Source organism: Methylobacterium sp. D54C, from assembly GCF_053345595.1.
The window spans coordinates 165,419-602,760 of sequence record NZ_JBKFAK010000002.1; the positions used below are offsets into that span (position 1 = coordinate 165,419).

A 437,342-nucleotide genomic window follows, 5' to 3' on the forward strand; every position below is an offset into this window, starting at 1 on the left:
GCGCGTGCTCCGACCGCCGCTCGGGACCGTGGCATCGCCGCTGGCGCCCCCGGCGGCTTATCGTGCTATGGCCGTGGCGACTGACTCGCGGGGGCACGCGGGGCACGGCGGCCCGGTGAGGTCGCGGCCTCGCGCAGAGATGGTGCGGAACGGGACCATTGCGTGATCTTCTGACCGCGCTGGCGTGCGCCGTCATCCTGGTTCTCGTGGCGGCGCTCGCGGTCCCGCCCTTCGTCGACTGGCAGGCCCATCGCGGGCTCGTCGAGCGGGCGCTCGCCCGGTCCCTGGGCGTTCCGGTCCGGACCGACGGCCGGATCGAGGTCCGCCTGCTGCCCTCGCCGCGGCTGCGCGTCGACCGCCTCCACCTCGGCGCCGATCCGGACCGCCCGAGCCTGGATGCCCGGTTCGTCAAGGCCGAGATCGCCCTCGCGCCGCTCCTGAAGGGCGAGTTCCGCTTCACCGAGACCCGGATCGGCCGGGCCGAGATCAAGCTCCCGGTCGCCGGCCCGGACACGCTGAAGCTGCCGCCCGATTTCGGCGGGGCCCTGCGCGACCGCGACCTCGCCATCGAGAACCTGCAGATCCAGCAGTTCCTCGTCACCACGCAGGTCGCCGCCACCGGGCGGACCGACCAGCTCTACGTCCAGGACCTGCGCCTGCAGGCGCCGGCCCTGGTCGGGCCCTGGCGGATCGAAGGGACGAGCGGCGGCGTCCCGTTCCGGGCGGTCAGCGGCACGCCGGGACCGGACGGGCGCCTCGCCGCCAAGATCTCCGGCGGCGGCGACGCGGCGCCGCGCTTCGAGGCGGACGCGCGGTTCGGCCTCGTCCCCGCCGAATCCGGCGGCGCCCAGGTCGAGGCCGAGGGCTCCGCCCGCCTCGTCGTCGGGCCGCCGACCCAGGCGGCCGGCGCCTACCTGCCGTTCTCGCTGGCCGGCACCTTCAAGGCCCGGGGCACGCAAGTGCGCTTCGAGGCCGTCGACCTCGCCATCGACCCCGGCGGCCGGGCCCTGCGGCTCGGCGGCACCGGACGGCTCGACCTGCGCCAGTGGCGCGCCGGCCTGACCCTGGACGCCCGCCGCCTCGACCTCGACGCCTTCCTGGCCTCGGCGGAGGGGCAGAACCTGATCGCCCGCGGCCTGCCGCGCTCGACGGGCAGCCTGCCGGCGATGCTCGACCTCGACCTCACGGTGGGCAGCGCCGTGCTGGGCGGCGAGGAATGGTCGAACCTCGCCCTCACCGGCACCCTGGAGCGGGCCGGCGGCCTGCTGCTGCGCCGCTTCGCGGTGACCGGCCCGGCCGAGTCCACCGTCACGGCGAGCGGGCAGGTCGAGACGGCGCCGCTGCGCTTCTCCGGCCCGGTGGCGCTCGCCGCCCCCGACTCGGAGGCGCTCGGCCGCTACCTGCGCCGCCTCGGCGCCGAGGGGCCACTCGTCGCGCTGCTCGACGGGCGGAAGATCGAGGCCGCCGCCGACCTGTCGGCTGCCGGGACCGGCCTATCCCTGCGCAACATGCGCCTCGGCCTCGGGCCGGCGCGGATCACCGGGAACGCCCGCTACACCGCCGCCGAGGGCGCCGAGCGCGGGCGGTTCGAGGCCCAGATCCGCGCCACCGGCCTCGACATCGCCGGCCTGCCGCCCCTCGGGACGACCCTCGGCACCCTGCGCGACACTGACCTCGCCCTGACGCTCGAAGCGAAGGACGTCCGGTTCGGCACCGCGGGCTCCGGTACCGGCACGATCGCGGCGCGGATCCAGTCGGACGGCGCCGGCCTGACGGTCGACAGCCTCGACGTCACCGACCTCGCCGGCGCCAGCGCCCGGCTGTCCGGGCAGATCGGCGCGGACGGGACCGGCCGCGTCTCCGGGCGCCTCAAGGCGCCGGCGGCGGCGCCGCTGCTCGGCCTGCTCGAGCGGGTCTGGATGGGCGAGATCCGCCTGCTGCCCGCCTTCCTGCGGGACGCGCCCCTCGACCTCGCCGTCACCCTCGACCGGGAGGGCGGCGCGGCCGCGGCCCTGCGGACCCAGGCCCGGGGCAGCGCCGGCGGCGGCACCCTCGACCTGACCCTCGCGAGCCGCGGCGCGCGGATCGAGGGCGGCACCGCCACCCTCACGGCGCCGCGGGCGGGGGCGTGGTTCGGCCGCACCGACCTCGCCGGCCTGCAGCAACCTGCCGAGCTGCGCCTGACAGCCGAGCGGCCGGAGGGCCAGACCCTCGCCCTGACGGCGAGCGGCACGGTCGCGGGCCTGCGCCTCGCCACGGGCCGCCCGATCCTGGTCGGTCCAGACTTCGTCCCCACCGGCGGCACGCTCCGCGCCGAGACGGCCGATCTGGCGCCGTTCCTGACGCTGGCCGGCGCCGCGACCCTGGCACCGGGAGCGTGGCCGGCCGACCTCACCGTCACGCTGTCGCGGCAGCAGGGCGAGGCCGCCGCCGCGCTCGCCGGCACGGTCGCGGGCGCGGGGGTGAACGGGACGCTGCTGCGGTCGGCGGGCGGTGCCCTGCACGGCCGCCTCGCCCTCGACCGGCTGTCGATCCCGCAGCTCGCGGCCGCCCTGGTGATTCCGCCGGGGGCGAACGGCGCGTTCGGCCCGCCGGCCGTTCATCCGGCCCTGTCCCTCGACGCCCGCGTCGCCAGCCTGGATCTCGGCCGCGGCCTCGTCGCCACCGACGCGACCGCTGCCCTCGGCCTCGCCGACGCGGGCCTGATCCTGCGCGACCTGACCGGCAAGCTCGCCGGCGGCCGCTTCGCGGGCTCGGTGACGATCGCCCGGCTCGGGGCCGGCGCCTCGGTCTCGGGCTCGGGCAGCCTCGACGGCGCGGCGCTCCCCACCCTGGCCGGCGGCCCGTTCGGCGGCCGCCTGAGCGCCGACCTGCGCTTCGCCGCCACGGCCGAGACCCTGCCGGGCCTCGCCGACAGCCTCTCGGGCAGCGGCGCGCTCACCCTGACGGACCTGAGCCTGCCCGCGGCCGATCCCGCAGCGCTCGGCCGCGCTCTCGCCCGCGCGGCCGAGATGGACGACCCGCTCCGCGAGGGCCGGCTCCAGGCGCTCGTCACCGAGGAACTCGCCCGGGGCGGAGCGCAGGCGCGCGGATCCACCCGGGCCGCCGCCACGATCGTGGGGGGCGTGCTGCGGGCCGGGCCGTTCGACCTCGATCTCGGGCCGGCCCGCTGGGTCGGCACCGTCGGCTACGACCCGCGCGCCGGGCGCCTCGACGCCCGCGGCACGCTCGCGGGCGGCCCGGTGCCCCGCGGCTGGAATGCCGGGCCGCCCGCGGTCCAGTTCGGCCTGACCGGGCCGCTCGGCGCGCCCGAGCGGGTGCTCGACGTCGGCACCCTGTCGAACGGCCTCGCGGCCTTCGTGCTGCAGCGCGAGCTGGAGACGATCGAGCTGACCGAGGCCGACCAGGTGGAGCGGCAGCGCCGCCGCGCCCGGATCGAGATGGATCGGGCCCGCGCGGCGGCCCTCAAGGCCGCGTCCGAGAAGGCCGCTGCGGACAGGACTGCCGCCGACAAGGCCGCCGAGGAGGCGGCGAGGCGGCCGCGCAACCCGGAGGAGGGTGCTGCCCAGCCACCGGCGCCGGCCGAGGCCCGGCCGTGAGGCCGGCCGCGTCCTGAGGGCGGGGGTGGGGCTGGCCAGCGTGACGGCCTCAGGCGCAGCACCCCTTGGAGCGCCGCGCCCGCACGGGCGGCGGCTCTACGCCTTCCCCACCGCCATGAGCGCGAAGGCGTAGATCAGCGCCACCTCCTCCAGCCGGTCGAACCGGCCGGCGGCGCCGCCGTGGCCGGCCTCCATGTTGATCCGCAGGAGCACCGGCCCGCCGCCCGTCATGGTGGCGCGCAGCCGCGCGACCCACTTGGCCGGCTCCCAGTAGGTCACCCGCGGATCGGTCAGCCCGCCGAGCGCCAGGATCGCCGGGTAGTCCTTGGCGGCGACGTTGTCGTAGGGCGAGTAGGACAGGATCGTCCGGAAGGCGGCCTCGCTCTCGCCCGGGTTGCCCCATTCGGGCCATTCCGGCGGCGTCAGCGGCAGCTCCGCGTCGAGCATGGTGTTGAGCACGTCGACGAAGGGCACGTCGGCGACGATGCCGGCGAACAGCTCGGGCGCGAAGTTGGCCACAGCCCCCATCAGCATCCCGCCCGCCGACCCGCCATGGGCGACGATGCGTTTCTCGGACGTGTAGCGCGCGTCGATCAGAGCGCGGGCGCAGGCGATGAAGTCCGTGAAGGTGTTGGGCTTCTTCTCGCGCTTGCCGTCGAGGTACCAGCGCCAGCCCTTCTCGGTGCCGCCGCGGATATGGGCGATCGCGTAGACGAAGCCGCGGTCGACGAGGCTCAGCAGGTTCGTGCGGAACGCCGCCGGCATCAGCGTGCCGTAGGAGCCGTAGCCGTAGAGCAGCAGCGGCGCGCCGCCGTCGAGGGTGAGGTCACGGCGGTGCAGCAGCGAGATCGGCACCTGCTCGCCGTCCGGCGCGGTGGCGAAGAGCCGCCGGGTCACGTAGGCGGCCGGGTCGTGGCCGCTCGGCACCGCCTGCCGCTTGCGCAGGAGCCGGGTGCGGGTCGCGCAGTCGTAGTCCCAGGTCTCCGACGGGGTCGTCATCGACGAGTAGACGAAGCGGATCGTGGCCGTGTCGAAGGCGAGCCCGGCCCGCAGGCCGAGGGAGTAGGCCTCCTCGGCGAAGGCGACGACGTGCTCGGTGCCGTCGGCGAGGTCGCGCACCACGATCCGCGGCTTGGCGTTCTCGATCTCCAGCCGGACCAGGTGGCCGGCGAGCAGGTGCAGGTGGCGGATCATCACCCCGGGCCGGTGCGGCACGAGGTCGGTCCAGTTGGCGCGGCCCGGATCGTCGAGCGGCGCGGTGACGATCTTGAAGTCCTCGGCGCCGTCCGCGTTGGTGCGGATGAACAGGCGGTCGCCGCGGTGCTCGACGCCGTAGATCAGCAGCGGCGTGCGCGGCTCGACGAGGCGCAGGGGGGCGTCTTCCGCGTGCCGGTCGAGCAGCCGGACCTCGGAGGTCTCGTGGTCGCTCACCGTCACGTCGAGGAAGGCGCCGGACTGCGTCTTGCCGATGTGGACGAAGTAGCCGGCATCGGCCTCCGTGTAGACGGTCTCGTCCTCGCTCTGCCCCGTGCCGACGCGGTGGCACATCACCTTGGCGGGGCGGTGGTTGGCGTCCACCGCCACGTACCAGAAGCTCGCGCCGTCCGCGGCCCAGACCGCCTCGCCGGAGGTCGCCTCGACCCGGTCGTCGAGATCGAGGCCGGTGGCGACGTCGCGCACCCGGATCGTGTAGAGTTCCGAGCCCTTGGTGTCGGCGCTCCAGGCGAGCCGGGCGTGGTCGTCGGAATGCACCGCGGCGGCGATCTCGAAGAACGGCAGGCCCTCACCCTCGCGGTCGCCGTCGATGAGGATCGTCTCGTCCGGGTCCAAGCCCGACTCGGGCACGTCGGGTGATGTGGCCGGCCGCCGGCAGATCAGCGGGTGCTGCCCGCCCTCGCGGTGGCGGGTGTAGTAGGCGAAGGGCCCATCCGGCTCGGGGACGCCGCTCTCGTCCTCCTGGATCCGCCCGCGCATCTCGGCGACGAGCTGCCGCCGGAGCTCCGCGCTCCCGGCGAGCGCCGCCTCGGCGAAGGCGTTCTCGGCGTTCAGGTAGGCGGCGATGTCCTCCGGCAGCGCGGCCGGGTCCTTCAGGACCGTCTGCCAGTTCTCGGCCTTCAGCCACGCGTAGTCGTCGGTGATCTCCTGCCCGTGGACGCTGAAGCGTCGCGGCCGGGCCTCGGCCACCGGCGCGCCGGTTCTGTGAGCGAGCAAGCCGTGGCCGATCTCCGTCATCGTCTCTCCCGTCGGGTCCCGTCGCGCGCGGGTGTCGCGTCCGGGTGAGGGGATGTGTCCCGCCGGGCGCGCGGATGCAAGGCGTCCGGGGGCGCGGCCGGGGCGGGCGGCGCGTATCGCCGGCCGGGACGGCGCGGCCGCGGGACCGGGGCCGATCCGTTGCTTTCCGGCATCGGTGGCGCGGGAAACGGTCCGGCCGACGACGCGATCCGCCGGCGCGGTCCCGCGCCGGAGCGGCGTCTGGAGCCGCGCCGGGGCGGCCCGATCGTGCGGTCTCGGCGAAGGCCCCGAACCCGCCAGGGACTTGGCGCAGCGGCCGATTTCGGCCTCAACGCGGCACCTGAACGCCGCGGGTGCGCCACAGATCCTGACAAGTCGAGCCGAGCACAGGGCCGAGAAAATCGCTCTGGGATTATCCGGCTCCGCGATCCGTCCGACATGAAGGGGGACTTGCGGATGGTGGAATGGCCGATTCGATGCATGTTTTGTGTGCGGAGTACCGGAAACATCGTACGAAGCGGGGGACAACGGGCGTACTGGCGGGTGTTGCGGGGTTGCTGAGTCTGCCGGTGGAGGCGGCGGAACTTCCCGATCGGCGAAAATCGCAGCTCATCGAGCACGTGCGGATCTGCTCGGCCTACGGCCAGGCCTTCTTCTTCATCCCCGGCACCGATACCTGCCTGCGCCTCTCCGGCCGCGCGCGCTACGAGTACGCCTACCAGCCTTCCTACAGCCGTTCGGGGAGCGCGACCGCCACCCCGGGGGATTACAGCGGCTACCAGGGCCGCCTCCGGATCAACCTCGACGCCCGGTCCCAGACGTCCTACGGCACCCTGCGCGCCTTCCTCCGCCTCGACGCCGGGAGCCGGACCGGTTTCGCCACCATGCATGCCGGCGCGCTGAACCGGATCGGCGGCGCCTTCCCGGCCCTGGGCGTCGATCAGTTCGGGCGGGCCCAGCAGCAGTTCAACGTCGACAAGGCCTTCATCCAGTTCGCCGGCATCACCGCCGGCCGCGCCTCCTCGTTCTTCGATTTCTACGCTCACGACTTCGAGTTCATCGTCGCCTCCATCGGCTCGGACAATCCCTCGACCAACCTCGCTGCCTACACGGCGACGCTGGGCAAGGGCCTGTCCGCATCGCTGTCGATGGAGGACCCGGTATTCCGCCGCACGCCCGTCTACTCGTCCCAGAACGCCGCGGCCTCGGCGTTCCCGAATCCCGGTGCGATCCTCTCGCCCGGGAACCCCGTCGCCCCGGTCTTCGTCGGCTACGACGCCGCCGGCCGCCCGACCGGGGTGGGCTTCGTGGACACGGTCCAGCGCAGCCGCATGCCCGACATCGTCGGCGTGCTGCGCTCCGACCAGTCGTGGGGCTCCGCGCAGCTCTCGGGGGCCGTGCACGAGGTCAACCACGGCCTGCTCAGCAGCGTCTCGTTCGCCGGCACGAACCTGGGCGCGCCCGTCTCGGTGGGCAACAACCGCACCCCGGGCGGCGCGGCCTCCGCCCTCGGCTGGGCCGTTCAGGGGGGCGTGAAGATCAACCTGCCAGCGATAGCAACCGGCGACACGCTCTACCTGCAGGGCGCCTATGGGGAGGGCACCGCCCTGTATACCGGCCTGCCGGCCTATAACGGCCCCTGGGCGCAATCGGCCACCGCGGTGCAGGGGGCGGCCTTCTCCCAGTTCTTCAGCGACGGCGTGATCAACCCCTTCACCCAGCGCCTGGAGCTGTCGACGAGCTACTCGTTCACGGCGGCGATGCTGCACTACTGGACGCCCGCGGTCCGCTCCGCCTTCTTCGGCTCCTACGGCGCTCTCAGCTTCGCTCGCGGCGCCCGCGCGGCGCAGGGCGCCTATTTCGGCGTGACCGGGACCGGGCCGGGCACCCCCGGCACGCGGTTCTTCGACCTGAGCCAGGTCCTGCGGGACAGCTACCGCTTCGTGGTCGGCGGCAACCTGATCTGGTCGCCGGTGAAGGAGTTCGATATCGGCGTCGAGGCGATCTACACGCGCTACGGGCCGCAGAGCGGCCGCATCCTCGACCTGGGCCGGTATCCCAACCAGAACGCGGCCTACGTCAACAACCTCGCCAACCCGGTCTCGACCGCCCGCCACGTCGACGTCATCCAGGTGCGCGCGCGCGTGCAGCGGGACTTCTGAGGACGGCTGCGGATCCGGGGCGATCCGGGACGGCGGGCGGCGATGCCGGCTCGGCCGGGAGCCGGTTCCGGCCTGGGGCGTTGAACCGCGGGCCGTGGCGTCGACCACGGTCGCCGGTTCGATCCCGAGGTGCCGACATGGACGCGATCCCCGATCCGCAGCCGGATCCGCAGGACGATCACCCCGCCGCGGACCTGGAGCGGGTGAACGACATCCTCGCCGTCTGGGCGGCGCGCTCCGCCACCGAGAGCGCCGCGCTGATCGACCGGTTCGAGGCGATGGGCTACGAAGTCCGCGGCAAGTCGGAGGGCGAGATCGCCGACATCCTGCACCAGCCGCCGACGCGCGCGGCCGTCGCTAGATAGATGTGGGTTGTAGGTAAAAAAGCCTTGATCTTCTGATTTTTCCTGAGAAACTGGAGGCTTCGCACGTCCGTCGTAGCACACACGGAACAAAACATGAACATGCGAGTGAAGGGCGGCCGTTCCGCCTCCGTGGGGACGCGTCACCGCGGCGCCGCTCCGGGGGATCTCCCGGCGGAGGCGGTGCGCCTGCTGGCGCGGCTCGGGGAGCCCGGCGCCTACGCGCGGCCCGACCCCCTGGTCGAGGACGCGCTGGTCGCCCGGCGCGGCGGCGACGGGATCTCGGTGGGGAGCGGCCGCTTCGCGGCCGCCTCCGGGCGCGCCCTGGCGGTGGCCGATCTGGCGACGTGGAACGCGGCCGGCACACACCTGACGATCAGCGAGGCCGGGCGGGCGCGCCTGCGCCGGGAGGCCCGGCCGGGCGACCTGGCCTTCGCCAACCAGCACCGCGAACTCGCCGTCGTGGAGGGCGGCGCCGGCCCGACCCTGCGCAACGCCGCCGAGAATCCCCTGGCCTGGATGGTGCGCCGGCGCGACCGGGACGGCGCGCCGCTCATCGACGCGGCGGCCTTCGAGGCCGGGGAGCGGCTGCGGCGGGACATGACCGCCGCCGCCCTGCTGCCGCGGATGGGCGCGGATCTCGGGGCGCCCCGGATCGACGGCGGCGGCCCGCGCGACCCAGCCTCCGCGGCCGACCACGTGATCGCGGCCCGGCAGCGGGTGCGCGGTGCCCTCGACGCGGTCGGGAGCGACCTCTCGGGCCTGCTGATCGACCTCTGCGGATTCCTGAAGGGCCTGGAGCGGATCGAGGCCGAGCGGCGCTGGCCGGCCCGGTCCGCCAAGGTCGTGGCCCGCATCGCCCTGGGGCGGCTCGCCGAGCATTACGGGCTGGAACGGGAGGCGACCGGTCCGGACCGGGCCCGCCTGCGCCTGTGGCGGGGGTGAGGCGGCCCGAGCCGCTCAGGCCTCGGCGGCGAGCCGGACCGCGTCGCGGTGGATGCGCTCCGCCATCGCCCGGACGCCGTTGGAGCGCTTCGACGTGACGTGGGCGCCGAAGCGGAGCTGCCGGAACAGGTCGAGGCCGTCGGTCTCGGCGGCCTCCTGGGGCGTCTTGCCGGTGTAGAGCGCGATCATCAGCGCCACGAAGCCGCGGACGATGAACGAGTCGCTGAAGCCGTGCAGGACGAGGCGCGGCGTGCCGTCCGCCGGCTCCGCCCGCGTGTCGATCCAGACCTGGCTCTCGCAGCCGTGGACGCGGTTCGCCTCGGTCCGCTCCGATTCGGGCATCGGCGGCAGGGCGCGGCCGAGCTCGATCAGGTACTCGAGCCGCATGTCGTCGTCTTCGACGATCTCGAAATTCTCGATGATGGTGTCGATGGGAGGGAGCATGCTCGGCCGGGTCCGGAAAGGTCTGGGCCGCTATAGGCCGGCCGCGCCGTTGTGGCGACGGGGTCCGGCGCCGCGGGCGCTCATTGCGGGCCGGGGCGCGCCGCCGGCAGGGTCAGCCACAGGGGGTCGCCCGGGCTGGCATCGCCCGCGACGCTGATCTCCGCCTGGGCCGCGTAGGCGGCGATGAGGCGGGGGCCGAGCTTCGGGACGTTCGGTCGGCCCGACTCGGCCGTGTCGCTCACCTTCGAGACGATCGAGAGGCGCAGCGGCGCGGCGGCCTCGATGTCGATGGCGATCGAGCAGGCGACGTGCTCGGCGGTGGCGTCCAGGCACTCGGCCACGATCTCCGCGACGATCATGCCCAGGGCGTTGGCGGTGCGCGGCTCCACGAGACCGTTCCCCGAGCCGCCGACCTGGACGCCGATCCGCCCGGCCCGCCGGAGCTGCCCGAGCCCGGAGGCGAGGCGGTGCAGGTAGTCCTTGAGGTCGATCGACGCGATGTGCGGCGCCTCGTGGAGATGCTGCTGCACCAGCGCGATCGCCCGGACCCGCTGGCCCAGCGCCTCGAAGCTGCCGCGGCAGGGGTCGGGGGCCGCCCGCCCGTAGAGGCCGATCAGGCTGACCATCACCTGGAGGTTGTTGCGGACCCGGTGGTAGACCTCGGCCAGCAGCGCCTCCTTCTCGGCCAGCGCGTGCTCGATGTGCTCCTCCGCGTGCTTGCGGTCGGTGATGTCGAAGCAGGAGCCGAGATAGCCCTGGAACCGGCCGTCCTCCACGAGGGGACGGGCGGTGTCGAGCAGCCAGCGGTACTCGCCGTCGTGCCGCCGGAGGCGGAACTCGACGGTGAAGGGCGCCCGCGCCTCGAACGCCTCGGCGACGATCCGGGCGTGCCGCTCGAAATCCTCGGGATGCAGCCCGCTGCGCCAGCCCAGGCCGAGTTCCGCCTCCAGGGGGCGCCCGGTGAATTCCAGCCAGCACTCGTTGTGGTGGATCGCCTGACCGGCCTCGTCCGAGCGCCACATCATCAGCGGCACCACGTCGGCGAATCGCCTGAAGCTGTCGCTGAGGGCGGCGGCTTCCGCGGTGCCCTGCGCCGGGCCCCGACCAGGATCCCCCGCGGGGCCGTTGCCCAGCGGGTCTTCCGCGCCGGACCCTGGTGGCTCACCGACCATTCTGTACCCGATTCACTCTGACGAACTGCGTGAAAGGCGACGCCTACGTGCGGATGGCGCCGGTCAACGTGTCGACCGGACGGCCGTTCCGGTCCTGAACCGCGTTCAGATCTGCCATTCACCGGGACATTAGCGGCAATACCTTTCGAGCCCGTTCAGCATCCCGCCGACGTGCGGGGCCGCACCGGGCGCGCGGACGCGGCGGAGAGCCGGTCGGGCGACCCCGGCCGAGGTCCGGCCCGCGCGCAGCCCGTGACCCGCGCGCACAACCTGTAGCTGGCTTCTGGATAACCACAGATAGTTCGTGACGCCCCGATCCGGTTGTGTCTCTTGGCAGATGATACAACCTTGAGGGTGCCGTGCTGCCTGTCCTGACCGCGACGAACGCCGCCCGCTGGCCGGTGTTCGCCGGCCTCGTCCTCCTCGGCCTGTCGGGCGGCGCCGTCGCCCGGCCGTTCTCGGAGCCCGACGACCGGAACCTCGACCGCCACGGCCATTACCGCAGCCGGGACGGGTCCGACGTCCACCGGCCGGCCAAGAGCCTCGACGGCAGGAAGCCCGCGGGCGCCACGGCCAAGTGCCGGGACGGCACGTGGAGCTTCAGCCACAGCCGTCGAGGCACCTGCTCGGGTCACGGCGGCGTGGCGCACTGGGCGGGGTGAGAACGAACGATGCCTTAAGTCCTAGATCAGCCGAGAAATAGGAATTTACGCTTGACACCGGCGCGCTGCCGGGGTATCAACCACGCACGGTCGAGACGTGTGCGGAGAGACCCCGATGTGGCCACCCCCTCCCAGCAGGGCGGACAGCCGCGCCGAGGCCCTGACGCTCCTGCGCGAGACCGACCTGACGTGCGACGCGATCGCGGCCCGTCTCGGCGTGCACCCGAAGACCGTGCACACCTGGAACGCCCGGGCCGGCTGGCCGAGGCCGCGGCAGCACCGGCCGCGGCTCCTGACGGGGCGCTGGCCAGCGGCGCGCCGGGCCGCCCTGATCCGCCTGCTGTGCACGCCTGGCGCCGATCCCGGCGACGTCACCGAGATCCTCGGTCTCGGCCGGCTCGACCCGGCGATGATGGCCACGGCCTTCGGGGCTGACCTGCCGCCGGCGGTCACCGGGCGCGGCGACCCCGCGGCCGACCCGGCGACCCTGCGGGCGCGTCTGCGCGCCCACATCGCCCGGCAGATCGCCGCCTTCGACGCGGCTCTGAGCGGGGCGGGGGCGGGCGCGGGCGACTCCGCCCGAATCCTACGCGACCTCGGCGGCCTCAAGCGGCTCCTCGACACGGTGGATGCGGAGGGCGCGCGCGGCGCCGCGGGGGAGGGGGGCGATGGCACCGGACGCGACACCGGACGCGACACCGAACTCGGCACCGAACCCGGCACCGAGCCCGACCTGCCCGCCCTGCGCGCGGAGATCGCGCGACGCGTTGCTGGCTTTGTCGGCGGCGGGGCGGCTGCCTGACTTCCTCGAGACGCTGCCGCCGGACCTCCTTCGGGCGCTCGCGGGCGACTGGCTGCACCAGGCCCGGCCGGACCAGCTGCCGCCGCCCGACGCGGCGCCCTGGACCACCTGGGCGGTGATCGGCGGCCGCGGCAGCGGCAAGACCCGCACCGGGGCCGAGTGGGTCGACGCCCTCGCGCGCGGCGACCCGGCCTTCGCGGGCGCGCCGGTCGGGCGGATCGCCCTGGTGGGCGAGACCCATCTCGACGTGCGCGACGTGATGGTCGAGGGGCCCTCCGGCCTCCTCGGCCTGCCGGCGCGGGGACGGGCCCGGCCCGCCTGGTCGCCGAGCCGCCGCCGGGTGGAGTGGAGCAACGGCGCCGTCGCGCTCGCCTTCTCGGCGGAGGAGCCCGACGCGCTGCGCGGCCCGCAATTCGGCGCCGCGTGGTGCGACGAGGCCGCCAAGTGGCGCCGGCCCGAGGCGGCCTTCGACATGCTGCAGTTCGGCCTGCGCCTCGGCGCCCGGCCGCGCAACCTCGTGACGACGACGCCCCGGCCGGTGCCGCTGATCCGCCGCCTGCTCGCCGACCCGCGCACGGTGGTGAGCCGTGCCCGGACCCACGACAACGCCGCGCATCTCGCGCCCGACTTCCTCCAGCAGGTGGTCGGGCGCTACGCCGGCACGCGGCTCGGCCGGCAGGAACTCGACGGCGAGCTCATCGCCGACCGGGACGACGGCCTGTGGACGCGCGCGGCCCTGGAGGCCGGCCGCCTCGCCGCGGCGCCCCATCTCGGCCGGATCGTCGTGGCGGTGGATCCCCCCGCCGCCTCGGGCGCGCGCTCGGACGCCTGCGGGATCGTGGCGGCCGGGCGCGCGGGCGGGCACGCCTACGTGCTGGCCGACGCGAGCCTCGCCCGCGCCACCCCGCAGGCCTGGGCGGCCGCGGCGCTGGCGCTCTACCACCGGCTCCGGGCCGACGCCCTCGTGGTCGAGGTCAACCAGGGCGGCGAGATGGCCGCCGCCGTGCTGGGCCAGTGCGACCCCGCCGTGCCGGTGACCCAGGTCCACGCCACGCGGGGCAAGTACCTGCGCGCCGAGCCGGTCTCGCTGCTCTACGCCCGCGGGCTGGTCCACCACGTCGGCGCCTTCCCGGCGCTGGAGGACGAGCTGTGCGATTTCGGCCCGGACGGCCTGTCCGGCAGGACCTCGCCCGACCGGCTCGATGCCCTGGTCTGGGCGCTCACGCACCTGATGCTGGAGCCCCGGGCCGAGCCCCGGATCCGGCGGTTGTGACAGCGGTCGCCGAAAACAATTCGGCGCGCTTCGGGTGAAGCGCGCCGGAGTCGGTTCGTGGTCTCTGGAACGAACTGCATGCTGTATACACAATGTCGTGCGCCAAATCTGTAGCGATCAGGCCACGGCACGCGGTCCTGAGCTGGGAATCCCCACCGTAATTCTCCGTATTGCGCGGCGACGGTGGGCGGATTGAGCGGCGCATCTGTCGGGTTGATCCCCGCCGTCCTTCCCGGGCGCCGCGGCCCGGCTCCGATTCCCGAACCGTCGTCGCTGCCCGACCCCGGCACATCGGCATGCCGGGTTCTTGGGCGTGCCGGGTTCCTGGGCGTGCCGGGCTCCTAGGCGCCCGAGCGGTCGCTCAATCGCCGCCGCCACCGCCATCACCGCCGCCGCCGCCGTCGCCGCAGCTGCCGCCGTCGCTGCCGTGGCAGCCGCCATCGCCGAAGATCGCGCCGCCGTCGCCGCCGGAGCCCGAATCGTAGCTGAGGGAGCCGGAGCGGCGGGTCCCCCGGGAGCGCGTCGCGGAGGGCATGAGGCAGCGGAGGAAGGGGACGAGCGCGATGACGAAGATCGCGAGTTCGAGGGCCTGCTTCCTGTCCATCGGAACCTCCATCGGTTCGTCGGTCCGGACAGTCTAGCACAGGTCGGCGCCGGGCCGGTCAGGGCGGCGTGGTCAGGCTCCGAAGGGCGGCCCGGACGTCGGCGAGGGTGCCGACCAGGGCGTAGCAGGCGAAATCGTGCGCGCCGGCGGCGGCGTTCGCCAGCCGGAAGCGGCAGCTCAGGCGGTTCGCCCCGGCCTCGGGCGCGACCGCGAAGTCGGGCCGCGGCGCGTCGGGCTCCTGCTCCGGCGGACCCGGGGCCCAGACCGCGAGGGCGTGCGAGCCCTCCGGCGTCGCCAGGATCACCGGGTCCGGCCGCTCCCCCGCTCCGGGGCCGAGGGGCGCGAGCCCGCCGGTCGACGGGTCGAAGCGCCAGGCCGCGGAGAACTCCGCCGGCACCGCGGCGGCGAGGGGTTCGAGACGCAGCGCCGCCGCGGGCTCGGTCAGGTCGAAGCTCGCCTGCACCTCCACGGCGTTGCCGAGGCCCGGCAGGCCGAGCGCGATCCGCTTGCGCAGGAGCGGGGCCGGGGGCGGGGCCGGGATCGCGGGGCTCGCGGAGGCGGTCGGGCAGTCCGCGGGCGGCTCGTCGGCCGGGTCGGCGGGGCCGTCCCAGGCCATGCGGGTCTCGGTCTCGGCCCAGCTCCGGCCGGCGCGCAGGGCGCGGAGCCGCCGGGCCGCGGGCGCGCCGGACCCGTCCTGCGGGGTGCCGGCCTCGCTCGCCCGGCGGCAGGCGGCGCCGGAGCCGATCTCCGCCCGCGCCTGCAGGGCATCGCCGGGCTCGGTGTCGGCGAGGAAGGTGACGCCGTCCCAGGTCAGCGTGTCCACCGCCCCGGCGACCCGCCGGGACAGGCGCAGGCTGATCTCGGACCGGCCGAAGGGGCGCGCCAGGATCAGGGTCCCGTCGGGCTCCGGCCACAGGGGTGCGGGTGCGGGCGCATCCGCGGCCCGGGCCGGCGCGGCCGGGGGCGCGGCCAGAGGCCCGGACAGAGGCCCGGCCAGAGGCCCGGACAGAGGCCCGGCGACGAGCGCTGGGACCAGAGCCGCGACCCGCGCCGCGACGCGGGTCCCCGCCCGGACCCGTCCCCGGACCCGTCCCCGGAATCGCGCCTGGGGCCGCGCCTGGGGCCGAGTGGGGATCCGGGGCTGCATCGCGTGACCATAGCTCAGGAACGGACCGGCATGTCGACCCTCCTCGAACGCCTGGCGCGGGTCGCGCGCCGCGCCGCCGGCGGCCCGGCCCTCGCCACCAAGGCCGCCGCGGCCCCGGCCTTCGCCCTCTACGCCGAGGGACGGGCCAGCTGGACGCCCCGCGATCCGGCGGCGCTCGCCCGGGCCGGCTACCAGGCCAACCCGGTCGTCCACCGGGCGGTGCGGCTCGTCGCCGAGAGCGCCGCCGGCCTGCCGCTGATCGCCACCGGCCCCGGCGCCGAGCGCGCGGGCGACCTGCTCGCTCTGCTGGCGCGGCCGAACCCCCGGGAGAGCGGGCCGCACCTCCTGGAGACGCTCTACGCCGACCTCCTCCTCACCGGCACGGCCTACCTGGAGGCGGTGAGCCTCGACGGGCGGGTCGCCGCGCTCCAGGTCCTGCGTCCCGGACGGATGCGGGTGCTGCCGGGCCCGGACGGCTGGCCGGCGGCCTATCTCTACACGGCGGGCGGGCGCAGCCGCCGGTTCGACCTGCCCGAGCCGGGGATCGCCGTGGCGCCGATCCTGGCGCTGACGCTGTTCCACCCGGAGGACGAGACCGGCGGGCTCGCCCCGATCGCGGCCGCCGCCGCCGCCCTCGACATCCACAACGCCGCGAGCGCCTGGAACAAGGCGCTGCTCGACAACGCCGCCCGGCCGTCCGGCGCCCTGGTCTTCGCCGGGGCGACGCTGTCCGAGCCGCAATTCGACCGGCTGAAGGCGGAGCTGGAGGCGAACTACCAGGGTTCCGCCAATGCCGGCCGGCCGCTGCTGCTGGAGGGCGGCCTCGACTGGAAGCCGCTCGCGCTCTCGCCGCGCGACATGGATTTCGTGGCGGCCAAGGACGCGGCCGCCCGGGAGATCGCCCTGGCCTTCGGCGTGCCGCCGCTGCTGCTCGGCCTCCCCGGCGACAACACCCACGCCAACTACGCCGAGGCCAACCGCGCCCTCTACCGCCAGACCCTGATCCCCCTCGCGGCCCGCACCGCCCGGGCGCTGGCCGGCTGGCTGGAACCCGCCTTCGGGGCGATCGACCTGGAGCCCGACCTCGACCGGATCGAGGCGCTGGCCGGCGAGCGGGAATCCCTGTGGCGTCGGGTCCAGGCCGCGGACTTCCTGTCGGTGGCGGAGAAGCGGGAGGCCGTGGGCTACCCGCCCGCGATGCCGGGGGCGCGGGGCACACCCTGAGGCGCGGGGCGCGCCCTCACTGTCCCATCCGAGGATCCCCCATGGACGGCCACTTCTCCGGCTATGCCAGCCTGTTCGGCGTGCCCGATCTCGGCCGCGACGTGGTGGTGCCGGGCGCCTTCGCGGCGAGCCTCGCCCGCCGCGGGGCCGCGGGCGTGCGGCTGCTGTTCCAGCACGATCCGGCCGAGCCGATCGGCCGCTGGCTCGCCCTGCGCGAGGATGGCCGCGGCCTGTTCGCGGAGGGCGCGCTCAACCTCGCGGTGCAGCGCGCCCGCGAGGTCGACGCCCTGATGCGCGGCGGCGGCCTCGACGGGCTCTCGATCGGCTTCCGCACGCTGCGCGCCCGGAAGGGCGCCGGCGGCGAGCGCCGGCTCCAGCAGGTCGATCTCTGGGAGATCTCGCTCGTGACCTTCCCGCTGCAGCCGGGGGCCAGGGCGAGCCCCGCGTCGATCCCGGCTCCGGACCCGGAGGCCGACGCGATCCGCGGCCTCGCCGGCCTGATCGCGCCGCCGGGCGCCCTCGGACCCGCCGCGAGACCCGCCGCCAGACCCGCCGCTTGGCCGCTGCCGGCCGCGCGGTCCTGACTTCCACCCCCGACGAGGCCCATCATGGACGCCCAGACCCCGATCGCCGATCCCGCCCCGCTGGGCGGCCTGCCGCCGCTGGAGAACAAGGCCGCCCATTCCGACGGCGGCCCGGTCCGCTCCGCCCTGGACGAGCTCGCCGCCGCCTTCGCGGCCTTTAAGGAGACGAACGACGCGCGGATCGACCGGATCGAGGGCCGCCTCGGCGTCGACGTGCTCACCGAGGAGAAGCTCGCCCGGATCGACGCGGCCCTCGACGCCGCCCGCACCCGGCTCGACCGGATCGCCCTGGAGCGGGCCCGGCCGCCCCTCGGGCAGCCGGACGTCCGGGAGACGGGGGCCGCGCACGAGCACAAGGCCGCCTTCGACCTCTACGTCCGGGCGGGCGAGAGCGCCGGGCTCAAGCGCCTGGAGGCCAAGGCGCTCTCGGCCGGCTCCGGGCCGGACGGCGGCTACCTCGTCCCCGACACGATCGAGCGGACCGTGCTCGCGCGCCTCGGGCAGGTCTCGCCGATCCGGTCGATCGCCAGCGTGCAGCCGATCTCGGGCGCCCAGTACAAGCGCGCCGTCTCGGTGGGCGCGCCGGTCACCGGCTGGGCCGCCGAGACCGCGCCGCGCCCCGAGACCGCCGCGCCGGCCCTGTCGGAGATCGCGTTCCCGGCCATGGAACTCTACGCGATGCCGGCCGCCACCCAGACGCTCCTCGACGATTCCGTGGTCGACCTCGACGCGTGGCTCTCGGCCGAGGTGGAGACCGCCTTCGCCGAGCAGGAGGGCGTCGCCTTCGTCTCCGGCAACGGCGCGAGCCGCCCGCGGGGCTTCCTGAGCTACGACACGGTCGCCAACGCCGCCTGGGTGCCGGGCAAGATCGGCACGGTCGCCACCGGGACGGCGGGTGCGTTCCCGTCGGCGAGCCCGGGGGACGCGCTGTTCGACCTGATCTACGGGCTCCGGGCGGCCTACCGGCAGAATGCCGGCTTCGTCATGAACCGGCGCACCCAGAGCACGATCCGCAAGTTCAAGGATTCGGAGGGCAACTATCTCTGGCAGCCGCCCCTCGCCGCCGGCCGGTCCGCGACGCTGGTCGGCTTCCCGGTCACCGAGGCCGAGGCGATGCCGGACCTCGCCAAAGACAGCCTGTCGGTGGCCTTCGGCGACTTCCGCCGGGGCTACCTCGTGGTCGACCGGACCGGGATGCGGGTGCTGCGCGACCCGTACTCGGCCAAGCCCTACGTGCTGTTCTACACCACCAAGCGCGTCGGCGGCGGGGTGCAGGATTTCGACGCGCTCAAGCTCCTGAAGTTCTCCTGACGCGCGGCGGCGACCCTAGCCGGGGCAGCCCGCGCGGTCGCCGCAGCCCGCGAGCCGCCCGGCCTGCTGCTTGGCCCGCTCGAGATTGGTGCGGGCGGTGACCAGCCGCTCGCTGGCCTCCCGGCGGATCCGCACCGAGGTGCCGGGCTTCGCCTCGCGGACGTCCACGGCCTCCCAGTAGGCCATCGCGGCCTGCAGCTCGGCCTGCGCCTCCTTGAGGGTCGGAACCGGCGGCTGCGGCATCTCGGGCATCTCGGTGAGGCGGCCCTCCAGCACGGCCCGCGCCACGGCGATCTCGAACCGCCGGTCGACGCCGAACTGCGCCATCCGCTCCAGGTTCGGCTCGATCATCTCGAGGAGCGCCAGGGTCGGGACGACCAGCGCGTGCGCGTCCCCGCCCCAGCCCGGATCGCATTTCTCGCCGTTGACCGCCCAGAAGATCCCGCGCGCGGTGGCGATGCGGCCGTTCCGCACCTCGCGGACGCGCAGGAAGAAGAAGCGCTCGCCGTAGATCGGGTCGAGCGAGCGAATACAGGCCAGACTGCCGGTTCTGGCCGCCTGATAATATGTCTCAAGATCAATTTCCACTGACGTCTCACAATTTCAAGGGCTGCATGACGCGGATCCGCTCGGGCGGACGCGCGGAAATCATGGAAACGCTGAAACGGTACGCGGACGACTCGGGCGTGGGACGGGATGAAACGAAGCGCTGCGCATGGGCGGCTCGCCTAGGGCCGATCGGCCGTGCCGGTCGACCCGATGGGGTGAGAGGGGACCGGGACCCCGGCGCCGCCTCTCGATACCGAGCAGTCCGGGTCCGGTCCCGTCGGCAGACGTCCGTCGCTGCGGGGCCCGAGCACCGCCCGGCGCGGCGCCATCCTGCAGGGCGATCGGATCCGCGTCCGAGCCGGCCCGTGAGGGCTCGACGGCCGAATACCCCTTCGTTTCCGGTAGATCAATACGATCTGTCAGGGAAGTACAGTGTTTCTGCTAGAAACATGGTCTGTTAGTGCGCTTTCCAGCCGAAACGCTCGTGCTGTGTCTGTTTCCGTCGGACAAACAAGATCATTTTTATGTGGCCGCGTGGCCACCGAATACATCGGCACGGGTGGCCGTTCCGATTTGGGATTGATGGCTGCGGCCATTTGCGGGAACTTATTCGAACAAGAGCTCGAAAGAACCAGAGCTCATCGGCAAGACGAATCGATTCGGCCGAAACAAATAATAGCAGCGCGGCCTGCGTGGCTGAATGCTGTCTCCAATATGGGTCTCGACGTTTTGGGGAAATCGATGAGGATCTTGAAGCACACGCTCCTCTGTTCCGCCGCGGCTCTGTCCGCGGCGAGCGCAGCGCAGGCGGCTGATCTGCCGGTCAAGAAGGCTGTCCCGGTCGAGTACGTCCGCGTCTGCGGCGCGTACGGCGCCGGCTTCTTCTACATCCCCGGCACCGACACTTGCCTACGTCTCTCCGGCCGCGCCCGGTTCGAGGGCGGCTACATGACCAGCTACTCGCGGCAGAACGGCTCGAACGTCGGTGATACGTCGGGCTACCAGGGCCGGATGCGCATCAACCTCGATGCCCGCACCCAGACCGCCTACGGCACCCTGCGCGCCTTCGTGCGCCTCGATGCCGGATCCCGCACCGGCTATTCCGGCGTCGGCCAGTCGGGCACCCAGCAGCGCATCGGCCAGGCCTTCCCGGCTCTCGGCATCGACCAGTTCGGTCGCGCGTCGCAGTTCGTGAACGTCGACAAGGCGTTCATCCAGTTCGCAGGCATGACCGCCGGTCGCGCCTCGTCGTTCTTCGACTTCTACGCCCACGACTTCGAGTTCGCCGGCGCCACGCTCGGCTCCGACATCGCCTCGACCAACCTGCTCGCCTACACGGCCACGCTCGGCAACGGCCTGTCCGCCACGATCTCGGCCGAAGACCCGGTCTTCCGCCGCAGCCCGATCTTCTCGCAGACCAACAACCCGGCCGGCGTGACGAACAACTCCAACATCGTCAATTTCGCTCAGACGAACGCTCCGGCCGAGGTGTTCATCGGCTACACCAACGGCGTGCCGACCCGGTACAGCTTCGTCGACGTGATCCAGCGCTCGCGCATGCCCGACGTCGTCGGCGCCCTGCGCCTCGACCAGGCCTGGGGCTCGGCTCAGGTCTCGGCCGCCGTCCACGAGCTGAACGTCGGCAACGTCGCGAACGGCGCCGGCACCGGCACCGGCTCGAACATCAGCATCCCCCACACCAGCAACTCGTACGGCTGGGCGGTGCAGGGCGGCCTGAAGATCAACACGCCGTTCATCGCGCCGGGCGACGCCCTCTACCTGCAGGGCGCCTACGGCTCCGGCTCGCAGATGTACACCGGCTACTGCGCGTTCAGCGGCTGCTACTCGCAGAACCCGACGACCATCCAGGGCCAGAAGTTCGCGCAGTACTTCAACGACGCCACGGTGAACCCGTTCACGGGCCAGATGGAGCAGTCCACGAGCTTCACCGCGACGGCCTCGTACCTCCACTACTGGACGCCGGAGTGGCGCTCGGCCTTCTTCGGGTCGTACGGTGAGATGAACTACGGCAGCGGCGCCCGTCTGGCCCAGGGCGCGGCCTTCGCGCTGGCGAACAACACCGGTGGCAACTCGTTCGGCGTGAACGGCGTCGGCGTGCCGGGCACCCGGTTCTACCAGCTCAGCGAGGCGCTGCGCGACACCTACCAGTTCGTGGCGGGCGGCAGCATCATCTGGTCGCCGGTCAAGGACCTCGATATCGGTGTCGAGGGCTTCTACACCCAGATCGGCGTCAAGAACGGCCGCGTGATCGACCGCGACAAGAGCCCGACAGCCTACGCGAACGTCGCCGGCATCAACAACGGCACCTTCGTGCCGCGGACCACGACGGCGGACAGCGTCTCCACCTTCCGCTTCCGCGTCCAGCGCGACTTCTGATCCCTGATCGGGACCGGTTCGCTCTCCAAAGCTTCCCGGTCCTGATGTCCCCGTGCAAAGGGACCCCACTGAGCCCGGCCTCGCGGCCGGGCATTTTCGTTTCCCCGATCGCGTCGGGTCGCGCCCCGCCCGAAGGCGGGGCGCCGCGCTCAGCGGCCCGCGTTGCCGTCGCGCAGGGTGCCGGTCGGCTCCTGCACGTGCGCCTCGAGGAACCAGAGGTGCTTGTCGACCGCCCGCGAGATCTCGGTGAACAGGTCGGCCGTGTCGGGGTCGCCCGCCTCGTCGGTCTCGTCGATGTTCTGCCGGACCGCGTTGGCGTAGGCGGCGTAGCTGTCGATCAGCGCGGCGATGTGGTCGGCGATGGCGTAGATGCCGGTCGGGTAGGCCGGCAGCTTGGTGCGCTCGGCGACCGCCTGGGTCGAGCCGAAGGCCGTGGCGCCGAGCTGGACCGCGCGCTCGGCGACGCTGTCGTTCAGCTCGTCGAGCTGGGTGCGGAACCCGTCGAGCATCTCGTGGACGCCGATGAACTGCGGCCCCTTGAGGTTCCAGTGGGCCTGCTTGATCGCCAGCGCGAGGTCGATGCCGTCCGCGAGCCGGGCGTTGAGCGCCTCGATCGAGACCTTCTTGGCGTTCGAGTCGGTGTTGTTGCGGGTCTTGTGCGTCCGCGGGGTGTTGCTGGTGCCGGTGTCGGCCATGCTCTCGCTCCGTGAGCCGGGAAGGTTCGGATGCGAAAAGTGCCGATCGGCCCCCGGGTTCCCGCAGGCGCGAAGGATCCGGGGGCGGGCAGCGGCTTTGCCGCGGTCGGGCCGCGGTCAAGCCCCTCAGCGGCGGCGGCCTGGGCGGGCCATCCAGTCGGACCGGTTGCCGCGGGGCAGGGCGTCGCCGACCTGGATGCGCGACAGCTCCGCCGTGCGCGCGGCGATCCAGCCGGCATGCTCGGCCACCGGGGTCACGGCGGTGAAGCCGCCGCAGGCGGTCCGGCGCGCGCCCTGCTGCAGGGCGCCGCTCGACCAGCTCACCACGCCGACGATCCGGTAGCCGCCAGGGCCGCCGGTCAGGATCGGGCCACCGGAATCGCCCAGGCAGGCACCGGCGCCCGAGGTCTCGGCCATGCGCCGCCGGTCGGTGACGACGGTCACCCGGTTGGCGACCTGGAGCGAGCCGATCGACACGAGGTGGGCGAGCCGCAGGATCCGCGCCGAGTTCCGCCGGTTCTCGGCCACCACGCCGAAGCCCGCGATGTCCACGGGCTGCCCGTCGGTGATCGAGCCCGCGCTCCGGGGATCGAGGGGCACGTAGTCGTCGCCGAGCGGGCGCTCGAGCTTGAGCAGCGCCAGGTCGACGCCGGGCTGGTCCTCGGGGGTCGTCCCGGGCACGAAGTCCGGGTGCATGGAGGCGGTGATCACCGCGGTCCGGTGCTGGCGAAAGTTCCGGTCGACGCTGATCACCGTGTAGCCGGCGGGCCGCATCACGCAGTGGGCCGCGCTCAGCACGAGGTCCGGGGCGATCAGGGTGCCCGAGCAGATCTCGCCCTCGGTGCTCTCGATCCGCACCACGAAGCTGCGCGCCCCGTTCGGGTCCCGCGTCGTCGTGCCGTTGATCACCGCCGCCGCGGGCGTGGGCAGCAGGCCGCCGAGGGCGCCGAGCAGCGACAGGCCCAGGAACCCGCCCCACAGGCCGCCGCGCAGGCTGCGCTCGCGGGGGCCGGCCTTTCGGATCGGGCGAGGGGACATCGGGAACTCCGGGCGCGCGCGGGCGCGGGTGGGGGACGCCGGAGGCGGCGCCGAGGGAGCCTGGGGCGAGGGGCCCCAGATCGCGTGAGCCTAGAGCAAGGCAATAGCCCGGCCAAGCTGAGGTTCCCTGCGGACACCGCGCCGCGACGCTACTGCGCCCAGCGCGCCGACCGGTTCCAGCCGTCGAGCACGCGGTCGATCCAGCCCCGCTGCGGCCCCACCAGGACACCCTGGGTGAGGCCGCCGCAGGCGCCGCCGATCCAGGCCGACAGGGCGAGCACCGCCCCGTCCGGTCCCGCGATCGGGCCGCCGGAATCGCCCTGGCAGGCGCCGCCGCCCGCGCCCTTCAGCCAGACCAGGATGCGGCTCGGCCCGTAGGGCTCGATCACCGGCAGGCCGAGGCTGCGGTAGGTGCCGGTGGAGCGCGGGTCGCCGGGCTTGGCCGCGCCGTAGCCCGACAGGGTCAGGGTCTCGCCCGCCCGCGCCGGGGCGGCGCTCAGGGTCACGGGCGCGAAGCGCGGCGGCAGCGGCGTCTCGGTGCGCAGCAGCGCGAGATCGACGGAGCGCCGCCGGGAAGCGGCCGCGCCGGCGTCGTAGCCCGGATGGACCGCCCGCGCGGTGACGTCGACGAGCACCGGCGCCCCGGCGGCGTCGCGGAAATGGACGCGGTGCTCCTTGGCGTCGGCGAGGCAGTGGCCGGCGGTCAGCACCGTGTCGGGGGCGAGCACCACGCCGGTGCAGACGCCGCCCTTCGACGACAGGACCATCACGGCCCCGCCGGCCGGCGCCTCGGTGCCGCCGACGATCGCCCGCGCCGGGACGGCCGCGAGCGCCGGGATCGCCATCAGGATCGCGGTGACGGTCGCTACCCGCGCGGCGCGGGCCGCCGGGCGGCGCTTCGAGATCGGCATCGGACCACCTGCAGAGAGACGCGCGATGATCCCGTTACGCATCGCCGCCGCCGCCGTCGAGCCGGTGGGCGTGCCTGACCTGCGCGCCTACCTGCGCGTCGACTCCGACGCGGGCGCCGACGAGGACGGCCTGCTCCAGGCCCTGATCGCGGCGGCCCGCGCGAGCCTGGAGATCGAGACCCGGCGGATCCTGGTCCCGGGCCGGTACCGGGTCGCCCTGACGGCCTGGCCGCCGGACGGGCAGGTGCCGCTCCCCCTGAGCCCGCTGGTCGCGATCCTCCGCGCCGGCCTCGCGGACCCGTCCGGAGGCGTCACCGACCTCGACGCCGGGCTGGTGCGCCTCGGCCCCGACCCGGACGAAGCGCCGCTTCTGCAGGTGGATCCGGCCGCGCCGGATCCCGCCGGCCGCACCATCCTGATCGAGGTCGCGGCCGGGTACGGCGGCGACGGTCCGCCGCTCCCCGAGCCCCTGCGCCTCGCGATCCTGCGCCTCGCCGCCGCCCGCTACGAGCGTCGCGGCGACGAGCCCGACGCCGCCCGCACCGACGCCGCCGCGCTCGGCGCGCCGTTCCGGCGCCTGCGGCTGTGATCCTCGCACCCGGAGCTTCCCCGATGGCGACCTCGTTCCAACGCCCGCCCCTCGGCGCGCGGCGGCGCCGCTTCGTGCTCGAGCGGCCCCTGGAGGAGCCCGATGGGTTCGGGGGCGTGCTGCGCCGTTACGTGGCCGGCCCGGTCCTGTGGGGCGCGATCGCCCCGGCGGGACTCGCCGACCGACCGGCCGGCGGCCGCACCGACACGCGGCCCGCCTACCGCGTCACCCTGCGGAGCCGGGCCGCGCTCGACCCGACCATGCGGCTCGCCGCCGGGCCGCGCCGCTTCGCGATCCGCGCCGTCGCCGAGCCCGACGCGCGGGGCCGCGACCTGATCTGCCACGTCGAGGAGCTGCCCGGGGAGGGGCGGTCGTGAGCGATCCGGGCCCGCTCCTGGCGCTCCGCGCCGGCCTGAACGCCCGCTTCGCCGCCGACGCCGCCCTGGCCGCGCTGCTGGGCGGCCGCGTCCGGCTCTACGACGAGCCGCCGCGGGGCACGCTCCCGGTCTACGCGCTGTTCGGCGACGCCGAGATCGCGGACGAATCCGTCGACGGCGCCGAGCGCCACCGGCACAGCCACGCGATTGCGGTGATCGCCCAGGCGGGCTCGGTGCGCACCGCCCTCGACGCCGCTTCGCGCATGGCGGCGCTCCTCCGGGACGCCCCGACGCCCCTCGTCCTGCCGCTGGCCGGCTGCCGGCTCGTGACCCTCCGGGTGCGGGCCGTCCGCGCCCGGCGCGACGCCCGGACCGGCGAGGCCAGGGTGACCCTGACGGTCGAGGCCGTCACCGAGAACCTGTGAGGAGGGTGCCGATGGGCGCGCAGAGGGGCAAGGACCTGCTGATCCGGGCCGGCGACGGTGCGGGCGGCTTCGCGGCGGTGGCGGGCCTGCGCAGCCGCCAGATCACCCTCAACGCCGAGACCGTCGACGTCACCAACGCCGATTCCGCCGGGCGCTGGCGCGAGCTGCTCGCCGGGGCCGGGGTGCGGCGGGCCGCGATCGCCGGCTCGGGCGTGTTCCGCGACCAGGCCTCGGACGCGCGCCTGCGCCTGCTGTTCTTCGAGGGCGCGGTCGAGGTGTTCCAGATCGTGATCCCGGCCTTCGGGATCCTGGAGGGGCCGTTCCAGATCGCGAGCCTGGAGTACCGGGGCGACCATGCCGGCGAGGTCACCTTCGACATGAGCCTCGAATCCGGCGGCGCGCTCGCGTTCGCGGCGGTCTGAGCGCCGTGGCCAACCGGATCCGCGGCGAGGTGCCGCTCACCCTCGGCGGACGGCGCTACACGCTCTGCCTCACCCTCGGCGCGCTCGCCGAGCTGGAGACCGCGCTCCAGGCCGGCGACCTCGCGGGCCTCGCCGCGCGCTTCGCCGGCGGGCGCGTCTCGGCCCGCGACCTGATCGCCCTCCTGGGCGTCGCCCTGCGGGGCGGCGGCCACGACCTCGACGACGCGGCGGTGGCGCGGCTGCCGCTGGCGGGCGGGCTCGACGCCGTCTCGGCCGCCCTGGGCGACGTCCTGGCGGCGGCCTTCGGGGAAGCGCCGGGCGGGGAGGCGGCGGGCGGGGAGGTGCCGGGCCCGGCAAACCCTCCCTAGGGCCGGACGCGGAGCCGCCGCCGCGTCCGGCCCCGGAGCGCTTCCCCTGGGACGACGCCCTCTCCCTCGGCCTCGGCGCGCTGGGTTGGCGGCCCCGCGACTTCTGGTCGGCGACCCCGCGGGAGTTCGCCGCGGCGCTCGGCCGGCGCGCCGGCCCGGAGCCGCTGTCCCGCGCCGCCTTCGCGCGGCTCCTCGCCGCCCATCCCGACCCACCGTGAGGCACCGCCATGGCCGAGACCGACCCGCAGGCCGACTCGCTGTCCGACGACCGGATCCGGCAGCTCGAGACCCTGGACCGACTGGCGCAGAGCTTCGGCCGCAGCCTCGACACTGCCCTGACCCGCGGGGCCGCGTCCGGCCGCAGCCTCGACGGCGTGCTCGGCACCATCGGGGCGCGCCTCGCCGGCGTGGCGGCGCGGGCGGCGGCCGGGCCGATCCAGTCGGGCCTCACGGGCCTGATCGGCGCGATGCTGGGCTCCGGCGCGGAGACGGGCTTCGCCCGCGGGGGCGTGTTCCGGGGCGGCCGCGTCCAGCCCTTCGCCGCCGGCGGCGTCGTGGCCGCGCCGACCTACTTCCCCATGGCGGGCGGCGCCGGCCTCATGGGCGAGGCCGGCCCGGAGGCGATCCTCCCCCTCGGCCGCGGGCCGGACGGCCGCCTGGGCGTCGCCGCAGGCGGAGCCGCGGCGCGGCCGGTCTCCGTGACGGTCAACATCGCGACCCCCGATCCGGGGGCGTTCCGCCGCTCCGAGGCGCAGGTGACCGCGAGCCTCGCCCGGGCGGTGGCGCGCGGCCAGCGAGCGACCTGAGGCGCGCGCGGCCACAGCTCACGCCGCCCTGCGCGCCTCCGTCTCCCGCGCCCGGCTGGTGCGGCCGTCGACGCTCACCGGCGCGACGCCCTGGATCGTCACGCGGCGGACCACGCGGGGCGCCTCGCCGTAATCGTCCACCGCCCGGTGGACCGTGGCGCGGTTGTCCCAGATCGCCACGTCGCCCGTCCGCCACGACCAGCGCACGGTGTTCTCGGGCCGGGTCGCGTGGTCGTGGAAGATCGCCAGCAGGTGCTGCGAATCCGCGGTGGTCAGGCCCAGGATCCGCTGGATGAAGTGGCCGACGATCAGCGAGCGCTCCCCGGTCTCCGGGTGGACGTGGACCAGCGGGTGCTCGGTCTCGAACACGGTCCTGGTGAACACCTCGTCGTAGCGCCGCCGCCCGGCCTCCGACACGTTCACCCGGCCGCCGACATAGTCGTAGACGTTCGAGTGCAGCGCCCAGAGCTTGTCGGCGAGGTCGCGCAGGGGCTCGGGCAGGTCCGCGTAGGCCGCCGCCGTGTTGGCCCAGAGCGTGTCGCCGCCGTGGGGCGGCAGCGTCACGGCCCGCAGGATCGAGAGCGCCGGGTAGGCCGGCACGAAGGTCACGTCGGTGTGCCAGGAACTCGCCCGCTCGCCCCGGCTGCCGTCGATGTCGAGGATTCCCGCCGTGCCGGCGAGGGAGGGCACGGTCGGATGCGGGACGAGGTCGCCGAGGCGCCGGCCGAACGCCTCCTGCCCGGCCTCGTCGAGGTCCTGGTCGCGGAAGAACACCACCTTGTGGGTGTTCAGCGCCTGCCGGATCGCCGCGACCGTCCCGTCGTCCAAGTCACCCGAGAGGGTGACGCCGCGGATCTCCGCGCCGATGCGGCCGGCGACGCGGCGGATGTCGAGGGCGGTAGCAGACGCGTGGAGGGGCTGGGGGATGGCGCTCATCGGAAGGTTTCCCTGGCAGAACGGCGCCGCGTCGTGCGGATCGCGCGGTGAACCGAGATGTGCGGGCCGAGAGGACTTCGGAGAACATCCGCTTCGGTGCGGCGATCTTCGATCAACTGCCGTACCGTGTCGATGAACTGCGCTTTTGATTTTCCGGCGCCTCTCGGAAGACTTTTTTGAGCTGCTCCGATCCGGCAGCGATACCGTTCCCCGGGCGTCACGCGGGATCTGCGGCCCGGCCTCCGTACTCGCGAGCGGAGCGAAGCGATCCCGGAGCGCCACGGTCACGGATGTCGCGCTGCCCTGGGTCGCGTCGCTGCGCTCGCGAGGACGCCCCGGAAGACCGGCGCGGCCCTGTCGCCACCCGAACCGGAGAGGCCCGACATGGCCGACGATTTCCACGAGGTGCTGTTCCCACTCGACGTCTCGCTGCGCGCCGGCGGCGGCCCGCAGCGGCTCACCGAGATCGTGACCCTGGCCTCGGGCCGGGAGCACCGGAACGGCCGCTGGGCCGATTCCCGCCGCCGCTACGAGGCCGGGTTCGGGCTGCGCGGCCTCGACGCCCTGCACGCCGTGCTGGCCTTCTTCGAGGAGCGGCGCGGGCGTCTCTACGGCTTCCGGTTCCGCGACCGGATCGACGGCCGCTCCGGGCCGCCGGGCCGGCCGGTCGGCCCCCTCGACCAGCCGCTCGGCACCGGCGACGGCGTCACCGCCACCTTTCCGCTGGTGAAGACCTACGGCGCCGGCTTCGCGCCCTATCGCCGCCGGATCGCCAAGCCGGTGTCCGGCAGCGTCCGGGTGGCGGTCGGCGGCCGGGAGGTCGGGCCCGAGGCCTTCGCGTGCGACCCGACGACCGGCCTCGTCACCTTCGCGGCGGGCCGCGTCCCACCGCCCGGCGCCGCCGTGACGGCGGGCTTCGCCTTCGACGTGCCGGTCCGGTTCGACACCGACGCGCTGACCATCGACCTCGCCGCCTTCACGGCCGGGGAGATCCCGAAGGTGCCGCTCGTCGAGATCGTGCCCTGAGTAGGCGTGACGCCATGCGCGACATCCCGGAGGCCTTCGCGGCCCATCTCGCCGGCGGGGTGACCACCCTGTGCCGCTGCTGGTCCCTGCGGCGGCGGGACGGGCTCGCCCTCGGCTTCACCGACCACGACCGCGACCTGACCGTCGCGGGCCTCGTCCACGCCGCCCGCACCGGGCTGGAGGCGGCCGAGGCCAGTGCCGAGCTCGGCTTCGCGGTCTCGGGCGGCGACGTGGCCGGGGCGCTCAGCGGCCTCGGGCTCACCGAGGCCGACATCGCCGGCGGCCTCTACGACGGCGCCGCCGTGGAGACCTGGCTGGTCGACTGGAGCGACACGGAGACCCGGCTCCTCCTCGACGTCGCCACGATCGGCGAGGTGCGCCGGGACGGCGACGCCTTCGTGGCCGAGCTGCGCGGCCTCGCGCACCGGCTTGGCGCCGAGCGGGGCCGCACCTACCGGGCGACCTGCGGCGCCGATCTCGGCGATGCCCGATGCCGGGTGGACCGCGCCGCGTGGACGACGGCCGGCCGGGTGAGCGGCGTCCCGGAGCCGGCCACGCTCGCGGCGGCGCTCGCCGGGTCCTTCGCGGACGGCCTGTTCACCGGCGGGCGCCTGACCTGGACGACGGGCGCCAATGCCGGGCTCGCGGCGGACGTGCGCCTCCAGCTCGGGCCCCTGATCGAGCTCTGGACGGTGCCGCCACGGCCGGTCGCCGCCGGCGACGGGTTCAGCCTGACGGCCGGGTGCGACAAGCGCCTCACCACCTGCCGCGACCGCTTCGCCAACGCGGTCAACTTCCAGGGCTTCCCGCACATGCCCGGCAACGACGCGGTCATGCGGGCGGTCCCCGGTTCGGACCCCATCCTCGACGGCGGGAGCCTCTTCCGATGAGCGCGATGCGGCGCGAGATCGGCCGAGATATCGGTGTTGCGGCGCTCGGCGAGGCGCGGCTCTGGCTGGGCACGCCCTACCGCCACCAGGCGTCGCTGCGCGGCGTGGGCTGCGACTGCCTGGGCCTGCTGCGCGGGGTCTGGCGCGGGCTCTACGGCGCCGAGCCGGAGGTGCCGCCGCCCTATTCCGGCACCTGGGCGGAATCGGCCGCGCCCGGGACCGACCCGCTCACCGAGGCGGCCGCCCGCCACCTCGTGCCGGTGCCCGGACCCCTGGCGGAGCTGGCGCCGCGGCCGGGCGACGTCCTGCTCTTCGCCTTCCGCCGCCACCTGCCGGCCCGCCACTGCGCCATTGCCACCGGCGCCGGCGCGATGATCCACGCCCACGACGGGGCCGCCGTCACCGAGGTCGCGCTCACCGGATGGTGGCGGCGGCACGCGACGGGGGTGTTCCGGTTTCCGAAGCGCTGCGGCGCCTACGAGGAACGCGTCGATACGGTGAGCTTGACGCCGAGCACGTCCATGACCTTGCGGACCGTCTCGTAGCGGAGCTTCGAGCCCGGCGTCAGCGCCTTGTAGAGGCTCTCTCGACCGACACCCGCTTCCCGGGCGATCTGCGCCATGCCGCGTGCCTTCGCGACATCGCCCAGGGCCGCGATGAACAGCTCGGGGTCGGGGTCGTCGAGCGCTGCCGCCAGGTATTCGGCAATCGCCTCCTCACTGTCGAGGAATTCCGAGGCGTCGAACGGTGTGAAACGCATCAGGTGATTCCGTCGAGAGAGGCGGCCATGGACTTGGCCCTCTGAATGTCCCGGGTCTGGCTGGACTTATCGCCGCCGCACAGGAGCAGGTACGTTACCTCGCCGCGTCGGACATAGTAGACGCGAAAGCCGGGGCCATACGGGATCCGCATCTCGAACACACCTGCCCCGACCGGTTTGGCATCCCTGAAATTGCCGAGCCCCACGCTGCGGATACGTGCCGCGATGCGCGCCCTGGCGCGGTGATCCTTCAGGCCCGTGAGCCAAGTCCGGAAGGTGTCGGACAGCAGGATCGTCGTCACAGGTCGAACGTATCCGATCGGATACGGACCGGCAACCCGTCCACGCGATACCGCCATCAGATCCGGAGCCCCGCCATGGCGACGCTGATCCTGTCCTCGGCCGGCGCGGCGGTCGGCACCGTCCTCGGAGGCCCGATCGGCGGCCTGGTCGGGCGCGCGCTCGGCTCCGTCGCGGGCGCGGCCCTCGGCGGCGCCCTGTCGGGGGCCGGGCGGCACGCGCGCTTCGTCGAGGGGCCGCGGCTCGCCGACGTGGCCGGGCTCACCTCCACCGAGGGCGATCCGATCCCGCGGGTCTACGGGCGGGCGCGGATCGGCGGCACCCTGATCTGGGCGACCCGTCCGCTGGAGGTCGCCAACACCACCGTCGCCCGCGCGGCCGCGCCCGCCAAGGGCCTGGGCGGGCTCGCGGGCGGCCCGAGGACCGTCACCACCCGCTACAGCTACTTCGCCAACCTCGCGGTCGGGCTGTGCGAGGGCGAGATCGCCTGCGTCCGCCGGATCTGGGCGGACGGACGGGAGATCGACCAGGCCGGCCTGACCCTGCGGGTCCATACCGGCGGCCCCGGCCAGGAGCCGGACCCGCTGATCGTCGCCAAGGAGGGCGCCGAGAACGCGCCCGCCTATCGCGGCCTCGCCTACGCGGTGTTCGAGAACCTGGCCCTCGCGGCCTTCGGCAACCGCGTCCCGCAATTCGCCTTCGAGGTGATCCGCCCGGTCAACGGCCTGTTCGCGCGCGTGCGCGCCGTCGACCTGATCCCCGGCGCCAGCGAGTTCGGCCTCGATCCGGACCGCGTCACGGTCGATCTCGGGCTCGGCCGCACCGAGGCCGCCAACCGGCACCAGCTCCAGCGCGGCACCGACGTGATCGCCTCCCTCGACGCGCTCCAGGCGCTGTGCCCGAACCTGCGCCGGGTCGCCGTGGTGGCGACGTGGTTCGGCACCGACCTGCGGGCGGGATCCTGCCGGGTCGTGCCCAAGGTCGAGGCCGCCGACAAGCGCGCCCGGCCGGAGGATTGGCGCGTCGCCGGGATCGCCCGCGACCGGGCCGAGACGGTCTCGACCCTGCCGGACGGCAGCCCGGCCTACGGCGGCACGCCGGCGGATGCGGGCCTGACCCGGCTGGTCTCCGAGCTGGCGCGCCGGGGGCTGGCGGTGTCGCTCTACCCGTTCGTCATGATGGACGTGCCGGCCGGCAACGCGCTCCCCGATCCGCACGCCCCCGGCGCCGCGCAGCCCGCCTATCCCTGGCGCGGCCGCATCACCTGCGATCCGGCCCCGGGCCTTCCGGGGAGCCCGGACGGGACCGCCGCGGCCGACGCGCAGGTCGCGGCCTTCTTCGCGGGTGGCTACCGCGACGCGGTCCTGCACTACGCCGCCCTCGCGGCCGGCTGGGCGGCCTCGGGCACGCCCCTCGCGGCCTTCGTGATCGGCAGCGAGCTCGTCGGCCTGACCCGGGTGCGCGGCGCGGCCGGCTATCCGGCGGTGCGGGCCCTGCGCGACCTCGCCGCCGCGCTTCGCGACCGCCTCGGCCCGGCCGTCACCCTGGTCTACGCGGCGGACTGGACCGAGTACGGCGCCCATGTGGGCGACGGCGGCGCCACCGTCCGCTTCCCCCTCGACGACCTGTTCGCCGACCCGCATATCGGCGCCGTCGGGATCGACTGGTACCCGCCCGTCTCCGACTGGCGCGACGACCCGGACCACGCCGACCTCGCGGTGACGGGCGACATCGCCGACCGGGCCTATCTGAAGGCCCGGGGCGCGTCCGGCGAGGCCTTCGACTGGTACTACGCCGACGCGGCCGACCGCGCCGCCCAGGCCCGCCGGCCGATCACCGACGGCGCCGCCGGCAAGCCCTGGATCTACCGGGCCAAGGACCTCGTCGCGTGGTGGTCGAGCCCGCACGTGGAGCGCGACGGCGGCGTCGAGACCCGCACCACCGCCTGGGTGCCGGCCGGCAAGCCGATCTGGCTCACCGAGATCGGCGTGCCGGCGGTGGACAAGGGCACCAACGGCCCCAACGTCTTCCCGGACCCGAAATCGTCCGAGAGCGCCTTCCCGCCGGAATCCCGGGCCCTGCGCGACGAGCTGATCCAGCTCCGCGGGCTGGAGGCCGTGATCGCGCGGTTCGACCCGGCCGTGCCGGGCTTCCGGGAGGCCGACAACCCGGTCTCGCCGGTCTACGGCGGCCGCATGGTCGATCCCGACGGGATCTTCGTCTGGGCCTGGGACGCGCGGCCCTTCCCGGCCTTCCCGACGGTGCGCGGTGTCTGGGCCGACGCCGCCAACTGGCGGGTCGGCCACTGGATCACCGGCCGGATCGAGGGCTGCGACCTCGACCTGCTGGTCCAGCGGATCCTCGCGGATTTCGGGTTCGACGCACCGGTCTCCGTGGAGGCCGCCGCCTATCTCGACGGCTACGTGATCGACCGGCCGCTGACGGCGCGCGGCGCCCTGGAGACCCTCGCGGAGGTCTACGGCCTCGACGTCTCGGCGGTGGCCGGGACCCTGCGGCTGCGCGGTCCCCGGCGCGACCGGCCCGTGATCCTGGCCGAGACCGACCTCGTCCGGCTGTCGGAGGAGCGGCCGGTCCTGCACCAGGTCCGGGCCGAAGAGAGCGCCCTGCCGCGCTCCGTGGACCTCGGGATCACCGATTCCGAGAGCCCGGATTACCGGCGCGCCGCGGCCTCGGCCGTGCGGCCCGCCGGCCTGCGGCGGCGCGAGACCCGGATTGAGGCGGCGATCGTCACCCGCCGGGAGACCGCCGACGGCCTGGCCGAGGCGCTGCTCGACCGGCTGATCGCGGCCCGCGACACCGCGGTGTTCACGCTGAGCCCGCGCCGGGTCGAGCTGGAGCCCGGCGACCTCCTGGCGGTGCCGGCCGACGTGCCCGGCGTCGCGGTCCTGCGCCGGATCGACCGGATCGACGACGCGCCCACGGGCCGCCGGATCGAGGCGAGCGGGGTGCCGCCCCGGGCGGGGCCCGGGCGCGGGCTGCCCCGCGCGATGGCCCGGGCCGAGGTGGCGCCGCCCGCCTTTCCCGGACCGCCGCTCGCCGTCGCCCTCGACGTGCCGGTCGACCGCGGCGACCCCACGATCCTTCAGTCCTGCGCGGTGGCGGCCGAGCCCTGGCCCGGCGCGGTCGCGATCTGGCGCGCCGCCGGTGACGGGCCGCTCGCCCTGCACCGCCTCGTCGACTACCCGGCCTGCCTCGGGCGCACCCTGTCGGCGCTGCCGGCCGGCCCGCTCTGGCGCATCCAGCGGGGCGCGCATCTCGACGTCGCCCTGCGGCGCGGCGCGACGCTGGCCTCGATCGGGGCGGGCGCGATGCTGGCCGGGGGCAACCTGTTCGCCCTGCTCGGCGCGGACGGGACCGTGGAACTGCTCGGCGCCGCGTCCGCGGTCCTGATCGGGCCCGACACCTACCGGCTGTCCGGCTTCCTGCGCGGGCTCGCGGGCAGCGAGGCGGCGGCGGGGCGGGTCTCCCCGGCGGGGAGCCTGATCGTGCGCCTCGACGACGGCGCCGTGACGCCCCTGGTCGACCGGCTGGACGAGGTCGGCCGCGCGTTCCGCTACCGGATCGGGCCGGCGGATCGCGACCCGGCCGACCCGGCCTTCGCCGAGATCGCCGCCACGGCCGGCCTCGCGGCGCTGACGCCGCTGCGGCCGGTCCACCTGCGGGCGCGGCGCGCGGCGGACGGCGTGCGGCTCTCGTGGATCCGGCGGGCCCGCCGCGACGGCGACGCCTGGGAGCCGGCCGAGATCCCGCTCGACGAGCCGGAAGCCTACGCGGTGACGGTGTTCTCGGCCGCCGGCACGGCCCTGCGCACGGTCCGGGCCGAGGCCCAGCACTGTCTCTACGCGGACGAGGCGGCCGATTTCGGCGGCGCCCAGACGCATCTCGACGTCGCGGTGGCGCAGATCGGTCTCGTCGCCGGCCCCGGACCCGCCCGCCGCGCCCGAATCCCCGTCCGCTCGGCCTGACCGCCCGGGAGCCGCCCCATGTCCGACGCCACGCCCCATCTCGGCCTGCCGCTGATCGCCGCCAGCCAGGCGCAGAAGCACGTCACCCACAACGAGGCGCTCGGCCTGCTCGACGCGCTCGTCCAGCTCGCCTGCCTGGACAAGGATCTCGCCGCGCCGCCACCGGGCCCCGCGGAGGGCGACCGCTACCTCGTGGCCGCCGCCGAGCCCGGGGGCGCCTGGGCGGGGCTCGCGGGCCAGGTGGTGCGCTACGCCGACGGGGTCTGGACCGGCGCCGCGCCGCGGGCCGGCTGGCTCGCCTGGCTGATCGACGAGGCCGACCTCTACGTCTTCGACGGCGCGGCCTGGACGAGCCTCCGCCGCGCGCTGACGGCGCTCCAGAGCGTCGGCCGCCTCGGGATCAACACGGCGGCCGACGCCACCAACCGTTTCGCGGTGAAGTCCGATTCCGCGCTCCTGACCTGGGACGACGCCACGCCGGGCACCGGCGACATGCGGGTCTTCGTCAACCGGAAATCCGCCGCCCGCGACGCCGCCCTGGTCTTCGAGACCGGCTACGCGGCGCGGGCTCTGCTGGGAACCCTCGGGAGCGACGACTTCACCCTGAAAGTCTCGCCCGACGGGGCCGCCTTCGCCACGGCGCTCACCGCCTCGGCCCGGACCGGCGGGATCGACTTCGCCTCGGCCGAGACCGCCCTCGCGGCCGCCCCCACCACCGACCTCGGCGCGGCCGGCACCCGGCGGGTGCTCGTCACCGGCGCGGCGCGGATCGCGAGCTTCGGCGCCGACGTCGACCGGGAGCGGTTCGTGCGCTTCTCGGGCGCCGCGACCCTGGTCCACGATCCCGAAGTGCTGGTGCTGCCGACCCGCGCCGATCTCGTGACGGCCGCCGACGACACCTGCATCGCCACCTCGGACGCGGCGGGCCGCTGGCGCGTGCGCCACTACCAGCGCGCCGACGGGACGCCGCTCGCGACCGGCGCGCAGGTGCTCGGCGCGAACGGGTCGGTGCGGCTCCCGGGCGGCCTGATCGCGCAATGGGGGCTCGTCACCGCCGCCGACGCGGATGTCGCGGTGGCTTTCGGCATCGCCTTCCCGGGGAGCTGCCTCGGCGTCTGGGCGCAGCCGGTCGCCGGCGCCGGCGACGCGCTCCACGCCGCGCAGGTCAGCGACGTGGCGGCCACCGGGTTCACGCTCCGCACCCGCCGCGCGACGGCCGGCGCGGTGGCGGGGGTCGGGTCGGTGCCGACCTACTGGCTGGCGCTAGGCGCGTGAGCGCCCGACCCCGCGGCCGCCGTCATTCCGGGCCTGCGCCGAGGGCCCGCAGCATCGCCGGCTCCACGGCCGCGTAGCCCGCGCCGTTGAGGTGGATGCCGTCGTCGGTGAAGTCCCGCCGGAGCGCGCCCGCCTCCGTGGCGAGCGGCGGCCCGTAATCGACGAGGCGGGCCGGGCCCGCCGCGCAGTAGGCGCGCAGCCACCCGTTCAGGGCGCGGATCCGCGCCACCGGCCGCAGCTCGGGGCGCCAGCCCCAGAAGTCGCTCGGCATCACGGTGCCGATCGTGAGCGGCAGCCCGGCCGCGAAGGCCATCTGCCCCATGGCCATGATGTTCCCGGCGATCGCCCGGTCCGGCACCGGGCCGCCGATCTCCGCGATGTCGTTGATCCCGCAGAGCAGATGCACGGCCCGGGCGCCGGCCGTGTCCCGCAGGAAGCGCGCGCGGATCTGCCCGCTCGTCTCGCCCGGGACGCCCCGAGCGACGAAGCCGTGGCGCGCGAAGGTCTCGGCCCGCACCGCGCCCCAGGCGGCGGTGATCGAGTCGCCGATGAACACGAGCGGCCGGTCCTGTCCGCGTCCCACGCATCCCCCTCGGCGCCGCCCACGGCGCGGGCCGCCTTAGCCCGGCGCGTCCGGGCACGCCAGCTTCCGGAGCACGCCCATGCCGCCATCCGACCCCGCCGCGCGGGAGCCCTTCGCCGCGGCCTGCCGCCGGCTCGGCCCGCGGCTGATGCGCGATCTCGGCCTGAGCGACGTCCAGGCCGCCGGCCTGCTCGGCAATCTCGGCCACGAGACCGGCGGGTTCCGCCACCTCCAGGAGGTCGCCCCCGCGGTGCCGGGCTCCCGCGGCGGCTGGGGGCTCGCCCAGTGGACCGGGCCCCGGCGCGTCGCCATGGAGGCGTGGTGCCGGGCGCGCGGCCGCGATCCCGCCGACCCCGAGGCGGGCTACGGCTACCTCTGCGCCGAGCTGCGCGGTCCCGAGGCGCCGGCCCTCGCGGCCCTGCGGGCCACCACCACCCTCGCTGCCGCCACCGAGGCGGTCTGGCGCCGCTACGAGCGGCCCGGCGTCGTGGCGCCCGCGCGCCGCCTCGCCTGGGCCCGCCGGGCCCTCGCCGCCCTGCGCGACGGTCCCGCCGCGATGCCGGCTCAGCCGCCGGGCCGGCCCTGACCCGTCGTCACCCGATCCCGAGCCGGCCGGGTCCGCCGCGCGCTGAGAAGGAGTTCCACGATGATGCACCCGATCCGGGCGGCCGTCGCCCTGGCCGTCACGGGCCTGCCGCTCGCCGCCCTCGCCGCGCAGGCCGGCGGTGCCGCGCCCGCCGTCGCTCCGGTCGCGGCTTCCTTCGCCGGACCGGCGCTGCCGTGGGGCGACTGGCTCTCCGGCCTGCTCCAGCCGGTGACGGCCGCGCTCGTTCCGCTCGCCGCCGCCGCCGTCACCGCCGGCATCGCCCGGGTCGCGCCCTGGGCCGCCTCGGTGCTCACCCGCGACCGGATCGAGGCCGCGATCCGCGCCGGGGCCGAGTTCGGCCAGAACGCCGTGGCCGGGGCCGCCCGGGGCCGGACCGTCAGCGCCGACCTCGGCGCCGCGGTGGTGGCCGCCGGCGCCCGGCACGTGCTCGCCACCGCCCCCGCGCACGTCGTGCGGAAGGCGGGCGGCCCCGAGGGCGTGGCCGCGCGGATCTTCCGGGCGCTGCCCCTCGATCCGCAGGCGAGCGCCGCCAACGTCCTCGCCCCAGCGCTCGCGCAGCTGCGCGGGGCGGACAAGCACCCGGCCTGAGGCCGGGCCTCGCCGCCTCGGCGGCGCGGGGGCCGTGTAACAGGGATCGTCACCATGAAGCCCCTCCGCACCGAGGCACGGCAATCCGCGCCCCCCCAGGACGCCGAGGGCGCGGGTGTCGCCCTCGGCGGGCGGCCTCGGACGATCCGCTTCCCGCCCGTCTGGCACGCGTGGTTCGCCCGGCAGTCCGAGCCGCGCCTCGCCGCCCTCGACGAGCTGGTCGACGCGCATCTCGAGCGCCGCGCGCTGCGCCGCTACCTGCGCCGGCTCAAGCACGCGACGGTGCTCGCCTTCGTCGCCGCGGCGGCGGCCGCACACTGGTTCTCCGACCAGGTCGCGTGGCTCGCCGCGCATGTCCCGGCCCTGCGGGCCCTCTGGAAGCTGCTGACGGGAGGGTGAGATGCGCCTGCTCTGGGACAGGGTTCTCGACCGGGTGTGGCTCGGCCTGGCGGCCGCCGCGGCGGTGACGGTCGCCGTCCACGAGGGTGCGGCGGTCGGCCGGCTTGCCTGGACGCTGGGGTCCGGCGGCGCCGCGCAGGCCGCGCAGGCCGCGCCGGCGGGGACTGGCCGGGCCGGGCCGCCGGCCCGCGCCGCGGCCTGCGGTCCCGCCGCAGCGCCGGCACCGTGAGACCGGCCGCGGCGCCTGTGGGAAGCGGCGCGCGGCGTGGAACCGGGCGCCGCCTCGGCCGTCATGTCCGCACGATGCCGCCCGCCACCGAATCGACCGCGAAGGGACTGTCCGGACCGCCGCCGACGACCGCCGGGGGCGACGCACGGCCACGTATTCAGGACGCATTCAGTGCCCTGGGCTCACATCGTCTGCCAATGCGCTACGCCATCGCCCTCGTCGCCATCAGCCTGACCGCCGCGGCCCTCGCCGCGGGCGGCCTCGGCTCCATGGCCGACGACGGGCCGGCCCCTCAGACGGGCGCGGTGTCGAGCCAGCCGCCGCTGCGGATCGAGAGCTGCCTGTCCCCCGCGGACCTGCGCGAGGAGGTCGGCGAGCGCCGGGTGATCCCGCCGGTCGCGGCGATCCGCGCGGCCCGGACGGTGATCCCCCGCGCCGAGATCCAGCGGGCGAGCCTCTGCCGTCACGCGGACGGCCTCGTCTACATGCTCACCGCCTTGCGCCGCGACGGGCATTTCGTGCACGTGATCGTCGACGCGCGCACCGGCACCGTGGCGGGACAGTATTGAGCGGGCGCGGATACCGTTTCGGAGGGGAGTGAGCCGTGCGTCTGCTGGTCGTGGAGGATGACAAGGACATCAACCGGCAGGTCGTGGCCGCGCTGGAGGAGGCCGGCTACGTCGCCGACAAGGCCTATGACGGCGAGGAGGGCGGCTATCTCGGCGAGAGCGAGCCCTACGACGCCATCATCCTCGACATGGGCCTGCCCAAGGCCGACGGCGTCACGGTGCTGCAGAAGTGGCGCCGGGCGGGCGTGAAGACCCCGGTGATCATCCTCACGGCCCGGGACCGCTGGTCCGACAAGGTCGACGGCTTCGACGCCGGCGCCGACGACTACGTCACCAAGCCCTTCCACATGGAGGAGCTGATGGCCCGGGTGCGCGCCCTGCTGCGCCGCGCCGCCGGCCACGCCACCAGCCAGATCGCCTGCGGGCCGGTGACCCTCGACACCCGCTCCGGCAAGGTGTTCGTCGACGGCGCCCAGGTGAAGCTGACGAGCCACGAGTACCGGCTGCTCTCCTACCTGATGCACCATACCGGCCGGGTCGTGTCCCGCGCCGAACTCACCGAGCACCTCTACGACCAGGATTTCGACCGCGACTCGAACACGATCGAGGTGTTCGTGGGCCGCCTGCGCAAGAAGCTCGCGGTGGACCTGATCCAGACCGTGCGCGGCCTCGGCTACCTCGTGGACCCCAACCAGCCGCCGGCGCGGATGTGAGCGCGGCCGCGCGTTCCGGCACGCTGCCGGCCGTCTTCATGCGCGGCGGCACCAGCAAGGCGCTGATGCTGCACCGCCGGGACGTGCCGGGGGATCTCGCCGCCTGGGAGCCGGCCTTCCTCTCCGCCATGGACAGCCCCGACCCGTTCGGGCGGCAGCTCAACGGCATGGGCGGGGGCGTCTCGTCGGTGTCGAAGATCTGCGTGGTGGAGCGCTCCGCGCGGCCGGACGCCGACATCGACTACACCTTCGTGCAGGTCGTGGTCCGGGACGGCCGCATCGACCTCTCGGGCAATTGCGGCAACATGCTCGCCGCCGTGGGGCCGTTCGCGGTCGACGAGGGGCTCGTCGACGTCCCGGACGGCCCGGTGCGGCTGCGGATCTTCAACACCAACACGCGCAAGCTGATCGTGGCGGGCTTCGCCGCCGCGGGCGGCCGCAGCGTCTACCGCGGCGACCTCGCGATCCCCGGCGTCACCGGCACGGGCGCGCCGATCCAGCTCGACTTCCTGGATCCGGGCGGCGCCACGACCGGCCGGCTGCTCCCGACCGGCGCCGTCCGTCAGTGGCTCGACGTGCCGGGCCTCGGCGCGATCGAGGCCTCGCTGATCGACGCCGCCAATGCCTGCGTGTTCGTCCGCGCCGCCGATCTCGGCCTCGCCGGCACCGAGCTGCCCGCCGCCCTGGAGGCCGTGCCGGGCCTCCTCGACCGGCTGGCGCGGATCCGCCGGGCCGGCTCCGTGGCGATGGGCATCGCGCCCGATCTCGAGGCGGCGGCGCGCGTCGTCCACGTGCCCTTCGTCGGCCTCGTGGCGCCGCCGCAGGATTCCGGCAGCCTCTCCGGCGCCACGATCCGCGCCGCCGAGACCGACCTGACCGCCCGGGTCATCTCGAACGGCGTGCCGCACCAGGCGCTGCCGCTCACCGCCACCCTGTGCCTCGCGGTCGCCGCCCGGCTCGAAGGCAGCCTCGTCCACGAGGCCGCACGCCCCACCGAAGCGGTCCTGCGGGTCGGCATGCCGTCGGGCATCCTCACCGCTGACGCCGCCGTGACCCGCGGGGCCGACGGCTGGCGGGCCGAGCGCGGCGCCTTCTTCCGCACGGCGCGCCCGCTGATGCGCGGCGCGGTGTTCTACGATGCGCCGCCGCACGTCTGAGCGACCGACGCATCCATGATCGACCTCATCGGCCTCTTCTCCCTGCGCCGCCGCTCCATCGCGGTGCGGCTCGCCGTGTCGGCGTTCCTCTCGAGCTCCGCGATCCTGCTGATCGCGGCCTGGATCCTCACGACCCTCTACCGCGAGAACACCGAGCGCTCCTTCGACAGCCGGCTCCTCGTCTTCGCCAACAATCTCGCCACCGACCTCGTCTCGCCCAACGACCCCGAGAGCCGGACCTTCTCGCTCGGCGACCCGCGCTTCGACCTGCCCCTGTCCGGCTGGTACTGGCAGGTCGGCAAGCCCGACGCGAAGCCGCGCGACGTGCGCACCTCGCGCTCCCTCGTGGGCGTGCCGCTGCCGGCCGCGACCGATTCCGACGGGAAAGTCGGGGTCGGGCAGATCCGCCAGGGCTACGGCAAGGGGCAGGACGGACGCCTCCTGCGCATCATGGAGCGCGACGTCGATCTCGGCGAGGAGGGCCGCTACACGGTCCGGGTCGCGGGCCCCGCCGACGAGATCGTCAACGACGTCGACCGGTTCCGGAACTCGCTGACCATCACCTTCGGCCTGCTCGGCCTGTCGCTTGCGATCACCACGCTGCTGCAGATCCGCTTCGGCCTCGCGCCCCTCAAGAAGATGCGCGCCGCGCTCGGCGCCGTCCGCCGGGGCGAGGCCGACCGCATCACCGGCACCTATCCCCGCGACATCGCGCCGCTCACCGGCGAGGTGAACCTCCTGATCGAGACCAACCGCGAGATCCTGGAGCGCGCCCGCACCCAGGTGGGCAACCTCGCCCACGCCCTGAAGACGCCGCTCTCGATCATCGTCAACGAGGTCGGGGCCTCCGACGCCCCCGAGGAACTCGCGCAGAAGATCCGCGAGCAGGCTGCGGTGATGCGCGATCAGGTCAACTACCACCTCGACCGGGCCCGCGCCGCGGCGCTCGCCGGCACGCTCGGCACCTCCACGGAGGTCGAGCCGGCGCTCGCCGGCCTCGTGCGCACCTTCGGGAAGATCTACCGGGACAAGGACATCGCCTACGACGTCCACGTCCCGCCGGGCCTGCGCTTCCGCGGCGAGCGCCAGGATTTCGAGGAGATGGTCGGCAACCTCGTCGACAACGCGTCCAAGTGGGCCCACGGGCGGGTGGCGATCCGGGCCGAGGCGGTGAGCAAGGACGATTATCCCCACCTCGTCGTCGCCATCGAGGATGACGGTCCGGGCCTGCCGCCGGAGGCCCGGCAGGCCGTGCTCGGCCGGGGGCGCCGCCTCGACGAATCGAAGCCCGGCTCGGGACTCGGCCTGTCGATCGTGGCCGACCTCGCCGCCCTGTACCGGGGGCGCTTCACCCTGGAGCAGGCGGCGCTCGGCGGCCTGCGCGCGGTGCTGGAGGTGCCGGGGGACCTGCCGGTCGGCACGGCCGCCCACTGAGGCCGTCGGACGCGTCCGGGCACGTCCGGCCGCGTCCGGGTACTGGCCGGGAGGCGGCGCGCGGCCTCATGGCTCCCGCCCGGGGCCTTGTCATCGCAACAGAGTTGCGTGACACCGAGCCGCCGCCGGGAGGCGTCGTGGCATCACGCCGCCGGCTCCACAGGGCGTGGGGAGGGGCGGGCCGGTGCGGCCCGTTGGCGATAAGGTCCATGACGGCGATCTGGTTCATCCTGGCGGCCATGACCGCGGCGGCCGTGCTCGGCCTGCTCTGGCCGATGTCGCGGCGCGCCGCCGTGCCGACCGGCGAGGCCGGCGGCAGCGGGCTCGCCACCGAGACGGCGTTCTACGAGGATCAGATCGCCGAGATCGACCGCGACCTCGAGCGCGGCCTGATCGCCCCCGACGAGGCCGAGACCGCCAAGGCCGAGGCGGCGCGCCGCCTGCTCCGGTCGAGCCGCGAGGCGCAGCGCGAGGCCGAGGATGCCGGCATCGCCGAGGCCGCGCGCCCGGCCGAGCCGCGCCTGCGCCGCCGGCGCGCCGCCTCGGCCTTCGCGCTCTCCACCATCCCGCTCGTGGCGCTGATCGCCTACGGGCTCTACGGCTCGCCCGAGGTGCCGGCGCAGACCGAGGCCGACCGGCAGGCCGCCCGCGGCGGCGCCGACGAGCTGATGAAGGCCGTCGGGCAGATCGAGGCGCGCCTCGCCCGGGACCCGAACGATGCCCGCGGCTGGGCCGTGCTCGCCCCGGTCTACATGCGCACCGGCCGATTCGACGCCGCCGCCCGCGCCTACGGCCACCTCGCGCGGATCAAGGGCGAGACCGCCGACCTCCTGGCCGACCAGGGCGAGGCGCTCACGGCGGCCGGCGACGGCACCGTGTCGCCCGAGGCCAAGGCGCTGTTCGAGAAGGCGCAGGCCGAGGAGCCGAACGCGCCCAAGCCGCGCTTCTACCTCGCCCGCGCGGCCGAGCAGGCCGGCGACACCGGCGAGGCGATCCGCCAGCTCACCGAGCTCGAGGCCAGCAGCCCGCCGAACGCCCCGTGGCTCGGGATCGTCAAGCAGAGTCTCGCCCGCCTCAAGGGCGAGCCGCCCCCGCCCGCGACGCCCCAGGCCGCTCCCGAGATCCCGGCCGAGCAGCAGGCAGCGATTCGCGGCATGGTCGACGGGCTCGACGCCCGCCTCAAGAGCGGCGGCGGCACCCCCGACGAGTGGCTGCGGCTCGTCCGGTCCCGGATGGTCCTCGGCGAGCGCGCGCAGGCGACCGACGCCCTGGCCCGGGCGCGCACGGCCCTCGCGGGCGACCCGCAGGGTCTCGCCCAGGTCGAGCAGGGCGCCCGCGCCGTGGGTCTCGGCGCCGAGGGCGCGGCGCCCGCGACGGTCGAATCGGGCCGGGCGGGACCGGGCGTCCAGGCCGAGAAGGAGGCCGCGATGGCGGCCGTGCGCGCCATGCCGCAGGCGGAGCAGCAGGCGGCGATTCGCGGGATGGTCGAGGGACTCGACCGGCGCCTCGCCGCCCGGGGCGGCACGCCGGACGAGTGGATGCGGCTCGTGCGCTCCTACAGCGCGCTGGGCGAGCGCGACCAGGCGGTGAAGGCCCTCGACCGCGCCCGGATGGCGCTGGCCGCCAACAGCGAGGCGGTGGCGCGGCTCGACGGTCTCGCCCGGGAGCTGGAGCTTCCTGCCAAGCCGAATCCCTGACGCGCCGAATCCCTGACGCGCCGAACCCCTGACGCATCGAACTCTTGGCGCACCGAACCCCTGGCGCGCCCGTTCCCCGGCGCCACGAAATCGCGAGCCCGCCTCCGCGGAGCGGTCCGTACGACAATCGGTCCCGACGCCCGCCCTTGACCCGCGGGCGCCTGGAGCCGACACCCTCAAGACTAGAATGAGAACGGTTCCGGTCGACGCGGGTCTCCGCGCGCCGGACCGCGGGGTGGAAGTATCGTGACGCGTAAGAAACGCCGCCTGATCCTGATCGCCACCTGCGGCAGCGTCCTGGCGCTCGCCGTGGGGCTGATGCTGTACGCCATGAGCGGCTCGATCGTGTTCTTCCGCTCGCCCACCGACATCGCCAAGCAGGCCATCGCCCCGGGCACGCGCCTGCGGCTCGGCGGGTTGGTGAAGGACGGCTCGCTCAGGCGCGGCCCCGACCAGACGGTCGATTTCGCCGTCACCGACACGAACGAGACCGTCGAGGTCCATTACAAGGGCCTGCTGCCGGACCTGTTCCGGGAAGGGCAGGGCGTGGTCGCCGAGGGCGTGCTGGAGCCGGGCGGGCAGTTCCGCGCCGACACGGTGCTGGCCAAGCACGACGAATCCTACATGCCCCGCGAGGTGGCCGACGCGCTGAAGGCGCAGGGGCGCTGGCAGGAGGGCGGCCCGAACAAGGGCGGCCCGGCGCCGAAGCCCGCCACCGCGGCGGCGGACAGCACCCTCGGTCCCCGCAGCGAGCGGTGAGGGAACCCGCATGATCGTCGAGACCGGCCACTTCGCCCTCGCGCTCGCGCTGGCGATCTCCCTCGTCCAGGTGGTGATGCCGATCTGGGCCGCCCGCTCGGGCGATCCGGCCCTGCGCCAGACCGCCTCGCAGGCGGCGCTCGGCGCCTTCGCCTGCGTGCTCTTCGCCTTCGCGGCGCTCACTTACGCGCACGTCACCTCGGACTTCTCGGTCCAGAACGTCGTCGAGAACTCGCACACGCAGAAGCCGCTGATCTACAAGATCTCCGGCGTCTGGGGGAACCACGAGGGCTCGATGCTCCTCTGGGTCCTGATCCTCACCCTGTTCGGCGCCTGCGTGGCGGCGGCCAAGAACTCGGTGCCGCCGCGGCTGCGGGCCAACACCCTGGCCGTGCAGGGGCTGATCACCTTCGTGTTCGTGCTGTTCATCATCACGACCTCGAACCCGTTCACCCGGGTGATCCCGGCCCCGCTCGAGGGTAACGACCTCAACCCGCTGCTGCAGGATCCGGGTCTCGCGGTCCACCCGCCGCTCCTCTACGTCGGCTACGTCGGCTTCTCGATCAGCTTCGCCTTCGCGGTGGCCGCGCTGATCGACGGGCGGATCGACGCCGTCTGGGCGCGGGCTGTGCGGCCCTGGACCCTCGCCGCGTGGTGCTTCCTGACGCTCGGGATCGCGATGGGCTCCTACTGGGCCTACTACGAGCTCGGCTGGGGCGGCTGGTGGTTCTGGGACCCGGTCGAGAACGCCTCCCTGATGCCGTGGATCGCCGGCACGGCGCTGCTGCACTCCACCGTGGTGATGGAGAAGCGCGACGCCCTGAAGGTCTGGACGGTGCTGCTCGCCATCCTGACCTTCTCGCTCTCGCTGATCGGCACCTTCCTGGTCCGCTCGGGCGTGATCACCTCGGTGCATTCCTTCGCCACCGACCCGACCCGCGGCGTCTTCATCCTGGCGATCCTGATCCTGTTCATCGGCGGCTCGCTGACGCTGTTCGCGTGGCGGGCGCCGCTGCTGCGGCAGGGGGGCTTGTTCGCGCCGATCTCCCGCGAGGGCTCGCTCGTCCTCAACAACCTGTTCCTGGTGGCGGCCTGCGCCACCGTGCTGGTCGGCACGCTCTACCCGCTGGTGCTCGAGATGCTGACGGGCGAGAAGATCACGGTCGGTCCGCCCTTCTTCAATTCCACCTTCGTGCCGCTGGCGATCCCGCTGCTGCTGATCGTGCCCATGGGCCAGGCGCTGGCCTGGAAGCGCGGCGACGTGCTCGCCGCCGCCCAGCGCCTGTTCGCCGCGCTGGCGGTCGCCCTGGTGGTCGGCTTCGCGGTGCTGGCGCTGACCTGGGGCGGGCCGGTGCTGGCGCCGGTCGGGATCGGCCTCGGCGCCTACCTGCTGATCGGGTCCGCCCTGGAGATCGTCACCCGCGCCCGCGGCTACGGGGCGAGCCGCGCCCGGTCCCTCGGACAGATCGGCCGCCGCGCCGTCGGCCTGCCGCGCTCGGCCTGGGGCACCGCCATCGCCCATGCCGGGGTCGGCGTGGTGGTGCTGGGCATCGCCGCGCAGGGCTGGGCCACCGAGGGGCTGGCGACCCTCAAGCCCGGGGAGAGCCTGGCGACGGGGCCCTACGTGGCGACCCTGGACCGGGTCGCGCCGCGCAAGGGACCGAACTACGAGGAGGCCGCCGCCTACCTGACGATCCGCACCCGCGGGGGCGACGAGGTCGGGAAGGTCGAGACCGGCAAGCGCTTCTACCCGAGCCGCAAGATGGCGGTGACGGAATCGGGGCTGCTGACCAACGGTGTCAGCCAGGTCTACGCGAGCCTCGGGGAGATCGGGCAGGACGGCGGCGTCGGCCTGCGCCTCTACTACAAGCCGCTGGTCCTGCTGATCTGGCTCGGGGCGGTGGTGATGGCGCTGGGCGGCGGCCTGTCGCTCACGGACCGGCGGATGCGCGTGGGCGTCCCCGCCAAGGCGAAGGCGCGGCCGCTCCCGGTCGCGGTGCCGGCCGAGTGATGGCGCGCCGTTCGCTCCGCCCGGCGCTGGCCGCGCTCGCCCTGCTGGCGTCACTGCCGGCCCTGGCGGTGCAGCCCGACGAGGTGCTGAAGGATCCCGCGCTGGAGCACCGCGCCCGGGAGATCTCGGCCGAACTGCGCTGCCTCGTCTGCCAGAACCAGTCGATCGACGATTCCGACGCGCCGCTCGCCAAGGACCTGCGCCTGATCGTCCGCGAGCGGCTGGAGAAGGGCGACAGCGACACGGCGGTGCTCGACTACGTCGTGGCCCGCTACGGCGAGTTCGTGCTGCTGCGCCCGGTCTTCGCGCTGCACACCCTGCTGCTGTGGCTGACCCCGGTGCTCGCGGTGCTGCTCGGCGGGCTCGGCATCTGGCGCCTCGCGCGCCGCCGCCCGCCCGCGCCGGCCCGGAACCTGTCGGCCGCCGAGCAGGCGGAGGTCGCGGCGCTGCTGCGACGGGAGTAGAATCGCCGCCGGAAGCGATTCGCCCGCCCCGTTCGGCACGAGTCTTGGATCGGGCCTCGCAGACCGCACGATCGGCGACGCGCCCGGGGCAGGACGATGACGGCCGCTACGCTCACCATCTCGAGCCGCAACTACTCCTCGTGGTCCCTGCGGGGCTGGCTGATCTGCCGGATGGCCGGGCTCGACTTCCGGACGGAGGTCCTGTCCGGCACCGACGCCACCACCCGGGCGGAGCTGCTGCACCTGTCGCCCTCGTTCCTGGTGCCCCGCCTGCGCCACGGCGACGTGGTCGTCTGGGACACGCTGGCGATCGCCGAGTATCTCGCCGAGACCTTCCCGGAGGCCGGCTTCCTGCCCGGCAACGTGGCGGAGCGCGCCCATTGCCGGTCGATCTCGGGGGAGATGCATTCCGGCTTCGTCAATCTGCGCTCGGCGCTGCCGATGAACCTGCGCGCCTTCCACCCCGATTTCCGCGTGTTCAACGGTGCCAAGGCCGATATCGAGCGCATCGTCACGATCTTCGACGATTGCCTGGACCGCTACGAGGGGCCGTACCTGTTCGGCGCGCGGCCGTGCCTCGCCGACGCGATGTTCGCCCCGGTCTGCACCCGCTTCCGCACCTACGACGTCGCGTTGCCGCCCCGCGCCGCCGCCTACCGCGACACGATCCTGCACTGGCCGCTGATGGTCGAGTGGGCGGAGGCCGCCGCCGACGAGCCGGACGAGATCGAGGAACTCGAGATGGAGTTCTGACGCGGCCGAGGCTCAGGTCTCGGAAAGCGCCACCGTCCTTGCGAGCGGAGCGAAGCAATCCAGTCGCGCCACGCTTGCCGAGGTCGCGCTGCCCTGGATTGCTTCGCTCCGCTCGCAAGGACGGAGGGCTCTGAGCGGACGTTGCGGACCCGACGTGGCGGAATGCAGTTTCTTGCAGGGCACAAATTTATGTTGCGACGCAAGCGACAAATCCTGACTGCCGATCGGATCTGAAAAATCGCGCTGTGGCAACAGGTTAAGGAACTGGCTCCGCTCCTCAGGCCTGCGGGTTACAGCTCGACAAACGTCCTTTGTCGCCCGACCGGACAGCGCGATTGATGCCATTCGGCATTTCTGTTCCTCTTCGCATTAGAACAGGAACAGACTGGGCTGGAAACCATGGCGCGTCACGAGCCCTGGAGCGCGGAGCGCGCATCCGGGATCATCGCCGAGCACACCCATCTCGAAGGGGCCACGCTGCCGATCCTGCACGCGCTGCAGGAAACCTTCGGCTACGTGGATTCCGGTGCCGTGCCGCTGATCGCGGACGCGCTGAACCTGTCGCGCGCCGAAGTCCACGGCTGCATCACCTTCTACCACGACTTCCGGGCGCACCCCGCCGGCCGCCACGAGGTGAAGCTGTGCCGGGCCGAGGCCTGCCAGGCCATGGGCTCGGACAAGCTGCACCGCGAGATCCTGGGCCGCCTCGGCTGCGGCTGGCACGAGACCACCGCCGACGGCAACGCCACGATCGAGCCGGTCTACTGCCTCGGCCTCTGCGCCAATGGCCCCGCCGCGCTGGTCGATGGTGAGCCCGTCGCGCACCTGACCGCCGACGCCCTCGAAGCTGTCCTGACGGAGGTGCGCCAGTGAGCGTCACGCTCTACGTTCCCCGCGACGCGGTCGCGCTCGGCCTCGGCGCCAACAAGGTCGCCCGGGCGCTGTTCGCCGGCGCCGAGCGCCGCGGCCTCGACGTCACCATCGTGCGCACCGGCTCGCGCGGTCTGGCGTGGCTGGAGCCGATGGTCGAGGTCGGCACCCCCGAGGGGCGGATCGCCTACGGGCCGGTGACGGTCAAGGACGTCGATGCCCTGCTGGATGCCGGCCTGATCACGGGCGGCGACCACGTCCTGCGCCTCGGCGATCCGGAGAAGATCCCCTACCTCGCCCGGCAGCAGCGCCTGACCTTCCACCGCTGCGGCGTGGTCGACCCGATCTCCGTCGACGATTACCGGGCCCATGGCGGCTACCGCGGCCTGGAGGCCGCCCTGAAGCTCGATGCCGAGGGCATCGTGGCGGCGGTGCGCGATTCCGGCCTGCGCGGCCGGGGCGGTGCCGGCTTCCCGGCCGGCATCAAGTGGAACACCGTGATGCTCGCCAAGGCGGACCAGAAATACGTGGTCTGCAACGCCGACGAGGGCGATTCCGGCACTTTCGCCGACCGGATGATGATGGAGGGCGACCCCTTCAACCTCATCGAGGGCATGACCATCGCGGGCGTCGCGACCGGCGCCACCCGCGGTTACATCTACCTCCGCTCCGAGTACCCCCAGGCCTTCGCCACCCTGAAGGAGGCGATCGCCAACGGCGTGACGGCCGGCGTGCTCGGCGACAACATCCTGGGCTCCGACAAGAGCTTCCACCTGGAAGTGCGCCTCGGCGCCGGCGCCTATATCTGCGGCGAGGAGACCTCGCTGCTGGAGAGCCTGGAGGGCAAGCGCGGCATCGTGCGGGCGAAGCCGCCGATCCCCGCGCTCAAGGGCTTCCTGGGCAAGCCGACGCTGGTCAACAACGTCATGACCTTCACCGCCGTGCCGTGGATCCTGGAGAACGGGGCCAAGGCCTACGCCGATTACGGCATGGGACGGTCGCTCGGCACCCTGCCGATCCAGCTCGCCGGCAACGTCAAGCACGGCGGCCTGATCGAGATGGCCTTCGGCATCACCCTCCGGCAGGTGATCGAGGATTTCGGCGGCGGCACCCGTTCGGGCCGGCCGGTCCGGGCCGTGCAGGTCGGCGGGCCGCTCGGGGCCTACTTCCCCGACCATCTCCTCGACACGCCCCTCGACTACGAGGCGATGGCGGCCAAGAAGGGCCTCGTCGGCCACGGCGGCATCGTGGTGTTCGACGACACCGTCGACATGGCCTCCCAGGCTCGCTTCGCCTTCGAGTTCTGCGCCACCGAGTCGTGCGGCAAGTGCACCCCCTGCCGCATCGGCGCGACCCGCGGCGTCGAGACCATGGACAAGGTGATCGCCGGCATCCGGCCGGAGGCGAACCTGAAGCTGGTCGAGGACCTCTGCGAGGTCATGACCGACGGGTCGCTCTGCGCCATGGGCGGGCTCACGCCCATGCCGGTGATGAGCGCGATCACCCATTTCCCCGAGGATTTTAGGCGCGCCGGCGATCTGCCGGCCGCGGCCGAGTGAGGAGACGTCGATGGGCCTGATCAAGGAGATCGACTACGGCACGCCGATCCGCGTCAGCGAGCAGACGGTGACGCTGACGATCGACGGCATGTCGGTGACGGTGCCGGCCGGCACCTCGGTGATGGCGGCGGCGATGCAGGCCGGGACGCAGATCCCGAAGCTCTGCGCCACCGACTCGCTGGAGCCGTTCGGCTCCTGCCGCCTCTGCCTCGTGGAGATCGAGGGCCGGCGCGGCACCCCGGCCTCCTGCACGACCCCGGCCGAGAACGGCATGGTGGTTCACACGCAGAACGAGAAGCTCGCCAAGCTCCGCAAGGGCGTGATGGAGCTCTACATCTCCGACCATCCCCTCGACTGCCTGACCTGCGCGGCGAACGGTGACTGCGAGCTGCAGACCCAGGCGGGCGTCGTCGGCCTGCGCGACGTGCGCTACGGCTACGAGGGCGACAACCACGTCCGGCCGAGCTCCGAGAAGTACCTGCCGAAGGACGAGTCTAACCCGTACTTCACCTACGACCCGTCGAAGTGCATCGTCTGCAACCGCTGCGTCCGCGCCTGCGAGGAGGTGCAGGGCACCTTCGCGCTGACCATTGCGGGCCGCGGCTTCGACAGCCGCGTGGCCGCTGGCCCGACCAACTTCTTCGAGTCCGAGTGCGTCTCCTGCGGCGCCTGCGTCCAGGCGTGTCCGACGGCCACGTTGCAGGAAAAATCGATCCACGCGTACGGCCAGCCCGAGCACGCAGAGGTGACGACCTGCGCGTATTGCGGCGTCGGCTGCTCGTTCAAGGCCGAGATGCAGGGCGAGCGCGTCGTCCGCATGGTCCCCTACAAGGGCGGCAAGGCCAACGAGGGCCATAGCTGCGTGAAGGGCCGCTTCGCCTACGGCTACGCCACCCACAAGGACCGCATCACCAAGCCGATGATCCGCGAGAAGATCACGGATCCGTGGCGCGAGGTGTCGTGGGAGGAGGCGATCGACCGCGCGGCCTCCGAGTTCAAGCGGATCCAGGCCAAGTACGGCAAGGATTCGGTCGGCGGCATCACCTCGTCGCGCTGCACCAACGAGGAGGCCTACCTCGTCCAGAAGCTCGTGCGCGCCGCCTTCGGCAACAACAACGTCGACACCTGCGCCCGCGTCTGCCACTCGCCGACCGGCTACGGCCTGATGTCGACGCTCGGCACCTCGGCCGGCACCCAGGACTTCAAGTCGGTCGAGAAGTCCGACGTGATCCTGGTGATCGGCGCCAACCCGACCGACGGCCACCCGGTCTTCGGCTCGCGGATGAAGAAGCGCCTGCGCGAGGGCGCCAAGCTGATCGTCGCCGATCCGCGCAAGATCGACCTCGTGAAGTCGCCCCACATCAAGGCCGACTATCACCTGCCGCTGAAGCCCGGCTCCAACGTCGCCTTCATCAACGCGCTGGCGCACGTGATCGTCACCGAGGGGCTGATCGACGAGGCCTATGTCCGCGAGCGCTGCGACCTCGCCGAGTTCGAGTCCTGGGCCCGGTTCATCGCCGAGGAGCGCCACTCCCCGGAGAACCAGCAGTCCTTCACCGGCCTCGACCCCGAGCAGGTCCGCGGGGCGGCCCGGCTCTACGCGAAGGGCGGCGCGGCCGGCATCTACTACGGGCTGGGCGTCACCGAGCACAGCCAGGGCTCGACCATGGTCATGGGCATGGCCAACATCGCCATGGCCACCGGCAACATCGGCAAGCTCGGCGCCGGCGTGAACCCGCTGCGCGGCCAGAACAACGTCCAGGGCTCCTGCGACATGGGCTCGTTTCCGCACGAGCTCACCGGCTACCGCCACGTCTCGGACGACGCGACCCGCGAGAGCTTCGAGGCCCTCTGGGGCGCCAAGCTCGACAACGCGCCGGGCCTGCGCATCACCAACATGCTGGACGAGGCCGTCGAGGGCACGTTCAAGGGCATGTACATCCAGGGCGAGGACATCGCCCAGTCGGATCCCGACACGCACCACGTGACCTCGGGCCTGATGGCGATGGAGTGCATCGTCGTCCAGGACCTGTTCCTGAACGAGACCGCCAAGTACGCCCACGTCTTCCTGCCGGGCGCCTCGTTCCTCGAGAAGGACGGGACCTTCACCAACGCCGAGCGCCGCATCTCGCGGGTCCGCAAGGTCATGGCCCCGATGGGCGGCTACGGCGACTGGGAGGGCACGGTGCTGCTCTCCAACGCGCTGGGCTACCCCATGAACTACAATCACCCGTCCGAGATCATGGACGAGATCGCCTCGCTCACCCCGAGCTTCACCGGCGTGTCCTACGCCAAGCTCGACGAGCTCGGCTCGGTGCAGTGGCCCTGCAACGAGAAGGCGCCGCTCGGCACGCCGATGATGCACGTGGACCGGTTCGTCCGCGGCAAGGGCCGGTTCATGATCACCGAGTTCGTGGCCACCGAGGAGCGGACGGGGGCGAAGTTCCCGCTGATCCTGACCACGGGCCGGATCCTCTCCCAGTACAATGTCGGCGCGCAGACCCGGCGCACCGAGAACTCGCGCTGGCACGAGGAGGACGTGCTGGAGATCCACCCGTTCGACGCGGAGCTGCGCGGCATCGTCGACGGCGACCTCGTCGCCCTGGAGAGCCGCTCCGGCGACATCGCCCTGAAGGCCAAGGTCTCCGAGCGGATGCAGCCGGGCGTGGTCTACACGACCTTCCACCACGCCAAGACCGGCGCCAACGTCATCACCACCGACTACTCGGACTGGGCGACCAACTGCCCCGAGTACAAGGTGACGGCGGTGCAGGTCCGGCGGACCAACCGGCCCTCCGACTGGCAGGCGAAGTTCTACGAGGAGGACTTCTCCCTGACCCGGATCGCCCAGACCCTCGACGCGGCAGAGTAAGAGTACCCGATGAGCGCCGTGACGCAGGCGGACAAGCTCGTCCGCATGGCCAACCAGATCGCGACCTTCTTCCGGTCCTACCCGGAGGAGGAGGCGGTGGCCGGGATCCAGAAGCACATCAAGGCGTTCTGGACGCCCAAGATGATCGCGCATCTCGAGGCCGCCCTCCCGGAGCAGGGCGATCGGGTCGACGGCTACGTGCGGCGGGCCCTGCAGGGCGACGAGCCGGCGGCCGACAGCCCGGTGCGGCCCGCGACCCGGAATCCGCAACTCGCGGGCGCGGGCGCCAGCGACGCGGGCTGAGCCGCCCGAGGCCGGGCGGGACCCACAGCCCACGCCACGCCTGGCCGGCGCGCAGTCACGCGAAGCACCCCTGTCCCGACTGGGAGCGGGGGTGCCTGGCGTTCGATGCGGTTTCCGGGTCACCGACCGGTTCCGCCATCCTCGCGAGCGGAGCGAAGCAATCCAGCAGCGCCACACTCTGCACGATGGCGCGACCCTGGGTCACTTCGCTGCGCTCGTGACGACGGAGCGCGCCGTCTGAACCGAGAACCGCCTGAGTCGATGTGGAAAGGCGTCAGGCGGCGGCACCGCGGGACGGTCGGGTGCCCGGCCGTCTCCCGCCCGGCGGACCCGGCGACGCCGGCCGCCGGGCCCCGAGGCGTCAGTTCTTCAGGACGACGGTGAAGTCGGCCTCGGTCTTCCCGCGGATCTCGTCCTCGGTGACGCCGTCGGCGAGCTCGATGAGCCTCATGCCGCCGTCGCCCTTCTTGTCGATCTCGAACACGCCGAGATCGGTGATCACCAGGTCGACCACCTGCGTGCCGGTGAGCGGCAGGTCGCAGGCCTTGAGCAGCTTCGGGCTCTCGGTGCCGTCCTTGTTCTTGGCGACGTGCTCCATCACCACGACCACGCGCTTCACGCCGGCCACGAGGTCCATGGCGCCGCCCATCCCCTTCACCATCTTGCCGGGGATCATCCAGTTGGCGAGGTCGCCGTTGCCGGCCACCTGCATGGCGCCGAGGATCGACAGGTTGATGTGCCCGCCGCGGATCATCCCGAAGGAATCCGCCGAGGAGAAGTAGCTCGTCGTCGGCAGAGCGGTGATCGTCTGCTTGCCGGCGTTGATCAGGTCCGGGTCCTCCTCACCCTCGTAGGGGAAGGGGCCCATGCCCAGCATGCCGTTCTCCGACTGGAGCTGCACCGACATGCCCTCGGGGATGTAGTTCGACACCAGCGTCGGGATGCCGATGCCGAGGTTCACGTAGAAGCCGTCCTCCAGCTCCTTGGCGGCGCGCGCCGCCATCTGCTCGCGGGTCCAGGCCATCGTTCTCGCTCCCTTCCCGTCCGATCAGTGCGTGCCGCCGCCGGCCGCCGCGGCTGGGGTGCTGTCGCCGCGCTTGCGCGTGGTGCGCTGCTCGATGCGCTTGTCGCGCTGCCCGACGTCGATGATGCGCTTCACGAAGATGCCGGGCGTGTGGATCGTGTCCGGATCGATCTCGCCCGGCTTCACGAGGTGCTCGACCTGCGCCACGGTCATCTTGGCGGCAGTCGCCATCATCGGGTTGAAGTTGCGCGCGGTCATCCGGTAGCGCAGGTTCCCCTCGGTGTCGCCCGTGTGGGCGTGGACCAGGGCGAGGTCGGCGAACAGGCCGCGCTCCATGACGTATTGCTCGCCGTCGAACTCGCGGACTTCCTTGCCCTCGGCGACCTTGGTGCCGACGCCGGTCTTGGTGAAGAAGGCCGGGATGCCGGCGCCGCCGGCGCGGATCCGCTCGGCCAGCGTGCCCTGCGGGTTGAACTCGATCTCCAGCTCACCGCCGAGGTACTGCCGGGCGAACTCCTTGTTCTCGCCCACGTAGGACGAGATCATCTTGGCGACCTGGCGGGTGTCCAGGAGCTTGCCGAGACCGACCCCGTCGATGCCGGCATTGTTCGACACGACGGTGAGGCCCTTGACGCCGGAGAGGCGCACCGCCTCGATCAGCTCGTCGGGGATGCCGCAGAGGCCGAAGCCGCCGCACATCACCATCATGTCGTCGCGCAGGAGGCCGGCCAGGGCCGCGGCGGCATCCGTGTAGACCTTCTTCATCGAATCGTCCTTTTCCCGCCGGACCCGACCGGCCGAAACCTCGGGACGCGCGTGTCCTCGCGCCTGCTCTTCCCGATTCCGCGCGCGAAATCCAGTGGTGCACCGCACCGGCCGGCGCGGTCCCGGGCGATCCGTAACCGGCACTGCGCTGGGGAGGGCAGGGCGGCCCTGCGCGGGCGCGGCAGACAAAACCGGCCGGGGACGCTAAGTTGCCCACTCGACGTGCAGACCCTGCCGGGCCGTGGCAGCCCGAGGGGCCGGCGCGGCGCCCGGCTTCCGGCCACAGCCGCCGCCCTCTCGGAGCATGATGTCGCTGCGCCGCCCGATCTTCATCCTCGCTCTCGGGAGCCTGATCGCGGCCGGCCTCGGCCTGCGCGACTGGCCCCTGGAGGATGGCCGGGCCACGGCCTTCGCCCGCCGCGCCTTCGACGCCTACGGACTCGGGCTGACGCTGCAGGGGCCCGCGCGCCTCGCGGTGCTGCCCTGGCCGCGCCTGACCCTCGACCGCGTCCGGCTCGCTGCCGGTTCCGACGGCCCGGTCCTGGCGGATGAGGGCCGTCTGACCATCGATCTCGACCCGCTGAGCCTCCTCGGCGGCCGCGCCGCGGTGAGCGGCTTCCGCCTGGAGGGCGCGCGGCTGTCGGACGATCCTGCCGGCTGGGACGCCCCCCTCGCGCGCCTCGCCGAGCAGGCCCGGTCCGGCGAGACGACCCGGCCGCGCCGGATCGTCGTGCGCGACGCGCGCCTCGCCGCCGGCGACACGGCCCGGGACATCGACCTCGACATCGCGTGGCCGCTCTGGGGCAAGGCCGCCGAGGGCCGCGCCAGCCTCATCTGGCGCGGCGTGCCGACCCGGATCGCCCTCAGCCACCTGCGTCCGGCCGAGATGGCCCAGCGCCGCGGAAGCCCGTTCACCGCGGAGATCACGTGGCCGGACGGCCGCCTCGCGGCGGACGGAACGGTGGCGCCGCCGGCGGAGGGGAGCGCGCTGCCCGTCATGTCCGGGCAGGTCCGGTTCGAGACGCGATCCCTGCCGGAGAGCTTGGCCTGGATCGGCCGCGATATGCCGCTGGCGCCGCTCGCCGGCGCCTTCTCGGTCGACGGCCGGTTCGAGACTGGCGAGCGGTCCGTCTCGTGGCCGAGCCTGCGCATCGGCCTGGGTCAGAACGTGCTCGAGGGGGCCGGCGCCGTCGCGTTCGGGCCCGGCAAGGCGCCGCGCCTCTCGGTGCAGGCGACCCTGGCGGCCGAGACGCTCGATCTCACGCCTCTCGTCGCGGATCTGTCGCGGCTCCTCGACCCCGCGCCCGCGTCGATCGCCCTGGCGCCCTTCACGCGCGGCGACCTCGACCTGCGCCTGTCGGCGGCCGAGGGGCGCGCCGGCGCCGTCCGGGTGCAGGATCTGGCGGCGAGCGTCCTGGTGCGGGAGGCCGCCCTGGAGGTCGCGGTGAACCGGGCCCGGATCCAGGACGGCACGTTCAAGGGGCGCGTCAACCTGACGAGCGGGTCCGATCCGGCCGCGACCGAACTGCGCACGCAGGGAAGCCTCGACCGCGTCGACCTCGGCGCGCTGCTCGGCGAGATCGGCGCGGCCCGCTGGGTGGTGGGGCCCGTGCAGGGGCATTTCGCCCTCGAATCCAGGGCCCGGGACACGGTCGGATTGCTGGCGCACCTGAATGGCCGGGCCACGCTCGCCATGGACGGTGGTGCCATCGCGGGCCTCGATCTCGCCGACGTCATCCACCGCAACGGCGCGGTGGCGTCCGGCGCCCTGGCGCGCCGCAACGGCCGGACGGCCTTCGAACGGGCCGTGGTGACGCTGCGCTTCGCCGACGGCGTGGGCGAGATCGCCGAGTCGGGTCTCCTGGGGCCGAGCGTCGGGGCGACCCTGCACGGCCAAGTCTCGCTGCCGGAGCGTCGGCTCGATGCCAAGGGCGACCTCGTCCTGCGTCCGCCCGGCGATTCCTCCCGCGGGATCCTGTTCGCGGTGACGGGCCCCTGGAGCGCCCTGACGGCTCAGACGGTCGCGCACAGCGAGATCCCCGACCCGGTCGGCCGGTACGGGGGCGCGATGCTCCCCGACCCGCTCAAGCTGCCCGCCACGCTCGGCCTGCCCGGCAACGCCCGCGCGTACGCGCCGTGACCGCGGCGCCATGGCGCTGGCTCCGGCCAAGCTCTAAGATCGGGCCTCGAACGCCTTCATGATCCCCATGCGCCGCCTGCTCATCGAGGAACCCGTGACCCGCGCGGGGCCGCTGGCCCGGCGGCTCGCCGTGTTCTCCGTCATCGCCACCGGGATCGCCCTGGTCCTCGTCCGGGATCCGCGCTCCGACACGGACGCCGCCCTCGTGGCGCTCGTGGCCGGGCTCGGCGTCGCGCTGCTGGCGGCCGCGGCCGCGATCTTCGCCTTCGTGCGGGTCTGGCGCGAGGGCGCCCGCGGTCTCGGGGCCGCCCTCGCCGGATTGATCTTGGCGCTGGCGGTTCTCGGCTACCCCGCCTTCCTGGGCCTGCGCGGCCTGCGTCTTCCCGCCCTGTCGGACATCACCACCGACATCGACAATCCGCCGGCCTTCTCGCGCTCGCGGGCGGCCTTCGCGGCCCGCGGCGGACGCTACCCGGCGAACCCGAGCCCGGCTGCGCGCGAGAGCCAGCGCGGCGCCTACCCGCAGATCGCGCCGCTGACCCTCGATATCGGCGCCGACGAGGCCTTCGAACTCGCCCGGCAGGCCGCCCTGAAGCGGCACTGGCAGATCGTCGAGGCGATCCGGCCGGGCGGCCGGACCGGCAACGGCCGGATCGAGGCCGTGGCGCGGGGGCTGATCCTCAACCTGCCGGACGATGTCACCGTGCGCATCCGCCCCCGCGCCGACGGGGCGCGGATCGACGTGCGCTCGGCCTCGCGGCTCGGCGGCCGCGATTTCGGCAGCAATGCCGACCGGATCCGGGCTTATCTCGACGACGTCGCCAACCTCGCCCTCGCGGTGAAGTGAGCCGCCGCGCCTCTCAGGCCGGCGCGTAGGTGCCGTCGAGGCGGGGGGCGCCGTCGCAGGACGCGAGCCCGCGTCCGACCAGATCCTCCAGGTGGGCGAAGACCGACAGCGCCGCCGCGCCGCGGAGCCGGGGATCGAGCCCCTGGTAGATCGCAGCGACGATGTCGGCGATCCGCCCGTCGCCGGCGGCCAGCCGCGCGCGGATCGCCGCCTCGCGCTGGCGGCGATGCCCGGCGAGCCCGCGGAGGAACCGGGCGGGCTCGCGCACCGGTCCGCCATGGCCCGGCCAGTAGACCGTCTCGTCGCGCCCGCGCAGCTTGTCGAGGGAGTCCATGTAGGCCCGCATCGCGCCGTCGGGCGGCGCCACGATCGTGGTCGACCACGCCATGACGTGGTCGCCCGAGAACAGCGCCCGCGCCTCCGGCAGCGCGAAGGCGAGATGGTTCATCGTGTGCCCGGGAGTCTCGACGGCCACGAGGGTCCAGCCCGGGCCGGAAACGGCGTCGCTCTCCACCATGATCCGTTCCGGCGCGTGGGCCCGGTCTGCGCTCGCGTCGAGCATCGGGGTCTCCGCTTCCGACAGGGCCCGCGCGGCCCTGTGCGGCGCGCATCCGACGATCGGCGCGCCGGTGCGCGCGGCGAGCAGCCTTGCTCCGGGCGAGTGATCCCGATGGGTGTGGGTGACCACGATGGCCTCGACCCGCTCGGTGCCGAGATCCCGAAGCAGCGCGTCGACATGGCCCGGATCGTCCGGGCCCGGATCGATCACCGCGACGCGATCCTGGCCCACCACGTAGGTGCAGGTGCCGCTCGCCGTGAACGGGCCTCCGTTCGGCGCGACCCGCCGGCGAATCAGCGGCGCGACCCGGTCCAGCCGGCCGGCCGGAGGCATCGACGGATCGAAGGTCAGGGTGGTCTCGTCGGTGTCCGCCATCGCGATCCCGTGCGATCGATACGGCGGTTCCTTGGACGGTTCGCGGCCGCGTGGCAATCGCCCCCGGGGCCTAGGGGATGGGAGGCCGCGGCGCGAGGCATTGTGGGATGGCGGCAGGACCTGCCCGCCGTCCTGCCGGTGATCCGGACGCAGGAGTGATGCCGTCCGGCTCCTGTGGTGGGACGCGGAAGGGGGCGCGTCCGCCCCGGGGTCGCGCGCGTCCCGCGATCAGTCCTGCCGGCGCGGTTGCCGTGCGCGCACGCGGACCGGTACGGGCGCCGGTGCCGGCATGAGACCGAGTGCGGCCGCGCGCAGGGCGTCGCCGGCCCTGTCGACGATCTCGGTCACGCGCGCCGCCATCGCGGCGGCCTTCGATCGAACGGCACTCTTGGCAGATTGCAGCATCGCAAATCCCGGATCGAGCCTTAAGACCTATCTTCGAACGCTAGCGCCCCTGTCTCGTTCCGTCACCCCATGTCGCGGCCGGCGCTCGCGCCCGCGGGGACTCACAGGACTTCGCGATGGGGGCGGAACCGGAGCGAAACCTTGGCGTTTTCGTGTTCAGAACGACGCGGCCCGCCCGCGTTGGTACTTTCTAAGGATACGAACCATGCTCGGTTGGGCCGTAACTTTTCTCGTCGTCGCTCTCGTGGCCGCTCTGCTTGGGTTCGGCGGCATCGCCGGCACCGCCATGGAGGCGGCCAAGCTGGTCTTCTTCGTAGCGATCGTCCTGTTCGCCATCTCGGCCGTCGTCGGCCTGATGCGGGGCCGTTCGCCGACACTGTGACCGAGGGCCGGAGCGGCCGGCTCCGTTCAGCGGGCCGGCGCACGGACCCACGGAAGAGCCGTCGCCGCAGGGCGGCGGCTTTTTCCATCGCGGCGCTGCCATCGCGCCTTTGCAGGGGTAGATTGTCCCGGTCACGGGACGAGCGGTTTCAGGCCTTGCGGTCGGCGCTGTCGAGCTTGGCGATCAGTTCGGCGAAGCGATCGGGTACGGGCTGCTGCGTGACCGTGTCGTACATCGCGCGCAGCTGCGCGGCGATGCGGTTCCGGGTCTGATCGCTGAGGCCGCCCTTGCTCCTGGCGCGGTCGGACGGGTCGGAAGCGGCCGTGCCGCCGGAGCTGTTCTCGGACTCCGACAAGCGATCCGAGGCGGTCTCGACGTGCGGATCGCGCGCGCGAAGACCGGCCTCCTTTCCCTGGTCCACCATCAACACGCCCCTTGTTGCCGAAGTCGGCCCGGCCGCATTGTGCTGCGGCTCGACATACGCCATGGCTGCGCCGGCAACGCCTGCGCGCCGGCATCGGTTCCGCTGGGGGGTGGAACGGAGTGCGGGCCTCCGCGTTGGGCGGTAGGCTGCGCAGGACAGAAAGCCGGCCCCGGCAGGCCCTCGGTGACGGATCGAGGCGCTCGCGGCCGGGCAACACGGCGAGGCACAGGGGATCTAATGTCGACATCGCAACTCGTGGTACAGCACCTGCCGTACCTGCGCCGCTACGCGCGCGCGCTCACGGGTAGCCAAGTGGCGGGTGACGCGTACGTCGCCGCCACCCTGGAGACCCTCGTCAACGAGCCGGACACGCTCGGTCGCAGCACCAACATCAAGGCCGACCTGTTCCGCGTCTTCACGCGGATCTGGAACTCGCTCTCGGTCAACGGCCGCAGCGAGCAGGTCCAGCACGACCTGCCGGCGGAGGTCCGCCTCGGCCAGATCACCCCGCTGCCGCGCCAGGCCTTCCTGCTCTCCTGCCTCGAGGGCTTCTCCGAGGAGGACGCGGCGATCATTCTGGGCGTCGACGTGTCCGAGGTTCGCGACCTCGTGGACGAGGCTGGTCGCGAGCTCGCCGCCGACATGGCGACCGAGATCCTCATCATCGAGGACGAGCCCCTGATCGCGATGGATCTGGAGGCGTTGGTCGAGGGTCTCGGCCACAACGTCATCGGTGTCGCCCGCACCCGCACCGAAGCGATCAAGATCGCCGGCGAGGGCAAGCGCCCCGGCCTGATCCTGGCCGACATCCAGCTCGCCGACGGCTCCTCCGGCCTCGACGCCGTGAACGACCTCCTGAAATCCTTCGAGGTGCCGGTGATCTTCATCACCGCCTATCCCGAGCGCTTCCTCACCGGTGAGCGGCCCGAGCCGGCGTTCCTGATCGCCAAGCCGTTCCAGCCCGCCAACGTCTCGGCGGTGATCAGCCAGGCGCTGTTCTTCCAGCAGACCGCCCGTCGGCGGGAAGCCAAGACGGCCTGAGCTGACGGCCTGAGATCCGGCCTGAGGTCAGGCTCGGCGGTTCGCCCCCGGGAGTGACCCGGGGTGCCCGCGACCGAGAGTGGCGACAACGAAAAAGCCCCGGCTCACGCCGGGGCTTTTTCGTTGTCGGACCGCGTGCCCTCATCGGTCGCCGCGCACAAAAAAACGGGCCGGAGAGAGCTCCAGCCCGTCGCGAAGGTTCCGGCCGATGCACAAGGGGAATGCGGGGAGGACCAGGTGGCCGGGTGCACAGAGAACGGGTGCCGGCGCCGGAGGTTCCAGAAGGGGCGCTTTTTCGTGGGGCGTGCCTTTTGTGCAACGAGCCGGGGCTGTGGATAGCGGGCGTGCGCCGCCGCACCAACAGCCGAGCTGCGTTCGAATACTCAGGCTTCGTAGACGCGAGACAGTCTAGGAACCTGCGATTGCAGGGCGCGTTGTACGAACATCCTGTCAAGCTCTCGCAATGAGGTCGGGGCGATGCTGCGGTCTGGTTTCATCCTGGGCGTGAGTGCTCCTGCGGCTCTTCTCACCGTTCTGGTCCAGCCGGTGGTTCGCGACACGGCGGATCGGTGGACGATGCCGGTCCCGACCACGCAGACCATTTCGGCGCCGCTGCCCGGGATGCGACCCGTGTCGCTGTCGATCAGCCCGACGCGGGTGGCGGGGGTGCAGCGCCTCGACAGCCGGAACGCCCCGGTGGCCGGCGAGGCGCAGGATCTCGAGATCAAGCCGATCCTGCGGCAGCCGCCGCGGCGCATGCGCGAGGGGTGCGAGGCGGCGCTGAGCTCCCTGGTCGGTCCCGAGGCGCGCCGCATGACCCCCGGCCGCTGCATTTCCTGATCGGCGCCGACAAGGTCTGGAAATCAGAAGGCCCCGCCGTCTCGGCGGGGCCTTCTGCTGTGTGGATCGGCCCTAGATCGCGATCCCCGGCCTAAACTTGAAACGAAAACGGCGCCCGTCCCGAGGGACGCGGCGCCGCTACGCGGTACGAAACGGCAGCGGCCTCACTCGGCCCGGCCGGTCCCTGTGGACTGACCGCCCTTGCGGCCGGCGGACGAGGCGAGCTCACGGTCCTGCGAGAAGGAGCGCTTCTCGGCCGGAACGCTGCGGCCGCCCTTGCTGGCGATCTCGCGCTGCCGCTCCAGGTCCATCGAGGCAAAGCCTCGCTTCGAGGTCGAATTTCCGGACGCCATCAGTTCCTCCTCAGGCTTCGCTTCACCCCGCAACAACCTTCAGCAATAACCAAGGTTCCTGTCCCGAGACCTGCTCAAGCTTCCGACAGCTAAGCTTGGCAGCAACCCCGACTTGTGTGCCGCGTTGGTCGACATTCGACCTTGGTTGAAGTCCGCGTCGGGTCCGACAGGCCCGGAGGCCCGGCGACTCGTCCCGGGCGGACGGCGCGGCCTCACGGCACGAGAGAAGGGTTTTCGCGCATGACGAACCGCAACATGGTCAAGGATGCCGCTCCGGGGGCACAGGCCACGCAGCCCAACACGCCGTCGCTGCCGCCGATGCCGGCGCCGGAAGATTCCGCCACCCCGACCACCCGCGAGGAGCCGACGGATTCGCCGCACCTGAATGCCAGTCTCAAGCGCGACGCGCCCCCTCCCGGGGGACAGGGGCTCTCGACGAAGCGCTGAGCCGGGCGAGGGCGTTCTCAGGTCCGGCGCCGGTGCGCGAGGCGCGTCAGGCCCGCGACGAGAAGGGCGATCACCAGGATCGTGACGATCCCGGCCACCGTCAGGATCCGCTGGATGAGGGGCGTGTAGACGCCGCGCGCGGCATCGTAGCCGTAGCAGAGCAGGGTGAGCCGGTCGGCGATGCTGCCGACCCGGCCCTCGCCGGCTTCCGTCAGGGCGAGGCGCAGGTCGCGCCCGGTCAGCGCCAGGGGCGACAGCACACGGGCTACCCGGCCGTCGGCGGTGAGGAGAAGCGCCGCCGCGGGATGCGCGAAGCTGTCGGTCCCAGCATCATAGACAGCTTCATAGCCCAGCGCGCCGGTGAGGCGCGCGAGCGCGGCATCCGACACGATGAGCGCCCGGGGCCGGACGGATCCCGCCCGATCCCCGAGCGTCTCCGTCAGCATGCGCCGGGCGGCCGCGGCGTCGTCGCGGGGATCGATCCCGACCAGCACGAGTGCGTAGTCGTCGATCGGCAGGCCGGTGGCCGCCAGCGCGTCCACCGACAGGGACAGCATGGGGTCGCAGACATTCCCGCAGGTGTAATCCACCGGCAGCAGAAGGGCCGCGCGGCCGCCCAGCGCCTGCCCGAGGGTGGTCGGCCGGTCGGTGCGCGCGTCGGTGGCGGCGAGGTCGAGCGAGGCCCGGGCACCCGGGGGCGGCGCGACCGCGACGCGGGCGAGGTCGGCCTGGACGAGGCGGGCCGCTGCCGGCTCCGGTGACAGGACGAGGCACAGTGCCAGGAGGGCGCCGAGACCACACCGACAGGTTGCGTAAGGCGCGGGGCTGGACAAGTGCCTGACGAACCGCATGGATAAGCGGGCCCGTCCGGCCCCGCCGTCCTGGGCGTGAGACCCGTCGCGGAGCCCCCGAATGACCCTCGACACCGAGGTTTCCTCCCTGAAGCAGGTGCCGCTGTTCCGCGAGGTGGAACCGGCGCGCCTGAAGCTCCTGGCCTTCACCAGCGAGCGGGTGCATTTCGAGCCGGGGCAACGCTTCTTCGCCCGCGGCGACGTCGCGGATGCGGCCTACGTGATCCTCTCGGGTACGGCGGACGTCAGCATCGACGGTCCCGCCGGCCCGGTGCGGCTGGCGCTGCTCGGCCAGGACGCCCTCGTCGGTGAGATGGGCATCCTGGCCGAGCAGCCCCGCTCCGCCACCGTGACGGCGCAATCCGCGGTGACCGCCCTGCGTATCGACCGCGGGGTGTTCCTGGAACTGCTGGCCCAGTTTCCACAGATCAGCATCGCCCTGATGCGGGTGCTGGCGCTGCGGCTGGAGCAGACCAATCAGGCGCTGGCCGAGAGCCGGGGCTGATCATCCCGCGTAGGTGATGAATTCCAGGAGCGAGCCGTCGGGATCCCGGAAGTAAACGCTGATCCCCGCGCCCGCGGCGCCGTGCCGCTCCACCGGGCCGAGTTCCACCGGGACCCCGGCGGCCTCGAGATGCGCGATGGCGGTCTCGATCGCGCCCGACCAGCGGAAGCACAGGTCGCTGTTGCCCGGCTGGACGGGTTTCGCCGCGACCGGTACCGGCTCGACGCCCGGCCCGTGGCAATTGAGCTGGACGCCGCCGAACCGGTAGGCGAAGCCGGGACCGCGCTCGAGGATCTCGGCACCCACCACGTCGCGGTAGAAGGCGTTCGAGCGTGCCCAGTCGCTCACGTGGATCACGCAGTGATCGAGGTGTATCGCCGGGCTGAGCGGGACATCGGGAGCGACCGTCGCCTCGGTGGGAAGAGTTTCGGTCTCGGCCATCGTTCACCTCCGCTCCGGGCGCAGTAGAGCACCGCTGCGATTCAGAATTAGGGCACAACCGTGGCCGTGGGAGCGGCCCGCGCACGGCCGGCTGCGGCGCAAAAGCTACATCGTCACAGGCGCAGAGGCGGTAGGCATGGCGCGACGACCGTATCCCGCACGACAGGACCTATGATCGCCACGCTTCCCTCGGCCTGGAGCCGCCTGCGCCGGATCGTTCTCTCGCGAATCCTCCTCGCCGTCGTGGCGATCGCGCCCCTCGCGGCCTGCCAGACCCGTCCGGTCCAGGTCGCCCAGGACGACGAGGCGGCGTGGTACGTCGGCAGCAAGCCCGACAAGCCCTTCGACATTCCGCTGGTCGACACCCAGCGCCTCGATCCGAAGTACCGCCGCCAGCAGGTGAGCTACAACGGCCCCGAGCAGCCGGGGACGATCGTGGTCGACATCGACAAGCGTCAGCTCGTCCTGGTCCAGGCCGACGGCACGGCGATGCAGTACGGTGTCGGCGTCGGCAAGGCCGGTTTCTCCTGGAAGGGCGAGGCTCGGGTCGGGCGCAAGGGCGTCTGGCCGGACTGGAGCCCGACCGTCACGATGGTCTCGCTGCATCCTGACCTGCCGCGCACCCGCAAGGGCGGCCTCGACAATCCCCTCGGCGCGCGCGCCCTCTACCTCTACCAGGGCAACCGCGACATCCTGTTCCGCATCCACGGCACCAACGAGCCGTGGAGCATCGGCGAGCAGATGTCGTCAGGCTGCGTCCGGATGCTGAACGAGGATATCGCCGACCTGTATGAGCGCGTGCCGGTGGGCACCCGCGTGCTCATCAAGCGCAACGGCAAGTACAGGACCTGATCGGGCAGGTGCCGGACCTGAGCGGGCGAGGCGCGGATTCCTGACCGGTCAGCCGGCCGGCGTCCCCGCGGCCGACGCGTCGCGGACCTCGCCGGAGACCCGCTTGGCGAGGCGGTCCAGAGCCGCTCGATCCAGATCGCCCCGATCCGGGCCGCCGGGGGCCGCGGCCGGCTCGCCCGGTCGACCGTCCGGCCCCATGCCGTCGCTGGCCAGCACCGCGGCGGTGGTCAGGCCCGGACTGGTCCGGTCCGTCGGCCGCTCCGGGCCGATCGCGAGGCCGGCCCAGACGAGGAGAGCCGCGCACAGGGCCAGGCTGGCCAGCAGGGTCTTGAGAAAGGTCATGTTTCATAACGAGCGGCTCCGGGCCGTCGTTCCGTTGCCAAGCTTCGCTCCGACGGGCGGAACGCTTTGGCAACCACGGCGGTCGAAACTCGGCATCGCGCTCTCGAGGCCGATTCGGTCGCCCGGCAAATTCGCCACATTGGCCGGGCACCGTCGCGGCCTCGACGCCCCCGTCACCAGCTGACTCGCCACGCGCGTGGACATTCCCGCTATGATCAGACCGATGCTCGCCCTGCTCCTCCTCTGCGGCCCCGCGGCCGCGGCCGGGACGGTCAGCGGCCCCGCGACCGTGATCGACGGTGACACGATCGAGGTGCAGGGCACGCGTATCAACCTTTACGGTATCGACGCTCCCGAGACCGCGCAGCGCTGCGAGACCGCCAATGGCCAGGAGTATCGCTGCGGCAGCAAGGCCGCGCAGGCCCTGCGCGCGCGGATCGGCGGCGGCGCGGTCACGTGCGAGCGGCGGGAGGGCGGCGTGCCCGGTCGCGTCACCGGGATCTGCCACGTCCACGGCGAGGACCTGTCCGCCTGGATGGTCGGACAGGGCTTGGCGCTGGCCAACCGTCAAGTGACGGCTCCCTATATCCGCCAGGAGGGCCACGCCTGGGCGACCCGCCGCGGCATCTGGGCCGGCACCTTCGAGAAGCCGGCCGACTGGCGCCAGGACCGGCGCCGAGTCGAGGCCGCGGCCGGCACGAGCGCGGCCGACTAGCCGCTCCGGCGGCTCAGGCCGTCGCGTCCTGTCCCTCGGTGAATTCCCGCCAGAGGAGGACCAGGGCGGCCATCACGGCCGGCCCGAGGAACAGGCCGAGGAGCCCGAAGGTCTCGACGCCGCCGAGGATGCCGAGGAGCACCCACAGGAAGGGCAACTTGGTCGTGCCGCCGATCAGCGCCGGGCGGATGAAGTGGTCGGCCACGAAAGTCACGACGAGGCCCGCCGCCGCCACCACGAGAGCCGCCGTCACCGACCCGGCCGCCACCAGGAGGAGCGCCGCGATCGCGATGGCCACGGCGGCGCCGAACGGGATCATCGCCGCCACCGCCGTGAAGGCGCCGAGCAGGACCGGGTGGGGCACGCCCGCGAAGTGGTAGACGATCCCGAGCACGAAGCCCTCGCCGAGGCCGACCAGCACCAGCCCGTCGACCGTGCCGTGCACGGAGGCCACCATCTGGCGGGCGACGCGCTCGCCGCGCGGCCCGAACAGCCGGTGGCAGGCGGTGAGCGACTGCTCCCGCACCGTCCGCCAGTCGCGGAACAGGAAGAACAGCGCCACGAGGCTGAAGCCGAACAGGACGATGCGGTGCAGCACCTCGCGGCCGACATTGCGGGAGGCCCCGAGCACCGAGTGGTTCTCGAACCGGCGCAGCAGGTCGGAGCCCGCCTGCGCGTGGCCGAGATTGTCGTTCCACCACGCGGTCGCCTGCGCGGCGCCGTAGGGCAGGTGCTGCAGGAATTCCGGCGCCGGCACCCCGTTCGCCTCGGCGTTCCGAACGAACTCGGCCACGTCGTGGGCCTCGCGGGCGGCCTGGATGCCGAGGATCGCGAGCGGCGCCAGGAAGACCAGCGCCACGGCCGCGGTCATCAGCGTGGGCAGGAGGATGTTGTGCTTGCCCGGCGGGAAACGGTGCTCGAGCCGCTGGTAGACAGGCCAGAGGGCGATCGCCAGGACCACCGCCCAGGCGAGCGCCGGCAGGAACTCGTGCAGGATCCAGAGGCCGAGCGCCGTCAGGGTCAGGACCAGCAGGACCCGGGCCGCTCCCTGGGAGCGCGCGCGCTCCTGCGGCGGCAGGGGCGGCGTCTCGACGCGCGCCGGCGGGGCGGCGGGCTTGGTGATCGGTGGCATCCGTCTGGTCTCCTGAGGACGCGCCTCGTCTCGCCGTCAAGCTAGGGCCGGCGCGTCCGGAGCGTACGCGCGTCCCCGCAGCCGGCGGCGCACGCCTGTGGACAGGCGCTGAAACGCCGGGGAAGCGCCGCGGTTGCCGCTTCTGACACCCTCGTGTAGAGGTCGCCGCCATTCGACCGGGCCGCGTTCCAGGCCCCGTCCACGCGTCGGGCGGCCGCCCGGGCGGCGAGGGGGCTCCCGCACGACCGATCCGGAACTCGAACAGCCCGCGAGAAGACATGTCCGACGAGCCCGCCCACGGCAGCGCCACCTTCGAGCGCGTGGCCGACATCATTGCCGAGACCGCCGACATCCCGCGGGACAAGATCACGCCCGAGAGTCACGCCATCGACGACCTCGGCATCGACAGCCTCGCCTTCCTCGACATCGCCTTCGCGGTCGACAAGGCCTTCGGGATTAAGCTGCCACTCGAGCGGTGGACCCAGGAGGTCAACGAGGGCAAGGTCCCGGCCGAGGAGTACTTCGTCCTCAAGAACCTGTGCGCGCGCATCGACGGCCTCGTGGCCGAGAAGGCCGCCAAGGTCTGAACCGAGGCCGATCCGACCCGTCATGCGCCTCGAATACTTCGAGATGATCGACTCCGTGCGGCTCCTCGACAGGGCCGCCGGCCGCATCGAGGCGCTCGCCCGGGTGCCGATGGCGAGCCCGGTCTTCGAGGGCCACTTCCCCGGCCACCCCCTCGTGCCGGGGGTCCTCCTGACCGAGACGATGGCCCAGGCCTCCGGGTATCTCGTACTCGCCCATCTCGACTTCGCCCGGATGCCGTTCCTCACCGGGGTCGACAAGGCGCGCTTCCGGTCCTTCGTCGGGCCCGGCGCGGACCTCCTCGTCACGGCCACCCTCGAGCACGACGGCTCGGGCTACGCGGTCACCAGGGCGGCGATCAGCCACGACGGCAAGGCGCTGTGCGACGCGGAACTCCGCTTCCGCACCATGCCGTTCCCGGACGGACTCGACGCGCCGATGCGCGAGCGCGCGCGGACCATCGGCCTGCTCCCCGATCCGGCTCCGGCCGAACGCGAGCCCTGAGCCAGCCATGAGCCAGCCATGAGCCGCCCCGTCGTCGTCACAGGCCTCGGCCTCGTCTCTTGCGCGGGCGAGGGCGTCGACGCCCACCTGGCCGCCCTCGCCGGGGAGGCGGCCCCGCGCACCGACAGCGAGACCTTCGCGCCCTATCCGGTCCATCCGGCCCCGGCGATCGTCTGGGACGGCCAGATCCCCAAGCGCAGCGACCAGCGCCAGATGGAGGCGTGGCAGCGGCTCGGCGTCTACGCCGCCGGCCTCGCGCTCGACGCGGCGGGCGTGAAGGACGACGCCGCCTTCAAGCAGGCGCTTCACCTCGTCGTGGCCGCGGGCGGCGGCGAGCGCGACTACGCGGCGGACGGAGCGATCCTGACCGGCCTGCGCGACGCCGCCGATCCGGGCGCCTACCTGAACGAGCGGCTCCAGAACGATCTCCGCCCGACCCTGTTCCTCGCCCAGCTCTCGAACCTGCTCGCCGGCAACATCGCCATCGTGCACGGGGTGACGGGCGCCTCGCGCACGTTCATGGGTGAGGAATCCGCCGGGGTCGACGCCCTGCGGATCGCCCAGGCGCGGGTGGCGTCGGGCCAGATCGACGCGATTCTGGTCGGCGGCTCCTACAGCGCAGAGCGGCCGGACGTTCTGGTGATCCACGAGATGGGCGGCTACCTCGCCCGCGACGCCTACCGCCCGGTCTTCGCGCGGGGCGAGTCCGGTGGCGGAGCGGGCGGGTTCATCCTCGGGAGTTGCGCGGCCTTCCTGATGCTCGAATCCGCCGCTCACGCCGCGGCGCGCGGCGCCCGCGCCCTGGCCCGGCTGGAGCCGGTGGCGAGCGATCGGACCCGGCGCGCGCCGGGCAGTGTCGCCGGCAACCTCGAGACGCTCTGGCGACAGGCCGGCCTCTCGGCTCCCGACACCGTCCTCTCCGGCGCTACCGGGGTGGCCCCGATCACCGCGGAGGAGCGCGGCGCGCTGGCGCGGCTCGCACCGGGCGCGCGCCTGCGCGCCCTCGGGGACGTGATCGGGCACGGGCTCGAAGTGGCGGCGCCGTTCGGGGCGGCCCTCGCCGCCGCCCTCGTCGCCGCCGGCGGTGCGCGCGAGGTCGCCGTGACGGCCGTCGGCCACCGGCGCGGCGAAGGGATCCTGCGCCTCGTCCCGGCCTGAGCGAACCCGCGTCACGGGGCGCATGTCGGCCGCGTCCGATCGTCCGGTCGGCAGCACAGCTTTCGCGCGGATGCGCCGTATTGAAATCCCTTATCCCGTTGTTCAAGCGACCGTTCCGGCGCCGCTCAACCGGAATTTCCGGAAAGAGTTTCCCGCATCGCTGCGGCGCTGGCCGAGGGAAATATTTCTCTGCGCTTGCCAAAGAACCGCCGGCGGTCTACTTCTACCGCATCGGCACGTGTCCGGATATCTTGGACCGTTACGCCTTCGCAGGGCGGTTCTGACTTTCCTATCGCTATCGGTCGATGCCGGCGCCCCCTCGTTCGGGCGGGTGCCATCTCTCACTATGCCTGCGAAGATCAAGGACTTCCATGAGCACCGGAACCGTCAAGTGGTTCAACGAGACCAAGGGCTACGGCTTCATCCAGCCGGATGACGGCGGCAAGGACGTGTTCGTCCACATCTCGGCCGTCGAGCGCGCCGGCCTGCGCGGCCTGAACGAGGGCCAGAAGGTCACGTACGAGCTGGAGACCGACCGTCGCAGCGGCAAGCAGTCCGCCGGTCAGCTCCAGACGGCCTGATCGCCGTCCTCAGCGTTTCTCCGGAAGCCGCTCCTCTGGGAGCGGCTTCTTCGTATCTGCCATCGTGTTTCTAACCCCCCTCTGCGGGTGACGGCCTTCGCCGCACCCGATCCAGGAGTGTCTGTGAGCTTTTTGAACAAGCAGGGTGTCGCCGATCGCCTCGAGACCGCCGCCAAGGCGCGCTCCGAGATGCTGGCCCGGTTCCGGGCCCGCCCGTCCGCCGACGACCCGGCCGTCCTCGCCCGCCAATCCGCCCGCCGCGCTGTGGTCGATGCCCGCGAAGTCCGCGCTGCCGAGCGCGCCGCCCAGCGTCAGGCCGAGATCGAGCGCGCCGCCGCCCTCGCCGAGGCGGAACGCCTCGCCGAGATCGAGCGCAAGCACGCCGAGCAGCTGGCCGCCCAGGAGCGCGCCAAGGTCCTGCAGGCCGAGCAGAAGGCCCAGCGCGACGCGCGCTATCTCGCCCGCAAGGCGAAGGCTCAGAAGAAGCGCTGAGGCGCGTTCCGCAGCGATGCCCGTCCAGGAGCTCGGCATGTCCCACAAGTTCAAGGTCGGCGAGCGCGTCTGCCGCTCCCGCCTGGGCATCCCGGGCGAGACGGGCGAGGCCGAGGTGTTCGAGATCCTGCGGCTGATGCCGGCGGATCAGACCGGCGAGCCGAGCTATCGGATCCGGACGAAGACCAGCGAGCGGGCGATCCGCGAGGGTGATCTCGTCGCCGCCCCGCAGGCCTGATCCGGACGCCTCAGAGCGTCCGGAACATCACCAGCGCGTCGACCGGCCCGAGCGTCGGGTGCCGGAAGGCGCCCGGCAGCCGGCCGACCACGTCGAAGCCGAAGCTCTCCCAGAGCCGGACGGCCCGGGCGTTGGTGCTCACTACGAAGTTGAACTGCATCGCCGCGAAGCCCCGCGCCCGCGCCCGATCGAGGGCGTGCGCGCACATGGCCCGCGCGACCCCGCGGCCGAGGGCGGCCGCTCCCGTCATGAAGCCGCAATTGGCGACATGGGCGCCTCCGCCAGCCTGGTTCGCGCGCAGGTAATACGTGCCGAGCACCGTCCCCGCCTCCTCGGCCACGAAGGTCTCGCGGTCGGGGCCGGTCCAGTACGCGAGGGCCTCGGCCTCGCCGAGGTCGCGGTCCAGCGCGTAGGTCTCACCGGCCCGGATGGTCGGCACGATGATGCCGGTGATGGCCGCGTGGTCGGCCGCCTGCGCGGCCCGGATGTGCAGACTCACCCGAATTGCTCCCGCAGGATGCGCTCGTCGAGGCTGTGGCCGGGATCGTGCAGCAGCACGAGCTCGGTGGCGCGGTCGAGGGACGTCTCCACCGTGCAGACCCGGCGGAACTCCGTGTGGTCGGCCACCGCCGCGACCGGGCGGTGGGGGGCGTCGAGGACGTCGATCCGGATCCGGGCGTAGTCCGGCAGAAGTGCGCCGCGCCAGCGCCGGGGGCGGAAGGCCGAGATCGGTGTCAGCGCCAGAAGCTTGGCGTCGAGCGGTAGGATCGGTCCCCCGACCGACAGGTTGTAGGCCGTGGAGCCCGCCGCGGTGGCGACGAGCACGCCGTCGGCGATCAGCAGGTCGAGCCGGACATTGCCGTCGACGGCGATCTTCAGCTTGGCGGTCTGGTGGGTCTGGCGCAGCAGGTAGACCTCGTTGATCGCCCGCGCCCGGTGGGATCGGCCCTCCGTGTCGAGCACGTCCATCACGAGCGGGTGGATGACGCTGCGCTGGGCGTTCTCCAGATGCTCCAGGAGGTCGTCGTCGCGGAACTCGTTCATCAGGAAGCCGACCGTGCCGCGGTTCATCCCGTAGATCGGCTTCGGGTGGTCCATGAAGCGGTGCAGCACCTGGAGCATCAGGCCGTCACCGCCCAGGGCCACGACGACGTCGGCCTCCTCGGGCGGGACGTGGTCGTAGCGCCGCATCAGGGCGGCCGCGGCCTCGCGGGCGTAGCCGGTCGGGCTCGCCACGAAGGCGATCTTCTGGAAACGCGGCATGGATCAGGCGCAGCCGCGCAGGCGCGTCGGGATCGCCTCAGGGTTCACGTCACGGCTCCAGTCTGACGAGCGAACCGCCCGGTTGACGTCCTTGCCCGGCATGCGCCTCACTCCGCGAGCACACGCGCAATTGGAGGCATAGCATGGAGCGTCCGCTCCTCGTCTACACCACCTTTCCCGACCTCGCCTCGGCGCTGAACATCGGCGAGGCGCTGGTCCGCGAGCGACTCATCGCCTGCATCAACGTGCTGCCGGGCATGCAGTCCGTCTACAGCTGGAAGGGTGCGGTGGAGCGCGGTGCCGAGGTCGCCGCCATCCTCAAGAGCCGCGAAGGTCTGGCCGACGCGCTGGCGGTCGCGTTGAAGGCCCGCCACCCCTACGACACGCCGATCATCCTGCATCTGCCGGTCGCCGGAGCGGACGCCGACACGGCCGCCTGGATCCTGGCGGAGACGCAGCCCGGTGAGCCGTTCGAGAACGGGACCCAGGCGGACTGATCCGGCAGACTGCGCCGCGCTGCTTCCCACCCTGACCCTTCCGGCCGGTTCCGGCAGTGTGCCGGACAGGGTCCAGACGGCTGTGGACAAGCGCGCTTTGCCGTCGGTGCGGGCGACACAATGGCTCGTCAGACACTGGTGCCATTGGCGTAGTCGTGGAATCGAACTAAAAAGACATAAATATACGAATCTATGCGAAAAATATCCGATGTTGAATTATGAAACGAGAATTTATACTGAGCGATTGGAGTAGAAGATTGAATTCATCTGGTGTGCTTGGCTAGAAAACCTCCGTGCGTACACCGCACGCGATGCGACGCGGAGGAAAATCATGGGACGTTTCAGGAATGCAGGACGGTTGGGGTTGGTCCTGCTCGCCGCAGTCGCGGGCGCCGTGCATGCGCAAGCGGCCGGGGCGCCGAAGAGCGAGCCGCTGATGACCGTCGCGCCGGCGCCGTCCGGTCCCGCCGGCCTCGCATCGGCCGATCCGCCCGCCTTGCGGTACGGTGTCCTCTATGCCGACGACAAGGGCCACAGCCATGTCCAGTATTGCGACCTGAAGAACTTCATCTTCAAGAGCTACGCGCCTCCGGCAGCGCCGCAATATGTCGGCTTTCCGCCGGGTGAGGTGACGTCGATCAAGTACGCGGTCCTGCCGGTCGGCTATGTCGGCACGTGGCACACGGCGCCGGGTCCCCAATGGGTGATCACCCTGTCGGGCCGCTGGTCCGTGGAGGCTACGGACGGGTCGGTGCTGGAGCAGGGCCCCGGCGAGGTGGAATTCAACGCCGATATGGGATCGACACCGCAGGGGCCTGAGGGCCATGTCGGACACCTGACCCGACAGGTCGGCGACGTGCCGAACGTGCAGCTCATCGTCTCGCTGAAGCCGCAGGTCGGAAAGGCCCGCTCCACCGATCCGTGCCAGCCGTCCCAGCCGTGAAGCACGGCGCGGGCCGGCGACGCTCGTTCCGCCGGCCCGTGCGGGTCAGCCGCCGCTCACCGGATAGCTGCGGCCCTTCCAGGTCGCCGCGCCGGCCCGTTCGCGGCGCAGGAGCACGTTCCACTGGATCGCCAGGGCCACCGCGACCGCCGCGGGGTGGAGCGGGATCGTCGCCCACGGGGCCCGGACCGCGACGGTGACGGCCGTTCGGGTCGCCAGGGACAGGCCGAGGGCCAGGGCGGCCGGGGTCAGGGCGGAGGCCGGCAGCAGCCCGAGCAGACCGGCCAGGACGAGGAGCGGCGGCAGGATCTGGCCGCAGCCGAGGAGCAAGGTCCAGATCGGAAGGGCGCGGGGCGTGGCCATGCCCTCGTGGGCGTTCTTGGAGAAGCCGGCCCAGGCCTGGGCGAAGCCGTCGTACATCCGGCAGGTGGCCAGCGCGGCGGCGGCCACGAGATCCGTCCGGTAGCCCGCGGCCCGGAACAAGCGGGGCAGGCGGACTCCGTCGTGCAGGGAGGTGCGGATCGCGCCGTGGCCACCGGTGGCCGCGTAGGCCCCCCGATCCATCAGGATCAGTTGACCGCAGGCCGCGCCGAGCGACGGGTCGGACAGGCGGCGCATCAGCGGCACGGGCAGGAAGCCGAGGAGCAGGAAGTCGATCATCGGCACCGTCAGCATCTCGCCGACCGTGTCGGTCCGCTGCCGGGGCACGCCGCTGACGAGGGCCGCGCCGGTGCGGCGAGCCTGCGCCGCGAGGGCGGCGGCTGCCACGGCCTCGAGGCGCACATCGGCGTCGATGAACAGCAGGTGATCGCCGCGGGCGAGCCCGGCCATGTGGCTGCAGGCGTGGTTCTTGCCCGTCCATCCGTCGGGCAGGGCCGGCACCGGGACGAGACGCAGGCGCGGGTCGCCGACGGCGCGCACGATCTCGGCGGTCGCGTCGGTGGAATGGTCGTCGCCGACGATCACCTCCACCGGGACCGCGACGCTGGCGAGCGCCGCCCGCACGGTGGCGTCGATGTTGCCGGCCTCGTTGCGCGCCGGGATCAGGATCGAGACGAGGCCGGCCCCGGTCTCCACCACGGGCCGGCGCAGGACCGCGAGATTCACCGCCGCCAGGATGGCCGGCAGGAGGGCGGTGGCGAGGCAGAGGTACGCCAGGGCCGTGAGGATCGAGTCGGTCATCGTCTGCGCCGGCAGGGGAGCGCGCCACGATAGGGGATCGGGCGGGATCTGGCGCGCGCGGGCGGTCTCATCCGGCGCGATCCTGACCGCCCGCGGCGCGGTGCGCCGGATCGAACCGGCGGCCGGAGAGGCGGGCCGACAGGCGCCGCCACAGGTCGTAGAGGCCGCCGACGCCCTTCCGGCCGGAAACCAGCGTGCGGAAGCGTCCGGGCTCCCGGCTGATCACGTCGGCGCTCAGGCGGTCGAGGGTTCGGGTCAGTTCGGATTCCAGGCGCGCGAGGCGCTGATCGCGCGGGAGCGCGGCGAGTTCGGATCCGGCGATCCCCGGCCCGAAGGCCGCGAAGGCTCCCGCGCCGCGCTCGTCCCAGAAGGTGTACTCGACGGCGAGCGGGACGAAGAGCGCGTCGGGGGCGATCTCGGCGAGCCGCGCGACGCCGGGACGGAGGGCCAGCGGCCGCGCGCGGGCATCGGCGAAGCGGCCCTGCGCGGTGATCCAGAGCATGCCGTCGGGGGCTCCGAGGATCGACCGTGCGGCTGCCAGGAACTGCGCCGCCCCGCGCGGGCTGTCGAGGTCGACGCCGAAGGCGCCGATCCGCTCGAAGATGCGGTAGCGTGCCAGCATCGCGGCGTCGAACGGCGCGCGGCTCGCCCGCTCCGGATAGAGCCGGCCGCCCAGCACGATGATCAGCGCGGCGTCCCACCAGGCCGGATGGTTGCAGTAGACCACGATCGCGCCGGGATGGTTCGCGTCAGGCGGCGCGCTCCAGAGGGGCAGCCGCAGGGCGTCGAGGTGGCGGTGCAGGTAGCGCTCGAACCACGCCACCATGAAGGCGCGGATCCGGGGCGAGACCGGGGGCAGGGGGGCGCCGCGCGCGCCTCTCGCACCCCCCGCGGCGGGGGGCGGAGATGGCGGCGTCGCGGTCACGCCGAGGCGCGCAGGGCGCCGCGCGCGTCCTGGTCATGCGCGTCGGCGGCGATCCAGCCCGACATCATCACCATCGGCATGCCGGGCCCCGGATGGGCGGCGCCGCCCGCGAGGTAGAGGCCGCGCACCTGCCGCGACCGGTTGCCGGGCTTGAACGCCCCCATAACCCGCCCGTGGGAGGCGAGGCCGTAGATCGCGCCGTTCAGGACCTTGTAGCGCTCGTGGATGTCCTGCGGCGTGAGGTGGCGCTCGACGACGATACGCTCTTCGAGGTCCGGCATGCCGGCGGTGCGCTTGAGCTTGTCGAGGATCGTGCGGCGGTAGTTCTGGAACAGCGGCCCGTCCGGGCGCCAGTCGTGGTGCGGCCGCAGATACGGCGTGTGCACGAGGACGTAGAGCGCCTCGCCGCCCTCGGGCGCCACGCTCGGATCGGTGGAGGAGGGAGCTGCCAGATAGGCGGTCGGGTCCGGGGCCGGCTCGCCCTTGTTGTAGATGTAGTCGAACTCCTCCTCCGGGTCGCGGGAGAAGACGAAATCGTGGTGGTTCAGGTGCTCGTAGCGCCTGTTCAGGCCGAGATAGAGCACCACGCCCGAGCAGGCCGGCTCGGGGTTCTTCTTGGCGTAGGCCTTGGCGGCCTCGCCGCCCACGAGCTCGCGGTAGGTGCGCACCGAGTCCATGTTGGAGATCACCGCGTCGTAGGGCGTGACCCCCGCGGCCGTCCGCACGCCCCGGACCGCGCCGTTGGCGGTCTCGATCCCGGTCACCTCGGTGTCGGTCTTGCACGTGGCGCCGAGTTCCTGGGCGAGCTTCGCCAGTCCCTCGGCGACGGCGCGGGTGCCGCCCATCGGGTACCAGACGCCGTCGGCCGTCTGCATGTGGGCGATGGCGCAGAGCACCGCCGGCGCGCCGTAGGGCGAGGAGCCGACATACTGCACGAAGTGGTCGAGCATCTGCGCGAGCCGCGCGTCCTTGACCTTGCCGCGGATCGTCGAGGCCACCGAGGCGTGCATGCGCAGCGACAGCACGTCGCGCAGCGTGCCCGGGTTCATGTTGGCGCGGATGTTGATCGTGTCGAACAGGTCCTCGACGGGCTTCCAGAAGAAGAATTTCTCGGAGACGCCGTGCAGATGCTCGGAGATCGAGAGGAACTTCTTGTAGCCCTCGCCGGTGCCGGGAGCGAAGCGCTCCATGTCGCCGGCCATCCGCTCGACGTCCTGCATTAGGTCGATGTGGGTTCCGTCGTCGAAGAAGCAGCGCCACTGCGGGTCGAGGCGGCGCAGGTCCATGTAGTCGTGGACCGAGCGGCCGGCCTCCGCGAAGATCCGCTCCAGCACCCGGGGAACGGTCAGGATGGTCGGGCCCATGTCGAAGCGGAAGCCGCCCTCGTGGAGCACCGCCGCCTTGCCGCCGAGCCAGCCGTTCTTGTCGTAGACCGTCACGCGGTGGCCCCGCGCGGCGGCGACGCACGCGGCCGCGAGTCCGCCGAGCCCGCTGCCGATGACGGCGACCGTGGAATCCTGGCTCATCCTGCTGGCTGGCTCCCCGGGCCGAGGAAGGCGTGGCCCGCAGAGCGAAGCTAGACCTGGGGCCGGGCGGGTCAACGCGCCACCCGGTCGCGGTCGCCTAGTGGCGGCGCTCGCCTGTGGACAGGCGCGCCAGGAAGTTCCCGATCTCCCGCCGGCGGAGCCCGGCCTCCAGCACCTCGGGCCCGACGCCGTGACGCCAGGCCAGGCGACGCGCGGTCTCCGGGTCGTGGCCCTGGAGCGTCGCGACTTCGTCGGCATAGGCGGCCACGGCCCGCGAGTTCTCGGCGAGTCCCGCCTCGACGATAGCGGTGTCGCAGAGGCGCAGCATCGCGGCCAACTCGTCGAGGTCGAGCTCGGGATGATACTGCGTCCCCCAGAACCAGCCGCGATCCCGGCGGATCTCGAGGGCCTGGATGCCGAGAACGCGGTTGCCGGCGAGCACGCGGGCGCCCGGGGGCGGCTCTAGGACGGCGTCGGAGTGGATCGCCGGGGCGTCCCAGGTCGCCGGCCGTCCGGCGAGCAGCGGGTGAGTCCGGCCCTCCTCGGTCGGGGTGATCGCCCGGGCGAAGCCGTATTCCGGCCCGCGGGGGTTCTCGGCGGCGCGCCCGCCCGCCACCGTGGCGGCGACCTGCACGCCCCAGCACGAGCCGAAGACCGCGCGCCCGGCCTCGAAGGCCGCGCGCATCAGGTCGAGCTGCCGGTTCACGGCCGGCGTGCCCTCCGAGACCTTGAGGGTCGAGCCGGTGAAGATCAGGCCATCGAACTCCGCGAGACCCGCCGGCAGGGCCGCGTCGGCGTCGGCGGCGTTGACGTGCCGGCAGACGGAGCCCGGCGCGAGGTCCCGCACCACCGCCGCGTAGGACTCGGCCGAGGTTCGTCCGGTGGCCGCGACGTGGCGGTCGCGGGCGGCGCGATCGTTGCCGTCGGCGATGAGCAGGCGGAGCATGCGGGATACCGGGGAGCGCGGCCGTAGCGGAGGCGCCTCTATGTCGGTGCGCACCGCGTCGCAGGAACGGCGCGGATCGTCGCGGGAGGCGGGCGCTGAAATCGGGCCCGACTCCTCCAAACGGGTGATGCGTCCCGCGAGGCCGGGTTTACCCCTTCCGTCTCGGACTCCGAGGAACGATCAGCGCGGAGGACAGGATGCCAGATCTCGCCGAGGTGGAGCTCTACTGCGCGGAAGGCCGGGATATCCTCGCTCACGCGGAGAACATCGTTGCCGACCTGGACCGGAGAGGTGCCTGCGAGGGGCACTGCCTGATGGCGAACCAGGGCCTCGCGGCGCTGCGGAACCTCGACCGCATCATCGAGCGGCACCGCAGGCGGCTGGCGTTCCTGGCCCTGCCCAACGCGGTCGGCTCGTCCCCACCTCCGTCCCCTCCGCGGAAGCGGAACTGGCTGCTCTTCCTCCGGCGGCGCGGCGGGTACGCGGGCCATGGCATCGAGGCGCATTCCTAAGGCTTCCCCGGAGGATCGGGCGAGCCACGCGAGGCGTGCAGATCCCCGGCTGCCGGCGACGCGGCGGTGCGACGGCCTGTCGAGGACCCTGCTGGTCGGGATCGTGCTGCTCGTCCTGGGGTTGGCCATCCCGGCCACCGCCCGGCGAGCACCCCCGCCGTTGCACCAGGCGGCCGAGATCGAGGCCCTGGTCAACAGGGCGGCCGACATGCTGGAGGCCGAGGGCGCGCGGGCGTTCGACGCGTTCCGGCGCAAGGGAAGCACCTGGCGATACGGGGACGTCTACCTGTTCGTCGTCGACCTGCGGGGGATCGTCCTCTTCAACGCCGCCCATCCGAACCGCGAGGGCCACGACCTGCTCCACGAGCGCGACGCCGACGGGAAGCAGTTCCACCACGATTTCATCGACGCCGTCACGCGGTTCGGGTCCGGATGGGTCGACTACATGTTCCCGAAGCCCGGCCAGTCGGCGCCGAGCGTGAAATGGAGCTACGTCTGCGCGACGCGCGTGGCCGGCGTGGAAGCGCTGGTCGGTGCCGGCGTCTACGTGGAGTAGCGCCGTCCGGATCGGCACGCCGGGACCTAGGCCGTCCGCCGCGCCGCCAACGCGAGGGCGAACGCGAGACCGGCCAGGGTCAGCGCCGCCAGGACGCCCAGGGCCGGGGCCGCGGCGGAGAAGCCCTCGCCCAGGGCGTTCTGGTAGGCCTCGATCGCCCAGGCGTTCGGGGTGAGCCATCCGGCCTGCTGCAGCCAGGGCGGCATCAGGAACCGCGGGACCATCGAGCCTCCGACCGCCGAGAGCAGCAGCACCCCGAAGGTCGAGGCGAGATGCGCCTGCTGGCGCGAGGCCGCGAGCGCGCAGGCCGCGAGCGCCAGACCGGCCGCCATCGCGGAGACCAGCAGGCAGGCGGCCAGGAAGGACGGCCAGTGCGGACCGATCTCGACGCCGTAGAGAAGCGCGGCGGCCAGGAAGATCAGTCCGGCCTGGACGAGCCCCTGCAGCGTCAGGAAGGCGAACTTTCCGAGCACCACGACGGGCAATCCACCCGGCCCGGCCATCAGCCGCTCTGTGAGGCCCGTCTCGCGCTCCTCGACCAGGGACATGGCGCCCTGCATGGCGGCGAAGAGCAGGAACACCGCGGTGATCGCGCCGGCGTAGTAGCTCACCCGGGCATTGGCGGTCCCGGACGCGGTGCTGCGGCGCTCCACCAGGGAGGCGAAGCTGAACGGTTCCTTCTTGGCACGCTGCTCGGCGAAGGCCTCGTCGAGGAACCGGCGCTCGTCTGGACCGATCTTGCCCGTACGCTCGACGTCGGCGACGACCCGCGACAGGACCACGTCGGGCAGCGCCTCGTTCAGGACCCGCTGGAGCTGGCCGAGGGCGATCGGTGTCGCCAGCGCCTTGGCGGGGTTCTCGACCAGCACCACCGGCTGGTCCGCGGAACCGGGCGCGGCCTCAGCAGGGGCGGCGATCAGGTCTCCACGCAGGACCAGCGCCACGTCGACCTCGCCGGCACGCACCGCCTGCGCCACGGCGTCGATGTCGGTCGAGGGCAGCCGCGTCACCCGGAGCGAGGGATCGGCCGCGAGCGCGTCGGCGAGGCGCTGTGTCGCCGCGGTGTGGACGAGGTCGGCCAAGCCGAGATGGATGCGGATCCGGTCGCCGATCGCACCGGAGAAGATCGCCGCGAAGATCGAGAAGATCACGGTCGGCAGCACGAAAGCCATCACCAGCGCGGCCCGGTCGCGCAGGAGGGTCAGGAGCATAACCCGGAAGGCGGCAGCGATCATCCGGCGGCCCCGACCCGGAGCGGGGTGGCCTCGGGATCCGTCAGTTCCCGCGGGCGGAGGGCGTCGAGGTAGAGCGTCTCCAGCCGCGGAGCCCGCACCCGGATCTCGGCCACCGGAACGTTCTGGGCGCGCAGGGCGCCGAGCAGTGCCGCGCCGTCGAGGCCGGCCCGTTCGACCGACCGCCAGACGAGGCCGCCAGCCTCGGCGGGCACGAAGCCGGCCCGGCGCAGCACGCCCTCGGCCTGTCCCGTCACCGGGCCGGTGAGGCTCAGCTCCCGCTCGGGCGCGCCCGTGCGCAACTGCGCGAGCAGGTCGGCGAGACGGCCGGCACGCACGACCCGGCCCTGGGCCAGGAACGCTACCCGGGAGGCGAGGCGTTCCGCCTCGGCGAAATCGTGGGTGGCAATCAGGATCGCAGTGCCGGCGGCCTTCAGGCGGTCGAGCACCGCGTGGATCGCGGCCCGCGCGGCGAGGTCGACGCCGCTGGTCGGCTCGTCGAGGAGCACCAGCCGGGGCCGGTTCATCAGGCTCGCGGCGATGTTCACCCGGCGCCGGTACCCGCCCGACAGGACGCCGACCGGGCGCCGAGCCACGTCGCCGATGTCGGCCATGGCCAGGGCGGCCTCCACGGCCGCCTTCCGGTCGCGGCGGGAAACCCCCGCCAGCTGCCCGAACACGCCGAGATTTTCCGACACCGTCAGCCGCGGGTAGAGGGCGATCTCCTGCGGCACCCATCCGATGGCGCGTCGGGCCTGTCCCGCGCGGTACGGGTCCGCTCCAGCCACGCGCACCGATCCCGCACTCGGGGCGAGGCGCCCCGCCACGAGGCGCATCAGCGAGGACTTACCGGCTCCGTTCGGTCCGAGCAGCGCCAAGGTGTCGCCAGTGCCGAGGTCGAGATCGACCTGATCCAGCACCCGTCGGCCGCGGAGGTCGAGGCCGACGCCCGCGAGGCGGACGAGGGGGGCGTCCATCGGTTCACCGACCCGGCAGGGCACGGCCGAGGCGCACCCGTACGGCGGCGCCGGGCTCCCGGAGGGCGAAGGCCGCCTCGGCGAAGTCGGGTCGCGCCCGCCGCCCGACGGCCCCCGAGAAGCCGTAGGGCTCGAGCGGCAGGCCGAGGCCGGTGCGGTCGAGGCGCCCGTTGCCGTTGGCGTCCTGGTAGGCCGCCACCGCGTAGGTTCCCGGCGGGACATCCCGGAAGGTGAACCGCGCCCGGTCAGTGGTTGCCGGCGCGTCGTCCCCCCTGAGACACGACGTCTCCGAGAGACCGCCCTGACAGAGCGCGACGCGCACCTGGCCGCCCCCGGGCTCGATGCCGTCGACCTCGACCTGGACGGCGGCGGCCCATGCCGGCACGGCCGCGGCGCAGAACCAGGCGGCCACGGCAACCGTCACGCGTCCTCTCGGCCTCCGGAGAAGGCTCCGGTCGGTCGCCGCGCTCACGAGGCCTCGCTGGAGGTGGCCAGCGGGGCGGTGTCGGGGATGCCGGCCGCGGCGGCGGCGCGGGCACCGGCAAGCTCCTCGATCAGCAGCCGGGCCGAGATGCGGGCTCCTTCGTAGATCACCGGCAGGCCCGAGCCCGGATGGGTGCCGCCACCGACGATGTAGAGCCCCGGTCCGAAACGATTGTGCGGCCGGAAATACAGCATCTGCATCAGATCGTGGGCGAGGTTGAAGGTGGCGCCCTCGTGGACGGCGAAATCCTCCTCCCACTGGGTCGGGTCGATGATCCGCTCGTAGCGGATGCGGGACTCGAGATCGTCGATTCCGAGGAGCTTCAGCCGTTCCAGGACCAGGGCGCGGTAGGTCTCCCGCATCGCCGCCCAGTCGATCCCCGCCTTCAGGTTGGGCACCGGCACCAGCACGTAGAGGGCTGTGTGTCCGGGCGGCGCCATCCCGCCATCCGTGTAGCCCGCGTGCTGCACGTACAGGGACGGCTGCATCGGCAGCGTGCCCTCCGTGATCTCGCGGATGTTCTTCTCATAGCCGTCGGCCAGGAGGATCGTATGATGCCCGAGGCTGTCGGGCATTTTCCCCTCGAGGCCGAGATACAGCATGAAGGTCGAGCAGGAGAGCCGAGCCTTCCGGATCTTGGCGTCGCGCCAGCGCGGCCGGTGCCGCTCCGGGACGAGGGCGCGCACGACCTTCGCGAAGTCACCGTTGATCAGCACCGCGTCGGCGTTGAAAGTCTCGCCGTCCGCTACCAAGCCGGTGGCGCGCTTGCCGTCGAACAGCACCTCCTCGACGTTGCTGTTGAGCCGGAGGTCCACGCCCATGCGACCGGCCAAGCCCGCCATCGCCTCGGAGACGGCGCCGCAGCCGCCCACCGGGTGATAGACCCCGTGCTCGTATTCGAGGAACGACAGGATGGTGAACAGGCTCGGGCACCGGAACGGCGACATGCCGAGATACTTGGTCTGGAACGAGAAGGCGAGGCGCACCCGCGGGTCGGCGAAGTGGCGCTTGAGGTCTCGGTCCACGCTCCGGCCCGGATGCAGGTAGGGCAGGGCGGCCAGCATGGCCGGGCTCGCCATGCTGCGCAGGGTGTGGAAGGCCTGTTCCAGGACCGGCTTGAAGTAGTTCAGCTTGGTCCGGTTCTCGGAGAAGAAGGCCTTGACGTTCTTGGCGTCGTCCGGCGCGAGGCGGGCGATCTCGCGCTCCAGGCGCTCGACGTCGCCGGTCGCGCGGATCGTTCCCGAGATCCCCTCCGCGCCCTCGAACACGAGGTGGTACTGCGGGTCGAGCCGCTCGAGCTTGACATGATCTTCCAGCCGCTCGCCGCAGCTCGCGAAAATATCCGCAAGAATCTGTGGATAGAGGAAGAACGTCGGGCCGATATCGAATCGGTAACCGCCGGGAGCCTCGACGGTCTTCGTCCGACCCCCGACCTGCGGGTCCTTCTCGAAGATGGTGACGTGGATCCCGGCCCGCGCGAGCAGCAGGGCGGCGGCCAGTCCGCCCGGTCCGGCCCCGACCACGGCCACCCGGCGTCCGGTCAGCGCCCGCAACCCATCCCCAGACTGAAGCAACGTCCCCGACTCCTCACAGAATCCCGATACCCCGTGCAGCCAAGCTAGCTTCGCATCATCGCGCGGCAATTGCAGCCGTTTGTCGCGCGCACAACGCTGTATACGATCATACCGTGGATACACATCCGCAAGGTTTCTCGAGGCGAGCCGCGTCGCGGGCCGCCCGTGGCCTCGCCGGCGGCCTCGCCAGCGCCGGATCGCGTGTCGGGCCGTCCTCGGTGGAGCGGGCGCCTCAGCGCTGGCCCAGACGCTCGTACCAGGCGTGGGCCTGGGCGGGCGTCTGCTCGAACGTCCGGGTGCCGTGGGGCCTCCGCGTCTGGCGCCATTCCCGCGGCGTCACCCCGAAACGAGTGCGGAAGGCGCGGCTCAGGTGTGCGGGATCCTTGAAGCCGTGCTCGCTCGCCAGGCGCGCAAGCGCCCGCGTCTCGAGCGGATCCTCCAGGGCGATCCGGATCGCCTCCAACCGTTTCTCCCAGACGCGGTGCATGACGCCGCCGACGTTCTGGAAAGCGCGGTACAGCACGGTCCGCGAGACGCCCGCCCCGTCGGCGAGCCGGTCCGGCGAGAGGTCGGGCGAGGCCAGGTGGAGATCCATCAGGCGCTCGACGAGGGCGACGAAGCCGGCATCCAATTCCGGGCCCTGCAGCACGTCCGAGGCCGCGGACGGATCGAACAGGCGGCGGACGAAACCGGTCAACTCACCCGCGATTGCCGGCTCGTCGTCGGCGGCAGCCGTCGGCAGCCGGCGGTACAGGGCGTGCAGCCGGGCGACGAGCAGACGGTTCCGCTCCCTGTCGAGGAAGATCGGGATCCGCTCGACCGCGCAGTCGGCCAGCAGGCGCCGCGGGATGGTCAGCCCGATCGCGCTGGAGCTCACCCCGCGGGCATCGAGTTCCCGGCCCATATTGGCGGCCATGATCCGGTTGCGCTGCTGCACCACCGGGCTGCCCGCGACGTCCCCGGACAGGCCACCCGACACGTAGAGCATGAACGTGAAGTGATCCGGCGTCGCCGCGGCGTGGCGGCGATCGCGGACCATGTGCTGGGCCGAGAAGACCATCCGGCTGGCGAGGATGTCCCCCAGGACCGTGCAGGACAGGTTCCCGCGCGGCACCGGAGCCCCTTTGATCTGCTCGATCCGAACGATGGGTGCCATCAGATCGCGCCAGGCCGCGAAGGCCTGCGCGGGTTCGAGGGGATCGGTGTTGAAGTGAAGCGTCGGGAGACTCGACATGCGATCCGGCGCGGCGTCGTGACGGTCTTGAGATCTCAGCTTGCGCACACCCGCGCGTGGCGTCGAGATGTCCATGTGTTGCAGGCGGACGATTGTGCGCCGGCCCTGTTCGGCGGCGTCCGCGCGGAGAATACTGAGTTCAGGAAACGGCCGGCCCGGGCGGAGGGAGCTGTCGTCGCGGCGCGTTCACGGCCTGCCGAGGCGCCCCTGGCCGCGCGCGATGGTGTAGAGGGCGACGCCCGCCGCGGTGGCGACGTTGAGCGAGTCGAAGCCGGCGGCCATCGGGATCCGGATCGGACGCGCCCGGGCCAGCGTCGCCGCATCGAGGCCGGGTCCCTCGGTGCCGAGGATCAGGAGCGCGCGCGCCGGGACGTCGAGCGTGTCCAGAGTCTCGGTCGCCCCCGGGCTGAAGGCCAGCGGCTGGAGATCGAGGGTTTCGGCGAGCCGCAGCCAGTCCTGCCCTTCCGGCAGCCGCGCGAAAGGCTGGATCAGGGCGGCCCCTGTGGAGACGCGGATGCTCTTGCGGTAGAGCGGGTCGCAGCTCGCCCCGTCGAGGAGCACGGCGTCGGCCCCGAAGGCCGCCGCGTTGCGGAAGGCGGCGCCGACATTGTCGTGATTGGTCAGGCCCGCGAGGCCGACCACGAGGGCGGGGGCGGGCGGCGGCGGTACGAGGTCGGCCGCGCCGGGCTCCGGCCCGCGCAGGCCGACCGCGAGGACCCCGCGGTGGATCGGGAAGCCCGTCACGGCGCTCATCACCGCCTTCGAGGCGCCGAACACGGGCGGCGGCTCCGCGGCGGCGGCGACGTCGGCGGCGAGTCCGGGCCAGCGCTCAGGCGCGAGGAGGATCGATTCGGCGCGGAAGCGGCTGCGGCGCCCGAGGAGCAGCCGCAGGGTCACCTCGCCCTCGACGATGAAGCGCCCGGCGCGGCCCACGAGGTCGCGCTCGCGCATCCGGGTGTAGGGCTCGAGGCGGGGATCGTCCGGGTCGGCGAGGAGCTCCGGGACCGGAGTCACCTCAGCCCTGGGACCGGTCGGAGCGGTTCGCCAGCGGGTCGGCCTCAGCCTTGGTCGGCACCTTCACCAGGGCCTCGCCGTCGAGGACTGTCTCACCGCCCACCGAGCACTTGCAGGCGAGGCGCGCGCGCCGCCGCTCGGGCATGAGTTCGGCCACCGTCACGGTGACGTCGACGACGTCGCCGATCCGCACCGGGGCGCGGAAGTTCAGGGTCTGGGAGATGTAGACGGCGCCGGGCCCCGGCAGGCGGGTGCCGAGCACCGCCGAGATCAGCCCGGCCGTGTAGAGGCCGTGGGCGATGCGGGTGCCGAACGGCGTGCGCGCGGCGAAGTGCTCGGACAGGTGGATCGGGTTGCGGTCGCCGGTGATCTCGGCGAAGCCCACCACGTCCGAGGAGGCGATGGTCTTCGAGAGGGTCTCCGACAGGCCGACCTCGAGATCCTCGAAATAGAGCACGCGCAGTTCGGGCAGCATGACGCGGCAGACCTCCGGTTCCGGCCGGTCATTCGTCTCGTGCAGCCGGCTCCGGCAACGGCGTCGCACGATCCAGGCGGCGAATCCACCCGGACAAAGGCGTAACGGCGTCGAACTTTCTTGAGCCGCGGACAGGCTTTTCTCAACGGCCGCTCGACAGCGCCGCGCGCGTCGGCGAAGAGGCGTCCCGTGATCGCCGATGATGCGCCCCGGCCCGCGCCGCCCGCCCTCCGCCCGGTCGTCGCCCGCGTGGCGGCGCTCAACCTCGGCTATTTCGGCATCGAGATCGCGGTGGCGCTCGCCATCGGCTCGGTGGCGCTGATCGCCGACAGCCTCGATTTCCTCGAGGACGCGGCGATCAACCTGCTGATCTTCGCGGGTCTCGGCTGGAGCGCGCGCAACCGCGCCCGCCTCGGGACCGCCATGGCGGGGATCCTGCTCCTGCCGGCGCTGGCGGGGGCCTGGGCGGCCTACGGCAAGATCGCAGATTTCACCGCCCCCGCGGCACTGCCCCTGACCCTCGCGGGGCTCGGCGCGCTCGCCGTGAACCTCACCTGCGCGCTCATGCTCGCCCGGCACCGCTCCGGCTCGGGCAGCCTGACCCGGGCGGCCTACCTCTCGGCGCGCAACGACGCCGTCGCCAACCTGGCGATCATCGCCGCCGGCCTGGTGACGGCCCTCCACCCGTCCCCCTGGCCCGACCTCGTGGTGGCGGCCGGGATCGCGATCCTCAACGCCGACTCGGCCGCCGACATCCTCAAGGCCGCCGCGGCCGAGCGCAGAGCCGCGCGGTAGCGGTCCCGAGCGGCGACACGGCAGCGACCATCATGCGCATCTTCCCCATCTCGGACCTGCACCTGGAGCGGCGCCGCCTCGACCGGATCGCGCCGCCCGCGGAGCCGTTCGACCTGCTCGCCTGCCCGGGCGACCTCCACGAGGGACATCCCGAGCGGGGGCTCGCGGCGCTGCTGCACCTCGCGCAGAGACGGCCGATCGTGCTGGTGCCGGGCAACCACGAGCGCTACGCGCCGACCGGGGACCGGCGGACCGCGCCGGAGCTGATCGCCGCCCTCGAGGCCGAGGTCGGTCGCCTCAACCGGCTCGGCGCGCGGATTCATCTGCTCCAGCACGCGCGGAGCTGCGTCATCGACGGTGTCCGCTTCGTCGGCACCACCCTGTGGAGCGACTGGACCCTCGCGGGGCGCTGGCTCGCACCGGACGCGCCGAACCGGCCCGACGATCCGGTGGCCTACGCGGCGTCGCGCATGACCGACCCGGTGACGGGCTCGCGGGAGTATCTCGGCTCGATCCGCAAGGCCGACGGCAGCCCCTGGCAGCCGGCGGACGCGATGGCGGAACACCGGATCGAGCGGGCGGCCCTGCACGCGGCGCTCCGGACCCCGCACGACGGACCGACCGTGGTGGTGACCCATCACCCGGCGAGCCCGCTCGCGGCCGACCGCTTCCGGGACGCGCCCGGCGTCCCCTGGTGGGTGCCGGCCTTCTACGCCAGTACGGCCCTCGACGACCTCGCGGAGGTCGAGCGGCCGGAGCTGTGGATCTCCGGGCATTTCCACGCCGGCCACGACCTGCGCATCGGCCGTTGCCGCTGGATCTCGAACCCGGTGGAGGGCACGACCTACCGCGGCGACTTCGTCGTCGAAGTCGAGGATCCGTGATTTAGTCCTCCCGCCAAGAGAACGGTCTGTCGACGCCGTGCGATCGCGCACGGCTTGGCCGTAACGGCGGGATGCTGTCGGAGTGAACGCCCGTCAAACCCTGATCGGCCCCGAATGACGGGGCTCAGGTTCGGGGTTTTCATGGCCGGATTTAGCCTGACGTCACGTTGGGTCGCGGCGGCGGCTCTCGCCGTCTCGGCCCCGATCGCCGCCGCGTCGACGGCCACGACCGCGCGGGCGGCGTCCGCGGCGCAGCCGGGACAGACGGTCGGCCTGCCGGTGGGCGACCAGCTGCCGGTCGGCCTGTATTTCGTGAACCTGTCGAGCTTCGGCGTGCGCGGCACGCTCCCGCGCGACTCGTCGACCAACGTCAACCTGCCGACCTTCGCGTGGGCGACGCCCTGGGATGTCGCCGGTGCGCGCCTGCAGTTCTTCTTCACCCAGCCGGTCGCGGCGGCGAGCAGCCAGGGCGCGCCCTATCAGAGTGGCGTCGGGCAGCAGCTGCTGGCGGCCCAGCTCGCCTGGGACCTCGGCGGCGACGTCGGCTTCAGCTACCTGTTCGGCGGCTACCTGCCGATCCAGACGCGATTCCTGACGCAGTCGGCCTCGCTGACCCACCGCTTCGCGCTGAGCTACACCGGCCAGGGCTGGAACCTCACGGCGAACCTGCTCTACGGCGTCTTCCTCGACACGCGCTCGCCCAGTGGCACCCTCTATCCGGACTACATGAACCTCGACCTGACCATGACGAAGAAATTCGGTTCCTGGCAGATCGGCGCGGTGGCCTTCGGGTCGACGGACCTTCCTACCGGCGTGGCGAGCTACCGTCCGCAGGGCCAGATCGCGGTGGGCGGTCTCGTCGGCTACAATTTTGGGCCCGTGAACCTGCAGGCCTACCTCACGCACGACGTGGTCGAGCGCAATTACGGCGGCCGCGAGGTCCGCGGCTGGCTGCGCGCGATCGTGCCGCTGTACCAGGACAAGAACGAGGTCGAGCCGGGCCGCACCCTCGTGACGCGGCGGCAGGCCGAGTAGCCGAGCCGGCTGAAACTCTCCGGGCCGGTGTCATCCCTGGCATAGGCCGCGGGGCCGGGCGGGGGGACGTACGAACGGGGCCTCCGAGATCGTCGCATCTCGGAGGCCCCGTTCGTGCGTTCAGGACGGCGCCGCCGATCCGGCGCGGATTCGCGCCCCGACTGACGGGGCGCGGCGGAAGCCTCAGCCGTGCACCAGCACGTTGCGGAACTGCCAGGGATCACTGGTGTCGATGTCCTCCGGGAACAGGCCCGGGCGGTCGGTGAGCGGCGTCCAGTCCGTGTACACGCCCACGACCGGGCCGAGATACGGGGTCTGGACCTCCAGGCAGCGGCGGAAGTCCATCTCGTCGGCCTCGACGATGCCGGCCTCCGGATTCTCCAGGGCCCAGACCATGCCGGCGAGCACCGCCGAGGTCACCTGCAGGCCGGTGGCGTTCTGGTAGGGGGCGACCCGGCGGGTCTCCTCGATGGAGAGCTGCGAGCCGTACCAGTAGGCGTTCTTCGCGTGGCCGTAGACGAGCACGCCGAGCTCGTCGATGCCGTCGACGATCTCGGTCTCGTCGAGGATGTGGTGCTGCTCCTGCACCTGGGCCGCCTTGCCGAACATCTCGTGGAGCGACAGCACGGCGTCGTCGGCCGGGTGGTAGGCGTAGTGGCAGGTCGGCCGGAAGACCGGCTTATCGCCCTCGCGCACCGTGTAGTAGTCGGAGATGGAGATCGCCTCGTTGTGGGTGACGAGGAAGCCGAACTGCGACCCGGCGGTCGGCACCCAGGTGCGCACCCGCGTGTCGGCGCCCGGCTGCAGCAGGTAGATCGCGCAGCGCGACCCCTTCTCCTGCTCGCGGGCGTTGGCGGGCTTCCAGGTCTCGTGCGTCCCCCAGCCGAGCTCGGCCGGCTGGTTGCCCTCGGAGACGAAGCCCTCGACCGACCACGTGTTCACGAAGACGCCCCGCGGCTTCGGATTCTTGGCGCGCTGCGTGTCCCGCTCGGCGATGTGGACGCCCTTCACGCCCAGATCCTTCATCAGGGCGGCCCACTCGGCCTTGGTCTTTGGCTCGGGCCGCTGCAGGCCGGTATCCTGGGCGATGTTCAGGAGCGCCTGCTTGACGAACCACGAGACCATGCCGGGATTGGCGCCGCAGCACGACACGGCCGTGGTGCCGCCGGGCTTCTGCGCGCGGGCGTCGAGGATGTTCTCGCGGAGCGCGTAGTTGGTGCGGTCGCCCTGGCTCTTGGTCTTGTCGAAGTAGAAGCCCGGCCAGGGCTCGGCCACGGTGTCGATGTAGAGGGCGCCGAGCTCGCGGCAGAGCTCCATGATGGCGCGCGAGGAGGTGTCGACCGACAGGTTGACGCAGAAGCCCTGGCCGCCGCCCTCGGTGAGGAGCGGGGTGAGCACGTCGCGGTAGTTCTCCGGCGTCAGGGCCACCTTCTCGAAGCGCAATCCGTGCTTCTCGGCGAGGGACCGATGCGTGTCGACCGGGTCGATCACGGTGAAGCGGGCGCGGTCGTACTCGAAGTGGCGCTCGATGAGCGGGAGGGTGCCGCGGCCGATCGAGCCGAAGCCGATCATCACGATGGGGCCGGTGATCCGGCCATGGATCGGGTGATGGGTCGGCTGGTCGGTCATGCGGGATATCCTCGTCTGGCGGACGCCGGGCGCGTCCGCTCATCTGCTCGCGGGCGGGTTATGGCGCGCGTGTGACAGTGCGGCGACAGGCCCGCGCCGCCGGAGCGGTGCCGGTGCGGTCCAGGGCCCGAGTCGCCTGAAACGCGCTCAATGGCGGCTTGCCCGTCGCCGGTCAACCGCGCCCCCATTACCCTTCGTTAACGCGCCCTCACCGAAACGTCGCGCGAAGTATGAATCCAGCGCATGCGTACCCCATCATCTGCTCAGTGGCAGTCCCTTGGCGCGGGCCTCATATTGCAATGCAGCAAGGCCGCGCAGAGGGCCGCAGAGTTGGGGAGCGACGAAACGCCCGGGATCTCGCACCTGGAGTCCGTCATGCTCGCGCTCATCACCGCCCGGATCCCCGGCCCTGCCGTCGAGACCGCCGATCGCGATCCCGGCTTCCTGACCCTCGTCTTCGCGGTCGCCCGCACACTGCGCGTCGGCGCGGAGAGTGCCTTCGCCCGCCGCTGCGCGCTCGCGCGCTCGATCGGTGGCCCGAATCCTCTCTGAGACGCGCGCAACCCACCGGCGCCGCCTCCGGCGATTGCGTCGCCCCGGCTTGGGCATTAGGCGGCATTGCCGCCCAATGGCTCTCCGGGGGATCGTGATTCCATGTCGACATTTCGTGCGCTTCTGCGTCTCAGCCTGATCGCGACGTCGCTTGCGGCGGTCCCGAACCTGGCGGCGCGCGCGCAGGATGCCGAACCCGACGCCGCTCCGGCCGCCGAGGCGCCCGCGAAGCCGAAGCCCAAGCCGCGGCCGAAGCCGGCTCCCCACAAGGCGGCCAAGCCTACCGAGGCGGCGAAGCCCGAGGAGGCCGCGACGCCGGCGGCCGCTGCGGCGCACGCCGTGTGGCCCGCCGGCGCCAGCACCGTCAGCGAGAGCTACGGCGACTGGACGATGACCTGCACGCGCCCGAGCGACAAGGTCACCTGCATCGTGGCCCAGTCCCAGGGCGATTCGCGGACCGGCCGGCGCAAGTTCGGCTTCGAACTGCAGACGCCCGCGAACGGCCGGGCCGAGGGGATCGTGCTGATGCCCTTCGGGCTCGCCATCGAGCCGGGCGTGACCTTCAAGCTCGACGAGCAGACCCTCGGCAAGGGCGCCCCCTACACGACCTGCAGCGCCGAGGGCTGCATCGTGGCGATCAGCTTCCCGACGCTCGCCCTCGACGGCATGCGCACCGCCAAGGCCCTCACCGTGACCGGCGAGAAGGCGGGCGGGACCGAGCCGGCCACCGTCACGGTGCCCCTAACGGGCTTCTCGCAGGCCTTCGATCGCGCCGTCGCCCTCGGCGGCTGAGCCGCGCGGCGGCCCGCGGCCTTTTCCGGTTACGGTTAAGCCAGCGTTAGCCGCGGTCGAGCAGGATCCCGCCGAGAAGTGGCGCCGCGCGCCGCGGTCCCTCGGGTGCCGCGCGCCGGGTTCGGATCGGCGAGGCGATGGGATCGGTGGGCGGGCGACCCCGGAACGGTCGAGGACGCGGCGCGCGGGTGCTGACCGCGGCGCTGGCGCTGCTCGCCCTTCTGGCAGGGATCGCGCCCGCGCTGGCCGCGCGGCTCGTCAGCACCAAGGGCAGCGAGGTCGGCACCGGGGCCGGCGGCTACGGCCGGATCGTGCTCACCTTCGACAAGCCGGTCGCGGTCAAGGCGAAGCTCGCCGGCGGCGTCCTGCTCTTGAGCTACGGCGAGCGGGTGGCGCCCGGGCCCGAGCACCTCACGGACGAGATGCCGGCCTTCATCGCCAGCGTCCGCCGCGATCCCGACGGCACGGGGCTCCGCCTCGCCCTGCAGCGCCCTTACCGGGCCAACGTCCAGTCGGCCGGCGAGCGCGTGTTCGTGGACCTGCTTCCGGAGGGTTGGTCCGGCCTCATGCCGCCGCTGCCGGCCGAGGTGATTGCCGACCTCGCCCGCCGGGCCCGGGCGGCCGAGGAGGCGCTCAGGGCGCGCACGCCGGAGCCGGTGCGCCGGGCGCTGTCGCTCGAGCTCGCGCTGCTTCCGACCCTGACGCGGCTGTCGCTGCGCCTCCCCGCGGAGGCCGTCTCCACGGTGACCGCCGAGGGACCCGTGACGCGCGTGCGGGTGATCGGTGCCTGGACGATCGATCCGAGCGGCACCCGCGGCCGTCCGCGCCCCGGAATCGCCAAGCTGGCGACGGAGACCGACGCGAACTCGGCGAGTCTGCTGATCACGCCCGAGGACGGGTTCAGGATCGGCACCGAGCGCGAGGACGGCGCCATGTACGTGGACGTGGTCCGCCCCAAGCCTCTGGAGCCGGCCGCGACCGCCGTCGACGTGCCGGGTCCCGCCGCCGCGAAGCAGGCGCCGCCGCTGCCGGTCGCGCCGCGCCCGGCCCAGGCCAGTGCGCCAGTCACTGTGCCAGTCACGGCGCCCGTCGCTGCGCCAGTCACTGCGCCGGCGGTCGCGCCGCGCTCCCCCGAGCCGCCGCCGACGCGCCGGGCCGGCGGAGGCTTGCTCTTCCCGTTTCAGACCCTCCCGCCGGCGGTCCTGTTCGAGCGCGGCGGGATCGCGACGCTGGCCTTCGAGACCGGCGAGCCGGTGGTCGTCCCGCCGTCGAGCCAGGGCCTCGCGCCGATGGGCGCACCCGCCCGGACGGGGCCGCTCACGGTCGTGCGGTTCCCGGTTCCGCCGGGTCGGCTCGTCGATCTCAACGCCGTCACCACCGGGACCGGCGTGGCCTGGGAACTCTCGGCGGGCAGTGCGCTCAGTCCGAGCGACACGATCGATCCCGTACGCAAGCCCGATCCGTCCGGCCGCATCGCCGTCACCCTGACGCTGCCGCATCCCGGATCGGCGACGTGGCTCGCCCTCGACGATGAGCGGATCGCGGTGGTCACGTCGGCCGCGCAGCGCCCCGTCGGCAATCCGAAGAACCGTCGCTTCGTCGATTTCGAGATCCTGCCGAGCCGGCACGGCCTCGCGGTGCTCGCCGGCGCCGACGATCTGGCGGTGCGGCCCGAACTCGACGGGGTCTCGATCGGCCGCGAGGGCGGGCTCGCCGCGTCCATGGCGGCGCGCAAGCCGGACGTGGCGCTCGTCGACGCGGGGGCCCTCGCGATCGCGAAGGAGCCCTGGGAGCGCGCCAGGATGGGGAATGTCCGCGCGACCCTGCGCGGACTCTTCGACGCGGCCGTCGCGGCGACGCCGACCGAGCGCGGTCCGGCCCGCTTGGCGCTGGCCCGCGCGGATCTCGCCAACGGCCTCGATTACGAGGGCCTCACCGCACTGGAGATCGCGGCCGCCGACGATCCGCTCCTGGCCATCCAGCGCGATACTGCCGTCCTGCGGGGCATCGCCCTGGTCCGGATCGGCCGGAGCGCGGAGGCGCTGAAGGCCCTCAGCGTCCCGCTCCTGAGCGACGATCGCGAGGCCGCCCTGTGGCGCGCGATGGCCTCGGCCGGGGCCGGCGACTGGAAGACGGCGGAAACGGGCTTCCTCAAGGTGCTGCCGCTGGCCGACGGCTATCCCGCGGACGTCGCGCAGACGATCCGGGCCCGGGCCGCCGAATCGGCGATCGAGAACGGCGATGCCGAGACCGCCGCCGCGCGCGCCGAGGCGGAGCGCGACCTGCCGCCCTGGATCCGTGACCGGCTGGCGATGGTTCGCGCCCGCGTGGCCGAGGCGACCGGCCAGACCGAGGCGGCCCTGGACGCCTACGCGCGCCTCGACAACTCGGCCGTCCGTCCGGTCGCGGTCGAGGCCGCGCTCAGGGGCGCGCTCCTGGCGCAGGCCTCCGGCAAGCTCGCGCCCGACGCCGCCATCGAGCGGCTGGAGCGGCTCGCCCTGACCTGGCACGGCGGCCCGGTCGAGGACGGCATCACCGCCGGTCTCGCCCGCCTCTATCTCGCCGCCGGCCGGTGGCGCGACGCTTTCACAGTGGTGCGCCGGGCCAACGTCTTCGCGCCGAACGCCCCCGCGACCGCGGCCCTGGCGCGGGACGCGCAGACGGCCTTCGAGAACCTCTACCTCACCGACAAGGGCGACAAGCTCTCCGGGATCGAGGCCGTGTCGCTCTTCTTCGATTTCCGTGAGCTGAGCCCGATCGGGCGGCGCGGCGACGAGGTGGTGCGCCGTCTGGCCGACCGCCTCGTGACCCTCGACCTCCTCGATTCGGCCGCCGACCTGCTGCAGTACCAGATCGACAACCGCCTCACCGGCCCGGCGCGATCCGCGGTGGCGGCGCGGCTCGCGACGGTCCGGCTGATGGACGACAAGCCGATGGAGGCCCTGAAGGTCCTCGACGCCACCGAGCTGCCCGAGCTTCCGGGCGAACTCAAGCGCGCCCGCGGGCTGGTCCGCGCCAGGGCCCTGTCGGACCTGACCCGCACCGACCTCGCGCTGGAAACGATCGAGGACGAGAGCGGTCCGGATATCGAGCGTCTGCGCGCCGACATTTACTGGGGCGCGCGCCGCTGGCGCGAGGCCGGGGAGGCCCACGAGGCCCTGCTGGGCGATACGTGGCAGTCCGGCCAGCCGCTGGACGATCAGGCGCGCGCCGACATCGTGCGCGCCGCGATCGCCTACGATCTCGCGCACGAGGCCGTGGGCCTGGAGCGGCTGAAGGCGAAATTCTCGGAGGGGATGGCGGCGAGCCCGGACGCCCGCACCTTCGCGCTCCTGACCGGCACCGACCCGACCCGGGCACCGGGCTTCCGGGACATCGCGGCGCGCGCCACGAAGGTCCAGACGCTGTCGGCCTTCCTCGCCGAGTATCGCAAGCGCTATCCGGATGCCGCCGCGCCCGCGCGCGGTCGACCCGAGGCGCCGGGTGCGGGCGGCGAGGCGCCCGCCGCCGGTGCCCAGGGCGGACAGCAGCAGAGCAGCGCCGGGACACCCGGTGCGCCGCCCGGGTGAGCGCGGCGGTCGTCATCGACCCGGACGCCTTCCTCGAGACCGAGCGCGGCCGCGTCTGGACGCCCGAACGGAACGCCGAGGCGTGGCGGCTGGCCCTCGCGGCGCTGCGCGCGGCGCTCGCCGCGGACTCGGTCGAGCGGCTCGTGGTCGTGTGCGGGCTGCAGGGGGCCGGCAAATCGACATGGATCGCCCGGCAGCGGCCCCGGCTCGGCCGCGTCTACTTCGACGCCGCCTTGCCCGGCCGGCGGCACCGTGCGCCGATCCTCGCCATCGCGAGAGCCTGCGGCGTCGCCGCGGAGGCGGTCTGGATCCGCGCGCCGCTCGCGGTCGCCCTCGAGGGGAACCGGCGGCGCGCCGCCGACCGACAGGTTCCCGAGGAGAGCATCCGCTCCGTCGACCGTCTGTTCGAGCCGCCGTCGCGCGCGGAGGGCTTCGCGGCGGTCCGGATCGTCGACGCGACGTCCCGCGCCGGATGACGGCCCGGCACGGCCGCCGTCAGCCGCCGTAGCTCTGGACCAGGGAGCCGGCCACCAGGGTCCAGCCGTCGACCAGCACGAAGAAGATCAGCTTGAACGGCAGCGCGACCGTGGCCGGCGGGACCATCATCATGCCGACCGCCATCAGCACCGAGGCGACCACGAGGTCGATGATCAGGAACGGGATGAACAGCAGGAAGCCGATCTCGAAGGCGCGGCGCAGCTCCGAGATCATGAAGGCCGGCGTGACGATCTCCAGGCCGACATCCTCGGGGCCCTTCGGCGTCGGCACCTTGGCGAGGTCGAGGAACAGCTTCAGGTCCTTCTCGCGGACGTTGCGCAGCATGAAGGTCTTGAACGGCGCCGAGGCGCGCTCGAACGCCTGCGCCTGCGTGATCCGGCCGGCGATCAGCGGCTCGATACCGGCGCTGTAGGCGGCGCGGCCGGTCGGGGCCATCACGAAGGCGGTCAGGAACAGCGCGAGGCTGACGAGCACCGCTGTCGGCGGCGCCGTCTGGGTGCCCAGCGCCGACCGCAGGATCGACAGCACGACGACGATGCGGGTGAAGGCCGTGGCCATCACCAGCACCGAGGGGGCCACCGCCAGGACGGTGATCAGCGCCACGAGCTGGAGGGCGCGCTCGGTGGTGCCGCCGGCACCGAGATCGAGGGTGACGCTCTGCGCGAGGGCCGGACCGGCCGCGAGCACTCCGCCGGCCAGCGCGACCAGTGCGGCGAGCGCGACCGGCGGCAGGCGCAGCTTCGGGACCTGGCGCATCGGGCGTGTCGGCACGGGAAGGTCTCGGGTCACGGACGGTCGCAGGTGGGTGTGGCCGGGCGAACGCCGGCGCGGCGGGCCTCGAGATTCTGCCAGACGAGCAGGGCCGGCAGGCCGAGCACCACGTCGGGCACGCGGCGCGCGAGCGACAGGGCGAGGGCGGTTCCCGCATCGATGCCGAACAGGCCGCAGACCAGCACCAGTCCGCCCTCCTGGACGCCGAGCCCGCTCGGGACCACGAAGGCGGCGGCCTTGATCGCCTGGCTCAGCGCCTCGATCACGAGAATGTCGGCCCAGCCGACATGGTCCACGCCGATGCAGGCGAGGACGACCGCGACCTCGACCGTGCCGAGCAGCCAGGCCAGGGCGTGGAGCGCGAACGATTGAGCGAGGTGTCCCCGGCGGCCCGGAGCCCAGACCGTGTCGAGGGCGCCCTGGATCCGGCGGTTCGGCTCGGGGCGCGCCTCGGCGTCGCGCACGAAGCGCCGGCCGAGGGCGGCGAGGCGATCCTCGAGCACTCGCACGATGCCGGTCCGCTGGAAGGCGAAGAAGGCCGCCACCGCCAGCCCGGCCACGACGAGCGTCCGCAGCGTCCAGCTGGCGAGGGCGGCCGCCTCGGCGCCTTCGACCCGGCTCAGGAGGCCGGCGCCGAGGCCCGCGAACAGGGCGAGCGTTCCCACCTGAAACAGCATGTCGGCCAGCACGGAGGCGGCCGCCAGGGAGCCGGCGACGCCCCAGAAGGTGAGGAGGCGGGCGCCCAGCACGTCGCCGCCCACCGAGGCCACGGGCAGCAGCACGTTGATGCCTTCCCGGACGAAGCGCAGGATCATGCAGGCCGAAGTCGTCGCGGGCGCCAGCCCGTCGAGAATGCGCGCCCAGGCGAGTCCGCAGAGCAGGATCACCACGATCCGCACCAGCGTGACGCCGGCGAAGCCCGCCACGCCGATCCGTCCGAAGGCCGCGGCCACCGCGGCGAGATCGTTGGTCGCCACGAGCCAGACGGCGAGGCCGAGGCCGATCAGGGTGCCGAACAGCGGCAGGCGACGCAGCACGGCGTGGGCCGCCCGCCGCTTCCGGGAAACAGGGTCGCCGGTCACGGTGTGCGGGCCTCGCGTCGAGAGGCGGGCAAGAGCGCGCTCCAGGTTGTGCCGGTCAGCGGACCGGCGGCGATTCGTCGGGTGGTATCGCCGCTAGAGCGGTATTGGGGCCGAATTCGGGGACCCTGCGACGCGGCAGGACGGGATTGAGCACCGCGGCGAGCGCCTCGGCGGGCCCGGCGGCGGGATCGAGCAGGACGACCCGGCCCTCGGCCAGGCTCGCGCCGGTCGCGACCGCCACGGCGCGCTTCGGACAGGGGCCGAGGCAGCCCGATTCCACGATGCACAACTTCTGCCGGCGTCCGCCGCCGCCGCCGTCGCGGGCGGCCCGCTTCCCGGCCTTCTTCAGCGCCGCGCGGAGGTCCCGCCCGCGCAGGCCCTGCCGCTTCGCGCATTTCGAGCAGACGACGACGATCTCGGAGAGTTTGGTCTTGGCCGTGCGGCCGGTCGGGCAGCCATCAGGGGAGCCATCCGGGGCCGCGGCACGCGGTTCTGTCATCATTCGGAGACTGTAGGACGCGATACTGACCCCGGGCTACGGCGCCCGTCGCCGCGGTGCAGCAGCCGGGCGGCGGGCGGGCTGGGCGCCATAAAAAGGGCCTAAAAGAACGGGATTCCGGTAACCGCGCACGGGCCGCCCCTCGGCCGGCGCCGCAGCAGCGGAACCGGCGCAGACCCAGGAACAAAGAGCGGATGAGCTTCGACGACGTCAAGGACGACACGCGCGAAGGCGAGATCGTGACGTTCGCCGCTCCGACCATGACGGAGCTGCGGCGCAGCGCGGAGACGATCCGGCCGGTGCCGGAGAAGCGGACCGCCCGGGCCCTCGTGGCGACCGTGCGGCAGCGCCTCGACTGGAGCCGTCTGCCGGGCCTGCGTCCCCGCGAGGAGGACACCTCGACCTACGGCGCGCGGATCATCCGCCGCGTCGGCCTGTTCGTGCTCCTGCCGACCCTGGTTGTCGGCCTGTACCTGTTCGCGTTCGCGTCCAATCAGTACGTCGCGGAAGCCCAGTTCGCGGTCCGCGGCAACGTCGAGCCGATGGAGAACATCTCGCTCGGCCAGTACACGAACCTCATCCAGAAGCACAACAGCCAGGACAGCTTCATCGTCCGCGACTACATCAACAGCCAGACGCTGGTCGAGGCGCTGGAGAAGAGTATCGGCATCTCCAAGATGTTCTCGCGGTCCGAGGCGGATTTCTGGGCCCGCTTCGACCCCAGTGATCCGATCGAGGACCTGACCAAATACTGGCGCAAGCACGTCGAGGCGCATATCGACTCGATCTCGGGCGTGATCCGCCTGTCCGTGCGCGCCTTCACGCCGGAGGACGCCCTGACCATCGCCCAGGCGGTGGTGTCGCGCTCCGAGGCGCTGATCAACGACATCTCCAAGCGCGCCCAGGCCGACATGGTCGCCCAGGCCGAGGCCGACGCGAAGGTCGCCCAGGACCGGCTGCGCAAGGCGCACGTGGCGCTGCAGGCATTCCGCAATCAGTGGGGTGTGATCGATCCGATCAAGACCGCCGAGGGCACGCTGACCACGCTGACCCTGCTGCGGAAGGACAAGCTCAAGGCCGAGAACGACCTGCAGGTCCTGCGCGGCTCCAGCCTCGACGAGCGCTCGCGCTCGATCCAGACGCTGGTGGCCAACATCGCGGCCATCGACCAGCAGATGAAGTCGCTCCAGGACGAGCTGACGAGCGCCAACGCCGCCGCCGGCGGCCAGAACATGACCGAGGCGCTGCTCCAGTACGAGGGCCTGCTGGTCGAGCGGACCATCGCCGAGAAGCTGGAGGAATCGGCCCACAGCCTGCTCGACCGGGCGCGCATCTCGGCGAGCAAGCAGCACATCTTCCTGGCCACGTTCGTGCCGCCGGTCCTGCCGACCGACAGCCTCTATCCCGAGCGGGGCCACTCCCTCCTGGTGTCGTTCTTCTGCTTCCTGGTGATCTGGAGCTCGTCCGCGCTGCTGATCGCCGGCATCCGCGACCAGAGGATGTAGCGGCATCCGCAGCTCCCGGGATCTGGATCCCGGGCCGCGCGATCTGTAGAGGGAGGCGGCCCGGCCAACCGGGCGCACCTGGATGAGCGAAGTCTAACGGTCCATGTCGGATTTCTCCGATCTCGTCGCGAAGGCGATCCAGCCGTCGATGACCCGTGAGGAGCGCGAGGCGGTCTACACGGTCGTGCGGCAGGCCGTGCTCCGGCTGCAGGAGCGGGAGGCGTTCCCGCCGGACGACCCGCGGGTCGCCCTCCAGCGCCACCTCGTCGAGGAGACGATCCGCGACGTCGAGGGCGACGTCGCCCGCTACGAATCCCTGCGCAAGCTCGACGCGGCTTTCGCGGCCCAGGCCGAAGCCCACAAGGCGGCCCAGAGCGGGCGGCGCTAGGGCGTCACCGCCGGTCCGCCCCCGTCACGGCACGGGTACGCCCGGCCCTTCACATCCGTGACGTTCGCCGTCGTCCGGCGCGTCCGCGCCGGGGCCGCTCCGTGGATGCGCGTCAGCCGCAGGCGACGCTCGCCCGGACGCTGCCGGGCTCGGCCACGTCCAGGCCCGCCGACACGTACTCGTTGAGCTTGTTGCGCAGGGTCCGGATCGAGATGCCGAGGATCTTGGCCGCGTGGGTCCGGTTACCGAGGCAGTGGTCCAGCGTGTCGAGGATCAGGTCGCACTCGACCTGCGCCACGGTCCGGCCCACCAGCCCGCGGGTGGCGGCCTCGGCGACCTGGGCGGCGCGCGCGGCCGGCCCCTCGACCGCGAAGGTCTCGCCCTCGGGCGACAGGATCGCCTCCGGGCCGATCGCGTCGCCCGAGGCGAGCAACACCGCCCGGTGCAGGGTGTTCTCCAACTCGCGCACGTTGCCGCGCCACGGGTTCCGCAGCACGAGCGCCCGGGCCTCCGCGGAGAGCGGCCGGACCGGCATTCCGTTCACCGCGGCGTATTTCCGGGCGAAGTGGGTGGCGAGTTCGAGGATGTCGGCCGGGCGCTCGCGCAGCGGCGGGAGCCGCAGGCCGACGACGTTGAGCCGGTAGAGCAGGTCCTCCCGGAACGTGCCCTTGCGGACCTCCTCGGCGAGGTTGCGGTTCGAGGTGGCCAGCACGCGGATGTCGACCCGCACCGGGGCGGTGCCGCCGACCCGGTCGATCACCCGCTCCTGAAGCGCCCGCAGCAGCTTGGCCTGCAGGCGCACGTCCATCTCGGAGATCTCGTCGAGGAGCAGCGTGCCGCCGTTGGCCTCCTCGAACCGGCCGATGCGCCGGGCGACCGCGCCGGTGAACGCGCCCTTCTCGTGGCCGAACAGCTCGGATTCGAGCAGGGCCTCGGGGATCGCCGCGCAGTTCACCGAGACGAAGGGCTTGCCCGCCCGATTGGACTTCTGGTGAACGTGCCGGGCCAGCACCTCCTTGCCGGTGCCGCTCTCGCCGGTGATCAGCACCGAGGCCTCGGAGCGGGCGACCTGCTCGGCGAGCTTGACCACCCGCTCCATGGACGGATCGCGCCAGACGAAGGCGGCGCGGTCGGTGGCGACCGCTTCCAGCACCGCCGCGATCATCTCGGGATCGGGCGGGAGCGGGATGTACTCCTTGGCGCCGGCCCGGATCGCCGCCACGGCGGCCGAGGCGTCCGCCGAGACGCCGCAGGCGACCACCGGCGTGCGGATCCGCTCTCCCTCCAGCGCGGTGACGAGGTCGCGGATCGGCAGACCCACGTCGATCATGATGAGGTCGGCGCCCCGCGCGCGCAGGACGGTGAGGCCCTGCGGCACGGCGTCGGCCTGCGTGACGGCGGCGCCGCGCTGCATCGCGATCTTCGAGGCGGTGATCAGCTCGCCGTTGAGCCGCCCGATCATCAGGAGCCGCATGGTTCGTCCCTCTCAAAACCCGCGCGCGGACAGCACATCGGCGTCCGCGGCTGAAATTCACTCACCCTTGACGATCTCGGTCATCGTCACGCCGAGCCGGTCCTCGACGAGGACGACCTCGCCGCGGGCCACCAGCCGGTTGTTGACGAACACGTCGATCGCCTCGCCGACCTTTCGGTCGAGTTCGAGCACCGCGCCGGGCGCGAGCCGGAGCAGGTCGCCGATCGGCATCCGGGCGGAGCCGAGCACCGCCGAGACCATCACGGGCACGTCGAAGAGCTGCTCCAGGTCGGCCGCGGTCTTCGGGGTGGTGGGCGCGTCGCGGATCGAGCCCGCGGCGTAGTCGGTGTCGTGCTCACCGAGCTGGGGCAGGCTGAAATCGTCGGACATCAGGATCTCCTCACGGGCCCGTCGGCAGGCCGAGGGCGTCGAGCACCGCCGCCTCGATGCGGGCGCGCTCCCGCACGATGCCGCCGTCCGCCCACTCGATGCGGGCGTCGCCCGCCGCCATGTCGGGGTCGCCCAGCACCACGAGCCGGCCCTCGTAGCCGCGCTCGCGCGCGAGGCGCTTCACCAGGGTCTCGGCCTCCTCGACCAAGCCGTCGTGCACCCGCACCACCAAGTGCGGCACGCCGCGCAGGTGCTGGAGCGCCGTCCGGGCCGCCTCGCCGATGCCGGCGAGCGGGGCGGCGTCGAGGGCGTCGCCCGCGACCTTGCGGGCGATCAGCATCGCCACCTCGACCGCCTGCGCCTCGCGCTCGGCGTCGCGCGCGTCGGCCTGGGCGATCAGGCCCGCGGCGGCGAGCGCCAGGCGGGTCATGGCGTCGGCGAGCCGGCCCTGGACCTGCGCCTCGGCCTGGACCCGGCCCTCCTGCATGCCGCGGGCATGGGCCTCGGCCTCGGAGCGGGCCGCGGTCTCGGCGGCGCGCAGGGCCTCGGCGCTGGGGCGGCCGCTGCGGAAGTCGGTCTCGAACAGGAACGGCTTCGCGCTCCGGGCGGATTGGGCGCTCAATAGACCAGCTCCTCCTCGGCGCTATTCTTGGCGATCATGATCTCGCCCTTCTCGGCGAGGTCCTTGGCGATCTCGGTCATCTTGGCCTGCGCCTCATCCACCTCCTTGAGGCGGACCGGCCCGAGCGAGGCCATCTCGTCCGTGAGGTTCTTGGCCGCGCGGGTCGACATCTGCCTCAGGAAGAAGCCGCGGGTCGGCTCGTTGGCGCCCTTGAGCGCGCGGCACAGGGTCTCGTTGTCGATGCTGCGCAGCAGGGTCTGGACGCTGCCCGGATCGAGTTTCAGCAGGTCCTCGAAGGTGAACATCAGCTCGCGGATCCGCTTGGCCGAGCCGCGGTTCGCCTGGTCGAGGGCGGCGAGGAAGCGGCCCTCCGTCTGCCGGTCGAAGGCGTTGAACACGTCGGCCATCATCTCGTGGGCGTCGCGGCGCTGGGTCTGGGCGATAGTCGACACGAACTCGACCCGCAGCGTCTCCTCGATGTGGCGCAGCGCCTCCTTCTGCACCGTCTCCATGCGCAGCATCCGGTTGAGGACGTCGATGGCGAAGTCCTCCGGCAGGATGGTGAGCACCTTCGCGGCGTAGTCGGCGCGCACCCGCGACAGCACCACCGCCACGGTCTGCGGGTACTCGTTGCGCAGGAACGATGCGAGGATCTCCGGGTCGACCTGGGCGATCGAGGCCCAGACGCGCTTGCCCGACGCGCCCTTGATCTCCGCCATGATCAGCGAGACCTGATCGCTGGGGAAGATCTTGAGGAGCAGCGCCTCGGTCCGCTCGAAGTTCGACGAGATGCCGCCGCTGTTGCCGAGCTTGGTCACGAACTCGATGATGAGCTTCTCGACGGTCTGCGCCTCCAGCGTGCCGAGCTGGACCATGGCGGCGCTGACCTTCTTGATCTCCTCCTCCTCGAGCATCTGCCAGATCGGAGCGCCTTCCTCCTCCCCGAGCATCAGCAGGAGCGCGGCGGCGCGCTGCGGCCCGGGCATCGACGCGAACGAATCGCCGCCCGCCGTCGCCAGCGTGTTCGCCAGACCCAGTGCCGCACCTGCCGCCATCGTGTCGCCCTCGACGCCCTACGCTTCACTCTTCCTGGATCCAGGTGCGCAGCACCTCGACGGTCTCGGACGGGCTCGCCCGGACCATGTCGACCACGCGCTGGACCGTCTCGGCCTGGACCTGGCCGTTGATCTTGGCGAACTCCATCAGCCGCGCGGTCGGGTTGTCGCGGTCGATGACCGTCACGGTCTGGCCCGGACCCGCGACCGCGGCGGCGTCGCCGGGGAGCGCCATTCCGGACGCCGTCAGGACCGGGGCCTCTGGGACCGGCGCGAGCACCTGGCGCACCAGGGGGCGGACCACCGTGAGCAGGACGATGAGCGTCAGCAGCGCCAGGACGGCGAGCTCGGCCATGCGCAGCACGTCCTCCTTGGTGGGGGCGAGCAGCGACTGGATCAGCGTGGGCTCGGTGAATTGCGGCACGCTCGGCGCCTCCGCGAAGCGCAGGTTCACCACCTCGATCTGGTCGCCGCGGGCCTTGTCGAAGCCGACGGCGCCGCGCACCAGCGCGGTGATCCTCTCGATCTCGGCGGGCGTGCGCGGGCTGTAAGTCTGCTTGCCGTCGGGGGCGGTGGCGTAGACGCCGTCGAGCACCACGGCGACCGACAGGCGCTTGATCCGGCCGCTCTCGGCGATCTCGGTCTTGGTGACCCGCGAGATCTCGTAGTTGGTGGTTTCCTCGTTCTTGTTGGTCGCGTCCTTGGGCGTCGGCGTCTTGTCGCCGCCATTGGCGCCGGGCAACTCGTTGCCGACGCTGACCTGTCCCTCGGCATTGCCGGTGACCGCCGATTCGGTGCGGGTCTGGGCGGAGCGCACGACCCGGCTCTCGGGATCGAAAGTCTCGGAGCGGCTCTCGACCCGGTTGAGGTCCAGTTCCGCGTTGACCTGGACGCGGGCCCGGCCCGGGCCGACGATTCCGGCGACGACGTCCTCGATCTGGCCGCGCAGGCGCCGTTCGAGGCCGACCTGCCGGTCCTCGAACCCGCCGGCGACGTCGGCCGCGGCGTCCCGGGCGCCGTCGGCCAGAAGCCGGCCGCGCTCATCGACGATCGAGATCCGTTCGGGCTTGAGGCCCTCCACCGCGGAGGCCACGAGATGGCGGATCGCCCGGACCTGCCCGGAATCGAGATCGCCCATCAGCTTCAGCACGATCGCCGCGCTCGGGCTCTCCCGGTCCCGCTCGAACAGGCGGCGCTCCGGCAGCACGAGATGGACGCGGGCCGCCTGGACCCGCCCGATCGCCCGGATCGAGCGCGCCAGTTCGCCCTCCAGGGCGCGCAGATGGTTCACGTTCTGAACGAAGTTGGTGGACGAGAACGCGTCGCCCTTGTCGAAGATCTCGTAGCCGACGCCGCCCTGGGTCGGCAGGCCCTTGCCGGCGAGGTCCATGCGCAGCTTGGCGAGGTCCGGGCGGGGGGCCAGGATCGTCTGCCCGGCATCGCCCCGCGTCTCGTAGCGGATGCCGCGGCTGTCCAGCTCCCGGACCACGGAGGCCGAGTCCTGCATCGACAGGTCGGAAAACAGCACGCCCATGTCGGGGCGCGAGACCCGCAGGATGATGAAGGCGAAGAAGCCGATTAGCGTCAGCGTCACCGCCGCCATGGCGGCGATTCGGGCCGGTCCGAACTTCGTGACGAGATCGAGAACCGGCTTCACGGGAGGATTCGCTGCACTCTAACGCTGGCGGACCCCGGCGGCCCGCTCGGCAGAAATTGCCCAGGTCGTGGTTAGCGGGTCGTTAATGCGGAGGCGTCCCACGGGCTCGGATGCGGGCGCCGGAACGACCGAAGCCGCGCCCGGGGTCCGGACGCGGCTTCGTGAGTCCTCGGATTCGAGCGGGCCAGCCCCTCGGCGCCGTCTGAGGTCGTCGCTGCGGGCGGGTGGCCTTCGCGTCGGTCCGGGGCCGCGAAGCGGGTCCCTCGACCAGAGTCGCCGAGGCGCCGGGTCCGGCACCCGCGGCCTCGATGAGACCCGGAAGCGCCGGCGGCGTCCCGGGATAGGGGCGCCCGGCACGGGCGCCGCGGATCAGTGACGGTAGTGCTGGATCCGGGTCGTCCGCAGGCCGGCGAGGCCGTGCTGGTCGATGGAGAACTGCCAGCTGAGGAATTCCTCTGTGGTCAGCGTGTAGCGCTTGCACGCCTCCTCCAGGCTGAGGAGGCCGCCGCGCACCGCGGCCACGACCTCGGCCTTGCGCCGGATCACCCAGCGACGGGTGCTCGGGGGCGGAAGGTCCGCGATCGTCAGGGGGCTGCCGTCGGGCCCGATCACGTACTTCACTCTCGGGCGGCTCGGTTCGGTCATGATACGCTCTACACTCGACTGACCTGTCGAGCATTGAAGGTACTTGTGCCCGCTTAAGAGATGTTGAAGCGAGTCACTCGGATGTGATTCGTTAAGTGCCACTTGTGGACAACCCGATGGTCTGGACGCTGGACAGCGGCACGCGCTGCGAACCGATCACCAGCACCGGCGACGTTCCGCTGAGATCGACCTCGTCGACCGTGCCCGTGAGGCTCGTATCGACCGAAACGCTCGAGCCGGTGGCATCCGTGGCCGCCACCTTGATCGAGTAATTCCCGCCGGGCGCGGTCAGGCCGGCCGAGGTCTTGCCGTTCCACGTGTAGGTCTGGCTGCCGGCATTGAGCGCGGTGGTCTGCGTGGCCACGACGTTGCTCTTCGAGTCCAGGACCGTGATCACCGCCTTCGAGGCGGCCCGGGCCGGGTTCAGCGTCCAGGAGGCGGAGCCGCCGGACAGCTGCGAGGCGCTGCCGTCGGCCGACACGGTCTTCCCGATGTAGCTCGTGGCCGAGGCCGAGCTCGCCGATTGCGAGGCGCTCAGGATGCTGTCGAGGCGGTCGTTGGTCTTGAGCTGCTGCTCGACGCCGGCGAACTGCACCAGCTGCTGCGTGAACTGGTTGGTGTCCATCGGGTCGAGGGGGTTCTGATTCTTGAGCTGCGTGGTCAGCAGCGTCAGGAACTGCGTGAAGTTGCTGGCGATCTCGGTGGCGTTGCCGCTGCTGCTCGTGGACGAGCCCGTCGTGTTCGTCGTGCTCGTCAGGCTCGATATACCGCTCGTCATGCTGATCTCTCCTGTGCCGCGTCCTGGCGCAGGGGCCGGATGCGCGTCGTGTCTGTGTGGGTCCGCGATGCGGGCGCCGCGCGTACCGCCTAGATCCTCATGTCGAGGCCGCCGTAGCCGCGCAGGACGCGGATCGGGGCGACCTCGTGCGGGGCTTCCGCCTGATCGCGCGACCAGCCCGTGCCGCCCCCGCGCGGGGAATCGCCCGGCTGACCGCCGCTGCCGCCGCTCTGGGCGCTTCCGTCGCCCCGCAGCGACAGGTTGATCCCGCCGGCCGAGGGATCGAAGCCGGCCTGGGTCAGCGCCTGCTGCAGCTGGCCGGCGTCGCGCTGGAGCAGCGCGAGGGTCTCGGGCCGGTCGACCACGAGGTGGGTCATGACGCGGCCGTGTGCCTTGTCGATCTCCAGCTTAACGTCGATGCGCCCGAGCTCGGCCGGGTCGAGCCGGATCTGGAACTCGTTGGATCCGCGCAGCGACCTCAGGCCGATGGTCATCGGCACCTGGCCGATCGGGATGGGTGGGTCGGTCTGGAGCGACGCGGTCTGCGTCGGCGCGGCGGTCTCCTGGGCGGCGCGCGTCGTGTCCACGGCCTGGCCGGATGTCGCGGGCGGCGCCGGACCACCCTGCGCCGCCGCGGGCAGCGTCTGAAGCGGACCTGCGCCCTGGCCAACGTCGGTCAGGGCGGTGAGGAAATCCTGGGCCGCCGCATCGGACGTCGCGGCCGCCGCGCCGCCGGCCGTCAGGCCGTCGACCGGGACGCTGCCCGGTCCGACTTTGCCGGGTTCGTGACCGGCGCCCGCCGATGCCGGAGCGGTCCCGGCGATGCTGGGTACGGTTCCGGCCGCGCGGCCGCCGCCCTGAGCGTTCGTGCCGGAAGGGCCCGCGGTTGCGCCGGTTCCGGAGAGAGCCGCCGAGCCGTCCTGCGCTGGCGCCGTGCCGCTACCCGCATCCGTCTCAGCCTCGGCCTCGGTCTTGACCGTCCCGGTCGCGCCGCCCCCCTCGGACAGCGCGGCGATGAGGGCCAGCAGGGAGGCGGACGGCCCCGAGGCCGCGGGCTGCGCGGCGGGCTCGGCCTTCTGCGGCGGCACTGCCGCGTCGGCCTCGGGGCCTGCGGTGCCGGCCGCCTCGGCGGCCGGATCCTGCCCGGCCGCGACGGCCTCGGAATCCTGCTGCCCGGCGGCTCCCGTCCGGCCGGTCTCGGCGGTGCGCGCCGCGCCCGCCTTCGGAGCCTCGGCGCGCGCGCCCGCGGCGGAGGGCGGTCCCTCGGCCCGCGCGGCCGAGGCCGGCGCATCCGCCGGCTTGGCGAGGCTGACCCTCTTGTCCGCGACCCGGGCCTCGGTCTGAAGCGCCGCATCCCGGGCGCGGTCGCCGGCCAGCCGCGCGGCGTCGGCCTGATCGCGCAGGTCGGCCTGACGGGCGCGGGCCGAGGCGGCGACGTCGCGCTGATCGGCGGCGCGGGCCCGCGCCGTCGCGGCGTCGTCGCGGGCCTGGGCCGCGCTCAGGGCGGCGCCGAAGCGGTCCTGCGCGGAATTGCCGGCGCGGGCCGCCACGCCCGCGGCCTCCCAGCCCGAACGCTGCGCCTGCGCGTTCCGCGCGGACGGAATCCACGTGGTGACATCCAAACGATCCGCCGCGCCGCTCGCCATTCCGGACTCCTCTGGGCCGCACAGCAGCAAGGCGCGCGCCACCGTACCGGACGGATAAGTCTCTAAAAAATATCGTTCTCTGCTTGCAGCGCGCGGGTCGGACCTGATCGAAGCTGCCGCCCGCCCGGCAGGATCTGCCGAGTGTCCGATCCCGCTGCCCTGGAAAGCCGGGCGAAGTCCCGCTATAGACGGCCCGTGCAGCCAGGGAGCTTTCGGGCCGGCGGCTGCGGACCCTCGCGATGAACGCCCTCGATCTTCCCAAAGCCCCCCACGAGACGCGCGTCGTCGTCGCCATGTCGGGCGGCGTCGATTCCTCCGTGGTCGCGGGCCTGCTGAAGCGGCAGGGCTTCGACGTGGTCGGCGTCACGCTCCAGCTCTACGACCACGGCGCGGCGAGCCACCGCAAGGGCGCGTGCTGCGCCGGCCAGGACATCCACGACGCCCGGGCGGCGGCGGAGCATCTCGGCATCCCGCACTACGTCCTCGACTACGAGGATCGCTTCCGCGACGAAGTCATCGAGAAGTTCGCCGAGAGCTACCTCGCGGGCGAGACGCCGATCCCCTGTGTCGAGTGCAACCGCACGGTGAAGTTCCGCGACCTGCTGGGCCTCGCCCGCGACCTCGACGCCGACGCGCTCGCCACCGGCCACTACGTGGCCAGCCGGGCGCTCCCGGGCGGCGGCCGCGCGCTCTACCGCGCCCTCGATCCCGCCCGCGACCAGAGCTACTTCCTCTACGCGACCACGGCGGAGCAGCTGGACTTCCTGCGCTTCCCCCTGGGCGAGATGGAGAAGACCGAGACCCGCGCGCTCGCGAAGGATCTCGGCCTGTCGCTCGCCGAGAAGCCGGACAGCCAGGACATCTGCTTCGTACCGCAGGGCCGCTACAGCGACGTGATCGCGCGTCTGCGCCCCGACGCGGCGCGGCCCGGCGAGATCGTCGACCTCGCCGGCCAGGTTCTCGGCCGGCACGACGGGATCGTGCATTACACGGTGGGCCAGCGGAAGGGCCTGGGCCTGTCCGGGCCCGAGCCGCTCTACGTCGTGCGGCTGGAGCCGGACTCGGCCCGCGTTGTGGTCGGGCCGCGCACGGCGCTGGCCACGACCCGGATCCGCCTCTCGGACCTGAACTGGCTCGGCGAGGGGCCGGTGGCGGCCGTGCGCGACCTGCCGGTGGCGGTCCGCGTGCGCTCGACCCGTCCGCCGCGCTCGGCAACGCTGACGGTCGGGCCGGACGGCGCGGCCGAGGTCGTGCTCGCCGAGCCCGAGGACGGCGTGTCGCCGGGCCAGGCCTGCGCGATCTACGCGGATGACGGCCCCCGGGCCCGGGTCCTGGGCGGCGGCACCATCCGGCGTGTCGACGCGTTGTCGGCCCGGCCCCGCGAGGCCGCCTGATCTCAACCTCTGGAAACTTCGAACGATGCTGAGCGAGCCGCAGATGGCCGGGCCGAGCACGGCCCTGATGCGCAAGGCCTATGCCCGCTGGGCCCCCGTCTACGACGTGGTCTACGACAAGCTCACCGAGCCCGCGGCCCGCGCCGCCGTCGAGGCGGCGGCCGAGCACGGGCCGCGGATCCTGGAGGCCGGCGTCGGCACCGGGCTGGCGCTGGGCTACTATCCGAAGGCCAGCTTCGTCTGCGGCGTCGACCTCTCCGAGGACATGCTCAAGCGCGCCCGCGCCAAGGTCCGGCGCCGGAACCTGGCCCACGTGAAGGGCCTCCAGGTGATGGACGTCTGCCACCTCGGCTACGCCGACGCGAGCTTCGACGCCGTCGTGGCCCAGTTCCTGATCACCCTGGTGCCCGACCCCGAGGCCGCGATGTCGGAGTTCCTGCGGGTGGTGCGCCCGGGCGGCGGCATCGTCCTCGCCAACCATTTCGGCCAGAGCGACGGCCCTCTGGCCCGGGTCGAGGAAGTCGTGGCGCCGCTCTGCACGAAGATCGGTTGGTCGTCGGACTTCAAGGCGACGCGGATCGAGGCCTGGGCGCGGCGCAACGGCGTCGAGGTCCTGGGGTTGAAGCCGACCTTCCCGGGCGGGTTCTTCAAGATCCTGCGGATGCGCAAGCCCGGGTGAGCGAGACCGGCAACGCCCCCGTCGCCGAAGGCTGCGTCGAGAACCGCGAGGGGCGCTGGAAGCGCCTGCGGCGCTGGCTCCCGCTGGCGCTGCTCCTGACGGTGTCGGCGGTGGTCCTGGTCTCGGGAGCCGCGCAACTCCTCAGCCTCGACCGCCTGCTCGCGTCCCGCCTCTGGCTGCGCGGCTTCGTCGAGGCCGGGTATCTCCGCGCGCTGGTCGCGGCCTACTGCCTCTATGTCGGGGCCGTCGTCGTGTCGGTGCCGGCCACGCTGATCCTCACGATGGTCTGCGGCTTCCTGTTCGGCATCGTGCCGGGGGCCCTCACCGCGGTCTGTGCGGCCACGACCGGGGCGGCCATCGTGTTCGCGATCGGCCGCGGGCCCGGCGCCGACCTGCTGCGGCGCATGGGCGGCACGCGCCTGGCCGGGCTGGCCGAGGGCTTCCGCCGCGACGCCTTCGGCTACATCGCGGTGCTCCGCCTCCTGCCGCTGTTCCCGTTCTGGGTGACCAACCTCGCGCCCGCCGCCTTCGGGGTGAAGATGCGGGTCTTCGTGCTCGCGACGTTCCTGGGGCTGCTGCCGGGCGCGGTCGTGTACGCCACCACGGGCGCGGGCATCGAGGACGTCGTCGCCGCCCACGAGGCCGCCAGGGCCGCCTGCCTCGCGACGGGGTCGGGCGGCTGCGACCAGGCCCTGACCCTGCGCGCCCTGGTCACGCCCAAGATGGTTGCAGGTCTCGCGATGCTGGCCGTCTTCGCCCTGGTCAGCATGCTGCTGAGCCGCCGCGCCCGACGCGGCTGAGATGCGCCGCCGAGACGCGCGATCCGCCACCGGCTGTGTTTTTCGGTGTCTGAGGGCGCGTGCAACCGCTTGGAGGGTGATATCGTATAGTGCTCGCCGCCGGGAGCCTGTATTCCCGCCTGCGAATCTGTGGCTTGCGAACATGTATCCCGCGAAGGCCGAACCCGGCTCGAGCTTTCTCAATCCTCTCTCCGCCGATCCTCATCCGCGATGCCGGCGCGGAGCGTGACCGGCGTGTCCCTCGAGTCCCATCAGGCCGCGGCACCGGCAACGCCGGCGCCCGCACCGGCCCGCGACGTCCCCGAGCGGCGCACCGCGCGCCTCGGCCTGTCCGGGCGCCTGTTCCTCGTCACCGTCGCGTTCGTGGTGGTGGCCGAGGTGCTGACCTACGTGCCGGCGGTGGCCAATTACCGGATCGAGTGGATGTCCGACCGCCTGGCGGCCGCGCAGGTCGCCGCTCTGGTGCTCGACGGGCGGACCGGCGAGCCGGTCTCCGAGCCGCTCGAGAGCCGGCTCCTGGCCGGCGTGAACGCCCGCGCCATCGCCGTCCGCGGCGGCGGCGCCCAGCGTCTGCTCGCCATCGAGCCCATGCCCGAGCAGGTCGCCGACACCGTCGACCTGCGCGACGTCACCGCCCTGTCGGCGATCCGGGGCGCGTGGCGCACCCTCGTGGCGCCGGTCCACGAGCCGATCCGCGTGGTCGGGGAGGGCGGCATCGGTTTCGACCGGGTCGAGATCCTGCTCGACGAGGCGCCGCTGCGCACCGCCATGATCGACTACGCGCTGCGCCTGCTGGTCTCCTCGCTGATCATCGCGGCGGCCGCCGCCGGTCTCGTCTTCGTGGTGCTGCAGGTGCTGATCGTGCGCCCCGTGCGGCGGCTCGCCACCAGCATCACGGCCTTCGCGGACGATCCGGAGGATGCCGGGCGGATCATCGCGCCGTCCCGCCGCAGCGACGAGATCGGCCAGGCCGAGCGGGCGCTCGGGCGGATGCAGCGCAGCCTCGCCGATCAGCTCCGGCAGAAGCGGCGACTCGCCGAACTGGGCTTGGCGGTCAGCAAGATCAGCCACGAACTGCGCAACCTGCTGACCGGCGCGCAGCTCCTGGGCGACCGCCTGGAGGGGACCGAGGATCCGACCGTGCAGCGCGTGGCCCCCCGCCTCGTCGGGACGCTGGCCCGCGCGATCCGCTTCTGCGAGGCGACCCTCGCCTACGGGCGCGTCTCCGAGCGGGCGCCGCTCCTCACCAGCACGCCGCTGGCACCGGTCTTCGCGGAACTTCCGGATCTCGCCGCGCTGGCGGCGCATCCGGTCAGCGTCCAGGTCGCGGCGGGCGATCTCTCCGTGCAGGCCGATCCGGAGCAGCTCGGGCGGGCGCTGGCCAACCTCGTGCGCAATGCCGTGCAGGCGCTGGACGGGGCGGCCGTGCCGGAGGCCGCCGTGAGCGTGGTCGCCGCCCGCGCGGCACCGGGCCGGGTCACGATCCTGGTCGCCGATAACGGTCCCGGTCTCCCGGCGCGCGCGCGGGAGAACCTGTTCGCGCCGTTCCAGGGATCCATGCGGTCCGGTGGCACGGGCCTCGGGCTGCCGATCGCCGCCGAGCTGATCGGGATCAACGGCGGCACCCTCACCCTCGACGATTGCGAGGCCGAGGGGCTGAGCGGCGCGCGCTTCCGGATCGTGCTGCCGGAGGGCTGACGGGACCGGACCCGCGAGACGGTGCCCCGCTGCCGCTACTCGGCCGCGGCCCGGACGGGCTCCCCGACCCGGATGCCGAGATCGGCCAGCAGCGCCGCGTCGTCGTCCTGCCCGTTATTGGCGGTGGTGAGCAGCCGCTCGCCGTAGAAGATCGAGTTGGCGCCGGCGAGGAAGCACAGCACCTGGGCCTCGCGGGTGAGGCTCTTGCGGCCGGCGCTGAGCCGCACGCGGGAGCGCGGCATCACGATCCGCGCCGTGGCGCACATGCGCACCAGATCGAACGGGTCGACCGCCGGCTGGTCCTCCAGCGGGGTGCCGGGCACCGCCACGAGGGCGTTGATCGGCACGCTTTCCGGATGGGGGGCGTGGTTGGACAGAACCTGGAGCATCGCGGCGCGGTCGGTGACACCTTCGCCCATCCCGACGATACCGCCGCAGCACACGCCGATCCCGGCCTCGCGGACGTTCGCGAGGGTCTGCAGGCGCTCGTCGTAGGTCCGGGTGGAGATGATGTCCTCGTAGAAATCCGGGCCGGTATCGAGGTTGTGGTTGTAGGAGGTCAGCCCAGCCTCGGCGAGGCGTCCGGCCTGCGAAGGCGTGAGCATGCCGAGCGTCACGCAGGCCTCCATGCCGAGGCCGCGCACGCCGCGCACCATGGCGAGCACCGCGTCGAATTCCGGGCCGTCCTTCGGCTGGCGCCACGCGGCGCCCATGCAGAAGCGCTGGGCGCCGGCGGCCTTGGCGGCGGCCGCCTCGGCCAGCACCGTCTCCACGGGCATCAGCCGCTCGCGCGCGACGCCCGCGCCCTTGTGATGGGCCGATTGCGGGCAGTAGGCGCAATCCTCCGGGCAGCCGCCGGTCTTGATCGACAGGAGCGAGGCCCGCTGGATGTCGGCGGGGTCGTTGTGCCGGCGGTGCACCTGCGCGGCCCGGAACACGAGGTCCATCAGCGGCAGGTCGTGGATCGCGCGGATCTCCGCCACGCTCCAGTCGTGGCGGATGTCGCCGAGGTCGGGCTGCTGGGAACCGGGGAGGGAAGTCGCGCTCATGCGGTGTTTGAGCCGGATCGGCGGCCAGAAATCAAGCGGGCCTCGCGCCCGAACCTCCGACCGAGGGGTCGGTCTGGACGATCATGCCGTACCAGCCCAGCCCGCGATAGGTCTCGTATCCCGGTGTCCGATGGAAGGCCGTGACCGTGCCCGACCGCGGATCCCGCACGACTCCGCTCGTCTCGCCGTCCATCCGGCAGGAGACCCGCTCGGTCAGGAGGCCGACCTGATCCGAGGCGGCCAGCACCCGGCCGCCGGCATCGACCAGCAGGGCGCGGGTGCGCCCCCGATCTTCCGGCGCGACCCGGATCCCCGAAACGATGGCGTGGGCCTGCGGTGCCCAGTCGAAGTGGATCGCCAGGACGCCGAGCGGTGCGCCGGTCGCCTGACCGCCCGCCCGCACGCTCGCCGCGTAGGTGGCGACCTGCGCGCCGCCCAGCGCATCCTCCTGCCGCACGTCGGCGCAGACGAAGGCGTCGCCGCTCTCCAGGGCGAGCGCCTCCCGGAACCACGCTTCCCCCGCGACGCTCCGGCCCTGCAGTCCCGGGTAGCGATCGGCGCGGCCGGTCGCGAGGATGCGGCCGTCCAGGCCGCAGATCCAGAGATCGAGATAGACCGTGTAGGCCGAGAGGATGATGCCGAGGCGGTCGCCCGCGAAGGCCGCCGCGGCCGGGCCGGGATCGGCCGCACAGGCGACGACGGCGGCGTCGGTCGCCCACCAGCGCACGTCGCAGGTCCGCTCGTAGAGGTTGCGATCGATCAGCTCGACCGCGTTGAGCGCGAGATCGACCAGGCGTTCTCCCTGGACGCGGCCCGCCATCGTCTCGACGGTGCGCTGCAGCTCGACGATGCGGCCGGACAGGTGAAGCTCCAGCTCGCCGGCGATGACGTCCACGGACTCGCCGAGGGCGCGCACTTCCTGGGCGACGACCGCGAAGCCGCGTCCCTCATCTCCGGCGCGCGCGGCCTCGATGAGCGCGTTGAGGGCGAGGATCTTGGTCTGCGCCGTGATCCGCCGGATCCGGCCGGTCTTCTCCTGCGCCGCCTGCTTGACGGCATCGGCCAGGATCTCGATCGACCTGAGCGTCGGTGGCTCGGACTCCGATCCGGAGGTCCGGTCATTGGGGAAATCAGTTTTCGCAGTCATGCCGGGCCCGATCGACGAGGCGGGCATTTTACAGCTATAATATAATACAGTCTTAACCGATCAAGGTCGACGATATAACTTACAATAATAAAATCAATCCATAATTCAATCGAGAGTATATAAATCCCGTCGGTCGCGGGTGCCGGGCGCTCGCCAATATCGATGACGTTGCCTGGACGCGGGGCCGCCGCCCGGACGCGGGCGGCAGCCCGTCTGTCAGCCCGTCTGTCAGTGCGTCGGCTCGCCGGACGAGACCTTGGCGGTCCAGTCGTCGAAGGCGATGACCTTCTGTCGCTGCTCGCCGAGCCGGTCGATGCGCAGGACCATCTCGTCCCCGGCCTTGAGGTAGTGCGGCGGCTTCATGCCGAGGCCGACGCCCGGCGGCGTGCCGGTGGTGATCACGTCGCCCGGCTCCAGCAGCATGAAGTGCGACGCGTAGGCGACGAGTTGGGGAACGTCGAAGATCATCGTTGCGGTCGAGCCGGTCTGACGGCGCTCGCCGTTCACGTCGAGGCTCATGGCGAGGTTCTTCAGGTCGGGAATCTCGTCGAGGGTCACCAGCCAGGGGCCGAGAGGGCCGAAGGTCGGCGCGCTCTTGCCCTTGGTCCAGGTCGGACCGCGGTTCATCTGCCACTCGCGCTCGGAGACGTCGTTGCAGATGCAGGCGCCCGCAACGTAGCTCAGCGCCTCGTTGGCGTGGACGTAGCTGGCGCGCCGCCCGATCACCACGGCGAGTTCCACCTCCCAGTCGGTGCTGTGCGACCCCTTGGGAATGATGACCGTGTCGTTCGGCCCGCACAGGCTGGACGGGGCCTTGTTGAAGATGATCGGCTCCGCGGGGATCGGCGAGCCGGTCTCGGCGGCGTGGTCGGCGAAGTTCAGGCCGATGGCGACGACGTTCCGGGTGCCGCCGACGCAGGGGCCGAGCCGCACGTCCGGGGGCAGCTTCGGCAGGGTCTCGGGATCCAGGGCGCGCAGCCGCGCCAGCGAGTCGGGCGCGAGGGCCGGCCCGGCGATGTCGCGCACGATGCCCGACAGGTCGCGTAGCCCCCCGCTGGCATCCACGAGGCCGGGCTTCTCGTCGCCGCTCGGGCCGTGCCGGAAGAGCTTCATGGCCGCACTCCTCATCCTTCCCTGAACCGGTCTGCGCCGGACGCCGGGACCATGGCCGGGCCTCGACCCGGGTGCAAGGCCGGCCGCGTCGGCGTGTCGGTCCGCCGGGTGTCGCCGCAGGGCAACAGGACTGCGGAAAAGTGCAGGGTCGGCGACGTTCGGATATATTGTTCCTGCCGCCATCTCGGTGTGACAGCTCGGATCAAGACTGAAAAATCTCGATCATCACGGGCTTTCGCTCGTGAAGGTGCCGTTTACCGCTCCTTATCTACTACTATTCCTCTCGGTGTCGAAAATGGTCGGGGTCATTGCGGTTCCGCACCCGAAACCGGCACCATGCATGGAAGGTCGCCGCATAACCGGTCTCGAACAATCGACGGCGCCCAGCAGAACGAAGGTTTGGGGGAAGAGATGGGCGGGACGGTTCGCGCTGCGATGCTGGCGGCGACGGCGGTGGTCCTCGGCGCCGGGCCGGTGCAGGCGGGGGCGTTCGGGATCCGGGAGCAGAGCACCGAGGCCCAGGGGCTGGCCTTCGCGGGCGCGGCGTCGGGATCGGGCGGCGTCTCGTCGATGTTCTGGAATCCCGCGACGATCACGATGAACCCGGGCTTCGTCGCGGAGCAGAACTTCACCTATATCGGCCTGTCCTCGGAGATCCGGCCCGCGCCGGGCACCAATCCGGGCTTCGCGCGGCTGGGCGGCTCGGGTGAGCTGGGCCAGGGCGCCGTCGTGCCGGCGGGCGCGACCTCGTACCAGTTGAACGACCGCCTGTGGCTCGGCCTCTCGACCGGCGCCCCCTTCGGCCTCGTCACCAAGCCGCGGGACGTGTGGGCCGGCGAGGTCTACGGACGCTCGTCGCGGATCTTCTCGCTGGCGATCAACCCGGTCATCGGCTTCAAGGTCAACGAGTGGCTCTCGATCGCGGCCGGCCCGAACATCGAGTATTTCCGCCTGACCCTGCGGCAGGCGCTGCCGATCCCCGGCATCCTGCCGACCTCGTATCCGAGCTCCTTCCTCAAGGGTGAGTCCTGGGGCGCGGGCTTCACCGCCGGCGCCACGCTGACGCCCCGCGACGGGACCGTGCTGGGCATCGGCTACCGCTCCTCGGTGCACCACGACATCGACGGCTCGATCGGCGTCCCGCTCGTCGCCCTGGCGCCGCTGGCCGGACAGGTCCGCGCCAAGCTGAACACGCCCGAGAAGCTGAGCGTCGGCCTGACCCAGGCGGTCTCGCCGGTGGCGCGGGTGAATCTCGGCTTCGAGTGGGACAACTGGTCGAGGCTCGGCACCATCGGCATCGTGTCGAAGACGATCGGCCTGCCGGTGAACAACCTGCCGCTCAACTACAAAGACGGGTTCACCTACGCGATCGGCGCCGAGTACGACGCGTCGCCGAACCTGACGCTGCGGACCGGCTTCGCCTACGAGACCTCGCCCATCGACTTCCGGAACCGCTCGGTGCGCCTGCCGGACGGCGACCGGTACAACGTCTCGGTCGGCGCCAGCTACCGCTGGAGCCAGCAGCTGACGCTGAACCTCGCCTACTCGCACTTCTTCCTGGACCGCTCGCGGATCCTCGCGGGCATCGGCCGCGACTACAACATCAGCAACATCGCCTTCGCGGGCGTGGTGGATTCCAGCGCCGACATCGTCTCGGTGGGCTTCCGCTACGTCTTCGGCGCGCCGCCGGCCCCGGCCCCGGCGCCGCTCGTGCGGAAGTACTGACGGGCAGCTCCGGTCGTGTCCCGCGCTGCCGCCGTCTTCGCGAGCGGAATGAAGGGATCCAGGGCAGCGCCACGCCGACAGGTGTCGCGCTGCCCCGGGTCACGTCGCTCCGCTCGTGATGACCGGGCGGCTCCGTGATCGTCGCGGCTGTTGACCCATCGATCCGCGTACGTCGCGCACCTCAGGCGCGTATCCGCACGTATGTGCCGGGCGCCGGCCCTAAGGATTGCAGCGCGTCGCCGCCCGGCTGCCGGGCCGGCACCCGCTCCGGGGCCTGCGCCTCGATCCACTGGAACCAGTAGGGCCACCACGAGCCCTTGGTCTCGACCGCGGCCCTGATCCACTCCTCGAGCGTCCCCTTCACGGGGCCGCCGGTCCAGTAGCCGTATTTCGGCTTGGACGGCGGGTTGATCACGCCGGCGATGTGGCCGGAGCCGGCGAGGACGAAATCGACCTTCCCGCCGAAGACCTTCGAACCCTCGAAGACCGACAGCGCCGGCGCGATGTGGTCCTCGCGGGTCGCGAGGTTGAAGATCGGCACCTGGACCTTCCTGAGGTCGAGGCGGACGTTGCCGAGCACCATCCGCCCCTGCGCCAGCGTGTTGTCGAGGTAGCAGTTGCGCAGGTAGAACGAGTGGTTGGCCGCCGGCATCCGGGTGGCGTCGGAGTTCCAGTACAGCAGGTCGAAGGCCGAGGGTGCCTTGCCCTTGATGTAGTTGTTCACGACGTAGGGCCAGATCAGGTCGTTCGGCCGGAGCATGTTGAAGGCGTTCGCCATGCGGGCGCCCTCCAGGTAGCCCTGCTCGGCCATGCGCGCCTCGACCTGGCGGATCTGCTCCTCGTCGGCGAAGACCTTCAGGTCGCCCGCGTGGGTGAAGTCGACCTGCGTGGTGAGCAGCGTCGCGCTCTTGATCCGCCGGTTGCCGGTGGCCGCCTGCATGGCGAGCGTCACCGCGAGCAGCGTGCCGCCGACGCAGTAGCCCGCCGCCGTGACCTCGCTCTCACCGGTGGCGACGCCGATCGCGTCGATGGCCGCCTCGATCCCCTCGCGCATGTAGGACTCGAAGTCCTTGTCAGCGTGGCGGGAATCGGGATTGACCCAGGAGATGCAGAAGACCGTCAGGCCCTGGTCGACCATCCACTTCAGGAAGCTCTTCTGCGGATTGAGGTCGAGGATGTAGAACTTGTTGATCCAGGGCGGGACCATCAGGAACGGGCGCCGCAGCACGGTCTCGGTGGTGGGCGCGTACTGGATCAGCTCGATCAGGTCGTTGCGGAACACCACCTCGCCGGGGGTGACCGCCATGTTGCGCCCGACCTCGAACCCGCTCGGGTCGGTCTGGCGCACGCGCAGCTGCCCGCCGCCGGCCGCCAGATCCTCCTCATACATCTTGAGGCCGCGGACGAGGTTGGCGCCGTTCTCCTGCAGGGTGTGGCGGATCAGCTCCGGGTTGGTCGGCAGGAAGTTCGAGGGCGACAGCATGCTGGTCACTTGGCGCAGGTAGAACTGCGCCTTGTGACGCGTGTGCGCGTCGAGCCCCTCGGCCTCATCGACGAGGCTCTCCGCCCAGCGGGTGGCGAGCAGGTAGGCCTGCTTGAGGAAGTCGAAATACGGGTTGGTCGTCCACTCGGCGTGGGCGAAGCGCGCGTCCCGGGGCTCGGGCAGCGCCACCGGATCGGCGGGCTGGCCCTGCAGGCGCAGGTAGGTCGAGCCCCAGAGCGACAGGAACGCCTGCGACAGGCGCGCCTGCGCCTCGGCGCTGCGGTTCGGATCGGCGAGCCAGGCCTCGGCCACCTGGCCGAGCACCTTGGCCGCCTCGTTCATCTCGCTGCCGGGTGCGCCCGCCTGGCCCTCGGGCCCGAGGAGGCGGGCGACGTTGCGCCCCATCGCCTCGACGAACTGACCGGCATTGCGGGAAATCGCCTCGAAATCCGGCATCGGGGCGACCGTGCCGTCCGGCATCGCGCCGTTCGAGACCGACTTCGGAGGGGCGGTCCGATCCGGCGCCTGCGGGCTCGTCAAACGTGCCTCCCTGTGCTTCATCTGTTGACCCGATGGCGCGGGCCTCGTTTCCGACAAAATAAGGAGCGAGCCAGAGTTTTCGCCAGCCCGGCTCAGGACGTCGCCGAAACATCCGGCCGATCTTTTCATACGCATGTGACGATGGATCGTGCCATTTTGAACCCCGCTATCCGCCCGCATCGCGCCGGTCCGCTGCGCCGCCTGACGCGCGCGGCCGGCCTGGGCGTGCTGGTCGGCGCGCTCGGGGCCTGCTCGGGCGACGTCGTCCGCTCGCTGGCCTCCGATGCAGGCTACGGGCCGCGGGTCGTCGCGGCCCCGGATTTCGTCACGGACACCCGCAGCAAGGCGCAGCCCGACTTCATGCCGGTGGGCGTCGACGCGCCGAAGCGGCCGGTCCGGGCCAAGTCGGTCACGGGCCAGAAGGCCCTGGAGGCGGAGCTGGAAGGTGCCCGCGGCCGCAACGAGGCCCGGGGGCGGGCCGCCGAGAGCGCCGGGCGGGGCGCGGCCGCCACCGTCAAGCCGGCTCCGGCGGCGTCGCAGTAGCGGCCCTTTTTCAGGGTCGGCGGCGGCCCGCAACTCTGGTAGAGCACGTGGTTCGCCCGACCGGCCCAAACGAGAGACGCCGGATCCGGGACGCGCCGATGGACACGCCCATGACCGACTTCCACCGCATCAAGCGACTGCCGCCCTACGTCTTCGAGCAGGTCAACCGGATCAAGGCTGCCGCCCGCGCGCAGGGCGCCGACATCATCGATCTCGGCATGGGCAACCCGGATCTGGACGCGCCGAAGCACGTCATCGCCAAGCTGTGCGAGACGGCCGGGCGGCCGCGCACGGATCGCTACTCGGCCTCCAAGGGCATCGCGGGCCTGCGCAAGGCCCAGGCGGGCTATTACCAGCGGCGCTTCGGCGTGACCCTGAACCCCGACACCCAGGTGGTGGCGACTCTCGGGTCCAAGGAAGGGTTCGCCAACATGGCCCAGGCGATCACCGCGCCGGGCGACGTCGTGCTGGTGCCGAACCCGAGCTACCCGATCCACGCCTTCGGCTTCCTGATGGCCGGCGGCGTCATCCGCTCCGTGCCGGCCGAGCCGACGCCGGCGATGTTCCCCGCCCTGGAGCGGGCCATGCGCCACTCGATCCCGAAGCCGGTGGCGCTGGTCGTCTGCTACCCGTCGAACCCGACCGCCTACGTGGCGAGCCTCGACTTCTACCGCGACCTCGTGGCCTTCGCGAAGCAGCACGAGCTGATCCTGCTGTCGGACCTCGCCTACGCGGAAGTCTATTTCGACAACAACCCGCCGCCGTCGGTGCTGCAGGTGCCCGGCGCCATCGACTGCACGGTGGAGTTCACCTCGCTGTCGAAGACCTACTCGATGGCCGGCTGGCGGATGGGCTTCGCGGTGGGCAACGAGCGCCTGCTCGCGGCGCTCACCCGGGTGAAATCCTACCTCGATTACGGCGCCTTCACGCCGATCCAGGTCGCCGCGACGGCCGCCCTCAACGGCCCGGACGACTGCATCCACGAGATGCGCAGCATCTACAGGAAGCGTCGCGACGCGCTGGTGGAGTCCTTCGGCAAGGCCGGCTGGACCATCCCGTCGCCCGCCTCGTCGATGTTCGCCTGGGTGCCGATCCCCGAGCGGTACCGGGAACTGGGCAGCCTCGAATTCTCCAAGCTGCTCCTGGAGAAGTCCGACGTGGCGGTCGCGCCCGGCATCGGCTTCGGCGAGTTCGGTGACGAGTACGTCCGCATCGCGCTCGTGGAGAACGAGCAGCGCATCCGGCAGGCGGCGCGCAATATCCGCCGGTTCTTCGACGGCACCGACAAGACGCTGCACAACGTCCTGCCGATGGCCCGGACCGGCTAGACCGGCCCGCGCAAATTGTTGCCGCGGGGCGACAGACGCCGTCAAAGGTGTCGGCGCCCCGCGCCGGCGCTTGTCAGCGCGGGGCGCGATGGCCAGGGTCAGGTGCGGGGGTCTTCCCGCGTCCCGAGTCTCGCATGCGCCGCCTGAACCTCATCGCCGCCCTGCTGCTCGCCGCCGCGGCCTCGGCCTGCGCGCCGAACCCGATCATCGCCCGGGACCCGATCCCTGCGCCAGGGCCGGCGGACGTGTACGCGTGCGACTCGAAGCCGTTGCCGGTCAACGCCTTCACGACCGATTGCCGCCCCGTCCCGGCGAGCCCGCAGGTCGTGCTGCGCGCGCGGGGCTGAACCCGCCCGGAATTTCGGTAACCGGTCGATTCGGACGGGCCGGACAAGCCGCCCGCGATCAGCTAGACTGTAGGCCAGATGCCGGCCCGCCCGGCCCCCTGACGGAGCATCGCGTGAGCACCAAGATTCTGATCGCCGCCGGATTGCTCGCCCTCCTGGCGGGGCAGGGCGCCTCGGCCTCCGACGCCGCCTACCCGCCGGCGCCCTACCAGCCCCGCGCCTTCGTGTTCACCGCCCCGAACGGCCCGACGGTCCTGCAGACCGAGGGCTGCTGCCAGGTGGTGGTGCCGCCGGGCCGGCCCGATCTCGCCCAGCCCGCCGTGCCGGTGGCCGAGGTGATGAACGGCGGCGGCTTCGGCTACACCGGGTTCGACTACTACAACGACCAGATCACCGAGGGGCGGTTCGGCGCGCGCAAGCGGCCGCGGGAGTACGTGATCGCTCCGTCCTACATCGTGCCGCCGCGCTACTGAGCCGCCGGGCGTTCCGGGGCCTCAATCCTTCTGCGGATCGTGGCCCCAGTTCATCAGCGACATCCGCCACGGGGAGTCGGGGTCCTTCCGGGCCTCGCCGCCCTGCTTGAGATGGCGGTGGACGTAGCCCACGACCTTGCGCATGGCGGCGTAGTCGTCGTCCGTCAGGTCGGCCTTCTTGGTGTCCTTGATCGCCAGGATCCGCCGGCCCATCTCGTGCCCGGTCGACTCGCCGCCGTCCTTCTTCTGGCCGACCTCCCGGCTCGCCGCGCTGTCGAGGTGCTTCCTCAGCGCCGCCGGCGTCATGTTGACGGCCTCGTTGAAGTCCTTCCACGTCGCCGCGTGATCGTCCGCCATCCGCCTGCCTCCCGGGCCGTCTCGCTCGTCCCCGACAACGCGCCCGAGGCTCGCCGGCTCGCCGCCATCCCTGCGGTTGGGCGCCGCACGGGCAACGGGCGACGCGGCGGGCGACGTGGCGGGGAAGCGTTTACAGGCCGGGTCACGGGGGGTATCACCCCGACCCGACGAGCTTCCATTCTCTCCCCACACCCCATTCCCGAAAAGCCAGATGCGCGCCGAGATCGAGCAAGCCTCGGATGCCGCCAAGCAGTCTATAGGGCTGCTGAGGAGGCATCTTTGACTGGGACACAGTCGATAAACGCCTCGCGGAGCTGAACGCGGCTTCCGAGGACCCCGACCTCTGGAACGACGCCGAGGCCGCCCAGAAGGTCATGCGCGAGCGGCAGCAGCTCGACGAGGCCGTCACGGCGATCAAGAAGCTCGAGCGCGACCTCGAGGACGGCGCCACGCTGATCGAGCTCGGCGAGATGGAGGGTGACGAATCCTCGATCCGCGAGGGCGAGGCGGCGATCCTGGCCGTCGAGAAGGAGGCCGCGAGCCGGCAGGTCGAGACGCTTCTGTCGGGCGAGGCCGACGGCTTCGACACCTATCTCGAGGTCCATGCCGGGGCCGGCGGCACCGAGAGCCAGGACTGGGCCAACATGCTCCAGCGCATGTATGCCCGCTGGGCCGAGCGCCGGAAGTACAAGGTCGAGGTCGTCGAGATGACCGACGGCGAGGAGGCCGGGATCAAGGGCGCCACGCTCCTGATCAAGGGCCACAACGCCTACGGCTGGCTCAAGACCGAATCCGGCGTGCACCGTCTGGTCCGGATCTCGCCCTACGATTCCAGCGCCCGGCGGCACACCAGCTTCGCCAGCGTCTGGGTCTATCCGGTGATCGATGACCGGATCGAGATCGAGATCAAGGAATCCGACTGCCGGATCGACACCTACCGGTCGTCCGGCGCCGGCGGCCAGCACGTCAACACCACCGACTCGGCGGTGCGCATCACCCACAACCCCACCGGGATCGTGGTGGCGTGCCAGCAGGAGCGCTCCCAGCACAAGAACCGGGCGACCGCCTGGAACATGCTGCGCGCCCGCCTGTACGAGCTGGAGCTGAAGAAGCGCGAGGAGAAGGCCAACGCCGAGGCCGCCGCCAAGACGGATATCGGCTGGGGCCACCAGATCCGGTCCTACGTGCTGCAGCCGTATCAGCTGGTGAAGGACCTGCGCACCGGCACCCAGTCCACCGATCCGGACGAGGTGCTCGACGGCGACCTCGACCCGTTCATGGAGGCCTCGCTCGCGCAGCGGGTCTACGGCGGCGGTGAGGCGGTCGAGGATATCGACTGAGGCGGCGTGAGCTGCCTCCCCGTCATCACGAGCGCAGCGAAGTGACCCAGGGCGGCGCGCGATCGATCAGCGTGGCGCGACCCTGGATTGCTTCGCTCCGCTCGCAATGACGGCGGTGCTGACAGAGAGCGCCGTTGAGGCCGCCAAAGGATGAGCGCCGGCGGCGCCCATCCTCCCACGCCTCTCAATACCCCAGCGCCGCCCCGTCCTTGCGCGGGTCCGAGCCGGCCGCCAGCGTGCCGGCCTCCCGGTCGATCCAGATGACCTGACCACCGCCGAGCGGCAGGGGTGCCCGGATCGCCGGATGGCCGCGTTCCTTCAGCCCCGCCATCACGCTGTCCGGGATCCCGCCCTCGACCTCCAGGCTGCCGCCGTAGGCGAAGCTGCGCGGGGCATCGAGGGCCTCCTGCACGTCGAGGCCCCGGTCGAGCAGGCCCGACAGCAGCTCGACATGGCCCATGGCCTGGTAATGGCCGCCCATGACGCCGAACGGCGCGACGGCCTGCCCGTCCTTCATCAGCATGCCGGGGATGATCGTGTGCATCGGCCGCTTGCCCGGCCCGACGCTGTTCGGGTGGCCGCCCTCGGTGCGGAACGACAGGCCGCGATTGTGCAGCAGCACGCCGCTCTCGGGCGCCAGGATGCCGGAGCCGAAGCCCTGGAAGATCGAGTTGATCAGCGACAGCGCGTTGCCGTCCCGGTCGACCACGCAGAGGTAGACCGTGTCCTTGTGGGCGCGGCCCTCGGCCATCTCGCGGGCGATCTCGGGATAGATCTCCGGCTCGCGGGCCCGGCCCATGTCGATCGCGCCGTGGGCGGCGGCCCTCCAGGCGTCGGAGAGCAGGTGCTCGACCGGCACGTTGGCGAGGGCCGCATCGCCGAACAGCACGTCGCGGTGATGGTAGCCCTGCTTGCAGACCTCGGCGAAGAGGTGGAGCCGGTCGAGGTCGGAGAGCGCGCCGACATCGTAGTGCGACAGCACGTTCAGCATCATCAGCGCCGCCAGACCCTGGCCGGCGGGCGGGCACTCGTAGACGTCGTAGCCACGGTAGCGGGTCGAGACCGGCGCGACCACGTCGGGCCGCGCGGCGGCGAAGTCGTCCAGCGTGTGCAGGCCGCCGAGGGCGTTCAGCCGGCTCACCATGTCCTCGGCGACGGGGCCCTCGTAGAAGGCGCGCGCCCCCGCCTCGGCGATCGCCCGGAGCGTCGCCGCGAGCTTCGGCAAGCGGACGACGCTGCCGATCGCCGGCACCTCTCCGCCGGGCAGGTAGGTCGCGGCGGCGTGGGGATCGGCGGCGACGCGCTCGGCGCCGCGCAGCCAGTCCCAGCCGACCCGCTGCTGGACGACGAACCCGTCCTCCGCGTAGCGGATCGCCGGCTGGAGCAGCTCGCCCATCGACCGGGTGCCGTGCTCGCGCACCAGCAGATCCCAGGCCGCGACCGCGCCCGGCACCGTCACGGCGTGGGGGGAGGTGGGCGTGATCGCGACGCCGTGCTCGGCGTACCAGTCGGGCGTCGCGGCGGCGGGCGCGCGGCCCGAGCCATCGAGGGCGATGGGCTTGGTGGCGCCCGCGGGGGCGTAGAGCGCGAAGCAGTCGCCGCCGATCCCGGTCATCAGCGGGTCGACCACGCACTGCACGGCCACCGCCGCGATACCGGCATCGACGGCATTGCCGCCCGCGCGCAACACCTCGATGGCGGCGAGCGTCGAGAGCGGGTGCGAGGTCGCGACCGCGGCGTTGGCGGCGTAGACCGGGGAGCGGCCGGGGGCGGAGAAGTCTCTCACGGGATGTCCTGCTCTGCTGGGTGACTTAAAGAATCACCGCTCGATGCACATCGCCACCTCGGGATGAGGCGGTGACGCAGATGACGGCGCGGCCTCGGCCATGACGGATGGCTTCGCCGCCTCGTCTCTGCGAGCGCAGCGGAGCAATCCAGTCGGCGCAACGCCGGGCAACCTCGCGCTGCCCTGGGTCACTCCGCTGCGCTCGTGATGACGGCGGAGGCCGGGCTGACCGGTTGTTCCGATCGAGGATCGCCTGGACGATCACGCGTGCTGCCCTCTCGGCAGCGCCACCCAGTGCCCCGGCGCCACCTCGGTGAGCGGCCCGTCGGGCGGCTGGTCGTGGCCGGCGAGGTCCCGCGCGGCGAGGCGGGCGCGCTCGTCGGCCGGGTGCGGCACCGGCACCGCGGCGAGCAGGCGGCGCGTGTAGGGGTGGCGCGGATCCTCGTAGAGCGCGTCGGCCTCGGCGAGCTCGACGATCCGCCCGCGCCAGAGCACCGCGACCCGGTGGCAGAGGTAGCGCACCATCCGCAGGTCGTGCGAGATGAACAGGTAGGACAGGCCCATCTCGTCCTGCAGGTCCTGCAGCAGGTTCACCACCTGCGCCTGGATCGAGACGTCGAGCGCCGCGATCGGCTCGTCGGCGACGATGAAGCTGGGCTTCAGGGCGATCGCCCGGGCGATGCAGATGCGCTGGCGCTGGCCGCCCGAGAACTGGTGCGGGTAGCGCCCCATGAACCGCGGATCGAGCCCGACTCGCTGGAACAGGGCCGCCACCGCCTCCCGCCGCTCCGGGCCGCGCATGTCCCGCCGATGCAGCTTGAACGCCTCCGCGACGTACTCGCCGGCGCTCATCCGCGGGTTGAGGGCCGCGTAGGGATCCTGGAACACGGTCTGGATCCGCGCGCGCATCTTGCGCATGGCGCCCGCCGAGAGCTTGGCGAGGTCGGTGCCCTCGAAGGCGATGGTGCCCGAGGTCGGCGGGTTCAGCATGGTCACGGCCCGGCCGATGGTGGATTTGCCGGAGCCGGACTCGCCGACGAGCCCGAGGGTCTCGCCGGGGCGGATGTCGAAGCTCACGCCCTCGACGGCGCGGAACACCGCGCCCTTGCCGCCCCACCAGGAGCGGAGGGGATAATGCTTGGACAGGTCGCGCACCGAGACGACCGGCTGCTGCGACGCGTTCATCGCGCGGCCTCCTCACCCAGGAGCTTCGGCAAATCGTACCAGGCGGCGACGAGGTGGCCCGGAGCGGCGCCGGGCGCCTGCGCCAGGGGCGGCATCTCGGCCCGGCAGCGCGGCGTCGCGTAGGCGTTGCGCGGCGCGAACGGGTCGCCCGGCGGGAGATGGCGCATGTCCGGCGGCGCGCCCTCGATCTGGTGGAGGCGCCGCCGCCCGGCGCGGCCGCCGGAGAGATCCGGCAGGGACCGCAGCAGGCCGAGCGTGTAGGCGTTGCGGGGATCGGCGAAGATGTCGTCGACCGGGCCGCGCTCCAGGATCCGGCCGGCATACATCACCTGCACGGTGTCGCTGATGCCCGCCACCACACCGAGGTCGTGGGTGATCCAGATGATCGCCATGCCGAGCTCACGCTTCAGCTCCTGCACCAGGGAGACGATCTCGGCCTGGACGGTGACGTCGAGCGCCGTGGTCGCCTCGTCGGCGATCAGAAGCTTCGGCCGGCAGCTCAGGCCGATCGCGATCATCACGCGCTGGCGCTGGCCGCCGGAGAACTCGTGCGGGTACTGGTCGAGGCGCGCGGCCGCGTTCGGGATGCGCACGAGGTCGAGCAGCTCCCGGGCCCGGGCGCGGGCCGCGCGGGCGTCGAGGCCGAGATGGATGCGCAGCGGCTCGACGATCTGCGCCGCCACGGTCATGCCGGGATTGAGCGAGCTCATCGGGTCCTGGAACACGAAGCCGATCGCGCCGCCGCGGATCTTGCGCAGGTCCCGCTCCTTCAGGGCGAGGAGGTCGCGTCCCTCGAACAGCACCTGTCCGCCGGTGATGCGGCCGGGCGGGCGCGGGATCAGGCCCAGCATGGCCAGCACGTGCACGCTCTTGCCGGAGCCGGACTCGCCGACGATCCCCAGCGTCTCGCCCTCGTGCAGGGTGTAGGACACGCCGTTGACCGCGTGGACCGCGCCGCCGTCGGTGTCGAAGGCGACCGCGAGGTCGCGGACGTCGAGGAGGGGCTTCGTCATCGCGGCCGTCATGTGCGCTGCCTCGGATCGAGGGCGTCCCGCAGGCCGTCGCCGAACAGATTGAAGGCGAGCACCGCGAGGAAGATCGACAGGCCGGGCCAGATCGCCATCCAGGGCGCCTCGTCCATGAAGTTCTTGGCGGTGTTGAGCATCGCCCCCCAGGACGGCTCGGGCGGCTGCTGGCCGAGGCCGAGGAACGACAGGCTCGCCTCCGCGATGATCGCGGCCGCGATGGTCAGCGTCGCCTGGACGAGGATCGCCGGGACGATGTTGGGCAGGATGTGGACGCGGGCGATCCGCCAGGGCGGGTTGCCCATGGCGCGGGCCGCCTCCACGAACTCCTCGGCCGCCACGGCGCGCACCTGCGCCCGGGTCAGGCGGATGAAGGTCGAGGTAGCCGACAGGCCGATGGCGATCATCGCGTTGACGAGACTCGGGCCCAGGAAGGCGGCGAGCGCGATCGCCAGGATCAGGAACGGGATCGCCAGCAGCGCATCGGTGAGTCGGGAGATCGCGCCGTCGATCCAGCCGCCCGAGTAGCCGGCGAGCAATCCCAGGGGCAGGCCGAGGGAGACGGCGAGCGCCACCGAGACGAGGCCGGCGCCGAGGGAGGCCCGCGCGCCGAAGATGATCCGCGAGAGCACGTCGCGCCCGACCTCGTCGCCGCCGAACGGGTGTGCGAGGCTCGGCGCGCCGCGGACGTTGGCCCAGTCGGTGGCGGTCGGATCGTAGGGGGCGATCCAGGGGGCGAAGGCCGCCATCACGATCAGCAGGCCGACGATGACGAGGCCGGCGACGGCGCTCTTCCGCGCGCGCAGGCGCCGCCAGAAGGCCGCGAGCGTGCCGGGTTCCTGGATCAGAGCCGGGGCTCCGGCGGGGGCGCCGAGGCCGGCCGCCTCGGCGATGGGGGTGCCGGTGCTCATGCCCGCCTCAGCTTCGGATTCACGGCCGCGGAGAGCAGGTCGGCGGCGAGGTTCAGGGCGATGTAGGTGGCGGCGGTGCAGATCACGACGCCCTGCACGGTCGCGAAGTCCCGGTTGAACACCGCATCGACCATCAGCTTGCCGAAGCCCGGCACGGAGAAGACCTGCTCGGTGAGCACCGCCCCCGACAGGAGCTGCCCGAATTCCAGAGCCCCGAGCGTGATGATCGGGATCGCGGCGTTGGGCAGGGCGTGCCGCAAGGTGACGCGCAGTGGCGAGACACCCTTGGCGCGGGCCGTGCGGACGTAGTCGGAGCCCAGCACGCCCAGCATCGCCGCGCGGGTGTGGCGCATCATCACCGCCGCGATGGCGTTGCCCAGCACGAAGGCCGGCATCACCATGGCGGCGAGGTTTTCGGAAAAACTCTCGAACGGCGAGACGTAGCCCGAGGCCGGCAGCCAGCCGAGTTCCACCGAGAACAGCAGGATCAGCAGGATCCCGAGCCAGAAGTTCGGCACCGACAGGCCCCAGAGCGCCACGCCGTTGGCGATCGTATCGGCGGCCTGGCCGCGCTTGACCGCCGAGAGCACCCCCATCGGCACGCCGATGGCGAGCGCCACCAGCATGGCGAGGCAGGCGAGTTCGAGCGTCACCGGCAGCTTTTCGACGATCAGCTCCGAGACCGGCTTCTGCAGCCGGATCGACTCGCCGAGATCGCCCCGCAGCACGCCGCCGGCCCAGTAGGCGTAGCGCACCGGCAGGGGCTCATCGAGGTGGTATTTTTCCCGGATGAAGGCGATCACCTGCGGATCGCGCTCCTCCCCGGTGAGCGCCGTGGCGACGTCGCCCGGCAGCAATTGCTGCAGGGCGAAGATGATCATCGAGGCGAGGATCAGGGTCGGGACCGCCAGGGCGAGGCGTCGCGCCAGAAACCGGAGCATCAGTTGAGCTTCAGCCCGGTGAAGCGCACGAGCCCGTCCGGATAGGGCACGAAGCCGGTGATCTTCTGGCTGTAGGCCCAGAGCAGCTTGCGGTGCAGGATGTAGATGCCCGGCCGGTCCTTCAGCACCTGATCGGCCAGGGCCTTCCAGGCGGCCTTGCGCTTGGCCGGGTCGATCGTGCCCCGCTCGGCCTGGAGCGCCGCGTCGGCCTCCGGGCTGCAGTACTTCGGGTAGTTCAGCGCCGCCTTGCAGGAGAGAAAGCTGAACGTGTTGCCGTCCGGGTCCGAGCGGCCGCTCCAGGAATAGAGCTGCGCCTCGTAATTCCCCTTGTCGGCGGCATCGAGCGCCGTGGTGAAGTCCACGGCCTGGATCTTCACGTCGAAGCCGGCCTCCTTGGTCATCGCCTGGATCACCTGACCCACCTGGGGCGACTCGCTGTTGGCGTAGACGGTCAGCGTGATCTGCGGGTTCGGCTTGCCGGCCTCGGCGAGCAGCGCCTTGGCCTTGGCGACGTCTCGCTTCGGGATCGGGTACTCGGCCACGTAGTTCGGGTTCTTCGGGTTGACCCACTGGTTCCCGGCCAGGAACTCGCCGTTGTAGACGACCTGATTGATGGCGTTGCGGTCGATGGCGGCCTCGAAGGCCTCGCGCACCTTCGGGTCGGCCACGGCCGAGCCGGCCTTATGGGGGTTGAACAGGATCTCTTGGAAGCCGAGTTCGGTGGTCGAGTCGAGCTTCAGTTTGGCGTCGCGCTTCACCTGCGCCACGTCGGTGGGGGCGAGCCGCTCCAGGAGGTCGAGCTGCCCGGCCCGCAGGTTGGTGAGCCGCACGGTCGCGTCGGGGATCGGCCGGAACTCGATCCGCGGGATGTGGATCGCATCCTTGTTCCAGTAATCGGGGAAGCGCTCGACCACGATCCGGTCCTGCGGCACCCGCTCGACGAACTTGTACGGCCCGGCGCAGACGGGCCCGGAGGCGAATTTGTCGCCCAGCCGCTCGGCGGCCTTGGGCGAGACCATCATGCCGGCGCGGTCGGTGAACTGCGCCAGCAGCGGCGCGAACGGCTGCTTCAGGTTGATGCGGAAGGTCAGGTCGTCGACCACGTCAACGGTGTCGATCGGCGCGATCTCCGAGCGGCGCTGCGAGCCCGGCATCTTCATGTGCCGCTCGATCGAGTACTTGGCCGCCGCGGCGTCGAGCTTCTCGCCGTCGTGGAACAGCACGCCCGGACGCAGGTGCATGGTCAGCGCCTTCTCGTCGGGCGACAGCTCCCAGGAAGTCGCGAGCTGCGGCACCGGCTTCAGGTTTGGGCCGATATCGACGAGCTTGTCGCAGAGCGCCGCGAACACCATCCGGCTCGCGAAGGTGCGGGCGAGCGTCGGGTCGAGGGCGTCCGGATCCTCCATCATGCCGTAGCGCAGGGTCTGCGCGGCGGCGGGCCCGGTGAGGGCGAGCCCGGCGAGGAGACAGGCGGCGTAACGCAACATGAGACCGATCCGGGTGGAGGCGGGAGAAGCGGAGCGGACCGGCCGGTCCGTTCCGGAGGCGGCCGGCAGTGTTGCGCGGCCGTTTGGCATGCACAATCCCAGGCAGCATCCATGCCATACAATCAGGATGCATCTTTTATTCAATCCGCGCCGCGAGCCTCTGAGGCCACCGTTTCGAGCCGGCCGGCGGCGTTCGATGACGGCGCGACCGCGCCAAGGTCGAGATCGGCCTGCGAACAGCTTCGTGAGCGCCGGATCTGAGGTGCGACTTAGATCGGGATAAGTCCAATTTTACGCATTGCCTGAACAGGCCAGAAGAAACTTCGGCCCCAGAAGGTCGCCGATGTATTCTTTATGATGATGCGGGTGTGATGGTCCGGCGGCACATCGTCATGTTGCCCGCGTTGTGCTGGAACCAGCGGCGTCGCGATTTCTACGCCGTGACCGCCGACGTCTCGACCGAGGGCATCCGGTTCCGCTCCTCGTCGCTCTTGGTGCCGGGTGAGCATCTCACCTGCAGCATCCGCCATATCGGCACGCTCGAGGCCCGCATCGCCCGCGTCGCCGGTCAGGAGTTCGTTGTCTGTGTCCGCGGTGGACGCGCGATTCTCACTCACGTCGCGCGTCAGTTCGTGACGCTGGCAAAGGCCCAGGACCTGCAACCCGAACCGATCCGCGCGCACCGTCGGATCGTGCCGAAGCAGAAGATCGTCCAGATCACCACTGCATCGGGCGAGGCCCTCCAGGGACACGTCCTCAACGTTTCGGCCTCCGGCGTCGCCCTGCTCGTCGACCACGCGCTGGAGATCGGGGCGATGATCCGGGTCGGGCGAAAGACCGCCACCGTGATGCGCCACTTCACCCACGGTGTCGGGGCCGCCTTCTCGGAGCCGTTCGCGCCGTCCGCGGTCCACGAGGCGATGTCGCTCTGAGGGCCGCCCGCGAAACCGGGCGCCGCCGCGGTGCGGCGATCATCGGCCACCCGCCCCTCGCAGAGGCGGCGGAAGGGCGCTACAACTTCGCGGGTCCAGCGAAGGATCACCGATGAAGCGACCGCTCTCCGCCCGTTCCGCCACATGCCTCGCGCTCCTGCCGGCCGCACTCGCCCTGCTGCCCCAGGCGGCCTTCGCCCATCCGGGGCACGGCACCGCGACGGGCGCGGAGGCGGGGTTCCTCCATCCGCTCCTGGGCGCCGATCATGTTCTCGCGATGGTCGCGGTCGGCCTCCTCGCCAGCCTGCGAGGCGGACGGGCGCTCTGGGCGCTGCCCCTGTCGTTCCTGGCGTTGATGAGCGTGGGGGCGGGGCTGGGTATGGCCGGCGCGGTGCTGCCGCATGTCGAGCTCGGGATCGCGCTGTCCATCGTCGTGTTCGGCCTCGCCGCCATCGTCGGCCTGCGCGCGCCGGTGGCCCTGCTGGCTGCCCTGGTCGGCGTCTTCGCGGTGTTCCACGGCTACGCCCACGGTGCCGAGATGCCCGAGACCGCCTCCGGCCTGTCCTTCGGCCTCGGGTTCCTCGCGGCCACCGCGCTCCTGCACGCCGCGGGGATCGGACTCGGCGCCGCGGCGTCGCGGATCGGAGCGACGCGGGCCGCCCCGGCCCTCGGTGCCGGCCTCGCCGCGGCCGGTCTCGCGCTGCTGGCGCTCCCCGCCTGAGCGCCGTACCCGACCCGCTCCGGAGCCCCGCCCGGGCCGCGGGCGCGGCGCCCCGGCTGAGCATCCGCATCGATCTCGGGCCGGGGCACCGCCTCGGCCCCGGCAAGGTGCGGCTCCTGGAGATGATCGCCGAGCACGGTTCCATCGCGGGCGCCGGCCGCGCGCTTGGCATGTCGTACCGCCGGGCCTGGCTGCTGGTCGAGGCGATGAACACCGGCTTCGGCCGCCCCGTGGTCGAGGCGCAGACCGGTGGCCGGGCCGGCGGGGGCGCGCGCCTCTCGGCCTTCGGCGCCGACGTGGTGCGGCGCTACCGGGCCGTCGAGGCGGCCGCGGAGGCTGCGGCCGCGCCGTTCCTGATCTGTCTGGGACAGGCCGGGGACGCGTAACCGGGCCGGGCACGGGCGCGAACCCGGATGCGATGTCACAGGCCCTCGTGGGCTGACGTCCCATCATCCCGCCCCACGTCCAGCCGGTCGCGACAATCCCGGCACCAGGAAGAGAACCCCCATGGCAAAACTCACGACGCTCGCCCTGATGGGGCTGCTGGCCGTCACCACCGGTGCGCAGGCGGCGCCGAAGGTCGAGCGCCTGCGCGGGACCGTCGAGGCGGTCGCGGGCGGCGGCTTCACGCTGAAGACACGGGACGGCGCGTCGGAGACCGTGGTGCTCGCCCCCGACGCCAAGGTTTCCTGGGTGGTCCCGTCAAGTCTCGACGCGATCAGGGACGGGGTCTTCATCGGCACGGCCACGAAGGGCGAGCCGCCGGTGGCCCTGGAGGTGGTGCTGTTTCCCGAGGCGATGCGCGGCACCGGCGAGGGGCACTACGACTGGGACATGATCCCCGACCACACGGCGGGCGGGGCGCCGGTGCGGAGCGCCATGACCAACGGAACCGTGAAGGCGGACGTGCGCTCGACCGCTCCCGACGCGCCCCGCGTGAAGAGCGCGATGACCAACGGGACGGTCAAGGCGAGCCGCGGCGGGGCGGAGCGGACCCTCACGGTCGATTACGGTCAGGGCCAGTCGCTGCAGATCCTGGTGCCGCCACAGGCGCCGGTCGTCAGCTTCGAGCCCGCCAGCGCCGCGGCCGTAGCGCCCGGCGCCAAGGTCTTCGTGATCGCCGCGCGCGGGGACGACGGCCGCATCACGGCGCGGCGCGTCGCCGTCGGAAAGGACGGGCTGACGCCGCCCATGTAAGGCGCCCGTCCGGCGCCGGCGAATCGGCTGGGACGGCGTGAGCCGCCCGGTCCCGGGTCGGGGCCGGGCGAAAGGCTGCCCGTCGGCGCGGCAGCTCAGCCGCTCAGGACAGCATTCGTGCACATTCGGCGGACCGTTGCCGACTAAAGCGCCCCGAGAATGTTGCCAGGCCGCAACATCGCGCTGGAACTGCCAAGGCAGCCGCGAATCCTCGTTGCTCGCGGAAACCCGTTCGCACATGGTGATCGTGCACGGGGGCATCGCCAAGCGAGAGCCCGCAGGAGCCTGCCACCTAAGACGCAGGCCAAACCTACAGAACGTGCGGCTAGACCCGGATAACCGGGCAGGTCCGCATCATTGGGTCTCGAAGCTTTGGAGATGTCTATGAAGCTCTTGAAGAGCTCATTGCTCGGGTCTGCTGCTGCGTTCGCGGCGGTAGGCGCAGCCCACGCCGCCGACCTCCCGGTCAAGAAGGCGGTCCCGATCGAGTACGTTCGCGTCTGCGGCGCCTACGGCGCCGGCTTCTTCTACATCCCCGGCACCGACACTTGCCTGCGTCTCTCCGGCCGCGCCCGGTTCGAGGGCGGCTACATGACCAGCTACTCGCGTCAGGGTAGCAACGGCGACACGTCGGGCTACCAGGGCCGGATGCGCATCAACCTCGATGCCCGCACCCAGACCGCCTACGGCACCCTGCGCGCCTTCGTGCGCCTCGATGCCGGCTCCCGCACCGGCTATTCCGGCGTCGGCACCTCCGGCACCCAGCAGCGCATCGGCCAGGCCTTCCCGGGCCTCGGCATCGACCAGTTCGGCCGCGCCCAGCAGTTCGTGAACGTCGACAAGGCCTTCATCCAGTTCGCCGGCATGACCGCCGGTCGCGCCTCGTCGTTCTTCGACTTCTACGCCCACGACTTCGAGTTCGCCGGCGCCACGCTCGGCTCCGACATCGCCTCGACCAACCTGCTCGCCTACACGGCCACGCTCGGCAACGGCCTGTCCGCCACGATCTCGGCCGAAGACCCGGTCTTCCGCCGCAGCGTGATCTTCTCGCAGACCAACAACCCGGGCGGCGTGACGGTCAACGCCAACCTCGCCAACTTCGCGCAGTCTCAGTCGCCGGCCGAGGTGTTCATCGGCTACACCAACGGCGTGCCGACCCGGTACAGCTTCGTCGACGTGATCCAGCGCTCGCGCATGCCCGACTTCGTCGGCGCCCTGCGCCTCGACCAGGCCTGGGGCTCGGCTCAGGTCTCGGCCGCCGTCCACGAGCTGAACGTCGGCAACGTGGCCAACGGCGCCGGCACCGGCACCGGCTCGAACATCAGCATCCCGCACGCCAGCAACTCGTACGGCTGGGCGGTGCAGGGCGGCCTGAAGATCAACACGCCGTTCATCGCGCCGGGCGACGCCCTCTACCTGCAGGGCGCCTACGGCTCCGGTGCCCAGATGTACACCGGCTACTGCGCCTTCAGCGGCTGCTACTCGCAGAACCCGGCCACCATCCAGGGCCAGAAGTTCGCGCAGTACATCAATGACGCGACGCTCAACCCGTTCACGGGTCAGCTGGAGCAGTCCACGAGCTTCACCGCGACGGCCTCGTACCTCCACTACTGGTCGCCGGAGTGGCGCTCGGCCTTCTTCGGGTCGTACGGTGAGATGAGCTACGGCAGCGGCGCTCGTCTGGCCCAGGGCGCGGCCTTCGCGCTGGCGAACAACACCGGTGGCAACTCGTTCGGCGTGAACGGCGTCGGCGTGCCGGGCAGCCGGTTCTACCAGCTCAGCGAGGCGCTGCGCGACACCTACCAGTTCGTGGCGGGCGGCAGCATCATCTGGTCGCCGGTCAAGGATCTCGATATCGGTGTCGAGGGCTTCTACACCCAGATCGGCGTCAAGAACGGCCGCGTGATCGACCGCGACAAGAGCCCGACGGCCTACGCGAACGTCGCCGGCATCAACAACGGCACCTTCGTGCCGCGGACCACGACGGCGGACAGCGTGTCCACCTTCCGCTTCCGCGTCCAGCGCGACTTCTAAGCCACTCCACCGGCGCCGGGGCCTCGGCCTCCGCGCCGGTCCCCGTGCTTCAGGAACCTCAAGGCTCGGCTTCGGCCGGGCCTTTTTCGTTGTGCCGGGCCGCCCTGGATCCGTAACGCCTCCGGCCGCCAGCGCGCGGTCGGCACGCGACCCGGTGCGTTCCGCGCCGCGATCCCGCCCGCTCCCGGCCGGTCCGTTGACCGACCCATGATAGGGGCCGGCGATGCGCGGCCCCGCGCGCAGGGTGCCGCCGATGCGCGCCATCATTCGTTCGGACCCGCTTTCCGGGCGCGCGCCGCGTCCATCGAGCCGGGCAAACGCCGCCGCGCCGTGCGACACGTGCCGTCCCGCAAATGAGCCGAGCCTCCGGCCGACGCGTCGGACGGGCAGGACCCGCGCGTCGAATCGCTCGCCGGCGACCGCGTGCCGTTCGCGGGGCACCCAGGCGGTTCTGACTGCATCCGCCACGCCTGTCCGGTCAGAGACGGCCCGCAAGACAGCTCCGAGTCGACTTCCGGGCCGTCGCCTCTCGATTGGTGCTGGTCGTTCGAACGAGCCGGTTTTAGCAATATTTCATCCGTCCGGATAACCTGATAATATATAGATATACTGAGTAATTATCTCCGATTTTGCATTATTAGATAATATTTTGTTGCGGACGCGCAACGTTCATCTGCAAGATTGAAGATAAATCTGAATCTTTGTTGCGCGCGGTGGGGCCTCTGCACATCGTCGCCGGGCAAATGGGCCTCAAAACCGCCGTGGCGAGCGAGAACATGCCAATGATCTGCGAATAACTCGTGGATTATATTTGGTGTGTCCGGTTTCGCTCATCCGTTTGCGAGAATTGAGCTTCAAATTCCGGAGACATCGATGACATTGCTGAGATCATCGCTGCTGGCGACTGCCACCGCGTTCGCGACAATGGGCGCTGCGCACGCCGCCGACCTGCCGATCAAGAAGGCTGTCCCGGTCGAGTACGTCCGCGTCTGCGGCGCGTACGGCGCCGGCTTCTTCTACATCCCCGGCACCGACACCTGCCTGCGCATCTCGGGCCGCGCCCGGTACGAGGGCGGGTACATGACGGCGTCGACGCGGCAGGCCGGCACCAACGCCGGCGACAGCGCGGGCTATCAGGCGCGTCTGCGCATCAACCTCGATGCCCGCACGCAGACCGCTTACGGCACCCTGCGCGCCTTCGTCCGCCTCGATGCGGGATCCCGCACCGGCTACGCGCGCTCAGGGACGCAGGCGCGCATCGGGCAGGCCTACGACGCCACCGGCGTCGACCAGGCCGGGCATGCGCAGCAGTTCATGAACGTCGACAAGGCGTTCATCCAGTTCGCCGGCCTGACCGCCGGTCGCGCGGCGTCGTTCTTCGACTTCTACGCCCACGACTTCGAGATCTACGGCGCGACCGCGGGCTCGGACGTCTCCTCCACCAACCTCCTCGCCTACACGGTGACGGCCGGCGACGGGCTGTCGGCCACGCTGTCGGTCGAGGACCCGGTCTTCCGGCGCAGCCCGATCTACGCGCCGGCCGGCACCGCGTCGCCGGTCAGCCCGGTCTTCGTCGGCTACTTCAGAGGCGCACCGATCGGGGTCAGCGGTGTCGACAGCATCCAGCGCGAGCGGCTGCCCGATGTCGTCGGCGTCCTGCGCGTCGATCAGGGCTGGGGCTCGGCGCAGCTCTCCGCCGCGGTTCACGAGCTGAACGTCGGCAACATCGCGGCGACGCCCGCGGCGGGCGCCAATGTCAGCGTCGCGCACACCAGGAGCGTCGAGGGCTGGGCGGTGCAGGGCGGCCTGAAGGTCAACGCCCCCTTCGTCGCGCCGGGGGACGCCCTCTATCTCCAGAGCGCCTACGCCGACGGCGCGCAGATGTATACGGGATACTGCGCCTTCACCGGCTGCTACACGCAGCTCAACAACGGCTTCCAGGGCCAGAAGATCTACCAGAGCTTCTCGGACGCGACGGTCAACCCCTTCACCGGCCAGTTGCAGACATCGCAATCCTTCTCGGCGGTCGCGTCGTTCCTGCATTACTGGACGCCGGAATGGCGCTCGGCGGTCTTCGGCGCCTACGGAGAGCAGGACTTCTCCCGCAACGCGCGCCTCGCCCAGGGCGCGCTCTACAACGTCCTGAGCTTCAACGGCGCCGCCAATCTCGGCTCCAACGCGGTCGGCGCGCCAGGAACCCGCTTCTACCAGTTGAGCCAAGCGCTGCGCGACACCTATCAGTTCGTCGCGGGCGGCAGCATCATCTGGTCGCCCGTGCGCGACCTCGATATCGGCGTCGAGGCCTTCTACACCCAGATCGGCGTGAAGCACGGCCGCGCGATCGACACCGACAAAAGTCCCACCGCCTACGCCAACGTCGCCGGCATCAACAGCGGCACGTTCGTCCCGCGCACCGTGACGCAGGACTCGGTCTCGCAGGTCCGCTTCCGCGTCCAGCGCGACTTCTGATCGACGATCCCGGCGGCGGGGCCTCGGTCCCGTCGCCTGTCCCCGTCCGATGCCGTCATGGCCCGGTCGGCCGCGTGGCCTATTCTCTGAACTGTGATCACGACAGAGGCGGGATCTTAATCCCGGCCGACGGGACAGGTCGCGTCCTTTGTTCCCTGGATCGCGTTGCCGCCCTTCATCCGCGCTGATACGCCGGATGTCACTTTATCGCCGCCGATCGTGCGCGATCCGATGGATCGCGGCCCGGCGCGCGGTCGCGAGGGCGCGGCGAAGCGGCCCGCGAGCGGTCAGAGATCCGGGGGGACGCCATGACCAGCACCGTTTCACCGAGCCCGATCCCGTCGCCGGCGGAGGGCCGGGCCGAGGACGGGCGCGCGGCCCGGTTCTGGCCGTACGTCTGGTGGCGGCTGATCGACTTCAAGATCGGCATCATACCGCTCCCGATCTTCGTCGTGCTGGCGATCCTCCTCACCGTCCTGGTCCAGGAGGGCGAGATCAAGCCCGACGGGCCGACCATGATCGCCGTGCTGGTGATGGGCGGCTTCACCTGCGCGGAGATCGGCAAGCGGATCCCGATCCTGAAGAACATCGGCGCCGGGGCGATCTTCGCGACCTTCATCCCCTCGGCGCTGGTCTACTACGCCCTGGTGCCGCCGCAGATGGTCAAGGCGATCACCGATTTCACCAAGTTCACCAACTTCCTCTACATCTACATCGCCACGATCATCGTCGGCTCAATCCTCGGGATGGACCGCGAGGTCCTGATCAAGGGCTTCCTCAAGATCTTCGCGCCGCTCGCCCTCGGCTCGGTGGCGGCGGCCCTGGTCGGGACGCTGGTCGGCACGCTCCTCGGCCTCGGCCCCTACAAGACCTTCTTCTTCATCGTCGTGCCGATCATGGCGGGTGGCGTCGGCGAGGGGGCGATCCCGCTCTCCATCGGCTACGCGGCGATCCTGGGGATGCAGCAGGGCGTGGTCTTCGCCCAGGTGCTGCCGCCGGTGATGCTGGGCTCCCTGACCGCGATCATCCTGTCGGGCACGCTCAACTCTGTGGGCAAGCGCTACCCGCACCTCACCGGCGAGGGCCGACTCCAGCCCGATTCGGACGGCATCAAGTCGAGCGACGCCCAGGCCAAGGCCGAGGCGGCCAAGGGCCAGATCGATCCCGCCACGATCGGTGCGGCCGGGCTCACGGCGATCACCCTCTACCTGCTCGGCGTCATGGCCCACCACCTCGTCGGCCTGCCGGCGCCGGTGGCGATGCTGTTCCTCGCCGTCCTGGCGAAGCTCGCCAGCGCGGTGTCGCCCCATCTCCAGGCCGGCGGCTTCGTGGTCTACAAGTTCGTCCAGGTCTCGATGACCTACCCGCTGCTCTTCGCCATCGGCGTCGCGCTGACGCCCTGGCACGAGCTGATGGCGGCCTTCACTCTGGTGAACCTGATTACCATCGTGTCGACCGTCGTGACGCTGATGACAGTCGGCTTCTTCGTCGGCCGCTGGCTCGGCATGTACCCGATCGAGACCGCCATCGTGAACGCCTGCCACAGCGGCCAGGGCGGCACCGGCGACGTGGCGATCCTCACGGCGGCGAACCGCATGGCCCTGATGCCCTTCGCGCAGATCGCCACCCGCATCGGCGGCGCGCTGACGGTGACCGGCACGATCGTCGCCATGAAGTGGATCGGTGCCTGACGGGCACCCGCAAAGGACGTCGTCATGGCCGGTGATCCCGGGGCCGTCGGGGCCACGCTCAAGTCGCGGATCGGCGCGATCCTCCGCTCGACGAGCGGCAACTTCCTGGAAATGTTCGACTTCTTCCTGTTCGGGTTCTACGCCACCTACATCGCGCGGGCGTTCTTCCCCTCGGGCAACGAGACCACCGAGCTGCTCCTGACCTTCGGCACCTTCTGGCTCGGGGCGCTGATGCGGCCGCTCGGGGCGATCGTGCTCGGCGCCTATATCGACCGGATCGGCCGCCGGAAGGGCCTGATCATCACCCTCGCCATCATGGCGAGCGGCACGGTGCTCATCGCCTTCTGCCCGAGCTACGACACGATCGGGGTCGCGGCCCCGCTGATCGTGCTGGCCGGGCGCCTGCTGCAGGGCTTCTCGGCGGGCGTCGAGATCGGCGGCGTCTCCATCTACCTGTTCGAGATCGCCACGCCGGGCCGGCGCGGCTTCTACACGTCGTTCCAGTCGGCGAGTCAGCAGGTGGCGATCATGTTCGCCGCCCTGATCGGCTACGGGCTGAACGCGTTCCTGACCAAGCAGCAGCTCGGCGATTTCGGCTGGCGCATCCCGTTCTTCATCGGCTGCCTGATCGTGCCGTTCATCTTCTTCATCAGGAGGTCGCTCCAGGAGACGCAGGACTTCGCCAAGCGGACCCGCCACCCGACCACCCGCGAGATCCTGACCACGGTGGCCGCCAACTGGCGGATCGTGCTGCTCGGCATGATGCTGACCACGATGACGACGGTGACGTTCTACATGATCACCGTCTACACCCCGACTTTCGGCAAGAACGTCCTCAAGCTCACCGAGACCGACAGCCTGATCGTGACGCTGTTCGTGGCGATCACCAACTTCGTCTGGCTGCCCGTGGGCGGAGCCCTGTCGGACGCCATCGGCCGCAAGCCGGTGCTGCTGACGATCTCGACCCTGTCGCTGCTGACGACCTACCCGGCGCTGCACTGGCTCGTGGCCGATCCGACCTTCGGCAAGATGCTCGCCGTCGAGCTGTGGTTCTCGTTCTTCTTCGGAGTCTACAACGGCGCGATGGTGGTCTCGCTCTCGGAAGTCGTGCCGGCCCATGTCCGCGCCAGCGGCTTCTCGCTGGCCTACAGCCTCGCCACCGCGCTGTTCGGCACGGCGACGCCCATGGTCTCGACCTTCCTGATCGAGAAGACCGGCGACCGGGCGGCGCCGAGCTACTGGCTGATGGCGGCGGCCGCCTGCGGCATCGTCGCGACGCTCGCCCTGTTCCGCGGCCGGCCCAGTCTGGAGCGCGTGCCGGCCCACGCCTGAGGGTCGGGGGCCCTCAGCTCTCCTGCCAGATCCGGATCCGCGCCTTGAAGGCGGCGCGGATATGGGCCCGGGCCGCGGCCTCGGCGGCATCCCCGTCGTGGGCTCGGATCGCCGCCACGATCGCGGCGTGCTCGGCGAGCGATTCCGCGGCGCGGTCGGGCGCCGCCAGCGTGGTGGCGCCCGGGAGCAGCACCAGCGACAGGCGCATCGTCTCCAGCGTGCCCTGCAGGAAGCGGTTGCGCGCCGCCCCGTGGATCTGGCGGTGGAACAGCCGGTTGGTCCGTGCCAGCGCGGGCGCGTCGCCGAGCAGCGTCCGGTCCCGGGCGACCATCTCCTCCAGGATCTCGGTCTCGACCGTGCTGGCGTGGATCGCCGCGAGGCGCGCGGCCGTCCCCTCCAGCACCTCGCGCAGGTCGTAGAGCTCGCTCACCTGCCCGTAGTCGAGCTGCGCCACGCTGGCGCCCCGGTGCGGCTCGTGGGCGACGAGTCCCTGCGCCTCCAGCCGGCCGAGCGCCTCGCGGACCGGCGTGCGGCTGATCTGGAACCGCTCGGCGAGCTCCGCCTCGCGCAGGCGGCTGCCGGGGGCGAGCTCGCCCTCCTCGATCGCCCGCAGCAGCCGCTCGTAGGCGCCGGCGCCGCTGGAGCGCTCCGCTTCGCTGGCCTTCATGTCCGGCTCTCCTCGGCTCGGCCATAGCGCGAAAGCGTGACGCCTGAAACGCTTGCGTGAAATTGCATGCAGACGTATACAATGCGCTGAGATCGGCCACTGGAGAGGAGGCAGGCATGCAGCGTCCGGACGATGCGCCGTGGGATGTGGTGGTGGTCGGCTCGGGCAACGCCGCCATGAGCGCCGGTCTCGCCGCCCTGGAGCGCGGCGCCTCGGTGCTGATGATCGAGAAGGCCGAGCGGGACCTCGCCGGCGGCAACACCGCCTACACGGCCGGGGCCATGCGCTTCGTCTACGCGGGCAACGACGACCTGATCCCGCTGCTGGTCGATCCCGAGGACCCGCGCCTGCCGCGGACCGATTTCGGTGCCTACACGGCACAGAAATTCGAGGCGGACCTGCTCGGCTTCAACGACGGGCGGCCGCTCTCGCGCGAGCAGCGCATCCTGATCGACGAGAGCGGCGCGGCCCTGCGCTGGCTGGCGACGCAGGGGGTGAAGTTCGAGCCGATCTACTCCCGTCAGGCGTTCGAGAAGGACGGGCGCTTCGTGTTCTGGGGCGGCCTGACGCTGGCCACCCACGACGAGGGGTTCGGCCTCGCCCGGGCCGAGCTGGAGGCCTTCACCCGGGCCGGCGGCGAGATCCGCTACGGCTGCCCGGCCCGAGGCCTGATCGTGGAGGACGGGCGCGTCGTCGGCGTGGAGACGCCGCAGGGTCCGGTCCGGGCGACGTCCGTGGTGCTGGCCTGCGGCGGCTTCGAGTCGAACGCCGCCCTCCGGACACGCTTCATCGGCGAGGGCTGGGACAAGGCCCGGGTACGCGGCACGCCCCACAACCAGGGCGACGGGCTACAGATGGCGCTCGACCTCGGCGCGAAGGCCCACGGCTTCTACGGTGGCTGCCACGCCACGCCGATGGACCTGCACACCCCCGATTACGGCAACCTCGAGCTGCCGCACGGCGAGCGCAAGCACTACCGGAAGATCTGCTACTTCCTGGGCCTCATGCTGAACGCGGACGGCGAGCGGTTCGTCGACGAGGGCAAGAATTTCCGCAACTACACCTACGCCCAGTTCGGCCGCTCGATCATGGAGCAGCCCGGGCACGTGGCGTGGCAGATCTTCGACGCCAAGGTCGATCACCTGCTCTACAGCGAGTACCGGTTCCACGACGCGCACTTCGTCGAGGCCGACACCCTGGACGGGCTCCTCGACAAGCTCGAGGGCATCGACCGCGCGGCGGCGCGGCGGACCATCGCGGCGTTCAACGCCGCCGTGGACGAGAGCGTGCCCTTCGACCCGACCGTGAAGGACGGGCGCGGCACGAAGGGGCTCGCCCTGCCGAAGTCGAACTGGGCGCAGAGGATCGAGACCGGGCCGTTCAAGGCCTACCCGGTCACGGGCGGCATCACCTTCACCTACGGCGGCGTCGAGGTCGGCGACGACGGCGGCGTGAAGCGCGCGGACGGCGGCGCGATTCCCGGCCTCTACGCCTGCGGCGAGATGGTCGGTGGCGTGTTCTTCAACGGCTATCCCGGCGGCTCGGGGCTGACCTCCGGCGTCGTGTTCGGCCGCCGCGCCGGCTACGGCGCCGCCGCGAGGGCGAGGGGCTGAGGTCAGCGGCGGAGCGCGACCGAACTCCTCCGATGCGGGGAGGGAAGCCGCGCGATCGTTCCCCAGCGGCCCATCGTCCCCTGTCCGCCGCCCCGGCGCGGGCGTAGAAGCCCAGCCATGCCCGCCCGACAGGCCGTCTTCACCATCTCCCGCGGCGTCCCGTTCCTGCCGACGCTCGCCGAGGCGCTGCTCTCCGGCCGCCTCGTCGGGCCGGTGGCGGACGATCCGCTGGCGCTCGCCTCCGTCACGATCTACCTGCCGACCCGTCGCGCGGCTCGGGCGCTCGGCGCGATCCTGGCCGAGAGGCTCGGCCGGGACGCGCCCGGCCAGGCGACGCTGCTGCCGCGGATGGTGCCGCTCGGCGAGGCCGACGAGGCCGAGCTCGACCTCGCCGCCGAGCCGCTGCTGGAGGAGAACGCCGATCCCCTGAGCATCCCGATGCCGCCGCTGGAGCGCCGGCTGATCCTGGCCCGCCTCGTCCAGGCCTGGGCCAGGACCGTCGACCGGACGCTGCTGCCGCTGGACGCCGAGGTGCCGTTCCTCGTGCCGTCCTCCCCCGCCGACGCGGTCGGGCTCGCTGGCGATCTCGAGCGCCTGATGGACGCGCTCACCGTCGAGGGCCTGCCCTGGTCGGAGATCGGCGCGGCCGTCGAGGCCGAGTATTCCCGCTACTTCGGCCTGACCCTCGACTTCGTGAAGATCGCTGCCGAGAACTGGCCGAAGCTCCTGGCCGAGCGGGGCCTCGCCGATCCGGTCGCCCGCGCCCGCGGGCTCGTGCTCGCCGAGGAGCGGCGCCTGTCGCGCGGCGCGACGCCGGACCCGGTGATCGTCGCTGGATCGCTGGGCTCCGTCCCCGCCACGGCCCGGCTCATCGCCGCCGTGGCCAAGCTGCCCCACGGCGCCGTGGTCCTGCCCGGGCTCGATCTCGACCTCGACGCGGCCGGCTGGGACGGCATCGACACCGGCGAGGGTTTTTCCCGCGTGATCGCGCACGGCCATCCGCAGGCGGTGCTGCACCGGTTGCTCGGACCGGAGAACCTCAACCTCGACCGCGCCGAGGTCGTCGCCCTCGGCGAGCCCGACCCCGGCCAGGCGGCGCGAGCCGCGCTCCTGTCGCAGGCCCTGCGGCCGGCCGATACCACCGACGCGTGGGCCGCCCTCGACCCGGCCGCGCGCGACACCGTCGCCCGCCTCGGCCTCGCGGGGCTCGCGCTCGCCGAAGCGGCCGACGAGCGCGAGGAGGCGCTGGTCGCGGCGCTGGCGCTGCGCGAGACCCTGCAGACCCCCGGTGCCACCGCGGCGCTCATCACGCCCGACCGCGGGCTCGCCGGCCGCGTCGCCGTCGAGCTGCTGCGCTGGGGCATCGTGGCCGAGGATTCCGCCGGGCTGTCCCTGGCCGTGAGCCCGGCCGGGCGGCTCGCCCGGCTCGCGGCGGAACTCGCCGCCGACCTCGCCCGCGATCAGGCCGACGCGATCCCGGCCCGGCTGATCGCGCTGCTCTCCCATCCGATGGTCCATCTCGGCCTGCCGCGTCCCGACGTGGTCCGGGGCGCGGCCGCCCTGGAGATCGGATTGCTGCGCGGCCCCGTTCCGGCCCCGGGCTTCGACGGCCTGCGCAAGGCCCTCGCCGCCGAGCGCGCCGGGCCGCCCGAGCACCGGCCCCGGGCCAAGCGCCGCCTGAAGGACGTCGACTGGGAACTGGCCGCGGACCTCCTGGACCGGCTGGATCTGGTGTTCCGGGATTTCCCGGGCCCGGACGGCGCGGGCGATTGCGACCTCGTCACCACGGCCACGGGTCACCGTGAGGCGTGCGACCGGCTGATCGCCGGGCCGGAGGACGGTCCCCCGGTCGAGACGGACGGATCCCTGTCCTGCCTCGACGCCCTGTTCGACGACCTGGAGATGGCCGAGCCCGGCCTGATGCCGGGGCGGTTCGACGATTACGCCACCTTCTTCACGTCGCTCGCCCGGGAGCGCAAAGTCGCCTGCTCGGGCGAGGCGCCGCATCCGCGCCTGCGCATCCTCGGGCTGCTGGAGGCGCGCCTGCTCTCGGTGGATCGCGTGGTGCTCGGCGGGCTGGACGAGGGCGTCTGGCCGGTGCGCACGCTGACCGACTCGTTCCTCAACCGGCCGATGCGCGAGCGGGTCGGCCTCAACCCGCCCGAGCGGCGGATCGGGCAGATGGCCCACGACTTCGTGCAGTCGCTCGGTTGCCGCGACGCGGTGATCACCCGCGCGCTGAAGCGGGAGGGCGCGCCGACCGTGCCGTCGCGCCTGATCCAGCGCCTGCGCGCCCTCTCGGGCGACGCCCGCTGGGACAGCGTCCTGCACGCGGGGCGCCGGCTCACGGGCCTCGCCGCGCGGCTCGACGCGGCGCCGCCGGAGCCGCGGCTGAAGCGCCCCGCGCCGAAGCCGGACCCGGCGCTGTTCCCGCGCTCGCTCAGCGTCACCGAGATCGAGACGCTGGTGCGCGATCCCTACAGCATCTTCGCCCGCCACGTGCTCGGACTGGACCCGCTCGACCCGCTGGCGGCGGCGCCGGGCGTCGCCACCCGCGGCTCTCTGGTGCACGACGTCTTCGCGGAGTTCGCCGCCCGCCATCCCGCGGACCTGCCGCCGGACGCGGCCGAGCGGCTGCTGAACCTCGCGGTGAACGCCTTCGGCGACATCGAGGCGGAGTACCCGAACCTCTACGCCGAGTGGTGGCCGCGCTACGAGCGCATGGCCTCGGCCTATCTCGACTGGGAGGCGCAGCGCCGGCCCGGCCTGACCCGGGTCTACCCGGAGGTCTCCGGGCGCTGGGCGATCCCGATGGGGCGCGAGACCTTCACGCTGCGCGCCCGGGCCGACCGGATCGAGCTGCGGCCGGACGGCACCGCCTGCATCGTCGATTACAAGACCGGGACGCCGCCCTCGGGCAAGATGATCTTCTCCGGGTTCTCGCCGCAGCTCACCCTGGAGGCGGCGATGCTGATGCACGGCGCCTTCGCGGAACTGCCGGCCGTGAAGACGACGCCGGACCTGCTCTACGTCCACGCCTCGGGCGGCCGGAAGCCCTTCGTCCCGATCCCGGTGAAGCCGCCCCGGGGCGAGGAGCGCGGCGTGGAGGCGATCGTGGCTGAGCACGCCGCGCGGCTCCGGGGGCTGGTGGCCCGGTTCATGACCGGCGAGGCGGCCTACACGGCGCGGCCCTACCCGCAATACGCCAGCCGGTACGGCGCCTACGACCACCTCGCCCGGGTGCTCGAGTGGTCGCTCGCCGGGGACGAGGGCGGGGAGTGACCCCGCCCGCGCCCTCGTCCTGAGGTGCCGAAGTGCAGCGGAGGTCTCGAGGAAGCCTCCCGATATCGCCGCGGTTCCGGGGGACTTCTTCGAGGCGACTGCGCCGCACCTGAGGATGAGGTGACCCGGTGGGAGGCGCGTCCTCCGCGCCTCAGAAGAACGCCTGCAGCCCCGTCTGGGCGCGGCCCAGGATCAGGGCGTGGACGTCGTGGGTGCCCTCGTAGGTGTTCACCGTCTCGAGGTTCTGGGCGTGGCGCATCACGTGGTACTCGCCCATGATGCCGTTACCGCCGTGCATGTCCCGGGCGGTGCGGGCGATGTCCAGCGCCTTGCCGCAATTGTTGCGCTTGACCAGCGAGATCATCTCGGGCGCCATCTTGCCCTCGTCCATCAGCCGCCCGACCCGGAGCGAGGCCTGGAGGCCCAGCGCGATCTCGGTCTGCATGTCGGCGAGCTTCTTCTGGACGAGCTGGGTCTGCGCCAGGGGCCGGCCGAACTGCTTGCGCTCCAGCGTGTAGGTGCGGGCACGGTGCCAGCAATCCTCGGCGGCGCCCATCGCGCCCCACGAGATGCCGTAGCGCGCCCGGTTGAGGCAGCCGAACGGCCCCTTCAGGCCCGAGACGTTCGGCAGCAGCGCGTCCTCGCCGACCTCGACGCCCTCCATGACGATCTCGCCGGTGGTGGAGGCGCGCAGGGACAGCTTGCCCTTCAGCGTCGGGGCGGACAGGCCCTTCATGCCCTTCTCGAGGACGAAGCCGCGGATCGCGCCCTCGTGGGCCTCGGACTTCGCCCAGACCACGAAGACGTCCGCGAAGGGCGCGTTCGAGATCCACATCTTGGCGCCGGTGATCCGGTAGCCGCCGTCGATCTTCTCGGCCTTTGTCTTCATGCCGGCCGGGTCCGAGCCGGCATCCGGCTCGGTGAGGCCGAAGCAGCCGATCCACTCGCCCGAGGCGAGCTTCGGCAGGAACTTCTCGCGCTGCTCCTCCGAGCCGTAGGCGTGGATCGGGTACATCACGAGGGAGGATTGCACGCTCATCATCGAGCGGTAGCCGGAATCCACCGCCTCGACCGCCCGCGCCACGAGCCCGTAGGCCACGTAGGAGGCGCCCGCGCAGCCGTACTCCTCGGGGAGGGTCACGCCGAGCAGGCCGAGCTCGCCCATCTTCCGGAACAGGCCGGGATCGGTCTTCTCGGAGGCGTAGGCCTCGACGATCCCGGGAAGAAGCTGCTCCTGCGCGAAGCTCTGGGCGACGTCGCGGATCGCCCGCTCGTCCTCGGTGAGCTGATCCTCCAGCAGGAAGGGATCGTCCCAGACGAAGCGGGCCGAGGCCGGGGCCGACGGGGAGGCGCTGCCCGGAGGGCGCATCGGAGCGTTCATCGAGATTCCTCGCCTGCAGGGTGGCGCGGGTCTTCGCGGCCCGCGCGCTTGACCCTACCCTAGACCCGCGCGCCGCCCGGTCCAACGCGCGCGGTGACGCCGGGGCGCCGCCGTCACGCCCGGCCGAGGAGCATGAGCCAGAGCAGCGTGGTGAGTGGCGCCAGCAGCGTCGAGACCAGGACCGAGGCCGCGACCATGCCGGTCTCGGTCCGGTAGCGCGCCGCCAGCAGGTAGGCGTTGATCCCCACCGGCATGGCGGCGAACAGGGTCGCGACGCCCGCGTAGGCGGCCGGCATCGCGAAGACGTGGAAGGCCAGGACCCAGACCGCCAGCGGGTGCAGGAGGTTCTTCAGGAGCGCGATCACGAGCGCACCCTTGAGGTCGAACAGCACCCGGTAGCGCTTCAGGCCGGCGCCCAGCGCCACCAGGGCGCAGGTGGAGGCCGTGCCGGCGAAGGCGTCGATCAGCGACTGGGCGATGCCGACCGGCGCGAGGCCGAGGGCCTTCATGGCCATGCCGATCAGCAGCGCCACGAAGATCGGGTTGCGCAGCAGCACCAGGGCGAGCCCGCGGATCCGCGCCAGGACCGGCAGGCCGGAATCGGACTCGATCAGGAAAGTGGCGCTGCCCATCATCAGGGGCAGGTGGACGGCCAGCAGCATGAACAGCGGGAAGGCGCCCTCCTCGCCGTAGGCCTGGAGGATCATCGGGACGCCCACGAACACCGTGTTCGACTGGCTCGCCGCGAAGCCGTGGAGGATCGCGCCCCGGCGCTCGATCCCGGCCCGCCGCCGGGCGATCAGCGTGCCGACGGACCACGAGATCGCCGCGCCGCCGAAATACGCGACCCAGTAGGACCACGCGATGGTCCCGCTCATCCCGGGCTTGGTCAGCGTGGCGATGATCAGCGCCGGGACGGCGACGGCGAAGACGTATTCCGACAGCCCGTCGCTGACCTTGTCGGAGAGGAGCCCCGCGAGGGCGGCGGCCCAGCCGATCAGGACGATCCCGAAGATCGGGGCGATGATGGCGAGGGCGTTCACGGGGCCGGCGGGAGCGGGGGCTGGTGCGCGGGGGGAGGACTCGGCCCATAGCACGCCCGCGCGCCGCGTCGCGCCCCGTCGGAAGCCGTGCTGGCATGCCGGACGAGAGGGGGAGGATCACCGCGCCGCCGAGCGCCCCGCGGTCGCCGTGGCGGTGCGGGCCCTCATCGCCGGCGCCCGGCAACGCGCCGGCCGCGAGACCGTCGACCTCCCCTTCGTCACCACGGCCGACAGCGGCGCGTGACGGCGCCCGCGCCGCCTACTTGTTCTCCAGCACCTGGATCGGATCCGTGCGCTGGCTCGCGGGCGGTTCCTTGGTCAGGTTGGCGCCGCCCTCCCGCTGCACCTTGACGTCCTTCGGCGCACCCGGCCCGCCCACCGCGCGGCCGCCCTCGGCGCTCTGGGTCGGCACCGTGCCGGACGCCAGTTCCAGGCAGGTCACCATCTCGACGTAGGAGGGGAAGCCGCCCGCCTTGAACTGGTTCTGGCACTGGCTCTTCGCGGCGGGCGTGTAACTGCTCCAGTGGCGCTCGGCCTCCTTCTTGGCGTCGCGCTCGGAGCGGATGCAGCCGACGTAATTCGCCTTGTCGCTGATGCTCGTGTTGGCGACCTGAGCCGACCGGCAGGTCCGCTCGACGTCGAGATCGGGCACGGCGTCGGCCCGGGCGGAGGCCGGCGCGAGCGCCAGCATGAGCAGCGCGAAGGTGCCTGGGACCATCGTGCGGGAACGGGTCGTCATGTCGTCAGACTCGCGATCTGTGGCGGTTCGCGCCGCCGGAACTGCCGGCACAACGCGCCAGGAGCCGGTTCGGCACCAAGCGCCCGCGACGATCAGCCCGCGTGGGCGCCGCGCAGGGCCTGGTCGAGATCGCCGTACAGGTCGTCCGTGTCCTCGATGCCGGTGGACAGGCGCAGCAGGTCCGGCGGGCAGGGGCTGCCCGGGCCTTCCACCGAGGCGCGGTGCTCGATGAGGCTCTCGACGCCGCCGAGCGAGGTCGCCCGCTTCCAGAGCCGCACCCGCGCCGCCGTGGCGATGGCGCCGGCCTCGCCGCCGGCGACCCGGATCGACAGCATGAAGCCGAACCCGTCCCGCATCTGCCGGCAGGCGACCGCGTGGCCGGGATCGTCCGGAAGGCCCGGGTAGAGGACGCGTGTCACGTGCGGGTGCCCGCTCAGGCGCCCGGCGAGGCGCAGGGCGCCCGCCGCCTGCGCGGCCGCCCGCAGGTGCAGGGTCCGGAGCGAGCGCATCAGCAGGTAGGCCTCGAACGGCCCGAGGATGCCGCCGCTGCCGGCGCGGATCCCCCGGATCCGTTCCCAGAACGCGTCGGCCCGCGCGCCCGCCAGCACGCCCGCCACCACGTCGGAATGGCCGTTGAGGATCTTGGTGGCCGAGTGCATCACGATGTCGGCGCCGAGTTCCAGGGGCCGCGTGTGCACCGGCGAGGCGGCCGTGGAATCCACGGCCAGCCGCGCCCCCGCCGCGTGGGCGATCTCGGCCGCCGCGGCGATGTCGGTGACCGTCCAGAGCGGGTTGCCGGGGGTCTCGATCCAGACGAGCTTGGTCCGGCCGGGCTCGATCGCGGCGCGCAGGGCGTCCGCATCGTCCGTGTCCACGAAACTCAGTGTGAGGCCGCGCCGGGGCGCCTCCTCGCGCAGCCAGCGCTTGAGCGCCCAGTACATGACCGTGCCGGCGACCACGTGGTCGCCGGGCTCCAGCGCGCCGAACACCGCGGTCGCCGCCGCCATCCCCGAGCCGAACAGCAGCGCGCCGGCGGCGGCGCCCTCCAGCATCGCCAGGACCGACTCCGCCTCGCGCACCGTGGCGTTGTCCGGCCGCGCGTAGCTGTAGCCGGAGCTGTAGCCGTTGTCGGGATCGCGGATGAAGGTGGTGGCGACGTGGAGCGGCATCACCACCGCCCGCGTCTCCGGCTCGATCCGCCCCATGGCCTGGGCGGCGAGGCTCCGGCGCGTGTATTCCGGCTCGGCGTCGCTCCGGGTATCCGACGGACCCTGCGGCGCGTAAGGCTGTGACATCTGGCGATTCTCGGCGGATGGAGACGGGCGCGTGCCACGGCGCGCGGGTGCCGGCAAGCCGCGCCACATGCCGGGCCACATGCCGCGCCCCGTGGAGACAGACGATCATGACCGCCGCCACACAGGTCCCCGAGGGATCGCCCCTACCGCGCTCGCTCCGCCTCGCCGCCGCGATCCTGCCCGTCGCGGCCACGGCCGCCGTCGGCTCGGTGTCGACCCAGGCGGAGATCCCGGGCTGGTACGCGAGCCTGAACAAGCCGGCCTTCAACCCGCCGAACTGGGTGTTCCCGGTCGCCTGGACGATCCTCTACACGATGATCGCGGTCTCGCTCTGGCGCCTGCTCGGCGCCATGCCGCGCACGGGACCGAGCCGCCAGGGCTGGTGGCTCGCCCTCGCGGCGTTCGTGGTGCAGATCGCGCTCAACGCCGCCTGGACGCCGGTCTTCTTCACCGCCCACGCGATCGGCGCCGGCCTGATCGTCGTCGCGATGCTGCTGGTGATGGTGCTCTGGACGATCCGGCTGACCTGGCGGTTCGACCGGCTCGCGGCGTGGCTCCTCGTCCCCTACGCGGCCTGGGTCGCCTTCGCGACGCTCCTCAACGCCGCGATCCTGCGGATGAACTGATTTCCAATTCCGGTTCGGTTTCCCTCCGTCATCGCGAGCGAAGCGAAGCGACCCAGTGCAGCGTTACCTCGGTCGGCGTGGCGCAACTGGATTGCTTCGCTGCGCTCGCAAGGACGGTCAGGGCAATCCGGACGCCGTCAGGCGTACGGATCAGTGCAGGTCCTTCGTGAACGCCGCGAAGGCGCGCGGATCTCAGGACACGTGCTCGGGCTTCTCCTCGCCGGCCGGCTTGCCGTCGTCGCGGGCGCGGTGCAGCAGGAAGATCGCGAACACCATCGTGAGGATCAGACCCGCCAGCACGCCGAGCTCGATCATCGAGGCCTGGAACAGCGCCTGCTTCTCCGGCGACCAGTCCTTGGCGTGCATGATCTCCGACGATTGCAGGGTGATCACCAGAACCCGCCGGATCGAGGCGATCAGCCCGACGATCAGGAACGGCTCGCAGGTCAGCGTCCCCGACCGCATCGAGACCCGGACCGTGTGCAGGATCTCGATCAGCATCAGCAGGAACAGCAGCCGGTCGATCACCTCGAGGATCTGCTGAGCGCCGCCGAGCGCCCGCATCGCCTCCCAGGTCATGCCGGCGGCCTCGATCAGCGCCACGAGGGCGGTGAGCGCCAGCAGGATGCCGAGCGCCGCGTAGATCGCGTGCTCGGTGTGCAGGAAGATCGCGCTGGCGACCTTCGTCAGGCGTCCCTGGTCTTCTGAGTGTTCCGACATCATTCCCCCCTGGAATGCGCCGAGACGATCAGCTTCCGGACCGCGCGTCCAGTGCGGCGACGCTTGTGCTCGATCGATCCGGATCCGGGGTGGCGTTACGTCGCTGCCGGCGGCCGGGGCCGCTCAGTGGAAGAACGGCAGGGCGTGCGGCGCGAGGTAGCCGAAGCCGAGCAGCGCCGCCCCGGCGAGGCCCAGGAAGCCGCCGGCGAAGACCAGCAGGCTGATCCCGGTGATGACCTCGGCCGAGGCCAGCACGATCCCGATCTGGAAGGCCGCCGAGGCCAGCTCGTAGTGGTGGTAGCGCAGCAGCGCGAGGTCGCGCCGGCCCTCCGAGGCGCGGGCCTTCTCGGACAGCTCCTTGCGGCCCTCGCCGGTCGACGGCTCCGAATCCCAGCGCGCCAGCGTCTTCGACCACTCGGCGCGCTTGGCGGCGATGGCCTCCTGGTTCGGCCCCGGGGGCACCAGCGCCAGGGCCTCGTCGGCGGTCTTGAGCACCGTCGCGCGGATCGTGCGGGCCTGGAAATAGGCCCACTGGTTCGCGGCCTCGACGTTGGCGCCGATCGAATCCGTCTGGGACGCCTTGCCCAGTGTCTCGCTGAACGCGAGGAACAGCGCCAGCACCGAGATCAGCAGCGCCACGCGCTTGTTCGACCCCTCGACCGCCCCGTGACCACCCGACATCGTCTCGCTCGTCTCCGTTGATTCGGCGGGGCCGAGTCACAGCCCATCGCGGCGCGCGACGCAATCCGCGACACCGATCCGGCACCCGCTCTCCGCGCCGACCCGCTCTACTCCGCGGCGATCCGCGGCGGCGGCGGGTGCCCGTCATTGGCCGGATGGGCCGGATCGAAGACGGGGGCATCCTCCGGATCGTCGCGCTCGCCGATGAAGCGGCCGAACAGCCGCGTCAGCAGGCGGGACAGGTCGTCCATCAGCACGAAGATCGCCGGCACGAAGACGAGCGACAGCACCGTCGAGACGATCAGGCCGCCGATCACCGCCACCGCCATGGGCGAGCGGAACTCGCCGCCGATCCCGTAGGCCATCGCGGAGGGGACCATGCCGGCCGCCATCGCGATGGTGGTCATCACGATCGGCCGGGCGCGCTTGCGGCCGGCATCGACGATCGCGACGTTCCGGTCGACGCCGGCGCGGATCTGCTCGACGGCGAAATCCACCAGCATGATGGCGTTCTTGGTCACGACGCCCATCAGCATCAGGATACCGATCACCACCGGCATCGAGATCGGCATGTGGCAGATCAGGAGCGCCAGGATCGCGCCGCCGATGGAGAGCGGCAGCGAGAACAGGATGGTCAGCGGCTGCAGGAAGTTGCCGAACAGCAGGATCAGCACGCCGAAGACCATCATCAGGCCGGCGCCCATGGCCAGCGCGAAGCCCTCGAAGACCTCGCCCATCACCTCCGCGTCGCCGGTCTGGCTGATCGTCACCCCGGTGGGCAGGTTCTTGGCGGTCGGCAGATTCATCACCTGGCTGATCAGCTCGGCGAGCGCGTCGGTGCCCTGCATGTCGCCCTCGAGCGCGACGCGCACGGCGCGGTCGTAGCGGTCGATGCCGGTCGGGCCCTGGCCGAGGCTGATGTCGGCCACGGTCGCGAGCGGGACGGCCGTCCCGCCCTTCACCGGCACCTTCAGGGTCTCGAGGTCGGAGAGCCGGCCGCGCACGCTCTCGGGGAGCTGCACGCGGATCGGGATCTGCCGGTCGGTGGCGTTGAACTTGGCGAGGTTCATGCCGATGTCGCCGATCGTCCCGACCCGCACGGTCTCGGCGATGGTGTCGGTGCTGACGCCGAGATCGGCCGCCACGGCGGGCTTCGGCCGGATCCGGACCTCGGTCCGGTCGAGGGGCGCCGTCGACATGACGTTGACGAGGTGCGGGACCTGCTGGGCCTCGCGCTGGAGCTTGGCGGCGACCTCTGCCACCACGGCCTTGTCGGGGCCCGCGATGATCAGCGCGAGGTCGCGCTGGCCACCCTCGCGCAGGGCCCAGAAACGCAGGTCCGGCTCCTCCCGCAGGATCGCCGCGACCTCGGCGTCGACCTGCTTCTGGGTCTTGTCGCGGCTGTTCTTCGGCGTGAGGTTGATGGTGAGGCTCGCGAGCCGCACCTCCTTCTTGGCCGGCAGCTGACGGCCGCCGTCCACGAACACGCTCTTCACCTCGGGCAGCGCGCGGATCTTCTCCTCGATGCGGTCGGTGACCCGGACCGTGTCCTGGAGCCGGGCGCCCGGCGGCAGCTCCACCACGAACAGGGTGCGGGCCTGGTCCTCGGCCGGCAGGAAGCCCGCGGGCAGCAGGCCCGTGGAGGCGATGGAGCCGGCGAAGCACGCGAGGCCGAGCACCAGCGTGATGAACTTGTGCCGGACCGACCACGCGACGAGGCGGGTGTAGCCGCGCATGACGACGCCGTCCCGCTCGTGGTCCGGCCCGTGGTCGCGCAGGAAGTAGGCGGCGAGCAGCGGCGTGATCAGGCGCGCCACGAGCAGCGACATGAACACCGCGGCCGCGATGGTCAGGCCGAACTGCTTGAAGTACTGGCCGGCGATGCCGCCCATGAACGACACCGGCGAGAAGATCGCGATGATCGTCGCCGTGATGGCGATGACCGCGAGGCCGATCTCGTCGGCGGCCTCGAGGGACGCGCGGTAGGGCGACTTCCCCATCCGCATGTGCCGGACGATGTTCTCGATCTCCACGATCGCGTCGTCCACCAGGATGCCGGTGACGAGCGTGATCGCCAGCAGGCTGACGGCGTTGAGCGAGAAGCCCAGGGCGCTCATCACCCAGAAGGTCGGCAGCACCGAGAGGGGCAGCGCCACCGCGGCGATCAGGGTCGCGCGCCAGTCGCGCAGGAACAGCAGCACCACCACGACGGCGAGGAGGGCGCCCTCGATCAGGCCCATCATGGCGGAGTGGTAGTTGCCGATCGTGTTGACGACGCTGGTGTCGATCAGGTCGAACCGCACGTTGGGATTGGCCGCGTGCAGCGCCGCGATCTTCTTGGCGACGCCCATCGACACGTCGGCGTCGCTGGCGCCGCTGGCGCGGGAGATCGCGAAGGCGACCACCGGCTCGCCGTTGAAGCGCGCGAAGGTGCGGGGCTCCTCGGCGGTGTCCGACAGGGTCGCGAGCTCGTCGAGGCGGACCTTGCGGTTGCCCGGCACCACGATGGAGGTCTTGGCGAGCGTCTCGAGACTCGCCGAGGCGGCGAGCGCCCGGATGGACTGCTCCTGGCCGCCGACCTCGGCCCGGCCGCCGGCCATGTCGGCCGAGGTCAGGCGCAGCTGCCGGTTCACGTCCGCGGCGGTGATGCCCAGCGCCAGCAGGCGGTCGGGCTTCAGGGTGACGCGGATCTCGCGGGCGACGCCGCCGAGGCGCTCGACGCCGCCGACGCCCTTTACGCTCTGCAAGCCCCGGGCGACGACGTCGTCCACGAACCACGACAGGTCCTCGGGCGTCATGGCGGGCGCGGAGGCGCCGTAGACCATGATCGGCAGGCCGGCGATCTCCACGCGCGAGACGATCGGCTCGTCGATCGTCCGCGGCAGGTTCTGGCGGATCTTGGCGATGGCGTCCTTGACGTCGTTGGTCGCCCGATCCTGGTTCACCTCCAGGCGGAACTCGATCGTGGTGGTGGAGGTGCCCTCCGTGATCGTCGAGAGGATGTGCTTGACGCCCTTCACGCCGGCGACCGAATCCTCGACCCACTTGGTGACCTGGGTCTGAAGTTCGGCGGGCGCGGCGCCCGATTGGGTGATCGTCACCGAGACGATCGGGATGTCGATGTTGGGGAACCGGGTGATCGGCAGCGCGCGGAAGCTCACCAGCCCGAGGATCATCAGGACCAGGAACAGGACCACCGAGGGCAGGGGCCTGCGGATCGCCCAGGCGGAGACGTTGAGGCGCATGGCCGGATCCTTCGACTCGTCCTACCGCGGGGCCGCGTCGGCGATCGGCGTGCTGGTGGGCGCCGGCACGGGGCGCACCCGGTCGCCGTCGCGCAGGAAGCTCCCCGCGCGGGCCACGACGCTCTCGCCGGCCGCGACGCCGGAACGGAGCTCGGTGAAGCCGTCGGCGGAGAGGCCCGCGGCCACGGGCCGCGCCTCGACGCGCCCGTCCTTCACCACGAGGACGCTGGCGCGGCCGTCGGCCGCGTAGAGCAGGCTGGAGACCGGCACGGCCACGCCGGTGCGGCGCGCGATCTCGACGTTGCCGCGCGCGAAGGCGCCGATGCGCAGGGCCGGATCGTCGCCGAGACGGATGCGCACCTTGCCGAGCCGCGTGGCCCGGTCGACCTCCGGGTAGACCCGGCGCACCTTGCCGGCGAGGCGGCGGCCATCATCGAGGTCGAGGCTCGCCGGGTTGCCGACGTGGATGCGCGCCAGCGACGTCTCCGGCACCTCGCCTTCCAACTCGATCTCGCCCCGGGCGATCAGCCGGAACAGCGGCTCGCCCACCGCGGTGGCTGTGGCGCCGATCCGGGCGGTGCGGCGATTGACGATGCCGGCCTCGGGGGCGCGGATGTCGGTGCGAGCGCGCCGCAGGGCGATCTCGGCGCCGGCCGCCCGGGCGGTGGCGAGGTCGGCCTGGGCCGATTGCAGGCCGCCCCTGGCGGCGGCGAGGCGCCCTTCCGCCCCCTGCGCCGCCGAGACGCGCTGTTCCAGCACGGCCGCGGTGGCGTTCCCGGTCTTGGCGAGCGCCTGGGCCCGCTCCAGCGACTGCTTGGCTTCGACGTTGGCCGCCTCCGCCTGGACGATCTGGCTCTGGGCCTGGACGATGGCCGCCTCGGCCCGGGCGATCGCCGCGGCGTTCGAGGCCTCCTGGGTGACGATCATCTCCAGCGACAGCTTGGCGAGAACCTGTCCCTTGGTGACGCGGTCGCCCTCCTCGACGAGGAGATCGGTGATGCGCAGGCCCTCGACCTCCGGGGAGACGAGGATCTCGTCGCGCGGGACCAGCGTGCCGGTGACGACGGCCCGCTCGACGATCTCGCGGTTCTCGGCCGGGACCACGGTGACGGCGGGCGCGATGGCGGCCGCGTCGGGAACGGCGGCGGTCTCGACGGCCCTGGCCGGCGCCCCGGCGAGGATCGCGAGCCCGCACAGGAGAGTGAGGCGGGGCGCGCGCCAACGGACGGAGTTCACGACGGGGGCCTCGCAATCGGCGCTGGACTGGTATTGCCTCTCCCTCGCTGGGCAGGTCGGCGTTTTCATGGCGAGCCACTCCACCGGAGACCGAGCATAGCGCCATCCGGCCGGGCCGTCGCCGGGCCTCGCGCCGCAGGTGATCGGGCCGGCCGGAGCGCGGCCGTTCACGGCGCTGGACCTGCAACCAGCCATGAATAGCGACGTTAATAGGCCGATGGTCTTCTCGGGACCGGGGAGGGGTCGATGAGCATTTTTCAGATTAGGCAGAAGAAGAGCGGCGCGGTGCTCTGGACGGGAGCGGCCGACGACGAGCAGACGGCCCTCGACGCCATGGCGCGCGAGGCGGGCTATCGCGACTTCTCGTCCCTGCCGGACACGATCCGCGCCGACGGGATCGAGGCGGCGAAGCTCGACCTGATCTCCTGAGTCCGGACTTGAGTGCGGACTGAGGCACCCGCGCCGGCGCGGCGACCGCCCGCTCCGTCGCGGCCCGGCCGTTCAGAGATCCGCGACCAGGGTCTGGATCGTCGCGGCGCAGGTCCGGACCGCGTCCGGGTCGTGCAGGCCGCCGATCACCGATGGGTCGATGGCGCGGGCCGCCGCGATGAGGCCAGGCCACGCCGCGGCCGACGGCCAGCCGGGATGAACGATCGCGGCCCCGAGCCGGGCCAGCGCCTCGGCCTTCTCGGTCTGCTCCCCGTAGGCACGCTCCTCCGGGAGGCAGACGAAGCGCTTCCGATGCGCGGCCGCCAGGGCGACCACGCCGTCGCCGCCGCCGCCCACCAGCAAAGCCGCTCGCGCGACCCGCGCCTCGACGTCCGGGACCCAGCCGTGCAGGTGCAGGTTGCCGGGGACGGCGCCCGAGCCTGATACCGGCCCCAACACGTGCCACGGCCGGTCCGGCACCGCCCGCGCGGCCGCGGCGAGATCCGCGAGGTCGCCCCCCGCGCCGCCGCGGCCGAACACGACCACGATCTCGCGGCTCGCCTCGGTCGGGGCCTGCGCCGGCGCGCCGAGGAAGCCGGCATAGAGCGTCTTGGCGCGAACCCAATCCGGCACGCCCGCGCCGTCGAGCGCCTCGGGGAAGGGGGCGAGCAGCCGCGCCGCGCCGCGGAAAGCCTCCAGATGCGGCCGGTCGGTCCGGGTTCCGGCGAGTCGCACCACCAAAGTCGGGACCGAGAGCAGGCGCGCGAACAGCGCGACCTCCACCGAGACATCGACCACGAGGAGGGCCGGATCGGCCCGCTCCGCCCAGGCGGCGATGCGCGCCATCCGCGCGCGGACCCCCGGATGGTTGAGCGGCGCGTAGTGCAGGGCCTCGGGCCGCTCGGTCGCGCCGTCCCGGCCGTCGAAGGCCGCGTCGCCGAGGGGGCGGTCGTCGGGCAGGTCGACGGTGTCGAGGCCGGCGGTGTCGAACCCGGTCAGAGTGCCGAGGATCGTGCAGGGCCGGTCCAGGGCACCGGCGACGGCCCGGGCCCGCTGGAGATGGCCGGCGCCCTGGTGATGGACGTACCAGCCGATGCCGCGGGTCACGCGGCGTCCCTCAGGGACGACGCGAGGGCGTCGAGATCGGCGACCGCCTGGTCGAGGGCGCAGTCCCGCGCCGGCGGGCTGCGCGACTCGAGGATCCGGTCGGCCCGCTCCACGAAGGCGATGTCGTTCGGGCAGGCCCCGACGGCGGCGAGGTCGTCGGCGTCGAGACCGAGCCGTGCGCAGGCCGCAGCGCGGGCCTGCGGGTCGAGGTGGAAGGCCCGGCGCAGGGCCGCGCGGCGCAGGATCAGCGCCTGCCAGTGCGCGGCCTCCGGCAGCAGGTAGGCCTCCCCGTCGAGGACGCGGGTCCGGCGCAGCATCTCGGTGGCCATGCCGCCCGAGACCCGCCCCTGGTGGCGGGACGAGACCAGCACCTGCACGTCCGGGCAGTGGCGCAGGCGCGCGCCGTTGGCGCGCAGCAGCCCGACGAGGGCGTTGTCCTCGCCGCAGGGCAGCGCCGGCAGCCCGCCGACCGCTCGGTACAGGATCGCGGGCACGGCGAGGCTCGCGCCGGTATGGTCGCCGTGACGGGGGGCGGGATCGTAGGGCGGCGGGTCGAGCAGGTCCTCCAGGCGTCGGACGCCGGACCAGTAGCGCTCGATGCGCGCGTGCAGGTCCGTCAGGGCGGGGTCCGGCGTGCCGTCGTCGTCGATCACCAGCCGGCCACCGACGATGTCGGCGGCCTCCAGCGCGCGGAGATTGGCCGCGACCCACTCGGCCGGCAGGCGGGCATCCGCGTCGGTGGTGAGGAGGATGCCGTCCGGCTCCCCGTCCGCCTCCAGCCAGTCGGCCCCGGCATCGAGCGCCATGCGCCGCGCCGTGCCGACATGGGCGTCCGCGCCGCCGAGCTCGACCGCGATCAGCCGGAGGGTCAGGGTCGCGAGGATGCCCGAGGCCTCGACGTCCCGCACCGCCTGGACGGTCCCGTCCGTGCAGTTGTTGGCCAGCACCACGACGCGCAGGGGCGCCCGCGCCGAGACGCCGTTCTGCGCGGCCAGGGAGGCGAGCAGGCGCGGCAGGCGCTCGGCCTCGTTCCGGGCGGGGATGCAGACGACGCAGGGCGGTGGGGCCGGATGGTCGGCGTCGGTGGTCATGGCAGGTCTCCCGTGGCACCCTCGTGCGCCGCGGAGGTCGGGGGCGGCCCGTCATGCCGCCGGGCTCCGGGCTCGGGTGCGGATTGCGGCGCGCGGATCCGCGCCGTTCAGCCGCGTCCTCCGGCGACGCGCAGGGCCGGCCGTGCCCGCTCGGCGCAGCGCGCGATCACGGCGTCGTAGGCCTCCAGGTAGCGCCCGGTCATGGCGGCGGCGTCGTAGAGCGCCTCGGCGCGGTTGCGGCAGGCCCGGCGCGACAGGCCGGCGGCCTCCCGGATCGCCACCGAGAGATCCTGCGGGTCGTCCGGGCGGGCGAGGCGGCCGCAGGACGCATCCAGGATGTCGGGCATGGCGCCGCGCCGGAAGGCGGCGACCGGCGTGCCGCAGGCCAGGGCCTCCGCCACGACGAGGCCGAAGGGCTCCTCCCAGCGGGGCGAGACGATCGCCACGCGGGCCCGGCCGAGATGATGGGCGAGGTCCCGGTGGGAGAGATGGCCGAGATGCGTCAGGTCCGGCCCGAGACGCGGGGCGATCTCGGCGGCCCAGTAGCCGGGATTGAGCTTGGGACCCGCGAAGATCAGCGGCAGCCCGGCGGCGCGCGCCGCGTCGATCGCGAGGTGCAGCCCCTTCTCGGGCACGATCCGGCCCGACCAGAAGGCGAAGGGCGTATCGTCGGCAGCGTGTGAGAACGCGAAGGTCGAGAGGTCCACGCCGTTGTCGACCACCTGGGCGCCGGGCACGAGATGCGCCCATTCCTGCGCCAGCGACGGGGACACCGCCAGAAAGGCCATGTCGGGGTCGGCCTGGACGACGCCGCCGACCAGGGAGTCGAAGGGCGGCGTGTGCAGCACGGTGACCCAGGGCAGGCCGAGCCGGGCGCTCTCGCGCAGCGGCAGGGCGTGCAGCGCGTTGTTGTGGACGAGATCGAAGCCTCCGGCCGCGACCATCTCCATCATGCGCCGGTAGGCGTCCTCCTCCTCCCGGTCGATCGCCTCCTCCCGCTCCGGGTCGAGGAGCGCGTCCCCGGTCGGATCGCAGAGCATGACCGGGTCGAGCGCCGGGTCGGACCCGCGGCTCGCGAACAGCGTGACGTCGTGCCCGTGCCGCTTCAGCGCGACGGTCAGGAGATGCGTGTGCATCTCCAGGCCGCCGGCGTAGGGCTGGCCGATCGGGTATTTCAGATGTGCGAGGACAGCGATCTTCACGCGCGCACCGAGTCCGGTTGGGTGGGGATTTCTGCCGCCCGCAGCGGCGCGAAAGGACTTCTTTCCGCAGCGAGGGTGGCGGGGATCATGCCGAATATTTCTTCAACAAGCGTTGCGTTGACGGGGTCGGAGCGACGACGAACGCGACGCTTGCCGGCTTCGTAAGCGCGGCGGCCTGAACCATTGATGATCGACATCCGCGGGTGACCGTTCACGCCGCGGCGCGGCACGCCTCCGGGCTGCCCCGCGGACACGCGGTCGCGGAGCCCCGAGCGGCCTGTTAGGCTGCACGGCCGCGCCGGCCGTGGCGCTGTCAGGGGAGGGGTGTCGATGGGGCTTCCGTTGGGGCTGAGCGTGTTCGCCGTGGGCTTGGCGGTGCTGGCGATCATCACCCTGGCCGCGGGCGTGAAGATCGTGCCCCAGGGCCACGTCTACACGGTGGAGCGCTTCGGCCGCTACGCCCGCAGCCTCGACGCCGGCCTCGGCCTGATCACGCCCTTCGTCGAGCGGATCGGCCGCAAGGTCAACGTGATGGAGCAGGTCATCGACGTGCCGAGCCAGCAGGCCTTCACCCGCGACAATGCCGGCGTCACCATCGACGCGGTGGTGTTCTACCAAGTGCTCGACGCGGCGCGCGCCTCCTACGAGGTCTCGAGCCTCGACCTCGCGGCCACGACCCTGACCATGACCAACATCCGCACCGTGGTCGGCTCGATGGATCTCGACCAGCTCCTCGCCCACCGCGACGAGATCAACGAGCGGCTGCTCCGGGTGATGGACGCGGCGGCCTCGCCCTGGGGCGTCAAGATCAACCGGATCGAGATCAAGGACATCGTGCTCCCGGCCGACCTCGCCGGGGCGATGGCCCGGCAGATGAAGGCCGAGCGCGAGAAGCGCGCCTCGATCCTGGAGGCGGAGGGGCAGCGCGCCGCCGAGATCCTGCGGGCCGAGGGGCGCAAGCAATCGGCGATCCTGGAGGCGGAGGGCCGGCGCGAGGCCGCGTTCCGCGACGCGGAGGCGCGGGAGCGCTCGGCCGAGGCCGAGGCGGCGGCGACCGGGATGGTCAGCCGGGCGATCGCCGAGGGCGACATCGCGGCGGCGAACTTCCTCGTGGCCGAGAAGTACGTCGACGCGGTGCGGGCGATCGCCACCGCGCCGAACCAGCGGGTCGTGGTGGTGCCGATCGAGGCGGCGGCCCTCGCCGGCACGCTCGGCGGCATCGGCGAGCTCACCCGCACGGTCTTCGGCGACGGCGCCGCCGCGCCCCGGCGCACCGGGACCCCGCCGAACGTCGCGGCGCCGCGGGCCTGACGCCGGTGACGCTCGATTCCCTCGCCGGAACCCTCGGGGCCCTCGGGGCGGCCTGGAGCTGGGTCATCGCCGGCCTCGTGCTCGCCGGTGCCGAGATCCTGCTGCCCGGCGTGTTCCTGATCTGGCTCGGCCTCGCCGCCGTCGCGACCGGCCTCGCGGCCGCGGCGCTGCCCATGCCCTGGCAGGGCCAGACCCTGCTGTTCGCCGGTCTCGCCGTCGCCTTGGTGGCGCTCGCGGCCCGCCTCCAGCACCGCGGCAGGCGGGCCGGGCCGGACCTGAACCGCGCCGACCGCGGCCTGATCGGGCGCGTGGGCGTGCTCGACGAGCCGATCGTGCGGGGCGCGGGCCGGATCCGCTTCGACGACACGCTGTGGCGGGTCGAGGGGCCCGACCTGCCGGCGGGCCGCCGGGTGCGCGTCACCGGGATCGGCGGCACGGTCCTGCGGGTGGAGGCGGCCTGAGGGCCGCGCCTACCCGAACGCCCCGACCTCGTGCTGGATCATCCCCGAGATCTCCCGCACCTGATCGAACATCCGGCGGATCGGCTGGAACAGGTTGGCGTGCTCCGCCTCGTAGGTGCCGACGTCGCGCGGGCCGGCCGGCTCGCCGAAATTCAGGCCCAGCGTCGGGTCCGGCGTCACCGGGAAGATCGCGTCGAGGAGCTTCAGGCAGCCGTCGATGTCCAGCCGCAGGAAGCGCTCCAGCAGCTGCTCGCGGGAGATGCCCGCCTGCGGCCGGAAGCCCGGGATGTGCACCGCCAGGAACCAGATCCGATGGATCAGGGCGAGGCGCAGGGCGTGGAGCAGCGTCAGCCGGGCCGACATGGCGGGCAGGTCCGGGGCGGCCGCGCTCAGGGCGAGCCAGTCCCGGGTCAGGCGTCCGAACAGGTTCCGCAGCGCGGGGGCGAGGTCGAGGCGCTCCAGCGCCCCCGAGATCACCACCAGCTCGTCCCGGCGGAAATCCTTCTGGGTGCGCCGCGCCCGCTCCAGCCACACGGCCGGATCGAGAGTGTCGATGTAGGCCCGCAGCACGTCGAGGTCGCCGACTGAGGCGGCGTGCTGGACCAGCCGGAAGGCCCGGGAGAAGCGTGCCGAATCGCGCCGCATGTCGCGGAACAGGTCGGGGCCGCGCTGGGCCGCCCGGCCGATCCCGTGGAGGGAGTTCGCCAGGAAGCCGAGCTGGTGCAGGATCGCGTTGTTGGGGATCGCCCGCATCTGGCGCGGATGGGTGATCCGCGCAGGGCCGCCATTGTCGGTCTGGCGCGCCACCGGGCGCGACCCGGTCCGGTCGATCAGGCTCGGGCCGAAGGTGCCGAGGAGCGCCGCGTAGCCCGGGTCGTCGACCAGCGACTCCATGTCCTGGCGGGCTGCGGTGAAGAATTCGAGGGCGAAATCCGGCTCGGCGTAGATCGGGTCGACCTTGCCGTCGGAGGCCTTCGGCCGGTCGTTCAGGGCGTAGTCCGGGAACGAATCCTCCTCCGTCACGTCGAGCGCGTAGACGTGCTCGGCGATGCGGGCGACGCTGGCGCGCGCCAGCGCCTCGGTGCCGTACAGCAGGTAGCCGTCGGTGCCCTGGAAGCTCGATTCGAGCCGGACACGGATGCCGGCCTTGCGGGCCCGGTCCCGGGCATCCTCCGGGGCGAGGTAGGCGAGGCGGTCGCGCAGGGAGGTCGGATGCGCGCCGCGCCCGATCGACTCGCCGTGCGTGTCGAAGATCGCGAGCTCGACGTCGGACAGGCCGTTCTGGACCAGCATCTCGGTGATGCGCAGCCGCAGCCGCTCGATCCAGAAGGTCGCCGCGAGCTGGCCGACGTAGCGGCCCGAATCGGAGTAGCCGAACTGCACGGTGAGGCGGCCGATGCGCTTCAGGTACTGGCGCCAGTGCGGGTTGCGCAGGGCGTCGTCGAGCACCCGGATGCCCTGCTCCAGCGCGCTCGCCGTCTCGAACAGCGGCGTGATCTCGAGCTTGTCGGCGATGCCGTAGTGGCGCGCGAGCCAGAGGGCGGCGAGCAGGGTGTAGCCGGTCTCGGTCTCGGCGATGAGGAAGCGCACCGGATGGGTGCCGTCCACGTGCTTGAGGATCTGGGCGATCGTCATCATCAGCCGCGCCGCCGAGGCCCGCTCGGCCGCGAGCGCCCCGAAATCGACCGCCACCGGGCGGACGTCGTTCAGCAGCGTGTGGATCGTCGCGAGGTGCGAGCGGCGGCGGGCCGCGTCGGTGGGCTCGCCCTCCAGGTCGATCACCCGCCGCACCGCGTTGTGGATCTGGCTGGCGTTCAGCCGGAAATGCGGCAGGGCGTTCGACAGGCCGTGCGTCGCGACGCCCGCGCGCAGGACGGCGATCCGGCGCTGGTCGGCCGCGTCGTCGGCGGCCTCCAGGGCCTTGGTCAGCGCGGCGACGAGGGTGCCGGCATCGGTCTGGGCGCGCTCGCGCTCGATGATGAGCGCCAGGGCGAAGCGGTGCACCGCCTCCAGGGACGGCTGGTCGCCGAGGCGCGGCGCCACGGTGAGCTGGCGGTTCACGGCCGCCAGGGCGTTCTCCGCGAGGGCCCGGACCTCGCGGCAGGCGGGGATCTCGGGCAGGTCGCGCATCACCCGGTCGAACTGCATGCGCTTCGAGATCAGCCGGTAGCGCAGGGTGTCCCACCAGCCGATATCGGTGCGCCCGTCGGTGTCGCAGCCGACCCAGCTGGCGATGGCGAAGGGGCGGGGCGTCAGCTCGGTCCAGCGGTCGGGCCAGCGGGCGCGGGCGGCGTCGAGCACGGCGCCGTTGAAGGCGTCGAGGGCGAGCCGGCCGTTATTGGCCGCCGCGCAGGCCTGCTCGAACTCGACATCCAGGGTGATCGGGGCGTCCGGCCGGGTCGACAGAGCCGCCGCGCGCGTGACCAGCCCGGCGCGGTCCCTGGCGTCGGGCAGGCTCGCGGCCTCGGCGAGGAGGCCCGCGACGGCTCGGGGCATGCCGAAGGTGGGGTGGGCCGTGAACACCACCGCGAAGGCGGTGCGGTGGATCAGGGCCGCGAAGGCCTCGACGCCGTCCGACCGGTCGGGCGCCGCCGCCACGAGCCGCGCGGGGATCGCCGCCTGCGGATCCTCCGGCCCGGCATCGAGCCCGACATAGGCCCGCAGCCGTTCCGCCCGCGCCGCCAGCGCTGCGGCACGCAGGCGCACGAACAGGCCGTCGAGGTCGCCCGTCGAGATCTCGTTCCGGTCGAAGCGCCGGGTGATCGCCAGGGTCACCGCCAGGACGGGATTGCGGAACGGGTCCTCCCGGGCCTGATCCCGGGCGGCCTCGATCAGTCCGAGGAGGTGCGCCTCCAGTTCCTCGGGCTCGCGGCTCGGCTCGTGCTGCATCGGTCGGTCCCGGCTCCGGTCTGCCCGCATCTACCCGGTCCGGCGGCCCACGCAAGGAGCGTTCCGCACGTGACCCGGGACTGACCGGCTACTGACCGAGGACGTGACCGGGGACGTGACCGGGGACGTGACTTGGGACGTGAGGGGACACACAACCGCGACGCAGCGGGGCGATATCGACGATGGGATGGGGTGGCGGCGGCCTGAACCGCAGGCTAGAGCTGACCTCCTGATGGAGCGCCTGTTCATCATCCTGGCTATTCTGGTCTTCGCTGTCGCCATCGTCGCCGTGGCCGCGATGGCGGCGCGCGGCCGACGCGAGCCCCTGCGCATGGGTTCCGAACTCGACATCGAGGACGAGGACCTCGTCCTCGGCTCGGTCGGACCGCGCAAGAGCCCGATCGACCGCAGCGCCCAGGTGCTCGACCCGCGCGTGCTCGATCTGGACGCGATCGAACTGGAGCCGATCCGCGCCCTCGACCGGACGCAGCGCGACGCGGCGCTCCGCGGAGATCCGCCGGGAGCCGGGCGATGAAGCGATGTGCGCGCGGGGTGGCCGGGCTGCTGCTCGCCGGTCCTCTCTGCCTGTCGACGATGCATGTGACGGCCGCGCCCGCCGGCAAACCGGCGGCGGGAGTTCCGGCGCCGGCCGCGCCTCCCCAGGCTGCGCCCGCGCAAGTCGCGCCTGCACCGGCCGCGCCCGCCGCGACGGCGCCGCCGGGCCAAGCCGCGCCTCAGGCGGCGAGCCCTACGCCCGCCGCCGGCCCGACCCTCGAGCAGCCCTGCGGGACGCAGGCGGCCCGCTTCGAGAGCGCCAAGGGGTTCAAGATGGTGATCACGCGGGCCGGGCAGGTCCGCACGACGAACCCGCTCAGGCCGCTCACGCCCGAGGTGAACGAGGTTCTCCAGGTCGTGATCGCCGGAAAGGTCGCCACGGCCTACGGGCCCGATTTCACGACGCTGCGGCGCGGCGGCGCCGCGTCGGGTGTCGAGGCGATGCTGGGCAGCCCGATCCACTGGGAGCCGACGCTGCCGACCTTCCCCGACCCGATCGCGATCGTGAGCGAGGAGGGGACGCCCCTGGCGCAGCTGACCTTCCGCGCCTGCGAGGCGCCGCCCGCCGTCAAGGCGCCGAAGGTGCCGAAGGCCGAGGCCCGCAAGAAGGCGCCCCGCCAGGCGGCACCGAAGGCCGCAGCGGCCCCGAAGACGCCCCCCGGCTTCTCCATGCCCCAGGGGGCGATCGCCGAGTAGCGGCTACTTCTGCTTGGCGATGATCTTGTCCTTGATGCCGTCGTAGACGCTCTGCGGGATGATCTTCTTGGAGACGAGATCGTCCTTCCCGCGATACGGCCGTCCCTTGATGATCGCGGCCGCGCGCGCCGCGCCGATACCGGGCAGCGCGTCGAGCTCCTCGGTGCTGGCGCTGTTGAGATCGATCAGCGCCCCCTTGGCGGCGTTCGGCGATCCGGCGACGGGCGCGCTCGGGGCGGCAGGCTTCGCGGGGGCCGTCGGTGCCGCGGTCGTCGGCGCCTGCGGCGCCTGCGCCAGGGCCGGGGCCGCGACGAGGCTCGACAGGAGGGCGAGGAGGGCGAGGGTCTTGGTGGAGGAAGCCATGGCGTTCTCCCGAGGGGCGCGGCCCGCACCGCGGTGCCGTCCGGCCAGATCTGCGCCGCTCCGCTTGAACCCGCCCTTAACGGTTGTGGTCCGGCACCCCTAGTCACGGGCCGGCGCCGGAGCTATAAGCCCGGCCTCATCCGTATCCCGCGGTGTGCGTGGCGATCCTCGATCGAGGAGCCGCCCGCGCGCCGCTTTGTCCGCGGCGTCACGAAGGATCCAGCCATGGCCGTTCCGAAGCGAAAGACCTCCCCCTCCCGCCGCGGCATGCGCCGCTCGGCCGACGCCCTCAAGGCGCCGACCTACGTCGAGGACAAGGATTCCGGCGAGCTGCGCCGTCCGCACCACATCGACCTGAAGACTGGCATGTACCGCGGCCGTCAGGTCCTGAAGGTGAAGTCCGCCGAGGCCTGAGCCTCGCGAAGGCGGCGCCTCAAGCGAGGCGCCGCGCGGCCTCCGCGTAGCGCGCGGCGGCCATCCGGGTCCGTTCCAGGCGCGACGGCAGCAGCGTCGGATCGCCCGCCGTCAGCAATTGCGCGATGAAGCCGGCGCGGGGTCTCCCCGCGGCCGCGCGTTCCGCTGTCCGGGGGGCGGGCGGCTCATCGGACCGGCCGCCGTCGATCAGGGCGAGCGCCTGGACCTCCGTCCGCGCCGCCTCGGGGGAGGCGTTCGCGTCCGGGACCGGCGCGCGCCGGGTGGGGCGGACCTGTGTCGGGCCGAGACGGCTGACTGTTCCGATACGCACCATGCGCACATTCTCCGCACGTTTCCGTGCCCGTGTCGCAAAGGTGGGGCCGACGTTTACCGATCGTCAACCCTTCGTCCGATCGGTCCGGCCGAATTACTTTTTCGCGAGCGCCTCCAGGCGCTGCTGCATCTCCAGCATCTGGCGCTTGAGATCGTCCAGCTCGCCGCCCCCGTAGGTCGCGGGCTGAGTCGCGGCCGGCGCGGTCGGCTGGGCTCCCGGCGCGGGCGGGGCGAAGCCCGTGAACATCTTCATGGCATCGCCGAAGAAGTTCATGTTGGTGCGCACCTGCTGCTCGATGGCGTTCTGGAACGCCGCCGGGCCGAAGCTCTGGGCGAATTTCTCGCGCAGGCCGTCCTGGTCCTTGGCGAAGTTCGCCATCGAGAATTCGAGGAAGCTCGGCACCATCGTGCGCATGCTGTCGCCGTAGAAGCGGATCAGCTGGCGCAGGAACGCCACCGGGAGCAGGTTCTCGGCGCCGGCCTTGTTCTCCTGCTCGAAGATGATCTGCGTCAGGACCGAGCGGGTGATGTCGTCGCCCGTGCGCGCGTCGTAGACGACGAAATCCTCGCCGTTCTGCACCATCGTGGCGAGGTCCTCCAGCGTCACGTACGTCGAGGTGCCGGTGTGATAGAGGCGCCGGTTGGCGTACTTCTTGATGACGGTCTGGGTGGCCTTGACGGTATCCGCCATCGGGAACGGCCTTTCTGGACTCGGGACCGGGGGGCGTTGCAGACGCGCGGTGCTGTCTGACGGGGGCTGTCTTCGCGCCCGCAACACGATCCTTAAAGCCTTCCCCGGGCGCAGAAAACAGCAAACTGCAGCTGTTCAACGCAGAATAATGCAGAGTGGTCGGGGCGGTCGCGCCATTTCAGTCTCGCGGTCGCGTCATCGGCGCGTTTGGCGCGTTGATCCACAACCTTGACTTCGCCCACCTCAGGCCCTTCATCCCAGGGCCGGCACAGAGCGCGCCCCGGGACGTGGAAGGCGCGCCGGCTCGCGAGAGGAGAACGTTCACATGGCAGGCAGCGAAGAGATCGTCATCGTCGGGGCGGCGCGCACGCCGGTCGGCTCGTTCGGCGGCGCCTTCGGGGCGGTGCCGGCCCACGAGCTCGGCGCGACGGCGATCAAGGCCGCCCTGGAGCGCGCCAAGGTCTCGCCCGACGAGGTGGACGAGGTGATCTTCGGCCAGGTCCTCACCGCGGGCGCCGGCCAGAACCCCGCCCGGCAGGCGGCCATCAAGGCCGGCATCCCCGAGAAGGCCACCGCCTGGGGCCTCAACCAGGTCTGCGGCTCGGGCCTGCGCACGGTCGCGATCGGCATGCAGCAGATCGCCAACGGCGACGCCAAGGTCATCGTGGCCGGCGGCCAGGAGTCGATGTCGCTGTCGCCCCACGCGCAGTACCTGCGCGGCGGCCAGAAGATGGGCGACGTGAAGCTCGTCGACACCATGATCAAGGACGGGCTCTGGGACGCCTTCAACGGCTACCACATGGGCCAGACCGCCGAGAACGTCGCCCAGGCCTTCCAGCTCACCCGCGAGCAGCAGGACCAGTTCGCGACCCGCTCGCAGAACAAGGCCGAGGCCGCCCGCAAGGAGGGCCGGTTCAAGGACGAGATCGTCCCCGTCACGGTGCCGGGCCGGAAGGGCGACACAATCGTCGACACCGACGAGTACATCCGCGACGGCGCCACCATGGAGGCGATGGCCAAGCTGAAGCCGGCCTTCACCAAGGACGGGACCGTCACCGCCGCCAACGCCTCCGGCCTCAACGACGGCGCTGCCGCCCTCGTGCTCATGTCGGCCTCGGAGGCCGAGCGCCGCGGCCTGACCCCGCTCGCCCGGATCAAGTCCTGGGCCACCGCGGGCGTCGACCCGAAGGTGATGGGCACCGGCCCGATCCCGGCCTCGCGCAAGGCCCTGGACAAGGCCGGCTGGAAGCCGTCCGACCTCGACCTGATCGAGGCGAACGAGGCCTTCGCGGCCCAGGCGCTGGCCGTGAACAAGGACATGGGCTGGGACGACGCGAAGGTGAACGTCAACGGCGGCGCGATCGCCATCGGCCACCCGATCGGTGCCTCGGGCGCCCGCGTCCTCGTCACCCTGCTCCACGAGATGAAGCGCCGCGACGCCAAGAAGGGCCTCGCCACGCTCTGCATCGGCGGCGGCATGGGCGTGGCGATGTGCGTCGAGCGGACCTGATCGGTCTGTCACGACAGTATCGGCCCACAACATAGACTTAAGGCCGAAGTCAGAAAAAATCGCGTGCGGACGCCATCCGCACGCGGCATCAAGTGATGCGAACAGGAGGAAACAATGGCTCAAGGACGCGTCGCCCTCGTGACGGGCGGCACCCGCGGTATCGGCTCGGCGATCTCGAAGCGGCTCAAGGATAAGGGCTACAAGGTCGCCGCCAACTACGCCGGCAACGACGAGGCGGCCAACGCCTTCAAGGCCGAGACCGGCATCCCCGTCTTCAAGTTCGACGTGGGCGATCTCGCGAGCTGCGAGGCCGGCATCAAGGAGATCGAGGCCGAGCTCGGCCCAGTGGACATCCTGGTGAACAACGCCGGCATCACCCGGGACGGTGCCTTCCACAAGATGACGTTCGAGAAGTGGCAGGCGGTCATCAAGACCAACCTGGACTCGATGTTCACCTGCACCCGTCCGCTGATCGAAGGCATGCGCAGCCGCAACTTCGGCCGCATCATCATCATCTCGTCGATCAACGGCCAGAAGGGCCAGGCCGGGCAGACCAACTACTCGGCCGCCAAGGCCGGCGTGATCGGCTTCGCAAAGGCGCTCGCGCAGGAGAGCGCCTCGAAGGGCATCACGGTCAACGTGGTGGCGCCGGGCTACATCGCCACCGAGATGGTGATGGCGGTGGCGGAGGACATCCGCAACAAGATCATCTCCACGATCCCGACCGGCCGCCTCGGCGAGGCCGACGAGATCGCCCACGCGGTCGAGTATCTCGCCAGCGACGAGGCCGGCTTCGTGAACGGCTCGACGCTGACCATCAACGGCGGCCAGCACTTCGTCTGATCGCCGCGGGCGCGCCGGATCGACCCGGCGCGCCCGCCCTGTGGGCGAGCCGCCCCACCGCGCCGGACGCGCATCTCTCCGTCCGGTGAGCGTTCCTTCCGACACTCCGCGCGGCCGAGCCCGACGACGGCGCTCCTAGCGCCGGGCCCCGCCTGCCGGCGACCGTCCCGGGCCGCGCCGGTCCGGCCCACGCGCCGCGCGCGCCGCCGGCCGTGGTCGCGGGCCCGCACCATCCGACCCATCAAGCGTGACGAAAGTCCTTCCCCGCGTGCGGAATCGCGCGTTGGGCGGGATAACGGGCATTGCGGGCAGCGATCGAGCCGCCGGCCCGCGTGTTCTGAGACACGAACAATTCGAACGGCCTCGTATAGACCTCCTTCCATCGGCTCACGGATGGTCCTGCCGATAGAAATCGAGGTCCTGAGGATCATGAACAACTGGTTTCACGGTAAATTCGGCGTTCAGTTTATCGGCGCGAGCCAGAATTGTTCTTCCCGCACGACCGCGATGCGTGACGACCGCTCCGCGCTGCCCGCAATCGCGAAGCTCGGCCTCGCGGCGGCCTGTGCCCTGGGGCTGGCGGCCTGCGTCACCCCGCAGGAGCGCCACGCGCTGGATCAGAACCAGTGCTACGCCTTCGGCTTCGAGCCCGGCACCGACGGCTTCGCCGAGTGCATGATGGGGCTCCACCAGCAGCGCGCCGTCGCCCAGTCCAACAGCAACCTGTACTGGCAGGCGCAGCTCGCCGAGCATAACCGCCGCCGCGAGGCCCAGCAGGACCTCTACAAGGTCATGAGCCTGCAGCGCACCGGCGACGCGCGGTTCCCCGTCTGCGGCGCCTCCTCGGACGGCGGCATGGATCGCCGGACCATGACTTGGTACGGCCCGAACTGCCGCGCCCGCTGATCCGGATCGAGGGAGGTCCCCATGTCCGACATGACGACGCGCGGCCCGCGCAACCCGAGCCGGATCATCTTCGTGACCGTGGCCCTGATCGGCATCGCCGTCGGGTTCGCGACCGCCAGCCTCGCTTGGTTCACGCTCGCGGTCCTCGGCTCCGCCGCGCTGACCTGCGCGGGCTACGGCCTGATCCGGCGGCGGCTCGGCTGGAGGCCGCTGAGCGGTGAGTACCTGTTCAACCTCCTCCACGTGCTGAGCCCGCACTAGGCGGACACCGCGCACGGCCCCGCGGTCGCGCCGCGGGGCTCATCGGCGGGCGGCGCAGGTCCACGAAGACCTGGCCGCGCCGCGCCCCCATTCCCCAGACAGCTTCGCCTCCGAGGCCACCATGACGCTCGCCCTCATCATCACCGGCTTCCTGATCGTGAACTTCGTGATGGCCGGCCTCTTCTCCCTCGTGGCCCTCTGGGCCGACTGAGCGGCGGCGCTACGGGGCGCCGACGCAGTTGGCGTAGAAGGTCGTGGTCGCGGGCCAGTCGGAGAAGACCCCCAGCACGCCCACCTGCCCGTGCAGAACGTCGAGCAGCCGCAGGATGTCGCCGTCGCCGGTGACCACCGGCTTGATCGACTGGTAATAGTACCCGCCGCCGCCCTTCAGGGGGCCCGAGCGCTCCAGCGACCACGCGATCAGCCCCAGCCCGGCCGCCTTGGCCTCCCGGGCGTAGGTCGAGGGCTCGATCGTCCCGTCCGGGCCCGGCCGGACCAGCATCCACAGCGGCGGCGCCAGGATCTTCACGCCCTTCCGGGCGAGCTCGGCCATGCCGGGCTGCCATGTGGCGGGCTTCTCCGGGTCGAAGCCCTTCGCGGTCTCGTCCCGGTCGTCGAGGAAGATCGCCTGGCGGCCGAATTCCGGATCCTTCTCCAACCAGTAGAGGATGTCGCGGAGCTGGAAGCTCTGCGGGTAGACGTCGGAGGCCGGGATCCCGGCCTCCCGGTACTCGTCGACCAGCTGCTGGGCGTACATGTCCTGCGTGTAGGTGCCCTGGAACGGCATCGGGACCTGGGGCGCCTTCAGCTCGGGGGTGAATTTCCGCCCCATCCCCTTCACCAGCGCGATGTACTCCTTATGCGACATCAGCGTGCCGGTGCCGGCGTAGAGGTCGGTGCGCCAGCGCGGCGTGGCGTTCATGTAGGCCGCCACCGTGGTGGCGTCCGGGTCGGACGCGTCCATCTTCCCGTTCAGCGACTTGAATTCGTCCAGCGTCAGGTCGCTGGTGCAGCACTTGGCCGAGGCCTTCCGCCCGGTGGCCGGGTCGGCCGGCGTGAAGCCCTGCGTGCACTTCGCCGCGAGCTCGGGCCGGGCGAGGATGTCGGTGGTCGTGTGCAGGTCGCACTGGCTGTGGCGGCAGACGAGCTGGCGGTCCTTGGTGAAGGCCACGTCGCACTCGATGATCCCGGCGCCCATCCGGTACGCGGCGAGCAGGCCCTCCCGGGTGTGTTCGGGGAACATCAGCGGCGCGCCGCGGTGCGAGATCGAGAAGGTCCGGGGCGTGTAGGTCCGGTCGACGCCGCAGGCGGCGAGCCTGTCCTTGAGCGGGCCGGGCTTCAGCTGGTCGACGAGATAGAAGGGCCGGGGGCCGAGCTGGGCGGCCTCGCCGGCGAGCGCGGGGCCCGCTCCCAGAAGCAGCCCCAGCCCCAACATGATCGCACGCATCGCGAACCTCCCGTTTCGGGCCGCCGGTAGAGGGGGACGGTGACAGGGGCGTGACCCCGCACGCCCCGGCGCGCCGCCGCCATGATAGCGGCGGATCATCCGCGCGGCGTCGGCCGCCAGTCGGGCGGCGCCATCTCGAAGCCGGCGAAGTCGAAGCCCGGCGAGACCGTGCAGCCGACGAGCGTCCAGGCGCCCAGGCTGGTGGCGGTCTGCCAGTGGCCGGCCGGCACGACGCATTGCGGGCGCTGCCCGGCGGCGAGGTCCGGCCCGAGATGCCGGGCCTCGGCGTCGTGCCCGTTGGGGCTCGTGGTGATCACCAGCGGCGCGCCGGCGTGCCAGTGCCAGATCTCGGTGGCGTCGACCCGGTGCCACGCCGAGACCTCGCCGAGGTCGAGCAGGAAGTAGATCGCGGTGCCGACCGAACGGCCGTCGACGGTCCGTGGATCGCGGAACGTCTCGCGGTAATGGCCGCCCTCCGGATGGGGATTCAACCCCAGGGTCGCGATCACCTCGGCTGCCGTCATGTCCAGCTCCCTGTCGGTCCCGGCCGCGCGGATCGTCCGCGGCTTGCCGGCACTTGGCACCGATGCTACCGGCCGAAAACCCCGCAAGGTCCGAGAACGATGCCGAGCCCGACCGTACGTCTCCACCGCGGCGACCTGCCCGCCACCTACGACGCGGGGCGGGCGGTGGCCATCGACACCGAGACGCTCGGTCTCAACCCGCATCGGGACCGCCTCTGCGTTGTGCAGCTCTCCACCGGCGACGGCACGGCCGACGTGGTGCAGATCCCGCAGGACGGGCCGGAGCCGGTCGTGCTCAAGCGGGTCCTAGCCGATCCCGGCATCCTGAAGATCTTCCACTTCGCGCGGTTCGACGTGGCGGTCCTGTACAGGGCCCTCGGCGTGATGCCGAGCCCGGTCTACTGCACCAAGATCGCCTCGAAGCTCGCGCGCACCTACACGGATCGCCACGGGCTGAAGGACGTGGTCCGCGAGCTGGTCGGCGTCGACCTGTCGAAGCAGCAGCAATCCTCGGACTGGGGCGCCGAGACCCTGTCGCAGGCCCAGCTCGACTACGCGGCCTCGGACGTCCTCCACCTCCACGCGGCCCGGGAGCGGCTCGACGCGATGCTGGCCCGGGAGGGTCGCACCGACCTCGCGGCCGCCTGCTTCGGCTTCCTGCCGACGCGGGCGCGCCTCGACCTCGACGGCTGGCCCGAGACCGACATCTTCGCGCACACCTGATCGTCAGGCGGGGCCTGCACACTTCCTGTGCGGAGTGAGACTTTCCTGTCACCGCACCGCGATAAGTCGCTGGTAGGTTGTGGCTGCCTGGGCTTCCGAGTCCCGGCCAGGCCCTCCTCGCCGGTCGCCCACCCGATCAGGCCGGCGAGGAGGGTCCGTCGCCCTCAGGTCAGGGTCCGCGGGCCCGACGGCGTGCTGATCCGGGCGGTCCAGCGCGAGCCCGGGCCGGACACAACCTGCGGTGGAGCGACGAGGCCCAGCGCCGCGTGAAGCCCCGCGACGGCGGCGGGATCCGGATCCGTCAGGACGAGCGCCTCCAGACCGGCGCCGAGATCCGGCATCGTCGCGGCGGGATTGCCGCGCGGTCCCCACGCCATCGCGCAGGGCGCGGCCCCGTCCGCCGGCCACGCCCCGCCCGGGGGCACCGCGAAGCGCCAGGACAGGTCGCCCCGGGTCATCGTCGCCGCCGCGCCGAGGAGCGCGCTGTGCGCGGCGAGGAGGCCGTCGAGATCGTCCGCGCGGGCGACGAAGCCGCGCAGCCGCCGGCCCGAATCCCAGTCGGCCCGCACCCGCGCCGCGTCGCCGAGGCCGAACCAGCGGGCGCCCGACGGCGGCGGCGCCTCCGGATCGACGGCGATCACCTCCAGGAACAGGGCGTCGCCGAGGCGCAGCAGGTGGTTGCGCGTGCCCATCTCGCGGTGGCGACCGCCCTCGGGCATGGCGAGGCCGAGGCAGTCCCGCACATGGGCCACGCCCTCCGCGAGGTCGGGCGCGACGACGACGAGGTGGTCGAGGGTGAGCATCGTTCGGGCTCCGTGCGCGCGGGCACCTATGCAGCCGGCCGCCGGGCATGCCCGGGACCGCACCGGTCCCGACCCGGTCTCGGCGCTCACGGGCTGCCTCGGGTGAGGCGGCGAGGGGTAACGTCTGAGCGTCCCCAAGAAAAAGGCCGGGGCCCCGCGAGAGGCCCCGGCCCGGGAGTGCGTGCCGGGCCGGGCCTCGTGCCCGGCCGGCTCTCACATCACAGCGAGTAGTACTGCACGAACTCGATCGGGTGCGGTGTCATCTCGTAGCGCAGGACCTCGGTCATCTTCAGCTCGATGAACGAGTCGATCTGGTCGTCCGAGAACACGCCGCCCTCCTTGAGGAAGGCCCGGTCCTTGTCGAGGCTGTTCAGGGCCTCCCGGAGCGACCCGCACACGGTCGGGATCTTCTTCAGCTCCCGCGGCGGCAGCTCGTACAGGTCCTTGTCCATGGCCGGGCCCGGGTCGATCTTGTTCCGGATGCCGTCGAGGCCGGCCATCAGCAGCGCCGAGAAGGCGAGGTAGGGGTTCGCCATCGGGTCGGGGAAGCGGACCTCGACGCGCTTGGCCTTCGGGCTCTTGGTCCACGGGATGCGGCAGGAGGCCGAGCGGTTGCGCGCCGAGTAGGCGAGCAGCACCGGCGCCTCGTAGCCCGGCACCAGGCGCTTGTACGAGTTGGTCGACGGGTTGGTGAAGGCGTTCAGCGCCTTGGCGTGCTTGATGATGCCACCGATGTACCAGAGGCACTCCTGGGACAGGCCGGCATACTTGTCGCCCGCGAAGACCGGCTTGCCGTCCTTCCAGATCGACTGGTGGACGTGCATCCCTGAGCCGTTGTCGCCGTAGACGGGCTTGGGCATGAAGGTCGCGGACTTGCCGTAGCTCTGCGCGACGTTGTGGATGCAGTACTTGTAGATCTGCATGTGGTCGGCGAGCAGGGTCAGCGTATCGAACTTCATGCCGAGCTCGTGCTGGGCCGAGGCCACCTCGTGGTGGTGCTTCTCGACCTTCACGCCCATGGACTGCATGGCCGCGAGCATCTCGCCGCGCATGTCCTGCGCCGAATCCTGCGGCGGGACCGGGAAGTAGCCGCCCTTGGTCTGGACCCGGTGGCCGAGGTTGCCGCCCTCGTAGTCGGTGAAGCCGTTGGTCGGCAGCTCGGTGGAGTCGAGCTCGAAGCCCGTGCGGTACGGGTCGGCGCCGAACTTCACGTCGTCGAACACGAAGAACTCGGCCTCGGGGCCGACGTAGATCGTGTCGCCGATGCCGGTCTGCTGCAGGTAGGCCTCGGCGCGCTTGGCGGTGCCGCGCGGGTCACGGCCGTAGGGCTCGCCGGTGGCCGGCTCCAGCACGTCGCAGACGATCGACATGGTCGCGGCCGAGAAGAACGGGTCCAGCGTGGCGGTGACGGGATCCGGCATCAGCAGCATGTCGGACTCGTTGATCGCCTTCCAGCCGGCGATCGAGGAGCCGTCGAACATGGTGCCCTCGTCGAAGATCTCCTCGTCGATGAGCGACACGTCGAACGTGACGTGCTGCCACTTGCCGCGCGGGTCGGTGAACCGGAAGTCCACGTAACGCACGTCGTTGTCCCGGATCGTCTTCAGCACCTCGGCCGCAGTCGTCATCGTGGGCATCCTCCAGGGATCTCTGAATCGGCTCTCGTGGCGCACCCGCACGCGGTCGCGCGCCGGCAAGCGGCGCTTGATATCCGGCGCGGGCGTGCCTTGCCACCCGCCGGGCAGCGGAATCGGCCGACGGATGAAACGATCGGCCCGTTCGCGCACCCGATCTCGCAACCGTGATCGGCAGCTCCGTTTCTAGGGCACCGTTGTTCGCCGGCAATGGCCTTCCTGGCACGATCCATGCAATTGCGGCCGCAGCCGTCGACGAGGCGGCAAGCCGTTCGCGTCTTCCCGGGTTGCCCAGGTCGCGCATCGATACGGACGAGAGAACCGGAATGACCAAATACAAGCTCGAGTACATATGGCTCGACGGGTACACGCCGACCCCGAACCTCCGCGGTAAGACGCAGATCAAGGAATTCGACAGCTTCCCGACCCTCGAGCAGCTCCCGATGTGGGGCTTCGACGGCTCGTCCACCAAGCAGGCCGAGGGCGGCAGCTCCGACTGCATGCTGAAGCCCGTGCGCCACTTCCCCGACCCGGCCCGCAAGAACGGCGTGCTGGTGATGTGCGAAGTGATGATGCCGGACGGCGTGACCCCGCACGAGTCCAACAAGCGCGCCACCATCCTGGACGATGCCGGCGCCTGGTTCGGCTTCGAGCAGGAGTACTTCCTGTACAAGGACGGCCGCCCGCTCGGCTTCCCGGCCTCCGGCTACCCGGCGCCGCAGGGCCCGTACTACACCGGCGTCGGCTACTCGAACGTCGGCGACGTCGCCCGCAAGATCGTCGAGGAGCACCTCGACCTCTGCCTCGACGCCGGCATCAACCACGAGGGCATCAACGCCGAGGTGGCCAAGGGCCAGTGGGAGTTCCAGATCTTCGGCAAGGGCTCCAAGAAGGCCGCCGACGAGATGTGGATGGCCCGCTACCTCCTGCAGCGCCTCTGCGAGAAGTACGGCATCGACGTCGAGTACCACTGCAAGCCGCTCGGCGACACCGACTGGAACGGGTCGGGCATGCACTGCAACTTCTCGACCGCGTTCATGCGCGAGCACGGCGGCAAGGCCTACTTCGAGAAGCTCATGGAGGCGTTCAAGAACGCCCGCGAGGAGCACATCGCCGTCTACGGTCCGGACAACCACATGCGCCTGACCGGCAAGCACGAGACCGCCTCGATCCACGAGTTCTCGTACGGCGTGGCCGACCGCGGCGCCTCGATTCGCGTGCCGCACTCCTTCGTGAACAACGGCTACAAGGGCTACTTGGAGGACCGCCGCCCGAACTCGCAGGGCGACCCCTACCAGATCGCCTCGCAGGTGCTGAAGACGATCGCTTCCGTGCCGACCGAGGCCGCTGCAGCCGCGTAAGACGCGGAGCTTCGACAGACGATGCGAAGCCGGGCCCTCGGGTCCGGCTTCGCCGTTTCCGGGGTAACGGGCTTCCGATCTACCCCGTCCTGGGGGTTGGAGCGCGGCGCAGGCCTCGACGGAGGCCTCGGGGGATCGCGCGGACCGCCGGGCGCCCTCTCGAGGCCCGCTGGCGTGGGCACGTCAGGATGAGTGGGTCGGGTGAGGGAGCCCGTCGGGCCTGCTCGACGGCCGCAGGGGCGCCATCGCTCCCGAATTCCCCCGCCTCAGGACCGCCGCGGGCGCTCGTCCTCGCGGATGGCGGCCTCGTGGTACCACGCGCCTCCGCCGAAGCTCGGCACGGGCGCGGGCTTCGCCTCCGGAGCCGCCCGGGCGGTCTCGCGCGCGCGTCGGAACGCGGACAGATCGTAGATCTTGGCGGTCTCGCGCGGGTCCGTGGCGGCCATCGCACTTCCTCCTGCATCCGGTTTAAGCGGCCGGTCGGGCCGGCCGTTCCCGATGATGTGGGGTGCGGGAGGCGGCGCTCCAGGGCCGGAGGCGCCGATGCCGGACATTCGCGCAGTGCGAAATCTTAGGCAGTGTCGCGCGGAGCGCGGCCGCCGGCGGTCTCACGACCGCGGGCGGGCTCGGGTCAGATCGCGTCCGTGCCGGTCTCGCCGGTGCGGATGCGGATCGCCTCCTCGATCGTCGAGACGAAGATTTTGCCGTCGCCGATGCGCCCGGTCTGGGCCGACTTGCGGATCGCCTCCACGGCGCCCTCGACCAGGGCGTCGGACAGGACGATCTCGAGCTTCACCTTGGGCAGGAAGTCGACCACGTACTCGGCGCCCCGGTAGAGCTCCGTATGGCCCTTCTGACGGCCGAACCCCTTCGCCTCGATGACGGTGATGCCCTGGAGGCCGACCTCCTGGAGCGCCTCCTTCACCTCGTCGAGCTTGAAAGGCTTGATGATCGCTTCGATCTTCTTCATGCCGCTCGGGCCTGCGCTGCGGTGCCTGGCATTTCTAACATCCTCGTGACGCCTTCGCCACGCCGTTTTCGCGGCGCGTCCGACCATAGTGCCTATTTGCTGTGCGATGCACGCACATCCTTAGAGCGCTTCACCGGAATCTGGCGCGATTTTAGTCAGGGCTGATCGGTGCACGGGCAGAGGCGGAGACGGATATGCGGTTGCTGACGGTCGCGGCAATGAGGCGGGTCGATGCCGCGGCAATCGAGGGCGGCGTGCCGGGCCTGACGCTGATGGAAGCGGCCGGGGCCGCCGTGGCCGGGCGCGCCCGGGCGAGGCTCCCGGCCGGTGGCCGCGTCGTCGTGCTGTGCGGGCCGGGCAACAACGGCGGCGACGGCTTCGTGGCCGCGCGCCTGCTGGCCGAAGCCGGCTACGCGGTCGAGCTCCTCTGCCTCGGCGCGGTGTCGGCGCTGACGGGGGACGCCGCGCTCGCGGCCGCGGCCTGGACGGGGCCGGTGCGCCCGGCCGAGGGCGGCGCGCTGCCGTCCGGCGACCTCGTGATCGACGCGCTGTTCGGCGCCGGCCTGTCGCGCGACCTCGACGGCGCCGCCCGCGCGCTCGTGGAGGCGGTGAATGAGACCGGGATGCCGGTGCTCGCCGTCGACGTGCCGAGCGGGGTCGACGGCGATACCGGCGCGGTGCGCGGCGCCGCCATCCGGGCAGTGGAGACCGTGACCTTCGTGACCTTCAAGCCCGGGCACCTGCTCCAGCCAGGGCGGGGCCTGTGCGGCCAGCTCAGCCTCGCCGATATCGGAACCGGCCCGGCGGCGCTGGAGGCGGGCCTGGCCGCCGGCGCGCCCCTCGACCGGAACGGGCCCGACCTGTGGGGCCGGGACTTCCCGCGCCTCACCGGCGCGAGCCACAAGTACACCCGCGGCCACGCCCTGGTCCTGTCCGGGCCGGCAACCAAGACCGGCGCCGCCCGGCTCGCCGCCCGCGCCGCCCTGCGGGTCGGGGCCGGGCTCGTCACCGTCGCGTCCCCGACCGCCGCGCTGCCCGAGAACGCCGCCCACCTCACAGCGATCATGCTGCGGCCCTGCGAGAGCGCCGACGACCTCGACGACCTGCTCACCGACGAGCGGCTGAACGTGATCCTGGCCGGACCCGGGCTCGGCACCGGCGAGCCGACCCGGGAGCGCGTGGCCGTGGCGGCCGCGGCCGGGCGCGGCCTCGTCCTCGACGCCGACGCGCTGACGAGCTTCGCCGGGAAGGCGCCGCTGCTCGCCGCCCATCTCGCCGACGGGGACGCGCGGGCCGTGCTGACCCCGCATGCCGGCGAGTTCGCACGGCTCTTCGACGGGACGGACGCGATGGCCGAGGGCACCGACAAGGTCGCCCGGGCCCGCGCGGCGGCCGCGCTCACCGGCGCCGTGGTGGTCTTCAAGGGGGCCGACACGGTGATCGCGGCCCCCGACGGCCGCGCGGCCATCAACGACCACGGCAGCCCCTATCTCGGGACGGCCGGGTCCGGGGACGTGCTCGGCGGCCTGATCGCCGGCCTGCTCGCGCAGGGCATGGAGCCCTTCGCGGCCGCCGCGGCCGGCGTCTGGCTTCACGGGGATGCGGGCCTGCGCCACGGGCCGGGCCTTATCGCCGAGGACATCCCCGAGCTGATGCCGGCGGTCTTGCGCGACCTCGTCGCGTCGACCGGGAGCTGACCCGGCGGCTGACCGCTCAGGTGACCTCGAACATCGTCCAGAGGCCGGTGTCGAACCGTTCCAGCACCGTGGCGCTGATCAGCCAACGCCCCGGATTGTCCGCCAGGAAGCCGATCCGGGCCGTCCGCCCCTCCAGGAGCTGGAACGTGTCGAGCCAGTAGGGCTCCCAGCCGTCGTCCAGGGGATGGAGCAGGCGGAAGCAGTGGCCGTGCAGGTGCAGGGCCTGCGGGAAGGCGGTCTCGTTGCGTAGGGCCAGCACCACCACCTGCCCGCGCTTCACCGAGAAGATCGGCGCGAGGCCGGCGGTGCCGCTCGCGCCGTTCACCGACCAGATCTTCTGCGGGTCGCCCGTGTAGACCGGATCGGGCGCGGGGCCGTCCTTGGCTCCGTCCTTCACTCCGTCCTTGCCCTTCGGCACGAAGGCGCCGCCGGTGATCACCACGTCGCGGCGCAGGGCGTTCTGGAGCTTGATCTCGGCCGGCAGGCGCTTGTTCTCGCCGATCGGCCCGATCGGGGGCCGCTTCTCGGTGATCCGGGCGCCCTTGGTGACGACGCTCGCCAGGACCAAGCCCTTGCCGATCAGCGCGTGGATCTCGCAGGTGGCGCCTTCCTCCTCCGGCAGGTCGACGAGCAGGTCGTAGCGGGTGCCCGGCGGGAAGGGCAGGGTCGCCCGCAGGGGCTCGAACGTGTCGGTGGGCTGGCCGTCGACCGCCGCCACGTAGACCTTCACGCCCTCGAACTTGATGCGCGTTGCCCGGGCGTTGCAGGCATTGCCGAGACGCAGGCGGATTCGGGAGCCGGGCCTCGCCTCGAAGGCGCCCGGCACCGGCTTGCCGTTGACGGTCACGAGGTTGCCGAGGCGCCCGTGCGCGGCCGCGAGCGCCGTCTGCCCGAACGGCATGAGGGTGCCGTCGTCCTGGAGCCGCCAGTCCTGCAGCACGACGCTGACGTCGGCGTCGACCGCGGGCGGGTTCGTCTCCTCGACGACCAGCATGCCCGCGAGGCCCCGGCCCGACGGCTCGCTCGCCCCGCCGACGACTAGGGGCCGGATCAGGTAGGAGCCGGCATCCGGCGGCGTGAAAGTGTAGAGGAAGTCGCTGCCCGGCGGGATCGGCGCCTGGGTCACGCCGCCGACGCCGTCCATGGCGTTGACGTTGCGCACCCCGTGCCAGTGGAGCGACAGCGGCTTGTCGGTCCGGTTCTCGACCTTGAGGCGCAACGCCTGCCCGAGCTTCACCCGGACCACGGGCGGCAGGGCCTTGCCGTCGAAGCACCAGACCGCCGTCTCGGGTGCGGGGTCCGGCCGGAACCGGGCCTTGCCGGGCGCCGCCGGCAGGGCCGCCGGCGCGGCCGCGGGTTCCGGCTGGACGGGCGCGGATATCCCAGGCGCGGCGGCCGGCGCCTGGGCCCGCGCGGCCTCCGGCGCGAGCCCGAAGGCCGCCGCGGCGGCGAGCAGGGTTCGGCGCGACGGCGTGCCGGCGCGCGAATCGGTCGGCGGCACGGTGCGGGATGGCGGCATGGGATCTCGGCTGCGGCTCGCGACGGACCCGCTCCTTAGCGGCGCGCGGGCTCCCGCGCCACAGGGGCAAGTTTTTTGCTGCGGGCCCGCCGGCCCATGCTATAGGGCGCGCTTCCGGCGGCCGGCGATGCGCCGGATGTCGGCGCGCGCGGGCGTGGCGGAACTGGTAGACGCGCTGGATTTAGGTTCCAGTGTCGCAAGACGTGGGGGTTCGAGCCCCTCCGCCCGCACCAGGACCTCTGCTGAGGTTGCGGTCCCCTCGGGACCCTCCGCCCCGTACCCGACATCTCGGCATCCCGGTCCGCGCGAGCACGACGCCGGCCCGGCCGGCGAACCCAGGTTTCTTTGAAGAGCGACGACGACGATGCAGGTGACCGAGATCAACGCCCAGGGGCTGAAGCGCGAGTTTCAGGTTCTGCTGGCCGCCCAGGAACTCGAGGAGCGCCTGACCAACGAGCTGTCCGGCATGAAGGACAAGGTGCAGCTCAAGGGCTTCCGTCCCGGCAAGGTGCCGGTCGCGCACCTGCGCAAGGTCTACGGCCGCTCCGTGATGGCCGAGGTGGTGCAGAACGCCGTCAACGAGGCGAACCGCCAGATCGTCACCGATAACGGCCTCAAGCTCGCCCTGGAGCCGCAGGTCGAGTTCCCGACCGATCAGGCCGAGGTCGAGAAGGCGCTCGACGCCAAGGGCGACCTCGCCTTCAAGGTCGCCCTCGAGGTGATGCCGAGCTTCGAGCTCGCCGACCTCTCCGACGTCAGCCTGACCAAGCTCGTCGCCAAGCCCGCCGACGCCGAGGTCGACGAGGCCCTGGAGCGCATGGCCGGCCAGAGCCGTCCGTTCACCGAGCGCGAGGAGGGCGCCGAGGCCCAGAGCGGCGACCGCGTCACCATCGACTTCGTCGGCCGCATCGACGGCGAGGAGTTCCAGGGCGGCAAGGGCGAGGGCATCGACCTGGAGCTCGGCTCCGGCTCGTTCATCCCGGGCTTCGAGGAGCAGCTCGTCGGCGCCAAGGTCGGCGACAAGCGCCTCGTGAAGGTCACCTTCCCGGCCGAGTACGGGGCCGAGCACCTCGCCGGCAAGGACGCCGAGTTCGACGTGACCGTCACGAAGATCCAGGCGGCGGGCGAGGCGAAGATCGATGACGAGCTCGCCAAGTCCATGGGCATGGAGTCGCTGGAGAAGCTCCGCGAGGCCGTGTCCGAGGCGATCGGCCGGGATTTCGAGGCCGCCTCGCGCCGCCGGCTCAAGAAGGAGCTCCTCGACGCGCTGGACGGCAAGTACGCCTTCGAGCTGCCCCCGTCGCTGGTGGCCCAGGAATTCGCCGCCGTCTGGGCCCAGGTCGAGCAGGACCTCAAGACCCGCGGCAAGACCTTCGAGGACGAGGACACCACCGAGGAGAAGGCCCAGGCCGAGTACCGGAAGATCGCGGAACGGCGCGTCCGTCTCGGTCTCGTGCTTGCGCAGGTCGGCGAGAGCGCCGATATCAAGGTCTCGGACGAGGAGGTGAACCAGGCCCTCATCGCCCGGGTCCGGCAGTTCCCGGGCCAGGAGCAGCAGGTCTGGGACTTCTACCGGAAGAATGCGCAGGCGCTCGCGGAACTCCGCGCGCCCCTGTTCGAGGAGAAGGTCGTCGACCACGTCCTCGGGCAGGTCAAGCTCGTCGAGGAGCCCGTCTCGAAAGAGGCGCTTTTCGCGGACGAAGATGACGACGACACGACCGGCGGCAAGCCGGCAGACAAGGCCGAGGCCAAGGGCGAGTCCAAGACCGACGCCAAGTCCGAAGCCAAGGCCGACTGAGTCCCGCTCTGTCCCAGGACGGCGGGCAAGGGTTAGGCGATGGTTAAGCATCGCCGGTGTTCGCTGACATGCCCGGGGCTGCCCTGATTCGCGGCAGCCCCGGGCCTCACTCCGGGGCAGGATGAGATGAGAGATCCGATCGACGTCTACAACAACGCGCTCGTGCCGATGGTCGTCGAGCAGTCGAGCCGCGGCGAGCGCGCCTTCGACATCTACTCCCGCCTGCTCCGCGAGCGCATCATCTTCCTCACCGGCCCCGTGGAGGATTACGGCGCGTCGCTGATCGTGGCGCAGCTGCTCTTCCTCGAGGCGGAGAACCCGAAGAAGGAAATCTCCTTCTACATCAACTCCCCCGGCGGCGTGGTCACCTCGGGCCTGTCGATCTACGACACGATGCAGTTCATCCGCTGCCCGGTGACGACCCTCTGCGTCGGCCAGGCCGCCTCGATGGGCTCCCTGCTGCTCACCGCCGGCGAGCCGGGCCACCGCTTCGCCCTGCCGAACGCCCGGATCATGGTTCACCAGCCGTCCGGCGGATTCCAGGGTCAGGCGACCGACATCCTGATCCACGCCCGCGAGATCGAGGCGCTGAAGCGGCGCCTGAACGAGATCTACGTGAAGCACACCGGCCGCGACTACGACACGATCCACACGGCGCTGGAGCGCGACAACTTCATGACCGCCGACGCGGCCAAGGAGTTCGGGCTCATCGACGAGGTGATCGAGAAGCGTCCCGAGCCGGCGGCCGCCTGACCGGCCCGCATCGCCTGACCGCCGCGGCGCGGCCTTGATCCCGCCGCGGCAGCGTGTTTGCATCGAGGTTCGGGCCCTTCGGTCAAAGGCGCGCAGCACACTGTTTCTTTAAACGGGCCCCCTACATTCATGCGATGCGCGTCCGCCCCTTGCCGGCGGCGGACGCGAGGAATCGGAGACCGATATGAGCAAGACTGGCGGCAACGACTCGAAGAGCACGCTGTATTGCTCGTTCTGCGGCAAGAGCCAGCACGAGGTCCGCAAGCTGATCGCCGGCCCCACGGTGTTCATCTGCGACGAGTGCGTCGAGCTGTGCATGGACATCATCCGCGAGGAGTCGAAATCCTCGCTGGTGAAGAGCCGCGACGGCGTGCCGACGCCCAAGGAGATCCGCCGCGTCCTCGACGACTACGTCATCGGCCAGGACTTCGCCAAGAAGGTCCTCTCGGTCGCGGTGCACAACCACTACAAGCGGCTCGCCCACGCGACGAAGCACAACGACGTCGAGCTGGCCAAGTCCAACATCATGCTGATCGGGCCGACCGGCTCGGGCAAGACCCTGCTCGCGCAGACGCTGGCCCGGATCCTCGACGTGCCGTTCACCATGGCGGACGCCACGACGCTGACCGAGGCCGGCTACGTCGGTGAGGACGTCGAGAACATCATCCTCAAGCTGCTCCAGGCCTCGGACTACAACGTCGAGCGGGCGCAGCGCGGCATCGTCTACATCGACGAGATCGACAAGATCTCGCGCAAGTCCGACAACCCGTCGATCACCCGCGACGTGTCGGGCGAGGGCGTGCAGCAGGCGCTCCTGAAGATCATGGAGGGCACGGTCGCCTCCGTCCCGCCGCAGGGCGGAAGGAAGCACCCGCAGCAGGAATTCCTGCAGGTCGACACCACCAACATCCTGTTCATCTGCGGCGGCGCCTTCGCGGGGCTGGAGCGGATCATCTCCCAGCGCGGCAAGGGCACCTCGATCGGCTTCGGCGCGACCGTGCAGGCCCCGGACGACCGCCGCACCGGCGAGATCTTCCGCTCGGTCGAGCCGGAGGACCTGCTGAAGTTCGGCCTCATCCCCGAGTTCGTCGGCCGTCTGCCGGTCCTGGCGACGCTGGAGGACCTCGACGAGGCCGCGCTGAAGAAGATCCTGCAGGAGCCGAAGAATGCCCTGGTCAAGCAGTACCAGCGGCTGTTCGAGATGGAGAACGTCGACCTGACGTTCCAGGACGAGGCGCTGTCGCTCGTCGCCCGCAAGGCGATCGAGCGCAAGACCGGCGCCCGCGGCCTGCGCTCCATCCTGGAGACGATCCTGCTCGACACGATGTACGACCTGCCGGGCCTCGAGTCCGTGGAGCAGGTGGTCATCGGTCCGGAGGTGGTGGAGGGCAAATCGCGCCCCCTCTACATCCACGGCGACCGCAACAAGGACACGCCCGCGAGCGTCAGCGCGTAGGCACTCGGCAGGGTTGCATCAGGCGCCCGGCCCAGGCCGGGCGCGCTGCGGGGATCGCCTTGAAAACGCGCTTCCTCGCAGCCACCTCAGGCTCAGCGCGGTGGCCGCACGCTCCTTCGAGGTCCGGTCCGCGTCGCCAGCCGCAAAGTTAGCGAAATCCGACCCTCGCGGCCCGGTCGGCACCCGGCTGTAGGCGCGCTCCGTGCATGGGGGCGCCGAACCTGGGCGTCCCTGAGAGGAAGTCACATGTCACAGTCGAAATCGCGCCAGCCGGTGGTCCCGGGTTCGACGGGCTCCTACGCCGTCCTCCCCCTGCGCGACATCGTCGTCTTCCCGCACATGATCGTGCCCCTGTTCGTGGGCCGCGAGAAGTCGATCCGCGCCCTCGAGGAGGCCGTCCGCACCGACCGCCACATCCTGCTCGCCACCCAGATCAACGCGGGCGACGACGACCCGGCGACCGACGCCATCTACAAGATCGGCACGCTCGCCTCGGTGCTCCAGTTGCTGAAGCTGCCCGACGGCACCGTGAAGGTGCTGGTCGAGGGTGTCGGCCGCGCCAAGGTCGTCGACTTCACCCGCTCGGATGAGTTCTACGAGGCGACCGCCGAGGCGCTCCACGACGAGCTCGGCGACCGCGTCGAGGCCGAGGCGCTCGCGCGCTCCGTGCTCTCGGAGTTCGAGAACTACGTCAAGCTGAACAAGAAGATCTCTCCCGAGGTCGTCTCCGCCGTGACCCAGATCGACGAGCCGTCGAAGCTCGCCGACACGATCGGCTCGCACCTGCTCGTCAAGATCTCCGACAAGCAGGGCATCCTGGAGACCCCCACGGTGGCGCCGCGCCTCGAGCGCGTGCTGTCGCTGATGGAGAGCGAGATCTCCGTGCTCCAGGTGGAGAAGCGCATCCGGACCCGCGTCAAGCGGCAGATGGAGAAGACCCAGCGCGAGTACTACCTGAACGAGCAGATGAAGGCGATCCAGAAGGAGCTGGGCGACTCCGAGGACGGCCGCGACGAGCTGGCCGAGCTGGAAGAGAAGATCGAGAAGACCAAGCTCTCCAAGGAGGCCCGCGACAAGGCGACGGCCGAGCTGAAGAAGCTGCGCCAGATGTCGCCGATGTCGGCCGAGGCGACCGTCGTGCGCAACTACCTCGACTGGATGCTCGGCATCCCGTGGGGCAAGCGCTCGAAGATCAAGAAGGACCTGCTCGGCGCTCAGGCGCTGCTCGACGAGGATCATTTCGGCCTCGACAAGGTCAAGGAGCGGATCGTCGAGTACCTCGCGGTGCAGCAGCGCGCGAACAAGCTCACCGGCCCGATCCTGTGCCTCGTCGGTCCTCCCGGTGTCGGCAAGACCTCGCTCGGCAAGTCCATTGCCAAGGCGACGGGTCGCGAGTTCGTCCGGATGTCGCTCGGCGGCGTGCGCGACGAGGCCGAGATCCGCGGTCACCGCCGGACCTATATCGGCTCGATGCCCGGCAAGATCGTGCAGTCGATGCGCAAGGCCAAGACCTCGAACCCGCTCATCCTGCTCGACGAGATCGACAAGATGGGCATGGACTTCCGCGGCGATCCGTCGGCGGCGCTCCTCGAGGTTCTCGACCCTGAGCAGAACAGCACCTTCAACGACCACTACCTGGAGGTGGATTACGACCTCTCGAACGTGATGTTCGTGACCACGGCCAACACCCTCAACATCCCGGGCCCGCTCATGGACCGGATGGAGGTGATCCGCATCGCCGGGTACACCGAGGAGGAGAAGGTCGAGATCGCGCGCAAGCACCTGATCCCGAACGCCCTGAAGAAGCACGGCCTCGGGACGCACGAGTGGTCGATCGACGACGATGGCTTGATGATGCTGGTCCGCCGCTACACGCGGGAGGCCGGCGTCCGCAACCTGGAGCGCGAGCTGTCCAACCTGATCCGCAAGGCGGTGAAGGAGATCCTGATCACCAAGACCAAGTCGGTCGCGGTGACCCCGGACACCCTTCCGGTCTTCCTCGGCCCGCCGAAGTTCCGCTACGGCGAGATCGACGCGGACGATCAGGTCGGCGTGGTGACGGGTCTGGCCTGGACCGAGGTCGGCGGCGAGTTGCTGACGATCGAGGGCGTCATGATGCCCGGCAAGGGCAAGATGACGGTCACCGGCAACCTGAAGGACGTGATGAAGGAGTCGATCTCGGCGGCGGCGAGCTACGTCCGCTCCCGGGCGATCGACTTCGGGATCGAGCCGCCGCTGTTCGACCGCCGCGACATCCACGTCCACGTTCCGGAAGGGGCGACCCCGAAGGACGGTCCGTCGGCCGGCATCGCCATGGCCACCGCGATCATCTCGACGCTCACCGGGATCCCGGTCCGCCGCGACGTCGCGATGACCGGCGAGGTGACGCTCCGCGGCCGGGTCCTGCCGATCGGCGGTCTGAAGGAGAAGCTGCTCGCCGCGCTGCGCGGCGGCATCAAGACGGTGCTGATCCCCGAGGAGAACGCCAAGGACATCGCCGAGGTGCCCGACAGCGTGAAGAACGGGCTGGAGATCGTGCCCGTGTCGCGGATGGATCAGGTGCTGGAGAAGGCGCTGGTCCGTCAGCCCGAGGCGATCGAGTGGGAGGAGCCGCTCCCGGTGGCGAAGCCCGCCCGGACCGAAGAGGACGGCGCCGCCTTCGTGGCGCACTGAGCCGCCCGATCGTTGAGACGAGCCCCCGGTGCCCCGAGCCCCGGGGGCTTTTTCATGCGCGGACGCGAGCGCGGAGGCCCGGATGCGCATCCTGCTGATCAACCCGAACACGAGTGCGCACGTCACCGATCTCGTCGCCGGCCATGTCCGCACTCAGCTCGGCGGCCGTGCGGAGCTGCGCGCCGTCACCGGCCGGTTCGGAGCCCGCTACATCGCGAGCCGGGCGGCGGCGGCGATCGCCGGCCACGCGGCCCTCGACGCTCTCGCGGAGCACGGCGCCGGCTGCGATGCGGTCTACCTGGCCTGCTTCGGTGATCCCGGCCTCCTCGCCCTGCGCGAGCTGTCGCGGGTACCTGTCATCGGCATGGCGGAAGCGGCCTGCCGCGAGGCCGCTGCGTCCGGTCGCTTCGGGATCGTCACCGGAGGCGCGGCCTGGGAGCCGATGCTGCGGGAGTTCGTGGCGGCGCTCGGCCTCGCCGACGCTCTCGCAGCCCTCCGCACGGTGGCTCCGAGCGGCGGCACCATCGCCCGTGACCCGGACGCGGCCTTGGAGATCCTCGCCGAAGCCTGCCGCGCCTGCGCGGGGGCCGGCGCCGAGTCGGTCATCCTGGGCGGTGCCGGTCTGGCCGGGCTCGCCGCGCGGATCGCTCCGCAGGTTCCCGTTCCGGTGATCTGCTCGGTCGAGGCGGGGACCCGCGCGGTTCTGGCCGCGGGCGCGTTCGGGCAGGCCCCGTCGAGGCCCGAACCTGTCGAAAGCATCGGCCTGACACCCGTGCTGGCGACGCGGCTCATCGATCCCTGATAAGGATCCGGGGTGCGGACCCTTGCACCGGACCGGGACCATGCCGTAACGGTCGCCAGCCGGGCGGTTAGCTCAGTTGGTAGAGCGTCTTCTTTACACGGAGAGGGTCGGGGGTTCGAGTCCCTCACCGCCCACCAAGATTGTTTCTCGTTTTCAGTTGTTTGCTGATGTGAGGCCGGCAAATTCCGGCCTCAACAGCCGTTCTGACGGCACCTTACGGCATCGTGGTTCCGGCTAGGCCGCGGCCCAAAGGAGAGGACGTGAAGCCGCCGCCGGCAGTCGACGGCTCGAGCGCCTCGGACATCTTCTGGCCGTCGCGCCTGCGCTGCTGCGCCTCCACGGCCCGGTCCTAGGACACGCCGAACCGAGCTGGTGCGCCTCAAGGACGAGATGAAGGCGCTGGAAAAGGTCTCCGTCCAGAAGAAACGCGGGATCCAGTTCGAGCGGCAGGCTGCCCGCTGACCGGCTTGGCGGAGCGTGCTAACCTAAGCCGCATGCCCCGCTGGCTTCAATTCGCCCTCGGCCTCGTCACGCTGATCGCGCTCGCCGCGGGCATCGTGCGTACGCTCGTGCGTCACATGCCGGACGCGGTCGCATCGTGGCTCGGGCCGTGGGCTTACGAGGCGTTGATCCTGCTGCTGGCCGTCAGCGTCGTGGCGATCATCGTGCGGGCCGCCCAGGGTTATCGCTCTCCTCGATCTGATAAGGTGCGGTAATGCTCCCCCGGCTCGCGATCCTCCTCCCTTTGCTCGTCTCCACGGTCGCGCACGCTGCGGGCCCCGGAGCCAGGGCGGTGGGCACCTTCGAGCACCAGGAGGACGGCTACGAGCAGGGCGTCGAGGTGAAGGCAGCGGGCGCAGCCAGCTTCACGGCCCGGTTCTCAACGGGAACCAAGGGCTGCGGCGGTGAGGTGACGATGAAAGGGCGGCCGACCGGACCCGACACGGTCGTCTTCAGCAAAACCGAAGGTGGGCAAACCTGTCGGATCACCGCCCGCTACGCTTCGGATTTCCGGTCCGTCGTCTTGGAAGAACAGGGCTGCACGATGTGGCACGGCGCCTCGTGTGAGTTCCAAGGGACGTTGAAGCGAACGGGTCGCTAGCTGCCCCGCCACGATGCGGCGCGCCTGTGGAGGCGCCGATAAATCTGGCGAGGGCGAATATCAGTACTAGGACACAATTAGAGAGTGGGCCTGTTGCAAAAACAGGAGGATCTTCGGATGCTTCGCCCTGATTCGAGGGCGGGCTCGCGTGTCGATGGCGTTCAATCAGATTTTATTCTCGATTTTTGTGTATCTAGGTGCCGCCATTTGCGGAGCAGTGGCGGGTGCAATACTGGGTTTTCTCGTCGGTGCTTGGTATGTTGACATCATGAAGGTAACTCAGCGCGAAGGCACGGCCGGCTATATGGTCGTTTTGCTTTTCACACCAATCGGGGCGGCCTTGGGAGCCGTTGCTGCCCTCGTCGCGCTGGTCATTCGTCGTCACTATTATTGAAGAGTTCAATCAGGCATTGTCGGGCGCCAACGCGCCCTGGCTGAACTGCCGCGCGCACTGCGCCACACCTTCGCGACGGGGGGCATGAGGGCGGGCGTGCCGTTCGGCAAGGTTGCTCGAGCGCTCGGCACCAACGGGCAGGTCGTGGAGCAGGTTTATGGCCACCACCTCCCGGAGCATCTGCGCGGCGTTGTGGAGACCGTGTCGCGCGACGCTCGGTCGTAGGGCACAGGAGGTATCCGAGGAACAGGCTCGGAACAGGTCTCCGGATATTCTTCGGAGACCTGTTCCGACAGGACCTCGCGAGGCCCGCTTCGTCTTTCCCCTGTGCCGTCGCTCTACGGCCTGGGAACGCCGATTCTTCCACGGAGAGGGTCAGGAGTTCGAGTCCCTCACCGCCCGCCAGCGCTCCGGCGCCGGCCTCCGTCGACGGTGAGGACGGGCGGCTACCGGTAGCCGCCGTTCGGCAGCCGTCCGTGATACGGCGTGTTGCGGCAATGGCCCCACGGTCCGCGCCAGTAGCCGGGCGGGCAGCCGTTCCCCGCTCGCACCTGATACCAGCCGCCGGGCAGCGGACCGACATAGGGCGTGCTGCGGCAGTGGCCCCAGGGGCCGCGCCAGGCGCCCGGCCCACATCCCCCCGCCACGAGCGTGATCGGCGCCGCGAGGCCCGGATCGGCCACGACCGGCATCGCCTGCGCGGCCGAGACCGGCAGCGCCGCCAGGGCTACGGCCGCGGCAGCTTTCGTTAAGATATTCATCATCACTCTCCGGGAAATCGGTCCGTATTGATCGCCCCGATCTTTCACAGAACTCATCAATACCCCCCGCAGATGCATTAAATATCGGCCATGAAAGAAATTGGTTCCGGAAATGCGAGCAATCCGATGCATTGGCGCGGCGCTTCCGCGCCGGCATCGCCCGTCAGCGGGAGCGCCGCTGGCGGCCGGCAGCCGCGTCCGGCCCCGGAAAGAGCTGCAACCGGAAATCTCAACCGGAGGTGGTTCATGATGAAGCTGAAGGCAAATGCCTGAGGCTGTGACGCTCAGTCATACCTAAGAATCGGTACTGTAAGCCTCGGAATAGACGTGGGCATCCTCGCGGAATCACTTCGAAGCGGAGGGTGCGATGCCAGTCACGATTCCGGATCGCCTGGGGCTCGGCGTCGCCGATGCCGGGAACGGCCTCTCCGCCCGCGCGGCCGAGGCACGGTCGCGGCTCGTCCGCTGGATCGTGGGTAATCGTGCGCAGGCGCGCGTCCCGACGCGGATCTTGACCGACGACGAGATCGCCGCGTTCCGGCGCGACGGGTTCGTCACCGTCCCGGCGATCACCACCGCAGAGGAGCTCGACACCCTGCGCGGCGCCTATGACCGTCTGTTCGAGGAGGCGCGGGGCTGGAAGGACGGGAGCCTATTCGACCTCGTCGACGTCGACCGCGGCGCCAGCGAGGCGCGCTCGCCCCAGCTCCTCAACCCGTCCCGCTTCGAGCCTCTGCTCCGGGACATCCTGTTCCGGGCCAACGCCCTGGCCATGTCGCGCCAGCTCCTGGGGAATCGCGCGGCGCTCGTCTTCGAGCACGCGATCCGCAAGCCGCCGAAGATCGGCGCCGCCACCGCGTGGCACCAGGACGAGGCGTTCTACGCCGCCTACACGAATTACCGGGCGATCACGGTCTGGATGCCCCTGCAGGACGTCTCGCCGGAGAACGGCTGCATGCTCTACGTCCCGGGCAGCCACCGGGAGCCGCTCCTCCCCCATCGCAGCATCGGCGGCGACCCGCGGATCCACGGGCTCGAGGCCCTCGGCGTTCCGGTGGAGCGCGCGGTCCCGTGTCCGCTCCCGGCGGGCGGCGCCACCTTCCACGATTGCCGGACCCTGCACTGCGCCGGGCCGAATCTCAGCGCCGGACCGCGGCGCGCCTACGCCCTCGGCTTCGGGGTCCGCGCGCCGGAGCACACGCTCCGCCACGAGCATCCCTGGAACGCCGAGAAGCGCACGCTGCGGCAGGAGCGCGAGCGGCAGGCCCGCGGCGGGCTGGCCCGGTTGAAGGCGGGCGCCAAGCAGCAGATCAAGGCGCTCATCCGCTGAGGGAGGCCCCGCCCGCGGGGCTCGTGACCGGGTCCGTCAGGCCTCCGACCGCACCGCCAGGGCCGCGCGCACGACCGCGTCGGTCTGCAGGTGGTGCAGCATGTGGCCGGCCCCCGGAAGGGACTCGAACCGCGCCCCCGGGATCAGGCCGGCCGCGCGCCGGGCGTGCAACTCGGTGTTCACCACCAGGTCGGCGCTGCCGCCCAGGATACGGGTGGGCCGGCGCAGGGACGGGTAGCCGAGGACGCTGCGCGCGAGCCCCGGCCAGAGCCAGCCCGCATCCTCGCCCTCGGCGGTGATCTGTGCCGGGCGACCCGCGAGGGCGAAGGGGAAGTCCCGCGCGAAGCGCGCCGGCATCGCCTCGGGGAAGAACATCGCGTTCCACAGGAGCGGGAGTAGCGCCCGGTCGCTGCTGGCGCCCAGGAACGCCGACAGCGCGTCGCCGCCGAAGGGCAGCGCCCGCGGCCCGAACAGCACCTGCTCCAGCCGCGGCTCGGGGAAGCAGATCGGCGCGAGGGCGACGATGCCGGCCACCTCGTCCGGATGGAGCATGCCGTAGGCGAGGGCGACGGCGCCCCCGAACGAGTGGCCCAGGATGACCGGGCGCTCCAGGCCGAGGCGCCGCACCGCCTCCCGGATGGACGCCGCCTGGTCCCAGATGTCGGCGCCCCCGCCGCGCGGCCGGCGGCTGAAGCCGTGGCCCGGGCGGTCGACGGCGACCACGCGGAAATGCTCGGCCAGAGCCGGCACGGGCCCGAGCCAGACGTCCTCCAGGCACATCAGCGTGCCGTGGATCGCCACGAGGTCCGGCCCGGCGCCGGTCTCCGCGTAGGCGATCGTCCGGTCGTCGGCCAGGGACACGATCCGGCGCGGCACGATCCGGGGATCGGCCTCGGGGCCGGTCCCGGCCTCCCGCGCCGGTCGGACGGGGCCGGGTAGGGTCTCCGTCGCGACAGCCACTTACAGGCGCCGCCGGCGCCCGGACGAGGTGCCGAGCACCGCGAAGGCCGTGGCCGCGCCGACGCCGAGCAGGCCCGCCGCCGCCGCGAGGGGGTGCAGGGTCGCGCGGGTATAGGCGCTGGTCCGCATGACCGGGACGGGCGGGTCGCCCCGCGTCTCGCCCGCTGAGACCGGCGCGTGCAGGGCGCCGTCCGGGTTGCGGGGCGCACTCCGGCGCTTCTGGAGCGCGATGATGGCCGGGCCGAGATAGTCGTAGGCGCCGGGCGCGAATTCCTTGCCGGCCACGAAGGCCTTGCCGGCCCCGCCCACGAAGATGTCGCGCTGCGGGTGGACGGCTGCGTGCAGGATGGCGTTCGCCACCTCCTCCGGCGGGTAGATCGGCGGCGGCAGGCTCGGCTCGCGGTCCATGTAGTTGCGCGCCCGCTGGGGCAGGGGGGTGTCGATCGAGGCCGGCTTGATCAGCGTCACCGAGATCGGCGCGTTCTCGTCCATCAGCTCCATGCGCAGGGCGTCGGTGAAGCCCTTCACGGCGTGCTTCGAGGCCGCGTACATGCCCTGGAACGGGAAGGCGAGGTCGGAGGCGATGCTGCCGACGTTGATGAGGGCACCGCCGTGTTGGCGCAGGTGCTCGGTCGCCACGAGGGAGCCGTAGACGGTCCCCCAGAAATTCGTCTGGATCAGGCGCTCGTGGTCGGCGTCGCTGATCTCGCGCAACCGGCCGTAGATCGAGCCGCCGGCCACGTTCACCCAGGTGTCGAAGCCGCCGAAGGTCGCCTCAGCCCGGTCGGCGACGGCCTGCACGTCGGCCCGCCGGCCGACATCGGCGACGACGTCGATCGCCTTGCCGCCGACACCCTCGATCTCGGCGCGGACGCGCGCCAGGGCGTCGCCGCTGCGGGCCGCCAGCACCACCCGGGCGCCGCGCTCGGCCGCCATCCGCGCCGTGGCGAGGCCGATGCCCGACGAGGCGCCGGTGATCACGATGACCTGCTCGCGGAGCGGCTTGTGCTTCATGCGGTGTCCCCGACGCTGCGGCGCGGCCGCACGGGAGCGGCCACACGCTAGGCTATCGATCGGGGCGGCCGCATGTTCCGGGCGCGGCTGCGGGTGATCGGGTCGCAGGCTGCCCGGCCGGGCGCTCAGCGGCCGTAGATGTCCTCGACGCGGATGATGTCGTCCTCGCCGGTGTAGGAGCCGACCTGGACCTCGATCAACTCCAGCGGGATCTTGCCGGGGTTGGCCAGCCGGTGCATCGAGCCGATCGGCAGGTAGACCGCCTCGTTCTCGTGGACCAGCACCACCCGCTCGTCGATCGTGACCTCGGCGGTGCCGCGCACCACCACCCAGTGCTCCGCCCGATGGTAGTGCTTCTGCAGCGACAGCCGCCCGCCCGGCACCACCTGGATCCGCTTCACCTGGAAGCGCTCGCCGAGGTCGATGCGCTGATACCAGCCCCAGGGACGGTACATCCGCAGGTGCGCGTCCGCCTCCGGCGCGCCCTGCGCCCGCAGGGCGCCGACCAGCTCCTTCACCTTGCCCGAATGCGCCTTGGAGGCCACCAGCACCGCGTCGGGGGTCGAGACCACCACCACGTCCTCCAGGCCCACCACCGCCGTCAGGCCCTCGCCCTGGCTGTGCACGAGGCTGTTCTTGGTCCCGATCAGCGACACCCGGCCGCGCACGGCGTTGCCGGCCTCGTCGTGGTCCAGCACCTGCCAGACCGCGTCCCAGGTGCCGACATCCGACCACGCGAACGACACCGGCAGCACGCCGGCCCGGGCGGTCCGCTCCATCACCGCGTAGTCGATCGAGATCTTGGGCGCCTGGGCGAAGGCCGCCGCGTCGAGGCGGACGAAGTCGAGGTCGGTCACCGCCGCCTCCAGGGCCGCGCGCGCGGCCGCCAGCACCTCGGGGACGAACGCCTCCAGCTCGGCCAGCATCAGGTCGGCGCGGAACAGGAAGTAGCCCGAGTTCCACAGGGCGCCGTCGGTGATCAGCGCCTCGGCGCCGGCTTGGGTAGGCTTCTCGACGAAGCGGGCGACGCGGGCCGCGCCCGGGGCCTCGGCGATCGGCTCGCCGCGGCGGATGTAGCCGTAATCGGTGGCCGGCCGGTCGGGCTCGATGCCGAGCGTCATCGTGTAGCCGGCCTGGGCGCCGGCGGCCGCGCGCCGCACGGCGTCGACGAAGGCCGCCGTGTCGGGCACGACGTGGTCGGCGGCCATGATCAGCACCACGGCCTGCGGGTCGCTGGCGGCGGCGTGCAGCGCCGCGACCGCAACGGCGGCGGCGGAGTCGCGGCCCTGCGGCTCCAGCAGGATGTCGGCGGAGAGACCGAGCTGGTCGCGCTGCTCGGCGACGATGAAGCGGGCCTCGGCCGAGGCGATGACGGTGGGCGTGGCGAAGACCGTGGCGTCCGACACCCGCGCCAGCGTCGCCTGGAAGGTCGAGCGCTCGGCGTCGACCAGACGGGCGAACTGCTTGGGCATGCTCTCCCGCGAGGCCGGCCACAGCCGCGTCCCCGTCCCCCCGCACAGGATCATCGGGTGGATCTGGATCGAAGGTCGGGACATGGTGACGTCTCCCGAGAGGGCTCGGCGGGGTCGGCGCGGCCGAGCCCGCCCCGCGCGGGTGCGATGGACTCTCGGGCGCCGATTTCAGGATCTGCCCTTACCGTCGGGCCGGGACCGGAACAACCTGCGCGCATTATCCGCGCGTCGACGGGCTGGCTCCGTGCACCGGGATGGTTATCTCTGGCCTGCCATGAACGCGCCCGTCCCCACCCCGCAGGCCGACGACCCGGCGCCGTCCCCGCGCCGGATTCCCGCGGTGGAGCGCCTCGTCGGCGGCGCGCCGCCGGCGGAGCTCGAGACCTACGGGCGGACGGCCTTCACGGACGCGATCCGGGCGGTGCTGGCCGAGATCCGGGTCGGGGGCGGCCCCGTCCCGGACGCGGAGTCTATCCGGGCCGCGGCGTCGGCGCGGCTCGCCGCCGAGCGGCGCCCGTCGCTGCGGCCGGTCTTCAACCTGACCGGGACGGTGCTGCACACCAATCTCGGCCGCGCCCTGCTGCCCCGCTCGGCCGCGGAGGCGGTGGCCGCCGTGATGGTGCAGGCGAGCAACCTCGAGTTCGATCTCGAGACCGGCGCCCGGGGCGAGCGGGACGACCATGTCGAGGGCCTGATCTGCCGCCTGACCGGCGCCGAGGCCGCGGTGGTGGTCAACAACAACGCGGCCGCGGTCCTGCTGGTGCTGAACGCGCTCGCCATGCGCAAGGAGGTGGTGGTCTCTCGCGGCGAGCTCGTGGAGATCGGCGGCTCGTTCCGGGTGCCCGACGTGATGGTGCGGGCCGGCTGCCGCCTGCGCGAGGTCGGCACCACCAACCGCACCCACCTGCGCGACTACGCGGAGGCTCTCGGGCCCCGCACCGGCCTCGTGATGAAGGTGCACCCGAGCAACTACGCCATCGCGGGCTTCACCGCGGTGGCCGATCCCGTGGCCCTCTACGCCCTCTGCCGGGAGCGCGGCGTGCCGCTGGCGGACGATCTCGGCAGCGGCAGCCTCGTCGACCTCGCGGCCTACGGGCTGCCCCCCGAGCCCACCATCCGCGCCGCCCTGGAGCGGGCCGACGTCGTCACCTTCAGCGGCGACAAGCTGCTCGGCGCGGTCCAGTGCGGCATCGTGGCCGGCCGGAAGGACCTGATCGCCCGCGTGCGAAAGAATCCGCTGAAGCGGGCCCTGCGCGTCGACAAGATGACCTACGCGGCCCTCGAGGCCGTGCTGCGGCTCTACCTGCACCCGGAGCGGCTGCGCGCGGAGCTCCCGACCCTGCGGCTCCTCACCCGCGACCGCGACAGCATCGCCGCCCAGGCCGAGCGCCTCGCCCCCGCAGTGGCGGAGCGGCTCGCCGGCCGCGCCACGGTCACGGTCGCCGAGTGCATCAGCCAGATCGGATCCGGCGCACTGCCGGTGGAGACGCTGCCCAGCGCCGCCCTGGTCCTGGCGCCGGCCTCGGCGGGCAGCCGCGGCGCGGGCGGCCGGTGCCGGCGGCTCGCTGAGGAGTTGCGCCGGCTCCCCGTGCCGGTGATCGGCCGGATCAGCGACGAGGCCGTCCGCCTCGATCTCCGGACGCTCGAGGACGAGGCCGGCTTCCTCGACAGCCTGGCGGCGCTCCCGCCCGTCGCGGGCGGGGGACGAACACCGAGACGAACCCCATAGGGTTGTTAAGAGAACGGGCCGGACGACCGGAGCTTGCGCGCCGGTATCCCGTGTTATGGTATGGTGACGAACCCGCGGTCGCGGTCGAGAATGGCGGTGCGTGGACCGCGATGGGCAAACGATATGGCGTATATTGCCGATACGGCTGAGGCGCAGCCGGAGACGGATCCGCTGCTTCTCGATAATCAGCTCTGCTACGCGCTCTATGCTGCCGCGCATCGGATGACCAAGTCGTACCGGCCGCTGCTCGAGCGGCTCGGACTGACCTATCCGCAATATCTGGTCCTGCTGGTGCTCTGGGAACAGGACGGCGTCACGGTCTCGGAGATCGGCCGGCGCCTGCGCCTCGATTCCGGCACGCTGACACCGGTGCTCAAGCGCCTGGAGAGCGCGGGCTTCCTGCTCCGGACCCGGCGCCAGTCGGACGAGCGCGAGGTCGAGATCGCCCTGACGCCAGAGGGCGCCGCCCTGCGCGCCGACGCGGTCTCGGTCCGCGAGAGCGTGATGTGCCAGCTCGAACTCAGCGAGCCGGAGATCCGCGCCCTGCGCAAGGATCTGAGCCTCGTCATCGAGCGGCTCAGCGTGAACGACTGAGCGGCCCGGACGCGATCGGGGTCACCGCCGCAGGCGGTTGCCGAGGACGAAGCCGTACAGCCCCATCAGGATGATGCCGACGCCGCCCTCGATGCCGACCAGCAGGTTGGTGACGCGGCCGGTGGGCTTCAGGCCGATCTCGGGCGGGTTCGCGGTCATCATGTTGAGCGCGCTGTAGCTCAGGAGATCGAGGGGATTGTAGGTCGGCCCGGCCTCCGGCCCCTCCACGATGAACAGGCCGCCCGTCAGGCCGAAGAGCCCGCCGAACAGCACGATCAGCAGCGCGAAGGCGCGGGCGATGCGCGACAGGCTCTCGCCGTAATCGCACAGCCACTCGACGAAGCGGTCGGCGGTCCAGCGATAGCCGTGCCGCAGGAATCCGGACCAGTCCCGGTCGGACCAGGCGGCGCGAGCCTGCTGCCCGGCATGGAACCGGCCCATCCGGCGGCCGCGCTTGTAGGCCCAGCTCGCCGCGTCGTGGCTGCCGATGCTCTTCCAGTTCTGCTCCAGGGCGAGGTAGCTCGCCTGGGCGGCGTCGTAGGCGCCGGCCACCTCCTCGCCGACCGCGCCGCCGAGCTGCTCCACGCTCATCCGCGTGCCGTTCAGCCACGCGCCGGCGAAGCGCGCGTGCCGCAGCCGGCAGGTCGCGAGGTTGAGCCGCACGAGGTCGGTGTCGGAGAGATCCGCCCCCGAGAGATCGGCGCCGTCGAGCTTCGCGCCGGTGAAGTGCGCGCCCCGCAGCCGCGAGCCGGCGAGGCTCGCCTTGGTCAGGCTGGCCTCGGCGAAATCCGCGTGGGTCAGGTTGGCGTCGGCGAGCTTGGCCTCGTCGAGCCGCGCCCCGCGGAAGACCGTGTCGTCCGCGTCCGCCCCGGAGAAATCCGCGCCCCACAGATCGGCGCCGGCGAAGTCGGTCCCGTCGAGCAGGGCGCCGGACAGGTCGGCGAAGCGCATCGCGGCCTGGCCGAACCGGGCATCCTCCAGCATCGCCCCGGCGAACTTCACCTGCCCGGCGACGATGCCGGTGAAGTCCGCCCCCGAGAGATCGGCCTCCGACAGGTCGGCCGCCTCCAGGATCGCCCCGGTGAAGCGGGTCGAGCGCCCGACCGCGCCGGACAGGCTCGCCCCGCGCAGGTTCGCGCCGGAGAGATCGGCCTCCTCCATGCGGGCGCGGGACAGGTCCGCGCCGGCGAGCGCGAGGCCGCCGGATTCGGCGTCGGTGACGAGGCCGGCGTCCGGCACATCCGCGAGGGCGCCCGGCCCGGCGCTCAGCTGCGACAGGTCCGCGCCCGGCTCGCGCAGGGGCGCCCCGGCGGCGATCCGGCCGACGAGCGCGCGCAGCCGCGATTCCACCGGAGCGTCCGGTCGCGCGTCGGGAGGAGTCGCCTGGTCCATGGTCGTTCCTTGCCGGAAGGCGCGACCGGACGCCAGACGCTCCACTCAGGGTGCGGCGGTCGCGGCCGTCACCCGCACGGTGATCGCCTTGGCGGCGGGAGTCTTGGACTGCTCGTCGTAGTGCCAGAGCGGCAGCAGGACGTTCAACTCCGGGTAGTATCCGGCGCAGTTGCCCTCGGGGATGTCGTAGGCGATCACCCGCAGCCCGCCGACGCGCCGCGTCACCTGGTCGTCCGCCTCGGTCGCCACGTCGACGCTGATCCCGTCCCTCAGCCCCAGCCGCGCGATGTCCCGGCGGTTCATGAACAGCACGTCCCGGGTGCCCTTCACCCCGCGGAAGCGGTCGTCGTAGCCGTAGACCGTGGTGTTGAACTGGTCGTTCGAGCGCAGCGTGATGAGGTCGAGCACCTCCGGACCCCGGTCGGGCAGGTCTGGATCGGCCTCCAGGCCCTCGGGGACCGCGAAATTCGCCCTGCCGGTGTCGGTCTCCCACTTGCGGTCGCGGGCGCCCAGCGGCTTCAGCAGACCGCCCGGGTGGAACATGCGGCCGTTCAGGTCGTGGAATACGCTCGGGTAGGTCGCCTCGATCGCGTCGCGAACCCGGGCGTAGTCGGCGACCCAAGCATCCCAGTCGATGCGGGGATTGGGCGGCAGGGTCGCCTTGGCGATCTCCGCCACGATCCAGGGCTCGGAGCGCAGGTGCGGCCCGACCGGGTCGGCCACGCCCCGCGAGCCGTGGAACTGGGCGGTGGAGCTCTCCATCGACGCGGCCTGCGGGCCGCTCGCCTGCCGGTCGATCTCGATCCGCCCGAGGCAGGGCAGGATGTAAGCGACGGCGCCGTTCACGAGGTGCGAGCGGTTGAGCTTGGTCGAGATCTGCACGGTGAGCCGCTGCCGCCGCCAGGCCGGTTCCATCCGGGCGGTGTCGGGCACGGCCCGCAGGAAGTTGCCGCCGAGCCCGATGAACGCCTTCACACGCCCGTCGAGGACGCCCTCGCAGGTCTCGACGGTGTTGAGGCCCTTCTCCCGCGGCGGCTCGAAGCCGTAGAGTTCCCGCAGTTTGTCCAGCGGCGCCAGCTCCGGCTTCTCGGTGATGCCGACGGTGCGCTGGCCCTGCACGTTCGAGTGGCCCCGCACCGGGCAGATCCCGGCTCCGGGCTTCCCGATATTGCCGCGCAGCAGCAGCAGGTTCACGAGCATCCGGACGGTCTCGGTGCCCTTGCGGTGCTGGGTCAGGCCCATCCCGTAGATGCCGATCACCGCCTTCGCGCGGGCGTAGACTCCGGCGGCGGCCTCCAGGGCAGCCCGGGTGAGGCCGGAACGCCGCTCCAGCGCGGCCCAGTCCTGACCGTTACAGAAGGCGACGAAGGTCTCGAAGCCGTGGGTGTGCTCGGCGATGAAGGCGTGGTCGAGCACCCGCGGCCGGCCGGCGGCCTCCGCGGCCCGGTCGAGGGCGATCAGCGCCTTGCACAGCCCGGTGAGCGCCGCGAGGTCGCCGCCGGCCTTCACCTGATGGTACTGCGTCGAGATCTTCGTGGACGAGCGGGTGAGCATCTCGACCGGCGATTGCGGGTCGGTGAAGCGCTCCAGCCCGCGCTCGCGCAGCGGGTTGAAGGTGATGATCTGCGCGCCCCGGCGCCGCGCCTCCTGGAGCGGGTGCAGCATCCGCGGCGAGTTCGACCCGACGTTCTGTCCGAAGAAGAAGATCAGGTCGGTGGTCTCGAAATCCTCCAGCAGCACCGTGCCGACCGGCGCGCCGATCGACTGCGGCAGCGCCACCGAAGTCGGCTCGTGGCACATGTTGGAGGAGTCGGGCAGGTTGTTGTTGCCATAGAGCCGCGCGAGCAGGGCCCACATGTAGCTCGTCTCCAGCGACGCCCGGCCGGAGGCGTAGAACACCACCGACCGCGGGTCCTGCGCGCGCAGCTCCTTCAGCTCCCGGCCGATCTCGGCCAGGGCCTCCGCCCAGGTAACGGGCCGGTAGCGGTCCATCGCCGGGTCGTAGCGCATCGGGTGGGTCAGGCGGCCCTGCTCCTCCAGGGCGTAGTCGCTCCAGCCGAGAAGCTCCGTCACCGTGTGCGCGGCGAAGAAGTCCGGCGTCGCGCGGCGGCGCGTCTGCTCCCAGGCGGTCGCCTTGGCGCCGTTCTCGCAATACTCGAACGCTAGCGGCTTGGCGGGCTTCGCCCAGGCGCAGGAGGTGCACATGTAGCCGTCCGGCTTGTTCTGCTTGAGCAGCATCGCCGAGCCGGTGACCGGCACGCCCTCGCGGGTCAGGATCTCGACGAGGGAGCGGGCCGAGCCCCAGCCGCCCGCAGGCCCGTCATAGGGCTCGATCCGGACGTCGTCGGTGTTCTGATCGGCCATGGCGCCCTCCACCCGGCGCAGCGAGCACCGGACCTGGGGAACGCGCGAGCGGGCGAATGGGATCACGGGCGCGTCACCGCGCCCGGAGAAGGGTTTCCTCGCCGCCGCAGCGGTTCTAACGTCGACATGCGGACTGTCCCGCCGGAGGAGGAAATCATGGCCAGCGTCGACGTCGAGATGGTGAAGTGCGCCTGCCAGGACTGCGTCTGCGTGATCCCGGTCGCCAAGGCCGTGTCGCGGGACGGCAAGGCCTATTGCTGCGACGACTGCGCGAACGGCCACAAGGATCACGCCGGCTGCGAGCACGCCGGCTGCGCCTGCCACGGCTAGGGCTTTTCTCGTTCGCGTCGCGACGGTCCGGAGGACGCGTCACCGGTCGAGCCAGCCGCGACGCGCCCCCTCTCCCGCACGAGCGGGGACCCGCACCTCATTCGGCGCGGGTTCGGAGAACGACCCCGGGATAACGCGCTGCGGCGGTCGCGGTCAGGAGACCGCGGCGAGCTTGTCGGCCATCGACTGGTCCTTGTCGCGGCGCGTCGAGAAGATCAGCGTGAAGAAGGTCCGCTGGACGCCGAGCTCGGCGAGCCTCGCCTCGCACCGCTCCGCCAGCGCGCAGATCTCCGACAGCTCGCCCTCGATGTTCGTGCCGTTGGGATGCATCGTGGCGGTGAGCCCGCTCGACTCGATGATCCCCTTGAGCTCGCGGACGTAGCGCGAGACCGACGGGCCGACACCCATCGGCACGATGCAGAGGTCGGCCGAAACTCTCATGGTGCCTGCCTGATCCGGGAGGGGCGGCCCCGGCCGGCTGCGCGACCGGAAGCGGGGCGAGCGCGCAGCCTATCGCCGGCCGCACCGACTTTCCAGGCCGGCGCCGGCCGTCACGCCTCGCCGGTCTCCAGCGCCGCCGCCCGCACCGAGGGCAGGCAGGGATTGGCGTTGTCGCTGCGCCACGCGAGCCACAGCTCCGGCCCGGTCGTGGCCGGCAGGGCGATCGGCCGGAGCCGGATGTCGGCCATGCTGTTGCCCCTGGCGCTGCCCGGCACCAGCGCGACGCCGATGCCGGCGCCGACGAGGGCCAGCATCGCGTGGACTTGGTTCACCCGCTGCACGATCCGCGGCTGCACGCCCCAGTCCTCGAACAGCCGGTCGAGCAGGTCGATGAAGTAGCGCCCGCCCCGGGGCGACCAGGTCACGAAGGCCTCGCCGTCGAGGTCCCGCAGGGTTGGGGCGCGCGCCGCCGCGAGGCGGTGCCCGCGCGGGACCGCGAGCAGGAGCCGCTCGCGCGCCAGCGGCGCCGTGGCGATCGCGGATTTCGGATCCTGCAGGACCGGCGCCGGCCGCAGGATCGCGAGATCGGTGCGGTTCTCGCCCAACGCCAGGATCTGCTCGTCCGAGACCATCTCCTCCAGCACGAGATCGACCTCGGGCAGCGTCCGGCGGACATGGGCCACGACATGCGGCAGCGTCCGGTAGGCCGAGGCGGCGGTGAAGCTGAGGCGCAGCACCCCGCTCTCGCCCAGGGCGGCGCGGCGCGTGATGCGCGCGGCGTTCTCGGCCGCCGCCAGAACCCGGTAGGCCTCGGCCAGGAAGGTGCGGCCCGCCGGGGTCAGGCGCACCGCCCGGGTGGTCCGCTCCAGCAGCGTCACGCCCAGCGTCTGCTCCAGCATCTGGATCTGCCGCGACAGGGGCGACTGGGTCAGGTGCAGCCGGGCCGCGGCCCGGCCGAAATGCATCTCCTCGGCGACGGCGACGAAGCTGCGGGCATGGCCGAGATCGAACATTGATGCAGGATCCGGGATAATCCAGCCAAAATCAACGTTGGACGCATTTAACGCCGGCGCCTAACCCCGGACGCGACACCGAACGGTGCGTTCCAGGGAGAGAATCGATGGCGAGCATGACCCCGGCCGAGATGGCGCGCGTGCTGGGCTCCGGCCTGCTGTCCTTCCCGGTCACGCATTTCCGCGACGATCTCAGCTTCGACGAGACCGCCTACCGGGACAATCTCGGGCGGCTGGCCGACTACAGGGTATCGGGCCTGTTCGCCGCCGGCGGCACCGGCGAGTTCTTCTCGTTGACGCCTACCGAGATCGACCGCGTCCTGCGCGCCGCCGTCGAGGAGACCCGCGGCCGGACCCCGGTCATCGCCCCCGCCGGCCAGGGTACCGCCCTGGCGGTCGAGATGGCCCGGGCCGCCGAGGCCGCCGGCGCGGACGGGATCCTGCTGCTGCCGCCCTACCTCGTCGGCTCCGAGCAGGCCGGTCTCGCCGCCCATATCGAGGCGGTCTGCCGGGCGACCTCCCTCGGGGTCATCGTCTACAATCGCGCCAACGCCCAGCTCAACGAGCAGACGCTCGCCGGCCTGTGCGAGCGCTGCCCGAACCTCGTCGGCTTCAAGGACGGCATCGGCGACGTCGAGCTGATGACCCGGGTCTACGCCGCTCTGGGCGACCGCCTGACCTATGTCGGCGGCCTGCCCACCGCCGAGACCTTCGCGCTGCCGTACCTGGAGATGGGCGTCACCACCTACTCCTCGGCGATCTTCAACTTCCTGCCCGAATGGGCGCTGTCCTTCTACGACAGCGTCCGCCGCCGGGACCGCGACGCCGTCTACCGGGAGCTGCGCGACTTCGTCCTCCCCTACATCGCGATCCGCAACCGCAAGCGCGGCTACGCGGTCTCGATCGTCAAGGCGGGCATGAGCGCCGTTGGCCGCCACGCCGGCCCGGTCCGGCCGCCGCTGACCGAGCTCGACGCGGCCGAGCGCGCCGAGCTGACGGCCCTGATCGGCGACCGCCGCTGAGCCCCCGCCTCGACACCCAAGACTGACCCGCCGAGCCAACGGCGGCCACGACCCGCCTCCCGGATCAACCGGGCGGCGACGAGCCTGGGAGAACGTCCATGAGTGCCAGTTCGACCGGCGCGCCGAGCACCCTGCTCGCCGCCGCCGACGCGGGTCGCCGCACCCGCGTCCGCCTGCTGATCGTCGCGATGCTGTTCGCCGCGACCACCATCAACTACGCCGACCGCGCGACCATCTCGATCGCCGGCCCCGACATGGCCAAGGAACTCGGCCTCTCGCCGGTTCAGATGGGCTACGTCTTCTCGGCCTTCGCGTGGTCCTACGTCCTCGCCCAGATCCCGGGCGGCTGGCTCCTTGACCGCTACAGCGTCAAGTGGGTCTACGCCGCCGCCGTCGCCCTCTGGTCGGCCTTCACGCTGGTCCAGGGCGCCGTCGGCTTCTTCACCGGCCTGACCGCCGTGGTGCTGCTCTTCGCCCTGCGGCTCGCCGTCGGCCTCACCGAGGCACCGGTCTTCCCCGCCAACGCCCGGATCGTCGCCGCGTGGTTCCCGACCCGCGAGCGCGGCATGGCCTCGGCCTTCTTCAACTCGGCGCAGTACTTCGCCACGGTGCTGTTCACGCCGCTGATGGCGTGGATCGTCCACAATTTCGGCTGGCACCACGTCTTCACCAGCATGGGCCTGCTCGGCATCGCTTTCGCGGTCCTCTGGCTGCGCGTGGTCGACAGCCCGAAGAACCACCCGTCGATGAACCAGGCGGAGCGGGACTACATCGAGGCCGGCGGCGCCCTGCTCGACATGGACGGCCAGAGCCGGAGCAAGCAGGGCGATGCCGGCCGGACGCTGCGCCAGCTGCTCGCCAACCGGATGCTGCTCGGCATCTATATCGGCCAGTACTGCATCACCGTGCTGACCTACTTCTTCCTGACGTGGTTCCCGGTCTACCTCGTCAAGGAGCGTGGCCTGTCGATCCTGCAGGCCGGCTTCGCGGCGGTGCTGCCGGCGCTCTGCGGCTTCATCGGCGGCATCCTCGGGGGCGTGATTTCCGATCTGCTCCTGCGCCGCGGCTTCTCGCTGACGGCGGCCCGCAAGATCCCGATCGTCGGCGGCATGCTGCTGTCGATGAGCATCATCGGCTGCAACTACGTCCAGGCGGACGCCCTGGTGGTCGGCCTGATGGCGCTCGCCTTCTTCGGCAAGGGCATCGGCGCGCTCGGCTGGGCGGTCGTCGCCGACACCTCGCCCCGGGAGAGCGGTGGCCTCTCGGGCGGCCTGTTCAACACCTTCGGCAACACCGCCGGCATCACCACGCCGATCGCGATCGGCTACATCGTCCAGAGCACGGGCTCGTTCAACGGCGCCCTGGTCTTCGTCGGCCTGAACGCCCTCGTCGCCTGCTTCTGCTACCTCGTGGTGGTCGGCGAGATCCGCCGCGTCGAACTCAAGGCCCACTGACCCGCACGCCGGACCGGCCTCGGCCGGTCCGGCCCCGCATCGATCCCGCCTCGCGCCCGGCGCAGACCGGCCGGGGGCCCCCGAGGAGGACGCCATGCTGAACGAGAGCCGCCACGCCGCCCGCCACACGCCGACCGTGACCGCCATGAAGGTCGTGCCGGTGGCCGGCCACGACAGCATGCTGCTCAACCTCTCGGGCGCGCACGGCCCGTACTTCACCCGCAACCTCGTGATCCTGACCGACACCACCGGCGCCACCGGCCTCGGCGAGGTCCCCGGCGGCGAGGGCATCCGCAAGACCCTGGAGGATGCCCGGGACCTCGTCGTCGGGCAGCCGCTCGGCGCCTGGAACGCGGTGCTCAACGCCATGCGGACGCGCTTCGCCGACCGCGACGTCGGCGGGCGCGGCCTGCAGACCTTCGACCTGCGCATCACCATCCACGCGGTCACGGCCGTCGAATCCGCCTTCCTCGACCTGCTCGGCCAGTACCTCGACGTGCCGGTCGCGGCGCTCCTGGGCGAGGGCCAGCAGCGCGACGCCGTCGAGATGCTGGGCTACCTGTTCTACCTCGGCGACCGCACCCGCACCGATCTTGGCTACCGCGCCCCGATCGCCCGCGACGGCTGGTTCCGCCTGCGCGACGAGGAGGCGCTGACCCCCGGGGCCGTGGCCCGGCTCGCCGAGGCCGCCTACGATCAGTACGGCTTCAACGACTTCAAGCTGAAGGGCGGCGTCCTGCGCGGCGAGGAGGAGATCGCCGCCGTCACCGCGATCCACGAGCGGTTCCCCAAGGCGCGGGTCACGCTCGACCCGAACGGCGCGTGGTCCCTCGCGGAGGCGATCCGCCTCTGCAAGGGCCAGGGCCACGTCCTGGCCTACGCGGAGGATCCCTGCGGCGCCGAGGGCGGGTTCTCGGGCCGCGAGATCATGGCGGAGTTCCGCCGCGCCACCGGCCTGCCCACCGCCACCAACATGATCGCCACCGACTGGCGCCAGATGAACCACGCGATCCAGCTCGGCGCCGTCGACATCCCGCTGGCCGACCCGCATTTCTGGACGCTCGCCGGCTCGGTCCGGGTGGCCCAGCTGTGCCGCGACCACGGCCTGACCTGGGGCTCGCACTCGAACAACCACTTCGACGTGTCGCTCGCGATGTTCACCCACGTGGCCGCGGCGGCGCCCGGCAACGTCACGGCGATCGACACCCACTGGATCTGGCAGGACGGCGAGCGCCTGACCAAGGAGCCGCTGGCGATCCGCGGCGGCCTCGTGCGGGTGCCGGAGCGGCCGGGCCTCGGCATCGAGCTCGACATGTCGGCGGTTGAGGAGGCCCACGCCCTCTACCGCGACCACGGCCTCGGCGCCCGCGACGACGCGGCCGCCATGCAGTTCCTGATCCCCGGCTGGACCTTCGACAACAAGAAGCCCTGCCTGGTCCGCTGAGGCCCGGCCCGGGCCCGCGCCGTCAGACGCGCGAGCTCGGGCGGTAGAACGGCTCGTGCCGCGACGGGTCGATGTAGTCGGCGTAGAAGCGCCGCGCGTGGGGGAGCAGCGCCTTCGACAGCTGGCGCCGCTCGACCTCGTCGTCCGAGAGCGCCCGCGACAGGTCGTCGTGGAGCGCCTTCAGGGCGGCGTCGCGGTCGACCCGGGTGAAGCGGCCGTCCGCGTAGAGCACCTCACCCTCGCACAGAACCGCAGTGACGCCGCCGGTCTTGGCCCGCTGGATCACCGCGTCGAGGAGCGGCGTCTCCGGGTCGAGATACGGGTAGGCGATCTGGTCCCAGTCGATCAGGACCATGTCGGCGCCCTTGCCGACCTCGATCGTGCCGAGGCTGTCGCCGTAGGGGGTGGTGCGGGCGCCTCCGACGGTCGCCATGCGCAGCACCTGCGCCATGCTCGGCACGTCGGCCTCGTCCATGCCGGGCACCCGGTGGGCGCGCAGCACGAGGCGCATCTCCTGCAGCATATCGCGGTCGTCGTTGATGCCCGCCTCGTCGAGGCCGATCGCCGTGTTGATCCCCTTCGCCTCGAAGCGGTTGAGCGCCGCCACGCCGGAGCGCAGCCGGAAGTTCGAGGAACAGTTGTGGCAGATGCAGGTGCCGGTCGCCGCCACCCGGTCGATGTCGGACTCGTTGAGCCAGACGCCGTGGCCGAGCGTCAGGAGGGGCCCCAGCATGCCGAACCGGTCGAGGTACTCGACCGCGGTCCCGCCGCCGCGCTTCTCCGCGTAGGCCTTCTGGTAGGCGGTCTCGACGAGGTGCATGTGCATCGGCACGTCGTAGGATTCGGACAGGCCGGCCAAGCCCTCGAGGGCCGCGTCCGAGCACCAGTGCAGGTTGGCGGGGGCGAGCTGGATCTTCGCCCGCGACGCGCCCTCCTGACCGGCATGCAGGCTGCGGAAGAGCGAGAAATTGTCCTCCAGGGACATCTGGAAGCGCTCGAACCAGCGCTTCATCGGGTCCTGCAGCGGCGCCGGCAGGCTCGCCACGAAGTCCATGTCGGCCTGGTAGACGAGGCGGTTCTGGTCGCGGACCGCGAAGCAGTACGAGACCCGCATGCCGATGTCGCGATAGGCGCGCAGCACCTCGTTGGAGCGCGCCTCGACCTCCTCCAGGCTGCCGGGCATCCAGCCGTGGATGTGCTGGACCGTGGTGATCCCGGAGCCGACCATCTCGAAGGCCGAGTACAGGGTGTCGAGGTAGAGGTTCAGGTTGCGTGCCACCATGCGGGTGACGAACCACAGCTCCAGGGGCATGTCGGGGGAACCGAGCTGCACCGGCGTCAGGCCGACATGGTGGTGGCCGTTGACGAAGCCCGGCAGCAGGATCTCGCGGCCGGACCCGATCACGGGTGCGTCGGGGTAGCGGGCGTGCAGGTCCGCGTAGGTGCCGACCGCGGCGATGACCCCGTCCTTCTGAAGGACCGCGCCGTCGGCGATCTCCTCCCAGCGATCATGGTCGAGGGTACGGGTGATCATCCGCCGGCTGCGGATCAGCGATGTGGCCATGGTCGTGTCCGTGTTGGGGGAGGGGGTCAGACGAGCGCTTCCTGCTCGGCGAAGGCCCGGTCGACCTCGTCGCGCAGGAGCTCGGTGAGGTGCCGCCGCAAGGCCTCCGCCTCGGGCGAGAACGGGTCGCGCGGGCGGGCGAGGTTGTTGCGGACGATCGTCTTGATCCGCCCGGGGCGGGCGGTGAACACCACCACCCGGTCGGCGAGCGCCACTGCCTCGTCGATGTGGTGGGTCACGAACAGCACCGAGGCGCCGCTGTCGCGCCAGACGTCGAGCAGGAAGTCCTGCATCTTCTGGCGGGTCTGGACGTCGAGCGCCGCGAAGGGCTCGTCCATCAGCAGTACCTTCGGGCGCATGGCCAGCGCCCGCGCCACCGCCACGCGCTGGCGCATGCCGCCGGACAGCTCGTCCGGCCGCTTGTCGAAGGCCTCGGCGAGGCCGACGCGCTGGAGCGCCGCCCGGGCGACGCTCCGGCGCTCGGCCTCCGGCACGCCCTTCAGCGACAGGCCGAAGCTGACGTTCTGCCAGACGCTGAGCCAGGGCAGCAGCGAGGTCTCCTGGAAGATCAGGCTCCGCTCCGGCGACGGGCCGGTGACGGCCTCGCCAAAGGCCAGGAGCTCGCCCCCGGAGGCGGGTTCGAGCCCGGCGATCAGGTAGAGCAGCGTGCTCTTCCCGCAGCCCGAGGGGCCGAGGAACACCACGAACTCGCCGGGCCGCACGGTGAGGTCGATGTCGCGCAGCGCCTCGTGGGCGCGGGCGGTGCCGGCCGCCCAGACCTTGGCGACGCCGCGGCACGAGACAGCATCGTCGGAGCGGGGATCAGAGACCAAGGGAGGCCCCCGTGTCGCGCGGCAGCCAGTACAGCAGCCGCCGCTGGACCAGCCGGAACAGCAGGTCGAAGGCGAAGCCGAGCAGGCCGATCAGCGTGATGGTGAAGAACACCAGCGACGGGTTGAAGGTGTTGCGCGCCAGCATGATCACCTGGCCGAGCCCGTAGCCGACGCCGGTCGCCTCGGCGACGAGCACCACCATCCAGGCGCCGAACAGGTTGAGGCGCAGCACCGCGAGCAGCCCCGGCAGGATCGCCGGCACGATCACCCGGGCGTAGATCTGGCGCTTCGACGCCCCCATGGTCCGGGCGACGTTGATGAAGTTGCGGTTGACTTCGTCGATCTGCTGGATGGTTGAGAGCACCATCGTGAAGAACAGGGCGATGAACACCATGAAGATCGCCGGGGCGTTGCCGATCCCGAACATGAAGATCGCGACCGGCAGCCACGCGATCGGCGAGACCGGCGCCAGCAGCGTGATGGTCGGCAGGGTCAGCCGCTCGAACAGCTTGAAGTAGCGGATCGCTACCCCGACCAGGATCGACAGGGAGGCCGCCAGGGCGAGGCCCGCCAGCACCCGGCCGGTCGAGGCGAGCACGGTGATCAGCACCGCCATGGCGGGGCTGGGGCCGGTACTCATCCCGGTGCCGATCTGCCAGCGCTGCGCGGTGTTGAAGAAGCGCGCCTGCTCGGCGAGGTTGCCGAGGAAGATGTGCGGCGGCGGCAGGAGCTTGGCGTCGGCGATGCCGAGCGCCCAGAGCAGCTCCCAGAGGCCGGCGAAGCAGCCGACCGAGACCAGCATCCAGCCGATCCGGCGGAGCAGGGGGACGAGCCCTTCGGGCAGCGCGAGGCGCTGACCGAGCGGGAGGCGCGGCCGGTCCTGCGGGACGGCGGCGGCGCGGGCGAGGAAGGTGGCCATCCGCTCAGGCCGACTTCAGCTTGAGCTTGCCGTAGAGGTCCGGGTTCTCGGCGATGACCTGTTCCAGCAGGGTCCAGTCGATCGCGTCGCGGCCGGGCTTCTTCTTGATGTAGCCCATCTCGGCGACGGAATCGGTCCGGTCGAGGATGAACTGCGTCTGGTTGCGGGCGTCCACCACCGAGGGCTGCCGGCCCATGGCGAGCTGGGCGTTGCTCATCGAGGTCTTGTAGTAGGAGCCGACGAGCTTGTTCAGGGCGGCCTGGGGGTCGCCCTCCGCCAGCGCCTGGGCCTTCATCATGCCCTTGATCAGGGCCTTCACGGCGGCCGGGTTCTTGGCGATCAGCTCGTTGCGGACCGCCAGCACGCAGTCGGTGTAGCCCTTGCCGTAGATGTCGGTCCCGTCGGAGAGCTTCACCGCGCCCTTCACGTCGGTGAGCAGCGCCGTGCCGTAGGGCTCGATGGTCGAGATGATGTCCAGCGCCCCGGCGCGGAACGCCTCCACGGCCTCCGGGGTCGAGCCCATGTAGCGGACGGTGATGTCCTTGAAGGCGACGCCGTTCTTCTTCAGCCAGTCGTAAGGCAGGACCTCGAGCGTATCGAGCTGGAAGGTCCCGAGCGTCTTGCCCTTGAGCTTCTCCGGGCTGTCGAGGCCGGGCTGGGCCACGAGCACGCAGCCCTCGATGCCGCCGCCGGCCACGATCTTCACGGGAGCACCCGCGTCGTAGAGGGCCATGAAGCTCGTGTAGGGCATCACGCCGGCATCGACCTGGCCCATGCCGAGGAAGGTGACCTGATCCGAGAAGGTCGGCGTGTTGACGAAATCGATCGTCAGCCCGTCATCCTTGGCGAGCTGCATCGCCTCGGCCAGGAAGAAGTTCAGGTTGCAGAAGCCGGTGCCGTGGGTCGCGCGGATGCCGGTGGCCGCCGCGGCCGGGCCGGTCAGGCCCGGGCCCACCGCCAGGGTCAGCGCGGCGGCGGTCCCGCCGAGGAAGCGCCTGCGACTGGGCTTGAACCGCGTGAGATCCGGGACGCGATAATCGCCGTGACGGTCGCACATATCGACTCTCCTCAGAGGGCGGATCGCGCGATCCGCCGGACGGCGCGTGCCGGTGCTGAAACGGAGGGATCGGAGCTCGGGACAGGCTCAAGGCAGTCGCGGAGATCCGGTCGCCCGGCACCTCACCACATCGACGGCACGCCAACCTCTAGCCGCCGCCGGGGCGACGCTGCGCTAGTGAATACGAACCAAGAAGCGTGCCAGACGCGGGAATCTGCGGTGTTGGCGGCGCACCTCGCCGGTCGGCGTTGTCGGAGACCTGTACCGTCCCGTCCTTGCGAGCGGAGCGAAGCAATCCAGCCGCGCCAGGCCTCCGGACGTCGCGCTGCCCTGGGTCACTTCGCTGCGCTCGTGATGACGAAGGTGTCGCATCGACCGGTTCGACGCCCGCGAAAGCGGCTGTCTGCCGCCGGCGTGTTCAGCCGGGCTCTTCAGTCAATGCCGGTCCCGCGCGGGCGAAGAACGCGCGGAGCGGGCCCTCGGGCAGCATCCCGAGCCTCGCGCACAGGCGGTCGTCGGGCGCCCGGTCGGCGCCGCGCTACGCGGCCACGAGGTTGAAGGTGCGGTCGGCCGGGGCGAGGCTCACCCGCCGCCCCCAGTCGAAGGCGACGAAATCCTGCTCGATCCCGTCCGAGAACACCACGCCGCCCTCGTTCATCCGCGACACCACGGTGAGGGGCGATCCGGCGAACTTGCCGCCGCGGAGGTCGGTGCCGGTGGCGACGCTCGGGAACGGCTCGCGCACCCAGTAGCCGAAGGCCGCCTCCTCGATGCCCACCTCCACGGTGAGGTGCGTCGCCTCGCTGATCGAGCGCGCCCAGCCGGTCAGGCCGGTGCCCGAGGCCACGATCAGACCGCTCGACGAGTGGTCCTCCGCCCGCGCCCCGTCGTCGATGCGGTAGCGCGCCGATTGGTGGCTGCGGTGGCCGACGAAGATCTCGTTCAGGGCGAGCAGCCGCTCGCCGCCGTCGAAGGTCGCCTGCACCATGGTGCGCCGCTGGAGGGGCGCGGCGCCGGCCGCGCTGGCGGGCAGGAGCGCGCGCAGGGCCTCGACCCGCGCCCGGGCCAGCACGCCGTCGTAGAGGTCGGGCGCCGGGTTGACGCCGACCACCGGCTGCCCGTCGAGGTACTTGGCGACGTTGGCCACGAGCCCGTCCTGTCCCACCGCCACGACCACGTCCTCGGGGGCGAAGAGGAAGCGGTCGAGGTCGGGGCGCTTCACCAGGGCCTGCCGCCAGTCCAGCGGCACGGCGGACCGGGCCTCGGCGAGCACGGCCTGGAACTGCGCGTGGCGCGCCTCGACCTCGGCGAGCGTCTGGCCCCGGCTCTCCAGGAAGAACCGGACCTGGCCGCGGGTCGCGTGCCGGGCGATGAGCAACTCGTAGTCCGTGTCGCGGATGACGAAGACCACGCGGGGGGGGATGGCCGGCACGGCGGACCTCCTCAGCGCGGCGCGAGCCGCGGGGACAGCGCGCCCCGGAACTCGCCGAGGACGGCCGCCAGCAGGTCGGGCGTGACGTTGACGTGCTCGATCGTCTCCAGCTTGCCGGCGAGTTCCCGGGCCGCCAGCCCGAGCAGGACGGCGGGCGGCATGTCCCGGTAGACGGCGGCGCGGCGCTGCTCTGCGTCGGCTCTGGCTCCCTCGACGAGGCGGATCCGCTCGGCCTCCGCGGCCGCCTCCAGGCCCCGCGCCTCCGCGACGCCGGCGGCGCGGTCGCGGGCGTTCTCGGCCTCCTGCGCGATCAGCACGGTCTCGCGCCGGGCCAGCTCGGTCTTCGTGGCGAGCTCGTTCTCCGCGATGGCGCGCTCCTTCTCGACCGCCAGGGCGCGCCGCGCGAAGGTCGCCTCGTCGGCCTTCTGCTGCAGGGCCTCGAAGGTCGGTGTCTGCAGGGCGCGCTCCAGCTCGCTCGTCGGCGCGAGGTTGGTGAGCCGCACCGACACCGCCGCCACGCCGATCTCGGCCAGCGCCGGGGCGTCGGACAGCACCCGTTCCAGCACGGCGCGCAGCGGCTCCGGCCCGGCGTCGAGGAGGGCGCCGATCGGGCTCGCCCCTAGATACTGGAGCGCCGCCTGGCTGGCGATGCCGCCGAGGCGCGCCTCGATCCGCTCGATCGGCTCGCCCTGCATGCGCCCGGTTCGGAGGTCGATCGAGAAGTCGACCCGGCTCGCCAGCAGCTCCGGATCGACGACGTGCCAGCCGATCGTCCCCTGGACCACGACGGTCTGGAAGTCCCGGCTGCGGCCGCGGACGAAGAGCGTCATCTCGCGGTCGTCCACCGGCACCTCGCTGATACTGGCGGTCTCGGGCCGGAACCAGAAGACCAGACCCCGCCCGCTCTGCCGGACACGGCCGTTGCGGAAGCGGATGATGTGGCTGCTCGCCTCGCTCCGGAGCTGGGCGATGACACCGATGTTGCGGACCGTAGCCATGATGGGCTCCTCGAAGCGCTCTCCGCCGAAGTGGATACCGGTTCGGGTCAAGAGAGCGCGTTGAAACAAAGGCTTAGAACTGGCCTGACCTGTCGAAGCGGAAGAGTTCGGCGGGGCGGAACGCCGTCCCGGCCTCGCGGGCGCCCGTCGGCGCGATCCAGCCCCGGTCGCGCATGCGGCGCCGGAAGGCGGATTTGTTGAGGGGCGCGCCGCGGATCGCCGCGTGCACGTCCTGGAGCTGCCGGAGGGTGAAGTGCTCCGGGAGCAGCGCGAAGCCGACATCCGTGTAGTCGAGCTTGCCGCGCAGCCGCTTCACGGCGAGCGCGAGGATGTCGGCGTGGTCGAACGCGAGGGCGAGGGGTGCGCCGTCCTCCGCCTCGGCCGAGACCGGGCCGCCGGACTCGCCCGCCCAGGGCACGACCAGCGCCGCCGCCGCGAGCCCGGCACCGCCCGCCAGGGCCTCGGCGAAGGCCGATTCCGGCAGCAGCGCCAGGTAGGCCACCGAGACGATCCGCATCCGCGGATCCCGATCAACGGCGCCGAAGGTGTAGAGCTGCTCGAGCCGCGCCCGCCCGATGCCGGCCTTATCGCGCAGGACGCGCTCCGCGGCGGCGTCGAGGGTCTCGGCGATGCCCACGAACCCGCCCGGCAGGGCCCAGAGGCCCGCCTGCGGCTGCTGGCCCCGCCGCAGCAGGAGGGCAGCGAGCCGGCCCGCCCGGATCCCCAGCAGGACGAGATCGACCGCCAGGGCGGGCCGCTCGTAGGCCGCAGGATCGTAGCCTGCCAGGAACTCGGACTCGGTCATCGGTCTCTTCTGCTCAACTTGAGCATAACTAAGACGCAGATTGCGCATATGTCAAGCCGAGAGCGGATTTGCCGGGAAGCGCCGCGGGACGCACAGCTCCGCACCGGCTCCGCACAGATCCGCCCGGGCGCGGCCGGCCGGTGCGGTCCGAGCCTGGAAAAGGGCGAAGCTTCTCGTGGCGACGGAGGGGCTGGCGCGGGAGCTTCAGCGGCGAGCCGGCATCGATCCGCCGGCGCAGGAGGTTTCCCCGATGCCGTTCTTCGCTCCACGATCCGCGGTCGAGTCCCCCCGCAACGCCGCGCTGTCACCGCTCTTCCTCGCGCTGCTGGCGCTGCTCATCATGCTGGCCTCGGCCCACGCGGCGCCGGGCCGAGACCGGGGTGGCCTCACGCTGCGCGGGCCGGCCGGCACCGCGCCGGTCGAGGCCGTCCAACTGGCGACCGACATCAGCGTCGACGTCAGCGGCCCGACCGCCCGGGCCACCGTCACCCAGGCCTTCCGCAACGTCACGGCGGACTGGGTCGAGGGCACCTACCTGTACCCCCTGCCGGAGGACGCGGCCGTCGACGGGATGAAGCTCGTCGTCGGCTCCCGCGTGATCGTCGCCGACATCCGCGAGCGGGCGGCGGCCAAGCGCGCCTACGAGGCCGCGAAGGCGGCCGGGCAGTCGGCGGCGCTGACCACGCAGGAGCGGCCCAACGTCTTCACCAACGCGGTCGCCAATATCGGCCCCGGCGAGACGGTGGTGGTCCAGATCACCTATCAGCAGACGATCCCCGTCTCGGGCGAGACGCGGACGCTGCGCCTGCCCCTGGTGGTCGCGCCCCGCTACAATCCGGCCCCCGCCCCGGTGGACGCGGTCTCCCTCCACGGCGTGGCCGAAGCGGCCCGCGACCCGGTTCCGGATCGCGCCCGGATCAGCCCGCCGGTGCTCGACCCGGCCCTGTCGTCGCCGACCAACCCGGTCGCCGTCACCGTGCGGCTGCAGGCGGGCTTCCCCGTCGGTGACGTCCGCAGCGCGACCCACGCGATCCGCGTGACCGAGACCGGCCCGGAGGCGCGAACGGTCACGCTCGCCGACGGCGTCGTCCCGGCCGACCGCGACCTCGAGCTAACCTGGGCGCCGGTCCCGAGCCGGGTGCCCGGCCTCGGCCTGTTCCGCGAGACCGTGGCGGGCCGGACCTACCTGCTGGCCGCCGTGAGCCCGCCGGCGATCGAGACCGACACGACCGCCCGGCCGGCGCGCGACGTCACCTTCGTCATCGACAATTCCGGCTCGATGTCGGGCGCCTCGATGCGGCAGGCCAAGGCCGGGCTGCTCGCCGGTCTCGCCCGCCTGACCCCGTCGGACCGCTTCAACGTCATCCGCTTCGACGACACCTGGGACGCGCTTCATCCCGCGCCCGTCCCGGCGACGCCGGAGGCCCTGGCGCAGGCCCAGGCCTTCGTCGCCGCTCTGGAAGCCCGCGGCGGCACCGAGATGCTGGCGCCGCTCAAGGCGGCCCTCGCCGACCCGCACCCCGAGGACGGGCGCGTCCGGCAGGTCGTGTTCCTCACCGACGGCGCCGTCGGCGACGAGGAGCGGATCTTCGCGGCGATCCACGCCAATCTCGGGCGCACGCGCCTGTTCATGGTCGGCATCGGCTCGGCGCCCAACGGCCACCTGATGCGCCACGCCGCCGAGATCGGCCGCGGCAGCTTCACCGAGATCCGCGACCTCGCGCAGGTCGGCGAGCGGACCCGCGCGCTCTACGAGAAGCTGGAATCCCCCGCCGTCACCGACCTGACCGCGACCTTCTCGGTTCCGGGCGTCGAGGTCACGCCGGGCGCGCTGCCCGACCTGTATCGCGGCGAGCCGCTGGTCTTCGCCGCGCGGCTGCCGGGGGCGGCCGAGGAAACGGCCCGCGGGACCGTGACCGTCTCGGGCCGGGTGGGCGGCCGGACATGGACCCGGACGCTCCCCCTCGCCGAGGCGGGTGCGGGCGCCGGCATCTCCAAGGTCTGGGCGCGATCCCGGATCGGCGAGACCGAGACGGCGCGCATCACGGGGCGCCTCGGTGCGGACGCGGCCGACGCCGCCATCCTGGCGCTGGCCCTGGAGCACGGCCTGACGACGCGGCTGACCAGCCTCGTGGCCGTCGACGCCACGCCGCGCCGCGCGCCCGGCACGCCCCTCGTCGCCGCCGACCTGCCGCTGAACCTGCCGGCGGGCTGGGACTTCGCCAAGGTGTTCGGCACGGACCGGCCGGGCGCCACGCCCGCCGACGACGGGGCAGCGCGGATCGTGCCGATCCGGGCCGAGGGCGCGGCGGTCGACCTGCCGCGGACCGGGGCCGGCATCGTGGCGCAGCTCGGCCTGGGCCTGCTCCTCGCCCTGCTGGGTCTCGTGCTCGGCACCGGCCTGACGATCGGCGGCCGGCGGACCGGGGACGCGCGATGAGCCGGCGCACGGTGACCGGACTGGGGAGGGTCCTCGCGGCCCTCCTCACCCTCGCGGGGCTCGGTTTCGCGGCGCAGGCCGCCTGGATCCCCGCCAAGGCCGCCCTGGCCCAGCTGCTGCTGGAGCGCGCCTTCGCCCGCACCCTGGCCGAGGGTCGGCCCGCCCGGCCCTGGCCCTGGGCCGACACCGAGCCGGTCGCCCGGCTCACCGTCGCGGGCCGCAGCTTCGTGGTGCTGCGGGGCGGGAGCGGCCAGGCCCTGGCCTTCGGCCCCGGCCACCTGGACGGCACCCCGGAGGCCGGCGCGCCCGGCACCGCGGTCATCGCCGCCCACCGCGACACGCAGTTCGCGGTGCTGGGACAGCTCGGCCCCGGCGATCCCGTCACGGTGACCGGCCGCGACGGCCGGACCCTGCGTTTCCGCGTCACCGGCACGCGGGTGGCCCGGTGGGACGCGTCGGGCATCGACCCGCAGGCCCCGGGGCGGCATCTCGACCTCGTCACCTGCTGGCCCCTGGAGGCGCTGCAGGCCGGCCCGCTCCGGCTGATCGTCGAGACCGAGCTGGCCCCGGAGCCGGAGCGTTCCTGACGGCTCGGCGTGGACGGTCAGCTTGGCCGCGCTTGCGCGAATGTGCGGTTTCGTGCGGATCTGTGCGGGTCAAGCCCGTGCGAGCCGTGCCTGTGAGCGAGATCGAACTGTCCGAGGCGCAGAGCCGCGCCATTGCCCAGACCGTGCGCGAGGCGCTGGCCCGCCGGCGCATCTCCCGGCAGACGCTGGCCGAGGAGGCCCGGATCAGCATCTCGACCCTGGAGAAGGCGCTCGCCGGCCGCAGGCCCTTCACCCTGGCGACGACGATCCGCCTGGAGGAAGCCCTGGGCCAGTCCCTGCGCCAGGAGACGGGGCGACCGGCCCCGGAGGCGGCCCGTCACGCGCCCGACGAGCTCGGCTCCTACTCGCGGGAGAGCGTCGCCTGGATCGAGGGGCGCTACCTCACCCTGCGTCCGTCGTTCGGGTCGGCGGGCGCGATCTTCGCCTACCGCACCGAGATCGCCTGGGACGCGGACGCGGCCCGCCTCGTCTTCCGCGAGGCCGAGCGGCTCGACGCCCCCTTCGCGCAGTCCGGCAGCGTCGCCGTGCCGAGCCAGTCGGGCATGATCTACCTCGTGACCAACTGGCACGGGCAGCACCGCCTCGCGGTGCTGTGCCGCCCCAACATCCAGGGCGAGATGTACGGGGTCCTGACGACGCTCCACGCCGGGCGCGGCACGCAGCTGACCCCGGCTGCTGCGCCCCTGGCACTGCTGCCCGAGCAGGCTGGCGCACACGGGTACGGGCGGATCGGGCCGGAGGCGCCGGGCTACGCGCTGTACCGGGCCTATCTCGCCCGGGTGCACGACGACGGCTACGCCACCTTCTTCACGGGCGTCGCTTGACGGGGTCTGACGGGTGAGCCCGAAGGCGCAGAGCGCGGCGGGCTTGGAGCGGGTACCGGGAATCGAACCCGGGTATTCAGCTTGGAAGGCTGCTGCTCTACCATTGAGCTACACCCGCGCGGGCGGATCGTTAGCACGCCGGGTCGGCCGTGAGAAGGTGGGTCGGGATCGCCGCCGCGCGGGCGACGTCCCGAAACCGCGACGTCGCCGGCCGGCTCACAGGCACGGATTCATGACCGGCTCGCGCGGGATCGAGAGCAGGTCGTCGACCTGGGCGCGCAGGCCCGCGGCGCCGCCGGTCCGCAGGGCCTCGTACAGGGCCTCCGCGTCGCGGCCGCAGACCGCGCCGGGCCGCTGCTCCGGTTCCGTCATCCCGTCGCGCGACGGGACGGCCCCGTCCGGGGCGTTGTCGGCGATGAAGCGATCGATGCGCGCGAGCGCGGCGCGCAGTTCCTGCTGGAAGTCCGGGTCGGCGCCGGCGTGGCACGCCTGTCCGACGGTGCGCATCGCCTGCAGGATGCCGCGCATGCACAGCACCGCACCCTTGCCGGTCCGGTCGACCTTCGTGACAGTGTCGCCGCGCCGAATGGTCTGGATCCCGTTCACGAGCGCCTCCGCCGATCCCGGTCCGGCCTGACCGGGGGCCTCCGAGGCCACGGCCAGGAGCGCGCAGGCCGCGGCGGCGCAGCCGACGATCAGGGATCGCGGTCGGGACGGCGTGCGTGTCGTGAGGCGCATGGATCCGGTGCCGTCTCCACCGCGCGACCGCGGCAACATCCGCGCGCGCTCAACCCAGGCCCAGGGCGGCGCGGGCCTCCGCGGGCGTGGCGACGCGGCGGCCGTGGCGCGCCACCGCCTCGGCGGCGAGGCCGACGAGCTCGGCGTTGCTCGCCGCCAAGCGGTCCTTCGTCACCCGGATGTTGTCCTCCAGGCCGGTGCGGACCGCGTCCGCCCCGCGGGCGAGCGCCCAGTCCATCACGATCGCTTGGTTGCGCCCGATCCCGGCCGCCGTCCAGGTCGCCTCCGGCAGGATCCGCCGGGTCTCGGCGAGCAGGATGTCGAGGAGGTGCTCCTCGGCCGGCATCGCGTTCTGGACGCCCATGACGAACTGCACGTGCGGGCGCGCGTCGATCAGGCCCGCCTCCACCAGCCGCTTGGCGCCGTGCAGGTGCGAGAGGTCGAAGATCTCGATCTCGGGACGGACGCCGTACTGCTTCATCTGGCCGGCGAGGTCGGTCACGAGGCTCGCGGAATTCTCGTAGACGATCGTCGGGAAGTTCACCGAGCCGGTGGACAGGGAAGCCATGTCGGGCCGGTGCTTGAGCGAGAGGCCGCGGGCGGCCGGGTCGCGCCCGCGCCCGCCCGTCGAGAACTGCACGATCATCCCCGGGCAGTGCCGGCGCAGCCCCTCCTGCACGGCGGCGAACCTGTCCGGATCGGAGGAGGGCGACTCGTCGTCGTTGCGCACGTGGATGTGGCAGAGCGTGGCGCCGGCCTCGAAGGCCTGCTGCGTCGACTCGATCTGCTCGGGCACGGTGACCGGAACGGCCGGGTTGTCGGTCTTGCGCGGCACCGAGCCGGTGATCGCCACCGCGATCACCACGGGCGCGTCGCTCCGGGATCCTGCCATTCGCCTGTCCTCCCTGCCGCATCGGGCTTCCGCGACCGGGATAGCGCCGCGGGATCCGGATCTGAACCGCCCGGCGCGGGCGGCAGCTCCGTGTGCGGGACATCTCCGACCGGATGACAGCCCGGACTTGAGTCTTGCGGGCGCTTGCCGCACCTCTCGACCCGCGAGGCACACGATGAACGACACCGTCCTGGTCCTGAACGGGCCGAACCTGAACCTGCTCGGCAAGCGCCAGCCGGAGATCTACGGCCGCGAGACGCTGGCCGACGTCGAGGCCCTGTGCCGCGAGACGGCCGCCGGCCTCGGCCTCGCGGTCGATTTCCGCCAGAGCAACGCCGAGCACGTGCTGATCGACGCGATCCACGAGTACCGCGTCGGCTCGGCCGGCATCGTCATCAACGCGGGCGCCTACACCCACACCTCGGTCGCCATCCTCGACGCGCTGAACACCTGCGAGGTGCCGGTGATCGAGTGCCACATCTCGAACGTTCACCGCCGCGAGGCCTTCCGCCACCATTCCTACATCTCGCTCGCGGCCACGGCCGTGCTGGCGGGATTCGGCACGCACGGCTACGCGCTGGCGATCCGGCACCTCGCGCATCTGCGGGCCGGCAGACCTGCGTGAGGCGCGGATAGCGCCGCGATCAGGGTTGACGCTGGCGGAGACAGGGCGGAGGAGGGCGGTCAGGCCCTATTCCCACGCGATCTCTCTGGCCGGACCGGTTCTCAAGGCCCCGGAGAGCGCCCCAAGCGGAGCGCGCACGCCGCATGACCAGCCCCTTCCTGCCCCTCGACCGGAAAGTGATCGCCCGCGAGGCGGCCAAGATGTTCCTCGAGATCGAGGCGGTGCTCTTCTACAAGGACGAGCCGTTCAAGTTCACCTCGGGTTGGGCGAGCCCGGTCTACACCGACAGCCGGAAGATCATCTCGTTCCCGCGCCTGCGCTCGACGCTGATGGATTTCGCCACCGCCACCATCGTGCGCGAGATCGGCTACGAGAAGCTGACCCACATCGCCGGCGGCGAGACCGCCGGCATCCCCTTCGCGGCCTGGATCGCCGACCGGATGATGCTGCCGATGCAGTACATCCGGAAGAAGCCCAAGGGGTTCGGCCGCAACGCCCAGATCGAGGGCGAGATCGTCGAGGGCGCCCGGACGCTGCTCGTCGAGGACCTCGCCACCGACGGGCGCAGCAAGGTCAATTTCTGCAAGGCCCTCCGCGATTCGGGCGCCCAGGTCGATCACTGCTTCGTGCTGTTCTACTACGACATCTTCCCCGACAGCGCCGCGCTGATGGAGGAGATCGGTATCAAGCTCCACTATCTCACCACGTGGTGGGACGTGCTGGCGGTGGCCAAGGAGATGGGCACCTTCGACCCGAAGACGCTGGCCGAGGTCGAGCGCTTCCTCAACGCGCCGGCGGAGTGGTCGGCGGCCCATGGCGGCATCTCCGCCTTCGGCCAGGCCTGAGGGGCATCCCGCGATGAGCGTCGCCGACCTGTTCCCCGCCGAGCGCCAGGACGCGAAGACCGTCGACCGGATCACGATCCGGCGGCCGGACGACTGGCACATCCACCTGCGCGACGGCGCGATGCTGAAGGCGGTGCTGCCCTACACGGCGGCGCAGTTCGCCCGGGGCATCATCATGCCGAACCTCGTGCCGCCGGTGACAACGGTCGCCGCGGCGCAGGCCTACCGGGAGCGCATCCTGGCGGCCCTGCCCGCCGGCATGGACTTCACCCCGCTGATGACCTGCTACCTGCGGGACGACACCGACCCGGACGAGATCGAGCGGGGCTTCGCTGAGAAGGTCTGGGTCGCTGCGAAGCTCTACCCGGCCGGGGCGACCACGAACTCGCACGCGGGCGTCACGGACCTCGTCGGCATTACCCCCGTCCTGGAGCGCATGGAGCGGATCGGCATGCCGCTCCTGATCCACGGCGAGGCGACCGACCCGGAGATCGACATCTTCGACCGCGAGGCCGCCTTCATGGAGGGCAGCTTGATCCCGCTGCTCGCTCGCCATCAGGGGCTGAAGGTCACCGTCGAGCACGCCACCACGGCGGAGATCCTCGACGTGGTCCGGGAGCACCGCGGCCGGTGCGCGGCGACGATCACGCCGCACCACCTCGTGATCAACAGGACGCACATCTTCCAGGGGGGGCTGCGCCCGCACCTCTACTGCCTGCCGGTGGCCAAGCGCGAGCGGCACCGTTTGGCCCTGCGCGAAGCCGCGACCTCCGGCGAGGCCTGCTTCTATCTCGGCACCGACACCGCGCCGCATGTCCGCGGGGCCAAGGAGGCGTCCTGCGGCTGCGCCGGCGTGTTCTGCGGGCCTTCCGCGCTCCAGACCTACGTGCAGGTCTTCGACGAGGAGGGGGCGCTCGACAAGTTCGAGGCCTTCGCGTCGCTCAACGGCGCCCGCTTCCACGGGCTGGAGCCGAATGCCAAGACCGTCACTCTCGAGCGGCGGGAGAGCCGCATCGCCGAGGCCGTCGCGGTCGACGACACGGCAGTCGTCGTGTTCCGCGGCGAGGAGACGCTGCCCTGGTCGGTGGTATAGCGAATCAGGGCGATGGGTGCGCTCCGTCATCGCGAGCGCAGCGAAGCGACCCAGGGATGCGCGACATCGGTGATCGTCGCGCGACACTGGATCGCTTCGCTGCGCTCGCAACGACGATGATCGGCACTCCATCCAATCAGCCAGAGCCATCTTTGCCTGGATCCAACCTCCGGTTACCGATCTTCCGTTGATCCGGGGGAGGGCAAGATGCAGGACGCGCGACAGGACGGCATCACCGCCATGGGCGCGGTGGACCTCGCGGCCGCCATTCGCGGCCGGGTCGTCTCCTGCGCGGAGGTGATGCGCGCCTATCTGGAGCGGATCCACCGGATCAACCCGCAGGTGAACGCCCTCGTGGGCCTCGCCGACGATGCCGCGCTCCTGCGGGAGGCCGAGGCCGCCGACGCCGCGCTGGCGCGGGGGGACGCCGTCGGGCCGCTGCACGGCTTCCCGCTGGCCGTGAAGGATCTCGATCCGGTCCGCGGCCTGCGGTTCACGCAGGGCTCCCCGATCTTCGCCGACCGGGTCGCCGACACCGACTCGATCATGGTGACGCGCCTGCGCGCCGCCGGGGCAATCTTCATCGGCAAGACCAACATCCCCGAGTTCGGCCTCGGCTCGCACAGCTTCAACCCGGTCTACGGCGCCACCGGCAACGCCTACGATCCGGCCAAGACCGGGGGCGGCTCGAGCGGCGGCGCCGCGGTCGCAGTCGCCTTGCGGATGCAGCCGGTCGCCGACGGCAGCGACCATGCCGGCTCCCTGCGCAACCCGCCGGCCTTCAACAACTGCTACGGCCTGCGCCCGAGCTGGGGCCGGATCCCCGCCGAGGCCAAGGACGTGTTCAGCCCGAACCTCGGCGTGCTCGGGGCGATCGGGCGCACGCCCGGCGATATCGGCCTGATGCTCTCGGTGCTGGCGGGCTACGACCCGCGCTGCCCGAACGCCATTCGGCAGGACCCGTCCGCCTTCGCGAGCCCGCTCGCCCGCGACTTCCGCGGGACCCGGATCGCGTGGCTCGGGGATTGCGGCGGCCAGATCCCGTTCGATCCCGGCGTGCTCGACGTCGGGCGTTCGGCGCTCGCCACCTTCGCGGAGATCGGCTGCACCGTCGAGGAGGCGATGCCGCGCTACGACATGGAGACCCTCTGGCAGGACTGGCTGGTGCTGCGGGCCTTCACCGTCGCGGCGAACCTCCGCCCGTTCTACGACGAGCCCCGCCACCGGGCCTTGCTGAAGCCGGAGGCGGCCTGGGAGGTCGAGCGGGGGCTGGCGCTCGGCGCCGACCGGATCATCGCGGCGCTGGAGGGGCGCACCCGCTGGTACGAGACCCTGCGCCGCTTCATGGAGACCTACGACTACGTGGTCATGCCCAGCGCCCAGGTCTTCCCGTTCGACAAGGGCCTGCGCTGGCCCGAGACGGTGGGCGGACGGGCGATGGACACCTACCACCGCTGGATGCAGATCACGATCCCCGCGACGATGTCGGGCCTCCCGTCGCTCGCCGTGCCGGCGGGCTTCGGCGAGGCCGGTCTGCCCACCGGCATCCAGATCGTCGGCCCGAACCACGGCGAGCTCGCCTGCCTGCAACTCGGCGCCGCCTACGACGCGGCGAGCAACTGGGTCCGCCGCTTCCCGCCGCCGCTGAACTGAGGGGCGGCTCGACGATCCAGCCGGCGCAAACAAGCGCCGGACGCGTTGACCCGCTCCGCGCTCTCCGCTAAGAGGCCCGACACTTCGCGTGCCGACCATGAGCCAGTTCCGGATCATGTGGCCGCCGCGGGGCAGGTTCGGGTTTCCGATGACGACGGTCCTTATTGTAGCGGTAGCGTCACCGACGGGGCGGCCCTGAACGAGGGCCGCGATCCGGGCGGTGGCGCATGCAGGGTCCCTCGGGGCCCTTTTTTGTTGCCCGCGTCCGGGCGGGACAGGACTGGGACGGACGGAGATCCGGGGCGAGAGGCACCTTCGGGCGAGGCGGAGACCGCCCCGCGTGACGGGGGTGCCGGGAGAGAGGACGGGGCAGGGCGGCGATCACGGGATCGCGGTGGCTCCGGAGAGCGCGAGGAGACGAGCATGGGCGGCGAGGTCATGACCGGGGCCGAGATGGTCATCCGGGCCTTCCAGGATCAGGGTGTCGACACGCTGTTCGGGTACCCGGGCGGCGCCGTACTTCCGATCTACGACGCGCTCTTCCACCAGAACGCCGTCAAGCACATCCTCGTCCGCCACGAGCAGGGCGCCGTCCACGCCGCGGAGGGCTACGCCCGCTCGTCCGGCAAGGTCGGCTGCGTCCTCGTCACCTCGGGCCCCGGCGCGACCAACATCGTCACCGGGCTCACCGACGCGATGCTGGATTCGATCCCGCTCGTCTGCATCACCGGCCAGGTCCCGACGCACCTGATCGGCACCGACGCGTTCCAGGAATGCGACACGGTCGGCATCACGCGCCACTGCACGAAGCACAATTACCTGGTCAAATCGATCGACGACCTGCCGCGCATCTTGCACGAGGCGTTCTACGTCGCGGCGAACGGCCGGCCGGGCCCGGTCGTCGTCGATCTGCCCAAGGACATTCAGTTCGCCTCGGGCCTCTACGAGCGTCCGGAGATCGCGAGCCACAAGACGTACCGCCCGGCCGTGAAGGGCGACGCCGACCGGATCCGCGCGGCCGTCGAGCTGATGGCGACCGCACGGCGGCCGGTCTTCTACACCGGCGGCGGCGTGATCAACTCGGGCCCAGAGGCCTCGCGGCTGCTGCGCGAGCTCGTCCGCGAGACCGGCTTCCCGATCACCTCGACCCTGATGGGGCTCGGCGCCTATCCGGGCACGGACGAGAAGTTCCTGGGCATGCTCGGCATGCACGGGACCTACGAGGCCAATCTCGCGATGCACGAGTGCGACGTGATGATCTGCGTCGGCGCGCGGTTCGACGACCGGATCACCGGCCGGCTCGACGCGTTCTCGCCCTTCTCCAAGAAGATCCACATCGACGTCGACGCCTCCTCGATCAACAAGGTCGTGAAGGTCGATGTCGGGATCGTCGGCGACTGCGCCTCGGTGCTCGGCGACATGCTGGAGGCGTGGCGCGCCCTGCCGTCGCGGCCCGACAAGTCGAACCTCGATCCGTGGTTCCAGAAGATCAGCGCCTGGAAGGCGCGGGACTGCCTCGCCTACTGGCCGTCGGGCACGATCATCAAGCCGCAATACGCCGTGCAGCGCCTCTACGAGGCCTGCAAGGACCGCGAGACCTACATCACCACCGAGGTCGGTCAGCACCAGATGTGGGCCGCCCAGTACTTCAAGTACGACGAGCCGAACCGCTGGATGACGTCGGGCGGCCTCGGCACGATGGGCTACGGCCTGCCGGCGGCGATCGGCACCCAGCTCGCGCACCCGAACGGGCTCGTGATCGACATCGCGGGCGAGGCCTCGATCCTGATGAACATGCAGGAGATGTCGACGGCGGTGCAGTACCGCCTGCCGATCAAGGTGTTCATCCTGAACAACGAGTACATGGGCATGGTCCGCCAGTGGCAGGAGCTGCTGCACGGTTCGCGCTACTCGCAGAGCTACTCGGAGAGCCTGCCGGACTTCGTGAAGCTCGCGGAGGCCTACGGTGCCAAGGGCATGCGCTGCGAGAAGCCTGGCGACCTCGACGGCGCCATCGCGGAGATGCTCGCCCATGACGGCCCGGTGATCTTCGACTGCATCGTCGACAAGACCGAGAACTGCTTCCCGATGATCCCGTCGGGCAAGGCGCACAACGAGATGCTCCTGTCCGATTACCTCGGCGAGACCGGCGTCGAGCTCGGCGACGTGATCTCCGAGGAAGGCAAGATGCTGGTGTGAGGGCGGGCGGCCCGGCGTCACCGCCGGGCCGCGATCCGCCGCTGCGGCGGCGATGGGTCGAACGACGAGGACGAGACCGGCGATGAACGCGATGAACACCCACTACCCCGATGTCGTCCGCGTCGAGCCGGTGAACCGGCACACGCTGGCGGTGATCGTCGACAACGAGCCCGGCGTGCTCGCCCGCATCTCGGGCCTGTTCTCCGGCCGAGGCTACAATATCGAGAGCCTGACCGTCTCCGAGACCGAGGAGGCGCGCCACATCTCGCGCATCACCATCGTGACCACCGGGACGAACGCCGTGATCGAGCAGATCAAGGCGCAGCTTGACCGGCTGGTTCCGGTGCACCGGGTCGTGGACCTCACGCTCCAGGGCAACGCCATCGAGCGCGAGATCTGCCTCGTGAAGGTGAAGGGCGAGGGCGAGCACCGCAGCGAGGCCCTGCGGCTGGCCGCCGCCTTCGGCGCCAAGACGCTGGACGCCACGCTCAACTCCTTCGTGTTCGAGTTGACCGGTGCCACCGAGGAGATCGACCGGTTCGTCCGCCTGATGAGCGTGATCGGGCTGGTGGAGATCTGCCGCACCGGCATCTCCGCGATGGGGCGCGGGGCGGAGCCGCTGTAGGATCCGGCGGCCCGAATCTGCTACGATGCGCCGTCCCCGCAGGAGGCGGAGCGATGGAAGCCAAGGTCATTCGCTGGGGCGACGATCTCGCCGTGCGGCTCAGCAGTGCGGAGGCCGAGGAACTCGGCATCCGTGAGGGCGAGACCGTGGAGATCGTCTCGAAGCGCTCGCCGCAGCCCGAGCCGACGCAATGGGCCGGGCGTCGGTATGTCGACGGGCTGCCGGTCTACACCCTCGAGGAGATGATCGCCGAGGCCCGGCGTCTGGGCCCGGAGGCCGAGCCGCCGACGGTCGATTGGGGACCGGATCGCGGGTCCGAGATCATCGATGACGACAACGACCCATACTGACTGGCAGCCGAAGCCGGGCGAACTCCTGCTCGTCGATCTTGAGCCGGTTCGCGGCACGGAACAAAAGGGTATTCGGCCCGCGCTTGTCGTGTCGGATCCGAACATGAACCAGTTGACGCGTCGCGTGATTGTCTGTCCGATCACGCGCAATCCGCATCCGTGGCCGACGAAAGTGTTCCTGCCGGCGGGCCTTTCCGTCACTGGCGCTGTCTTGGTGGATCAAGTCCGCTCGATCGACAGGGCTACACGCATCCTGAGGAGTCTTGGCAGCGCGCCCGATGAGATCGTGGCCGACGTGCGCGGCAAGCTCAGGACGCTGCTCGGCCTTACGGTCTGAGATACGCGCGCTCTTCGTATGCTTTCCACAGCAGACAGGCTTTCATGACCGCCCGCACCCTCTACTACGCCCCCGGCGCCTGCTCGCTCGCCGCCCACATCATCCTGGAGGAATCCGGGCTGCCCTACGAGGGCCTCAAGCTCGATCTCGCCGCGGGCGACCAGCGCCGGCCGGAATACCTCGCGATCAACGATCGCGGCCGCGTGCCGGCGCTGACCGAGGACGGCTGGGTGCTCACCGAGTGCGCGGCCATCATGCGCCACGTCGCTCGTCAGGTGCCGGAGAAGGGGCTCTGGCCCACGGATCTCCGCGAGCAGGCCGCCGCCGACGAGTGGCTCGGCTGGCTCGCCTGCAACCACCACGTGACCTACGCCCATGTCCGCCGGCCCGAGCGCTACACCGAGGACGAGAGCGCCTTCGAGGGCATCAAGGCGAAGGCGGCCAACACCTACGCGGACCTCGCCACCATGACCGAGGTGCGCCTGTCGCACGGCGGCTGGGCGGTGGGCGACCGGTTCAGCGTCGTCGACGCCTACCTGACGGTCTTCTGGTTCTGGGCCAACGGCCCGGTGCTCCGGTTCGACATGGCCGGGCGCTTCCCGGCCTGGACCGCCCATGCGCGCCGGGTCGCCGAGCGCCCGGCTGTCCAGGCCGTCTTCGCCCGCGAAGGGCTGCCGCTCCCCCGCTAGCAGGTGCGGTCACGGCACCCCCTTGCCGCGCCCTACGAATCGGCCTAAAACGCGTACCGTACGGTACGGTACGCCATTCGAGATGATGCAGGCCAGCGCGACAGCAGAGCGGGAAGAGCCGTCGGCACGCCAGCAGGCGGTGCTGGACGCCGTGCTCGGCCTCATGGTCGAGGACGGCGAGCAGCTCACCATGGACGCGGTCGCGCGCCGGGCGAGCTGCTCGAAGGAGACGCTCTACAAGTGGTTCGGCGACCGAGACGGGTTGCTGACCGCGACGGTGCGCTGGCAGGCCTCCCGGGTCCATGCCGGGAACGACAGCGCGCAGGTGCTCGACGGCGCGACCCTGCGGGAGCGCCTGCAGGACTTCGCCGTGACGTGGCTTGAGGTCATCACCGGCCCGACCTCGGTGGCGCTGAACCGCATCGCCATCGCGCATGCGGGCTCGCGCAAGAGCAATCTCGGCGGCATCGTCCTGGCGAATGGGCGCTTCGCGATCGGCGAGCGGGTGAAGCCCGTGCTGGAGGCGGGGCGCGCCGCCGGCCTGCTGAGCTTCGCCGACAGCGAGGCTGCCTTCCGCACCTTCTTCGGCCTCGTCGGCCGGGATATCCAGATCCGCCTTCTGCTCGGCGAGACCCTCGACCTCGACGGGGCCGAGATCCGGCGCGACGCGGGCCGCGCCGTCGAGCAGTTCCTGGCCCTCTACGGCCGGGCCAAACCCGACCCGAAACACCAAGTCTAAGAGGAGACAGACATGCGGGTGTATTACGATCGTGACGCCGACCTGAACCTGATCAAGGGCAAGAAGGTCGCCATCGTCGGCTACGGCAGCCAGGGCCACGCCCACGCGCTCAACCTGCGCGATTCCGGCGTGAAGGACATCGTCATCGCGCTCCGCGAGGGCTCCGCCACCGCCAAGAAGGCGGAAGCCGAGGGCTTCAAGGTCCTGTCGGTCGCCGAGGCCGCCAAGTGGGCCGACGTGGTGATGATGCTGACCCCCGACGAGCTGCAGGGCGACATCTACCGCGAGTCCCTCGAGGGCAACATGAAGCAGGGCGCCGCGCTCCTGTTCGCCCACGGCCTCAACGTCCACTTCAACCTGATCGAGCCGCGCAAGGACCTCGACGTCCTGATGGTCGCCCCGAAGGGCCCCGGCCACACCGTGCGCTCCGAGTACCTCCGCGGCGGCGGCGTGCCGACCCTGATCGCCATCGCGCAGGACGCGAGCGGAAACGCCCACGACCTCGGCCTGTCCTACGCCTCGGCGAATGGCGGCGGCCGCGCCGGCATCATCGAGACGACCTTCAAGGAGGAGTGCGAGACCGACCTGTTCGGCGAGCAGGCCGTGCTCTGCGGCGGCCTCGTCGAGCTGATCAAGGCCGGCTTCGAGACCCTGGTTGAGGCGGGCTACGCCCCCGAGATGGCCTATTTCGAGTGCCTCCACGAGGTGAAGCTGATCGTCGACCTCATCTACGAGGGCGGCATCGCCAACATGAACTACTCGATCTCCAACACGGCCGAGTACGGCGAGTACGTCACCGGCCCGCGCATCGTCACGCCCGAGACCAAGGCCGAGATGAAGCGCGTGCTCAACGACATCCAGTCGGGCACCTTCACCCGCAACTGGATGCTGGAGAACAAGGTCAACCAGACCTCGTTCAAGGCGACCCGCGCCAAGCTCGCCGCCCACCCGATCGAGGAGGTCGGCGCCAAGCTCCGCGGCATGATGCCGTGGATCTCCGAGAAGGCGCTGGTCGACAAGACCCGCAACTGATCCGCATCCGCGCGGTCGGGCCCGGCCCGTCCGCGCACGCGCGGGGCCGGTCACGCGGAGGCGTGGCCGGCCCTTCGCGTTCCGGGTTGCCCGACACGGGGTGTCCCGGCCATAAGCCCGCCAGCGGTCCCGCGCGTACGAGGACCGGCAAGCGGAGAGGACACGCATGGCATCGCTCTATTCCGACGCGCACCGGGCGCTGCAGGAGGAGTTCGGCACCACCAAGCTCGCCGTGCGTCTCGACGAGGACTGGGTCCACGAGACCGTCCAGCCGGACGAGGCCGCCTTCATCGGCTCCCGCGACATGTTCTTCCTCTCGACCGTCGACCCGGACGGCATGCCGACGGTCTCCTACAAGGGCGGTCCCACGGGCTTCGTGAAGGTGCTCGACGACAAGACGCTCGTCTTCCCGGGCTTCGACGGCAACGGCATGTTCTACTCGATGGGCAACATCGAGGGGCAGGCCAAGGTCGGCCTGCTGTTCATCGACTTCGAGACGCCCCACCGGATCCGCGTCCAGGGCCACGCGACGCTGCTGCGCGACGACGCCCTCTTGGCCGCGTACACCGAGGCCAAGTACCTGGTGAAGGTCGCGGTGACGAAGATCTGGATCAACTGCCCGCGCTACATCCACAAGTATCAGAAGCTCGAGCAGAACAAGTACGTGCCGCGTCCCGGCCGCGAGACCCCGCTCGCCGCCTGGAAGCGCCTCGACCTCGCGGGCGACGTGATCAGCGATGCCGACAAGGCCCGCGTCGCCCAGGAGGGCCGGCTGGAAGTCGCGGAGTACGAGGCCCTGATGGCCCGCGGCGAGGCCTGATCGTCCATTCCGGCCGCCCCGCAGTCCCGGGCGGCCGGTCCGGAACTCAATTTACGTCAATTAGATTTTTCCGAGTATAAATCTGCCGTACAAAATATTAATAAAGCAAAAATTTCTGTGCTATATAGCTTCATAGTCTAAAAAATTCTTGACGATGTGAGTGCCGAGCCATAAATTTCGTGCAGATTTCGCCGATCGCATCTTTGCTCGGACCGTTAAGACCATGGTTTCGCTCCCGCTGCGCGTCGCATTGATCTGCAGCATCCTGATCGCTGCGGTGTTCGCGGGTGGGACGACTTTTCTCGCCCGCCGAATCGACGCGTCCTTCGATGAGCAGGCCGCAGAGATACAGTCGGAGACGCTGTCGAACGAGGCGCGCGAGGTCCGCTTCCGCCTCGCGGTAGCGGCCAAGACTGCCGAGAGCATCGCGGCCTCCGCGTCGGCCCTGCGCGCCGGCCGCATCCAGGACCGGGACATCTACGACGCGCTGCTGCGCGAGCTTCTGCGCGCCAACCCCGAGCTGATCGCGACCTGGACGGGCTGGGAGCCGGACGCCCTGGACGGGCGCGACCGCGCGTTCGCCGGCACGGCCTCCTCGGACGCGAGCGGCCGCTTCATGCCTTACTGGAACCGCGGGAGCGGCACGATCAAGCGCGAGGTCCTCACGGGCTACGAGGCCGAGCCGGACGGTGCCTATTACCTCCGGCCGAAGCGGCTGAACCGCTTGGTCGCCATCGAACCCTACATCTACCCGGTGGCCGGGAAGGACGTCGTCATGATGTCGTTCGGCGCACCGATCACCGTGGGCGGCACGTATCGCGGCACCGCCGGCGTCGACATCGATCTCGGGTCCCTGAATGCCGCCCTCGGGGCGGTGAGGCCGTTCGGGACCGGCTACCTCGCCGTGGTCTCGGCTAACGGAACGACCGTCGCGCATCCGACCGGCGCGGCGGCCGGGAAGCCGATGCACGGCTTCGACGCGTCGGCGGCCGACGCGGCCCGGCAGGCGATCGCGGCGGGAGCCGTGGTGGTGACCGACGCGCCGGGCCCGGACGGGGCGCCGTGGCGCTACATGGCGCAGCATATCCAGGCGGGCGAGACGCCCGACCGCTGGGCGATCGTCGTCGCGGTGCCGGTGGCGACGCTCACGGCCGCCGCCGATCGGGCGCGCGCGACGCTGATCGGCATCTCGGTCCTCTGCGTGCTGATCGGGTGCGCGGCCGTCTTCGGCGCGCTGCACCGTCTCGTCGGGGCGCCGATCCGCGGCCTCGGCCGGACCATCGGCGACATGGCCGCGGGCGATTACGGGGCGGATGTGCGCGAGGCGCGGCGGCGCGACGAGGTCGGACTGGTCGGGCGTGCCGTGCTGAAGCTGCGCGACGGCCTGCGGGCGCAGGCGGAGGCCGACGCGCGGACGCGGGCGGAGGCTCAGGCGGCGGCCGACCGGGACCGCAAGCGGGTGACCGCGGACCTGGCGAACAGCTTCGAGCAGGCCATCGGCGGCATCGTCGCGACGGTCACGGACGCGGCCACGGCGCTGCAGGCCACGGCCGGGGCGCTGGCCGCCACGGCGTCGGAGACCGCCGGCCAGTCGACCACCGTCGCGGCCGGGGCCGAGGAGGCCGCCGCCAACGTCCGGGCCGCGGCCTCGGCGGCCGAGGAGCTCGGCAGCTCGGTGCAGGAGATCGGGCGTCAGGTCCAGGGATCCGCGCAACTCGCGCGGGCCGCGGCCGACGAGGCCGGGCGCACGGTGCGGCTGGTGGAGGATCTGAGCGCGGCGGTGATGAAGATCGGTGATGTTGTGGCGCTGATCAGCGGCATCGCCGGCCAGACCAACCTGCTGGCCCTGAACGCCACCATCGAGGCGGCCCGCGCCGGCGAGGCCGGCCGGGGCTTCGCGGTCGTGGCCGCCGAGGTGAAGGCGCTGGCCGAGCAGACCGCACGGGCCACCGAGGAGATCGCGGGCCAGATCGCCCGCGTCCAGGCCTCGACCGAGCAGGCGGCCTCGGCGATCGGCAGCATCACGACGCGCGTCGACGAGATCAGCGGGGCGGCCACGACGATCGCGGCCGCGGTCGAGCAGCAGGGCACGGCAACCCAGGAAATCGTCCGCAACGTGACCCAGGCCGCCGCCGGCACGGGCGAGGTGACGACGAACATTGCCCGCGTGGCCGAAGCCGCCGACATGACCGGCTCTGCCGCCGGTCAGGTGCTGGAATCGTCCGCGGACCTGTCGCGGCAATCCGCGCATCTCCGGGCGGAGGTCGGCCGCTTCCTCGGAACGGTGCGCGCGGCCTGACGGTCGCCGTGCCGGCCCGCGCTACGGCGCCTTGCGGGCGACGATGAACACGCGCGGGAAGGCGAGCAGGCGCCGCCCGTCGCTGCGCGGCGGGTAGGCGGCGTCGATCGCGCGGGTGTAGGCCGCCAGGAAGCCGGCCCGCTCCTCCGGATCCAGCGGGTCGAGGAACGGCCGGAGCCCGGTCGCGCTGACCCAGTCCACGATGGCGGCAGCGTCCGCCATGCGGTGGTGGTAGGTGGTGCGCCAGACATCGACCTCGGCGGCGCGCGGCGCCAGCAGGTCGTAGTAGGCGGCGGGTTCCAGCATCCGTCCGAGGCGGCCGGCCACGGCCGGATCGCCGATCGCGGCCGCCCAGGGACCGTCCGCCGCGACCGCGCGCATCAGGCGATGGGTCGGCTCGGCGAGGTTGTCGGGCATCTGCACGGCGAGCACGCCTCCCGGGGCGAGCAGACCGAACAGCCGCGGCAGCAGGCTCGCGTGGTCCGGCAGCCATTGCAGGACGGCGTTGGTGTAGATCAGGTCCGGCGCCCGGTCCGGTATCCAGGTCGCGGCGTCGGCCAGCGCGAAGGACAGGCCCGGCAGGCGGGCGCGGGCGCTCTCCAGCATCGCCGGGGAGGTGTCGAGGCCGATCACCTCCGCGTCGGGGAAGCGCGCCGCGATCAGCGCGGTGGAATTGCCCGGCCCGCAGCCGAGATCGACGGCGAGCCGCGGTGCGTCGAGGGGCACGCGGGCGAAGAGCTCGGCGGCGGGGCGGGTCCGCTCGTCCTCGAAGCGGGTGTAGAGGGCGGGGTTCCAGTCGGCCATCACACCCTCCCGTATCGATCCGTCAGCAGCCGAGCCGGTCGGCGAGATCCGCGAGATCCCGCGCCGCGTGGGTGACCGGCACCGTCGGCGCGGTCTCGCCGCCGGCCGGGCCGTGCTCGTGCGGGCGGGCGATGTGGGCGGTGGCGAGCCCGTGGCTGGCGGCCGCCGCGAGATCGTTCGAGTGGGCGGCGACCATCATGGTCTCGCCGGCCGCGAAGCCGAAGGCCGCGACCGCGTCGCGGTAGAGCGCCGGCTTCGGCTTGTAGTCGCGGGAATAGCCGGCGCCGAGCACCGCGTCGAAGATCAGGCCGTTGCGGCGGGCGAGGTCGGCCATCAGCCGGACATGCCCGTTTGAGTTCGGTGCCAGGAGGTGCTTCTCGCGCAGGCGTCGCAGCGCGTCCGGCACCTCGGGCCACGCGTCGAGCCGGTGCCATGCCTGGACAAGCTCGCCCCGCACGGCCTCGGAGACGCCCGCGATGCCGAACTGCGCCAGCACGCCGGGCAGCGACTCGGCCTGGAGCGTGTCGAGGTCGACGTAGGGTCGGGCGCCGGAGCGCACCGTCTCCATCGACGGGTTGTAGCGGGCCCGCCACGCGTCCGCGAAGGCGCCGGCATCGAGGTCCGGCGCGACGGGCGCGAGCAGCCGCGCCGCCTCGCGGGCGACGCCGGAGCGCCAGTCGACCAGCGTCCCGAAGACGTCGAAGACCAGCGCCCGGACGGTCACCGCACCGCCTGCAGGCTGGGACCGCGCCGGACGAAGCCGACGATGTCCTTGACCGCGTCGAGGGTCTGCGCCGCGATGGTCTCGGCCCGGGCGCCGCCGTCGGCCAGCACGGCGTCGATATGGCCCGGATCGGCGGTGAGGCGGCGCATCTCCTCGGCGATCGGCGCGAGACTCGTCACCGCGAGGTCGGCGAGCGCCGGCTTGAAGGTCGAGAACTGCGCCCCGCCGAAATCGCGCAGCACGTCCTCGCGGGTGATCCCGGCGAGCGCCGCGTAGATCCCCACGAGGTTGTCGGCCTCCGGCCGCTCCTTCAGGCCCGCCACCTCGGAGGGCAGGGGCTCGGGATCGGTCTTGGCCCGGCGGATCTTCTGAGCGATGGCGTCCGCGTCGTCCGTGAGGTTGATGCGGGCGTTGTCGGACGGGTCCGACTTCGACATCTTCTTGGTGCCGTCGCGCAGCGACATGACCCGGGCGGCCGGGCCGCCGATCAGCGGCTCGGTGATCGGGAAGAACGCGTCGCCGTGGCCGTGCGCCGTGATCGACCCCGAGAAGTCGGTGTTGAACTTCTGGGCGATGTCCCGGGTCAGCTCCAGGTGCTGCTTCTGGTCCTCGCCGACCGGCACATGGGTCGCCCGGTAGGCCAGGATGTCGGCCGCCATCAGCACCGGGTAGTCGTAGAGGCCGATCGAGGCGTTCTCCCGGTCCTTGCCGGCCTTCTCCTTGAACTGGGTCATGCGGTTCAGCCAACCGAGACGGGCGACGCAGTTGAACACCCAGGCGAGCTCGGCGTGCTGCGGCACCTGGCTCTGGTTGAACACGATCGAACGCTTCGGATCGATGCCGGCGGCGAGGAAGGCGGCCGTGACCTCGCGGATCTGGCCGCGCAGGGCCTCGGGATCCTGCCAGACGGTGATCGCGTGCAGGTCGACGACGCAGTACAGGCACTGCGCGTCGCGGTCCTGCATCTCCACGAAGCGCTTCACCGCCCCGAGATAGTTGCCGAGGTGCAGGTTGCCGGTGGGCTGGACGCCCGAGAAGACCAATTCGGTGAACGCGGCCATCGGCGCCGATCCTGAGCGAGGGAAGACCGGGGCTCCGCGCCGTCCGGGCGCGCGGTTACTCGCACCCGTAGGCCGGAATGGTCAAGGACGCGCTCACGGCTCCCGCGTGGGCAGCTTCGCGCTGGGGCAGAGGTCGACCAGGACGCAGCGCCCGCAGGCCGGGCGATGATGATGGCAGACCTTCTGCCCGTGCAGCATCAGGATCTCGTGATTGTCGTAGAGGTCCTGCGCGCTCCAGTCCGCGGGGAGCTGCGCCCGCAGGATCGGGTGCGACGGGCCGACATCGACCCGCCTGCCGATCAGCCCGAGACGCTGGGCGACCCGGTGATGGTGGCTGTCGACCGGCAGCGCCGGCATCCGCAGGGTGGAGAAGGACAGGACCGCCGCGCTGGTCTTCGGCCCGACGCCCGGGATCGCCTGCAGCCATTCCCGCGCCGCCTCGACCTCCATGTCGGCCAGGAAGGCGAGGTCGAGGCTGCCGTGCCGGTCGCGCAGGGCGCGGAGCACGTCGCGGATACGCGGCGCCTTCAGCTCCGGCCAAGTCACGCCCGCGATGGCGGCCTCGATCTCCGGCACGTCCGCGTCGAGCACCGCGTCCCAGTCGGGGAAGCGCGCCCGCAGCGCCTTGAAGGCCCGGCCGGATTCGGCATTGCGGGTCCGGTGCGACAGGAGCGACGAGACGAGCTCGCTGACCGGATCGAGGCTGTGGAAGTAAGGGATCGGGCAGCCGTAGACCGGGCAGAGCCGCGCGTGGACGGCGAGCGCCTTCTCGGCCAGCGCCGGATCCGCGACGGCGGGGACCGCCTTGCGGCGTGAACGCGGGACGGTCGCGGATCTGAGGTCGGCGGCGGGCATGTCGGGCGAATCCGTCAGCCGCCGCCCCTGTTCCTGCCGGTACGAGGCAGCGGCGATCTGTCCGCATCGTCGGGTCCGCGCGCTTCCAGCGGAGAGCAGGGCGCGCTCGATTCCGAGGCGGTCGTCGCGACCGAAGGGCGCCGCCGCCGGCCCGCGCTCGCCTACTTCACCAGCGCGTAGATGTTCACGTCGAGGCTGTCGTCGGTGCTGTCCTTGAGGTCGGTGGCGTACTCCTCCACGAACCGGTCCTGCACGACGATGTCCTTGGCATCGAGGTAGGCGGTCAGCGTCTCGTAGGTGCTGTCGATCGACTCGTAGGAGCCCTTGTGGGCGAAGCGCAGCGCCTTGCCGGAGGGCGTCGTGCCGAAGCGCAGGCCGTCGGTCTCGGCCGGTGCCGGGCTCGGCGCGGCCGCCACCGGGACCATCGCCTCGAACTCGAAGCCGTCGTCGTCCGTGCGGGTGAAGACCGCGAGCGGCCGGCCGGCCGGCGCGACGCCGAGCTTGGCGAGGTCGGCCTCGATCCGCGCGAAGGCCTGCTTCAGGTTCGGCACGGCCTCCTCCCACTTGGTCTTGCCGGACAGGATCGCGGCGGGCTTGGCCGGGAGGGTGACCTCGTCGACGTCGCCGGGCTCGCCGGCCTTCTCGATGAGCGTGGGCCGGCCGGGTGTCCCCGTGCTCGTGGCCGGGGGCGTTCCCGCCGCAGACTGGCCCGCGGGCGGGGGCGCCACCGATTGCTGCGGGGCCGGGGCCGCGCTCTTGTCCGGGTCGGCGACCGGGTTCGGCGCGGTCGTGGTCGGCAGCGGGTTCGTCTGGGCCGGCGCGGGCGCCGTGGAGGGCGGCGGCGCGGGCTGCTGCTGGGCGGCGATCGGGCCGGCCGACGCGAGCACGAGGGCGGCCGAGAGGGCGACGAGCGGACGAAGGCGGATCACGTAGGGCGCTCCGGTCGAGGCCCGCGGATGATCGCTCGGGCTCCCGCGGCGTAACCTAGTGGCGAACGGGACGGCCCGCGAGGGCGCCGCGGACGAGAGCCGCGGGTGCGGCGCATCTGCCACGCCGTGGCACCCCTCGCGCCGGGCAGCGGCTTTTGCGATATAGCCCGCGCCTTCCTCCAACCGCGGGACCGCATGAGCGCACTCGCCCACAGACGCTTCCTGAAGATGCACGGCGCCGGCAACGCGATCGTGGTGCTGGACCTGCGCGGCTCCGCGGCGAAAGTCCGGCCCGAGGAGGCGCGGGCGATCGCCCAGGATCCCGGCTCGACCTTCGATCAGCTGATGGTCCTGCACGATCCCGTGAGCCAGGGCACGGACGCGTTCATGCGCATCTACAACACCGACGGTTCGGAATCGGGCGCCTGTGGCAACGGCACGCGCTGCGTCGCCTACGCGATGCTCGACGACCCGGCCATGGCGCGGCCGGCCGAGGGCGGCCGGCTCACCCTGGAGACCAAGGCCGGCCTGCTCGGAGTGCGCCGCGTCTCGGAGCGCGCCTTCACGGTCGATATGGGCCGGCCGCGGCTCGCCTGGGACGAGATCCCCCTGTCCGAGCCGTTCCCCGACACCCGGCGGATCGAGCTGCAGATCGGCCCGATCGACGACCCGATCCTGCACTCGCCGGGCGCCGTGAACATGGGCAACCCGCACGCGGTGTTCTTCGTGGAGCAGGATCCGGACAGCTTCGACCTCGCCCGGATCGGCCCGATGCTGGAGAACCACCCGCTGTTCCCGGAGCGCGCCAACATCTCGGTGGCGCAGGTGACGGGCCGCGAGACGATCAAGCTCCGCGTCTGGGAGCGGGGGGCCGGGCTAACGCTCGCCTGCGGCACCGCCGCCTGCGCCACCGTGGTGGCCGCCTCGCGCCTGCGGATGATCGGCCGGCAGGCCAGCGTCGCGCTGCCGGGCGGCGAGCTGTTCGTCGAGTGGCGCGCCGACGACCACGTCCTGATGACCGGTCCGGTCGCGCTCGTCGCCGAGGGGACCCTGGCGCCGGAGCTGTTCGACAGCGCGGCCTGATGGCGGTCGAGACCCTCACCTTCGGCTGCCGCCTCAACACCGTCGAGTCCGAGGCCCTGCGGGCCCACGCGGCTGCGGACGGGCGCGACCGGGTGGTGGTGAACACCTGCGCGGTGACCGCCGAGGCCGGGCGGCAGGCCCGCAAGGCGATCCGGCGCATCGCCCGGGAGCGGCCCGGCGCCGAGATCGTCGTCACCGGCTGCGGCGCCGAGGTCGAGACGGAGGCCTACGCGGCCATGCCGGAGGTCGCGCGCCTCGTCGGCAACGCCGAGAAGCTGCGGCCGGAGGGCTGGTCGGCGGCCGCGACCGGCCCGGGCGCCGTCATGGCGGCGCGAACGGCCGAGCCGACGCGGGTCGAGGCGGTCGCCGGGCACACCCGCGCCTTCGTGCCCGTGCAGAACGGCTGCGACCACCGCTGCACCTTCTGCGTGATCCCGTTCGGGCGGGGTGTCTCCCGCTCGGTGCCGGAGGCGGACGTGATCGCGCAGGTCGAGACCCTCGTGGCCCGGGGCGGGCGCGAGGTGGTGCTGACCGGCGTCGACCTCACCGCCTACGGCCGCGACCTCCCCGGCCCGGCCCCGTCCCTCGGCGGCCTCGTGCGGGCGATCCTCCGGGCGGTCCCCGACCTCGCGCGCCTGCGACTGTCCTCGATCGATTCCGTCGAGGCCGACGACGCCCTGATGGCGGCGATCGCCGAGGAGGAGCGGCTCATGCCGCACCTCCACCTGTCGCTGCAGGCCGGCGACGACCTGATCCTCAAGCGCATGAAGCGCCGGCACCTGCGCGCCGACGCGATCCGCTTCTGCGAGACGGTGCGGCGGCTGCGACCCGACATCGTGCTCGGCGCCGACCTGATCGCGGGCTTCCCGACCGAGACGGAGGCGCAGTTCGCCCGCTCCCTCGACCTCGTGGCGGAGTGCGGCCTGACGCACCTGCACGTCTTCCCCTATTCCCCACGTCCCGGGACGCCGGCCGCGCGCATGCCGCCGGTTGCGCCGGACGTGATCCGTGCGCGGGCGGCGCGGCTGCGCGAGGCGGGTGCGGGTGCCCTGCGGCGGCACCTCGACGCGCAGGTCGGGCGCCGCCTGACGGTCCTGGCCGAGCGAGGCGGCGTCGGGCGGAGTGTGGATTTCACGGCCGTGCGGCTGGCGGCCGATGAGGCGCCCGGGACGTTCCACAGCATCGCCATCGCCGGGCACGACGGGGCGCGGCTGATCGGCGCCTAGCGCCCGGTCTTCCTGGCCTGTCACGCTCCGTGCCGGCCCCGAAAGGACGGATGCGGTCCAGGCGCATGTTCAATCGTGCCCGCCGCCGTCTTTGCGAGCGGAGCGAAGCAATCCAGCGGCGCCAGGTCTCCCGATGTCGCGCTGCCCTGGGTCGCTTCGCTGCGCTCGCGATGATGCGAGGCTCACGCGCCCATCGTCGCCACGGCTTCGGCGATGTGCGGTGGGGGCGGCGCCGTCACCGTGATGGCCTCCCGTTTAGGATAAAGCGGGATCGACAGCGCCCGCGCGTGGAGGTGCAGCGCGCTCCCGCGGGGCGCGCCGCCGTAGACCGCGTCGCCCAGGATCGGCCAGCCGGAGGCGGCGCAGTGCACCCGGAGCTGGTGGGTCCGGCCGGTGACCGGCTTCAGCTCCAGCCAGGTCCGCCCGCCGGCGCGGCCGAGCACCCGCCAGTGCGTCAGCGACGGGTCCCCCGCGGGGTCGGCCTTCATCCACCACGAGCGCGGATCGTCCGAGCGGCGGGCCAGCGCCAGGTCGATGCTGCCTTCCTCCTCGGCGGGATCGCCGGCCACGATCGCCCAGTAGGTCTTGTCGACGGCGCTGCCGGAGAAGAGCTTCCCGAGCCGCGCCAGAGCCTTGGCGTGGCGGCCCAGCGCGAGGCAGCCGGAGGTGTCGCGGTCGAGCCGGTGCGCGGCCTCCGGCCGGCGGGGAAGGCCGAACCGGAGCGCGTCGAGGTGGTCGGTGAGCGTCTCGCCGCCGCGGGGGCCTGGATGGACCGGCAGACCCGCCGGCTTGTCGATGACGAGCAGCAGGGCATCGCGGTAGAGGAGGCGCGCGCCTATGTCGAAGGCGTTGGACATCCGGATCGGCTAGAGGGTCGGTGTCGGCGGGGCAAGGTGGGGCGAGGACGCGATTTCATGGCGAGCGAGGAGAAGCCCGGCTGGTTCGGACGCCTGTTCGGGCGCAAAGGCCAGCCCGCGCCCGAGGACAGAGCCGAGGATCAGGCCGAGGACAAGCCCGAGGCCGAGCTTCCGGCCGGGGCGGCCTCGCCCTCCGAGGGGGAGCCGGACTTCGCCACCGCCGCGGAAGATGTCACGCACGTCCCGCTGCCGCCCGAGGAGACCGGGGAGCCGGTCCCGGACGCGGTCGAGGGCGCGGACCTGCTGCCCGTGGAGGGCGAGCCGGAGCGTCCGCCGGCCGGCACCGCCGGTGACGATCCCGCGCACGGCGCCGACCCGGTCGATACGGGTGATATGAACCGCGAGCCGGTGGTGGAGCCGGCTGCCGAAATGCAGCCCGAGATTCAACCCGATTCCCAGCCCGACATCCAGCCGGTCGACAGCGCCGCGGCCCTCGCGCACGACGCAGGCGCCGGGCCGGACCGCGAGCCGGAGGCCAAGGGCTGGTGGAGCCGCCTCACCTCCGGGATGAAGCGGACCTCGTCGGCGCTGTCCGACCGGGTCACGGGGCTGTTCACCAAGCGCAAGCTCGACGCCACGACCCTTGAGGATCTGGAGGACGCCTTGATCCAGGCCGATTTCGGCCTGGAGACCGCGATGCGGGTCTCGGAGGCCGTCGGCAAGGGCCGCTACGAGAAGGGCATCTCGCCCGACGAGGTCCGGGCGATCCTGGCCGCGGAGGTGGAGCGGGCGCTGGAGCCCGTGGCGGTGCCGCTGACGATCGACGCCGCCCGGAAGCCCTTCGTGATCCTGACGGTCGGCGTGAACGGCGCCGGCAAGACCACGACGCTCGGCAAGCTCGCCTCGAAGCTCCGGGCGGAGGGGCGCACCGTGATGCTCGCGGCCGGCGACACCTTCCGCGCGGCGGCGATCGACCAGCTCAAGGTCTGGGGTGCGCGCACCGGCACGCCGGTGGTGAGCGGCGCGCAGGGGGCGGACGCGGCGGGCCTCGCCTTCGACGCCCTGAAGCAGGCGGGCGCCGCCGGCACCGACGTGCTGCTGATCGACACCGCCGGCCGGCTCCAGAACAAGGCCGGCCTGATGGCCGAGCTGGAGAAGATCGTCCGCGTGCTGCGCAAGCAGGACCCGGAGGCGCCGCACGCCACGCTCCTCGTCCTCGACGCCACGGTCGGCCAGAACGCGCTCAGCCAAGTGGAGCTGTTCTCGCAGGCCGCGCCGGTCTCGGGCCTGGTGATGACCAAGCTCGACGGCACCGCCCGGGGCGGCATCCTGGTGGCACTGGCGGCGAAGTTCGGCCTGCCGGTGCACTTCATCGGCGTCGGCGAGGGCGTGGAGGATCTGGAGCCCTTCGCGGCCCGCGACTTCGCCCGGGCGATCGCCGGGCTGGAGAAGGATTAGGCGGCGCGCAGCACGTCGGTGCGGGCGAAGTCTTCGCCCTTGAACAGGAGCGGCGCGTTCAGCGACCGGGCGAGCGCGTAGGCGAAGCAGTCGCCGAAGTTCAGCCCGGCCGGGTGCCGACCCTTGCCGTAGCGGGCGAAAGCGTCGGCGGCCATCTGCGCGAGCGCTTAATTGACCGGCACGACCGATATGCGTCGCGCCCCGATCCACGCGTCGAGCGCCGCACGACCGTCCGCCGCGCGCATCGCCACGATCGCACACTCGAGGTAGGTCGCTGCCGCCATCGCGATCCCGTCTGCGCGGGCAATAGCACGGGAGAAATCGTCGGCTTCCGGCTCATCGAAACGTATCGCCAAGAAGGCCGAAGAATCGACGACGATCACACTGGCAGACCGTGTTCGTCGTAGGCGAGGATCTCGTCGATCGGACGCGCGTCCACGAGCGGGCTCGCGTTGAGGCGACGGCGCATCGCCTCATCGGCGGCCAGCCCTTCGGCGATGCGCCGCGCCGCCTCGTCGTTGATCCGCTCCCGCTCCCGCCGCAGCAGGTCCAGCAGCAGATCCGGCGCCGGCCGCCGGGTGGTTTCCGCGAGGTCGGCCAGGAGCGCCTCGATCTCGGCATTCTCGATCGTGATGGACATCGCCCGCTCCGCGTTACACACACCCCGGCGAATCCCGTCCGACGCTCCCAGCCTACCGTGAGCGCCGCAGCCGAGCCAACCGAGCGTATGCAGATCGAATCCGTCCCCCCGCACCGCCACCTGCCGCCGCTCGTGAAGCTGGCGCTGGAACTCGGGCCGCTGGTGCTGTTCTTCCTCGGCAACGCCTATTCCGAGAAGTTCGGCGTCGCCCCGGACCAGAAGCTGTTCGTGGCCACGGGCGTTTTCATCGCGGCGACCGTGGCGGCTCTGGCGATTCACTACGTAATGGTGCGCCGCCTGCCGATCATGCCACTCGTGTCCGGCGTGGTGGTGGTGGTGTTCGGCGGCCTGACCCTGGCGCTGCAGGACAAGACCTTCATCATGGTCAAGCCGACCATCGTGAACGCCCTGTTCGGTACCGTGCTGCTCGGCGGCCTCGTCTTCGGGCGCTCGCTGCTGTCGGTGGTGCTCGACTCGATGTTCAGCCTCACCGACGAGGGCTGGCGGAAGCTCACCTTCCGCTGGGGCGTGTTCTTCTTCGTGCTGGCCGCGCTCAACGAGCTGGTCTGGCGGACCCAGACGGAGGATTTCTGGGTCAACTTCAAGGTGTTCGGCATCATGCCGATCACCGTGCTGTTCGCCCTCGCGCAGACGCCGCTGCTCACCCGCTACGAGCGCAAGAAGGCGCAGCCGGAGGCGTGATACTTACTGCGCCGCCGCCACCTTCCCAGCGGCGCGGATGCGCGCGAGCACGCTGGAAAAATTCTCCGGCGTGAGGATGCCGACCAGCTTGTCGCGGATCACGCCGTCGGGCCCGATGATGAAGGTCTCGGGCACGCCGTAGACGCCGAAATCGATCGCCGCGCGGCCGCCGGCATCGGCCCCCACCGCGCTGAACGGGACGCCGTGCCGGGTCAGGAAGCGCTGGCCGGCCTCGGGGTTCGGCTCTTTGTAGTCGATCCCCACGAGCCGGATGCCGGGCTCCTTCGCCAGCCGCATCAGCATCGGGTGCTCCACCTGGCAGGGCGCGCACCACGAGGCGAAGACGTTGAGCACCGTGATCTGGCCCTTGAGGTCCGCGCTCGACAGGCCGGGCACGGGTGCGCCGTTGGCGATCAGCCCCGGCACGGCGGGCAGGTCGAAGCGCGGGACCGGCTTGCCGATCATCGCGGAGGGGAGGGCGGCCGGGTCGGCGCCGGAGCGCAGGCGCAGGAACAGCACGGCGGCGAGCGCCGCGAAGACGAGCGCCGGCAGGATCAGCAGCAGCGAGCGGCGGACCGGCGGTGTCCGGCCGGCGGTGTCGTCGAGGGGCGCGCTCATCGCCGGTCCTCGCCGAAGCCCCTGAGGGCGCGCCGCTGCGCCCGTCGGTCGCGCAGGGCGTTGCCCACGAGGGCGACCATCACCACCGCCGTGAACGCGTAGGCGGCCAGGATGAAGCCGCCGTGAGACCCGAGATCCATCGCGGTCCTCCTAGACCGGCTGCCCGACCGGCATCGCGGCCGGTGTCGGGGTGAGGCGCGGCTGGGCGCGGTCGAGGCGCTCGGCCTCGCGGATCGTCAGCGTCCGCACCCGGCGGCGCATGATCTCGGTGCGCATCGCGTAGAGGTGCAGGGTCATCCCGCCGAGGGTCGCGGCAGCGATCATGACCAGCAGCGGGTGGAGCATCGAGGGATCGATGGTGGAGCCGCCCATGCGCAGGATCGAGGCCGGCTGGTGAAGGGTCGACCACCAGTTCACCGAGAACTTGATGATCGGCAGGTTCACGGCACCGACCAGCGTCAGGATCGCGACCGCGCGGGCGGCGCGGTTCGGATCCTCCAGGGTCCGCCACAGGGCGATGATGCCGCAGTAGATCAGCAGCAGGATCAGCATGGAGGTCAGGCGCGCGTCCCAGACCCAGTAGGTACCCCACATGGGCTTGCCCCACAGCGAGCCGGTCACGAGGCAGATCAGCGTGAAGGCGGCCCCGATCGGCGCGGCCGCCCGCTGGGCGACGTCGGCCAGCGGGTGGCGCCAGACCAGGGTTCCGATCGCCGACACGCTCATCGCGCCGTAGAAGAACACGCCGAGCCACGCCGCCGGGACGTGGATGTACATGATCCGCACCGTCTCGCCCTGCTGGTAGTCGGCCGGCACCACGAAGAAGGTCTGGAACAGGCCCAGGGCCAGCACGCCCAGGGACAGGGCCGTCAGCCACGGCACGAGCGCCCCCGACCACCGCATGAAGTGGCTGGGGTTCGACAGGCGGGTCCAGAGGGAAGGCGTCATCGCGGCAGCTGTCTCGGACATCGTGGAAGCGGTCTAGCCTAGGGTGCGGTGCAGCAACAATGCGGGTCGGCGGCGCAGGCGGCGGGGGTGCCGCAATGGCATCGTGCGTCGGGCCGGAACCCGTCGGGCCTTCGGATCCGAAAAGCTGCTGTACGACTGCGCCGACAACGAGCCGTCTTCCTGAGACATCCTCGACGCACGCGCTCTCCCGCACGGGAGCGGGAACCCGCGCCACGCCCGCACGTGTCCGACGATGACGCACGTCCGCGACCGCAGCTTTTCGCGTCCGAGCCTTGCGCATCGCGGGCGGATTGCGCATATAGATGTGAACAAAAAGAGAACGAAAGAGCGTCCCCGATAAAAGCTGTGGACGACGCGACCTCACCCTGACGGACCGAGCGCCCCATGCGAACCGCCGACAAGCAGATCGCCGACATCCTCGTCCGCTACGGCGAGCCCTTCGGGGGCAACGTCTGGCGCGTCCAGGGGACCGCCGTCATCTACCACAAGACCCTGGAGCGCATCGCCGCCCAGGCCGGCATCGTGTTCGAGCCGCCGACCGTCATCCGGGCCGAGCGCGACGAGGCCGTGATCCTGGTCACCGGCCGGCTGCCCGGCGCGAAGCCCGGGACCGAGCGGGTCGAGTGGTCCATGGGCGAGGCGCTGGTCAACGTGAACTACCGCGTCTCGGGCAAGCAGGCGGCCTACGTCTACGCCATGGCCGAGAAGCGCGGGAAGGACCGCGTCATCCTCAAGCTCATCGAGCTGCACGGCCTCGTCTACTCCGAGGAGGAGGCCGACGAGTTCCGGGCACACCAAGTCCCGGTCCGGGCCGTCGACGAGGATTTCGAGGAAGCCCCCGCCTTCGACGAGGTCACCGAGGCCGAGGGCGACCTCAAGCGCCGTATCGACGAGGCCGAGACCATCAACGCGGTCACCGACCTGATGCTGGACGGCGCCACCCAGGCCGTCCTGGCGACGATGCCGCCCGGCACCCGCGACGAGGTGCGCGACTACGCCAAGGCCCGCCTCGTGGCGCTGGGCTGGCCGAAGCGCGCCGGACGCCGCAGCGCCGCCTGATCCCGCTTCCCACCCCCACCGAAGGAGACCGCCATGCATCGCGCGACGAGCCGCCGCACCATGAAGGCCCGCCGGGATTACCACCGCGGCTGGAGCATCGAGACCCTGTCGTACAGCCCGACGCGGATCGTCCGCCTCGGCGCCGAGAAGGTCGCGATCCTGTTCCCCCCGGTCGAGCCCGGCGCGGCCTGGCAGCTCTACCCGCATCCCGACACGTTCCCGGGGCTCAACTTCGAGGGGCTGCCCGAGCCGCTGCGCCCCGAATTCCTCGCCTTCCCGGACCTTCCGGAGGTCGAGCGGTTCCTCGGCATCCGCGACGCCGAGCCCGCCGCCCTCGCGGCGTGACGCGGGCGCTCAGGGGGCCGGCCACGGTGCGCCGCGATGGAGCGCCTCGGCCTCGTCGGTGAAGGTGCCGTCGGGGCTGTGCAGGACGAGGGGCGGCAGCAGGCTCGGCAAGGCGCGGCTGCCGCGGGTCGCCGCGATCAGCACGCGGATCGCGGGCACGTCGCCGCGGGGATGGACCGGGCGGATCGCCAGCCCGCCGTAGCGGCCCCGGAGCGCGTCGAGGCAGGCCGGGAGGGCGTCCGCCCGGTGGATGAGGCCCAGGCGCCCGCCGGGCCGCAGGATCGCCGTGCAGGCGCGAATCCAGGCGTCGAGATCGCCGCCCGCGAAGGTGTGGGCGGCGGCGCGGCCCGGATGCGGCGAGGCGCGGTGATCGCCGGCCGCGAAGAACGGCGGGTTGGTGAGCACGACGTCGAAACTGTCCGGCAGCAGACCGGCGGCGCGGCGTTCCGCCGCGGGGGCCAGCACGTCGGCGACCACGATCCGCGCGTCGATGCCGTTGAGGGCCGCGTTGGCGCGGGCCAGATCGGCAAGCGCCGGGTCGCGCTCGACCAGGGTCGGCCGAAGGCCCGGCGCCAGGGCCGCGCAGGCGAGGCCGACGGCGCCGGTCCCGGCGCCGACGTCGCAGAGCCGGTCCCCGGCCCGCGGCGTGAGCAGCCGGGCGAGCAGCACCGCGTCGGTCCCGGCGCGGTGCGCGCCCCGCGGCGGCTGGTGCAGGCGCAGGCGGCCGCCGAGGAAGGGATCGGCGCCGCTGCCGGCCTCGGCGGTCACGGCTGGCGCAGCTCGTGGGCGATGCCGGCATCGGTCAGCAGGCGGCGGGCCTGGGCCTCGTGGTCGCGCGGCACGAGGAGGCGCTGACCGAAGACGCCGATCGACCCCTCCATCAGGCTCATGTGACTGTCGGCCACGAGGACCGGGATCTCGGCCGCCTCGAGGACCGAGCGGGCGAACCCGATCAGCACGACGTCGTTGGCCCGGATCAGCTCGATCATCGCGGCGCGGCTCCGGAACGGGCGGGGATCGGCGGTTTCGTCGCGTGAGATCCGCGCTGGCGACACCCCATATCCGGCCGGCGACGATGTTGCGGCGCCGCGGGGCGCGTGCGAAGGGATCGCCCGCCCCCTGCGGGGCGACCGGTCTGGAGGTCACGGATCTTGGGTATGGCCCTCTCCATCGAGAATCCGAAGCCCGAGGCGGAGGCGGGGCTCAACGACCTCGTCGCGCTGGTGGCCGACGGCATGGCGCGGGTCAACACCACGATCCTGTCGCGGACGGGATCCGACGTGGCGATGATCCCCGAGGTCGCCAACCACCTGATCGCCTCCGGCGGCAAGCGCCTGCGCCCGATCCTGACTCTGGCCTGCGCCCGGCTCTGCGGCTACGCCGGTGCCACCGACGGCGACGTGAAGCTCGCCGCCAGCGTCGAGTTCATGCACACCGCGACGCTCCTCCACGACGACGTGGTCGACGAGAGCGACATGCGCCGCGGCCGCGTCGCCGCCCGGATCAAGTGGGGCAACGAGGCCTCCGTGCTGGTCGGCGACTTCCTGCTCGGCCAGGCCTTCAGGATGATGGTGGAGGTCGGCTCGCTCAAGGCGCTCGACATCCTCTCGGCCGCCGCCACGGTGATCGCCGAGGGCGAGGTGATGCAGCTCACCAACGCCAAGAACTTGGAGACCGACGAGGCCGCCTACCTCGCGGTGATCCGCGGCAAGACCGCCGAGCTGTTCGCCGCCGCCTGCGAGGTCGGGCCGGTGCTCGCCGGCCGGCCCGAGGCCGAGCAGGCGGCCGCCCGGTCCTACGGGATGAATCTCGGCATCGCCTTCCAGCTGATCGACGACGTGCTCGACTACGGCGGCACCTCGGCCGAGCTCGGCAAGAACGTCGGCGACGATTTCCGCGAGGGCAAGATCACCCTGCCGATCGTGCTGGCCTATCGCCGGGCCAGCGAGGGCGAGCGCGGCTTCTGGCGGCGCACCCTGCAGCAGGGCGAGATCGGCGAGACCGACCTGGAGACCGCCCTCGACCTCCTGCAGCGCCACGGCGCCCTGGAGGAGACCGTGGCCCGCGCCCACCATTACGGCGCCGAGGCCCGGGCCGCCCTCGACATCTTCCCGGACGGGCCCGTCAAGGCGGCGCTCCTCGGGGCCGTCGAGTTCTGCGTGGCGCGGGCGCGCTGAGGGCGGGCGCCCTCGGCTCCCGCGTCGACGGCCACCGACCTCCGCCAGCTTGACGGCGCGCGTCGGCCTCACCGCGTCGCGGGCCCGAGGGCCTCGGCGAGGGCGGGGGCGAGGTCCCGCAGCTCCGCGAGATGTGCGTCCGTGAGGGTCCGCAGCAGGGCCTCGGCGCGCGGCGTCAGCGACAGCTCGCTCCGCCGCCTGTCCTCGACGGCGCGGGTCTTGGTCAGCAGGCCGGCCTCCACCATGCGGGAGACCAGCTCGGCCGCGCTGTGGGGGGCGATGAGCAGCTGCTCGGCCAGCAGGCCGACCGTGGCGGGCGCGCGCCCGACGTGGCCCGCGAGCGTCAGCAGCGCCTGATGCTGCTGCGGCGGCAGCCCCTCCCGGGCCGCCGCGGCCTCGCTGAACGCCAGGAAGCGGCGGAGACGGAATCGGAAATCCGCCAGCGCCGCGTACTGCTCCCGCGACAGTGCCGCCGTTCCGGGGGCATCGGCCTCCATGATCGCCTCCGTGGTGAATCGTCCGAGCCGCCGATGCTGCGTCGTATCGGCAGTCCTGTCCCGGCTGCAACGGTCGAGCCATTGTCGAATATATCGGATCACGACATAAGTGCCGCCGCGAGGAAAGGAGGCCCTGATGATCGGCGGGACTGGGAGCGGGAGCGGGGACGGTAGGCCGTCGCGGCGGGCGCTGGGAGATTTCAGCGCGGACCGGCGGGTCCTGACGCTGGCCGGCATGGCGGTCGTCACCGGGACCGCCGCCAGCGGCACCGCCTGGATCCTGCTCACGCTGATCGGCCTCGTGACCAACCTCGCGTGGTACGGCCGGCTCGACGCCGACCTGACCTCCCTGGCCGGCGCGGCGCCGGGGCCCTGGATGGTGGCGATCCCGGTGATCGGGGCGCTGATCGTCGGCGCCATGGCGCGCTACGGTTCGGAGAAGATCCGCGGCCACGGGATCCCGGAGGCGATGGAGGCGATCCTGATCGGCGGCAGCCGGATATCGCCCAAGGTCGCCGTGCTCAAGCCGCTCTCCTCGGCGGTGGCGATCGGCACCGGTGGCCCGTTCGGCGCCGAGGGGCCGATCATCGTGACGGGCGGCGCGGTCGGCTCGCTCTTCGCCCAGTTCTTCCATCTCAGCGCCGCCGAGCGGAAGACCCTGCTGGTGGCGGGCGCGGCGGCCGGCATGACCGCCATCTTCGGGACGCCCGTGGCGGCCGTGCTGCTCGCCGTGGAGGTCCTGCTGTTCGAGTGGCGGCCGCGCAGCCTCGTCCCGGTGACCGTCGGGGCGGTCACCGCGGCCTGCTGGCGGCCGACCCTGTTCGGCGCCGGCCCGCTCTTCCCCTTCGCCGACAATCCGGCCCTGCCCTGGTGGGGCCTGCCCGCCTGCGCGCTGCTCGGGGTCGCCTGCGGGCTGATCTCGGGGGCGCTGACCCGGGCGCTCTACGCGCTGGAGGACGGATTCGGGCGGCTTCCCCTCCACTGGATGTGGTGGCCCGCCCTCGGCGCCGTCGTGGTCGGGCTGGGCGGCCTCGTGGAGCCCCGGGCGCTCGGCGTCGGCTACGACGTCATCCACGACCTGCTCTCCGGCCACATGCTGGCGAGCGCCGTCGTGCTGATCCTCGTGGTGAAGGCGGTGATCTGGCTCGCCGCCCTGTCGTCGGGCACGTCCGGAGGCGTGCTCGCGCCGCTGCTGATCCTCGGCGGCGCCGTCGGCTGGCTGATCGGCCTCCTCCTGCCCGGCGCCCACGGCTTCTGGGCGCTCATCGGCATGGCGGCGATGCTCGGCGGCACCCTGCCGGCGCCGCTGACCGGCGTCGTCTTCGCCGTCGAGGTGACCGGCGACGTCGCCGCCCTGGCGCCGCTGCTCGCCGCCACCATGGCGGCCTACGCGGTGACCGTGCTCCTCCTCAAGCGCTCGATCCTGACCGAGAAGATCGCCCGGCGCGGGCAGCACGTGACCCGGGAATACGGGATCGATCCCTACGAACTCGCCCGGGTCGAGGCGGTGATGACCCGCACGGTCGAGACACTCGACGCGGACCTGCCCCTGGCCGACGCCCTCGCGGCGATCGAGACCGGTGCCCACCACGCCTATCCGGTGGTCGACGGCGCGGGCCGGCCCGTGGGCCTCGTCTCGCGCAGCGACGCCCTGCGCTGGACCCTGGAGGAGCGCGACGGCGAGGCCGAGGCGGGCACCCTCGGCGAGCGCGTCTCGGACGCCGATCTCGCCGTCGTCCATCCGGGCGACGTGGTCTCGCACGCCCTCGACGTGATGCTGTCGGCCGGGCAGGGGCGCCTGCCGGTCACCGATCCGCGCACCGGCGGCCTCGTCGGGCTTCTGACCCGAAAGGACCTGCTCCAGGTGCGCGCCACCGTAGTTCGGGCCGAAGCCGAGCGTCGCGCGTTCTACCGGAAGGGGCGGGGTGAGCGGCGCGCGCGGATGGAAGCATGACCCTGGACCTGCACCGTCCCGGCCGGACCACCCGCCTCGATCGGCTCGCGCCGGGCAGCGTCTACCTGATCGCCGGCCGGGACGGGCCGGATCTCGCCCTCGTCGTGCAGCGTGAGGGACGTCGGGAGGCCCTGCTGCTGAACCGCCGTCACGCGGTCGATGGCCACCTGCGGGTCGCGTCCGAGATCGCTCCCGAGGCCGACGTGCTGGCGCTGCCGGGGGCCGTCCTGGCGCCGAGCGGCGCCCTCGCGGACGTCGCCCACGGCGTGACCGCCGCTCCGGCCGCGCTCCACCTCGGCGACGGCCGGGCGTATCTGCGCGGACGCATCTCGGACGGCCGACTCGCGACCTTCGATGTCGGGACCGGTCGGGCCAGCGCGATCGATCCCGGCGACCTGCCGCGGGCGCGCGGCTGGCGCGTGATGGTGCCCGAGGGCCGCGGCGTCGTGACGGTGTACGAGGCGGAGCCCGGCTGAACGCCGCCCGCGGGCCGGGTCAGCGCAGGAAGGTCGGCGCCACCCACCATCCCGGATGGGCGGCGCGCAGGGCGGCGGCGGCCCGGACGGCCGCGCGCCGGTCGGCGAACAGCGCGAAAACGGTCGCGCCGGAGCCCGACATCCGCGCGAGGCGGCAGCCCTGGGCGCGGAGGGCCGCCAGCGCGTCGCCGATCACCGGCGCCACGGTCAGGGCCGGCGCCTCCAGATCGTTGCGGGCCCCGGCCAGGGCCCGGAGCAGCGGGTCGCTCGCCATGGCCCGCGGGATCGTCGGGTGCGGCGCGCCCGCGAGATCCTGGCCGACGCTCAGGCCCAGCGCCTTGAAGACCGGGGCGGTGGGCACCGGAACGCCGGGATTGATCAGCACCGCGGGCAGCGGTGCGAGGCCGAGGACCGGCCCGATCGCCTCGCCCGCGCCGCGCATCATCCGGGCCCGCGGGTCGAGGCAGACCGGCACGTCGGCGCCGGTCTCCCGCGCCACCGCGCCGACGGCCTCGTGGTCGAGGGGCAGCCCGTTGAGGCGCGCCAGCAGGCGCAGGGCCGCGGCAGCGTCGGAGGAGCCGCCGCCGATCCCCGCCGCGACCGGCAGGCGCTTCACCAAGTGGAAGGCGCCCACGCGCAGGTTCGGCACCCGCGCGGCGAGCCCCCGGGCGGCCCGGAGGACGAGGTTGTCGTCCGTCGGGCCGGCGGGGCCGGCGGTGGGGCCGCTGACGGTCAGGCTGAGCGGTGCCGCGGGATCCAGCGTCAGGCGGTCGGCCGTGCCCGCGAAGGCGACGAGGCTCTCGAGCACGTGGTAGCCGTCACCGACGCGGCGGCCGAGGACGTGGAGCGTCAGGTTGACCTTGGCGGGGGCGCGATCGGCGAGCAGGGTCACGGGGTCTCGGTCGGGTCGTGGCGATGTGTCCCGAGGCTCTACAGGCTCACGGCCCGGAACAACAGCTCAGCTGCCGCCCCCGCCGAACACCCGGCGCGGCCGGTCGGGCCTATATACGTGCTTGACCCAAAGACCGGACGGGCTTAGGGTCTCCTCATTGAGGAGGCCGCTCATGTTCGCATCGTTCGACAGCCTGTTCGATCTGATGAGGGCGTTCCCCGACGAGCAGACGTGCGTTGACCACTTCCGCGCGATCCGTTGGCGGGACGGCGAGTTCTGCCCTCATTGCAACAGCAATCGCATCTATTCGTTTTTAGACCGCAAGACCTTTAAGTGCGGCGACTGCCGCAAGCGGTTCTCCATCAAGGTCGGGACGATCTTCGAGGATACTAAACTGCCGCTGCGCAAGTGGTTTATGGCGATTTGGCTCATCACGAACCATCCGAAGGGGATCGCCAGCACGACGCTCGCCAAAGACCTAAAGATCACCCAGAAGACGGCTTGGTTCGTCGTCCACCGTCTCCGGCACGCCGCGCGCACGAAGTCGTTCAACGCGCCGCTCAAGGGCACCGTCGAGGCGGATGAGACCTACGTCGGCGGCACGGACAAGAACAAGCACGTCAAGGACCGCAAGGGCGGCACGCAGTGCGGCGCCGGTAAGGCGATCGTGCTCGGGATTATTGAGCGCGACGGCGAGCTACGCACGGCCGTCGTGACTGACCTCAAGGCCAAGACGGTGCAGACGATCGTGCGCAAGAACGTTGCCAAGGGCTCGACCCTGATGACGGACGAGCACGGCGCCTACACCGGCCTCGGCAAGGATTTCATCCACCACACCGTCAACCACAGCGCGGGTGAGTACGTGCCCGCCTACTGCCTCCACACCAACTCGATTGAGAGCGTGTGGGCGATCCTCAAGCGGCAGATCATCGGCATCCACCACTGGATATCGCCAAAGCATCTATCGCGCTACGCCACTGAGATGACGTGGCGCTTCAACCACCGCGATATGGGCGTGACCGACCGCATGAATGCGATTTTCAGCGGTATGGAAGGTCGGCTGCGCTACAAGGCGCCGATTGCATGAGCGCCGACAAGCACAAGACCGAGCCGCCGTTCGGGCTCGACATAGATTTCGGGGAAGCGCTTGAGCGCTTCATTGCTACGCGCCCGAAAGAGGTTGAGGAGGGCATCCAGCGGGCGAGGCAGAAGAAGGTGCCCGACGCTCAGGTCGCACCTAAATCTGGCTCCGTGGGCTCGCGCAAGCAAGGCGACTAGTCGCCCTTTCGGCCGTCGGGCGTGATGTGAGGGGGCTCCACGGGCGGTGTTTCAATCACCCGGTCAAGGGGCGTCACCGACACCCTCCCATTGTGGCCAAACGATGCAGAACTGGGCTCATCGGTATCGTCGGCCCCTTCTGATTGATTGCCTTCGCCGCTGGAACCCTCAGTGTTGCTGCCGGGCACGTAGCCGGTGGGTTCATGTGGGCGATCCGCCACCCAATAACCTCCCGTCGGAAGGCGCACGAGTCCGGACGTGTCACGGACGCGCCAGAGCATCGTTGAGAGAACCATTTCCGGGTCTGCCCCGCGAACGTTCAGCCCACGATCGGCGAGATCCTGTAGAAGCACGGAGCGCAGAACGGGTTCACCGCGCTCCTCAATGATCTCACGCGCAACACGTGCGACCTCTTCCTTTTTCGGATTTCCCGGTATCCGAGTCCGGCGCGATGGGCTCGCCTGCACCACACCGTCTGCGCCGATTGAATGCGAGCCAGCCCGCTTCTGCGCAGCTTCAGGATGGGCGCGCGCAAGCTCAATGGGGGCAGCGTCTGCGAACTGGTGCCACGCCGAGATGAACGCTTCGGCCTCGCGCACTTCCTGTCGCAGAGCGTTGATGCGCTTCGTAAGGTTTTCAATTTCGTCGTTGGCGAAGTCGCGCTTCGCCACAGCGTTTGCAAGCGCGCGGTCCGTCATGCCCTTCTCCTCAGTTCCTGAGGACAGAATTTGCACGGACAGCGTTGAAAAGCGAGAGGTCGTTGTGTTGAAAAGCAGATTGGTGTACAGGATTATGGCCTGAGGCCGGCGGCCCGAATCAGAGGCTTCAACTCTGATACGGACTCGCCGGGTAGGCCGACCGGATGGCAGGGCTTGCCCCACTGCTATCCGGTCATCAAGGCGCATCGGTCAATGACCGCCACCTCGTCACCGAGATGCGGTATACCACTGATGGGTGCTTGGTTCAACTCGGGGCCAAGGAGCCAGAGATGACTAAGCGCACTCGTTACCACCACAATCCTAAGCGTCGTTGCCACCGCGTTCGCCCGTACAAGCGTGTCCGTTACGGGCGCATCGAGTCCGTGCGCGGACACGGGCGTTGTTGCACCTAGGTGCAAATTCCAACCCCGATTGAACCTTAGCGTAAGAGAGCCCGGCCTAGCGCCGGGCTTTTTCGTGCAGCTCTTCCTAGCTGCCGAATTCAGAATTGTAGCTACAGGCGACCTCGCGATCTACAGCCGCCGCGAAGGTTGAGCGCTTAGCGGTTGCTCCAGAACCCCATTGGCCCGGTTGCGCGCCAGATCGGGCCATATACTGGATCCGATCACCAGTGGTGATCCTGATTACACGCCGAACCTGATTTTTGGGCGTGAGATAGCACTTGTCTGCGACGATCGCGGCGGGATCTACGGCCATGAGGAGCCTCCAGAAAAGGGAGGCGTCGTCTAGGCCGCTAGGCGACCTGGGTCAAGCACGTATATAGGCCCCCGACCGGTCGGGCCGGGCGTCACCTCAGCGGATCGCGGTCGGATCCTCGGCGAGCTCCGTCAGCCCGTCGTGTCCCGCGAGGCTCGACAGGGCGCCGGAGCGTCGGAGCACCAGGATGCGGTGGTTCGCCAGGGGGCACGCCGCCGACCTGCGCGGACCGGGCGCGCCGGCCTGCGGCCTGGGCGCCGCGCGATGGAGTCCGGGCCGTGGTGCCGGCGGATCCGATCCTCTAGGCTGTCGCGCATCATGGCGTTCACCGAATCCGTCGCCGCGGCGCTCCCGTGCCAGCGCCATCTCTTCGAGATGCCCGCCGACGTCAGCTACCTCGACGCCGCCGCCTGGTCGCCGCTGCCGCGGGCCGTGCGCGCGGCGGGCGAGGCGGGGATCCTGGTCAAGAGCCGCCCCTGGGACCATCCCCGCACGGCGGTCCCGCCCTGGGCCGAGCGGGCGCGCGCTGCGGCCGCCCGGCTGATCGGCGCCGGCGCGGACGAGATCGCGATCGTCGGCGCGGTCAGCCACGCCATGGCGGTGGCCGCCCGCAACCTGACCCTGAGGTCGGGCGGGCGCCTGCTCCGCGTGGCCGACGAGTTCCCGTCCCTGCGCTTCGCCTTCGACCGGCTGGCCGACCGGCAGGGTCTGGTGGTGGAGGAGGTGCCGCGCCCCCCGGACGGCGACTGGACCGCGGCGGTCGCGGCCGCGATCGACCGGCCGGGCGCCCCGCCGCTCGCCCTCGCCACCCTGACCCCGCTGCACTGGACCGACGGCAGCCTGATCGACCTCGACCGGCTAACTCCCGCGGTCCATGCCGCCGGCGCGGCCCTGGTGATCGACGCCACGCAGGCCGTGGGTGCCGTGCCGGTCGACGTCGCCCGGTGGCGCCCGGACTTCCTGGCCTTCCCGACCTACAAGTGGGCTCTCGGACCGTACGGTCTCGCCTTCCTGTACGCAGCGCCGCACCGGCAGGACGGTGCGGCCATCGAGGAGAATATCGGGAACCGCCCGCCGGCCGCCGGTGCCCGCCGCTACGACCGGGGCGAGCTCAACGATCCGGTCGCGCTGTTCATGGCCGTGACCGGGCTGGAGCAGATCGCCCAATGGGGCGTGCCGGCCGTCGCCGCCCGGCTGCGCGGGCTGACGGACCGCTTGGCGGACGGGGCCGCCGGCCTCGGCCTGGCGCCGTTGCCGGCTTCCCTGCGGGCGCCGCGCATCCTCGGTCTGCGGCCGCCCGCGGGTCTGCCGACGGGCCTCGTCGATCGCCTGCAGCGGGACCGGGTCTACGTGAGCGAGCGCTCCGGCGCGCTGCGCATCAGCCCGCACGTCTGGGCGGACGAGGACGACCTCGCGCGCTGCCTTGCCGCACTGTCCGGGGCCTTCCGGGGGATCACCTGAGACGGTCCGGAAACGGACGCTCCGGCATGAGCGCCGGGCCGGGAGCGAGTCGCGAGACGATGCCGCGCCGCCGACCGCTTCCCGGCGCCGGCGCCCGGCCCGCGCGCCCACACGGAGACCGTCCACCCCCACATGACCGATTCGATGCCGCGTCCCGGTGATCGGCTCCGGCTCCCGGGCCCTGGCCGCCTCCGCCTGCCCGGACCGATGCGTGCCGTCCTCTCGGGGCGGTTCGCCGTGATCCTGTCGGGCGAGCTGACCCAGAGCCTGTTCCACTTCCTCCTCAACATCCTGCTGGTGCGCGCGCTCGGCGCGCACGATTACGGCCTGTTCGCCATCGTCTTCGCGGTCGGGGCGGTCGGCATCACCTACATCCGGGCCCTGGTGGCGGTCCCGGCGACGATCCACGTCGCCCGGAGCCTGGGGCGTCCGGCGGCGCTCGGCTACGACGTGATGTTCGGCTCGGGCGCGGTGCTGGTCTCCGGCCTCATGGCGGCCGCCGTCGGCCTTCTGCTGATCCCGGTGATCGGCCTCGGCGCCCTCGCGGCCGGGGCCTTCGTGGGCCTCTACGCCTTCCGCAGCTACCTGCGGATCGTGCTCCTCGCCCGCGGCCGGCCCCGGATCGCCGGCCTGAGCGACCTGGTCTACGCGGTCTGCGGCGGTCTCCTCGTCGCGCGCTGGCTGAACGGGGAGGGCACGGCCCTTCTCGATCGGGCCTTCGCGGCGATCGCGCTCGCGCACGCGGTCGCGATCGCGGTGGCCTACGCGGCGCTGCGCGAGCGGATCCGCTTCTCGCTGCACGCGCGGGCGCGCGCCCGCTACCGGGCCATCTGGCGGACCCTGGCGTGGTCGCTCGCCGGCGTCACCAGCCTGACGGTCCAGGGTCAGGGGCTGACCCTGCTGCTGGCGCTCCTGGCCGGGCCCGCCGCCTACGCGCCGATCGCCGCCACGATCGTGCTCTACGCGCCGCTGCGCATCCCCGCGAGCGCGCTGCTGAACATGATCCTGCCCGAGATCAGCCGGCTGCTCGCGGCCGGGCAGGTCGACGCCGCCCGCCGGCTCGTCGTCCGCAACGGAATCCTGCTCGGCAGCGCCTGTCTCGCCTACGGGGCGGTGATGGCGGCCGCCCTGCCGCTGGTCGAGGACATCCTGTTCAAGGGTCGGTTCGCCGCGCAGCCGATGGGCTGGATCGGGCTCGGTGTCTGGGCGGTGGTGACCGTGTCGCTGCTCTACGCGATCCCGCGGGCCTATCTCGAGGCCTCGGCGGCGTTCCGGACCATCACGGCGGGGGCGGTGGCGAGCGCCGCCCTGGGGATGGCCGTGATGGTGCCGGCGCTGCTGCTGCTGCCGCCCGCCACCGCGCTCGCCGGCCTGCTGGCCTCCGAGGTTGCGACGCTGGTCTGGTCGGTCTCGGCCTTCCGGACCCTGGCGCGGCGCCCGGGACCGGCGCGACCCCTCGGCGCCGCGTGACCGGCCCGCCGCTCAGCGCAGCGCGAGCAGGGCCGGCGCCAGTCTCCGCAGCGCCGGCGTCCGGCTGTAGACCCAGAGCGGGTTGTGCTGGACCACGTCGGTGCACAGGCCGCGCTTGAACTCGAAGACGGGGCGATTCGCCGCCGGATCGATGCCGCCGAAATCGAAGACCCGGCAGCCCTCTTCCTTCGCCCGCTCCACGAAGCGCCAGACCGCGAGGGTCGCGGCGCCCGTCGCGCGGGCCCGCTCGTTCGAGGCCGTGTAGAAATCCGTGCAGCGGCTGTCCGACAGGTGCGCGATCCGCACGAGAACCCGCCGTCCGTTCTCGCGGACGTCGAGGAACAGCAGGCGCTCGTCCTCGGCCGCGATGTCGCGGTAGGCCTGCGGCTGCAGCGTCGTGGCGAAGCCCTTGCGCTCGCGCAGGGCCGCGAACATCGCGGTGAAATCGTCGAAGGCTTCGAGGCGCTCGGCCCTGTCCTCGAGGAAGTGCGTCGTCACCTCGGGGTTGCGCTCGGCCTTGCGCAGGGCCTTGCGCCAGCGCGGCTCCATGCCGGCCTGGATGGCGTCGACATCCTGGGTCAGGTCGAGTTCGAGGGTGTGGTCGGGCGCGCCGATCACCGGGGCGAAGCCGTGCATCAGCAGCGCCAGCGTCGCGTCGCGGGTCTCGAACTGCTCGTAGTCGACGGCGAGGACGTCGAGCCGGCCGAGCGCGAGGTGGTCGATGAACGCGGCGAACACCGCCTCCGCGCGGTGCGCGCCCGCGGCGGTCAGCAGCGGGCCGCCCTGGACGTGGATGAACCGCGCCGGCCCCTTCCGGCGCGTCTGCCACTGGACGAAGGCGAGGTCCGCGCCGTCGCCGGACACGACCGCCCGCCGCACCTCCAGGCCGCGCCGCGCCTTGTAGGTGCCCCAGGGGCTGCCGCAATAGATGTTGGCGCCCGGGCAGGCCCAGACCCGCCGGTCCCAGTCCAGGGCATCCGCGGTCTCCTGAACCGCGAGCTTGGCCGCCATGTCGCTCCTCGTCCTCGCGCCCCGTCCCGGCCGGGCAGGGTTTCCCGCGCCGCACGCCTCATCGGTCAGGCGCCACCGCATTGCATCCTCGCGCGGCCGATCGTCCACAGGGTGACGGTGGCCGCGCGGGTCGGTTTCCGCTGCGTCGCGAGCGGGGCTCCGGTGCCCGGGCGGCCGGGGCCGGTAAGGGGACGCGCCCGGGCCGGTCGTTGCGCGGCGCCGGCAGCAGGCCCGGCCGCGGCGCTTGGCCACGGACCGCGGGCGTGCAGGAGGTCGTCCCGGTCACGCCGAGGGCGCCCGCGCTCAGGGCGGACGCCCGTTCCGGACCGACGCCGGTCCCGCGGGGACGCGCGGGGATCCTAGGCGGCCGGTCGCGCCGGCGCGTCCGCGGCGCGGGACGGATCCGTCGCCGTCGGGCGGCGCAGCGTCGTCCGGACCATGGCCTCGATGCCCTCCGCCGCCGAGGCCTCCGAGAACAGGCTCAGGTAGCGCGCCCGGGCCGCCCGGCCGAAGTCGCGCCAGCGCGCCGGGTCGGCGACCAGATCCGCCAGCACGGCGGCGATCGGCTCCGGGCCGCCCGGCGGGACGATCCAGCCGGTCTTCCCGTCCTCCACCACCTCGGGCAGGCCGCCGATCGCCGTGACGAGCGGCGGCACGCCGTAGGACATCGCCTCGATCGCCACGCGGCCGAGGGATTCGGGCCGCTGCGACGGCATCGTGACCACGTCGGCCCAGCGGTAGAGGGCGGCGGGATCGGCCACGAACGGCTCGAGCGTGACCTGCGCGGCGAGCCCCGCCTCGGCGATCCGCCCGACGAGGGCCCGCTCGCGGGCCTCGTCCTCGAAGGCGCTGCCGACGATGCGCAGCGCGATCCGCCGACGCACGGGCTCCGGCAGGGAGGCCAGCGCCTCCACGAGGACGTCCTGGCCCTTGATCCGGCTGATCCGGCCGAGCATCAGCACGCGGAGCGGGCGGGAGCCGTCGTAGGCGCTCCGATTCGGCTCGGCGGGACCCGCGATCCCGTTGTAGACGACCCGGGCGGTCGCCCCGCGGGGCAGGGCGTAGGCCCGCTCGGTGGCGCGCGAGTTGAACACCACGTTGGCGCCGCTCCAGCGGATCAGCCCGCGCAGGACCTTCAGCACGGCGCCTTCGGGGATCTCGTGGACGTGGACGATGCTCCGGCCGGGGACCAGCCGGGCGGCCAGCAGGTAGTCGGCCACCACGGTGGTGTTGATGTAGACGAGGTCGCTCGCGCGGATGCGGCGCCACGCACGGATCATCGCGATGGGCAGAGCCATCAGACCCAGGGTTACGAGGCGCGCCAGGTTCTTGCGCCGCAGGATCCAGAGCGGGGCGATCACGATCTCGCTGGCGAAGGGCTCCAGCGCGGCCACGATCGGCCCGCGTCGCGGCAGAACCACGTCGATCCGCGCACCCGGATGGGCGGCCCGGATCGTGCGGACGGTCTCGATGAAGCAGCGATCCGAGCCGTACAGCTCAAATCCCTGGTGGACGCACGTGATCCGAAGCTCCGCCGCGGCGTTGGCGACGGCCCGCAGCGCGGGGGCGGCAGCACCATCGCTGTCGCGCGCCGCTCTCAGTCCGAAATTGTCTACCATAAGATGATTTCTGTATTGAATAAACAACTAGCAGTTGTAGAAGCCGGTCGTCGGGATTGTATCCTTCGGATCTACAATAGGGCCGACACATTGGAAAGGAAGTTTCATGCCTGACCGCGCACCGAAACTACTTATTCTCGGCACGCGCGGTATCCCGGCCGCCCACGGTGGTTTCGAGACTTTCGCGGAACGTCTCGCGCTCTACTTGGTCGAACGCGGCTGGCAGGTCGGCGTGTACTGTCAGAGGGATGTCGAGGCGGTGCGGGACCGCATCGTGCGGAGCACCTGGAACGGCGTCGAACTGATCACTGTGGAAATCAGCCTGCGCGGTCCCGTCGCGACGCTCGCCTTCGACGCCATCTGCGCCCACGACGCCGCGACCCGCGGCGGCGTCTGCCTCGTGCTCGGCTACAACGGCGCCGCGTTCCTGCCCTACCTGCGGGCGCGGGGCGGGCGTATCCTGACCAACATGGACGGGATCGAGTGGCGCCGTCCGAAATGGTCGCTGCCCGTGCGCGCCTTCTTCTACGTCAGCGAGTGGATCGCCGCGTGGTCCTCGCAGCGGCTGGTGGCGGACCATCCCGTCATCGCCGACCACCTCGCCCGTCGCAGGCCGCGCCGCGCCATCGCGACCATCCCGTACGGCGGCGATCCCCCGGCGGCCGATGTCGGGCCGCCGCCCCTCGGCCTCGAGCCCGACCGCTACCTCGTCTCGATCGCCCGCATCGAGCCGGACAACAACATCCTGACGCTCGTCGAGGCCTTCTCGCGCCGTGCCCGCGGCGTGCGGCTGGTGGTGCTCGGCACGCTGAGGGTCGGCAACCCGTACCATCGCGCCGTGGAGGCAGCCGCCTCGCCGGAGGTGCTGTTTCCCGGCGCCATCTACGAGCCCGAGCAGGTCCAGGCCCTGCGGGTCCACGCGCGGGCCTATCTCCACGGCCACACGGTGGGCGGCACCAACCCGTCGCTGGTCGAGGCGCTCTGGGCGGGCAACGCCGTGGTCGCCCACGACAATCCGTTCAACCGGGGCACGGCTGGCGACGGTCAGTTCTACTTCTCGGATCCGGACAGCTGTGCCGCGGCGATCGAGCGTGTGCTCTCCGACGGGGCCGCGGTCGCGGCGGCCCGCGCGGCGGCGCGGGCGCGCGCCGAGCAGTTCCGCTGGGATGCCGTGCTGGCCTCGTACGAAGATGCGCTGCGCCGTGTCGGCGGCTACCCGCCGGCCCCGGACAATGCGGCGCGCGCCGCCGCGGCAGCGCCCGTCAGCGCCACGGCCGGTCCGGGATGGTAGGCCCCAGCCGCCGGTCGGTGCTCGCCGGCGCCCTCGCGGCGGGTGCGGGTGTCCGACCCGTTCAGGGCAGTCCCGCGCCGGTCGCCCTGCGCCGGGGCATCGCCCTCTGGCCCTGGTTCTCGCTGACCACCGAGTACCCGCCCCCGCGGACCGACTACGCGTGGCCGCCCTTCCAGGCCGGACGGCCGGTGCCGACCCGCGACGACCTCGCCCGGATCGCCGGGTTCGGCTTCGACTTCGTGCGCCTGCCCCTCGATCCCGGGCCGTTCGTGGCCTTCACGGGGCCGCGGCGCGCCGAACTCCTCGGCACCCTGTCGGAGGCCGTCGACGCGGCGCTGGCGGCCGGGCTGCGCGTCCTGGTCAATGTCCAGGCGAACGCCGCGACCCACCACTACACGCCCGACGCGTTCTACGGCTCGGACCGGGCGCCGCTCTTCGCGGCCTATCGCGACCTCGTCGGAGACCTCGCGCGCCTGTGCGCGCGGAAGGGCACGGACCGCTTGGTCCTGGAGCCGGTGAACGAGCCGCCGCAGGCCTGCGGCGGCGGCGCCTGGAACCGGGTGCAGGACGGGCTCCTGGCCGCGGCCCGCGCGGCCGCGCCGGCGCTCACCCTGGTGGCGACCGGCTCCTGCGGCAGCCTCGTCGCCGGCCTGACGGCTCTGGATCCGGCCGCGCTCGCGCGGTTCGCGCCGCTCCTCTACACCTTCCACTTCTACGAGCCGTACCTGTTCTCCCACCAGGGGGCGACCTGGCTCACCGAGGAGCCGTTCTACCGCTGGCTCACCGCCGTGCCCTGGCCCGGGAGCCGCGGCACGCTGCGCGAGACCCTCGAGGCGGTGCGGGCGCGCATGGAGACGGACCGCACGGTGCCGCAGGCCGAGAAGGCGCGCGACCGCGCGGTGATCGGGGCGAAACTGCACGCGTATTTCGAGGCCGCGCCCGGCCCGGCCTACATCGCCGACGCGATGGCGCCGGTCGCGACCTGGGCGGACCTCTACGGGATCCCGCGCGGGCAGGTGCTGATGGGCGAGTTCGGCGCCCTGCGCACCGACGCCCGTTTCACGGCGTCCCGGGCGCCGGACCGGGCCGCCTACATCCGGGACGTGCGGCTGGCGGCGGAGGCGAACGGGTTCGCGTGGTCGTTCTGGAACCTGTTCGACGGCCTCGGCCTCATGGACGACGCGCACGTCGCCGATCCCGCCCTGATCGCGGCGCTCGGGCTGCGGGCCCGGCCCTGAGGCGGTCCCCGACCGATCCGCGGCTCGGGCCCTCTCAGCCGCGGCGCGGAAGGGGCGGGAACAGGACGATGAGCATCAGGGCGAACTTGGCGAGCAGGGTCGTCTTGCCGGCGAGGCCCTCGAACGTGTTCACGAGGATCACGAAGGCCAGGATCGGGAGCCAGACGCCGCGCCGGCAATCCCGCGCGATCTCCGCGAGGTAGAGCCCCACCGCGATCACCAGCACCCCCGTGACCAGGATGCCGTGGTAGAGCACGGCCGAGATGATCGAGTTCTCGATGCCCCATTCCAGGCCGTAGATCCGGCGCAGCGTGTTCACCTGCAGGAAGTCGGGGGCGAGCAGGAGCTGCCGGAACGGGATCGCGTCGAACACCGTGAGCATGTCGACCCGGGCCTGCGCGCTGCCGCCGTCCGAGACGAACCGGTCCAGCAGGGTGTCGAAGAAACCGGCCGAGGCGAGGACCGCCACCAGCACGGGCAGCAGCGTCAGGGCGAAGCACGCGCAGGCCGCCGCCGCCAGCGGGACGCGGCCGGTGCGCAGGGTGCGGTTCAGGGCCACGAGCCCGACAGCGCCGCCGAGGATCAGCGTCGTGACGGTGGCCGAGCGGCCCCCGAACGTGACCAGGGCGACGAGCTGGAGGACGATCATGGCGGCGCGCGGCATCGGCGCCAGGCGGCCGCCGCCCTTCGCCAGCGCCAGGATGTAGCACGCCGTCATGGTCGCGTTGGCCAGCGGGTGGCCCTGGAGGGCCGCCGAGCGGGTGTCGGACTCGAACGCCACGCCGTCGAACCGGTAGGGGAAGAAGCGCTGGCCGCTCGCGAGCTCGAACAGGCCGAGCAGGGCGTTGGCGAGCATCACGAGGTGGAAGATCGTCTCCAGCCGCCCGAGCGTTTCGGCGTCCCGGTCCATCAGGAGGATCGGGACGAGGCCGGCGAGCACGAAGGTGTCAATGGAGCCGGCGAGGCCCGCGCCGCCCCGGGCCGCGATCAGCGCGAGGAGCAGCACGCCGCAGGCGGCCAGGAGCACGCTGGCCGGCCGCCGGTTCAGCGCCCCGGCCACCGGGATCACCGGATTGCCCGCGCGCATCAGGGTCCAACCGATCAGGACGACCGCCAGGTAGGTGGCGGGGTGGATCTTCGAGGCGGCCGAGCCGGTGATCCCCTCGTAATTGAGGCCGAGCACCCACAGGAGGCCGCCCGAGACCCCGACGAGGAGCAGGGCCCAGACCGACAGGGCCACCGATTCCGCCCGCAGGAGAGCGCGCAAAACCGGGCCCGTGCGCGCCGCCGGATCGTGGCGGCGCGCGAAGCCGGTCTGCCGGAGGGTCCTCACGCCTTGCGCCGGGTCAGGAGCAGGGAGCCGGAGATCGGCCGGCCCAGCGCCTCCGACGTGTCGACGAGGTCGATCAGGTCGCGCTGGCGCGTCGCGCCGTTGCAGGCGACGAGGAGCAGCCGGTCGGCGGCGGCCGCCAGGGGACCGAGCCGCAGGTTCTCGGTCAGCACGCCGCCGTCGACGAGCACGAGGTCGAAGCGTCCCTTCACGCCCGCGATGAAGCGCTCGACATTGGTGGGGGTCAGGGCATCGCGCAGGGGCTTCTCGGTGTCGCCGAGCCCGACCCGGCGGGCGCCGGAGGCCGGGTCCGTCCGGGTCACGGCGTTGAGGCTCTGCTCGCCGCGGAGCACGTCGAGGAGGCCGCCGGTGCCGGAGCCGTCCGCCCGCAGGTCGGCGTCGACGCGCAGGACGCGGTCGCCGCGCGCGACGGCCACCGCGGCGAGCAGCCCGATCACCGCCTGGCGCTCGGCCTCGTCGGATTCGCCCGAGGTGACGAGCAGCGCCAGCGCGTGGCCGCTCTCGCCGGAGGTCGCGGCCAGGTGGTCGAGGGTGAGGCTCGCGGCGCTCGCGCTCGCGCCCCGCGGCCGCAGGCCGGGCAGCACGGCCACCACCGGGGCGTTCGACAGCCGCTCCAGCTGCCGCGGCGAGAGCACGGTCGGCGCCAGGTATTCCCGCGTCAGCGCGAGGCCGGCGCCGAGGCCGAGGCCGCCCGCGAGGGCGGCGGCGACCAGGATCAGCCGCGGCGGCCAGCTCGGATCCTGCGGCGGCCGCGCCGCGGTGATGATCCGGGCGTTCGAGCTGTCGATGCTGGTCTGCTCCTTGATCTCCCGGGCGCGCACCAGGAAGGCGTTGTAGACCGAGCGCGCCGCGTCGACCTCGCGCTCGAGCTCGCGCTGCTGCACCGACGATTGGGCGTTCACCGCCGACTGCCGCTGCAGGCGCTCCAGCTCCGCCGCGAGGGTCCGCTCGTTGGCCTGGGCGCGCTGGGCCTCGGTCTCCGCGGCGCCCGCGATGCGGTTCAGCTCGGCGTCGATCAGCCGGCGGACGTCCTGCATCTGGGCGCGCACCGCGGCGATGAATGGGTGGCGCTCGCCGAGATTGGTGCGCAGGTCCGCCTCCTTGGCGGCGAGCTCCGCGTACTGCCCGCGCAGGCGCTCGATCACCGAGGACTGGACCGCCTCCGGCATCGCCCCGGACCCGATCGCCTGCCCGCGCGCCTCCCGGATCCCCTGGAGCCGCGCCCTTGCGTCGGCGGTCCGCGCGCGCGCGGCGACCAGCCGCGCGTTCAGGTCGGTGAGCTGCTGCTCGTTCACGAGCCGGCCGCTCGACGCGATCAGGCCGTTGCGCGCCTTGTAATCCTCGAGCTTCTTGTCGGCGGCGTTGACGGCGCTGCGCAGCTCGTCGAGGCGGCCGCGCAGCTCGCCCGCGGCGCGCTTGGCGGCGTCCGAGCGGGCGTCGGTCTGGTCCGTCAGGTAGGCGCTCGCGATGGCGTTGACGATCCGCGCCGAGAGGTCGGGGTCCGTCGTGGTGACCACGAGATCGATGACGAAGACCTTGTCGGCACGCTTGACCGCGAGCCGCCGCCGCAGCTGGTCCAGCGCCCGGCCGCGGGCGTCGACGGGCCGCTCCGCCCTCGGCCCGGCCACCAGCGCGCGGAGCTCGCCGAGGGCCCGCGTGACGACGCCGTCCTGCGGCGCGCCGAAGCCCGGCGTGGTCGCGAGCCCGACCTGATCGACCGCCCGGCCCAGCACGGCGTCCGACTCGATCACCTTCACCTGGCTCTCGACCTGGGCGATGCCGCCGTCTGGCGACAGCCCGGCGGGGTTGACGTCGTTCGAGACGACCTGGCGGTCGCGGGGATCGATCAGGATCTGCGCGGTGGCGGTGTAGAGGTAGGGCGTGATCAGCGCGTAGGCGAGGGCGAGCAGGCCGAGCAGCAGCGCCGTTCCGAGGACCAGCCGCTTGCGCCGCCACAGGATCCGCCACAGGTCGCCCAGATCGGCGGTGGTGTCGGGGCGGTTCGGGCCCGGACGCTCGGGATGGGCCGGCTGCACGGGGGTGAGCCACGTCGCGACAGCGATGTTATGGTCGATCTGTGCCACGATCGGTCACCGTCGTCTCAAACCTGGTCGGTCCCTCGCGGGTGCCTTCCCCACTGCAAGAGTCGCGCAGCCTCCTGACAATGGATCGGGACCGCGATCCGCGCCCGAGCGGCCCGGATGACTGGGAGCGTGGTAAATCAAATCCGCGTGGCGCGCTCCCGCGCCTGCCTCCGTCATCGCGGTCCCGGTGTTGCTGCAGCGTGTCGGCGGCGCGGACGCGGCGTCGCATCGCGGCGGGCCGCCGAGGGCGCGATCGGATATCCCGCAAGACGCGGTGCCGCAGCGCCCGCCGACCCAGACCCATGCGTTCAGACATCGGCGTGGATAACGCCTTCGGGCTGCTCTATTCCCCGATCGGATAAATTGTATTGGCTCTTCCAAGACGCAACAATCGCTTCAAGCTGCGATCTGTACTCTAATTCAGGTGCTCTGCCATGGAAGCGATCGGCGTCGAAGACCGGGGCGGCGGCCGGCACGACGCCAGCGCCCGCCTGCGTCGGATCGCGGCCGCCACCGGCGTCCCGATCGCCGCGTTCTTCGGGGCGCCGGCGCCGCGCCCGCTGGCCGAGCTCAGCGAGCTGATCGGCCTGTGGCAGTCGATCGCCGACCAGGAGGGCCGCAACGCGATCCTGGCGGTGGCCCGGGCGCGGGCCGCCGGGACGAAGGACGGGCCGGGCGGGCCGGCCTGACGGACCGGCCCGCGGATTTTGCGGCGCCCGGCCCTGGCGGGAACGCGCCGGGACCGCTACATGATGGGGGCGGGGCTGCAGAGTTCGTCAGGAGCACTATCCCCGGGGCCTTATCGACTCCCTCGGGAGCTGTCCCTGGCCTCGTCCCTGGACTTGGCCAACACGGCGCCCACCTACGCTGTAGGTTTCCCGGGATCGATCCTCCAACGGCTCACGTGGCTCCGCACCCGACCTCTCCCAGAACCGGCACCGAGGCTCCGGACGCCGCCCGCAAGGCGGAACTCCGCGCCGCGGCCCTCGCCGCCCGCGATGCCCTCGATCCCGCGGCCCGGCAGGCGGCCTCGACGGCGATCGGGGACGCGCTCCTCGCGCTGCCCGAGCTCGCCCAGGCCCGTCTCGTGGGCGCCTTCTGGCCGATCCGCAGCGAGGTCGATCCCCGGCCCGCCGCCGCGGACCTGCGCGCCCGCGGGCAGGCCGTGGCCCTGCCGCACGTCACGCCGGACGGCCTGGTGTTCCGGGAATGGCGCGCCGGCGACGCCCTCGTCGCCGGCCGGTTCGGCCTCAGCGAGCCCGACCCGTCGCTGCCGCCGGTGGAGCCCGACGCGCTGATCGTGCCGCTCGCGGCCTTCGACCGGACCGGGCAGCGCATCGGGTACGGCCGCGGCTACTACGACGGCGCGATCGCGCGCCTGTCCCGGACGAACCCCGTCCTGACCGTCGGCATCGGCTTCGCCGCCCAGGAGGTGGCGCGGGTGCCGGCCGAGCCGCACGATCGCCCCCTCCAGTTCGTGATCACCGAAGTCGGCGTGATCCGCTGCGACAGGACCGCCTGACCCATGCGCCTGCTCTTCCTCGGCGACGTCGTCGGGCGTTCGGGCCGCACCGTGGTGTGCGAGCATCTGCCGCGGCTCCGGGAGCGGTGGCGCCTCGACTGCGTGGTGGTCAACGGCGAGAACGCGGCCGGCGGCTTCGGCATCTCCGAGACGATCTGCGACGAGCTGATCCAGGCGGGCGCCGACGCGGTCACCCTCGGCAACCACAGTTTCGACCAGCGCGAGGCGATGGTGTTCATCGCCCGCCAGCCGCGCCTGGTGCGGCCGGCGAACTATCCGCCCGGCACCCCGGGCCGCGGCGCCACGGTCGTGGAGACCCAGGGCGGCGCCCGCGTCCTCGTGGTCAACGTGATGGGCCGGGTCTTCCTCGACGCGATGGACGACCCCTTCGCGGCGGTGGAGCGCGAGCTCACCGCCTGCCCCCTCGGCGCGGCGGCGGACGCGGTGATCGTCGACGTCCACGCCGAGGCGACGAGCGAGAAGCAGGCCTTCGGCCACTACCTCGACGGCCGGGCGAGCCTCGTCGTCGGGACGCACACGCACACGCCCACGGCGGATCACCGGATCCTGCCCGGCGGCACGGCCTACATGTCGGATGCCGGCATGTGCGGCGATTACGATTCGGTGATCGGCATGCAGAAGGACGAGCCGATCCGCCGCATGATCCAGAAGACGCCCGGTTCCCGCTGGGAGGTCGCCGTCGGCGAGGGCACCCTGTGCGGCATCGCGGTGGAGACGGACGCGCGCGGCCTCGCCACGCGGGTCGCGGCCCTCCGCCTGGGGCCGAATCTCGAGGAGACCGCGCCGCATTTTTGGGATTAGCGCCCTGTCCGGCCCGGTGGATGCCGGTTTGGCGTAAGGCGGTCGCGGGCCGCTAAGCCTTTTGTGCGGGACTGGTCTCGATCGGCCTGGGCATAGCTCCGCGATGACCTTCCCGAGACTTGATCGCGTGCGGGCCTACCCCCACAGTGCCCCCCGAGGGGCGCCGATGGCCGGCTGCCGCGTGGTGAGATCAGGCTAGAACGATCGATGGCCGCCCGAGAAACCGGCGACGACAAGAATGGGCCGCTGGCACAGCCCGGGATCTATCTCGGGCGGATGGTCATCTTCCTGATCCTTGTAGGCTTCCTGGCCTTCATTCTGTTCCGGCAGATCACACCGGCCTTCCTGGCCAATCCCGGGCTCAACGGGCTCATCCTCGGTGTGCTGCTGATCGCCGTCCTGATCGCCTTCGGGCAGGTCGTCCGGCTGTTCCGCGAGACCGCCTACGTCAACGCCGTCGCGGGCGGCGCGCAGGTCAAGAAGCCGCCCGCCCTGCTGGCGCCGATGGCGCCGATGATCGCCGCGCGGGCCGGCGGAGCCACCCTGCCGGGGACGACCGGCTACCTCGACACGATCGCGGTGCGCCTCGACGAGGGCCGCGAGATCCTGCGCTATATCTCCGGCATCCTGATCCTGCTCGGCCTGCTCGGCACCTTCTGGGGCCTCATCGACACGCTGTCGGCGGTCGGCGGCGTCATCAAGGGCATGCGCGGCGGCGGCGATGCCGGCGTGATGTTCGACGAGCTGAAATCGGGCCTCGCGGTCCCGCTCTCCGGCATCGGTCTGGCCTTCTCGGCCTCGTTGTTCGGCCTCGCCTCGTCGCTGATCACCGGCTTCCTGGAACTGCAGGCGGGCCAGGCCCATGCCCGGTTCCACAACGAGCTTCAGGACTGGCTGATGTCCGGCGCCGCAGCTCCGGAGACGGCGCCGGTCGCGGCGGCGGCGACCGCGGCGCGGCCGGCCGCCGGCACGCAGGAGCTGAAGGAGGCGGTCGACCGCCTGAGCGCCCTGGTGGCCGAGGGCGGCGGCAGCCGCGCGGCGACCCAGGCGATGACCAACCTCGCCGAGGGCATCCAGGGGCTCGTCCAGCACATGCGCGCGGAGCAGCAGATGATCCGCGACTGGGTCGAGGCGCAGGCGAGCCGCGAGCGCGAGCTGAAGCAGGTGCTGGACCGGCTGGGCCGGGAGCGCGTCTAGTGGCCTCCACGGCGACCCGGACCCGGCGGACGCTCAACGTCTGGCCCGGCTACGTCGACGCGCTGGCCACGCTGCTGCTGTCGGTGGTCTTCCTGCTCACGGTCTTCGTGGTCGGGCAGTTCTTCCTGTCGCAGGAGCTGACCGGACGGGACGAGACCCTGGCCAGGCTCAACCGCCAGATCGCCGACCTCACCGACCTCCTCGCCCTGGAGCGGACGAACCGCCGCAACCAGGAGGAGGAGGCCCGCAATCTCCGCACGACGCTGGCCGGCGTCGAGGCCGAGCGCGACCGGGCCAAGGTGCAGGCCGAGGCCGCGACGGTCAGCCAGGGCGCCGCGGGCACCCTCGACAAGCAGCTGGAGACCGAGCGCGGCGCGACCCGGCGGGCGCAGTCCCAGATCGACCTGCTCAACGAGCAGATCAGCGCCATGCGCCGCCAGCTCGCCGCCCTGGAGGACGCCCTCGCGGCCTCCGAGAGCCGCGACAAGGAATCCCAGGCCCGGATCGCCGAGCTGGGCAGCCGGCTGAACGTCGCCCTCGCGCAGAAGGTCCAGGAGCTGGCCCGCTACCGGTCCGACTTCTTCGGCCGCCTCCGGCAGATCCTCGGCAACCGGCCCGACATCCGCGTGGTCGGCGACCGCTTCGTGCTGCAATCCGAGGTGCTGTTCCCGGCCGGCTCCGCGACCCTCAAGCCCGAGGCCGGGCCGGAGCTCGACCGCATCGCCGGCGCGGTCTCGGAGCTCGCCAAGCAGATCCCGGCGGATCTGCCCTGGGTGCTCCGCGTCGACGGGCATACCGACGCGCGCCCGATCAGCACGTCGCAGTTCCCGTCGAACTGGTCGCTCTCGGCGGCGCGCGCCATCGCGGTGGTGCAGTTCCTCGCCGGCAAGGGGATCCCGCCGCAGCACCTCCTGGCAGGCGCCTTCGGGGAGTTCCAGCCCCTGGAAGCCGGGGCGACCGAGGAAGCCTACGCCCGCAACCGCCGGATCGAGATGAAGCTCACCGAGCGCTAGCGCTGTCGGACCGCCGCGGCGCCGCAGGGGGTGTCGGCGCGCGGCCCGCGTCCGGTGACCAGTTTCGCGGCGATCTCGCTCCGCATTCCCAGGTGCATGTGCCGATCAAGCCAGCATCCGATCGTCTTACGAGAGCTTCGAACACCAGAAGCCGGAAGAGATAGGCGGTAATTGTTCCGGCGGGCGCCGTTTTCTCCTGTGCGCGCCGCAGCTCTGCTGGATTAACGCATCGTTATCCTTGACGTCCCATGGTGCGGCCGATCCAGGGAGACCGTATCGATGTCGAAGCTCAGCCTGTCCCTGAACGCGGTTCGGCCCGGAGGCGACGATCACCCCCGGCAGCACGTCGCCCTGCGGGACGAGGCCAGCGCGATCGCCGCGGCCGTGCGGGTCTTCGAGGACGGGCTGACGGACCTGCGCGCGGGCGTGCGGGCCGCGGACGACGCCGCGTCCGCCGCGGCGGCGGCCGACGCGGCGACCGGCCTCCTGGCCGGCATCGCCGGTCAGACCAGCCTGATGGCGCTCCGGGCCGCGATCGGGGCGGCCCGCCACGGCGGAGAGGGCCGGGGATTCGCGGCCGCGGCCGCGGAGGTCAGGGACCTGGCCGGGCAGATGGTGCGGGCGACCGACACGATCGTGGCCCAGGTCGGCCAGATCCAGGCCGCGGCGGAGCGGGCACAGGATACCGCGACCCGGGGGCAGCGCCAGGCCGCGTCCGCGCATTGAGGCCGCGCATCCCGCACCGGCGATCCGTCGCGCGGACGGGCGCCGCCCCGGGCGGCTCCGGGCGCGGCCCGGCTACTCGGCGACCGGCAGGCGCTCGCCCCGGCTGCGGGGCTCCTTGCCCCGCGCCGTCTCGTCCAGCGCGTCGGTGAACTGCAGGTTCGCGAGCTGGGCGTAGAGCGCGCCCTGAGCCAGCAGGCTCTCGTGGGTTCCGGTCTCGACGATGCGGCCGTCGTCGAGGACCAGGATGCGGTCCGCGGCGCGGATCGTGGCGAGCCGGTGGGCGATCACCAGCGTGGTCCGGCCCTGCATCAGCGTGGCGAGCGCGGCCTGGACGGCGCGCTCGGACTCGGCGTCCAGGGCCGAGGTGGCCTCGTCCAGGAGCAGGATCGGCGCGTCCTTGAGGATCGCCCGGGCGATGGCGATGCGCTGCCGCTGGCCGCCCGAGAGGGTCACGCCGCGCTCGCCCACCTGGGTCGCGTAGCCCTGCGGCAGGGCCGAGACGAAGCCGTGCGCGTTGGCGAGCTCGGCCGCGCGCCGGACCTCCGCCTCGCCGGCCTCCGGGCGGCCGTAGCGGATGTTCTCGGTGACGGTGCCGGAGAACACGACGGGGTCCTGGGGCACCAGGGCGATGCGGGCGCGCAGGCGCTCGGGATCGACCTGGGCGATGTCGGCGCCGTCGACCAGGATCCGGCCGCCCTGCGGGTCGTAGAAGCGCAGCAGCAGCTGGAACACCGTCGATTTGCCCGCGCCGGAGGGGCCCACGATGGCGATGCGCTCGCCGGGCGCGGCCGCGAAGCTGAGGCCGCCGAGGGCGGCGTGTTCCGGGCGGGTGGGGTAGGCGAAGCGCACGTCCTCGAAGGCCACCGCGCCCCGGGCCGGCTCGGGCAGCGGCAGGGCCGGGGACGGCGCGCGGATCGCGGGCTCGGCGGCGAGGATCTCGGTGAGCCGCTCGGCCGCACCGGCCGACATGGCGAGGTCGCCGTAGACCTCGGAGAGCTGCCCGAGGGCGCCGGCGCCGAACACGGCGTAGAGCACGAACTGCGAGAGCTCGCCGCCCGTCATCGTGTGGTTCAGGACGCCCTGGGCGCCGTACCACATCACCCCGACCACCGAGGCCGAGATCAGGAAGATCGCGACGCCGGTGAGCAGCGCGCGGGCCCGGATCGAGGCCTGGGCGGCGCCGTAGGCCTCCTCGGAGGCCGCCGCGAACCGGGCCGCCGTCGAGTCGGAGCGGCCGAAGGCCTGCATCGTCCGCACCGCCCCGACCGCCTCGGCGGCGTAGGCCGAGGCCTCGGCGAGCCGGTCCTGGGCCGCCCGGGAGCGCCGGCGCACGCCGCGGCCCGACACGATCAGCGGGAAGACGATGATCGGGATCGCGGCCAGCACCATCACCGACAGGCGCGGGCTCGTCACCACCATCATGGCGGTGGCGCCCACGAACAGGAACAGGTTGCGCAGCAGGATCGACACCGAGACGCCGAAGGCCGACTTGATCTGCGTCGCGTCCGCGGTGAGCCGCGAGACGATCTCGCCGGACTGCGCCCGGTCGAAGAACGCCGGATCGAGCTGGGTCAGCCGGGCGAAGACGGCGCTGCGGAGGTCGGCGACGACCCGCTCGCCCAGCGTCACCACCGTGTAGACGCGGGCCGCGCTCGACAGCGCGAAGGCCGCGACGACGCCGAGCAGGGCGAGGAAGTAGGCGTCGATCACGTTCGAGCCGTCGGCGGTGAAGCCGTGGTCGATGACCCGGCGCATGGCGATCGGGACGACCAGCGTCGAGGCCGACGCGCAGATGAGGGCGACGAGCCCCGCGGCGATCCGCGCGCGGTAGCGCAGCGCGAAGGGGAGGAGCGGCCGGAGGGCGCTCAGCGGGGCTCTGGGTCGGCCGGCCGCGGCCGCCTTGGTCTTACGGGCCATCACGCCTCACGTGTTGTCGTTCTCCCGGTCCGCGGCGCTTGTGACCGGGGAGCGGCTGCGGTATAGGCCGCCGCTCATCCGATTGCGTGTGTTCAATGGCCGCGGGCCGCCACCACGGTCGGCTTGGACGTGCCGTTGCCACGAACCCATGGTTCGGTGCAACCGGTGACATCTTCCGCATTCCGGGCCGGGCGGCGCCTCCTGCGCTTCCCGCCGGCGTGCCAGACAGGGACCAAGGTCATGGCGAAGGACGCGGCCGCGAAGGCCAAGGGGACCGAGCACCCCGATTACCACTTCATCAAGGTCGTGATGACGGACGGTACCGAGTACCAGACCCGTTCGACCTACGGGAAGGAGGGCGATACCCTCAATCTCGACATCGATCCGCTGACCCATCCGGCCTGGACCGGCGGTGAGCAGAAGATGCTCGACCGCGGCGGCCGCGTGTCGCGCTTCAACTCGCGGTTCGGCAACCTCGGCAAGCGCTGAGCGCCGCAGCCGTCACGGCGACGCTGTTCGAGACGGGCGGTCCCTGGCGGGGCCGCCCGTTTTCGTGCGCGGCGTCGCGCGGCCGCGCGCGTTATCCACAGGACGGGTTTGCGAAGATCGCCCGGACCTTGGCGCGAACCGCGCGTCCGGATGCGGGGACGGGAACGCTTCTTCTCGGACGGGCCGCGCCCGCGGCCTCCGCGGCCGGGTCCGGCCGCCGCCGGCGCATTCAAAGCGCGGCCGGGCCGTCGTATCCTTCCCCGGTCACCCGCGGTTCGCCGGAACTCCGCCGCGCGGGCGGCCCGCCTGTCCGGGGGCCGAGGCTCTCCGGACGCACTGCTAGGATCGAGATCCGATGAGACGTCTGCTGCTGCTGTTCCTCGCCCTGGTCGGTCTGGCCGTCGCGCCGGCCATGGCCGCGGACAAGATCAAGGTCGGCATCATGGGCGGGGATGCCGAAGTCCTCTGGGCGAAGGCCAAGGAGATCGCGGCCCGCGACGGGCTCGACATCAACCTGGTGGTGTTCTCCGACTACCTGCTGCCGAACGAGGCGCTCCAGTCCGGCGACCTCGACGCCAACGCCTTCCAGCACAAGCCGTTTCTCGCCAACCAGGTCAAGGCGCGCGGCTACAAGATCGTCCCCGTCGGCGAGACGATCGTGACGCCGATCGGCCTGTACTCCAAGCGGGTCAAGGCCGTTGGAGACCTGAAGGACGGGGCGCAGATCGGCATCCCCAACGACCCGTCGAACGGCGGTCGGGCGCTCCTGCTGCTGCAGGCCGAGAAGCTGATCCGCCTGAAGGACGGGGTCGGCCTGCTGCCGACGGTCTTCGACGTCGTCGACAATCCCAAGCGCCTGAAGTTCCAGGAGGTCGACGCCGCGCAGCTGCCCCGCAGCCTCGAGGATCTCGACGCCGCGGTGATCAACACCAACTACGCCGTCGATGCCGGCCTGATCCCCGGCAAGGACTCCATCGCGATCGAGTCCAAGGTCGACAACCCCTACAACAACGTCATCGTGGTCCGCCAAGCGGACACGGGCAAGCCCTGGGTGCCGAAGCTGGTCCGCGCCTTCCAGAACGACGCGATCCGCCAGATCCTGAAGGAGCAGTTCCCGGGCCAGTTCCCGGCGTTCTGAGCGTCGGGGCCGGGACGCCGGCCACGCGCGGCGGCGGCGCTCCCCGGAGCGTCGCCCGGCCCCCGCTCAGCCCTCGCTCATGCGGAAGGCCATCCGCAGCAGGCCCTGCTGCGCGGCGACGGGGCTCTCCACCGGCTGGGGCGTCGGCCGGTCCTCGGCGATCAGCGCGTCGAGGTGCAGGATGCGGCTGTGCAGGCGACGGGCCCGGAGGATCAGCTGCTGCAGGCGCATCGGCAGCAGGTTGAAATCCTGCTGCTTCGGCGGCTCGGCGGTGCCGAGCTTGACCCGGTGCTTCTCCAGGAGGGCCTCGGCCGGGGTCATCTCGCCCTCGGCGACGGCGCGCTGCACCAGCAGCCACGAGGCGATCTGCATCAGCAGCGTGGTCAGGCGCATGCTCTCGGCCGCGTAGCTGAGCGTCGCGTCCCGGGACACGAGGCGCGACTCGTCGCGGCCCTCGCCGTCGAGATAGGCGGCCGTCTCCTCGACCAGGGTCATCCCGTCGCGGAACAGCGCCTTGAAGGCTTCCGAGTTGACGTAGGACCTGCCGAAATCGACCCAGTCCTGATCGTCCCGGAACGTGACATCGAAGCCGTTCATCTGCCTCTCCTGTGCCGTCCGACGGCCCGGCTCGTTCCGATCCGGGACGCTCCGTCCGTGGCTTTCGGACGACGCCGCAATCCTAGCGCCGATTGGCCCGGACAGCAGGGTTCATGTTTTTTTAACCTTAACCCGCCGCCCGGGATCTGGAGAAGTGCCGCGGATGGCGGCACCCGCGCTCAGAACGAGGCCCGGATACCGCCGAAGACGCTGCGGCCGCTCCCGGGATAGAAGGCGGCCAGCGCGGCCGGGCCGCCGGCCGTCGCGGCGGCGTTCGCCACCACGGCGATGTCCGAGACGTAGCGGGCGTTCGTGAGGTTGCGGGCATCCACGAACAGGGCGACGCCGTCGGCGAGATCGAGGCCGGCCTCGACACCGAGCAGGGCGTAGCCGGGCACCCGCAGGGTGTTGGCGTGATCGGCGAAGGCGCCCTGCGGCACCCAGTCGAGCGACGGCGCGACGTGGAAGCCGCGCGGGTGCCGGTAGCTCAGGACGGTGCGCAGCACGTCGGCCGGGATCCCGGCGATGCGGTTGTTGCCGAAGACCGGGTCGCCGACGAACCGGAAGTCGTTGTGGGTCCAGATCTGGGTCACGCTGAGCCCGTCACCCGCCGCCGCGAGGTCGCGGACGAGGTCCAGGGTGAGCGCCGCCTCGACTCCCTGGTGGACGGAGCGGGGGGTGTTGAAGGTGGCGGCCGGGATGTTGAGGCCGGGATTGGTCGCGAAGTTGATCAGCTCGTCGCGCAGGTCCGACCGGTAGAGCGTCACGTCGAAGGCGAGGCGGTCGACGCGGCCGCGGGCGCCGGCCTCGTAGGTCCAGGCGCGCTGCGCCCGCAGGGGCACGAAGGTGGTGCTCAGGAGGTTCTGCTGCACGAGGTCGGAGAAGTCCGGCACGTCCCGGGACCGGACGACGTCGCCGAAGATCTGGATGTCGGGCCGCGGCTGCCACAGCAGGCCGACCTTCGGGTTGACGCCCGCGTAGGTCACGTCGGCGAAGCGCGGGTTCGGGTTGCCCGGCAGCCCGCCCTTGTCGCTGAAGGTCCGGTTCGACGAGAACGCCTTCGCGCCGGTCATCAGCGCCACGTCCGGCAGGAACCAGAAGCGGTTCTCGCCGTAGGCCTCGAGGCTCGAGGCGCTCTGCAGGGCGTTGAGCGTCTGCGCCCCCCGCTGCCCGCGGACGTTGACGAATTGCAGCGCGGAGTTCTGGCCCGCGAAGGCGCGCAGGCCGAGCACCACGTCGTCGCGGAAACCCCCGAGTTCGAAGGTCCCGGCCCAGTGCGGGCTGATCCCGTAGGTCCAGCCGTCCTGGTCGATCGCCTGGAAGATCGGGTGGTACAGGCTCTTGTGGATCGCCCAGGTGTCGACGTCGAGCTTGCCCACGTCGAGCAGGAACGAGGTGCGGTTCGCGATCCGCTCCGTCTCGACCTTGCGGGACTGGTTGCCGGTAATCGCCGTGGGGTTGGCCAGCGTCGGCGTCGAGAGGCTCTGGCCGAGGGTCAGGGTGCCCGGGAGCTTCTGATCGGTGAGGTAGGTGCCGAGATAGAAGCGGGTCTCGATGTCGGGCGCGATCCGGTAGCCGATATTGGCGTTGAAGTTCTTCGTGGCCTGGGCCTCGTGGGCGCGGAACCCGTCGGAATTGGTCAGCGTCGCGTTGACCAGACCGTCGAGCGGCCCGTCGATGCGGGACATCTGCGCCTGCTCGCGGATCGTGCCGAAGCTGCCGCCGTCGACCCGCAGGATGTTGGGCGCCAGCGCGGTGTAGGCCGTGGGTGTGACGGCGTTGACGGCGCCGCCGAGCGTCGTCGCCCCGAAGGTCAGGGCGTTGCCGCCCTTGTAGACCTCCACCGAGCGCAGGGCGAGCGGGTCGACCTGATAGAAGTCGCCGCTCCCGTCCGCGAGGTTGAGCGGGATCCCGTCCTGCAGCAGCTCCAGCCCGCGCAGGTGGAAGGCGCGGGCGATGCCGGAGCCGCGGACCGACAGGCGCAGCTCCTGCCCGTAGCGCTCCTGCACGTAGACGCCGGGCACGTCCTTGAGCACGTCGCGGAGCGTGTTGGTGTAGCGGTCCTGGAGCGCCGCGGCGTCGACGAAGGCCACGGAGCCGACGGTCCCCGCGAGGGCGGCCCTCTGGCGGTCGACGCTCGGCACCGAGAGCGAGCCGCGGGTCTCGTCCGACGGCGCGTCCGTCGCGGCGGCGCCGACGACGCTGAGTTCGGACAGGGTGACCGAGGCGGCGGACGGTGCCTGGGCCGCGGCCGGCGTCGCGCAGGTGAACAGCAGGAGCGCGGCGCGGCGGCCGGCCCGGAACTGGCGGGGCATGGGGCGGGATCCGTGTCTGGCGATCGGGAAGGCGGGGCGATCGGTCAGACGACGGGCGGGGCGCGGGCTCCGAGGCCGGGACGCGGGGGCGCCCGCGGGAGGGCGACGCGCCGCGGCCGTGGGGCGGCGGCCGCGACGGGTCGGGCGACCGGGACGGCGGCGACGGCCGACGGCCTGGGCAGGGTGGCGGGGCCGGCCGCGTGGCAGGCGACGCAGCAATCCCCGCGGTGAGGGGCCGGCAGCTGTTTGCCGGTCGGTGCCAGATCGGTCGGGCCGCCGTCGGCGAGGCAGAGGACGTGGTCCGGCCCCGCGGCGGCGGAGGCCAGGCCGCCGAGGACGCCCTGCAGCGCCAGGGCGTAGAGGGCGAGGAGCGCCACGATCCGGGCGAGCGCGCGTGCCGGCCGCGCGGGGGCGACCCGAAGGTCCGCGCGGCCGCGACGGCCGGGCGCCGCGGCGGCCCGGCCTCGTGGATCTGCTCGCGTCACGGCTGTCGCCCGGCGGCCGAAGCTCCGTCCCGGGCGGCTAGTGCTGGTGCTGGTGCTGGCCGCCCGGCGCGCCCGCGCCGATCGGCGCCACCGTGAAGGTCACCGGCACGGCGCCGGCGCGCTGGAAGGTGAGCGTCCCGGCGACCGTCTCGCCCGCCTTCGGCGCGCCGGTCAGGTCCTCGAACATGAGGTGATAGCCGCCGGGCTTCAGCTCCACGGTCTCGCCGGGCTTGATGGTCAGGCCGTTCGTGACCGGCGCCATCTTCATGACGCCGCCCTCCATCGACATGGAGTGGATGTCGCTGCTCTTGGCGAACGGCACCGTGGCGCCCGTGAGCGTGTCCGGGGCGCTCCCCGTGTTGGTGATGCGCACGTACCCGCCGGCGACCTTGGCGCCGTTCGGCGTGGCGCGCAGCCACGGCGTCTCGATCGTCAGGTCACCGGCCTTCACGGTCGTCGCGGCCGCGGCCGTCCCCGCGGCCGGCGCGCCGCCCGCCTGGGCGACCTGGACGATCCGGAAGGACGGCGCGGCCGCCTTCAGGTCGTGAGCGTCCTGACCGGCCTTGGGGATCTCCGACCAGGAATAGCTGCCCTCCGCGCAATCCTGCTGGACCGGGACGTAGACGGTCGCGCCGGGCTCGAAGGTGCCGGCGACCTGCGCCAGGAAGGTGAACTCGTCGACCTGATCGTCCGGAAGGGAGCCGCCGCTCCACGTGATCGACGTCACGCCCTCCGCGGCCGTGCCGTGATGGGTCGCGTAGGTCTTGGCGTAGGGTCCGCGCGTCGTCGCGAGGGTCCAGCCGGGTTTCGGCATCGGCTTGGCGCCGATCAGGCCCTCCGGGATGGTGACGCTCACGCGGGTCGTCGGCTTGCCGTTGCAGCCGTGCATGATCTGGACGACGCCGCGATACGAGGCGCCGGGGGCTGCCTGCTTGCGTTCCAGCACCGCGTGGGCCTGCGCCGCGGAGGCGAGCAGCCCGAGGCCGAGGGCGGCCGAGACAAGGGTCTTCATGGGAATACATCCGTCCTGAGGGATCCGAGAGGTGGTGATCGCTCAGGCGGTCGGCGGCCCCCTCGGGGACGCGATGGTGCCGGGCGGCGCGCGGGCGCCGACGCTCCGATTGAGGGGCCAGGCCGGCCGCAGGTCCGCGGTCGCGACCCATCGGAAGCCGACGGACGGGGGGCGCGGCGGGAGCGCCGGGCCGGTGGCCTGGGCCGCCGTGCAGCAATCGCCGTGGTCGTGGGGGACGGGCGCGCCCGGTGGAGCGGACGCGTCGGCATGCTGCGCGCAGAGGCCGTCGGTCGCCGCCGGCACCGGCATCAGGCCGCCGAGAAAGGCCTGGAGCAGCAGGGCGTAGAGCGCCAGCAGGGCGACGACGGCCCGCAGGGCCGGCCCGACACGTCGATCCGAAAGGGCCTCGCCCGAATCCATGCTGCTCCCGCGCGCCGTCCGAACCGGACCGCTATGGCATCCCTGCCACACCGGCGCGGCGATGGCTGTTGCCAGGGTGCCGCAGACGGACGCCGCGTGCGCTGGCGCACGGCGATGCCACATTCCGGCCCCTTCGATAGGGAGTCTTAACGCCATCCCGACACCGTGGCGCCCGAGACAATCCGCTCCCGTCACGACCTGACGAACCCCGGACCAGAGCCAGCGACCGATGCGCAAGAAGGCACAAAACCGGTTCCCCGCGATCCTCGGCGTCGCCGCCCTCGGCGCGCTCGGCATCGGCGGCGCCCAAGCCCGCGATCAGGGCAACTATGCCCAGGCCGAGTGGGCGCAGGACTACGCCTCACCCGCCGGCATGCAGGTGCAGCGCGAGACAGTGCCGATCCTCTCGCCCCAGACCGTGACGTCCACCGAGCAGATGGTGGAGCGCTACAAGGACATCGTCGCCCGCGGTGGCTGGCGGCAGGTGTCCGGCGCCGACCACCTGCGGATCGGCTCGCGCGGCCCGGCCGTGGCGGCCATCCGCCAGCGCCTGATCGTCACCGGTGACCTCGATCCGGCCGCGGGCGGCTCGGGCGTGTACGATTCGTACGTCGCCGCGGGCGTGAAGCGGTTCCAGGCCCGGCACGGCCTCAGCCAGACCGGCGCGATGACGATGGCCACCCAGCAGGCCATGAACGTGCCCGCCGACGTGCGCCTGCGCCAGCTCGAGATCAACGTCGTGCGCCTGCGCTCCTACTCGGGCGATCTCGGCCGGCGCTTCGTGATCACCAATATCCCGGCCGCGCTCGTCGAGACGGTCGAGAACGGTCAGGTCGTCACGCTCCACGCCGCCGGCGTGGGTAAGATCGACCGCCAGTCGCCGATCATGAACACCAAGGCGACGCAGATCAATTTCAACCCGACCTGGACGGTCCCGGCTTCCATCGTGAAGAAGGACCTGATCCCGAAGATGCAGAAGGATCCGAACTACCTCACGGACAACAAGATCCGGATCCTGTCGAACGGGTCCGAGGTCTCGCCGAAGTCGGTGAACTGGTTCTCGGACGAGGGCACCCGCTACACCTACCGGCAGGATTCGGGCGCCGACTTCAACTCGATGGGCATCGTCCGCATCAACATCCCGAATCCCTACGGCGTGTTCATGCACGACACGAACACCAAGGGCGTGTTCGGCGACGATTTCCGCTTCATCTCCTCGGGCTGCGTGCGCGTGCAGAACGTGCGCGAGTACATCACGTGGCTGCTGAAGGATACGCCCGGCTGGGACCGACAGAAGGTCGAGGAGGCGATCGAGAGCGGCAAGCGCATCGACGCCAACATCTCCCAGCCGGTGCCGGTCTACTGGACCTACATCACCGCCTGGTCGACCCCGGACGGCATCGTCCAGTTCCGCGACGACATCTACAAGCGTGACGGCGTGAACGTGCCCTCGACCATCGGCGCGCCGACCCCGGTCGCCAGCGCCGAGCCGATGCCGCAGACCTTCGAGCCCGGCGACGAGGAGTAGTCGGACCCGCGGGCGCCGGCCGCTCCCGGCGACGCCCGCCCGTCGAACCCGATCCGAGGCCCGCACCTCTGCCGAGGCGCGGGCCTCGCGCGTTCGGGGCCGCGCCTGTCATCCGGAGGTCAAACGCGTCTGATTGGCCGCGGAGGCAGCGTCCCGGATGCCGGTTGCCGGCCTCCCGCGGGACGCCGCGCCGCGAAGCCGTGCAGGAGCCATCGATGTCGCGCGACACCCAGCCCGGAGGCCTGACCCGCCGGAGCACCATGGCGGGCGCCGCCGCCCTCGGCCTTGTCGCGGGCCGGGCCGGCGCGCAGGAGCCCGCCGAGGCCGCCGAGGCCACCGGGATCGTCTCCGCGCGCGACGCGGCCGGCGCGGAGCCGATCCCGCTGCCGGGCGTGCTGGTGTCCAACGGTCGCGAGATCGCGCGGACCGATGACCGCGGCCGCTACCGCCTGCCGATGCCGGGCGACGGCGCGGTCTTCGTCATCAAGCCGCCGGGCTACGCCCTGCCGCGCGACGCCGACAACGTGCCGCGCCACTCCTACATCCACCAGCCCGGGGGCACGCCCGCCGAGCTGGGCCTGCGCTATCGCGGCCTCGCGCCCACCGGGCCGCTCCCGGCCTCGATCGACTTCACCCTGACCCGGGCGGACGAGCCGGACGACTTCGACGTCGTGCTGTTCACAGATCCCCAGCCCGAGAGCCGGTTCGAACTTGACCACGTGCGCGACACCGCGGTCGCCCGCGCCATGGCGATCCCGGCCGCCTTCGGCCTGACCACAGGCGACGTGCTGTTCGACGATCTCTCGCTCTACGGCCGGTCCAACCGGATCGTCGGGCGGATCGGCCTGCCCTGGTACAGCCTGCCGGGCAACCACGACCTCAACATGCAGGCGCCGGACGCGCGCTACAGCCGCGAGACCTGGAAGCGGGTGTTCGGCGCGCCGACCTACGCGTTCCGGCACGGCCGGGCGTGGTTCGTGATGCTCGACAACGTCGAGTGGCTCGGGCCGCCGGTGCCGGTGGGCGCCAACACCTACCGGGGCCGGATCGGCGACCGCGGCCTGGCCTTCCTGCGCAACCTCCTGGCCGAGATCCCGCGGGACGACCTGATCGTGCTGGCCATGCACATCCCCCTGCACACCGAGACAGGCCCCGAAGAGCCCCGCACCCACACCACGGACCGCGCCGCGCTCCTCGACCTGCTCGCCGGCCGCAAGGTGCTGAGCCTCGCCGGCCACACCCACACGACCGAGCACCACTACCTCGCCGACGGGCACCACCATCACGTGCTCACCGCTGTCTCGGGCTCGTGGTGGAGCGGTCCCGACACCCGCACGGGCATCCCCTCGGCCGACAGCCGCGACGGCACGCCGAACGGGTTCCACGTCCTGTCGATCCGCGGCACCGACTACACGACGCGCTACGTCGCCGCGCAGGGTCAGCCGGACGAGACCATGCGGATCCTGTTCGAGAGCGAGCTGCGGGCCGGCGCGCCCGAGGTGGTGCGCTGGACCCGGCCGGTGCAGGGGCTGCGGCCGCCGGTGCCGCAGGACGCGCTCGCCGACACGACCCTGGTGGTGAACGTGTTCGACGGCGGCCCGCGCACGCGCCTCGCGTTCCGGGTCGGGGACGCGACGCCCCGGCCGATGGCGCGCACCCGCCGCCCCGACCCGTTCGTCACCGAGCTCTACGAGCGCTACCCGGAGACGAAGAAGAGCTGGGTGAAGGCGGTGCCCTCGACCCATATCTGGACGGCGCGGCTCCCGGACGACCTCGCCCCGGGCGCCCACCGGGTGACCGTGGAGGGCGCGGACGAGTACGGCCGCCCGATCCGCGGCTGCACGGTGCTGGAAGTCACCGGCGAGCGCGGCCGTGGCTGAGCGGGGGCGCCGGTCGTCCGGCGCCCCCGCGGGTCACGCCGCCAGCTGGCGGGCGCCGTGGCCGCCCTCCTGGATCTCCTCGACGATCTTCGCGCAGAAGGCGTCGAGGTCGCCCGGGTTGCGGCTCGTGACGATGCCGTGGTCGGTCACGACGTCCTTGTCGTGCCAGCGGCCGCCGGCATTGATCACGTCGGTCCGGATCGAGCTGAACGAGGTCAGGTCGCGGCCCTTGGCCGCGCCGGTCTCGATCAGCAGCCACGGGGCGTGGCAGATCGCGGCCACGACCTTGCCGGACGTCAGGAAGCTCCTGATCAGGGCGAGGGCCCGGGGCTCGAGCCGGAGCTTGTCCGGGTTGATCTGGCCGCCCGGGAGGACGAGGGCGTCGTAGGATGCCGGGTCGACCTGCTCCAGGTCGGTGTCGACCGCGACCTCCCGGCCCCAGTCGGTCTTGTCCCAGCCGCGGATCGTGCCCTTGCTCTGGCGCGATTGCGGGGCGGCGACGGTCACCGCGGCTCCGGCCTCGGCCAGCTTGGCCTGCGGGACGGTCAACTCGCTCTCCTCGAAGCCGTCGGTGGCGAGGATCAGGATCTTGGCTTGGCGGATGTCGGGCATGGCGGGTCTCCGGTTCGGGGATCTGCCCGGCTAACGGAGGCTCGTGCCGCCCGTTCCCGCGGCCCTCGGCCGCCCGGCCGCGTCCGGGAGCGGACGCCGGACCGGTGATCGGAACCCCCGCGAAGGCGGCCCGTTGGTCCCCATCCCAGCCACTAGGAGTCGCGTCATGGCCAATCCCGGCCTTCCCGAGCCCACGCCCGGCGACCTGCCACCGCCCCCACCGACGCCCGAAGAGGAGCCCGATATCGGCCCGACCGGCCCGCGCACGCCCTATCCGGTAAACGATCCGGGGATCGGCGAACCCGGCGGTCCGGGCTCCGAGCCGGACATCTTCCCCGGCACGCCGACGGATCCCGGGACGCGCATGTGACGGCGCCCGCGACGACGGTGCGCCCGGCCGTCAGTGACCGCCGTGCGAGGTCCGCACGTCGCGCGGGGCATTGAGGATCTCGGAGAGGCTCGTCACGACGTGGCGGGCCTCTTCGTCCGTCAGGCGGAGCTGGAACGGCGGCAGAGCGCCGGCCTGCAGGGCGACCACCGCCTGGCCCTCGTCGTCGGTACCGACCTCGATGGCCGACGACGTCACGTCGAGCATGGCGACCTCCTCGTCGCCCATCTCGTCGGCCATGTCGGGCTCGTCCGTATCGTCGATCGCCGTGAGGAGTTGCCCGACGGCGCGCACCAGCGCCCGGGCGGCGCGGGCATCCATCACCACCGCCGTCGCCTGATCGTCCTTCTGGAAGGAGAGCTGGATGTTCGCACCGTCCAGCGAGACCGAGATGCCTGCCATGTATCGTCCAGAGCCACGCGCCTTAACTGCTTGAGCGCATTCCGTATATGCATCGTGAATGCCCGGAATCACAGGGGGCGGTGCCGCGCGGCCCCCTCCCGATCCCGGCCTGCGACGCAGATGATACGCCGCCCATGCCTTGTTGCGGCCGCAGCCTGCGCCTAAATACGTCCTCGGGGGGCTTATCCACCGAGGCTGACGCTGTTCAAGGTTCAGCGACTCGCGCCCCGCCGCACTGGCCAAATCCAGAAAGACCGTGGTGCATCACGCGGCCCTCGTGCCGCGCGGATGGCCTATGGACGAACGAGGTACACTACGTGAATACCGGCACTGTGAAGTGGTTCAATGAGACCAAGGGCTACGGTTTCATCCAGCCCGACGATGGCGGCAAGGACGTGTTCGTCCACATCTCGGCCGTCGAGCGCGCCGGGATGCGCAACCTGATCGAAGGCCAGCGGATCGCTTACGAGATCCTCACGGACAAGCGCAGCGGCAAGGACGCCGCCGGCAACCTGCAGGCGGCCTGACCGTCGCGGGTTCCGAGGCGCCTCCCGCGCCCTCAGTGCGCCGAAGTGTGCAACTGAGGATTGCGGGTGGCGCATGAAGCGGCCGCCAGACGCGGTTCCCCCTTCCGACGCTGCCTGCCCGGGCGAGACTACCCGGGTTCCGGTCGCGTCGGAGGCAATATCCCAGAAACGACGCCGGGCGCAGCCAACGTCCGGTCCAGAAAAGAAAAGAAAAGAAAAGACAGTGATGTTATTCGAGTACACACGGCGCCGCGGCGTCCGTTCCCCCGTCACCGATGCCCCGACCTTCCGGGTCGGCAAGCTGGCGCGGGCCAAGACCGCGGACCAGACCGGGGCCGATCTCAGCGACCTGATCGACCGGTCCTACAACTACCACTCCCCGCGTGAACTGCACTGGCATCTCGCCGAGCGTCTCGGGCTCGCGCCCGCCGCGGTGAAGATCCGCGAGACCGCGACGGCCTGAGGCCGCTCGCCGCGGACACGCGGGGCCTCGGCCTCAGCGGTCCCAGGCGGCGAGCACCGGGTCGCGCAGACCCAACGGCGCGGCGAGCAACTCGCCGTGCACCGGGTCGGCGCGATTGTACGGCGTCGCCGCCCCGTAGAAATCGCAGACCACGCCGCCCGCCTCGCGCAGAACGAGGTCGGCGGCGGCCAGATCCCAGTCGCGGGCATTCCCGGAGATCATCCCGATATCGACCGTCCCGTCCGCCACGCGGGCGAGCCTCAGGGCGAGGGACGGGATCCGCGCGATCACCTCGAAATCCGGGTCCGCTCCGGCGCCCCGGGCCAGGCGGTCGAGCATCGGCTTCGGGCCGGTGACGCGGGCGCCGGGCAGGCTCTGCCTGGTATCGACGCGGATCGGTTCGCCGTTCCGCGTCGCGCCGCGCCCGCGCACGGCCTCGTAATCCGCGTCGCCCACCGGCGCGTGGACGAAGCCGATCAGCGGCTCGCCGCCCGACAGGAGCGCCACCGCGATCGACCAGTCCGGATGGCCCGACAGGAACGCCCGCGTCCCGTCGATCGGATCGACGATCCACACGAGGTCGTGGCCGAGGCGCGCCGGGTCGTCGGCGGTCTCCTCCGACAGCCATGCCGCCCGCGGCACGAGGGCGCTCAGACGCACCTTCAGGAAGGCATCGACCGCGACGTCCGCCTCGGTCACAGGCGAGCCGCCGGCTTTCGACCAGATGCGGGCCGAAGTCTGCCCGCCGAGCCTGAAGAACGGCCGCGCGATGTCGGCGGCCTCGCGCATCACGGCGCGCAACTCCGGCATCAGGGCGGATACGGCATCGTCGGTGAGAGGCTCTGGCATCGCGCTCCGCGTGGAATCCGTGCGGCCCGCGAGGGCCCCGCCGGCCCGCCCGTCCGGCGGGCGGACGTCCGGGCCCGCTTGGGCTCACCCGGTCGGGCTGAGAAGACCCGGCGCGGAGGATCGCGCGCCTGGTCGCCCCGTTGTACGGCGGCGCCCGCAGCGCCACAAGGATGCTGGTTGATCGATCGATAACGACCGATCTGCGCAAGGAAATGTTGAGCATTCAAGGAAGCATTGAGCATTCCGCAAATGACAGCGCTGTCCAGATTCGCTTAACGACGGCTCTTAAGCGGTGCGGAGGAGTTCGGGTGCGATTTTGCTTGGCATAACGGACGGCCCGACAGGGGTCGCCACTTGCTCCAGGGACTCGGACCGATGAACACTTCCCCGGCCACGGACAAAAGCCACGCAGGACACCCGATGCACGGTGCCGACACCGCGCCCCGCTTCGTCGCTTCGCCGCTGCCGGTGATCGGCCGCACCCCCGGCGCGCGCCGGGCGGTCGGGATCGCGCTCGCCTACGCCACCGAGGACGCGGAGATCGTGGGCGCCGATCGGTTCAGCCTGATCCTCGTCGACGCCGAAGGCGACGTGCTGCAGCGCCTCGGCAGCTTCGAGGAGGACGACGTGGTCGCCTTGTGGCGCGACATCGCGGCGCGGGCGGGCCTCGTGCGGATGATCGTCCGGGAGGACGGCCTCCTCGTCCCGGTCTCCCAGCAGATCGGCCGGCTGATTCTCGGTCAGGTCCGCATCCGTCGCCGCCACGCCGGTCTCGGCCGCCGTCGCCCGCGCTTCCTGGCCCGCCGCAAGACGGGCCGGCTGCCCGCGCGCCCGCAGATCTTCCGCGGCGAGAACGAGATCATCGCCCGCACCTGAGGGTGCCGACGGTGCCTAGAACAGGTTGCGCAGCAGCGCGTCGGCGGTGAGGCCGACGAACAGGATCAGGCCCGCGTCCCGGTTCGACCGGAACAGCGTGAGAGCCCCGCGCCCGTCGCGCTCGCGCAGCGACAGGACCTGCCAGGCGAGGTGCCCGGCGAAGGCGGCGACCCCCAGATACCCGACGAGCCCCGCTCCGGCCCCGCACGCGGCCAGCACCACGAACAGGGCGGCCAGCGCGTAGCAGAGCCCGACGGCGAGCCGCACGTGCCGGCCGAACAGGCGGGCCGAGGAGCGGATCCCCGCGATCTCGTCGTCCTCGATATCCTGCACCGCGTAGATCGTGTCGTAGCCGATCACCCAGCACAGGGCGCCCGCGTAGAGCAGGAGCGCCGGCGGATCGAGGCGGGCGAACACCGCGGCCCAGCCCATCAGAGCCCCCCAGGCGAAGGCCAGTCCCAGGATCGCCTGCGGCAGCGGCATGACCCGTTTCATGAACGGGTAGATCGCCACCGGCAGCAGCGAGCAGAGACCGATGATCACCGCCTCCGCATTGAACTGCAGCAGGACGGCCAGCCCGATCAGGGCCTGGATCACCAGGAACAGGGCGGCGTGGCGCGGCCGCACCTGCCCGGAGGGCAGGGGGCGCAGGCGCGTGCGCTCGACCTGCGCGTCGAGGTCGCGGTCGGCGATGTCGTTGTAGGTCGAGCCCGCCCCGCGCATCGCCACGGCGCCGATCAGGAAGAGCAGGCAGTGCCAGGGGTCGGGAAAGGCCTGGTCCGCGGCGATCGCCGCCAGGGCGGCCGACCACCAGCAGGGCAGGAGGAGGAGCCACCAGCCGATCGGCCGGTCGATCCGAGCCAGGCGCAGGTACGGGCGCCAGGGCCGGGGCGCCCGCCGGTCGACCCAGTGCCCGGAGACCGCGTCGGCCGGCCGCCCGTCGTCAAACACCGTGCCGTTCATCGGTCGGATCTCCGGTCGTCCCGCACGTGAGTCCCCCGCCGCTGCCGAGGGGGGACCCGCGCCGGATCCGCGATCCTCTCAGACGATCTCAGAGAGCGCCCTGCGGCAGCTTGAAGCTTCCGGTCAAGCCCGGGCCGCCGAGCAGCCCGCCGCCGCCGCCGCCCGCCTGGGCCTGCGCCTGGGCGCGGGCCTGCGCCTCCATCTTGGTCGCCTGGGCGGCGACGCTGCAGATCTTGGTGCGGATACCGCTGACCTTCACGTGGTCGGCCTTGAAGCCCTCGGCGAAGGAATCGGGGATCGAGCACCATTCCTTGTTGGCGGCGATCCACTTGATGCCCTCCGCGCCGTTGGACTGGAGCTTCCCGAACAGGGCGCAGGCCTCCTGCGGGGTCATCTTCTTCTTGGACTGCGACGCCGCATTGGCGCGGCCGACCAGAGCCTTGCGCTCGGCCAGGGTCTTCTGGATGGCACCGCATTCCGGTGCCGCGCTCTGCGCGAACGCCGCCGTGCCGAACAGGACGGTGCCGACCAGCACCGCCGCCCCCAGCTTCAGACTCCCCTTCGCCATTCCGCGACTCCCTCGACGCCCCTGCCGAATCCGCGAGCGGCCGGCTCTCTTCCGTTCCGTTGGGTTCGCCATAGGATTGTGGCGTCATTCGAGCGGCAAACCGGCTGCGCCATGCACCGGTGGACTGGCTGCCGAAAACCGGGGCTCGTAACCATTCGGCAACACTTTCGGTCGCGGTCCCCGCGTTGACAGGCCCGCCGGCCCGCGCGACCACGCCGCCATGCCGGCCTATGACTTCACCGCTCCGCGCCTCCACGTCGCGGCCGATCTCGCGGCGGGGGTGATTCTGCCCCTCGACCGGGCTCAGGCGAACTACCTGCTCAACGTGCTGCGCCGGGGGCCGGACGATCCGGTCCTGGTCTTCAACGGCCGCCACGGCGAGTGGCGCGCCCATCTGGTTCAGACCGGGCGCAAGGGCGCCGACCTGCACGTCGCCGCGCAGACGCGTCCGCAGCCCGCGGGCGCCGACCTTCACTACCTGTTCGCCCCGCTGAAGAGCGCGCGCCTCGACTATCTCGCGCAGAAGGCGGTGGAGATGGGGGCCGGGACGATCCGACCGGTCATCACCCGGTTCACGCAGGGCGATCGCGTGAACATGGACCGACTGCGGGCCAACGCGGTCGAGGCCGCCGAGCAGTGCGGGATCCTGGCGATTCCCGATTGTCCGGAGCCCGAGCGCCTGCCGGCCGCACTCGCGGGCCTCGCGCCCGGGCGGCTCCTCGTGTTCTGCGACGAGGACGCGCCCGTGCGCGACCCGGTGGCGGCCCTGCGGGCGGCCGGCGACCCGCTGGCGCCCCCTCCGCTCGCCGTGCTGGTCGGTCCCGAAGGCGGCTTCTCCGAGGAGGAGCGGGCGCTGATCCGGGCGCGGCCGAACACCGTGGCGCTCTCCCTGGGGCCGCGCATCCTGCGGGCCGACACCGCCGCCGTCGCCGTGTTGACGCTGGTGCAGGCGGTGCTCGGCGACGCGCGCTGACGCGCGCTGCCCCGATCCATGTGTGCCCGCGCACATGGAAGGACCGCGCCGGTCGATTGTTTCCCCGGATCAGACGTGAAGCGGCGCGCCGGTCGAGACCGCCGCGTTGTGGGTTCACGGCGGCTCGATTATGTCCCGGATCGGACGCCGCCTGCGCCGCGTGCTCATCGGGGTCGGGGGCGGGTGTCCGCCCGGATCCCGCTCGCGAGAGCGGGTTTGTACCGGGTGGATCCGCCGGAGCAGTCCGGCGCGCCCGTTCCCAGGCACAAGTCAGACGCACGGGCAGGCAGCGCATGGCGCGCGACAGCAACGACACCACGCCGCTCACCACGCGCGCCGAACTGATCGAATGGTTCGCGGCGGGCGAGAAGCCGCGCGCGCGCTTCGCGATCGGCACCGAGCACGAGAAGATCCCGTTCTATCGGGAGAACCGGGCGCCGGTCCCCTACGAGGGGGACCGCGGCATCCGGGCGCTCCTGGAGGGGCTCGCCCGCGAGACCGGCTGGGAGCCGATCCTCGATCTCGGCAACATCATCGGCCTGTCGGCGGAGGCGGGCGGCGCGATCTCGATCGAGCCCGGCGGCCAGTTCGAGCTGTCGGGCGCGGCGCTCCCCGACGTGCACGCCACGGCGGCGGAACTCGCCACGCACCTCGCCGCGGCGAAGCGGGTGGCCGATCCCCTGGGAATCGGCTTCCTGACGCTGGGCATGAGCCCGAAATGGCGCCGGGACGAGACCCCGGTCATGCCCAAGAGCCGCTACCGGATCATGGCTGGCTACATGCCGAAGGTCGGGTCCCTCGGTCTCGACATGATGCTGCGCACCGCCACCGTGCAGGTGAACCTCGACTTCGCCTCCGAGGCCGACATGGTGCGCAAGATGCGCGCGTCCCTGGCGCTGCAGCCGGTCGCGACCGCGCTCTTCGCCAACTCGCCCTTCACCGACGGCCGGCCGAACGGCTTCCTGTCGCGCCGGTCCGAGATCTGGCGCGACACGGATGCCCACCGGACCGGGATGCTGCCCTTCGCCTTCGACGCGGGGTTTGGCTACGAGGCCTACGTCGACTGGCTGCTCGACATGCCGATGTACTTCGTCAAGCGGGGCGACACCTACCACGACGTGTCGGGCGCCTCGTTCCGCGACCTGATGGCCGGCAAGCTCCCCCAGCTGCCGGGCGAGTTCGCCACGGTCTCGGACTGGGCCAACCACGCTTCCACGGCCTTCCCCGAGGTGCGGCTCAAGCGCTTCCTGGAGATGCGCGGCGCCGATGTCGGCGGCCCCGGCATGATCGCCGCCCAGGCCGCCTTCTGGACCGGTCTCCTCTACGACGACTCGGCCCTCGACGCGGCCATCGACCTCGTGAAGGGGTGGAGCCTCGCCAACCGCGAGGCCGCGCGCGCCACGGCGCCGCGCCTGGGGCTCGCGACGCCGGTGGCCAATACCACGCTCGGGGCCGTCGCCGCCGAGGCCCTGGCGATCGCCCGCGCGGGCCTCCGGGCGCGGGGCCGCCGCGACGCCGAGGGCCGGGACGAGGTGATCTACCTGCAGCCGCTCGAGGCCGTTGTCGCGGCCGGGCGGACGCGAGCCGAGGATCTCCTCGCCGACTACGAGGGGCGCTGGGGCGCCTGCGTGCGTCCGGCCTTCACGGAATGCGTCTTCTAGCACCCGGCTGAGCGGCTCACGCCGCCCGCGCGAATCGCCGTTGGAACCTGCTAATAGAACGTTCTGACAAGGCGCGACGCCCGGGGAGAGGCCGCATCATGATCCGCATCATCGCCGTCATCCTCGCCGGTATGGCTTCCGTTCCGGTGGCCTCGAGCACGGCGCGAGCGGCGGACCTGGCGCGGTTGGAGGGCGCTGGGCCGGCCCCGGGGCGCTGGCATCACGGGGCCGGCGGCCGGATCGCCGGCACCGTGGCCGCGCGGGGGCGGCCGCAATACAGCTACTACGGCGAGTACGGCTATCCCGCGCCGTTCGGCTACGGTTACGCCTACACGCCGGTCCCGAGCCGCGGCTTCGAGTACGGCTACAACGGTCCCCGCTATGTCTGGACGGCGCCGGACAGCTATGCCGGACCCGCCTTCGGCTATCACGTGTGGTGAGGACGCCGCTGGCGCCGGAGCGCGGCGATGCCTATGACGCGCCGGGGCCGGCATCCGCGCCGGTTCGGGAGCTTCCGGCGTGCGGGACGAGGATCCGGACTGCGTCGACCTCGACCTGAGCGGCCTGAAATGCCCGCTCCCGGTCCTGCGCACCCGGAAGGCGCTGCGCGGCCTCGCCGCCGGCCGGACGCTGGTGGTGACCTGCACCGACCCACTGGCCGCCCTCGACATCCCGAACCTCGTGCGCGAGGAGGGCGCCCGCCTCGACGCCGCCGAGCGCCTCGAGGGGCCGCCCGCGGGGCGCCTGCGCTTCCGCATCACCGTGTCCGCAAGGCCGCCGCATTCCTGAACGATCCGTCGGGCTCCAGGAGCGAGGCGAGATCGGAATGGCACCACGGATCGGGGGCGTGCGCCTCGTACATGACGGCTGGGCGCGCTACCTCGTCGCCGAGGTGATGCAGGAGGACGGGAGCCGCATCACGCGGGAGATGGAGGATCACGGCCGGGCGGTCGCGGTGCTCCCCTACGATCCGGAGCGGCGGGTCGCCACGCTCGTCTCGCAGTTCCGGGCGCCGGTCCTCTACTCGGGCGGGCCGCCGAGCCACATCGAGGTGCCGGCCGGGCTCCTCGACGAAGGCGCCTCCGAGGACGAGGCGCGGCGCGAGGCGATGGAGGAGACGGGCCTGCGCCTCAGCGCCCTCGACTTCGTCGCCAGCGCCTGGTCGATGCCGGGGATCTCCACGGAACGGATGGACCTGTTCCTCGCCGCCTACGGCGAGGCCGACCGGACCGGCACCGGCGGCGGTCTCGCCGCCGAGGGCGAGGCCGTGGCGGTCCACGAGATCCCGCTGCCGGAACTGGCCGCCATGGGCCGCCGCGGCGCGATCACCGACATGAAGTCGCTGACGCTGCTCTTCGCGCTCCAATTGCGACGGCCGGACCTGTTCGCGGAGCGGCGCTGAGGTCAGCCGGCGCGCCGCCGGAACTGGTCGCGCGCGGCGAGGCCGATGAAGCGCCACGACTTGATGAAGTAGCGCCGGAACAGCCGGCGCGGCGCCTGCAGGAACCGGTAGATCCACTCGAGCCCGAGGCGCTGCATCAGCCGCGGGGCGCGCGGCAGGAACCCGGCGGCGACGTTGAGGGCGTCGCCGACGCAGAAGACCACCGGCTCGCCGAGCGTCTGCCCGTGGCGATCCACCCAGATCTCGGATTTGGGCGCGCCGACGCCCATCACCAGCAGCGTCGTCCCGTGGGCGCGGATCCGCTCCGCCAGGGCGCGGCTGTAGGCCGCGTCGTGCTCGAAGCCGAAGGGCGGCACGGCGCTCGCCACGGCGCCGGGCGGAAGGCCCGCCGCCTGCAGCCGGGTCGCCAGCGCGTCCGCCGCGTCCTGTCGGGCGGAGACGAAGAAGACCCGCCGCGCGAAGGCCGGCGGGTCGGCCAGGACGCAGCCCAGGAGATCGTGGCCGGTTATCCGGTGAACGGGCTGGGCGCACGCCTTCCGGGCCAGCCAGACCAGCGGCATCCCGTCGAGGGTCCGGGCCGCGGCGCGCGCGTAGGCCTCGCGGAACGGCGCGTTCTCGCTGAGCTGGACGATGTGATCGACGTTCGCCGTCACGATCATGCGCGGGCGACCATCACGCCGGGCCGCGACGTCGGCCACGAGGGTCGCGGCGGGACCGGTGTGAAACCGGTAGCCGAAGAGTTCGACGGTCGCGCCCGTCTGCGGCGATTCGGACGCCGCGGGGGCCGGGGCGCTCACCGTGTGTGCCTCCCCGAGGACCGGATCCATAGCGCCCAGGTAGAGGCTGATCTCGCCGATGTCACGCATCGGCGGCCCGGAAGCTCGCGGCCGGCCGGGTGGCGGCGCGCAGGCTGCGGCGACGGTCGCTGTCGGCGCCGAGCAGCAGGGCGATGCCGCCGCCGAGCAGCAGGCCGAGGACGAGCGCCACCGGCAGGACGATCTTGGGGGAGGGCGGGAAGGTCCGCTGGCGCGCCGGGACCGCGGCCGAGATGATCCGGACGTTGGTGGTGTTGAGCCGCTCCTGCTCGCTCGCCTCGCGGGCGCGCTTCAGATAGGCCTCGTAGATGCCGCGGCGGGCGTCGAGGGTCCGCTCCAGCTCGCGCAGGCCGACATAGGCCCGGTCGCTGGACGCGGTCTCGTTCTTCACCCGGTCGAGATTGGCCCGGATCGCGGCCTCGCTCGCGGCGGCGCGGTCGTAATCCTTCTGGGTCGTCTCGATGATCCGCTCCTTCTCGCGCTGGATCAGGCGCTGCAGGTCGCGCTGCTGGGCGTACTGCTCGGCCATGGCCGGGTGGCGCTCGCCGAGGCGGGTGGCGAGCTCCGCGGTGTTGCGGGACAGCGTGGCGTATTGCTGCCGCAGGGCCTGCATCTCCAGGCTCTGCAGCATTTCGGGAAGGGCGGTGCTGGGATCCGACGAGCGCATCCGGCGCGCCTGATCGAGGCGCGACTTGGCCTCCGCGGTCTTGATGGAGGCGGTGACGAGCTGCTGGTTCAGGTCGCCGAGCTGCTGGTCGGTGAGCAGGCGGCCGCTGGCGGCCACGAGCTTGTGATCCTCGCGGTAGCGCACCACGGCGCTCTCGGCCTGCTCGACGTCGCGCTTGAGGCTGTTGAGCCGCCCCGCCAGGGCGTCGGAGGCGCGCCGCGCGGTCTCGGTCCGGGCCGCGGCCTCCTCGGCGAAGTAGGCGTCGCCGACGGCGTTGGCGATGCGGGCGGCCTTCTCGGGATCGCGCGACTGAACGGAGACGTCGATCACGAAGGTCCGCTCGGCCCGCCGGACAGTGAGCCGGTTCTGCAGCGTGTCGAGGGCCGTGAAGACCGGGTCGCGGCTCGCCGGCGGGGGCAGCATGCCCAGCGCGCCCTTGATCCAGGTGAGGGTCGGGTTGTTGCCGTCCGGCAGCACGAACTCGTCGTCCTGGTCGAGGTGGAGCTTGGCGATCACCCGGCGCAGGACGCTGTCGGACTGGATCACCCGCACCTGGCTCTCGGCGATCGACACGCCGCTGTCGGCCTGGGGCTGGCGCGCGTTCACGTCGTTCTCGACGACGCGCAGGTCGCTCGGATCCACCAGGATCTGGATGCTCGACGTGTAGCGGGGCGGGATCAGGCCGAGGAGCGCCACCGCGACGGCGACCATGAACAGGCCGCCCAGCACGATGAAGCCGCTGCCGCGCCACAGCCGCCGCAGGATCACGCGGCCGTCCGTCGGCGGCGCGACCTGCGGCAGCACCATCCGCACGGGCCGTTCGCCGCTCATCCGCGTCGAGAAGTCGAACATACGCCTCGCTCCCTGACCTGCCTCGGCGGAGACCGCCGCCCGTCACCCGCCCCGTCGCCCGTTCCCTTTCTGACCAGCTCCGTGCCGATCTGGAACAGGTGCCCGCCCGAGGCGCTGCCTTCTTCGGGAGCCCAGCAATCAACATACCGGACCAGTAGTGTCGCCCCGATGCGGCACTTGCTTCAGGAAGCTGGCAGATATCGCTTACAGATGCAGTCCTGACTGTCACGACAATCGGGCGTGAAAAGTTCCCGATTTGTTGGGGACTACGCAGGTCGCCTCAGGCGGTGCCCGCGTGTGCGACAATTGACTCCAGCGCATCGTAAGCCGCGGGATCGCCGGCCAGGAAGCGCAGGAAGCGCGCGCCGTCCTCGGCCGCGATCGCGTTCCAGCGCGCCACGTTGGCCCGACTCATTCCGGCGGCGCGGGCCAGGGCGCCGTCGCGGATCAAGCCGGCGAGGGCGCCCGCGGCCGCGTCGGGCTCCTCCGGCCGGATCAGCAGGGCCGACGCCCCCAGGACCTCCCGGAACACCGGGTCGTCCGGCGCCACCACCGGAAGGCCGCCGTGCTGGACCTCCAGCAGCGGCAGGCCGAGGCCCTCCGCCTTGGAGGTGGAGACCAGCAGGTGGCACGACCCCGCGAGGGCGCGCAGCTCGGCGTCGGCGAGGTACCCGTGGCGGTGCAGGAACGGCGGCGGTGCGTCCAGGAAGGCGTGCTGTCCCCAGCCGACCCGGCCGACGAGGTGGAGCTCCGCCGGGATACCGGCACGGATGAGCGCCGCCGTCAGCGCGAGGGTCGCCGGATAGTTCTTGCGCGGCTCGATGGTGCCGATGGCGAGGATGCGCAGCGGCCGGCCCGGCGCGTAGGCAGCCGGTCCCGGCAGGTGCGCGAGCCCGAAGGCGTCGCGGACGGGAGGGCGTAGCAGGGCGACGCGGGCGCGCTTGGCGCAGAGCGCGCGCACGTCCGCGCCGGTGGTCCGGCTGTTGACGAAAAGGTTCGGGCACCAGCGCAGGGCCAGGGCGAAGCTGGGGCTCATGTAGAGCCGGCTGCGAAGGCTCAGATCCTCCGTCCGCGTGAGCAGGAAGGTGTCGTGGACGTAGAGCAGGCAGCGCGACGCCGCGACGGCGCAGAGCGGCCCGGGCGGGAAGCCCGGGAACAGGAACAGGGCGTCCCGATCCATCAGCGCCCGCGCCGGCAGGCCGAGCTGCTGCGCGGCGACCATGCCGGGCAGGGAGCCCGCGGTCACCGGCCGCACCGCGTGCGGGGCGAGCCGGTCCGGGGCGAACAGGTCGAGGGTGACTCGCTCGATCCCCGTCACGTGGGCGCGCAGATGGGTCTGATCGAGGTAGATCCGTCGCCGAGTCGGCGCCGCCCGCGCGCTGTCCGCATTGTCGCCGGCGACGTGGCCGGCCCTGTCGCCGCGGGCCGTCACGTCTGGCTCCGGCGCAGCGCGCCGGCGAGGTAGAGGCACCGGCGCACGAGGAGCGGCATCCGACGCCCGAAGACCATCTGCTTGGCCCGCCGCAGTCGGCGCACGAGCGGGCGCGAGACCGCCGGGACGGTGCCGGCCGCGCCCGCCCGCAGGTCCGCAGCGAAGGGGAAGTGCCCGAGCATCTCGGGGGCGAAGCGCGGGCCCGTCGGCGCGCTCGGCAGACCGTGACGCCGGAAGACCGCGTCCAGCGACAGCGCGGAGGCGGCCGGGCTGTAGCGGCTCTCCAGGGCGATGCGCGCGAAGGCGCCGAGCCGCGCGCGCGCCTCACTGTCGCCGACCAACGCCGCCAGCGACTCGGCGAGGGTGCCCGGCCGCACCGGCACGAGGCGGCCCGACACGCCGTCGATCACGGCCGAGGTCAGGCCGGAGGTGCGGTAGGCGAGCGTCGGCACCCCGCACAGACCGGCCTCGATCGGTGTCTGCCCGAGGGTCTCGTGACGGCTGGCGGTGACGTGGAGGTCGCAGGCCCCGTACCACGCGGCCAGGAGCGCCTCGTCGGCGATGAGGCCGGGCGCGTACAGGTTCGCGACGCCGAGCCGGGCCGGGTCGTCGAGCCGGCCGACCGCCACCACGCCGACGCCCGGGCCCGCCACGGCCTGGAGCGCGGCCCGGAGATCGGCGAAGCCCTTGTCGGGCCCGTCGACGATGACCGAGGAGACGAGGATCAGGACGTCGTCGGCCGGCAGACCGAGCGTGCCGCGCAGCGCCGCGCGATCGCCGGGCCGGAACACGGCGGTCGGGAAGGCCAGCCGCACGGGCTCGATCACGCTGCCGGGCGGGGCGAGTTCGCGCGCCCGCGCCAGCGTCCAGTCCGAATTGGCCAGCAGCCAGGGGGCGGAGGGTCGCGTCGGGGATCCGGGCGCGGCTCCGGCGAGCACCGCGCGCTTGCGCTCGTGCATCCCGGCGATCCGGCCGGGCGCCAGCTCCGGGTACTCGTCCGGGCCGGGGCAGGCGGCGTCGCAGCCGGAGGCGGCGCGCCCGCAGTCGCGGGGGTGGGCGCACCGACCCGTCAGGGGGAAGAGGTCGTGCAGCACGAGGCCGACCGGACCGCGCCGCGCCAGGCGGCCGACGACGTCGAGGCTGCGGGTGGCGCCGTGCAGGTTGCCGGCGAGGACGAGATCGGGGGCGGCCGCCGCGACCGCGGCCTCCGCCTGCGGGAAGTCGTCGCGCCACTCGGCGGCCTCCGGGCGTCCGCTCAGCGTCACCTCCGCGACCCGGTGGCCCGCGAGCGTCAGCGCCTCGGCGAGGCGGCGCTGGGCCACGCCCGCGCCCCCACGGGTTCCGGTCCCGGTCAGCGACACGATCGACAGGCCGGCGGCGGGCGGGGGCGGCGGCGCGTCGAGCCTGTGGAGCAGGATCGGGCGGCCGATCAGGCTCCGCCGGTCGGCGGGGATCGCCGACCAGGCGGTGGCGGCATCGAGCGTCCCGTCGGCGTCGATGATCGCGTGCGCGAGGGCGTCCCGCCGCCAGAGGATCCCGCCGTCCGCGGCCCCGGGGCCGTCGAGGCCGCGGACGGCGTCGTCGAACAGGACGCGCAGCCCCGCCACCGCGTCGGCGCCGGTGAGCGCGGCCTCCAGCGCCAGGGCGGTCAGCGCACCGGGCGCGAGCAGGTCGCCGGCGCGGAGCCAGAACAGGTGCTCCGGATCGGGAACCGACAGGATGCGCGCCGCCGCGGCGCGGCCGGCCGCCGGGTCGAGCAGGTCGTGCCGCAGTTCCGGGTAGCCCTGGCGCAGGACCGACGCGACGGTCTCGGTGAGCGCGGCACCCGCGCCGGCCACCGTGACGACGCGGATCCGCGGCCACGGACGCCCGTCGGGGAGCGACGCGGGACGGGCCGGCGCGCCGGCGCTGCGCCCGAACGGCCAGCCGGCGACGCCGTGGGCGGGCGGTGACATGTCTGCGGCGTCGGTCACGGCGGCTCTGGCGGCGGCTCGGGTCTCGTGCGGGGCGGCAGAGTGGACGGGAAGGTTGAAGATTGCCTCTCGGGGCGGGCGGCCCGTCAGGCCGCCACGCGGATCCGCGCCGGGCCGGCCTCGATCCGGCCGATCCGGGCCGCCGCCGGATAGCCCGCCGCCCGGATGCGGTCCAGGATCGCGTCGGCCCGGTCGGCCGAGCAGGTCACCAGCAGCCCGCCCGAGGTCTGCGGATCGGTCAGGAGATGGCGGCGCCACTCGGGGAAGTCGGCCGGCAGGTCAACCGCCTCGCCGAACGCCGCCCAGTTGCGGTGCGAGGCGCCGGTGACCGCGCCCGCGCGCGCCAGCGCCTCCGCCTGCGGCAGCAGGGGAAGGGCGTCGGCCTCAAGGGTGAGCGTGAGGCCGGCGCCGCGGGCGATCTCCAGGCCGTGCCCCAGGATGCCGAATCCGGTCACGTCGGTCAGGGCGTGCACGGCGGGCTCGGCGGCGAGATCGGTCCCGATCCGGTTGAGCAGCGTCGTGGTCGCGATGAAGTCGCGGTAGCCGGCCTCGTCGAGGGTCGCCCGCTTGATCGCCGCCGAGTAGACCCCGACCCCGAGGGCCTTGGTGAGCAGGACGGCGTCCCCGGCCACCGCGTCGGCGTTGCGCCGCACCGCCTCGCGGCGGCAGGTCCCGATCACCGCCAGACCGTAGATCGGCTCCGGCGCGTCGATCGAGTGGCCGCCCGCCACCGGGATGCCGGCCGCGGCGCATTGCTCCGCGCCGCCGCGCAGGATCCGCGCGACCACCTCGGGGTCGATCTTGCCGAGCGGCATCCCGAGGATCGCCAGCGCGAAGAGCGGGCGGCCGCCCATGGCGTAGACGTCCGAGATGGCGTTCGTCGCGGCGATCCGGCCGAAATCGACGGGGTCGTCCACCATCGGGGTGAAGAAGTCCGTGGTGGCGATGAGGCAGGTGCCGTCCTCCAGCTCCCACACCGCCGCGTCGTCCGCGGTCTCGTTGCCGACGAGGAGCCGCTCGAACGGGCCCGCCGCCGGCTGCTGGGCGAGGAGCTGGCGCAGGGTGGCCGGGTCGAGCTTGCAGCCGCAGCCGCCGCCGTGGGCGAGACTGGTCAGGCGGGGGGCATCGCTCATGGCCGAACTCCGTTCCGGATAACCTGGGGTCTTCGCGGGGTCTTCGCGGGGTCTTCGCGGAGTCAGTAGCGCGTCGTCACCGCGTTGAGCCAGTCCGGCGAGGCCGCGACGGCCGCGGCCTCGACCCGCTTGTCGAGGCCCGTCAGCACCAGCAGGCCGAGCACGACCATCACGGCGCCGAGCGCGGCCTTCGCGGCCCGGCCGGCCGCGGCGAGGCCGCCGCGCCAGCGCAGCAGCGCCTCGCGGGAGACGAGGCCCAGGAGCATCAGCGGGGCCGCGGCGCCGATCCCGAAGGCCAGCATGGTCAGGGCGACGCCCCCGAGATGCTCGCCCCGCGCCGCCATGAGCGAGGCCGCCCCCAGGGTCGGTCCCACGCAGGGGCTCCAGGCCGCGCCGAGCAGCAGGCCCACGGCGAACTGGCCGGGCAATCCCCCGGAGCCGACGCCGCCGAAACGGTCCTCCGCCCAGGCGCCAACCGGGCCGGCCGCCGTCGCGACCCGTGCCTGGAGCCGCGGCAGCATCAGCACGACGCCCAGGAGCACCAGGAGCACCGCGCCGGCGCGCCGGAACACGTCGCCGTCGAGCCCGACGGTGAAGCCGATCGTCGCGACGAACAGCCCGATGGCCGTGAAGGCGATGGCGAGGCCGGCCGCCAGAGCCACCGGACCCAGGCGATGCTCGGCCGCCGCCGTGCCGAGCACGATGGGGATCAGCGGCAGCACGCAGGGCGAGAGCACCGAGAGCAGGCCGGCCAGGAACGCGAACCCCACCGTTCCCAGCATGCCCCGTGCCCTCCCGCTGGCGCCTCGCCCGACGAGGCTTCGACCCTGGCGCGCGGGCCGTCAACGCGCCAGGCGGACGCGGGCCGGCGGGAACAACGCGGCCGCGCGCCGCTTTCGGCGGCAGTCCGGCGGCGTTGCCGGGCGAGGCGCCGAGGAAGGCGTCGAGGAAGGCGCCCAGGAAGGCGCTGAGGCGAGGCGGAGCGGACCGGTGACCATCTTCTTCACGGGCGACACGCATTTCGGCGATCCGCGGGCGCTGCGCTTCGACCACCGGCCCTACCCGGACCTCGAGGCCCACGATGCCGGCCTGATCGCGGCCTGGAACGCGACGGTCGCGCCCGGCGACACGGTCTGGCACCTCGGCGATTTCGCCCTCGGCCCGAGCGGTGACCGGATCCGCGCGATCCTCGCCGGACTGAACGGCGAGAAGCACCTGATCGCCGGCAACAACGACGGGCCGGACACGCTCACGGCTCCCGGCTGGGCGTCGGTCCGGCACTACGCGGAACTCGCTGTCGAGGGGCGGATGGTGGTACTCTGCCACTACGCGTTCCGTACTTGGAACGGCATGAGCCGGGGCGCGCTGAACCTCCACGGCCACAGCCACGGGAAGCTCAAGCCGATGCCGAAGCAGTACGATGTCGGCGTCGATCCGATGGGTGCGGCCCCCGTGCCACTCTCCGCAATCCTGACCTCCCGACTGCGCCGGAAGCGGTGATTCGGGGCGGAACTTTCACGTCAGCTTCACTGTTTCAGCGGACAGAGAAGGAGTGGACCTGAGCCGCTCCGAGAAGCCCGGCAGGACCGCCCGCGGATCTGCCATCACAAACCGTGTGTGAGTGTTCCCGTGAGTGCCAAGTCGGTCACTCTGACCCGCTGCCTCGCCAGCCTCCTGGCAGGCCTCGCCCTGACTTCCGCCGCGTCGGCCCTGCCGTCCTGCATCGAAGCCCAGCGCAAGGTCGACGAGGCGAACGCCCTGCGCTTCCAGGCGCGTCAGGAAGCCCGCCTGGGCAACCATGACCGCGTCTGCGACACGCTCGACGAGGTGGGCGACCGCTACGACGATGCCCGCGACGCGTTCGAGCGATGCGGAGAGGGCGTCGTGGCCATCGATCTCCGCAGCGAGCTGCGGGGTCTGCGGATCGCCAAGAAAATCAACCGCTGCGACTGACCGGGTGCGCGATCGCACCTCGGCCGTCCCGTTCCTGAAGCATCACCCCGATACGCGCGACGCTGGTCGCCGAGAAGGTTCTGCGCCGATGACCCCCGCCACGCTCTCGAACGACATCGAGCCCACCGTCACCCGCACCGGTCCGTCCTTCGCGGCCGCCCTGTGCGGTTTCGTCAGCACCACCGTCGCCACGACGATGCTGCTCATGCTGATCGGCACGTTCTGATTAGGGTGCGACCGACCAGAATCTCTGGCGGTTGAACAGCATCTCCTGGGAGCCGATCTTCGGGGTCGGCTCCGTCCTCCGGCCGCAATCGGGTTCGGCCGGTTTCGTGACCGCCGCCAGGGTCGCCGGCGCCGCCGGCACGAGGCCCAGTCGGGACTGCACTTCGGGTTGCCGTGCTGCCGCGATGGTCAGCACGCAGGCGATCAGGCCGCCGGCAACAGTTCCGAGAACGAAATTCAACATCGGGGTTGGGGTCCGGGGGCCGGTTCCTTTCGGCCGCACAGCGTCGTCGATAACCAACCCGGCGGCATCATGGCGGATGCGGCGCTCACGCGCTTTTAACTCCTGATCTGCGACAGCTACGCGCTAGCTTGCCTCAGTGGCAGGCCCGACGACGGGGCTGGACCGCCGATGAACTACGCCGCCAACGCCTACGCCAAGACCTCCCACAGCGCGCTGTCGCCCCGCGAAGCCGAATCCGCCGTGCTGCTCAAGGCGGCGCAGAAGCTGATCGGCGCCAGCCAGGGGCTCGCCAGCGGCGACGCCGGGCGCATCAACGAGGCCCTGTCGTTCAACCAGCGGGTCTGGACGCTGCTGACCTCCGAGGCGACGTCCGCGGAGAACCCGCTCCCCGCCGACGTGAAGCAGGGCGTCGGACGCCTGGGCGTGTTCGTGCTCCAGAGCTGCATCGACACGATGATCGCTCCCACGCCGGAGAAGATCGCCACGCTGGTGTCGATCAACAATCACATCGCCGCCGGCCTGCAGGGCAATCCCGGCTGAGGCCGCGTACCGGTCAGCGAGCCGCCGCGGCGTCCGGCACCTCGGCCGGCGATTCGGCGCCGGCCGCCTCCCACTCGACGAGCTTGCGGCTCAGCTTGAGCGACCGGTAATACTCGCCGGCCTCCACCGCCTGGGCGATCGCGGCGATCTGCCCGGCGGCGGCCGGCGCGAGTCCCAGCAAGTCCGTGGCCTGCCGGAAGAACAGGTCGATGCCCTGCGTCGGGTCGTCGGCGAGGTAGATGACCGTCAGGGTCAGGTGGAGACGCTTGCAGGCCGTGTCGGCCTCGCTCTCCGTGATGATCTCGCTCTCGCGCAGGAACTTGCACTGCGTCTCGATCAGGAAGGTCGAGCGACGGTCGCCGTTGCGGAGCAGCGCGCCATTGATGATCAGCCGCTCGAACGGCTTGAGTTCCAGGCGCAGGGGCATCGGGTGTTCCTTTCTAGAAGACCCGGCGATCTCATTCGCGAACCGTTAACGTTTCGCGAATGTCGGACGTCCGCGCCGCCGTTGCCGCGCGCGGCCACGGTGATAAACTCGGACAAATTCCGGCCGGGCGAGCCACGTCGAGGAGGGTCGATGACGGCGAAGAGCGATCGGCGCGCGCGGTATCCCAGCCTCGCCGGCAAGCGCGTCCTCGTGACCGGCGGTGCCTCGGGCATCGGCGAGGGGCTGGTGGAGGCCTTCGTCGGGCAGGGCGCCCGCGTCCTGTTCTGCGATATCGCGGACGACGCGGCCCGCGCCGTGGTGGCGCGCCTCGCGCCCGGCGCCGCGCACGCCCCGCTCTACCGGCGCTGCGACCTGACCGATATCGAGGCGGTCCGCGCGCTGGTGGCCGAGGCCGACACGGCCCTCGGCGGGCTCGACGTCCTGATCAACAATGCCGGCAACGACGACCGCCACGCTCTCGCGGACGTGACGCCCGCCTACTGGGACGACCGGATGGCGGTGAACCTGCGCCACCTGTTCTTCGCGGCCCAGGCGGCGGTCCCACCCATGCGACGCGCCGGCGGTGGCGTGATCCTCAATTTCGGATCGATCAGTTGGCATCTCGGGCTGACGGAGATGCCGCTCTACCAGACCGCCAAGGCGGCGATCGAGGGCATGACCCGGGCGCTCGCCCGCGACCTCGGCCGCGACAACATCCGGGTGGCGGCGATCGTGCCGGGCAACGTTCAGACGCCCCGCCAGGAGCGATGGTACTCGCCGGAGGGCGAGGCGGAGATCGTCGCCGCGCAGTGCCTGGACGGTCGGATCCAGCCGGCTGACGTCGCCGCGCTGGCCCTGTTCCTGGCCTCGGACGATGCCCGGATGTGTACGGCCCACGCGTACTTCATCGACGCGGGCTGGCGGTAGGACCGGCGCCGGGCAAAGGATCGGCCGGGCGGAGGCGTCGACGGCGCTCCGGCCCGGCCCGCTTCCCTGCCTCAGTCGCAGGTCTCCTTCTTGACGGTCTTCGAGTCGCCCATGTCGTTCTCCTTGCGCACCGTCTTGGTGACGCAGCCGTCGCCGTGGTCGTGGACGGTCACGGACTTCGACTCGGAGGCCGGGCGGTCGACGACGACGGCCGGGCGGTCGCGCTCGATCACCGTGGTCTGGGCCTGCGCGGCGGCGCCGAGGCTCAACAGGGCGGCGGTCGCGAGCAAGGTCATGCGCATGCTGAAACTCCAATACCGATTTCGGTAGCGGATAACGGCAATGCCAGCTTGGGCGTTCCGCGGCATGTCGCGTCCTGAGGCGGGCCGAACCCGTAGAGAACTTGGCTCGGCCCGCGCGCCGTTCGGCATGAGGTGCAGCCGGAGCGACGGCGCCAATGACCGCGGAAGCCGACCCGAAGCAACCCCGGCGAACTACGTGCGCGGCGCGGCCGGGTCTCAGCCGCCGGTCATCGGCGGGAAGAAGGCAATCTCGCGGGCTCCCGCGATCGGCGCGTCCGGCTTGGCGTGGGCCCGGTCGATCGCGGCGCGGACGACGCCGGCATCCTCGAAGGCGTAGGCGTATTCCTCGCCCCGGCCCCGGAGCCAACCGACGAGATCGGCGACGGTGGCGACCTCCGGCGGCGGCGCCAGCTCCTCCTCGGAGCGGCCGATCCGCTCGCGGACCCAGGCGAAATAGACGAGCTTCATCGCATCACCGTACCGGAGACAGGGCAGGGACCGCGCGTCCCGGAGACGGATCCCTCAGCGCGGATCGTCGATGACGTGCTTGATCCCGGCCCGCATGTAGTCCCACCCGGTCCAGAGCGTGAGCGCGGCGGCGAGCCACAGGAGCGTCAGGCCGATCGGCTCGGTTCCCGGGAGCACCGTCTCGCCCGCCGGACCGGCCACCAGGAAGCCGAGGGCCAGGAGCTGCACGGTGGTCTTCCACTTCGCGATCCGGCTGACCGGCACGCCGACCTTCAGCTCCGCCAGATACTCGCGCAGGCCGGAGACCAGCACCTCGCGGCACAGGATCACGATGGCCGCCCAGATATTCGAGCCGACGATGGTGTGGTCCGCCGCCAGCATCAGCAGGCACGCCGAGACCAGGAGCTTGTCGGCGATCGGATCGAGCATCCGGCCGAGCGCCGAGCTCTGGTGGTAGGTGCGGGCGACGTACCCGTCGAGGTAGTCGGTGATCGCGGCCGCGACGAACACTCCCAGCGCCGTCCACCGCGCCGTGTGGGATTCGGGCCAGAACAGCAGCGCGACCATCACCGGCACGGCAACGAGGCGCCCGTAGGTCAGGCAATTCGCGAGCGTCCAGGCCGGCGACCGTCGTCGGGGAAGGACGGCGTTCATCGGAGGGGTGAAATCAGAGCGGGGCCCGGGCGTCAACGCCTCAGATTCCGCCGCGGCCATCGCGGCCGGGTTCTCAGGCGCCGGCATGAAAGAAGTCGTAGACCGCCCGCGCGGTGGCGGCGTTCACGCCCGGGGTCTTGGCCAGATCCTCGAAGGCGGCGCGCTCGATCGCCTTCACGGTCCCGAAGTGGTGCAGCAGCGCGCGCTTGCGGCTCGGACCGATCCCGGCGATCTCGTCCAACGGATTCTTCACCATCTCACGCTTCCGCTTGGCCCGATGGCTGCCGATGGCGAAGCGGTGCGCCTCGTCGCGGAGCCGCTGCACGAAGTAGAGCGTCGGGTCGCGCGGCGGAAGCTTGAAGGGTGGCCGGCCGGGCACGAAAAATGTCTCCCGGCCCGCATCCCGGTCGCGGCCCTTGGCGACGCCGACGAGCGGCACGCCCGCCACGCCGACCTCCTCCAGCGCCGCCCGCGCGGCGTCGAGCTGGCCCTTGCCGCCGTCGATCAGCACGAGGTCCGGCCAAGCCGGGAACGCCTCGCTCTCCTCCGCCGGGGCCGGCACCGGCTCCGGCACGCCGCCCTCGGCGGCGGCCACGGCCGCCTCGCGCTCCGTGCGCGGCGCCTCCTTCACGAGCCGCTTGAAGCGCCGCTGCAGCACCTCGCGCATCATGCCGTAATCGTCCCCGGGGGTCAGGTCCTCGGACTTGATGTTGAACGTGCGGTAATGCGCCTTCATGAAGCCCGTCGGGCCGGCGACGATCATGCCGCCGACCGCGTTCGTGCCCATGATGTGCGAGTTGTCGTAGACCTCGATCCGGCGGGGCGCGCCGTCGAGCCCGAAGGCCTGGCCGAGGGCGGCGAGGAGCTTGCCCTGCGAGGCCGTGTCGGCGAGGCGCCGCGCCAGCGCCTCCTTGGCGTTGCGCTGGGCGTAGTCGACGAGGTTCTTCCGCTCGCCCCGGCTCGGCCGGTGGATCTCGACGCGGTACTCCACCCGGCTCGACAGGGCCGCCGCGACCAGCTCCGCGTCCTCGATCGCGTGGCTCGTCAGCACGGTCCGGGGGGCGGGCTTGTCGTCGTAGAACTGGCCGATGAACGAGCCCAGCACCTCGTCGGGCGTCATCGTCCGGTCGGCCTTCGGGAAATAGGCGCGGTTGCCCCAGTTCTGGAAGTTCCGGAAGAAGAACACCTCGATGCAGAACTGGCCGGCCTGCTCGTCCAGCGCGAACACGTCCGCCTCCTCGACGCCCTGGGTGTTGACCCCCTGCACGCCCTGGATCGCCGACAGGGCGGCGATGCGGTCGCGGAACCGGGCGGCGCGCTCGAACTCCATCGCCTCGGACGCCTCCTGCATCTCGGCGCGCATCCGGTCCTTCACGGCGTTCGACTTGCCGGCGAGGAACGCCCGGGCGGAATCCGCCATGGCCGCGTAGTCGTCCGCGGCGATCTCACCCGTGCAGGGGCCGGAGCAGCGCTTGATCTGGTAGAGCAGGCAGGGCCGGGTGCGGTTCTCGTAGTAGCTGTCGGTGCAGGTGCGCAGCAGGAAGGCGCGCTGCAGGGCGTTCACCGTCCGGTTCACCGCCCACACGCTGGCGAACGGGCCGTAATAATTGCCCTTCCGGCGCCGGGCGCCCCGGTGCTTGACGATCTGCGGGGCGGGGCCGTCGTCGGTGACCAGGATGTAGGGGAACGACTTGTCGTCCCGCATCAGCACGTTGAAGCGCGGCTTCAGCTGCTTGATCAGGTTGGCCTCGAGGAGGAGCGCCTCGGTCTCGGTCGCCGTGGTGACGAACTCCATCGCCGCCGTCTGCGAGATCATCCGGGCGATGCGGTTCGAGTGCGCCTGGCCCCGCGCGTAGGAGCCGACCCGCGCCTTCAGGTTCTTGGCCTTGCCGACGTAGAGGACGTCGCCGCGATGGTCGAACATCCGGTAGACGCCGGGCGAGGACGGCAGGGTCGACCAGAACCTGCGGATCACCTCGGTTCCGGCCTGGACGGCGCCCGGCTCGAAGTCGAAATCGATCTCCGGCGCCTCCGTGTCGGGGAGGCCGGCTTCCGGCTCGTCGGCGGCCTCGTCCCGCTCGGCGTCGCGGCCGTCGTCGAAGGTGTCGGGGGGCAGGTCTGAGAGGGCTCTGCGGCTCATACCGCAGATCTAAGCGTTCCGGACCGCCAGGGGGACCGGGGCGGCGACAAAAATCGCGCGCCCGGTCGGCTCGATCAGTCGAACAGCGAGTCGATGTCGCTCTGGTCGACGTGGCCGATGTCGTGGTCGAGCTTGGGCCCGTTGAGCAGCGAGCTCTCGTCGTCCAGGGAGGTCGGCACCGGCATGACGGTGATGAGCTCCTTGAAGCTGTCGAGTTCCGACCACGTGGCGATGAGCCGGTCGAGATGCTCCTCGATGAACTTCATCACGCTGACGATCTTGGTGATCCGCTGGCCGGTCAGGTCCTGGAAGTTGCAGGCCTCGTAGGCGGTGATCACGCGCTCGAGGATCACGTCGACGTGCTGCTTCGTGCCGGGCGGCAGCGTCGCGGCGTTGAGCATGCCGGCGTGGCTCTCGATCTCCTCGATCGCGCCGAGGAGCTGCGTGGTGGCGCGCTCCGTCGAGTCGACCACCGCGTCGAGCTCGTCGGCCGCCCGGCGCATGCCCTTGCCGGTGTTCTCGGTCCGGTGCAGCGTCGCCAGCTCCGACTTGGTGCGGGTGATCGCCTCCTTCATCACGTCGAGCTCGGTGCGCATCGCCAGCGCCTCGTGCAGCTCGCGGCGGCACGACTCGATGGTCTCGCTCGCGCTCATCTGCGTGACGCGGCGCAAGTCCTGGATGGCGTTGAAGATCTCCTCCAGGCGCTCGCTCGAGGCGGACGCCCCGGGTCCGGGAGGGGGAGCCGCGGGAAGCCCGAGACTGTCTTCGATGCGATAGCGCTTCTGGGTCATCGTCCGGGCGTGAGCGTTCGGGTTCCGTCGCCGCGACTGTCTACCATAACGGTTAGCGGACTGTGACTGCCGAGCTTCTTGCCGCCGGCCCCCTGCGCCTGTGGGCCCAGGGCCCCGGCGGGGCTTAACCGCCGATTCACGCTGGTCGCGACGGGCCGGGGACGGGCCGGGCCGCCCCGGTGATTCACCACGTTCGTTCACCGGATTCGGTAAAATTCGACGGGATCGTTCGCGGGCCGGGAGCACGGGCACCGGCTCGGGAGCATGCGACGATGCGGCGTTCAGTCCGTCTGGGAATGGGGGTGGCCGCGGCCGCGTTCGTGCTGTGCGGCCCCGCCCGGGCGCAGCAGGCGCGCTACGCCGAGGGCGGCTACGGCGGCGGCCTGATCGAGTATCTCGTCACCGGCAGCGCCGGCGGCGCGCCCGGGCGCGGCTGGCCGCAGCGCGCGGCGCCGCAGCAGCGCGTCGCGGCCTATTCCGGCGAGCTGGTGCCGGTCGAGCCGGAGCCGGCGCAAGGTTACGGGCAGGCGTACGGGCAGGCTTACGGCCAACCCTATGGCCAGGTTTCCGGCGCCCCTCAGCCCTACGGTGCGCCCCAGGGAGATCCGGGCCGGATCAGCCGCGCGGTCTCGCCGGAGTACCAGCGCCAGGAAGTGGCCTTCACGGGGCGGCAGAAGCCCGGAACGATCGTGATCGACACCGCCGGAAAGCATCTCTACCTGGTGCAGGCCGGGCAGCGCGCCCTGCGCTACGGGATCGGCGTCGGCCGCCCCGGTTTCGCCTGGAGCGGGCTGAAGACGGTCAGCCGCAAGGCGGAGTGGCCGGACTGGACGCCGCCGGCCGAGATGCTGGCCCGCCGTCCCGACCTGCCGCGCCACATGGCCGGCGGCCCGGAGAACCCGCTGGGCGCCCGCGCCCTCTACCTGGGTTCGTCGCTCTACCGGATCCACGGGACGAACGAGCCGAACACGATCGGGCAGTCGGTCTCGTCGGGGTGCATCCGCATGATGAACGACGACGTCATCGATCTCTACGAGCGCGTGCCGGTGGGGACGCGGGTCGAGGTCCTCTGAGCGGCCGACGCGGCCCGGTCGCGGATCGGACCTTCCGGATACGAGAAAGGCCCGGCCGCGCCTGACGCGACCGGGCCTTCCGCTGCGTCTCAGGGACGATCAGGTCCAGTCGCTGTCGTCGCCGCCGCCGAGGTCGCCGCCGAAATCGCCGCCCGGATCGCTGTAGCCGGCGTCCTGGAAGCTGCCCATGTCGCCGCCGCTGTTGTCGAGGGCCGAGCCGAGATCCTGGTTGCCGCCGTCGCCGTAGTAGTTGTTGACGACGGTCTCGCCCCCGCCGCCGAGACCGGCGGCCGCGGCGCTGCCGAGGCTCGAATGGCCGCCCGCGAAGGCGTTCGACAGGGCGCTGCCGAGGAGCATGCCGCCCGCCGCGCCGGCCGCCATCGGCAGGGCCGTCGCCATGAAGCCGCCGCCGCGCGCGGGCGCTTGGGGCTGGCCGCCCCACGGGCCGCCCTGCTGCTGCGGGTAGCCGCCCTGCTGCGGGTAGCCCTGCTGCGGGTAACCCTGCGGCGGGCCGCCCTGGTTGCCCCAGGGCTGGCCGCCCGGACGCGGCTGCCCGTAGCCGGGCTGGGGCTCCTGGCGCTGCTGGCTGCCGCCGCCGAAGATGCTCGACAGGAAGCCGCCGCCCCCGGAGGACTGGGCCGGCGCCGCCTGGCTGCGGGCCTGCTCCAGCTGCTGGTTGAGGCTCTTGATCGCCTCTTCCTGCACGTAGATCAGCTGCGCCATCGCGTAGGGCGCGTAGGGCTGCGCGCGGAGCTTGTCGGCGATGAACCGCTCCGCCTCAGCGTCGCGGGGCTGGGTCTGCGCCTGCTCCAGCCGCTGGAAGATTCCCGAAATGACGTCGCGTTCTTCGCTGTTCATGGAGTCGTCCTCCTCGAATCTCACCCGCGGGCCCGAACGCGCCGCATGGCAGCTAGGACATGGGTGCGCGGCGACGCTTTGTCAGGGGGATTGCGAAAACTTCATCCGCCTATCCGGAAACGCGAGAAGCCCGACCTGCCGGCCGGGCTTCCTGCATGCCGAGTGGGGGGCGCGGCCGCGGCCGCGCCGACGCGATCCTAGAACGTGCCGAACTTGTAGTTCAGGCCGGCGCGGACGACGGCGAACTGGTCGTCGCGGCGCCCGACGCCGCTGTAGACGACCGGGAAGTTGTTGGCGGCGTTGATGACGAACGCGCCCTGGTTGCGGGTGCCGCGGTCGAGGTTGACGTACAGGCCTTCGACCTTGAGCGTCACGGCCGAGGAGCGGAAGAAGTTCAGGAACGAGTCGGTGGGCAGGGCGTACTCGATGCCGCCGCCGGCGGCCCAGCCGGTGCGGAAGCTGTCGTTGCCGGCGAAGCCGCCGAAGGAGCGGTCGGCGCTGCCCGAGCCGTAGGCGAAGCCGCCGGTGCCGTACACGAGGGTCCGGTCGAAGGCGTAGCCGAGGCGGCCGCGGACGGTGCCGAAGAAGTCGAGGCTGGAGAGGCCGCGCGGGTCGGTGACGTAGTAGCCGGGGGCCAGCGCGCCGGAGATGAAGGCGCTGTTCCGGCTGCGGCCGAAGTCGAGGTACTGGGCGTCGGCCTCGAAGCCGATCACGACACCGGAGCCCGGGGTGAACTGGTAGTTGTAGCCGATCTGGCCACCGCCGGAGAAGCCGTCCTGGCTGCGGTTGCGGAAGGAGGCGACGGTGCCGGGGGCAGCGTAGGGGAAGGGGACGGCGAAGGTGTTGCCGGTGTTGCGGTCGCTGGCGTCGAAGGCGTAGCCGGCGTTGATACCGAAGTAGGCGCCGGTCCAAGTGAAGACCGGGACGGGGGTGAACACCGGCGGCGGGGCGGCGCGGCGCGGCAGGTCGGCGGCGAAGGCCGAACCCGCGAAGGCAACGCCCGCGAGGGCCGTGGTCACACGGAGCATGGATTTCATGATCTGGTCCTCACTGGTGGTCCGCGCCGTCCTAAGCGGGGACGGTTGCGGAACCGGATCTGGCTGCGTTCCAGCGGTTCCAGGGTTGCTTTGCGCTCCGCGGTGTCGCCGACCGCTCTCGCGGCCCCTTGTGGCAACCCGCCGTTTTCCCCGGCACCTTGACCCCTAAACGCGGTCGAATGGCCAAGGTTCATTTACGGCTACGCTTTTTTTCGGGCCGAGGATCGACAAAGTGTCGCAGCCCCTTTCCGAGGCCGCACTGGCTCGTCAGGGCACCAGCGTGATCGCGGAGATCAGGCGGCCGTAATCCGCCTCGCCGCGATGCGTGGTCCGCCGGTAGCTGTAGAACCGCTCCGGATCGGCGTAAGTGCAGAGATTGAGTGCGGTGGCCTCGCCGATCTCGGCCTCGCCGAGCCGGGCCAGGATGAAGCCCGGAAGATCGAACTGGGCGTGCCCCGGCCGCGTGCCGGGGCCGAGGAAGCGCTCCATGCCGGGGGCATCGCTCCCGAAGCGCGCGACGAAGTCCGGACCGACCTCGTAGGAGGCCTGACCGATCGTCGGTCCCAGGACGGCGACGATGCGGCTGCGCCGCGCCCCGAGCGCCTCCATCGCCGACACGGTCGCGCCGATCACGCCGGTGAGCGCACCCTTCCAGCCGGCATGGGCGGCGCCGACGACGCCGTTCTCGGGATCCGCGAACAGGATCGGCCCGCAATCCGCGGTGGCGATGCCGAGCGCCAGGCCCGGAACCCGCGTCACCATGGCGTCGGCCTTCGGCCGCTCCGCCGCGAAGGGGGCCTCGACCGTGACCACGTCGGCCGAGTGGACCTGATACAGGCTCACGAGCCGGTCCCGCGCCAGGCCGAGCTGCGCGCACATCCGCGCCCGGTTCTCGGCGACGCGCCCCGGCGCGTCCTGGGAGCCGAGGCCGCCGTTGAGCGACGCGTACAGGCCCTCGGAGACCCCGCCGACGCGGGTGAAGAAGGCGTGGCGCACGCCCGCATGGGCGGAGAGTTCCGGCGCCTCGATGAACATGCCTGCGGTCACGGTCGGCCTCGCGCTTGCCCCTGTCGCGCCCCGATAGCGCAAGGGCGGACCCTTGACGATGTCGTTCAACCGTCAGATTCTTGCTGCATTGCAGTACGGAGCCGATCCGGCCCCGCCTTGAGAAGGATCGCGATGTCACGAGGGATCGAGACCGACGCCCTGCCCGAGACGCCCGAGGCCGAAGAGCCCCGGATTCCGAGCGCGCCTGCCCACCCCGTCACGGGAGAGCCCGCCGCCTTCGACCCGACCGACCTCAACCCGCCCGCGCCGCCGACTCCGCGGCCCGCCAGCCAGACCGATTCCGGCTTCGGCTCCTTCGGCTGAGAGTAGCCGGCCCGTACGGGGCCGCGCATCGTCCCGGCGGCTCAGAGCCCCGGAAATCCCGGGAGCGGCCCGACGGACGGGCCGCTCACCGCCAGCACCTTGAACAGGCTTCCCATCCCGCCCCGGGCCGGATCGGTCAGGCGCGCGGCCGCCGCGTCGATCGCGGTGGCCTGCGCGGGGCTCGCCCGTGCCTTCAGACGCTCGGCACGGGCCCCGAGTCCGAGGGCGGCCAGGAATTCGCCCTGGTCGACGGGGCCGTGGATCGCGGCGCCCTCGGCCCGCGCCGCCTGGGCGAGGGCGGCGAAATCGACGTGATGCGTCAGGTCCGCCTCGCCGGGCTCCGCCAGCGGGTCGGCGAAGCGATGTCCCGCCAGCGCCTGGAGGGTGTCGCCGAAGCCCGGACGCACATGGCCGTAATCGATGGCCAGCAGGGCGCCGCCTTCGGAACACAGCCGCCGCGCCAGCGCGCGGATCAGCGCGAGCCCGGCCGCCGGCACGCTCATCAGCGCGCCGTCCGGGCCGTCCGCCGCGAGGCCCGGGACCGGCTCCGGCGACAGGCCGAAAGCGAGGCCGCCCGCCGGATCGAGACCGACCTGCCGCTCGTGCCAGCCCGACGGCCGGCGCTCGAACTGGCGCACCGGCAGGCAGTCGAAGAACTCGTTGGCCAGGATGATCGCCGGCCCCTCGGGCAGCGTCTCGACGCTGTCGTGCCACGCGGCACCGGTCCCGGCGAGGGCGCGCGCCTGCGCGGCCCGCAGCACCGGGCTCGTCTCGACGAGGTGCGGTGCCACGCGCACGCCCGGGAGCGCTGCCCGCAACGCGCGCAGCGCGTCCGCCATCAGCGTGCCGCGGCCGGGCCCCAGCTCCACCAGGAGGAGCGGATCCGGCGACCCGATCGGGCCGCGGACGTAGGCTGTCCAGGCACCGAGCAGTTCGCCGAACATCTGGCTGATCTCGGGCGCGGTGGTGAAGTCGCCCTGGGCGCCCAGGGGATCGCGGGTGCGGTAGTAGCCGTGGACCGGGTGGCCGAGGCAGAGGGCCATGTAGCGGTCGACGCCGATCGGCCCGTTCTGCCGGATCAGCCCCGCGATCTCGGTTCCGAGGGGGGTCACGCCTCGACGGCCGCCTTGCGGGCGGCCTCGGCGGCCGGCGCTTCCACCGGATGGCGGGGCCGTGTCCGGCCGGTCGCGGCCAGCACGATGTAGGTCAGGCCGACGATCATCATCGGCACGCACAGCAGCATGCCCATGGTCACGCCGCCGCCCATCGGACCGAGATGGTCGCCGAACAGGAAGCCGAGCTGGCGATCCGGCTCGCGGAAGAACTCGCAGACGGTCCGGGCCAGCGCGTAGCCGAGGACGAAGATGCCGCCGAGGAGCCCGGGCTTGCGGAAGCCGAACCGGCGGACGCTGACCGCCATCACGATGAACAGCAGCAGGCCCTCGGTGGCGGCCTCGTAGAGCTGGCTCGGGTGGCGCGGCAGCGGGCCGCCGCTCGGGAACACGATCGCGTAGGGGAAGTCCGGCGCCACGCGGCCCCAGAGCTCGCCGTTCACGAAATTGGCGATCCGGCCGAAGAACAGGCCGATCGGCACCACCACGGCGCCGATATCGAGGAGCGTGTAGGCGTTCAGACCCTTGCCGCGGGCGAACAGCACGAAGGCCAGGATGGCCCCGATGAAGCCGCCGTGGAACGACATGCCGCCGTTGCGGATCGCCAGGATCTCCCACGGATCGGCGATGTACATCGGCAGATTGTAGAACAGCACGTAGCCGATCCGCCCGCCGAGCACGACGCCGAGCGCCACCCAGACGACGAGATCGTCGATGTCGACGACCTGCGGGCGCTTCACCACGCCCCAGAGGCTGTCGGCCATGACGAGGCGGCGCGCGTAATACCAGCCGCCGATCAGGCCGGCGATGTAGGCGAGCGCGTACCATTTGATCGTGATCGGCCCGATCGCGATCGCCACCGGATCGATGGCCGGAAAGGGCAGGGCGAGGAGCGGCATCTAACTCACCTCCGGGGCGGCCGGATTGGACGCCGGAGGGGCGACGCGTCAAGCCCGGGCGCACGCTCCCGGAACGGAGGCCTCAGCCGCGCACGAACAAGAAGCCGTGTCCGTCCGGGCCGGCGCAGTAGGCCGCCGTGCCGTCGGCGGAGGTCCGCGGCGTTCGCCCGCTCTCGCGCAGGCGCCGCGACAGGGCCCGCGGATCCGCTGCGGTGAACACGTAGCGGGTGGCGGCCCGGTCGGCGGGCTCGACGACGAGCCGCCGCTCGGTCGCGGGCGTGCGGTAATGCAGGAGCTCCACGTGCGGCGCGGGGTCCGGCGGCGCCAGGGCGATCACGTCGACCTGCGGATCGTCGACGCCGTCGAGGCGCGCCTGCTCCGGCCCGCGGTTCAGGCCGCGCTCCGTCACCGCCAGCCCGAGGGGTCCGGTCAGGAAGGCCAGGGTGGCGTCGAGGTCGGTGACGGTGATCGCCGAGTGATCGATCCCCAGGAACAGGCCCGGCGCGTCGCGCCAGCGGGCGGCCGCGGGGCCGTCGGGGAAGAAGATCAGCTCCAGGGGATGCCCGTCCGGGTCGCGGAACTTGTAGGCGGTCACGCCCCCCGTGGAGGCCGGCAGGCGCTGCGGCCCGCCGCGGCTGATCGGCGTCGGGGCGAGCCGTGCCAGCCGCGCGGCCGCGGCTTCCATGTCGCGGACCGGGATCGCGAGGTGCTGGAAGAACGGGTCGGTCGCCGCGGGATCGGTTGGGTAGGGCGCGCCGGGCGGATCGACCGCCAGGAAGGTCACGGTCTGCCCGCCGAGGCGCATGCGCAGCTGGGTGGCGCGCCGGTCCGCGAGCCCCATCGCCTCCGCCTGCGCGGCGGGAACCGGCTCCGGCGGGGCGGCCCGCGCGAAGCCGAGCCCGTCCCGGTAGAAGGCCTCCGTGACGGCGAGGTCCGCGACCGTGCGGCCGAACCCCGCGAGGGCCCGCACGCCGCCCTCGGGAGCGGTGCCACTCACAGGAGCGGTGCTCCCCGCACGTTCACGTAGATCGCGTAGAGCGCCTGCGAGGCGCACAGGAACAGGCGGCTGTCGTTGCGTCCGCCGAAGGTGAGGTTGGCGACCGTCGCGGGCACGAAAATCTTGCCGACCAGCTCGCCGCCGGGGTCGATGCAGTGGACCCCGTCCCCGGCGCTCGACCAGACATTGCCGTGCTCGTCGCACCGGATGCCGTCGGCGTTGCCCGGCGCGATCCGGCAGAACACGTCGCCGCCCGACAGGCCGCCGTCCTCGGCCACGTCGAAGACGCGCACGTGCTGGAGCGGGTCGGTGTCGAACTGCAGCCCGGTCTCGACGATGTAGAGCCTGCGCTCGTCGGGCGAGAAGCAGAGCCCGTTCGGCCCCTGGAAATCTTCGGCCACCACCCGCAGCGAGCCGTCGCGCGGATCGAAGCGGTAGACGGCGGCGGGCAGCTCGGATTCCTGCTTGCCGCCCTCGTAGTCGGTCTGGATGCCGTAGGGCGGGTCCGAGAACCAGATCGTCCCGTCCGACTTGCAGACGATGTCGTTGGGCGAGTTCAGGCGTCGCCCCCGGTAGCGCTCGACCAGGCCGGTGACCCGCCCGTCGAGCTCGGTCCGATGGATGCGCCGGCCGCGGTGCGAGCAGGACAGCATCCGCCCCTGGCGGTCGCGGGCGTGGCCGTTCTCGAAATCGCTCGCCTCGCGGTAGACGCTCAGGCCGGCGGATTCCGACCAGCGCATCACTCGGTTGTTGGGGAGATCCGAGAACAGGAGCTCGTCGCGGTCGCCGAACCAGACCGGGCCCTCGGTCCAGCGGAACCCGTCCGCGAGCTTCTGCAGCGGCGCGTTCGGCAGGATGTAGGCCTTGAAGCGCGGCTGCGTGAGTTCGAAGCCGTCCATGGAACCGCCCCTACTTGAAGCGGCCGGGCTGATTGACGGTCGGCTCGACCTGGAGCCCGGTCACGATCATCGTGCAGGGCTCGTCGCCCACCGTCCCGGACAGGTGGCCCTTCCGGCCGTCGCGCGCCTTCGTGTTCTGGTCCTCGCCCATCATCAGCTCGCCCGGGCCCATCTCGACCCGGTGGCCGTCCATCGTCTCGACGAACCAGCGGCCCGACAGGACGGCGATCCATTGCGGCCGCGGATTCTCGTGCCACTCGCCGACCCAGCCGACCGGCAGGACCGTGAAGGTCACGACCGACGGCGCCGGGTCCATCTTGTCGTTCCACTGCGGCGCGGTCTCGGGGTTGATCCCCTCGAACTTGAACCGCTCGAGGTGGAACAGCTCCTGGCGGCTCACACCCTCCGCATCGGTGTAGACGTGCCAGTACGGCATCTTCGGAGGGGTCGGCTCGCTCATCGTCGCTCCTGCCGCGGCGGGACACACCCTCCCACAACGGCCGGGCTTGGCGATGGTTCGCGGACACGAACACCGGAGGCAATCGCGCCCCAATCGCTCTTTGGTGGCGCTGAAGGCTCCAACTCGCGCCGTCCTTGCGAGCGCAGCGAGGCAACCCAGCCGGCGCCACACTCGGCGATCGCGCGCCGGCCCGGCTCGCCTCGCCGCGCTCGCGATGACGGCGCGACGCTCACATCTGCTCGGGGATCCGGTCGGTCTGCGCGAGGTTCGAGAACCGGGTGATGTTCGCGTCGAACTGCAGCTCCACGGTGCCGGTGGGGCCGTGACGCTGCTTGCCGAGGATCACCTCGGCCTTGCCGTGGACGCGCTGCATCTCGGCTTCCCAGGCGAAGAACTCCTCGGTCCCTTCGCGGGGCTTCTTGTTCCCGACGTAGTACTCCTCGCGGAACACGAACATGACGACGTCGGCGTCCTGCTCGATCGAGCCCGATTCGCGCAGGTCGGCGAGCTGCGGGCGCTTGTCGTCGCGGTTCTCCACCTGACGGGAGAGCTGCGACAGGCCGATGATCGGCACCGCCAGCTCCTTGGCGAGCGCCTTCATGCCCGTCGTGATCTCGGTCATCTCCTGCACGCGGTTGTCGCTGCGCTTGCCCGAGCCCGACAGCAGCTGGAGGTAGTCGACGATCAGCAGGTCGAGGCCCTTCTGGCGCTTCAGGCGCCGGGCTCGGGCAGCGAGCTGGGCGATCGAGATGCCGCCGCTCTGGTCGATGTAGAACGGGATCGTCTGCATGTCCCGGGCGGCGTCGGTGATCTTGTAGAAATCCTCGGGCCGGATGTCGCCGCGGCGGATCTTGTAGGAGGGCACGCCCGACTGCTCGGCGATGATGCGGGTGGCGAGCTGCTCGGCCGACATTTCCAGCGAGAAGAAGCCCACGATGCCGCCGTTCACGGTCCGGGTCGTGCCGTCCGGCTGCTTCTCGCCGCGATAGGCCTTGGCGATGTTGAAGGCGATGTTGGTCACCAGCGAGGTCTTGCCCATGGCCGGGCGCCCCGCGAGGATGATCAGATCGGAGGGCTGCAGGCCGCCCATCTTGGCGTCGAGGTCGGACAGACCCGTGGCGATGCCCGAGAGCTTGCCGTCGCGCTGGTAGGCCTTGGCGGCCATGTCGACCGCGGCGGTCAGCGCGTCCGAGAATTTCTGGAAGCCGCCGTCGTAGCGTCCGGCCTCGGCCAGCTCGTAGAGCCGGCGCTCGGTCTCCTCGATCTGGTCCCGGGGCGCCTGCTCCACCGGCGCCTCGTAGGCGCCGTTCACCAGATCCTCGCCGATGGTGATCAGCCGGCGGCGGATGGCGAGGTCGTAGATCGTGCGGCCGTACTCGCCGGCGTTGATCACCGTCGTCGCGTCGGCGGCGAGGCGCGCGAGGTACTGCATCACCGTCTGGCCGCCGAAATCGGCGTCGCCCAGATAGGTCTTCATGGTGATGGGCGTGGCGAGCTTGCCGGCCTTGATCAGGGAGGCCGCCACCGTGAAGATCTGCTGGTGGGCATCCTCCATGAAGTGCTCGGCCAGCAGGAAGTCCGACACCCGGTAATAGGCGTCGTTGTTCACCAGGATCGCGCCCAGCAGCGCCTGCTCCGCGTCGATGTTGTGCGGGGCGACGCGGTACTCGGCCTGGACCGCTTCGAGCTTGGCCGTGAGCGCATTGGGCAAGGCCATCGGCGGACGACTCCGTATCAGGCGCCGCGGCGGGCGCGCCAGGATCACACCGCACGACCTTGGCGCCGGTATGGTTACCGAAGCCTAGCCGACGGCCGGTTCTCCCGGGCCGGGGCGCGGAAAAGCGGACGCCCGCCGACTCTCGCGAGGGGCGGGCGTCCATGCTGGAACAAAACTGGAACGTGTCAAGTCTCGGGGACCATCATCCCCAGTGTTCACCGGTATACACGGCGGGGTCGGCCTCGCTGCCCGGCCACGCCGCCGCAGGCCCGATCGGCCGGTTGGCCGGCCGGTCAAGCCTGCAAACGGGGATCAGCCGCGGTCGTCGGCGCCCTCGCCGGCATCGGCCAGCGCCTGACCGACCTCGAGGCCGAGGTCGTCGAGGTTGAACGCCTCGCGCTCGGTCACCGACTCGCCGCGGGCCTGACGCTCGGCCTCCTCGGGGCTGCGGGCGACGTTGACGGTGATCTCCACCTCGACCTCGGGGTGCAGCACCACCGGGACCGTGTGAAGGCCCAGCGTCTTGATCGGCTGGTTCAGGGTGAACTGACCGCGATCGACCGTGAAGCCCTCCTTCGCGACGACCTCGGCGAGGTCGCGGGTCGAGACCGAGCCGTAGAGCACGCCGGTCTCGCCGGACTGACGGATGAGGACGAAGCTCTGGCCGTTCAGCTTCTCGGCGACGACCTCGGCGTCCTTCTTGCGGTCGAGGTTGCGGGCCTCGAGCTGGGCGCGCTGGGCCTCGAAGTGCTTCTTGTTGGCTTCCGTCGCGCGCAGGGCCTTGCCGCGGGCGAGCAGGAAGTTGCGGGCGAAGCCCGGACGGACATTCACGGTCTCGCCCATCTGGCCCAGCTTGGCCACGCGCTCGAGCAGGATCACTTCCATGGTCTTTCTCCTTCAGGTGTTCGGCCACGCGGGCCGGGGTCTCACGGCGCCGGATCGCCCTTGGGGCGTCGGCGGTCGAGGGCTGTGTCGGCGAGGCCGAACAGGGTCAGGGCGACCAGGGCGATGCCCTGGGTCACGAACAGGATCAGGTACATGCCGAACAGCATGAGCCCGCGCCCCGGCCGGCCGCGGGAGCGGTCGTGGAAGGCGGCGAGTCCCTGGAGGGCGAAGGCGGCGCTGAACGCGCCGAGCAGCGCGACCCCGAACACGCCGACATAGCCGGGCGCGAAGCACATCGCGACGGCCGCCGCGACCGCCACGAGCGTGCTGCGCGGCATGGCGGTCGAGGGGATGTCGGGCCAGGGCCGCGGCAGGCGGCCGGAGATCTTCACGATCCGGGCCGACGCCCAGAGATAGAAGGCCAGCAGCAGGGCGAGGCCGTTCGCCGCGAAGGCGGGCACGACGCGGGCGAGGGCGTCCGCCACCTCGGCCCGCGTGACGTCCGCCGGGTCGGCGTCGGCCTGCGGGGCCGGACCGGGCGCCGCCGCCCCGTCCTTGCCGGCCGCCTCGCCGCCGGTCGAGGGCGCCTCGGCGCGCTGGGCCTCGGCGCGCGGGGTCTCGGGGGACGGGCGGGCGGAGGGCAGCCGCGTCTGGACCAGGGTCTGGGCGAGCCCGCGCAGCTGCGCGTCGAAGGCGGCGTGGTTCGGCGACGACAGGACCGCGATGGCGATGAAGGCGAGGGCGGCCGTGGCGGCGATCCAGCCGAGCAGGCGGCCGGTCGGGTACCATTCGAGGCCGGCGGGCGTCTCGCGCCCGAGGAGCGCGAGGTAGGCGAGCCACCAGGCGGGCAGGGCGATGTAGGCCGCGAAGGCCAGTCCCAGGAAGGGCGCGATCACCAGGACCAGCGCGAGGCTGCCGGCGGCGGCCGCGGCGAGCGCGGCCTTGTGGCTCCACCCCAGACCGACGATCAGGATCGGCAGCGGCGCCACGAGGTAGAGCAGGATCGCGAGCGGCGTCGCCTTCAGCAGCACCCCGAACAGGAGTGCGGAGACGAGGCCCGCGCCGATACCGATGCCGATGTGCTGTGCCATGAATTCCGCTGTCCCGCTGCCGGTACGGCAGGGTTAGAGGCGGCTACGCGCCCCAACGATCGGGCGGCGCGAGCCGCCCTCTGGGAGGGCCGGCCCGGGCAGATGCCGGGCCGGCGGGTTCTGATGGCCTACTTGATCACGTAGGGCAGCAGGCCGAGGAAGCGGGCGCGCTTGATCGCCTGGGCGAGCTCGCGCTGCTTCTTGGCCGAGACCGCGGTGATCCGCGACGGCACGATCTTGCCGCGCTCGGACACGTAGCGGGACAGGAGCTTGACGTCCTTGTAGTCGATCTTCGGCGCGTTCGCGCCGGAGAACGGGCAGGTCTTGCGACGACGGAAGAAGGGACGGCGTCCGCCGCCCGCACCAGCACCGAATGCCATGGGTTAGCCCTCCCCGCCGAAGCTGCGCTCGCCGCGGTCACCGCGATCGCCGCGGTCACCACGGTCGCCGCCGAAGCCGCCACCGCCGAAGCCCTCGTCATCGCGACGACGGCCGCGCTCGCGATCCTTGCGGTCGTCGCGGTCGCGCTTCTGCATCATGGCGGACGGCTCGGAATCGAGCTCCTCGACCCGGATGGTCATGAAGCGCAGCACGTCCTCGGAGATCTGCATCTGGCGCTCCATCTCGGCGATGGCGGCCGGCGGGGCGTCGATGTTGAGGAGGGCGAAGTGCGCCTTGCGGTTCTTCTTGATCCGGTAGGCGAGGGACTTCACGCCCCACATCTCGATCTTCTCGAGACGGCCACCGTTCTGCTCGATCACACCCTTGTAGGTGTCGATCATCGTCTCGACCTGCTGGGACGTCACGTCCTGGCGGGCCAAGAGCACATGCTCGTAGAGAGGCATTGTCGGGCCTTTCATCGTCAAAAGGAGCCCGGCCGCCGGAAGGCGGCTGATTCGGGCCGGTTCATCTCGCGCTACGCTCGGCGCCAAGCCCTTCGAGCCGATTTTCAGGCCCGAGCGGTTGATCGAAGGCGGAGACACCGGACGACGGGATCTGGGAGAGCCCTGTGCCGCGAGCGGCACCGTCCGTTCAGCCCCCGGCCGGAGCGAACGCGAGGGGCGGCGCATAGTCGGTTTTTCGCGACCTGGCAAGGTCGCGGCGTGGGTCGCGGCGTGGGTCGCGGGCCCGAACTCCCCGCGGCCGCGGGGATCGGGCCGCGCGTCCCGTACCGGGCCCTGCCGGGACGGCCCCGCCTGTTGTGCGTAACACGCCCACGGGCGCGTGCCGCGCCGCGGCGCGACCCTGTCCGGCACCGCTCAAGCTTGCCGCTCGGGCGGTTCGATGACACAAGCGCGGCGCGGCTGGGGATCCCCGGCCGCACTGGTTTTCGGTAATCCTCCAGATCCGCGATGGCAGAGGCCCCAGCTTCCGGCCCGTCCGAGGTCGGTCCCGTGCTGATCACCGGCGCGAGCGGCTTCCTCGGCTCAGCCCTGGTCGACGTGTTCCGCCGGGCCGGCTTCCCGGTGCGCATCCTCGTGCGCGCGTCGAGCCCCCGCCGCAACCTCACCTGGACCGACGTGGAGATCGCCGAGGGCGACATGCGCGACCCGGCCGCCGTGGCGGCGGCGATGCGCGGCCAGCGCTACCTGATCCACGCCGCGGCCGACTACCGGCTCTGGGCGCCGGACATGGAGGAGATCGTCCGCACCAACCGCGACGGCACGCGCCTGATGATGCGCGCGGCGCTCGAGGCCGGCGTGGAGCGTGTCGTCTACACGTCGAGCGTCGCGACGATCAAACCGCCGGCCGACGGCGTCACGCCCTCCGACGAGACCATGCCGCTGACGCCCGAGACCGCGATCGGCGCCTACAAGCGCAGCAAGGTCGTGGCCGAGCGGGTGGTCGAGGAGATGGTCGCCCGGGACGGCCTGCGGGCGGTGATCGTCAACCCGTCGACGCCGATCGGCCCCCGCGACGTCAAGCCGACGCCGACCGGCCGGATCATCCAGGAGGCGGCGCTCGGCAAGATGCCGGCCTTCGTCGATACCGGGCTCAACCTCGCCCACGTGGACGACGTGGCCCAGGGGCACCTCCTGGCGCTGCGCAAGGGCCGCATCGGCGAGCGCTACATCCTCGGCGGCGAGGACGTGTTCCTCTCGCAGATGCTCGCCGACATCGCCGGCATGGTCGGGCGCAAGCCGCCGACCGTGAATCTGCCCCGGGCCGCCGTCTACCCGGTGGCGTTCTTCGCGCAGCTCGCCGCGCGGGTCACCGGCAGGCAGCCCTTCGCGACGATCGACGGGATCCGCATGTCGCGCTACCGGATGTTCTTCTCGGACAGGAAGGCGCGCGCCGAACTCGGCTACACGGCCCGGCCGTACCGCGAGGGCCTGTCGGACGCGATCACGTGGTTCCGGGAGGCGGGCTACCTCGCATGAGCACCCTCGATTCCGCCACCGCGACGCGCTCCGGCAAGGGGCACCGCGACGAGAACTTCCCCGTCGCCTCGCACCTGATCCATCCCCGCCACCGGGGCGCGATCCTGGCGTTCTACAACTTCGTCCGCGCCGGCGACGACGTGGCCGATCACGCCGCCCTGTCGCCCGAGCGCAAGATCGAGCTGCTCGATCGCCTCGCCGACGCGCTCACCGGCGCCGGGCCGTCCGATCCCGAGGCCGAGCCGCTGAAGCGCGAGCTCGCGGCCCGCGGCCTGCCGCCCCGGCACGCCCTGGAACTCCTCGACGCGTTCCGCATGGACGCGCGCAAGAACCGCTACGCGGACTGGGACGAGCTGATCCACTACTGCCGCTACTCGGCGATGCCGGTGGGCCGCTACGTCCTCGACGTGCACGGCGAAGACCCGGCCCGGGTCTACCGGGCGTCCGACGCCATCTGCGCGGCGCTCCAGGTGATCAACCACCTCCAGGATTGCGGCAAGGACTTCGCGGCGCTCGACCGGGTCTACCTCCCGCAGGATTCCCTCGACCGCCACGGTGCCACCGTGGGGATGCTCGGGGAGGAGAAGGCGCCGCCGCAGCTCCGGGCCGCGATCCGCGAACTGGCGCAGCGCTGCCTCGACCTCCTCGACGAGGGCGCGGTCCTGCCGGACCTGATCGACGACCTGCGCCTGTCTCTGGAGATCGCCGCCATCCACCGGCTCGCCGTCGTGCTGAGCCGGGGCCTGCTCGAGCGCGACCCGCTCTCGGAGAAAGTCCATCACGGCAAGGCCGCCTTCGCGCTGACGGCGCTGGGCGGCGTCGCCGCCACCCTGGCGCGCCGGCCCTTCCGCGGCCGGACCGTCCGGGCCGCGGCTCAGGGAATCCGCTCGTGACCGCCACCGCCACGCCCGCCCAGGACCACGCGAGCGCCGCCCCGGCGCTGCCCGCCGCCGGCTCCTCCTTCTACACGGCGATGCGCCTGCTGCCGAAGGAGCGGCGGGAGGCGATGTACGCCGTCTACGCCTTCTGCCGCGCCGTCGACGACGTCGCCGACGACGGCGGCACCCGGGCCGTCCGGCAGGTCGAGCTCGACCGCTGGCGGGCCGATATCGACGCGCTCTACGCCGGCCGCCCGGCCCCGCGGGTGCGCGACCTCGTGGAGCCCGTGCGCCGATTCGGCCTGAAGCGCGAGGATTTCCAGGCGGTCATCGACGGCATGGCGATGGACGCCGTCGAGGACATCGTCGCCCCCGACGCCGAGACCCTCGACCTCTACTGCGACCGGGTCGCCAGCGCGGTCGGCCGGCTGTCGGTGCGGATCTTCGGCATGCCGGAGGCGGACGGCATCCGGCTGGCGTGGCACCAGGGCCGCGCGCTCCAGCTCACCAACATCCTGCGCGACATCGACGAGGATGCCGAGCGCGGCCGCCTCTACCTGCCGCGCGAGAAGCTCCGGGCGATCGGCCTCACCGACCCGACGCCGGCCGAGGCGATCGGCCATCCCCGCATCGGCGAGGTCTGCATCTCCCTCGCCCGCGAGGCCGAGGACCATTACCAGGCGACCTGGGAGATCATCCGGCGCAGCCCCCGCAAGGCGACCAAGGCCGCCCGGCTGATGGCCGCCGCCTATCACCTCTACCTCAAGGCGGTCCTCGCGCGCGGCTGGGCGATGCCCCGCGCCCGGGTGAAGCCCGGCAAGCTCGCGCTGCTGGGCGTCGTCGTCCGGCACGGCCTGATCTGATGGGCACCGTCCACGTCGTCGGCGCCGGCCTCGCCGGCCTCGCCGCTTCCGTCGCGCTCGCCGAATCCGGCGCCCGGGTGGTCCTGCACGAGGCCGCCAAGCAGGCCGGCGGCCGCTGCCGCTCGTACTACGACCCGGCCCTCGGCCTGACCATCGACAACGGCAACCACCTGCTCCTGTCCGGCAACGCCGATTCCCTCGGGTTCCTCCGGACGATCGGTGCGCCGGCCGACGCCCTGGTGGGGCCGGACGTGGCGGAGTTCGACTTCGCCGACCTGAAGACCGGCGAGCGCTGGCGGCTGCGGCCCAACGCCGGGCGGCTGCCCTGGTGGGTCATGAGCCCGGCCCGCCGCGTCCCCGGCACCCGGGCCCGGGACTACCTCGCGCCCCTCGGGATCCTGCGCGCGGCCTCCGGCAAGGCGGAGGGCGCGGGCGGGACCATCGGCGCCCACATGGCCTGCGAGGGCACGCTCTACCGGCGCCTCTGGCACCCGGTGCTGCTCGCGGCCCTCAACACCGAGCCCCGCGACAGCGACGTCGGGCTGGCGGCGCGGATCCTGCGCGAGACCCTGGGGGCGGGCGGCAAGGCCTGCCGCCCGCTGGTGGCCGTCGAAGGGCTGTCCTACGCCTTCGTGGATCCGGCGATCCGCTACCTCACGAGCCGCGGCTGCGAGATCCGCCTCGGCCGTCGCCTGCGCGGCCTCGACCTCGCGGACGGCCGGGTCGGGCAGCTCGTGTTCTCGGACGGTCCCGAGAGCCTCGGCCCGGAGGACGGCGTCGTGCTGGCGCTTCCGCCGTGGGTCGCCCGGGAGGTGTTGCCCGGTCTCCTCGCACCGACGGAATTCCGCTCCATCGTGAACGCGCATTTCGCGCTGGTGCCGAAGCCCGGCAGCCCCCTCGTCCTCGGCGTGGTCAACAGCCTCACGGAGTGGCTTTTCGCCTATCCCGACCGGTATTCGGTCACGATCAGCGGTGCCGACCGGCTCCTCGACGTGCCCCGCGAAGACCTCGCGCGGCAGATCTGGGCCGAGATCGCACAGTTGTGCAACCTTGCACCGGACCTGCCCAGCTGGCAGATCGTAAAGGAGAAGCGTGCGACCTTTGCGGCGACGCCGGCGGAAGCCGCGCGGCGCCCGAAGGCCGAAACCGCCTACGACAATCTCGTCCTGGCAGGCGATTGGACCGCCACCGGCCTGCCGTCGACGATCGAGGGAGCGATCCGCTCTGGCCAGACGGCCGCACGTTCCTTGCGTGCGGGATCTGCCGCGCGTGCTGGAACCCAGGTGCGCGGCGCAGCTTGAGGCATGGCGTCCGCCGCGAGGCGGTCGTTCGAGGCGAGGACTATGAGAGAGGCCGTTAGCAAAGTCGAGGCGCTGCAGCGCTCGAAGACTCAGGGGATCTCGCTCGAGGACGTCGAGCGCGGCGTGGCGCAGGCGACGCGCGCGCTGACCGCCCTGGCGCACGACGACGGGCACATCTGCTTCGAGCTCGAGGCGGATGCCACGATCCCGTCCGAGTACATCCTGTTCCACCATTTCCGCGGCACGCGGGTCCCCGGCGACCTCGAGGCCAAGATCGGCAACTACCTCCGCCGCACCCAGGGGCGGCACGGCGGATGGGCCCTCGTCCACGAGGGGCCGTTCGACATGAGCTGCACGGTCAAGGCGTATTTCGCCCTCAAGATGATCGGCGACGACATCGAGGCGCCGCACATGCGCCGGGCGCGCGAGGGCATCCTGTCCCGCGGCGGCGCGGCCAACGCCAACGTGTTCACCCGCTTCATGCTGGCCCTCTACGGCGAGGTGCCGTGGCGCGCCGTGCCGGTGATGCCCGTCGAGGTGATGTTCCTGCCGAAGTGGTTCCCGTTCCACCTCGACAAGATCAGCTACTGGGCCCGCACCACCGTGGTGCCGCTGTTCGTGCTGCAGGCGACCAAGCCCCGGGCCCGCAACCCGCGCGGCATCAGCGTGCAGGAGCTGTTCGTCACCCCGCCGGAGAGCGTCCGCTCCTGGCCGGGCTCGCCCCACGCCACGTGGCCCTGGACGCCGATCTTCGGCTTCATCGACCGGGTGCTGCAGCGGGTCGAGAACCACCTGCCGCGCAAGAGCCGGCAGCGGGCCATGGAGATGGCCCGTGCCTGGGTGAGCGAGCGCCTCAACGGCGAGGACGGCCTGGGCGCCATCTTCCCCGCCATGGTCAACTCGGTGCTGATGTACGAGGTGATGGGCTACCGGCCCGATCACCCGCAGGTCCGCGTCGCCTGCGACGCCATCGAGAAGCTCGTCGTCGAGAAGGCCGACGAGGCCTACGTCCAGCCCTGCGTCTCACCGGTCTGGGACACGGCGCTCGCGAGCCACGCGCTGCTCGAGGCCGGCGGCCCCGAGGCCGAGGCCCAGGCCCGCGCCGGTCTGGACTGGCTGAAGCCTCGGCAGGTGCTCGACATCGTCGGCGACTGGGCGGCGCGCAAGCCGAAGGTCCGGCCGGGCGGCTGGGCGTTCCAGTACGCCAACGCGCATTATCCCGACCTCGACGACACCGCCGTGGTGGTGATGGCGATGGACCGGGCCATGCATCAGCACGGCCTCGTCGCCGGCATGCCGGACTACAAGGCCGCGATCGCCCGCGCCCGGGAATGGGTCGAGGGTCTGCAATCCGAGGACGGTGGCTGGGCGGCGTTCGACGCCGACAACAACCACATGTACCTCAACCACATCCCGTTCTCGGATCACGGCGCGCTGCTCGACCCGCCGACCGCGGACGTGACCGCCCGCGTGGTCGGGATGCTGTCCCAGCTCGGCGAGACCCGGGAGACCTCCCGCGCCCTCGACCGCGGCGTGAACTACCTCCTGAACGATCAGGAGGAGGACGGCTCGTGGTACGGCCGCTGGGGCATGAACTTCATCTACGGCACGTGGTCGGTGCTCTGCGCCCTCAACGCCGCCGGGGTCGACTCCGCCGACCCGCGCATCCAGAAGGCCGTGTCCTGGCTGATCCGGATCCAGAACCCGGATGGCGGCTGGGGCGAGGACGCCTCCTCGTACAAGATCGACCCGGCCTTCGAGCCCGGCTCGTCCACCGCCTCGCAGACCGCCTGGGCGCTCCTCGCCCTGATGGCGGCCGGCGCGGTCGACGACCCGGCCGTGACCCGGGGCATCAACTTCCTGACCCGCACGCAGGGCGCGGACGGGTTCTGGAAGGAGGAGCGCTACACCGCCACGGGCTTCCCGCGGGTCTTCTACCTGCGGTACCATGGTTACCCGAAGTTCTTCCCGCTCTGGGCGATGGCGCGCTTCCGCAACCTCAAGCGTGGCAACAGCCGGCGCGTCCAGTTCGGCATGTGACGTCCGCCGAAGTCCTGGACCCGGCCCGGCGGGCCGGCTCCGCTCCGCCGGATCGCGGCGCGCTCGACCGTCCCGACAGCCGATCCGCGAGCCCCGGTACGAGACACGTGGCCTCCTCAGACAGCGATCCCGCGGGACCGGACGAACCGCCCCCCGCGCCGGATCCGGCCCGGACCCCGCCTCGGCGCTCGCGCCTTCTTGCGGATCTCGCCGGACTCGTCCACGAGCGCGCCATGATCGATCCCGCCGCACCCGTCCTGGCCGTCACCGGCCTCGCCCGCGAGCGCCGCATGGCGGCGGGGGAGGGGGTCGAGGCCGTAGGAGCCGGCGGCAATCCCCAGCGGCTCCGCCAGCTCCTGGAGGCCCGCGGCCAGCCCGGCTGCCGGGCTGTGATCAGCTTCGGCATCGCGGGCGGCCTCGATCCCTCGCTCCGGCCCGGCGACGTCGTGGTGGGCACCGGCGTGGTGAGCGAGGAGGGGCGGCGCGCCGCCGATCTCGACCTGTCGGCCACGCTGCTCAACCTCCTGTCCGGCGTCGGGCCGCGGGTGATCCCGGCGGATCTGGCTGGCGTCGACACGGCGGTTCTCGCCGTCGACGGCAAGACCGACCTGCGGACCACCACCGGCGCCGCGGCCGTCGACATGGAATCGCACGTGGCCGCGTCCTTCGCGGGCCGGCACGGGCTGCCCTTCGCGGCCGTGCGCGTAATCTGCGACCCGGCCGACCAGGCCCTGCCGGCCTTCGCGGCCTCGGCCCTCACGCCGGACGGCGAGCCCGACATCGCCGCGGTGTTCTTCGCCTTCGCGCGCGGCCGGGCACGCCTGGGAGACCTGATGCGCCTCGCCCGGGACTCGAACGCCGCCTTCGCGGCGCTGGGACGGTGCCGGACGCGGCTCGGGCCTGGACTGGGCATACCGGTCCCAGGGCGCTGAGGCGCCCAGACGCTCAGTCGCGGTGAAGGGGCCACGAAAAAGCGCCGGCCTGTTCGGCCAGCGCGAGTCGGAGGTCACCACGAGACGGCGCGGGGCGGACCCCGCGCCGGGAGAAACCGGCCTCAGCCGGCCTTCTTGTTGAGCGAGACCGCCACGAACCGGGTCTGGCCCTTGCCGCTCTTCACCCGCATCAGCACGGCCTTGCGCCCGCTCGACTCGGCCGCCCGGATCTGCGTCGCCACGTCCGACGGACGGGCCACGCTCTGGCCGCCGACGTCGAGGATCACGTCGCCCGCCTCGATACCCTTGGCGGCCGCCGGGCCGTCGGGATCGACCTGGACCACCGCGACGCCCTGATCCGACAGGCCGACATCGCCGGCCGGGGCGAGCTGCAGGCCGAGCCGCGGCTGGCCGTTGCCCGAGTCGTCGTCACGGCTCGCCATCTTGGTGCCGTCGGTCGGCATCGTGCCCAGCGTCACCGTGGCGGTGTCGGTCTTGCCGCCGCGCAGGTAGCTCAATTCGACCTTGGCGCCCGGCTTCAGGCCGGCGATCTTGCGCGACAGTTCGCGGGCGCTGTCCACCGTGTCGCCGTTGACCTTCTCGATCACGTCGCCCGCCTTCAGGCCGGCCTTGGCCGCCGGGGTACCGTTCTCGGCGTGGTCGACCAGGGCGCCCTTGGCCTTGTCGAGGCCCAGGCCCTCGGCGATGTCCTGCGTCACGGGCTGGATCTGGACGCCCAGGTAGCCGCGGGCGACCTTGCCGTCGGTCCGGAGCTGGTCGACCACCGCCTGAACGGTCTCGGCGGGGATCGCGAAGGCGAGGCCGACGCTGCCGCCCGACGGGGACGCGATGGCGGTGTTCATGCCGACCACCTCGCCGTTGACGTTGAAGGTCGGGCCGCCCGAGTTGCCCTTGTTGATGGGCGCGTCGATCTGCAGGAAGTCGTCGTAGGGGCCGGCGCCGATGTCGCGGCCGCGGGCCGAGACAATGCCGGCGGTCACGGTTCCGCCGAGGCCGAACGGGTTACCGATCGCCACCACCCAGTCGCCGACCTGCGGCGCGGCCTTGCCGAACTGGACGTACGGGAAGTTCGAGCCCTCGGTGATCTTCAGCAGGGCGACGTCCGTCTTGGAATCCTTGCCGATGACCTTCGCGTCGAGAGTGCGCCCGTCGTCCAGCGTCACCTGCACGGTCTTGGCGTGGTCGACCACGTGGTTGTTGGTGACCACGTAGCCGTCGGCCGAGATGATGAAGCCGGATCCCACCGCGCCGCGCGGGCCCTGATGCTGGGGCTGCATCCCGCCGGGACCGTTCTGGCCGAAGCGCTTGAAGAACTCGCGCAACTGCGGCGGCACGTTCTGGAGGTTGCGCCCCTGGCTCGGGCCATCGTCGTCGTCGCTGCTCGCCGAGTCGTCGAGCTTCACCTTCACCGAGACCACGCCCGGCTTCACCTTGTTGACGATGCCGGCGAACGAGCCCGGCGGGTGCTCGGGCGCCTCGATCGGCGACTTGGGCAGAGCCTGCGCGTAGGCCGGGGTCGCGGCCGGCAGATAGCCGCTGCCGATGGCACCGCCGGCAATCAGCGCTGCGGCCGCTACGGAGGCGAGGGCGCGGCGCGAGGTGCGGCCAGTGGGACGGGTCTCGGTCATGGGGGGTCTCAACCTCTCGGGACTGATCGGGACGACGCCGGCGGTCGCGGCCGTCGATGGGATCTGTCTAAGGCGCGGCGCCTGACCCGGGCGTGGCGATCAAATTACCGTTTGGACAGGTAGCCGAGCGCTCGCGGAGCCCCAGCGCGATCGCGGCGCGTGACCGAGACCGGAGGTCCGACGACCCGGCGCGGGTTGGGCCGGATCCAGGCTCGTGCTGTCCGGCACCGCCGTTTCCGGAAGTCGATCTTAAATACCGCTCAGTTCGGCGGGCCGGCGCAATCTCGGTGCCGCCAGATTTGAATGTGTAGGCAGAGGAATTGACAATGAAGGTGCTGTTGGCGGTCGCCATGTTATTCGGGTCGACTGTCGGCGCGCTGGCGGTCGAGTCGTACGCGGATTACCGTGATTACTTCGACGCGAAGCCCGTCATCGCAAGTCGCGCGCCGCGCAGCGTTTCCGAGAGAACGTACAGCGTCGATACGCGCCGCCCCGGAGATGAGCGCGTTGCGAAATCGGCGGCCAACTTCCGGCCCGGCTACTGGAACCAGTCGGGCGGCTACGTTCCACCGGACTATTCCCTGCATCTGCGGGGCGCGTCGCAGGACGGCTTCTGGACCCCGAACGACGCGTCCGCCGCCAGTTGGGGCGGGCCGCGGGCGTTCACCGGAACCCTCGGCACCCGACGCTGACGGGCGAGCCTCCGGGACCGGGTCACCCCCGGGGCGGGCCTGACACGTCGGAGCGCTCCCGGACGGGCGCTCAGTCCCCGCTGAGCCGGACCAGAGCTTCCTCGATCTTCGCCAGCCGCGCCGACTCGCTCTCGCGGCGCTCCCGATTCTCCTCGATGATCTCCTCGGGCGCCCGGGCCACGAAGTCGGCGTTGCCGAGCTTGGCGTCGATCTTCTTGATCTCGCCCTGCGCCTTGCCCTGCTCCTTCTTCAGGCGCGCGACCTCGGCCGCGAGGTCGACCACGCCTTCCAGCGGCAGCGCGGCGACGCTGCCGCGCACCAGGAGCTGGACCGAGTTCCTCGGCGGCGTCTCCGCCAAGGTGATCTCCGACAGTCGGGCGAGGCGCAGGAGCGTGTCGCGCCAAGCCTCAACCCGCGCTCTCACCTCCGGGGCGGCGCCGACCATCACCAGCGGGATCTGCGCGCCGGCCGGGACATTGGTCTCGGACCGCGCCGAGCGGATCTGGCTGACGAGATCGACCACGAACCCGACCTCGGCCTCCGCGGCCGCGTCGGCGAGGCCGCCGAGGTCCGGCCAGGCGGCCAGGGTCAGCAGGCCGCGCTCCGGCAGGTCGGCGCCCTTGATCGCCCACAGCTCCTCCGTGAGGAACGGCATGAAGGGGTGCAGCAGCTTGGCGACCTGATCGATCAGGAACGCCACGCTCGCCTGCGTCTCGGCCCGGACCGCCGGATCGACACCCTCGCCCTGGAGCACCGGCTTGGCGAGCTCGAGATACCAGTCGCAGAAGATGTTCCAGACGAAGCGGTAGGCCACCGCCGCCGCGTCGTTGAAGCGGAAGGCCTCGAGGGCGCCCGCGACCTCGTCGACCGCGCGGGCCGCCTCAGTGAGCGCCCAGCGGTTGATCGCGCCGGTGGCGGAGCGCGGGTCGAAGGCCGGGTCGAGGCGGCAGCCGTTCAGCTCCGCGAAGCGGGCGGCGTTCCAGAGCTTGGTCGCGAAGTTGCGGTAGCCCTGGACCCGGTCGGTGGACAGCTTGATGTCGCGGCCCTGGACGGCCAGGGCGCAGAGGGTGAAGCGCAGGACGTCGGCGCCGACCTGATCGATCAGTTCCAGGGGATCGACGACGTTCCCCTTCGACTTCGACATCTTCGCGCCCGACGCGTCCCGCACCAGGGTGTGCAGGTAGACCGTGTCGAAGGGCGCCCGGTCGGTGAGGTGCAGGCCCATCATCATCATCCGGGCGACCCAGAAGAACAGGATGTCCTTGCCGGTCACCAGGGTGTTGGTCGGGTAGAAGCGCGCGAGTTCCGGGGTCGAGTCGGGCCAGCCCAGCGTCGAGAACGGCCAGAGCGCCGAGGAGAACCACGTGTCGAGGACGTCCGCGTCGCGGGTGAGCGCGACCGGCCGGCCGTGCTGCGCCTCGGCCGCCGCCTGCGCCTCGGCCTCGCTCTCGGCGACGAAGATGCCGCCGGCGTCGTCGTACCAGACCGGGATCTGGTGGCCCCACCAGAGCTGGCGCGAGATGCACCACGGCTCGATGTTGGTGAGCCACTGGAAGAAGATCTTCTCGTAGTTCTCGGGCACGAACTTGGTCTGCCCGTCGCGCACCGCCTGGAGGGCGCGCTCCGCGAGCGGCTTGACGTTCACGTACCACTGGTCGGTCAGGTAGGGCTCGATGACCACGCCCGAGCGGTCGCCGTGCGGGACCGCGTGGGTGTTCGGCTCGATCGCGCGCAGCCGACCGCGCGCCTCCATCAGCGCCACCACCTCCTTGCGGGCCTGCGCCCGGTCGAGGCCGTGGAGCGCCAGGGCCTCCGGCTCGGGCGCGACGCCGTCGAGGAACTCGGCGTTGCCGTCGAGCAGCATCCGGCCCTCGGGGTCGAGGACGTTGATCAGGCCGAGTCCGTGGCGGCGGCCGACGTCGAAGTCGTTGAAATCGTGGGCGGGCGTGATCTTGACCGCGCCCGTGCCCTTCTCGGGATCCGAGTAGGTGTCGGCCACGATCGGGATCAGCCGCCCGACCAGCGGCAGGCGCACGCGCTGGCCGACGAGCGCGGTGTAGCGCGCGTCCTCGGGATGGACCGCGATGCCGGTGTCGCCCAGCATCGTCTCGGGGCGGGTGGTGGCCACCGTGATGACGGCGCCGGTCTCGTTGCCGGCCTCGTCCACCACCGGGTAGTCGAAGTGCCAGAGATGGCCCCTGGTCTCGACCTGCTGGACCTCCAGGTCCGAGATCGCGGTCTGAAACTTCGGGTCCCAGTTCACCAGCCGCTTGTCGCGATAGATCAGGCCCTGCCGGTGCAGGTCGACGAAGGTCTTGAGCACGGCCCGGCTCAGCCCCTCGTCCATGGTGAAGCGCTCGCGGGACCAGTCGCAGGAGGCGCCGAGCCGCTTCAGCTGGTTGACGATCGCGCCGCCGGATTCCGCCTTCCAGGCCCAGACCTTCTCGACGAAGGCCGCGCGGCCGATCTCGCGGCGGCCGGGCTCCTGACGCTCCATCATCCGCCGCTCGACCACCATCTGGGTGGCGATGCCGGCATGGTCCGTCCCCGGCTGCCAGAGCACATCCTTGCCGCGCATGCGCTCGAAGCGGCAGAGGATGTCTTGCAGCGTGTTGTTGAGGGCGTGGCCCATGTGCAGGGAGCCCGTCACGTTCGGCGGCGGGATCACGATGCAGTACGGCGGGGCCCCGGCGCGCTCGGGCCGGCCGGCACGGAAGGCGTCCGCCTCGGCCCAGGCGGCGGAGATCCGCGCCTCGACGGAGGTGGGCTCGAAGGTCTTGTCCATCATCGCGGGTACGGGCCGGCGCTTGTCCAAACGGGGGTGGCCCCGCTTTCGACCGTCACGCCGCTCCCGTCAACACGCGGACGGCGGCCCGCGGCCGCCGTACCCAGGCCGCCGGCTCAGCGGCCGCGCGACACCCGCTCGATCTCGGCGCGCACGAGGCGCTCGACCACGGCCGGGAGGTTGTCGTCGAGCCAGGATTTCAGCATCGGCCGGAGCATCTCCTTGACGAGATCCTCCAGGGTCCGGGCGTTCTGCGTCAGCACGGTGTGGGCCAGCAGGTTGAACGCGCCGCTGACGCTGGCATCCGTGGCCGGAGAGACCAGGGCCTCGGGCTCCGGCTCGGGCGCGCGGGCGGCCTGGAGCACGGGCTGCGGGGGCGGAGGCGGTGGGGGCGGCGGCTCCGGGGCCGGCTCGGGCTCGGGCTCCGGTTCGGGCGCGGCGGTCACCGGGTCCTCGAAGTCGATCGCGTCGAAGTCGAGCAGGTCCGGGGCCGGCTCGGGTTCCGGCTCCGGCTCGACGACGCGCGGGCGCATCACCGGCTCGGCGACCTCCGCGAGGTCGAGCACGTCGTCGGGCTCCGGAGCGGGCGCCGCGACCTCGGCCGGCTTGGCGGCCTGATCGTCGGCGATGATCCTCCGGATCGACGCGAGGATCTCTTCCATCGAAGGCTCGTGCGCCTTATCGGCAGCCTTGTCCTGGAATTTCGAGTCCGGGATCTTGGGGCTTGCTGCACTCATCGGCAGGCGCACTCGGGCATGGGAGACTGGAAAGCGACCCGAATGGATCGATGTTCAATCAGTATTCCATGCCGTTTCGTGACGGCAAGCGCGCCCACAACACACTCCCCGTGGAAAAGCCGTCAGCGACCGTCCGGGGTGCGCAGGCCGAACCAGAGATCCTTGACCTGATCGTAGTGAACCTTGGCGCTGTAGTATTCGACCGGTAGCGCCGTGAAGCGCGCGGTCAACTGTCCGATCGCCTGGACCACCCCGTAGGAGAAGATGACCCGGTCACGCTGGGCGACGATGAGGTTCACCCGGGAGTTCAGCAGTTCCTGCTGCGCGTTGAGCACGTCGAGGGTCGTGCGCTGGCCGACGCGCGCTTCCTCGCGCACGCCGTTCAGCGCCACCTCGTTGGCCTGGACCTGGGCCTGGGCGGCGATGACCTGCGCCTTGGCGGCCTCGAGCCGGCCCCAGAAATCGACGATCTGGGCGCGGACCTGATCGCGGATCTGATCGACCTGGATGCGGGCCTGGCCGACCGACTCCTTGGCCTGCCGGATCTGCGCGTAGGTCTGGCCGCCCTCGTAGATCGGGATCGAGAGCCGGCCGCCGACGAAGCCGACGAAGAAGCTCTGGTTCGGTCCGTTCTGGTCGTAGAGCTGGCTGAGCGAGCCCTGCAGGCTGAGCTGCGGGGCGAGCTGGCCTTCCAGGACTTTCACCTGGGCCTCGCTCGCGTCGACGTTGTGGATGGCCGAGACGACCTGCGGGTGCTCGCGCAGGCCGACGGCGATCGCCTGATCGAGGCTGCGCGGCACGAACCGGTCCAGCGGCCGACCCGGCGCGAGCTGGCGCGGCTCGACGCCGATGTTCTGCCGGTAGACGCCGATGCTCGTGCGGAGGGTCGATTCGGCCTGGGCGACCTGCGATCGCGCGCCGGCCAGTCGGGCCTCGGCCTGCGCGACGTCGGTCCGGGTCACCTCGCCGACGTTGAAGCGGTCCCGGGTCTGGCGGAGCTGCTCTTCCAGAACCTCGACGTTGTTCCGGTTCAGCTCCAGCGTCGCCGTGTTGCTGAGCACGTTCATGTACGCCTGGACGGCGCTGTACAGAACCGACAGCTCGGTGAAGCGCAGGCTCTCGCGCTGGCTGTAGACCTGCGACTCCGCGCGCCGGACCGTGTTGTCGGTCTGGAAGCCGTTGAAGATCGTCTGCGTGACGTTCAGGCTGGCGGAGCTCGGCAGGTAGGTGGTGCGCGTCGTCCGCCGGGAGGTGATGACCTGGCTCGCGATGTCGGAGGTCGCGCCGCCGGACAGGCCCTCGCCGCCGGTCGCGGATCCCGCCGCCCCGGCACCTGAGGTTCCGATGCCGGTGGTGCCGCCCGCGGTCCCGATCCCCGTCGTCCCGATCCCCGTGGTCGTTCCGGTCCCGGTCGTCCCGGCGCCCGCCGTTCCGCCCAAGCCGCCGCCCGTTGTCCCGAGGGCCGATCCGGCGGTGGTCGCGGCCGTGCCGCCGGTGGCCGCCGACGCGACTGTGCTGGACGAGCGCGTCTGAAGGTACTGGACGCCGATCGCGGCGTTGACGTTGACGGTCGGCCGGTAGCCCGACTGCGCGATCGCCACGTTCTCGTCGATAGCGCGCACGCCCGCACGGCTGGCGTTCAGGCTCGGATTGCCCTGATAGGCCTTCGCGAGAGCGCTCTCCAGAGTCTCGGCCGATGCCGGCATGGCAGCCAGCATCGCGAGTCCGGACACCATCCCGGCCAGGCGGAACGTCGGGCAACTCGCTGGTGGACGTCGTGTCACGATGAACAAGCCCTTGCGGTCTCTTTCGGTCCGGAAGTCCGAGACGAAAACGGCCAAGGTACGGCGTTTCGCTCGTCTCCGATCAAGCCCGCCCCACCGTCACGCTTAGCGCAAACCGGGCGCTTTGGCTCGCCTCGGTGCGGGTCTGGCGGCGGAATGTGCGGCGTTGGGGCATTAAGGTGACACACCCGGCGCGGACAGCGCGGCACGCGAGCGAATTGAGTTGTTAAGTCGCATAAATACGCTCTTCCAAAGACTATTGCCGGCGTGCAGCCACGCGAGACTTGGGAGCCGACGCGTCGCCCCCGGCCGGGCAGGGCGGCCCGTTCCGCGGCTGGCCCTGCGGTCGACACCGGTCCGCGCCTAGTAGCGGTCCATCCCGCCGCCGCCGGCGTCGGGCTCCAGATCCAGCGGTCCCTCGGGCGCGGATTCCGGCTCGGGTGCGCGGCGCGCCCGCGCCGGCGGCCGCGGCTTCGGCGCCGGCCCTGCCAGCGCGGCCGACGGGTTCGGTTTCGGCGCGGCGCTCGGGGAAGCCGCCGGCCCTGCCAGCGCGGCCGACGGGTTCGGTTTCGGCGCGGCGCTCGGGGAAGCCGGCTGCCCGCGGGTGCCGCCAGGCGGCCCGGGCGGGCCGGGCGGGCCCATGGCACCCATCAGCCCCGGTGCGCCGGCCATGCCGATGGGTCCGCGCTCGCCCGGCGGGCCCGGCGGTCCGGCGACGCCCTCCGCGCCGGCTGGCCCCTGGGGGCCGGGCGGCCCGGGCGGTCCCATCGCGCCCCGCTCGCCGGGAGGTCCGGCCTCGCCCCGCGGACCCGTCTCGCCGCGCGGGCCGGCCGGGCCGGGGAGCCCGGGCGCCTGCGGCCCCTGCTGGCCGCACTCGCCGACCACGATGCTGCGGGTCTGCTTCGGCGTCCGCAGCGTCGCGATGCAGGTGGCCGGATGGTAGACGACGCGAAACTCGAAATAGCCGCGGCTGTCGGTCCGGTGGGGGAACTGGCCGTCGAGCGTGATCTCCACCCCCGGATCGTCGGCGTAACCGATGATCCAGAGATCACCGCCGGTGATCTTGGCGGCCTCGATGCGCATGTCCGCCGCCCGCGCCGGCAGCCCGCAGGCGGCCGACAGGGCCAGCATCGAACACAGCGCCCAGCGCTCGCGCCACAGGCGCTTGGCAGATCTCATGGCAGGTCACGCAGTCTTTTAGACGGTCAGAATGCCATAGCCCGCAAACTAAGCAATAAATTGCGGAGAAAGTTGGATGTGGAAAAGCGCGGCCGGTCGAAGGCCGTAGTCCGAAATGGGTATTCGAAAGGCGCGCGGCGGGGCCTGTAGCGTGACCGCGCTGGACCCGGTCTGGCGTGTGCGGACCGGGCCGGCAGAGGAGTGGCGCGGACCGATTCACCGGTCACCGCCGCGCGAGCGCCCCGGGCCGCATTCGGACCCGCGGTGGAGGGTTCTGCCGTGGACAACGACGATCCGCCCTGGGACACGGACCCGCTCTGGTACGACCGGACCGAGTCCGGAACGCCGCCGGGGCCCATCCTCGAGGCGCTGGCCTGGCTGTTCCTGCTGGCGATCGCCGGGTGCGCGGCGCTCGTGTGGCTCTACGGGATGCCGGACCGCCTGTGGCGCGCGGCGGCGCGCCGGCTGATGCGCCGCGATCCGGCGGATGCCGGGCGGTTCTGAGCCGCGCGCGCCGGCACCGGCTCAGGCCGCGGCGATGCGCGTGCTGAGCAGGGTGGCTTCCAGATCTTCCACCGGCATCGGGCGGCCGAGATGGTAGCCCTGCAGGAACGGGCAGCCCATCGCCTGCAGGATGTTCAGGTCCTCGGCCGACTCGACGCCTTCCGCCACCACGTCGAGCCCGAGCAGCCGGCCGAGGCCGAGGACGGCGAGGACGAGCCCGCGCTTGTCGTCGCTCGCCCCGAGGCCGGTCACGAAGCTCCGGTCGATCTTGATCCGGTCCGCCTTGAGCTGGCGCAGCGAGGAGAGCGACGAGTAGCCGATGCCGAAATCGTCCAGGGCGACCCGGATGCCGGCGCGGGACAGCGCCTGTAGCTTGCCCTGCACCGCGCCGATGTCGAGGGCCGTCTCCTCGGTGATCTCGATCTCCAGCATGGTGGGCGGCAGGCCGAGGAGGTTCAGGCGCCCGATGACGATCTCGTCCACGGGGACCTGCGCCATCTCCCGGGGTGAGACGTTCATCGCCACGCGCACGCCGCTCAGGCCGCGGCGATGCAGGATCTCCAGCATCGCGCAGACCTGCTCGAGGATGTAGCGGAGCAGCGATTCGGTCAGGCCGGCCATCGCGGCGGCGGCGATCAGGTCCGGGGGCGCGATCCAGCCGAGCCGCGGATGCTCCCAGCGGATCAGGGCCTCCAGCCCGACCAGGGTCCGGCCATCGGCGGCGTAGATCGGCTGGAACCAGACCTTCGGGGCGTTCTCGACCAGGGCCTGCGACAGGTCGCGCTCCAGGTCCCGCCGCATCTGCAGCCCCTCCCGCAGGCCCGAATCGAACACCCGGTAGCGGTTCCGCCCGGCGGCCTTCGCGGCGTAGAGCGCCTCGTCGGCGCAGCTCAGCATCTCGGTGAAGCTCGGCTCCGCGCTCGCGTGGACGCCGATGCTGACCCCGAGGCGGCCCGCGTCGAAGCCGTCGAACGGCTGGGACACCGCGGCGATGAGGTTCGCCGCCATGACGTCGTCGGGCACGCCCGACGTCACGGGATCGTACAGCACCGCGAACTCGTCGCCGCCCAGCCGCGCCGCGAGACCGTTCTCCGGCAGCGCGTCCTTCAGCCGGCGCGCCACCTCGACGAGCACCCGGTCGCCCGCCTTGTGGCCGTAGACGTCGTTGACGAACTTGAACCCGTCGAGGTCGAGCATCAGCAGGCTGAGGGTCCCGGTGCGGAGCCGGTTCTCCGTCGCCTGGAGGAAGCCCGCGCGGTTCAGCAGGCCGGTGAGATCGTCATGCGTGGCGCGCCACCGCATCTCGTCCACGAGGGCGCTGGCGCTGGCATGGGCCTCGGCGCGGGACCGGGCGAGGGCGTGGGCCTCGTTCTTGAGCCGGCTCGCCTCGCGAAACACGGACTCGCTGCGGAACGCCGTGTGCGTCAGGGCGAGGAAGTAGAGCAGCACGCAGGCCGCGAGGCAGTTCCGGTCGAAGTCGCCGGCATAGGCGAGGCAGGCCACGACGGACAGCAGCGGCAGGGCGATGAAGGCGAGGGGGATGCGCGCGTACGCGATCCCGTGCGTCACCGCCCCCGCGGTCACGCCGCAGGTGATGGTCAGGTAGAACAGGGTCTCGGCGGTCGTGTAGCCGTCGCACAGGAGTGGCTGACAGGCCCAGACCAGTCCGGAGAGGAACGCCGCGACCGTGAAGACGCGCAGGTGCCGGTCGACGGAGCGCGCGGCGGCCGCGGCGAGGCTCGGCGTCATGTCGGCGGTCAGCGCCAGGCCGAGGCAGGGGATCCGGCAGAGGGCGATTCGCAGGAGGTTGACGCTGGTCGACGCCGCGAACCAGATGGCCCCCACGGTGCCGTGCCCGCTCCTGTAGGCGACGAGCATGCTCGCCACGCCGAGCAGCATGTTGACCGGGATGGCCGCCAGCACGCTCCCGCGCATGGCCTCCAGCTGATCCCGCCGGATCAGCGCGCCCCACCTCGGATCTGCAGGGTCGAGAGATTCACCGGAGCCGGGTGAGCCCGGCTCGGATCTCTCCTGGTCCCGAACGATCATCGCACGTCCACTCGAAGATGAGGGACTCATGGCACCGAATCGTAAGATATCGTTGAACGATCAACGCGCGCCGCGCCAGATCCCGAGCTTTTCGCGCGCCGCGCGAAGAGAGACTCCGGGTCGCAAGGCATTCCGGCCGCGTCGCCGCGCACCATATCGGGTCGCGGGCCGCTTCCGGGCCTCGGATCGTCCATGGCCCTGACCCGCGACCTGCTCGATATCCGGACGATCTATCACGAGCCCACTGTCGGCGACTTCCCGCTGGGCCGGGACATCCTGGCGCGCTTTCCCGACGCCGCGCGCATCGTCGTGCCGTCGCACTGGAACATCCCGGAACTCCACGGCAACGCCGGCTCGGTGGAGGATTGGGTGCGGATCAAGCGCTCGACGCTGGTCCTCGGCGTGAAGAAGGGCCTCGCCATGCGCCCCAACGGCCGCAGCGCCCACTTCATCGCGCCCTCGACCTCCAACGGCTGCGCCATGGCCTGCGCCTACTGCTACGTGCCGCGCCGCAAGGGCTTCTCCAACCCGATCTCGCTGTTCGTGAACCTCGAGCAGGCCTGCGCGGCGATCGCCCGCCACGCCGGCCGCCAGGGGCGCCTGCCGGAGCCGGACCCGATCGATCCGGAGCACTGGGTCTACGATATCGGCGAGAACGGCGACCTCTCGGTCGACGCGGCAGTCAGCGACGGCGTGCGCGCCCTGGTCGCGCTGTTCCGCACCCTGCCCAACGCCAAGGCCTCCTTCGCCACCAAGGCCGTCAACCGCGACCTCCTCGCCTACGATCCGCAGGGCAAGACGCGCGTCCGCTTCTCGCTCATGCCGGCGCGGATCGCCCGGATCGTGGACGTGCGCACCGCCCCGATCGCCGAGCGGATCGCCGCCATCGACGAGTTCGTGGCCGCCGGCTACGAGGTCCACGCCAACTTCTCGCCCGTGATCCTCTACGAGGGCTGGGAGGCCGACTGGCGGGCGCTGTTCGCCGAGATCGACGCGACGCTGTCCGACGCCGCCAAGGCGCAGCTCAAGTGCGAGATCATCATGCTGACCCACAATGCGGATCTGCACGCGGTCAATCTCGGCTGGCACCCGAAGGCCGAGGACCTGCTCTGGCGGCCGGACATCCAGGAGGCGAAGGTCTCGGAGGGCGGGGGCACCAACCTGCGCTACCGGGCCGGCTGGAAGGGCCGCTGGCTCGCCCGCTTCAAGGCCCTGCTCGCCGAGACGATGCCCTACTGCACGGTGCGCTACGCGTTCTGAGCGCGGAGCGCTGAACTTCCGGCCGCGCGCGGCGTTGGCGCGCCAGCGGAGGAAAGCTCAGCCATGTCGAGCGCGTCCATGTCGAGCCCATCCATGTCGAGCCCATCCATGTCGAGCCCATCCATGTCGACGCACGAGGACCATATCGGCGAGGCGGTGGCCCTCGCCGCCGCCAATGTCGAGGCGGGCGGTGCGCCCTACGGCGCGGTCATCGTGCGGGAGGGGACCGTGCTGGTCCGCGCGGCCAACACCGTGCATGCGACCAACGACCCCAGCGCCCATGCGGAGATGGTGGCGCTGCGCGAGGCCAGCCGCCTCCTCGGCCGCCGCGACCTCGGCGACTGCGTGATGTACGCGAGCGGCCGACCGTGCCCGATGTGCCACGCCGCGATGCGTCTGGCCGGCTTCAAGGAGGGCTACTTCGCCTTCTCGGCCGAGGAGGCCGAGACCTACGGCGCCGGCAGCGCGTCGATCTACGCCGAGCTCTGCCAGCCCCTCGACGCGCAGCCGATGCGCGTCACGCAGCTGCGTCCGCCGGGCGATTCGCCCTACCCGGCGTGGAAGGCGCGCCGCGAGGCCTGACGCGGCGGCGACGGCCTCAATGGGTCCAGGGCGCCGTGCGGTTGAACTTGAAATTGTCCGAGTAGGACAGGCCCTTGCGCTGGACGGGCTTGGCCGGCTGCTCGACGCGGTAGGCGATCCCCTCGCGCTTCGCGTAGGCCACGGCCTCCTCCTCGGTGTCGAATTCCAGGCGCACCTGCTGGAGCATGTCCGAGGACCCGTTCCACCCCATCAGCGGATCGATCTCGCGCGGGCTGGTCCGGTCGAACTCCAGGATCCACTGCTTGGTCCGGGCGAGGCCCGACTGCGTGGCGTCCCGAGACGGACGGAAGATGCGGGCGCTCGGCATCTGACTCGACAAGCTCCTGATCGAATGGTCGGGGCGATAGGATTCGAACCTACGACCCCCTGGTCCCAAACCAGGTGCGCTACCAGACTGCGCCACACCCCGACTGCCACGCGGCCTCAATGCCGTAGCGGTTCCGCCGTTCCCCCGCAAGGCGCGGCGCAGTGCGCGCCGACGCTTCCGGGATCGGCCCTTCGCGGCGGCCTGGCCGTCGCGTACTACTTGTCAGACAAATCGGCGCGCGGTAGCGTCCGGGCCGGGACGAGGGCCGGGCCGCCCCGCTGTCGAACCGGCGCCTGCCATCACTGGGGGGTGGAGGATGGTGCGCCCGGATCGCCGTGCCGGGCGCTTCCGGCCCTCGTCGCCGCAGCGTCGCCGCGGTGCTGCGCCCGCGTCCGCGCGGCGGGCCTTGCCGGCCCGCGCCGGAACGGTGACGATCGCCGCGAGTGACAGGGACCTGCCCGTGTGGACACCGAGCCCGCGCTACCCGGACCCGGCGGTCGAGATTCTCGACGCCGCCTTCGCCCGCTACCGGGTGTTCAACGCGGCGGTCGAGCGCCTCGCGACCGGCTTCCGCTGGTGCGAGGGGCCGGTCTGGTTCGGCGACGGACGCTACCTGCTCTGGAGCGACATCCCCAATGACCGCATCCTGCGCTGGGACGAGGAGAGCGGGGCGGTCGGCCTCTACCGGCGGCCGTCGGGCTTCGCCAACGGCAACACCCGCGACCGGCAGGGGCGGCTCGTCACCTGCGAGCACGGCGGCCGTCGGGTCACCCGGACCGAGCATGACGGCGCGATCACCGTCCTGGCGAACGCGTTCGAGGGCCGCCGGCTCAACTCGCCCAACGACGTGGTGACCGCGGCCGACGGCGCGGTCTGGTTCACCGACCCACCCTTCGGGATCGGCGGGTTCTACGAAGGCGTGCGCGCCGAGCCCGAACTGCCGCAGAACGTCTACCGGCTCGACCCGGTCACCGGTGCGCTGGAGGCCGTGGCCACCGACCTCGCCGGCCCCAACGGCCTGTGCTTCTCCCCCGACGGCCGCGTGCTCTACCTCGTGGAATCGCGCGGGCAGCCGACCCGGCGGATCGTCGCCTACGACGTGGTCGCCGGCCGCACGCTCCGCGACCGGCGGGTCCTGATCGATGCCGGGCCGGGCACGCCGGACGGGCTGCGCTGCGACGTCGACGGCAATCTCTGGTGCGGGTGGGGCATGGGCGACGACGCCCTGGACGGCGTCATGGTGTTCAACCCCGACGGCCGGCCGATCGGCCGCATCCGGCTGCCGGAGCGCTGCGCCAACCTCTGCTTCGGCAGCCGGCACCGCAACCGCCTGTTCATGGCGGCGAGCCAGTCGCTCTACGCCGTCCACGTCGACGTCCAGGGCTGCGCCGGCGGGTGAGGCCCGGATGCCCAGCGCTGCGTGCGCCGCCGGCGTCGTCGCCGGCACCATGCTTGACCGGAGCGGCGCTCCGACCCACTTCCCGTCCGCCGGGGGCATAGCGGGACACCAGCCGATGATCGAACTCCATTACTGGCCGACGCCGAACGGCCATAAGATCACGATGTTTCTCGAAGAAGCGGGCGTTCCTTACCGCATTCATCCCGTCAATATTGGTAAGGGTGAGCAGTTCAACCCGGATTTCCTCAAGATCGCGCCCAACAATAGGATGCCGGCGATCGTCGACGACGAGCCGGCGGGCGGCGGCGCGCCGGTCACGCTGTTCGAGTCGGGGGCGATCCTGCTCTACCTCGCCGAGAAGACCGGGCGCTTCATCGCGGGTGACCCGCGCGGCCGGGCCGAGGTGCTGCAATGGCTGTTCTGGCAGATGGGCGGCCTCGGCCCGATGCTCGGCCAGAACCACCACTTCTCGCAGTACGCGCCCGAGAAGATCGACTACGCGATCAAGCGCTACGTCAACGAGACCAACCGGCTCTACGGCGTCCTCGACCGGCGGCTGGCCGACCGCGCCTTCGTCGCCGGGCCGGACTACTCCATCGCCGACATGGCCTGCTATCCCTGGATCGTGCCGTGGGAGAAGCAGGGGCAGAACCTCGACGAGCACCCGAACCTCAAGCGCTGGTTCACGGCGATCGCCGAGCGGCCCGCCACCAAGGCGGCCTATGCCCGCGCCCCGGAGGTCAATCCCGATTTCGGCAAGACCATGAGCGAGGATGCCAAGAAGGTGATGTTCGGCCAGACCGCCGCCAGCACCAAGCGCTGACCGGATCATGGTCGAGATCCCGCCCGCCCTGCCGCTGCAGGTGATCCACCGCGGCTGGAACACCTTCGGCATCGCCACGCTGACGCTGCAGGACGGCAGCACCGTGCGGCGGGCGCTGGAGGACCACGGGCAGGCGGCCTGCGTGCTGCCCTACGATCCCGAGCGGCGCGTGGCGCTGCTCGTCCGTCAGGCGCGGGTCGGGCCCGCCTTCTGGGGTGAGTCGGCCGAGTTCGACGAAGCCCCGGCGGGCGGCCTCGACGGGGGCGCCCCCGAGGCGACGGCGATCCGGGAGGCGATGGAGGAGGCGGGCGTCCGGCTGACCCGGCTGGAGCCGGTCGCCCACGCCTACAGCATGCCGAGCGTGTCCTCGGAGCGCCTCTGGCTCTACCTGGCGCCCTACGCCGCGGCCGACCGGGTCGGCCCCGGCGGGGGCCTGCACGCGGAGGGCGAGCAGGTGGTGGCCGTGGAGATGCCGCTGGCCGCGCTGGCGGAACAGGCCCGGGCCGGCCGCCTGCCCGATCTCAAGACCCTGGTTCTCGTCCAGGCCCTGATGCTCCGAAGCCCCGAACTGTTCGCCGCATGACCCTCTCGCCCACCGCACCCGCGCCGGATGTCCTCGCGGCGATGCTCGCCTTCGCCGAGGAGGCGGCCCCGCTGGCCCTCGCCATGCGGGCGGGAGGCCTCGCGATGAGCAACAAGGGTCCGGATCTCGGCCAGGCGCTGACCGAGGCCGACCTCGCCGTCAGCCGGTTGATGCACGCGCGGTTCGGCCCCGACCTGATCGAGGAGGAGACCGCCGAGGATCTCGGACAGGCGGTGGCCCGGGCGCTGCTCGCCCGCGACGCCTGGACCTTCGTGGGCGACCCGATCGACGGGACCCGGCCCTTCGCGGGCGGCCTGTCGGGCTGGGGCGTGATGGTGGCGGCCTGCCGCGGTGGCTGGCCCCGGGCCTGCGTCATGAGCCTGCCGGCCTGGAACGAGGACCGCTCCGCACCGGCCGGGGGCGTACCGGCGGAAGCCACGGAGGGTCTCCTGCTGGCGGCGAGCGAGGGCCGCGCCTACTGGGCCCCGACCCGCGGCGGCCGCACGACGACGGCGCTGCGCCCGCTCGAGCGCCCGGAGCGCCGGACCGGCCATGTCGGCTGGCTGTCGGTGACGGCGCAGCGCTACACCCTGGATTACGGCCGCGGCTGGTTCCCCTGGAGCGAGGGCGGGGCGATCTCGGACGCCGCGCTCCTGGCCACCGGGCGCCTCGACGCGACCCTGAGCAACAACCGATTGTGGGACCTGGGCCCGATCCTCCCGCTGTTCGAGGCGCTGGGCTTCCGCCTGTTCCACTGGCCCGATCTCGGGGATCCGCCGGCAGACTTCGTGGACCTGTTCGACGCCGAGCTGTCGGCCCACGACGACCTCTGGCTGGTGTGCCGGGATCGCGCGCAGGCCGCCGATCTGGCGTCGGCCATCCGCCCCGCCTAGGACAGGGCCCTGCCGGGCCGCGTCCGGGTCGCGTCCGGGCCGGGATGGCCGTCGATCGGGCGGTCCCGGATCGCGCGGGGATCCGGGACCGCTCTCAGAGCGCCGCGATCAGCGACCGGATCCGCGCCTGCGACGCCCTGAGCCCGTCCTCGGCCTGGGTCCGGGCGGCATCGAGCTTCGCCAGCTCGTCCTCCTGGGCACCCATGCGGCTGAGATAGCGGCGCGCCAGCTCGCTGTCCTTCGGAACGGCGCCGAGATTGCTGCGGATGCGCTCCTGCTCCGCCTGCACCTTCGCCGCGCGCTCGCCGATCTCCTCGACGGTCCGGGTCGCCGCGGCGACCTCGGCGCGGGCCTGGGAGAGGGTCTTGAGCTTGCCGCCCAGCTCCGGGTCGGTCGCCAGGGAGGCCCACCGGACGAGCAGCGCCTCGTCGGCGTCGACGAGGTCGTAGGCGTCGATCCGGACGCGCTCGAGCACGGCCCGGGTCTCGGCCGTCCCGCCGGCGGGAACCGCGACTTTGAGGCGATAGGCCGTGGGGGTCTCGCTGTCGCGAGCGGACGCGGTGAGGGTCCAGCCATCCCGTCGGGGATGCTCGATGATCACGGAGCGGGCGGCGTCCGGCGCACCCTTGATCGTGTAGGTCGTGACCTCCCGGGCGATCACCGTCGCGCGCGCCACGCCGTCGACCACGGTGATCTTGGTCAGGGCGTCGCTCGGCGCGGTCTCCGCCTGGACGGCGACCTTGCGGTCGAGGGCGAAGCTGGCGAGCCGCTGCTCGCCGACGGGCGTCGCGGGCAGGCGGGCGTCCCCCAGGTAGCCGGCCTTGCGGTCGTAGAGGGTGATGAGGCCCGCCGGCAGGGTCGCGCCGGCGCTGTTGCGGATCCGGAGGGCCGCGATCGGGTGAACCCCCTGGCCTGGCTTCCAGAGGGCGACCCGCTCGGCCTCGATCTCGGTATCGAGGAACGGCACCGACAGCGTGCCGCCGGCGCGCAGATCGACCGGATGCGGCAGCGTGAAGTTCGCCGCGACATCCCCCTCGCTGGCGGCGGCGCCCGCGGTGGCGGCCGCGGCGTCGTAGCTCGGTTCCGCGGCCTCCATGCGGCTGTCGCGGGTGTCCATCCGCGCCATCGGGGCCGGAAGAGGCGCGGCGGCGGGGGCCGGGGCGCGCAGGCGCGCGACCGACTTCGACGCGACCGTGCCCGGGTCGAGGTCCGGCATGCCGACATCCTCGACCATCACCGGCGCCTCCGGTCTCTTGCGCCAGTAGCGCTTGTGCAGGCGCTGGAGGAGCGCCACCGGCGACCCGGACGAGAGGGTGACGTCGACGCCCGTCCAGTCGGCGCCCAGCGCGTTCTCGATGATGGCCCAGGCCTGCAGGTTCGCGCGGCCGCCGCCGCCATCGACGATGCGGTAGCTCGTCTTCCAGACGGGCGCGGCGACGACGTAGGTCAACCGGACCTCGCGCTGGCCCTGCCCGGAGACGGCGATCTCGACCCGGTGGGCGTCGCCGACCTTGGTCTTCCCGGCCGCCGCGATAGTCTCGGCGATCTTGGCCGCCATGGCCGGGTCGAGGATCGTCACGGAGGCGCCGTCCTCGATCGGCACGGATTCGAGCGTGCCGGTCGCGGTCAGGACGGTCAGGATCGAGACGTCGCCGGTCTCAGTCCCGGCATTCCGCTCGGAGACGCCGAGCACCCGCCCTTCGAGCGTGCGCCCGCCGCTCTGGACCCGGATCGGGACGCCCTGCAGCTTGCCCACGAGGCGGGTCGGCGCGGACAGGTCGTCCGCGGTGAACGGCATCGTCCGCAGGGTCTCGTCGGCCTGATCCACCCCGTCCAGGCGCAGGGCGCCGACGGTTCCGACGGGATCGCGCACGACGAGGCTCTTGAGGATGTCGTCGATCTGCTCGGGCCGGACGCTGAGCCCGATCGTCCCGTCGCCGTCGACGGCATGGACCAGGGTCACTTCGGCCAGGCCGCCGCTCGACAAGGTCACCGCGCGGATGCCGTCGGGCGCTGCCATCAGGGGCGGTGCGGCTGCAATCATGGACACGAGGACTCCGGCTAAGGTCAGATGCGATCGGATCAATTCGTCTGGCTCCAGTCAGGGCGCGCCCGCCGCACGCGGTCCCACCCTGGCCGACCGCGCGCCGTCCGACAAAGGCTTCGTGACGCGCGCGGGCGTGAGCCGATCGCGGGCGCCCCTCCCGTGCTGTCCGCGCCGGGGCGCGCCGGGTCGCGGCGCCGATGCGGCGGGACGGGAACGGCGGCGCGATGGGGGAAGGCTGCGGTCCGCGGATGCACCCTACCGTGTCCGGCCGAATGTCCTGCCGTTCCAGACGGCGATCGCGCCGCACGGATCCTGCCCGGATCGTCCGCACGTCGCCCCGGTCATATCGACGATGACCGCCGGGCGGCCTCCCACCGTGCGGAATCGGAGGTCGTGGGCGACGGCGTCGAAGGCGTCCACGAACCCGTCCGTCGTCGAAGCGAAGACCTGCATCTCGCAGCCCGCGGTGCCGCACGCGGCGGACTCGTCATCGCCGCATTGGACGGCCGCGAAATCCAGGATGAAGTCCGGTACAGCGTCGCCGTTCACGTCCTGGCGGGTGATGAAACCCGGCTTGAGCGTGGCCGGCTCGGACCCGCAGGACGCCTCGGCCCGCGCGGCCGCCGCCGCGACCGGCGGCGGGAGATCGTCCGCCGCGGCGGTGAGCGGGACGGCGGGCGGGAGGGCGAGAGCCAGGGCGGCGAGGGCGCGACGCATGCGGCCAGGATCCTCAGGCCCGTCCGCCCTGTCCAGCGCACTAGCTCATCGCGGCCCCGATGGAGGCTACGCCCCGGGCCTTCCTCCGACCCAGGCGCGCAGCGCGTTCGCGCCGTCCGGACGGATGGTGACCGCGACGCTGGGGGCACGGTCGACAGCGGGAATGAGGGCGCCGCTCGACAGGGCGACGTCACCGGCGAGGGCGCCGAAGCCGTATCGGACATCCGCGCATCCAGCGAGGGTGGGTGACCGGTCCTGTGCTCTCCCGGCGCTTCCCCGAGCGTCGACCCGGGGAGCGACCGCCTGCCTGCGGCGCCGGAGAGCCAGACAACCTCTACTCGGCGCAGGCGAAGCGCGTCCCGTCCCACAGGAAGGTCGTGCGGCCCGGCCCCCTCCGGACCGAGCCGCAATTCCATCCCTCGTCGTTCGCCGAAGCCGCCGGCCGGCCATTCAGCGCGCGAAACCGGAGGTCGTGCGCGTAGATGTCCAGCACCAGGACGAACCCGTTCTTCGAGGATGCGGGGACGATCTTCGGGCATCCCATGAGGCCGCACTGAGAGACTTCTTCGTCGCCGCATCGGAGTCCGCCGACGTTGAGGATGAAGTCCGGCACCCCGTCACCGTTCACGTCCTGCCGGTCGATGACGAACGGATCGATCCTCGCCGGCGCGGATCCGCAGGCGGCCTCGACCTCGGCGATGGCCGCGGCCACCGGCGGCGGGAGATCGTCCGCCGCTGCGGCGAGCGGCACGGCGACGAGAAGGGCGGCGACGGCAGGGCGCATGGCGCCAGGATTCGGGGACCCGTCCGCCCTGTCCAGCGCCCTAGCTCATCGCGACATCGACGGTCGATGCCGCGCGCCCGTCATCCCCCGGGGGCCGCCTCGTGAGGGCCCGTGTCCGAGAGGCGCGACGGACCGGGCGGCGCACCGAGTGCCGGCGCGCCGCCCCTCGACCGTCCGGCCGATCAGTTCAGCGTCGCGTTGACCGGGCGGCGCTCGGCCCCGACCGTCACGTCGCCGATCATCAGGCCCATCGGGCCGAGGCGGACCGGCACCGTCTCGCCGTCGTGGACCTTGCCGGAGAGCACCAGCTCGGCCAGCGGATCCTGGACGTTCTTCTGGATCACCCGCTTCAGCGGCCGCGCCCCGTAGGCCGGGTCGTAGCCCTTGTCGGCGAGCCAGTTCTTGGCCTCCTCGTCGACCTCCAGGGTGATCTTGCGATCGTCCAAGAGCTTCTGCAGGCGCCCGAGCTGGATCTCGACGATCGCACCCATCTCCGACCGCGCGAGGCGGTGGAACAGGATGATCTCGTCGACCCGGTTCAGGAATTCTGGCCGGAAGTGCCCCCGCACCACGCCCATCACCTCCTCGCGGACCGCGTCGGTGTCCTGGCCCGCGGGCTGGTTCACCAGATACTCGGCCCCGAGATTCGAGGTCATGATCAGCAGCGTGTTGCGGAAGTCGACCGTCCGCCCCTGGCCGTCGGTGAGCCGCCCGTCGTCGAGAACCTGCAGCAGGACGTTGAACACGTCCGGGTGCGCCTTCTCGACCTCGTCGAACAGCACGACCTGGTAAGGCCGGCGCCGCACGGCCTCGGTGAGGGCGCCGCCCTCCTCGTAGCCGACGTAGCCCGGGGGCGCGCCGATCAGCCGGGCAACCGCGTGCTTCTCCATGTACTCGGACATGTCGATGCGCACGAGCGCCGTGTCGTCGTCGAACAGGAAGCCGGCGAGCGCCTTGGTCAGCTCGGTCTTGCCGACGCCGGTCGGGCCCAGGAACATGAACGAGCCGATCGGCCGGTTCGGATCTTGAAGCCCGGCGCGGGCGCGCCGGACCGCGGTCGAGACCGCCTCCACCGCCTCGCGCTGGCCGACGACGCGCTTGGACAGCGCCTCTTCCATGGCCAGCAGCTTCTCGCGCTCGCCCTCCAGCATCTTGTCCACCGGCACGCCTGTCCAGCGGGAGACGACGCCCGCGACGTGGGCGGGCGTGACCGCCTCCTCCATCATCGCGTCGCGGCCGTTCTCCGCTTTCGCCTCGATCTCGGCGAGCTGCTTCTCAAGGCCTGGGATGACCCCATAGGCCAGCTCGCCAGCGCGCTGGTACTGGCCCTGGCGCTGGGCCGCGGCGAGGTCGTTGCGGGCCTCGTCGAGCTTCTTCTTGAGGCCGGCCGCCGTGCCGAGCTTGTCCTTCTCGGCCTTCCAGCGGGCGGTGATCGCCGCCGAGCGCTCCTCCAGATCGCCGAGTTCCTTCTCCAGCCGGACCAACCGGTCGCGGGAGGCGGAATCGGTCTCCTTCTTGAGCGCCTCGCCCTCGATCTTCAGCCGGACGATCTCGCGGTCGATGTTGTCGAGCTCCTCGGGCTTCGAATCGACCTGCATGCGCAGGCGCGAGCCGGCCTCGTCGACGAGGTCGATCGCCTTGTCGGGCAGGAAGCGGTCGGTGATGTAGCGGTTCGACAGCGTCGCGGCCGCGACCAGGGCGGAGTCCTGGATGCGCACGCCGTGGTGCTGCTCGTACTTCTCCTTCAGGCCGCGCAGGATCGAGACCGTGTCCTCCACGGTCGGCTCCGAGACGAAGACCGGCTGGAAGCGCCGGGCGAGCGCGGCGTCCTTCTCGACGTGCTTGCGGTACTCGTCGAGCGTGGTCGCGCCGACGCAGTGCAGCTCGCCGCGGGCGAGCGCGGGCTTCAGGAGGTTCGAGGCGTCCATGGCGCCGTCCGCCTTCCCGGCGCCGACCAGCGTGTGCATCTCGTCGATGAACAGGATGATGCCGCCCTCGGCCGCCGTGACCTCGGAGAGCACGCCCTTGAGCCGCTCCTCGAACTCGCCGCGATACTTCGCGCCGGCGATCAGCGCGCCCATGTCGAGGGCGAGCAGGCTCTTGTCCCGCAGGGACTCGGGCACGTCGCCGTTGACGATGCGCAGGGCCAGACCCTCGACGATCGCGGTCTTGCCGACGCCGGGCTCGCCGATCAGCACCGGGTTGTTCTTGGTGCGCCGGGACAGGACCTGGATGGTCCGCCGGATCTCCTCGTCGCGGCCGATCACTGGGTCGAGCTTGCCGTCCCGGGCGGCCTCGGTGAGGTCGCGGGCATACTTCTTCAGCGCGTCGTAGGCGTTCTCGGCCGAGGCGTTGTCGGCGGTACGGCCCTTGCGCAGGGCGTTGATCGCGGCGTTGAGGGAAGCCGGGGTGACGCCCGCCGCCTGGAGCGCGCGGCCGGCCTCGGAATCCTTCTCGACCGCCAGGGCAAGGAGCAGCCGCTCCACCGTCACGTAGGAATCGCCCGCCTTCTCGGCGGCCTTCTCGGCGGTGTCGAACAGGCGCATCAGCTCGCGCGTCGCCTGCGGGGCGGCCGCGTTGCCGGAGACCTTCGGCTGCTTTGCGAGCCACTGCTCGGTCTGTGCGAGCGCCACGCGCGACTGGCCGCCCGCGCGGTCGATCAGGCCGGCGCAGAGGCCTTCCGGATCGTCGAGCAGCACCTTGAGCAGGTGGCCCGGCTGAAGCTGGGGATGTCCCTCGCGCATCGCGAGGTTCTGAGCCGCCTGCACGAAGCCGCGGGCGCGCTCGGTGTACTTCTCGAAATTCATGCACAACCCTCCCGTACCGGCATCCGCCGCCCGATGAGAGGCGCGGCGCCACCGAAACGTCGCCCTCCGGCTATCCGCCGCGCGAGGGCCCCGGCGCCGCTGGTGGCCGCCGGTAGACCCGATGTGGTGTTGCAATTGAGCACCACAAGGGGCGGCGAAGCTCTTGCGCGCCGGATCATTTCAGGGCCACGCTCCGCGCATGACCGCATTGATTCATGTCAGCGCCCTGTATCGCTACCCGGTGAAGGGCCTGAGCCCCGAACCCGTCGAGCGGGCGGCGCTCGAGACCAGCGGCCACTTCCCGGGCGACCGGCTCTACGCCATCGAGAACGGTCCATCGGGCTTCAACGCGGTTGCGCCCCGCCACCAGCCCAAGACCAAGTACCTGATGCTCATGCGCGACGAGGCGCTCGCCCGCCTGCGCACCCGCTACGACGATGCCACGGCGACGCTGACCGTGGAGGGGTACGGCGAACCGCAGGCCTTCCGGCTCGACACCGAGTCCGGCCGCGAGGGGCTCGCGGAGCTGATGCGGCGCTACGTCCCCGAGAGCCTCCGGGGCGAGCCGAAGGTGCTGGCCGCGCCGCCGCAGTACCGGTTCACCGACTCGCCGACCGGCTACGTATCGCTGATCAACCGGGCGAGCGTGGCCGCGGTGGAGGATTACCTCGGCGCGCCCGTGGACCCGCTGCGCTTCCGCGGCAACCTGCTGGTCGAGGGGCTCGAACCCTTCGCCGAGCTGGAGATGGTCGGGCAGGTGGTCGAGGCGCCGAGCGGGCTGCGGCTCAAGATCACCAAGCGGACCGTGCGCTGCGCCGCCACCAACGTCGACCCGGTCAGTGGCGTGCGCGACTGCGACATCCCCTGGACCCTCGACGCGCGCCTTGGGCACCGCGACCTCGGCGTCTACGCGGAGGTGATCGCCGGCGGGCCGCTGGCGCGGGGCGACGCGCTGCGCGTGGTGGGATGACGCGCGACGGGTGATCCCAGCGCTGCCGTTGTTGCGAGAGCAGCGAAGCGAGCCAGGCAGCGCCACGCTGACACGCCGCGCGCCGCCCTGTGTCACTTCGCTGCGCTCGTGATGACGGGTGGACGCGGTCCAACGGATGTCGTCTCAGAGCCGCGACACGTAGGCCGCGAGATCCTTGATGTCCGCCTCGCTCAGGCCCTGCGCGACCTCGTTCATGGCGGGGTCGTAGCCGGGCCGGGCGTTCGACTTGTAGCCGGCGAGCGCCTTGGCGAGATACTCCTCCCGCTGCGCGCGGATCCGCGGGATCGCGTCCCGGCCCGCGAGATCCGGCCCGTGGCAGGAATTGCACTGGTGCTTCGCCACCAGCGCCTGCGCGCGCTCCGTCAGAGCCGCGTCGGCCGGCGGCCCGGAGCGGTCGGGCGGCGGCAGCGTCGCCACCGCGTCAGCGTAGGCGCGCAGGTCGTCGTCGGAGAATCCGGCAGCGACCTCGTTCATCGGCGGCGCCTCCCGCTGCTTCTCCCGGAACTGGAAGAGCTGCGTGACCACGTAGTCCGGGAGCTGCCCGCCGAGCGAGGGCACGCCCTCCGTCGCCGACGTGCCGGCCCCGTGGCAGCCGATGCAGGGGGCGAGGCGCTCCTGCATCGCCGCGTCCGGGGCGGCGAGCGCCGCGCCCGCCAGCAGCAGCCCGCCGAGGGCGGGGACCAGTCCGCGGGCTGCCCGGGTGGGGCGGCGCATCACCGGCCGTAGCTGACGCGGTAGATCGCGCCGTTGTAGTCGTCGGAGATGAGCAGCGATCCGTCCTTGGCGACCAGCACGTCGACGGGCCGGCCGACATACTTGTTGTCCTGGAGGAAGCCGGTCAGGAACGGCTCAACCGCGGCGGCCTTGCCGTCCGGTCCGGGCTTGGCCACGACCACGTCGCCGCCGAGCTTGGTCGTGCGGTTCCACGAGCCGTGCCGGGCGACGAACATCGCGTCGCGGTAAGCCTCCGGGAACTGCGTTCCGGTGTAGAACCGCAGACCGAGCGAGGCCGTGTGCGGGCCGAGGAGCGCCGCCGGCGCGGTGAATTCCGAGCAGGCATGGCCCCAGCCGTATTCCGGATCCGTGAACGTGCCCTGGTGGCAGTACGGATAGCCGAAATGCTGCTTGCCCGGCTCCGTGAGCACGTTCAGCTCGTCGTTCGGGATGTCCTCGGAGACCCAGTCGCGGCCGTTATCGGTGAACCAGAGCTGCTTGGTCTTCGGGTTCCAGTCGAACCCGACGGTGTTGCGCACGCCGCGGGCGACCACTTCGGCGTTCTTGCCGTCGAGGTCCATGCGCCGGATCTGCGCGTGCGTGTCCGGCGGCATCACGATGTTACCCGGCGCGCCGACCGGGACGTAGAGCTTGTTGTCCGGGCCGATGGCGATGAACTTCCAGCCATGGGCCTCGTCCTTCGGCAGGTCGTCGTAGACCAGGGTCGGCTTCGCCGCGCCGTCGAGATGGTTCGCGATGTCGTCGTAGCGCCAGATCTTCGAGAGTTCGGCGACGTAGAGGGCGCCGTCGTGGTACGCGACGCCATTCGGCCGGTGCAGGCCCGTCGCGATGGTCTTCACCTCGCGCTTCCCGTCGCCGTCCGCCTTCGGCAGCACCGCGTAGACCTTCCCCACCGTCCGGGTGCCCACGTACAGCGTGCCGTCCGGCGCCTGGGTCATCTCGCGGGCGTTGGCGAGGCCGCTGGCGTAGACCTCGATCTTGAAACCCTCCGGGACCTTCAGCTTGTCGAGCGGCAGCTTGGCGGCCGCGGTCGCCAGAGGCGGTCCGGCCACCGGCGCGAGCTTGGCCGCGGCGCCGCCCTCGGGCCGGCCGTAGAGCGCCGAGCCGCGATCGACCTGGACGCTGGGCGGCGGGGCGGCGGTCGCGGGCGTCTCCTGCGCGACGACCGGGCCGGATCCCATCAGGCCGAGACTGAGTCCGGCGAGGGCGGCGGCGAGGCCGCGGGTCAGGATCGGCTGGCTGATCGGCGTCATGATGTCTCCCGGTGGCGGCGGCCTCGCGGACCGCCCGCTCTGCACTCTTTATTCAACGGTCCGCCGGGGAGTGCGACCGGCCCGGGCGGCAGGGAGGCGACACTCCGCGGCCGCCGTAACGTCGGCCGGGATTCGGTGCACCGCCGCGTCCTCCGGGGCCATCTTCGGCTGTCGCGTCGGCTCACCTTGCGTTTTGGGCAATGATCTCCGAAAACGCCCCCCGTCCGGGAAGCTTAGGCTTGGCCGGGGCTGCCGGCCGTCCGCTGGAGCCCGGCCGACGCGGCGTTCCGATCCGGTTCGAGGACACGTATCGATGATCGATTACGCGCAGGCGCGGCGGATGATGGTCGACTGCCAGTTGCGGACCTTCGACGTGAACGACAACACGGTGCTCGACGCGTTCGACACCGTGCCGCGCGAGGCCTTCGTGCCGAAGGGCCGCGAGCCCTTCGCGTATATCGACCAGACCCTGAACCTGGGCGAGGCCGGCGGCGAGACCCGCTGCATGCCGGCCCCGATGGTCGTAGCCCGGATGATCCAGGCCCTGCGGGTCCGGCCAGGCGTCGCCGCCCTCGACGTCGCCACCGGCTACGGCTACGCCGCCGCCGTCATGACGGAACTCGGCGCGCAGGTGACGGCGCTGGAATCGGTGCCCGATCTCGCCGCGGCGGCGCGCACCCGGCTCGGCGCCGCCGCCCAGGTGATCGAAGGCCCGATCGCCGACGGTGCGCCCAAGCAGGGCCCCTTCGACGTCATCCTGATCAACGGCCGGGTCGAGGTCCGGCCGCAGGCGCTGCTGAACCAGCTCAAGGACGACGGTCGCCTGGTCTGCGTGTTCGGTCCGCACCGCAACGCCAAGGTCACGCTCTTCGTGCGTGCCGGCGACGCGTTCGGCGCTCGGCCGCTGTTCGACGCGTCGCTGCCCGGTCTCGAGGCCTTCGCGGCGGAGGCGGGCTTCGCGTTCTGACAGCGCGCGCCAGATCGCGTCCGCCCCCGTCGGCGCGGGCGGATCCGTGACGGCGCCGCAGGCCCCGATCAGCCGAGCCTGTAATCCCCCAGCCGGGCCCGGCGGGCGCTCCGGCGATAGGCCATCACCGAGTCGGGCCAGAGGGTGTTGTTGCGCCCGGTCGCGTCGAGGTACCAGCTGCGGCAACCGCCGGCCTGCCAGATGCTGTCGGCCATGCGGCTGTGGATCCGGTCCACGAACCGGGCCTGGGCCTCCGGCCGGACCTCGATGGTCTGCCTCCCGCGGCGCAGCGCCTTCAGGCAGTCGAGGACGTGTTGCACTTGGATCTCGATCATCGAGATGACCGAGTTGTGGCCCAGCCCGGTATTGGGCCCGAGCAGCATGAAGAAATTGGGGAATCCCGCGACCGTGATGCCCTGGTAGGCGCCCACGCCGCCGGACCAGGCCTCGGTCAGGCTCCGGCCGTCGCGGCCGACGAGGTGCATCCGCGCGAAAGTCGCGGCCACGTCGAAGCCCGTGGCGTAGACGATCACGTCGAGGTCGTGATGCTGCCCGGCCTCGGTGGTCACGCCGGTCTCGGTGATCCGGGCGATGCCGTCCGTCTCCAGGGTGACGTTCGGACGCTGGAGCGCGGGGTAGTACTCGTCGGAGATCAGCACCCGCTTGCAGCCGAGGCGGTAATTCGGCGTCAGCTTCGCCCGCAGGGCCTTATCGGGGACCGCCTTGGCGAGATGGTGCCGCGCCAGGGACTCGGCCTGGCCGGTGAGCTTCGAGACCTTGGTGAAGCCGAGCAGCGCCCGCACCTCGTGCAGCCAGAACAGCCGCGCCCGCTCGAGCCGCCGGCTGAGCGGCAGGCGCCGGTAGCGCTCCCGGGCCCGCTCCGCGATGGCGTGGTCGTTCTTGGGCATGATCCAGGGCGGGGTGCGCTGGAACAGCGTCAGGTGCGACGCGACGGCGGCGAGTTCCGGCACCACCTGGATCGCGCTGGCGCCGGTGCCGATCACCCCGACCCGCTTGCCGGCCAGCACCGCGGAGTGGTCCCAGGCCGCCGTGTGGAAGGCGGGGCCGGCGAACGCGTCGCGGCCGGGGATGTCCGGGTAGGCCGGATGGTGGAGCCCGCCCATGCCCGCGACGATCGCGCGCGCCGTGATCGGTCCCCGGTCGGTCTCCACGTGCCACAGGGCGCGCGCCGCGTCCCAGGTGGCGCCGGTGAAGGTCGTCCCGAGCTGGATCAGGGGCGTCAGGCCATTCCGCTCGGCGGTGTCCCGGAGATAGGCCAGGATCTCCGGCTGCGGCGCGTACATCCGGCTCCAGTCGGCCTTCGGGGCGAAGGACAGCGAGTAGAGGTGCGAGGGGACGTCGCAGGCCGCCCCCGGGTAGGTGTTGTCGTGCCACGTGCCGCCGATGCCGTCGGCCTTCTCGATCACCCGCAGCGGGCCGATGCCCGCCTGCCGGCAGCGGATCGCCATCGCGAGCCCCGAGAATCCGGCGCCGACGATCAGGACGGCCAGGGTCTCGTCCGCGGGCTCGGTCATCGCTGGGTGCTCCCGGACGGGGCGTGCGGCGCGTGCGCCGTCAGGAAGGCCGCGGCCTCGTCGAGGGAGGTCCGCGCCTCCGGCAGCATGCTGGCGGCGAACTGCCAGGCGTGGGACACGACCGGGAACAGCTTGAGCTCCGTCTCGACGCCGGCCCTGCGAGCCCGCTCCGCCATGCGCACGGAATCGTCGCGCAGGACCTCGCGGGCGCCGACATGGAACAGCAGCGGCGGGAAGCCGGTCGGGTCGCCGTAGAGCGGCGAGACCCGCGGATCGGCCGGATCGGCCGCGCCCAGATACATCGGCCGGATCGCCGCGAGCGCCTGCGGGTCGAACATGGCGTCGCGCCACGCATTGGTCACCCGCGATCCGTCCTCGGACATGAAGTCCGTGGCCGGCGAGAACAGGGCCGCCGCCCAGGGCATCGGCAGGCCGAGGGCGCGGGCCTCGCCCATCAGCACGAGGGCGAGGTTGCCGCCGGCCGACTCGCCCGCCACGCAGGCGGCGCCCTCGGCGCTGAACGCCGCCCAGACGGCGGTCACGTCGTCGACCGCCGCGGGGAAAGGGTGCTCGGGGGCGAGGCGGTACTCGGGCGCGAAGATCGTGAAGCCCCGGTTCGCCAGCGCGCCGGTGACGGGACGGTGCGTACGGGGCGAGCAGGCGATGAAGCCGCCGCCGTGAATGTAGAGCATCCGCCGACCGGGGCCCGCTTTCGGCCGGACCCACTCGCCCTTCACGCCACCGACGATGCCCGGCTCGTAGGTGACGCCCTTGGGGTCGGGGAAGGTCGGCGCCTCGAAGATCCGGCGGAACGCGGCCGCGTCCCGCGCCCGGGACAGGGGGCCGCGGACCCGGCTGCGGACCATGTAGGCCCCGAGATACGCGCGCAGGCTCGCCATCTCAGAGCGTCCCGCCGGACAGGCGCACGATCGTCTTCCAGTAGCCCACCGGCATCAGCCGCTGGATCAGCGCGGCGTTCTTCGCGTCCTTGCCGATGACGATCCGGGGCGCCCGGGCCTCGATGCCGCGGATGATGGCGGCGGCCGCGTCGGCGGGCGCCAGGGTCAGGAGCTTGCCGAACGCCTCCCGCGCCTCCTCGTCCTCTACGGCCGCGCGCTTCGCAGCTTCCGGATCGCTCGGCGGCCGCCGGCCGCGGGCGTTGCGGGAGATGGCGGTGGCGACGCCGCCCGGGTGGACCACCGTCACCCCGAGGCCGGTGCCGGCGTACTCGTGCCGCAGCGCCTCCGAGAAGCCGCGCACGCCGAACTTGCTGGTGCAGTAGGCGACCTGGCCCGGCGGCGCGATCAGACCGAACAGGCTCGACAAGTTGACGATCTGCGCCGCCGGCCGGGCGCGGAGCATCGGCAGGAAGGCGTGACACATCCGCACGACGGCGCGCAGGTTGATGTCGAGCAGCCATTCGAAATCGTCGAGATGCGTCTCGTCGAACCGGCCGCCGAGGGCGACGCCGGCATTGTTGATGAGGAGGTCGAGATGCCCGGACCGCTCCGCGACCCAGGCGGGCAGCGCGCGGATCCCCTCGGCATCCGTGAGGTCGAGGACGCGCGTCTCCACCGTGACGCCGCGGATCTTCGCGGCGACGGCCGCGAGGCCGATCTCGTCTCGGTCCACCAGGAGAAGGGTGCAGCCCTTCGCGGCGAGGCCCTCGGCCAGCGCCGCGCCGATGCCGCTCGCCGCCCCGGTGATCAGGGCCACCGCGCCCGCGAGTTGGAACCGCTGTGCCAAACCGCGCCCCCCGTGCCGCCGATCTGGATCGGATCGTCCACGGGGGATAGGCCCCGCCTGCCGGATTGTCTAGGGTGAACACCCTAGACGGGGACGGGGTCATGTCGCGGGGCGAGGGTCGGAGGGTCGAGCGCGAGCGGGAGGTCGGCCGGGAGCCCGGTCCCGCGGCCGCGTCGCCCGACACGCGCACCCGGATCCTCGCCGTCAGCCTCGCGCTGTTCAATGCCCGCGGCCTCGGCCACGTCACGACGGCGGAGATCGCGGCCGCGGCGGGGATCCGCGAGGGCAATCTGCAGTACCATTTCCCGCGCAAGCGCGGCCTCGTCGAAGCCCTGTTCGCGGCCTTCGAGACCGAGGCCGTGGCGGTGGCGGGCCGGATGCCCGCCGACCCCGCGGCGCCGGAGGCGCTGCTCGCCTACCAGAGGGCGTGGTTCGACCTGATGTGGCGCTACCGCTGCGTCTACCGCGACGGTATCGCCATGGTGGAGATCGCGCCGGCCCTGCGCGCCCGGGTGCACGCGCTGCGGGCCGAGACCCAGGCGCTGGCCCGCGCCGTGTTCGAGGCGGCCGTGCGGGCGGGGCGGCTGCGCGTTTCCCCGGACGCGCTCGGGCGACTCATCGACAACGCCTGGATCGTGTCGAGCCACTGGATGAGCCACCGTCTCCAGGGCGGCACCGCCCTGACGGAAGCGGATCGGGACTGGGGCTTCGCGCAGGTCCGCGACCTCTTCGCGCCCTATCTCGCGCCCGAGAGCCCTACTTGACGGCCACTGGCCCGATCCTTCCATGCGCTCCGGCCAAGCTCGGACCCGAAGGACGCGATGCTCGACCGCCTGACCCATGCCGGCCTCAGCCTGCTCGTGCTGCTCGCGGTCGGGTTCCTATTCTCGACGAACAGGCGGGCGATCAGTCCCCGCGTAGTCCTCACGGGGCTGGCTTTGCAGGTCGGTCTCGGCGCGCTGGTCCTATTCCTGCCCGCCGGGCAGGCCGCGCTGCGCGCCGCCGCGGACGCGGTCGTGACCGTGCTTTCTTACGGCGACCGCGGCACGGCCTTCCTGTTCGGCGGCCTCGTCGAGCCGAAGATGTTCGAGCTGTTCGGCGGCTCGGGCTTCATCCTGGCGCTGCGGGTCCTGCCGCAGATCCTCTACGTCTCCGCGCTGATCGGCGTGCTCTACCATCTCGGCGTGATGCAGGCGCTCGCCCGCGGGCTCGGCGCCGTGCTCCGGCGGATCCTCGGCACCTCGCCGATCGAGTCGTTCTCGGCGGTGATCACGATCGCCATCGGCCAGAGCGAGATCGCCGTCGCCCTGCGCCCGTTCCTCGCCCTGCTGACCGGCGCCGAGCTGTTCGCCGTCATGTCGAGCGGCGCCGCGTCGACGGCGGGCTCGATCCTGGCCGGCTATGCGGCGCTCGGCGTGCCCATGACCTACCTGCTCGCGGCCTCCGTGATGGCGATCCCGGGGGGCCTCGTCTACGCCAAGATCCTGATGCCCTCGACGGAGCCGACCCGGATCGCCACCACCCGGGTGGAGTTCGGCGAGACGCGAGCGGCCAACATCATCGAGGCGGCGGCCGACGGCACTCAGAAGGGGCTCGCGGTGGCGGTCTCGGTGGGGGCCATGCTGATCGCCTTCGTCGGGCTGATCGCGCTGGCGGACGGCCTGTTCGGCACCCTCGGCGGCTGGATCGGCTACCCGTCCGCCTCGTTCGAGGGCGTGCTCGGCTGGGCGCTCGCCCCGCTGGCGTGGCTGCTCGGCGTGCCCTGGGACCAGGCGACCCTGGTCGGCGGGGCGATCGGCCAGAAGCTCGCCTTCAACGAGTTCCTGGCCTACGCCAACCTGTCGCCGGTCCTGAAAGCCGGAACCCTCGAGCCGCGGGCGCAGGCCATCGTCTGCTTCGCCCTGTGCGGCTTCGCGAATCTCGCGTCGATCGCGATCCAGCTCGCGAGCTTCTCCAGCCTCGTCCCGGAGCGACGCTCGGAGGTCGCCCGGTACGGCCTGCGGGCCATCCTCGCGGGGACGCTGTCGAACCTCACGAGCGCGGCGATCGCGGGGCTGTTCGTGGCGTGACGGGTCAGGCCGCCTTGCGCGCCGCGAGCAGCAGCGCGTTCGGGCGGGTCCGCTTCGGCACCGGCAGGACGCGGTCGAGGACGGCGCCGACGCCGTACGCGAAGGCGAGCGCCGCCGCCCAGGACCACGTCCGCCGGAAGAAGCGGTCGCGGCAGCGGACGGGGCTGACCTTGGCCATCCAGTGGATCAGCGAATCGTGCCGGTCCATGCCGATGGCGTGGACGGCCTCGGGCGTGCAGCCGAGCGTCCCGGCCAGGGCCTCCAGGGCTCTGGGCGTCCACCACGTCAGGTGGTGGGGCGGCGCGTTGATGACGAAATTCGGGATCGTGGTGTTGGGCGAGGGCCAGAGCGGCGTGCCGATCAGGACCACGCCGCCCGGCTTGACGCAGGCCGCGAGCGCCCGGGCGAAACCCAGCGGGTCCGCGACGTGCTCGATCACCTGGAACGCGCAGGCGACGTCGTAGACCGGCCCGACGCGCGCCGCGTGTGCCTCCACGGTCTCGTCGAGGATCGCGCCGGTCGGGTCCTCGGCGGAGAAGTTCGGATCGAGGCCGGTATAGGTGGCGTCCGGCACGTAGGCGCGGAACCCGCCGTGGCCGCAGCCGACATCGAGCACCCGGGCTCCGGACGGGACGTGCGCGGCGGCCTGGCGGAATTCCAGGCGCTCCGTCTCCGGGCCGGCGAGCTTATCGTGCGCGGCGATCCGGCCGTAGAACGCCCGGTAGAAGGCCGCGTCGCCGGCCACCGGCGGATCGAAGAAGATCAGTCCCGTAGGAGATTCCCAGAGCCGGAACGTGCCGGCGGGGCGGAGTAGCGGCCCGACATCGACGCGGCCGGAATAGTGCCAGAGGAGCGTCAGGAAGCCGGCGTCCAGGCGCTCGACGCAGCGCAGAGCGGGGGCACCGGTGATCGGGCAGGGGGGGATCGACCGATCGGCCGTGTGCGCGCTGTCCGCCAAACTGGTCCTCGCTCGCTCCGCAGGCCCGGCTGGTCCGGGGCGCCGCAGCGGCACAGGTTTGGTGCGGCCCGTCAAGCCGAGGCGCGGCTCGTGTCGAGCGCGCAAAGAAAAAGGCGCCGCTTCGGATGAAGCAGCGCCCGGAAACGTCAGAGCGACGTCTTAGTGGAAGGTGTCGATCTCAGCGGACTCGTAGCTGGTGACTTCCATGCCGACGCAGATCTCGGAGACGACGGGGGCGGACCAAGCCATGATTTCCTCCAGGTGAGTTGATGCGATGGATAGAGAGGCCACGAAGGCCGGAGCGAACCGCGCTCTGGGCCGCGCGCGACTTAGTTGAACGTGTCGATCTCGGCGGACTCGTAGCTGGTGACTTCCATGCCGACGCAGATTTCGGACACGATCGGGGCAGACCAAGCCATGGCGTTTCTCCTCGCTGTTGCTGCGATCCATATAGGCAATATCTTGGACGCAATACAAGCGAGCACAACACTTATATTTCTCATAGGGAGCCTGGCCGTGGGCGGCGCGGGGTCGTTCCGTGGCCGCGCGGCCACCCGCCGGAGCCCTGTTCGGCATCGGCTGCGGATGGGCGCGGTTTCGGCTTGACGGGCCCCGCGCCCGGGCGCACGACGCACCCGCGCGACGGTGTCCTCGACGGTGTCGCGCTCCCATTCCAGCAGCGACCCGCGAAGCGACGTGCCCGACCGATCGTGCCTGCCGTGCCCGGCCCCGTGCCGTCGTTCCGCCTGAGCCGCTGAGAGGCCCGGCCGCGGGGCGACCGACGCGGCGGCCGGCCACGGCCCAGACCCAGGATGACCGGCGCCGCGTCGCCTCGTAACCCACGAGGCGAGGCCATGAACGAGATCGCCCCCTTCGATACGCGCGTCGATCCCTCCGTGCTGGCCGCCCGCCTGTCGGACGAACGGGCGCCCGACATCGTCGAGGCCCTGAACGACGAAGCACCCGAGGTCGCCGCCGCCATCCTGCTCGGCCTGCCGCTGGAGCGGGCGATCGAGGTGCTGGACCAGCCGGAACTCGACTGCGCCGCCGACATCATCGAGATGCTGCCGCGGGACCGGGTCGCGGGCTACCTGTCGGGCATGTCGGCCGACCGGGTCACAGACGTGTTCCGCGAGATCGAGGAGCCGGGCCGCTCCGACCTGCGTGCCCGCCTCGACGCCGAGACCCGCGGCGCCGTGGACCGGCTCTCAGCCTACGGCGAGGAGACGGTCGGCTCGCTGATGACCACTGAGTTCGTCACGGTTCCGGGCACCTGGACGGTCGGCCAGACGCTGGAGCACATCCGCCACGTGGAGAAGACCCGCGAGACGATCTACGCGATCTTCGTACTCGACCCGCGCACCCGCGCGCTCACCAAGGCGGTGCCCCTTCGCCGCCTGATCTCGGGGGATCCGGGTGACAACGTGCTCAGCGTCGCCCCGGGGCGCCGGCCGCTCGCCGTCTCGCCGACGGCCAGCCGCGAGGAAGCGGCCCGGCTGATCTCCAAGTACGACCTCCTGGCCCTGCCGGTGGTCGACGCCGTGGGGCACGTCATCGGCATCGTCACCGTCGACGACATGATCGACGCGATGATCGAGAAGCAGACGCAGGACGTGCAGCGCTTCGGCGGCATGGAGGCCCTGCCGGAGCCCTACATGGATATCGGCTTCTTCACGATGATCCGGAAGCGGGCCGGCTGGCTCTGCGCGCTGTTCCTGTCGGAGATGCTCACGGCCTCGGCCATGCAGGGCTTCGAGGGCGAGCTGGAGAAGGCGATCGTCCTGACGCTGTTCATCCCGTTGATCATGAGCTCGGGTGGCAATTCGGGTTCGCAGGCGACCTCGCTGCTGATCCGCGCCCTGGCGCTGCACCAGATCCGCCTGCGCGACTGGTGGCGGGTGGCGCTGCGGGAACTGCCGACCGGGATGCTGCTCGGCGCAATCCTCGGGGTGATCGCGGTGATCCGAATCGTCGCGTGGCAGAAACTCGGGCTCTACGATTACGGCGAACACTGGCCTCTGGTCGCCGCCACGGTGGGCGCGGCGCTCGTCGGGATCGTGACGTTCGGGTCGCTGTCGGGCTCGATGCTGCCGTTCCTGCTCCAGCGGATCGGCTTCGATCCGGCCACCGCCTCGGCGCCCTTCGTGGCGACGCTGGTCGATGTCACCGGCCTCGTCATCTACTTCTCGGTGGCGCTGCTCATCCTGCGCGGGACGCTGCTGTAGGAAGGGCCCCGCGCATCATCCCGTGACCGCCTCGGCCAGCCGCTTCCTCTGGACCTTGCCGTTCGCCGTGCGCGGCAGGGCGTCGAGGAAGCGGATCTCCCGCGGGCGCTTGTAGGCGGCGAGCCGCTCGGCGCACCACGCGAGCAGGGCCTCCGCGTCGGGCTCGGTGCCCGCCTGCAGCACCACGAAGCCGCAGATGACCGAGACGTCCGCCCGCACCGGCAACTCGGCGACGCCCACCTCCGCCACGGACGGGTGGGTCGACAGCACCGCCTCGACCTCGTTCGGCGAGACCCGGTAGCCCATCGCCTTCATCAGGTCGTTGTTGCGGCCCTCGAACCAGAGGTAGCCGTCGGCGTCGAGGCGCGCGAGATCGCCGCCGACGAACCAGTCGCCGCGCATGACCTCCGCCTCTTCCTCCGGCCGGTTCCAGTAGCCGAGCATCAGCGCAGGCTCGGTCCGGTGGACGGCGAGGAGCCCGCTCTCTCCGGCCGGCAGCGGCACGGGCTCGCCCGCCACGGGCAGGATCGCCACCCGCCGGCCCGGCTGCGGCTTGCCGGGCGAGCCGGGGCGCACCGGGATGGTCGGGCCGCTGGAGATGTAGGTCGAGATCTCGCTCATCCCCAGCGCCTCGTAGAGGGGCTTGCCGGTGGCCTGCCGCCAAGCCTCCAGCAGCTCCACCGCGAGGGGCTCGCCGGCCGTGCAGCCGTGGCGGAGGCTCGACAGGTCGTGGGCGCCGAGGTCGCCGTACTTGAGGATCTGGCGGTAAAGCGTCGGGACGGCGGCGAACAGGGTCGCGCCGTACGCCGCGATCAGGCGCGGCCAGACCCCGGGATCGCGCGGGCCGTTGTAGAGCACCGCGGTCGCGCCCACCGACCAGGGATCGCTCAGGCCGACGCCCAGCGTGTAGGTCCAGTTCATGGTGCCGGCGTGGAGCATCACGTCGGATTCGGTGAGACCGAGCCAGTGGTCGAGCATGGGGCGGCGGCCGTAGGCGGCGCGGTGCGCGTGCAGCACGCCCTTCGGCCGGCTGGTCGTGCCGGACGTGTAGATCAGCATCGCCGGGTCGTCGGCGGCGGTGTCGGCGTAGTCGGGCAGGGGCGGGCCAGCCTTCAGGGCAGAGACCGCGGCGGCGTCGAGCAGGAGGCGCCCGCCCAGGGCCTCGGGCGCGACCGTGCAGCCGCTTCCGATCACCACGGCGGCGGCCCCGGAATTGTCCATGAGGAACGCCGCCTCGCTTACGGTGAGCTGCGGCGAGGACGGCAGCGCCACGAGGCCGGCCGCCAGGGCGCCGAAGTAGACGAGGACGTAGTCGGCCTCGTTGCCCATCCGGATCATCACCCGGTCGCCGGGCCTCAGGCCGAGGCCGAGGAGACCCGCCGCGATGCCGCGCACCGCCCGCTCGACTTCGCCGAAGCTGAGGCGGTCCGCGGTGCCGTCGCCGACCATCACCAGGGCGGTCTTGTCGGGACGCAGGCGCGCGTTCTCGGCGAGGCAGTACCGCGCCGCGTTGAAGCGGGCCGGCGGACGGTGGTCATCGTGCTGGCTGTCGGACACCGGGCGCTCCCCGCGGGCGGCTTTTCGCCGGGTGTCCCGCCTGGGCGCGCCTGCGTCAACTGGGGCCGTCGCCCCGCCGGCGAGCACGGCCCCCGGGCAGTCTGGCCCTCAGGTCCGCCGCTGCGCCTGGCCCTCCTGCTCCTCGAAGCCCTTGAGCATCTTGTCGAGGGTCATCGGGTAGTCGCGGACCCGAATCCCGGTAGCGTTGTAGATCGCGTTGGCGAGCGAGGCGCCGGCGCCGCAGATGCCGAGCTCACCGAGCCCCTTGCTCTTCAGCGGGTTCGCCTTGTCGTCGAGCTCCGGCAGGAACACCGCGTCGATCTCCGGGAGGTCGGCGTGGACCGGCACGTGGTACTCGGCCATGTCGTGGTTGACGAAGAAGCTGTAGCGCGGATCGACCACGGCATCCTCCATCAGCGCCGCGCCGACGCCGAAGGTCATGCCGCCGATCGCTTGGCTGCGCGCGGTCTTGGCGTTGAGGATGCGCCCGCCGGTGAACACGCCGAGCATCCGCCGCAGCCGGATCTCACCGGTATCGACGTCGACCCCGACCTCTGCGAAGTGCGCCCCGTACGAGTACTGCGAGAACTTCTGCTTCATCTCGCCGGGCTTGATCTCGCCGGAGGCCTCCAGCCCGGACTTGGCGAGATCGGTGAGCGACTCGGTGCGGTTGCCGGACGTGACCGCGCCGTCGCGGAAGGTGGCGCCGTCCGGGTTGAGGTCGCCGGCCTTGAGCAGGGCCTGCCGGAGGTTGTCGCAGGCGACGTAGAGCGCCGAGCCCGCCGAGCCGGCGCCGAAGGATCCCCCGGAGCCGGCCGCGAACGGGAAGTCGGTGTCGCCCATCTCGACCCGCACGCGCTCGGGCGGCAGCCCCAGCATCTCGCCGGCGATCTGGGTGAGGATCGTGTAGGTGCCGGTGCCGGGATCGGTCATCGCCATCCGCACCACCAGCACGCCGTCCGGCCCGAGGCGGACCTTCGCGGCGGACGGCATCAGCGGGTTGAGGCGCGCGGCCGCCGACATGCCCATGCCGACGAGCCAGTTGCCCTCGCGCCGGGAGCCCGCGGCCTGCCGCTTGTCCCAGCCGAACAGGCGCGCGCCCTCGCGCATGCAGGGCACCAGCTTGCGGGTCGAGAACGGGACCTTCTTCTCGGGATCCTCGGCCGGCTCGTTGCGCACCCGGAGTTCGATCGGGTCGATCTTCAGCTGCTCGGCAAGCTCGTCCATGGCGCACTCGAAGGCGAGCTGGCCTACGGCCTCCCCGGGAGCGCGCATCGCCGAGGCGATCGGCATGTTGAGGTTGACCAGCCGATGGCGCGTCACGCGGTTCTGCGCGGCGTACAGGGAGCGGGTGACGTTGGCCGAGGTCTCGAAGAACCCGTCGCCCTCGGCGGTGTCGGACCAGGATTCGTGGCTGATCGCGGAGAGACGGCCGTCGCGGTCGGCGCCGAGGCGGATCCGCTGGATCGTGTCAGTCCGGTGGGTCGCGACGTGGAACTCCTGCTGCCGGGTGAGCGCGACCTTCACGGGACGCTGGATCACCTTCGAGGCCAGGATCGCGAGCGTCGCCTCCGGCTGGACCTGCAGCTTCGCGCCGAAGCCGCCGCCGATATAGGGGCTGACGATCCGCACCTTCTCGGGGGGGAGCTTGAGCACCGAGCCGAGGGATTTCTGGCCCCGGTTCGGCATCTGGTTGGCCGTGTAGAGCACGACCCCGTCGCCCTCCCAGGACGCGATGGTGGCGTGCGGCTCCATCTGCACGTGGATCTGGTTCGGCGTGACGTAGTCCACGTCGAGCTTGACCGGTGCGGCCGCGAAGGCGGCGTCGAAGTCGCCGAGCTTGGAATCCGGCGGCGAGTTGACCGGCTTCGGCTCGTAGGCCGCCGCCAGGCTGTCCTTGAGCAGCCCCTTGGGCTTGGCCGCGTCGTACCGGACCTTGACCAGCATCGCGGCGGCGCGCGCCTGCTCGAAGGTCTCGGCGACCACGAAGGCGACCGGCTGCCCGTAGAACCGGACCTCCGTCCCCTGGAGTTGCGGCCAGACCTGCTCCTTCTTCTCGCCCTGCTCGGGCACGTTCTCGTGGGTCATCACCAGGATCGCGCCGGGCGCCTTGCGGGCGGCCTCCGCGTCGATCGACCGGATCGTGCCGGAAGCGATCGTGGCAGGCACGATGAAGCCGTAGGCGGGGTTCTTCAGGGCCCGAGTCTCGTACGCGTAGGGCGCGTGGCCCGTGACCTTGAGCTTGCCCTCGACCCGGTCGAGGGGCTTGCCGACGAGGCCGTCAGGCCGGTCGTCGAGGGGCGTCCGGCCGATCGGCTGGTTCATCTCCATGGGAACGGTCCTTGCCGGGATCTACGCGCGGGTCGCCTGCGCCACGACGGCCCGAAGGGTCCGGCGCGTCAGCGGGATCTTGAAGTCGTTGCTGCCGTAGCCGCGGGCGCCCTTGAGCACCGCGTCGGCGGCAGCGTCGGCCGAGCCGGTCTGCACCAGCGCCGCCTCGGCCTCGGCCACCCGCCAGGGCTTGTGCGCCAGCCCCCCGAAGGCGAGCCGCGCGGCCTGGGGCTTGCCACCCTCGGCGCCCGCGATCACGGCGGCCACCGACACGGTCGCGAACGCGTAGGACGCCCGGTCGCGGACCTTCCGGTAGATGTGTGTGCCGGCCACCGGCTTCGGCAGCGTCACGGCCGTGATGATCTCGCCCTTGCGCAACTCGGTCTCGACCTGCGGCGTGTCGCCGGGCAGCCGGTGGAAGTCGGCGATCGGGATGCTGCGCGCCTGCCCGTCCGGGTTGACGGTCTCCACCGTCGCGTCGAGGGCCCGCATGGCGACGTTCATGTCGGACGGGTTGGTGGCGATGCAGGCCTCGCTCGCGCCGACCACCGCCATGATGCGGTTGAACCCGCCGATCGCCGAGCAGCCCGAGCCGGGCTCACGCTTATTGCAGGGCATGGCCGTGTCGTAGAAATAGTAGCACCGCGTCCGCTGGAGCAGGTTGCCGGCCGTCGTCGCCTTGTTGCGCAACTGGCCCGAGGCGCCGGCGAGCAGCGCCTTCGCCAGCACGGCGTAGTCCTTCCGGACCCGCGGGTCGGCGGCCAGGTCGGCGTTGCGGACGAGCGCGCCGATGCGCAGGCCGCCATCCTGCGTCGCCTCGACCGTGTCGAGCGGCAGCCGGTTGACGTCGATCAACGTCGCCGGGGTCTCGATCTGGAGCTTCATCAGGTCGAGAAGGTTGGTGCCGCCAGCGATGAACTTGGCGTTCGGCCGCTCGGCCGCGAGCTTCGCGGCGTCCTGCACGGTGGCGGGGCGCTCGTAGGCAAAGGCCTTCATCTCCGCCTCCTCAGAGTTTGGTGGCGGCGGCGTCGCGAATCGCCGCGACGATGTTCGGGTAGGCGCTGCAGCGGCAGATGTTGCCGCTCATCCGCTCGCGGATCTCGGCGTCGCTGAGCGTCGGAGTCGCCGCGACGTCCTCGGTGACGTGGCTCGGCCAGCCGGCCTTGGCCTCGTTCAGCATGCCGACCGACGAGCAGATCTGGCCCGGCGTGCAGTAGCCGCACTGGAAGCCGTCATGCTCCAGGAACGCCGCCTGCATCGGGTGGAGCTTGTCCCCATCCGCCAAGCCCTCGATCGTGGTGATCGGGTCGCCCTCGTGCATCGCCGCGAGCGTCAGGCAGGAATTGATCCGCCGGCCGTCGACCAGGACCGTGCAGGCCCCGCACTGGCCGTGATCGCAGCCCTTCTTGGTGCCGGTGAGCGCGACGTGCTCGCGCAGGGCGTCGAGGAGCGTCGTGCGGGTGTCGAGGACGAGATCGTGCGGCTGGCCATTGATGGTGAGCCGCACCGGCATGGTCTGCGGAGCCGGATCGCCCGGCGCCGCCGCGGACATCGCGGGACCGGGCCGGAACCCGAGGGCGCCGAGTGCGCCGGCCACCGCACAGCCCTCCACCACGGCTCGCCGCGTCAGCGCGAGCGGCTTCGTCGGGGTCGCGTCTGTCATGCTGCCATCCAGCCCGTGCACCGCGCGTGGAACGCCGCGCGCAGCTTGGAATCTGGTGCGCCAACGTGCGGCCGGCTGGATTAGATCCTGTCCAGACTGCGCCCGTTCAGCGCGGCTCCGCCGCTACGGGCGCTGGACCCAGGTCGTGACCCGATCGCTCCCTCCTTGCTTCGCTGCGCTCGCGAGAAGGGCGACGCCTTGGAACGCGTCCCGCTGCGAGCGTTTGGGTTGATCGGACCACGACACCGGAGTCTCGCCTCATGGCTATCCCGACCCTGCCGCTCAACGACGGCCGACACATCCCGCAGATCGGCTACGGCTGCTGGCAGCTCTCGGACGCCCAGGCTCCGGATCTCGTCGGACAGGCCCTCCGCGCCGGCTATCGTCTGATCGACACGGCCGCGGCGTACGGCAACGAGGTGGGCGTCGGGCGCGGCATCCGGGACGCGGGGATCCCCCGCGAGGAGATCTTCCTCACCACGAAGCTCTGGAACGATCGCCAGGGCCGCGACGAGGCGAGGCGCGCCTTCGACGAGAGCCTGCGGCAACTCGGTCTCCCGTATGTCGACCTGTACCTGATCCACTGGCCGTGCCCGCAGCGTCGCCTGTTCGTCGAGACCTGGAAGACGCTGATCGAGCTCCGGAAGGAGGGCCGCGCGAAGTCCATCGGCGTGTCGAACTTCTCGCCCGAGCATCTCGCCACGCTGATCGGCGAGACCGGCGTGGCCCCGGCCGTCAACCAGATCGAGCTGCACCCCTATTTCCAGCGCAAAGAACCGCGCGCGGAGGACGCCCGTCACGGGATCGTGACCGAGTCGTGGAGCCCGCTGGGCCGGGGCAAGGAGCTGAACGACCCGGTCATCCTCGCAATCGCGGAAGCGCACGGGAAGACGCCCGCCCAGGTGGTGCTCCGCTGGCAGATCCAGATAGGATGCGTGGCGATCCCCAAGACCGCCACCCCGCGGCGCATCGCCGAAAATATCGCGCTGTTCGATTTTGAGCTCGGCGCGGACGAGATGGCACGGATCGCCGGCCTTGACCGGGCCGACGGCCGGATCGGACCTGACCCGGCGACCTTCTGCTGAGCGCTCGAGCCTTCGGCAGCGCAGCGTAACATCGCACCGCAAAAGATTTATGCTCACAGCTAGCATATCTGGACAGGCGCGTCCGGTCCCCATAAGTTAGACGGCACAATGCTCAAACTGAGCATAATGGAGGACGCCATGACGGCGACCGTTGCACCCGTCTCCCGCACGACGATCCCGGGCCTGCCCCTTCCGGATCTGTACGCACGCGTCAGCCGGCACGTCCCCGCGATCGAGTGGCCGGCGCTCGCCCCCGACATCGAGGCGATCCTGCGCCTGAAGCGGGAGCGCAACGCCGTGATCTTGGCGCACAACTACCAGGCGCCCGAGATCTTCCACACGGTGGCCGACATCGTGGGCGACAGCCTCGCGCTGGCCCGCGAGGCGGTGAACGTGAACGCCGACGTGATCGTGCTGGCGGGCGTCCACTTCATGGCCGAGACGGCCAAGCTCCTGAACCCGAGCAAGACCGTGCTCATCCCCGACTTGGGCGCCGGCTGCTCGCTGGCCGATTCGATCACCGCCGCGGACGTGCGCGGCCTGCACGCCAAGTATCCGGGCGTGCCGATCGTGACCTACGTGAACACCTCGGCGGCCGTGAAAGCCGAGTCCGACCTGTGCTGCACCTCCGGCAACGCCGTCGCGGTGGTCAGGTCGCTGAACGCCCCCCGCGTCCTCATGATCCCCGACGAGTTCCTCGCGCAGAACGTCCAGGCCGAGATCCCGGAGGTCGAGATCCTGACCTGGGCCGGCCACTGCGAGGTGCACGAGCGCTTCACACCGGCCGACATCCGCGACGTCCGCGACAGCTATCCCGGCGTGACGGTGATCGCGCACCCGGAATGCCCGCCCGACGTGGTGGCCGAGTCGGACTTCTCCGGCTCCACCGCCATGATGATGGACTTCGTCGTCGAGAAGCGGCCGAAGCAAGTGGTGCTCGTCACCGAGTGCTCCATGGCGGACAACATCGCGGCGCAGAACCCGGACATCGAGTTCATCAAGCCCTGCAACATGTGCCCGCACATGAAGCGGATGAGCCTGCGCAACATCCGGCGGTCGCTCGAGACGATGACCCACGAGGTCACGGTCGACCCGGCGCTCGCCGACCGCGCCCGGGCCGCGGTCGAGCGCATGCTCGAGGTGCGCACACGATGAACGCGATCTCCCCGAACAGCGCCGACCGCGTCGTCGTGGTCGGCGGCGGCGTCGCGGGCCTCAGCGTCGCGCTGCGCCTCGCGCCCCGCCCGGTGACGCTGGTCACGGCCTCGGCCCTCGGCCTCGGCACCGCCACCGGCTGGGCCCAGGGCGGCATCGCGGCCGCGGTCGGCGCCGACGACGCGGCGGCGCTCCACGCCGCCGACACGGAGGCCGCCGGCGCCGGGCTCGCCGAGCCCGACGTGGCGCTCCGGGTCGCCGCGGAGGGCCCCGCGCTGATCGACTGGCTCGTGCGGATCGGCGTCCCGTTCGACCGCACCGACGACGGCGCGCTGGCCCTCGGGCTCGAGGCGGCCCATGGTCGCCGCCGCATCGTCCGCTCCGGCGGCGACGCCACCGGCGCCCGCGTCCTCGAAGGGCTCGTCCGGGCCGTGCTGTCGGCGCCGTCCGTGGAGGTCGTCACGGCGCGGGCCTGCGACCTGCTCCGGGACACGCGCGGGGCGGTGGCCGGCATCGTCGCCGAGCGCGACGGCGCGCTGTTCCGCATCCCGGCCCGCGCGGTGGTGCTCGCCACCGGCGGCGTCGGCGCCCTCTACGCGGCGACCACCAACCCGCCGGGCGCCGTCGGCCGCGGGCTGGCGCTCGCCGCCCGGGCCGGCGCGGTGATGCGCGACATGGAGTTCGTGCAGTTCCACCCGACCGCCATCGCGGCCGGCGCCGACCCGATGCCGCTCGCCACCGAGGCCCTGCGCGGCGAGGGCGCCCGCCTCATCGACGAGACCGGCGCCGCCGTGATGGCCGGCATCGCGGGCGGCGACCTCGCGCCGCGCGACGTGGTCGCCCGCGGCATCTTCCAGGCGCTGCAGCGGGGCCGCACGGTCTACCTCGACGCCCGCGGCGCGCTCGGCGCCGCGATGCCGACGCGGTTCCCGACCGTGGCGGGGCTCTGCGCCGCTGCCGGCATCGACCCGGCCGTGCAGGCGATCCCGGTCCGCCCGGCGGCGCACTACCACATGGGCGGCGTGAAGGTGGACGCGTACGGCGCCACCTCGGTGCCGGGCCTCTACGCCTGCGGCGAGGTCGCCTCGACGGGCCTCCACGGCGCCAACCGGCTCGCCAGCAACTCCCTGCTGGAGGGCCTCGCCTACGCGCGCTTCATCGCCGACGGGCTCGACACGCCGCCGCCCGCCGCGATCGTGCCCGAGGCCGTGTCTGTCCGTGCCGCCGGCGACCTGCCGGCGATCCGCGCGCTGATGGAGCGCAGGGTCGGCGTCGTGCGCGACGCCGCCGGCCTCGAGGAAGCCGTCGCCGTCCTCGAGGCGGGGGCTGAGACCTGCGACGCCGCCCTCGTGGCGCTGCTCATCGCCCGCGGTGCGCTCGGCCGCCGGGAGAGCCGCGGCGCCCACTGGCGCAGCGACTTCCCCCATCTCGCCGCGGCCGCGCACACCGAGGCCGCGCTGGCCGACCCGATCGCCGCGACCCCGTCCGCCGAGGAGGCGCTGACGCCATGACCCAGTCGGTTCTCTCCGATGAGATCCTCCCCCTGCCGCGGCTCCTCGTGGAGCCCGTGGTGCGCGCCGCCCTGCTGGAGGATCTCGGCCGGGCCGGCGACATCACCACCGACGCCATCGTCCCCCCGGGCGAGCGGATGCGCGGCGTGATCGCCTCCCGGCAGGACGGCGTCATCTCGGGCACCGACGCCGCCGCCATCGCCTTCGCGCTGGTGGACCCGGCCGTCAGCGTGACGGTCGAGCGCGGCGACGGCGCCCGCGTGGCGCCGGGCGACGTGGTGCTGCGCCTCGAGGGGCCGGCGCGGGCGATCCTGACGGCCGAGCGCGTGGCGCTGAACCTGCTCTGCCGGATGTCGGGCGTGGCCACCGCCACCCACGGCCTCGTCGAGGCCGCGCGCCCGCACGGCAAGGCCTCGATCGTCTGCACCCGCAAGACGACGCCGGGCCTGCGCGCCCTGGAGAAGCACGCGGTCCGGGCCGGCGGCGGCTCGAACCACCGCTTCGGCCTCGACGACGCGGTGCTGATCAAGGACAACCACGTGGCGGTGGCCGGCGGCATCGTCCCGGCGATCGAGCGCGCCCGGTCCCGGGCCGGCCACTTGGTGAAGATCGAGTGCGAGGTCGACAGCCTGGAGCAGCTGGAGGAGGCCCTGTCGGTCGGGATCGACGCGGTGCTCCTCGACAATATGGGGCCCGACCTGCTCCGCCGCGCCGTGGCGATGATCGACGGGCGCGCCCTGTCCGAGGCGTCGGGCCGGATCACCCGCGAGACGGTCGGGGCCGTCGCGGCCTCGGGGGTCGATCTGATCTCCTGCGGCTGGATCACCCATTCGGCGGCGATCATCGACCTGGGGCTCGACGCCGCCTGACCGGCGGGCCCCGCGCGCCGCCGGCGCGGCGGGGCCGAAGCGGTCGCTCGACTGTCATCACGTTCGGGTGACAAGTCTTCGCCGCGGTCGCTCGGGAGATCTGCCGAGTCTATCGCCGCGCGACCGACTCGCTAAGATTTCGGCCAACCGCGACGCCATCGACCGGACCCGACCGTGAGCCAAGCCCTGCCTTCCGCGGCTGCCCCGGCGGTCGATCGTCCGGCGGCGCCGGTGGCACGCAAGCCCGGCGCGGTCCGGCACGGGCCCGGCGGCGCGCTGATGCTGGGCGCGCTGGGCGTCGTGTACGGCGATATCGGCACGAGCCCGCTCTACGCGTTCAAGGAGGCGGTGAAGGCCGCGACCAGCGGCGGCGCCTCGGTGCCGGCGGCGGCCACCGGCGCGGTGTCGCTGATCCTGTGGTCGCTGATCCTGATCGTGTCGCTGAAATACGCGGTGCTGATCCTGCGCGCCGACAACCGCGGCGAGGGCGGCATCGTCGCCATGCTGGCGCTGCTCGGCGCGCGGCATGCCAGGCCGGGGACGTGGAAGGCGCTGCTGCTGGTGGTCGGGCTGGTGGGCGCGGCGCTGCTCTACGGCGACGGCGCGATCACGCCGGCGATCTCGGTGCTGTCGGCGATCGAGGGGTTGAAGATCGACGCGCCGGCGCTCGGGCCGTACGTCGTGCCGATCACCCTCGCCATCCTGGTCGGGCTGTTCCTGGTCCAGCACAAGGGCGTCGCCGCCATCGGGCGGGTGTTCGGGCCGGTCATGCTCGTCTGGTTCGTCGTCCTGGTCCTGCTCGCGGTCCCGAGCATCCTGCACGCGCCGGAGATCCTGGCGGCGGCCAACCCGTTCCGGGCGGTGGACTTCCTGATCCATGCCGGCTCGCATGTCAGCTTCCTGATGCTCGGCGCGGCCTTCCTGGCGGTGACCGGCGGCGAGGCGATGTACGCCGATCTCGGCCATTTCGGCGCCCCGGCGATCCGGATCGCGTGGTTCGGCCTCGTGCTACCGGCGCTGCTGATCCACTATTGCGGCCAGGGCGCGCTGATCATCGCCGACCCGAGCGCGATCGAGAACCCGTTCTACCGGCTCGCGCCGGACTGGGCGCATTACCCGCTGGTGGCGCTCGCCACGATGGCGACCGTCATCGCCTCGCAGGCGGTGATCTCGGGCGTCTACTCGCTCACCCAGCAGTCGATCCAGCTCGGCTTCATGCCGATGATGCGGGTGGTGCACACCGATGAGGACGAGCGCGGCCAGATCTACGTGCCGGCGGTGAACTGGCTGCTCGCCGTGGCGACCCTGACGGCCGTGGTGGTGTTCGGCTCCTCCGACGCCCTGGCCGGCGCCTACGGCATCGCGGTCTCGGCGCTCATGGGCATCACCACGCTGCTCGCCGCGCTGATCGCGCTCCGCTGGGGCTACAACCCGGTCTTGGTCCTCGCGGTCAACGGCTTCTTCCTCGGCATCGACCTCGTGTTCTTCTCCGCCAACAGCGTGAAGCTGTTCGAGGGCGGCTGGTTTCCGCTGCTGCTCGCCGGCGTGGTCGCCTTCCTGATGCTGACCTGGATGAAGGGCAACCACGTCCTCGAATCCGTCCGCCAGACCATGCGCATGTCCGAGGCCTCCTTCCTCTCCAGCCTCGGCTCGCACCCGCCGGTGACGCTGCCCGGCACTGCGGCCTTCCTGACCGCCGCCACCGAGGGCATCCCGATGGCGCTCGGCCGCCTGCTGGAGCGCAGCCGCTGCCTGCACGAGCGGATCCTGCTGATCACCGTCGTCTACGAGGAGGAGCCGGTGATCCCGGCGAGCGAGCGGGCGCAGGTCACGCTGGTGGCGCAGGGGATCCGCAAGGCGATCTCGAAGTACACGCCCGGCATGGAGCGCGTCGTGCTGCGCTACGGCTTCATGCAGACCGCCTCGATCCCCGAGGGGCTGCAATGCGCGGTGGCGAGCGGGCTGCTGCCGCCGGAATATCTGGAGGACATGACGTATTTCGTGGGCCACGAGGTGGTGATCCCGTCACCGACCCATCCCGGCATGGCGCCGTGGCGGGAGGGCCTGTTCGCTTTCATGAAGCGGAACGCCGAGCGCACCGGCGCCCATTTCGGCCTGCCGACCCGGCAGATCGTCGAGGTGGGCACCGAGATCGAGATCTGACCGGCCGCGGCGCGCGGGGGCGCTGCCCGAGGCGCGCGTCGGAGGCCGGGGCCGGCCGTCTTTCGCATTGAAAACGGCCCCGTTCGCCAGCATATCGCCACCGCAATTTCCCCACAGCGGAGGCATCACCCGTGAGCGAGACGATCGAGCGGCACGAATTCGGGGCGGAGGTGGGACGCCTCCTCGACCTCGTCGTGCACGCGCTCTACTCCGACCGCGAGATCTTCCTGCGCGAACTCGTCGCCAACGCGGCCGACGCCATGGACCGGCGGCGGTTCGAGGCCCTGACCTCGGCGGCGAGCGCGCTGCCGCCGGACGCCAAGGTCCGCATCGCGCCCGACAAGGAGGCGCGGACCCTGACCGTGTCGGACGCCGGCATCGGCATGACCAAGGAGGATCTCGCCACCAACCTCGGCACCATCGCGCGCTCCGGCACGCGGGCCTTCTCGCAGACGCTCGAATCCGCCAAGGCCGAGGACCGGCCGAGCCTGATCGGCCAGTTCGGCGTCGGCTTCTACTCGGCCTTCATGGTCGCCGACCGCGTCACCGTCACGTCGCGCCGCGCCGGCAGCGACGAGGCCTGGACCTGGGCCTCGGAGGGACAGGGCAGCTACACGCTGGAGCCGGCGACGCGGGCCGAGCCCGGCACCGACATCGTGCTGCACCTCAAGGCGGATGCCGACGAGTACCTCGAGCCCTACCGCCTCGACCATCTCGTGCGGAAATGGGCCGACTTCATCACGGTGCCGATCGCGGTCGTGCGCGACGGCAAGGACGAGTCGGCCAACCAGGGCACCGCGCTCTGGCGCAAGGCGAAGTCCGAGGTCACCGAGGAGCAGTACGAGGAATTCTACCACTCCATCGGCATGAACTTCGACAAGCCGTGGGCGACGCTCCACTGGCGCGCCGAGGGGCAGCTCGAGTTCTCCGCGCTTCTGTTCATTCCCGGCTCGAAGCCGTTCCAGGCCCTCGAGAACGAGCGGCAGAGCAAGGTCCGGCTGCATGTCCGGCGGATGTTCATCACCGACGAGGCCGAGCTGCTGCCGCCGTGGCTGCGCTTCGTCCAGGGCGTCGTCGACACCGAGGACCTGCCGCTGAACGTCTCCCGCGAGATGCTGCAATCGACCCCGGCGCTCGCCCGGATCCGCCGCGCGGTCACCGGGCGCGTCGTCTCCGAACTCACCACCCGCGCCAAGGACGCGGAGGGCTACCAGTCCTTCTGGGAGAATTTCGGCCCCGTCCTCAAGGAGGGCATCTACGAGGATTTCGAGCGCCGGGGCGAGATCGCGCCGCTCCTGCGCTTCCGCTCCTCGGCGGTCGAGGGCTGGACCTCGCTGCCCGACTACGTGTCCCGCATGAAGGACGGCCAGGAGGCGATCTACTACCTCGTCGCCGACGACGCCGAGGCGCTCAAGTCGTCGCCGCAGCTGGAGGGCTTCCGGGCCCGCGGCCTCGAGGTGCTGCTCCTCTCCGACCACGTCGACGCCTTCTGGCCCGATCAGCTCGGCACCTTCGACGAGAAGCCGCTCCGCTCGATCACCAAGGGCGGCCTCGACCTGTCGAAGTTCGCGCCGGATGGCGAGCAGCCGGAGGCGCCGGAGGGCATCGACGCCTTCGTCGCCGCCGTGAAGACGGCCCTCGGCGCCGAGGTCTCGGACGTGCGCACCACCGACCGGCTCGTCGATTCGGCCGTGGTCCTCTCGGCCGGCACCGGCGGACCCGACCTGCAGATGCAGCGGCTCATGCGCCGGGCCGGGCGGGCCGGTGCCGGGCAGCCGGTCCTAGAGATCAACCCGCGCCACCCGCTGATTCGGGCGCTGGCCGCGGCACCCGAATCGGAGGTGCCGCAGGCCGCCGGCACGCTCCTCGACCTCGCCCGCATCCAGGACGGCGACAGCCCCCGCGACCCGGCGGCCTTCGCCCGCACGGTGGCGGCGGCGCTCGCGGCCGCGCGGGGCGCGTAGGACTACGGAGACCCGCGCCGCGCGCTGCCGGGAGGCCGCGCGCGGCGTGTGTCTCCACACACATCCGTTCGGGATGATTGTGGGTTCGGTTGATCATTCGGAAATGGTCGAGCCATAACTTCGCCACCGGTCGGGATCATTGCCCGGCCGAAGGCGCGGGCGCGGTGGGGGCCGCAGGCGTCTGAGCCGAACCCTCTCGCGCGCCTCGGGCGCGCCTCACGGACGCTGCATGAACCCGGTCGAGGCTGAAGCCGGCAACGGACAGGCGGTCGCGGCGGCGCGGACCCGGGCCCACGCCCGGGCGTACCGCCACAGCGGACGCGTGCGCACCATGCGCCGGCTGATTCCGGTGGTCGCCGGCGGCGCGGTGGCGCTGCTGCTGGGCTACCTGTTCAATCCCTTCGCGGCGCAGCTGCCGGGCGTCTCGGTCGGCCCGGTGACGCTGGCCGGCTCCAAGGTCCGCATGGAGAACCCGCGGCTCTCGGGCTTCCGCCAGGGCACGCGCGGCTACGAGGTGACGGCCGACGCCGCCCTCCAGGACGTCCGCAAGCCGAGCCAGATCGAGCTGCAGCAGATGCGCGGCCACATCGCCACCGACGACCAGGGCGGCATCGCCCGCCTCTCGGCGACGTCGGGCCTGTTCGACACCGCCCGCGAGGCGCTCGACCTGAAGGACGACATCCGCATCTGGACCGACAAGGGCGAGGAGGCGCGCCTGCGCTCCGCCGCCGTCGCGTTCAAGACCGGCTCCATCAGCTCGCAGGAGCCCGTCACCGTCTCGAGCGCGCGGGCCAACGTGAAGGCCGACACCCTCGACGTCGTCGAGAACGGCAAGCGGATCTCCTTCGTGGGCAACGTCCACGTGGTCATCGTCAGCGACGCGCCGGGGGAGAAGCCCCAGGCCCGCATCCTGACCTCGGACGCCGAAGCCGCGGACGGTGCCCGATGAGCGCCGCCCGCCTCCTCTGCGCCGCCCTGGCGGCCGGGCTGGTCCTCGCCGGTCCGGCGCTGGCCGAGAAGCCGGCGCGCAAGGATTCGCCCTTCGGCAATATCGGCGGCGGCGGCAAGGATCCGATCAAGATCGACGCCGACCGGCTCGACGTGTTCGACCGAGAGAACAAGGCGGTCTTCGCCGGCAACGTCGTGGCCGTGCAGGGCGACAGCACCATCCGCTGCTCGACCATGACGGTGACCTACAAGCGCGGCAAGGACGCGCCGGGCAAGGGCGCCAAGGGCGACGCCAAGCCCGAGGCGCGGGACGAGGGCGCCGACGCGGCGCCGCGGAACCCCGCCGAGAACGGGATCCAGAAGGTCGACTGCGCCGGGCCGGTGACGGTGGTGCAGAAGGACCAAGTCGCCACGGGCGATCACGCGGTGTTCGACCAGGACGCCAAGCGGATCGTGCTGACCGGCAACGTCGTCCTGAGCCAGTGCCAGAACGTCACCCGCGGGCAGCGGCTCGTCTACGACATGAACACCGGGCGCGCGAACATGGACCCCGTTGCGGGCGGCCGCGTCTCGGCCCTGTTCGTGCCCGGCGAGAAGTCCGACGCCAAGGACGGCAAGGCGAAGGGCTGCAGCCAGCCGCCGCCCAGGCCGAAGGCGCAGGTCGATTGAGCGGCGCCGTGGCGTTCCAGGCGGGCCCGCAGGAGCCGGCCCGGACGGGCTGGCTCGGCCGGCTGTTCGGCCGGCGCGCGCGGCAGGCCGAACAGCCGGCCGAGGCCGACGGCTGGTCCGCGGCCGAGGAGGGCGGTCTCGGCATCCTCAGCGTGCGCGGCCTGCGCAAGAGCTACGGCGCCCGCACGGTCGTCCACGAGGCCGGCCTCACCGTGCGCACCGGCGAGGCCGTCGGGCTGCTCGGGCCGAACGGCGCCGGCAAGACCACGATCTTCTACATGATCACCGGGCTGGTGGCGGCCGATCGCGGCCACATCACCCTGGACGGCCTGCCGATCACGCACCTGCCCATGTACCAGCGGGCGCGGCTCGGGATCGGCTACCTGCCGCAGGAGGCCTCGATCTTCCGCGGGCTCACCGTGGAGGACAACATCCGGGCGGTGCTGGAGGTGGTCGAGCCGGACCGCAAGGCGCGCGCGCGCAAGCTCGACTCGCTGCTCGAGGAGTTCGACATCGCGCGCCTGCGCAAGTCGCCCTCGATCGCGCTCTCGGGCGGCGAGCGGCGGCGCTGCGAGATCGCCCGGGCGCTCGCCTCGTCGCCGACCTTCATGCTGCTGGACGAGCCCTTCGCGGGCATCGACCCGATCGCGGTCGGCGACATCCAGGACCTCGTGAAGCACCTGAAGCAGCGCGGCATCGGCGTGCTGATCACCGACCACAACGTCCGCGAGACGCTGGGCCTGATCGACCGCGCCTACATCGCCCATTCCGGCCGCATCCTCACCGAGGGCACGCCCGAGGAGATCGTGGCGAACCCGGACGCGCGCCGGCTCTATCTCGGCGAGGATTTCCGGCTCTAGGCCGGCCGCGCCCGCACGGGCAGGGCGGCCGGCCGCTCAGCTCTTCCAGTTCTTCAGCGCCGCGAAGGGGCTGTCCGAACCCGCGGGCTTCTCCGGGTTCAGCACCGGCTCCACCTGGGCGATCGCGTCCGCCATCGAGAAGGCCGAGCCGCTCTGGAGCCGGCCGCCCGCCGCGTCGCGGTGGCCGCCGCCGCGGAACAGGCGGGCGCCGTCGAGCGCCGTGCCGTCGTTGGACCGGAACGACAGCGTGCCCATCCGCTGGACGTTGACCACGCGCTTGGCCCGGCCCGCGTCCATGATCAGGTCGGAGACCCGCTGGAAGGTGCCCGAATCGAGGGCGAAGGACAGGAGCGTGCCGTCCTTGAGCGGGCGGAACAGGGAATCCGAGCGGGCGAGCGCCCGGGCAAGCCGCATGCGCGTCGTCAGCGCCGGGTCGTCGTCCGGCGCGTCGCGCAGCAGGGTGTCGACCACGCCGGCGCGGAGCGCCGAGGCGCGGCGCTCCAGCTCGGCCGGGCTCGCCCCGTCCCGCAGGGCGGCGGCGGCCGCGAGCAGGATCTCGGACACGAACCGGTCGTGCCAGGGATGCCCGACCGGCACGTAGCTCGACACGACCTCCCAGAACAGCTCGTCCAGGGCGAGGCCGCCCCGGAAGGCGGGGCTCTCCTTGCGCCAGAGGTCGAGGGCGTCGACCGCGGTGAGCAGGCTCGACAGGTCGGTCGCGGGCTCGTGCGCGGCGAACAGGGCCCGGTGCTCGAAGGCCATCCGCGTGGCGCAGATGTCGTCCTCGATCAGCACGGCGATCTCGGGGTCGCCCAGGTCGATCCGGTGGAGCGCCGGCCGCTCGGCGTCGGGCGCCGCGTCCAGGCCCAGGCGCCGCATCTGGTCGAGGGAGGAGGCGTGGTGGTCGAGGACCACGAGGCGGTGCTTCTGCCCGTCCTCGCGGCGCCGGTTCATCGCGGCGAACTTCTTCAGGCCCGCGATGGTCTGCTCCTCCAGGCCGAGGTCGGTCATCAGCAGGATCTCGCGCTCCGCCGCGCGGCCGAGGCGCTTGATCTCGTCCTCGAAGACCGGGCCGACATCGCTGTAGCGGGGCACGTGGACGACGCGCTCGACCGGGGCGCAGGCGGCGGCGACCGTCGAGGCGCCGTAGCCGTCGAGGTCGTGGTGGGTGATCTGGATCAGGCGCAACGGGCGGACTCGGAGGGTGACGGAGCGGCCCGTCTACGACGCCCGGCGCCGCGAGGCGAGGGGCGGCGGCCCTTCCGTCCGGCGGCGTTCGGTGCAGAATGCTCCGCGGCCGCCACGAGTCGCGAAGGACCGGCCGGCCGCGGAGACCCCCAAGGGGCCCGTCATTCGGGGAGGACACGATGGCCCTGGCCGCAACGCCGCGCGTGCGCCGCATCCAGACGATCTCGCTCGCCCTGCTGGTGACCGCGGGCGTCGTCAACTACGTCGACCGGGCCACCCTGGCGGTGGCCAACCCGCTGATCCGCGAGGATCTCGGCCTCTCGATCCCCGACATGGGCCTGCTGCTCTCGGCCTTCCTCTGGGCCTACGCCTTCGCGCAGCTGCCGGCCGGGGCGCTCGCCGACCGGCTCGGCCCGCGCCTGACGCTGACGCTCGGCCTGACCTGCTGGTCCTTCGGCCAGATGCTCGGCGGCGCGGTGACGTCGTTCTGGCAATTCGTGAGCGCACGGATCGTCCTCGGAATCGGCGAGGCGCCGCATTTCCCGACCTGCGCCCGCGTCTCCCGCGACTGGTTCAACATCCGCCAGCGCGGCACCGCCACGGGGATCTGGAACTGCGCCTCCTCGCTCGGAACCTTCCTGGCCCTGCCGCTGCTGACCTTCCTGATGGTGAGCTTCGGCTGGCGGGCGATGTTCGTCATCATGGGCGCGGCCGGCCTCGTCCTCGCGGCGATCGTCTACCTCGTGTTCCGCAACCCGCGCGAGACCGACCTGACGCCGGGGGAGCGGGCCTTCCTGGAGGAGGGCGATGCCCCGAACGCCGGCCGCGCGGTCACCTGGAGCGCGTGGCGGCGGCTCTTCGGGTTCCGCACCAGCTGGGGGATGATCGTCGGCTATTTCGGCTGCATCTACATGACGTGGCTCTACACCGCGTGGCTGCCGAGCTACCTCGAGATCGAGCGGCACTTCACCCTGCAGAAGACCGGCCTCGTCGGCTCGATCCCCTTCGCCTTCGGCGTGCTGGGCGGGATCCTGGGCGGTCGCGTCGTCGATGTCCTCGTCCGCCGCGGCGTCGACCCGATCCGCAGCCGCAAGATCCCGATGGTCGGCTCCCTGGTGGCGACCGCCGCGTTCACGGTGGTGGCGGCGCTGACGCCGAGCGACACCCTCGCGATCGCCTGCATCTCGGCCTCGCTGTTCCTGGTCTACATGAGCTCGTCGTCGGCCTGGGCGATGGCCTCCGTGGCGGCGCCGGCCAGCTGCACGGCGTCGCTCGGCGCCATGCAGAATTTCGGCGGCTACATCGGCGGCGCCCTGGCGCCGACCGTGACGGGCTTCATCGTCGGCGGCACGGGCCATTTCTCCATGGCCTTCATCACCGGCGCCGTGATCGCCCTGGTGGCGGCCCTGGGCTACTGGACGCTGATCCAGGATCCCATCGCCGACGAGGGTCCGGAGAGCCCCGCCGTCGGCGCGCTCGGGGCCGCGCGCTAGGCGAGCCGACGGCGCCCTCTCGCGCCACCCCCGCGCGTCACCCCCACGCTTCACCCCCGCAGGTTCGGCGCGGCCAGGATCAGGTCGCGCAGATGCGTGCGGGCCGTGAAGCTCCGGCGCATCAGGTCGACGAAGGTGGCGGCCGGCCCGTCCCAGTCGTGGCGCGCCGCGTGGGCCCGCGCCGCGCAGGCGTCGAAGGGCAGCCGCCCCTCGACCGCCGCGCCCATCAGCTCCGCGAGACGGTCGACCCGGTCGGGCGCGTCCGGGTCGAAGTAGCTCGCCGCGCTGCCGCCGGCTTCCGGGATGGCCGTCAGGCTCGAGGCGATGACGGGGGTTCCCCGGGCGAGGCTGTCGAGCACCGGGATGCCCCAGCCCTCGCCGCGGCTCGGGAAGACCAGGGCGGCGGCCCGGGCGTAGAGGTCGGACAGGCCCTGGTCGTCGATGCCGGCGATGTGCACCGCGTCCGGCGTCCGGGCGAGGCGGTCGAGAGTCTCGGGCCGCTCGCCGTCGCCCTTGCCGACCACGATCAGCCGGGCCGCGCCCTGCGGCAGCCGCGCGAAGGCGTCGAGGACGAGGCCGAGATTCTTCCGCGGCTCCAGCCGGCCGACCATCAGCAGGTAGGGGCGCCCGTCGGCGAGCGGCGTCCGCTCCGTGACCGCCTGCGGCGGCGTGGAGCCGCAGCGCACCTCGGCGATGCGCTCCCGCGCGATGCCGTAGACGTTGGCGATGGAGTCGCGGCTGTAGTCGGAGATGGTCAGGACCAGCTTGGCGCGCCGCGCCGAGAGCCGGGTCAGGATCTTGTTCCGCCAGCGCATCGACCACGGGAAGAACTCGGGATGCGTCTCGAACAGGATGTCGTGGACCACCACCACCTGCCGGTCGCCCGGCACCAGCGGCGGGGCGATGTAGGTGGTCAGCAGCGTGTCCAGGCGGTCGCGCAGGAACAGCCACGGCCAGACCAGGGTCAGCCGCACGGTCGCGGGCACACGCGGCAGCCGTTGGTGCTCGATGTTGTCGCCCGAGACGATGCGGGCGCAGGCCTCCGGGTCGCCGGAATAGACCACGTAGGTGGCGTCCGGGTGGCGGGCGGCGGCCCGCCCGATGATGTTCACGAGCCAGGTCCGGCTGCCCTGCGGCTTGCCGGTGAGCACGTGCGCGTCGATGCCGATGCGAAGCATGTTACGGGCTCCTGTAGGCGCCGAAGGTCGGGGCCTCACCGGGGGCGTAGGCCTGGCCGGCGATGTCGCGGGTGGCGCCGAGCGGGATGCCGGCGCGGGCCGGGGGCGCCGTCAGGGCGAGCCCGCCGGCCATGGGGTTCGCGGGATCGCGGAAGGCGGGCGTGCCGGTGAGGTCGGGACCCTGGCCGTTGAGCGGCAGGCTCGCCCCGTCGCCGGTGGCCTGCGTGCCCCAGCGGTAGAGCGGGGCGCCGACGGCGCTGCCGAGGAAGTTCGGCCCGATCGCGTTGTTGTTGTCGGTGGTGGTCGCCTCGACCACGATCGCGGCCACGTTCGGCCGGGTCGCGTAGGCGATGTTGTTGAGCACCCGGTTGTTCGACGTGCGGTCGACCTGCTTGGTGTAGTCGGAGGCCAGCACGATCTCGCCGCGATAGACGTGCTTGCCGCCGGAATTGCGCATGTTGCCGGTGGTCGTGTTGTTGACCACCGTGTTGGAGCCGGCGTCGAACAGGTTGATCCCGGCGCCGTCGTTGTCGGCCGCGACGTTGAACGCGACGATGTTGCCGTCGCACCACTGGTCGATCTGGATGCCGTTGCCGTCCTGGCCGGTGGTCTCCTTCTGGCCGGTGACGATGTTGTACCGGATGATGTTGCGGTCGCCGGCGTCCTGGGCGGCATCCTTGGCGTAGACGTGGATGCCCGAGGTGCCCGACATCCCCACGCCGTTGCCCGAGACGCGGTTGCCCTCCACGACGTAGCCGGAGCCGTTGATCTCCATCCCGTGGATGCCGTTGCCGGTCACGGTGTTGTCGAGGATGTAGCTCGGATCCTCCGCGGGCGCGTTGATCACGTCGACGGCCACGCCGTGGGTCTGGTTGTCGGCGAGGGTGTTGCCGGTGATGCGGTGACCCGCCCCGGCACCGTCGCCGATCCAGATCCCCAGGCCGGAGCGGGACACGGTCGAGCCCGCGACCGTGACGTGGCTTGATCCCCGGCGGATGATGAAGCCGGAATTCACCGCGCCCTGGACGCTCAGGCCCGTGACCGTGACGTAGGCGGCGTTCTCGAACACCACGGAGTTGGACAGGCGCGGCTGCGTGCCGGGTTCTGCCGCCACCGTCACGGGCGCCGCCGCGGTCCCGCGGGACCCGACGAACACGACGTCGCCGTAGCTGCCGCCCCGGACCAGCACGCTCGATCCGGGACCGAGACTGGCGAAGGGCACGTCGGCGAGCCGCGCCACCGTGGTGTAGCCGGGCTTCGCGCCGCCGGCGGGATCGACCAGGATGTTCTGCTGCACCTGCGCGTCGGCCGGCCCGCAGGCGGACAGGACCGGCAGGAGCAGGGCCGACAGGGCGCCGAGGACCGTGCGGGGCCACCTCATGCCGCGAGCGCCCGGGCGATGGCGAGGCGCTTGCGCCGCTGGAACAGCCGCCGCCACACGCTGCGGCCGGCCTCGGGGCTGATCCGCGTCAGCGCGCGCGCCGCCATCTGCCAGCCGGGCAGGAGCGCCTGCGGCATGGCGAGGTCGGCGACCCGGTGGCGCGCCGCCGCGCCCAGCGGCGGCGGCCCGACGAGGCCGAGCCGGCCGAGATCCGCCACGAGGTCCGGGCGCTTGCGGTACCACAGCACCAGCGCCGCGCCCTCGCGCTCGGCGATCCGCAGGTAGGCCGCCTCGTCCAGGAGGTGGTGGTGGTAGCCCAGCGCCTCGGGCGCGTAGAACAGGCGCATGCCGCGCCGGGCCAGCCGCTCGCCGAGCTCGATGTCCTCGTGCCAGAACAGCTTCGGGTCGAAGCCGCCCGCCTCCTCCAGGAAGCGCCGGTCGACGCTGACGTTGCAGGTCAGGAACGCGTCCCAGCCGACCGCGTCGCGGCCCGCCAGCGCGTCGTAGGAGGCGTCGTGGTGGAGCGCCGAGAAGGGCGAGAAGGGCAGGGCGGGGTCGATCGTCATCCGTCCGAGGATCGCTGTCTCACGACCGCCCCGCCGGGCGTGGGCGAGGCGGTGCGCCTCGACGAGGCTCGGGACCGGGATCGTGTCGTCGTTGACGATCAGGAGGCGCGCGCCCCGCGCCGCCGCGATGGCGCGGTTGCGGGCGGCGTTCGCCCCGGCATTCTCCTGGCGCAGGTGCACCACGAGGATCCGGGCCGTGGCGACGGCGCGGCTGATGACCGTCCCGGTGTGGTCGGTCGAGCCGTCGTCGCAGACGACGATCTCGAAGGGCGCGTCCGTCTCCTGCCGGTCGAAGGCCCTCAGGCACAAGCGCAGCGTGTCGGCGCGGTTGTAGGTCGGGATGATGACCGAGAGCACGGGTCGATCGCTCATGAGGAGGCTTCCGGGAGCGGGAGGTCGAGGGGATCGGTCGGGGCGCGGCGCAGGCACAGCCACCCCGCGAGGGCGGCCGAGAGGGCCGCGGCGGCGGGCACCGCCGCGGGCGCCAGGGCGGCGGGACCGGCGGCCCAGGCGAGGGCGGTCAGGAGGGCCGGCGCGGCGAGGATCGGCACGTCGGCCAGGGCGAGGGGCGGTCCGGCCTCCCGCCAGAAGGCCTGAGCCAGGACGCCGAGCATCGCGGCCTCGGCGAGCAGCGCGGCGATGCCCGCGCCGAGGAGCGGATCCCACGGGATCAGCAGCGTGCAGGCGAAGAGGTTCGTGGCGCAGGCCGCCGCGCTCCCGCGCACCGCGAAGCCGGTCCGGCCCAGCGGGACGAGGCCCGCGAACAGGATCGTGGCGGCGATCAGCAGGACGCTCATCCCGGTGGCGATGCGCAGCACCGGGACGGCGCGGCCGAAATCCGGGCCGAAGGCGAGGCGCACCAGCGGCTCCGCGAGGGCGCAGGTCGCCACCGCTCCGGCGCAGGACGCGGCGAGGATCGGGACCAGCGCGCCGCGGACCCGCGCGCGCAGGGCGGTCGTGCCGGCGCGTGACCGTCCGTCGACCAGGGGCCCGACGGCGCGCCCGAAGACCGGCACCAGCGGGGCGCACAGGGTTATCGCCACCGCGGCGCCGAGCTCGAAGAACCGGAAGCCGGCCGTGAACTGGCCGAGCTCGGCCGCGCCCGCGAAGGCGGCCAGCATCATCAGGCTGATCCGGCCGTTGAGCGAGCCGAGGGCGTTCGAGACGCCCACCCCCGCCGCGGCCCGGATCGTCGCGAGCGCGTGCGGCAGCGAGGCGGGGCGGGCGGGCACGAGGCGCAGCGCCAGCGCCAGCCCGACCGCGCCGTACGCGATGCCGGCGGCCACCGCCACGAGGCTGAGCGCCGCCTCCGGAAGCTGCAGCCAGAGCGCGAGTGCCGTCCCGCCGATCAGCAGGGCGGCGTTGGCGAGCGACGGCCAGACGGACCAGCCCGGCCGCCCGCAGACCTGGAACAGGGCGTCGAGGAAGCGGGCGGCCGCGAGCGGCATGAGGAGAGCGGCCAGCGCCAGGGCGGGCCGGACCGCGTCCGGCAGCATCGGCAGGACGCCGAGGAGCGCGGCACCCGTCCCGAGGCCGAGGACGAGGCGCGCCGACAGCATCCGGCCGAACTCGGCCGCCCGCATCTCCGGCCCGACCGCGCCGAGCCGCGCCCCGAAGGTCAGCGTGGTGCCGAAATCCGCCGCGATCAGCGCGACCGCGAGGATCGCCAGGGCGAGGCCGTAGCGGCCCAGCGCCGCCGGGCCGGCGAAATGGCCGACCATCACGAAGGCCGCGAAGCCGGCCGCGAGGTAGACGCCGCGCCCCGCCGCCTGTCCGAGCAGGTTCGCGCCGTAGCGCAGCCCGCCGGCGCGCCCCCGTCCCGACAATCGGTTTACCAAGCGAAGCATCTCTCGGTGAAGCCTGACTGAAAACTGCGACCTACGATTGCATCGTGGCAGGCTGCGTATGGCTTGCAACCGCGAGCTCAATTTATGGTTGCAGAGTTGTCGCGTTGGGAAAAACCGGAGGACTGCGTATGTCCGAGACAGCCGCTGGACCGGATCTGCGCCTCTCGCGCGGAGCGGACGCGGAGGCGGGGCGTCTCCGGTGGGCCGAGGTGCGGGCTGCCCTGTCCGCCGACCGCGATCACTGGCGCCGCCGCGGCGGCGGACCGGCCCGCCTGCGCCGGGGCTACCACGCGGTCTGGCTCTACCGCCTGTCCCGCTACGCCCACGAGCGCGGCTGGCGGATGGCGGCGTGGCTGCTGTGGCTGGTGAATGGCTGGTGGACGGGCGCCGACATCCCGCCCTCCAGCCGCATCGCCGGCGGCCTGTTCCTGCCGCAGCCCTACGGGACGGTCATCGCCGGCGCCGTGGGCCGCGACGCCGCCTTCGGGATCCAGGCCTCCATCGGCGGCCTGCTGAAGGAGCCCGACCAGGACATCGGCGGCGGCCCCGGCCTGCCGGTGCTGGGCGACGACGTCGTCCTGGAGGCGGGCGCCATCGTGCTCGGCGCCGTCCCGATCGGTGACCGGGCCCGGATCGGCCCGCGGACCACCATCCTCAAGCCCGTCCAGGCCGACGAGGAGGTCATGCCCCAGCCCTGGCGGCCGCTTCCCGGCCGGGGGGGCGCGGCGTGAGCGGCCCGCTGACCGACCACGTCACCCTGCCGGGCCTGCGGCGCCTCCTGGCGGCCGACTTCGCCCGCGTCCTGCGCCAGACGACGGGGGGCAAGTCGACCTCGCGGCTGCGGCGCGCGATGCACCTCACGCTGCCGGCCATGCAGGTGGCGATCCTCCACCGGACCGCGCACCTGCTGCACGGCCGGGGCTGGCGCCGCTGCGCCGCCCTTGTGGCGGACCTGTCCCTGCGGCTGACCGGCGCCTGCCTGCATCCGGGCTCGCGCCTCGGGCCCGGCCTGTTCGTTCCGCACCCGGCGCGGGTCGCCTTCTGCGGAACCGGGGGCGCCGACCTGACGCTCCTGCCCGGCACCCTGGTCGGGCCGCGGGACTGGCTCTTCCCGAGCCAGCCGTTCCCCACCGACGGCCCCCATCTCGGCGACGGCGCCGTGGTCGGCGCGCACGCCGCCGTGCAGGGGGCGGTCGCCATCGGCGCGGGCGCGACGATCGGGATCGGGGTCTGCAGCCTCCGGGACGTCCCGGCCGGCACCGTGACGATGCTGGTCCAGCGGCAGCTCCGCAGCGGCGGGCGCGGCCCGGAGGCGGGCCGTGGGCGCTAGATCCGGACGCGCCGGGCCGGTGCCCGGCTCACGCGCGCCCGTGCTCCCGGCGGACGGCCGGCCGCGCCTCCCGGCCCTGGCGCCTGGGCGCCAGCTGACGGCGCAGCACGCGCTCGTAGGCGTCGAAGATGCCGCGCCACGTGAACGCCTCGGCGTGGCGGCGACGGGACGCCTCGCCCATGACCTCGAGGCGGCGCGGCCCGGCCCGCACCAGGCCGAGGATGCCCCGCCGCAGCTCGGTCTCGTCGCCGAAGTAGAGCGCCTGCGGCCCCGCCACCCAGCGGTTGAACGGGTTGTCGTGGGCGAGGATCGGCGAGCCCGCCCCCAGCGCCTCGACCAGCGACGGGTTGGTCCCGCCCACGGTGTGGCCGTGGATGTGGAACCGGGCGTGGAAGCGGAGCGCGGCCACGCGCTCGGCCTCGTAGATCGCGCCGGCGAAGATCACGTCCGGCCCGCCCGCCGCGCGGACGGCGCGGTGGTACGGGTCGGACTCCGCGAGCTTGCCCAGCACGAGCAGCGGCAGGCCCGGCCGGACCTCGCTCCAGGCCCGGACGATCTGGAGCACGAGGTTCTCGGGCACCACCCGGGCGATCAGCAGGCCGTAATCCCGCGGGCGCAGGCCGAACGTCGCCAGCGGCTCGGTCGAGGCCTCCAGCACCGGGTCGGCGCCGTACGCGATGGTGGTGATCCGGGCGGCCGAGGTCCGGCGGGCGAGGTGCCGGGCGATCTCGGGGTGGTCCGCCACGAGGTGGGTCGAGAACAGGCTGCCGAGCCGCTCGTTCAGCCAGAACCAGGCCTTGGCGGGCTTCGACCAGCGGTCGCGCTTCCACTCGATGCCGTCCATGTTCATCACGCTGCGCTTGGCGGTCAGCCGGTAGAGCAGCGAGAACACCGCGGTGTTGTAGCCGAGCACGAGGGGCAGGGCCGGCCGGAAGGCCGCCCGCAGGGTGCATTTCAGGTCGAACACGATCGTCGAGACGGCGCCGTCGCCCCGGACCGCGACCGGGATCAGCAGGATCCCGCGCCAGACCATCGGCGGCGCCGGCTCGCGCACTTGGCAATAGACCTCGACCCGCCAGCCGCGCGCCACGAGCTCCAGCGCGAGGCGCTCCGCCAGCGTCTCGAACCCCCCGTGCGCCGCCGGCACCCCGCGGGTGCCGAGGATCGCCACCGTCGGGCGCCCGCCCGATCCCCCGGATTTCATATGCGCCGTCGGCGCAGCACGTTCAGAGGAGCCTGAGGCATGGTCACGGTCGAACAGCGTCTGTTCCGGGAGATGGGGGCCGGGGGCTATTCCCGGCACGACCACCGGATGGAGTACATCGTGCGCGTCAACGCGCTGCTCCGCTCCGACATGCGGGTCATGGAGTTCGGCGCGGGGCGCGGCAAGTGGAGCGATGACCCGGTCCCACTGCGGCGGCACCTCGGCGACTTCCGGGGGCGCTGCGCCCAGGTCGTCGCCTGCGACGTCGACGAGGCGGTCCTCGGCAACCGGTCGGCCGACGAGGTCCGGCTGATCGGTCACGACGGGGTGCTGCCATTTCCGGACGGGAGCTTCGACCTGATCTCGGCCTTCTCGGTCCTCGAGCATATCGAGCACCCCGAGGTCACCGCGGCGGAACTCGGCCGGGTGCTCGCGCCGGGCGGCTGGCTCTGCGCCTGGACGCCGAATCGCTGGGGCTATGTCGGGATCGGGGCGCGGCTCGTGCCCAAGCGGCTGCACGCCCGGGTGCTGCGCCTCGTCGAGCCGCGGCGGGTCGAGATCGACTCGTTCGTTCCGCTCTACACGATGAACACGGAGGCGGCGCGGAAGCGGCTTTTCCCAACTGACCGGTTCGAGCACTTCACCTACAGTTTCGACGGGCAGCCGTTCTATCATGGCGAGAACATCGTCCTGGGCAAGTTCTGGGAGCTGCTGTTCCGGCTCACGCCGGGTCCCTTCAAGGGCTACCACATGGTGTTCATCCGCAAACGGCCGTGACGGTTCATCGCGGTCGGAGACGAAGACTGCGCAGGTGCCCGGAGAACCTGCGCATGTCCTCGGCCTTGCGGGCGAGGTCCGGCTGCCGGCGCAGCCGGGCCGCGAGACCGTAGGCCACGGCCCGCAGGGTGAAGCCGAGCCGGAGCGGGCCGGAGAAGAAGGCGGGCGACGACAGGAGCCGCCCGGCATTGCGCAGGCTGTAGATCGCCGCCAGGCCGTCGAGCCAGCGGGCCGAGCGGGCGCTTCCCGAGCCGCCCTGGAGATGGGTGACGGCGATGTCCGGGCGGTAGGCGACGCGCAGGCCGGCATCGCGCAGGCGGCAGCCCCAGTCCACGTCCTCGCCGTAGAGGAACATCGGGCTCTCCAGGCCGCCGATCGCGGCGATCGCCGAGCGGCGCAGGAGCAGGCAGGCCCCGCAGATCCAGTCGACGTCGAGGGCCCGCGCCCCCCTGGCCTGGCGGCTCGCGAGGTAGAGGCCGCGCAGCCCGAGGCGGCCCGACAGGCCGGCGGCGTGCACCAGGATCGAGAGCGGGCGCGGCTCGTAGCCGGCGTCACCGACTTGATGCGTCCCGTCCGGGAAGGTCAGGCGCGGGCCGACCGCCCCGACATCCGGATGCGCGTCGAGATGGTCCAGGAGGCCCGAGAGCGCGTCCGGGTCGTGCAGGAACGCGTCGGGGTTGAGGAGCAGGATCGCGGTACCGCGCGCGTGCTCCAGCGCGCGCGCGTTGCCGCCCGCGAAGCCGTGATTGGTCGGCTCGGCGATGACCCGCACCCAGGGAAAGGCCCGCGCGACGCGCTCCGGCGTCCCGTCGGTGGAGGCGTTGTCGACGAGGATCACCTCGTAGGGGCGTCTCACCCGGCTCGCCGCCAGCAGGTCCAGGCAGGTCTCGATGTCCCGGCCGGCATTGTAGGTGACGATCAGGACGCTGAGGCTGACGGCGCTCACGGACGGTCTCCGTACGCTGCGAGGGAGGGGCGACGCCCGGACTGCGAGGGCATCCGCTCCGGTCGGGCGCGCGCCGCGCCGATCGGGCCCGTCGACGCGACCGCCTGGGACGCCGCGACGGCCCTGCGCCGCTGCGCCGCCCGCACCCCGGCGATCAGCCCGAGGCCGGTGTAGAGCAGCTCGGCGATGCCGAGATTCAGGCGGAAGCCCGGATCGACCAGCCCGTGCAGCAGGTGCGCGATCAGGCCGACGGCGCAGGCGGCCGCGATCGCCGCGAGCGGATCGCCCACCGGGGCGCGGCGGGCGGCGCGGAAGCCCCGGGCGATGCCGATGCCGAAGACCAGCGCGAAGGCCGCGTAGCCGACGACCCCGACCTCGGTGAGGATCAGGATGTGCAGGTTGTGCACCACGTGGTTCGACCGGTCGAACAATCCGGCGAGCCGGGACAGGCCGGTCCTGTCGAGGACCGCGAACTGGTTGCCGAAGTTGTTCAGGCCGACGCCGAAGATCGGGAACTGCTCGAACAGGGCGAGGGCCGCGGCGTTCAGCGGGCCGCGCTGGGCGGCCGAGCCGCCGTCGTCGGCGGTGAGCCGCTCCCAGATCAGCGGGCCGGCGTAGAGCGCCGCGACGGCGCCGACGACCGCCAGCAGGCCGAAGACGATCAGGCTCGTCCGGGAGAACACGCGGTCGCGGTAGACCAGCAGGATCAGGAGGGCGGCCGAGACCGGGAAGGTCAGCCAGGACGCGCGCGAAAGGGTCAGGACCACGCCGACCAGGGCCGAGGCGGCGCCCGCCGCCCCCGCGAGGCGCAGGAGCAGCGGGCCGCGCGACAGGGCCAGCGCCAGGGCGAGCGGCCAGACGAACTCGTAATAGTAGCCGAGGATGTTCGGGTGGACCTTCAGTCCGCCGGCGCGGCGCTGGGCCGAGAAGTTGATGTTCTCCTCGACGATCTGTTCCTCGCCCAGCACCGACAGGCCGAGTTCCGAGCCCGAAACGTATTGCAGGCCCGCCACCGCGGTCTGGACGAGACAGAGGGCGCAGATCGCCAGCGCGAGGGTCCGGATGTCGGATTCGGACAGGTTCGAGACCGCGACCGAGACCAGGAGGAGGCCGGCGAAGCGCCACGTGTCGAACCAGAGATAGGCCGGGTCGGTGGCGTTGGAGAGCGAGAGCAGCCCCGCAATCAGGAAGCCGAGCTGCGTCAGCACGAGGGGCCGGTCGAGCCGCAGGCCCGGGGCGTCCTCCCCGAGTCCGGTGAGCTTGGCGACGATCAGCGCCACGGCCACCAGCAGGGCGACGCTCACCGTCAGGCCGGCGCCGCCGCCGATGCTCGGCAGGTACTGCCCGACGGCCTCGAAATGCTGGAGGAAGCTGACGTCGAGCTTGACCGTCAGCCCGACCGCGAGGGAGACGAGCAGGAGCGGCGTGAGGCGATAGAGCCGCCCGACGATCAGGGCGCCGACCGCGCCGAAGGCCGCCGCGAGGCCGACGACGGCGAATTTGAGCGGCGCCGCGCTCAGGGCGATCGCCCCGGCCGCGGCCGCGAAGCCGATCCCGGCGAGCGGCAGGACCCGCAGCGCGCGGACGGGCGCCGCGCTCATCCGAGCCACCGGTAGAGCCATCGCGGGATAGGCCGCCGCGTGCGGTTCAGGACGACGCCGAGCGGCGCCCCGCCGGCGGCCTTGAGGTCGGCCAGGGCGCGCTGCGCCACGGCCCGACGGGTGCGCTCGGCGCCGATCACCACGATGAAGCCGTCCACGAAGGGGGAGAGCGCGGCGGCGTCGCCGATCTCGGTGATCGGCTCGCAATCCACGATCGCGAGCTCGAAGCGGTCGTCGACGAGCGCCAGGAAATCCTCCACGCGGCCGTCGTCCAGGGTCGCCTGTCGGATGGCCGACGGGCTGCCCGCGGGCACGACGCTGAGGTTGTCGGCGACCGGGTGGACGCCGCGGCTCGGGGCGACCGTGCCGGCGACGATGTCGGCGAAGCCCGGCTGGCCGGTCAGGCCGTAGGACTCCGCCAGCGACGGGCGGGACCAGTTCGCCTCGATCAGCACGGCGCTGCGGCCCCGCCGGGCGTAGGCGCCGGCGAGTTCACGCGCGAGGGTGCTGACGCCCTCGCCGGGCTGGACCGCGGTGAGGCCGACCCGGCGCACGCGCGCCTCGTGCCGGGTGAGCTGGACGAGGGCCGGCTCCAGGATCGCCGGATCGATCTTCGGCGCGATGGCGGCGGCGATCATGCGGCGACTCCCGTCTGCAGCGGCACCGCGGCCAGCACCGGCACCCGCAGCGAGCGGGCGACCTCCGACGCGCTGCGGTAGGTCTGGGCCAGGATCTCCGCGAGGGCGACGTAGGCCAGGGCGGCGAGCAGGCCGAGACCGGCCGCGAGCCCGAGGATCAGCGGCCGGTTCGGGCCGGAGGGCAGCCGCGGCGGCACGGCGCGCGCCACGAGGGCCGAGGAGGTGACGGCCTGCGCGTCGAGACCCGTGCCGGTCTTCAGAGCGTCGATCCGCTTCTGGGTCTCGGTGATCTCGTCGGTGAGCAGGCCCTTCTGCTGGGTCAGCCGGCCGTAGGCCAGGGCGGCGTCGCTCTGGCCGATGGCCGCCCGGCGGCGACTCTGCTCGATCCCCGTGATGCTCTGGATCTTCTCGGCGAGGATGGCGAGCTTCGCCGTGTCGGCGGCGAGGAGCGCCTGATACTTCTGTCGGGCCAGGGCCGCGAGGTCCCGATCGAGGCTCACGAACTCGGGGGCGGTCGGCCGGAACCGCACCGCCAGCTCGGCGCGCTTCGTCCGCAGGTCCGCCCAGCGCTGGTCGAAGGCCGTGACCGTCGGGTCCGCGTCGGGCGGCGTCGGCTGCCAGCGGTCGGGTCCGGCCTCGCGAGTGCGCTTGAGCCGGGTCTCGACCACCTCGCGCTCGATCTGCGCCGCCGATTTCTGCTTGGCGAGGTCAGCGAGGGTGCCGAGGTCGTTCTGCTGCTCGATCTCGAAGCTCGCGGTGTTGTTGCCCTTGAGGTAGGTCGAGAGCTGCGCGTCGATGGCGGCGAGGTCGGCCCGGGCGCGCTCCAGCTTGCTCTGGTAGAACGAGGCGGGAGTCTCGTCGGCGTAGACCTCCACGTGGCGGCGCTTGTAGGCGTCGAGCAGCCGGTTCAGCGCCTGGGCGGCGAAGTGCGGGTCCGTCCAGGTGAACCCCGTGAGGATCACGTCCGTCTCCTTCACGAAGACGACCTTGAACGCCGCGAGGTACGCCTCGTAGAGCTTCTCGTCCGGGGTCAGGTGGCGCAGCAGGCCCACCGCCTCGAACGGGATCCGCACCGTATCGACGATCCAGGTCTTGACCGCCTTCGCGCTCCGCACGGCCTGACGGCCCTGGTAGATCAGCCAGTCGGTCCAGTCCGCCGGGGGCGGCCCGAGGTCGCCGGCCGGGGTGATCGCCTTCAGCGTCGCGAACTCGTCGCGCACGATGCTAGGATCGCGCAGGATCTCGATCTCGTTGTTCACGTTCTGCGCGCGCTCCGAGAACATGTAGTTCTGGTTCGCGCCGCCCTGGAGCGGGGCGCCCGCCTTCTCGCGGCCGAGACGGATGATCAGCTTGGCGTCGGCCGTGTACTCGGCCGGCGTCAGCAGGAGGTAGATCCCGGCGCCGAGGATCGCCGCGACGAGGATCAGCAGCGCCGGCCGGATGTGCCGGAACAGGGCCGCGAGGGCGTCGCGGAGGTCGAAGGCCGGGCCCTCGACCGCATCGGCGGCGGTCAGGTCGCTCTGCCTCACGTGCCGGACCTCACGGTGGCGCTGGTGGAGCTGCTGGCGGACGGACCGGTGATGTAGTTCACGCCGAAGCCGGTCCCGTTGAAGAGCAAGATCTGGCGCACCACGAGGTCCACCGCGCGGGCGGTCTTGGCCAGGAGCGAGGGCGGCACGTAGACGGTGGCGTTGGGCGGCACCACGATCGAGTCCGCCAAGCCCGGCTGGCCGATGTCGACGATGCGCACGCTGCCGGCCGCCTCGGCATCGAAGCGGATGATCCGCACGGCCTCGCCGGCCGCGGTCGGCAGGACGCCGCCGGCCGAGCCCAGGACCTGCGCCAGCGTCCGCGGCCCCTGCAGGGTGACGGGACCCGGGGCGCGGACCTCGCCGAACACCATGGTGTTGGCCGGGACGAGGCTCGCGAGCCGGACGCTGGTCGTCACCGAGGCCAGCTGGTGCTTGTAGGCGGCGTTCAGGCTGCCCATGACCTCGTGGACGGTCCGGCCCGCCGCCTGCACCGGGGGCACCATCGGCAGGTTGATCTTGCCGTCCGGCTCGATCGCCAGGACCTTCACGCGGCCCATGTCGGCCCGCTGGGTGAGGTCGCGGAAATCGTCGGTGACGGTGCGGAACCGGCGCAGCATCAGGGTGACGACCGGATCGATCAGCACGTCGTCGTAGGTGCTCTTGATCAGCGCGGCGGCCGCCTCCGGCGACAGGCCCGCGACCTTGATGCCGTTCTTGCCCGGCAGCGAGATCCGGCCGTCCGGCCGGACGATCACCGTACGGTTGTATTCCGGGTGCGTGCGGAAATCGACGTCGAACTCGTCGTTCGGGTTCAGGCGGTAGGTCGGCTGAACGACGCTGGAATCGATCAGGAACGAGACTTCCAGGTTGTCGCCGACGTTGAGCCGGTAGTTCGCCAGCCCGAGGCGCATGGTCCGCCCGACCTCCTCCTGGGCGGCCGCGACCAGCGCGGCCGGGAGGCCCTCGGTGACCGAGCCGGTCTGAGCCACGTCGAGGCCGGAGCGCGCCGCGCTCTGCGGGCGCCCGGAACTGCAGCCGGCGAGCAGCGGCGCGCAGGCGACGAGCGCGAGCGCGACCGCCGCGGCACCGGATGGCCGGCCTGGCCGCCGTCGCGCGACACCGAGGAACGCAGACAGGGTAAACGCCATCGACCTTCAGCCGCATCCTGCTCGAGTGCGCTCGTCCCATCACAACTCGTGATCGAACCGCGCACCGCGATACAATCGCCAAGCTTGGTTAACGAGGCTTGAACCCGGCTCTCGGCAACTCTATCAGAAGTTGTGTATGGCAATCCGTGGCAAAGTGCTGAGCCTCGCCCGCCGCGTAGAGGGGGGCGGGTTCCGGCGCAGGCCGAACGCGTGTGCGCGGCCGGGGCGCCGTCGTTCCCACCGTCGGCGGGTCGACGCGCGGATCCCGCCGCGGCGGTGCCGTCTCCCGACAAGTCCCGCGCACGCTCCCGCCGATCTAAACCTGTAATTAAAGGGATGCTTGCCCGGATTTAAGAACGTGATCTATAGTTCGACGGTATGGAGCCGTACCGAGCGAGGACGAGAGTTCGGCGAGCCGGCGCGGGGCGCCAGTATCCGGCGCGGCGGAGGCGCGTCACATGTCGGGCGTGAGGCCGGATCTCTTCGCCCGCCTGCGCGACGACCTGGAGTCCGGCTTCCGGGAGGACCTCGAGGAGGCCGTGATCGATCCCGCGCGCTGGCCTGACTTGGCCGAGCGCGTCGTGCGGGCGTCCGGCAGCGAGGGCGCCCTGCTGCTGCGCTCCGACCGGACCGGCCTCGAATCGCTCTGCACCGCCTCTCTCGCCGACGCCTCGCGCCGCTACTTCGACGAGGGCTGGCACCGCGACGACCATCGCCTCCGCGGTATCCCGCTCATGCGGACGCGCGGGATCGCGGTCGATCAGGACTTCACCACGCCGGAGGAGATCGCGCGCCTGCCCTTCTACCAGGACCTGCTGGCCTCCCGCGGCCTGCGCTGGTTCGCCGGGATCGGCTTCTCCGTGAAGGGACGCCTGTGGTGCCTCTCCCTGCAGCGGACCGTGGAGCAGGGACCGTACGAGCTGCACGAGCAGCGGCGCCTCGCGACCCTGTCGCCGCTCCTGCAGCGCGCGGGCCTGCTGACGTCGATGGTCGAGCGGGCCCGGCTCGCGGGGCTGACGCAGGCCTTCGAGCTGATCGACCGCGCCGCCCTGATCCTCGACGCCGAGGGGCGGGCGCTTCGCTGGAACGACGCGTTCGGCGCCCTCCTGGGGCGTGACCTGAAGCTCGCGGGCGGCCGCCTCACCGCGGAAGATCCGGACGCCGCGCGGCAGCTCGAAGCCCTGGCGCGGCCCTCCGGCCGCCCGCCGATCTCGGCGGTCGTCGCGGCGCGACGGGACGGGCCGCCGCTCGTGATCCACGTCGTGCCGCTGGTCGGGCCGAGCCGCGGCCTGTTCGCCGGGGCGAGCACGCTGCTCCTCGGGAGCGTGCCCGGGGCCCCGGCCGCGCCCGCGACCGCGATCCTCCAGGCGGCCTATCGGCTGACCCCGGCGGAGGCGCGCCTCGCCCAGGCGCTGTCGAGCGGGATCTCGCTGGCCGAAGCCGCTTCGCGATTCGCGATCACCGCGGCGACCGCGCGCTCGCAGCTGAAGGCGATCTTCGCCAAGACCGGAGCGACGCGCCAGTCGGATCTCGTGCGGCTCGTGGCCGGGCTCGCGCGCTGACGGGTCACGGTTCCGAGAGGCGCGCGGCTCTGTCGCGTCGGCGCCGGAACGGGTGGGGCCGGCCGCCGGTTGCCGCAGGAACGACAGGAGATGTCTCGATGACGAATCGGATCGCACTCGTTTCCGCCCTGGCCGTCGCGGGCCTGCTGGCCGGCGCGCCCGCCCAGGCGAAGGGCTGCCTCAAGGGCGCCGTGGTCGGCGGAGTCGCCGGGCACATGGCCGGACACGGCAAGATGGGCGCGGCCGCGGGCTGCGCGATCGGTCACCACAACGCCAACAAGAAGGCCAAGCAGGGCTGACCGTCCCGACACCGTCTACTTTGACGGCGATCGGATCGGCCAAAGGGTGATGACCAAGTCATCGCCGCTTCTCCGAAGCCGGATTCCCAGCGGAATCCGGCTTCGCTGCGTTCTGGGCCATGGCGCCAGCGAGGTCGGGTCGCGGGGCGCCTGACATCCTCACGCAGATGGCGAGACCGACGGCGCGGCGCCCCGCCGACCCGGAGCGCCCGCGCGCCTACGTCCCCCATCGCCCTCGCTCTCCCGCACAGCGTCGCGCTCGGCCCCCCGCCCGCAAGCCCCACGCAAGCCGGCCGTTGACCTCACTTTCGAGCTATTCTAATTAAGAACTGTGGAGGGCGCGCTGCCGCGGCGGTCCCCTCCCTCCGAGACACCCGATGGAGAGACCCGATGGCCGGTTCCGCGAACGCCGCTTGCGAAAGCTGCCGCTTCTTCGACGATCACAAGCTCAACGGTGCCCAGGCGAAGGGTGACGAGGGCCTCTGCCGCTTCAATCCGCCGGTCAGCCAGCCGGCCCCCGAGTCGAAGGGCCTCTGGCCGGTCGTGGCCTCGAAGGACTGGTGCGGCCACTTCACGGCCGAGATGTCCGCCGCCGAGTAAGTCATCGCAGCCTCGAGCCTCGGCGGGATCTGCGCCGAGGCGCCGGTCCCGCCGAGGCTCCGCCGCCGTCCGCGGGATCGAGCCGCGCCCGGCTCATGCGGGACGGATTGCCGGAGCCGCGCCGCCTCGCGTAACCTGCGGCCGTGACAGACGTGATACGCCCGGCCGCGGAGGCCGACCTTCCCGCCATCGCGGCGATCTACGGCGACGCCGTCGCCTCCAGCACGGCCAGCTTCGAGACGGAGCCGCCGACGCTGGCCGAGATGACGCGCCGCTTCGAGGTGCTGCGCGCGGGCGGCTTTCCCTACCTCGTGGCCGAACGGGACGGCGCGGTCGCGGGCTACGCCTATGCCGGCCCCTATCACCAGCGCGCCGCCTATCGCTCGACCCTCGAGGATTCGATCTACGTCGCCCGGACGGCCCGCGGCGGTGGAGTCGGCCGGCGCCTGCTCGCCGCCCTGATCGCGGCGAGCGAGCAGATCGACTGCCGGACCCTGGTCGCCATCATCGCCGAGAGCGGCTCACCCGCCTCGATCGCGCTGCACGCGAGCCTCGGCTTCACGCCCGTCGGCACGCTCGCGGGAGTCGGCCACAAGCACGGGCGCTGGCTCGACGTGACGCTCATGCAGCGCAGCCTCGGACCCGGCCGCAGCCTTCCGCCGACCCGGATCTGACCGTCCAACGCGCACCGATCCCAGTATCGCCGGGTCGATTCCCGTCCAGAGCCCCGGCTGAGTTGTCATGATGCGGACAACTTCGCGCGGGAGAGGGCGGGCATGACGCGCACGCCGTCCGGTTCTCGGCGCAAGCGCGATGACGCGGAGGGAGCGATCCTTCCTGCGCGGAAGCGGCACACGCGAGGACGGGCGGTCAAGGCTCCATCATGACTCGCGAGGGATGGGAGTTCGGGTATGCGGTTTACATCGATCGGTCGCCGGGTTGCGCCGCTCGCGATCCTGGCGCTCTCGGCGCTGGCGGGCACGGCCCAGGCCAAGACGCCGACCGATCCCAGCGGCACCTATCTCACCGAGGACGGCCGCGCGCGCGTGCGCCTCGAGAAGTGCGGGACCGCGGGGGACCGGCTGTGCGGATACGTGGTCTGGCTGAAGGTCCCGCTGAACGACAAGGGCGAGCCGCGGATCGACTTCAAGAACCCTGATCCCAAGAAGCAGGCCCGGCCGTCCCTCGGACACCAGCTGATCCTGGGCCTGAAGCCGAATGCCGACGCCCATTACGAGGGCAAGATCTACAATTCCGAGGACGGCAAGTCCTACGACGTCACCATCTGGACCGAGACGGCCGGCGAGCTGACGGTGCGCGGCTGCCTGATCGCGTTCCTGTGCAAGTCGCAGACCTGGACCAAGGTGACCGATCTCGCGCCGGGCCAGCTCCCCGGCCCGACCAACGGTGCGAACGGTCCGCGCAGCGATCCCGAATACGCTACCGCCGCCCCGAAGCCGACCGCCAAGGCCGGCGCGAAGCCGGCTCAGAAGCCGGCCGCCGAGGCGCCCAAGGAGGAGTGACCGGCGCGGACCCGCGCGTGGCCGGCCCTCAGTCGGCCAGGGCCGCGTAGGTCAGGACGCGCAGCTCGCGCCGGATCGGCAGGGCCGAGGACGGGACGAGCTGCGTCATGAGCACCACCGACAGGTCCTCGGACGGGTCGATCCAGAACGCCGTCGAGGCGAGGCCGCCCCAGGCGACCTCGCCGGGCGTGCCGAGGATCTGGGCCCGGGCGGGGTCGAGCATCACCGAGAAGCCCAGGCCGAAGCCGATGCCGGTGTAGGAGGTCTCGGCGAAGCGCGGCGTGCCCATCGCGGCCAGGTCGCCCGGCAGGTGGTTCGCCAGCATCAGGTCGACCGTCTTGCGGCCCAGCAGGCGCGCGCCGTCGAGGGTGCCCCGGTTGAGGATCATCCGGCAGAAGCGCTGATAGTCCGCCGCCGTCGAGACGAGGCCGCCGCCGCCTGACGCGATGGCGGGCGGGCGCGCGAAGGCCGTGTCCACGGAATCGTCGAACAGGCGCAGCTGCCGCGCGCGGTCGTACGCGTAGGTGGCGCAGAAGCGCGGCATCAGCTCGGGTCGCACGTGGAAGTCGGTATCGACCATGCCGAGGGGCCCGATCACCGCCTCGCGGAGATGGTCGGCGAACGGGCGGCCGGTCAGCGCGGCCACGTACTGGCCGAGCACGTCGGTGGCGACGCTGTAGTTCCAGGCGCTGCCCGGCTGGGCGAGGAGCGGCAGCTTCGCGACCCGCGCGGTCATCTCGGCGAGGGTGCCCTCGCGCGCCAGGAAGTCGACGCCGTGCTCGCGGTACTGCGCGTCGACCAGGGTCGCCTCCATGAAGCCATAGGTCAGCCCGGCCGTGTGGGTCAGCAAGTCCCGCACGGTGATCGCCCGGCGGGCCGGCTCGGTCTCGAGCTTCGCCCGGTTGCCGCCCACGGCGACGCGCATCTCGGCGAACTCGGGCAGGACCCGGGAGATCGGATCGTCGAGCTGGAACAGGCCCTGCTCGTAGAGCTGCATCACCGCCACCGAGGTTAGCGGCTTGGTCATCGAGTAGATCCGGGTGACCGTGTCGAGGGTGAACGGCGTTGCCCGGGCGAGGTCGGCCTGCCCGCAGGCGCGCGCGAAGGCGATGCGCCCGCGCCGCGCCACGGTGACCGACAGTCCGGCCAGCCGGCCGTCGCCGACGAGGCGGTCCATCCACGGCACGATCCGGGCGAGCCCCTCCGGGCTGAACCCGGCGCCGGTCGGATCGGTCTCGGTCAGCGCGGTCATGCGGTCTCCTCGTGGTGGCTTTCCGCGAACGTAGAAGGGGCGGGAGACGAAATCACCAGCCCATCGTTCCGGGCCCGCCCTTGAACGGGCCGACGATGCCGGGCGTGATCCAGCCGCCGTAGAAGTTTCCCGGTTGCGGCGTCACCGGGTCCGCCCCGACGAAGCAGGCGTCCATCGGGCCGGCGTAGAACGCGACGTAGCCGGCGATCGCGCGGAAATCCGGGGTCGGATCCGGGTAGGCCCAGGCCGCCCCGGGCACGAGACGGTCGCCGCCGTGCACGTCGAACAGGACCGCCTGGCCCTTCCACTCGCAGATCCCGCCGCGCCGCCGGTTCACGAGCGTCCCGTCCGCGATGTCGGCGGGCGGCAGGTAGTAGGTCGGCGGGTGCGAGGTCTCGAGCACCCGGAACCCGGAGCCCGTCTCGGCGATGACGCGGCCGCCGAGCACGACCCGCAGCCGGTCCGGGACGGATTCGAGCCGGGGCGGCCGCGGATAGTCCCAGACGCTCTCCTCGCCGGGTCTGACCGAATCGGGAACGGGCCGGAAGGGCGATCCGCGCATGGAGAACCTCGTGCTGTGCCGGTGCGGATACAGATAGGGCAGTGCGGCCGGCGTTTGTCGTCCGGCGCGCCCGTGCTAGCCCGTCGCCGACACTCGAGCCCGGGATCGCCCGCGATGGACATCGCCCTCTTCCTCGACTTCGACGGCACGCTCGCCGAGATCGCGCCGCGTCCGGACGCCGTGCGGGTAGAGCCCGGCCTCGTGGAGGATCTGGAGCGGCTCCGGGCGCGACTCGGCGGCGCCCTCGCCATCGTCACCGGCCGGCCGGTCACGGTGATCGACGGCTTCCTGGCGCCGTCCCGGTTGGATGCGGCCGGTCTCCACGGCGTCGAGCGCCGAGTCGCCGGCGCGCTCACGGGCGGCCGCGCGGAGGACCATCCGGATCTGCTCCGGCAGGTCGCGCGCCTGCAGGCCGAGACCGCCGCGCTCGCGCAGGTCCTGATCGAGGACAAGGGTGCCTCGGTGGCGGTCCACTGGCGGCTCGCGAACCCGGACGATGCCCTGCGGGCCGAGACGCTGGTGAAGGGCGCGGCGGAGGCGCTCGGCGCCGAGTACCGCCTGCAACTCGGCAAGGCGGTCGGCGAGATCGTCCCCGCGCAGGCCACCAAGGCCCACGCGATCCGCGCCTTCATGGCGCAGGCGCCCTACGCCGGACGGGTCCCCGTCTTCTTCGGTGACGACCGCACCGACGAGATCGCCTTCGCGTCGATCAACGAGGACGGCGGCGTCGCGGTGCGCGTCGGTGACGGCGAGACCGTCGCCCGGCGGCGCCTGCCCGACCCCGCCGCCGTCCGTGCCCTGCTCAGCAACTGGGCTGCCGGTGGCGCGATCGACCCGGACGCGCTGCCGCCGGCCTGACGCGCCGCGCTATCGAGGGGAGGTCGCGATGTCGGGGCGTTCCGTCACGGGCTGGCCGCGCCTGCTGCTGCGGCTGGAGGGGGGCTGCATCCTGGTCGCCGCCCTACTCGCCTATGGTTGGCTCGGGCCGCCGTGGTGGCTCTTCGCGGCGCTGCTCTTCGTCCCCGACCTGAGCATGCTGGGCTACGCGGCCGGTCCCGTGGTCGGCGCGGTGCTCTACAACGCGGCCCACACGCTCGCGCTGCCGCTCGTCGGCCTGTCCCTGGCGATCGCTTCGGGCCGCCCCGAGGCCGTCGGGCCGGTCCTCATCTGGCTGGCCCATATCGGCCTCGACCGCGCCCTCGGTTACGGTCTCAAATACGGCAGCGGCTTCGGAGATACCCATCTCGGCGTGATCGGCCGGGCGCGTGACAAGACGATCGCGCAATCCTGAGCGGCGGATGCCGCCGATTGGGACTTGCCCGCGCGGTGTCGCGCGGCCGATGAATCGCCGGAGCCGTGCTGGACGCGAGTCCCGTCGCGGCGGGCCAGAGAGCAGGGGCAAGTTGCGATGTTCGAGTTTCCGGTTCTGGTCGGCGACATCGGCGGGACGAACGCGCGGTTCGGTCTGATCGAGACGTCCGGCGACCAGCCCCGCCTCCTCGCGCACGAGGCGACCGCCGACCATCCCGATCCGTCGAGCGCCATCAAGGCGTCGCTCGCCAAGGGTGGCGGCCCGGCACCGCGCTCGGCGATCCTGGCGATCGCCGGCCGGGTCGACGGGCCGGAGATCCAGCTGACGAACGCGCACTGGAAGATCGCGGGCCAGCGCATCGCCGAGGATTTCGGGCTCTCCTCGGCGACGGTGGTCAACGACTACGTGCCGGTGGCGGCCGGCGCCGCCGATATCGAGCCCCACGACCTCACGCCGGTCGGCCCCTGTCCCCCCGTGCCCGGCGGCGCCCGCGTGGTGCTGGGCCCCGGGACCGGGTTCGGCGCGGCCGCGCTGGTCCCCTATGCGGCGCATCTCGCCATCGTCTCCACCGAGGTCGGCCACACCGATATCGGCCCGGCCGACGCCTTCGAGGAGAAGGTCTGGCACGCGCTGGAGCGGGTCGAGGACCGGATCACCGTGGAGACGGTGCTGTCGGGGCCGGGCCTGTCGCGGCTCCACGCGGCCGTCGCCCATGTCCGGACCGGGCAGCCGCACGAGAAGATCGAGCCGGCCGCGGTCACCGAGGCCGGTCTGAACGCCACCGATCCGCACGCCGCGGAGACGCTCGCGCTGTTCGGCCGGGTGCTCGGACGCGTCTGCGGCGACCTCGCTCTGACCTTCCTGGCGACGAGCGGGGTCTATATCGGCGGGGGCATCGCGCCCCGGATCCTCAAGGTGCTGGAGGAGAGCGGCTTCCGCGACGCCTTCGAGAAGAAGGCGCCCTTCGCCGCCATGATGCGCCAGATCCCGACCAGCGTGATCACCGTCCACGACCCCGCTTTCCGGGGCCTGGCGGCCCTGGCGAACGAGGGCGCCAAGTTCGTCTACCACGGGCAGGTGTGGCGGAAGGGAGCGTGAGCGCCCGCGGCGGCGTCGGCCGGGCGCGGAGCGAGGCCGGACGGCTCCGCTCCGCGCGCGTCCCGCTGTCGCGCCGGGCCCGCCCTCAGGCCGCCGCCAGCGGCTTCGAGACCTCCTCCAGGGACTTGCCCTCCGCGGCGGTGCCCCAGATGCCTCCGACGATGGCCGCGATGAGCATCAGCACCGCGCCGAGGCCGTAGCCGAACAGCACCCAGTCGCGCGAGCCGGTCTCGACCAGCGTGCCGAACAGGAGCGGGCCCGAGACGCCGCCGATGCCGGTGCCGACCGCGTAGAAGGCCGCGATGGCGAGCGCCCGGATCTCCAGCGGGAACGTCTCGGAGACCGTGAGATAGGCCGAGCTCGCCGCCGCCGAGGCGAAGAAGAACACCACCATCCAGGCCGCGGTCTGGCCGACCGGCCCGAGGATGTCGAGGCGGAACAGCAGGCCGACGCCGGCGAGGAGCAGCGCCGAGATGCCGTACGTGAAGGCGATCATCTTGCGCCGACCGATCGTGTCGAACAGCCGCCCGAGGAGCAGCGGGCCGAGGAACGAGCCGAGCGCGAAGGGCAGCAGGTACCAGCCGACATGGTTGCCGGGCACCTGATAGAAGCGCTCCAGCACCAGCGCGTAGGTGAAGAACAGCGCGTTGTAGAAGAAGGCCTGCGCGATCATCAGCGCGAGGCCGACCATGGTCTCCTTGCGGCTCGTCACGAACAGCGCCTTGAACACCTCGGAGAGCGGGGTGTGGTCGCGGGTGCGGACCTTCATGCGCTTGCTCTCGTCCACCGGCGGCAGGGTCACGCCCTCGTCGGTGAAGCGCTTCTCGATGCCCGTGACGACGCGGTCGGCCTCCGCGGCGTAGCCGTGGGTCGCGAGCCAGCGCGGGCTCTCGGGGATCCAGGTGCGCAGCAGCAGGATCACGAGGCCGATGGCGCCGCCGGTGAAGAAGGCGACGCGCCAGCCCCAGGCCGGGTCGATCACCTCGGGCTTCAGGAGCACGATCGACATGAACGAGCCGAGCGCCGCGCCGATCCAGAACGAGCCGTTGATGACGAGGTTGGTCCAGCCGCGGACCCGGGCCGGGACCAGCTCCTGGATGGTCGAGTTGATCGCCGTGTACTCGCCGCCGATCCCCGCGCCCGTGAGGAAGCGGAAGAAGCAGAAGCTCCAGATGTTCCAAGACAGGCCGGTGGCCGCCGTGGCGACGAGGTAGAGGGCGAGCGTGATGAAGAACAGCTTCTTCCGGCCGATCCGGTCGGTGAGCCAGCCGAAGCCGATCGCGCCGGTCACGGCGCCCACGAGATAGCAGGAGGCGGCGAGCCCGACGTCGAACTCCGAGAACGACATCGGCGGCTGGCGCAGCGCGCCCACCAGGGAGCCGGCGAGCGTCACCTCGAGGCCGTCCAGCACCCAGGTGATGCCGAGCGCCACGATCACGAGGACGTGGAAGCGGCCCCAGGGCAGCCGGTCCAGGCGCGCGGAGATGTCGGTGTCGATCACGCGGCCGATCTCCGCGCGCTCCGGCGTCCCGGATCCCCCCTCGACCTTGCTCGCCATGTCCGCGTGTCCTCCCGATTCACCTGTTTAACCGTGCCTGGACAGCGGGCATTTACCGCGACTGTAGGCAGGTGTTGGGAACGGGTTGGAAATCGATTCGGTTCGATTTCGTCTTCACGTGCGCGGCGCAGAACAGGGAGGTCCACGCGGTGCCCCTCCCATGCCTTCCAGTCCCGCCCGTCCCCGCCGATCCTGGCCCCGCTACGCCCTGTTGGCCGCGATGACGCTCGGCGGGCTCGCGACCGCCCCCACCGAGGGCGCGGACCGGCACCTCGAACGGCCCAAGCCCCGCGTCGCGATCCAGGCGGCCGAGCGCTGGCGCCTGCGGCCGACCGAGCCCGTCGTGGCGGCGACGACCGGCAGCATCCGCAAGCGGGCGGAGACCGCGATCCCCGAGGATCGGCGCAACGTCCGCCTCGTCTACCCGGCGCTGATCGAGGCGCGCTGACCGAGCCGGCGCCCGACCCATCTCGACGATCCGGATCCCGTCAGGCACAGCGCCTGCTTCGCCCGCGCGTGGACGGGCGAAGCGGTACGGTGCGGAGGATGCTGATGGCGGAGGCGATCGCCCTGGTCGGGTGCAAGGGGCCGGATCAGGAGGCGGAGTACCTGCGGATCCTCTCGGCGGCCATGCCCGAGGAGCGCCTGATCCCGTTCCGGTCGATGGACGACGCGGCCCGGGCGGCCGCGCGGGTCGCCGTCGTGGCCAACCCCGATCCGGCCGAGGTCGCGGCGCTGCCGGGGCTCGTCTGGGTGCAGAGCCTCTGGGCCGGGGTCGAGAAGCTCGTCGGCGCCTTCGACCGGCCGCTGCCGATCGTCCGCCTCGTCGACCGCGAGATGGCCCGCACCATGGCCGAGGCCGTGCTGGCCTGGACCTACTATCTCCAGCGCGACATGCCGGCCTACGCCCGCCAGCAGAGGGACCGGGTCTGGCGCCCGCACGCCTACCGCAAGCCGTCCGACACCACGGTCGGCCTGCTCGGCCTCGGGGCGCTCGGGACCGCGGCGGCGGAGCGGCTCACCGGAGCCGGCTTCCGCGTCGTCGGCTGGAGCCGCAGCCCCAAGGCGGTGCCGGACCTTGAGACGTTCCACGGCGCCGACGGCCTCCCGGCGATGCTCGGCCGGTGCGACATCCTCGTCTGCCTCGTGCCGCTGACGCCGGAGACGCGGGGCCTCGTGAACGCCGAGCGCCTCGCCGCCCTGAAGCCCGGCGCCGCGCTGATCAACTTCGCCCGCGGACCGATCATCGTCACCGAGGACCTGATCGCCGCCCTGGACAAGGGCCACCTCGCCCACGCCGTGCTCGACGTCTTCGCGGTCGAGCCCCTGCCGGCGGAGTCGCCGCTGTGGTCGCATCCCGGCGTGACGGTGCTGCCGCACGTCTCGGGGCCGACCGACATGGATTCGGCGGCCGCCACGGTGGCGGCCAACCTGCGGGCCTATCGGCGGACCGGCCAGGTGCCGGACGGCGTCGACGCGGCGCGCGGATACTAGGGCGCGCGCCTCACAGCTTCGGGAATGTCGCCGCGAGGTGGTCGATCAGAACCCGCACGGCCGGCGGCAGCCCGCGCCGGGTCGTGAAGACGATGTGCACGATCCCGGGCTGACCCTGCCAGTCCGGGTAGACGGGCACGAGCCGGCCGGCCGCGACGGCATCGGTGCAGGCGTGGTCGGGCAGGAACGCGACCCCGAGGCCGTCGGCCGCCGCGTCGCACAGCGCGGCGAAGTCGCCGCAGGTCAGGCGCGGCTCGTGGCGCAGGGTGAAGATCGTGCCGTCCCGGTGCTCCAGCCGCCACTCCGCCTCGCCGGGATCGTCGCGGGTGCCGAGGGTCGGGACCGCCCCGAGCGCGGCGATGTCGGGGCCGAGGCCGCGCGCGATCCGCGGTGCGGCGACCAGGATCCACCGCGAGGTTCCGAGCGTGCGCATGGTCAGCGATGCGTCGCTCGTCAGGTCCCGTCGGACCCGCAGCGCCACGTCGATCCGCTCCTCGATCAGGTCGACGGGCCGGTCGGTCACGACCAGCTGCAGCCGCACCTTCGGGTATCGGACGAGGAAGCCGCGGACGCGCGCCGCGACGATGTCGGTGAGGCCCGTCGGACAGCTCATGCGGATCCGCCCGTGCGGCTCGATCTGCGCCTCCGCGACGAGCGCCTCGGCACGCTCCGCCTCGAGCATCATCGCCCGGCAGCGCTCGTAGAAGCCCTGGCCGACCTCGGTCACGCGGAAGCGCCGGCTCGACCGCTCGATCAGGCGGGCGCCCAGGCGCGCCTCCAGGGCCGCGATGCGGCGGCTCAGCTTCGACTTCGGCTGGTGCAGCGCCCGGCCGGCCGCGGCGAAGCCGCCGTGCGCGACGACCTCGGCGAAGTAGACGTAGTCGTTGAGATCGGCGCGGACCATCGTTCCTCCTGTGGAACGCTGAGTGCCACAATCGCCGACTACCCGCACCATCGTTCCGGCGGCATCTCTTTAAACAGCGGCGCGCACGGCGCCGAACAGCGGAGAACGACGATGACCGGCAGGTTTCAGGACAAGGTGGTGGTGGTGACCGGCGGCACCAGCGGCATCGGCCTCGCGACCGCTCAGGCCTTCGTGGCCGAGGGGGCCTCGGTGTTCATCACCGGTCGCCGCCAGGAGGCGCTCGACGCGGCGGTGAAGCGGATCGGCGGCCGGATCACGGGCGTGCGCGGCGACATGGCGAACCTCGCCGACATCGACCGCCTGTACGACGCGGTCCAGCAGAAGCACGCGCAGATCGACGTGGTCTTCGCCAATGCCGGCGGCGGCAGCTTCGCGCCGCTCGGCGCGATCACCGAGGCGCATTATCAGAGCATCTTCGACACCAACGTGAAGGGCGTGCTCTTCACCGTGCAGAAGGCGCTGCCGCTCCTGCGGGACGGGGCCGCGATCGTGCTCACCGGATCGACCACCGGCAGTTCGGGCACGCCGGCCTTCAGCGTCTACTCGGCCACCAAGGCGGCCGTGCGCAACTTCGCCCGGAACTGGATCCTCGACCTGAAGGACCGGCGCATCCGGGTGAACACGATCAGCCCGGGCGTGACCGAGACCGCTGGCCTCGACGAGCTCTTCGGCGGCGGCGATCAGGCGGCGGCCACCAAGGATGTCCTCGCCGGCCAGATCCCGGCCGGCCGCGTCGGCCGGCCCGAGGAGATCGCCCAGGCGGTGCTGTTCCTCGCCTCGGACGCGGCGAGCTTCGTCAACGGCGTCGAGCTGTTCGCCGACGGCGGGCAGGTCCAGATCTGAGGGTTCGGGGCGGCCGGGACGCGACACCCGGTCCCGGCCGCCCCCGTGAACCCTGGCAATGGCCGGCGGTTAAAGGCCCGGCCCTCCGGTCCCGCTTCCTCGCGGGCGGGCGCCGGGAAGGACAAACGGTTTCCATGGGCTGGCCGCGCCGCATCCTGATCACCGCCGGACTCGTGACCGTCGCGGCCGGCGTCGCCCTGGGCGTCGGCCGCTTCAGCTACGCGCCGATGCCCGACCGGGCGGACCTGCTCAACCCGGACCGCTACCCGATCGAGACCGCCTTCGACATCCTCGGACGCCGCGTCTCGCGCGCGGAGGCCGACCGGCTCAGCGGCACCGAGGCCGGACGGAAGGCGCTCTCGCCGAAGAGCGGTGCGGTCGCGATCGATCCCGCCATGGTCGAGCGCGGCCGGCAGGCCTTCTATCAGGAGACGTTCGGCAACGAGGTCTTCCTCACCGACGTCATGGGCATGCTCGACGGCGGCCTGACTCCCACGCAGGTCGCCCTGGCGGTGGCCAAGCTCGGTGGCCAGGGCACCACCGATCTCAAAGTTGCCATGGCCAGGGACGTGCGCGTCGGCGACCGCGTCTACCGGGCGGGCGAGCTGGTCCCGACCGGGCTCGACGTGCCGAAGGGCGGCGCCTTCATCATCGGGATCAAGACCTTCTACGACCGCGGCCACCTGCGCATGGGGATCACCTGCGCCCTGTGCCACGCGGCGGTCGATCCCGGCACCGGCAGGGTCGTGGAGGGCGCGCCCAACACCGACCTCAATGCCGGCCTGCTGATGGCGCTCGCGAAGAACTCCTCGGCCTACTTCATGCACGCCAGCGTGCCGGAGGCCGATGCCAAGCCCCCCGCCGATCCGCAGCATACCGGCTCGACCGGCACGGGGCCGGCGCTCCCGGACGCCGCTTCCGTCGAGGCGGCCACGAAGGTGCAGGTGGCGAGCTGGCCGCCGGGCAGCTTCGACTCGTCCGCCGACCGGGTCACCAACCCGACCTCGATCCCGTCGAGCTTCTCGGCCCACGGCGAGCCCTACAGCTGGAGCGGGCGCGAGGCGATCGGGCCCTTCGCGGGCCTGTCCTCGCTAAACAACAACGTCCACGCGGCCAATTCCGACACGACCCAGCTCGCCGCCGCCGCGTCCTGGCTGTTCGGCATGGATCCCGAGACGTATCTCGGGATCGTGCTGCGCGGCTCGGCCACGGAGGCGTTCCGCTACAGGCCTGACGGCGGCCGGAGCCCGTCGGAGGTGCTGCGCAGCGTCGATCCGACCCCGGCCTCGCCGGGGCTGAACAGCTACGCGGTCCTGCCGACCTATCCGGCGACCAACTACGTCACCGACAACGGCCTGTTCACGTCCGTGCCCGGGGAGCCGGTCAACCACGCCAACAACGCCATGTCGGCCTTCCAGAACCTGCTGCACCCGCCGGCCGCCGGGCAGGATCCCGACCGGGTCCGCGCGGGCCGCGCGGTGTTCGAGAAGGCCGGCTGCGGCAGCTGCCATTCCGGCCCGGCGCTCACCAACCACCGGGTCGTCCCGGAGGCCGAGATCGGCACTGAGCCGACCCGGGCGCGGGCGGGCGCCAAGATGGAGGCGCGCCTGTCGGCGCCGGCGATGTTCGCCGCCGACACGCCGTTCCCGACCCCGGGCGACCCGGTCATCGTCCCGGTGCCGCTCGCGGGCGACGCCCTCGCCCAGGTGCAGCTCGCCTGGGGGCAGGGGGGCACGGAGGGCGGCTACAAGGTGCCGAACCTCGTGGGCCTCGCCTGGACGGCGCCGTACCTGCACGATTCCGGCGTCGCTGTCGGTTCCGAGGCGGGGTCGCAGCTCGGCGTACCGGGCACGCTGTACCGGGGTGTCGCCCCCGATCCCGCCAACAGCCTGCGCGCCCTGGTCGACCGGGATCTCCGGGCGAAGGTGATCGCCGCCAACGCCGCCTCGGACACGGCGCGGATCGCCCGCGTGACCGGCAAGGGGCACGCCTACTGGGCGGATGCCGGCTCGGGCGTCTCGCGCGAAGAGCAGACGGCGCTGATCGCGTACCTGCTCTCGGTCGATCGCCTGACGGAGCCGGCCGCGACGCCCTGACCGCGCCGCCCGCGAGCCGGATCTCCCATGTCGCAGACCCTCACCCCGGTCTGGGGCATCCTCGGGGCCTCTTACCCGGCGCTGTAAAATCTCATCGTCCTCGCGGGCGGGGCGAAGCGATCCAGCAGCGCCGCGCGCGCCGGTGTCGCGCTGCCCTGGGTTGCTTCACTGCGTTCGCAAAGACGCGGCTCAGATCACCGCCTCGATCAGGCCGCGCCGCTTGGCCTCCTCGGCCTCGAGGTACCAGTTGGCCGGCGCCTTCTCGAGCACCTCGTCGAGGGTGACGTCAGAGCCCTGGATCAGGTTGGCGAAGCCCTCGTTCTGGATCTCGATCGAGCACAGGATCTCGTTGAGCGTCGCCTTCACGGAGGCGATGCAGGTGGTGAGCGGTCCCTCGACCTGGAGCTGCTTGTTCATCTTGCGCTCGTGGATCATCAGCCGCGTCCCGCAGGTCAGGTAGCGGTTCTGCCGGGCGAAGAAGCTCATGAAGGTCGTGCCGGCCGAGTAGATCGCGGCCTTGCCGAGGAAGACGAACCGCCGGTTCGGATCCATCGCGCTGTTGAAGCGGATGTCCTCGCCCATCATCCGGGCGACCTCCGGGTCGCCGCCGAGCGTCGTCAGCTCGACGACGACGAGGTCGCGGTCCCCCGCCGCGTCGAGCTGGCGGCGGAAGTCCTTGTACATGTCGTAGTCGACCGGTCCGGAGAGCAGGACGGCCGGGGCCCGGAAGGCGGTGGGGCCGAGGGGAGTCGTGTCCATGGTCCTCCTGGTCGCGCGACCGGCCGGCTGGTCAGCGCGCCGGGTCGGGCGCGCCCGCGCCCTTGCCCACGAACGGGATGCCCTCGATCGGGCATTCCTCCGTGCCGACGCTCTGGCGGGTAATGGCCCGGACGGCGTCGCGGGTTCCATCGGGATCCTCGATCCAGCGCCGGTAGAAATCGTAGGGGCATTCCGACATCCCGTGCCGGTTCTCCTTCGAGTTGATCATGCCCGTGTAGCCGCGGTGCAGCAGCTTGAAGAGATGGTTCTCCGACTGGCCGTGGGCGCGGAAGTCCCGGATCAGGAATTTCGACAGGGCGGCGTACTGGATGCCCATCTCCTCCTCGCCGCACTCGCCGAGCGTGCGGCCGTCGAAGCCGATGATCGCGGAGTGGCCGAAATAGGTGTAGACGCCGTCGAAGCCGGCCGCGTTGGCCACCGCCACGTAGGTGTTGTTGGCGAAGGCCATCGCCTTCGAGATGACGACCTGCTGCTCCTTGGCCGGGTACATGTAGCCCTGACAGCGGATGATCAGCTCGGCGCCCCGCATGGCGCAGTCGCGCCAGATTTCGGGATAGTTGCCGTCGTCGCAGATGATCAGGCTGATCTTCAGCCCCTTCGGCCCGTCCGACACGTAGGTGCGGTCGCCCGGGTACCAGCCCTCGATCGGGGTCCAGGGCATGATCTTGCGGTACTTCTGCACGATCTCGCCCTGGTCGTTCATCAGGATCAGGGTGTTGTAGGGCGCCTTGTGCGGGTGCTCCTCGTGGCGCTCGCCGGTGAGCGAGAACACGCCCCAGACCTTGGCCTCCCGGCAGGCGGCGGCGAACACCTCGGTCTCCGCGCCCGGGACCGTCGAGGCGGTCTCGTACATCTCGGCGGCGTCGTACATGATGCCGTGGGTCGAGTATTCGGGGAAGATCACGAGGTCGAGGCCGGGCAGGCCGGTCTTCATGCCGACGATCATCTTGCCGATCGCCTTGGCGTTCTCCAGCACCTCGGCGCGGGTGTGCAGGCGCGGCATCTTGTAGTTCACGACGGCGACGCCGACGCTGTCCTGGCTGGACGAGATGTCTCCGTGCATCATGGCGTGATGTCCTCCTGACCTTGATCGTCCCCCCGGTAGAGGGCGGCTCAGTGGCTGATCATCCAGGGCCGCGCCTTCGGGAAGCTCTTGGCGGCGGCCGGAGCGGCGCTCGCTTTCTTGGGTGAGCAGCAGCCGCAGCCGGCCCCGTGACTGCCCGAGCGCCTGGGCGCGTGGCGGCTGCGCTCGTTGGTGGCGTGGGCGGTCCTGAGGCTCGCATCCATGCCGGCGATGCGCGGCGCGGTGAGGAAGGCGCGCTGGCTCGCGCCGCCGCAATCCGGGCAGGCATGCGGCTCGCGGAACTCCGCCATCGGCCGCATCACCGTGAAGGGCCCGCAGGCCTCGCAGGCGTAGTCGTAGACGGGCATGGGAGGCTCCCGGAATGAACTTGAGAGGTACGAACGGTGCCGAAGGATCGCTGGCCCCCTCTCCCGCACGGGAGAGGAGGCCTGTCGCGTCAGCCGCGACCGGCAGGGAAACGAACCATCACAGATCCGGCGAGAGCGGCATCTGGATCGAGCCGTCGAGGAACTTGGTCGGTCCGTCGGCGCCCGGGTTGATGTCGAACTCGAAGATCTTGGTCGGTATCCAGAGCGTCGCGCAGGCGTTCGGGATGTCGACGACGCCCGAGATGTGGCCCTGGACCGGCGCCGTGCCGAGGATCGAGTAGGCCTGCGCGCCCGAGTAGCCGAACTTCTTCAGGTACTCGATCGCGTTCAGGCAGGCCTGCCGGTAGGCGATGTGCACGTCGAGGTAGTGCTGGCCGCCGCTCTCGTCGACCGAGATGCCCTCGAAGATCAGGTGGTCGTCGTATTTCGGCGTGATCGGCGACGGCTTGAAGATCGGGTTCTTGATCCCGTACTTGGCCATGCCGTCCTTGATCAGATCGACCTTGAGATGCACCCAGCCGGCCATCTCGATGGCGCCGCAGAAGGTGATCTCGCCGTCGCCCTGGCTGAAGTGCAGGTCGCCCATCGAGAGGCCGGCGCCGGGCACATAGACCGGGAAATAGATCTTCGAGCCGCGCGACAGGTCCTTGATGTCGCAATTGCCGCCGTGCTCGCGCGGCGGGACCGTGCGGGCGCCGGTGGCGGCGGCCGCGTCCTTCGCGTCGCCCTTCAGGCGGCCCATATGGGCCGTCGGGCCGAAGGGCAGGGTGGCGAGCGCCGGCACCCGCTCCGGGTCGGTGTCGTAGAGCGCCTTCTCGCGGGTGTTCCAGGTCTCCAGCATCTTCGGATCGGGCAGGCAGCCGATCAGGCCGGGATGGATCAGGCCGGGGAAGCGCACGCCCGGCACGTGGCGCGACTTGGTGAACATGCCCTCGAAGTCCCAGATCGACTTCTGGGCCTGCGGGAAATGCTCGGTGAGGAAGCCGCCGCCGTTCTTCTTCGAGAAGAAGCCGTTGAAGCCCCACTGGCTCTCGGGCTTGGCGCCGATGTCGAGGAGGTCGACCACCAGAAGGTCACCGGGCTCGGCGCCCTCGACGCCGATCGGACCCGAGAGGAAGTGCACGATCGACAGGTCGATGTCGCGCACGTCGTCGGCGGAATCGTTGTTCTTGATGAAGCCGCCGGTCCAGTCGTAGGTCTCGACGATGAAGTCCGAGCCGGGCTTCACGTAGGCGACCATCGGGATGTCGGGGTGCCAGCGGTTGTGCACCATGTCGTTGTCGTAGGCCGATTGCGTGAGATCGACCTTGATCAGCGTCTCGGGCATTTTTTACGACTCCCTGCTGCGATTATGTTGCTCAAATCTTTGGCGTCGCCGTCTTTGCGAGCGGAGCGAAGCAATCCAGCGGCGCTCCGTCTTGACGCCTCGCGCTGCCCTAGGTCGCTTCGCTGCGCTCGCGATGACGGCCCGTACGAAGCGTTCGGCGGCTAGACCGAGAGGAACCGGGCGACGGCGGCCTCGTCGATGCCGTCGCGCGGGGCCTCGTGGACGATGGCGCCGTTCTCCAGCACGATCACCCGGTCGGCGACGTCGAGGGCGAAGCTCAGGACCTGCTCGGACACGACGATGGAGAGGCCGCGCGCGTCGCGGATCGCCTTCAGCGTCCGGCCCATCTCGCGGATGATCGAGGGCTGGATGCCCTCGGTCGGCTCGTCGAGGAGCAGGACCTTCGGGCGGCTCGCCAGGGCCCGGGCGATGGCGAGCTGCTGCTGCTGCCCGCCCGACAGGTTGCCGCCGCGCCGTCCCTTCATCTCCAGGAGCACCGGGAACATGTCGTAGAGGTCCTGCGGCACCTTGCGGGCGCCCGTGACCGTCAGGCCGGTCTCGATGTTCTCCTGCACCGTCATGGTCGAGAAGATCATCCGGCCCTGCGGCACGTAGGCGAGGCCCTTGGCGACCCGGGCGTGGCTCTTGAGCCCGGCGACGTCCGCGCCCTCGACCTGGATCGACCCGGCCCTGACCGGCACGAGTCCCATCAGGGTCTTCATCAGCGTGGTCTTGCCCATGCCGTTGCGGCCCATCACGGCGACGATCTCGCCGGGCGCCACCGAGAAGGTCAGCCCGTGCAGGACCTCGCTCTGGCCGTAGGCGGCGTGCAGGTCCTCGACGGCGAGGGCCGGCGTCGCGGACGGGGCCGCGGCCAGCGGGGGCGCCTGGACGCCGGGGATGCGCGCAGTCTGGAGCGACGCCATCGTCAATGTCCCAGGTACACTTCGATGACCTTCGGGTCGTTCTTGACCCGTTCCATCGAACCTTCGGAGAGCACCTTGCCCTGGTGCAGGACGGTCACCCGGTGAGCGATGTCCTCGACGAACTTCATGTCGTGCTCGATCACCAGGACCGAGCGGCCCTTGATGATCTGATTGAGCAGCTCCGCGGTCTTGATCCGCTCGCCGACGCTCATGCCGGCCACCGGCTCGTCGAGCATCAGCAGCTCCGGGTCCTGGATCAGCAGCATGCCGATCTCCAGCCACTGCTTCTGGCCGTGGCTCAGGAACTCGGCCCGTTCCTTGAGCTGGTCCTTCAGGAAGATCGTCTCGGCGATGGCGTGGATGCGGTCGCGGACCTCCGCGTCCCGCTTGAACGTGAGGGCGCCGAAGACCGAGCGGCCGCGGGGGAACGAGATCTCCAGGTTCTCGAACACCGTCAGGTCGTCGTAGATCGACGGCGTCTGGAACTTGCGGCCGACCCCGGCCTGCACGATCGCGCTCTCGGAGAGCTTGGTCAGTTCCTGGCCCTTGTACTTGATCGAGCCGGCGCTTGCCCGGGTGCGGCCGCAGATCAGGTCGAGGACGGTGGTCTTGCCGGCGCCGTTCGGCCCGATGATCACCCGGATCTCGTCGGGATCGACGTAGAACGACACGTCGTTCACCGCCTTGAACCCGTCGAACGAGACCGTGAGCGCCTCGACGGCGAGGAGGTAGTCGGGCGGGGCGGACTCGGCGCCGACCACGGGGGAGGAGAGGATCGCGGCGTTCATGGCATGCTCACTCGGCCGGGGCGCCGTGGGGCGGGACGATGGCGGGCGGCGGGGCGCGCAGCCCCTTCACCCGGCGGGTGAGGCGGGGCTCGATGTGCTCGCGCCAGATGCCGGCGAGGCCGTTCGGGAAGGCCAGCACCACCGCGATGAACAGAGCGCCGAGGCCGAACAGCCAGAGATCCGGAAAACTCTCGGAGAAGCTGGTCTTGGCCCAGTTCACGAGCAGCGTGCCCCAGACGGCGCCGAACAGCGACAGGCGCCCGCCGACCGCGGCGTAGATCACCATCTCGATCGAGGGGACGATGCCCACGAAGGAGGGCGACATGAACCCGACCTGCAGGGTGAACATCGCGCCGCCGATCGCCGCCAGTCCGGCGGCGAAGCAGAAGGCGAAGACCTTGAAGCCCGCCACCGAGTAGCCGGAGAACCGGACCCGGTCCTCCTTGTCGCGCATGGCGACGAGGATGCGGCCGAGCTTCGACTTCTTCACGTACTGCGCCGCCAGGATGCAGGCGATCAGCAGGCCGCCGTTGACGAAGTACAGGATGAACTTCGCCGAGTCGGTGCGGATGTCCCAGCCGTGGAGGGTGCGCAGGTCGGTGATGCCGTTGATGCCGCCGGTGTAGCCCTGCTGGCCGACGATCAGGATCGTCAGGATCGCGGCGATTGCCTGGGTGATGATGGCGAAGTAGGTGCCGCCGACCCGGCGCTTGAACATCGCGAAGGAGATCAGCATCGCGAACAGGACCGGGACGGCGACCGCCAGGATCAGCGTCAGCGGCAGGCTCTTGAACGGCTGCCAGAACCAGGGGAGCGCGGTGATCTGGTTCCAGTCCATGAAGTCCGGGATGCCGGGCGTGGACTGGATTTTCGTGTTCTCGATGCTCGAAGCTTCCAGCTTCAAGTACATCGCCATGCAGTAGCCGCCGAGGCCGAAGAACACGCCCTGGCCAAGGGAGAGGATGCCCGCGTAGCCCCAGCAGATCACCAGCCCGAGGGCGACGAAGGCGTAGGTGAGGTACTTGCCGACGAGGTTGAGGCGGAAGCTGTCGAGCACCAGCGGCAGGACGACCAGGATCACCCCGGCCAGGAGGAGCAGGCTCAGCCACTCCACCGGCTTCATGAACGGGTTGTCGTTGACGGTGACGGATTTGGTGAGGGTCTGGACCGGGTTCGTCATGGTCGAAAATCCTCAGCGCCGGACCTTGAGGGTGAAGAGGCCCTGGGGCCTCAGCATGAGGATGCCGACCACCGCGAGCAGGGTGATGACCTTGGCCATCGAGCCGGAGAGGAAGAACTCCAGGGTCGACTGCGTCTGGGAGATCGAGAAGGCGGAGGCGATGGTGCCGAGCAGGCTCGCGGCGCCGCCGAACACCACGATCAGGAAGGTGTCGACGATGTAGAGCTGGCCCGAGGTCGGCCCGGTCGAGCCGATCATCGTGAAGGCGGAGCCGGCGATTCCCGCGATGCCGCAGCCGAGGCCGAACGTGTAGCGATCGACCTTCTCGGTATCGATACCCACCGCCCCCGCCATGGCGCGGTTCGACATCACGGCACGGACCTGCTGGCCGAAGCGCGAGCGGAAGATCAGAAGCGCGACGCTGACGGTGATCAGGATGGTCACGGCCATGACGAACAGGCCGTTGATCGGGATCTCGATCGTGTCGGTGACCTGCACCGAGCCGATCAGCCAGGACGGCAGCTCGACGCCGACCTCGCGGGCGCCGAAGATCGACCGGTAGGCTTGCTGGAGGATCAGCGACAGGCCCCAGGTGGCGAGCAGCGTGTCGAGCGGGCGCTTGTAGAGGAACCGGATCAGGCCCCATTCCACCAGCATGCCCAGAGCCCCGGAGGCGAGGAACGCCAAGCCCATCGCGATGAAGAAGTAGATCGGGAAGAGTGACGGCAGGTAGGTCTGGAAGAAGGTCGAGCAGAGATAGGTGACGTAGGCGCCGAGGATCATGAATTCCCCGTGGGCCATGTTGATCACGCCCATCTGGCCGAAGATGATCGCGAGTCCCAGCGCCATCAGCAGGTAGACGGAGAACAGGATCAGGCCGGCGAAGCCCTGCATGGCGAAGATGGCGCCGAGGTCACCGAGGGAGTAGTCGCCGAGCATGGTTTCGGTCTTCCGCAAAAGGAGTGCGTCTTCTGCCGACTCGTCACGGCCTCCGGGCGAACCGGGCCGTCTTTGCGAGCGGAGCGAAGCAATCCAGGGACGCGCTTCGTGCCGGGAAGTCCCGCTGCCCTGGGTCGCTTCGCTGCGCTCGCGATGACGGGGAGGGGTGATTTCACCCCTCCGGACAACGGATTACTGGTAGCCCTTCGGGAAGGGATCGGGCTTGATCAGCTCGGGGCTGGTGTAGACGATCTCGAACTGGCCGTCGGGCTTGGCCCGGCCGACCCGGGTCTTCGACCAGAGATGGTGGTTCTCGTCGATCTTCACGTAGCCTTCCGGCGCGCCCTTGAACTCCAGTCCCGGCGAGGCCGCCACGACCTTGTCGACGTCGAACGAGCCGGCCTTCTCGCAGGCCATCTTCCACAGGAACGGGCCGAGATAGGCCGCCTGCGTCACGTCGCCGATGACGGTCTTCTCGCCCCACATCTTCTTGAACGCGGCCACGAACGCCTTGTTGTTTTCGTTCTGGATCGACTCGAAGTACTTCATGCAAGCGTAGGCCCCGGCGATGTTCTCGCCGCCGATGCCGTCGATCTCGTCCTCGGTGACCGAGATCGTCATCAGCACCTGCTTCGACAGGTCGATGCCCGCCGCCTTGAGCTGCTTGTAGAACGCCACGTTCGAGCCGCCGACCACGTCGGCGAAGATCACCTTGGGCTTGGTGAGCTTGATCTTGTTGATGACCGAGTTGAACTGCGTGTGTCCGAGGGGGAAATACTCCTCGCCGACGACCTTGCCCTTGAGCACGTTCTCCACGTGCTTGCGGGCGATCTTGTTGGAGGTGCGCGGCCAGATGTAGTCGGAGCCGATGAAGTAGAAGCTGTCGCCGCCCTTCTCCTTGTGGACCCAGTCGAGGCCGGCGAGGATCTGCTGCGTGGCCTCCTGGCCGGTGTAGAAGACGTTCTTCGACTGCTCCAGGCCCTCGTAGAAGGTCGGGTAGTACAGGAGGCCGTTGTACTGCTCGAACACCGGCAGCACCGCCTTGCGCGAGGCCGAAGTCCAGCAGCCCATCACGGCGGCGCAGTGGTCGTTGACGAGGAGCTTCTTGGCCTTCTCGGCGAAGGTCGGCCAGTCGGAGGCGCCGTCCTCCTGGATGATCTTGATCTTGCGGCCGAGCACGCCGCCGGCGTCGTTGATCTGCTGGATCGCCAGCTTCTCCGCTTCCTGCGCGCCCGTCTCCGAGATCGCCATCGTGCCGGTGACCGAGTGCAGGATGCCGACCGTCACCTCGCTGTCGGTCACCGCGAGGCCCGTGGTGTTGACCGCCGCGGTCGGCGGCGCCGCCCAGGCGGTGCGCGGCAACAGCGCCAGCGCCGGGGCGCCGGCCAATCCCATGAGCAGTCTGCGCCGCAGCGGGGAGCGCAAGCCGTGATCGGCGCCGGTCTCGGTGTCGTCTGCCATGTGCCTGACCCTGTTCGCGTCCGGGCCTTGAGAGGCGGCCCGGATCGACGAGCGCATGCTAGGTCCTGGGTTGCGGTGCGGCCTATACGCGATTTTGCGTATGGCCGTGGTCTTGCATGCGCCGCACCATCGCGGCGGAATACTTCGAGGTCGGGGTGGCTGAGAGCGCGAATAGTGGGAGCACCGCTCCGGTGCCCGGTCTTTCGCGCGCGCGCGCGTCGCGCGGCCGCCCGTGCGCGACGCTGCCCGGGCACGACGGGCTGATCGTCCCGGCCGGGGCCCGATGAGCGGTCCGCAGCGCATCATCCCCATCCGCCGGGACTACAACCGCTTCGTCGCCGACGAGACGCTGGAGGATTACGCCCTCCGCTTCACCGCTAAGAAGGCGCGGCGCTGGTCGAGCCTCGAGGTGGCGCAGACGGCCCTCGGCTCGATCTCGTTCCTCGCGCTGGAGGCGATCGGCGGGACGCTGGCGCTCACAGCGGGATTTCCCAACACGGTGGCGGCCGTGCTGGTCGTCGGCCTGATCATCTTCGCCACGGCGGCGCCGATCACGGTCTACGCCGCCCGCTACGGCGTCGACATGGACCTGCTCACCCGAGGCGCCGGCTTCGGCTATCTCGGCTCGACCGTCACCTCGCTGATCTACGCGAGCTTCACCTTCCTGTTCTTCGCCATCGAGGCGGCGATCATGGCGCTGGCGCTGCAGCTCTGCTTCGGGCTGCCGCTGGGCATCGGCTACCTGCTCTGCGCCGGGGCGGTGATTCCCCTCGTCGTCTACGGGATCCGGCTGATCAGCCGGTTCCAGATCTGGACGCAGCCGATCTGGATCGGGTTGAGCCTGCTGCCGCTGATCTTCGTGGCGGCGCAGGGCGCGGGGCCGCTGCGGGCGCTCGCCGGCTACCCGGGCCTCGACGGCGCCGGGGGCGGCTTCGACCTCGCGCGCTTCGGTCTCGCCACCGGCGTCCTGCTGGCGCTGCTCGCCCAGGTCGGCGAGCAGGTCGACTTCCTGCGCTTCGTGCCGGAGCCGCAGGGCCCGCGCGACCGCCACTGGTGGCTGGCGGTCCTGTCGGGGGGCGCCGGCTGGATCCTGCCCGGGATGCTGAAGATCCTGCTCGGCGCCGCGCTGGCGGTCCTGGCGCTGGGCCACGGCGTCCCGGCCGAGCACGCCGCCGAACCGACCCGCATGTACGCGGTGGCGTTCGGCTACCTGACGGGGGAGGGGAGCCGGGCGGCCCTGCTGCTCACCGGGCTGTTCGTCCTCGTGTCGCAGCTCAAGATCAACCTGACCAACGCCTATGCCGGCTCGATCGCGTGGTCGAACTTCTTCTCGCGCCTGACCCACAGCCATCCGGGGCGGGTGGTCTGGCTCGTGTTCAACGTCGCCATCGCGGTGCTCCTGATGGAGCTCGGCATCGACAAGACCATCGAGAGCACGCTGCCGCTCTACGCCTCCGTGGTCTCGGCCTGGGTCGGCGCGCTCGCCGCCGACCTCGCGGTCAACAAGCCGCTCGGACTCTCGCCCCCGGGCATCGAGTTCAAGCGCGCCCATCTCTACGCGGTGAATCCCGTGGGGACCGGCGCCATGGCGCTGGCCCTCGCGGCCGGGGGCGCGTCCTATGTCGGCTGGCTCGGCGCGACCCTGCAGCCCTTCGCGCCATTGCTGACCCTGGCGATCGCGTTCTGCGCCGCGCCGGCGATCGCCTGGGCGACGGCGGGGCGCTGGTACCTGGCGCGGGTCCCGAAGCGGGATTGGGGCGCGGCCGAGGTGGTCTGCCGGGTCTGCGAATTGCCCTTCGAGGGCGAGGACATGGCCCATTGCCCGGCCTACGACGCCCCGATCTGCTCCCTCTGCTGCTCGCTCGACGCCCGCTGCGGCGACCTGTGCAAGCCCCACGGGCGCCTGGAGGTGCAGGCGCAGGCCGCCGTCGCGCGGATCCTGCCGGGCCGCACCGCTGCCTGGATCGGCGCGCCACTGGGCCGCTACCTCGCGGTGATGCTGACGCTCTGCGCGGTGATCGGCCTGATCCTCGGCATCGTGCACGCGGGCGCGACGATCGCCCACCCGGAGAATCGCGAGTTCCTGCGCACGGCGCTGACCAGCGTGTTCTTCACCCTGGTGGTGATCCTCGGCGTCGTGGCGTGGCTCTTCGTGCTCGCCCAGGAGAGCCGGCGCGTCGCCCAGGCCGAGACGATGCGCCAGACCGCGCTCTACCAGGCCGAGATCGCCGCCCATAAAGTCACCGACGCCAAGTTGCAGGAGGCCAAGGAGCGGGCCGAGGCCGCCAACCAGGCCAAGAGCCGCTACGTGGTCGGGATCAGCCACGAGCTGCGAACGCCGCTCTCAACGGTGCTCGGCTACGCCCAGCTCCTCGAATCCGACCCCGCGATCCCGGCGCACCGCGTCAACGGCCTGCGGGTGATCCGGCGCAGCGCCCAGCACCTGTCGGGCCTGATCGACGGCCTCCTCGACATCTCGCGCATGGAGGCCGGGCGCCTCCAGATCCACCGCGACGAGGTCCGGCTGACCGACTTCCTCGACCAGCTGGTCGACATGGTCCGCCTCCAGGCTCGGGAGGCCGGACTGGAGTTCCGGTTCTCAAGGCCCGAGATCCTGCCGGCGGTGGTCGCCACCGACGAGAAGCGCCTGCGGCAGGTGCTGCTCAACCTGCTGTCGAACGCCATCAAGTTCACGGAAGCCGGCACCGTCTCGCTGGACCTCAGCTACCGGAGCCAGATCGCGGTGTTCACGATCCGCGACACCGGCCCCGGCATCCCGGAGGCGGACCTCGCGCGGGTCTTCGAGCCCTTCGAGCGCGGCTCGACCCCGGCCGCCCGGAGCACGCCGGGCACGGGGCTCGGGCTCACCATCGCCAACCTGCTGGCGCAGCTGCTGGGCGGCGAGATCACCGTGACCGCCGCCCCCGGCGGCGGCACGCAGGCGCGGCTGCGCCTGATGCTGGCCTCCGTGGCCCAGCCCGCGCCGATCGCCCCGGCCGCGCCGGCCGCACCCCCGGAGCGGGCCTACGCGGGCGCGCGCCGCACCGTCCTGGTCGCCGACGACGACAGCGCGCACCGCGCGCTGATGCGGGCGATCCTGGAGCCGCAGGGCATCTCGGTGCGGGAGGCCGGGTCGGGAACCGAGTGCCTCGCGACGGTCGCGCAGGGCGGCGTCGACCTGATCCTCCTCGACATCGCGATGCCCGGGATGAGCGGCTGGGCCGCGGCGGCGGCCCTGCGGCAGGCCGGGCATACCGGCCCGATCGCCATGATGTCCGCCAACGTCCACGAGATCAGCCCGACCCGGGGCGACGACGCCCCGCACGACGCGATCTTCGCCAAGCCCTTCGACCTGCGCGACGTGATGGAGCGGATCGGCAAGCTCCTGCACCTCGAATGGACCGAGGGCGCCGCGCCGGGGCGGTCCGGGGCGGCCGCGGCCACGGCGGACGTCCCGGGGCCGGGGCCCGAGCATGTCGGCGAGCTCCTGCGCCTCGGCCGGATCGGGCATATCCGCGCCATCGAGGCCAAGCTGACCCAGATGGAGCAGGACCCGACCGTGCCGCCCGCTTTCGTCGCCCGGATGCGCGGGCTCGTCGAGGGATACGACCTTCGCCGCTACCTCGCGGTCCTGCAGGAACTCGCCCGCCATGACTGAGGCGCCGAAGGTCCAGCCGCACCGGGACATCGTCCTGGTGATCGACGATTCGCCCGACACGCTGAGCTTCCTCACCGAGGCGATCGAGCGGTCCGGCGCCACCGTGCTGGTCGCGGTCGGCGGCGACCTCGCCCTGACCCTGGTGGACGAGATCACCCCCGATGTGATCCTCCTCGACGCGGTGATGCCGGGCCTCGACGGGTTCGAGACCTGCCGGCGGCTCAAGGCCAAGCCGCAGCTCGCCGGCGTGCCGGTGATCTTCATGACCGGGCTGAGCGAGACCGAGCACATCGTGAAGGGGCTCTCCGCCGGCGGGATCGACTACGTCACGAAGCCCATCGCCCCCGACGAGATCCTGGCCCGGATCCGCGTGCATCTCGCGAGCGCCCGCGCCGCGCAGAGCGCCCGGACCGCCCTCGACACGGCCGGGCGGACCCTGTTCGCGGTCGCCGAGGACGGCACGATCCTGTGGTCGACCCCGCAGGCCGGACGCCTGCTCGCCGGGCTCGGCGCGGTACCCTCCGGCGCCCCCGCGCTGCCCGCCGGCGCCCGCGAGTGGCTGCGCGGTTGCCTCGCCGGCGCCGCCCAGCCCCTCGCGCTGACCGATCGCGACGGCGTCGCCTACGCCCTGAGCTTCATCGGCCGCACCCCGGACGAGATCCTGCTCCGCCTGTCGCGCGACGCGCTGTCGGCGGGGGTCGAGCGGCTGAGGGTGCGCCTGCCGGTCACCGGGCGCGAGGCGGAGGTCCTCCTCTGGCTGTCCCGGGGCAAGTCGAGCCGCGACATCGGCGAGATCCTCGGGCTCAGCCACCGGACCGTGACGAAGCACCTCGAGAGCATCTACGCGAAGCTCGGCGTGGAGAACCGCACGGCCGCCTCGATCATCGCGGCGCGGCACCTGCAGGATTGAGCCCGCGCGGAGGCCTGTCGGCAGGGTTGCGCCGGCCGCGGATCCCCAAGCTTGTCCACAGGCGTCGATCCCCGGCGAAACGCCTTGGTAAGCCCCGCCGCCCCACGGTCCCGGCTCAGCCCGACAAGCCGAGTCCGGATGCGATGATGACCAGCCAGCAGCTCGCCGACGAACTGAAGCGGATCGCCACCACCCAGGTCAGCGACATCACGCGGGCGGTGAAGGAAGGCCAGAAGTCGATCGCCCTCAACGAGGTGCGGGACATGGCGCGGCGCCTCGGCCTGCTCGCGGACGCCTTCGATCCGAAATCCGCGGCCGAGAGATCCGAGGCCGACGGCGCGAGCGTCGCCGAAGCGGTCGACGACGCCCAGGCCGCCTGACACCCGTTGCCGGCGGCGCCCCGCCGGTCCCCTCCCAGGAGCGCTCCATGGTTCGCGCGCACTTCACCATCCGCCTCGGCAACGCCTCACTCCCGGCCTCGGCGGCCCAGTGGGTCGAGGATGTCGAGGCCGCCCGGTCGACCGCGCGCACGATCGTGCAGGGGCTGATGCGTCAGCACGGCGGCGACCCACGCCTCATGGAGGCCGCGATGGTGATCACCGGCGACGACGGCGCCGTGCTGCTCGAGATGTCCTTCTTCGACACGCTGTACCTGCCGGTCGAGCCGGTGCCCGACGCCGACCGGCGCCGGCCGCGCGCGCCCCGCGGGGCCGCGCCGCGGGGACTGACGGCCGCCCTCGGCCCGGTCCGGCGCCTCGCTGGCGCGCTGGGCATGCGCGCGCAGCCGCAGCCGCGACCGCTGCCCGGGCGCTGAGACGCTTCAGCCGTAGAGATCGCTGACCACGAAGCCCCGCGGCGCGAGGCGCTCGGCCAGCACGCGCCGGTGGCAGCCGGCCGGATCGCGCTCGAAGCAGAGCAGGCAGATCGGCGACGCCTCGGCGAGCGCGGCGAGTTCGTCGAGCGCCGCGATCCCGGCAGCGGTGTCCAGCACTTCCTCGCAGTAGATCCGGCGCATCAGCGCCGCGTCCCCGGCCCGCGCCGCCTGCCGGCCGGATTTCGGGGTGCCGAGGCTGCGCAGATGCGCGTAGCCGAGCCCGGCCTCGCGCAGGGAGGTGCCGAGCGCGCCCTTCGAGAAGCCGCGCTTGCGCGAGTTCGCCACCGCCCGGACATCCGCTAGCACCGCGACCCCGGCCGAGCGCAGGACGCCGACGAGGCGCTCCGAGTCGAGGCCTTCGTAGCCTATGGTAAAGAGTTGCTTACTCACGGTGCCCCGTCCGGACTCGCGTTGCGGGACCGCGACTTAGCCGTATGCGGCCCTGTGAACCAGCCGGGGATCGACGCCGTATGTCGCGGGGATGCAACGCGTCCCGGAATTCCGCCGCAATGATCGCAAAGCTCCGTTAACCGCGCCAGGGCCATCGAATACGCCTGTCTGTGGCGCATCTTCGGTGGCGGGCTAAACACTGATGTCGCGGATCTACACGCCTTCGCGGTCACCGATCGAAGATCTCGCTCGGGGCCTGATCAGTCGCCTCAAGCCGGCCCGGCGTCTCGCCGGGCGCTTCGCCGCCGCCGCGATCCTGGCCGGCCTCGCCGCCTGCGCGTCGAACAACGACTTCTACCCGACGAAGGGCGACGCCAAGCCCCATCCGGGCGTGGCCAAGGCCAAGCTTCACCCGATTCAGGGCATCGACATCTCGAAGTGGCAGGGCAACGTCGACTGGGCCTCGGTCCGCGCCGCCGGCACCCAGTTCGCCTTCATCAAGGCCACCGAGGGCGGCGACCACGTCGACGAGCGCTTCCGGACCAACTGGGACGGCGCGGCCCGGGCCGGCGTGCCGCGCGGGGCCTACCACTTCGTGTTTTGGTGCCGCTCCGCCCGGGAGCAGATGGACTGGTTCAAGAAGAACGTCCCCAACGACCCCACCGCCCTGCCGCCGGTCCTCGACGTCGAGTGGAACGGCCACTCGCAGACCTGTCCGAAGAAGCTGCCCAAGGCCCAGGCCCTGGCGATGGTCACCGAGATGCTGGAGGAGATGGAGCGCTACACCGGCAAGCGCCCGATCATCTACACCGACATCACGTTCCACAAGGACGTCCTGGAGGGCGAGCTCCCCGATTACCCGCACTGGCTGCGCTCCACCGCGGCCGAGCCGGAGCAGCGCTTCGTCAACCGCAAGTGGATGCTGTGGCAGTTCACGTCCACGGGCCGGGTTCCGGGCGTGCGCGGCGACGTCGACCGCAACGCCTTCTACGGCACCCCGTCCGAATGGGCCTCGTTCCTGACGACCGACTGCGACCCGCGCGAGCACAAGCGGCTCTCCGAGCAGGGGCTCTGCACGGACAAGTAGATGAAAGGCGTTGGCGAAACCTAGGTTAGTTCAAGGACGTAGAGCGCGGGGTATGGCTGACGGGCCCGCGCACCGGCGGGCGAGCCCGAGAGGATCCTGACGGGAGACTCTCCTCCCGCACCTCTCCGTCCCCCATGCCGATCGACTCTGCCGCCTCCACCGGCAACCTGCTCCTCGACGCGCTGCCGGGTTCGGATCGCGCCCTGATCGCCCCCCACCTGGAGCCGGTGACCTTCGCCAAGGGGGATACGGCGCTGGCGGCGGGCGCCGCGGCGAGCCACGTCATCTTCCCCCGCGACCAGACCGTCGTGGCGCTGATCGTCGCCACGCGGGACGGCCGGACGGCCGAGGTCGCGAGCGTCGGGCACGAGGGCGCGATCGGCGGGATCATCGGCGAGGGGCGGCTGCCTCCCGCGGTCAGCGGGCTGGCGCAGATCGGCGGCGCGGCTTTGCGCCTCGACGCGGCGCGGCTCCGGCAGGCCGAGCTCGAGTCATCGACGCTCCGCGACCTGTTCGCGCGCTACGCCGACTGCTTCCTGGCTCAGCTGTTCCAGATCGCGGCCTGCAACGCCCTGCACCCGATCGAGCAGCGCTGCCTGCGCTGGCTGCTGTCGCTGCAGGACCGGACGGGCGGCGACACCCTCCCGATCACGCACGAGGTCCTGGCCTCCATGCTGGGGGTCCAGCGGACCTACCTCACGCGGATCCTGCGGGTGCTGCAGGAGCAGGGCCTCATCCGGGTCGGCCGCGGGCGCATCACGATCCTCGACCGCCGGGCGGTCTCGAACGCCGCCTGCGAGTGCCACGCCCGCGTGCGGATGCAGTGCGAGGCGGTGCTCGGCGCGGTTTTCCGGGCCGAGGAGCCCCGCCGGACCGAGCCGGTCGAGACGCTGTCGCGCGCCGGGTGAGGGACCGGCCCGCGATCCGTCGACCACGTCAGGCAACGACCGGCACGCAGACCGGCGCCGCGAGGCCCGGCACCGGCGCCACCACCACGTCGATCCCGTAGATCAGGCGCAGCAGCTCCGGCGTGACCGTCGCGGCGGCGGGTCCGTCGGCGACGAGGCGGCCCGCGTGCAGGGCGATGAGGCGGTCGGCGCAGAGCAGGGCGTGCCCGGGATCGTGCGTCGAGAACAGCACGGCGATGCCGGCCTCGGCGAGGCGGCGGACCTGCCCGAGGACGCGGGCCTGGTTGCCGAAATCGAGGCTCGCGGTCGGCTCGTCCATGACGAGGAGCCGTGGCTCGCCGCTGAGCGCCCGCGCGATCAGCGCGAGCTGGCGCTCGCCGCCGCTGATCTCGGTGTAGACCTGATCGGCGAGATGCCCGATCCCGAGCGCGGCCAGCGCCCGCTCGGCGACCGCGACGTCCGACGGCCCGGGGGCGGCGAACGGGCCGAGCCAGCTCGCCCGGCCCATCACGACGACTTCGCGCACCATGAACGGGAAGTACGCCGCGTGCGCCTGCGGCACGGCGGCGATGGTGCGGGCGACGGCTTTCCGCGACACGCGCGACAGGTCGGTGCCGTCGAGGATCACCCGCCCGGCGCGGGCGGGCAGCAGGCCGAGCAGCGTCTGGAACAGCGTGGTCTTGCCGCCGCCGTTCGGCCCGACGAGGCACAGCACCTCGCCGGCGGCGAGGTCGAACGACACGTCGTGGCCGACGATCCGGCTGCCGTAGCCGAAGGCGAGGTCCCGGACCTGGAGCAGCATCAGCTGAAGCCCCGGCGCCCGGATGCCAGCAGCCAGAGGAAGAACGGCGCCCCGACCAGGGCCGTCAGGATGCCGAGGGGCACCTCGACGGTGCCGAGATTGCGGGCGATCAGGTCGACCAGCACGAGGTAGCCCGCCCCGAGGACGAGCGAGGCGGGCAGCAGGCGGCGGTAATCCGGCCCGACCAGCAGCCGGGCGACGTGCGGCACGATCAGCCCGATCCAGCCGATGACCCCGGTCATCGCCACGGCCGCCGCCGTGATCAGGGTCGC

The 437,342-nt window shown here is 71.9% G+C and carries 429 protein-coding genes, 4 tRNA genes, 1 other RNA gene and 2 pseudogenes (1 of these 436 cut by a window edge); 227 read left to right on the forward strand and 209 right to left on the reverse strand.

Annotated features, from left to right (window positions below):
* Positions 1 to 158 precede the first annotated feature (158 nt).
* Positions 159 to 3,599, forward strand: coding sequence for an AsmA protein (locus ACLBYB_RS06075; RefSeq protein ID WP_447698242.1), 3,441 nt, complete (start codon positions 159 to 161; stop codon positions 3,597 to 3,599).
* 96 nt (positions 3,600 to 3,695) lie between these two features.
* Here the strand turns inward: ACLBYB_RS06075 and ACLBYB_RS06080 are convergent, their stop codons facing one another.
* A complete protein-coding gene (locus ACLBYB_RS06080; protein WP_447698243.1) occupies positions 3,696 to 5,831 on the reverse strand; it encodes a S9 family peptidase in 2,136 nt (711 codons plus the stop codon).
* Positions 5,832 to 6,295: 464 nt separating this feature from the next.
* On the opposite strand from ACLBYB_RS06080, the gene ACLBYB_RS06085 reads away from it, so the two are divergent.
* The 3 genes from ACLBYB_RS06085 (at position 6,296) to ACLBYB_RS06095 (ending at position 9,300) form a co-directional block, all read left to right on the forward strand.
* Positions 6,296 to 7,993 carry a porin gene (locus tag ACLBYB_RS06085; RefSeq protein WP_447698244.1) on the forward strand — a complete coding sequence of 566 codons (1,698 nt, stop codon included), beginning with the start codon at positions 6,296 to 6,298 and terminating at the stop codon, positions 7,991 to 7,993.
* 137 nt (positions 7,994 to 8,130) lie between these two features.
* Positions 8,131 to 8,358, forward strand: a complete 228-nt coding sequence (locus ACLBYB_RS06090) for a hypothetical protein (protein ID WP_447698245.1) — start codon at positions 8,131 to 8,133, stop codon at positions 8,356 to 8,358.
* Between the two features lie 99 nt (positions 8,359 to 8,457).
* Entirely contained in the window at positions 8,458 to 9,300 is an 843-nt protein-coding gene (locus ACLBYB_RS06095) for a DUF6456 domain-containing protein (protein ID WP_447698560.1), read from the forward strand.
* A 15-nt stretch (positions 9,301 to 9,315) separates the two neighbouring features.
* Here the strand turns inward: ACLBYB_RS06095 and ACLBYB_RS06100 are convergent, their stop codons facing one another.
* The gene (locus tag ACLBYB_RS06100) at positions 9,316 to 9,744 is read right to left on the reverse strand and encodes a SufE family protein (protein WP_020090933.1); all 429 of its coding nucleotides are present in this window, start codon (positions 9,742 to 9,744) and stop codon (positions 9,316 to 9,318) included.
* Positions 9,745 to 9,824: 80 nt separating this feature from the next.
* Complete coding sequence (locus ACLBYB_RS06105) at positions 9,825 to 10,916, reverse strand: sensor histidine kinase (protein WP_447698246.1); 1,092 nt, start codon at positions 10,914 to 10,916, stop codon at positions 9,825 to 9,827.
* A gap of 359 nt (positions 10,917 to 11,275) precedes the next feature.
* On the opposite strand from ACLBYB_RS06105, the gene ACLBYB_RS06110 reads away from it, so the two are divergent.
* The 3 genes from ACLBYB_RS06110 to ACLBYB_RS06120 all read left to right on the forward strand — a co-directional run bounded on the left by ACLBYB_RS06110 (position 11,276) and on the right by ACLBYB_RS06120 (position 13,653).
* Entirely contained in the window at positions 11,276 to 11,578 is a 303-nt protein-coding gene (locus ACLBYB_RS06110) for a DUF3761 domain-containing protein (RefSeq protein WP_447698247.1), read from the forward strand.
* A 115-nt stretch (positions 11,579 to 11,693) separates the two neighbouring features.
* On the forward strand, positions 11,694 to 12,380 hold the full coding sequence (locus ACLBYB_RS06115) for a helix-turn-helix domain-containing protein (RefSeq protein WP_447698248.1): 687 nt from the start codon (positions 11,694 to 11,696) through the stop codon (positions 12,378 to 12,380).
* A complete protein-coding gene (locus ACLBYB_RS06120; protein ID WP_447698561.1) occupies positions 12,355 to 13,653 on the forward strand; it encodes a DNA-packaging protein in 1,299 nt (432 codons plus the stop codon). Before ACLBYB_RS06115 ends, ACLBYB_RS06120 begins: the two co-directional genes overlap by 26 nt.
* Positions 13,654 to 14,014: 361 nt before the next feature.
* Here the strand turns inward: ACLBYB_RS06120 and ACLBYB_RS06125 are convergent, their stop codons facing one another.
* A complete protein-coding gene (locus ACLBYB_RS06125; protein WP_106735896.1) occupies positions 14,015 to 14,257 on the reverse strand; it encodes a hypothetical protein in 243 nt (80 codons plus the stop codon).
* A 58-nt stretch (positions 14,258 to 14,315) separates the two neighbouring features.
* On the reverse strand, positions 14,316 to 15,404 hold the full coding sequence (locus tag ACLBYB_RS06130) for a hypothetical protein (protein WP_447698249.1): 1,089 nt from the start codon (positions 15,402 to 15,404) through the stop codon (positions 14,316 to 14,318).
* A gap of 30 nt (positions 15,405 to 15,434) precedes the next feature.
* Here ACLBYB_RS06130 and ACLBYB_RS06135 point away from each other — a divergent pair, with 30 nt between their 5' ends.
* From ACLBYB_RS06135 to ACLBYB_RS06145, 3 genes are read left to right on the forward strand one after another with little or no spacing between them, the layout of a single operon-like run.
* Positions 15,435 to 16,628, forward strand: coding sequence for a phage portal protein (locus ACLBYB_RS06135; RefSeq protein ID WP_447698250.1), 1,194 nt, complete (start codon positions 15,435 to 15,437; stop codon positions 16,626 to 16,628).
* 41 nt (positions 16,629 to 16,669) lie between these two features.
* Positions 16,670 to 17,212, forward strand: a complete 543-nt coding sequence (locus tag ACLBYB_RS06140; protein ID WP_447698251.1) for an HK97 family phage prohead protease — start codon at positions 16,670 to 16,672, stop codon at positions 17,210 to 17,212.
* 24 nt (positions 17,213 to 17,236) lie between these two features.
* Entirely contained in the window at positions 17,237 to 18,523 is a 1,287-nt protein-coding gene (locus tag ACLBYB_RS06145) for a phage major capsid protein (RefSeq protein ID WP_020090925.1), read from the forward strand.
* 15 nt (positions 18,524 to 18,538) lie between these two features.
* Here ACLBYB_RS06145 and ACLBYB_RS06150 read toward each other — a convergent pair whose 3' ends face one another.
* Positions 18,539 to 19,111, reverse strand: coding sequence for a hypothetical protein (locus ACLBYB_RS06150; RefSeq protein ID WP_331300226.1), 573 nt, complete (start codon positions 19,109 to 19,111; stop codon positions 18,539 to 18,541).
* Between the two features lie 702 nt (positions 19,112 to 19,813).
* On the opposite strand from ACLBYB_RS06150, the gene ACLBYB_RS06155 reads away from it, so the two are divergent.
* Positions 19,814 to 21,469, forward strand: coding sequence for a porin (locus ACLBYB_RS06155; RefSeq protein WP_447698252.1), 1,656 nt, complete (start codon positions 19,814 to 19,816; stop codon positions 21,467 to 21,469).
* A 149-nt stretch (positions 21,470 to 21,618) separates the two neighbouring features.
* Here ACLBYB_RS06155 and dps read toward each other — a convergent pair whose 3' ends face one another.
* From dps to ACLBYB_RS06170, 3 genes are all read right to left on the reverse strand, one after another.
* Positions 21,619 to 22,164 carry a DNA starvation/stationary phase protection protein Dps gene (gene dps / locus ACLBYB_RS06160; protein ID WP_012321876.1) on the reverse strand — a complete coding sequence of 182 codons (546 nt, stop codon included), beginning with the start codon at positions 22,162 to 22,164 and terminating at the stop codon, positions 21,619 to 21,621.
* A 126-nt stretch (positions 22,165 to 22,290) separates the two neighbouring features.
* Positions 22,291 to 23,202 (reverse strand): S1 family peptidase, encoded by a 912-nt coding sequence (locus tag ACLBYB_RS06165; protein ID WP_103984639.1) that lies wholly within the window; start codon positions 23,200 to 23,202, stop codon positions 22,291 to 22,293.
* Positions 23,203 to 23,351: 149 nt separating this feature from the next.
* Positions 23,352 to 24,113: a S1 family peptidase gene (locus ACLBYB_RS06170; RefSeq protein ID WP_447698253.1), complete on the reverse strand. Its 762-nt coding sequence runs from the start codon at positions 24,111 to 24,113 to the stop codon at positions 23,352 to 23,354.
* 25 nt (positions 24,114 to 24,138) lie between these two features.
* On the opposite strand from ACLBYB_RS06170, the gene ACLBYB_RS06175 reads away from it, so the two are divergent.
* From ACLBYB_RS06175 to ACLBYB_RS06205, 7 genes and pseudogenes are all read left to right on the forward strand, one after another.
* Entirely contained in the window at positions 24,139 to 24,702 is a 564-nt protein-coding gene (locus ACLBYB_RS06175; protein ID WP_447698254.1) for a head-tail connector protein, read from the forward strand.
* A gap of 23 nt (positions 24,703 to 24,725) precedes the next feature.
* Complete coding sequence (locus tag ACLBYB_RS06180) at positions 24,726 to 25,079, forward strand: head-tail adaptor protein (protein ID WP_020090919.1); 354 nt, start codon at positions 24,726 to 24,728, stop codon at positions 25,077 to 25,079.
* Entirely contained in the window at positions 25,076 to 25,504 is a 429-nt protein-coding gene (gene gp17, locus ACLBYB_RS06185; protein WP_447698255.1) for a tail completion protein gp17, read from the forward strand. Before ACLBYB_RS06180 ends, gp17 begins: the two co-directional genes overlap by 4 nt.
* An 11-nt stretch (positions 25,505 to 25,515) precedes the next feature.
* Complete coding sequence (locus tag ACLBYB_RS06190; RefSeq protein ID WP_447680790.1) at positions 25,516 to 25,926, forward strand: phage major tail protein, TP901-1 family; 411 nt, start codon at positions 25,516 to 25,518, stop codon at positions 25,924 to 25,926.
* A 5-nt stretch (positions 25,927 to 25,931) separates the two neighbouring features.
* Entirely contained in the window at positions 25,932 to 26,294 is a 363-nt protein-coding gene (locus ACLBYB_RS06195) for a gene transfer agent family protein (RefSeq protein ID WP_020090916.1), read from the forward strand.
* Between the two features lie 53 nt (positions 26,295 to 26,347).
* Positions 26,348 to 26,512: pseudogene (locus ACLBYB_RS06200) on the forward strand (phage tail assembly chaperone); the annotation flags it as partial.
* A 9-nt stretch (positions 26,513 to 26,521) separates the two neighbouring features.
* Entirely contained in the window at positions 26,522 to 27,100 is a 579-nt protein-coding gene (locus tag ACLBYB_RS06205; RefSeq protein ID WP_020090915.1) for a phage tail tape measure protein, read from the forward strand.
* 18 nt (positions 27,101 to 27,118) lie between these two features.
* Here ACLBYB_RS06205 and ACLBYB_RS06210 read toward each other — a convergent pair whose 3' ends face one another.
* Positions 27,119 to 28,036 carry a TauD/TfdA dioxygenase family protein gene (locus ACLBYB_RS06210; RefSeq protein ID WP_447698256.1) on the reverse strand — a complete coding sequence of 306 codons (918 nt, stop codon included), beginning with the start codon at positions 28,034 to 28,036 and terminating at the stop codon, positions 27,119 to 27,121.
* Between the two features lie 384 nt (positions 28,037 to 28,420).
* Here ACLBYB_RS06210 and ACLBYB_RS06215 point away from each other — a divergent pair, with 384 nt between their 5' ends.
* From ACLBYB_RS06215 to ACLBYB_RS06225, 3 genes are read left to right on the forward strand one after another with little or no spacing between them, the layout of a single operon-like run.
* Positions 28,421 to 29,062, forward strand: coding sequence for a phage distal tail protein, Rcc01695 family (locus ACLBYB_RS06215; RefSeq protein ID WP_447698257.1), 642 nt, complete (start codon positions 28,421 to 28,423; stop codon positions 29,060 to 29,062).
* Between the two features lie 14 nt (positions 29,063 to 29,076).
* The gene (locus tag ACLBYB_RS06220; RefSeq protein ID WP_447698258.1) at positions 29,077 to 29,952 is read left to right on the forward strand and encodes a DUF2163 domain-containing protein; all 876 of its coding nucleotides are present in this window, start codon (positions 29,077 to 29,079) and stop codon (positions 29,950 to 29,952) included.
* Positions 29,949 to 30,497, forward strand: a complete 549-nt coding sequence (locus ACLBYB_RS06225; protein WP_447698259.1) for an NlpC/P60 family protein — start codon at positions 29,949 to 29,951, stop codon at positions 30,495 to 30,497. The genes ACLBYB_RS06220 and ACLBYB_RS06225 overlap by 4 nt, the downstream gene beginning before the upstream one ends.
* Here ACLBYB_RS06225 and ACLBYB_RS06230 read toward each other — a convergent pair.
* Both ACLBYB_RS06230 and ACLBYB_RS06235 read right to left on the reverse strand, forming a co-directional pair.
* On the reverse strand, positions 30,428 to 30,712 hold the full coding sequence (locus tag ACLBYB_RS06230; protein WP_331301767.1) for an addiction module antidote protein: 285 nt from the start codon (positions 30,710 to 30,712) through the stop codon (positions 30,428 to 30,430). The two genes, ACLBYB_RS06225 and ACLBYB_RS06230, sit on opposite strands and share 70 nt — an antisense overlap.
* Complete coding sequence (locus ACLBYB_RS06235) at positions 30,712 to 31,014, reverse strand: type II toxin-antitoxin system RelE/ParE family toxin (RefSeq protein ID WP_447698260.1); 303 nt, start codon at positions 31,012 to 31,014, stop codon at positions 30,712 to 30,714. Before ACLBYB_RS06235 ends, ACLBYB_RS06230 begins: the two co-directional genes overlap by 1 nt.
* 75 nt (positions 31,015 to 31,089) lie before the next feature.
* Here ACLBYB_RS06235 and ACLBYB_RS06240 point away from each other — a divergent pair, with 75 nt between their 5' ends.
* Both ACLBYB_RS06240 and ACLBYB_RS06245 read left to right on the forward strand, forming a co-directional pair.
* Complete coding sequence (locus ACLBYB_RS06240) at positions 31,090 to 34,998, forward strand: baseplate multidomain protein megatron (RefSeq protein WP_447698261.1); 3,909 nt, start codon at positions 31,090 to 31,092, stop codon at positions 34,996 to 34,998.
* A gap of 18 nt (positions 34,999 to 35,016) precedes the next feature.
* Entirely contained in the window at positions 35,017 to 36,273 is a 1,257-nt protein-coding gene (locus tag ACLBYB_RS06245; protein WP_447698262.1) for a DUF2793 domain-containing protein, read from the forward strand.
* A gap of 22 nt (positions 36,274 to 36,295) precedes the next feature.
* Here ACLBYB_RS06245 and ACLBYB_RS06250 read toward each other — a convergent pair whose 3' ends face one another.
* Complete coding sequence (locus ACLBYB_RS06250; RefSeq protein WP_447698263.1) at positions 36,296 to 36,856, reverse strand: GDSL-type esterase/lipase family protein; 561 nt, start codon at positions 36,854 to 36,856, stop codon at positions 36,296 to 36,298.
* 79 nt (positions 36,857 to 36,935) lie between these two features.
* Between ACLBYB_RS06250 and ACLBYB_RS06255 the strand changes: the two genes are divergently transcribed.
* The 17 genes from ACLBYB_RS06255 to ACLBYB_RS06335 all read left to right on the forward strand — a co-directional run bounded on the left by ACLBYB_RS06255 (position 36,936) and on the right by ACLBYB_RS06335 (position 53,840).
* Positions 36,936 to 37,442: a phage tail tip lysozyme gene (locus tag ACLBYB_RS06255; protein WP_447680798.1), complete on the forward strand. Its 507-nt coding sequence runs from the start codon at positions 36,936 to 36,938 to the stop codon at positions 37,440 to 37,442.
* A 60-nt stretch (positions 37,443 to 37,502) separates the two neighbouring features.
* Positions 37,503 to 38,051, forward strand: coding sequence for a hypothetical protein (locus ACLBYB_RS06260; protein ID WP_447698264.1), 549 nt, complete (start codon positions 37,503 to 37,505; stop codon positions 38,049 to 38,051).
* Positions 38,052 to 38,105: 54 nt separating this feature from the next.
* Positions 38,106 to 38,450, forward strand: coding sequence for a hypothetical protein (locus tag ACLBYB_RS06265; protein WP_447698265.1), 345 nt, complete (start codon positions 38,106 to 38,108; stop codon positions 38,448 to 38,450).
* Between the two features lies 1 nt (position 38,451).
* Positions 38,452 to 38,679, forward strand: coding sequence for a hypothetical protein (locus ACLBYB_RS06270; protein WP_447698266.1), 228 nt, complete (start codon positions 38,452 to 38,454; stop codon positions 38,677 to 38,679).
* A 197-nt stretch (positions 38,680 to 38,876) separates the two neighbouring features.
* Positions 38,877 to 39,248, forward strand: a complete 372-nt coding sequence (locus ACLBYB_RS06275) for a PepSY domain-containing protein (RefSeq protein WP_020090901.1) — start codon at positions 38,877 to 38,879, stop codon at positions 39,246 to 39,248.
* 35 nt (positions 39,249 to 39,283) lie between these two features.
* Positions 39,284 to 39,961, forward strand: coding sequence for a response regulator transcription factor (locus ACLBYB_RS06280; RefSeq protein WP_012321897.1), 678 nt, complete (start codon positions 39,284 to 39,286; stop codon positions 39,959 to 39,961).
* Positions 39,958 to 41,118, forward strand: coding sequence for a 2-methylaconitate cis-trans isomerase PrpF family protein (locus ACLBYB_RS06285; RefSeq protein ID WP_354453649.1), 1,161 nt, complete (start codon positions 39,958 to 39,960; stop codon positions 41,116 to 41,118). Before ACLBYB_RS06280 ends, ACLBYB_RS06285 begins: the two co-directional genes overlap by 4 nt.
* A gap of 15 nt (positions 41,119 to 41,133) precedes the next feature.
* Positions 41,134 to 42,552, forward strand: coding sequence for an ATP-binding protein (locus tag ACLBYB_RS06290; RefSeq protein ID WP_020090899.1), 1,419 nt, complete (start codon positions 41,134 to 41,136; stop codon positions 42,550 to 42,552).
* Between the two features lie 209 nt (positions 42,553 to 42,761).
* Positions 42,762 to 44,249, forward strand: a complete 1,488-nt coding sequence (gene ccmI, locus ACLBYB_RS06295) for a c-type cytochrome biogenesis protein CcmI (protein WP_447698267.1) — start codon at positions 42,762 to 42,764, stop codon at positions 44,247 to 44,249.
* Positions 44,250 to 44,495: 246 nt separating this feature from the next.
* Positions 44,496 to 45,008, forward strand: a complete 513-nt coding sequence (ccmE, locus tag ACLBYB_RS06300) for a cytochrome c maturation protein CcmE (RefSeq protein WP_447698268.1) — start codon at positions 44,496 to 44,498, stop codon at positions 45,006 to 45,008.
* A 10-nt stretch (positions 45,009 to 45,018) separates the two neighbouring features.
* On the forward strand, positions 45,019 to 47,019 hold the full coding sequence (locus ACLBYB_RS06305; RefSeq protein WP_020090896.1) for a heme lyase CcmF/NrfE family subunit: 2,001 nt from the start codon (positions 45,019 to 45,021) through the stop codon (positions 47,017 to 47,019).
* The gene (locus ACLBYB_RS06310) at positions 47,019 to 47,483 is read left to right on the forward strand and encodes a cytochrome c-type biogenesis protein (protein WP_020090895.1); all 465 of its coding nucleotides are present in this window, start codon (positions 47,019 to 47,021) and stop codon (positions 47,481 to 47,483) included. Before ACLBYB_RS06305 ends, ACLBYB_RS06310 begins: the two co-directional genes overlap by 1 nt.
* Before the next feature lie 96 nt (positions 47,484 to 47,579).
* Positions 47,580 to 48,236: a glutathione S-transferase family protein gene (locus ACLBYB_RS06315; protein ID WP_020090894.1), complete on the forward strand. Its 657-nt coding sequence runs from the start codon at positions 47,580 to 47,582 to the stop codon at positions 48,234 to 48,236.
* Positions 48,237 to 48,635: 399 nt separating this feature from the next.
* A complete protein-coding gene (locus ACLBYB_RS06320; RefSeq protein WP_447698269.1) occupies positions 48,636 to 49,109 on the forward strand; it encodes a formate dehydrogenase subunit gamma in 474 nt (157 codons plus the stop codon).
* Complete coding sequence (locus ACLBYB_RS06325) at positions 49,106 to 50,665, forward strand: formate dehydrogenase beta subunit (RefSeq protein WP_447698270.1); 1,560 nt, start codon at positions 49,106 to 49,108, stop codon at positions 50,663 to 50,665. The genes ACLBYB_RS06320 and ACLBYB_RS06325 overlap by 4 nt, the downstream gene beginning before the upstream one ends.
* 10 nt (positions 50,666 to 50,675) lie before the next feature.
* The gene (gene fdhF, locus ACLBYB_RS06330) at positions 50,676 to 53,537 is read left to right on the forward strand and encodes a formate dehydrogenase subunit alpha (protein WP_447698271.1); all 2,862 of its coding nucleotides are present in this window, start codon (positions 50,676 to 50,678) and stop codon (positions 53,535 to 53,537) included.
* A gap of 9 nt (positions 53,538 to 53,546) precedes the next feature.
* Complete coding sequence (locus tag ACLBYB_RS06335; RefSeq protein ID WP_447698272.1) at positions 53,547 to 53,840, forward strand: formate dehydrogenase subunit delta; 294 nt, start codon at positions 53,547 to 53,549, stop codon at positions 53,838 to 53,840.
* A 361-nt stretch (positions 53,841 to 54,201) separates the two neighbouring features.
* Here the strand turns inward: ACLBYB_RS06335 and ACLBYB_RS06340 are convergent, their stop codons facing one another.
* Both ACLBYB_RS06340 and ACLBYB_RS06345 read right to left on the reverse strand, forming a co-directional pair.
* On the reverse strand, positions 54,202 to 54,864 hold the full coding sequence (locus tag ACLBYB_RS06340; protein WP_447698273.1) for a 3-oxoacid CoA-transferase subunit B: 663 nt from the start codon (positions 54,862 to 54,864) through the stop codon (positions 54,202 to 54,204).
* A 24-nt stretch (positions 54,865 to 54,888) separates the two neighbouring features.
* Positions 54,889 to 55,629, reverse strand: a complete 741-nt coding sequence (locus ACLBYB_RS06345; RefSeq protein WP_020090888.1) for a CoA transferase subunit A — start codon at positions 55,627 to 55,629, stop codon at positions 54,889 to 54,891.
* Positions 55,630 to 55,933: 304 nt separating this feature from the next.
* Between ACLBYB_RS06345 and ACLBYB_RS06350 the strand changes: the two genes are divergently transcribed.
* A complete protein-coding gene (locus ACLBYB_RS06350; protein ID WP_447698274.1) occupies positions 55,934 to 57,769 on the forward strand; it encodes an AsmA family protein in 1,836 nt (611 codons plus the stop codon).
* Between the two features lie 67 nt (positions 57,770 to 57,836).
* A complete protein-coding gene (locus tag ACLBYB_RS06355) occupies positions 57,837 to 58,616 on the forward strand; it encodes a DUF1499 domain-containing protein (RefSeq protein WP_447698562.1) in 780 nt (259 codons plus the stop codon).
* Between the two features lie 13 nt (positions 58,617 to 58,629).
* Here ACLBYB_RS06355 and ACLBYB_RS06360 read toward each other — a convergent pair whose 3' ends face one another.
* Positions 58,630 to 59,508 (reverse strand): MBL fold metallo-hydrolase, encoded by an 879-nt coding sequence (locus ACLBYB_RS06360; RefSeq protein WP_447698563.1) that lies wholly within the window; start codon positions 59,506 to 59,508, stop codon positions 58,630 to 58,632.
* Positions 59,509 to 59,778: 270 nt separating this feature from the next.
* Positions 59,779 to 59,955, reverse strand: a complete 177-nt coding sequence (locus tag ACLBYB_RS06365; protein WP_170855067.1) for a hypothetical protein — start codon at positions 59,953 to 59,955, stop codon at positions 59,779 to 59,781.
* Between the two features lie 205 nt (positions 59,956 to 60,160).
* Here ACLBYB_RS06365 and ACLBYB_RS06370 point away from each other — a divergent pair, with 205 nt between their 5' ends.
* Positions 60,161 to 60,337, forward strand: a complete 177-nt coding sequence (locus ACLBYB_RS06370) for a DUF1328 domain-containing protein (protein WP_007568853.1) — start codon at positions 60,161 to 60,163, stop codon at positions 60,335 to 60,337.
* 148 nt (positions 60,338 to 60,485) lie between these two features.
* Here ACLBYB_RS06370 and ACLBYB_RS06375 read toward each other — a convergent pair whose 3' ends face one another.
* Entirely contained in the window at positions 60,486 to 60,824 is a 339-nt protein-coding gene (locus ACLBYB_RS06375) for a NepR family anti-sigma factor (protein WP_244435369.1), read from the reverse strand.
* 174 nt (positions 60,825 to 60,998) lie between these two features.
* Between ACLBYB_RS06375 and ACLBYB_RS06380 the strand changes: the two genes are divergently transcribed.
* Together ACLBYB_RS06380 and ACLBYB_RS06385 are read left to right on the forward strand one after the other, a co-directional pair.
* Entirely contained in the window at positions 60,999 to 61,802 is an 804-nt protein-coding gene (locus ACLBYB_RS06380) for a response regulator (RefSeq protein ID WP_012321915.1), read from the forward strand.
* Between the two features lie 576 nt (positions 61,803 to 62,378).
* Entirely contained in the window at positions 62,379 to 62,642 is a 264-nt protein-coding gene (locus tag ACLBYB_RS06385; RefSeq protein ID WP_447698275.1) for a hypothetical protein, read from the forward strand.
* Between the two features lie 164 nt (positions 62,643 to 62,806).
* Here the strand turns inward: ACLBYB_RS06385 and ACLBYB_RS06390 are convergent, their stop codons facing one another.
* Positions 62,807 to 62,995 (reverse strand): con-10 family general stress protein, encoded by a 189-nt coding sequence (locus ACLBYB_RS06390; protein WP_010683678.1) that lies wholly within the window; start codon positions 62,993 to 62,995, stop codon positions 62,807 to 62,809.
* A gap of 240 nt (positions 62,996 to 63,235) precedes the next feature.
* Between ACLBYB_RS06390 and ACLBYB_RS06395 the strand changes: the two genes are divergently transcribed.
* Positions 63,236 to 63,442, forward strand: a complete 207-nt coding sequence (locus tag ACLBYB_RS06395) for a hypothetical protein (protein WP_447698276.1) — start codon at positions 63,236 to 63,238, stop codon at positions 63,440 to 63,442.
* A gap of 17 nt (positions 63,443 to 63,459) precedes the next feature.
* On the opposite strand, the gene ACLBYB_RS06400 is transcribed toward ACLBYB_RS06395, so the two are convergent.
* Positions 63,460 to 64,275, reverse strand: a complete 816-nt coding sequence (locus ACLBYB_RS06400; protein ID WP_447698277.1) for an electron transporter — start codon at positions 64,273 to 64,275, stop codon at positions 63,460 to 63,462.
* Positions 64,276 to 64,354: 79 nt separating this feature from the next.
* Between ACLBYB_RS06400 and ACLBYB_RS06405 the strand changes: the two genes are divergently transcribed.
* Complete coding sequence (locus ACLBYB_RS06405) at positions 64,355 to 64,798, forward strand: cyclic nucleotide-binding domain-containing protein (protein WP_020090878.1); 444 nt, start codon at positions 64,355 to 64,357, stop codon at positions 64,796 to 64,798.
* Here the strand turns inward: ACLBYB_RS06405 and ACLBYB_RS06410 are convergent, their stop codons facing one another.
* Positions 64,799 to 65,239 carry a VOC family protein gene (locus ACLBYB_RS06410; RefSeq protein WP_020090877.1) on the reverse strand — a complete coding sequence of 147 codons (441 nt, stop codon included), beginning with the start codon at positions 65,237 to 65,239 and terminating at the stop codon, positions 64,799 to 64,801.
* 171 nt (positions 65,240 to 65,410) lie between these two features.
* Between ACLBYB_RS06410 and ACLBYB_RS06415 the strand changes: the two genes are divergently transcribed.
* A complete protein-coding gene (locus ACLBYB_RS06415) occupies positions 65,411 to 66,091 on the forward strand; it encodes a L,D-transpeptidase (RefSeq protein ID WP_020090876.1) in 681 nt (226 codons plus the stop codon).
* 48 nt (positions 66,092 to 66,139) lie between these two features.
* On the opposite strand, the gene ACLBYB_RS06420 is transcribed toward ACLBYB_RS06415, so the two are convergent.
* On the reverse strand, positions 66,140 to 66,433 hold the full coding sequence (locus ACLBYB_RS06420) for a hypothetical protein (protein ID WP_447680811.1): 294 nt from the start codon (positions 66,431 to 66,433) through the stop codon (positions 66,140 to 66,142).
* A 211-nt stretch (positions 66,434 to 66,644) separates the two neighbouring features.
* Here ACLBYB_RS06420 and ACLBYB_RS06425 point away from each other — a divergent pair, with 211 nt between their 5' ends.
* Positions 66,645 to 67,148, forward strand: coding sequence for a thermonuclease family protein (locus tag ACLBYB_RS06425; RefSeq protein WP_026604576.1), 504 nt, complete (start codon positions 66,645 to 66,647; stop codon positions 67,146 to 67,148).
* Between the two features lie 13 nt (positions 67,149 to 67,161).
* Here ACLBYB_RS06425 and ACLBYB_RS06430 read toward each other — a convergent pair whose 3' ends face one another.
* Positions 67,162 to 68,280 (reverse strand): AI-2E family transporter, encoded by a 1,119-nt coding sequence (locus ACLBYB_RS06430; RefSeq protein WP_447698278.1) that lies wholly within the window; start codon positions 68,278 to 68,280, stop codon positions 67,162 to 67,164.
* 278 nt (positions 68,281 to 68,558) lie between these two features.
* Between ACLBYB_RS06430 and ACLBYB_RS06435 the strand changes: the two genes are divergently transcribed.
* The 6 genes from ACLBYB_RS06435 (at position 68,559) to ACLBYB_RS06460 (ending at position 71,838) form a co-directional block, all read left to right on the forward strand.
* Positions 68,559 to 68,867, forward strand: coding sequence for an acyl carrier protein (locus ACLBYB_RS06435; protein ID WP_010683687.1), 309 nt, complete (start codon positions 68,559 to 68,561; stop codon positions 68,865 to 68,867).
* 22 nt (positions 68,868 to 68,889) lie between these two features.
* Positions 68,890 to 69,369: a 3-hydroxyacyl-ACP dehydratase FabZ family protein gene (locus tag ACLBYB_RS06440; RefSeq protein WP_447680813.1), complete on the forward strand. Its 480-nt coding sequence runs from the start codon at positions 68,890 to 68,892 to the stop codon at positions 69,367 to 69,369.
* A gap of 18 nt (positions 69,370 to 69,387) precedes the next feature.
* Positions 69,388 to 70,527, forward strand: a complete 1,140-nt coding sequence (locus ACLBYB_RS06445) for a beta-ketoacyl-ACP synthase (RefSeq protein ID WP_447698279.1) — start codon at positions 69,388 to 69,390, stop codon at positions 70,525 to 70,527.
* A 371-nt stretch (positions 70,528 to 70,898) separates the two neighbouring features.
* On the forward strand, positions 70,899 to 71,108 hold the full coding sequence (locus ACLBYB_RS06450; protein ID WP_020090869.1) for a cold-shock protein: 210 nt from the start codon (positions 70,899 to 70,901) through the stop codon (positions 71,106 to 71,108).
* A gap of 123 nt (positions 71,109 to 71,231) precedes the next feature.
* Positions 71,232 to 71,600, forward strand: coding sequence for a DUF6481 family protein (locus ACLBYB_RS06455; RefSeq protein ID WP_447698280.1), 369 nt, complete (start codon positions 71,232 to 71,234; stop codon positions 71,598 to 71,600).
* 37 nt (positions 71,601 to 71,637) lie between these two features.
* A complete protein-coding gene (locus ACLBYB_RS06460) occupies positions 71,638 to 71,838 on the forward strand; it encodes a hypothetical protein (RefSeq protein WP_447698281.1) in 201 nt (66 codons plus the stop codon).
* A 10-nt stretch (positions 71,839 to 71,848) separates the two neighbouring features.
* Here ACLBYB_RS06460 and ACLBYB_RS06465 read toward each other — a convergent pair whose 3' ends face one another.
* Both ACLBYB_RS06465 and ACLBYB_RS06470 read right to left on the reverse strand, forming a co-directional pair.
* Positions 71,849 to 72,331 (reverse strand): GNAT family N-acetyltransferase, encoded by a 483-nt coding sequence (locus ACLBYB_RS06465; protein WP_026604573.1) that lies wholly within the window; start codon positions 72,329 to 72,331, stop codon positions 71,849 to 71,851.
* A gap of 2 nt (positions 72,332 to 72,333) precedes the next feature.
* On the reverse strand, positions 72,334 to 73,101 hold the full coding sequence (locus ACLBYB_RS06470) for an NAD kinase (protein WP_020090865.1): 768 nt from the start codon (positions 73,099 to 73,101) through the stop codon (positions 72,334 to 72,336).
* 143 nt (positions 73,102 to 73,244) lie between these two features.
* Here ACLBYB_RS06470 and cutA point away from each other — a divergent pair, with 143 nt between their 5' ends.
* Positions 73,245 to 73,598: a divalent-cation tolerance protein CutA gene (cutA, locus tag ACLBYB_RS06475; RefSeq protein ID WP_091926487.1), complete on the forward strand. Its 354-nt coding sequence runs from the start codon at positions 73,245 to 73,247 to the stop codon at positions 73,596 to 73,598.
* A gap of 364 nt (positions 73,599 to 73,962) precedes the next feature.
* Complete coding sequence (locus tag ACLBYB_RS06480) at positions 73,963 to 74,541, forward strand: hypothetical protein (protein WP_244435367.1); 579 nt, start codon at positions 73,963 to 73,965, stop codon at positions 74,539 to 74,541.
* Positions 74,542 to 74,586: 45 nt separating this feature from the next.
* Here the strand turns inward: ACLBYB_RS06480 and ACLBYB_RS06485 are convergent, their stop codons facing one another.
* The 4 genes from ACLBYB_RS06485 to ACLBYB_RS06500 all read right to left on the reverse strand — a co-directional run bounded on the left by ACLBYB_RS06485 (position 74,587) and on the right by ACLBYB_RS06500 (position 79,120).
* The gene (locus tag ACLBYB_RS06485) at positions 74,587 to 75,723 is read right to left on the reverse strand and encodes a glycosyltransferase (protein ID WP_447698282.1); all 1,137 of its coding nucleotides are present in this window, start codon (positions 75,721 to 75,723) and stop codon (positions 74,587 to 74,589) included.
* Positions 75,724 to 75,790: 67 nt separating this feature from the next.
* Entirely contained in the window at positions 75,791 to 76,549 is a 759-nt protein-coding gene (locus ACLBYB_RS06490; protein ID WP_447680816.1) for a lysophospholipid acyltransferase family protein, read from the reverse strand.
* A 95-nt stretch (positions 76,550 to 76,644) separates the two neighbouring features.
* Positions 76,645 to 78,174: a phytoene desaturase family protein gene (locus ACLBYB_RS06495; protein WP_447698283.1), complete on the reverse strand. Its 1,530-nt coding sequence runs from the start codon at positions 78,172 to 78,174 to the stop codon at positions 76,645 to 76,647.
* A gap of 97 nt (positions 78,175 to 78,271) precedes the next feature.
* On the reverse strand, positions 78,272 to 79,120 hold the full coding sequence (locus ACLBYB_RS06500; protein WP_331300279.1) for a type 1 glutamine amidotransferase: 849 nt from the start codon (positions 79,118 to 79,120) through the stop codon (positions 78,272 to 78,274).
* A 197-nt stretch (positions 79,121 to 79,317) separates the two neighbouring features.
* Between ACLBYB_RS06500 and ACLBYB_RS06505 the strand changes: the two genes are divergently transcribed.
* On the forward strand, positions 79,318 to 79,632 hold the full coding sequence (locus ACLBYB_RS06505; protein WP_447698284.1) for a hypothetical protein: 315 nt from the start codon (positions 79,318 to 79,320) through the stop codon (positions 79,630 to 79,632).
* Positions 79,610 to 80,188 carry a cache domain-containing protein gene (locus ACLBYB_RS06510; RefSeq protein ID WP_447698285.1) on the forward strand — a complete coding sequence of 193 codons (579 nt, stop codon included), beginning with the start codon at positions 79,610 to 79,612 and terminating at the stop codon, positions 80,186 to 80,188. The genes ACLBYB_RS06505 and ACLBYB_RS06510 overlap by 23 nt, the downstream gene beginning before the upstream one ends.
* 26 nt (positions 80,189 to 80,214) lie before the next feature.
* Here the strand turns inward: ACLBYB_RS06510 and ACLBYB_RS06515 are convergent, their stop codons facing one another.
* The 7 genes from ACLBYB_RS06515 to croR all read right to left on the reverse strand — a co-directional run bounded on the left by ACLBYB_RS06515 (position 80,215) and on the right by croR (position 87,178).
* Entirely contained in the window at positions 80,215 to 81,423 is a 1,209-nt protein-coding gene (locus tag ACLBYB_RS06515) for an ABC transporter permease (RefSeq protein WP_447698286.1), read from the reverse strand.
* Positions 81,420 to 82,397, reverse strand: coding sequence for an ABC transporter ATP-binding protein (locus ACLBYB_RS06520; RefSeq protein WP_020090855.1), 978 nt, complete (start codon positions 82,395 to 82,397; stop codon positions 81,420 to 81,422). The genes ACLBYB_RS06515 and ACLBYB_RS06520 overlap by 4 nt, the downstream gene beginning before the upstream one ends.
* A 4-nt stretch (positions 82,398 to 82,401) precedes the next feature.
* The gene (locus ACLBYB_RS06525; RefSeq protein ID WP_020090854.1) at positions 82,402 to 82,821 is read right to left on the reverse strand and encodes a DUF2141 domain-containing protein; all 420 of its coding nucleotides are present in this window, start codon (positions 82,819 to 82,821) and stop codon (positions 82,402 to 82,404) included.
* A gap of 44 nt (positions 82,822 to 82,865) precedes the next feature.
* Positions 82,866 to 84,455, reverse strand: a complete 1,590-nt coding sequence (gene crtI / locus ACLBYB_RS06530) for a phytoene desaturase family protein (protein ID WP_447698287.1) — start codon at positions 84,453 to 84,455, stop codon at positions 82,866 to 82,868.
* A gap of 232 nt (positions 84,456 to 84,687) precedes the next feature.
* Positions 84,688 to 85,689: a helix-turn-helix domain-containing protein gene (locus ACLBYB_RS06535; protein ID WP_447698288.1), complete on the reverse strand. Its 1,002-nt coding sequence runs from the start codon at positions 85,687 to 85,689 to the stop codon at positions 84,688 to 84,690.
* Positions 85,690 to 85,875: 186 nt separating this feature from the next.
* On the reverse strand, positions 85,876 to 86,703 hold the full coding sequence (locus ACLBYB_RS06540; RefSeq protein ID WP_447698289.1) for a TrmH family RNA methyltransferase: 828 nt from the start codon (positions 86,701 to 86,703) through the stop codon (positions 85,876 to 85,878).
* Position 86,704: 1 nt separating this feature from the next.
* On the reverse strand, positions 86,705 to 87,178 hold the full coding sequence (gene croR / locus ACLBYB_RS06545) for a 3-hydroxybutyryl-CoA dehydratase (RefSeq protein ID WP_020090850.1): 474 nt from the start codon (positions 87,176 to 87,178) through the stop codon (positions 86,705 to 86,707).
* A gap of 189 nt (positions 87,179 to 87,367) precedes the next feature.
* Here croR and ACLBYB_RS06550 point away from each other — a divergent pair, with 189 nt between their 5' ends.
* The 3 genes from ACLBYB_RS06550 to ACLBYB_RS06560 all read left to right on the forward strand — a co-directional run bounded on the left by ACLBYB_RS06550 (position 87,368) and on the right by ACLBYB_RS06560 (position 89,892).
* Positions 87,368 to 87,973 carry a cation transporter gene (locus tag ACLBYB_RS06550; protein ID WP_091676268.1) on the forward strand — a complete coding sequence of 202 codons (606 nt, stop codon included), beginning with the start codon at positions 87,368 to 87,370 and terminating at the stop codon, positions 87,971 to 87,973.
* A gap of 32 nt (positions 87,974 to 88,005) precedes the next feature.
* Positions 88,006 to 88,857, forward strand: coding sequence for a metallophosphoesterase (locus tag ACLBYB_RS06555; RefSeq protein ID WP_170862887.1), 852 nt, complete (start codon positions 88,006 to 88,008; stop codon positions 88,855 to 88,857).
* Positions 88,858 to 88,998: 141 nt separating this feature from the next.
* A complete protein-coding gene (locus ACLBYB_RS06560; RefSeq protein WP_020090847.1) occupies positions 88,999 to 89,892 on the forward strand; it encodes a transporter in 894 nt (297 codons plus the stop codon).
* A gap of 183 nt (positions 89,893 to 90,075) precedes the next feature.
* On the opposite strand, the gene ACLBYB_RS06565 is transcribed toward ACLBYB_RS06560, so the two are convergent.
* Entirely contained in the window at positions 90,076 to 91,521 is a 1,446-nt protein-coding gene (locus tag ACLBYB_RS06565) for a homospermidine synthase (RefSeq protein ID WP_091676273.1), read from the reverse strand.
* A gap of 375 nt (positions 91,522 to 91,896) precedes the next feature.
* Here ACLBYB_RS06565 and ACLBYB_RS06570 point away from each other — a divergent pair, with 375 nt between their 5' ends.
* The 4 genes from ACLBYB_RS06570 (at position 91,897) to ACLBYB_RS06585 (ending at position 96,910) form a co-directional block, all read left to right on the forward strand.
* On the forward strand, positions 91,897 to 92,073 hold the full coding sequence (locus ACLBYB_RS06570) for a hypothetical protein (protein ID WP_020090845.1): 177 nt from the start codon (positions 91,897 to 91,899) through the stop codon (positions 92,071 to 92,073).
* A gap of 102 nt (positions 92,074 to 92,175) precedes the next feature.
* On the forward strand, positions 92,176 to 92,865 hold the full coding sequence (locus ACLBYB_RS06575; protein ID WP_056531428.1) for an invasion associated locus B family protein: 690 nt from the start codon (positions 92,176 to 92,178) through the stop codon (positions 92,863 to 92,865).
* Between the two features lie 137 nt (positions 92,866 to 93,002).
* Positions 93,003 to 96,434: a hypothetical protein gene (locus ACLBYB_RS06580; RefSeq protein WP_447698290.1), complete on the forward strand. Its 3,432-nt coding sequence runs from the start codon at positions 93,003 to 93,005 to the stop codon at positions 96,432 to 96,434.
* A complete protein-coding gene (locus ACLBYB_RS06585; protein ID WP_427507278.1) occupies positions 96,431 to 96,910 on the forward strand; it encodes an AAA family ATPase in 480 nt (159 codons plus the stop codon). The genes ACLBYB_RS06580 and ACLBYB_RS06585 overlap by 4 nt, the downstream gene beginning before the upstream one ends.
* Before the next feature lie 19 nt (positions 96,911 to 96,929).
* Here the strand turns inward: ACLBYB_RS06585 and fliP are convergent, their stop codons facing one another.
* The 3 genes from fliP to ACLBYB_RS06600 are packed head-to-tail and all read right to left on the reverse strand — an operon-like array spanning position 96,930 to position 99,287.
* Positions 96,930 to 97,688: a flagellar type III secretion system pore protein FliP gene (fliP, locus tag ACLBYB_RS06590; RefSeq protein ID WP_091979301.1), complete on the reverse strand. Its 759-nt coding sequence runs from the start codon at positions 97,686 to 97,688 to the stop codon at positions 96,930 to 96,932.
* A gap of 29 nt (positions 97,689 to 97,717) precedes the next feature.
* Positions 97,718 to 98,785, reverse strand: coding sequence for a lysylphosphatidylglycerol synthase domain-containing protein (locus tag ACLBYB_RS06595; RefSeq protein ID WP_447698291.1), 1,068 nt, complete (start codon positions 98,783 to 98,785; stop codon positions 97,718 to 97,720).
* Positions 98,786 to 98,840: 55 nt separating this feature from the next.
* A complete protein-coding gene (locus ACLBYB_RS06600) occupies positions 98,841 to 99,287 on the reverse strand; it encodes a hypothetical protein (protein ID WP_447698292.1) in 447 nt (148 codons plus the stop codon).
* Positions 99,288 to 99,478: 191 nt separating this feature from the next.
* On the opposite strand from ACLBYB_RS06600, the gene ACLBYB_RS06605 reads away from it, so the two are divergent.
* Positions 99,479 to 100,789 (forward strand): capsule polysaccharide transporter, encoded by a 1,311-nt coding sequence (locus ACLBYB_RS06605; protein ID WP_020090838.1) that lies wholly within the window; start codon positions 99,479 to 99,481, stop codon positions 100,787 to 100,789.
* Between the two features lie 103 nt (positions 100,790 to 100,892).
* The gene (locus tag ACLBYB_RS06610) at positions 100,893 to 101,177 is read left to right on the forward strand and encodes a hypothetical protein (protein WP_020090837.1); all 285 of its coding nucleotides are present in this window, start codon (positions 100,893 to 100,895) and stop codon (positions 101,175 to 101,177) included.
* 112 nt (positions 101,178 to 101,289) lie between these two features.
* On the opposite strand, the gene flbD is transcribed toward ACLBYB_RS06610, so the two are convergent.
* The 8 genes from flbD to ACLBYB_RS06650 all read right to left on the reverse strand — a co-directional run bounded on the left by flbD (position 101,290) and on the right by ACLBYB_RS06650 (position 109,444).
* Complete coding sequence (gene flbD, locus ACLBYB_RS06615; RefSeq protein WP_020090836.1) at positions 101,290 to 102,651, reverse strand: sigma-54-dependent transcriptional regulator FlbD; 1,362 nt, start codon at positions 102,649 to 102,651, stop codon at positions 101,290 to 101,292.
* A 57-nt stretch (positions 102,652 to 102,708) separates the two neighbouring features.
* Positions 102,709 to 103,041, reverse strand: coding sequence for a flagellar motor switch protein FliN (gene fliN / locus ACLBYB_RS06620; protein ID WP_012321962.1), 333 nt, complete (start codon positions 103,039 to 103,041; stop codon positions 102,709 to 102,711).
* 10 nt (positions 103,042 to 103,051) lie between these two features.
* Positions 103,052 to 103,663, reverse strand: coding sequence for a FliH/SctL family protein (locus tag ACLBYB_RS06625; protein ID WP_020090835.1), 612 nt, complete (start codon positions 103,661 to 103,663; stop codon positions 103,052 to 103,054).
* The gene (gene fliG / locus ACLBYB_RS06630; RefSeq protein WP_020090834.1) at positions 103,660 to 104,718 is read right to left on the reverse strand and encodes a flagellar motor switch protein FliG; all 1,059 of its coding nucleotides are present in this window, start codon (positions 104,716 to 104,718) and stop codon (positions 103,660 to 103,662) included. Before fliG ends, ACLBYB_RS06625 begins: the two co-directional genes overlap by 4 nt.
* Before the next feature lie 25 nt (positions 104,719 to 104,743).
* Positions 104,744 to 106,375, reverse strand: a complete 1,632-nt coding sequence (gene fliF / locus ACLBYB_RS06635) for a flagellar basal-body MS-ring/collar protein FliF (RefSeq protein ID WP_091926505.1) — start codon at positions 106,373 to 106,375, stop codon at positions 104,744 to 104,746.
* A 369-nt stretch (positions 106,376 to 106,744) separates the two neighbouring features.
* On the reverse strand, positions 106,745 to 107,020 hold the full coding sequence (sciP, locus tag ACLBYB_RS06640) for a CtrA inhibitor SciP (RefSeq protein ID WP_007569077.1): 276 nt from the start codon (positions 107,018 to 107,020) through the stop codon (positions 106,745 to 106,747).
* 91 nt (positions 107,021 to 107,111) lie between these two features.
* Positions 107,112 to 107,798, reverse strand: a complete 687-nt coding sequence (locus ACLBYB_RS06645; protein ID WP_447698293.1) for a flagellar hook assembly protein FlgD — start codon at positions 107,796 to 107,798, stop codon at positions 107,112 to 107,114.
* Positions 107,799 to 107,887: 89 nt separating this feature from the next.
* The gene (locus tag ACLBYB_RS06650) at positions 107,888 to 109,444 is read right to left on the reverse strand and encodes a flagellar hook-length control protein FliK (protein ID WP_447698294.1); all 1,557 of its coding nucleotides are present in this window, start codon (positions 109,442 to 109,444) and stop codon (positions 107,888 to 107,890) included.
* A gap of 239 nt (positions 109,445 to 109,683) precedes the next feature.
* On the opposite strand from ACLBYB_RS06650, the gene mnmA reads away from it, so the two are divergent.
* The 4 genes from mnmA (at position 109,684) to ACLBYB_RS06670 (ending at position 114,015) form a co-directional block, all read left to right on the forward strand.
* Positions 109,684 to 110,838, forward strand: a complete 1,155-nt coding sequence (gene mnmA / locus ACLBYB_RS06655) for a tRNA 2-thiouridine(34) synthase MnmA (protein WP_447698295.1) — start codon at positions 109,684 to 109,686, stop codon at positions 110,836 to 110,838.
* Between the two features lie 25 nt (positions 110,839 to 110,863).
* Complete coding sequence (locus ACLBYB_RS06660) at positions 110,864 to 111,517, forward strand: class I SAM-dependent methyltransferase (RefSeq protein ID WP_056531444.1); 654 nt, start codon at positions 110,864 to 110,866, stop codon at positions 111,515 to 111,517.
* Positions 111,514 to 112,317: a TVP38/TMEM64 family protein gene (locus ACLBYB_RS06665; protein ID WP_447698296.1), complete on the forward strand. Its 804-nt coding sequence runs from the start codon at positions 111,514 to 111,516 to the stop codon at positions 112,315 to 112,317. The genes ACLBYB_RS06660 and ACLBYB_RS06665 overlap by 4 nt, the downstream gene beginning before the upstream one ends.
* A 210-nt stretch (positions 112,318 to 112,527) precedes the next feature.
* Complete coding sequence (locus ACLBYB_RS06670; protein ID WP_020090826.1) at positions 112,528 to 114,015, forward strand: sensor histidine kinase; 1,488 nt, start codon at positions 112,528 to 112,530, stop codon at positions 114,013 to 114,015.
* Between the two features lie 35 nt (positions 114,016 to 114,050).
* Here ACLBYB_RS06670 and bioB read toward each other — a convergent pair whose 3' ends face one another.
* From bioB to ACLBYB_RS06685, 3 genes are all read right to left on the reverse strand, one after another.
* Positions 114,051 to 115,064, reverse strand: a complete 1,014-nt coding sequence (gene bioB, locus ACLBYB_RS06675) for a biotin synthase BioB (protein WP_020090825.1) — start codon at positions 115,062 to 115,064, stop codon at positions 114,051 to 114,053.
* 31 nt (positions 115,065 to 115,095) lie between these two features.
* Entirely contained in the window at positions 115,096 to 116,211 is a 1,116-nt protein-coding gene (locus ACLBYB_RS06680) for a methyl-accepting chemotaxis protein (RefSeq protein WP_447698297.1), read from the reverse strand.
* Between the two features lie 228 nt (positions 116,212 to 116,439).
* Entirely contained in the window at positions 116,440 to 117,324 is an 885-nt protein-coding gene (locus ACLBYB_RS06685) for a fumarylacetoacetate hydrolase family protein (protein ID WP_447698298.1), read from the reverse strand.
* Positions 117,325 to 117,735: 411 nt separating this feature from the next.
* On the opposite strand from ACLBYB_RS06685, the gene ACLBYB_RS06690 reads away from it, so the two are divergent.
* Positions 117,736 to 119,049 carry an OmpP1/FadL family transporter gene (locus tag ACLBYB_RS06690; RefSeq protein ID WP_447698299.1) on the forward strand — a complete coding sequence of 438 codons (1,314 nt, stop codon included), beginning with the start codon at positions 117,736 to 117,738 and terminating at the stop codon, positions 119,047 to 119,049.
* A gap of 181 nt (positions 119,050 to 119,230) precedes the next feature.
* On the opposite strand, the gene ACLBYB_RS06695 is transcribed toward ACLBYB_RS06690, so the two are convergent.
* The gene (locus ACLBYB_RS06695) at positions 119,231 to 121,012 is read right to left on the reverse strand and encodes a PHA/PHB synthase family protein (RefSeq protein WP_447698564.1); all 1,782 of its coding nucleotides are present in this window, start codon (positions 121,010 to 121,012) and stop codon (positions 119,231 to 119,233) included.
* A gap of 216 nt (positions 121,013 to 121,228) precedes the next feature.
* Here ACLBYB_RS06695 and ACLBYB_RS06700 point away from each other — a divergent pair, with 216 nt between their 5' ends.
* The 4 genes from ACLBYB_RS06700 to ACLBYB_RS06715 all read left to right on the forward strand — a co-directional run bounded on the left by ACLBYB_RS06700 (position 121,229) and on the right by ACLBYB_RS06715 (position 123,763).
* Complete coding sequence (locus ACLBYB_RS06700) at positions 121,229 to 121,615, forward strand: hypothetical protein (protein ID WP_244492163.1); 387 nt, start codon at positions 121,229 to 121,231, stop codon at positions 121,613 to 121,615.
* A gap of 110 nt (positions 121,616 to 121,725) precedes the next feature.
* Positions 121,726 to 122,943: an LL-diaminopimelate aminotransferase gene (locus tag ACLBYB_RS06705; RefSeq protein ID WP_026604561.1), complete on the forward strand. Its 1,218-nt coding sequence runs from the start codon at positions 121,726 to 121,728 to the stop codon at positions 122,941 to 122,943.
* Positions 122,944 to 123,077: 134 nt separating this feature from the next.
* Complete coding sequence (locus ACLBYB_RS06710; RefSeq protein WP_020090818.1) at positions 123,078 to 123,290, forward strand: hypothetical protein; 213 nt, start codon at positions 123,078 to 123,080, stop codon at positions 123,288 to 123,290.
* 113 nt (positions 123,291 to 123,403) lie between these two features.
* Positions 123,404 to 123,763, forward strand: coding sequence for a hypothetical protein (locus ACLBYB_RS06715; protein WP_447698300.1), 360 nt, complete (start codon positions 123,404 to 123,406; stop codon positions 123,761 to 123,763).
* Positions 123,764 to 123,784: 21 nt separating this feature from the next.
* Here ACLBYB_RS06715 and ACLBYB_RS06720 read toward each other — a convergent pair whose 3' ends face one another.
* Positions 123,785 to 124,120 carry a DUF3140 domain-containing protein gene (locus ACLBYB_RS06720; RefSeq protein ID WP_056531456.1) on the reverse strand — a complete coding sequence of 112 codons (336 nt, stop codon included), beginning with the start codon at positions 124,118 to 124,120 and terminating at the stop codon, positions 123,785 to 123,787.
* 211 nt (positions 124,121 to 124,331) lie between these two features.
* Between ACLBYB_RS06720 and prfB the strand changes: the two genes are divergently transcribed.
* A protein-coding gene (gene prfB, locus ACLBYB_RS06725; protein ID WP_106427873.1) for a peptide chain release factor 2 occupies positions 124,332 to 125,460 on the forward strand; the annotation gives its coding sequence in 2 pieces (ribosomal slippage) (positions 124,332 to 124,400 and positions 124,402 to 125,460; 1,128 coding nt in all).
* Between the two features lie 184 nt (positions 125,461 to 125,644).
* Here the strand turns inward: prfB and ggt are convergent.
* From ggt to ACLBYB_RS06755, 6 genes are all read right to left on the reverse strand, one after another.
* Positions 125,645 to 127,246 (reverse strand): gamma-glutamyltransferase, encoded by a 1,602-nt coding sequence (gene ggt / locus ACLBYB_RS06730; protein ID WP_447698301.1) that lies wholly within the window; start codon positions 127,244 to 127,246, stop codon positions 125,645 to 125,647.
* A gap of 261 nt (positions 127,247 to 127,507) precedes the next feature.
* A complete protein-coding gene (locus tag ACLBYB_RS06735) occupies positions 127,508 to 128,431 on the reverse strand; it encodes an ABC transporter ATP-binding protein (RefSeq protein WP_091979334.1) in 924 nt (307 codons plus the stop codon).
* Positions 128,428 to 129,456, reverse strand: a complete 1,029-nt coding sequence (locus ACLBYB_RS06740) for an ABC transporter ATP-binding protein (protein WP_447698302.1) — start codon at positions 129,454 to 129,456, stop codon at positions 128,428 to 128,430. The genes ACLBYB_RS06735 and ACLBYB_RS06740 overlap by 4 nt, the downstream gene beginning before the upstream one ends.
* The gene (locus ACLBYB_RS06745) at positions 129,453 to 130,367 is read right to left on the reverse strand and encodes an ABC transporter permease (protein WP_447698303.1); all 915 of its coding nucleotides are present in this window, start codon (positions 130,365 to 130,367) and stop codon (positions 129,453 to 129,455) included. The genes ACLBYB_RS06740 and ACLBYB_RS06745 overlap by 4 nt, the downstream gene beginning before the upstream one ends.
* On the reverse strand, positions 130,364 to 131,308 hold the full coding sequence (locus ACLBYB_RS06750; protein ID WP_447698304.1) for an ABC transporter permease: 945 nt from the start codon (positions 131,306 to 131,308) through the stop codon (positions 130,364 to 130,366). The genes ACLBYB_RS06745 and ACLBYB_RS06750 overlap by 4 nt, the downstream gene beginning before the upstream one ends.
* Positions 131,308 to 132,795, reverse strand: coding sequence for an ABC transporter substrate-binding protein (locus ACLBYB_RS06755; protein WP_447698305.1), 1,488 nt, complete (start codon positions 132,793 to 132,795; stop codon positions 131,308 to 131,310). The genes ACLBYB_RS06750 and ACLBYB_RS06755 overlap by 1 nt, the downstream gene beginning before the upstream one ends.
* A gap of 392 nt (positions 132,796 to 133,187) precedes the next feature.
* Between ACLBYB_RS06755 and ACLBYB_RS06760 the strand changes: the two genes are divergently transcribed.
* The 8 genes from ACLBYB_RS06760 to tcuC all read left to right on the forward strand — a co-directional run bounded on the left by ACLBYB_RS06760 (position 133,188) and on the right by tcuC (position 143,171).
* A complete protein-coding gene (locus tag ACLBYB_RS06760) occupies positions 133,188 to 133,727 on the forward strand; it encodes a pilus assembly protein PilZ (protein WP_447698306.1) in 540 nt (179 codons plus the stop codon).
* 112 nt (positions 133,728 to 133,839) lie between these two features.
* On the forward strand, positions 133,840 to 134,448 hold the full coding sequence (locus ACLBYB_RS06765; protein WP_447698307.1) for a HupE/UreJ family protein: 609 nt from the start codon (positions 133,840 to 133,842) through the stop codon (positions 134,446 to 134,448).
* Positions 134,449 to 134,510: 62 nt separating this feature from the next.
* Entirely contained in the window at positions 134,511 to 134,834 is a 324-nt protein-coding gene (locus ACLBYB_RS06770; RefSeq protein ID WP_210186914.1) for a winged helix-turn-helix domain-containing protein, read from the forward strand.
* 121 nt (positions 134,835 to 134,955) lie between these two features.
* The gene (locus ACLBYB_RS06775; RefSeq protein WP_447698308.1) at positions 134,956 to 135,645 is read left to right on the forward strand and encodes a metal ABC transporter permease; all 690 of its coding nucleotides are present in this window, start codon (positions 134,956 to 134,958) and stop codon (positions 135,643 to 135,645) included.
* A 384-nt stretch (positions 135,646 to 136,029) separates the two neighbouring features.
* Positions 136,030 to 137,679, forward strand: coding sequence for a porin (locus ACLBYB_RS06780; protein WP_132368113.1), 1,650 nt, complete (start codon positions 136,030 to 136,032; stop codon positions 137,677 to 137,679).
* A gap of 873 nt (positions 137,680 to 138,552) precedes the next feature.
* Positions 138,553 to 140,148 (forward strand): porin, encoded by a 1,596-nt coding sequence (locus ACLBYB_RS06785; protein WP_447698309.1) that lies wholly within the window; start codon positions 138,553 to 138,555, stop codon positions 140,146 to 140,148.
* Positions 140,149 to 140,456: 308 nt separating this feature from the next.
* Positions 140,457 to 141,839 (forward strand): 2-hydroxycarboxylate transporter family protein, encoded by a 1,383-nt coding sequence (locus tag ACLBYB_RS06790; protein ID WP_447698310.1) that lies wholly within the window; start codon positions 140,457 to 140,459, stop codon positions 141,837 to 141,839.
* Between the two features lie 24 nt (positions 141,840 to 141,863).
* Entirely contained in the window at positions 141,864 to 143,171 is a 1,308-nt protein-coding gene (gene tcuC, locus ACLBYB_RS06795; protein ID WP_447698311.1) for a tricarballylate/proton symporter TcuC, read from the forward strand.
* 13 nt (positions 143,172 to 143,184) lie between these two features.
* On the opposite strand, the gene ACLBYB_RS06800 is transcribed toward tcuC, so the two are convergent.
* Complete coding sequence (locus tag ACLBYB_RS06800) at positions 143,185 to 143,838, reverse strand: GntR family transcriptional regulator (protein ID WP_056531487.1); 654 nt, start codon at positions 143,836 to 143,838, stop codon at positions 143,185 to 143,187.
* Between the two features lie 116 nt (positions 143,839 to 143,954).
* On the opposite strand from ACLBYB_RS06800, the gene tcuA reads away from it, so the two are divergent.
* Positions 143,955 to 145,451 (forward strand): FAD-dependent tricarballylate dehydrogenase TcuA, encoded by a 1,497-nt coding sequence (gene tcuA / locus ACLBYB_RS06805; protein WP_447698312.1) that lies wholly within the window; start codon positions 143,955 to 143,957, stop codon positions 145,449 to 145,451.
* 117 nt (positions 145,452 to 145,568) lie between these two features.
* Positions 145,569 to 148,733, forward strand: coding sequence for a double-strand break repair protein AddB (gene addB / locus ACLBYB_RS06810; protein ID WP_447698313.1), 3,165 nt, complete (start codon positions 145,569 to 145,571; stop codon positions 148,731 to 148,733).
* Positions 148,734 to 148,884: 151 nt separating this feature from the next.
* Here the strand turns inward: addB and ACLBYB_RS06815 are convergent, their stop codons facing one another.
* The 4 genes from ACLBYB_RS06815 to ACLBYB_RS06830 all read right to left on the reverse strand — a co-directional run bounded on the left by ACLBYB_RS06815 (position 148,885) and on the right by ACLBYB_RS06830 (position 153,191).
* Positions 148,885 to 150,114: an acyl-CoA dehydrogenase gene (locus ACLBYB_RS06815; protein WP_132368118.1), complete on the reverse strand. Its 1,230-nt coding sequence runs from the start codon at positions 150,112 to 150,114 to the stop codon at positions 148,885 to 148,887.
* Positions 150,115 to 150,227: 113 nt separating this feature from the next.
* Positions 150,228 to 151,157, reverse strand: coding sequence for an AEC family transporter (locus ACLBYB_RS06820; protein ID WP_020090796.1), 930 nt, complete (start codon positions 151,155 to 151,157; stop codon positions 150,228 to 150,230).
* Between the two features lie 259 nt (positions 151,158 to 151,416).
* Positions 151,417 to 151,896 carry a hypothetical protein gene (locus tag ACLBYB_RS06825; RefSeq protein WP_447698314.1) on the reverse strand — a complete coding sequence of 160 codons (480 nt, stop codon included), beginning with the start codon at positions 151,894 to 151,896 and terminating at the stop codon, positions 151,417 to 151,419.
* A 92-nt stretch (positions 151,897 to 151,988) separates the two neighbouring features.
* Positions 151,989 to 153,191: a trans-sulfuration enzyme family protein gene (locus ACLBYB_RS06830; protein ID WP_447698315.1), complete on the reverse strand. Its 1,203-nt coding sequence runs from the start codon at positions 153,189 to 153,191 to the stop codon at positions 151,989 to 151,991.
* Between the two features lie 107 nt (positions 153,192 to 153,298).
* Here ACLBYB_RS06830 and ACLBYB_RS06835 point away from each other — a divergent pair, with 107 nt between their 5' ends.
* The gene (locus ACLBYB_RS06835; protein ID WP_447698316.1) at positions 153,299 to 153,817 is read left to right on the forward strand and encodes a TspO/MBR family protein; all 519 of its coding nucleotides are present in this window, start codon (positions 153,299 to 153,301) and stop codon (positions 153,815 to 153,817) included.
* 192 nt (positions 153,818 to 154,009) lie between these two features.
* Here ACLBYB_RS06835 and ACLBYB_RS06840 read toward each other — a convergent pair whose 3' ends face one another.
* The 4 genes from ACLBYB_RS06840 to ACLBYB_RS06855 all read right to left on the reverse strand — a co-directional run bounded on the left by ACLBYB_RS06840 (position 154,010) and on the right by ACLBYB_RS06855 (position 159,768).
* Positions 154,010 to 154,537 carry a phosphate-starvation-inducible PsiE family protein gene (locus ACLBYB_RS06840; RefSeq protein ID WP_043712027.1) on the reverse strand — a complete coding sequence of 176 codons (528 nt, stop codon included), beginning with the start codon at positions 154,535 to 154,537 and terminating at the stop codon, positions 154,010 to 154,012.
* 123 nt (positions 154,538 to 154,660) lie between these two features.
* Positions 154,661 to 155,218: a DUF4337 domain-containing protein gene (locus ACLBYB_RS06845; RefSeq protein WP_020090790.1), complete on the reverse strand. Its 558-nt coding sequence runs from the start codon at positions 155,216 to 155,218 to the stop codon at positions 154,661 to 154,663.
* Positions 155,219 to 155,325: 107 nt separating this feature from the next.
* Positions 155,326 to 158,463, reverse strand: coding sequence for an efflux RND transporter permease subunit (locus tag ACLBYB_RS06850; RefSeq protein WP_447698317.1), 3,138 nt, complete (start codon positions 158,461 to 158,463; stop codon positions 155,326 to 155,328).
* A 21-nt stretch (positions 158,464 to 158,484) separates the two neighbouring features.
* Positions 158,485 to 159,768 (reverse strand): efflux RND transporter periplasmic adaptor subunit, encoded by a 1,284-nt coding sequence (locus ACLBYB_RS06855; protein ID WP_081636434.1) that lies wholly within the window; start codon positions 159,766 to 159,768, stop codon positions 158,485 to 158,487.
* Positions 159,769 to 159,945: 177 nt separating this feature from the next.
* On the opposite strand from ACLBYB_RS06855, the gene ACLBYB_RS06860 reads away from it, so the two are divergent.
* Positions 159,946 to 160,128 carry a hypothetical protein gene (locus ACLBYB_RS06860; RefSeq protein WP_091676367.1) on the forward strand — a complete coding sequence of 61 codons (183 nt, stop codon included), beginning with the start codon at positions 159,946 to 159,948 and terminating at the stop codon, positions 160,126 to 160,128.
* A gap of 72 nt (positions 160,129 to 160,200) precedes the next feature.
* On the opposite strand, the gene ACLBYB_RS06865 is transcribed toward ACLBYB_RS06860, so the two are convergent.
* From ACLBYB_RS06865 to ACLBYB_RS06880, 4 genes are all read right to left on the reverse strand, one after another.
* Positions 160,201 to 161,235 carry a glycosyltransferase gene (locus tag ACLBYB_RS06865; RefSeq protein ID WP_447698318.1) on the reverse strand — a complete coding sequence of 345 codons (1,035 nt, stop codon included), beginning with the start codon at positions 161,233 to 161,235 and terminating at the stop codon, positions 160,201 to 160,203.
* Positions 161,232 to 162,326 carry a glycosyltransferase gene (locus ACLBYB_RS06870; RefSeq protein WP_447698319.1) on the reverse strand — a complete coding sequence of 365 codons (1,095 nt, stop codon included), beginning with the start codon at positions 162,324 to 162,326 and terminating at the stop codon, positions 161,232 to 161,234. Before ACLBYB_RS06870 ends, ACLBYB_RS06865 begins: the two co-directional genes overlap by 4 nt.
* Before the next feature lie 107 nt (positions 162,327 to 162,433).
* The gene (locus tag ACLBYB_RS06875; protein ID WP_447698320.1) at positions 162,434 to 163,528 is read right to left on the reverse strand and encodes a glycosyltransferase; all 1,095 of its coding nucleotides are present in this window, start codon (positions 163,526 to 163,528) and stop codon (positions 162,434 to 162,436) included.
* Positions 163,525 to 163,725: a hypothetical protein gene (locus tag ACLBYB_RS06880; RefSeq protein WP_447698321.1), complete on the reverse strand. Its 201-nt coding sequence runs from the start codon at positions 163,723 to 163,725 to the stop codon at positions 163,525 to 163,527. Before ACLBYB_RS06880 ends, ACLBYB_RS06875 begins: the two co-directional genes overlap by 4 nt.
* A gap of 133 nt (positions 163,726 to 163,858) precedes the next feature.
* On the opposite strand from ACLBYB_RS06880, the gene ACLBYB_RS06885 reads away from it, so the two are divergent.
* On the forward strand, positions 163,859 to 164,839 hold the full coding sequence (locus ACLBYB_RS06885) for an SPFH domain-containing protein (protein WP_056531508.1): 981 nt from the start codon (positions 163,859 to 163,861) through the stop codon (positions 164,837 to 164,839).
* A 5-nt stretch (positions 164,840 to 164,844) separates the two neighbouring features.
* Positions 164,845 to 165,300 carry an NfeD family protein gene (locus ACLBYB_RS06890; protein ID WP_447698322.1) on the forward strand — a complete coding sequence of 152 codons (456 nt, stop codon included), beginning with the start codon at positions 164,845 to 164,847 and terminating at the stop codon, positions 165,298 to 165,300.
* 9 nt (positions 165,301 to 165,309) lie between these two features.
* Here the strand turns inward: ACLBYB_RS06890 and ACLBYB_RS06895 are convergent, their stop codons facing one another.
* Positions 165,310 to 168,189, reverse strand: a complete 2,880-nt coding sequence (locus ACLBYB_RS06895; RefSeq protein WP_447698323.1) for a phosphoenolpyruvate carboxylase — start codon at positions 168,187 to 168,189, stop codon at positions 165,310 to 165,312.
* A gap of 232 nt (positions 168,190 to 168,421) precedes the next feature.
* On the opposite strand from ACLBYB_RS06895, the gene ACLBYB_RS06900 reads away from it, so the two are divergent.
* Together ACLBYB_RS06900 and ACLBYB_RS06905 are read left to right on the forward strand one after the other, a co-directional pair.
* Positions 168,422 to 168,724, forward strand: a complete 303-nt coding sequence (locus ACLBYB_RS06900; RefSeq protein ID WP_056531515.1) for a hypothetical protein — start codon at positions 168,422 to 168,424, stop codon at positions 168,722 to 168,724.
* Positions 168,721 to 169,440 carry a hypothetical protein gene (locus ACLBYB_RS06905; RefSeq protein ID WP_447698324.1) on the forward strand — a complete coding sequence of 240 codons (720 nt, stop codon included), beginning with the start codon at positions 168,721 to 168,723 and terminating at the stop codon, positions 169,438 to 169,440. Before ACLBYB_RS06900 ends, ACLBYB_RS06905 begins: the two co-directional genes overlap by 4 nt.
* 3 nt (positions 169,441 to 169,443) lie before the next feature.
* Here ACLBYB_RS06905 and ACLBYB_RS06910 read toward each other — a convergent pair whose 3' ends face one another.
* Positions 169,444 to 169,803, reverse strand: a complete 360-nt coding sequence (locus ACLBYB_RS06910; RefSeq protein WP_091676385.1) for a helix-hairpin-helix domain-containing protein — start codon at positions 169,801 to 169,803, stop codon at positions 169,444 to 169,446.
* Positions 169,804 to 170,028: 225 nt separating this feature from the next.
* On the opposite strand from ACLBYB_RS06910, the gene rpmF reads away from it, so the two are divergent.
* On the forward strand, positions 170,029 to 170,217 hold the full coding sequence (rpmF, locus tag ACLBYB_RS06915) for a 50S ribosomal protein L32 (protein WP_003601373.1): 189 nt from the start codon (positions 170,029 to 170,031) through the stop codon (positions 170,215 to 170,217).
* A gap of 19 nt (positions 170,218 to 170,236) precedes the next feature.
* Here the strand turns inward: rpmF and ACLBYB_RS06920 are convergent, their stop codons facing one another.
* A complete protein-coding gene (locus ACLBYB_RS06920) occupies positions 170,237 to 170,551 on the reverse strand; it encodes a hypothetical protein (protein ID WP_447698325.1) in 315 nt (104 codons plus the stop codon).
* A 93-nt stretch (positions 170,552 to 170,644) separates the two neighbouring features.
* Positions 170,645 to 171,241 (reverse strand): polyhydroxyalkanoate synthesis repressor PhaR, encoded by a 597-nt coding sequence (gene phaR / locus ACLBYB_RS06925; protein ID WP_056531522.1) that lies wholly within the window; start codon positions 171,239 to 171,241, stop codon positions 170,645 to 170,647.
* A 325-nt stretch (positions 171,242 to 171,566) separates the two neighbouring features.
* Between phaR and ACLBYB_RS06930 the strand changes: the two genes are divergently transcribed.
* The 4 genes from ACLBYB_RS06930 to ACLBYB_RS06945 all read left to right on the forward strand — a co-directional run bounded on the left by ACLBYB_RS06930 (position 171,567) and on the right by ACLBYB_RS06945 (position 174,761).
* Positions 171,567 to 172,751 carry an acetyl-CoA C-acetyltransferase gene (locus ACLBYB_RS06930; RefSeq protein WP_447698326.1) on the forward strand — a complete coding sequence of 395 codons (1,185 nt, stop codon included), beginning with the start codon at positions 171,567 to 171,569 and terminating at the stop codon, positions 172,749 to 172,751.
* Between the two features lie 114 nt (positions 172,752 to 172,865).
* Positions 172,866 to 173,594: an acetoacetyl-CoA reductase gene (gene phbB, locus ACLBYB_RS06935; protein ID WP_447698327.1), complete on the forward strand. Its 729-nt coding sequence runs from the start codon at positions 172,866 to 172,868 to the stop codon at positions 173,592 to 173,594.
* Positions 173,595 to 174,101: 507 nt separating this feature from the next.
* Positions 174,102 to 174,500 (forward strand): hypothetical protein, encoded by a 399-nt coding sequence (locus ACLBYB_RS06940; RefSeq protein WP_447698328.1) that lies wholly within the window; start codon positions 174,102 to 174,104, stop codon positions 174,498 to 174,500.
* A gap of 21 nt (positions 174,501 to 174,521) precedes the next feature.
* A complete protein-coding gene (locus tag ACLBYB_RS06945) occupies positions 174,522 to 174,761 on the forward strand; it encodes a hypothetical protein (RefSeq protein ID WP_447698329.1) in 240 nt (79 codons plus the stop codon).
* 220 nt (positions 174,762 to 174,981) lie between these two features.
* Here the strand turns inward: ACLBYB_RS06945 and ACLBYB_RS06950 are convergent, their stop codons facing one another.
* Both ACLBYB_RS06950 and ACLBYB_RS06955 read right to left on the reverse strand, forming a co-directional pair.
* Complete coding sequence (locus ACLBYB_RS06950; protein ID WP_447698330.1) at positions 174,982 to 176,208, reverse strand: glycerophosphodiester phosphodiesterase family protein; 1,227 nt, start codon at positions 176,206 to 176,208, stop codon at positions 174,982 to 174,984.
* Positions 176,209 to 176,303: 95 nt separating this feature from the next.
* Positions 176,304 to 176,732 (reverse strand): cupin domain-containing protein, encoded by a 429-nt coding sequence (locus ACLBYB_RS06955; RefSeq protein ID WP_447698331.1) that lies wholly within the window; start codon positions 176,730 to 176,732, stop codon positions 176,304 to 176,306.
* Positions 176,733 to 176,831: 99 nt separating this feature from the next.
* Between ACLBYB_RS06955 and ACLBYB_RS06960 the strand changes: the two genes are divergently transcribed.
* Positions 176,832 to 177,455, forward strand: coding sequence for a ribonuclease D (locus ACLBYB_RS06960; RefSeq protein ID WP_447680862.1), 624 nt, complete (start codon positions 176,832 to 176,834; stop codon positions 177,453 to 177,455).
* A 164-nt stretch (positions 177,456 to 177,619) separates the two neighbouring features.
* Here ACLBYB_RS06960 and ACLBYB_RS06965 read toward each other — a convergent pair whose 3' ends face one another.
* Entirely contained in the window at positions 177,620 to 178,258 is a 639-nt protein-coding gene (locus tag ACLBYB_RS06965) for a VOC family protein (protein ID WP_447698332.1), read from the reverse strand.
* 218 nt (positions 178,259 to 178,476) lie between these two features.
* Positions 178,477 to 179,886, reverse strand: coding sequence for a type I glutamate--ammonia ligase (gene glnA / locus ACLBYB_RS06970; protein WP_012322030.1), 1,410 nt, complete (start codon positions 179,884 to 179,886; stop codon positions 178,477 to 178,479).
* A gap of 332 nt (positions 179,887 to 180,218) precedes the next feature.
* On the opposite strand from glnA, the gene ACLBYB_RS06975 reads away from it, so the two are divergent.
* Positions 180,219 to 181,253: a glutamine synthetase beta-grasp domain-containing protein gene (locus tag ACLBYB_RS06975; RefSeq protein WP_012322031.1), complete on the forward strand. Its 1,035-nt coding sequence runs from the start codon at positions 180,219 to 180,221 to the stop codon at positions 181,251 to 181,253.
* Positions 181,254 to 181,519: 266 nt separating this feature from the next.
* On the opposite strand, the gene ACLBYB_RS06980 is transcribed toward ACLBYB_RS06975, so the two are convergent.
* A complete protein-coding gene (locus ACLBYB_RS06980; RefSeq protein ID WP_091926542.1) occupies positions 181,520 to 181,699 on the reverse strand; it encodes a DUF2735 domain-containing protein in 180 nt (59 codons plus the stop codon).
* Positions 181,700 to 181,884: 185 nt separating this feature from the next.
* Positions 181,885 to 182,223, reverse strand: a complete 339-nt coding sequence (locus tag ACLBYB_RS06985; protein ID WP_003600526.1) for a P-II family nitrogen regulator — start codon at positions 182,221 to 182,223, stop codon at positions 181,885 to 181,887.
* A gap of 194 nt (positions 182,224 to 182,417) precedes the next feature.
* Here ACLBYB_RS06985 and ACLBYB_RS06990 point away from each other — a divergent pair, with 194 nt between their 5' ends.
* Positions 182,418 to 183,920, forward strand: coding sequence for an NAD(P)H-hydrate dehydratase (locus ACLBYB_RS06990; RefSeq protein ID WP_447698333.1), 1,503 nt, complete (start codon positions 182,418 to 182,420; stop codon positions 183,918 to 183,920).
* 16 nt (positions 183,921 to 183,936) lie between these two features.
* On the opposite strand, the gene ACLBYB_RS06995 is transcribed toward ACLBYB_RS06990, so the two are convergent.
* Positions 183,937 to 185,439 carry a multicopper oxidase family protein gene (locus ACLBYB_RS06995; RefSeq protein WP_447698334.1) on the reverse strand — a complete coding sequence of 501 codons (1,503 nt, stop codon included), beginning with the start codon at positions 185,437 to 185,439 and terminating at the stop codon, positions 183,937 to 183,939.
* A gap of 148 nt (positions 185,440 to 185,587) precedes the next feature.
* Here ACLBYB_RS06995 and ACLBYB_RS07000 point away from each other — a divergent pair.
* The 10 genes from ACLBYB_RS07000 to ACLBYB_RS07045 all read left to right on the forward strand — a co-directional run bounded on the left by ACLBYB_RS07000 (position 185,588) and on the right by ACLBYB_RS07045 (position 194,417).
* Positions 185,588 to 185,672, forward strand: a tRNA-Leu gene (locus ACLBYB_RS07000).
* 131 nt (positions 185,673 to 185,803) lie between these two features.
* On the forward strand, positions 185,804 to 187,237 hold the full coding sequence (gene tig / locus ACLBYB_RS07005) for a trigger factor (protein WP_447680865.1): 1,434 nt from the start codon (positions 185,804 to 185,806) through the stop codon (positions 187,235 to 187,237).
* A 126-nt stretch (positions 187,238 to 187,363) separates the two neighbouring features.
* Positions 187,364 to 187,990, forward strand: a complete 627-nt coding sequence (locus ACLBYB_RS07010; RefSeq protein WP_012322036.1) for an ATP-dependent Clp protease proteolytic subunit — start codon at positions 187,364 to 187,366, stop codon at positions 187,988 to 187,990.
* 184 nt (positions 187,991 to 188,174) lie between these two features.
* On the forward strand, positions 188,175 to 189,446 hold the full coding sequence (clpX, locus tag ACLBYB_RS07015; protein WP_020090762.1) for an ATP-dependent Clp protease ATP-binding subunit ClpX: 1,272 nt from the start codon (positions 188,175 to 188,177) through the stop codon (positions 189,444 to 189,446).
* 246 nt (positions 189,447 to 189,692) lie between these two features.
* Positions 189,693 to 192,119, forward strand: coding sequence for an endopeptidase La (gene lon, locus ACLBYB_RS07020; protein ID WP_447698335.1), 2,427 nt, complete (start codon positions 189,693 to 189,695; stop codon positions 192,117 to 192,119).
* An 82-nt stretch (positions 192,120 to 192,201) separates the two neighbouring features.
* Complete coding sequence (locus tag ACLBYB_RS07025) at positions 192,202 to 192,921, forward strand: aspartate/glutamate racemase family protein (RefSeq protein ID WP_447698336.1); 720 nt, start codon at positions 192,202 to 192,204, stop codon at positions 192,919 to 192,921.
* Positions 192,922 to 192,982: 61 nt separating this feature from the next.
* Positions 192,983 to 193,058: transfer RNA gene (locus tag ACLBYB_RS07030), tRNA-Val, on the forward strand.
* 357 nt (positions 193,059 to 193,415) lie between these two features.
* Complete coding sequence (locus ACLBYB_RS07035) at positions 193,416 to 193,637, forward strand: hypothetical protein (protein WP_331299404.1); 222 nt, start codon at positions 193,416 to 193,418, stop codon at positions 193,635 to 193,637.
* Positions 193,638 to 193,714: 77 nt separating this feature from the next.
* Positions 193,715 to 194,023, forward strand: a complete 309-nt coding sequence (locus tag ACLBYB_RS07040) for a hypothetical protein (protein WP_447698337.1) — start codon at positions 193,715 to 193,717, stop codon at positions 194,021 to 194,023.
* Between the two features lie 148 nt (positions 194,024 to 194,171).
* Positions 194,172 to 194,417: a hypothetical protein gene (locus ACLBYB_RS07045; RefSeq protein ID WP_447698338.1), complete on the forward strand. Its 246-nt coding sequence runs from the start codon at positions 194,172 to 194,174 to the stop codon at positions 194,415 to 194,417.
* Positions 194,418 to 194,863: 446 nt separating this feature from the next.
* On the opposite strand, the gene ACLBYB_RS07050 is transcribed toward ACLBYB_RS07045, so the two are convergent.
* On the reverse strand, positions 194,864 to 195,181 hold the full coding sequence (locus ACLBYB_RS07050; RefSeq protein WP_170855074.1) for a GCG_CRPN prefix-to-repeats domain-containing protein: 318 nt from the start codon (positions 195,179 to 195,181) through the stop codon (positions 194,864 to 194,866).
* Between the two features lie 364 nt (positions 195,182 to 195,545).
* On the opposite strand from ACLBYB_RS07050, the gene ACLBYB_RS07055 reads away from it, so the two are divergent.
* Positions 195,546 to 196,508 (forward strand): phytanoyl-CoA dioxygenase family protein, encoded by a 963-nt coding sequence (locus ACLBYB_RS07055; RefSeq protein WP_447680871.1) that lies wholly within the window; start codon positions 195,546 to 195,548, stop codon positions 196,506 to 196,508.
* Positions 196,509 to 196,544: 36 nt separating this feature from the next.
* Here ACLBYB_RS07055 and ACLBYB_RS07060 read toward each other — a convergent pair whose 3' ends face one another.
* The 3 genes from ACLBYB_RS07060 to ACLBYB_RS07070 all read right to left on the reverse strand — a co-directional run bounded on the left by ACLBYB_RS07060 (position 196,545) and on the right by ACLBYB_RS07070 (position 200,038).
* Positions 196,545 to 197,468, reverse strand: a complete 924-nt coding sequence (locus ACLBYB_RS07060) for an alpha/beta fold hydrolase (protein ID WP_447698339.1) — start codon at positions 197,466 to 197,468, stop codon at positions 196,545 to 196,547.
* The gene (locus tag ACLBYB_RS07065; RefSeq protein ID WP_447698340.1) at positions 197,469 to 198,482 is read right to left on the reverse strand and encodes an SDR family oxidoreductase; all 1,014 of its coding nucleotides are present in this window, start codon (positions 198,480 to 198,482) and stop codon (positions 197,469 to 197,471) included.
* Positions 198,483 to 198,607: 125 nt separating this feature from the next.
* The gene (locus tag ACLBYB_RS07070; RefSeq protein WP_100250603.1) at positions 198,608 to 200,038 is read right to left on the reverse strand and encodes a mannose-1-phosphate guanylyltransferase/mannose-6-phosphate isomerase; all 1,431 of its coding nucleotides are present in this window, start codon (positions 200,036 to 200,038) and stop codon (positions 198,608 to 198,610) included.
* Between the two features lie 190 nt (positions 200,039 to 200,228).
* Here ACLBYB_RS07070 and selA point away from each other — a divergent pair, with 190 nt between their 5' ends.
* Positions 200,229 to 201,683 carry an L-seryl-tRNA(Sec) selenium transferase gene (gene selA / locus ACLBYB_RS07075; RefSeq protein WP_447698341.1) on the forward strand — a complete coding sequence of 485 codons (1,455 nt, stop codon included), beginning with the start codon at positions 200,229 to 200,231 and terminating at the stop codon, positions 201,681 to 201,683.
* Positions 201,684 to 201,806: 123 nt separating this feature from the next.
* Positions 201,807 to 202,277 (forward strand): MarR family winged helix-turn-helix transcriptional regulator, encoded by a 471-nt coding sequence (locus ACLBYB_RS07080; RefSeq protein WP_020090750.1) that lies wholly within the window; start codon positions 201,807 to 201,809, stop codon positions 202,275 to 202,277.
* Positions 202,278 to 202,298: 21 nt separating this feature from the next.
* Here ACLBYB_RS07080 and ACLBYB_RS07085 read toward each other — a convergent pair whose 3' ends face one another.
* Both ACLBYB_RS07085 and ACLBYB_RS07090 read right to left on the reverse strand, forming a co-directional pair.
* Positions 202,299 to 203,669 carry a pentapeptide repeat-containing protein gene (locus ACLBYB_RS07085; RefSeq protein WP_447698342.1) on the reverse strand — a complete coding sequence of 457 codons (1,371 nt, stop codon included), beginning with the start codon at positions 203,667 to 203,669 and terminating at the stop codon, positions 202,299 to 202,301.
* 45 nt (positions 203,670 to 203,714) lie between these two features.
* Entirely contained in the window at positions 203,715 to 206,033 is a 2,319-nt protein-coding gene (locus ACLBYB_RS07090) for an FdhF/YdeP family oxidoreductase (RefSeq protein ID WP_447698343.1), read from the reverse strand.
* Positions 206,034 to 206,189: 156 nt separating this feature from the next.
* Here ACLBYB_RS07090 and ACLBYB_RS07095 point away from each other — a divergent pair, with 156 nt between their 5' ends.
* Complete coding sequence (locus ACLBYB_RS07095; RefSeq protein ID WP_020090747.1) at positions 206,190 to 206,363, forward strand: metallothionein; 174 nt, start codon at positions 206,190 to 206,192, stop codon at positions 206,361 to 206,363.
* A gap of 153 nt (positions 206,364 to 206,516) precedes the next feature.
* On the opposite strand, the gene ACLBYB_RS07100 is transcribed toward ACLBYB_RS07095, so the two are convergent.
* Both ACLBYB_RS07100 and ACLBYB_RS07105 read right to left on the reverse strand, forming a co-directional pair.
* A complete protein-coding gene (locus ACLBYB_RS07100; protein ID WP_447698344.1) occupies positions 206,517 to 206,804 on the reverse strand; it encodes an MTH1187 family thiamine-binding protein in 288 nt (95 codons plus the stop codon).
* Positions 206,805 to 206,914: 110 nt separating this feature from the next.
* A complete protein-coding gene (locus tag ACLBYB_RS07105) occupies positions 206,915 to 207,817 on the reverse strand; it encodes a LysR family transcriptional regulator (RefSeq protein ID WP_447698345.1) in 903 nt (300 codons plus the stop codon).
* Positions 207,818 to 207,924: 107 nt separating this feature from the next.
* On the opposite strand from ACLBYB_RS07105, the gene kdgD reads away from it, so the two are divergent.
* The 3 genes from kdgD to gudD all read left to right on the forward strand — a co-directional run bounded on the left by kdgD (position 207,925) and on the right by gudD (position 211,737).
* Positions 207,925 to 208,839, forward strand: a complete 915-nt coding sequence (gene kdgD / locus ACLBYB_RS07110) for a 5-dehydro-4-deoxyglucarate dehydratase (protein WP_447698346.1) — start codon at positions 207,925 to 207,927, stop codon at positions 208,837 to 208,839.
* 98 nt (positions 208,840 to 208,937) lie between these two features.
* A complete protein-coding gene (locus ACLBYB_RS07115) occupies positions 208,938 to 210,293 on the forward strand; it encodes an MFS transporter (protein ID WP_020090743.1) in 1,356 nt (451 codons plus the stop codon).
* 94 nt (positions 210,294 to 210,387) lie between these two features.
* On the forward strand, positions 210,388 to 211,737 hold the full coding sequence (gene gudD / locus ACLBYB_RS07120) for a glucarate dehydratase (RefSeq protein ID WP_447698347.1): 1,350 nt from the start codon (positions 210,388 to 210,390) through the stop codon (positions 211,735 to 211,737).
* 22 nt (positions 211,738 to 211,759) lie between these two features.
* Here gudD and ACLBYB_RS07125 read toward each other — a convergent pair whose 3' ends face one another.
* The 7 genes from ACLBYB_RS07125 to ACLBYB_RS07155 all read right to left on the reverse strand — a co-directional run bounded on the left by ACLBYB_RS07125 (position 211,760) and on the right by ACLBYB_RS07155 (position 219,345).
* A complete protein-coding gene (locus ACLBYB_RS07125; RefSeq protein WP_447698348.1) occupies positions 211,760 to 213,301 on the reverse strand; it encodes an amidohydrolase family protein in 1,542 nt (513 codons plus the stop codon).
* A 26-nt stretch (positions 213,302 to 213,327) separates the two neighbouring features.
* A complete protein-coding gene (locus ACLBYB_RS07130) occupies positions 213,328 to 214,134 on the reverse strand; it encodes an ABC transporter ATP-binding protein (RefSeq protein WP_447698349.1) in 807 nt (268 codons plus the stop codon).
* Complete coding sequence (locus ACLBYB_RS07135) at positions 214,124 to 215,053, reverse strand: ABC transporter permease (protein ID WP_447698350.1); 930 nt, start codon at positions 215,051 to 215,053, stop codon at positions 214,124 to 214,126. Before ACLBYB_RS07135 ends, ACLBYB_RS07130 begins: the two co-directional genes overlap by 11 nt.
* 4 nt (positions 215,054 to 215,057) lie before the next feature.
* Complete coding sequence (locus tag ACLBYB_RS07140; RefSeq protein ID WP_234081987.1) at positions 215,058 to 216,110, reverse strand: ABC transporter substrate-binding protein; 1,053 nt, start codon at positions 216,108 to 216,110, stop codon at positions 215,058 to 215,060.
* Between the two features lie 538 nt (positions 216,111 to 216,648).
* Positions 216,649 to 217,542 carry a hypothetical protein gene (locus ACLBYB_RS07145; RefSeq protein ID WP_447698351.1) on the reverse strand — a complete coding sequence of 298 codons (894 nt, stop codon included), beginning with the start codon at positions 217,540 to 217,542 and terminating at the stop codon, positions 216,649 to 216,651.
* 11 nt (positions 217,543 to 217,553) lie between these two features.
* The gene (locus tag ACLBYB_RS07150; protein WP_447698352.1) at positions 217,554 to 218,540 is read right to left on the reverse strand and encodes an SPFH domain-containing protein; all 987 of its coding nucleotides are present in this window, start codon (positions 218,538 to 218,540) and stop codon (positions 217,554 to 217,556) included.
* Positions 218,541 to 218,613: 73 nt separating this feature from the next.
* Positions 218,614 to 219,345: an NUDIX hydrolase gene (locus ACLBYB_RS07155; protein WP_447698353.1), complete on the reverse strand. Its 732-nt coding sequence runs from the start codon at positions 219,343 to 219,345 to the stop codon at positions 218,614 to 218,616.
* A gap of 250 nt (positions 219,346 to 219,595) precedes the next feature.
* Between ACLBYB_RS07155 and ACLBYB_RS07160 the strand changes: the two genes are divergently transcribed.
* The 3 genes from ACLBYB_RS07160 (at position 219,596) to ACLBYB_RS07170 (ending at position 223,217) form a co-directional block, all read left to right on the forward strand.
* Positions 219,596 to 221,785 carry a marine proteobacterial sortase target protein gene (locus ACLBYB_RS07160; protein WP_447698354.1) on the forward strand — a complete coding sequence of 730 codons (2,190 nt, stop codon included), beginning with the start codon at positions 219,596 to 219,598 and terminating at the stop codon, positions 221,783 to 221,785.
* Entirely contained in the window at positions 221,782 to 222,372 is a 591-nt protein-coding gene (locus tag ACLBYB_RS07165) for a class GN sortase (RefSeq protein WP_447698355.1), read from the forward strand. The genes ACLBYB_RS07160 and ACLBYB_RS07165 overlap by 4 nt, the downstream gene beginning before the upstream one ends.
* 92 nt (positions 222,373 to 222,464) lie before the next feature.
* Positions 222,465 to 223,217: a helix-turn-helix domain-containing protein gene (locus ACLBYB_RS07170; RefSeq protein ID WP_447698356.1), complete on the forward strand. Its 753-nt coding sequence runs from the start codon at positions 222,465 to 222,467 to the stop codon at positions 223,215 to 223,217.
* Positions 223,218 to 223,261: 44 nt separating this feature from the next.
* Here the strand turns inward: ACLBYB_RS07170 and ACLBYB_RS07175 are convergent.
* The 3 genes from ACLBYB_RS07175 to ACLBYB_RS07185 all read right to left on the reverse strand — a co-directional run bounded on the left by ACLBYB_RS07175 (position 223,262) and on the right by ACLBYB_RS07185 (position 224,847).
* Positions 223,262 to 223,335 (reverse strand) — tRNA-Gly (locus tag ACLBYB_RS07175).
* Positions 223,336 to 223,433: 98 nt separating this feature from the next.
* Positions 223,434 to 223,955: a hypothetical protein gene (locus ACLBYB_RS07180; RefSeq protein WP_447698357.1), complete on the reverse strand. Its 522-nt coding sequence runs from the start codon at positions 223,953 to 223,955 to the stop codon at positions 223,434 to 223,436.
* A gap of 49 nt (positions 223,956 to 224,004) precedes the next feature.
* On the reverse strand, positions 224,005 to 224,847 hold the full coding sequence (locus ACLBYB_RS07185) for a BKACE family enzyme (RefSeq protein WP_331299386.1): 843 nt from the start codon (positions 224,845 to 224,847) through the stop codon (positions 224,005 to 224,007).
* Between the two features lie 175 nt (positions 224,848 to 225,022).
* On the opposite strand from ACLBYB_RS07185, the gene aroQ reads away from it, so the two are divergent.
* The 13 genes from aroQ to ACLBYB_RS07250 all read left to right on the forward strand — a co-directional run bounded on the left by aroQ (position 225,023) and on the right by ACLBYB_RS07250 (position 238,153).
* Positions 225,023 to 225,472: a type II 3-dehydroquinate dehydratase gene (gene aroQ / locus ACLBYB_RS07190; RefSeq protein WP_091977797.1), complete on the forward strand. Its 450-nt coding sequence runs from the start codon at positions 225,023 to 225,025 to the stop codon at positions 225,470 to 225,472.
* Between the two features lie 143 nt (positions 225,473 to 225,615).
* The gene (locus ACLBYB_RS07195; RefSeq protein ID WP_056531596.1) at positions 225,616 to 226,317 is read left to right on the forward strand and encodes an orotate phosphoribosyltransferase; all 702 of its coding nucleotides are present in this window, start codon (positions 225,616 to 225,618) and stop codon (positions 226,315 to 226,317) included.
* 13 nt (positions 226,318 to 226,330) lie between these two features.
* Entirely contained in the window at positions 226,331 to 227,410 is a 1,080-nt protein-coding gene (pyrC, locus tag ACLBYB_RS07200; protein ID WP_447698358.1) for a dihydroorotase, read from the forward strand.
* Positions 227,411 to 227,617: 207 nt separating this feature from the next.
* Positions 227,618 to 229,063 carry an amidase gene (locus tag ACLBYB_RS07205; protein ID WP_447698359.1) on the forward strand — a complete coding sequence of 482 codons (1,446 nt, stop codon included), beginning with the start codon at positions 227,618 to 227,620 and terminating at the stop codon, positions 229,061 to 229,063.
* Between the two features lie 423 nt (positions 229,064 to 229,486).
* Positions 229,487 to 231,262, forward strand: a complete 1,776-nt coding sequence (locus tag ACLBYB_RS07210; protein WP_100250623.1) for an acetolactate synthase 3 large subunit — start codon at positions 229,487 to 229,489, stop codon at positions 231,260 to 231,262.
* Between the two features lie 82 nt (positions 231,263 to 231,344).
* A complete protein-coding gene (ilvN, locus tag ACLBYB_RS07215) occupies positions 231,345 to 231,887 on the forward strand; it encodes an acetolactate synthase small subunit (protein WP_447698360.1) in 543 nt (180 codons plus the stop codon).
* Between the two features lie 53 nt (positions 231,888 to 231,940).
* On the forward strand, positions 231,941 to 232,237 hold the full coding sequence (locus ACLBYB_RS07220) for an AbrB/MazE/SpoVT family DNA-binding domain-containing protein (RefSeq protein WP_447698361.1): 297 nt from the start codon (positions 231,941 to 231,943) through the stop codon (positions 232,235 to 232,237).
* Positions 232,215 to 232,574, forward strand: coding sequence for a type II toxin-antitoxin system PemK/MazF family toxin (locus tag ACLBYB_RS07225; protein WP_447698362.1), 360 nt, complete (start codon positions 232,215 to 232,217; stop codon positions 232,572 to 232,574). Before ACLBYB_RS07220 ends, ACLBYB_RS07225 begins: the two co-directional genes overlap by 23 nt.
* Positions 232,575 to 232,618: 44 nt before the next feature.
* Entirely contained in the window at positions 232,619 to 233,263 is a 645-nt protein-coding gene (locus ACLBYB_RS07230; RefSeq protein WP_091977792.1) for a glutathione S-transferase family protein, read from the forward strand.
* Positions 233,264 to 233,345: 82 nt separating this feature from the next.
* Complete coding sequence (locus ACLBYB_RS07235; protein ID WP_447698363.1) at positions 233,346 to 234,002, forward strand: TetR/AcrR family transcriptional regulator C-terminal domain-containing protein; 657 nt, start codon at positions 233,346 to 233,348, stop codon at positions 234,000 to 234,002.
* A gap of 12 nt (positions 234,003 to 234,014) precedes the next feature.
* Positions 234,015 to 235,034 carry a ketol-acid reductoisomerase gene (ilvC, locus tag ACLBYB_RS07240; protein ID WP_056531609.1) on the forward strand — a complete coding sequence of 340 codons (1,020 nt, stop codon included), beginning with the start codon at positions 234,015 to 234,017 and terminating at the stop codon, positions 235,032 to 235,034.
* 166 nt (positions 235,035 to 235,200) lie between these two features.
* Positions 235,201 to 235,854, forward strand: a complete 654-nt coding sequence (locus ACLBYB_RS07245) for a pyridoxamine 5'-phosphate oxidase family protein (RefSeq protein WP_020090721.1) — start codon at positions 235,201 to 235,203, stop codon at positions 235,852 to 235,854.
* A 223-nt stretch (positions 235,855 to 236,077) separates the two neighbouring features.
* Complete coding sequence (locus ACLBYB_RS07250) at positions 236,078 to 238,153, forward strand: methyl-accepting chemotaxis protein (RefSeq protein WP_447698364.1); 2,076 nt, start codon at positions 236,078 to 236,080, stop codon at positions 238,151 to 238,153.
* Positions 238,154 to 238,174: 21 nt separating this feature from the next.
* Here ACLBYB_RS07250 and tam read toward each other — a convergent pair whose 3' ends face one another.
* The 5 genes from tam to ACLBYB_RS07275 all read right to left on the reverse strand — a co-directional run bounded on the left by tam (position 238,175) and on the right by ACLBYB_RS07275 (position 242,526).
* Positions 238,175 to 238,957: a trans-aconitate 2-methyltransferase gene (tam, locus tag ACLBYB_RS07255; RefSeq protein ID WP_447698365.1), complete on the reverse strand. Its 783-nt coding sequence runs from the start codon at positions 238,955 to 238,957 to the stop codon at positions 238,175 to 238,177.
* A 22-nt stretch (positions 238,958 to 238,979) separates the two neighbouring features.
* Positions 238,980 to 239,681, reverse strand: a complete 702-nt coding sequence (locus tag ACLBYB_RS07260) for a haloacid dehalogenase type II (protein WP_091925528.1) — start codon at positions 239,679 to 239,681, stop codon at positions 238,980 to 238,982.
* Entirely contained in the window at positions 239,678 to 240,742 is a 1,065-nt protein-coding gene (trpS, locus tag ACLBYB_RS07265; RefSeq protein WP_103986131.1) for a tryptophan--tRNA ligase, read from the reverse strand. The genes ACLBYB_RS07260 and trpS overlap by 4 nt, the downstream gene beginning before the upstream one ends.
* Positions 240,743 to 240,835: 93 nt before the next feature.
* Positions 240,836 to 241,597, reverse strand: a complete 762-nt coding sequence (locus ACLBYB_RS07270) for an endonuclease III domain-containing protein (protein WP_042674887.1) — start codon at positions 241,595 to 241,597, stop codon at positions 240,836 to 240,838.
* A gap of 161 nt (positions 241,598 to 241,758) precedes the next feature.
* Positions 241,759 to 242,526, reverse strand: coding sequence for a GyrI-like domain-containing protein (locus ACLBYB_RS07275; RefSeq protein ID WP_091679256.1), 768 nt, complete (start codon positions 242,524 to 242,526; stop codon positions 241,759 to 241,761).
* A 195-nt stretch (positions 242,527 to 242,721) separates the two neighbouring features.
* On the opposite strand from ACLBYB_RS07275, the gene dapF reads away from it, so the two are divergent.
* Both dapF and mtaB read left to right on the forward strand, forming a co-directional pair.
* Entirely contained in the window at positions 242,722 to 243,609 is an 888-nt protein-coding gene (dapF, locus tag ACLBYB_RS07280; protein ID WP_447698366.1) for a diaminopimelate epimerase, read from the forward strand.
* The gene (gene mtaB, locus ACLBYB_RS07285; RefSeq protein ID WP_447698367.1) at positions 243,609 to 244,835 is read left to right on the forward strand and encodes a tRNA (N(6)-L-threonylcarbamoyladenosine(37)-C(2))-methylthiotransferase MtaB; all 1,227 of its coding nucleotides are present in this window, start codon (positions 243,609 to 243,611) and stop codon (positions 244,833 to 244,835) included. Before dapF ends, mtaB begins: the two co-directional genes overlap by 1 nt.
* 182 nt (positions 244,836 to 245,017) lie before the next feature.
* On the opposite strand, the gene ACLBYB_RS07290 is transcribed toward mtaB, so the two are convergent.
* Positions 245,018 to 245,692, reverse strand: a complete 675-nt coding sequence (locus tag ACLBYB_RS07290; protein ID WP_447698368.1) for an RluA family pseudouridine synthase — start codon at positions 245,690 to 245,692, stop codon at positions 245,018 to 245,020.
* Between the two features lie 57 nt (positions 245,693 to 245,749).
* Between ACLBYB_RS07290 and ftsY the strand changes: the two genes are divergently transcribed.
* Entirely contained in the window at positions 245,750 to 247,150 is a 1,401-nt protein-coding gene (gene ftsY / locus ACLBYB_RS07295; protein ID WP_447698369.1) for a signal recognition particle-docking protein FtsY, read from the forward strand.
* On the opposite strand, the pseudogene ACLBYB_RS07300 reads toward ftsY, so the two are convergent.
* Positions 247,147 to 247,533: pseudogene (locus tag ACLBYB_RS07300) on the reverse strand (type II toxin-antitoxin system VapC family toxin). The gene ftsY and the pseudogene ACLBYB_RS07300 sit on opposite strands and share 4 nt — an antisense overlap.
* On the reverse strand, positions 247,530 to 247,790 hold the full coding sequence (locus tag ACLBYB_RS07305) for a type II toxin-antitoxin system VapB family antitoxin (protein ID WP_042674895.1): 261 nt from the start codon (positions 247,788 to 247,790) through the stop codon (positions 247,530 to 247,532). Before ACLBYB_RS07305 ends, ACLBYB_RS07300 begins: the two are co-directional and overlap by 4 nt.
* 87 nt (positions 247,791 to 247,877) lie before the next feature.
* Between ACLBYB_RS07305 and ACLBYB_RS07310 the strand changes: the two genes are divergently transcribed.
* Entirely contained in the window at positions 247,878 to 248,492 is a 615-nt protein-coding gene (locus tag ACLBYB_RS07310; protein ID WP_447698370.1) for a septation protein A, read from the forward strand.
* A 3-nt stretch (positions 248,493 to 248,495) separates the two neighbouring features.
* On the opposite strand, the gene ACLBYB_RS07315 is transcribed toward ACLBYB_RS07310, so the two are convergent.
* From ACLBYB_RS07315 to ACLBYB_RS07325, 3 genes are read right to left on the reverse strand one after another with little or no spacing between them, the layout of a single operon-like run.
* Positions 248,496 to 249,110, reverse strand: coding sequence for a DsbE family thiol:disulfide interchange protein (locus ACLBYB_RS07315; RefSeq protein ID WP_447698371.1), 615 nt, complete (start codon positions 249,108 to 249,110; stop codon positions 248,496 to 248,498).
* Positions 249,107 to 249,250 (reverse strand): heme exporter protein CcmD, encoded by a 144-nt coding sequence (gene ccmD / locus ACLBYB_RS07320; protein WP_020090708.1) that lies wholly within the window; start codon positions 249,248 to 249,250, stop codon positions 249,107 to 249,109. Before ccmD ends, ACLBYB_RS07315 begins: the two co-directional genes overlap by 4 nt.
* 10 nt (positions 249,251 to 249,260) lie before the next feature.
* Positions 249,261 to 250,058 carry a heme ABC transporter permease gene (locus ACLBYB_RS07325; protein ID WP_447698372.1) on the reverse strand — a complete coding sequence of 266 codons (798 nt, stop codon included), beginning with the start codon at positions 250,056 to 250,058 and terminating at the stop codon, positions 249,261 to 249,263.
* Between the two features lie 405 nt (positions 250,059 to 250,463).
* On the opposite strand from ACLBYB_RS07325, the gene ACLBYB_RS07330 reads away from it, so the two are divergent.
* Together ACLBYB_RS07330 and ACLBYB_RS07335 are read left to right on the forward strand one after the other, a co-directional pair.
* Positions 250,464 to 251,138, forward strand: coding sequence for a hypothetical protein (locus tag ACLBYB_RS07330; RefSeq protein WP_056531636.1), 675 nt, complete (start codon positions 250,464 to 250,466; stop codon positions 251,136 to 251,138).
* Between the two features lie 33 nt (positions 251,139 to 251,171).
* Complete coding sequence (locus tag ACLBYB_RS07335; RefSeq protein WP_100250639.1) at positions 251,172 to 251,483, forward strand: hypothetical protein; 312 nt, start codon at positions 251,172 to 251,174, stop codon at positions 251,481 to 251,483.
* A 9-nt stretch (positions 251,484 to 251,492) separates the two neighbouring features.
* Here the strand turns inward: ACLBYB_RS07335 and ACLBYB_RS07340 are convergent, their stop codons facing one another.
* Complete coding sequence (locus ACLBYB_RS07340) at positions 251,493 to 252,251, reverse strand: tRNA1(Val) (adenine(37)-N6)-methyltransferase (protein WP_447698373.1); 759 nt, start codon at positions 252,249 to 252,251, stop codon at positions 251,493 to 251,495.
* Positions 252,248 to 252,472, reverse strand: coding sequence for a putative signal transducing protein (locus ACLBYB_RS07345; RefSeq protein WP_026604550.1), 225 nt, complete (start codon positions 252,470 to 252,472; stop codon positions 252,248 to 252,250). Before ACLBYB_RS07345 ends, ACLBYB_RS07340 begins: the two co-directional genes overlap by 4 nt.
* Before the next feature lie 168 nt (positions 252,473 to 252,640).
* On the opposite strand from ACLBYB_RS07345, the gene ACLBYB_RS07350 reads away from it, so the two are divergent.
* On the forward strand, positions 252,641 to 253,660 hold the full coding sequence (locus ACLBYB_RS07350; protein WP_100250641.1) for a polyprenyl synthetase family protein: 1,020 nt from the start codon (positions 252,641 to 252,643) through the stop codon (positions 253,658 to 253,660).
* Between the two features lie 68 nt (positions 253,661 to 253,728).
* Here ACLBYB_RS07350 and ACLBYB_RS07355 read toward each other — a convergent pair whose 3' ends face one another.
* Positions 253,729 to 254,157 (reverse strand): MarR family winged helix-turn-helix transcriptional regulator, encoded by a 429-nt coding sequence (locus tag ACLBYB_RS07355; protein WP_447698374.1) that lies wholly within the window; start codon positions 254,155 to 254,157, stop codon positions 253,729 to 253,731.
* Positions 254,158 to 254,293: 136 nt separating this feature from the next.
* On the opposite strand from ACLBYB_RS07355, the gene ACLBYB_RS07360 reads away from it, so the two are divergent.
* On the forward strand, positions 254,294 to 256,111 hold the full coding sequence (locus ACLBYB_RS07360) for a chloride channel protein (protein ID WP_447698375.1): 1,818 nt from the start codon (positions 254,294 to 254,296) through the stop codon (positions 256,109 to 256,111).
* The gene (locus ACLBYB_RS07365; protein ID WP_447698376.1) at positions 256,108 to 256,587 is read left to right on the forward strand and encodes a hypothetical protein; all 480 of its coding nucleotides are present in this window, start codon (positions 256,108 to 256,110) and stop codon (positions 256,585 to 256,587) included. Before ACLBYB_RS07360 ends, ACLBYB_RS07365 begins: the two co-directional genes overlap by 4 nt.
* 19 nt (positions 256,588 to 256,606) lie before the next feature.
* Here the strand turns inward: ACLBYB_RS07365 and ACLBYB_RS07370 are convergent, their stop codons facing one another.
* Entirely contained in the window at positions 256,607 to 257,479 is an 873-nt protein-coding gene (locus tag ACLBYB_RS07370) for a 4-(cytidine 5'-diphospho)-2-C-methyl-D-erythritol kinase (protein ID WP_447698377.1), read from the reverse strand.
* Between the two features lie 172 nt (positions 257,480 to 257,651).
* Between ACLBYB_RS07370 and ACLBYB_RS07375 the strand changes: the two genes are divergently transcribed.
* Complete coding sequence (locus tag ACLBYB_RS07375; RefSeq protein WP_447698378.1) at positions 257,652 to 258,566, forward strand: IS1595 family transposase; 915 nt, start codon at positions 257,652 to 257,654, stop codon at positions 258,564 to 258,566.
* Positions 258,563 to 258,757: a hypothetical protein gene (locus tag ACLBYB_RS07380; protein WP_447698379.1), complete on the forward strand. Its 195-nt coding sequence runs from the start codon at positions 258,563 to 258,565 to the stop codon at positions 258,755 to 258,757. Before ACLBYB_RS07375 ends, ACLBYB_RS07380 begins: the two co-directional genes overlap by 4 nt.
* Here the strand turns inward: ACLBYB_RS07380 and ACLBYB_RS07385 are convergent.
* On the reverse strand, positions 258,754 to 259,455 hold the full coding sequence (locus ACLBYB_RS07385) for a hypothetical protein (protein WP_447698380.1): 702 nt from the start codon (positions 259,453 to 259,455) through the stop codon (positions 258,754 to 258,756). The genes ACLBYB_RS07380 and ACLBYB_RS07385 overlap by 4 nt on opposite strands.
* Before the next feature lie 1,035 nt (positions 259,456 to 260,490).
* Between ACLBYB_RS07385 and ACLBYB_RS07390 the strand changes: the two genes are divergently transcribed.
* Positions 260,491 to 261,633, forward strand: a complete 1,143-nt coding sequence (locus tag ACLBYB_RS07390) for an aminotransferase class V-fold PLP-dependent enzyme (protein ID WP_447698381.1) — start codon at positions 260,491 to 260,493, stop codon at positions 261,631 to 261,633.
* A 207-nt stretch (positions 261,634 to 261,840) separates the two neighbouring features.
* Positions 261,841 to 263,103 (forward strand): hypothetical protein, encoded by a 1,263-nt coding sequence (locus tag ACLBYB_RS07395; protein ID WP_447698382.1) that lies wholly within the window; start codon positions 261,841 to 261,843, stop codon positions 263,101 to 263,103.
* Between the two features lie 12 nt (positions 263,104 to 263,115).
* Here ACLBYB_RS07395 and ACLBYB_RS07400 read toward each other — a convergent pair whose 3' ends face one another.
* Both ACLBYB_RS07400 and ACLBYB_RS07405 read right to left on the reverse strand, forming a co-directional pair.
* Entirely contained in the window at positions 263,116 to 264,114 is a 999-nt protein-coding gene (locus ACLBYB_RS07400; RefSeq protein WP_447698383.1) for a lipid II:glycine glycyltransferase FemX, read from the reverse strand.
* Between the two features lie 359 nt (positions 264,115 to 264,473).
* Positions 264,474 to 265,733, reverse strand: a complete 1,260-nt coding sequence (locus ACLBYB_RS07405) for a glycosyltransferase family 4 protein (protein WP_447698384.1) — start codon at positions 265,731 to 265,733, stop codon at positions 264,474 to 264,476.
* Positions 265,734 to 265,839: 106 nt separating this feature from the next.
* Between ACLBYB_RS07405 and ACLBYB_RS07410 the strand changes: the two genes are divergently transcribed.
* The gene (locus tag ACLBYB_RS07410) at positions 265,840 to 267,024 is read left to right on the forward strand and encodes a DUF1972 domain-containing protein (RefSeq protein WP_447698385.1); all 1,185 of its coding nucleotides are present in this window, start codon (positions 265,840 to 265,842) and stop codon (positions 267,022 to 267,024) included.
* A complete protein-coding gene (locus ACLBYB_RS07415; RefSeq protein WP_447698386.1) occupies positions 267,018 to 268,262 on the forward strand; it encodes a glycoside hydrolase family 5 protein in 1,245 nt (414 codons plus the stop codon). The genes ACLBYB_RS07410 and ACLBYB_RS07415 overlap by 7 nt, the downstream gene beginning before the upstream one ends.
* A gap of 34 nt (positions 268,263 to 268,296) precedes the next feature.
* Here the strand turns inward: ACLBYB_RS07415 and ACLBYB_RS07420 are convergent, their stop codons facing one another.
* Together ACLBYB_RS07420 and ACLBYB_RS07425 are read right to left on the reverse strand one after the other, a co-directional pair.
* Positions 268,297 to 269,595 carry a VpsF family polysaccharide biosynthesis protein gene (locus ACLBYB_RS07420; protein ID WP_447698387.1) on the reverse strand — a complete coding sequence of 433 codons (1,299 nt, stop codon included), beginning with the start codon at positions 269,593 to 269,595 and terminating at the stop codon, positions 268,297 to 268,299.
* Positions 269,592 to 271,697 (reverse strand): GumC family protein, encoded by a 2,106-nt coding sequence (locus ACLBYB_RS07425; RefSeq protein ID WP_447698388.1) that lies wholly within the window; start codon positions 271,695 to 271,697, stop codon positions 269,592 to 269,594. The genes ACLBYB_RS07420 and ACLBYB_RS07425 overlap by 4 nt, the downstream gene beginning before the upstream one ends.
* Before the next feature lie 434 nt (positions 271,698 to 272,131).
* Here ACLBYB_RS07425 and ACLBYB_RS07430 point away from each other — a divergent pair, with 434 nt between their 5' ends.
* From ACLBYB_RS07430 to ACLBYB_RS07460, 7 genes are all read left to right on the forward strand, one after another.
* On the forward strand, positions 272,132 to 272,386 hold the full coding sequence (locus tag ACLBYB_RS07430) for a hypothetical protein (RefSeq protein ID WP_447698389.1): 255 nt from the start codon (positions 272,132 to 272,134) through the stop codon (positions 272,384 to 272,386).
* Between the two features lie 69 nt (positions 272,387 to 272,455).
* Positions 272,456 to 272,612: non-coding RNA, 6S RNA (gene ssrS, locus ACLBYB_RS07435), on the forward strand.
* Complete coding sequence (locus ACLBYB_RS07440) at positions 272,602 to 273,219, forward strand: 5-formyltetrahydrofolate cyclo-ligase (RefSeq protein ID WP_447698390.1); 618 nt, start codon at positions 272,602 to 272,604, stop codon at positions 273,217 to 273,219. Before ssrS ends, ACLBYB_RS07440 begins: the two co-directional genes overlap by 11 nt.
* A gap of 3 nt (positions 273,220 to 273,222) precedes the next feature.
* Entirely contained in the window at positions 273,223 to 274,041 is an 819-nt protein-coding gene (locus ACLBYB_RS07445) for a TIGR00282 family metallophosphoesterase (protein ID WP_012322254.1), read from the forward strand.
* A gap of 207 nt (positions 274,042 to 274,248) precedes the next feature.
* Positions 274,249 to 275,238: a MotA/TolQ/ExbB proton channel family protein gene (locus tag ACLBYB_RS07450; protein WP_020090687.1), complete on the forward strand. Its 990-nt coding sequence runs from the start codon at positions 274,249 to 274,251 to the stop codon at positions 275,236 to 275,238.
* Entirely contained in the window at positions 275,238 to 276,251 is a 1,014-nt protein-coding gene (locus ACLBYB_RS07455; protein WP_020090686.1) for a peptidoglycan -binding protein, read from the forward strand. Before ACLBYB_RS07450 ends, ACLBYB_RS07455 begins: the two co-directional genes overlap by 1 nt.
* A 279-nt stretch (positions 276,252 to 276,530) precedes the next feature.
* Positions 276,531 to 276,977 (forward strand): methyl-accepting chemotaxis protein, encoded by a 447-nt coding sequence (locus tag ACLBYB_RS07460; RefSeq protein WP_447698391.1) that lies wholly within the window; start codon positions 276,531 to 276,533, stop codon positions 276,975 to 276,977.
* 72 nt (positions 276,978 to 277,049) lie between these two features.
* Here the strand turns inward: ACLBYB_RS07460 and ACLBYB_RS07465 are convergent, their stop codons facing one another.
* Positions 277,050 to 278,894: an ABC transporter transmembrane domain-containing protein gene (locus tag ACLBYB_RS07465; RefSeq protein WP_020090684.1), complete on the reverse strand. Its 1,845-nt coding sequence runs from the start codon at positions 278,892 to 278,894 to the stop codon at positions 277,050 to 277,052.
* 240 nt (positions 278,895 to 279,134) lie between these two features.
* Between ACLBYB_RS07465 and rpmE the strand changes: the two genes are divergently transcribed.
* Complete coding sequence (gene rpmE, locus ACLBYB_RS07470; RefSeq protein WP_012322259.1) at positions 279,135 to 279,383, forward strand: 50S ribosomal protein L31; 249 nt, start codon at positions 279,135 to 279,137, stop codon at positions 279,381 to 279,383.
* A gap of 355 nt (positions 279,384 to 279,738) precedes the next feature.
* On the forward strand, positions 279,739 to 280,521 hold the full coding sequence (locus ACLBYB_RS07475; protein ID WP_447698392.1) for a MetQ/NlpA family ABC transporter substrate-binding protein: 783 nt from the start codon (positions 279,739 to 279,741) through the stop codon (positions 280,519 to 280,521).
* A gap of 66 nt (positions 280,522 to 280,587) precedes the next feature.
* Here the strand turns inward: ACLBYB_RS07475 and rcdA are convergent, their stop codons facing one another.
* From rcdA to ACLBYB_RS07500, 5 genes are all read right to left on the reverse strand, one after another.
* Positions 280,588 to 281,118 (reverse strand): protease adaptor protein RcdA, encoded by a 531-nt coding sequence (gene rcdA, locus ACLBYB_RS07480; protein ID WP_020090682.1) that lies wholly within the window; start codon positions 281,116 to 281,118, stop codon positions 280,588 to 280,590.
* A 179-nt stretch (positions 281,119 to 281,297) separates the two neighbouring features.
* Complete coding sequence (locus tag ACLBYB_RS07485) at positions 281,298 to 283,433, reverse strand: TonB-dependent receptor family protein (RefSeq protein ID WP_447698393.1); 2,136 nt, start codon at positions 283,431 to 283,433, stop codon at positions 281,298 to 281,300.
* 44 nt (positions 283,434 to 283,477) lie between these two features.
* Positions 283,478 to 283,918: a hypothetical protein gene (locus ACLBYB_RS07490; protein ID WP_447698394.1), complete on the reverse strand. Its 441-nt coding sequence runs from the start codon at positions 283,916 to 283,918 to the stop codon at positions 283,478 to 283,480.
* A gap of 37 nt (positions 283,919 to 283,955) precedes the next feature.
* A complete protein-coding gene (locus ACLBYB_RS07495) occupies positions 283,956 to 284,930 on the reverse strand; it encodes a DUF1775 domain-containing protein (protein ID WP_331299363.1) in 975 nt (324 codons plus the stop codon).
* Between the two features lie 42 nt (positions 284,931 to 284,972).
* Positions 284,973 to 285,350, reverse strand: coding sequence for a hypothetical protein (locus ACLBYB_RS07500; protein WP_447698395.1), 378 nt, complete (start codon positions 285,348 to 285,350; stop codon positions 284,973 to 284,975).
* Positions 285,351 to 285,579: 229 nt separating this feature from the next.
* Here ACLBYB_RS07500 and ACLBYB_RS07505 point away from each other — a divergent pair, with 229 nt between their 5' ends.
* Together ACLBYB_RS07505 and ACLBYB_RS07510 are read left to right on the forward strand one after the other, a co-directional pair.
* Positions 285,580 to 286,878, forward strand: coding sequence for a L,D-transpeptidase family protein (locus tag ACLBYB_RS07505; RefSeq protein WP_020090677.1), 1,299 nt, complete (start codon positions 285,580 to 285,582; stop codon positions 286,876 to 286,878).
* Positions 286,879 to 287,093: 215 nt separating this feature from the next.
* The gene (locus ACLBYB_RS07510) at positions 287,094 to 288,758 is read left to right on the forward strand and encodes a calcineurin-like phosphoesterase C-terminal domain-containing protein (protein WP_447698396.1); all 1,665 of its coding nucleotides are present in this window, start codon (positions 287,094 to 287,096) and stop codon (positions 288,756 to 288,758) included.
* Between the two features lie 33 nt (positions 288,759 to 288,791).
* Here ACLBYB_RS07510 and ACLBYB_RS07515 read toward each other — a convergent pair whose 3' ends face one another.
* A complete protein-coding gene (locus ACLBYB_RS07515; protein WP_056531689.1) occupies positions 288,792 to 289,370 on the reverse strand; it encodes a type 1 glutamine amidotransferase domain-containing protein in 579 nt (192 codons plus the stop codon).
* A gap of 166 nt (positions 289,371 to 289,536) precedes the next feature.
* On the opposite strand from ACLBYB_RS07515, the gene ACLBYB_RS07520 reads away from it, so the two are divergent.
* Entirely contained in the window at positions 289,537 to 289,740 is a 204-nt protein-coding gene (locus tag ACLBYB_RS07520) for a hypothetical protein (protein ID WP_012322267.1), read from the forward strand.
* 30 nt (positions 289,741 to 289,770) lie between these two features.
* Here the strand turns inward: ACLBYB_RS07520 and ACLBYB_RS07525 are convergent, their stop codons facing one another.
* A complete protein-coding gene (locus tag ACLBYB_RS07525; protein ID WP_020090673.1) occupies positions 289,771 to 290,160 on the reverse strand; it encodes a hypothetical protein in 390 nt (129 codons plus the stop codon).
* A gap of 317 nt (positions 290,161 to 290,477) precedes the next feature.
* Here ACLBYB_RS07525 and ACLBYB_RS07530 point away from each other — a divergent pair, with 317 nt between their 5' ends.
* Entirely contained in the window at positions 290,478 to 290,687 is a 210-nt protein-coding gene (locus tag ACLBYB_RS07530) for a cold-shock protein (RefSeq protein ID WP_012322269.1), read from the forward strand.
* A 226-nt stretch (positions 290,688 to 290,913) separates the two neighbouring features.
* Positions 290,914 to 291,150: an AsnC family transcriptional regulator gene (locus ACLBYB_RS07535; RefSeq protein WP_091679178.1), complete on the forward strand. Its 237-nt coding sequence runs from the start codon at positions 290,914 to 290,916 to the stop codon at positions 291,148 to 291,150.
* Between the two features lie 33 nt (positions 291,151 to 291,183).
* On the opposite strand, the gene ACLBYB_RS07540 is transcribed toward ACLBYB_RS07535, so the two are convergent.
* On the reverse strand, positions 291,184 to 291,999 hold the full coding sequence (locus ACLBYB_RS07540) for an inositol monophosphatase family protein (protein WP_447698397.1): 816 nt from the start codon (positions 291,997 to 291,999) through the stop codon (positions 291,184 to 291,186).
* 420 nt (positions 292,000 to 292,419) lie between these two features.
* On the opposite strand from ACLBYB_RS07540, the gene ACLBYB_RS07545 reads away from it, so the two are divergent.
* Positions 292,420 to 292,875 carry a DUF6101 family protein gene (locus tag ACLBYB_RS07545; protein ID WP_447698398.1) on the forward strand — a complete coding sequence of 152 codons (456 nt, stop codon included), beginning with the start codon at positions 292,420 to 292,422 and terminating at the stop codon, positions 292,873 to 292,875.
* Positions 292,876 to 292,890: 15 nt separating this feature from the next.
* Here the strand turns inward: ACLBYB_RS07545 and ubiA are convergent, their stop codons facing one another.
* Together ubiA and ACLBYB_RS07555 are read right to left on the reverse strand one after the other, a co-directional pair.
* Positions 292,891 to 293,838 (reverse strand): 4-hydroxybenzoate octaprenyltransferase, encoded by a 948-nt coding sequence (gene ubiA / locus ACLBYB_RS07550; protein WP_447698399.1) that lies wholly within the window; start codon positions 293,836 to 293,838, stop codon positions 292,891 to 292,893.
* Between the two features lie 88 nt (positions 293,839 to 293,926).
* Entirely contained in the window at positions 293,927 to 294,406 is a 480-nt protein-coding gene (locus ACLBYB_RS07555) for a hypothetical protein (RefSeq protein ID WP_020090668.1), read from the reverse strand.
* 220 nt (positions 294,407 to 294,626) lie between these two features.
* Here ACLBYB_RS07555 and ACLBYB_RS07560 point away from each other — a divergent pair, with 220 nt between their 5' ends.
* From ACLBYB_RS07560 to ACLBYB_RS07580, 5 genes are all read left to right on the forward strand, one after another.
* Positions 294,627 to 295,379, forward strand: coding sequence for a 16S rRNA (uracil(1498)-N(3))-methyltransferase (locus tag ACLBYB_RS07560; protein WP_056531698.1), 753 nt, complete (start codon positions 294,627 to 294,629; stop codon positions 295,377 to 295,379).
* 293 nt (positions 295,380 to 295,672) lie between these two features.
* On the forward strand, positions 295,673 to 297,040 hold the full coding sequence (locus tag ACLBYB_RS07565; protein WP_447698400.1) for a glutamate--cysteine ligase: 1,368 nt from the start codon (positions 295,673 to 295,675) through the stop codon (positions 297,038 to 297,040).
* A 98-nt stretch (positions 297,041 to 297,138) separates the two neighbouring features.
* Complete coding sequence (locus tag ACLBYB_RS07570) at positions 297,139 to 297,480, forward strand: hypothetical protein (RefSeq protein ID WP_447698401.1); 342 nt, start codon at positions 297,139 to 297,141, stop codon at positions 297,478 to 297,480.
* A gap of 79 nt (positions 297,481 to 297,559) precedes the next feature.
* Positions 297,560 to 297,829, forward strand: a complete 270-nt coding sequence (locus ACLBYB_RS07575; protein ID WP_020090664.1) for a sulfurtransferase TusA family protein — start codon at positions 297,560 to 297,562, stop codon at positions 297,827 to 297,829.
* 37 nt (positions 297,830 to 297,866) lie between these two features.
* The gene (locus ACLBYB_RS07580; RefSeq protein WP_026604542.1) at positions 297,867 to 298,442 is read left to right on the forward strand and encodes an NUDIX domain-containing protein; all 576 of its coding nucleotides are present in this window, start codon (positions 297,867 to 297,869) and stop codon (positions 298,440 to 298,442) included.
* A gap of 2 nt (positions 298,443 to 298,444) precedes the next feature.
* On the opposite strand, the gene ACLBYB_RS07585 is transcribed toward ACLBYB_RS07580, so the two are convergent.
* From ACLBYB_RS07585 to ACLBYB_RS07610, 6 genes are all read right to left on the reverse strand, one after another.
* Entirely contained in the window at positions 298,445 to 299,308 is an 864-nt protein-coding gene (locus ACLBYB_RS07585; protein ID WP_447698402.1) for a WecB/TagA/CpsF family glycosyltransferase, read from the reverse strand.
* A complete protein-coding gene (locus ACLBYB_RS07590; protein WP_020090661.1) occupies positions 299,301 to 300,776 on the reverse strand; it encodes a GumC family protein in 1,476 nt (491 codons plus the stop codon). Before ACLBYB_RS07590 ends, ACLBYB_RS07585 begins: the two co-directional genes overlap by 8 nt.
* Positions 300,777 to 301,056: 280 nt before the next feature.
* Positions 301,057 to 302,208 (reverse strand): glycosyltransferase, encoded by a 1,152-nt coding sequence (locus ACLBYB_RS07595; RefSeq protein WP_447698403.1) that lies wholly within the window; start codon positions 302,206 to 302,208, stop codon positions 301,057 to 301,059.
* Positions 302,205 to 304,181, reverse strand: coding sequence for a glycosyltransferase (locus tag ACLBYB_RS07600; protein ID WP_447698404.1), 1,977 nt, complete (start codon positions 304,179 to 304,181; stop codon positions 302,205 to 302,207). The genes ACLBYB_RS07595 and ACLBYB_RS07600 overlap by 4 nt, the downstream gene beginning before the upstream one ends.
* An 86-nt stretch (positions 304,182 to 304,267) precedes the next feature.
* On the reverse strand, positions 304,268 to 305,314 hold the full coding sequence (gene selD / locus ACLBYB_RS07605) for a selenide, water dikinase SelD (protein ID WP_447698405.1): 1,047 nt from the start codon (positions 305,312 to 305,314) through the stop codon (positions 304,268 to 304,270).
* A gap of 62 nt (positions 305,315 to 305,376) precedes the next feature.
* Positions 305,377 to 306,096, reverse strand: a complete 720-nt coding sequence (locus ACLBYB_RS07610; protein ID WP_447680932.1) for a cytochrome c biogenesis CcdA family protein — start codon at positions 306,094 to 306,096, stop codon at positions 305,377 to 305,379.
* Between the two features lie 208 nt (positions 306,097 to 306,304).
* On the opposite strand from ACLBYB_RS07610, the gene ACLBYB_RS07615 reads away from it, so the two are divergent.
* From ACLBYB_RS07615 to ACLBYB_RS07625, 3 genes are all read left to right on the forward strand, one after another.
* Positions 306,305 to 306,814, forward strand: coding sequence for a hypothetical protein (locus tag ACLBYB_RS07615; protein WP_056531711.1), 510 nt, complete (start codon positions 306,305 to 306,307; stop codon positions 306,812 to 306,814).
* Between the two features lie 129 nt (positions 306,815 to 306,943).
* On the forward strand, positions 306,944 to 307,267 hold the full coding sequence (locus ACLBYB_RS07620; RefSeq protein ID WP_012322287.1) for a hypothetical protein: 324 nt from the start codon (positions 306,944 to 306,946) through the stop codon (positions 307,265 to 307,267).
* Between the two features lie 88 nt (positions 307,268 to 307,355).
* Entirely contained in the window at positions 307,356 to 307,493 is a 138-nt protein-coding gene (locus ACLBYB_RS07625) for a hypothetical protein (protein ID WP_020090654.1), read from the forward strand.
* On the opposite strand, the gene ACLBYB_RS07630 is transcribed toward ACLBYB_RS07625, so the two are convergent.
* Positions 307,494 to 307,736 carry a hypothetical protein gene (locus ACLBYB_RS07630; RefSeq protein ID WP_056531713.1) on the reverse strand — a complete coding sequence of 81 codons (243 nt, stop codon included), beginning with the start codon at positions 307,734 to 307,736 and terminating at the stop codon, positions 307,494 to 307,496. It abuts the gene before it with no gap.
* Between the two features lie 168 nt (positions 307,737 to 307,904).
* Here ACLBYB_RS07630 and flaF point away from each other — a divergent pair, with 168 nt between their 5' ends.
* Positions 307,905 to 308,276, forward strand: coding sequence for a flagellar biosynthesis regulator FlaF (flaF, locus tag ACLBYB_RS07635; protein WP_020090652.1), 372 nt, complete (start codon positions 307,905 to 307,907; stop codon positions 308,274 to 308,276).
* Positions 308,277 to 308,289: 13 nt separating this feature from the next.
* On the opposite strand, the gene ACLBYB_RS07640 is transcribed toward flaF, so the two are convergent.
* Positions 308,290 to 308,703, reverse strand: coding sequence for a flagellar biosynthesis repressor FlbT (locus ACLBYB_RS07640; RefSeq protein WP_056531717.1), 414 nt, complete (start codon positions 308,701 to 308,703; stop codon positions 308,290 to 308,292).
* A gap of 150 nt (positions 308,704 to 308,853) precedes the next feature.
* Here ACLBYB_RS07640 and ACLBYB_RS07645 point away from each other — a divergent pair, with 150 nt between their 5' ends.
* Positions 308,854 to 309,630, forward strand: coding sequence for an SDR family NAD(P)-dependent oxidoreductase (locus ACLBYB_RS07645; RefSeq protein ID WP_447698406.1), 777 nt, complete (start codon positions 308,854 to 308,856; stop codon positions 309,628 to 309,630).
* 71 nt (positions 309,631 to 309,701) lie between these two features.
* Here ACLBYB_RS07645 and ACLBYB_RS07650 read toward each other — a convergent pair whose 3' ends face one another.
* The 5 genes from ACLBYB_RS07650 to ACLBYB_RS07670 form a co-directional block, all read right to left on the reverse strand.
* On the reverse strand, positions 309,702 to 309,932 hold the full coding sequence (locus ACLBYB_RS07650; protein WP_020090649.1) for a hypothetical protein: 231 nt from the start codon (positions 309,930 to 309,932) through the stop codon (positions 309,702 to 309,704).
* A 216-nt stretch (positions 309,933 to 310,148) separates the two neighbouring features.
* Complete coding sequence (gene moaD / locus ACLBYB_RS07655) at positions 310,149 to 310,400, reverse strand: molybdopterin converting factor subunit 1 (RefSeq protein ID WP_020090648.1); 252 nt, start codon at positions 310,398 to 310,400, stop codon at positions 310,149 to 310,151.
* 54 nt (positions 310,401 to 310,454) lie between these two features.
* On the reverse strand, positions 310,455 to 311,054 hold the full coding sequence (gene pgsA, locus ACLBYB_RS07660; RefSeq protein WP_020090647.1) for a CDP-diacylglycerol--glycerol-3-phosphate 3-phosphatidyltransferase: 600 nt from the start codon (positions 311,052 to 311,054) through the stop codon (positions 310,455 to 310,457).
* 73 nt (positions 311,055 to 311,127) lie between these two features.
* Entirely contained in the window at positions 311,128 to 313,194 is a 2,067-nt protein-coding gene (gene uvrC, locus ACLBYB_RS07665) for an excinuclease ABC subunit UvrC (RefSeq protein ID WP_100250674.1), read from the reverse strand.
* A gap of 74 nt (positions 313,195 to 313,268) precedes the next feature.
* The gene (locus ACLBYB_RS07670) at positions 313,269 to 313,985 is read right to left on the reverse strand and encodes a protein phosphatase CheZ (protein ID WP_020090645.1); all 717 of its coding nucleotides are present in this window, start codon (positions 313,983 to 313,985) and stop codon (positions 313,269 to 313,271) included.
* 272 nt (positions 313,986 to 314,257) lie between these two features.
* Between ACLBYB_RS07670 and ACLBYB_RS07675 the strand changes: the two genes are divergently transcribed.
* Complete coding sequence (locus ACLBYB_RS07675) at positions 314,258 to 315,058, forward strand: L,D-transpeptidase (protein WP_447698407.1); 801 nt, start codon at positions 314,258 to 314,260, stop codon at positions 315,056 to 315,058.
* Positions 315,059 to 315,157: 99 nt separating this feature from the next.
* On the opposite strand, the gene ACLBYB_RS07680 is transcribed toward ACLBYB_RS07675, so the two are convergent.
* The 3 genes from ACLBYB_RS07680 to pgeF all read right to left on the reverse strand — a co-directional run bounded on the left by ACLBYB_RS07680 (position 315,158) and on the right by pgeF (position 317,988).
* A complete protein-coding gene (locus ACLBYB_RS07680; protein WP_091977749.1) occupies positions 315,158 to 315,916 on the reverse strand; it encodes a DUF2076 domain-containing protein in 759 nt (252 codons plus the stop codon).
* Positions 315,917 to 316,113: 197 nt separating this feature from the next.
* Positions 316,114 to 316,953: an outer membrane protein gene (locus tag ACLBYB_RS07685; RefSeq protein WP_447698408.1), complete on the reverse strand. Its 840-nt coding sequence runs from the start codon at positions 316,951 to 316,953 to the stop codon at positions 316,114 to 316,116.
* Positions 316,954 to 317,220: 267 nt separating this feature from the next.
* Positions 317,221 to 317,988: a peptidoglycan editing factor PgeF gene (gene pgeF / locus ACLBYB_RS07690; protein WP_447698565.1), complete on the reverse strand. Its 768-nt coding sequence runs from the start codon at positions 317,986 to 317,988 to the stop codon at positions 317,221 to 317,223.
* Between the two features lie 144 nt (positions 317,989 to 318,132).
* Between pgeF and ACLBYB_RS07695 the strand changes: the two genes are divergently transcribed.
* Positions 318,133 to 318,324, forward strand: coding sequence for a hypothetical protein (locus ACLBYB_RS07695; RefSeq protein ID WP_012322302.1), 192 nt, complete (start codon positions 318,133 to 318,135; stop codon positions 318,322 to 318,324).
* A 41-nt stretch (positions 318,325 to 318,365) separates the two neighbouring features.
* Here the strand turns inward: ACLBYB_RS07695 and ACLBYB_RS07700 are convergent, their stop codons facing one another.
* The 10 genes from ACLBYB_RS07700 to rpsF all read right to left on the reverse strand — a co-directional run bounded on the left by ACLBYB_RS07700 (position 318,366) and on the right by rpsF (position 327,229).
* A complete protein-coding gene (locus ACLBYB_RS07700) occupies positions 318,366 to 319,436 on the reverse strand; it encodes a class I SAM-dependent methyltransferase (protein ID WP_447698409.1) in 1,071 nt (356 codons plus the stop codon).
* Complete coding sequence (gene lgt, locus ACLBYB_RS07705; RefSeq protein WP_056531735.1) at positions 319,433 to 320,335, reverse strand: prolipoprotein diacylglyceryl transferase; 903 nt, start codon at positions 320,333 to 320,335, stop codon at positions 319,433 to 319,435. Before lgt ends, ACLBYB_RS07700 begins: the two co-directional genes overlap by 4 nt.
* An 82-nt stretch (positions 320,336 to 320,417) precedes the next feature.
* On the reverse strand, positions 320,418 to 321,332 hold the full coding sequence (locus ACLBYB_RS07710) for a VOC family protein (RefSeq protein ID WP_447680937.1): 915 nt from the start codon (positions 321,330 to 321,332) through the stop codon (positions 320,418 to 320,420).
* Positions 321,329 to 322,231, reverse strand: coding sequence for an SMP-30/gluconolactonase/LRE family protein (locus ACLBYB_RS07715; protein ID WP_447698410.1), 903 nt, complete (start codon positions 322,229 to 322,231; stop codon positions 321,329 to 321,331). The genes ACLBYB_RS07710 and ACLBYB_RS07715 overlap by 4 nt, the downstream gene beginning before the upstream one ends.
* A gap of 10 nt (positions 322,232 to 322,241) precedes the next feature.
* The gene (locus tag ACLBYB_RS07720; RefSeq protein ID WP_020090636.1) at positions 322,242 to 322,691 is read right to left on the reverse strand and encodes a cupin domain-containing protein; all 450 of its coding nucleotides are present in this window, start codon (positions 322,689 to 322,691) and stop codon (positions 322,242 to 322,244) included.
* A gap of 229 nt (positions 322,692 to 322,920) precedes the next feature.
* Entirely contained in the window at positions 322,921 to 324,408 is a 1,488-nt protein-coding gene (locus tag ACLBYB_RS07725) for a replicative DNA helicase (RefSeq protein WP_020090635.1), read from the reverse strand.
* Between the two features lie 312 nt (positions 324,409 to 324,720).
* The gene (rplI, locus tag ACLBYB_RS07730; RefSeq protein ID WP_020090634.1) at positions 324,721 to 325,293 is read right to left on the reverse strand and encodes a 50S ribosomal protein L9; all 573 of its coding nucleotides are present in this window, start codon (positions 325,291 to 325,293) and stop codon (positions 324,721 to 324,723) included.
* Between the two features lie 41 nt (positions 325,294 to 325,334).
* The gene (locus tag ACLBYB_RS07735; RefSeq protein WP_447698411.1) at positions 325,335 to 326,384 is read right to left on the reverse strand and encodes a hypothetical protein; all 1,050 of its coding nucleotides are present in this window, start codon (positions 326,382 to 326,384) and stop codon (positions 325,335 to 325,337) included.
* Positions 326,385 to 326,512: 128 nt separating this feature from the next.
* On the reverse strand, positions 326,513 to 326,764 hold the full coding sequence (gene rpsR / locus ACLBYB_RS07740; protein ID WP_007561044.1) for a 30S ribosomal protein S18: 252 nt from the start codon (positions 326,762 to 326,764) through the stop codon (positions 326,513 to 326,515).
* Between the two features lie 3 nt (positions 326,765 to 326,767).
* Complete coding sequence (rpsF, locus tag ACLBYB_RS07745; protein ID WP_020090632.1) at positions 326,768 to 327,229, reverse strand: 30S ribosomal protein S6; 462 nt, start codon at positions 327,227 to 327,229, stop codon at positions 326,768 to 326,770.
* Between the two features lie 507 nt (positions 327,230 to 327,736).
* Here rpsF and hpnA point away from each other — a divergent pair.
* From hpnA to ACLBYB_RS07775, 6 genes are all read left to right on the forward strand, one after another.
* Positions 327,737 to 328,765 carry a hopanoid-associated sugar epimerase gene (gene hpnA / locus ACLBYB_RS07750; RefSeq protein ID WP_026604540.1) on the forward strand — a complete coding sequence of 343 codons (1,029 nt, stop codon included), beginning with the start codon at positions 327,737 to 327,739 and terminating at the stop codon, positions 328,763 to 328,765.
* A complete protein-coding gene (hpnC, locus tag ACLBYB_RS07755) occupies positions 328,762 to 329,658 on the forward strand; it encodes a squalene synthase HpnC (protein ID WP_447698412.1) in 897 nt (298 codons plus the stop codon). Before hpnA ends, hpnC begins: the two co-directional genes overlap by 4 nt.
* Positions 329,655 to 330,506: a presqualene diphosphate synthase HpnD gene (gene hpnD / locus ACLBYB_RS07760; RefSeq protein ID WP_020090629.1), complete on the forward strand. Its 852-nt coding sequence runs from the start codon at positions 329,655 to 329,657 to the stop codon at positions 330,504 to 330,506. The genes hpnC and hpnD overlap by 4 nt, the downstream gene beginning before the upstream one ends.
* Entirely contained in the window at positions 330,506 to 331,807 is a 1,302-nt protein-coding gene (gene hpnE, locus ACLBYB_RS07765) for a hydroxysqualene dehydroxylase HpnE (RefSeq protein WP_447698413.1), read from the forward strand. Before hpnD ends, hpnE begins: the two co-directional genes overlap by 1 nt.
* 42 nt (positions 331,808 to 331,849) lie before the next feature.
* On the forward strand, positions 331,850 to 333,847 hold the full coding sequence (shc, locus tag ACLBYB_RS07770; protein ID WP_020090627.1) for a squalene--hopene cyclase: 1,998 nt from the start codon (positions 331,850 to 331,852) through the stop codon (positions 333,845 to 333,847).
* 233 nt (positions 333,848 to 334,080) lie between these two features.
* Positions 334,081 to 334,779, forward strand: a complete 699-nt coding sequence (locus ACLBYB_RS07775) for a phosphorylase (protein WP_447698414.1) — start codon at positions 334,081 to 334,083, stop codon at positions 334,777 to 334,779.
* A gap of 122 nt (positions 334,780 to 334,901) precedes the next feature.
* Here ACLBYB_RS07775 and ACLBYB_RS07780 read toward each other — a convergent pair whose 3' ends face one another.
* Entirely contained in the window at positions 334,902 to 336,428 is a 1,527-nt protein-coding gene (locus tag ACLBYB_RS07780) for a Do family serine endopeptidase (RefSeq protein WP_020090625.1), read from the reverse strand.
* 326 nt (positions 336,429 to 336,754) lie between these two features.
* Between ACLBYB_RS07780 and ACLBYB_RS07785 the strand changes: the two genes are divergently transcribed.
* A complete protein-coding gene (locus ACLBYB_RS07785) occupies positions 336,755 to 337,120 on the forward strand; it encodes a hypothetical protein (RefSeq protein ID WP_447698415.1) in 366 nt (121 codons plus the stop codon).
* 70 nt (positions 337,121 to 337,190) lie between these two features.
* On the opposite strand, the gene ACLBYB_RS07790 is transcribed toward ACLBYB_RS07785, so the two are convergent.
* From ACLBYB_RS07790 to ACLBYB_RS07805, 4 genes are all read right to left on the reverse strand, one after another.
* Positions 337,191 to 339,908 (reverse strand): valine--tRNA ligase, encoded by a 2,718-nt coding sequence (locus ACLBYB_RS07790; protein ID WP_447698416.1) that lies wholly within the window; start codon positions 339,906 to 339,908, stop codon positions 337,191 to 337,193.
* Positions 339,909 to 340,021: 113 nt separating this feature from the next.
* Positions 340,022 to 340,567, reverse strand: a complete 546-nt coding sequence (locus tag ACLBYB_RS07795) for a PopZ family protein (protein WP_056531758.1) — start codon at positions 340,565 to 340,567, stop codon at positions 340,022 to 340,024.
* 197 nt (positions 340,568 to 340,764) lie between these two features.
* Positions 340,765 to 342,378, reverse strand: a complete 1,614-nt coding sequence (locus ACLBYB_RS07800) for a TolC family outer membrane protein (protein WP_091679122.1) — start codon at positions 342,376 to 342,378, stop codon at positions 340,765 to 340,767.
* A 411-nt stretch (positions 342,379 to 342,789) separates the two neighbouring features.
* Positions 342,790 to 343,605 (reverse strand): collagen-like protein, encoded by an 816-nt coding sequence (locus tag ACLBYB_RS07805; RefSeq protein ID WP_447698417.1) that lies wholly within the window; start codon positions 343,603 to 343,605, stop codon positions 342,790 to 342,792.
* 279 nt (positions 343,606 to 343,884) lie between these two features.
* On the opposite strand from ACLBYB_RS07805, the gene ACLBYB_RS07810 reads away from it, so the two are divergent.
* Positions 343,885 to 344,109, forward strand: coding sequence for a hypothetical protein (locus ACLBYB_RS07810; RefSeq protein ID WP_447680948.1), 225 nt, complete (start codon positions 343,885 to 343,887; stop codon positions 344,107 to 344,109).
* Between the two features lie 21 nt (positions 344,110 to 344,130).
* On the opposite strand, the gene ACLBYB_RS07815 is transcribed toward ACLBYB_RS07810, so the two are convergent.
* Positions 344,131 to 346,044, reverse strand: coding sequence for a putative bifunctional diguanylate cyclase/phosphodiesterase (locus ACLBYB_RS07815; protein ID WP_175556273.1), 1,914 nt, complete (start codon positions 346,042 to 346,044; stop codon positions 344,131 to 344,133).
* 306 nt (positions 346,045 to 346,350) lie between these two features.
* On the opposite strand from ACLBYB_RS07815, the gene ACLBYB_RS07820 reads away from it, so the two are divergent.
* Both ACLBYB_RS07820 and ACLBYB_RS07825 read left to right on the forward strand, forming a co-directional pair.
* The gene (locus ACLBYB_RS07820) at positions 346,351 to 347,418 is read left to right on the forward strand and encodes a spore photoproduct lyase family protein (RefSeq protein WP_447696836.1); all 1,068 of its coding nucleotides are present in this window, start codon (positions 346,351 to 346,353) and stop codon (positions 347,416 to 347,418) included.
* A gap of 123 nt (positions 347,419 to 347,541) precedes the next feature.
* On the forward strand, positions 347,542 to 348,000 hold the full coding sequence (locus ACLBYB_RS07825) for a nucleoside deaminase (protein WP_091925371.1): 459 nt from the start codon (positions 347,542 to 347,544) through the stop codon (positions 347,998 to 348,000).
* A 16-nt stretch (positions 348,001 to 348,016) separates the two neighbouring features.
* On the opposite strand, the gene ACLBYB_RS07830 is transcribed toward ACLBYB_RS07825, so the two are convergent.
* Positions 348,017 to 348,328 carry an ETC complex I subunit gene (locus ACLBYB_RS07830; protein WP_020090615.1) on the reverse strand — a complete coding sequence of 104 codons (312 nt, stop codon included), beginning with the start codon at positions 348,326 to 348,328 and terminating at the stop codon, positions 348,017 to 348,019.
* Positions 348,329 to 348,353: 25 nt separating this feature from the next.
* Positions 348,354 to 348,430, reverse strand: a tRNA-Pro gene (locus tag ACLBYB_RS07835).
* Positions 348,431 to 348,788: 358 nt separating this feature from the next.
* Between ACLBYB_RS07835 and ACLBYB_RS07840 the strand changes: the two genes are divergently transcribed.
* From ACLBYB_RS07840 to ACLBYB_RS07855, 4 genes are all read left to right on the forward strand, one after another.
* A complete protein-coding gene (locus ACLBYB_RS07840) occupies positions 348,789 to 349,727 on the forward strand; it encodes an SMP-30/gluconolactonase/LRE family protein (RefSeq protein ID WP_447698418.1) in 939 nt (312 codons plus the stop codon).
* Positions 349,728 to 349,842: 115 nt separating this feature from the next.
* Positions 349,843 to 350,550, forward strand: a complete 708-nt coding sequence (locus ACLBYB_RS07845; protein ID WP_447698419.1) for a glutathione binding-like protein — start codon at positions 349,843 to 349,845, stop codon at positions 350,548 to 350,550.
* A gap of 7 nt (positions 350,551 to 350,557) precedes the next feature.
* Positions 350,558 to 351,133, forward strand: coding sequence for an NUDIX domain-containing protein (locus ACLBYB_RS07850; RefSeq protein ID WP_082558041.1), 576 nt, complete (start codon positions 350,558 to 350,560; stop codon positions 351,131 to 351,133).
* The gene (locus tag ACLBYB_RS07855) at positions 351,130 to 352,026 is read left to right on the forward strand and encodes an inositol monophosphatase family protein (protein WP_447698420.1); all 897 of its coding nucleotides are present in this window, start codon (positions 351,130 to 351,132) and stop codon (positions 352,024 to 352,026) included. Before ACLBYB_RS07850 ends, ACLBYB_RS07855 begins: the two co-directional genes overlap by 4 nt.
* A gap of 94 nt (positions 352,027 to 352,120) precedes the next feature.
* Here the strand turns inward: ACLBYB_RS07855 and ACLBYB_RS07860 are convergent, their stop codons facing one another.
* From ACLBYB_RS07860 to clpB, 4 genes are all read right to left on the reverse strand, one after another.
* On the reverse strand, positions 352,121 to 354,070 hold the full coding sequence (locus ACLBYB_RS07860) for a DUF4139 domain-containing protein (protein ID WP_447698566.1): 1,950 nt from the start codon (positions 354,068 to 354,070) through the stop codon (positions 352,121 to 352,123).
* A 258-nt stretch (positions 354,071 to 354,328) separates the two neighbouring features.
* Complete coding sequence (locus ACLBYB_RS07865) at positions 354,329 to 354,790, reverse strand: hypothetical protein (RefSeq protein WP_447698421.1); 462 nt, start codon at positions 354,788 to 354,790, stop codon at positions 354,329 to 354,331.
* A gap of 334 nt (positions 354,791 to 355,124) precedes the next feature.
* Positions 355,125 to 355,574 (reverse strand): hypothetical protein, encoded by a 450-nt coding sequence (locus ACLBYB_RS07870; RefSeq protein WP_447698422.1) that lies wholly within the window; start codon positions 355,572 to 355,574, stop codon positions 355,125 to 355,127.
* A 182-nt stretch (positions 355,575 to 355,756) separates the two neighbouring features.
* A complete protein-coding gene (gene clpB / locus ACLBYB_RS07875; RefSeq protein WP_056531783.1) occupies positions 355,757 to 358,381 on the reverse strand; it encodes an ATP-dependent chaperone ClpB in 2,625 nt (874 codons plus the stop codon).
* A 199-nt stretch (positions 358,382 to 358,580) separates the two neighbouring features.
* On the opposite strand from clpB, the gene ACLBYB_RS07880 reads away from it, so the two are divergent.
* Complete coding sequence (locus ACLBYB_RS07880; protein WP_331299325.1) at positions 358,581 to 359,351, forward strand: MOSC domain-containing protein; 771 nt, start codon at positions 358,581 to 358,583, stop codon at positions 359,349 to 359,351.
* Between the two features lie 144 nt (positions 359,352 to 359,495).
* On the opposite strand, the gene ACLBYB_RS07885 is transcribed toward ACLBYB_RS07880, so the two are convergent.
* Both ACLBYB_RS07885 and ACLBYB_RS07890 read right to left on the reverse strand, forming a co-directional pair.
* Positions 359,496 to 360,086 carry a c-type cytochrome gene (locus tag ACLBYB_RS07885; protein ID WP_447680956.1) on the reverse strand — a complete coding sequence of 197 codons (591 nt, stop codon included), beginning with the start codon at positions 360,084 to 360,086 and terminating at the stop codon, positions 359,496 to 359,498.
* Positions 360,086 to 361,360: a PQQ-dependent sugar dehydrogenase gene (locus ACLBYB_RS07890; protein WP_447698423.1), complete on the reverse strand. Its 1,275-nt coding sequence runs from the start codon at positions 361,358 to 361,360 to the stop codon at positions 360,086 to 360,088. The genes ACLBYB_RS07885 and ACLBYB_RS07890 overlap by 1 nt, the downstream gene beginning before the upstream one ends.
* A gap of 313 nt (positions 361,361 to 361,673) precedes the next feature.
* Between ACLBYB_RS07890 and ACLBYB_RS07895 the strand changes: the two genes are divergently transcribed.
* Positions 361,674 to 362,327, forward strand: coding sequence for a protein-L-isoaspartate O-methyltransferase family protein (locus tag ACLBYB_RS07895; RefSeq protein ID WP_447680958.1), 654 nt, complete (start codon positions 361,674 to 361,676; stop codon positions 362,325 to 362,327).
* A gap of 68 nt (positions 362,328 to 362,395) precedes the next feature.
* Here the strand turns inward: ACLBYB_RS07895 and ACLBYB_RS07900 are convergent, their stop codons facing one another.
* Genes ACLBYB_RS07900 through ACLBYB_RS07910 form a run of 3 tightly spaced genes read right to left on the reverse strand, consistent with a single transcriptional unit; the run spans position 362,396 to position 365,608 of the window.
* Complete coding sequence (locus tag ACLBYB_RS07900) at positions 362,396 to 363,862, reverse strand: flavin-containing monooxygenase (protein WP_427507391.1); 1,467 nt, start codon at positions 363,860 to 363,862, stop codon at positions 362,396 to 362,398.
* Positions 363,859 to 364,761, reverse strand: a complete 903-nt coding sequence (locus tag ACLBYB_RS07905) for an alpha/beta hydrolase (RefSeq protein ID WP_447698424.1) — start codon at positions 364,759 to 364,761, stop codon at positions 363,859 to 363,861. The genes ACLBYB_RS07900 and ACLBYB_RS07905 overlap by 4 nt, the downstream gene beginning before the upstream one ends.
* A 1-nt stretch (position 364,762) precedes the next feature.
* Positions 364,763 to 365,608: an SDR family NAD(P)-dependent oxidoreductase gene (locus ACLBYB_RS07910; protein WP_447698425.1), complete on the reverse strand. Its 846-nt coding sequence runs from the start codon at positions 365,606 to 365,608 to the stop codon at positions 364,763 to 364,765.
* Between the two features lie 74 nt (positions 365,609 to 365,682).
* Here ACLBYB_RS07910 and ACLBYB_RS07915 point away from each other — a divergent pair, with 74 nt between their 5' ends.
* Positions 365,683 to 366,372: a TetR/AcrR family transcriptional regulator gene (locus ACLBYB_RS07915; protein ID WP_447698426.1), complete on the forward strand. Its 690-nt coding sequence runs from the start codon at positions 365,683 to 365,685 to the stop codon at positions 366,370 to 366,372.
* Positions 366,373 to 366,429: 57 nt separating this feature from the next.
* Entirely contained in the window at positions 366,430 to 367,677 is a 1,248-nt protein-coding gene (locus ACLBYB_RS07920; RefSeq protein WP_447698427.1) for a NupC/NupG family nucleoside CNT transporter, read from the forward strand.
* A gap of 4 nt (positions 367,678 to 367,681) precedes the next feature.
* Here the strand turns inward: ACLBYB_RS07920 and ACLBYB_RS07925 are convergent, their stop codons facing one another.
* The 3 genes from ACLBYB_RS07925 to pqqA (ACLBYB_RS07935) form a co-directional block, all read right to left on the reverse strand.
* Positions 367,682 to 368,635, reverse strand: a complete 954-nt coding sequence (locus ACLBYB_RS07925; protein ID WP_447698428.1) for a class I SAM-dependent methyltransferase — start codon at positions 368,633 to 368,635, stop codon at positions 367,682 to 367,684.
* A 159-nt stretch (positions 368,636 to 368,794) separates the two neighbouring features.
* A complete protein-coding gene (pqqA, locus tag ACLBYB_RS07930) occupies positions 368,795 to 368,884 on the reverse strand; it encodes a pyrroloquinoline quinone precursor peptide PqqA (protein ID WP_020090597.1) in 90 nt (29 codons plus the stop codon).
* 80 nt (positions 368,885 to 368,964) lie between these two features.
* Positions 368,965 to 369,054: a pyrroloquinoline quinone precursor peptide PqqA gene (pqqA, locus tag ACLBYB_RS07935; RefSeq protein WP_007559223.1), complete on the reverse strand. Its 90-nt coding sequence runs from the start codon at positions 369,052 to 369,054 to the stop codon at positions 368,965 to 368,967.
* A gap of 393 nt (positions 369,055 to 369,447) precedes the next feature.
* Here pqqA (ACLBYB_RS07935) and mgtE point away from each other — a divergent pair, with 393 nt between their 5' ends.
* Entirely contained in the window at positions 369,448 to 370,860 is a 1,413-nt protein-coding gene (gene mgtE / locus ACLBYB_RS07940) for a magnesium transporter (RefSeq protein ID WP_447698429.1), read from the forward strand.
* A gap of 15 nt (positions 370,861 to 370,875) precedes the next feature.
* Here mgtE and ACLBYB_RS07945 read toward each other — a convergent pair whose 3' ends face one another.
* The 4 genes from ACLBYB_RS07945 to paoA all read right to left on the reverse strand — a co-directional run bounded on the left by ACLBYB_RS07945 (position 370,876) and on the right by paoA (position 376,411).
* Positions 370,876 to 372,417: an acyl-CoA synthetase gene (locus tag ACLBYB_RS07945; RefSeq protein ID WP_447698430.1), complete on the reverse strand. Its 1,542-nt coding sequence runs from the start codon at positions 372,415 to 372,417 to the stop codon at positions 370,876 to 370,878.
* A gap of 108 nt (positions 372,418 to 372,525) precedes the next feature.
* Complete coding sequence (locus ACLBYB_RS07950) at positions 372,526 to 374,748, reverse strand: molybdopterin cofactor-binding domain-containing protein (RefSeq protein ID WP_447698431.1); 2,223 nt, start codon at positions 374,746 to 374,748, stop codon at positions 372,526 to 372,528.
* 21 nt (positions 374,749 to 374,769) lie between these two features.
* A complete protein-coding gene (locus tag ACLBYB_RS07955) occupies positions 374,770 to 375,744 on the reverse strand; it encodes an FAD binding domain-containing protein (protein ID WP_132366029.1) in 975 nt (324 codons plus the stop codon).
* Positions 375,745 to 375,754: 10 nt separating this feature from the next.
* Positions 375,755 to 376,411 (reverse strand): aldehyde dehydrogenase iron-sulfur subunit PaoA, encoded by a 657-nt coding sequence (gene paoA, locus ACLBYB_RS07960; protein WP_447698432.1) that lies wholly within the window; start codon positions 376,409 to 376,411, stop codon positions 375,755 to 375,757.
* 260 nt (positions 376,412 to 376,671) lie between these two features.
* Here paoA and ACLBYB_RS07965 point away from each other — a divergent pair, with 260 nt between their 5' ends.
* The 9 genes from ACLBYB_RS07965 to lptB all read left to right on the forward strand — a co-directional run bounded on the left by ACLBYB_RS07965 (position 376,672) and on the right by lptB (position 387,635).
* The gene (locus tag ACLBYB_RS07965; RefSeq protein WP_447698433.1) at positions 376,672 to 377,496 is read left to right on the forward strand and encodes an aldo/keto reductase; all 825 of its coding nucleotides are present in this window, start codon (positions 376,672 to 376,674) and stop codon (positions 377,494 to 377,496) included.
* Positions 377,497 to 377,634: 138 nt separating this feature from the next.
* A complete protein-coding gene (gene nadA, locus ACLBYB_RS07970) occupies positions 377,635 to 378,651 on the forward strand; it encodes a quinolinate synthase NadA (RefSeq protein ID WP_447698434.1) in 1,017 nt (338 codons plus the stop codon).
* Positions 378,648 to 380,162 (forward strand): L-aspartate oxidase, encoded by a 1,515-nt coding sequence (locus ACLBYB_RS07975; RefSeq protein WP_447698435.1) that lies wholly within the window; start codon positions 378,648 to 378,650, stop codon positions 380,160 to 380,162. The genes nadA and ACLBYB_RS07975 overlap by 4 nt, the downstream gene beginning before the upstream one ends.
* Positions 380,159 to 381,031 carry a carboxylating nicotinate-nucleotide diphosphorylase gene (nadC, locus tag ACLBYB_RS07980; RefSeq protein ID WP_042671249.1) on the forward strand — a complete coding sequence of 291 codons (873 nt, stop codon included), beginning with the start codon at positions 380,159 to 380,161 and terminating at the stop codon, positions 381,029 to 381,031. The genes ACLBYB_RS07975 and nadC overlap by 4 nt, the downstream gene beginning before the upstream one ends.
* Positions 381,032 to 381,310: 279 nt before the next feature.
* Complete coding sequence (locus ACLBYB_RS07985) at positions 381,311 to 383,194, forward strand: potassium transporter Kup (protein WP_447698567.1); 1,884 nt, start codon at positions 381,311 to 381,313, stop codon at positions 383,192 to 383,194.
* Positions 383,195 to 383,325: 131 nt separating this feature from the next.
* The gene (htpG, locus tag ACLBYB_RS07990; protein ID WP_447698436.1) at positions 383,326 to 385,158 is read left to right on the forward strand and encodes a molecular chaperone HtpG; all 1,833 of its coding nucleotides are present in this window, start codon (positions 383,326 to 383,328) and stop codon (positions 385,156 to 385,158) included.
* A gap of 229 nt (positions 385,159 to 385,387) precedes the next feature.
* Positions 385,388 to 386,107, forward strand: coding sequence for an LPS export ABC transporter periplasmic protein LptC (lptC, locus tag ACLBYB_RS07995; RefSeq protein ID WP_042671243.1), 720 nt, complete (start codon positions 385,388 to 385,390; stop codon positions 386,105 to 386,107).
* Positions 386,104 to 386,775, forward strand: a complete 672-nt coding sequence (locus tag ACLBYB_RS08000) for an LptA/OstA family protein (RefSeq protein ID WP_056531813.1) — start codon at positions 386,104 to 386,106, stop codon at positions 386,773 to 386,775. The genes lptC and ACLBYB_RS08000 overlap by 4 nt, the downstream gene beginning before the upstream one ends.
* 8 nt (positions 386,776 to 386,783) lie before the next feature.
* Positions 386,784 to 387,635, forward strand: a complete 852-nt coding sequence (gene lptB / locus ACLBYB_RS08005) for an LPS export ABC transporter ATP-binding protein (protein WP_419149853.1) — start codon at positions 386,784 to 386,786, stop codon at positions 387,633 to 387,635.
* Positions 387,636 to 387,671: 36 nt separating this feature from the next.
* On the opposite strand, the gene ACLBYB_RS08010 is transcribed toward lptB, so the two are convergent.
* A complete protein-coding gene (locus ACLBYB_RS08010; protein WP_447698437.1) occupies positions 387,672 to 388,823 on the reverse strand; it encodes a dimethylmenaquinone methyltransferase in 1,152 nt (383 codons plus the stop codon).
* A 179-nt stretch (positions 388,824 to 389,002) separates the two neighbouring features.
* On the opposite strand from ACLBYB_RS08010, the gene ACLBYB_RS08015 reads away from it, so the two are divergent.
* Positions 389,003 to 390,316, forward strand: a complete 1,314-nt coding sequence (locus ACLBYB_RS08015; RefSeq protein ID WP_020090582.1) for an MFS transporter — start codon at positions 389,003 to 389,005, stop codon at positions 390,314 to 390,316.
* A gap of 50 nt (positions 390,317 to 390,366) precedes the next feature.
* Here ACLBYB_RS08015 and ACLBYB_RS08020 read toward each other — a convergent pair whose 3' ends face one another.
* From ACLBYB_RS08020 to ACLBYB_RS08035, 4 genes are read right to left on the reverse strand one after another with little or no spacing between them, the layout of a single operon-like run.
* Positions 390,367 to 391,494, reverse strand: coding sequence for a glycosyltransferase family 4 protein (locus ACLBYB_RS08020; RefSeq protein WP_100250707.1), 1,128 nt, complete (start codon positions 391,492 to 391,494; stop codon positions 390,367 to 390,369).
* Between the two features lies 1 nt (position 391,495).
* Positions 391,496 to 392,875 carry a right-handed parallel beta-helix repeat-containing protein gene (locus tag ACLBYB_RS08025; protein ID WP_447698438.1) on the reverse strand — a complete coding sequence of 460 codons (1,380 nt, stop codon included), beginning with the start codon at positions 392,873 to 392,875 and terminating at the stop codon, positions 391,496 to 391,498.
* The gene (locus ACLBYB_RS08030) at positions 392,872 to 393,813 is read right to left on the reverse strand and encodes a glycosyltransferase family 2 protein (RefSeq protein ID WP_447698439.1); all 942 of its coding nucleotides are present in this window, start codon (positions 393,811 to 393,813) and stop codon (positions 392,872 to 392,874) included. Before ACLBYB_RS08030 ends, ACLBYB_RS08025 begins: the two co-directional genes overlap by 4 nt.
* Positions 393,810 to 395,288 (reverse strand): lipopolysaccharide biosynthesis protein, encoded by a 1,479-nt coding sequence (locus ACLBYB_RS08035; protein ID WP_447698440.1) that lies wholly within the window; start codon positions 395,286 to 395,288, stop codon positions 393,810 to 393,812. Before ACLBYB_RS08035 ends, ACLBYB_RS08030 begins: the two co-directional genes overlap by 4 nt.
* Before the next feature lie 128 nt (positions 395,289 to 395,416).
* On the opposite strand from ACLBYB_RS08035, the gene ACLBYB_RS08040 reads away from it, so the two are divergent.
* Together ACLBYB_RS08040 and ACLBYB_RS08045 are read left to right on the forward strand one after the other, a co-directional pair.
* Complete coding sequence (locus ACLBYB_RS08040) at positions 395,417 to 396,019, forward strand: serine acetyltransferase (RefSeq protein ID WP_447698441.1); 603 nt, start codon at positions 395,417 to 395,419, stop codon at positions 396,017 to 396,019.
* Positions 396,016 to 396,618, forward strand: coding sequence for a serine acetyltransferase (locus ACLBYB_RS08045; RefSeq protein WP_447698442.1), 603 nt, complete (start codon positions 396,016 to 396,018; stop codon positions 396,616 to 396,618). Before ACLBYB_RS08040 ends, ACLBYB_RS08045 begins: the two co-directional genes overlap by 4 nt.
* 28 nt (positions 396,619 to 396,646) lie before the next feature.
* Here the strand turns inward: ACLBYB_RS08045 and ACLBYB_RS08050 are convergent, their stop codons facing one another.
* Positions 396,647 to 397,822, reverse strand: coding sequence for a DUF1972 domain-containing protein (locus tag ACLBYB_RS08050; RefSeq protein WP_056531829.1), 1,176 nt, complete (start codon positions 397,820 to 397,822; stop codon positions 396,647 to 396,649).
* Positions 397,823 to 397,861: 39 nt separating this feature from the next.
* Between ACLBYB_RS08050 and ACLBYB_RS08055 the strand changes: the two genes are divergently transcribed.
* Entirely contained in the window at positions 397,862 to 398,599 is a 738-nt protein-coding gene (locus ACLBYB_RS08055; RefSeq protein ID WP_020090574.1) for a class I SAM-dependent methyltransferase, read from the forward strand.
* Between the two features lie 4 nt (positions 398,600 to 398,603).
* Here the strand turns inward: ACLBYB_RS08055 and ACLBYB_RS08060 are convergent, their stop codons facing one another.
* The 5 genes from ACLBYB_RS08060 to ACLBYB_RS08080 are packed head-to-tail and all read right to left on the reverse strand — an operon-like array spanning position 398,604 to position 404,464.
* The gene (locus tag ACLBYB_RS08060) at positions 398,604 to 399,545 is read right to left on the reverse strand and encodes a glycosyltransferase family 2 protein (protein WP_132366044.1); all 942 of its coding nucleotides are present in this window, start codon (positions 399,543 to 399,545) and stop codon (positions 398,604 to 398,606) included.
* Entirely contained in the window at positions 399,542 to 401,146 is a 1,605-nt protein-coding gene (locus tag ACLBYB_RS08065) for an O-antigen ligase family protein (RefSeq protein ID WP_447698443.1), read from the reverse strand. Before ACLBYB_RS08065 ends, ACLBYB_RS08060 begins: the two co-directional genes overlap by 4 nt.
* Entirely contained in the window at positions 401,143 to 401,784 is a 642-nt protein-coding gene (locus ACLBYB_RS08070) for a CpsD/CapB family tyrosine-protein kinase (RefSeq protein ID WP_447698444.1), read from the reverse strand. The genes ACLBYB_RS08065 and ACLBYB_RS08070 overlap by 4 nt, the downstream gene beginning before the upstream one ends.
* The gene (locus tag ACLBYB_RS08075; protein ID WP_447698445.1) at positions 401,781 to 403,313 is read right to left on the reverse strand and encodes a GumC family protein; all 1,533 of its coding nucleotides are present in this window, start codon (positions 403,311 to 403,313) and stop codon (positions 401,781 to 401,783) included. The genes ACLBYB_RS08070 and ACLBYB_RS08075 overlap by 4 nt, the downstream gene beginning before the upstream one ends.
* Entirely contained in the window at positions 403,310 to 404,464 is a 1,155-nt protein-coding gene (locus ACLBYB_RS08080) for a polysaccharide biosynthesis/export family protein (RefSeq protein WP_447698446.1), read from the reverse strand. The genes ACLBYB_RS08075 and ACLBYB_RS08080 overlap by 4 nt, the downstream gene beginning before the upstream one ends.
* Before the next feature lie 458 nt (positions 404,465 to 404,922).
* Here ACLBYB_RS08080 and ACLBYB_RS08085 point away from each other — a divergent pair, with 458 nt between their 5' ends.
* The 5 genes from ACLBYB_RS08085 to ACLBYB_RS08105 all read left to right on the forward strand — a co-directional run bounded on the left by ACLBYB_RS08085 (position 404,923) and on the right by ACLBYB_RS08105 (position 408,448).
* Positions 404,923 to 406,026 (forward strand): helix-turn-helix transcriptional regulator, encoded by a 1,104-nt coding sequence (locus ACLBYB_RS08085; RefSeq protein WP_447698447.1) that lies wholly within the window; start codon positions 404,923 to 404,925, stop codon positions 406,024 to 406,026.
* Between the two features lie 98 nt (positions 406,027 to 406,124).
* On the forward strand, positions 406,125 to 406,325 hold the full coding sequence (locus ACLBYB_RS08090) for a hypothetical protein (protein WP_012322375.1): 201 nt from the start codon (positions 406,125 to 406,127) through the stop codon (positions 406,323 to 406,325).
* Between the two features lie 390 nt (positions 406,326 to 406,715).
* On the forward strand, positions 406,716 to 406,925 hold the full coding sequence (locus ACLBYB_RS08095) for a hypothetical protein (protein ID WP_012322376.1): 210 nt from the start codon (positions 406,716 to 406,718) through the stop codon (positions 406,923 to 406,925).
* Positions 406,926 to 407,068: 143 nt separating this feature from the next.
* Positions 407,069 to 407,599, forward strand: a complete 531-nt coding sequence (locus ACLBYB_RS08100) for an N-acetyltransferase family protein (RefSeq protein ID WP_447698448.1) — start codon at positions 407,069 to 407,071, stop codon at positions 407,597 to 407,599.
* 237 nt (positions 407,600 to 407,836) lie between these two features.
* Positions 407,837 to 408,448, forward strand: coding sequence for a DUF2147 domain-containing protein (locus tag ACLBYB_RS08105; RefSeq protein WP_020090565.1), 612 nt, complete (start codon positions 407,837 to 407,839; stop codon positions 408,446 to 408,448).
* A 28-nt stretch (positions 408,449 to 408,476) separates the two neighbouring features.
* Here ACLBYB_RS08105 and ACLBYB_RS08110 read toward each other — a convergent pair whose 3' ends face one another.
* Positions 408,477 to 409,700 (reverse strand): serine hydrolase domain-containing protein, encoded by a 1,224-nt coding sequence (locus ACLBYB_RS08110; RefSeq protein ID WP_447698449.1) that lies wholly within the window; start codon positions 409,698 to 409,700, stop codon positions 408,477 to 408,479.
* 52 nt (positions 409,701 to 409,752) lie between these two features.
* On the reverse strand, positions 409,753 to 410,262 hold the full coding sequence (locus ACLBYB_RS08115) for a DUF427 domain-containing protein (RefSeq protein ID WP_447698450.1): 510 nt from the start codon (positions 410,260 to 410,262) through the stop codon (positions 409,753 to 409,755).
* 114 nt (positions 410,263 to 410,376) lie between these two features.
* On the opposite strand from ACLBYB_RS08115, the gene otsB reads away from it, so the two are divergent.
* The 3 genes from otsB (at position 410,377) to ACLBYB_RS08130 (ending at position 412,672) form a co-directional block, all read left to right on the forward strand.
* Positions 410,377 to 411,120: a trehalose-phosphatase gene (gene otsB, locus ACLBYB_RS08120; RefSeq protein WP_447698451.1), complete on the forward strand. Its 744-nt coding sequence runs from the start codon at positions 410,377 to 410,379 to the stop codon at positions 411,118 to 411,120.
* A 28-nt stretch (positions 411,121 to 411,148) separates the two neighbouring features.
* On the forward strand, positions 411,149 to 411,553 hold the full coding sequence (locus ACLBYB_RS08125; protein WP_447698452.1) for a DUF4260 domain-containing protein: 405 nt from the start codon (positions 411,149 to 411,151) through the stop codon (positions 411,551 to 411,553).
* A 117-nt stretch (positions 411,554 to 411,670) separates the two neighbouring features.
* Positions 411,671 to 412,672 carry a glucokinase gene (locus ACLBYB_RS08130; protein ID WP_056531852.1) on the forward strand — a complete coding sequence of 334 codons (1,002 nt, stop codon included), beginning with the start codon at positions 411,671 to 411,673 and terminating at the stop codon, positions 412,670 to 412,672.
* A gap of 85 nt (positions 412,673 to 412,757) precedes the next feature.
* On the opposite strand, the gene ACLBYB_RS08135 is transcribed toward ACLBYB_RS08130, so the two are convergent.
* Positions 412,758 to 414,230 (reverse strand): MFS transporter, encoded by a 1,473-nt coding sequence (locus ACLBYB_RS08135; protein ID WP_447698453.1) that lies wholly within the window; start codon positions 414,228 to 414,230, stop codon positions 412,758 to 412,760.
* 160 nt (positions 414,231 to 414,390) lie between these two features.
* Between ACLBYB_RS08135 and ACLBYB_RS08140 the strand changes: the two genes are divergently transcribed.
* The gene (locus ACLBYB_RS08140) at positions 414,391 to 414,678 is read left to right on the forward strand and encodes a hypothetical protein (protein ID WP_244492186.1); all 288 of its coding nucleotides are present in this window, start codon (positions 414,391 to 414,393) and stop codon (positions 414,676 to 414,678) included.
* Positions 414,679 to 414,782: 104 nt separating this feature from the next.
* Positions 414,783 to 415,724: a 2-hydroxyacid dehydrogenase gene (locus ACLBYB_RS08145; RefSeq protein ID WP_447698454.1), complete on the forward strand. Its 942-nt coding sequence runs from the start codon at positions 414,783 to 414,785 to the stop codon at positions 415,722 to 415,724.
* Between the two features lie 10 nt (positions 415,725 to 415,734).
* Here ACLBYB_RS08145 and ACLBYB_RS08150 read toward each other — a convergent pair whose 3' ends face one another.
* Positions 415,735 to 416,628, reverse strand: a complete 894-nt coding sequence (locus tag ACLBYB_RS08150; RefSeq protein WP_447698455.1) for a LysR substrate-binding domain-containing protein — start codon at positions 416,626 to 416,628, stop codon at positions 415,735 to 415,737.
* 111 nt (positions 416,629 to 416,739) lie between these two features.
* Here ACLBYB_RS08150 and ACLBYB_RS08155 point away from each other — a divergent pair, with 111 nt between their 5' ends.
* Both ACLBYB_RS08155 and ACLBYB_RS08160 read left to right on the forward strand, forming a co-directional pair.
* Entirely contained in the window at positions 416,740 to 417,492 is a 753-nt protein-coding gene (locus ACLBYB_RS08155; RefSeq protein ID WP_427507419.1) for an SDR family NAD(P)-dependent oxidoreductase, read from the forward strand.
* Positions 417,493 to 417,626: 134 nt separating this feature from the next.
* Positions 417,627 to 419,588, forward strand: a complete 1,962-nt coding sequence (locus ACLBYB_RS08160; protein WP_447698456.1) for a cytochrome C oxidase Cbb3 — start codon at positions 417,627 to 417,629, stop codon at positions 419,586 to 419,588.
* 189 nt (positions 419,589 to 419,777) lie between these two features.
* Here the strand turns inward: ACLBYB_RS08160 and ACLBYB_RS08165 are convergent, their stop codons facing one another.
* The 9 genes from ACLBYB_RS08165 to urtA all read right to left on the reverse strand — a co-directional run bounded on the left by ACLBYB_RS08165 (position 419,778) and on the right by urtA (position 428,441).
* Positions 419,778 to 420,347, reverse strand: a complete 570-nt coding sequence (locus ACLBYB_RS08165; RefSeq protein ID WP_447698457.1) for a ClpP family protease — start codon at positions 420,345 to 420,347, stop codon at positions 419,778 to 419,780.
* A gap of 31 nt (positions 420,348 to 420,378) precedes the next feature.
* Positions 420,379 to 421,434, reverse strand: a complete 1,056-nt coding sequence (locus ACLBYB_RS08170; RefSeq protein WP_020090552.1) for an aliphatic amidase — start codon at positions 421,432 to 421,434, stop codon at positions 420,379 to 420,381.
* A 47-nt stretch (positions 421,435 to 421,481) separates the two neighbouring features.
* Complete coding sequence (locus ACLBYB_RS08175; RefSeq protein WP_447698458.1) at positions 421,482 to 421,799, reverse strand: FmdB family zinc ribbon protein; 318 nt, start codon at positions 421,797 to 421,799, stop codon at positions 421,482 to 421,484.
* Positions 421,800 to 421,917: 118 nt separating this feature from the next.
* Positions 421,918 to 423,147: a formamidase gene (gene fmdA, locus ACLBYB_RS08180; protein WP_447698459.1), complete on the reverse strand. Its 1,230-nt coding sequence runs from the start codon at positions 423,145 to 423,147 to the stop codon at positions 421,918 to 421,920.
* Positions 423,148 to 423,308: 161 nt separating this feature from the next.
* On the reverse strand, positions 423,309 to 424,073 hold the full coding sequence (urtE, locus tag ACLBYB_RS08185; RefSeq protein WP_447698460.1) for an urea ABC transporter ATP-binding subunit UrtE: 765 nt from the start codon (positions 424,071 to 424,073) through the stop codon (positions 423,309 to 423,311).
* Between the two features lie 2 nt (positions 424,074 to 424,075).
* Entirely contained in the window at positions 424,076 to 424,861 is a 786-nt protein-coding gene (urtD, locus tag ACLBYB_RS08190; protein WP_447698461.1) for an urea ABC transporter ATP-binding protein UrtD, read from the reverse strand.
* 7 nt (positions 424,862 to 424,868) lie between these two features.
* Complete coding sequence (urtC, locus tag ACLBYB_RS08195; protein ID WP_447698462.1) at positions 424,869 to 426,041, reverse strand: urea ABC transporter permease subunit UrtC; 1,173 nt, start codon at positions 426,039 to 426,041, stop codon at positions 424,869 to 424,871.
* Between the two features lie 12 nt (positions 426,042 to 426,053).
* On the reverse strand, positions 426,054 to 426,980 hold the full coding sequence (gene urtB / locus ACLBYB_RS08200) for an urea ABC transporter permease subunit UrtB (protein WP_447698568.1): 927 nt from the start codon (positions 426,978 to 426,980) through the stop codon (positions 426,054 to 426,056).
* 192 nt (positions 426,981 to 427,172) lie between these two features.
* Positions 427,173 to 428,441 carry an urea ABC transporter substrate-binding protein gene (gene urtA, locus ACLBYB_RS08205; RefSeq protein ID WP_331299290.1) on the reverse strand — a complete coding sequence of 423 codons (1,269 nt, stop codon included), beginning with the start codon at positions 428,439 to 428,441 and terminating at the stop codon, positions 427,173 to 427,175.
* Between the two features lie 283 nt (positions 428,442 to 428,724).
* Between urtA and ACLBYB_RS08210 the strand changes: the two genes are divergently transcribed.
* The 4 genes from ACLBYB_RS08210 (at position 428,725) to ACLBYB_RS08225 (ending at position 433,823) form a co-directional block, all read left to right on the forward strand.
* Positions 428,725 to 432,099 carry a hybrid sensor histidine kinase/response regulator gene (locus ACLBYB_RS08210; protein WP_447698463.1) on the forward strand — a complete coding sequence of 1,125 codons (3,375 nt, stop codon included), beginning with the start codon at positions 428,725 to 428,727 and terminating at the stop codon, positions 432,097 to 432,099.
* Entirely contained in the window at positions 432,092 to 433,009 is a 918-nt protein-coding gene (locus ACLBYB_RS08215; RefSeq protein ID WP_056531874.1) for a response regulator transcription factor, read from the forward strand. Before ACLBYB_RS08210 ends, ACLBYB_RS08215 begins: the two co-directional genes overlap by 8 nt.
* Positions 433,010 to 433,152: 143 nt before the next feature.
* Positions 433,153 to 433,389, forward strand: a complete 237-nt coding sequence (locus ACLBYB_RS08220) for a hypothetical protein (protein ID WP_020092961.1) — start codon at positions 433,153 to 433,155, stop codon at positions 433,387 to 433,389.
* Positions 433,390 to 433,436: 47 nt separating this feature from the next.
* Complete coding sequence (locus tag ACLBYB_RS08225) at positions 433,437 to 433,823, forward strand: DUF6894 family protein (RefSeq protein WP_091678986.1); 387 nt, start codon at positions 433,437 to 433,439, stop codon at positions 433,821 to 433,823.
* 6 nt (positions 433,824 to 433,829) lie between these two features.
* Here ACLBYB_RS08225 and ACLBYB_RS08230 read toward each other — a convergent pair whose 3' ends face one another.
* Positions 433,830 to 434,273, reverse strand: a complete 444-nt coding sequence (locus ACLBYB_RS08230) for a DUF488 domain-containing protein (protein WP_020092959.1) — start codon at positions 434,271 to 434,273, stop codon at positions 433,830 to 433,832.
* A gap of 202 nt (positions 434,274 to 434,475) precedes the next feature.
* On the opposite strand from ACLBYB_RS08230, the gene ACLBYB_RS08235 reads away from it, so the two are divergent.
* Together ACLBYB_RS08235 and ACLBYB_RS08240 are read left to right on the forward strand one after the other, a co-directional pair.
* Positions 434,476 to 435,360 (forward strand): glycoside hydrolase family 25 protein, encoded by an 885-nt coding sequence (locus ACLBYB_RS08235; RefSeq protein ID WP_020092958.1) that lies wholly within the window; start codon positions 434,476 to 434,478, stop codon positions 435,358 to 435,360.
* Positions 435,361 to 435,494: 134 nt separating this feature from the next.
* Complete coding sequence (locus tag ACLBYB_RS08240) at positions 435,495 to 436,268, forward strand: Crp/Fnr family transcriptional regulator (protein WP_427507430.1); 774 nt, start codon at positions 435,495 to 435,497, stop codon at positions 436,266 to 436,268.
* 28 nt (positions 436,269 to 436,296) lie between these two features.
* Here the strand turns inward: ACLBYB_RS08240 and ACLBYB_RS08245 are convergent, their stop codons facing one another.
* Positions 436,297 to 437,070 carry an ABC transporter ATP-binding protein gene (locus ACLBYB_RS08245; protein WP_447698464.1) on the reverse strand — a complete coding sequence of 258 codons (774 nt, stop codon included), beginning with the start codon at positions 437,068 to 437,070 and terminating at the stop codon, positions 436,297 to 436,299.
* Positions 437,070 to 437,342, reverse strand: the 3' end of a protein-coding gene (locus ACLBYB_RS08250) for a FecCD family ABC transporter permease (protein ID WP_447698465.1). The gene runs 780 nt beyond the window's last position; 273 of the gene's 1,053 nt are visible here — the last part of the coding sequence; the start codon falls outside the window, past its right edge; the stop codon is at positions 437,070 to 437,072. Before ACLBYB_RS08250 ends, ACLBYB_RS08245 begins: the two co-directional genes overlap by 1 nt.

What these genes read in the sequence shown, in the direction of transcription:
- ACLBYB_RS06560 (WP_020090847.1), top strand. Translation starts at nt 88,999, where the DNA reads ATGGCCGGATTTAGCCTGACGTCACGTTGGGTCGCGGCGGCGGCTCTC.
- ACLBYB_RS06850 (WP_447698317.1), bottom strand. Translation starts at nt 158,463, where the DNA reads ATGCGCCTCAACGTCTCCGCCTGGGCGATCCGCAGGCCCCTGCCCTCG.
- pgsA (WP_020090647.1), bottom strand. Translation starts at nt 311,054, where the DNA reads ATGAACGCCGTCCTTCCCCGACGACGGTCGCCGGCCTGGACGCTCGCG.
- ACLBYB_RS06225 (WP_447698259.1), top strand. Translation starts at nt 29,949, where the DNA reads ATGAGCGCGATGCGGCGCGAGATCGGCCGAGATATCGGTGTTGCGGCG.
- ACLBYB_RS06190 (WP_447680790.1), top strand. Translation starts at nt 25,516, where the DNA reads ATGGGCGCGCAGAGGGGCAAGGACCTGCTGATCCGGGCCGGCGACGGT.
- ACLBYB_RS06170 (WP_447698253.1), bottom strand. Translation starts at nt 24,113, where the DNA reads ATGCCGATCTCGAAGCGCCGCCCGGCGGCCCGCGCCGCGCGGGTAGCG.
- hpnA (WP_026604540.1), top strand. Translation starts at nt 327,737, where the DNA reads ATGGCAGAGGCCCCAGCTTCCGGCCCGTCCGAGGTCGGTCCCGTGCTG.
- ACLBYB_RS07065 (WP_447698340.1), bottom strand. Translation starts at nt 198,482, where the DNA reads ATGAAGCACAAGCCGCTCCGCGAGCAGGTCATCGTGATCACCGGCGCC.
- ACLBYB_RS06815 (WP_132368118.1), bottom strand. Translation starts at nt 150,114, where the DNA reads ATGAACGCTCCGATGCGCCCTCCGGGCAGCGCCTCCCCGTCGGCCCCG.
- ACLBYB_RS06720 (WP_056531456.1), bottom strand. Translation starts at nt 124,120, where the DNA reads ATGGCGGACGATCACGCGGCGACGTGGAAGGACTTCAACGAGGCCGTC.
- ACLBYB_RS06905 (WP_447698324.1), top strand. Translation starts at nt 168,721, where the DNA reads ATGAAGCGATGTGCGCGCGGGGTGGCCGGGCTGCTGCTCGCCGGTCCT.
- ACLBYB_RS06410 (WP_020090877.1), bottom strand. Translation starts at nt 65,239, where the DNA reads ATGGCCGAGACCGAAACTCTTCCCACCGAGGCGACGGTCGCTCCCGAT.
- ACLBYB_RS06290 (WP_020090899.1), top strand. Translation starts at nt 41,134, where the DNA reads ATGATCGACCTCATCGGCCTCTTCTCCCTGCGCCGCCGCTCCATCGCG.
- ACLBYB_RS06130 (WP_447698249.1), bottom strand. Translation starts at nt 15,404, where the DNA reads ATGCAGCCCCGGATCCCCACTCGGCCCCAGGCGCGGCCCCAGGCGCGA.
- ACLBYB_RS07735 (WP_447698411.1), bottom strand. Translation starts at nt 326,384, where the DNA reads ATGGCACAGCACATCGGCATCGGTATCGGCGCGGGCCTCGTCTCCGCA.
- bioB (WP_020090825.1), bottom strand. Translation starts at nt 115,064, where the DNA reads ATGAGCGCGACTTCCCTCCCCGGTTCCCAGCAGCCCGACCTCGGCGAC.
- ACLBYB_RS07325 (WP_447698372.1), bottom strand. Translation starts at nt 250,058, where the DNA reads ATGACGCCTTCCCTCTGGACCCGCCTGTCGAACCCCAGCCACTTCATG.
- ACLBYB_RS06605 (WP_020090838.1), top strand. Translation starts at nt 99,479, where the DNA reads ATGAGCTTCGACGACGTCAAGGACGACACGCGCGAAGGCGAGATCGTG.
- ACLBYB_RS06085 (WP_447698244.1), top strand. Translation starts at nt 6,296, where the DNA reads ATGGCCGATTCGATGCATGTTTTGTGTGCGGAGTACCGGAAACATCGT.
- nadA (WP_447698434.1), top strand. Translation starts at nt 377,635, where the DNA reads ATGACGGCGACCGTTGCACCCGTCTCCCGCACGACGATCCCGGGCCTG.
- ACLBYB_RS07270 (WP_042674887.1), bottom strand. Translation starts at nt 241,597, where the DNA reads ATGCCCGCCGCCGACCTCAGATCCGCGACCGTCCCGCGTTCACGCCGC.
- aroQ (WP_091977797.1), top strand. Translation starts at nt 225,023, where the DNA reads ATGAACGACACCGTCCTGGTCCTGAACGGGCCGAACCTGAACCTGCTC.
- ACLBYB_RS06125 (WP_106735896.1), bottom strand. Translation starts at nt 14,257, where the DNA reads ATGGACAGGAAGCAGGCCCTCGAACTCGCGATCTTCGTCATCGCGCTC.
- urtB (WP_447698568.1), bottom strand. Translation starts at nt 426,980, where the DNA reads ATGCTCGGCGACTACTCCCTCGGTGACCTCGGCGCCATCTTCGCCATG.
- ACLBYB_RS06270 (WP_447698266.1), top strand. Translation starts at nt 38,452, where the DNA reads ATGCGCCTGCTCTGGGACAGGGTTCTCGACCGGGTGTGGCTCGGCCTG.
- ACLBYB_RS08245 (WP_447698464.1), bottom strand. Translation starts at nt 437,070, where the DNA reads ATGCTGCTCCAGGTCCGGGACCTCGCCTTCGGCTACGGCAGCCGGATC.
- selD (WP_447698405.1), bottom strand. Translation starts at nt 305,314, where the DNA reads ATGAGCGATGCCCCCCGCCTGACCAGTCTCGCCCACGGCGGCGGCTGC.
- ACLBYB_RS06275 (WP_020090901.1), top strand. Translation starts at nt 38,877, where the DNA reads ATGCGCTACGCCATCGCCCTCGTCGCCATCAGCCTGACCGCCGCGGCC.
- ACLBYB_RS07180 (WP_447698357.1), bottom strand. Translation starts at nt 223,955, where the DNA reads ATGCGCCTCACGACACGCACGCCGTCCCGACCGCGATCCCTGATCGTC.
- ACLBYB_RS08170 (WP_020090552.1), bottom strand. Translation starts at nt 421,434, where the DNA reads ATGATGCACGGAGACATCTCGTCCAGCCAGGACAGCGTCGGCGTCGCC.
- ACLBYB_RS07545 (WP_447698398.1), top strand. Translation starts at nt 292,420, where the DNA reads ATGCACGGTGCCGACACCGCGCCCCGCTTCGTCGCTTCGCCGCTGCCG.
- ACLBYB_RS06780 (WP_132368113.1), top strand. Translation starts at nt 136,030, where the DNA reads ATGAAGCTCTTGAAGAGCTCATTGCTCGGGTCTGCTGCTGCGTTCGCG.
- ACLBYB_RS07590 (WP_020090661.1), bottom strand. Translation starts at nt 300,776, where the DNA reads ATGTTCGACTTCTCGACGCGGATGAGCGGCGAACGGCCCGTGCGGATG.
- ACLBYB_RS06495 (WP_447698283.1), bottom strand. Translation starts at nt 78,174, where the DNA reads ATGAGCCAGGATTCCACGGTCGCCGTCATCGGCAGCGGGCTCGGCGGA.
- ACLBYB_RS07410 (WP_447698385.1), top strand. Translation starts at nt 265,840, where the DNA reads ATGCCTGACCGCGCACCGAAACTACTTATTCTCGGCACGCGCGGTATC.
- ACLBYB_RS07890 (WP_447698423.1), bottom strand. Translation starts at nt 361,360, where the DNA reads ATGACGCCGATCAGCCAGCCGATCCTGACCCGCGGCCTCGCCGCCGCC.
- ACLBYB_RS06490 (WP_447680816.1), bottom strand. Translation starts at nt 76,549, where the DNA reads ATGGTGGCGTGGTTCGAGCGCTACCTGCACCGCCACCTCGACGCCCTG.
- ACLBYB_RS07025 (WP_447698336.1), top strand. Translation starts at nt 192,202, where the DNA reads ATGCGCATCCTGCTGATCAACCCGAACACGAGTGCGCACGTCACCGAT.
- ACLBYB_RS08175 (WP_447698458.1), bottom strand. Translation starts at nt 421,799, where the DNA reads ATGCCCGTCTACGACTACGCCTGCGAGGCCTGCGGGCCCTTCACGGTG.
- ACLBYB_RS06945 (WP_447698329.1), top strand. Translation starts at nt 174,522, where the DNA reads ATGTCCGACATGACGACGCGCGGCCCGCGCAACCCGAGCCGGATCATC.
- ACLBYB_RS08105 (WP_020090565.1), top strand. Translation starts at nt 407,837, where the DNA reads ATGCGGTTTACATCGATCGGTCGCCGGGTTGCGCCGCTCGCGATCCTG.
- ACLBYB_RS07870 (WP_447698422.1), bottom strand. Translation starts at nt 355,574, where the DNA reads ATGCGCCCTGCCGTCGCCGCCCTTCTCGTCGCCGTGCCGCTCGCCGCA.
- ACLBYB_RS07245 (WP_020090721.1), top strand. Translation starts at nt 235,201, where the DNA reads ATGGCATCGCTCTATTCCGACGCGCACCGGGCGCTGCAGGAGGAGTTC.
- ACLBYB_RS08135 (WP_447698453.1), bottom strand. Translation starts at nt 414,230, where the DNA reads ATGGCGAGCAAGGTCGAGGGGGGATCCGGGACGCCGGAGCGCGCGGAG.
- uvrC (WP_100250674.1), bottom strand. Translation starts at nt 313,194, where the DNA reads ATGAGCCGCAGAGCCCTCTCAGACCTGCCCCCCGACACCTTCGACGAC.
- ACLBYB_RS08150 (WP_447698455.1), bottom strand. Translation starts at nt 416,628, where the DNA reads ATGGTCCGCGCCGATCTCAACGACTACGTCTACTTCGCCGAGGTCGTC.
- ACLBYB_RS07390 (WP_447698381.1), top strand. Translation starts at nt 260,491, where the DNA reads ATGGCGTTCACCGAATCCGTCGCCGCGGCGCTCCCGTGCCAGCGCCAT.
- ACLBYB_RS07220 (WP_447698361.1), top strand. Translation starts at nt 231,941, where the DNA reads ATGGAAGCCAAGGTCATTCGCTGGGGCGACGATCTCGCCGTGCGGCTC.
- ACLBYB_RS06080 (WP_447698243.1), bottom strand. Translation starts at nt 5,831, where the DNA reads ATGACGGAGATCGGCCACGGCTTGCTCGCTCACAGAACCGGCGCGCCG.
- ACLBYB_RS06215 (WP_447698257.1), top strand. Translation starts at nt 28,421, where the DNA reads ATGGCCGACGATTTCCACGAGGTGCTGTTCCCACTCGACGTCTCGCTG.
- ACLBYB_RS07830 (WP_020090615.1), bottom strand. Translation starts at nt 348,328, where the DNA reads ATGCCGAGCGCCCGCATCTTCCGTCCGTCTCGGGACGCCACGCAGTCG.
- ACLBYB_RS08095 (WP_012322376.1), top strand. Translation starts at nt 406,716, where the DNA reads ATGGCCGGTTCCGCGAACGCCGCTTGCGAAAGCTGCCGCTTCTTCGAC.
- ACLBYB_RS07685 (WP_447698408.1), bottom strand. Translation starts at nt 316,953, where the DNA reads ATGAAATCCATGCTCCGTGTGACCACGGCCCTCGCGGGCGTTGCCTTC.
- ACLBYB_RS07380 (WP_447698379.1), top strand. Translation starts at nt 258,563, where the DNA reads ATGAGCGCCGACAAGCACAAGACCGAGCCGCCGTTCGGGCTCGACATA.
- ACLBYB_RS06180 (WP_020090919.1), top strand. Translation starts at nt 24,726, where the DNA reads ATGGCGACCTCGTTCCAACGCCCGCCCCTCGGCGCGCGGCGGCGCCGC.
- ACLBYB_RS06335 (WP_447698272.1), top strand. Translation starts at nt 53,547, where the DNA reads ATGAGCGCCGTGACGCAGGCGGACAAGCTCGTCCGCATGGCCAACCAG.
- ACLBYB_RS06755 (WP_447698305.1), bottom strand. Translation starts at nt 132,795, where the DNA reads ATGTTGCGTTACGCCGCCTGTCTCCTCGCCGGGCTCGCCCTCACCGGG.
- tam (WP_447698365.1), bottom strand. Translation starts at nt 238,957, where the DNA reads ATGGCCGACTGGAACCCCGCCCTCTACACCCGCTTCGAGGACGAGCGG.
- ACLBYB_RS06760 (WP_447698306.1), top strand. Translation starts at nt 133,188, where the DNA reads ATGTTGCCCGCGTTGTGCTGGAACCAGCGGCGTCGCGATTTCTACGCC.
- ACLBYB_RS07225 (WP_447698362.1), top strand. Translation starts at nt 232,215, where the DNA reads ATGACGACAACGACCCATACTGACTGGCAGCCGAAGCCGGGCGAACTC.
- ACLBYB_RS07430 (WP_447698389.1), top strand. Translation starts at nt 272,132, where the DNA reads ATGGAAGCGATCGGCGTCGAAGACCGGGGCGGCGGCCGGCACGACGCC.
- ACLBYB_RS06650 (WP_447698294.1), bottom strand. Translation starts at nt 109,444, where the DNA reads ATGGCGAGCGGCGCGGCGGATCGTTTGGATGTCACCACGTGGATTCCG.
- ACLBYB_RS07785 (WP_447698415.1), top strand. Translation starts at nt 336,755, where the DNA reads ATGAAGGTGCTGTTGGCGGTCGCCATGTTATTCGGGTCGACTGTCGGC.
- ACLBYB_RS07475 (WP_447698392.1), top strand. Translation starts at nt 279,739, where the DNA reads ATGAGACGTCTGCTGCTGCTGTTCCTCGCCCTGGTCGGTCTGGCCGTC.
- ACLBYB_RS07670 (WP_020090645.1), bottom strand. Translation starts at nt 313,985, where the DNA reads ATGACCCAGAAGCGCTATCGCATCGAAGACAGTCTCGGGCTTCCCGCG.
- ACLBYB_RS07630 (WP_056531713.1), bottom strand. Translation starts at nt 307,736, where the DNA reads ATGTTGAATTTCGTTCTCGGAACTGTTGCCGGCGGCCTGATCGCCTGC.
- ACLBYB_RS06310 (WP_020090895.1), top strand. Translation starts at nt 47,019, where the DNA reads ATGGCGCGCCGTTCGCTCCGCCCGGCGCTGGCCGCGCTCGCCCTGCTG.
- ACLBYB_RS06445 (WP_447698279.1), top strand. Translation starts at nt 69,388, where the DNA reads ATGAGCCGCCCCGTCGTCGTCACAGGCCTCGGCCTCGTCTCTTGCGCG.
- ACLBYB_RS08155 (WP_427507419.1), top strand. Translation starts at nt 416,740, where the DNA reads ATGACCGGCAGGTTTCAGGACAAGGTGGTGGTGGTGACCGGCGGCACC.
- gudD (WP_447698347.1), top strand. Translation starts at nt 210,388, where the DNA reads ATGCTGAACGAGAGCCGCCACGCCGCCCGCCACACGCCGACCGTGACC.
- ACLBYB_RS06800 (WP_056531487.1), bottom strand. Translation starts at nt 143,838, where the DNA reads ATGAAGGCCAGCGAAGCGGAGCGCTCCAGCGGCGCCGGCGCCTACGAG.
- ACLBYB_RS07540 (WP_447698397.1), bottom strand. Translation starts at nt 291,999, where the DNA reads ATGCCAGAGCCTCTCACCGACGATGCCGTATCCGCCCTGATGCCGGAG.
- urtA (WP_331299290.1), bottom strand. Translation starts at nt 428,441, where the DNA reads ATGGCAGACGACACCGAGACCGGCGCCGATCACGGCTTGCGCTCCCCG.
- ACLBYB_RS06375 (WP_244435369.1), bottom strand. Translation starts at nt 60,824, where the DNA reads ATGGCGTATGTCGAGCCGCAGCACAATGCGGCCGGGCCGACTTCGGCA.
- ACLBYB_RS08130 (WP_056531852.1), top strand. Translation starts at nt 411,671, where the DNA reads ATGTTCGAGTTTCCGGTTCTGGTCGGCGACATCGGCGGGACGAACGCG.
- ACLBYB_RS07460 (WP_447698391.1), top strand. Translation starts at nt 276,531, where the DNA reads ATGTCGAAGCTCAGCCTGTCCCTGAACGCGGTTCGGCCCGGAGGCGAC.
- ACLBYB_RS07105 (WP_447698345.1), bottom strand. Translation starts at nt 207,817, where the DNA reads ATGTTCGATCTCGGCCATGCCCGCAGCTTCGTCGCCGTCGCCGAGGAG.
- ACLBYB_RS06750 (WP_447698304.1), bottom strand. Translation starts at nt 131,308, where the DNA reads ATGCTCCGGTTTCTGGCGCGACGCCTCGCCCTGGCGGTCCCGACCCTG.
- ACLBYB_RS06210 (WP_447698256.1), bottom strand. Translation starts at nt 28,036, where the DNA reads ATGAGCGCCATCCCCCAGCCCCTCCACGCGTCTGCTACCGCCCTCGAC.
- ACLBYB_RS07395 (WP_447698382.1), top strand. Translation starts at nt 261,841, where the DNA reads ATGCGTGCCGTCCTCTCGGGGCGGTTCGCCGTGATCCTGTCGGGCGAG.
- ACLBYB_RS07165 (WP_447698355.1), top strand. Translation starts at nt 221,782, where the DNA reads ATGAGCCGGCGCACGGTGACCGGACTGGGGAGGGTCCTCGCGGCCCTC.
- ACLBYB_RS07465 (WP_020090684.1), bottom strand. Translation starts at nt 278,894, where the DNA reads ATGGCCCGTAAGACCAAGGCGGCCGCGGCCGGCCGACCCAGAGCCCCG.
- ACLBYB_RS08160 (WP_447698456.1), top strand. Translation starts at nt 417,627, where the DNA reads ATGGGCTGGCCGCGCCGCATCCTGATCACCGCCGGACTCGTGACCGTC.
- ACLBYB_RS07290 (WP_447698368.1), bottom strand. Translation starts at nt 245,692, where the DNA reads ATGTCCAACGCCTTCGACATAGGCGCGCGCCTCCTCTACCGCGATGCC.
- ACLBYB_RS07095 (WP_020090747.1), top strand. Translation starts at nt 206,190, where the DNA reads ATGGCCAGCGTCGACGTCGAGATGGTGAAGTGCGCCTGCCAGGACTGC.
- ACLBYB_RS06690 (WP_447698299.1), top strand. Translation starts at nt 117,736, where the DNA reads ATGGGCGGGACGGTTCGCGCTGCGATGCTGGCGGCGACGGCGGTGGTC.
- ACLBYB_RS07375 (WP_447698378.1), top strand. Translation starts at nt 257,652, where the DNA reads ATGTTCGCATCGTTCGACAGCCTGTTCGATCTGATGAGGGCGTTCCCC.
- ACLBYB_RS07415 (WP_447698386.1), top strand. Translation starts at nt 267,018, where the DNA reads ATGGTAGGCCCCAGCCGCCGGTCGGTGCTCGCCGGCGCCCTCGCGGCG.
- ACLBYB_RS06835 (WP_447698316.1), top strand. Translation starts at nt 153,299, where the DNA reads ATGACCGCCGCCACACAGGTCCCCGAGGGATCGCCCCTACCGCGCTCG.
- sciP (WP_007569077.1), bottom strand. Translation starts at nt 107,020, where the DNA reads ATGACCGAACCGAGCCGCCCGAGAGTGAAGTACGTGATCGGGCCCGAC.
- ACLBYB_RS06370 (WP_007568853.1), top strand. Translation starts at nt 60,161, where the DNA reads ATGCTCGGTTGGGCCGTAACTTTTCTCGTCGTCGCTCTCGTGGCCGCT.
- ACLBYB_RS06965 (WP_447698332.1), bottom strand. Translation starts at nt 178,258, where the DNA reads ATGCTCACCCTCGACCACCTCGTCGTCGTCGCGCCCGACCTCGCGGAG.
- ACLBYB_RS07355 (WP_447698374.1), bottom strand. Translation starts at nt 254,157, where the DNA reads ATGGAGGCCGATGCCCCCGGAACGGCGGCACTGTCGCGGGAGCAGTAC.
- ACLBYB_RS06745 (WP_447698303.1), bottom strand. Translation starts at nt 130,367, where the DNA reads ATGAGCACCGGCACCCCCATCGCCGAGGCGGCCGGCCTCGGCGCCCCC.
- ACLBYB_RS06930 (WP_447698326.1), top strand. Translation starts at nt 171,567, where the DNA reads ATGGCAGGCAGCGAAGAGATCGTCATCGTCGGGGCGGCGCGCACGCCG.
- ACLBYB_RS06705 (WP_026604561.1), top strand. Translation starts at nt 121,726, where the DNA reads ATGACCGACTTCCACCGCATCAAGCGACTGCCGCCCTACGTCTTCGAG.
- ACLBYB_RS08035 (WP_447698440.1), bottom strand. Translation starts at nt 395,288, where the DNA reads ATGCTTCGCTTGGTAAACCGATTGTCGGGACGGGGGCGCGCCGGCGGG.
- ACLBYB_RS06985 (WP_003600526.1), bottom strand. Translation starts at nt 182,223, where the DNA reads ATGAAGAAGATCGAAGCGATCATCAAGCCTTTCAAGCTCGACGAGGTG.
- flbD (WP_020090836.1), bottom strand. Translation starts at nt 102,651, where the DNA reads ATGCGGCTCCTGATGATCGGGCGGCTCAACGGCGAGCTGATCACCGCC.
- ACLBYB_RS07845 (WP_447698419.1), top strand. Translation starts at nt 349,843, where the DNA reads ATGATCGAACTCCATTACTGGCCGACGCCGAACGGCCATAAGATCACG.
- ACLBYB_RS06685 (WP_447698298.1), bottom strand. Translation starts at nt 117,324, where the DNA reads ATGAAGCTCTTCCGGCACGGCCCGAGCGGCGACGAGAAGCCCGGCCTC.
- ACLBYB_RS06565 (WP_091676273.1), bottom strand. Translation starts at nt 91,521, where the DNA reads ATGACCGACCAGCCGACCCATCACCCGATCCATGGCCGGATCACCGGC.
- nadC (WP_042671249.1), top strand. Translation starts at nt 380,159, where the DNA reads ATGACCCAGTCGGTTCTCTCCGATGAGATCCTCCCCCTGCCGCGGCTC.
- ACLBYB_RS07080 (WP_020090750.1), top strand. Translation starts at nt 201,807, where the DNA reads ATGGCGTATATTGCCGATACGGCTGAGGCGCAGCCGGAGACGGATCCG.
- ACLBYB_RS07555 (WP_020090668.1), bottom strand. Translation starts at nt 294,406, where the DNA reads ATGGCGAAGGGGAGTCTGAAGCTGGGGGCGGCGGTGCTGGTCGGCACC.
- ACLBYB_RS06430 (WP_447698278.1), bottom strand. Translation starts at nt 68,280, where the DNA reads ATGCCACCGATCACCAAGCCCGCCGCCCCGCCGGCGCGCGTCGAGACG.
- ACLBYB_RS06165 (WP_103984639.1), bottom strand. Translation starts at nt 23,202, where the DNA reads ATGTCCCCTCGCCCGATCCGAAAGGCCGGCCCCCGCGAGCGCAGCCTG.
- ACLBYB_RS07150 (WP_447698352.1), bottom strand. Translation starts at nt 218,540, where the DNA reads ATGGCTACGGTCCGCAACATCGGTGTCATCGCCCAGCTCCGGAGCGAG.
- ACLBYB_RS08145 (WP_447698454.1), top strand. Translation starts at nt 414,783, where the DNA reads ATGGCGGAGGCGATCGCCCTGGTCGGGTGCAAGGGGCCGGATCAGGAG.
- cutA (WP_091926487.1), top strand. Translation starts at nt 73,245, where the DNA reads ATGGAGCGTCCGCTCCTCGTCTACACCACCTTTCCCGACCTCGCCTCG.
- ACLBYB_RS06365 (WP_170855067.1), bottom strand. Translation starts at nt 59,955, where the DNA reads ATGCTGCAATCTGCCAAGAGTGCCGTTCGATCGAAGGCCGCCGCGATG.
- ACLBYB_RS07855 (WP_447698420.1), top strand. Translation starts at nt 351,130, where the DNA reads ATGACCCTCTCGCCCACCGCACCCGCGCCGGATGTCCTCGCGGCGATG.
- ACLBYB_RS07400 (WP_447698383.1), bottom strand. Translation starts at nt 264,114, where the DNA reads ATGGCGGCCAAGCTCGCGGTTCAGGAGACCGCGGATGCCCTGGACTGG.
- rcdA (WP_020090682.1), bottom strand. Translation starts at nt 281,118, where the DNA reads ATGAACGGCTTCGATGTCACGTTCCGGGACGATCAGGACTGGGTCGAT.
- ACLBYB_RS06100 (WP_020090933.1), bottom strand. Translation starts at nt 9,744, where the DNA reads ATGCTCCCTCCCATCGACACCATCATCGAGAATTTCGAGATCGTCGAA.
- ACLBYB_RS07360 (WP_447698375.1), top strand. Translation starts at nt 254,294, where the DNA reads ATGATCGGCGGGACTGGGAGCGGGAGCGGGGACGGTAGGCCGTCGCGG.
- ilvN (WP_447698360.1), top strand. Translation starts at nt 231,345, where the DNA reads ATGAACGCGATGAACACCCACTACCCCGATGTCGTCCGCGTCGAGCCG.
- ACLBYB_RS06510 (WP_447698285.1), top strand. Translation starts at nt 79,610, where the DNA reads ATGGCATCGAGGCGCATTCCTAAGGCTTCCCCGGAGGATCGGGCGAGC.
- dps (WP_012321876.1), bottom strand. Translation starts at nt 22,164, where the DNA reads ATGGCCGACACCGGCACCAGCAACACCCCGCGGACGCACAAGACCCGC.
- clpB (WP_056531783.1), bottom strand. Translation starts at nt 358,381, where the DNA reads ATGAATTTCGAGAAGTACACCGAGCGCGCCCGCGGCTTCGTGCAGGCG.
- ACLBYB_RS07310 (WP_447698370.1), top strand. Translation starts at nt 247,878, where the DNA reads ATGCAGATCGAATCCGTCCCCCCGCACCGCCACCTGCCGCCGCTCGTG.
- ACLBYB_RS07485 (WP_447698393.1), bottom strand. Translation starts at nt 283,433, where the DNA reads ATGCCCCGCCAGTTCCGGGCCGGCCGCCGCGCCGCGCTCCTGCTGTTC.
- fliG (WP_020090834.1), bottom strand. Translation starts at nt 104,718, where the DNA reads ATGGCGGCAGGTGCGGCACTGGGTCTGGCGAACACGCTGGCGACGGCG.
- ACLBYB_RS07445 (WP_012322254.1), top strand. Translation starts at nt 273,223, where the DNA reads ATGCGCCTGCTCTTCCTCGGCGACGTCGTCGGGCGTTCGGGCCGCACC.
- ACLBYB_RS06485 (WP_447698282.1), bottom strand. Translation starts at nt 75,723, where the DNA reads ATGACCGACTCGATCCTCACGGCCCTGGCGTACCTCTGCCTCGCCACC.
- glnA (WP_012322030.1), bottom strand. Translation starts at nt 179,886, where the DNA reads ATGACGACTGCGGCCGAGGTGCTGAAGACGATCCGGGACAACGACGTG.
- ACLBYB_RS07050 (WP_170855074.1), bottom strand. Translation starts at nt 195,181, where the DNA reads ATGATGAATATCTTAACGAAAGCTGCCGCGGCCGTAGCCCTGGCGGCG.
- trpS (WP_103986131.1), bottom strand. Translation starts at nt 240,742, where the DNA reads ATGGCCGCGTTCACCGAATTGGTCTTCTCGGGCGTCCAGCCCACCGGC.
- ACLBYB_RS07905 (WP_447698424.1), bottom strand. Translation starts at nt 364,761, where the DNA reads ATGGCGAGCCTGCGCGCGTATCTCGGGGCCTACATGGTCCGCAGCCGG.
- ACLBYB_RS06360 (WP_447698563.1), bottom strand. Translation starts at nt 59,508, where the DNA reads ATGCCTCCGGCCGGCCGGCTGGACCGGGTCGCGCCGCTGATTCGCCGG.
- ACLBYB_RS07055 (WP_447680871.1), top strand. Translation starts at nt 195,546, where the DNA reads ATGCCAGTCACGATTCCGGATCGCCTGGGGCTCGGCGTCGCCGATGCC.
- ACLBYB_RS06695 (WP_447698564.1), bottom strand. Translation starts at nt 121,012, where the DNA reads ATGCCGGACGGCACGGTCGCCCCGATGCCGGATTTCGAGGCGATTTCC.
- ACLBYB_RS08125 (WP_447698452.1), top strand. Translation starts at nt 411,149, where the DNA reads ATGTCGGGGCGTTCCGTCACGGGCTGGCCGCGCCTGCTGCTGCGGCTG.
- ftsY (WP_447698369.1), top strand. Translation starts at nt 245,750, where the DNA reads ATGGCGAGCGAGGAGAAGCCCGGCTGGTTCGGACGCCTGTTCGGGCGC.
- ACLBYB_RS06735 (WP_091979334.1), bottom strand. Translation starts at nt 128,431, where the DNA reads ATGAACGCGTCGCAGCAGCCGGTCGTCTCGGTGCGCGACCTGTCCAAG.
- ACLBYB_RS06765 (WP_447698307.1), top strand. Translation starts at nt 133,840, where the DNA reads ATGAAGCGACCGCTCTCCGCCCGTTCCGCCACATGCCTCGCGCTCCTG.
- ACLBYB_RS07820 (WP_447696836.1), top strand. Translation starts at nt 346,351, where the DNA reads ATGGCCCTGACCCGCGACCTGCTCGATATCCGGACGATCTATCACGAG.
- ACLBYB_RS08070 (WP_447698444.1), bottom strand. Translation starts at nt 401,784, where the DNA reads ATGATCGCCGCCGCCATCGCGCCGAAGATCGATCCGGCGATCCTGGAG.
- ACLBYB_RS06840 (WP_043712027.1), bottom strand. Translation starts at nt 154,537, where the DNA reads ATGTCGGAACACTCAGAAGACCAGGGACGCCTGACGAAGGTCGCCAGC.
- ACLBYB_RS07625 (WP_020090654.1), top strand. Translation starts at nt 307,356, where the DNA reads ATGACCCCCGCCACGCTCTCGAACGACATCGAGCCCACCGTCACCCGC.
- ACLBYB_RS08055 (WP_020090574.1), top strand. Translation starts at nt 397,862, where the DNA reads ATGGTCACGGTCGAACAGCGTCTGTTCCGGGAGATGGGGGCCGGGGGC.
- ACLBYB_RS07955 (WP_132366029.1), bottom strand. Translation starts at nt 375,744, where the DNA reads ATGAAGGCCTTTGCCTACGAGCGCCCCGCCACCGTGCAGGACGCCGCG.
- ACLBYB_RS06440 (WP_447680813.1), top strand. Translation starts at nt 68,890, where the DNA reads ATGCGCCTCGAATACTTCGAGATGATCGACTCCGTGCGGCTCCTCGAC.
- ACLBYB_RS06885 (WP_056531508.1), top strand. Translation starts at nt 163,859, where the DNA reads ATGGGGCTTCCGTTGGGGCTGAGCGTGTTCGCCGTGGGCTTGGCGGTG.
- ACLBYB_RS06135 (WP_447698250.1), top strand. Translation starts at nt 15,435, where the DNA reads ATGTCGACCCTCCTCGAACGCCTGGCGCGGGTCGCGCGCCGCGCCGCC.
- ACLBYB_RS06340 (WP_447698273.1), bottom strand. Translation starts at nt 54,864, where the DNA reads ATGGCCTGGACCCGCGAGCAGATGGCGGCGCGCGCCGCCAAGGAGCTG.
- ACLBYB_RS07500 (WP_447698395.1), bottom strand. Translation starts at nt 285,350, where the DNA reads ATGGATTCGGGCGAGGCCCTTTCGGATCGACGTGTCGGGCCGGCCCTG.
- ACLBYB_RS07985 (WP_447698567.1), top strand. Translation starts at nt 381,311, where the DNA reads ATGCTGGGCGCGCTGGGCGTCGTGTACGGCGATATCGGCACGAGCCCG.
- ACLBYB_RS06860 (WP_091676367.1), top strand. Translation starts at nt 159,946, where the DNA reads ATGAGCATTTTTCAGATTAGGCAGAAGAAGAGCGGCGCGGTGCTCTGG.
- ACLBYB_RS06785 (WP_447698309.1), top strand. Translation starts at nt 138,553, where the DNA reads ATGACATTGCTGAGATCATCGCTGCTGGCGACTGCCACCGCGTTCGCG.
- ACLBYB_RS07880 (WP_331299325.1), top strand. Translation starts at nt 358,581, where the DNA reads ATGACCGCATTGATTCATGTCAGCGCCCTGTATCGCTACCCGGTGAAG.
- selA (WP_447698341.1), top strand. Translation starts at nt 200,229, where the DNA reads ATGAACGCGCCCGTCCCCACCCCGCAGGCCGACGACCCGGCGCCGTCC.
- ACLBYB_RS06405 (WP_020090878.1), top strand. Translation starts at nt 64,355, where the DNA reads ATGACCCTCGACACCGAGGTTTCCTCCCTGAAGCAGGTGCCGCTGTTC.
- ACLBYB_RS06305 (WP_020090896.1), top strand. Translation starts at nt 45,019, where the DNA reads ATGATCGTCGAGACCGGCCACTTCGCCCTCGCGCTCGCGCTGGCGATC.
- ACLBYB_RS06205 (WP_020090915.1), top strand. Translation starts at nt 26,522, where the DNA reads ATGGCCGAGACCGACCCGCAGGCCGACTCGCTGTCCGACGACCGGATC.
- ACLBYB_RS07210 (WP_100250623.1), top strand. Translation starts at nt 229,487, where the DNA reads ATGGGCGGCGAGGTCATGACCGGGGCCGAGATGGTCATCCGGGCCTTC.
- croR (WP_020090850.1), bottom strand. Translation starts at nt 87,178, where the DNA reads ATGCTGCCCGAACTGCGCGTGCTCTATTTCGAGGATCTCGAGGTCGGC.
- ACLBYB_RS07920 (WP_447698427.1), top strand. Translation starts at nt 366,430, where the DNA reads ATGCTCGACCGCCTGACCCATGCCGGCCTCAGCCTGCTCGTGCTGCTC.
- ACLBYB_RS07795 (WP_056531758.1), bottom strand. Translation starts at nt 340,567, where the DNA reads ATGGAAGAGATCCTCGCGTCGATCCGGAGGATCATCGCCGACGATCAG.
- lon (WP_447698335.1), top strand. Translation starts at nt 189,693, where the DNA reads ATGTCACAGTCGAAATCGCGCCAGCCGGTGGTCCCGGGTTCGACGGGC.
- rpmF (WP_003601373.1), top strand. Translation starts at nt 170,029, where the DNA reads ATGGCCGTTCCGAAGCGAAAGACCTCCCCCTCCCGCCGCGGCATGCGC.
- ACLBYB_RS06345 (WP_020090888.1), bottom strand. Translation starts at nt 55,629, where the DNA reads ATGAAGAAGGTCTACACGGATGCCGCCGCGGCCCTGGCCGGCCTCCTG.
- ACLBYB_RS06090 (WP_447698245.1), top strand. Translation starts at nt 8,131, where the DNA reads ATGGACGCGATCCCCGATCCGCAGCCGGATCCGCAGGACGATCACCCC.
- ACLBYB_RS07495 (WP_331299363.1), bottom strand. Translation starts at nt 284,930, where the DNA reads ATGAAGACCCTTGTCTCGGCCGCCCTCGGCCTCGGGCTGCTCGCCTCC.
- ACLBYB_RS08030 (WP_447698439.1), bottom strand. Translation starts at nt 393,813, where the DNA reads ATGAGCGATCGACCCGTGCTCTCGGTCATCATCCCGACCTACAACCGC.
- ACLBYB_RS06610 (WP_020090837.1), top strand. Translation starts at nt 100,893, where the DNA reads ATGTCGGATTTCTCCGATCTCGTCGCGAAGGCGATCCAGCCGTCGATG.
- ACLBYB_RS08015 (WP_020090582.1), top strand. Translation starts at nt 389,003, where the DNA reads ATGGCCCTGGCCGCAACGCCGCGCGTGCGCCGCATCCAGACGATCTCG.
- urtC (WP_447698462.1), bottom strand. Translation starts at nt 426,041, where the DNA reads ATGACGAACCCGGTCCAGACCCTCACCAAATCCGTCACCGTCAACGAC.
- ACLBYB_RS08240 (WP_427507430.1), top strand. Translation starts at nt 435,495, where the DNA reads ATGCCGATCGACTCTGCCGCCTCCACCGGCAACCTGCTCCTCGACGCG.
- ACLBYB_RS06740 (WP_447698302.1), bottom strand. Translation starts at nt 129,456, where the DNA reads ATGACGGCCGCGATGACGAAGCCCCTCCTCGACGTCCGCGACCTCGCG.
- hpnC (WP_447698412.1), top strand. Translation starts at nt 328,762, where the DNA reads ATGAGCACCCTCGATTCCGCCACCGCGACGCGCTCCGGCAAGGGGCAC.
- ACLBYB_RS06220 (WP_447698258.1), top strand. Translation starts at nt 29,077, where the DNA reads ATGCGCGACATCCCGGAGGCCTTCGCGGCCCATCTCGCCGGCGGGGTG.
- phaR (WP_056531522.1), bottom strand. Translation starts at nt 171,241, where the DNA reads ATGGCGGATACCGTCAAGGCCACCCAGACCGTCATCAAGAAGTACGCC.
- ACLBYB_RS07085 (WP_447698342.1), bottom strand. Translation starts at nt 203,669, where the DNA reads ATGGACCAGGCGACTCCTCCCGACGCGCGACCGGACGCTCCGGTGGAA.
- ACLBYB_RS06555 (WP_170862887.1), top strand. Translation starts at nt 88,006, where the DNA reads ATGCGCATCTTCCCCATCTCGGACCTGCACCTGGAGCGGCGCCGCCTC.
- ACLBYB_RS08220 (WP_020092961.1), top strand. Translation starts at nt 433,153, where the DNA reads ATGATGACCAGCCAGCAGCTCGCCGACGAACTGAAGCGGATCGCCACC.
- ACLBYB_RS06145 (WP_020090925.1), top strand. Translation starts at nt 17,237, where the DNA reads ATGGACGCCCAGACCCCGATCGCCGATCCCGCCCCGCTGGGCGGCCTG.
- ACLBYB_RS08020 (WP_100250707.1), bottom strand. Translation starts at nt 391,494, where the DNA reads ATGCTTCGCATCGGCATCGACGCGCACGTGCTCACCGGCAAGCCGCAG.
- ACLBYB_RS07205 (WP_447698359.1), top strand. Translation starts at nt 227,618, where the DNA reads ATGCAGGACGCGCGACAGGACGGCATCACCGCCATGGGCGCGGTGGAC.
- ACLBYB_RS06450 (WP_020090869.1), top strand. Translation starts at nt 70,899, where the DNA reads ATGAGCACCGGAACCGTCAAGTGGTTCAACGAGACCAAGGGCTACGGC.
- fdhF (WP_447698271.1), top strand. Translation starts at nt 50,676, where the DNA reads ATGGGCCTGATCAAGGAGATCGACTACGGCACGCCGATCCGCGTCAGC.
- ACLBYB_RS06505 (WP_447698284.1), top strand. Translation starts at nt 79,318, where the DNA reads ATGCCAGATCTCGCCGAGGTGGAGCTCTACTGCGCGGAAGGCCGGGAT.
- ACLBYB_RS08215 (WP_056531874.1), top strand. Translation starts at nt 432,092, where the DNA reads ATGACTGAGGCGCCGAAGGTCCAGCCGCACCGGGACATCGTCCTGGTG.
- lgt (WP_056531735.1), bottom strand. Translation starts at nt 320,335, where the DNA reads ATGCCGCTCCTCGCCCTGCCCTTTCCGGCCATCGATCCGGTGGCGATC.
- ACLBYB_RS06520 (WP_020090855.1), bottom strand. Translation starts at nt 82,397, where the DNA reads ATGGACGCCCCCCTCGTCCGCCTCGCGGGCGTCGGCCTCGACCTCCGC.
- ACLBYB_RS06580 (WP_447698290.1), top strand. Translation starts at nt 93,003, where the DNA reads ATGGGATCGGTGGGCGGGCGACCCCGGAACGGTCGAGGACGCGGCGCG.
- ACLBYB_RS07350 (WP_100250641.1), top strand. Translation starts at nt 252,641, where the DNA reads ATGGCCCTCTCCATCGAGAATCCGAAGCCCGAGGCGGAGGCGGGGCTC.
- ACLBYB_RS07505 (WP_020090677.1), top strand. Translation starts at nt 285,580, where the DNA reads ATGCGCAAGAAGGCACAAAACCGGTTCCCCGCGATCCTCGGCGTCGCC.
- ACLBYB_RS07560 (WP_056531698.1), top strand. Translation starts at nt 294,627, where the DNA reads ATGCCGGCCTATGACTTCACCGCTCCGCGCCTCCACGTCGCGGCCGAT.
- flaF (WP_020090652.1), top strand. Translation starts at nt 307,905, where the DNA reads ATGAACTACGCCGCCAACGCCTACGCCAAGACCTCCCACAGCGCGCTG.
- ACLBYB_RS07250 (WP_447698364.1), top strand. Translation starts at nt 236,078, where the DNA reads ATGGTTTCGCTCCCGCTGCGCGTCGCATTGATCTGCAGCATCCTGATC.
- ACLBYB_RS06645 (WP_447698293.1), bottom strand. Translation starts at nt 107,798, where the DNA reads ATGACGAGCGGTATATCGAGCCTGACGAGCACGACGAACACGACGGGC.
- ACLBYB_RS06960 (WP_447680862.1), top strand. Translation starts at nt 176,832, where the DNA reads ATGCCGAGCCCGACCGTACGTCTCCACCGCGGCGACCTGCCCGCCACC.
- ACLBYB_RS07195 (WP_056531596.1), top strand. Translation starts at nt 225,616, where the DNA reads ATGACCAGCCCCTTCCTGCCCCTCGACCGGAAAGTGATCGCCCGCGAG.
- ACLBYB_RS06500 (WP_331300279.1), bottom strand. Translation starts at nt 79,120, where the DNA reads ATGCTCCGCCTGCTCATCGCCGACGGCAACGATCGCGCCGCCCGCGAC.
- ACLBYB_RS06315 (WP_020090894.1), top strand. Translation starts at nt 47,580, where the DNA reads ATGACGGCCGCTACGCTCACCATCTCGAGCCGCAACTACTCCTCGTGG.
- rpsF (WP_020090632.1), bottom strand. Translation starts at nt 327,229, where the DNA reads ATGCCTCTCTACGAGCATGTGCTCTTGGCCCGCCAGGACGTGACGTCC.
- hpnE (WP_447698413.1), top strand. Translation starts at nt 330,506, where the DNA reads ATGGGCACCGTCCACGTCGTCGGCGCCGGCCTCGCCGGCCTCGCCGCT.
- urtD (WP_447698461.1), bottom strand. Translation starts at nt 424,861, where the DNA reads ATGAACGCCGCGATCCTCTCCTCCCCCGTGGTCGGCGCCGAGTCCGCC.
- ACLBYB_RS07230 (WP_091977792.1), top strand. Translation starts at nt 232,619, where the DNA reads ATGACCGCCCGCACCCTCTACTACGCCCCCGGCGCCTGCTCGCTCGCC.
- urtE (WP_447698460.1), bottom strand. Translation starts at nt 424,073, where the DNA reads ATGGCGTCGCTCCAGACTGCGCGCATCCCCGGCGTCCAGGCGCCCCCG.
- pqqA (WP_020090597.1), bottom strand. Translation starts at nt 368,884, where the DNA reads ATGGCTTGGTCCGCCCCCGTCGTCTCCGAGATCTGCGTCGGCATGGAA.
- ACLBYB_RS06975 (WP_012322031.1), top strand. Translation starts at nt 180,219, where the DNA reads ATGACCAAATACAAGCTCGAGTACATATGGCTCGACGGGTACACGCCG.
- tcuC (WP_447698311.1), top strand. Translation starts at nt 141,864, where the DNA reads ATGGCCGGTGATCCCGGGGCCGTCGGGGCCACGCTCAAGTCGCGGATC.
- ACLBYB_RS07570 (WP_447698401.1), top strand. Translation starts at nt 297,139, where the DNA reads ATGATCCGCATCATCGCCGTCATCCTCGCCGGTATGGCTTCCGTTCCG.
- ACLBYB_RS08165 (WP_447698457.1), bottom strand. Translation starts at nt 420,347, where the DNA reads ATGGACACGACTCCCCTCGGCCCCACCGCCTTCCGGGCCCCGGCCGTC.
- ACLBYB_RS06320 (WP_447698269.1), top strand. Translation starts at nt 48,636, where the DNA reads ATGGCGCGTCACGAGCCCTGGAGCGCGGAGCGCGCATCCGGGATCATC.
- ACLBYB_RS07565 (WP_447698400.1), top strand. Translation starts at nt 295,673, where the DNA reads ATGGCGCGCGACAGCAACGACACCACGCCGCTCACCACGCGCGCCGAA.
- ACLBYB_RS07680 (WP_091977749.1), bottom strand. Translation starts at nt 315,916, where the DNA reads ATGAACAGCGAAGAACGCGACGTCATTTCGGGAATCTTCCAGCGGCTG.
- ACLBYB_RS06570 (WP_020090845.1), top strand. Translation starts at nt 91,897, where the DNA reads ATGCTCGCGCTCATCACCGCCCGGATCCCCGGCCCTGCCGTCGAGACC.
- ACLBYB_RS07800 (WP_091679122.1), bottom strand. Translation starts at nt 342,378, where the DNA reads ATGGTGTCCGGACTCGCGATGCTGGCTGCCATGCCGGCATCGGCCGAG.
- ACLBYB_RS07335 (WP_100250639.1), top strand. Translation starts at nt 251,172, where the DNA reads ATGCATCGCGCGACGAGCCGCCGCACCATGAAGGCCCGCCGGGATTAC.
- ACLBYB_RS07610 (WP_447680932.1), bottom strand. Translation starts at nt 306,096, where the DNA reads ATGCTGGGAACGGTGGGGTTCGCGTTCCTGGCCGGCCTGCTCTCGGTG.
- ACLBYB_RS06845 (WP_020090790.1), bottom strand. Translation starts at nt 155,218, where the DNA reads ATGTCGGGTGGTCACGGGGCGGTCGAGGGGTCGAACAAGCGCGTGGCG.
- fmdA (WP_447698459.1), bottom strand. Translation starts at nt 423,147, where the DNA reads ATGCCCGAGACGCTGATCAAGGTCGATCTCACGCAATCGGCCTACGAC.
- ACLBYB_RS08090 (WP_012322375.1), top strand. Translation starts at nt 406,125, where the DNA reads ATGACGAATCGGATCGCACTCGTTTCCGCCCTGGCCGTCGCGGGCCTG.
- fliN (WP_012321962.1), bottom strand. Translation starts at nt 103,041, where the DNA reads ATGTCCGACGATTTCAGCCTGCCCCAGCTCGGTGAGCACGACACCGAC.
- ACLBYB_RS06775 (WP_447698308.1), top strand. Translation starts at nt 134,956, where the DNA reads ATGGCAAAACTCACGACGCTCGCCCTGATGGGGCTGCTGGCCGTCACC.
- ACLBYB_RS06415 (WP_020090876.1), top strand. Translation starts at nt 65,411, where the DNA reads ATGATCGCCACGCTTCCCTCGGCCTGGAGCCGCCTGCGCCGGATCGTT.
- ACLBYB_RS06870 (WP_447698319.1), bottom strand. Translation starts at nt 162,326, where the DNA reads ATGACCACCGACGCCGACCATCCGGCCCCACCGCCCTGCGTCGTCTGC.
- ACLBYB_RS07515 (WP_056531689.1), bottom strand. Translation starts at nt 289,370, where the DNA reads ATGCCCGACATCCGCCAAGCCAAGATCCTGATCCTCGCCACCGACGGC.
- ACLBYB_RS06245 (WP_447698262.1), top strand. Translation starts at nt 35,017, where the DNA reads ATGTCCGACGCCACGCCCCATCTCGGCCTGCCGCTGATCGCCGCCAGC.
- ACLBYB_RS07185 (WP_331299386.1), bottom strand. Translation starts at nt 224,847, where the DNA reads ATGGCAGGATCCCGGAGCGACGCGCCCGTGGTGATCGCGGTGGCGATC.
- ACLBYB_RS07115 (WP_020090743.1), top strand. Translation starts at nt 208,938, where the DNA reads ATGAGTGCCAGTTCGACCGGCGCGCCGAGCACCCTGCTCGCCGCCGCC.
- ACLBYB_RS07385 (WP_447698380.1), bottom strand. Translation starts at nt 259,455, where the DNA reads ATGACGGACCGCGCGCTTGCAAACGCTGTGGCGAAGCGCGACTTCGCC.
- ACLBYB_RS06900 (WP_056531515.1), top strand. Translation starts at nt 168,422, where the DNA reads ATGGAGCGCCTGTTCATCATCCTGGCTATTCTGGTCTTCGCTGTCGCC.
- ubiA (WP_447698399.1), bottom strand. Translation starts at nt 293,838, where the DNA reads ATGAACGGCACGGTGTTTGACGACGGGCGGCCGGCCGACGCGGTCTCC.
- ACLBYB_RS06940 (WP_447698328.1), top strand. Translation starts at nt 174,102, where the DNA reads ATGCGTGACGACCGCTCCGCGCTGCCCGCAATCGCGAAGCTCGGCCTC.
- ACLBYB_RS06095 (WP_447698560.1), top strand. Translation starts at nt 8,458, where the DNA reads ATGCGAGTGAAGGGCGGCCGTTCCGCCTCCGTGGGGACGCGTCACCGC.
- ACLBYB_RS07510 (WP_447698396.1), top strand. Translation starts at nt 287,094, where the DNA reads ATGTCGCGCGACACCCAGCCCGGAGGCCTGACCCGCCGGAGCACCATG.
- ACLBYB_RS06910 (WP_091676385.1), bottom strand. Translation starts at nt 169,803, where the DNA reads ATGGCTTCCTCCACCAAGACCCTCGCCCTCCTCGCCCTCCTGTCGAGC.
- ACLBYB_RS07155 (WP_447698353.1), bottom strand. Translation starts at nt 219,345, where the DNA reads ATGACCGAGTCCGAGTTCCTGGCAGGCTACGATCCTGCGGCCTACGAG.
- ACLBYB_RS07140 (WP_234081987.1), bottom strand. Translation starts at nt 216,110, where the DNA reads ATGTGCGACCGTCACGGCGATTATCGCGTCCCGGATCTCACGCGGTTC.
- ACLBYB_RS07715 (WP_447698410.1), bottom strand. Translation starts at nt 322,231, where the DNA reads ATGGACGGCTTCGAACTCACGCAGCCGCGCTTCAAGGCCTACATCCTG.
- ACLBYB_RS06670 (WP_020090826.1), top strand. Translation starts at nt 112,528, where the DNA reads ATGCCGGCGCGGAGCGTGACCGGCGTGTCCCTCGAGTCCCATCAGGCC.
- ACLBYB_RS06260 (WP_447698264.1), top strand. Translation starts at nt 37,503, where the DNA reads ATGATGCACCCGATCCGGGCGGCCGTCGCCCTGGCCGTCACGGGCCTG.
- ACLBYB_RS08040 (WP_447698441.1), top strand. Translation starts at nt 395,417, where the DNA reads ATGTCCGAGACAGCCGCTGGACCGGATCTGCGCCTCTCGCGCGGAGCG.
- ACLBYB_RS06240 (WP_447698261.1), top strand. Translation starts at nt 31,090, where the DNA reads ATGGCGACGCTGATCCTGTCCTCGGCCGGCGCGGCGGTCGGCACCGTC.
- ACLBYB_RS07135 (WP_447698350.1), bottom strand. Translation starts at nt 215,053, where the DNA reads ATGGCCACCTTCCTCGCCCGCGCCGCCGCCGTCCCGCAGGACCGGCCG.
- ACLBYB_RS07865 (WP_447698421.1), bottom strand. Translation starts at nt 354,790, where the DNA reads ATGCGTCGCGCCCTCGCCGCCCTGGCTCTCGCCCTCCCGCCCGCCGTC.
- ACLBYB_RS06115 (WP_447698248.1), top strand. Translation starts at nt 11,694, where the DNA reads ATGTGGCCACCCCCTCCCAGCAGGGCGGACAGCCGCGCCGAGGCCCTG.
- ACLBYB_RS07885 (WP_447680956.1), bottom strand. Translation starts at nt 360,086, where the DNA reads ATGCGCCGCCCCACCCGGGCAGCCCGCGGACTGGTCCCCGCCCTCGGC.
- ACLBYB_RS07950 (WP_447698431.1), bottom strand. Translation starts at nt 374,748, where the DNA reads ATGGAGATGAACCAGCCGATCGGCCGGACGCCCCTCGACGACCGGCCT.
- ACLBYB_RS07975 (WP_447698435.1), top strand. Translation starts at nt 378,648, where the DNA reads ATGAACGCGATCTCCCCGAACAGCGCCGACCGCGTCGTCGTGGTCGGC.
- ACLBYB_RS06140 (WP_447698251.1), top strand. Translation starts at nt 16,670, where the DNA reads ATGGACGGCCACTTCTCCGGCTATGCCAGCCTGTTCGGCGTGCCCGAT.
- ACLBYB_RS07305 (WP_042674895.1), bottom strand. Translation starts at nt 247,790, where the DNA reads ATGTCCATCACGATCGAGAATGCCGAGATCGAGGCGCTCCTGGCCGAC.
- rpsR (WP_007561044.1), bottom strand. Translation starts at nt 326,764, where the DNA reads ATGGCATTCGGTGCTGGTGCGGGCGGCGGACGCCGTCCCTTCTTCCGT.
- ACLBYB_RS06175 (WP_447698254.1), top strand. Translation starts at nt 24,139, where the DNA reads ATGATCCCGTTACGCATCGCCGCCGCCGCCGTCGAGCCGGTGGGCGTG.
- ACLBYB_RS07860 (WP_447698566.1), bottom strand. Translation starts at nt 354,070, where the DNA reads ATGATTGCAGCCGCACCGCCCCTGATGGCAGCGCCCGACGGCATCCGC.
- ACLBYB_RS06790 (WP_447698310.1), top strand. Translation starts at nt 140,457, where the DNA reads ATGACCAGCACCGTTTCACCGAGCCCGATCCCGTCGCCGGCGGAGGGC.
- ACLBYB_RS08225 (WP_091678986.1), top strand. Translation starts at nt 433,437, where the DNA reads ATGGTTCGCGCGCACTTCACCATCCGCCTCGGCAACGCCTCACTCCCG.
- ACLBYB_RS06955 (WP_447698331.1), bottom strand. Translation starts at nt 176,732, where the DNA reads ATGACGGCAGCCGAGGTGATCGCGACCCTGGGGTTGAATCCCCATCCG.
- ACLBYB_RS08140 (WP_244492186.1), top strand. Translation starts at nt 414,391, where the DNA reads ATGCCTTCCAGTCCCGCCCGTCCCCGCCGATCCTGGCCCCGCTACGCC.
- ACLBYB_RS06470 (WP_020090865.1), bottom strand. Translation starts at nt 73,101, where the DNA reads ATGCCGCGTTTCCAGAAGATCGCCTTCGTGGCGAGCCCGACCGGCTAC.
- ACLBYB_RS06680 (WP_447698297.1), bottom strand. Translation starts at nt 116,211, where the DNA reads ATGACTGCGAAAACTGATTTCCCCAATGACCGGACCTCCGGATCGGAG.
- ACLBYB_RS08000 (WP_056531813.1), top strand. Translation starts at nt 386,104, where the DNA reads ATGAGCGCCGCCCGCCTCCTCTGCGCCGCCCTGGCGGCCGGGCTGGTC.
- ACLBYB_RS07585 (WP_447698402.1), bottom strand. Translation starts at nt 299,308, where the DNA reads ATGCGTGACATCGGCGAGATCAGCCTCTACCTGGGCGCTATGGATCCG.
- phbB (WP_447698327.1), top strand. Translation starts at nt 172,866, where the DNA reads ATGGCTCAAGGACGCGTCGCCCTCGTGACGGGCGGCACCCGCGGTATC.
- ACLBYB_RS07100 (WP_447698344.1), bottom strand. Translation starts at nt 206,804, where the DNA reads ATGAGAGTTTCGGCCGACCTCTGCATCGTGCCGATGGGTGTCGGCCCG.
- ACLBYB_RS07775 (WP_447698414.1), top strand. Translation starts at nt 334,081, where the DNA reads ATGATCGATCCCGCCGCACCCGTCCTGGCCGTCACCGGCCTCGCCCGC.
- ACLBYB_RS08025 (WP_447698438.1), bottom strand. Translation starts at nt 392,875, where the DNA reads ATGAGGTGGCCCCGCACGGTCCTCGGCGCCCTGTCGGCCCTGCTCCTG.
- lptC (WP_042671243.1), top strand. Translation starts at nt 385,388, where the DNA reads ATGAACCCGGTCGAGGCTGAAGCCGGCAACGGACAGGCGGTCGCGGCG.
- ACLBYB_RS06990 (WP_447698333.1), top strand. Translation starts at nt 182,418, where the DNA reads ATGCGGTTGCTGACGGTCGCGGCAATGAGGCGGGTCGATGCCGCGGCA.
- ACLBYB_RS06575 (WP_056531428.1), top strand. Translation starts at nt 92,176, where the DNA reads ATGTCGACATTTCGTGCGCTTCTGCGTCTCAGCCTGATCGCGACGTCG.
- ACLBYB_RS06920 (WP_447698325.1), bottom strand. Translation starts at nt 170,551, where the DNA reads ATGGTGCGTATCGGAACAGTCAGCCGTCTCGGCCCGACACAGGTCCGC.
- tcuA (WP_447698312.1), top strand. Translation starts at nt 143,955, where the DNA reads ATGCAGCGTCCGGACGATGCGCCGTGGGATGTGGTGGTGGTCGGCTCG.
- moaD (WP_020090648.1), bottom strand. Translation starts at nt 310,400, where the DNA reads ATGAAGCTCGTCTATTTCGCCTGGGTCCGCGAGCGGATCGGCCGCTCC.
- ACLBYB_RS06350 (WP_447698274.1), top strand. Translation starts at nt 55,934, where the DNA reads ATGATGTCGCTGCGCCGCCCGATCTTCATCCTCGCTCTCGGGAGCCTG.
- ACLBYB_RS08210 (WP_447698463.1), top strand. Translation starts at nt 428,725, where the DNA reads ATGAGCGGTCCGCAGCGCATCATCCCCATCCGCCGGGACTACAACCGC.
- ACLBYB_RS07070 (WP_100250603.1), bottom strand. Translation starts at nt 200,038, where the DNA reads ATGTCCCGACCTTCGATCCAGATCCACCCGATGATCCTGTGCGGGGGG.
- ACLBYB_RS07650 (WP_020090649.1), bottom strand. Translation starts at nt 309,932, where the DNA reads ATGCGCATGACCTTGCTCGCGACCGCCGCCCTGTTGAGCCTCGGCGCC.
- ACLBYB_RS07520 (WP_012322267.1), top strand. Translation starts at nt 289,537, where the DNA reads ATGGCCAATCCCGGCCTTCCCGAGCCCACGCCCGGCGACCTGCCACCG.
- ACLBYB_RS06420 (WP_447680811.1), bottom strand. Translation starts at nt 66,433, where the DNA reads ATGACCTTTCTCAAGACCCTGCTGGCCAGCCTGGCCCTGTGCGCGGCT.
- ACLBYB_RS07815 (WP_175556273.1), bottom strand. Translation starts at nt 346,044, where the DNA reads ATGCGCGGGAGCGTGCTGGCGGCCATCCCGGTCAACATGCTGCTCGGC.
- ACLBYB_RS07315 (WP_447698371.1), bottom strand. Translation starts at nt 249,110, where the DNA reads ATGAGCGCGCCCCTCGACGACACCGCCGGCCGGACACCGCCGGTCCGC.
- ACLBYB_RS07525 (WP_020090673.1), bottom strand. Translation starts at nt 290,160, where the DNA reads ATGGCAGGCATCTCGGTCTCGCTGGACGGTGCGAACATCCAGCTCTCC.
- ACLBYB_RS06255 (WP_447680798.1), top strand. Translation starts at nt 36,936, where the DNA reads ATGCCGCCATCCGACCCCGCCGCGCGGGAGCCCTTCGCCGCGGCCTGC.
- ACLBYB_RS07035 (WP_331299404.1), top strand. Translation starts at nt 193,416, where the DNA reads ATGCCCCGCTGGCTTCAATTCGCCCTCGGCCTCGTCACGCTGATCGCG.
- clpX (WP_020090762.1), top strand. Translation starts at nt 188,175, where the DNA reads ATGAGCAAGACTGGCGGCAACGACTCGAAGAGCACGCTGTATTGCTCG.
- ccmI (WP_447698267.1), top strand. Translation starts at nt 42,762, where the DNA reads ATGACGGCGATCTGGTTCATCCTGGCGGCCATGACCGCGGCGGCCGTG.
- ACLBYB_RS06105 (WP_447698246.1), bottom strand. Translation starts at nt 10,916, where the DNA reads ATGGTCGGTGAGCCACCAGGGTCCGGCGCGGAAGACCCGCTGGGCAAC.
- ACLBYB_RS06380 (WP_012321915.1), top strand. Translation starts at nt 60,999, where the DNA reads ATGTCGACATCGCAACTCGTGGTACAGCACCTGCCGTACCTGCGCCGC.
- ACLBYB_RS07160 (WP_447698354.1), top strand. Translation starts at nt 219,596, where the DNA reads ATGCCGTTCTTCGCTCCACGATCCGCGGTCGAGTCCCCCCGCAACGCC.
- ACLBYB_RS08080 (WP_447698446.1), bottom strand. Translation starts at nt 404,464, where the DNA reads ATGGCGTTTACCCTGTCTGCGTTCCTCGGTGTCGCGCGACGGCGGCCA.
- mnmA (WP_447698295.1), top strand. Translation starts at nt 109,684, where the DNA reads ATGAACGCCCTCGATCTTCCCAAAGCCCCCCACGAGACGCGCGTCGTC.
- ACLBYB_RS07330 (WP_056531636.1), top strand. Translation starts at nt 250,464, where the DNA reads ATGCGAACCGCCGACAAGCAGATCGCCGACATCCTCGTCCGCTACGGC.
- ACLBYB_RS07535 (WP_091679178.1), top strand. Translation starts at nt 290,914, where the DNA reads ATGTTATTCGAGTACACACGGCGCCGCGGCGTCCGTTCCCCCGTCACC.
- rplI (WP_020090634.1), bottom strand. Translation starts at nt 325,293, where the DNA reads ATGGAAGTGATCCTGCTCGAGCGCGTGGCCAAGCTGGGCCAGATGGGC.
- ACLBYB_RS06395 (WP_447698276.1), top strand. Translation starts at nt 63,236, where the DNA reads ATGACGAACCGCAACATGGTCAAGGATGCCGCTCCGGGGGCACAGGCC.
- ACLBYB_RS06600 (WP_447698292.1), bottom strand. Translation starts at nt 99,287, where the DNA reads ATGATGACAGAACCGCGTGCCGCGGCCCCGGATGGCTCCCCTGATGGC.
- ACLBYB_RS06230 (WP_331301767.1), bottom strand. Translation starts at nt 30,712, where the DNA reads ATGCGTTTCACACCGTTCGACGCCTCGGAATTCCTCGACAGTGAGGAG.
- ACLBYB_RS06385 (WP_447698275.1), top strand. Translation starts at nt 62,379, where the DNA reads ATGCCGGTCCCGACCACGCAGACCATTTCGGCGCCGCTGCCCGGGATG.
- ACLBYB_RS06710 (WP_020090818.1), top strand. Translation starts at nt 123,078, where the DNA reads ATGCGCCGCCTGAACCTCATCGCCGCCCTGCTGCTCGCCGCCGCGGCC.
- pgeF (WP_447698565.1), bottom strand. Translation starts at nt 317,988, where the DNA reads ATGTTCATCGAGGCGCCGGAACTCTCCGCCCATGCGGGCGTGCGCCAC.
- ACLBYB_RS08050 (WP_056531829.1), bottom strand. Translation starts at nt 397,822, where the DNA reads ATGAAATCCGGGGGATCGGGCGGGCGCCCGACGGTGGCGATCCTCGGC.
- ACLBYB_RS07235 (WP_447698363.1), top strand. Translation starts at nt 233,346, where the DNA reads ATGATGCAGGCCAGCGCGACAGCAGAGCGGGAAGAGCCGTCGGCACGC.
- ACLBYB_RS06895 (WP_447698323.1), bottom strand. Translation starts at nt 168,189, where the DNA reads ATGCAGCACGAGCCGAGCCGCGAGCCCGAGGAACTGGAGGCGCACCTC.
- ACLBYB_RS06265 (WP_447698265.1), top strand. Translation starts at nt 38,106, where the DNA reads ATGAAGCCCCTCCGCACCGAGGCACGGCAATCCGCGCCCCCCCAGGAC.
- pyrC (WP_447698358.1), top strand. Translation starts at nt 226,331, where the DNA reads ATGAGCGTCGCCGACCTGTTCCCCGCCGAGCGCCAGGACGCGAAGACC.
- ACLBYB_RS07725 (WP_020090635.1), bottom strand. Translation starts at nt 324,408, where the DNA reads ATGGCCTTGCCCAATGCGCTCACGGCCAAGCTCGAAGCGGTCCAGGCC.
- ACLBYB_RS06660 (WP_056531444.1), top strand. Translation starts at nt 110,864, where the DNA reads ATGCTGAGCGAGCCGCAGATGGCCGGGCCGAGCACGGCCCTGATGCGC.
- ACLBYB_RS06880 (WP_447698321.1), bottom strand. Translation starts at nt 163,725, where the DNA reads ATGTCGATCATCAATGGTTCAGGCCGCCGCGCTTACGAAGCCGGCAAG.
- kdgD (WP_447698346.1), top strand. Translation starts at nt 207,925, where the DNA reads ATGGCGAGCATGACCCCGGCCGAGATGGCGCGCGTGCTGGGCTCCGGC.
- shc (WP_020090627.1), top strand. Translation starts at nt 331,850, where the DNA reads ATGAGAGAGGCCGTTAGCAAAGTCGAGGCGCTGCAGCGCTCGAAGACT.
- ACLBYB_RS06435 (WP_010683687.1), top strand. Translation starts at nt 68,559, where the DNA reads ATGTCCGACGAGCCCGCCCACGGCAGCGCCACCTTCGAGCGCGTGGCC.
- mgtE (WP_447698429.1), top strand. Translation starts at nt 369,448, where the DNA reads ATGACCGGCGCCGCGTCGCCTCGTAACCCACGAGGCGAGGCCATGAAC.
- ACLBYB_RS06855 (WP_081636434.1), bottom strand. Translation starts at nt 159,768, where the DNA reads ATGAAAACGCCGACCTGCCCAGCGAGGGAGAGGCAATACCAGTCCAGC.
- ACLBYB_RS06830 (WP_447698315.1), bottom strand. Translation starts at nt 153,191, where the DNA reads ATGTCACAGCCTTACGCGCCGCAGGGTCCGTCGGATACCCGGAGCGAC.
- addB (WP_447698313.1), top strand. Translation starts at nt 145,569, where the DNA reads ATGCCCGCCCGACAGGCCGTCTTCACCATCTCCCGCGGCGTCCCGTTC.
- pqqA (WP_007559223.1), bottom strand. Translation starts at nt 369,054, where the DNA reads ATGGCTTGGTCTGCCCCGATCGTGTCCGAAATCTGCGTCGGCATGGAA.
- ACLBYB_RS08085 (WP_447698447.1), top strand. Translation starts at nt 404,923, where the DNA reads ATGTCGGGCGTGAGGCCGGATCTCTTCGCCCGCCTGCGCGACGACCTG.
- ACLBYB_RS07695 (WP_012322302.1), top strand. Translation starts at nt 318,133, where the DNA reads ATGTCACGAGGGATCGAGACCGACGCCCTGCCCGAGACGCCCGAGGCC.
- tig (WP_447680865.1), top strand. Translation starts at nt 185,804, where the DNA reads ATGCAGGTGACCGAGATCAACGCCCAGGGGCTGAAGCGCGAGTTTCAG.
- ACLBYB_RS06425 (WP_026604576.1), top strand. Translation starts at nt 66,645, where the DNA reads ATGATCAGACCGATGCTCGCCCTGCTCCTCCTCTGCGGCCCCGCGGCC.
- ACLBYB_RS06535 (WP_447698288.1), bottom strand. Translation starts at nt 85,689, where the DNA reads ATGTCGAGTCTCCCGACGCTTCACTTCAACACCGATCCCCTCGAACCC.
- ACLBYB_RS06460 (WP_447698281.1), top strand. Translation starts at nt 71,638, where the DNA reads ATGTCCCACAAGTTCAAGGTCGGCGAGCGCGTCTGCCGCTCCCGCCTG.
- ACLBYB_RS08110 (WP_447698449.1), bottom strand. Translation starts at nt 409,700, where the DNA reads ATGACCGCGCTGACCGAGACCGATCCGACCGGCGCCGGGTTCAGCCCG.
- ACLBYB_RS07405 (WP_447698384.1), bottom strand. Translation starts at nt 265,733, where the DNA reads ATGGTAGACAATTTCGGACTGAGAGCGGCGCGCGACAGCGATGGTGCT.
- ACLBYB_RS07900 (WP_427507391.1), bottom strand. Translation starts at nt 363,862, where the DNA reads ATGACCGAGCCCGCGGACGAGACCCTGGCCGTCCTGATCGTCGGCGCC.
- ACLBYB_RS07805 (WP_447698417.1), bottom strand. Translation starts at nt 343,605, where the DNA reads ATGAGATCTGCCAAGCGCCTGTGGCGCGAGCGCTGGGCGCTGTGTTCG.
- ACLBYB_RS07450 (WP_020090687.1), top strand. Translation starts at nt 274,249, where the DNA reads ATGGCCGCCCGAGAAACCGGCGACGACAAGAATGGGCCGCTGGCACAG.
- ACLBYB_RS07640 (WP_056531717.1), bottom strand. Translation starts at nt 308,703, where the DNA reads ATGCCCCTGCGCCTGGAACTCAAGCCGTTCGAGCGGCTGATCATCAAT.
- ACLBYB_RS07965 (WP_447698433.1), top strand. Translation starts at nt 376,672, where the DNA reads ATGGCTATCCCGACCCTGCCGCTCAACGACGGCCGACACATCCCGCAG.
- ACLBYB_RS07010 (WP_012322036.1), top strand. Translation starts at nt 187,364, where the DNA reads ATGAGAGATCCGATCGACGTCTACAACAACGCGCTCGTGCCGATGGTC.
- ACLBYB_RS07895 (WP_447680958.1), top strand. Translation starts at nt 361,674, where the DNA reads ATGATCGATTACGCGCAGGCGCGGCGGATGATGGTCGACTGCCAGTTG.
- dapF (WP_447698366.1), top strand. Translation starts at nt 242,722, where the DNA reads ATGAGCGCACTCGCCCACAGACGCTTCCTGAAGATGCACGGCGCCGGC.
- ACLBYB_RS07790 (WP_447698416.1), bottom strand. Translation starts at nt 339,908, where the DNA reads ATGATGGACAAGACCTTCGAGCCCACCTCCGTCGAGGCGCGGATCTCC.
- ACLBYB_RS06825 (WP_447698314.1), bottom strand. Translation starts at nt 151,896, where the DNA reads ATGACGACCCGTTCCCGCACGATGGTCCCAGGCACCTTCGCGCTGCTC.
- ACLBYB_RS07125 (WP_447698348.1), bottom strand. Translation starts at nt 213,301, where the DNA reads ATGGCCACATCGCTGATCCGCAGCCGGCGGATGATCACCCGTACCCTC.
- ACLBYB_RS06390 (WP_010683678.1), bottom strand. Translation starts at nt 62,995, where the DNA reads ATGGCGTCCGGAAATTCGACCTCGAAGCGAGGCTTTGCCTCGATGGAC.
- ACLBYB_RS08235 (WP_020092958.1), top strand. Translation starts at nt 434,476, where the DNA reads ATGTCGCGGATCTACACGCCTTCGCGGTCACCGATCGAAGATCTCGCT.
- ACLBYB_RS07720 (WP_020090636.1), bottom strand. Translation starts at nt 322,691, where the DNA reads ATGAGCGAGCCGACCCCTCCGAAGATGCCGTACTGGCACGTCTACACC.
- ACLBYB_RS06995 (WP_447698334.1), bottom strand. Translation starts at nt 185,439, where the DNA reads ATGCCGCCATCCCGCACCGTGCCGCCGACCGATTCGCGCGCCGGCACG.
- rpmE (WP_012322259.1), top strand. Translation starts at nt 279,135, where the DNA reads ATGGCGAAGGACGCGGCCGCGAAGGCCAAGGGGACCGAGCACCCCGAT.
- ACLBYB_RS07780 (WP_020090625.1), bottom strand. Translation starts at nt 336,428, where the DNA reads ATGACCGAGACCCGTCCCACTGGCCGCACCTCGCGCCGCGCCCTCGCC.
- ACLBYB_RS06515 (WP_447698286.1), bottom strand. Translation starts at nt 81,423, where the DNA reads ATGATCGCTGCCGCCTTCCGGGTTATGCTCCTGACCCTCCTGCGCGAC.
- ACLBYB_RS07345 (WP_026604550.1), bottom strand. Translation starts at nt 252,472, where the DNA reads ATGATCGAGCTGATCCGGGCCAACGACGTCGTGCTGATCGGGTTCGCC.
- otsB (WP_447698451.1), top strand. Translation starts at nt 410,377, where the DNA reads ATGGACATCGCCCTCTTCCTCGACTTCGACGGCACGCTCGCCGAGATC.
- ACLBYB_RS08115 (WP_447698450.1), bottom strand. Translation starts at nt 410,262, where the DNA reads ATGCGCGGATCGCCCTTCCGGCCCGTTCCCGATTCGGTCAGACCCGGC.
- ACLBYB_RS06950 (WP_447698330.1), bottom strand. Translation starts at nt 176,208, where the DNA reads ATGCGTGCGATCATGTTGGGGCTGGGGCTGCTTCTGGGAGCGGGCCCC.
- ACLBYB_RS07580 (WP_026604542.1), top strand. Translation starts at nt 297,867, where the DNA reads ATGGCACCACGGATCGGGGGCGTGCGCCTCGTACATGACGGCTGGGCG.
- ACLBYB_RS07675 (WP_447698407.1), top strand. Translation starts at nt 314,258, where the DNA reads ATGCGGCGTTCAGTCCGTCTGGGAATGGGGGTGGCCGCGGCCGCGTTC.
- ACLBYB_RS06155 (WP_447698252.1), top strand. Translation starts at nt 19,814, where the DNA reads ATGAGGATCTTGAAGCACACGCTCCTCTGTTCCGCCGCGGCTCTGTCC.
- ACLBYB_RS08065 (WP_447698443.1), bottom strand. Translation starts at nt 401,146, where the DNA reads ATGAGCGCGGCGCCCGTCCGCGCGCTGCGGGTCCTGCCGCTCGCCGGG.
- ACLBYB_RS07645 (WP_447698406.1), top strand. Translation starts at nt 308,854, where the DNA reads ATGACGGCGAAGAGCGATCGGCGCGCGCGGTATCCCAGCCTCGCCGGC.
- ccmD (WP_020090708.1), bottom strand. Translation starts at nt 249,250, where the DNA reads ATGGATCTCGGGTCTCACGGCGGCTTCATCCTGGCCGCCTACGCGTTC.
- paoA (WP_447698432.1), bottom strand. Translation starts at nt 376,411, where the DNA reads ATGACAGACGCGACCCCGACGAAGCCGCTCGCGCTGACGCGGCGAGCC.
- mtaB (WP_447698367.1), top strand. Translation starts at nt 243,609, where the DNA reads ATGGCGGTCGAGACCCTCACCTTCGGCTGCCGCCTCAACACCGTCGAG.
- ilvC (WP_056531609.1), top strand. Translation starts at nt 234,015, where the DNA reads ATGCGGGTGTATTACGATCGTGACGCCGACCTGAACCTGATCAAGGGC.
- ACLBYB_RS07090 (WP_447698343.1), bottom strand. Translation starts at nt 206,033, where the DNA reads ATGGCCGATCAGAACACCGACGACGTCCGGATCGAGCCCTATGACGGG.
- ACLBYB_RS06355 (WP_447698562.1), top strand. Translation starts at nt 57,837, where the DNA reads ATGCGCCGCCTGCTCATCGAGGAACCCGTGACCCGCGCGGGGCCGCTG.
- fliP (WP_091979301.1), bottom strand. Translation starts at nt 97,688, where the DNA reads ATGCGCCAGGTCCCGAAGCTGCGCCTGCCGCCGGTCGCGCTCGCCGCA.
- ACLBYB_RS07850 (WP_082558041.1), top strand. Translation starts at nt 350,558, where the DNA reads ATGGTCGAGATCCCGCCCGCCCTGCCGCTGCAGGTGATCCACCGCGGC.
- ACLBYB_RS07825 (WP_091925371.1), top strand. Translation starts at nt 347,542, where the DNA reads ATGTCGACGCACGAGGACCATATCGGCGAGGCGGTGGCCCTCGCCGCC.
- ACLBYB_RS07365 (WP_447698376.1), top strand. Translation starts at nt 256,108, where the DNA reads ATGACCCTGGACCTGCACCGTCCCGGCCGGACCACCCGCCTCGATCGG.
- ACLBYB_RS06980 (WP_091926542.1), bottom strand. Translation starts at nt 181,699, where the DNA reads ATGGCCGCCACGGACCCGCGCGAGACCGCCAAGATCTACGATCTGTCC.